We start from the raw sequence: 461,373 nt of genomic DNA, 5'->3' as shown, positions 1-461,373 counted from the left end.
AGCTATTGAGCGTAACTAGCAGACCATTGCTCAAGAACCGTTTGGTAGGGTTTGATGAAATGCTCTTCAGCAAATTTTCCCTGGTGATTAGCCATCTTGCTACGTTCTTCTCGATCATAAACAATGTGAGTTAATGAATGATCTAAATTCATTAAATTTGGTTGATAGCATTTACCTGCAACAGCATTCGCATTATAAATCTCAGGTCGGTAGATTTTTTGAAAAGTTTCCATCGTACTGATAGTGCTTAAAAGCTCAAGATTAGTATAATCATTAAGCAAATCACCAAAGAAGTGAAAAGCCAAAGGCGCAACACTATTTGGTGGCATAAAATAGCGAACCTGTAAGCCCATTTTTTTGAAATACTGCTCAGTCAAAGAAGATTCATTTGGCTGGTATTCAACACCTAATACGGGATGGTGGTTTTCAGTCTGATGATAGGTCTTGTTATTAGAAACACTGAGACATATTACCGGTGGCTTCTTAAAGTGTTGCTGGTAAGCACTCGAATTTACAAAGTATTTAAAGAGCTTCCCATGCAGGTCGCCAAAATTATCTGGAATGCTAAATTTTGATTGACCCTTATTATGATCTAACAACAATACGCTGAAATCATAATCTCGCACATAAGAGGAAAAATTATTTCCTACAATGCCTTCAATGCGTTTGTTATTTTTATGATCAACAATATTCGTTTTCAATATTTCAATTGATGGGAAGGTTTGGCCACTGCCTTCAATATCTATATCAACGGAAATGATTTCAAGTTCGACAGAATAACGTGCTGCTTGGTGATTATCCCAATGTGCCAACGCATTGAAACTATTGTCAATCATATTTAAAGCGTTGCGTAAGTTCGCTTGACGGCTGTTTCCTCTCGCTAAATTAGCAAAGTTGGTCGTGATACGCGTATTGTCTGAGGGCTGATAATTTTCATCAAGACAAGTGCTCTTAATAGTAAATGTAAAGTCTTTATTCATTGTGAACGTAATCCTATTTCCTGAGATAAAACCTAAATTTATTTCGTGATCTTTGAGGCTTTTAATTTTATTTTTTGGTTTTCCTAGTCAATTGTCTTCATCGTCTTTTGGGTATATACCTAAAGGCTTAATTGAGAACCAACTGTAATGTGGTTTAAAGTTAAAAGCAGAGTGTGTTTTATACTTGGTTCGTTACATGAATAAAATTGATTTTATTTCATTAATTTATGAGCTGTGTTCATGTGTTTATTTATTGATAAGCTTTGGATCATTCCTACTCGTAATTTCGAGGTTATACGAGAACACATTTTGTTTTAAACTGATTATTGTTCAAACACCGCTTTAGAAGAATCACGCTCATCTGGAGAGATTAAAATGTGAGTATTAATGAGCAGCTATCTTTTGCGATATAAGTTGAGTTGGTAGATAAATTTAGACCACTTAAAATAGCACTTTTAAGCCGTGCCGATAAATCGCGAGAATGACCGATTTGATAGCTAAGCGGGGCAGAGTCGAAATAAATTAAGACTTCAACTTAGTGATCTTTGTGGCAACCGCTAGCAAAGATAGCCTAAAAGTTACTTTGATGGGGAGTTGGAATATTTGGGCTTTATTTGTTTATTAAGGTCTGTAAATTTTACGGCCAATAATGCGAATGCATAATATTGACGAGGTCTTATGTCCTTCAGATAATCACTTTATCTGAGTGATTGTCATTAATTAGCCGAAAGTTATATAGGCTTTTAATACTGCGCTCTATACAAATCGAGTAAAATGATTTATCAAGAGACTTTCATTGAAAGTAATAAAAAAGGGAAGCCCAAATGGCTTCCCTTTTAATTAGGCAATTTAGCCTTATTTTGTAATCACTTTTTTAACGACAGTTTCTATTTTCGCTACAACTCTGCGGTTTACACTATTGTCTGCAGGCGAAGTTCCTTTAGCAATCAACTGTGTTTCACCAAAGCCTTTTGCAGATAAACGGCTAGCATCGATAGAAAACTTATTAATTAATAAGCCTTTAATGGTATCAGCACGTTTTTGCGAAAGCATTAGGTTATATTCTTCACTACCAGAAGCCGAACTGTGTCCTTCAATAACAACACTTGTGTTTTGGTATTCTTTCATGAAATCAGCTAAACGCTGAACATCATCAACCATTGCTGGCTTAACCAATGAACTGTTATTTTCAAAGATAACATTTAACTTAATTTCGACTGATTTTTCTGAATATAACGTACAGCCTTGAGAATCAACCTTTACATTTGCCGGTGTATTAGCACAACGGTCGTTGTTATCACTAACACCATCGTTGTCAGTATCAACCATCATCACTTTTTTAACGACTGGCGTTGACTTCATCGTTTCCATAACAGGTTTGTTAACAACAGCTTTGTTAACAACAGCTTTGTTAACAACAGCTTTGTTAACAACAGGTGATTTTTTAACATCGCCAAAAGTATATTTTACACCTAGTTTAATACCTTGATCTGTTTGACCGTAATCAAGATCGCGATAAACAGCGGCTTCGCTGTATAGAGAGAAACGATCATTAATTTGAAGGTTATAACCCGCACCTACATTAGCCGCGTTATAACTTCTAACATTGTTAAAGCGTTTTACACCAGTGAAAAGGTAAAAACTGCTATCTTCAACTTTATAAATCGCATCGATACCGGCACGTGTTCCGTAATCTTTATCATTGCCATTTTCAATGTCGTAACGTGTTTTAGCTAATTCTAAACGAATGTCCCAACGCTCATTAATGATTTTTTGTAAATCAATACCAAGGCTTTTGCCCGCTTCAATTTTTTGCCAGTCAATATTGTTTTCTTTGTTTGTATCTGACTTGATGTAGTCGCTAAACACACCAAGCTCCCATGTTTTATCAATAGTTTCTGCAGCTAGTGGAGAGCTTATTAATGCAGCTATCAGAGTCATGTTAAAAGTTTTCATGGATAAATCCTTATTAAGTTTCGGGTAATGTGATGTAATTTCTGGCTCTATAACGGATAAGAAACTCAAAAGTCACAAATTTTTCTTAATTTTACTAAATTAACGCTAATACTCAAAATTGTTTAGCGTAGAATGCACCCGATTTAAAAAAGTTAATGTGTATAGATAAAAATAAGAATAAAAAACATACAGATTTAATGTGACTTTTTAACGGCTCAGTCGTTAAAGAATAAAGCGATAAAACTATTGCTCGAGGATGAGATGAAAGACATAGAAAAGAGTTTAGCGAAAGAATTAAGCTGTGATGCAGATGTTGCTTTTAGTACATCAGATGATCAGCTTTTTAAGCGCGCAACCTTAACAGCAAATAATCAGCAAGGTACAAAAGATCTTGTTGCATTGGGCTTAGCTTCACTTTGGGTTGTTTTTATTAGCCTATTTATGAAAGTTTTAAAACCGATATTTAAACAGATGGCACCTTGCCCAAAGATAACAAGCAATAGCATAACTAATAATGAGAATAGATAATGGATACTGAAAACATCACCGACAAAGCTTACTCTGGCTTAATAACTGTTTGGCATAAAGTGGTTACTTTTTTACCTGATTTAATTGTCGCTATTTTATTTCTACTTGTCGGTTGGATTATTTCAACACTCATTAAAAACTTTCTTAATAAATCATTAATTAAAATTGGTTTTGATACGTTTTTAAATAAACTGGGTCTAGATTCACTGCTGAAAAAAATGGATGTTACTTTAACGGGTAGCCAAGTTGTTGCTAGTCTTATTTCGACATTCTTCTTACTTATCTTTTTATTAGCGGCTCTAGATATTTTAGGCTTAACCGTACTTTCCGGCTTAATCGACACTTTGGTGTTGTTTTTACCTAAATTACTTGCTTCACTCGCTGTTTTAATTTGTGGCTTCTTTGTTGCGCAAATTGTTTTTAATGGCGTAAAAATAGCCGCTAAGAATACTGGTGTTGACTATGGCCGTTCCGTTGCCGAAGTATGCCGCGGTATTATTATCGTTATTACTGTTTCTTTATCTATTACGCAATTAGACATAGATGTTTCTCTGCTAAATAACATCATGACAGTACTTATTGGCAGTGTCGGTTTAGCGGCGGCTATTTCTTTAGGTATCGGCACTAAAGCCATGGCCCAAGAAATTGTTGCTGGCGTTTATCTTCGAGAGATGTACCAAATAGGTGACGTTATTGAAGTAACAGACATTAAGGGCACCTTAGCTGTTATTGGCAGTGTTGCGAGTAAAGTGATGGCAGCCGATGAGTCGCTAACGACGATACCGAATACTTTCTTATTAGCTAATAAAGTTATTAAGCAATAGTTGAGGCTTATTTTACGGTTTGACTACGCTTAATGAACGCGAGCTTGTTACCTTAGTGCAAGCAAGCCTACCTTATGATACGCGTCTTTTTCAGCAACTAATTACACCTTATTTACCTGTTTTAAAAGGATACTGTGTAAAGTTACTTAAGCATCAGCCTGATGCCGAAGACGTCGTACAAGAAATAATTATAAAGGTACTCGCCCACTTAAAAAACTTTAAGTGGGCGGTATCTTTTAAAGCATGGCTATTTAAAATTGCCCATAACGAATGTATCAATAAAATAAGAGATCGCCGTTGGGATACTATCGAACACAATGATGAATATCTTGAAAGTATAACCAATGATGATAATAGCCACGAAGATTTTGGGACAGCACTTTCATTATTAATGGTTAACCTGTCCTTTGCTGATCGTAATATTATGCTACTACGTTACCGCACAGGTTTGGAATTTCAAGAAATAGCCGATATTTGTCACCTCAATATTTCAGCGGTAAAAATGCGTCATAAAAGGGTTGTAGATTTTTTACAACAGCGATTAAAGCAGTAAAGTTTGGTAACCTGTGTAACTATGGATAAGATAATTTTAGGGCCGTTTTTATTCAGGGTAAATATAAAAAAATCACTCGGCATTAATAAACTTTATGGTTAAGGATATATGATGATTAAACCACTATTCACTTTATTGACTGCTTTAATACTAGGCAGTCTGATCTTAACGATTCCTACAGCACAAGCTGCTGAGGTGAACATCACTTGGACGGAGCCTGATAAATACCGAGATATTGATTCAGGAACGGAAGGTCGAAAACGCTTTCGAGAAAATATGTTTAACGAATTTGAAAAACATTTATCCAAACTTGCTAAAGCATTACCCGCATCTCAAATACTTAATATAGACGTAACAGACATTGATTTAGCGGGTGACGTTCTCGCCAGCGGTCTACATCAAATTAGAGTGATTAAAGACCTTTATTTTCCAAGAATAAAACTATCATTTACATTAATAAATGCTGAGAAAGTCATAATACTTAGCGACAATGTTAATTTAAAAGATATGAGTTTTATGATGGGTGGACGCTTAAAATATAGAAATAATGCGTTAGGCTATGAAAAAAAATTGCTTGATGATTGGTTTAAAGATGCTTTCGCAGACTATGTTGATAAATAAGCGTCACATTTTTAACGTTATATAAAGCAAAAGGCCATCTTTATAGTGCAATAAAGATGGCCTTTTTATTTTTATTTTTACTTTTAAGCGGTACCGTTAATGGGTAACCGTTGCACTGTTTTCAAAGTTCGCTAAAACGGTAAAAAGCTTTTCTATTTTCTTTACCGTATCTATTAGCGTTTGTTGATCTGATGTTTTTTGCCAAAAAATTAAATCGTTCGCGACTTCTTCAACATAAGGCTGAAAAGTATTTGCCGAACATTTGAAACCAGCGTCTGCTTTAAATATTGCCTCAAAGCTTGCTTGCTTGTTTTTTCTTAAATCGGCTAAAGTCGCATCAGCGGCTAGCGATTTTTTTAAAATAATTGAAATATTATCAACGAGTTGCTTACTAACAGTTGCGCTCATAGTGTCTCTATATTGACGATTGTTTTGATATACCGCTATTATGCCAAATTGATGGGCGTTTTGTTAGCTTCTCCCGCAATTTCTCGTACTAATTTTGGCATTAAAAAGCCAGGTAATATCGCCATCATTTTTTGGACGATTATTTTTGCCTCTTCTTCACAAATATCAAAGTGAGCAACCCCTTGTACGGGATCAAACATATGTAAGTAATAAGGTTGAATACCACTATCAAATAAAGTTTCGCTGAGTTGACATAAGAGTTTGGCGTCATCGTTCACTCCTTTTAATAATACACTTTGATTGAACAAAGGAATTCTTGCCAAACGAAGTTTTTCGAGTGCTTGCTTTACTTCATCATCGATTTCATTAGGGTGATTAATATGTAAAACCATGGTTGCCTTTAATCGAGTTTCAGACAAAATGTTCACTAATGATGTTGTTATGCGCTGCGGGATAACAATGGGTAAACGCGTATGAATACGCAAGCGTGTCAAATGTTTAATCGGCTCAAGTTGTTCAATAAGCCACTGTAGGTGATCATCACTTGCCATTAAAGGATCGCCACCACTGAAAATCACTTCATTAATTTCAGGATGATCGGCAATATATTTTAGCGCCGGCTGCCAGCGAACTTTATTGGGACTGTTTTCATCATAAGGAAAGTGGCGACGAAAACAATAACGGCAATTAACTGCACAACCTGACTTTATAATCATCAAGACTCTGTGCTTATATTTATGCAATAAGCCTTCGGCAACAGTGTCGTGCTCTTCTAGTGGATCCATTGAATAGCCATCAGAGACAACAAACTCATCAGAGAGTGGCATAACCTGTTTAAGCAGCGGATCGTTAAAGTCGCCTTTTTTCATTCTTGTAATAAAAGGTCGGGGTACACGGACCGGAAATAACTTACGTGCTGAAAAGTGTTGCAGATAATCTTGGCTGTCAATTTCTAGCATATCTAAAAGCTTTTTCGGATCTGTAACGACATTACTTAACTCTTTTTGCCAAGAAATGTGCAATTGTTCGCTTATTTGGGGTATTATCTGCGGCATTTGTAATTTCAATTTAAATCTCTGCGTTATTTGTTTGAGTATAAGAGAACATTCATATGGCTAATTTTAGTACAAACCAATTTAAGGCTGGCCTTAAATTAATGATTGACGGCGAACCATGTAACATTTTAGAAAACGAATTAGTAAAACCAGGTAAAGGCCAAGCCTTTAGCCGCGTAAAAATTCGTAAACTTATTTCTAATAAAGTCTTAGAAAAAACCTTTAAATCAGGCGAGTCTTGCGAAGGCGCTGATGTAATGGAAACCGAGCTAGCTTACTTGTATGCTGACGGTGAATTCTGGCATTTTATGAATAATGATACCTTTGAGCAAATTGCCGCTGATGAAAAAGCAGTTGTAGATTGTATTAAATGGTTAAAAGAAGGCGATCTTTGTACCATTACTTTATGGAATGGTTCACCTATCACAGTAACAACCCCTAATTTTGTTGATCTAGATGTTACAGAAACAGATCCAGGATTAAAAGGTGATACTGCCGGTACGGGTGGAAAACCAGCAACTTTACATACCGGTGCGGTTATTCGTGTACCGCTATTTATTCAAATTGGTGAGACAGTTAAAGTGGATACGCGTACGGGTGAATACGTATCGCGTGCAAGTAAATAAGCACTTTTAACGATTATCTACTGTGCTATTTTCAATAAGCGTCTTAATAAGTAGCCAGTGCATTTGGGCTACTTAGCTTTATTGTCACTTAGCAATGAATAAAATTTAGTATTAAAAAAACCTGCTGATGCAGGTTTTTTTTATAGATAAACGACTAGTTTATCTGTCTAGTATGAAGTTTTAGATAATCAAATAGCTCTTTGTAATACTTGCCAAGCTTTTCTGATTTTTTCTCTTTTGCCGCTTGTCGTACTAATTGACGTAGCTTTTGTCTTTCCATCGACTCATGCTCGTTCAGTAAAGCTTCAACAAAGTCATTACCCTCATCAATAGCGTCATCACGCATCTTTTCAAGCTTAACAAACTTAGCTGTTTCTTGTTGATGCTTATTTGCCATAACATCAAGAGCATGTTTAATTGGCTCTAAATCAGATTCTGATAATATTCTTGCCAAGTGGCGAACATGGCGACGTAATGCTTCATGTTTGTTTTTAATTTTATCAGCTAAAATTAAGGCGTCCTTAATCTCCTCAGTAAAAGGAATTTTACTGCGCTGATGCTTAGATAAATCAATAAGCGACTGTCCAAAGATTTGTAACTGGATCATTTCGCGCTTTACTTCTGATTTACTTTTTAATTCTTCATCTAATTCATCGATATCGTTAGCAGAGTCGGGCATAATATTCGTTATTAAAGTGATAATTATCGCTATTATACTCGTAAGTGCTTATGGTATACAGCGCATATTCTCCAATTTCCTGCATTTATAGAAGAAAACAATAAATTATGACTGAAACGATGAACGCTAAACAATCGATGAACGAACAATTAAGAGACGTTGAGCAACGTGTAGCACAAGTACTCGACTTAGCAAAATCGCTAGGAGCAGATGCAGCTGAAGCTTCTATAAGCCGCCAACAAGGGTTAAGTGTTGGTACGCGGTTTGGTGAAGTTGAAACGGTTGAGTTTACTAATGACGGTGCATTGGGTATTACTGTTTACCAGCAAGGTCGTAAAGGGAGTGCTTCAACCGCAGATTTATCAGAAGCGGCGTTAAAACAAACAGTACAAGCGGCGGTTAATATTGCAAAGTATACCTCTGTTGACGACTGTTCAGGATTAGCAGACAAGGACATGCTTGAAATGTCGCCTGCTGATTTAGACTTATATCACCCAAAAGTTTTAACAACAGACCAAGCTATTCAACTCGCCAAAGAATGTGAAGATAGTGCGCTAGCGTATGATCCTCGTATTACTAACTCAGATGGTGCATCACTTGATAGCTTTGAAGGCTATAAAGTGTATGGCAATAGCAATGGGCAGATTGTTGGCTATCCAAGCTCTCGCCATAGTTTAAGCTGCGTAATGATCGCCTCTGAAGGTGATGATATGCAAAGAGATTATGCTTACACCGTTAATCGTGATTTTGATTTAATGGATAATGGCATCGCTATTGGTCTGCAAGCATCAAAAGAAGCGCTTTCGAGATTAAATGCTCAAAAATTACCGACAGGAAAAGTGCCGGTGATGTTTCGTGCCGACATTGCTAATTCCATTTTTGGACATTTTATAGCGGCGATCAGCGGTGGTAATTTATACCGTAAATCATCTTTTTTAATGGACGCTATTGGCAAACAAGTTTTTCCTGACTTTTTAAATATCAGTGAACGCCCTCATATTTTAAAAGGGTTAGCGAGTAGTGCTTTCGACAGTGAAGGCATAAAAACGGTTGACCGTGAAATTATTGTCGATGGTTGTTTAGAGACCTATCTATTAACCAGTTACTCAGCACGTAAGCTAGGACTTAAATCTACTGGCCATGCCGGTGGTATTCATAATTGGCAAATTAATGCCAAAGGTTCTGCCAATGGCGGTGACTTTAATGCCATGTTGAAAAAACTCGGTACTGGCTTTCTTGTCACTGAATTAATGGGACAAGGCGTTAATGTAGTCAATGGTGATTATTCACGTGGCGCTGCCGGTTTCTGGGTTGAAAACGGTGAAATTGCTTACCCAGTATCAGAAGTTACCATTGCGGGTAATTTATCTGATATCTTTAAAGGCTTAGTTGCTGTCGGTAGTGATGTTGACTTACGAGGCAGTATTTTAACGGGTTCATTGTTAATTGAAGAGATGCAGGTTGGCGGCAATTAATCAAATCGTGTTATTTTAATAAGGTACATTTGATTATTAAAACCAACAGACTAGTATTGAGATCTTGAAAAGGTATCAAGATCTCAATAAGCCAATATCTAGTTTAGGTTAGGAATAAAGTTGCAGTACCTAAGAAAGCGAATATTCCGACCACATCGGTAATCGTTGTTAATATCACACTACCAGCGAGAGCAGGGTCAATATTCATCCTTTTCAAAAACAGCGGGATAGCGACACCAGCGATACCAGCAGCGGTTAAATTCATTAACATTGCAAAGGCTATAACGCCACCAAGCATTAAATTTTGTTGCCAAATAGCCACAACACCAGCAATTAATACCGCCCAGATAACGCCATTAAGAAAACCAACAGCAAGTTCTTTCTGAATAAGTATTCTCGCATTTGAGTCGCCAACATGGCCTAGCGCAATGGCGCGAACAACCAGTGTTAAGGTTTGGTTACCGGCAACACCCCCCATACTAGGCACTAAAGAATTTAAAATAGCTAAAATAGCCAGTTGGCTTAAAACACCTTCGAACATACTCGATACAGCAACAGCAAGTAGTGCGGTAATGAGATTAACGCCAAGCCAAATAGAGCGTTGTTGCGTGCTTTTTAAAACCGGAGCAAAGGTATCTGCCTCTCCATCTAAGCCCGCCATACTCATCATTGAATGTTCGGCATCCTCACGAATAATATCAATAACATCGTCTATCGTGATACGACCAAGCAAACGGCCTTCATCATCAATAACTGGTGCAGAGAACCAATCAAATTTTTCAAAGAGTTGCGCTACGTCACTATCAGACAAATGCACTTGAATTGCTTCAATATCTTTATCAATGAGTGTTGAGACGATAATTTCAGGTTTAGCGGTAATGATCGCCGCTAGAGAAACGGCGCCAATAAAGTGATTCTTACCATCAACAACATAAAAAGAATCGGTCGCTTCAGGTAAATCACCCCGTAAGCGCAAATAGCGCAATACCACATCAACCGTTACATCGGGACGAATTGTTATGGTATCGGTATTCATGATACCGCCAGCGGTATCTTCTTCAAATGATAACGCGGCTTCGACTCGACCTCGGTCTTGCGAGTCCATAGCACTTAATACTTCTTGATAAACACTATCGGGTAGAGTACGTAAAACTTCAGCTAAATCATCAACATCCATGCCTTCAGCAACGGCGGCTAATTTTTCAGGGCGGATAGTTTTTAAAATACCTTTTCGAACTTCCTCATTGAGTTCTTCAAGTACTTCACCGTGATTATCAGCATCGATAAGTTGCCATAAAACGGCACGACTTTTCGGGTGAGATGACTCTAATATTAAAGCAATATCATAAGCTGGCATGTTCTGTAGTAATTTTCGAACGTGCACAAACATACCGCTACCAAGTGCTTTATTGACTTGTTGCAGGCGTTGATGATTTTGTTGTTGCTCTGATATTTCCGGCATAAAGTTTTCCTGTGCCGCAGTAATACGAAAATTATATTGTTTATATCTTAGTCAAGATGCGCTGGCTAAGGTGTTGTAATGAATGATAACGTAACTTTATTTTTTATTCAGTCTTTTTATCATTCGTCTTCATCAAATTTATCAGAAAATAACTGGCATACATCGTCAAGTGCTTGTTGAGCATCTTCTCCTTGGGTAATAACCTCTACGGTTTTTCCAAAGCCACCGGCCAGTAACATTAACCCCATAATACTACTGGCATCAGCTTCTTTGCCCTCTAAGCAAATAGTAACGTTAGCATTAAGCTTTTGGCTTAACTGGGCAAGTTTAGTGGCAGCACGTGCATGTAATCCCAGTTTATTGCTAATGGTTAATGATTTATTATATTTTGGCATACAGTGACCGTTATTAAGTGCTTTGTATTTTAATGTCGCGATGATGAGACTGGACATCTTCGCGTTCTTTTCTAAGATTGTTTGCTAATATTTCTGCAATATAAACCGATCGGTGTTTTCCACCCGTACAACCAATGGCGATAGTAATATAGCTGCGATTGTTTCTTTCTAAGTGGGGTAACCATGTCATCATAAAACTGTTAATTTGCCAGATAAATTTAGTGACAATCGGTTGGCTAGCAAGAAAGTCTCGCACGGGTTGATCTAAACCGGTAAAACCTTTTAAGTCTGTTTCCCAAAAAGGGTTAGGCAGAAAACGTGCATCAAAAACATAATCTGCGTCTTGTGGTACACCGTGTTTAAAGCCAAAAGATTCAAACACCACCACCATAGATGCCGAGGTTTTGCCCAAAATTCGCTCACGCACTAAATCAGATAATTGATGAGGTGATAACTGACTGGTATTAATATACAAACCCGCACGCGTGGAAATAGGCTCAAGCAGCTTTTTCTCTAAAGAGATGGCTTGGTCGAGTGGGATATTTTGTTTAATCAAAGGATGTAAACGACGCGTTTCACTAAAACGTCGAATAAGATCAGAGTCATCAGCATCTAAATACAGAATATCGAGTTTTACTGTTTTTGGTAGATAATCTAATATTTCTGAAACGTCATTAGGATCATTGGGTAAGTTACGTACATCTAAACTAACCGCTACCTTGTCGTAATCATTAATAACGGTATGTGCTAATGCAGGCAATAAATTCACCGGAATATTATCGACACAGTAGTAGCCTAAATCTTCGAGTACACGTAAGGCGACACTTTTACCTGACCCTGAGCGACCACTGACTATCAAGAGTTTCATTTGAGTTTTCCTGGATTATTATTAGATTTTATTAACGTTTAGCATGCTTTATTAAAGTAAAAAGCTCTTGCGAATTTTGGCATTTTCTTACTTGCTTTGCGAACTGTTTAGTACTAAATATTTGCGCAATACTTTGTAAGGTATCTAAATGTTGTTGGCAGTTTTCTTCGGGGACAAATAACGCAATAATAATATCGACAGCACGGTTGTCTATCGCATCAAATTCAACGGCTTGTTCACTGGTCAGCAATACAGCAATAACTTGTGACGTGTTAGTTAATCGACCATGAGGAATCGCAATGCCATTTCCTATGCCGGTAGAGCCAACCTTTTCACGCGCCATTAAGCTTTCGAATAATTGATGAGTATCAATATTGTCGAATTTTTTTGCCGCAGTTGTGCTAATTATTTCAAGGAGTTTTTTTTTGCTTGTACCCTTAATCGCACACAGGGTGCAATCAAGGGTAAGGATATCTTGCAACTTCATTATACTACTTAGATTCTTTGGTGAGTGAACAGGCGATAAACAGCATTAATGCTGATTCGTTTTACCTTTGTACTTCAATATTTGCCGGTCAAGCTTAACAACAAGACTATCAATAGAGGCATACATGTCAGCATTTTCAGCTTTTGCATGTAAATCAGAGCCACTAACGTGAACAGTCGCTTCAGCAATTTGATTTGATTTTTCAACGGTGAGAACAACATGAACATTATTGATATGATCAAAATGTCGGCTTAATTTTGCCATCTTAGTCGTGACGTTTTCTCGTAAAGCTTCGGTAATGTCAACATGGTGGCCAGAAAGATTAATTTGCATAAGCTTAATTCCTCATCTTTTCGTTAAAGTAAACTTTTTCGTTGGTTAGAAGGTGGAATAGAAAGTGACTCTCGATATTTTGCTATGGTACGTCGAGCTACATTTATCCCTTGATCGGCTAATAAATCAGCCATTTTACTATCACTAAGTGGTTTTGCTGGGATTTCGGCAGCAACAAATTTTTTGATTAATGCACGAATAGCTGTTGATGAACATTCGCCACCGCTTTCGGTGCCAACATGGCTTGAGAAGAAAAACTTCAGTTCGAAAATTCCACGTGGCGTATGCATATACTTTTGTGTCGTCACTCGTGAAATGGTTGATTCATGCATATCGACAGCTTCGGCAATATCATTTAAAACCATTGGACGCATGGCTTCATTACCATGTTCAAAAAAGCCAATTTGACGTTGCACAATACAGTTTGACACTTTTAATAAGGTATCATTACGGCTTTCTAAGCTTTTAATAAACCATTTAGCTTCTTGTAAATTTGAGCGAATAAATTGTGTGTCAGCTGTCGACTTCATCGAACGTGACATCGAAGCATATTGCTGATTCACCGAAAGTTTTGGCGCAGTATCAGGATTTAATTCGACCACCCAACGGCCATTTTTCTTTTCAACAGAAACATCAGGAATAACATACTGATCGTCACTCTTCATCACACTATCGCCTGGTCTAGGATCAAGTGATTGAATAAGGCGCACCACTTCGCGCAGTTGCTCTTCTTTCAGTCGAGTTTTACGCATTAATGTACGATAGTCTCGGCTACCCAGTAGATTAATATGGTCACGCAAAACTAACTTACTTTCTGCTAACCAAGGTGTAGCGGGGTCAAATTGATTAAGTTGAATGATTAAACATTCTGAAATAGAACGAGCAGCGACACCGACAGGATCAAAGAGGTTAATACGTTTTAGTACCACCTCAATTTCATCAAGCTCTACTCCTTCAATGGCAACACTTTCTAAAATGTCTTCACTAGATACCGTTAAGTAACCGGCGTCATCAACAGCATCAATAATTGCTGTCGCTATAGCGCGGTCTGTTTCGGTAAAAGGGCTTAATTCCATTTGCCAGCGCAAATGATCTTGAATGGAGTCTTGAGTCTCGCCTTGGTAAGTATAATCTTCTGAAGCTGGGCCTGAGCTTGAACTTGCTGCACCAGCCGTGTAGTTATCATCCCAAGTGGTATCCATGTTTAATTCTTCAGGGATATCGTTCTTGTCCATGGCTTCAGTGGTGGTGATTTCATCAATGGTAGGCGTAGCGTCTTCGCTACCATCAGAAGCAGGGGCTTCTTTAACGTCACCAGTACCGGCAGTGTGAGCTTCTTCAAGGTTGTCAGTACTTTTATCTTCGGGATTATTTGAAGACTCATCCATTTCTAATAATGGATTACTTTCTAAGGCTTCCTGAATTTCTTGTTGAAGCTCTAACGTAGACAGTTGCAGCAATTTGATTGCTTGCTGCAACTGTGGCGTCATGGTTAATTGTTGTCCTATGCGGAGTTGTAGAGTAGGGCGCATTTAGGTCATTAACTTCCTATTATTTTTAATGGGATATTTTCGTTTTTTTCATACGAAGATACTATTCATTTACTGACTACTATAGCGTGAATTGTTCACCAAGGTATACATCTCTTACGTGTTGATTTGCAAGAATTTGATCTGCAGTACCTTCTGCAATAAGTTCACCATGACTAACAATATACGCATGTTCACATACATCGAGAGTTTCACGTACATTGTGATCAGTGATCAACACACCAATGCCACGTTCTTTTAAGTGTAGAATAATTTTTTTAATATCACCTACTGAAATTGGGTCAACACCAGCAAAAGGTTCATCTAATAAAATAAATTTTGGTTCAGCAGCTAATGCGCGAGCAATTTCTACTCGGCGGCGTTCACCACCAGATAAGCTCATGCCTAAATTATCTTTGATATGACCTATGTTGAATTCTTCAACAAGATGTTCTAATTTCTCTTCGCGTTCAGCATCTGATAATTCTTTTCGTGTTTGTAAAATAGCCATAATATTGTCGTAAACACTGAGTTTTCGAAAAATAGAGGCTTCTTGTGGTAAATATCCGATGCCTTTTCTCGCACGCTCATGCATAGGCGCTAACGTCAGGTTTTCGTCATTTAAGATAATATCGCCACTATCACTTTCAACTAAACCCACAATCATATAAAAAGAAGTTGTTTTTCCGGCACCATTTGGGCCCAGTAAACCGACTATTTGTCCTGCTGAAACTTGCATACTGACATTTTTAACCACTTTTCTGCCTTTATAGGCTTTGGCAAGGCCTTTTGCCATTAGGGTGCTAGTGCTCATAAATTAATTTTTTCCTGAGTTTTCGCGTCTGTGGTTGTCGCTTTAATTTTTTCTTTCGGCTGAAAAATCGTTTTAGTGCGTTCGTTAGATTTACTTTCAGCATTAACATACTGAGTGGCAATATTGTAAGTAATTCTACTGCCACTAACCTCACTACCTTCTTGCTGTAATAACGCATTTCCTGAAATTATCACTAAATTATTTGCGGGCTCATATCTTATTTCGTCTGCTTGTAAGCTAAGAGGAGTACCATCGGCTAAGGTTTGTTTAAAGGTTGCTGGCTTCCCTTTAGCGATATAGGTTTTTTCTTCACTGCCAGATTGAGTCAGCACTTGTACTAAATCAGCACGTATAACTAATGAACCTTGAGTGATCACCACGTTATCAATATAGCTGAATATTTTATTTTTAAGATCAACGGCTTGTCTTGAAGCGTTAATTTCAATCTTTTGTTTTATATCAAATTTTTCAGCGAAAGCTGACGAAAATAGCGGAGTTGATAACAATAAGCACAGTAGGCTATTTTTTAACAATTTCATAAATTGATTTCACATGTTTAGTTAGTGTCATTTGGTTGGTGTTTAAGTCGACAATTAAACCTTTACCATCGATGGTAAATCCTTTACCGATAATTTTAATTTCTTGTTCTGAACTTATGATGTTAGTTTTTAGATCAAGTTCAAAGTATTTTCCTTGAACTTCTTGTAATAAGCTATCGGGATCTGTTGCTAACAGGCGGACATGCTTTGCTAATTTTACCCGGTTGTTATTGTATAATATGCCTTCATTGGCAGATATTTTCCATGCGGGCGCATCATTTTTGGGATGAAGTGTGTATTGAGGAAACTCAAAGTTGGTAATACTTAACTCAGGGTAATGTTCCATACGATGGGCATCAACAACATAAGCTAAACTTCCTTGATGTTTATAAACATTACTGTGTAAATTTTCGGCAATAAAATCAGGGGTCAGCGTCTTATCAATCGCTTGTAATTGTGGTGCTGAGGAATTTCTCCATTCAATTATACCGTAAACGCCTCCCGCAATTAGAAAAAACAACAAGGTTAAACTATAAAGTCGATTCATATACTCGCACCCGAAGCATTTGCTAAGGTGTTTTGGCTAAGCATGATTAAATCGCATATTTCTCGAACAGCACCAAAACCGCCATGGTTAAAAGTGGTGTAATTTGCGATAGATAAAATACTTGGGTGGGCATCTTGAACAGCAATACCCAAGCCTACGGCTTTGATACACTCATAATCAGGCATATCATCACCAATATAAGCAATTTCCTCGAGGGATAACTTTAATTGCTTAGCCATCGTTTTCAAGGCGGGTAATTTATTTTCTTCACCTTGCACTATATATTTAACATTTAAGGCTGACATACGTGTTGCGACAATATTTGATGTTCTCCCGGTGATCACCGCTACATCGACACCGCTGGCGCCTAATGCTTTTATGCCGTAGCCATCTTTAGTGTGAAAAGCTTTTAATTCTTCACCATCGTTACCCAAATAAATACGGCCATCAGAAAAAACGCCATCAATATCACATATCAGCAGCTTTATTGTTTTCATGGTATTGAATGCTGTGTCAGTAATTTCGCCATAGAGTGTTTGCATATTAGATAAGACCTGATTTTAGTAAGTCGTGCATATTCATTGCGCCAATAGGTATATTATTGTCATTAACAATAATTAAACCATTAATTTTTTTGTCTTCCATGATTTTTAAGCCTTCGGCGGCTAGCATATCTTGATGAGCCACAGTGGGATTTTTTGTCATCACAGATGCAATAGTATCGAGATGTATATCAATACGTTCATCAAGAATACGACGTAAATCTCCGTCAGTGAATAAGCCTTGTAATTGACCACTCTCGTCGACTACCGCCGTCATCCCCAAACCTTTTAATGATACTTCAACCAACGCATCCTTAATTTTAGCATTAGCATTTACAGTTGGTAAGCGCTCACCACTATGCATTATATCACTAAGACGCAGTAATAGGCGTTTTCCTAAACTACCACCGGGATGAGAGAGTGCGAAGTCGTCAGCGGTAAAGCCGCGAGCATTTAATAAGGCAACAGCGAGTGCATCACCCATTACTAGGGTTGCTGTGGTACTTGATGTTGGCGCTAATCCTAGTGGACAAGCCTCTTGTGAAACAGCAACACAGACATGGGTATCGCCTAGTTTTGCTAAGGTTGAGGCTGGATTCCCCGTCATCGCAATAAGTTTAGCGCCAATACGTTTTATGACTGGCACTATTGCTAACACTTCACTGGTTTCGCCCGAGTGCGAAATAGTTAACACGACGTCATCACCGGTTATCATACCTAAATCACCGTGACTTGCTTCACCAGGGTGAACAAAAAAAGAAGGTGTGCCGGTGCTCGCCAGCGTTGCAGCAATCTTGCCACCGATATGGCCTGACTTGCCCATGCCAGCAATAATAACCCTACCTTTACAGTTAAACATTAACTGACAGGCATATTCAAAGTTCTCATCAATGTACTGGGCTAACTCTGCAATAGCCTGTTGTTCTATGTGAATAACGTCTAACGCTAGTTGTTTGAAATCGTTCATTATTAGCCCGTTTTTATTTTGTAAATTGCTATTATAGTGTTTGTTATTGCTTTATTTGACTAAAAAGTAGCGCTTGATAAGCGATAAAAGCGCCTATTAATAACAAACCTTTTAAGCGGCCAATGCAAAACTTTCCGGCACGACGAGTAAAACACAGTATAAATAATAATACGGTAACTCCAAGCATGTAAGGAGCGTCACGTGCTGCGGCATCTGAATCTACTTCGCCCGGTGCAATTAAGCCAGCGAGCGAGAGTACGGCCAAAATATTAAAGATATTAGAGCCAATAATACTCCCTAGCGCTAAATCATCTTCTTTCTTGATAATACTCATAATACTTGCAGCAAGTTCTGGCAAGCTTGTGCCAACGGCAATAACGGTCAAACCAATCACTAAGTCACTGATGCCAAATGCTTTAGCAATAAAAACGGATGAATCGACCAGGTAGCTAGCACTCATAGGTAAGAAAATAATACCAACGACTAGCCAAAGTAAAGATTTAGGTTTGCTAACCGCGTCTGGCACTTCTTGTTCAGCTTCAATGATCAATGGATCATCAATTGGCCGAGTTTTAGAGGCTCTTATGGTGATAAAAAGTAACGCAAATATATAAACAAAAAAGCCGATCATCAGTGATAAGCCTTCGTTAAAGCCAAAGTAATCGTCAGAAAGCATCCAATAGGCTAGGGCGGTAACAATTAAAATTAATGGAATTTCTCGTCTTACCGTTGATGAGGATACGTTTAAAGGTTGAAATAATGCTGTTATACCGAGTACCAAAGCAATGTTAGTAATGTTTGAACCGATTGCGTTACCGATAGCTGTATTATTGTTACCGTCTAAAGATGCTGTCGCTGCAATCATCATTTCTGGAGCAGATGAACCCATGGCAACAATAGTTAAACCAATAATCATCGGTGAGATACCAAAATTTCTTGCTAATGATGAGGCACCAAAAACAAATTTATCAGCACTCCATACCAGAGTAACAAGTGAAACAAGTAAAATTAGAATCTGTAATAACATTAAGGGCTCCTATATTAAGAGCGTAAATTGTCGCTGGTTGCGAAGCAAAAACAAAGAGAAATAATCAGATCTTGGTAAAAAAGTGCCCAAAAGGCGGTTTTTTTACATGCCATTGTTAAAAAATAGCCAAAGTAAAAATTTCATTAAAGCAAAAATATATCTTCTGAGAGTAAAATCTTACACTTTATTACGTTTTTACACGCTTTCTTACGATTTTTATTTACATTTTTAACGCAATTTTAATGACGTTTTTTGATTGCTCAGGTAAAATTCACCTGACTTTAATAATAACAACCAGTGACGTTATATAAATCTTATGCCTGAAAACTTGGTCGATATCCAGAACCTTACGTTTAAACGTGATGAACGAGTGATCTATGATGATATTAGTTTGTCGATCCCTAAAGGAAAAGTTACCGCGATAATGGGGCCAAGTGGTATTGGTAAAACCACCTTATTACGTTTAATTGGCGGTCAACTCAGACCCAATTCAGGTAAAATACTTTTTGACGGACAAAATATTCCAACATTATCACGCAGTGCACTTTATGAAGCGCGTAAACGTATGAGCATGTTGTTTCAAAGTGGCGCGTTATTTACCGATATGAGTGTTTACGACAATATTGCTTTTCCGATGCGCGAACACAGTACCCTGTCAGAATCGTTAATTGAAAAAATGGTATTAATGAAACTTGAGGTCGTTGGTTTACGCGGTGCACGAAATTTAGCACCTGGCGAACTTTCTGGTGGCATGGCACGAAGAGTTGCCCTTGCCCGCGCTATCGCCTTAGACCCTGAACTTATTTTGTATGATGAGCCTTTTGCGGGACAAGACCCTATTTCAATGGGTGTTATTGTTCGCTTAATAAAAGATTTAAATGAAGCATTAGGTTTAACCTCAGTTGTGGTCTCACATGACGTTACAGAAGTAATGAGTATTGCTGATTACATTTATATTATTGCTGAAAAGAAAATTATTGGTCATGGCACACCGTCAGAGATAAGTAAGCAAACATCACCACTGGTGCAACAATTTATTCAAGGTGAAGCTGATGGTCCCGTACCATTTCATTTTCCTAGCGCCCCTTATCAAGATGAATTAATGGGTAAGGAGCCTAAATAATGAATAGTTTACAAAGTTTAGGTCATAACATTATTGCCACGATTACGGGATTAGGGCGAGCAATAGTTTTATTACTTTCTGCATTGCTTCATGTGCCGAATGTACGTAAAGGCTTTCCTCTATTGGTGCAGCAGTTATATTCTGTTGGCGTACTTTCACTGATGATAGTGGTGGTATCCGGTTTATTTATTGGCATGGTTATCTCTTTACAAGGCTATACTATTTTAGTGGGTTATGGTGCTGAAGGCAGTTTAGGACCTATGGTCGCACTATCTTTACTCCGTGAATTAGGCCCTGTGGTTGCGGCATTATTATTTGCAGGACGTGCAGGCTCGGCATTAACCGCCGAAATTGGTTTAATGAAAGCAACAGAACAATTATCAAGTTTAGAAATGATGGCAATTGATCCGTTACGTCGTGTGATTGCACCAAGATTCTGGGCAGGGTTTATTAGTTTACCTTTGCTAGCCGCTATTTTTTCTGCCGTAGGGATATTAGGTGGTCATCTCGTCGGTGTTGAATGGTTGGGCGTAGACAGTGGTACATTCTGGTCAGTGATGCAGGCTCAAGTTGATTTTCAAAAAGATATTCTTAATGGGGTGATAAAATCGGTTGTTTTTGCTTTTGTTGTCACTTGGATAGCTGTTTATAAAGGTTACGATTGTGTACCAACATCAGAAGGTATTAGTCGAGCGACAACTTCAACAGTTGTACAATCATCATTATTGGTTTTAGGGTTAGATTTTGTATTAACAGCATTAATGTTTGCGAGTTAATGTTTGCTGTTAGTTAATTTTTATAATAATTTTTATTTTAGGTTTGGTGGAAGACATGGTGTCGAAAAAAATTGAGTTAATGGTAGGTTTATTTGCAGCAATAGGTATTGCTGCGTTGCTTATGCTTGCGCTGAAAGTTGCTGATAGCGGTATTTCCGGTAATAGTGAGACATATCAACTTTATGCTAAGTTTGATAACATTGGCGGTCTAAAAGTTCGTTCAGCGATAAAAGTGGGTGGTGTTGTTGTCGGTCGTGTTAGTCATATTACCATCGATGCAAAAGATTATACGCCGGTAGTCACTTTAGATATTTATACACAGTATATTAATTTTTCAGAAGCAACGTCGGTCTCTATTTTAACCGCAGGTTTGTTGGGTGAGCAATATGTTGGCTTACGACCTGGCTTTGTTGATGAATCGGTAGGCACGCTAGTTCCAGGTGACTTTATTGAAGATACTAAACCAGCATTAGTATTAGAAGAATTAATAGGACAATTTTTATTTAGTCAAGGAAGTGACTAGCAGGTTTACCAATGGAGAGTAGTAATATAATGAAAAAATTATTTACAGTAATAATCGCTTTAGCATTAATGGTGAGTATTAGTGCAACAGCAAAAGCGGTTGACAGTAAAAACCCGTACGCGATGATCGAAACGGTAGCGAAAGTAACGTTTAAACGTTTTTCTGACGAACAACCAGAGATTCGTAAGAACCCTGAAATATTGAAAGATATCGTTCGTGAAGAGTTGATGCCTTACATTAATTACCGATATGCAGCATTGAAAGTTATCGGTTTTAAAAACTTTGAACAAACAACTTCGCAAAGCAGAGCTGATTTCGTTGATGTTTTTAGAGAGTATTTAGTTACCTCATATGCACAAGTCTTTACCTTGTATAAGCAACAAGAAGTTGAATTTGAACCAGAAAGAGACTTTGATGACGCTAAGGTTGTTGCTGTTAGAACCTCGGTTTTAGACCCAGGTAGACCACCTATTGATATTTCATTTCGTGTTAGAAGAAATACCACAACCAATGAATGGAAAGCTTACGATATGGTCGCCGAAGGTGTTAGTTTGCTTGATAGTAAAGAGGCAGAGCTTAGCGGCTTAATACGTCAAAAAGGTTTGCCATACGTTACTGAAATGTTAAAAGAAAAAAGCGATCAAAAAATCGTTTTTAAGTAGCGTTAATAGGCTATTTCTGTGAAGATTAGGAATTGAAGTGAAGAAAATTAGTTTTATTGAAAAAGATTCCCGAGTTGTTTTTAGTGGTGAATTAACCTTATTAACTATTGATAATTCATTTGAAAAAAAATCAAAAGCTTTGATTAAATCAGGGGTGTTAATCTTTGATTTGTCAAATGTTTCAAAAGTCGATACGGCTTGTTTAGCTTGGCTACTTGCCATGCTAGAATTAAGTAATAAGACTGACTGCCAATTAACTTTTGATAATTTACCAAAAGATTTAATTAAATTAGCTCAGTTAAGTTGTGTTGATATGTTCTTACCAAAAACTGATAGTACGCTTAATCAGTAACCGGAGATAAATGTGGAAGTTTCAGATATAGAAAAATTACTTAATGATGCCCTTGAACTTGATGAGTTACATGTTGCATTTGATGGATCACAATGCAAAGTGATTGCGGTTGCAGACTTTCTTGGTGAATTAAGCCGTGTAAAGAAGCAACAAGCAATATATGCACCTTTAGCAGAGACTATTAAAGCGGGTGCAATTCATGCGGTATCGATTAAAACTTTCACAACGTCAGTTTGGCAGCGTGAAAAAATGTTTAATCTTCCGCTTTAATTTTTCATAACCAAATAAGAATATTCTATTGGATGCATTTAAAATAACAGGTGGTACGGCCCTAAAGGGTGAAGTAACCATCTCGGGCGCAAAAAACGCCGCTTTACCGATATTAATGTCAGCACTTCTCTCTAAGACACCTATTACATTTAGTAACGTTCCTAAGTTAAATGATATTGAAACGACGATTAAATTGCTAAGTCAATTAGGTGCTAAAGCTCATTGGTCTGGTGACAATGAATTAGTTATTGATGCAAGTACCATAGATCATTGCCGTGCATCGTACGAGTTAGTTAAAACTATGCGCGCGTCTATATTAGTTTTAGGTCCGTTATTGGCGCGTTTTGGTCATGCTGAAGTTTCTTTGCCCGGCGGTTGTGCTATTGGCGCAAGACCAGTGAATTTACATATTCACGGTTTAAAGTTAATGGGCGCAGACATAGACGTTGAAAATGGTTATATCATCGCTCGCAATAATGGGCGTTTAAAAGGTGCGACCATTTTTATGGACACGGTAAGTGTTACCGGCACTGAAAACTTGATGATGGCTGCAGCATTAGCTGACGGTATTACCACGATCGAAAATGCTGCCCGCGAACCAGAAATTGTTGATTTAGCTAAGTGCTTAAACGCTATGGGCGCTAAAGTTTCTGGCGCAGGTACAGATACACTGAGCATAGAGGGTGTTGCCGAGTTATCAGGCACACAGTATCGTGTTATGCCAGATCGTATTGAAACAGGCACTTTTTTAGTGGCTGCTGCGGTTACTCAAGGCAAGGTTAAGTGTTTAAATACAGATCCTAAAGCTTTAGAAGCGGTTATAAGTAAGTTACAAGAAGCTGGCGCAGAAATTACCTCCGGTGATGATTGGATCGAGCTAACGATGAATCAGCGACCAAAAGCGGTTAATATTCGCACTGCTCCTCATCCTGCCTTTCCTACGGATATGCAAGCACAGTTCGTGACAATGAACGTAATTGCAAAAGGTATGGCAACGACAACAGAAACTATTTTTGAAAATCGTTTTATGCATGTTCCTGAACTACAACGCATGGGCGCTGATATTAGCCTTGAAGGCAATACCGCTATTTCTTGTGGTGTTGAATCACTAAACGGTGCGCAAGTAATGGCAACAGACTTACGTGCATCAGCAAGTTTAGTGATTGCTGGCTTAGTGGCGACCTCAGAAACACAAGTTGACCGTATTTATCATATTGACCGCGGTTACCAAAATATTGAAGATAAACTACAAGCACTTGGTGCGAATATTACACGCATTAAAGCGAGTTAGTCTGAAATTAAGATAAAAGATACGATTGATTAAAGCACCTTTTTAGGTGCTTTTTTTATCGCTCAATATAATGAATGGCTTAGCTGCATATTATCAGTGTTGTTATTTTGCTGAAATAACCAGATAAGTAAACTCGTTACGCTATTAATTAGCAATACCCTATTCTCTTAAACTGCTAGAATGCGACGTTATAGGTAAGCTTGAACAAAGCACGATAAATTGGCAAGTTATAAAGTGTTCAATACAAATAACACAGTAACAGAATGAGAGTATCCAGATGAATAGCATTGATCTTTTTGTAAAAAATTGGGGCAGTAAAAGCGCCATGGTACCGATAGCCAGTGAGGATATAACCGAGCTAGAATTAAAATTATCTGCTTACATGCCTGATGCATATAAATATTTGATTTCGACTTACGGTTTGGTACACACGCCAAATGTATTAACTAAAATCTGTGATTTAGGTGTCGATATTACCGAAGTACAAGATTTTTTAAGCCTTGATGATGTTTTTTCGCTCTCAAAGTTATATGAAATGACCGGTATGCCAAAAGGCCATATCTTGTTTGCATCTGATTGTAAGGGCAGTATGTTTTGCTTCAAACTTAGTGATTGTGCACACAGACAAGCAGACAGTGCAGTATGGTTCTATGATCACACGGCGGTAACGGTTAATCAGGTCGCTAATTCTTTTACAGAATGGCTGGAGGCATTTAATGAACTTTGATATTACAGAACTTGGCGTTCAGGAAAAATATCGCCTACTCAATGGTGGTGTTACACCAAGACCAATCGCTTGGATCAGTACACGTTCTAAAGACGGTGTTGACAATCTTGCTCCTTACTCTTTTTTTACAGTGGCCAGTTGTAATCCTCCGGTACTTCTCTATACGCAGGTAACGCAACGCAGTGGTCTTGATAAAGACACCTTACAAAACTTAAGAGAAACGGGTGAATGTGTTATCAATATTGTAAATAGCTCATTATTGGCCCAAATGAACAAAACAAGTGCCAGTATTAGTCTCGATGAAAGTGAGTTTGACTTTGCCGGGGTTGATAAAATAGGTAGCTGTAGCGTGGCACCATTTTCGGTTAAAGCGTCGCCAATTCGTTATGAATGCACATTAAGAGAACTTATTACTCTCGGTGATTTACCTGCTGGAGGAACGCTTGTGCTTTTAGATGTAAAGTCTATTTATGTTCGTGATGACCTATACAACGAAGCAGGCATAAACCAAGTGTTAATTGATTCTGTTGGTAAAATGGGCGGAGATGGTTATAGTCTCACTTCAGAATATCTAGCCCTTGATCGCCCATAAATTTATAATAAAAGTTTGTTTAAATGGTTAACCGAGACGAACTAAAAATATCAAATATCAAATATCGACCTCATCGATTAGTCAGAATACTAATAGAATGACAGTCGTTTAGTATCTAATAAGAGCCGTTATTATGCATTCAAAAATACAATTAAGTAAAGAAGACCTTAGACAAGATAAACCGACCCGCGATGAATATGTAAAGCAGGCAAAAATCCCTTTAGTATTGGTTTTAGATCATGTCACTAATAGCTACAACATTGGTGCATTTATTCGTTTAGCGGATGCTTTTGCTATTCAAAAAATTATTATTTGTGGCGAACTCACAATTTCAGATAAAAAATTGAAAAAGGCCTCTAGAAATGAAGCGAAATGGGTCGATATTGAATACAGTGATAGCACAACGGCAAGCTTACAATCATTAATAGACGACGGTTATACTGTTTTTGGCGTAGAACTCTGCCAGCAGTCGGTTGACTATAAAGAGATGGCATATCCCACTGCTTGTGCATTAGTGTTAGGTAATGAACGCAAGGGTGTAAGTGAAGCGGCATTAAAACTAAGCCATCATCAAATACATATTTCTATGTTTGGTATGGGTAATTCTCTAAATGTATCAACGGCTGGTGCTATCGTCTTAGCTGAGTGCGCTGATCAAATCCGCAAGATATCAGCAAATATAGTTACGAATTAACCCGTTATAAAACGTTAGCCATTAACGCAGAACGTTTATTGGCTTAACTTGTTTCACCGGGCTTTGGTACATCACCTTTACTAACATTTTGTTGTTCAGATATTTCTTGTGCCCACTTATGCTCGGCCGTGTCTGCTTTTATACCTGCTTGATTATTACAACGCAGTGCAGTAAACGATAGTTGGGTTAACAGCGGAAAATGGTCTGAACCAATTGACGGTAAACGCTTAATTTTTTGCAGTGTAAAATGTTTGCTGTGAAACAAATGATCTAAAGGCCATCGAACCAATGGGTAGTCGACATGAAAAGTGCTAAATACTCCTCGTCCAACGCGAGGATCAAGTAAACCACTAATTTTACGAAACAGTCGTGTGGTAGCAGACCAAGCAACATCATTAAGATCGCCTGTCACAATAACGGGTTGCTCACTGTCAGCAACACTTCGAGCAACAATCATCAGCTCAGCATCACGCTCTGCAGATTCATCATTCTCTGTTGGGCTTGGTGGCGCAGGATGAAGAAAATGCACTCGCACTTTATCGCCGCTACGCAACTCTATTGTTGTGTGTATTGACGGAACATCTTTTTCAACCAAATAACAGATTTCTTGTTCGGCGATAGGTAATCGTGAGAATACATGCATGCCATAGAGATTATCAAGTGGGCATTTAACGCTATAAGGCATGTCAGTTTCTAGGACGTTAAGCTGTTCTTCCCACCATAGGTCTGATTCTAGTGTGACTAGCACATCGGGCTGATGTTTTTTAATCAGTGCTATCAGTGCATCGGCATTACGATTGGGTGTCAGAACATTTGAAGTAATAATGCTAAGTTGTTTATCAGCATCACATTCAGTAGAGGTTTTAACCTCTTTGGGATAAATAAAAGTATAGGGTATTATCCAAGATAACTGCCATATCAAACATAGCGTTGTGCTAATAATCAGTGCCTGCGTACTTACTCTTTGCGGATCAAGAAAAATAAAATGGGCGAGTAACAAAATCGTTGCAAGTATAGTGAACTGTAAGCGAGGAAAATCCATACCTCTAACAATCCAATGGGGATGTCGAGACAAGGGCAAAAGGGTTGTTAGCACAGTAAACAGGGTGAAAAATATGAGTATGGTTAACATTGAAAGCCTAATCTTGTTCGCTTAATCTTAATGTCTTGCGACTGTCGATATTTTCGTGATTGATTTTACTGATGCTTATAATAGTTGAAAATATAATGGGCTATTTATTGAAATAAATAGCGCTAAGCCTAGTTTACAAGTAAACACTTATAGGTGTTTACTTGTAAAAATCAACGCTTACTTTACTCTTGTGATACCGATAACAACAGCAATAACACCACCGATCATTCCTGCCCAAGCTTCAACAGGCGTATCACCGCTTAACGTACGAGTAAGTTGAGCGCTAGCTGAGTCATAAATGTTATAACCCCAAATCGCGACAGCAACACCAATAATGATAAGGGTAATACCAATAATTTTATTATTCATTTCTACTCCAAATATTTATAAGACGATAGTCTAATCGCGTTAATACTAACGAAAGCATATAACGCTATGTTAACAGTTTATCTACCACTTTCACCAATCAAAATATAATTCGACAATTTAATCACGCTGTAAAACGCTAATAAACTTAACATTAGCTTAAGTTATAGGCCTACAGATGAAAATTTATCATCGAAATTCCCACTTTAAATATGACTTATAATTCATTTTTACTACTTATATTGTAGTTTAGCCGAGCTGACTTACCTTATAAATGTAAGACATAACTTACATAATTAAGTGTGTATAGACTACATTTAGCCTTTTTTATACCTGTATAATATTACTCTTAAAATTTTTAACTATTTGTAGTTAATACAATTTTATCAAGAATTTAACGATACATAGAAGTATCGATATTATAAAAAAAGGAACGTACCACCATGAAAAAATTGTTAATTGTATCATCTTTGCTACTTGCATCAGGTTGTGCAACGGTAAAAGATTCAACCGTCACGGAGACGAAACAAAAAAAGGCGGCTGTTAGCCAAACATTGCAAGCGGATGTTGTCAGTAAAAAATACCTTAAGCGCAAAGTTGCGATAGGACGTTTTACTAATGAAACTAAATACGGACAAAGCTTCTTTATTGATAAAAATAATGATCGTATTGGTAAGCAAGCTATGGATATATTATCGGCTAAGTTGTTTGAAACCGATCGATTTATAATGCTTGAACGTGCAGATCTAGCGCAAGTTGAAAAGGAGCTTTCTATTGGCGGTGAGACGAGTCTCAAAAATGCGGCTGACTTTTTAATTGTTGGTTCTATTTCAGAGTTTGGCCGAAAAAACACCAGTGAAGTAGGAATTTTTTCAAGAGTTAAAAAACAAGAAGCCAATGCAACGGTAAACATTCGATTAATAGATGTATCAACAGGCCAGATAATCTATTCTGAGTCTGGTAAAGGGATCGCATTCTCTGAAGCGGGCAGTGTCATGGGCGTTGGTGATAAAGCAGGCTATGACAGTTCGCTTAATGATAAAGTGCTTAATGCGGCTATTACCGACTTAGCCTCAAATGTTATTGAAAACATGCTTGATAAACCTTGGAAATCTTACATTCTCTCTTCAGATGAAGGTAACCTAATTATCTCTGGCGGTAAATCTCAAAATATTTCTGAAAATTCTAAATTTACTGTTTATAAATCAGGTAACAAAGTTAAAAACCCACAAACTGGAATGTTTATTACCTTACCTGGAAAACCTATAGGTAACATTGTTGTGCTGACTTCTATGGGTGACACCCCAGAAAGTGAGATATCAATTGCTTCAATTTCAACAGGTGATTTTAGTCAATACATTGCATCGGGTGACTTCTCTTCGTTATACATTCAAGAAAGTAAATAAAGGATTATAAAATGAAATTATTAAAAATATCATTGTGTGTGTTTATTGCCATGTACTTAAGTGCTTGTGGTTATAGCGAGGGAGTTCGAACTGCTGAGCCCGTATCATATGTTTACTTCACTGGAAATGCCGAAGGGGCAGAAGTGACAGTAGGTAAAGGAGAGGCTTTCGTTGTTGATAAATTAGGTGCACGTAACATTTATAAGGTTGCTTCGGGTAAACAGCAAGTAACCATCACCAAGAATGGTGTAATAGTAGTTAACAGGATTGTACTGTTAGGTGACGGCCAGTCAAAAGAATTTAATGTACCTAAATAACAGCTAAGGACTCACAATGAAAACTAAAATTTTAATGATGGCTTGTGCGGTACTGCTAGCAACTGGTTGTGCAAGTGGCCCTAAGCCTATGTATGACTATGGTGAATATTCAGAGTCATTTTATGCAATGAAAAGGGATGCGGGTGAAATTTCTGAAGGCGAATGGAAGTTTGCGTTAGAAGATGTTATTCAACGTTCTGGTAACCAAGGCTTACGTGTTCCGCCTGGCGTATACGCCAATTTAGGTTATTTGCACTTAAAGTTAAATGATACCACAAAGGCAATTTCCTATTTTGAGTTGGAAAAAAGTGTTTATCCAGAATCAGTTATCTTTATGAATAATTTGATCAGTAAAGTTAAGGTACAGGGATAGTGATTATGTTTAATAAGACTAGAACGTTGTTGGTTACTCTCGTTGTTGTTTTTGTTTCAGGCTGTGTCAGTAACAACCTCGTCACTAAACTAGACGAATTCCCAGAGATGTATAATGAAAAACCACGTTCATTATTAATAATGCCACCGATCAATTTAAGTACGGCAGCAGATGCGAAAGATTATTATGCGACTACGGTAGAAATGCCTATCGCGTTTCAGGGATATTATACTTTTCCATACGAGCTAACGTCAGAAATATTGAAACAAGAAGGTATTTATGATGCTGAACTTGTTTACGACATGCCACTTAATAAATTTCATGAGTACTTCGGTGCGGATGCGGTGTTATTTACCAAAATACTTAAGTGGGACACTAGCTATTTGGTTATTGCTTCAAGCTTAACCGTATCAATTGAAGCAGAAATAAAATCAACAAAAACATCTTCGACGTTATGGAAATATACCGGCACGGTTGTTGTTGATCTTAGTGGTGGAAATAATGGTGGTGGTTTAGCTGGGTTGATTGTTGGCGCAATAGCGACAGCGGTAAACACAGCAGCAGCTGATTACACCCGTTATGCAAGACAGGCTAATAGCCGGTTTGTTGGTACAGTACCGGTAGGGCCTTACCATCCGCTCTACCTTAAAGACCAGAAAGTTCAAATTCTGCAGCAAGCCTCAGAAAATAATAGTGCTAATTAACTCACTATAAATAATGCAGGATATTATGTGATAATAAAATATAAAAGTGGCTTAGTTTCGCGTCACTTTTATATTATTTTCTTCACTCAAATATCTCAGCTTGTGCAATGAAACCATCAGGTAAGCTAGTCGAGTGTTTTCTTAAAACGCAGTGCTGAAACAAGTAAGCCAAAACAGGTAAAAGCAATTAACCATAGCATATCAAAACTCATCTCAATAACGGCAACATCACGTAATACTACACCTCTTATTAAGCGAATAAAGTGTGTCGCTGGCAGTGCCTCAGCAATATATTGTGCGGGCAGTGGCATACCTTCATAAGGGAACATAAAACCAGATAATAATATAGATGGCAGTAAAATAAATATTGTCATTTGCATTGATTGTAATTGGTTTTTAGCAATTGTTGATATAACTAAACCCAGTACTAAGCTGGCGCAAATAAACAGTAAAGTCGCAAGTGCTAGTTGGGCAAAACCGCCATTAAAGGGGACGTCAAATAGCCAATAGCCTAAACCAAGAATAATACAGACTTGAATCGCACCAATAAAAATATAGGGAAATATTTTACCAATCATCAGCTCAAGTGAGCTAAGTGGTGTCGTAATTAACATTTCCATATTACCGCGCTCTTGCTCGCGAACAATGGCGGCCGAGGTAAACATTATCATTGTCATTGTTAATATCACGGCAACAAGTCCAGGCACTATATTAACCACACTTCGTTGCTCTGGATTATAAAGTAAGGTCACTTCAAACGTTGCGGTATTTCGGTTGGCGGGCTTATCTAATAACTCTGTAAGTGGCATATTACGTAAACTTTTAATACTACCTGCTATAACAGTATCAGAGCCATCAACTAACCACTGTGCTATTGGCCTGCTCGTTTCTTGTTTACTCGAGGGCGGCAAACCAAAACCTACACTTGGGTGTCGAACTAAACGCTGGCTAACGTCTTGTGGGATAATTAATACTGCACGCACTTCACTGCTATCGATGGCGGCTTGTGCTTCCTTTACCGAGTAATAACTGTGAGTAAATTTAACAATGCCGGTTGCTGCAACGGTTTGCTGTAATACTCTACTCAAAGATGTCTGACTATGATCTACAACACCAACTGGGATATCTCGCACATTAGTGTTGATGGCAAAGGCAAATAGCAGTAATTGTACTAGGGGGATCATTATGACCATGCCAAAGGTCATTCTATCGCGTCTAAGTTGCAGTAGTTCTTTTATAACAATGGCTTGAATTCTTAATAGTGATATTTTCATGACTGTGTCACCCCTTGGCTGGTGCAACTAACAAAGACATCTTCAAGACTGGGTCTAACAATAACAAGTTTAGCTGTATCATTTAAGCAGGGCTGGCGCTGTAATAATGCGATAGGGTTACTTTCTTCTTTATTCACTAATACACGTAAGTGGGTACCGAGCTGGGCGGCAGAAATCACTTGTGGCAATTTGATTAAGTGCTCTTTTATTTGACGTATATTGCTTGCGCCTACCTCAACCACTTGGGCAGCCATATTATTCATTAAGTTTTGTGGGCTATCATCCGCTCTTTTTATACCATTTTCTAAGATGGCCAGCTTATGACAACGCTCCGCTTCATCCATGTAATGCGTTGAGACTAATATTGTGGTGCCTTGATCGCAAAGATCAAATAATTGTTCCCAAAACTCTCGTCGGTTTTGCGGATCAACCGCCGAAGTGGGCTCATCTAAAAAGAGTAACTTAGGTTTATGTATCACTGCGGCGGCAAGCGCTAGCCTTTGTTTTTGACCACCACTCATACTGCCAGCAAGTTGCTGACTTTGCTGTGTTAATTGATGAGTACTTAATAATTCACTCAGTCGTGATTTTTGTTGATTAGCCGTTAGACCATAAATTCGACTGATAAATTGCAAGTTCTCTTTAACGGTAAGATCCTCATAGAGAGAGAACTTTTGTGTCATATAGCCAATTTTCATTCGCAGTTTATTGGCCTCTTGCGGTAAATGACAACCCAAAACGTTAACCTGACCACTCGTTGGAATTAATAAACCTGTCAGCAATCGAATTGCCGTGGTTTTACCTGAGCCATTGGGGCCTAAAAATCCGTAAATAGTTTGCTTCTCTACAGATAAATCTAGCGCAGATACTGCCGTTAATTCGCCAAATTTTCGAGTGAGATTTTGTGCGCTTATCGCAAAAGAGCTATTAAGATTTTTTTCTTGGCTATCGTTTAAGTGCTTCATGGCATTATAACTTGCGCTGGCACACCCATTGGCAGCTCTGCAGCACTATCAGGTAATTGTATTTCAGCCAAATACATAAGGTTTGCACGCTCTTCTTGGTTTAATGCAAAGTAAGGGGTAAAAGCAGGTTCAGAAGATATCCAGCGCACAGTACCAATAATCGTATCTGTTAAACCATCAACTTGTACGGTTAATTTATCAGCGACTTTAATTTTTACTCGGTAGGGCTCTGGCACATAGACACGTGCAAAAGGAGCACGTCCCGCTAATACAATTGCTACGGGGCTACCGAGTGTGACACGTTCACCGAGGTTCCATGGAAGATTGTCTAATAGACCATCACGTTTTGCGGTAATGGTTAAATCATTGAGTTTTTTATTTTCACTGTCGAGTACCGCAACCGCGGTTGCTAAAATAGCTTCAGCTATTTGTAAGTCCTCGATACGAGCACCATTAATTAGTTGTAATAGTTTTTCTTGAGCGCTGTGTAATTTAGCTCTATTTTCATCGCGTAATGCAAGGGAGTTTTCGAGCGTTACCTGACTAGATAATGCTTGCTTTATCAGTATTTGAGTGCGTTTATAGTCTGCCTCACTTTTGATCAGTGCGGCTTTCGCGCCCTCGACTTCTGCAGATGCCGCGGCAACTTCTTCTTTACGCGCACCATTATGTACTTTTTCTAAGTTAGCTTTTGCTTGTTGCATCTGAGCTTGAGCTTTAGCAACGAACGCTTTTTGAAGGGTGTCGTCTAGCCTAACCAATATTGTACCTTCAGTAACTTGACTACCTGCACTAACAGGTAATGCCGTGATAACTTCACTCACTGTTGCTGTGTGCGCTATGCGTTCTCTTTCTAACGTACCTAAGGCAATACCTGGTTTTTTGTTATCACAACCGCTAAGTGTTGCTAAGGTTATAAATAATGTGAATAGACAAGAACAAGTAGCGAAAGCTTTAGTAGACATAATAATTTATCTCATTGAAATATAACCTAGTTTTTAGTCTATTCTCAATCAGTTAAAAGTCAATTTATTCTCTAGTATAAGCTAGCTGTTAACTAGGCTGAGGCTGAACATCAAGGTTAACTAGTAGGTCAATAAGAGGGGAGGTAATAGCAGTATTCGTTAAAATAACCTTTATCAATCAAATTAATGGCTAATAGCGTGCTTATTTAAGATCAAAAAATCAAAGATAGCATCGAAAATATCTAAACTCATTTATCAGCTGAGGTCATTTTTTATGTTTGTTGTTATACATCGCTTTATCTGCTGTTGCGATTAAGCTATCGGTGGTAATACCATCATCAGGATAAATTGAAACACCAATACTACAACTCACGGTTAACTTTTCATCGTTAATCTTAAAGGGTCTGCTAATCGTATCCATAATAGTCTTAATCACAGAATCTACATTAGACTTATCAATCATATTCTCAAGTAAAATAACAAATTCGTCACCTCCAATTCTTGCAACGGTATCTGAATTACGAATTGACTGCTTAAGACGTAAAGATACTTCTACTAGCACTTGATCACCAAACGCATGACCCTTGGTATCATTAATTATTTTAAATTTATCTAAATCAATAAAAAGCAACGCAAAAGTTCTCATATCACGTTCAGACTGATCAATTAGGTGATCAATTCGGTCAAACACTAGGTATCGATTTGGAATTTCTGTCAGTTGATCATAATGAGCTAGGTGCTCAAGACGTTTAGTCTCTTTTACCCGGTCTGATATATCTCGATTTACACCTAATGCGCCGACGAGCTGATGATTAGCATCAAAAAGTGGCACACACATAGATTCAATCCAGCCAATATGACCATCTTTATGGAGCATTCTAACTTCACCAGTCCATTTTCCGTACTTCTCTACAGCGCTGATAACTTCTGAAGTAATATGTTCGGTGTCTTCGGGGAGATGTAAAATATCAACAGGCTGACCAATGATCTCTTTTTTGGAATAGCCGTATAATTTTTCAGAGCCTTTATTCCAGTCAGTAATAATGCCTTGTAGGTCAGTGATCACCAATGAATCAAAGAGGTAATCGAATGCTTTATTAATTTGTTTAAATTTATCTAAATCCATAATTCTTATAACTGCCGTTTTTATATACGATTCCCTAAAAATAATAATATATTACGAATGAGCTTTAGTCATGTTAGTTTGATAAAATTTATTCATTTTTCTTAGCTTAAATATCCAACAGCTACATTGAATGAGAAGGTGATCACTTCCTAATATACATTATGACTAAAACGCGTAACTGACAATAATCCTGAAACGTTATAAGCGATAAGATGATTTTTATCCGGTTTTTAGAATGGATGAAATATCTCATTAAATGTCGAAAAATTAATATGTAGATAACACTTTAAGGCCAGTTATTGACGATTCATGTTTGGTTTAAAGGAACTAAACTTACTATAAAATATACTCATGTATATGAGCTTTTAATATCTAGGGTATTAGCGTTGTTATTAGAAGAAGATAGTGAGTCATTAAAGTAATTTCACTTAATATGACTATTGTAAGTAACCCAAGAATGCAATCTTCATTGCTCTAATAATAACTAATGCCACGTTGGCGGCATTAGTTATTTATTTGAAAGAGCACATTTAGATTTTTTAACAAAAAAATCACTTTAAATTTTAATAAGTGAAACATCACATTTAGCATAATTGGCAACACCATTTGCTGTTGACCCAATCAAAGCATGAATGCCTTTTTTAGAGTGGGTACCAAGTATAATTAAGTCTGCCTTTTTTCTTTCTGCAAGTATGCAAATTTGCTCGTAGGGTTTCCCAAATGTGACCGAGACATCTTTCTTTAATATACCTAATGATGCGGCTTTTGATTCAATTGAAGGTAATGCACTTTCTTTTAATTCTTTTTGATAGTCTTTAGGAAGCAATGTATATGGGATGATATGAGTAACAAACAATTTAGCTTGGTATAGTTGAGATAACTCATGGGCTTTTGAAAGTACTTCCAGTCCTTCATCACTAGCTTCTATTGCGCAAATAATAGTTTTATACATATTACAGCTCCATTAATAATTTGTTTTATATCATATTGATTAAAATGCAATATGTTGGCGAATAGTACAGCTTATTCTCTTGATCATATCGATTATGTTTTGTTAAAAAAATATAATAAAATATGACTAAGTTTAGTTAACATATGACTGTTTCTTAACCTGATAACTAAACCCTCTAGTTAAATCAACATTTAGTCGTTCTGAAACAGATATATACGCTTAGCCTGATGTTGAAATAATCTCATTACCTGGTCCATTCAAAGCTATAACAAAGGTCACTGGTATGACTAGCGACCTTTTTAGGCTTAGTGCTGTAGAGGATAGGCGATAACCCAGTCAGTTGGTTCATTACCTTGTTTATCAAATTTATATTTAACAGAGTCAAATCCACAGCCTTTTACGAGCCCGTTAAAGTCAAAAGGTTGCTTTACGCCTGCTTTGGATTCCATGAATGCCGCATCGCTTGGTATCATAACTTTTGCATGTTCGGCTGAGATCACAAATGCAGCTTCGGCTAATATCAGATCGTTATTATGGCGCTTGATAATCTGAGCATTTCCTAAGCTATTTCCATCTAAATCTTTGAACTCGAACTCTTCTGGATGATTAATCTCGATAACATCACCGCCATCAAGTTGATATGCAATTAACATGTTTACCATTGTTTATTTATCCCTATTCTATTTGTTTTTATTTCTTAGAGGGCTTTGAAAGATCATAGCCTAGTAAGCAAGTCCGATCTTATACTACATTAAAAATAACAAGTTATTATTGATATGAACGTACTTAAAACAAAGTTTTGCTAATAATTTACTATTAACCATGATAATCAATAAGCCGGCGTGAGAATAAAAACCTCTCTAGCTTAACTGAAGCAGCAGAAGGCTTTTTTAGAGTAACAAAATAGGGAGTGTTAAAGAGTAAATAATCTACTTAGTTGTGTAGATACAAAATTTGTAAAGCTAAACGCATTTTTATACACAACTAAACCGCTTAGTCATTCGCTTCATTAACACTTTGTGAGTAACGTTAATAGATTTATTAGAAACCTAAAGCTAGAGGTTGTAAACGGTCATGGGTCTATAAAAATCTAAAAGATGAGTTTAAAGAGCCTAATTGATGAAAATAGCACAAATGGTGCAGCATGCTTCACAAGTAGGTCAAAGTGTCTTTCAGTTCTTACCTTTAGGTAACCTGTTGTTAACATGTGTAAAAAAAGTCATAAACATGGTAAATATTACTAACAGATTTAGATATTTAATGTTATAAACATTTTTCAATATATATATGGATATATAAAAATGTATAAACCAGATCAAATCGATAACCATAAATCGATAATAAATTTATTTGATAAAGCAGCATCAAAGTCTAAAACATCAGGACTCCAGTCAAGCCTTTCTCAAAGACAAACAAATGCCCTACTTGATAACGCTCCCATTTGCATCAAAATATTAGACACTGATTTTAATTTAAAATATATGAGTCCTGCGGGAATTAAATCACTCGGTATTAATGATATTAATAACTTTTACGGGCAAGCTTACCCTTTTGATTTTTATCCTCAATTATTCTGTGACGATATGACTGAGAGTTTAAATAGGGCTGTAACAACTAATAAAATAGTTAAACAAGAAGCTAGTATAGTTGATCTCAAAGGTAATGAATTACGCTTTCACTCAACCATTATTCCTGTCGAAAGTGAAAGTGGCCAAAATCAAACCCTGTTAGTAATATCCATTGAAGTACCTGTAACTAATGAGGAGGGTATAGAGTTATCAACACTTAAAAACCTCCAAGAGAATGTAGGGGAGCATTTCACAATAGAGCACTCAAATAAAAATATCAATTCAAGCTTTATGGCAAAGGTTGAAAATATTGTACTTGTTAATATGAATGACAATAACTTTGACGTAAACGCTTTGGCCGAACATTTATTTATGAGTCGTTCAACATTACAGCGGAAATTAAAAGCCGAAATAGGGGAGAGTGCAGCAGTATTTATCCGCCAAAAAAGGTTGTCTAAAGCGCATGAATTAATTCAGTCTAAGGTTCATAAAACACTAACAGAAACTGCATATTCTGTCGGTTTTAAGCACATAGGAAATTTTTCAACATTATACAAAAAGTATCAAATTACGATAAAAAACCAGTGAAAAATCTCTTGTCAAAATCAATTGTTTGAAGTTATTTATTAAAATTACAATCTATTTATTAAATGAATTAATGTTTTTCAGGTACTTTCAATGAATGAGTATTAACAATAAATAACTTCCATAAAATCCCAAAACTAATTTAACATCTACTTCGAGTCTAAACACTACTGATAACTTGGACGTTATCATTAGCTAAAACGGGTCGATTATATGCGAAAGTTGGTCAATATACCCGTTTGGCTATCAAAGGCTCTCAGCTTATTGTTATTATATTTTATTGGAAATAAGGATGCTTCAAGAAACATAAAAGATTTTATGTGATTTGTAGTTGTAAATGGAATTTGAATGAATAAAAAATACTTTAATAGTAAGTTGTTATTATTGATTATGCTTGGAATTATTGTTTTAAGCTTTTTTTTGATTACAAGTGAACAAGATAAAAATGTAGACTCTCAAGTTAGTCAGTCTGTATTACCCACAAGTAAAAAATTAGCCCAACCAACCCAACATCCTGCAGAACGTATTGTTAAAAATACAGGAAAGATATTATCTATTCACAAGGGAGGCGGTTATTCTTTTATAGAAGTCGAATTACCTTCAAGAAAAATATTAACCTTAGCTACCGCTAATCTACCGAACAAGCTTTTGGTTGGTAATGCTGTTCTCTGGGAAAATCCTCGTTTAGCCAAAAACTATTTTAGTCATGCGCTCAATAAAAGTTTTGAGCGACTATACATGGTAACGATTAAAGATGACTCAATTAAAACTGGCGTGATTACCGCTATTAAAACAGTTAATGAAAATACCTTTTTAAGCATTCAGCAAGATCAGTCTATTCTCGAACTTATTGTTAAGAGTGGGCGAGTTTCAGATGAGTTACTTGTAGGCAATAAGATCGAGTGGCAACAAGAAAAAATCTCACCAAATAGAAATAATCAACCTCCAAAGATGCATACCCCTCCTAGATCACCAGTGATGGTCGATTGGATAAAAAAGTCAGAAAAATAAATTAATAAGCAAACTTCAATAAATGGAATAACAATATGAAGAACGCATACTATAAAAAATCTTTAGCACTAACTTTTTCTCTAATATCACTGGCTGTGACAGCAAGTACAACAGGGCAACTGACGTTAACAGACTCATCGGGTGTTGTTGTACCCACTTACCAAAACGGTGAAAGTGCTTTCATTCAAGTTGCCGATAGTGACGGTAATGCAGACCCTGCGGTAGCAGAAACGTTAACAGTTAAAATCACTTCAGAAACCGAAGATACAGGTACGCCGTTTAGCGCGACGACACCTGTTGCGCCAAGTAGTAATGTTGGCGACGGCACGTTGACTGTTTTAAAAACTTCTTACGATACAAAAACCGAAGATTGGACAATCTTATCGTTGGGCCAAGATATGGCGATGGGCACCTCATACTTTAGAGTTACAGGCAGTGTCTCAGGGCTACAAAGCCAAAACTACTTCATGACAGACATGATGACAGGGGAGTCTGTTAGTTATACCAGTGATAATAATGAAGTAAGTTTTAAAATAGAAAATGGCAGTGTTGCTTTTTCTGTAGGCGATACCATTACCTTTTCAACCAGCGCGGGCACCATTGTTGGCGAAACTGTTACCTTGACTGAAACGGATGTTAATACCGGAATCTTCACCAGTAGTATTGCGTTAAATGAAGCAGGAACACCGAATGCCGCCGATGGCATTTTAGATGTTCAATCGGGCGATTTAATTACCGTATTTTATGAAGATGTCAGTGGTGATTGGGGCGATGCAGAGCAAGTACGTAGCACCGCACTTTATGCTGCGACTGTGATTAAAGGCTCTACCTTATTAGCAGATACCGTTTGGACAGAAGATAACAGTCCTTACTTGGTCACGGGTGATGTGACGGTTTCAGCCAATACCACACTAACGATTATGCCAGGTGTTACTGTTCTATTCCTCGCTAATACCGATGATACTGTGGGTGGGCAAGCCCCTTATGACAGTGAATTGATTATTAAGGGCAGCTTAAATGTTGCTGGTACTGAATCTAAAGGTGTGACGCTAACCAGTAGTAACCGAGAGCCTACAACGGGTGATTGGGGTGGTATTCGCGTAGAAAGAGGTACAGCAAGTATTTCCTATACCACACTTGAGTACAGCGCTTATGGTATTAATTTATATAATATACAGAATGGAAAAACCTTTACGCTAAACAATAGTGAATTATCTAATAATGGCACGGGGATTAAATCGTCAGATTCATATTATGGTGTTTTTAACGTTAGCAACAATACAATTCGAGATAATAGTAGCTATGCAGTTCATTCTGATAACAACCATGCCAATTGGACGATTGATAATAATGTGATTAGCGGTAACGGGCAGTTAATGAGTTTTAATTGGGAAATTAGTGTTTCATTGACCGATAATGAAATAAGAAATAACCAAGGAAGTGTATTAACTTATTTGATTCAAGATGACTTTGTTTTTACGGGTAATACAGTAACTGAAAATACAGGTTATGGTTTAGAGCTTAATCTTACTTATACTCACGGAGAGTGGGATACGGATAGTATTATAATTGAAGATAACGTAATTGATAACAATGGCTATTACGGGGTTTATATTAATAGCTATAGTAGTGCCGACCCAATGATAAATAGGAATAAGGTGCGTAACAATTCAGGGTATGGAGTTTACTTAAATACATCTGAAAACAATACTCAACCTTCTATTCATGATAATGAGATAACCGGAAATGACAACATAGGCTTGTATGTATCAGGTAAAGCAGTCCCTTCTATTGTTGGTAATACTATTAATAATAATGGCTCAGGTATTTATGTAAATTATGATGATGTAAATGGTAATGGTGACTTTGCCTTAACCGATAATTTAATCACCAATAATCAAGGTTATGGCATCAGCGTTAATGGTTATGCCAAACCTGTGGTTAGCAACAATGATATTGTTGGTAATACGGGTTATGCATTAGAAAACCATACGAGCTTTGCGATTGATGCCAAGAATAACTGGTGGGGTGTGGATGACAGTGCTGAGATAAATGCAGGCACTAATCCTCAAGCACTGAGCTTTATCTACGATGGCAATAATGACGGTAATGCAGGTAAGGTTAATTATGCAGGCTGGTTGAGCTTCTCAATTCAAGATCAAACACCGCCGTTAACGACCCTTTCTAATACAAGTATAATTTCTTCATTATCTTTTGAAATCACCTTGTCGTGTAATGATGATATTGGTGGTGTTAGCTCAGGATGTACCGCAACTTACTACACTATTGATAATAGCGAACCTACAACTGGTTCCGTGTTATATGAAGGTGCAATAACGCTTAATGAAAGTGCTGTTGTTAAATTTTTCTCTATTGATGTAGCAGGTCATAAAGAAGCTGTTACTACTAAGCGTTTTTATATTGATGATATTGATGCGCAAAATGCTAGTCGAAGTGGTGAATTGTTGATTAGTGGTCAAGAAACAAGTCAATCATTCTTAGCTGAAATTTCTGAGCCAATTATTTTATTAAGTGCTCCTAGCTATAAAGATAGTGGTTCAGGCGTTGCAAAAGTGTCAAGTGTCACATCAACCGAAGTCACCGCTTCATTTAAAGAGTGGGAATACCTTGATGGTAATCATGATGCAGAATCAGTTCCTTATGTTGCATTGACCAAAGGTAGGTACTTATTAAGCAATGGTGACGAGTTAGAGGTCGGTGAACTTCAACTGTCTTCAACTCAGCAATGGCAAGAAACTACATTTGAAAGTTCATTTGCAGCATCACCAACCGTCATTTTAACAAGCCAAAGTAATGAGACGAGTAAAGTCTTTAATTTACTTGCTGATAATATAACTAGTTCAGGCTTTTCGGCTAAGTTAGCTGAACAAGAGAGCAATACGGTAGGTGAATACGCAGAGAAAGTCGGTTACTTGGCTTACTATAAAAATGAATTAGAGCCTGTAGAACAAAGTGAGCCGTTCGTAGTCTCTTCAAATATAGAAGTGAGCTCTGATTGGTCAGCAGTTGATAGTTTCGCTATTAGTTTGCAGGAAGAAGCTTCATTTGATGAAGAGTTAGTTCATACCAGCGAATTCATTTCAATGGTTAACATCAACGGGACTATATTATTTCAGCAAATTGGTGAATTAGAATCAGATACTAGCTCGCTTCGTCGTTCAATTGTAGATACAGATTTAGATACCCTATTAGATGTATTTGATACCGATGACGATAACGATGGTGTAATAGATTTAAATGATGCGTTTTCTACAAATGCCGCAGCAAGTGTTGATACTGATTTAGATGGTTTACCTGATAGCTTTCATGAAAGTTGTGATGATGCTTGTATTGTTAGTTCTGGATTAACGCTTGATTTAGACGACGATAACGATGGTTATTCTGATATTGATGAATTAGCCAATGAAACGGATAGTTTATCAGGAGATTCTATACCTAGTGACAATGATGGCGATTTCATTTCGGATATTTTAGATACTGATGATGACAATGATCTTGTTTTAGATGTTGACGATGCTTTCCCATTAGACGCTACGGAATCATTAGATACAGATGGTGATAGCATAGGTAACAATGCAGATACCGATGATGATAACGATGGAATTATTGACGAAGACGATAGTGCTCCTTTAGATGATTCTATTGGTGATAATGTATCACCTGTTTTCTCTGAACTTGTTGATGTTACCTTTGAAGCAACAGGGACTACTACTGATTTAGAATTAGTTGTGCCAGAAGTCACAGATAATAACCTCAATGCTCCCACTGTTGTGTCTGACTATAGCGATGCACTGCCATTGGGCACACACGAGGTAACATGGACGGCAACGGATTTTGCTGGAAATGTTAAAGCAGCAGTGCAGCTAGTACATATTGTTGATACAACCGCTGCGATGTTTGATGATCTTCAAATACAAACGCTGAGTGCAATGGGTATTCTTAGTGATGTTTCAGACGAGATAAACAATGTTCAGGCTTATGACTTAGTTGATGGAAACATTAATGCAGTTGTTATTGGTGATACGCTTTATCGTTCTGGTGCTCATTTTGTGCCAGTATCGGCAACTGATAGCTCAGGTAATATTGCTGAAACAGAGGTAGAAGTACATATTAATCCGCTTGTAGAATTAAGCCAAAGCAGAAAGGTTGAGCCAGGCGCTACGGTTGTATTACCTGTAACGCTTTCAGGTAATGCTGCGGTTTATCCTGTTGGAGTAACTTATACACTGATGCAGTCTGGTTCAATCATTGCAACAAATGAACTTACAATTTCCGAAAATATTTCAGGTGTTATTACCATTGAAATACCCAGTGACGCACTTAATGGTGATGTTTATTCTGTTGCTATAACATCGGCTAAAAATGCAGTATTAGGTTTTGTAACGTCTATTCAATTAACGGTAGATCAAACTAACTTTACACCCACACTAATATTAGTGACTCAACAAAATGATGAAAAAATCAGTGTTGTTGATGGTCAAGGTGGCATTGTCACGGTGACTGCTTTTGTTCATGATATTAATGTAAATGATATACACGATATTACTTGGAGTTCATTGAACAATACTCTGGTTGATTTAAATACTGATAGCTTAATGTCTACTTTTGAGTTCTCACCTGAGGGCTTAACGTCAAACACTTATGAATTAACCGTGAATGTAAGTGAAAATAATACTAGCGAGCTATATAGTATTTCTGTTGATAAAAATATCGTTGTTGATGCCTCACTTCCACCATTAGATATAAATACCGATAGTGATAATGATGGAATTTCAGATGCCGATGAAGGCTATAGTGATAGTGATAATGATGGCATATCTGACTACTTAGATACTGACGATAATCCAAGTCGTTTACCGATTGATGACTCAACAGCAGCAATGCAAACCTTGAATGGTTTAAGTTTAAGCCTTGGCGATATAGTTACAATGTCAGGTGGCGCAACAGCAGCTAATGCAACAGTTAATGTTAACGATATTACTTCCGATGAGCACTTTACTACGTTATCGACTATCACTAACTTTAATGTTTCAGGCTTGACTGAGGCTGGTCAATCTGTGCCTATTGTCATTCCTTTAGCAAATGGAAAAACAATACTTGAAGGTAGTATCTATAGAAAGCATAGCAACAGTAAAGGTTGGTTTGATTTTGTGGTTGATAGTAACAATGGTGTTTATTCGGCTTCAACTGATGAAGACGGTAACTGTCCTTACCCATTATCAACCCAGTATCAACAAGGTCTAACTGCTGGCAACAACTGTATTCAACTACTCATCAAAGATGGTGGAGAGAATGATGCTGATGGTCTTGCTAATGGTATGGTTAAAGACCCTGGAGCGCTAACGTCACAATTCACCAACCAAGCACCAGTTATTGTTGTTAATACTGATGAAACAGCAAATGAAGGCAGTGTTGTTACCTTTGATGCATCAGCGACTAACGATGCAGAAAATGACGCATTAACCTATTTATGGGTACAGTTAACAGGCCCAACAGTTGAGCTCTCAGGGCAAGATACGGCAACCTTAAGCTTCACAGCACCACAGGTTGGTAACGATGAGTTTTTAACTTTCGAGCTCACTGTTAATGATGGTCAAGACACCTCTGCAACCGAAGTTAACGTATTAGTACTTCAAGTGAATGTTGCACCAATGGTTTCAATTGATAGTCATGCTTCATCTTATGATGAAGGTACTACTATCTTGTTAACGGCAACAGGTGCTGACGAAGATAATGACGTGCTAAATTATCAATGGGAGCAAACCGTAGGCCCTGCAGTAACGCTTTCTGGTGCTTCAAGCGCATCGGTGACTTTCACTGCACCAGCAGTTTCAAGTGATCAGAGCTTTGAGTTCAAAGTAACGGTGTCAGATGGTATTGATGCTATATCTAAAACGACGACTGTGACTGTTAAGAATGTAGCTACTGTTACTCCTTCAGTGACGCCACCAAAAGAAAGTGGTGGAGGTGGTGGCTCTATGAGCTGGGTGCTAGTTCTTCTTGTCTTTAGTTTATTTAGAGGTCGACATCTAAAACAAGCAGCTTAATTTATAGGCAGTGATATATATCTTTATATGTCACTACTATTTTTTTATTGATTTTGACGCTTGCAGTGTACTTTACCTATAACTTAGTCCATTCATTTTTATAAGCTTTCGTATTGTTACATAAATTTATTAGAAGGACTCTAATTTTGCCCGAACATAATTCACATACATTATTTAAAAAAACCTTAACTCAATCGTTATTAATTTTTGCGCTGGCAGCATGTGGCGGCGGTGGAGGAGAAAGTAGCAGCTCCAAGCTCCCAACAAATATTTTACCTATTGCTGACGCAGGGATTGATATAACAGTTGAAGAGCAAGAAGTAGTAACTTTACAAGGTAATGGCACTGATTCAGATGGCAGTATTTCTAGCTATAGTTGGACTCAATCCGCGGGAACTTCTGTTATCTTGTCAGATCCGAATGCATCAAGTGTCAGCTTTACAGCCCCAGATATTGTTAATGATGAAACTTTGATTTTTAGCTTAACTGTTACAGATGATGATGGGAGTAAAGGGACTGACTCTATAGCCGTTAATTTGACTCATTTAAATGCAGCACCAATAGTTTTTGCGGGGGAAAATATTGAGGCTATGGAAGGGGATAATGTTGCTTTAATCGCAACGGCGAATGATATAGATAGTAGTAATTTGACTTACAATTGGGTACAAACGTCAGGAATTAGCGTCACCATTGAGAATTCAGATTCATTGAATGCTTCTTTTCAAAGTTTTGATATAAATCAAGAAGAAATAATGTCTTTTGAAATTACGGTTAATGACAACTATGGCGGAGATAATTCATTTACGACTGATTCAATTGATATCACGATTAAACCCTACGATGTAATTTTTAATTTACCTGCAGCCATTGGCAATGGTTGCGAATTTAATACAGAAATAATTGATACATATGCTGTAGGTATCGATTCTATAAGTTGGCAGGTTTTAAGTGATACTAGTGAATTAATAGTGGAAGGTGATGCTATTGAAAGTAGCATTACAATAACTATCCCAGATTCAGGTGGCTATTCACTTTCAGCTACAACTATTTTTACTAATGGTCTAACTGCTTTGACTAATGAAGTGTTAGTTGTTAATAAGGCGCTGCCTAAAGACATTAAATCGATTGAGTATGTAATATCGAGTGACGAATCTCAGGTTGTATGCCAAGACGTAAATATATGGAATGATGCCACATTGAAGTTAGAGGAAGGTGCTAGTTTGTCATCAATTGATGGTTCTTCTAAGAGAATATTGATGTGGGGTGATGTCAATATATTAGGATCAGAAACGAATCGGATATCAGTTAGTAATGTTGTTTTCGAAAATGACTTTTTTACAACGAATTCTACAATCAGTGTAAACGCCTCTTATGTAGATTTTCTTAATGAAGCAACAATTCTTAACGACGACGGAATCACAAACATCAGCTATTCGACTTTCGATAGCCATTTTAAGCAATCAGATAAAGGAACTGTAATATACAATGTATTTAATAAGGGGGTGAGCACAAAACCTGATGGAACAATAATTAAACATAATGATATTTACTGTGAAGGGTTAAGTTCATGTATGTACGTGAGCAACTACATGTTTGGATCTGGATTTCTAAATGCCAAACCAACTATTGAATATAACAATATATTTGATGCAGCTAATGACTCCATCACTTACAACAATGACTCATTTACTGAGACCGATATAGATCTGCGTAATAATTATTGGGGAGGAAAAGCGTTATCTGAACTAAATGATGTATTTGTTGATGCTAACGATACCCCAGATAAGTCACATTTATTTTTATTTGATCCAATGTTAGAAGATGAGGTTGATCACTCTAATACAGCGCCAATCGCCAATGCAGGAATAGATAAAACGACAGTTCTCAACTATGGTATTGCAATAAATGGGGCGTTGAGTAGTGACATTAATGGTGATGAACTGAGCTATCAATGGACTTTATTAAACAAACCTAATGGAAGTGTAACAACTTTGAATAATGATACTGACTTAGTATCTTTATTAACACCAGATACTTTGGGCACTTATACGATAGAATTAAAGGTTTCAGATGGTATTTTAGAAAGTATAGATACTATGATTATTAGTGTATTAGAAGACTATACCATTACCTATGCACCAGTTACACCTGGCGTAACTGTATCTATGTGTGGGATATCAGGCTCTGGAACTTTTGGAGGGTATTATTGGACATTCAGTAATTGTGTCCCTTATGGAAATGCAGGTAACCCTGTAGGAGTTAAAATAACTAATAATCATCCCGACGAATCTATAATAATTACTCAGGTTGGTATTGAGTTAGCCAACGGGGGTATTATACAGCCACACAACATTAATCCAACGTCTCAGGTTGTTGCCCCTAATTCCCTTATGTATTTTAAAATCGACATGAGTTTAGGGGGGAGTTTGACGGGAGGATTTTTCCAATTAAATGGTGTTGCGGGATATTCTTACGGTGTTCAGGCAACGAATACTTTTTCACAATAATTAAAATGTTGATGGTCTTTTAATAAAATATCAATGTAATTTCAGCCTAGTGACTTAATATTCTCTGTCCTATTACCAACCCAATATCAAGAAGGTTTAGTGGTTGTAGATAACTGTATTGTAAGCGTATAGGGAACTTCACCTAGGAGCTTATTTTCAAATCTTCAGTTTTTTCAAGTGGATCATATCTACGATAAATTTAGAATAATATATAAAATAATAATTAAAAGAGAGTTTATAAATGAAATATTTAGTGGCAATAATGTTAGTTGGTTTTTCGGTATTTTCAAATGCGGGTATTATTACTCATAATAGCTGGAAAACAGACGGAACCATTGTCAATTATACGGGGGCAAATAAAACCCTTTCGAATAAAGAATGGTTAAGCTGGTCTTTAACAGATGAAATGTCTATCGAGCAGGTACTTAATTCTGATTTAGTATTAAAAGATGGTTGGTATATAGCAAAATCTGACTTATTGTCTGTAGCATTTAATGATTTTTTTGGTTCAACTCAGTTTAATGAGGATACAGGTGAGGGGGATAAATTGGCCATTACTGATGAATTGGCCGTTACTTTTACTACAATATTCGGATCGACATTTCAAAGTGATAGTTTTGTTAATAATTTGAGCACAAGCGCTGCATGGTCTTATAATGCAGCTGGTACTAAGCTGTTTGCAGCCACGGTCAGAAGTGAATACCAAGTAGAGAATTACACTCCTTATAATTCGGCATGGGGATATGTCAGGGATTATTCTCTGAGAACGTCACAGTTTGACTCTATGTCACCAGAGTTCGGTGTTGCACTAGTAAGAGGTATTTCACCCCCGATGTCAGTGAGTGAACCAACAGGTATGGGGATTGCGCTACTAGCCGCATTCCCATTTCTTTTAAGAATGAGACGTAGTAAAAAATAAGAGTCTGTAGTGACTCTTAGGTCCTTAACAATATCTATGTAACTGCCTATCGTGAATGCCCATATAGCGTTTAGGAAAGGCAGGCTATCAACAAGACAGAAAAATATTTAAGTGACACTGGCTCTAAATAAAATAGCCTCGATGTTTCAACATCTCGTCAGTCGTCATCATTAAAGAGGGCTTTTGATAAGATACGATGGCGATAAAAAAAATTTTCAGCTAATTAATTCCTAAAGTACTTATTTATCAACAAGCGTCATCCTCCAGAATTAACGAATTAAATTTATGGCTGTTTTAATGAGTGAAGTGAATTCAAGCAAAGAGTTTATTGTAATGGCTTAAGATTTTTCTTCGCTTTAACTGTTGCTGTTCGCAGTAATCACTTAAAGCATCTTGTGGCCAACCGGACCATGAAACTGTGTTTTATTAACTTAACCCTTGATAATACTTATTAGGCTTATTAAAAGATTTTATAGTGTTAAAAATTGTTAAGATTTTTAGGAGTGTTTTACTTAAAAAAGGATTATTAATAATCTTTATGGAAATATATCTAAGAAAAAACAAGTAAATGCTAACTAGAGCTTATTTAGATAATTTATTTTGTTTGTTATTAACCTGGTGTGTACTAGTAGAAGTGGTGGCCCCTCCCTGACTTGAACAGGGGACCTGTCGATTATGAGTCGAATGCTCTAACCAACTGAGCTAAGGGGCCATCTTTTTATCCGCTTTAAATTGAGACTTCAACTTAAAGCGGCGTGAAGTATAAGCATTTTTTATTTTGTTGTCACTAGCGTATTTTTAAAAAATGCTAAATTTTACATTGTTCGCTTAATTGTTAGGCAATACGGGTGATTTTATATCACTATTGCCTAGATACTATTTATTGATAATGACTTTTCTCTTGGTTAATAAAGATAATGAAAGGATTGTTAACCATAATATTGTACCGCCGCTACTTTTTGTCTTGGGGGTTGGTGTTACTACAACGGGCGCGACTACTGAAACAATAACACTTCCTGTACTTGATGCACCTCTGAAATCAGTAGCGGTAAGTTTAAATGTTAACGAGGTAGCGTTATTTGGTGCTGTAAAGCTAGCTGATAACATATCAGCGTTAGTTATTGATACCGCTGAACCTGCTGTTTGCTCCCATAAGTAGGTCATACTGTCGCTTTCTGCATCGATGGCTTGAGCCGTTAACGTTACACCTTGATTAGTATTTACTTCAAAATTTTCTCTTAGGGTAACCACAGGTGCTGTATTTTGATCATCATCAGCAATAGTGAATATAATCTCTGCATTATTACCTAACCGACTATTATCGATGCTTGATAACGTTAAGGTGAACGTTTCATTTTCTTCTTCTTCAATATCATCAATAATAGTTAATATAATTTTTTTAGTATCACTTTCACCTTCGCCCCAAGATACTTGCCCCGATGCATCAATGATATCGCTACCAATAATCGCTTGCCCTGAAGTCAGTTGATACTGGAATGAGATACTGCCCGATGTGCTTCCCATTCGGTTAACATTTACGGTGTATTCATCAACATTCTCTGCGATTGTTTGCTCGTCGAATTCAAAGCTTCCCGTTCCTTTGTCTATTAACCCAGTAATATTGATAGTGTTGTAACTGTTTGAGCCAAGTGTTGCACCATTTGTTGGATTATATAAACGTATAAAAAAAGACTCTGACAATTCGGTATTTGTTAGGTCATCTGCAATATCAATACTTATTGTCTTATTGGTATTATCGTTTGCAGCCCAAGTGAGTGTGTTGTTTTCTACATCAAAGTCAGTGCCTTTTTTGGCGCTACCTTGAATTACTTGGTAACTTACCGCAGTACTTTCTGTAATGTCTGAACCATTACGTTGCACAATGAGGTTGAGAGTTGTTCCTTGAGCGGTTTCTGTGCTTTTACTGGTAAAGCTGAACATTCCTTTCGTTGAAGCTTTTGCGTTATCTTTTAGTACATACAGACCACTGTTAATATCGCTAACGAGAATATTTCCTGACGGTAAAAATGGATAAACGCCCCATGCACCATTAAAGCTTGCTGAGTTACTCGGTGTGAAAGTATCAAAGAACCCAACTTCAGTAGGCGTTGTTGGATCAGTAATGTCTAAAATGGTTAAGCCACGTTCGTAGTTAGACATATAGTATCTATTACCTCGAACAAAACCATTATGATCAATCGCTTGTGTAGGACCTGTCCATTGGCCAACCTGTGTTGGGTTCGTTAGGTCCCCAATTGAAAATATTCTAACAGTGGTGTTTAATCCACCACGAAATTCATCAAATTCATCATGTAATAAAATGAACTGCTTATCTTCAGTGCCCCAACCAGAATGTACATATTTATTGTTCGGAGCTACGTCGTTATATTCAGCCGCACCTAACTGAGTTGAGTTATTTGGATCGGTGATATTCCATAACTTCATGACGTCTTCATTAAAATCAATGAAAACAGTACAGCTACCTGACGTTAAACCACAATCATTAACTGAACGTTGATCATCTATAACAAGAGAAGCCCCATCATGGGTGTAGCCATTACCAAAATTGTTAGCAGTAACGTTGACTAATGTTTTTGGGTTTTCTAATGAATAGCTTTGGAAAGCTCCACCCCTACTGTTTGTGCCAATAAGTTGCAGTGAAGCTGTTTGATCTGGAAGCGTTATATTAAGGGTATGATCAACATTAGTGATATAAACATTATGGGCTCTACTGACGACTTTATTCTTTTCAACTAATGTTATTGAATGAGGAAGATTGTTAAGGTCAATAATAGTCACATAATCTGTTGGACCATTTCGAACACCTTCGGTTGTAACATAAGCATAGGCTTGCCATAAATTGATATTTTCATCAAAGTATTGGTAAACTTTTACATCTCGCCATGTTGACGTTACTCCAGCTATTGTACCCACTTCAACAGGAGTGGTTGGGTTTGTAACATTAACCACAACAACGCCATTTTTTACGCCCATAATAGCAAATTCATTACCCGTATTTAAATCTACATGGCCCCAAATATCGTTGCCTTCAACAGGATCACTCGACATTGCAGTTAATGGGAAATGAGCGAGTAAATCAATGTTATTGCAGTCAAAAATATCAGCTTTGCCATTAACACAAGGTTCATTTGCTTGGCTTTCACTGAGTTGATAATAACTTGCAAGTTTTTGTTTTAAATCTTTATCTTTAGCAAAGGCTTTACCATCTGCAATAACGCTAAAACCGTTGCTGCGAAGCTCATCAACCATTTCAATTGGAATATTATGTAAAGTGGTAACATTTGACTGAGGGCTTTGTGATTGGTAATGATCAAATTGATTATAGCCTCCGACGACTGAGACAAGAGCGCTTTTTAAATAAAATAATTCTTCGCTTGAAGTGATTGTAAAGTCGCCTGAAGCAACAAGTACGTTATCACCTTTGTTTGCTTGGCTAACCGCATAGGCAATTGTTTTACAGGGTCTAAGAACATTATCACAGCGGTCTTTATCTACGCCATTAACAGCAACAAACCTCGACTTATCATGCTCTGAATGAGCAAATGTATTTGAAGAGAGTAAAAAATAAGATATTGAAATAATTGCAATGCCAAGAGGTAATGATATTTTAGCCATAATGTGCTCGTTTTTTATTTAGCTGCTCAATATTTGATGGCTTTACCATAGCAAGTTAACGTACAATTTAAAACCAACTCGTTAACATTACCTTAACTTCATGTAAATATTACTTTGCATTCAACGATTAAGCCTTATTCAAATGAACCGTTATATATTAAAAAAGATTTTATCTGTCACAACTATTTTTGGGTTAAGTATTACCTTACTTTCAGGATGTTTTCAAAAGTCACAGCCCACAAAAATTTCTTTTCAAGCTGTTTATAAAAATACTGACATTAACTGTGCAAGCAGTTTCTCTGATGTTCATGAATTAAAAAGTAGCGAATCACAAAAGTGGCAATATCAGCAGTTACAGTTTTTTATACATGGCGTTGAAGTGAATACCAGTAGTAAGGGTTGGCAGCCTTGGCTGATGACAACAAATGCAAATCAAGCAGACAATGTCGCTTTACTGGGAGAGATATGTGATAGAAAAAATGGCAAAGGTTATTGGCAACTCGAATTAATGCCATTAGATGAAGCGGCTGTTGTTACTGATATTCGTTTTACTTTAGGTGTACCATTTGCACTTAATCACCTGAATCCATTAACCCAGCCTAGCCCATTAAATGACGCTTCAATGTTTTGGGGATGGCAAGGGGGGCATAAATTTATGCGGGCCGAGTTAGTCTCTCAAAATGATGACTGGCTATTTCACCTAGGCTCTACAGGTTGTAAAGCATTAAGCCCAGTACGAGCACCAAAAAATGAATGTTTGTATCCTAATCGCGTGTCTGTTGCTTTACCTTTTACCTTGGAAAATTCTACCATTGAATTTGATTTAGCGTTGTTAGTACGAGATGTTGGATTAGCACGCAAAAATAGTTGTCAATCGGCAATCGATGAAGAGAGTTGTAAAATGTTATTTAAAAACTTAGGTTTGGGAGCGAATACTAGTAATGAATCGTTGTTATTTAAGACAAAAAATAATGGGTAATTGGCTTCTACATCGACTTAAATTAATACTTCAGTGCTTATTCACTTTTGGCATTTGCTTGGCTTTGCAGTCATGTAGTGATGATAATAAATTAGAAAGTGATTATCAGTGGCCAATTATCGAAGGTTTTCCTAAACCACAAGTACCACAAGATAACCCAATGACCCAAGCAAAAGTTAATTTAGGTAAACAACTCTTTTTTGATAAAAATTTGTCAGCTAATCAACAACAAGCGTGTGCAAGTTGTCATCATCAAGAGTTTGCTTTTGGTGAAAATATTCCCCATTCATTTGGCAGCACCGCACAACCACATCGACGTAATGCCTCTGCTTTAGTTAATATAGCGTATAACAAAACGTTAACGTGGGCACACGACGGTTTAACCTCTATTGAACAGCAAATACTATTACCTATGTTTGGTGAATCGCCGGTTGAGCTAGGCATAACCGGTCATGAAGAAGAAGTTTTGGCACGCTTTAGCTCAGAAACTTATCAAATGTTATTCACAGAAGCATTTCCAAATCAAACCGTTAGTTTCGATTTAATTGTGAAAGCATTAGCGAGCTATGTTCGCAGTTTAGTTTCTTTAAATTCGCCTTTTGATAGCTATGCATATTTGGCTGATGACAATGCTATTTCTGCCTCGGCTTTGCGCGGTATGAATTTATTTTTCTCAGAGCAGCTTGAATGCCATCATTGTCACGGCGGATTTAATTTCACTCAGTCTACCAGTCATGAAAAACAGCTTATTGATCGCAGACCCTTCCATAATACGGGTTTGTATAATGTTAGCCATCAAAGTGGTCGTGATAAATCAGGTTACCCTAAACATGATACTGGTTTGTCTGAAATTTCAACGTTAGTGAGAGATAATGGCCGATTTAGAGCGCCAACATTACGTAATATTGAAGTTAGTGCGCCCTACATGCATGACGGCAGTATTGGAAGCTTAGCGGAAGTTATTGATTTTTATGCCGCGGGTGGACGAAATGTTACTACGGGTGAATATCAAGGTGATGGTCGAAGTAATCCACTGAAAAGCCAGTTCATTAAAGGGTTTGTCTTAACAGAAGAAGAAAAAGAAGACTTAATTGCTTTTTTGAAAACCTTAACGGACCAAACATTTCTATCTGATCCTAAGCATATTATTGTTGATAAGTAAGTCTTAAAACGTGAAGGTTAAACCTGCTGTTAATTCACTTTGCACCCACATATCGCTCGATATTGCGATTTTACAGGTATTGTTATCACAGAAAAGTGCGTCTTGAGAGTCAATAAGTGTCGCATATACTCTTGCACCTAAACGAATCGCTATACGGTCATTGAGTTGTAATTTACTGTAAAACCCTAGGTTTACTGAGAGTTTAGTTTCATCATCAAGTTCTTTTGCCTCGGGTGAAAAATGCGTAACACCAAAGCCACCAGAAAACCAAAAGGGAACTAAGCTATTTGAAAGTGGCACATTACCACCGATATGTAGGTAAGTTACCGATAAGTCACTAGTATAAGGGCTTAATAAACTGGCAGGAATTAATTCACTTTCATAGTGACTTATCAGTAATTCACCTTGGCGTTTATTGTCATAAGGCCAAGCAACAATCACCCCAAAACTTGAGCCTTCATCTATATCAATTTCTAACGATTGGGACTCACTCATATCATAAAAGTCACCTGCAATAGTAAAATCTCCTCCCAAACGGTAACCTGCAAAGGGAGTTACTTCGATAGGTCCAGATTTAGCCGCTAAAGTAGGTAGTGTTAAAAATAAAGAAAATAGTAGAATGAGAGAGCGCATTGAAAGTCCTTTTATGAAAAATTTGATTGGCTGATTATTGAGTCGAGTTAATTAAAGACAAAAAAAATCCAGTAATTAATTACTGGATTTTAAGTCATCTATTTAAAAATGAAAGCTTTATTCGCCGTCTAAGAAACTTTTAAGTTGCTCAGAGCGAGAAGGGTGACGTAATTTACGTAACGCTTTTGCTTCGATTTGACGAATACGTTCACGGGTAACATCAAACTGCTTACCTACTTCTTCTAACGTATGATCGGTATTCATATCGATACCAAAACGCATTCTTAACACTTTAGCTTCACGAGCGGTTAAGCCAGCTAATACTTCGTGTGTCGCATCTTTCAAGTTTTCAGCGGTAGCCGAGTCAACAGGTAGTTCGCCATTACCATCTTCAATAAAATCGCCCAAGTGTGAATCTTCGTCATCACCGATAGGGGTTTCCATTGAAATAGGTTCTTTAGCAATTTTCAATACTTTACGAATCTTATCTTCCGGCATGATCATGCGTTCAGCTAATTCTTCAGGTGTTGGCTCACGTCCCATTTCTTGTAACATCTGACGAGAAATACGATTTAATTTATTAATCGTTTCTATCATATGTACTGGGATACGAATCGTTCTGGCTTGGTCAGCAATTGAACGGGTGATCGCTTGACGGATCCACCACGTTGCATACGTTGAAAATTTGTAACCACGACGGTATTCAAATTTATCAACCGCTTTCATCAAACCAATGTTACCTTCTTGAATTAAATCTAAGAATTGTAAACCACGGTTGGTATATTTTTTAGCAATCGAGATAACTAAACGTAGGTTAGCTTCAACCATTTCTTTTTTCGCACGACGAGCCTTAGCTTCACCGATAGACATACGACGGTTAATATCTTTAATACCGTGTACATTTAAGAACGTTTCTTTTTCTAATTGGTTTAATTTATAAATACAACGTTCAACGTCTAACTCAATATCAGACATTTTTGCTGAATAAGCATGACCTGCAGCTTTTTGCTCGTTAAACCAATCTTTAGAGGTTTCATTACCTGGAAAGATTTTGATAAACGTTGTTTTAGGCATGCCAGCACCAACAACACAGTGCTTCATGATTAAACGTTCTTGAATACGTAATCTATCCATTACGCTACGCATGTTTTTAACAAGCTTATCAAAAAGTTTAGGGATTAAACGGAATTCTTTAAATACTTCAGCTAAATCATCAATCGCTGCTTGTGCGTCTTTATGACCGCGACCTTTAGCATTAATAACTTTATTTGCTTTTTCGTAGGCATTGCGAAGTAGAGTGAACTTTTCTTTAGCAAGTTCAGGACAAGGACCGGTATCTTCTTCTTCCTCATCTTCTTCGTCGCCATCAGACTTATCTTCGTCGTTGAGCTCTTCTTTTGAAAGCTCTGAACCAATATGCGTCGCTGCTGCTGGAATTTCTTCTTCTTCAGCATCAGGGTCTAAAAAGCCAACGATAATATCGGTTAAACGTACTTCTTCAGCTTCAAAGTTGTCCCACATATCGAGTAAAAAATTGATTGCCGGCGGATATTCAGCAACACTACGCTGAACTTCCTTAATGCCTTCTTCAATACGCTTAGCGATAACAATTTCGCCTTTACGCGTTAATAGCTCAACGGTACCCATTTCACGCATGTACATGCGGACAGGATCAGTTGTTCTACCAATTTCGCTTTCAACCGTAGCAAGTGCTTGGGCAGCTGCTTCAGCAGCATCTTCATCAGTATTACCTTCTGTCATCATCAAGGTATCTTGATCTGGAGCAGTTTCGAATACCTGAATACCCATGTCGTTGATCATTCTAACGATGTCTTCAACTTGGTCTGAATCGATTATATCTTGTGGCAGGTGATCGTTAACTTGAGCAAAAGTTAAGTAACCTTGCTCTTTACCTTTGGTAATGAGCTCTTTAAGTCTAGATTGTGGGGCTTGATTCATTGACGAGTGTCCACCTAAATTATGGCTATCAAAATGAAAACAGTAAGCCGGAAATTATAGCTAATTGCTTAGTATATTGCCAGCGTTAAAGTTTGTTCAACTTATTTTTGTTTGCTACGCACTTAACAAACTATGTAATTCTTGTTTCTCACTTTTACTTAAGCCAGTTGCATGTTCTTTGGCAAGCAATTGCTCCGTACGTTGTTCAATAAATTTGTTTAAAAAACTTTCTATTACATCAATAAACATCGATTCAGCATTTTCAGGTTCAACATGATGTTGTAAGCACATTAACTTTGTTAATTGGCTACCTTCAGTGGTCCCTCGAAAATGTTCAATAAGCTGAGCACTGTTAATTTTTGAATTTTGTTTACATAAAACTAACAGTCGATTTAGCAAAGGAATACCTGGCATATCGAGTTGTTGTAAAATAGTAATATCCGGTAATGCACTAATGATATGGGGGTGCTCAAGTAATAATGCAATAGCAAGGCGTAATGGTGTGATCTTACTTTGCTTCTTTACCGTACTCGCCTTGTTGTTTTGATTGTTCTTTTTACGTAATTCGTCTAAACGTTTTTCGTTGCCACGGGCGAATTTATTGGCTAATTCAGTCAAAATTGAATCTTTCAAGGTACTATCAGGCAGCTTATTTAAGTAAGGCTGGAAGAGCTCAATCATTTTTGATTTTCCTTCCAAAGTACTCATATTGACTTGCAGAGAAAGGTGATCAAAAAGAAAAACTGACAAGGGTGTGGCGTTATCTAGAATTTCTTCGAAAGCTTGTTGACCTTTTTCTCTGATCAACGAATCAGGGTCTTCACCGTCAGGCAAAAATACAAATTTTAAACTCGTACCATCGTTGATTAAAGGCAGGGCATTCTCCATGGCTCGCCATGCAGCATCTCGGCCTGCTCGGTCACCGTCATAACAACAGATAACTTCTTTAACGGTTCTAAATAAAGTTTGGCATTGTTCTGGGGTGGTTGATGTACCGAGCGACGCTACAGCATAGTCGACACCATGTTGTGCTAATGCCACAACATCCATGTAGCCTTCAACCACGACCAATCGAGACAATTGTTTATTGGCTTGTTTTGCTTCAAATAATCCGTAAAGTTCATGGCCTTTATGATAAATACGTGTTTCTGGAGAGTTTAAATACTTTGGCGTACCATCACCCAATACACGACCACCAAAACCAATAACGCGACCTCGCTTGTCACGAATGGGGAATTGAATACGACCTCTAAAACGATCATAAGGACGATTCTTATCGCCAGGGATTGCCATACCTAAATCTACAAGTTGCTGAGTGGTTTCAGGATTTTTGGCAAAATGGTTCATCATCCCATCCCAAGCGTCACTGATATAACCAATACCAAAGCGCTTCACCACTTCACCGCTTAAGCCGCGACCTTTTAAATAATCAATGGCGGAATCTTTATCGGTAGCAACTTTTAATTGTTGTTGATAAAAACGACTGATTTTTTCCATCAGTTCGTAATCATCTTGTTTTTGTTTATGAACTTGTTGTTGCTGCTTTAGTTGCGCAGGGCTCTGGTTATTCTGTTCACGTGGCACCTCCATATTATAATGTGAGGCAAGTTCTTCAATCGCATCAGGGAACTCTAAACGGTCAAATTCCATCAAAAAGGAAATAGCATTGCCGTGTTCTCCACAACCAAAGCAATGATAGAATTGCTTATCTTGGCTAACACTGAACGAGGGAGACTTTTCGGTATGGAATGGGCAACAAGCTTGATAATTTTTGCCGGCTTTTTTTAGCGGCACTCGAGAGTCAATTAATTCAACAATATCAGCGCGCGCTAATAAATCATCAATAAATTGTCGAGGGATCATACCAGTCATGTCTACATTTTCTTTGGTTGTTTGTGCGAAGGTTATTTTAAACCTAATTGACCTGTACTGGATAGGTGTTTTTTAACTTCTCACCCAAGTGAAACGATAAATAGGTATTATATAAAACAATAAAGCCGTGAAAATAAATTTCACGGCTTTAAAATGTACATTTTAATAAAACGAAAACAGTAAGCTTTAGTAAAATCCGTTATGCATTTAAGGTATTACGAACTTGGCCACTTACTGCACCTAAGTCTGCTTTGCCTTGCATTAATGGTTTTAATACCGCCATTACTTTACCCATGTCAGCCATTGAAGCAGCACCGGTATCAGCAATAGTTTTGGTAATTAACTGACTAATTTCTTCACTTGAAAGTGGCTGCGGAAGAAAAAATCCTAAGGCGGTTACTTCTTCAGCTTCTTTAGCAGCTAACTCATCACGACCACCGTCAGTAAACATTTTGATCGACTCTCTGCGTTGTTTAACCATTTTGGTTAAAATCACAATGATGTTCTCATCAGTTGGTTCAAGGTTATGATCGATTTCGGCTTGCTTAATTGATGAAATGGCCATACGAATAACACCAAGACGACATTTGTCTTTAGCACGCATCGCAACTTTCATTTCATCTCTGAGTTGGTCTATTAAACTCATTTATTTTACTCGATAGTCTTAAATACTACTAAGGTATCTTAGTACATGCGAACGCGGCGAGCGTTTTCACGAGAAACTTTTTTAGCAGCACGCTTAACAGCGGCAGCTTTCTTACGTTTACGTTCCCAAGTAGGCTTTTCGTAAGATTCGCGACGGCGAACTTCTGAAAGGATCCCTGCTTTTTCACATGAACGTTTAAAACGACGTAATGCAACGTCAAATGGTTCGTTTTCTCTAACTTTAATTACTGGCATGTATAACCTTAGTATGTATCTATATGATTGGTGTATCGCTTAAGCATTATTGCTTCGCAAACACCCACTCTATCAAAATTGGGTGACGTATTCTAAAGCTAAGCACTAGTTAAAGTAAAGTGTAATATTTTCTAAAATTAAAATTAACTGATTTAATACTAATTTTATTATATATCCGCTGATGTTCACGGGGGGAAACGAATAATAATTTATTAAACGTTGTCGCTGGCCATTATCTATTTTTCTGATAAAAAAGTAGATCACAACCTTGATCAAATGGGTATAATAGCTAACGTATTTGGCGTTAAAATCGCTCAATAAAATGAAATAAACATTATTTAGGCTTTTAGGTTAAGGGTATTATGCGAATTTTAGGTATAGAAACATCTTGTGATGAAACGGGTATTGCTATTTATGATGACGGAGAAGGTGATTTACCTAAAGGTATTGTAGCCCATCGTTTATATAGTCAAATAGCTGTTCATGCTGACTACGGCGGAGTCGTTCCTGAATTAGCGTCACGAGATCATGTCCGTAAAACAATACCTTTAATTAAAGAAGTGTTAAAAGAAGCTAACTTAACCCCTGCTGATCTAGACGGCGTTGCTTATACTGCAGGGCCTGGTTTAGTGGGGGCATTATTAGTAGGCTGTTCAATTGGCAGAAGTTTAGCTTATGGCTGGGGACTTCCGGCAGTGCCTGTTCATCATATGGAAGGGCATTTACTCGCGCCTATGTTAGAAGAAAACGTGCCAGAGTTTCCTTTTGTTGCCCTGCTCGTTTCGGGTGGACATACTATGCTAGTGCGTGTTGACGGCATTGGTCGATATGAATTACTCGGTGAATCAGTTGACGATGCTGCGGGTGAAGCGTTTGATAAAACAGCTAAGTTACTTGGGCTTGATTACCCCGGCGGGCCTGCTTTATCGAAGATGGCTGAAAAAGGCACAAAAGGGCGTTATAAATTGCCGCGTCCAATGACAGATCGTCCAGGTTTAGATTTTAGCTTTAGTGGTTTAAAAACCGCTGCAGGTACTGTTATTCGCAAAGAAATAGCGTTACAAAAAGCACAAGGCAATGAAGGTATGGATGAACAAACTCATGCCGATGTCGCTTATGCATTTCAAGAAGCGGTTGTTGATACCTTAGCAATAAAATGTCGCCGTGCTTTGCAGCAGTGTGAGTTAAAACGTTTAGTGATTGCTGGTGGCGTTAGCGCCAACACATCGCTTCGAGAGAAATTAGCGGAAATTACTAAAAAGCTCGGTGGAGAAGTTTTTTATCCACGTCCTGAGTTTTGTACTGATAATGGCGCGATGATAGCTTATGCGGGCTTGCAACGTTTAAAAGCAGGAACAGATGCAGATTTATCGTTTAAAGCGACACCACGTTGGCCGTTAGATACTTTACCAGCGGTATAACTAGCGGTAAAGTTGGCACATTAATGACTTCATTTGGCCTTAGTAAAGGATATTTTACCTTCATCTCCTTTTATCAATCGCCAAATGTTGTCCTTGTGGCGAAAAATAATTAATACCGAGAGCATCATCACTGGGTACATATATAGAGGTTTTAATAGCCAAATATAAAAAGGCGCAAGCGATACCGTAATAATAGCGGCTAAGCTTGAATATCGGCTAAAATAAATCACACTTACCCAGGTCAGTATCAATAAACCCCCAAGATCTAAACCTATCGGTAATAATACACCCAGTGCGGTTGCAACGCCTTTTCCGCCTCTAAAGTTAAAAAATATAGGGTACATATGGCCTAAACAAGCAGCCAATGCTATTAACCCTAAATTAAGGGGGTCTAAATCAAGGAAATAAGCGCCCCACACCGGAATAGTGCCTTTGAGGATATCAAAGAGCAGCACCAGTGCAGCGATGAATTTGTTACTGATACGCAAAACATTGGTTGCGCCAGGATTGTTTGAGCCGGTAGTGCGAGGATCTGGAAGTTTTAATAGCTTACACAATAAAATAGCACTAGAAATCGAACCGACCAAATAGGCAGCAAGCATTATTATCAGTGTTACTAATAGAGCGCTAATACAAAAACCTCACAATTCATTGTTAAAATGATGGTTAATTATAACAAGTTTTCAACAATTTTAGATATTCTAGCCTTTCATAATGTCAATGGAAATAAGTTTTTCTATCGTCTATTAATAAAAAAAATGAATTGATCCGTCAACCACTAGTTTTTATAACTTTGCACAGGTAAAATCGACCTATATTTTTAGTTGTTTTATTAAAGATGAGTGTACGTTAATGGATAAAGTTTATATTGAAGGCTTGAGTATTCAAACCACCATAGGTTTTTTCGATTGGGAAAAAGAAATAAAACAAACCTTAGTGATTGATTTAGTTATGGGGTGGGATACCGCCAAACCGGCCGAAAATGATGAGCTAGCTAAAACACTCGATTATGCCGACATATCAGTAAAAATAGCTGAATTTGCTAATAAAAATCCCGTAGATTTAATTGAAACATTAGCAGAGCGTTTGGCTAAATTCTTAATCGAAACTTATCAGATCCCTTGGCTTAAATTAAAAGTAGCCAAGCCTAATGCGGTGCATAATGCCATCACAGTTGGCGTTGAAATTGAACGTGGTAGCCAATCAAATAACAGTAATCATGGGTAATGGCGCGTTTATATATTTCGCTTGGCAGTAATGTTGACCGTCAGCACTATTTACAGACAGGATTGACTGCCCTTGAAGCGCTGCTTGGTGAGTTAACGCTATCATCTTTATTTGCTAGTAAAGCCGTAGGATTCGACGGTGCTGAATTTTATAATATGGTGATCGGTGCGACGACCGAACTTAATATAGTACAAGTGGCTAAAGCACTCCGCGAAATTGAGCTTAACAACGGTCGAGAAATTGATGCTAAAAAATATAGCCCACGCACCTTAGATTTAGATTTATTACTGTTTGACGATTTAGTGTTGGACACACCAGCACAAATTCCACGTGCCGAGATCACAGAAAATGCCTTTGTTTTATGGCCATTGGCTGAAGTAGCGCCAGATCTTAAACACCCCATTTTAAAAAAATCGTACCAACAACTTTGGCAAGCTTACGATAAAACACAACAACAAATAACCACAGTAGACTTTTCTTGGTCAAGCCAATTATAAAAGTTAGACATTAAAAAATTGAATTATACATAAGGAATATAATAAGCAATGACCATTACAGAGATATTTATTTTAGCTATTCTCCAAGGATTAACGGAGTTTTTACCCGTATCAAGTTCAGCACATTTAATCTTACCCTCAGCTGTTTTAGGCTGGAAAGATCAAGGTTTAGCACTCGATGTTGCTTTGCATGTTGGAACATTACTCGCAGTTGTTTTATATTTTCGTAAAGATGTCGCGAATATGGCTGTTGCTTGGGTGGGTAGTATAAAAGGTGATAATACTAGCTTTGATGGCAAGCTTGCCTGGTGGATATTATTTGCGACTATCCCATTAGGAATATTTGGTTTGCTCGGCAAAGACTTTATCGAAGCACATTTACGTACTGCGTTGGTTATTGCTGCTACTACCTTAATTTTTGGATTTTTACTGGGTTTTGCTGACATTAAAGCGGGTAAAAGAAAAGCGACTGAGCATATTGATTTTGAAAAGCTAGGATTTAAAGGCGCTATGCTGATTGGTTTAGCACAGGCGGTAGCATTAATTCCGGGGACATCGCGTTCAGGTATAACAATGACTATCGGTTTGATGCTTGGCTTAAGTCGAGAAAATGCGGCTCGATTTTCTTTCTTATTGTCAATTCCTGCCATTGCGATGGCGGGGAGTTATTTAACATTAAAATTAATTACTGAAACGGGTCCTGTTGATTGGAATGCTATTGGTATTGGCAGTGTGTTAGCTTTTTTTAGTGCTTATGCCTGCATTCACTACTTTCTTATTCTATTGGAAAAAGTCGGTATGATGCCATTTGTTATCTATCGCTTAGTTCTGGGTGTCGCATTACTTTGGTTTGTGCTGGGTTGATTGATCTAAACCTGTGCTGCTATCGTTTAGTTAATTAGAAAAAAATAATAATAATAATAAATTTAAATATGCGATTTAATTTTTAAATACGCATCTAAATACAAATTAATACAAATTTAATATATAAAAGTGAGTAACGAATGAATTTATCATTAACCGAAGAACAGATGATGATTCAAGATATGGCAAAAAAATTCGCTGAAAGCGAATTAGCTCCTGTAGCGGCCGAACTTGATGAAACCCAAGATCAAACACTTTTCCTCAACAACCTTGCGCAGTTAACTGAACTGGGTTTTATGGGCTTAAATATTAAAGCAGAATATGGTGGCGTTGAAGCAGGCACGGTTGCTTTTAGCTTAGCGATAACAGAAATAGCACGCGCATGTGCAGCAACCGCAGTAACAACATCAGTGACAAATATGGTTGCTGAAGTTATTCAAGCGGTTGGTAATGAAGAGCAAAAGCAAAAATATTTACCTAAAATATGTAGTGGTGAATATAAAGCCGGTGCTTTTTGTTTAACAGAGAATGACGCCGGTTCAGATCCTGCTGGCATGAAGACCTCTGCGGTACTCGACGGTGATGCCTACGTACTCAATGGCAGCAAACTCTATATTACCAGTGCCAGCTTTGCTGACATCTTTGTTGTTTGGGCGGTAACGGACGCGACCGCTCGAAAAGGTAAGGGTATTTCATGTTTCTTAGTGGAAGCAAATACGCCAGGTATTACGGTCAGTAAGCCAGAAGAAAAAATGGGGCAAAAAGCATCACCCACTAATGAAGTGAGCTTTAGTAATTGCCGGATACCTGCTAGTGCCATGATGGGCAAAGAAAATAAAGGCTTTGGCGTTGCGGTTGGCGAACTTGCGGGCGGTCGAATTGGTATTGGTTCATTAGCGCTAGGCATTGGTTTAGCCGCCATGGATTACGCTCGTGCTTTTATCACTGAACGTAAGCAGTTTGGCCAAGCATTATCAAACTTCCAAGGTTTACAATGGAAACTTGCCGAACGTTACACAGATTTAGAGGCAGCCCGTTTATTGTTAATGCAAGCTGCTTATACTAAAGAACAAGGGTTACCCTTTGGTAAAGCCGCTTCTATGGCGAAGTTATTTGCCGCAGAAAAAGCGAATACTGCTTGTTATGACGCTTTGCAACTAATGGGCGGTGCCGGCTATATTAAAGAATATCCGCTTGAACGCATGGCTCGCGACGTACGTATTACCACTATTTATGAAGGCACCAGCGAGATCCAAAAAATCATTATTGCTCGTGAGTTATTAAACGAAGTCTAATTATTATTAGACTTATATGATACGAAAGCTGAACGTCCCTTTATTGATAGGCGTTCAGCTTTTTGTATTAAGGCACTTGCGCTTTTTATAATTGCCCCAAAATATAGATTATAGACGCTCATCAATAAACTAAATGGAAGTGAATGTGACTACAAATGCCATTGAAATTACCCTAGAAAATTTTCAACAAATTATTTTAGAAGAATCAAAATCGAAGTTAGTCTTAGTTGACTTTTGGGCGGCACAGGTCCCTGAAAGTTTGGAGCTAAAAGATAAGCTAGCCATCGGCTTGCAGGGTTTTGAGCAGTATATATTATACGCCACGGTTGATTGTCAAACTCAGCAACAAATTGCCCAACAATTTGGTATTCAAGGTTTACCTACGGCGATTTTAGTGAAAGATGGTCAACCACTTGATGGTTTAACTGGGCCACAAGATGACGACAATATAAAAGAATTTTTAGCGAATCATTTACCTAAAGAAGAAGACTTATTACTCATTCAGGCGCAAAAGTTATTAGCTGATAATAATATTAATGATGCCTTCACGGTCATTAATAGTGCTTATCAACTTAATAGTGAACGTGCCGACATTAAATTAATGATGGCAGATGTTTATTTACAAACGGGTAAAATAAGCGAAGCCGAATCTTTATTAACCACTATTTTAATGGTTGACCAAGACAGTCACTATCAAGCGCTTATCGCTAAACTTGAGCTTGCCAGTCAAGCCGCCGACTCACCAGAAATTAAAGCACTAGAAGCACAGTTAGTGGACGACGTTGACAACATTGCTTTACAACATCAACTTGTTGCGCAATACAGCCAAGTCAATCGACATGAAGAAGCGTTGACGTTACTGTTTCGTTTAATGCAAAAAGACAGTAGTGATGCTGCCAGCAAAGATCTTTATCTTGATGTGTTAAAGGCTTTACCTGATGGGGATCCATTAGCCAATAAATTTCGCAGAAAACTGTATACCTTAATGTATTAAATCAGTACTGGCAGTAGATGCGTGACACTGATTATTTCAGTGTTACGCACTTTGTGAAAGGTGAGGTTTTACTCTCAAGCTGACAATATGGCTTTAAGTCTATGATGGTTTTAATTTACCCACGAACGTTTTTCTAAACTTTGCGAGCTTAGGCGAAACAATCGCCTGACAGTAAGGATTACCAGGATTATTATTGAAATAGTCTTGATGAACATCTTCACCAGAAAAGAACTCTGACGCTTGAGTTACTTCGGTCACAACCGCTGAGCTATACATATTGCTGGCGTCGACTTCTTTAATAATATCTTCAGCAATTTGTTGTTGTTCTTTGTTGTGATAAAAAATCCCTGAGCGATACTGGGTTCCTATATCGTTACCTTGACGATTTAATTGGCTGGCATCGTGTAGCGTGAAAAACACTTCTAATATTTCACGAGAAGTGATCGCTGCGCTATCAAAAGTTAACTGCACGACTTCTGCATGGCCGGTTTGACCCGAGCAAACGTCTTCATAAGTTGCTAGCGCTGCGCTACCGCCCATATAACCTGATACGGCAGATTTAATGCCGATTAATTGGTTGTATGCACCTTCGATACACCAAAAGCAACCGCCTGCCAGGGTGATTTTTTCTTCATGTGATGACATTAAAATAAACCTTAATAAATTTGATTAAAATAACTGTATAACAATAGACGTTTAGATGTCTATATGTTTTTATCTGAAATTTAAAATAAACTGTTTTTGATCAGTTAAAATTATAAAAATTAGCGTAACATCAACAAATACGATTAACCAATATAAAAATATTATGTCTTTATTTTTTAGAAAGTTTAACCAAGTTCGCACCGTTCTTTTATTGCGCAGTGCGGCAATTATTATTCAGCTGATATTAATACTTTTTGTTAATGGCGTTTTAAACTATCAGCTGCCTTGGTTACCGCTCATTATTGTTATTTCAATTGAAGCTTTATTTACGTTAGTCAGCTATTTATATTATAAATCTGGGAAAGAAGCCGATAAGCTCGCCTTACTTGGGCAGATTTGCGCTGATATCTTATTTCTCTCACTTATTTTGTATTTTAGCGGCGGAGCAACTAATGCTTTTGTCTCGTTATTACTTATTCCTATTGCTATTGCTGCTGTGACGTTAACACCGTTATTACTTGGAAGTGTCGCACTATTAGCGATTGCTTCATACAGTGTTTTATTGTGGTTATTACCCATGTCAGTAATGCATGGCAATATGCAAAGCCACTTTATTGGTATGTGGATCAATTTTCTCTTTTCTAGCATTGTTGTTGCAACCGTTGTTGGCCAAATGGCACGAAGAATTTCTCAAAAAGAACAGGCAATAGCTGCTTTTCGGGAAGAGCAATTAAAGCAAGAAAAAATTATGTCATTAGGGGTCGCTTCTGCGCAAATAACTCATCAGCTCGCTACTCCTATAGCAACTGTACAGCTGCTTGTCGATGAACTCAGTGAAGAGCTACCTGAGCACCCAGCGATTGTTGACCTACAAGGACAGTTATTACGTTGTAGCAGAAGTTTAGCTGAGTTTCGTAAAATGGTTTTTGAGATTAAAGAGCAAAAGTCAAAAGAGGTACTTTGTGCTGATATTGTGCAAGAAATGCGTGATCATATTAACTTAAATTATCCTGATGTTAGGGTGAACTTTTTGTCTGAGGCGCACCAATCAATACTCAGTGAAAACGCTAAAGTATTGGCTGATGCTTCATTATTGCCAGCGATTTTAAATTTAGTTAATAATGCGATTCGAGCCACTAAAGCCAGCGGTAGTGATAAAATTGAGTTATCTAGCTTGTTTGATGAAAAAAATTGGCAACTCAGTATTCGTGATTTTGGTTGTGGTTTTACCCAATTAACACTAAGTGAGTTAGGCGTTAAACCCGTAAACAGCAAGCAAGGATTAGGTATGGCGGTATTTTTGAGTCATGCAAGTTTAGAGCGATTAGGTGTGACACTTACCTTAACCAATCACGTTGCGGGTGGCGCATTAGTAACGTTGAAGTTACCGTTAGTGGTTAATGATATGCAGGAAAAAAGTGAATGAAATTATTAATTGTTGAAGATGATAGTACCTTTGCTAATACGCTTAAAAGGCGTATGGAAAAACATGGCTACAGCTGTTGGTTGGCCGATAATATTAACGATGCATTATTAACCTGTCATCGTCAATTGCCTGAATTCATATTGCTCGATATGAAACTCCATCATGAAAGTGGCTTAAATTTGATTAATCCGATGAGGAAGCTATTGCCAAAGAGTCGTATTATTTTGTTAACCGGTTTTGCCAGTATCGCTACTGCAGTTGACGCAATAAAGCTTGGCGCAGATGATTACTTAACCAAGCCGGTCGATACACAGACTTTATTATCGGCCTTAGCTAAAAACGCTAACAGTTCGTCGCTAAAAAAATCAACATTGGCTGCAAATTCAGCAACAAACATTATAAATGAGCCAACGTTGTCAACCGAGCAGGTTGAATGGGAGTATATTCAACAAGTCTTAAAATTTAATAATGGTAATGTTTCAGCAACGGCTCGTCAGCTTTCAATGCACCGCAGAACCCTACAACGCAAGCTACAGAAAAAACCAACGGTTAATGGCGAAGTTGATTAACCTTAGTTTTCAATATTATAAGCAATATGCTGGTGAAACCTTAACGTTAATTCATCTTTATTAATGGGGATTTCGAGTTCGGTCGCTAATAAACGCATTGCCTGTTCTATTTGGTTAATAAACTTGCCATAGCCGCTGTGCAGGGAATCTTCTGCGGTAGCCACAAAGATAAGTTGTACGTTATCAACTAACTCATCGGCTTTCCATTTACTCACCAAGCCACAGGGACTCTGTTTAGGGTTATAACCTAACATTTGTAACTCACCCATCTTAGAAATTATTTCATGCAAACTATGTCGGACAATGGGGACTAAACCATTAGCGATTAACGCCCCATTATTTAAATTAAAGCGCTTAGCCACCAGTGAAAAAGTATCAGTTAAATAAGTATAAAGCGGATTGTATGGATCTTTAGAATTGGCATCAATGTCGACTAAACCCAATAAACGATTATCAATCGTTAGATTAATTACCGCATAACTTATTGCCGATGCGTTCGGTGTTATAACAACGTTTTGTGATTTATAGCGTTCATCAATCGGCCGTAATTTATGTGCTTGTGTGCCTAAGCAGCCTTTATTTTTAGCAAATAAATCATACGTAAGATGTTGATGATCACGTAAACGTATCGCTTGGTTAGGTAATTTTGTTTGCTCGATAAAACTATGCAGTAACCGAGTCACTTTTTGATGAAATGCCGCCGCATTAAAACGAATGTCGTCGCCAGAGGCTAAAAACAGCAGGGTGATCTTTTTTGCGCGAATACTGGCATCAAAAAAAGAATTTTGTAATTGATGATTTTGAGGATCGTAATAAAATAAAATTTGCTGGCTGGTTTGCCATTGGTGCATTTCTTGACTGTAGCGAACGCGAACTAATTTATCGTTAGCAATAAATAAGCTACTTTGTATCGCATAGTCATTACTTAGCGTAAATAATAATTGTGATAAACTTTGATAAAAATCATAGTAAGGTTGAGTGCTATGCGTTGAAATATTTGGAGAAATTAACTCTATTAATTCATCGGTAATGGCAAACTCAGCTAAAATATATTGGTTATCTCGCGCATTTGAAGGAATATAAGCTTTGTGCGCCGCACTGCGTTTTCTTATTATAGACATGTTCGTTCCCTGTTTGAAGTTAGTCGATAAACTTAGGATGATTATAAATAGACCTTGTGACACTTTTATGATGTTAAAAGGTTTTGAGTTATTATCCCGACAAGAAAATTTAATAAATAGAGAAACTATGTTTTCAGATCAACAAGCTTTGCTCGATGCTGTAAATCAAATAATGCCTTTTGGAAAATATGCAGGTAGACCCTTACTAAAATTGCCAGAGCCTTACTTAGTGTGGTTTAAATCAAAAGGTTTTCCTGAAGGTAAGCTAGGACAGCAACTTGAATTAATTTACGAAATAAAACTCAATGGTCTTGAAGGCATGTTAGAACCACTGTTACGCTCAAGTCGCTTAGGTATTCCACAACATTAAAATAATTTTTTATATAAAAATAACTTTTAATAATCATAGGTAATAACGCTTGTTGCTAACAAATTGTTTTATTTATTTAATCTTATAATTAGGATTTCTGAGCTCTCAATCATTAACTGTCGAACACTTTTTAATCGTAATTTTACTTGATTTAGCCTCTTGCTTATTCTTAACTGAATTGTCGACTGCTGTTTTATTCGACAAGTATTAATAAGTATCACCAAGACAATGATGGAGAGTTATCGATGCAAACAAAGAAAAGAGATCGTCTAGGCAGAGCACATTCCAATGGTTATAAAGCAGGCCTCACCGGAAAAACAAAAGAAAAATGTCCTTATCAAAATACAGATGCAAAATCAGAATGGCTAGGGGGTTGGCGTGATGCGTTAACGGATAAAAATCTAGGACTATTCAAGTTATAAGTTAACATCTTATTTTTAATAAAAAGGAGCCCTTTGCTGATGTTTACTAAGGGCTGTATCTTTTTTTAGTTAACCTTATGCTTGTTCAGGCAACTGCCAGTTTATCGGAGTCATATTTTTTGATTGTAACCATTGGTTGGTTTTTGAGAAATGCTGACAGCCATAAAAACCGCGATATGCCGATAAAGGTGAAGGATGTGGCCCGTTTAATACAAAATGCTTTTCGGTATTAATGTTTTTTCCTTTCTTTTGCGCATGAGCTCCCCAAAGTAAGAATACACAACCGCTACTTTCTTGATTAATGTGCTTTATTACTGCATCAGTAAAGGTTTCCCAACCTAACTTAGCATGAGAATGAGCCTGTGCTTGTTTGACGGTTAAAACCGTATTCAGTAATAACACCCCTTGCTCTGCCCACTGCGTTAAGCAACCGTGGCTTGGCTTATTAAAGTCAGCAAACTCATTAACAAGCTCTTTATAAATATTGACTAATGAAGGTGGGACTTTAATGCCGGGTTGCACAGAAAAAGCGAGTCCGTGAGCTTGATCTTCACCGTGGTAGGGATCTTGCCCTAATATAACCACTTTAGTGTCTTTAATATCTTGATAACAAAAAGCATTAAAAATATCGTTTTGCGCAGGAAATATAACTTCGCCCTTTGCTCGTTGTTGAGAAATTACTTGGTTTAGTTCAATGAAATATGGCTTGGCTTGTTCTTGATTAATAAGTTGTTGCCATTGCGGCTTAATATTTTGATTTATCATGAGGTATAAAAATGGCCGTTAATCTAAATTAACGACCATTATAAACGTGTTTTTAACTGAACGAAATTAGTGATCGTTTAATAATAAATAATCACGTAAGTCGCTAAAGTTAGCGGCCATATCTTTTGATAAAATGGTTTCGCTGGCGCAGTCAGCAAGCTCTTTTGGTAAACCGATTGGTTGTCCTAAAATACTTTCAACCACCTCTTTGAATTTTGCTGGGTGTGCGGTGCCTAAAAATACACCAAATTCACCTTCATCTGCATTGTACTGTAACGCTTTATAGGCAACGGCTGCATGTGGTTCACTGATGTAACCCAGCTTGGCTAACTGTAAAACAGTTGACTGTGTTTGTTCTTCATCAATTGAAACTGAACTAATACAATCGCTAGGAACTATGCCAGACTTTAGCATATGTTCAACGCGAGGCCAGTTGTTTGGATCGCTAACATCCATAGCATTTGAAATTGTCGCTACAGTAGCATTAGGCGTCCACTCACCTGTTTTTAGGTAACGAGGCACAGTATCGTTGGCATTTGTTGCCGCAATAAATCTTTTTATCGGTAAACCGAGTGCTTTAGCAAATAAACCAGCGGTTAAGTTACCAAAGTTACCACTGGGAATCGATACCACAACATCGTTTAATTCGCTTTTACACTTTTGACGAGATAACTGTGCAAACCCTTCAAAGTAGTAACATACCTGAGCTAATAAGCGGCTGATATTTATTGAGTTAGCTGAATTTAAACCTATAGTAGTAGCTAGCTCTCTATCATCGAATGACTTTTTAACTAACGCCTGACAATCATCAAAACTCCCGTCAATAGCGAGTGTTTCAATATTGCCGCCTAAGGTCGTAAACATTTTTTCTTGTAGCAGGCTGATTTTTCCTTTCGGATATAAGATCACCACACGAATATTTTCAATGTTATGAAAAGCATGAGCAACCGCCGCGCCCGTGTCACCTGAGGTCGCCGTTAATATAGTGATCTTTTTATCTTTGCTAAAAACTTGCAAACATTTAGCCATAAAACGCGCGCCAAAATCTTTAAAGGCGAGTGTTGGACCATGAAAAAGCTCTAATATAGCTCTGTCTTTATTGATGGGTTGAATTTGTGCTGGAAAGTTAAAAGCACTGGTCACAATCTCAGTTAATTGCGCTTTAGTTAAATCACCTTCTACAAACGGGTAGAGGACATGTACACTTCTTTCAACTAAAGGCATAGCGAGTAATTCATCGATATTATCTAACACTGGGATTGTTTCAGGAAAAAAGAGTCCCTGATTTTTTCCTAGTCCTTGCTTAACCGCACCAGCAAAACTGACTTGTTCATCGTTTTCTTTTAAATTATAAAATTTCACAACATATTCCTAATAAATTTGGTATTTTTAATAAAGTGATTAAGCGGGCAATCTCTCAGCACCCGTTAAGTCAACCTGACAGACATGAACAAAACCTGAGTCTGTTTGTAAATAATTTTTTTGTAACCAAAGCGCGCTATCTTGGGCTTTTTCAAGCGAATCACAGACACAAAATAAGGTAGGCCCTGATCCTGAAATGCCTACAGCTAAATGACCTTGAGCGCTTAAATAGTCTTTAGCTTCGATAAATTTTGGTAACAAGTGCTGACGATAAGGCTCTGCAAGTACATCTTTGAGTACTGAAAATGCTTGTTGTTTATCATTACGGTGGCAAGCATCAACAAAAGTTGCTAAATTTTGTCCGAAAGTAATGGCGTCAGCACGACTGTATTGCTTGGGTAAAACATCGCGCGCAGCTTTCGTTGAGACATTAATACCTGGGTAAGCCATTACGTAGTAGCAATTATCAAATAGGGGCAAACTCTGGCTAATAAGCTGTTTGTCTGGCACCATTAATTGCAAACCACCTAAATAACATGGTGCGACATTGTCGTAATGCAAACTGCCACTTATTTTTGCCTCCATTTGACCCATCATAAATAACAGTGTTTTTTCATCAAAATATTGCTGATAGAATTCATTGAGTGCGACCAGAGCTGCGACTACAGAACAAGCACTTGAGCCCAAACCACTGCCAACCGGCATCTTTTTATCTAGTGTTAGTTGTACTTTTTTAACCGCTTGTTGCGCTTTTTCAAGTGCTAGGTTGTATAGCTCTAGACAATGCCAAACAATATTGTCTGTGGCCTTACCCGGTAGTTTATTGGCAAATTCACCAATCACAATCAGCTTATTCTCTGTGGCTAACTCTATAGTAACTACATCACCTAACAAAGTACCATCAATGGGCTTAACCGCTAGACCTAAAACATCAAAGCCAACGTTTAGGTTGCCTATTGATGCGGGAGCAAAAACAGATATAGTCATTAGTGCTGTTGCTCCCATGCTAATGTTCTTAATAGATCACCAAACACACCGGCGGCGGTAACCGCAGCACCTGCGCCATAACCGCGTAATACAAACGGTAGTGGTTGGTAATAACGGCTATGTATTGCCAACGCATTTTCACCATCTTTAACACTATAAAGTGGATGATCATTGGCAACAGCTTCAATGGCAACTTTACATTTTCCATGAACTATATTGCCGATATAACGTAAAACTTTACCTTCAGCTTTTGCGACTTTTACTCGTTGAGAAAATTCATCATCTATTTTCGCTAAGTTCTTCATAAATTCACTGACATCACCACTCGCATCAAAGTTTGCAGGTAACACTGATTCTATAGAGATATCTGATAACTCAAGCGGTATTCCTGCTTCACGCGCCATGATTAACAATTTACGCGCTACGTCCATACCGCTTAAATCGTCACGAGGGTCAGGCTCGGTAAAGCCATTTTCTTTGGCGATAGCGGTGGCTTGAGAAACGGTCATACCTTCTTCTAGTTTTCCAAACATATAGGAAAGTGAACCAGACAATATCCCTTCAAAACGTACTAATTCATCACCCGCTTTTAGCAAGCTTTGTAAGGTATCAATTACGGGTAAGCCAGCACCAACTGTTGTTTCATATAAGAAGCGACGGTTAGACTTCTGTGCTGCACTGCGCAACGCTTGATAGTATTGCCAAGAGTCAGTATTGGCTTTTTTATTTGGCGTTACAATATTAAAACCCTCTTCAAGGTACTCTACATAGCTCATCGCTAAAGACTCACTAGATGTTGAGTCGACTAATACCGGATTAATCAGATGATTCTCGCGGACAAAAGCCTTGATGTTTTCAACATTTACTGGAACAGCGTCACTTTTCATTTCTGCTTGCCAGTTATCTAAATCAATACCTTCAGTATTAAAAACCATACCTTTACTGTTAGCAATACCATACACCTTTAAAGAAATATTTTGCTTTTTAAGCTTAGGTTGTTGACGAGCAATTTGCGCAAGAAGCTCGCTACCAACGACACCACAGCCAACAAGGAATACATCAATAGTGGGTTTGTGGGTGAAGAAATTTTGATGACTGACTTTCATTGCATCAGTACATTTACGTTTTTCTACCACAACAGAAATACTACGCTCTGACGAATCTTGGGCAATAGCGATGACATTGACACGCGCTTGGGCTAATGAACTGAAAAACTTAGCAGCAACTCCTTGTTGATGATGCATACCGTCACCAACTAAAGAAATAATCGATAATTCATGTTGTAACTTCAACGGTTCAAGTAAACCATTGAGTAACTCTAGTTCGAACTCTTGTTGTAAGCTTAGTTCGGCTAATTCAGCATCGCTGGTGTGAATACAAAAACTGATACAGTATTCGCTGGAAGACTGGCTAATTAAGACTAAAGAAATTTTTTCTTGACTCATAGTGGCAAATACACGACTGGCCATGCCAACCATGCCTTTCATGCCCGGTCCTGATACATTGACCATGGTTAAATCATCAAGATTAGATATCGCTTTAACTTTTTTAGTTTGATCATCCTCGTTAGATATTAAGGTTCCTGGCGCAGCAGGATTACCGGTATTTTTAATCAAACAAGGAATATGAAATTGAGCGATGGGGCCAATCGTTTTTGGGTGTAGCACGCTAGCACCAAAATATGAAAGCTCCATCGCTTCTTGATACGACAAATAATCAAGTAATTTTGCTTCCTTTATTAGACGAGGATCTGCGTTAAACACACCATCAACATCCGTCCATATTTCACAACACTCAGCTTGAGCACAAACCGCGAGAACAGCGGCAGAGTAATCAGAACCATTGCGGCCAAGCGTCGTTACTTGCCCTTGTTTGTTAACACCGATGAAACCCGGCATTAAGGCAACTTTATTGAGATTGTTGTAATGGTTTTCGAAGTTTTCTTTTGATAAGACTAAATCAGCGACTGCATTAAGAGACGCATCATTGGTGATTAAAAATTTTTCTGGTTCAATAACAGACGTTTTAATACTTTGTGCGTTCAACACTGATTCGAGCAAGGCAACACTTAAACGCTCACCTATGCTGATAATTATAGCGCGGATATGATCCGGGCAATAAGACAACATAGTCGCACCCTGTAGATAACGTGAAAGCTTATGCTCCCAGTTTATAAGGACTTGCTCTGCATGTAATGGGCTGAATTTTGGTAAGCTGGCACCAAGATCATCAATAATGGTTATAATAGCTTTTCTGAAGTGTTCTAAATCATTCTGTAATTTTATTTCATCACTAATATTCTCTGCCATAGCCACTAAATGGTTGGTTACGCCTTGTGGGGCGGAAACAACGACGGCAACGGCAGAATCGTTACTTTTGTCAGCTATAATTTTGGCAACTTGCACAAAACGTTCTGCTGACCCTAGAGATGAACCGCCAAACTTTAATACACGCATTTTACTTCCTTTTTATTGTAAATTCTTTGCGAGCCAAAGAACTTGCAATGATTAAAACCTTAAAACAAAAAAAAGCCCGGAACCTAAGGGGTCACGGGCTTTTATTTATGTGTTTTTTACACGTCAGCCGATGACAACCATCCCATTGAGGGTGGTAGTGATAATAATAATGGTAATACGACGGACAAATGTTTTCATGGTTATAAAATGCCTGAGCAGTGTTTTACTGTCAATAGTTATTTATGAATAAAAAGTTATATTTTATTCATAAATAAGCAGTAAGAGGGTTTTATTTGGATAATAAAGCGAATATATTCAGTTTTTTAGGCTGGAATAGTCTCTTTTGCAGCGCAAACTATGTTTCTTCCAGAAGCCTTAGCGTCATATAAGGCAAGGTCTGTGCGGGATATTAAGTCTTCATAACGGGTGTCTGCTTCGGTGATGACTGCAACACCAACACTGGCGGTAACATTTATTTCGACTTCTTGAAAGTTAATGATATTTTTGCTGATCGCAACACGGATCCGCTCAGCAACATCTAAAGCGCCAACAAGATCGGTATTAGGCAGAATAATTGCAAACTCTTCACCGCCATAGCGACCGAATAAGTCACCTAAGCGCAGTAGTTCACTGATCACTTTAGCGGTTTCTATTAATACTATGTCGCCACCTAAATGTCCGTAAGTATCATTAAGTAATTTGAAATGATCTAAATCGAACATAATAAGCGCTAAACCATGCTGATAACGACGTGCGCGCGAAAATTCTTTTTCGAGACACTCTTCCCAATGCTTGCGGTTAAAGACTTGTGTTAAGCCATCGATACGATTGGCCTGTGCAAGCTCTTCAAGTGTTTTGTTTAGCTTACTTTGGTAATGGCATACATCGGTAACATCTTCGATAAGAATACAAACGTGCTCGTTAGCCTCTTTATTTTCAAGCGGCAAAAAGGTACAGTTTTGAGCCATAAAGTGACTGTCTGTCGTCATAGGGCGGGTATGAGGCAATTCAAAAAGGTGATGTCTTTGTTCCCATGAGCAAAAAGACTGGGTTTTTAGTTGAAAGACACTTTCAATTTTTCTTTTGAACCACTTTTCTGGCAGCTCAGGAAAGACAATAAAAATATCTTGTCCGATAACATTTTCAGGCTTTTTGTTAGCATGAATTTGTAAATACCGATTCCAAAATACGATATTGTATTGACTATCTATGATGAGAATACCGGTATTTAATTTGTTGGCAATATCAGGACAAATATCATCAGCAAGCATTTAGAACTCTTCCAAAATTCTGTCAATAACTGTTTTTATATTAATAATTGCTGACTCAGGAATAAACAAAACCATATCGCAATTAAATGAATAATCAGTAACTTGATAAGTTATTTTAACTTTTAAAGCTAAGTCCCAATTAAATGATTGTTGGGCAAGATGATCGGATATTGCACTTTGTGAACCCGCTAATAAACGCGGCGCACTGTAAGACATTTGATTATCTATTTGTTTAGCAAAAACATTTAAGAAGGTGGTGGTTAAAATAGAGCTTAAGTCGATAATTTGTTCTTCAACAGATAATTCATCAGGCTCATAGCCCAGTAAATCTGCAAGTCGATCAGAATCTTTTGGCTTGTACATAAGCAGTGCTTCACCGCGAATGCCTTCGTAACCAAAGAAGCCTTGACTTACTACCGCAGCAGAATTTTCATCACTGTTTAACGAGTTAAGCAGGCTTAGCGTACTGACTTGTTCAATACTAGGTACTTTTAAATAAACAAAGGTATTTAAGTATCGGGCAAGTTGGTCACTTGCTTGACCCATAGCAACATTAATTATTTCTTGTAAACAATCTTGCTGATCTTCATTTAAGTTGAGGTTGCTCATAAAAAACCATGATTTCTTAGGTTAGTGTTAAGGACTTCTAATTCAACTGGTTTACGTAAAAAAGCTTTGGCACCGAGTTCAAGTACTTTACTTTGCATTTCTGGTTGTATATCGGCTGATATAACAAAAATTGCCGGTGTAATGTTTTCATCTTTTAGGGTTTGGAGTACACCTAAGCCATCTAGAACAGGCATGGTGAGGTCTAGAAATAGAATGTCAAATACTTGACTGCGTAAAAGTTCAACAGCTTCTTGACCATTTTTTGCTAATTGTGCATTAGCTGATAGTTGCTCTGGTAAGCTACGTAAAACTTGTTTACGGGCCATATTAGAGTCATCACAAACAAGAACTGAAAAGCTCATGTAATGGGTAATCCTTTATTTTTTTTATTTTATGGCGTTAATCTACCTTAAATAAGCGGTACTGTTAATTAATAAAGTACAAAATGCTGATTTTTTATGCTTTTAATGACGATCTCTCTAATAATTGCACAATATAACAACAAGCTAATAATAATACGGTCAAAAATTAGTGATAATTTTGCCGTGATACTTTTATTTTTTTACCTAATTAGAAGGTGATTATTAGGTTAATTAACACGATAGACATTATTGTCGAAAGGGTATAAATCGCAATAGCTTTCCAGCTGTATGTTTTGAATTTCATCATTTATCTCTTCATCTATTGATTATAACAATGGCTAATAAATTGTCATATCCTGTGAATTTAAATTAGTATTCAAATACTAAGCGATATTCGTGCCACAATATAATGTAAGTTGAAGAAATTGTTGATAATTTTATTAGTCTAATACTGAATTGATTTTATCTTCTTTATAAAAAGATTTATTTGTTCGCTCATTTATCCCCTACGAGGATATTATGACCATTAAAGAGTCGGCCATTGTAATTGGTTTTGGTGGGATTTTAACCACGTTTTAGCTGAAGCGTAGTTAGGGTAGTTAAGCGCAACTAATTGCCAAAACTTAGTTGAATGATTCATGTGCCTAAGATGACAAAGCTCGTGAACTATTACATAATCGATAATCCATTTAGGCGTCATGGCTAATAAAGAACTGAAACTCAGTTCACTTCTACTATTACAGCTGCCCCATCTAGACTTATATAATCTGACTTTAAACGATTTGGGTAAAACACCAATTTTTTCCGCATAATGAGATAAGTTTTCATCAATATAAGCATAAGTTTGCTGCTTTAACCAAGCTTCAAGTTGTTGCTTTACATATTTATCTTGGTTCTTTATATCATCAGCTACTTTGATTTTTAATTTACTAGCGAGAGTCGCTATGATGATATCTTGATGAAGCGTTATTTCTGGAAATAGACCATAATGAATATCAAGTGTTTTAAGTTCGCCATTAATAAGCAATTGGCTATCTTTTTGATAATGATTATTTTGAGTGGCAGGTTGTGCGTTTTGCTCGGCAATTTTTCTGTGCAGCCAAAGGCTTTTTGATTTAACAATGTTCGCTATATCATCTTCAGAAACATATTTTGGCGCACGGATTATAATTTTTCCGTGCTTAACTTGTAAGCCAACCGTTTTTCTTTTAACGCTACGAATGAGCTGATATGACAACATAATTCAATATTATCTAGTGTTAAGTAAAGATAAATTCAAACCAGTACAGCGCACTTTATTTACTTGTGCTCGCTTTAGCCTTACGTGGCGCTTTTACTTTTGCTGTTGCTTCAATTTCTGGCGACGAGTCAGTGCTATTTACTGTTTCAACTGGTGCTGTAACGTTCTTTTTAGCAGCAGTCTCTGGCTTAGCTTTCTTAGCTTGCAAAGCAACAAGCACATCTTCACGATTCTTAGCTAGATAAATACAGAGTTCTTCACGCACTTTTTCATCAATATTAAAGCTGCTGGCTTCAAACATCTCGGCTAAGCTGTCAGCCATATCAAGCATTTTGTCATACTCGTCTGCTGCTTTTTTATCCATGAATGTTTCTACCTCCACACCTTGTCTAATGACGACAAATCGACTTTCAACTGCCATTTTTTTTCCCTTATAGGATCAATATTACGCTTGATGGTTTTATCATATACGATTTAAAACCGCTTATACAATCAAAATTAACTGTACAAAACAACAGTATCATACGAGGTTTTCATTAAAATACAATCATTTTATAAAACCTCGTTATTGATAAATACTGTTTTAACCGATAGTAACTATAGTAATCTTACTCTAAATTTACGACCTTTTAACTTGCCATCACTAAGTTTTTTAAAGGCTTGTTTGGCAAACTTTCGACTTACAGCTACATAAGCCCAGTTATCTGATAATTGAATTTTTCCCACTTCGCTAGCTGAAATAGTTTTATCGCCAGTTAGAGCGCCAAGGATATCGCCCGCACGTACTTTTTGCTTTTTACCGCCATCTATTTGTATTGTTGCCATTTTCGGAGAATACACCGAGGCGTTTAATACACTAGCGTCTGGCAGTAATTCGCCTTCGATAGTTCGGTCAAGGTAATCTTCTAATAAACCTATTTTGTAACTTTCTTTTTCACTGAAAAAAGAACAAGCAATACCTGTGCTACCCGCTCGGCCTGTGCGGCCAATACGGTGTACATGAATTTCGCTATCACGAGCGATATGATAATTAAATACTGCATCTAGCGCATCAATGTCTAAACCACGCGCGGCAACATCGGTGGCGACTAAAATTGAAATACTCTTATTGGCAAAGCGAACTAATACTTCGGTACGATCTCTTTGCTCTAAATCGCCATGTAAATCTTGAACATTAAAACCGTAATTACGTAGTTCATTGACAACAATTTGTACGTCTTTTTTGGTGTTACAAAAAACGATGCTTGATTCGGGTTGATGCTTTAATAACAATAAACGGATACCGTCGATACGCTCGCTGTCATTCTCTACCTTATAAAAATGCTGTGATATGGTGCTTTCTTCGTGATTCCCCTCAACGGTTACCTTGGTCGGTGATTGCATTATTTTTTTAGCAATATCGGCAATTTCTGCCGGGTAAGTTGCACTAAATAATAAGGTTTGTCGTTGTTGAGGAATTTGGCTAATAATAAAGTCAACGGAGGCTTGGAAGCCCATTTCTAGCATACGGTCGGCTTCATCGAGCACTAGCATATTCACATCGTCTAATTTCAATGTGCCTTTACCTAAATGATCTTCAATTCTTCCTGGCGTGCCAACAATGATATGAGCACCATGCTCTAAAGAACCGACTTGCGGGCCAAAAGGCATACCGCCACAAAGGGTCAATATTTTTATGTTATGGATGGCACGGGCCAATTTACGAATTTCTTTCGCTACTTGGTCGGCTAATTCACGTGTTGGACAAAGGATCAGTGTTTGAATACGAAAACGTTTTACGTCTAGTTTTTCTAAAACACCTAGGCCAAAGGCAGCGGTTTTACCAGAGCCTGTTTTACCTTGGGCAATAACGTCACCACCGGCAATAATAGTTGGCAAGCTTTGGGCTTGAATGTCGGTCATCTGTTGATAACCCATAGACTCTAAATTTTGAATTAACTCAGGTTTGAGTTGTAAGGTGGAAAAACTAAGCTGGCTCAACGGGAATTCCTTGGCATAAAAATAATACGTCATTTTACCTTGTTTAAATGCTTATTACTCGATAAAAAAACGAATCATATTGCCAGCACACTTTTCTGGTTGTTCAAGCGGTAACATATGGCCGGTGTCGGCAAGTGTTATTAAAGAAATCAGCGGCGATTGCGTTAAAATAGCGGTAATGCGCGTTAACTTAACCAGCGAGTCATTATCACCAATTAAGAACTGAATCGGGATGGCAAGCGTAGGAAGTTTTACTAATAAATTCTCGCGTTGGGTGGTCACTGTTAATTGATGGATAAGTGTATCCTTACCCAACTCAATATCCATTGCTCGAATACAGTTAATGATGCCTTGATTGTTGTGTTTGCTTGCATGCAGCAGGGCAGTTATACGTTTGCTGGTGATGCCTGAGTAACCATGCAATTTAACATAAGCAATCGTGCGGCTGCGCTCTTTTAATTGAGCAGGTGGCAACAAATAAGACATATTAGAAATAAGCAGTAGTTTGTTAATTTTATTAGGATATTTCAGCGCAAAAGCCGACGCGATATATCCCCCTAAAGAAAAACCCGCTAAATTTATTTTTCCTACTGGGAATTTTTGTTCAAGCGCAGTGACTATTTTATCAATACTATTTTCCACGGGGATGGCAATGTGGATAAGCTCCACATTTTCAGGTAAGTAAGTGATGCAAGCCTGCCACAGACGTTGATCGCACATGGTACCCGGTAGGCAATATATTTTAATCGTCATATTGTGTGTTCATAACAAGCTAAAAATAGATAACGCTACTGAATAACATCATCAAATAGTTGCACGTTAACCATTTCATTAGCGGGAACGTTGCCTTGGTTTGCCGGTAAAACAATATAACAGTTGGCCGTCGACATGCTGGTTAAAATTCCTGAGCCTTGACTACCTGTACTGGTAACTATCATCTCGCCTTGGTGATTGGTTGACAATATCGCCCGTTGAAAGTCCATGCGTCCGGCGCGCTTATTTAATTGGGTGGCTGTTTTTACTTTTAATAGCGGTAACTTTTTAGCTTGAGCATGCTGTAATTTTAATAATGCAGGTACTGCCAATTGATGTGCGGTGACCAAGGCTGAAACAGGGTTGCCGGGTAAGCCAAAAAAGTAACTATTAGGTAATTTTCCAAAAGCAAAAGGCTTACCGGGTTTCATGGCTATTTTCCAAAAACCAATTTCGCCTAATTGTTCAAGTATCAACTTAGTATAATCGGCGTCACCTACAGAAACACCTCCTGAGGAAATTACAACATCGGCTTGCTGATCGGCTTGTTCAAATGCAGTGCGTATTGCTTGTTCATCGTCAGCGATAATACCAAAATTAATCACCGTAACATTCAGCTTAGTCAACATCGCAATTAATGCATGGCTATTACTTTCATAAATATCACCGTCATTAAGGACTTCGCCCGGAGATTTTAATTCATCGCCGGTTGCTAATACTGCAACAGTAATTTTACGATAGACTTCTACTGTTGGTACACCTAAAGATGCCAGTACACCAATATCTATCGCCGAAAGTTTTTTACCTCGGCTAAAAACGGGTTGGTCTATTGCGATATCTTCACCGGTAAAGCGAATGTTATCGTTAAATTCTCGGTTTTCTAGGAATGTAATGCCGGTATCTTTTGCTTGGCAGTTCTCTTGCATTTCAACGGTATCACAACAACTTGGTAATTTTGCACCTGTCATTATACGAATACATTCACCGATTTTACATTCACCTTGAAAAGGCGCGCCAGCCATTGACCGGCCAATCATAGTTAATGTATCGGTCGTTTGTAAACTTGCCCATTTAAAGGCATAACCGTCCATGGCTGAATTATGATGAGGAGGAACATTTAATGGGCTCGAAATGTTGCGAGCTAGCACACGATTTAAACCCAATGCCAAAGAAACCGACTCAGTTTTATCGATCGGCGTAATCGCCGACAACATTTTTTCCATCGCTTGTTCGAAAGGTAATAATCCAGGAGCAGAACAACAATCAACCATAAGTAACTCTTCTTTTATATTTATTTTTACACGGCAAATTAGCACCGCCTGCTTGTTATTCCCATTCGCGTCTATTGCAATTTACTTAACGGCATAGGAATACGTTATTATGACGTAAATTTACTCATCAATAATACGTGTAAAGTGATGACTTTTTGATGCAAATCAAAATTACTTATCGTCTAGCCGTATTTTAATAGTGAAATAGTTTACTATACTTGTATTCATTAAATGAATTATTCGCCGAGCTTTTCTAGCTAAATCTTTTTTTAGAATGCTATTTAAGCCGTGGTTAATAGTAATTTTGCTATAACCACCAGGGTTAACAGGGAAACTTGTTAGCCTCCCTACATTTGGAAAGGTGAGATGTTAACAGACAACTTCGGTCGCAAGTTTTATTACTTGCGCCTCTCTATTACTGACGTTTGCAACTTCCGTTGCACCTATTGCTTGCCTGATGGTTATTCATGTGACCATGATCGTGATTTTCTATCCTTTGACGAAATTAAGCGTGTTGCCAACGCTTTTGCTCAAATGGGTACAGAGAAAATCCGTATTACCGGTGGCGAACCTTCATTGCGTAAAGATTTACCTGAGATTATTGCTGCTTGTAAGCAAACGCCCGGTATTAAAAAAGTCGCGATAACCACTAATGGTTATAAATTACCTGAACATCTGCAAGGCTGGCTAGATGCTGGAATTGACGCGATTAATATCAGTATTGATAGTCTTGACCCGCGCATGTTCCATTCAATCACCGGTCATAATAAGTTACCCCATATTTTAAAAGGCATAGATATGGCGTTGGCAGATGGTCGTGCAACAATTAAAATTAATACCGTATTAATGCGCGAATACAATGGTCACGACATTAAAACCTTTCTTGATTGGCTGAAAGTGACTCCGGTGACTTTGCGCTTTATTGAATTAATGCAAACGGGTGATAACCAAGAATTTTTTGATGCACAACATGTACAAGGTGCACGTATTAAGCAAAATTTAATATTAGATGGTTGGTTACCTGTAGTTAATGATAAAGCAGCAGGCCCAGCACAAGAGTTTTATCATCCTGATTATCAGGGTAAAATCGGTTTAATTATGCCGTACAGTAAAGACTTTTGTAATACTTGTAATCGTTTGCGGGTAAGTTCATTAGGTAAATTACATTTATGCTTATTTACCGAAGAAGGTTTACCGTTAAAAGAGTATTTACAGCAAGATGATATTGAGCCATTGAAAGCACAGATTCGCGCGATGATGACCGATAAAAAAGCCACACATTTTCTGCAAGATAAACTCACCGGTGCCACCAAAAACCTTGCGATGTTGGGTGGCTAAGATGAATGCAGCTTTGTTGAATCAAGGATGTTTAGGCGTAGTGCTAGCGGGTGGGAAATCTTCTCGTATGGGTAGCAATAAAGCTTTGTTAATGCGTAATAAGACGGCAGTAAATGGCAAAGAAAATATGCTCAATTTTAGTAAGAACTTGCTGAAAAATATTGGTATAAATAACATTGTCGTCAGTGGAAACATTGATGGGGCTGATGTTAACAGCGAAAATTTTGTTACTGACCAATTTGCAGAACTTGGCCCAATGGGGGGTATTTACAGTGTTATTAAAAAATACCAACCTAAATCATTATTGATATTACCGGTTGATTTACCTTTAATGACCAAGGAAACACTTGCGCAGTTAAAAATAAAAGGTGAGTTAGCTCAAAAAGCCTGCTTTTTTTCTGATCATTTTTTACCACTTTATTTACCTAACAATGCTTTTGTTGAGCAATTCTTTACCACGCATTTTCTCCAGTATTTGCAAGGTAATAAAGGTGGGTTAAGCGAAAAAAATAACCCTAAGAAAAATGGTCCGTCTATTCGTTCGATGTTTGCACAAGTGCCACATCAAGTTTTAGCTGTAAAGTCACCACAGTGTTTATTTAATACCAATACACCGCAAGAATGGCAACAAGCGCAGCAACGCTTTTCTGTGTGAATTTTTGCGTTTTTTATTTAACAATCAACAGAAAACTAATAAAATTTAGGAAAAATCATGAGCTCTTTACATAGCGGTAACGCTTTTATTCCCTTATCAATTGCGGTATTAACTGTTTCTGATACCCGTGATGAATCAAATGACACCTCAGGGCAAGTACTTGTTGAACGCTTAACTGAAGCGGGTCATAAACTTGCCGATAAAGTGATTGTTAAAGATGATGTTTATCAACTACGCGCCATTGTTTCAAAATGGATTGCTGACGATAATGTCCAAGCGATAATTTCGACCGGCGGCACCGGATTTACTGCTCGTGATAATACTCCTGAAGCCTTGGTACCTTTATTTGATAAAAATGTCGAAGGTTTTGGTGAAGTTTTCCGGGCTATTTCGCTTGATGAAATTGGCACGTCGACAATTCAGTCGCGAGCGTTTGGCGGCATTGCTAATAGCACAGTTATTTTATGTGTGCCGGGCTCAACTAATGCCTGTCGTACTGCTTGGGATAAACTCATTAGAGAGCAACTTGATGCGAGCCATCGCCCTTGTAATTTTGTACCTCATTTAAAAATGGCAGAAGTTTGTGAGACGCGCGACTAATGACTACTTTAGCAAATAATAACCATGTTAGCGCCTTAAGCCATGTCAACAAACGTGGTGAAGCAAATATGGTTGATGTCACCGATAAAGCGCTGACGTCACGGTCTGCGACGGCCGAAGGTTATATCCAAATGTCGGCACATACCTTGTCGTTAATTACCCAAGGTGATAATAAAAAGGGTGATGTATTTTCTGTCGCTCGCATTGCAGGTATTCAAGCAGCAAAAAAGTGCAGTGATTTAATTCCTCTTTGTCATCCGTTGATGTTAACTAAAGTAAATGTTGATTTCACCATCGATGAAGAACGTAGCCAAGTGCATGTGACAAGTTTATGTAAACTAACCGGACAAACGGGTGTCGAAATGGAAGCCCTAACAGCGGTTGCTGTTGCGTGTTTAACATTATTTGATATGTGTAAAGCCGCTGACCCTTTAATGGAAATTCACGGTATTCGTGTAATGACTAAGGAAGGGGGTAAATCAGGCTCTTGGCAAGCAAAAGCAGAGCAAGCTTTAGAAGATTCAAAGAATAAAGGATAAGCTATGATCAAAGTAATATTTTTTGCCGCGTTGCGAGAACAGCTCGGCTCTGCGGGTACTGAAATAAGTGCTGACCTTGCCACTACCGTCGCTGAAGTTAAAGTGGCGTTAGGTGAAAAAAATAATGATTGGCAACATTACCTCACCAATAATTCATTACTTTGTGCGGTTAATCATCAAATGGTTAATAATGATTTTTTGGTGAAAGCAGGAGACGAAGTGGCTTTCTTTCCACCCGTCACCGGAGGATAAAATAGTTAATATGGCGAGTCTCAATAATAAGTACCCAGAGATCAGTATTCAAACCGAAGACTTTGATCACGGTGTTGAAGTTAATCTGTTAGAGAATGATAATGTTGAAGATGGTGCCGTTGTTACCTTCAGTGGTCGAGTGCGCAATAATAACTTGGGTTTGAAAGTTAAAGGATTATTCCTTGAGCACTACCCTGATATGACTGAAAAGCTATTAGCTGAAATCATTGATACGGCAAAAAAACGCTGGGATATTGGCCGTGTAAAAGTCATTCACCGAATCGGCCAGTTAGCCATAGGTGAACAAATTGTTTTTGTTGGTGTAACTAGTAAACATCGTCAAGATGCATTTGCTGCTAATGAATTTATTATGGATTTTTTAAAAGTGGCCGCGCCATTTTGGAAAAAAGAACTCACTGAACTTGGTGAAACCTGGTTAGCAGCGAAAGCCAGTGATAAAGAAAAAGCACAGGCGTGGAGTAAATAGCTTTGGCATTAATGCTGGCGAGTATATCTACTCGTTTTTTATTGATAGCGCTACTTATGTTACCGATAACTTTAGTTGCGGCTAAAGACACGGCAAGTGAGAATGAAGCACCCTTGCGCATTGCCGTTGCTTCGAATTTTGCACCGACATTAAAACAGTTACTAGCTCGCTTTAATTCAAATCAAAAACAATTTTTATCACCAATTCTTATCGCGGCATCCAGTGGTACTTTATTTCTACAAATTGAACATGGCGCTACTTTTGATGTGTTTTTATCTGCTGACAGTGAACGACCACAATTATTATCAACAAGCGGCTTAGCGGTGAGTGGAAGTCTGCAAACCTATGCTTTTGGGCAGCTAGCTCTCTGGTCTGCAAAGGGTAATATTGACAGCGATCTCTTGGTAGCCCTTAATAATAATAAACATCGTCTTGCCATTGCTAACCCCAGGATTGCGCCCTACGGTAAGGCTGCTAAGCAAGTATTAGAAAATTTACAACGTTGGGATGATTATAAAGACCGATTAATTCAAGGAATTAATATTGGCCAAACGTTTCAGCAAACACGTTCGCAAGCGGTAAACTTAGGCATTGTCAGTAATAGTCAATTAGTGCTCAATAATTTTAAGGGAGTATTGATCCCCTCACATTTACATCAACCAATAAAACAGCAATTAGTTATTTTAAAGCACAGTAAAAAAATAGCCCAAGCCGAACGTTTTGTTACCTTGTTGATGAGTAAGCAAGCTCAACAGTTTATTACTGAATCAGGTTATGCATCGTCGAATGAGATCAATGCCAATGAGTAATACCCACCCAGATATGCTGGCGCTGATCACTACATTAAAAATGGCGGGCTTAACCACGGTTATTTTAATGTTAATTGGCACGCCACTCGCTTGGTATCTCGCTAAAATGAAAAGCCGTTCGAAAGTTTTTATTGAAGCATTAGTGGCTTTACCTTTAGTGCTACCACCGACAGTACTGGGATTTTATTTATTATTGTTGTTTTCTCCACAATACCTTCCAGGACAAATTTGGCAACAGGCAACCGGTCAACAACTAGCGTTTAGCTTCTCTGCTATTGTTATTGGCTCTGTTTTATACTCTTTACCCTTTGTTGTGCAACCATTACAAAAGGCATTTGAGCAATTGGGCGATGACTTATTAGAAGCAGCAGCTATGCTTGGTGCTAGCGCTTTCGATCGATTTTTTACTGTTGTTATGCCAATGACTAAAGCCAGTTTTATTACCGCAGCCAGTTTAGGCTTTGCTCATACGGTTGGTGAATTTGGTGTGGTCTTAATGATTGGCGGTAATATTCCAGGTGAAACCCGTGTGCTGTCAATTGCCTTGTTCGATCATGTTGAAGCGTTCGATTATGCACAAGCACACCTTATTTCAATAAGTTTAGTTATCTCATCGCTTGTTCTATTATCTTTAATTTATTTACTGAATCGGCCTGCTAAAAATAAACGAGTTAAATCAAAGAGGTTTAATTAATGGCTGAGCTAGCACTAAATTTCACCGTTGAGCATGACGAGTTTTCATTAACAATTGATGACAAAATATCTTTAACCGGTATCACAGGGATTTTTGGTCATTCTGGCTCTGGAAAATCAACCTTATTGAAAGTGATCGCCGGATTAGAACAACAAGCACATGGCAAGGTATTACTTGATGATGAATACTTATTTAATAGCGAGGAAAAAACGTTTGTTGCGCCACATCAACGTCGCATAGGTTTAGTTTTTCAAAATAGTCGCTTGTTTCCTCATTTAAATGTCGAAGAAAACCTACGTTTTGGGCAAAAGCGACATAAGAATTGTCGCTTAAGTTTTGCAGAAATAGTTGAACTCACCCAGCTTGAAAGCTTGCTCGATAAAGCGGTTACTCAACTCTCTGGGGGTGAGCAACAGCGTGTTGCATTAGCGCGTGCGATATTAGCTGAGCCAAGATTGTTATTACTTGATGAGCCCTTGAGTGCACTTGACGATAAAAATAAAATTATCTTGTTAGCTTTACTCGACAGGGTCAAGAGGCAGCTTGATTTACCAATGTTATATGTCAGCCATTCTTTAGATGAGCTTCAACAACTGGCCGATAAGCTATTAGTTATTTCTTCAGGAAAAGTGAGTCATCATGGTGATATTCACCACGTTATTCATCAACTAACCACCAATAACGAAATATTGCATCAAACCAGCTTATCATTGATGGTGAAAGAGCATTTACCCGAATACGGCTTAACAAGTTTACGTTTAGGCGAGCAACAAATATTTATTGCTTGTGACAACCCATCAGACAAAAAGAAAAAAGTGCGCTGCATTATTGCCGCTAGTGATATTAGCATTACTTTACATGAACCTATCGAAAGCTCTATTGTTAATCACTTACATGGCGAAATAACAGCAATTAGTCATATCATATCGTCTGATGGCGCTAATGCTCAAATGCTAATAACGGTTAATTGCTCAGCACAACCCTTTTTTGTCACCATTACGACTTGGTCGGCTAAGCGCTTATCGTTAATGCTGGGTCAAAGTATATTTATTCAATTTAAAGCGAATGCAGTACGTTCACTGCGTTAACTTTCTTTAGGAACTATTTAGCTGATGTTATCTCAACACGAACAACTACGTTACAGCCGTCAAATTATGCTCAATAAAATAGGTGAGCAAGGGCAGTTAGCCCTTCGTGAAGCCAAAGTACTAATCGTTGGTGTTGGTGGGCTAGGTAATCCGGCCAGTTTATATTTAGCGGCCGCCGGAGTAGGAACTTTATTTATTGCCGACGGTGATAAGGTTGAGATGACCAATTTACAGCGACAGATATTATTCACTGAAAATGATATCGGTAATAATAAAGCTGATGTTGGTGCTGAGAAATTGCAACAGCATAACAGTGACATTACTATTGAAGTCGTTGATGAGATGCTTGATGAAGAATTAGCAAACTATTACATTGAACAGGTCGATGTGGTCCTTGATTGCACCGACAATATCACCACACGTTATTTATTAAATAAAATCTGTGTTGAGCAAAAAACACCATTAATCGTTGGGGCGGCTACGGGGTTTGACGGTCAGCAATTAGTCATTGATCCTCGAAATCCAGCAAGTGCTTGCTATCAGTGCTTATTTCCTGAAAGTGAAAAAGCGCCGACCCAAAATTGTCAAACCCTTGGTATTGTCGGTCCGGTATTAGCGATTATAGCCGGTATGCAATCGTTACAGGCCATTAAATTATTAACAGGCAACACCATACATATTAATCAGTTAAATCTCTTTGATGGTTTATCAAATCAATGGCAACAATTTACCCTAAATAAACAGGACGATTGTCCGGTTTGTCGAACGAGTTAGATAATTCATGCTCATTAACGACACTGAGTTAAATGAACTAACTCAGTGTCGCTTCATATGGCTATGAGTGTCTACTCACTTTTGATGCTTTTTTTCTTATCTTCTGCTGCGATTGTTAGTAACGTTGTGGCAATATAGGCGTTAATTTGGTCTTCAAGTACGTTTAGAGGGACGGAACCATTTTTCAAAATTTGATGATGAAATTCGCGAACATCAAAATTTTGTCCCAATTCAGCTGCTGTTTTTTTACGGAGATTTCTGATGGTTATCTCACCAATTTTGTAAGATAACGCTTGTCCAGGCCATGATATATAACGATCAATTTCTGTTTTCACATTGTGTGATGAAAGTGCGGTGTTATCGGTCATAAAGTTTATGGCACGCGCTCTTGACCAGTCCATAACATGCATGCCGGTATCAACAACAAGACGGGCTGCCCGCCACATTTCATAGGTCAGGCGACCAAAATTACTATAGTGGTCTTGGTATATGCCGGCTTCAATACCTAACCATTCAGCATACAAGCCCCAACCTTCACCAAAAGCTGAAATATAGGCATTTCTTCGGTATGAAGGTAGGTTATCTAATTCGCCATTTAATGATATTTGCAGATGATGCCCAGGGACACCCTCATGTAAGGTTAAAGCGGGTAATACATAAAGGGGGCGTTTATCTAACGCGTAGGTATTAACCCAATAATAACCGGGCTGAGTATCATTTTGCGCCCTAATGTAGCGCCCAGTAGTATACTTAGGTGCGATGCTGTCTGGTACTGGTGCAACGCCATAAGGTGTGCGGGGTAAATGCTTAAAGAGTGCGGGTAATTTAGCATCCATTTGTTTGGCAATATACGCAGCTTCTTTAAGTAACGCTAACGGCGTTTTTGCATAAAACTGTTCATCAGTTCGTAAGAAATTGGTGAACTCAGAAAAAGTCCCTTTAAAACCAGTTTTTACAATGATTTCAGCCATTTCTTGACGAATACGTTTTACTTCACTCAAACCTAAGGTATGAATTTGCTCAGGTGTCATATCTGTTGTGGTGTAGTGTTTAACTCTATTGCGATAAAATTCATTACCGTTAGCTGTCGCCGAAACGCCAATAGTTTTACGGGCATTTGGAAAATACTCTTTGGTAAAAAATTGATAGTAGTGCTGATAAGCAGGAATAACTTTAGTTTTTAATAGCGCAATAAGCTGGCTTTTTTTATCAGAAAGCACGTCAGGTGCAATTAAATTTGACGCTGTGCTAAAAGGCTTAAGAAATTCAGAATTTTCAGCATGCTCAGGAATAAAGGCAAGTATTGACTGTTCATAGCCGATTAATACCGCTTGAGGTTGAGTGATCCCTGTCGATAATCCCTGCTGCATCCAATAAATGTTTTGATCAAAATATAGCGGAAGCGCCGATAATTTATTCAAATAGAAGTCGATATCTTTTTCTTTATTAAATGCTGTATTGTTGATGAAAAAACTTAAATTAGAGTGAAAGCCTGATTCAGCATTGAATGGCATGTAATGAGCTTTAAAATAATACTCAGCAATACTATTATCAAGTTGGGCTTTAATAATTGCATAATTAATTTTATTATCGTCTGACAGTGACGTTTGATTTATCTTTTCAAATGCTGCCGCGATAGTGAGACGTTGTTGGTATTTTTTTTCCAACATTTCTGGTGATAAATCAGGCCAATAGCTTTCTTCGTTTAGTGCTGCACTTTTTTGATAAATACCTTTACTGGCACGATGATCTAACAGTGCTTTAACCGTACTATCAAATTTTTCGTTAGCGGTGGTCTGTGGCGAGTTTTTGCTATTCATGGTGAGTTGACAAGCGCTAAGTGAAACAAGAATAGCGGGCACGACCAGAAACTTACACAAAGAAAAATTCATATTTTATTAAATTCCTACGGTTATAAACAGCTAATAAAGTAACGTAAATTTATCCAAGTAAATAGTATTGTACGACGAATTGTTCTTCTTATCCGATCAAGCACCTGACAAGTACAGCATTTGCGCGAAACTGAGTTTTCGTTATCTTAACGAAAAGCAGTTGAGTTTAGAGTATTTTTCTATAAATTGCCTTTATATGAATTAATTTTGCGTATTGGTTGTTTTAATTGGTTTTTGATTGCTCATTATTGCGGTTTTGTTAGAATTATTTATCGAAACAACGTACGAGCCGTCAATCATGTCACTTGAAAATCACTTTCTTCCTTTTAGAAATAATATCATTGGTCAATCATTAAGCCATGAAATCAATGGTAAGCAATTAGATATTGTTTATGCTGATTGGACTGCAAGTGGTCGACTTTATGCGCCAATTGAACATTATATCAGCCATACCTTAGGGCCTTTTGTCGCTAATACCCATACCGAAACTAATTTAACCGGGTGTGCGATGACGAATGCATATCATGATGCGCAAAAAATAATAAAACGCCATGTAAATGCCTGCGATAATGACGTATTAATCACGGCAGAAGCAGGAATGACCGGTGTTATTAATAAGTTTCAACGTATTCTAGGTCTACGTATTCCTGAGCGTATGCAAGAGCAAGTGAAGTTTGATGATTGTGATAAACCCGTTGTTTTCATTACACATATGGAACACCATTCAAACCAAACTACTTGGTATGAGTGTGATATCACGTTAGAGATTATTGACCCTGACAGCCATGGTTTACCATCGCTTGAACATCTACAATTATTGTTAGAAAAGTACCAAGCTAGAAAAGTAAAAATAGGCTCGTTTTCTGCTTGTTCCAATGTCACTGGCATTAAAACCCCTTATCACTTGTTAGCAGAAAAAATGCACGAACACGGCGGCTTATGTTTTGTTGATTTTGCTTGTTCAGCACCTTATGTTGATATTGATATGCATCCAACAAATTCCAAGCAAAGTTTAGACGCCATTTATTTCTCTCCTCATAAATTTCTTGGTGGGCCTGGCAGCTCGGGAGTGCTTATCTTCAATAAAGCGCTCTATAAAAACAGAGTACCCGATCACCCCGGAGGTGGAACAGTCACTTGGACCAACCCATGGGGAGAGCACAGCTTTTTCAATAATATTGAAATGCGTGAAGATGGCGGAACTCCTGGATTTTTACAGTGTATTCGTACTGCCTTGGCGATAAAAGTAAAGAACGCTATGGGCGTTAACAACATCACCGCCCGTGAAAAAGAAATTACTGATTATGTAATGACTGAATTAGCCAAAAATGACAACGTAGTGATGCTAGAAAAGAATGTTAAAGACCGTTTAGCTATTGTTTCTTTTTACATACCTAATGTTCATTATAATTTAGTGGTACGATTGCTCAACGATAAGTTTGGTGTTCAAACGCGTGGTGGTTGTTCATGTGCGGGCACTTATGGTCATATATTATTGAATGTTGATCATGATACGTCTAACAAAATCACTGAAAAAATTAATAGGGGTGATTATGCTGAAAAACCTGGTTGGATACGTGCGTCATTTCATCCTACGACCTCTGATAAAGAAGTCAGGTATATTGTTGAAGCGATTAATCAAGTCACTGAAAATATTGTTGAATGGGCGAAAGAATACCGTTTTAACCCTGCTACAGGAGACTTTGAACATAAAAATTCTGCGGTTGAATATCCAAGTCTCAATGACTTTAATGCCTTAGTGCTACCCGATGTTGCAAGGATAGACACTCAATGTCAGGGGGATCTAGTACAAAATCACGTGGCTGAAATTAAAACACCAGCTTCATTATTTAAGAAAATATTTGGCTAGTTACTGAATGTCATCCGAATGAGTGGTGTAATGATTATTTTTCAAAGTGAATGATCATTTCCGCAGCCACACAATGACATTCGTCTGGGCATTCTGGGCATTCATAGCCTTGCTTACTGAGTTCATTCCAGCGTTCTGGATGTTCTTTAATTAACACGCCACCACATTTAGTGAAATATTTTACTGCGCTATTACCGGGGCTTTGTTTCCATAAATGACTAACACCCGCATTTGCACCTTGTTTAATTGCTGCTTGTGTTGATAATTTGAGTAGCTGACTGCCAACACCGTAACCACGATAATTCTCATCAACGGTATTACATTTGAAATAACAAACTTTTTCGCTGGGTTGTTGCCATAATTCAGGGCTGCACCAAGCGTCAATTTCCCATTGATTAATGGCGTAAGTTAAGCGAAAACCTATCAGTACGTTATCTAGATAAGCGACAAAGTTTGCATTGATTTCGCTACTATCAGCTGCTTTTAATATACCTTTTCTATACCAGACGCCCATGTTTGAGTCGTCAATATAACCAGCACCATGAACAGCCGTGCCTAAGGCAATTATTGCTGAAAAATCGCTGGGTAACATTTCACGATATAAGACTTGAGACTTTACTGAATTAAACTGTTTTTTCATTTTTTATATTTGTTTAAATAAAGTGATTTTTAGAAAATTGATCTTAGCAAATTTCCTATAAATACGGTAAAGTTTCTGTGGTTTTCTTTCTTAAAGTAGTTTTGAAAAATGTACGATCCTTTACACGATAAATCTCCTGGTTGTGGTGCCCCATACCCTAAAAGTTACTGGGCTGAAAATGCAGATGTTGAAACAAATGCCCCAGCAAGTGACGGACAAATCAATCAAGACGTAGATGTTGATGTTGCTATTATAGGCGCTGGTTATACCGGGCTTTCTTGTGCGCTACATTTAGCGCGTGAACATGGTATTAAGGCGCATGTGTTAGAGGCAAATCAAACGGCTTGGGGTTGTAGTGGGAGAAATGCTGGCTTTATTCTCAAGTCTTCAGGACGTAAGTCTTATAGCGATATGGCGCAAAAATGGGGTGAAGAAGTGATGCGCGGCATTTATGATGAAATGTGCGCTGGCGTTGAAACGGTAAAATCACTGATCGCTGAAGGTATTGACTGTGACGTACAAACGCGTGGTTTTTTAAAAGTAGCGCATAAGCCGAGCAAATTAGCTGAGCTTATTAGCCAAGCAAAACTGCAACAAAAAACCTTTGCAGGTATTAAAAATAGTGATGTGGAGATTTTAACGAGAAACGAAGTTCGTCAACAATACATGGACGATAAAAATGCTTATGGCGCGATTCGCTATCAAGACGGTTTTGGTTTAAATCCGTTGAAACTGGCCTGGGGCTATCAGCGATTAGCACGTGAAGCCGGCGCTAAAGTTCATACCAGCTCTCCAGTGTTAGATATTTTAGATGAAGGGCACCAACAAAAATTGATAACACCTCAAGGTGTTGTTACGGCTAAAAAGATTGTTATTGCTACCAACGGATATACACCTAAAGGGTTTCATTCATTAACAACCGATCGAACGTTGCCGGTACTTTCACAAATTATTGTCACCGAACCTTTGTCAGAGCAGCAGTTAGCCGATTGTAACTTTTTAACGTCGAATGTAGTGATGGATACACGAGCGCTAAAATACTATTACAGAAAGCTGCCCGACAACCGCATTCTATTTGGTGGGCGTGGCGCAATAACGGGCAAGTCTGCTGATGATCCTTATTACGCACAGCGTTTGTTGGCAGTGTTAAAAACAAGTTTTCCACCGTTAGCTAAGTTAAACTACCAGTATGCTTGGTCAGGTTGGATCTGTATGTCGCTAGACGACTTACCTCATATTTATCAAAACCCTAAGAAAAATGTTTTTTATAGCATGGGTTACTGTGGCTCTGGCGTGTCATTTTCGGTGCAAGCAGGTAAGCGGTTGGCTGAAAAAGTCGCTGAAAAAGCTATTGATTCTAAAATAGAAAACTTGCCTCTTTATAATTGTCAGTTACCAAAATTTCCGTTTGCACCATTGCGACGAGTTGGCCAATGGGGATATTTTCATTATGGAAAGATTAAAGATGAGTGGCTCTAGCCATTTTTCTTTGCAAGGTACTCAACTATAATAACGGGTAGTTAGCCAATATTTATAATCCAGTCGCTGGAAACACAAAAAGAAACCGTTATACTTTTACTTATGATGATACTTAAAAAACTACTATTTTTCTTTTACCTTTTTCCGTTCTTTATTTTAGCCGACAACCGTCTAAAGACAGACGGTAATCATCTAGGTAAAGCTAGAGTTACGCTGAAAGTCGCTATAGAGGAAATAGGTTATTCTCCCTATAATTATAAAGAAAATGGAGAAATAAAAGGTTTTACTATTGATGTTCTCGATTATATTAAAGCAAACTCAAAATATGATTTTGAGTTTGTCACTTTACCTTGGCCAAGAGCACTTTATCTCGTTGCAGAAGGTAAAGTTGATCTGATACTTACATTATTTAAAAATAAAAAGCGTGCAAAAACATATCACTTTATTGAACCCTCTTACGGTTATGAGATTAATCAATTATTTACGCTTGCCGATAATAATTTTCAATATAATGGGCGATTAAAGCAATTATTACCTTATTCAATTGGAACCAAAAGAGAGTTTTCCTATGGAAAAGCTTTTGATAGCGCTAACTATCTCACCAAATTACCAGCATTAACTGAAGAAGTATTATTAAAGCTGTTACTGACCAGGCGCATCGATATGGCTATATCTAATCCATATGTTTTTAATCAATTGATTAAAAAAAATAATGTTATCTCTAAAGTTCAGGCGATGGAGCCTTATGTTGCGAAAACGCCAGTCTACCTAGGATTAACCAAAGCTAGGGCGGATTCGAAAGAAATAAAAAAAACACTAGGATAACTCATCAAAAAATTTAAAGCAGCACCTTATTATCAAGTCCTTTTAAACAAATACCAACTCAATTTTAAATAACATACGTTAATTCGGTGAAGTGGCTTACTGGCACAGTAATGTCATGCCGCTAATATACTTCTAACTGATTTATAATGTTTTTTACTCAATATTGGTGTGCAAGGGCTAGTTTTTTATAAACACTTACTAGCGCCTAACCTTATCCATACTTTTATTTTTTCTGCGTCTGACAATACTGATCGCCATAGTAATTATTTGAGTAGTTACAATTAACCACAGCTTTTTTATCTGTTGGTGTATTAAAAATTGTCTTGATGTTATTAATAATATTTTTCATCTTAGTTACCTGATTTATTTTCGATAAAACGATTGTCACCTAACATTATCATTCAGTAAATTTCATAAAATTAAATATATAATTCTATAAAATGAAACGATTATTTAAGATAATGATCACTGCACTTTTCAGTAAGTTGTGCGATAAAAATATTTTTGAGGATAGTCAGCTCATCGGTCCTTACATAATTAGGTCTAATGATTAACGCGATTGTTCTGTGTGGCCCCGGTTCATTTAAATGAATAGCCCGGAGTTCAGATTCGTTATAAGTCAATTGATCTAAGGCCATTTGTGGTACGAGCGTTGTTCCTAGTTTACCGGCAACCATTTGGATCAGTGTATGCAAACTAGCAGAGCCAAAATCAGCACTTTGTTTTGGGTTTTGTAATTGACAAGCCGCTAGTGCATGTTCCTTTAGGCAATGGCCATCTTTTAACAACATTAGTTTTTCTGTCGCTAACTCTTCACTGGTAATTTCTTGGGTTTTCTGTGGACATTCATCCTTATGGCAGACTAAATAGAAGTCTTCTTGCCAAAAACTGAAACTCATTAAACCCTCTATAGGATAGGGTAACGCCAATATCGCTGCATCAATCGCTCCGGTTCGCACCATATCAACTAAGGTATGTGATTGTTCTTCTAGTATCTTCAATTTGAAATTTGGATATTGATGCCTAACTTCGGGCAACACCTTAGGCAAAAGGTATGGACCTATAGTTGGGATGACACCTATCGACATCGAACTAGAAAAAGGTTGATTGTCGCTTTTCGCAATTTGCAATAATTCATCTAGTTCTAGTTTTACTTGGCGAGCCTTATTAAGGATCAGCTGCCCCTTTTGAGTGACTAAGACTTGTTTGTTATTGCGCTCAAATATCATCATTCCCAACTGCTTTTCAAGCTCATTAATGGCCGTACTTAGCGCTGATTGAGAAACATTACATGCCTCTGCAGCTTTTTTAAAGTGTAAAGTCTTTTCGATAGCGAGTGCGTAATGAAGCTGTTTTATTGAAATCATATTTATAACGATAATTTATATTGAACATAGATATCATCCTAATCGAATTTATTGAATTAGTCATCTTGTTCGCAGGTAACTTATTTTGATATTGATATTCTCGATGGATAACGTGAAATCGACGGTCGCATAATCTCTTGTTTAGTTATCATAATAAATATTTAGTAATTCTGTTTTTTAGAATATTAAAATCTATTTAATCAAATTTATTTATCGTTCAACAGAATCTACTATACCCACATCGAAAGCAAACATGCTTTTAAAACAAAACCATTTAACTAAACATTTTTAAATAACAGAGGTAATACCCATGGCTCAAATAGGCAAAACTATCCCAGAATTTAAAGCTCAAGCATTTCATAACGATGAGTTTGTTGAAGTAACATCTGAGAGTACTAAAGGCAAATGGTCAATCTTTTTGTTCTACCCTGCAGATTTTACATTCGTTTGTCCAACTGAATTAGAAGACATGGCAAACCAGTATGAAGAGTTGCAAGGTCTTGGTGTTGAAGTTTACTCGGTATCAACAGATACACATTTTTCACATAAAGCATGGCACGATTCTTCAGAAGCGATTGGTAAAATTAAATTTCCGATGATTGGTGACCAAACTGGCACAATTACTCGTGGTTTTGATGTGATGATTGAAGAAGATCATATGGCACACCGCGGAACATTTTTAGTCGACCCAGATGGTGTTATTCAAGTTGCCCATATTCATGCGGGTGGTATCGGTCGAAGTGCAAAAGATATGGTGCGTAATGTAAAAGCTGCACAATATGTGCGTGAAAATGACGGTGAAGTATGTCCAGCAGCTTGGGAACAAGGTGAAGCAACCTTAACACCAAGTTTAGACTTAGTTGGTAAAATCTAAGACCGCAGTCTCGTTATGGGTGGAAGTCGTTATTCTGGTTAACCAGAATAACGACTTCCACCTTATTTCAAACAACAAAATGACAGCTCTTATGTCAAATTCAACAAGATAAATAATGAGGTAGCCCCATGTTAAGTGAAGATATTTTAAATGCAGTAAAAGCTTATACCCAAAATATGACCAACAAAGTATCACTAGTTTTACAGACGGGTGAACATCAAAAACGCAACGAATTAAAAGAATTTTTAACACAGTTAACATCAGTATCAGACAATCTACTACTTGTTGAACGCGATGATGGTTTACGCAGCCCTATTACGTTCTACTTAGAAATTGACGGTAACAATAATGGCATCCACTTTTCTGGTATTCCCAGTGGACATGAATTTAATTCGTTGATATTAGCTATTTTACAGTCATCTGGTACCGAACTGAAATTAGACAGCACCTTGACTAAAATGGTGCAAAAAATCAAAGAAGATTTGCACTTTGAAGTATTTATTTCCTTAAGTTGCCATAACTGTCCTGATGTTGTGCAATCGTTGAATCAGTTTGCCTTATTAAACGAAGGTATCAGCAGTGAAATGATTGATGGTGGCTTATTTAAGAACTTAATAGACGAACGTAATATTCAAGGTGTACCGAGTGTTTACCTTAATGGCGAATTATTTGCGAATGGAAAAATAGACACAGGTCAATTAGTCGATAAACTTATCGAACGTTTCCCTTATATTGTCGGTGGCGATGACAACGAGCAGTTACCGTTACAAGATATTACCGTTATAGGCGCAGGTCCTGCCGGTGTTGCTGCTGCTATTTATGCCGCTCGTAAAGGTTTGAAAGTGACTATTATTGCTGACCGTTTTGGTGGTCAGGTCAAAGATACCGTAGGTATTGAGAACTTAATTTCAGTCTCTAAAACGACCGGCACACAACTAACGGGTAATATGCAAGCGCACTTAAATGATTACGAGATCACGACAAGAGAGTTTGTACGTGTTGAAAAAATAGATAAAGGTGAGCCTGAGAGCAAAGTACCGAAAAAGCTACATCTTTCTAGCGGCGAAGTTATCGAATCTAAAACGGTGATCATTGCTACTGGGGCTAAATGGCGTGAACTTGGTATACCAGGAGAAAAAGAAAATATTGGTTCTGGTGTCGCTTATTGTCCACATTGTGATGGCCCATTTTTCAAAGGTAAAGATGTTGCTGTGGTTGGTGGTGGTAACTCAGGAATAGAAGCGGCATTAGATTTAGCAAGTATGGTTAATCATGTTACCGTCTTCGAATTCTTACCTGGCTTGAAAGCAGATAAAATATTGGTAGAAAAAGCGGAAGCGCATAAAAAGATCACCATCATTAAAAATGTTGCTACTAAAGAAGTGATTGCTGAAGGTGGTAAAGTTGTTGCTCTGGCTTATGAAGATAGAGCAACAGGGGAGATGAAGCAACAAAGCTTGTCGGGAATATTTATCCAAATAGGCTTATTACCCAACAGTGATTTTTTACAGGGTGTTGTTGAATGTACTAAATATGGCGAAGTCATCATTGACGAAAAATGTCAGACCTCTGAGCCGGGTATATTTGCTGCTGGAGATGTTTCTACCGTGCCTTATAAGCAAATTGTTATTGCGATGGGTGAGGGTTCAAAAGCATCCTTGTCAGCATTCGATTATCTTATTAGAGAAAGTTAATCAGCATCAACCACACATCTGAACTTATAGTATAGCTATTCGTTTAGATGTGTCTTATCAAAAGCCGTATAAATAAACCTTATACGGCTTTATAGTTTTTAATATTTAAAGCGACTAAATCAATTAATCGCTGCTGCGACTCGATACTGGCCCAAGCAATATGGGCAGTTATCGACAAGTTATCGATTTCTTTTTTCATTAAGGCATTAATTAACGGGTGACTCACTGTTGGCGGCTCATGTTCTAATACATCGAGCACGGCGTGAGATATGATTCTATTCTTTAATGCCTGCAGTAAATCCGCACTATTAACCAGTGCACCTCGAGCCGTGTTAATCAGTAACGCCGAGGGTTTCATAAGCGCTAAAGTTTCACTATTTATTAAGTTTATCGTCTCCTCGGTTTGTGGGCAGTGTAAGCTGATGATATCGGCTTTATTTAATACTTCAGTAAAGCTATGACGGTTTTCTCTTATTTTTATCGCATTAGGACGTTCAGCAATCATGACGTGCATATCAAAAGCTTGAGCAATTTTCGCTACCGCTTTACCTAAGTTGCCAAAACCAATAATGCCGATGGTTTTTCCTGCTAATTCTTGACTTCCTTTGCCATGAAAACAAAAAGTAGCACTGTTTTGCCAATGTCCTTGTTGAGTATTGGTGTTGTGGTGTGCGGTATTACTGAAATATTCAAGCATTTGCGCAAAGACATATTGACTGACTGAGGCTTGTGAGTAACCACTGACGTTTTTAACCGCAATTTTAAGTGCTTTAGCAGCAACTAGGTCAACATTATTCATACCTGTTGCGGCAATGCACACTAATTTTAGTTGGGGTAATTGCTCGAGTATATTTTTAGATAACAACACTTTGTTGGTGATAATAATCTCAGCCGTTTTACAACGTTCAATAATTTGACTGTCAGTGGTGGTGGCATAACAGCTTAATGTACTGACCTCAGACTTTATACGGGTCAAAGAAATGCTGGCACTAAAGGTTTGTTGATCTAAAAAAACGGTTTGCATAGCGAGTAGTCAAAAAGAAATTATGTTGTTAGCTTAATAGAAATCAAGATAAAAAAAAACGGCAATCAGCGTATATTTCTGTTTACCGTTTTATCATGTGATATTTATTTTATGGCATGAGTGTTACTTAGTTTAACCAGGACGACCATCTTCTCGTGCTTTTAGCAACATTGGCCCGTAGTAAAAAGTAAAGAGTCCAAAAGCAACCAACCAGAAAAAACCACTTATATCGACAAAGAGTAAAGTTTTTTCTGGTACTAACCAAGGCCCAAATACCCGAACCATAGCCGAGAGGGTAATAGATGCAAAAGCGACCGACATCATTTTAGGTGGGGTTAATGGTCGACCAGAATGCCCTAAAGAAACACGAGAAATCATTGCTAAAATAATCCCCCCCATGCCACCAATAGTTAATAGATGCCAAACATGATTACTGGGGATTTCATCAATAATGTAGCTAAACCCTAATAAGATAAGGCCAAACCAAATAAATTTAATGGCGAAATGTAATGACCATAAAAGTGGTACGCCCAGTGTTATCCAAGGTCGCCATCTCAACCAACGAATTAACTGAAATAAACCAGAAAAAATTAAGATAATGCCAAAAAACATCGGCACAAAACCCACTAATGGATGTAGCAACAACATCAGCATAGCAAGCAGTAAACTGCCATTAGCAAGTTTATCAAGTAAAGGAGCAGGGGTTGTTTTTGTGGTTTGTGTTCCATTAGCGGTGAACATTGGCACAACACGTCCAGACATAACGGACATTAAAAATACCACTAATAAAACACCGGCATAACCTGAGTAGCTCAACGAAAAACTTTGTGGGTAAAGGGTTGCTAAGTGCATTTCTCCATTGGCGATGGTAAACATCACCAATAGTGGTACAAAAAATAAATTTCGATACTGCTTTATCGCTAATATAGGTTTGGCGAGTGTATAAGCGATAGCTAATAAGAAACTTAAATCTATCAAAGCGCTTAATGTTGCCCCTAATAAGTCGGGCATTAACATGACCACTCGGCCTAATAACCATAGAAAGAATAAAGCGGCTAGGGGTTTGCCTTTAACACTGGCAATACCTGTCCAATTTTGCACTGCGGTGAGTAAAAAACCAACAATGATGGCACTGCCGAAACCAAAAATCATTTCATGAATATGCCACCAATAGCCACCACCGTAAGGTGAAAAGCTAATGGTCCCTTTATAGATTAACAACCATAAAGTAATGGCAATTAAACTAAAAACAGCGCCACCTAAAAAAAAGGGTCGGAAGCCTAAGCGAAATATTGGCAGAATTTTCTGCTCTTCATTTAAATCAGTAATTTGCATTATAGTTTGTATTTCAAATAATCAGTAAAGCCATATTAGCGTATTTATCAGAATAATCGTTGTGATAAATCAACTCTTATTATAATTGCCGCTTGATAATACAATTTAAAATTAATCTTGCAGATAAAGGGTAGAGAATATTGCTAAGGCTCAAGTTAATTTATCTATTTTTGCTCAGTGGTCATTAGTTGGCTGGTTTTTCTAATTGATACATTTCATCAGAAATATAATCAAGTTTTTCTGTTAATAATTGCTGGGCATCATAAATACCTTGATTATAATAATGATTGCCCATTTCCTTAGTAAAAAAATCAAGCAAAAAGTCAGCGTCAAACTGAGCGAGCTCTTGATCAAGTTCGCTTGCAAAATAATGCTGTAGTTTTTGAACCAGTAACTCCTTTTGTGCGGATGAAAACTTAATTTCACTCATATTATTCTCTGCTCTTTTAATAAAAATTCTTGACGAGATTATAACCATAATATTTCAATCAATTCTATCTTAAGGGATTATATTTCCTGCTGAAGTAGCGCCTTGATGTATCATAGGTATATACTTATGACCAAGCGTTAAGGTGGGTGGTTTAAGTGAAAGAGACATTGAAAAAATGGTGGCAAACTGATTGTCAATTTTGCCTTAAATACCGAAGAATGTTTATTTGGTTAATTATCATGATTGCAATAGATGCATTGTGGTTTAATCTTTTATTTTAAAAGTTGGAGTTATATATGGGATATCGTTGGACAGACTCATTAGAGTTAGCATTAGACTTAATGGAAGAGCATCCGGATGCTGATCCACTTAAATTACATTTTCCAGAATTGATGCAATGGGTGATAGCCCTCGATAATTTTGATGATGATCCTAAGCATTGTGGTGAAAGAGTGCTTGAGGCCATTCAATTAGCGTGGATTTCTGAAGTCGATTAGCGGCAGATAAATTTAAGGGTGATTTTTAGTCTTGTTTAGGTAATTGATTGTTTTATAAACCTCATCTGGCTTATACTACCACATATATCACTACCATGAATTTTGACTATTCATCAACCATATGGTCTACATCAAAAATTATTATGACAATAAATATTAAACGTCCGTTATATATCCACTATGCTGGTCCAAGTCTTTTAGAAACCCCCCTATTAAATAAAGGTAGCGCTTTTGACGAAGAGGAGCGCACTAATTTTAACTTAATGGGCTTATTGCCGCCCCGTTATGAAACAATAGACGAGCAAGTTGAACGTGCTTTTATGCAATATAATAAGTTTCGAACCAACTTAAATAAGCATATTTATTTACGTACAATTCATGATAACAACGAAACTTTATTTTTCAGGCTCGTTCAGGCGCACTTAGCTGAGATGATGCCGATTATTTATACGCCGACAGTAGGTGATGCGTGTGAGCAATTTTCAGATATTTATCGTAGCTCGCGTGGATTATTTATTTCTTATGAAGATAGACATCACATGGATGATATTCTTCGTAATGCGACAAAAAATAAAATAAAAGTCATTGTTGTTACCGATGGCGAGCGTATTCTTGGTCTGGGTGACCAAGGCATAGGTGGAATGGGTATTCCGATCGGCAAGCTTTCACTTTATACCGCTTGTGGCGGCATTAGCCCCGCGTATACTTTACCGGTAATGCTCGATGTTGGTACCAATAACGAAAAGTTATTGAATGACCCTATGTATATGGGGCGTCGTCATAAACGTATTAATCAAGAAGAATACAACGAGTTCGTTGACATGTTTATTCAAGCAGTGAAACGTCGTTGGCCACATGTATTATTGCAATTTGAAGATTTTGCTCAACCCAATGCCACACCATTACTTAATAAGTATCGTGATGAAATTTGTTGTTTCAATGATGATATTCAAGGAACCGCCTCAGTGACTGTCGGTACTTTACTAGCAGCATGCCGCATTAAAGGGCGTAAGCTTGCTAAAGAAACCACATTATCACAGCAAAAAGTTGTCTTTGTTGGCAGTGGCTCTGCCGGTTGCGGTATTGCCGAACAAATTATTGCGCAAATGGTCAGTGAAGGTATTTCTGCAAAACAAGCACGCAGTCAAATTTTTATGGTCGACCGTTTTGGTTTATTAACCGATGGTATGGCTGATTTACGAGACTTTCAGCAAAAACTGGTGCAATCACCTCGTACAATTTCTACGTGGGCTGTTTCAGGGCGATATGCGACATTATTAGAAGTGATGAATAATGCTCAGCCAGATATTTTAATCGGCGTGTCAGGTGTGCCGGGTTTATTTACCGAACCTGTGATTAGAGCAATGAAATCACACTGTCCAATGCCGATTATTTTCCCGCTTAGTAATCCTATTAAACAAGTAGAAGCTACGCCAACACAAGTCATTAATTGGACGCAAGGCGAGGTCATTGTTGCAACCGGCAGTCCATTTAAACCCGTTGAATATCAAGGTAAAACTTTTCCTATCGTGCAATGTAATAATAGTTATATTTTTCCTGGTTTAGGTTTGGGTATTGTTTCAGCCAATATTAACCGTGTTACCGATGAAATGTTAATGGTTGCCAGCGAAACTCTTGCTAAAGCTTCACCATTAGCCAACACCGGGCTGGGTGAACTCTTACCTCCACTCACTGAGATTGCCAGTTTAAGTCGAAAAATAGCCTTTGCTGTCGCGAAAGTCGCTTTTGATCAAAACTTAGCTTTACGCATCGATGATGAAAGTTTACTCGCAAAAATAGAACAGAACTTTTGGCAACCAGAATATCGACAGTATCGTCGAAGCAGTGTGTAGTTAGTATTTTGTTACTCATATAAAAAAAGCTGACTCAATGTCAGTTTTTTTATATCTGCTTATTTTACGCCTTAAAGTATGATTAAAATCGATGATGTTTTACTCAAGGAGATGAAAAACGCTAAGGTCGGTATGTCGCTTTTGCTTTAGAGAGTAAAAAGCAACTTACGTTACCCATATCTCTAGAAGGATTCGAGGCCGGATTCAAGACATTAAAATCAAAAAGAGTACTAAGTGAATAATATTAGTTTTTTTGTTCAAATTCGTCTATAATCGCGCCAAAATTTATACACCTATTTTATCTAAAATATATATAAGGGCTTATCATGGCTATCGAACGTACTTTTTCTATCGTAAAACCAGACGCAGTTGCTAAAAACTTCATTGGTCAAATTTATAACCGTTTTGAAACTGCTGGTTTAAAAATTGTTGCTTCTAAAATGATTCACTTAAGCCAAGAAAAAGCTGAAGGCTTTTACGCTGAACATAGCGAACGTCCTTTCTTTGGCGCTTTAGTTTCATTCATGACTTCTGGTCCGGTTATGGTTCAAGTTTTAGAAGGCGAAAACGCTGTTCTTAAAAACCGTGAAATCATGGGTGCTACTAACCCAGCTGAAGCACTTGCTGGTACTATCCGTGCTGATCTTGCTGATAGCATCGACGAAAATGCTGCTCACGGTTCTGACGCTTTAGAATCTGCTGCACGTGAAATTGCTTACTTCTTCTCAGATGACGAAATTTGCCCACGCACTCGTTAATCTGATATTAAACGTTGTTAATGGCGAAACTTCTGTAAGAAAAGTGCTCACTTACTAACGTAAGCTCCGCGCTATCCTTTTTGAATTTTCATCATTAACTTAGTTTAATCTAGAAATAGAATATTAAAGGGTTTTACTGTTTCCAGTAAAATCCTTTTGTTATTTTTAGAGTTATAATAAACCTTAAGTTTTTTAATTTACTAACCCTTTGTTTTACATAAAGAGAAATTTAATTAAAAACATTAAGGTTTGATATAATTTGATCTGTAAATTGTCATGTTTTGTATGAAAGCTGTACAATTGTTTTTTGTAATTTTGTTGTTTGAGAAGTAGTGAATCATGAGTGAAGTGACTGAAGTTGTAAGCCCGACCGTATCTGCGGTAAAGAAGAAAGTAAATCTATTAAACTTGGACCATCAAGGGATGCGTGAATACTTTGCTTCAATTGGCGAAAAGCCATTTCGTGCCGATCAAATGATGAAATGGATATATCATTTTGGTTACTCTGATTTTGAATTAATGACTAATTTGAACAAAAAATTACGTGAAAAATTACAACGTGAAACAGAAATTAGTGCACCAGAAATATCTGAAAAGCAAGTATCAACTGACGGCACGATAAAATACTCTTTACGCCTCGAAGGCGGTCAAGAAGTTGAAACAGTGTGGATCCCTGAAAACGATCGCGCAACATTATGTGTATCCTCGCAAGTCGGTTGTGCACTTGAATGTACGTTTTGTGCCACGGCGCAACAAGGCTTTAATCGCAATTTGTCTATGAGCGAAATTATTGGTCAAGTATGGCGTGTTGCTAATGATATTGGCGCGACACGTATCGCTGGAAAACGTCCCATTACTAATATTGTTATGATGGGAATGGGCGAGCCGCTTTTAAATATGAAAAATTTAATTCCAGCGCTTGATACTATGTTAAATGATTTAGGCTACGGCCTCTCAAAACGTCGAGTAACAGTGAGTACTTCTGGTGTAGTACCGGCGCTTGATATGTTAAAAGAAAAAATAGATTGTGCATTAGCCATTTCAATTCACGCGGGTAACAACGAGCTTCGTGATGTATTGGTCCCAATAAACAAAAAGTATCCTTTAGAAGAGTTTATTGCGGCAGCTGGACGTTATATTGATGGTTCAAAAGCTAATAAGCAGGCAACGATTGAATATGTGATGTTAGATCATGTTAATGACAGTACTGACCAAGCACATGAACTTGCTATCGCTTTGAAAGATTTACCGAGTAAAATCAATCTGATCCCGTTTAATCCTTACCCTGGATCGCCTTATAAACGTTCAAGTAATTCACGTATTGACCGTTTTGATAAAGTATTGCAGTCATATGGTTTAACCGTTATTACTCGCCGTACCCGTGGTGATGATATTGATGCGGCTTGTGGCCAATTAGCCGGTGATGTTTTTGATAGAACAAAGCGAACAGCAATGAACTCTTCAAAAAATGACGAGTCTAAAGCCCAAGAGATTTCAGTTAAACTGGTCTAACACTTTATTCTCGAGGTATTTATACCCGTTCGACAGCATACTAGTTCAACAAGCATCTTGAAGTAGATCGGGTATAGGTATAATCTGTAATTATTACATTACGATAAGTGACATTCTGCCATATGATTAAATTTCTGCCGCGGTTATTTATAACGAGCGTTATCGCTTTGTTAATTGTCCTTTCTGGGTGTGTAACACAAAATTATGAGAACGACAGTACAATACCTGTAGTAGAAAGTGACTCAAGTAATAATGAAATGGCGATGACTCGAATTTCATTAGGTCTTGGCTATTTAAAAATGGGAAATACTAGCCAAGCGAAGTTAAATTTGGAAAAAGCAAAGCGCTTTTCACCGAACTTATCCCAAGTTTATACGGCGTTTGCTCATTATTATGATGTGGTTGGCGAATCACAGCTTGCTACCAATGCTTATGAACAGGCGTTATCAATCGATGAAAAAAATCCAGATACCTTAAATAATTATGGGGTTTTTCTTTGTCGACATGAAAAGTATGCCGACGCTGAAAAATACACTTTAAAAGCGATAGCAATCCCAACCTACTTAATGGTCTCGCAAAGTTACGAAAACCTCGCGCTTTGTCAACTAAAAGCCGGTGAATTTGTTAAGGCTGAAAAATACTTTACAAAATCTATTCAGCATAGTCCTAATCGTGCATCAGCTTTATTACAAATGGTTCGCTTACAGTACGCTATTGGTGATTATAAATCCGCGCAACGTTATGTGAAACGTTATGAAAAAGCAACTCGTCGCTTTAGTCCTGAAGCACTTTCATTGGCTTATAAGGTTTTTGAAAAGCAGCGCAATTATCGTACAGCTAAAAATTATGCCAGTATGTTGGTAAAAATGTTCCCAACTTCTTACCAAGCTAAGCAATATATTTTAAATGCGCTTGAGCATACTGAAGCGGATGACTTAGCAAAGATTTATCAAGCATCGATATTAACAACTAGTGACGCTTTACCACCGAAACGTGTCGTTGTTTTATCACCGAACAAGCCCCAAAAAAAACGGCTAAAACAACAGGCTAAAAAAGCAACAGTTGCTAAAAGTACTAACGTAGAGACGATGAGTATCAAGGATACCCAAGAACAGTTAAAGGATGACCTTGAAGCAAAAATACATATTATTGTCAAAGGCGACAGTTTATTTAGCCTCTCAAAAAAATACAATATTCATATGAAGACACTAGAGCGCTGGAATAATATTACTCGTAGCGATATTTTAAAGCTAGGCCAAACGTTCTATGTTTATTTACCAGAGCATACTGATACTATGCCAACCAACAATGCTACTAATAAAGTTGAACAAGAGAAAACCCAATGACCCATGTTGAAACGCCTAATAATATCAAAAAGGCACAAGCTACTGCATCATCAGAACCCTTGCATAACAGTTCCGAAGACGACCTTTCTGACAATAGTAAAATCATTGGGCCGGGACAAATTCTTAGTGATGCTAGAAAAAAAGCAGGCTTAACTCAGCAAGAGGTTGCGAGTAAACTCAATTTTCGTCTTACTTTAGTTAATGAGATAGAAAGTGAGCTGTTTAATAGTAATTTGCCGGAAACTTATAATCGCGGCTATTTACGTAGCTATGCAAAATTAGTTAATGTTTCTCAAGATGATGTATTGGTAAGCTATGAACAATTAAATATAGCTAAAGCACAAGTTTCTAAACTACAAAGTTTTTCTAAAGGCACGGAAAAGTTAGCAGAAAGTAATCGTATTATGTGGATAAGCTATATCATTTTAGCCATTCTCATTGGTTCTACTATGATGTGGTGGTTGCAAAATAATAAAGAACAAGCTCAAACGCTGGCTGAAGATATTGAGATAATTACTCAAAGTGCTGACGATGTTAACGAAAATCAAACGAGTGATCTTTCGACAGTTAACATTGATAACGTGACTAAAACTATTACTGAGGCACCTTTAGCTACTGCCGTGTTAGAGCCGCAAAGTAATGATATTACACCCGCAGCGGTTAATGTAGAAAATAGTCAAGTGAGCGAAGCTGACATCATTGCAGTTGAAAATACCCCAACAGCAGAGGAAGCATTGACTGAAGTGCCTTTAACTGAAGTCATTTTTACTTTTTCTGGTGACTGTTGGGTAAATATTTCAGATTCAACAGGTGAGCGCATTGCTTGGGGTGTGAAAAAATTGGGTTACGTTATGACAATATCTGGGCAAGCACCTTTTGATGTTACCCTAGGAAGACCTGAATTAGTGGCAATAAACTTTGCCGATGAAGTCATTGATATGAGTCAGTTTAACAGTGGTAATATCGCTAAATTTACTTTGCCTGTTACCAATTAGTCATTAGCATTTTGTATAAATAACGTTTGTTGCGCTTAAGTGACAAACCACCAAAGTTGTGAATTATTATGTTTAAAGAATCTCCAATCATCCGCCGTAAATCTCGTCAAATAATGGTGGGTAATGTTCCTGTTGGTGGCGATGCACCGATAACTGTGCAGTCAATGACCAATACGTTGACGACTGATGTGGCAGCAACCGTTGCACAAATTAAAGCATTAGAAGGTGTGGGTGCTGATATTGTTCGGGTGAGCGTACCGACGATGGATGCAGCCGAAGCCTTTCGCGAAATTAAAAAACTAGTGAAAGTTCCACTGGTTGCTGATATCCATTTTGATTATCGAATCGCCTTAAAAGTTGCTGAGTATGGCGCAGATTGTTTACGTATTAATCCTGGTAATATCGGCCGCGAAGACCGAGTGCGTAGTGTTGTTGAATGTGCACGTGACTTAAATATTCCTATTCGTATTGGTGTAAATGGTGGTTCATTAGAAAAGGATATCCAAGAAAAATATACTGAACCAACGCCAGAAGCACTTTTTGAATCGGCAATGCGTCATGTTGATATTCTAGATAGGCTTAATTTCGATCAGTTTAAGGTTAGTGTTAAAGCCTCAGATGTATTTCTTGCGGTCGAATCTTACCGTTTATTAGCAAAACAGATTGATAACCCACTTCACCTTGGTATTACCGAAGCAGGTGGCTTGCGCTCTGGCTCAGTAAAGTCTTCTGTAGGTTTAGGCTTGTTATTAGCTGAAGGAATTGGCGACACGTTACGCATTTCTTTGGCAGCAGATCCCATAGAAGAAATTAAAGTCGGTTTTGATATTTTAAAGTCACTAAAATTACGTAGTCGAGGTATCAATCTTATTGCTTGTCCAAGCTGTTCTCGCCAAGAGTTTGATGTTATCGCCACCGTTAATGCGTTAGAACAACGTATTGAAGATATATTAACGCCAATGGATGTTTCTATTATTGGTTGTATTGTTAATGGTCCGGGTGAAGCGATTATTTCTGATTTGGGCTTAACGGGTAGTAGCCGAAAAAGTGGTTATTATTTAGATGGCATCCGCCAAAAAGATCGCTTTGATAATAATAACTTAGTAGACCAGCTCGAAGAGCGAATTCGTGCTAAAGCGAAACTTCTTGATGCGGCTTACAAAATAAAATTTAAAGAAATAGAGTAATAAAATAACTTTAAAAAGAGCGAAACGTTATAGCGGTGACAGTTCAGTTGAAACCTGCATTTTGAGGTATCACAGCTGCACTATTTACGTTTCGTCTCAAACTGCCTATAATGCGCGCTGCACTTAATTTTTCCCGTTTTATATAAATATCTATTTTATACAATAGATGAAAGAGAGCCTTACTTTGAGCAAAACATTACAAGCCGTCAGAGGGATGAACGACTGTTTACCCACTGAAACTCCTATTTGGCAAATGGTTGAATCAGTTTTACGCCGAGTTGCTAGTAGCTATGGTTTTGCTGAAATACGTATGCCGATTGTCGAGTCTACTGGACTTTTTAAACGATCTATTGGTGAAGTTACTGATATCGTTGAAAAAGAGATGTACACTTTTGATGACCGTAACGGTGATAGCTTAACACTGCGACCAGAAGGTACAGCATCATGTGTGCGTGCAGGCAATCAGCATGGTTTATTATATAACCAAGAACAACGTTTATGGTACATGGGGCCGATGTTTAGGCATGAACGCCCACAAAAAGGTCGTTATCGTCAGTTCCACCAATTCGGCTTAGAAGCCTTTGGAATTGGAACACCTGACATAGACGCAGAAATTATTATGCTAACTTCTCGTCTTTGGCGGGAACTTGGCATCAATGAGTTTGTCACACTAGAGCTAAACTCGTTAGGTTCAAATGAAGAGCGTGCAAATTATCGCGATGCTTTAGTTGTTTTCTTAACAGAAAAAGAAGATCAGCTTGATGAAGACTCTAAACGCAGAATGCATACCAATCCATTACGCGTTTTAGACAGTAAAAATAAAGATGTACAAGCCGCTTTAGTGGGCGCACCAAAATTAAGTGATTATTTTGATGATGAATCTAAAGCTCACTTTGCGGGTGTTTGTCAGCGTTTAGATGCTGCGGGTATTAACTATGTGATTAATGACCGCTTAGTTCGCGGTTTAGATTATTACAATCGTACGGTATTTGAATGGGTGACTGACAGCTTAGGCGCACAAGGTACTATTTGTGCGGGTGGTCGTTATGATGGCTTAGTCGAACAACTTGGTGGCAAAGCAACACCAGCATTTGGTTTTGCCTTAGGCATTGAACGCTTGGTACTCATGTTAACGAGCTTAGAAAAAGCTAACAATATTCGTGCACAAGTTGATGTTTATGTTATTGGTTTAGGTGAGGGGGTTGATATTCAAGCAGCGCTACTCAGTGAACAATGGCGTGACCAAGTTAAAGATATTCGCATACAAAACCACTGCGGTGGTGGTAATATGAAAAAACAAATGAAACGGGCAGATAAATCGAGTGCGCAAGTAGCAATTATCATCGGTGAAGATGAACTTGCTGAGCAAAGCGTGACGATAAAATATTTGCGTGGACAACAAGAACAACAGAAGGTGTCGCTTGAACAAGTGCCAGCTTTATTAAACAGTTTAATTTAAGGTGAAGTAGTGGACGTTTATCAAACAGAAGAACAACAAGTCGAAGCCATCAAAGGTTTTTGGAAAGAAAATGGTACTGCAGTTATTGCCGGTTTAGTTTTAGGTTTTGCTGGTTTTATTGGCTTTAACGTATATAAAGATACCCAACTTGAGAATGAAGTTTTAACGTCTGATGCTTATCAAACAGTGATGGAAAGTGCTGGTGTAGACGGAAAGGCTTTTTCAGCAAGTGCAAGTAAATTTATTGCTGAAAATAAAGACTCTAGCTACGCTTCATTAACGGCGCTTGCGCTAGCAAAAGAAGCGGCTACTCATAAAGATTGGCCACAAGTTGCTATTCACTTGGCAAGTGCTATTGAAAGCTCTACCAATCAAGGTATTAAAGCTATCGCAAGTGTTCGATTAGCGCGTGTGCAAATTCAACTTGAGCAATACACTGAAGCATTGGCAACCCTATCGGTTACACTGCCAGAGTCATTTAAAAGTGCGATTGAAGAAACTAAAGGCGATGCATATTTCAAGCAAGGTAAAGTAGAACTTGCTCGTAATGCTTATCAAGCAGCACTTGACGTTGAAGGTCAAACAAATAATGGTGCCTTACAAATGAAATTAAATGATTTAGCCCAATTATCATCGATTGCTAAATAAAGAGGCTAATCATTCATATGTTAAAAAAATTACGCTTTAATAGAAAGTTATTAGTGATAGCGCTAGTGTCCTTAGGGCTTGTCGCTTGTTCTTCAACTGACGAAGAAGATGAAGCGACTAAAGTTGCTGAATTAACAGAAATCAAACAAGCTTTTGATGCTGATGTGCTCTGGGAAACCAGTGTCGGTAATGGTGTTAGCGATTATTTTTCACGTATTAAACCTAATGTTGCTTACGGCAAACTTTACAGTGCTAGTCGTTACGGTGATGTTGTTGCTTTGGAACTAGAAAATGGTGAAGAAATTTGGTCAACAGATTTAAGTGATGTAAAAGGCGAACGCGGCTTTTTTGAACGTCGACAATCTGCTTTATTAAATGGCGGCCCGATTTTAGGTATTCAAAAAGTCTTTATTGGCAGTGAAAATGGCGAAGTATTCGCATTAGATGCTGATACAGGTAAGCTTGATTGGCAAGGAAAAGTAAAAGGCGAAGTTATTGCAGCTCCCGCTATTGATGCTGGTATTTTAGTTGTCAATACTGCTTCAGGTGTCATCAAGGCTTTTAACGCTTCGAACGGTCAAGATGAATGGCAAATCGAACAAGAAGTACCAGCATTAACGTTACGTGGTGTTAGTTCGCCAGCGATTTCTTCTGGTGGTGTGATGGTTGGTTCAGCTAATGGAACCATGAGCGTCTATATTCTTGAAACTGGTCAACAAGGTTGGACAGTAGAAGTTGGTGAAGCCGGTGGCTCGACACAATTAGAGCGAGTCATAGATGTTGACTCTGCGCCACTTATTTATGGCGATAAAGTTTATAGTATTTCTGTAAAGGGTAATTTGACCGCTATAGATTTACGTACCGGTCGGATGATTTGGGAACGTCAGTATTCGTCATATCATGATATGGCTATTAGTGGTAACAGCCTATTTTTAACTGATATTAAAGGTCATATTTATGCGGTTGACCGTTTAAACGGTTTTGAAAAGTGGAGCCAACTTGCACTGACTAATCGTGGTGTTACCGGTCCTGCTATTATTAGTGATTATATTGTTGTTGGCGACTTTGAAGGCTATCTTCATTTTATCGACCAAACAACAGGTGATATCGTTGCACGTCATGAAGTTGACAGTAGCGGTTTAAATATAGCACCCACTGTACACGAAAATATTATTTACGCGCAATCACGTAATGGTGATTTGCAAGCGATAAAAATTCCATAAGTCTTTTTATCAGCTAGAATTAAACGGCTCCATTGCAGAATGCATTGGAGCCGTTGTTTGTTATTAAATAGAGTAAAAGTTTTGCATTTTGCATGACGTTGTTTACTCTACAAATGAATTTATAGAGGTAAACATGCTTCCAGTTGTTGCACTTGTCGGACGTCCTAATGTTGGCAAATCGACGTTATTTAACCGATTAACCCGAAGCCGAGATGCTCTCGTAGCAGATTATCCTGGCTTAACGCGTGACCGTCAATATGGTCAAGCGAAAGTAGAAGATCATCCATTTATTGTTATTGATACCGGCGGTATTAATGGTAATGAACAAGGTATTGACGCATTAATGGCCGAACAGTCATTAATGGCGATAGCAGAAGCCGATGCTGTTTTATTTATGGTTGATGCTCGTGATGGTTTAACATCAGCGGATATCGGTATCGCTGACTACCTTCGTAAACAAAATAAGAAAATATTTTTGGTTGCGAATAAAGTTGATGGTATTGATGCTGATTCTGCTGTTGCTGAATTTTATGAATTATCACTGGGTGATACCGTTCATAAAATTGCCGCCGCGCATGGTCGTGGTGTTACACAATTATTAACACTTGCATTAACACCTCATATAGAAGCACTTGGTGAAGCACGTGAAAATGATGAGTTTGATGGTGCACAAGAATTCTCAGCTAAAACTGATGAAGAAAAAATTGCCGAAGCACCGTTTGAAAATGATAAAATCAAACTTGCTATCATTGGTAAACCTAATGTGGGTAAGTCAACACTGACTAACCGTATCTTAGGTGAAGACCGCGTTGTTGTTTTTGATGCGCCAGGTACCACTCGCGATAGTGTATATATCCCGATGGAACATGATGGCCGTGAATATACATTAATTGATACTGCAGGTATTCGTCGTCGTAAAAACGTGACTGATGTTGTAGAAAAGTATTCTGTTATTAAAACACTACGTGCCATAGAAGATGCCAATGTTTGTTTGTTAATTATTGATGCTCGTGAAGGTATTACCGATCAAGATTTAAGTTTACTGGGCTTTATTTTAGAAGCAGGTCGTTCTTTGGTACTTGCGGTTAATAAATGGGATGGTCTAGAAGAGCATGTTAAAGATCGTATTAAAACCGAATTAGATCGTCGTTTAGGTTTTATTGATTTTGCACGTATCCACTTTATCTCTGCTTTACACGGTACCGGTGTTGGCCATTTATATGAGTCAGTTGAAGAAGCTTTCATTTCAGCAACTAAACGTATATCTACCTCAATGGTTACCAAAATATTAGATATGGCCACGTTTGATCATCAACCACCGATGAGTCAAGGACGTCGCATTAAGCTTAAATATGCGCATGCCGGTGGTTATAATCCACCTATCATTGTTATTCATGGTAATTTAGCCAAAAAGCTTCCTGTTTCATATAAACGCTATTTAATGAATTATTACCGTAAATCATTAAAAATAATGGGTACGCCGATTAGAATTGAGTTTAGAGAAACAAGTAACCCGTTTGCTGGCAAGAAAAAGTTAACTTATACCGAGCAAAAGAAAATGGCCAGAGCTACTGAAGGTTATAAGAAAGACTAAAAACTTACGTTTTTTTTGATAATAATTTAACATTACTGAAGCCAATCATTTGATTGGCTTTTTGCTAAGTGCTACATTTAAAATACTTATTCTTAAATGTTAACATTATGGCAGCCACTCCTAAAAAAATTGCATTGGTTAACCGCTTAGACAGAAACCTTGGCTTATTGCAGTCAGGCTCAACGATTACTATCGATATAGCCACACCAGCCGGACAAAAAGCAAAGTTTCGTAGCACCTTCATTGGCTACCTCCCCAAGCATTATGTTTTAGTGCAATTTCCTGATGCAAATAAATTAGGGAATTTTTCCCAATATATTACCCAAGGTGCTGGTATTACGGTGCGAGGTTTAATTGAAGGGCATGAGGGCGCGGTGGTTGCTTTTATCAGTAATGTTAAACAAACCTTACAAATACCTTCGAGATTAATTGTCCTTGATTTTCCACGTTCTGTTAGCTTACAAAGCTTACGTTCAGCGATGCGCATTGATACCGATATTGTTGCTAAGATAAATATTGCTAAAGAATATTGGCAAGCGACCATTATAGATATTTCTGTTAATGGCTGCCAAGTATTGATCACTAACGGCGAGTCGTTAGTGATGGAAAAAAATAAATCTGTCGAATTAATTGTCGAAGACTTTCAAGGATTAGGAAATTTAAAGTTTTCTGCAGAAACCTGTAGCTACAAATCACAAGCTAATGGCCTTTGTATCGGTTTAAAGTTTGAAGAAAAAAGTAAAGCATCAGTGATAAAGTTACTTCAGCATGCCGTTATTGCTGAAAATTAAATCTTATCAATAACTTGGCTTAAAATACGACCATCACTGACTTGAATAGATATTTCATCGCCAATACTCACTTGATCTTTTGTGCGAACAATTTGCTGATGACTATTTCGACTGACACTATAACCACGGGCAATAGTCGCGAGCGGACTGACAATATGGAGCTGCTCAATAATGCTAACAAAGTGCTCAGATTTATTTTTTACGCTAACGTCTAATGCCCGTTGTAATCTGTCATCTAAGTGGCGCAAGGTACTTTTATGTTGAATGATCACTTTTGTTGGATCTACGTGTTGTAAATCGCGTACTAACTTTTCGGGTTTTTGTTTGAAACGTGCCAATTCACGCTTTATTGCTTTATCTAAACGAATATTCAATTCATCTGATTTTTGTTGATGCTGCTGAAGTTTTCTTTCTGGATGAACTTGCGTTAAGCGATGATTAAGGTTTTGTAGGTCTGAGTTTTCTTGTTTTACTTTTTGAGTAAATAACTGCTGAGCCCGCTTTGATAATTCTTGTAAGCGACTTTGTAACTCACTATTGTCTTGTGAAACCAGTTCTGCCGCTGCTGAAGGTGTTGGCGCTCTTAAATCAGCAACGAGATCACTTAATGTTGTGTCTATCTCATGACCGACAGCGCTGATAATTGGAATGCGGCTATGAAAAATAGCATTCACTACGTCTTCTTCATTAAAGCTCCATAAGTCTTCTAGAGAGCCTCCTCCACGACCAACAATTAATACTTGGCATTCTTCACGTTGATTAGCGATATCGATGGCATGAACAATGTCATTCTTAGCATGCTCGCCTTGCACAAGTGCAGGGTATATAACGATAGTAATTGCTGGATTACGTCTTTGCAAAACAGATATAATATCTTTAACTGCAGCACCCGTTGGCGAGGTAACTATGCCAACCGTGTTAATATTTTTAGGAATGGCTTGCTTGAACTGCTGAGCAAACAAACCTTGTGCATTGAGCTTACTCTTTAATTGCTCAAATTGTTGTCGCAATAAACCTTCACCCGCATCCTCCATCATTTCAATAATTAATTGAAAATCACCTCGTGGCTCATACAAAGAAACCTTGGCGCGTACTAACACCTGTTGGCCGTTGCGAGGCGTTGAACCATCCGCTAACCTTACTCGTCGATTGTTGCCCTTAAACATTGCGCAACGCACTTGCGATTTACTGTCTTTGAGTGACAAATACCAATGACCCGAGCTAGCAGCAATGAAATTTGAGATTTCACCACACAACCATACGGTATTAAGTTCACTTTCTAGCATGAACTTTACTTTTCTCGTCAGTTCACTTATCTGTAAAATGTGCTGCGTAGCCATAAAATACTTACTTTATCTAATGTTAAGGCGATTTGAGTCGATATATCCGCTCTGCTTAAATATACGAGTTTCAGCAAACCTAAGCGAATCATAATCTAAGCACATATTTTTGTTAAAGGTTATTCCCTTAAATAAAATGTAACGACGCGTATTACTTGTTCCGATTCCCCGAAAGGGGCTTATGAACACTTTATTTTACGTTATTGATTTCAATAATAGAATAACTATTATTTTCAATCAATATCTTGCTTAAAGGCGTTTATAATTCCCTTTGGATCTTACCTATTAAAGTGGAACCAGTAAATTATATATTCCTTTAAACTCCCCAGAGATAATTATTTCAGTTTATCGTTAAATTTAAGTTGTTCTTAAACCACAAAACGGTTAAAATTCTGCCGCAATATTCACTCCCTAACCAACCTTTTTAGAGAGATGTTGCGATGCTAAGAATTGCCCAAGAAGCACTAACTTTTGATGATGTATTACTTGTACCTGCTCATTCAGAAGTACTCCCACATACGGCCGATTTAAAAACTAAATTAACCCGTAAAATTAATTTAAATATACCTATGGTATCTGCATCTATGGATACAGTTACTGAAGCACCTTTAGCTATTACATTAGCGCAAGAAGGTGGTTTAGGTTTTATTCATAAAAACATGACCATCGCTGAGCAAGCGGCTAACGTATTAAAAGTTAAAAAATACGAAAGTGGTATTGTTTCCGATCCCGTGACCGTCAATGCTAACTTTACTATTGAAGAAGTCATGCATAAAGCTGATGATCTTGGCTTTTCAGGTTTCCCTGTTGTTGATGAAAATGGCAATCTTACCGGTATAATTACTGGCCGTGATTTACGCTTTGAAACAGACCTCACTAAACCTGTCTCAGCGTTAATGACGACTAAAGAAAAATTAGTCACGGTTAAAGAAGGTGCCGCGCGTGAAGAAATACTTGGCTTAATGCACAGTAACCGTATTGAGAAAATTTTAGTGGTTGATGATGCCTTTAAATTAGTGGGTTTGATCACCGCTAAAGATTATCAAAAAGCTGAAAGTAAACCTAATGCTTGTAAAGATAAATTAGGTCGTTTACGAGTGGGCGCCGCTGTCGGTGTTGGCGCGGGTACTGATGAACGTATTGACGCGTTAGTTGCCGCAGGTGTTGACGTCTTATTAATTGATACTTCACATGGTCATTCCCAAGGTGTTCTTGATCGAGTAAAAGAAACCCGTCAAAAATATCCTGACTTACAAATTGTTGCTGGCAATGTGGCGACAGGGGCTGGTGCAAAAGCATTAGCCGATGTTGGCGTAGATGCGGTTAAAGTTGGTATAGGCCCAGGTTCAATATGTACTACGCGTATTGTAACTGGCGTTGGAGTACCACAATTAACGGCTATCTCAAATGCAGTAGAAGCGCTTAAAGGTACTGGCATTCCTGTTATTGCCGATGGTGGTATTCGATTCTCTGGTGATATTGCTAAAGCACTGGTTGCTGGCGCGCATTGTGTGATGGTTGGTAGTATGTTTGCTGGAACCGAAGAAGCACCTGGCGAAGTAGAACTTTATCAAGGTCGCTATTACAAATCATATCGCGGTATGGGCTCTTTAGGCGCAATGAGCCAGAAAGAAGGTTCAAGTGATCGTTATTTCCAGAAATCTGATGGCGAAGCTGACAAGTTGGTACCGGAAGGTATTGAAGGTCGTGTTGCTTATAAAGGGCCTGTTTCTGCAATTATCCACCAGCAGATGGGCGGATTACGCTCATCAATGGGTTTAACCGGCAGTAAAGATATTGAGACCATGCGAACTAAACCCGAGTTTATGAAAATTACCTCGGCAGGTATGGGTGAGTCGCATGTTCATGACGTAACCATCACCAAAGAAGCACCAAACTATCGTATGGGGTAGTAATATTGGTTGAGTTATTTTAGCTCGATTTCTGCGTTGCAAGTGCTCATTGACTATCGTCAACTCCGCGCTAGCGCCTTGAAATAGAGCTAAATATTCTCAACTTGATGCACTGAAAATATTCTTAGTTACTTTTAGTTAACTGGAAAACAAAAGATTCTACAGGCTGAGTTATCAATAAATAACTCAGCCTGTTCATTTTATAAATCCGCTCTAAATGAATGAGCTTTAGGCAAGGCTGTTGAGTAATTAAACAAATGACTTATCTTATTATAAATAAGGTTTTATAAATGATTTTGTTTCATTACGAATACAACGCAGTATAAAGTTTAGACATAACGAGCGTTAAAGTAGGAAAACAACATGAGTAAAGACATTCATGATCACCGAATACTAATTTTAGATTTTGGTTCACAATATACTCAGCTAATTGCTCGTCGCGTACGTGAAATAGGTGTTTATTGTGAACTTTGGTCTTGGGATGTAACCGAAGAGCAAATTAAAGGTTTTAACCCGACAGGTATCATTCTAGCTGGCGGCCCTGAGTCGGTCACTGCAGAAAATTCACCTCGTGCACCTGAATATGTTTATAACGCTGGCGTTCCTGTTCTAGGTATTTGCTATGGCATGCAAACAATGGCTGAACAACTTGGCGGTGGTGTTGAAAGTTCAACGCACAAAGAGTTTGGTTATGCCGCGGTTGAACTTATTGCTAAATCTGCGTTATTCAACAATGTTGAAGACAGTATTGGTACTAACGGTAATGCTTTACTAGATGTCTGGATGAGCCACGGCGACAAAGTGTCAGCTATACCAACAGGCTTTGTTACTGTTGCACAAACAGCAAGTTGTGCTTATGCAGCAATGGCAAACGAAGAAAAGCAATTCTATGGTGTGCAGTTTCACCCTGAAGTGACCCACACTAAACAAGGTTTACGCATTTTAGAAAACTTTGTTGTTGAAATTTGCCAGTGTGAAAAATTATGGACTTCATCATCAATCATTGATGATGCTATTGCAAAAATGAAAGCTCAAGTCGGCGACGACGAAGTTATCTTAGGTCTTTCAGGCGGTGTTGATTCATCAGTAGTTGCTATGTTATTACATCGAGCGATTGGCGATAAATTGACCTGTGTATTTGTTGATAATGGTTTACTTCGTTTAGATGAAGGCCAGCAAGTCATGGATATGTTTGGCGATCACTTTGGTTTAAATATTATAAAAATTGAAGCCGAAGATAGATTTTTAGACCGCTTAGCGGGTGAAAGTGAGCCAGAAGCAAAACGTAAAATTATTGGTAATGTTTTTATTGATGTTTTCGAAGAAGAGTCGAATAAGTTAGATAATGCCAAATGGTTAGCACAGGGCACTATTTACCCTGACGTCATTGAATCGGCCGCCTCAGCGACCGGTAAAGCGCATGTTATTAAATCACATCATAATGTTGGCGGCTTACCTGATTACATGAAACTAGGCTTAGTTGAACCATTACGTGAGTTATTTAAAGATGAAGTACGTAAAATAGGCTTAGAGCTTGGCTTACCGTACGATATGCTTTACCGTCATCCGTTTCCTGGCCCTGGGTTGGGTGTACGTATTCTAGGTGAAGTTAAAAAAGAATATGCTGATTTATTACGTCGTGCCGATGCTATTTTCATTGAAGAATTACACAAGCATGATTTATACACTAAAGTAAGCCAAGCGTTTACCGTATTTTTACCGGTAAAATCAGTAGGAGTTATGGGCGATGCCCGTAAATATGATTGGGTTGTATCATTACGTTGTGTTGAAACCATCGACTTTATGACAGCACGTTGGTCACATTTGCCTTATGATTTCTTAGGTTTAGTGTCTAATCGGATCATTAACGAAATTGATGGTATTTCACGTGTCGTTTATGATATTTCAGGTAAACCACCCGCGACGATTGAGTGGGAATAAACAGCACTTTTATTACTTATAAATAATAATGGCCTTAGCATTTAAATGTTAGGGCTTTTTTTTTACTTATTGTTTTAGCGTGTAAAAATAAAGTAGGTGATAAAACCTGTGCTGAGAGAGATTAGGGATGAAAAGGAAATATATTTAGCCTTCAAAAGAGTTGAAGGCTAAATAAAGCATCTTAGTTTAGGTCAACTAGAAGCTATAAACGAGCGTTAACGCCGTTTGAGTATTGGTGTTTTCTTTGCCTTCTTCAACATCAGTATTATAGTCAATCTTAAAACTAACTTTTAATTGTAACGTTGAAATAAGCTTAGTAGTTATTGAGCTTTCTGCTTGATAATTACTGTTTTCACCACTTTTAGTCGCATACTTAGCAACAAATCGCTGCTTAAATTTAACATGTTCGTTTAAATTACGTGTATACAAAGCTTGTGCTTGTATAATGAAAGCAGACTTGTTTTCAGTATACTCATTACCATTTTCATCTTCTAAACGTACAACGTCTTTTTTATAACCGGGTCCGATATCAGCATCAAATGTGCCTGTTTTACTTTCAAACCAACGACGACCCCAACCAGCAGAGATAGAGCTTTGAGTCTCAAATCCGCCAAAACGATTATCGTCGTGAGATACATTACCATAGACATAGTTAGTTTTTTTAGCGCCAATGGTATAGTTAGTTTGACCCACTATCTTCCATTGCTGATCTGTTGTTTGAGTCTGTTGAACACCCTCTTCATCTTCAATCTCTGCTTTACTTGCAAGCAAGTCAAAGCGAACAGTACTTCGCCATAAACCTAATTCATGATCTAAATCGAAGCCAGCTTTTATATCGGTGCTTTTATTATCGCCAGTTTTAAATAGTGCGCCTAATTCAGCAGACATACTTAATGGATCTTTTGGAGCGACTGCTTCTTCGGCAAAAGCATTAAGTGATAAGCTGCTACATAAAGCAACAATTGCTAATTTATTGTTCATTTTTGGTCTCTTGATTAACATGTACAGAAAGTTGTGGAAAAGGTATTTCGATACCAGCTTTGTCTAGTTCTATTTTAATCGCTTCTAGCAAATCAAAATGCACAGGCCAATAGTCTGCTGTTTTTACCCATGGACGAACGACAAAGTTCACTGAACTATCAGCTAAGGCACTAACACCAACAGTAATAGCTTGGTCTTTTAATACTAAATCATGATTACTCACAACATCTTTTAGTATTTGCTTTGTTTGTTTTAAATCTGCGCTATAACCAACACCAATGACTAAATCTATTCTTCTGGTTGCTTTAGCTGAATAATTTGTAATGGTGCCACTTGTAATACCACCATTAGGAATAATAACTGTTTTGTTATCACCGGTTCTTAACTGTGTTGAAAATACATGCACTTCTTCAACAATACCTGCGGTACCTGAAATTTCAACAAAATCACCGGCTTTAAAAGGCTTTAATGAAATTAACAAAATACCTGAGGCAAAGTTTGATAATGAACCTTGTAATGCTAAGCCTATTGCAAGACCTGCAGCACCAACAATGGCCACTAATGAGGTGGTATTAAAACCTAAGTGAGAAATCGCAGCAATAAAGGCAACCATCACAACTAAGCCATAAATTAAGCTAGCGATAAAAGAAGTTACGGTATTATCGAATTTTTTGTGGGTAAGGATTTTTTTTGTTGCAGAACTGATCAGTTTTGCGACAAATTTACCAATCACAAAGATAGCAATCGCGATGATAAATTTTATTAGATTTTCTTGTAACATAGCCTGGTTTTCAACTAACCAATTAGTAACATTGTCCATTTTTTGTACTCCGTTTAAAAATTGTGGAATATTATAGTGAATTTGACAACATATTTCTAATAATATTACATTTTTCTAATAATATAACGAAAAATTTACAAAAAAAGGAGCCGAAGCTCCTTAATCTTAATGGCTAGCTGATGTTATTTTATAATAGCGTTCAGTTTGCCAGCATCATATAAATCAAACATAGTATCTAATGAAATGGGTTTGATTTTATCTGCATTACCCGATGCGCCAAATGAATCATAGCGAGCTATACAAATTTCAGTCATGGCTTTAGTGGTTTCAGCTAAAAATTTACGTGGATCAAATTCGCTTGGGTTGTGTGCTAAGAAGCGACGAGTTGCCCCCGTTGATGCTAAACGTAAATCAGTATCAATATTAATTTTACGAACACCATTTTTAATGCCTTCTTGAATTTGCTCTACTGGCACGCCGTAAGTTTCAGGAATATTACCACCATATTCATTGATGATAGCAAGCCACTCTTGTGGCACTGATGATGAACCGTGCATAACTAAATGGGTATTTGGGATACGGTTATGTATCGCTTTAATACGGTCAATCGCTAAGATGTCACCTGTTGGTGGACGCGTAAATTTGTAAGCGCCATGAGAAGTTCCACAAGCAATCGCTAAAGCATCAACTTGAGTTTTCTTAACAAAGTCAGCGGCTTCTTCTGGGTCAGTTAACATTTGTTCTTTTGTTAATATCCCTACTGCACCAATACCGTCTTCTTCACCCGCTTCACCTGTCTCTAATGAACCAAGACAACCTAATTCACCTTCAACAGAAACACCACAAGCATGTGCCATTTCAACGGTTCTGCGTGTTACATCAACGTTGTATTCATAGCTTGAAGGCGTTTTACCATCAGACATTAAAGAACCATCCATCATAACTGATGAAAAACCCATTTGAATTGAACGCTGACAAACACTCGGCGAGGTGCCGTGATCTTGATGCATTACCACGGGAATATGAGGGAATTCTTCAATTGCGGCAAGAATTAAATGACGAAGAAAAGGAGCGCCAGCATACTTACGAGCACCTGCAGAACCTTGTAAAATAACCGGGCTATTGGTTTTGTCTGCAGCGATCATTATTGCTCTAACTTGCTCTAAGTTGTTAACGTTAAAAGCGGGAATACCGTATCCGTATTCTGCAGCGTGATCTAACATTTGGCGCATAGAAATTAAAGCCATTGAATTACTCCTAAGTGTTTAAGATGTCATATATTATTTGCCCAATCTCAAAAAAAACAAGTTTCATTGTGAAATTTAAGCTTTCGTAACGTAAGTATATCAGATAAGAAATTGACATGGCAAAAGAAAAAATAATGCCATTAATGGTTTTTATCTGTTTATTTATAACGGTTTTAAATAATGTTCTATAATTACTATCAAGAAGGTCGATAAACTCGATTTATAGCGAATATTTGTGCTTTTGTTTTGTAAGTTTACAACGAAAGAGTGAAATGTAATGAAAGCGCCGTTGATGGTTTTTATGAAGTTTTTTAGAAATAATAAAGAAAGCTAAAAAAAACCGCCTTTTATAAAATAAAGAGCGGTTTGATGTTGATGATTTAATTAACGTGTTTTACGTTTTAGCGCGTTCTTCTAAGATAGCGACAGCGGGTAACACTTTCCCTTCTAAAAATTCTAAGAAAGCACCACCACCGGTTGAAATATAGGAGATTTTATCGGCTATATCATATTTATCAACAGCAGCTAAGGTATCGCCACCACCAGCAATTGAAAAGGCTGAGCTTTCGGCAATTGCTTTTGCAATAGTTTCTGTACCACTACCAAATTGATCAAATTCAAAAACGCCAACAGGTCCATTCCAAACAATAGTGCCAGCATTTTTAATTATTTCTACGAGTGCCTGCGCTGAATCTGGTCCGATATCAAAAATCATATCTTCATCGCTAACATCGTTAACTGACTTTAACGTTGCGACAGCCGTTTCTGAAAACTCTGTACCAGTAATAACATCTGTTGGCACCGGAATATCGCCATCATTTGCTCTTGCCTGCTGCGTTAAACGGTTAGCTTCATCAAGTAAATCGGCTTCGTATAATGATTTACCCACATTATGTCCGCTTGCTGCTATAAAAGTATTTGCAATGCCGCCGCCAACCACTAATTGGTCAACAATTTTCGCTAATGACTCTAACACGGTTAATTTTGTAGAAACTTTAGAACCACCAACGATCGCCACTAATGGGCGTGCAGGATTGTCTAGTGCTTTACCAAGTGCTGCTAATTCACCGGACAATAGTGGACCCGCACAAGCAATAGGTGCAAACTTTGCTACGCCATGTGTACTAGCTTGCGCGCGGTGCGCGGTACCAAAGGCATCCATGACAAATACATCACATAATGCAGCTAATTTTTTTGATAAAATATCATCATTATTTTTTTCGCCGACATTAAAGCGAATGTTTTCAAAAACAACTAATTCACCTACTTTTGCATCAACGCCATCTAAGTAATCTTTTGCTAGATGCACGGGGACATTTAATGCGGCAGCTAAATAGTCAACGACAGGTTTTAATGAAAATTCTTCGTTGTACTCACCTTCAGTTGGACGACCAAGGTGGGACATTATCATCACTTTTGCGCCCGCTTCTAAAGCAAGTTTAAGGGTAGGTAAAGCCGCTCTTAATCGAGCATCAGAGGTTATTTTTCCGTCTTTAAGAGGTACATTGAGATCTTCTCGGATCAAAACTCTTTGATTGGCTAGCGCCAAGTCGGTCATTTTAATTACTGACATTTGCTGTTTCCTATTCGATAAATTTTAAAGTTATGGGTGTTTTTTACTGTTATTATTTTTTAAGCTGAATATCTTTTGCCATGGTTTTTGCCGTATCTATCATACGATTTGCAAAGCCCCACTCGTTATCACACCAGACCAGCATTTTTACTAAACGCTTGTGGCTAACACGCGTTTGGTTGCCGTCAACAATACAAGAATGTGGGTCATGATTAAAATCTACAGAAACCAGTGGTTCTTCTGTGTAGCCTAAAATTCCTTGTAGTCCATTATTTTGTGCACGAATAATGGCTTGGTTAATCGCGTTAATATCAACATCTGTCGACAAGGTTAGGCTTAAATCCATCGCGGTAACATTAATCGTTGGTACTCGCACGGCAATCGCTTCGAAGCGTCCAGCAAATTTAGGCAGTATTCTTTCAATACCTGCTGCTAACTTGGTGTCAACCGGGATGATAGATTGGCTTGCTGCTCTACTAAGACGAAGATCTGGATGGTAAGCGTCGATAACTTGTTGATCATGCATAGAGGAATGAATAGTGGTAATACTGCCACTTTCAACGCCAAAAGCTTCATCAATGACTTTTATTACAGGCACAACGCAATTCGTGGTGCATGAGCCGTTCGAGACTATTTTATCTTTTTCACTGAGTTGTTGATGATTAATACCATAAATAATGGTGGCATCAACGTCTTGTTCACCAGGGTAAGAGTAAAGTACTTTACTGGCTCCTTGGCTCAAGTGAATATTTCCATCGTGTTGATTGGCAAATTTACCGGTGCAATCAAGAACGATATCTATGTTATGTTTTTTCCATGGCATGTCTTCGAGGGACTTTTCATGGCTAAGTTGTATGACATCGCCAGCGATAACTAACTGATTGTCAGCTAACTCAACTGAAAAAGGGAAACGACCATGGGTGGTGTCATATTTTAATAAATGCGCAATACCTTTAGGCTCGGCAAGCTCATTAATTGCGACAAGCTTTAAATATTGGTTATCAGCATTCTCATAGAGGGCACGAGCAACACTTCGACCAATTCGGCCAAAGCCATTAATAGCAATGTTTACAGACATAAGTTTATCGGCATAGGTTGATGGTATTAATTTAGGGTGTTGATAAAAGTCAAAGTCCTTCAAACGAGTATACATTTCGTTTGAAGGCTTTAACTTATAGGCTTTAGCTAATGACTAAAGCTGGTTTACAGTCTTAACAACATTTGCCACGGTGAAACCAAAATGTTCAAGTAACACGTTACCTGGTGCAGATTCACCAAAAGTTGTCATACCGACAACAGCGCCAGAAAAACCAACATACTTGTACCAAAAATCAGTGTGAGCAGCTTCGATAGCGACACGTTTTATCACAGATGAAGGTAATACTGATTCTTTGTATTCGCTTGATTGTACATCAAAAGTATTGGTTGACGGCATAGAAACTACGCGTACTTTTTTACCATCAGCGGTTAATTGTTTTGCAGAATCAAGGGCTAATGATACTTCAGAACCCGTTGCAATGAGTATAACGTCAGCAGTACCCTCACAGTCTTGCAATACATAAGCGCCTTTGGCGATGTTTGTTACTTGTGAACTGTTACGCGCTACTGCCGGTAAACCTTGGCGAGAAAATATTAATGACGTAGGGCCATTTTTACGTTCAATCGCTGATTTCCAAGCAACAACAGATTCTGTTGCATCACATGGGCGCCAAGTATCCATATTCGGGGTAGTACGTAAATTCGTTAACTGTTCGATTGGCTGATGTGTTGGACCATCTTCACCTTGGCCAATAGAATCGTGAGTGTAAACAAATATATTTTGAATACCCATTAAAGCCGACATACGAACTGCGTTACGCGCATACTCCATAAACATCATGAACGTTGCACCGTAATTAATAAAACCACCGTGCAATGAAACACCATTCATAATGCCGCTCATACCAAATTCACGTACGCCGTAATAAATGTAGTTACCGGCAGCGTCTTTTTCAATACCTTTAGAGCCTGACCATAACGTTAAGTTAGAACCCGCTAAATCAGCAGAACCACCCAATAACTCAGGTAATATAGCGCCAAAAGCTTCAATAGTATTTTGTGAGGCTTTACGCGAAGCAATATTTTCGCCTTTATCTTGGCAAGCTTGCACTAAGGCATTGGCTTTTTCTTCGAAATCGCTAGGTAAATCACCTTTAATAACTCGACGCTCGTATTCGGCAGCAAGTGCTGGGTGAGCTTGTTGGTATGCTGAAAATTGGTCATTCCAAGAAACTTGGCTCGATTGGCCTTTTTCTTTTTGATCCCATTCAGCATAAACATCGCTTGGAATTTCAAAAGGGGCATGTGGCCAGTTTAACGCTTTACGTGTCGCTGCAATCTCATCATCACCTAATGGTGCGCCATGACAATCATGTGTGCCTTCTTTATTCGGTGAACCAAAACCAATAATTGTTTTACAACAAATCATTGATGGTTTATCCGTTACTGCTTTAGCTGCAGTAATTGCCGCCGCTATAGCTGCTGAGTCGTGACCGTCAACGCTTATTACGTGCCAGCCATAAGCTTCAAAACGAGCAGGTGTATCATCTGTAAACCAACCTTCAACTTTACCATCAATTGAAATACCGTTGTCATCCCAAAAAGCGACTAATTTACCTAATCCTAAAGTGCCGGCTAATGAACATACTTCGTGAGAAATACCTTCCATCAAACAACCATCACCTAAGAAACAATAAGTAAAGTGATCAACGATGTCGTGACCTGGACGGTTAAATTGTGCAGCAAGTGTTCTTTCAGCAATGGCCATACCAACTGCATTAGAAATACCAGCACCTAATGGTCCTGTCGTTGTTTCTACACCTGGGGTGTAACCGTATTCTGGGTGGCCTGGTGTTTTAGAATGTAATTGACGGAAATTCTTTAATTCTTCAATCGGTAATTCATAACCGGTTAAATGTAATAAAGAATATATAAGCATTGAGCCATGACCGTTCGACAAAACAAAACGATCGCGGTCGGTCCAATTTGGATCTGTTGGATTATGTTTTAGAAAATCGCGCCATAGTACTTCGGCAATATCTGCCATGCCCATTGGGGCTCCAGGGTGTCCGGATTTCGCTTTCTGTACGGCATCCATACTTAAAGCTCTAATTGCATTGGCCAGTTCTTGACGAGACGGCATATTGACTCCAAATCTTTATTATATTTATACTTAAAATGAACTAAGTATATGAGGGGTGAAAGTGCCACCATTTTCACCTAGACCACCACTAAACTGCAAACGATATTATGCAAATAAGTGTTTTTTTTTGGTATTACTTAGACAAAATGGCTAAAAAGACCAATAATATAACATTCTCTCACTGGTCGATTGTTTATAATTTATCTGTTTTATTAATTTTAAATGGTTGAATTACCAATGTTAATCGTATAGATTGGTTGAGTTTTGTACAGATGTCAAAATAACAACTATAAAACCTGACACAGGAACATTTATGAACAGGTCATCTTCACGAGGATTTAAGCTGACAACAGTGATTTTTGCGGTAATCGTATTGGCTGTTTCAGCGGCATTGAGTAATATCTCAATCGTAGGTGACAAGGAAGTTACAATAGAAAAATCTACCAGTGAGTAATCGTTGGTAATAAATTATATGAATTTTAAAGGCCTCGTTTACGAGGTTTTTTTATCTCTACGCTGCATTAGTGCATTCTGCACGTTATTTTTGTTTACGACAAATTATAGACCCTCATCCATGGAGGCAATAGTACGGTGCTGTGATCGTATGGATGCAGGAAGTAGAGTAACGCAGTAGCAGTTACCGAGGTGGCAAGGAGTGTCTATGTTCTGTATCAACCAGCGATCAAGCTAGTTCTTTTTGTAGCCATTTAAGTGCTTGCTGGCGACCTAGCTCTAAACCATTAAACTGCTTAATGTTTAACTTATCATTACTACGTTTATTGATAATATCTTCAGTGTTAGCAACACCTTCTTTAGAATAGTTGATTGAGGCTATTGATTTCATATGAATTAGAGAACCCATCGTTAACTGCGCCTCAAGTGAATAGGTGTAAGGATAAATTTTATTGACGATAACACCAAAGTCAGTTTTAAAAAAAGTACAAAAAAAAGTTTCAATTTCTTCCATCATTTCAATTGAGATATAAACGCCTTTATCAAAAATCACTTCGGCAATTTTTTCATTTAAAAGGTTTATTTGAACAAAACTTAATCTATGTTTTTCCATTTGGGGACTCATAGTGAAATGTATTTGATGAAGCAACAATTGTAGTCTGTTTTTTTAATTACTAGTAGGCTGATCTACGGATAAATTTATCGAGGGGCTAGCTAATAATAAAATAGCGCTTTTAGGTTAATAGCTGATATTTAACAATAAAACTACTTATTAGACATGGACTATTAAGAGTGGGGCGCAATACTATGATGTTATCTATTAATTAGATTATGTGATGGTAGATCAATACAGAGTATTCCCTACTTTCTATGCTTTTCTTTCATTGTGTCTTTATTATAGTAATGATAAGTGTGAGGGCTGCTATAAGCGGGTTACCTAGCGGTAAAAAGTATGATTTTTAGGCTAGTTGTCTGTTTTTAAATTCTTACTTAGTTTAGTGATTTTGGTGTCCCTGAGAGACGTCGTTTAGGTTGGTTAACTAACTGTTAGTTATGGCTTTTGGTTTTCATCTTGCTGTCAGTGTTACTTTGAGTGTTACTATAATCAAAAGTCATTAATAAAGCCATTTCCAAACATAGCCTTCATTTGAACATCTACCATAGGCCAATATTTCTTTTCTAACTCGGTTATCTGATTTCTTTTTTGTTCAAATGTTTTCCAACGCATCCATTTAGGCTTAGGCCAATAATAAATATTTTCAAACATATTGTTTACGTCAGGCCAGTCAAAACCCCATAGCTCTTTTCTTAGCTTTCTAATGCGCCTCATTAGCCGCTCGTTTGGGCGTTCACTTTGGCTGGCGTAATGTAAGCCGATACATTGCCGACAACCATAGGCGTATTTGATCGCGTAAAGGCTTTGTCGCTGTTTTTGGCAGTATGGGCAAGTTATGTATAGTTTATTGCTGGCGCTTCGATTATCGCGCTTTAAGGCTATTTTGTGAGGTTTATCGTTTATGGTGAATTCTACATATCTAACATCATTTTTATTTTCTTTTAATACTAACTTACTATGATTATCACTTAGATGTTCTGAGTTGATTGTATAAATACCTAATGGTGAAGTGAGTAAATGCTTAAATACATTGGCATGTATCCGATGATACTCACCAGTGTAAGCCCTTATTTGTGTTCTCCCGTAATGATGACCTTTTGGCATTGTTATTTACTCCAAATATTTAAGTAAAAGTTTATTAATCTTCGCCTGATTCTCTTCTAGCTGTCATAACACCTACTTGCTTAATGGGCGCACAAACAAAAGGCATTAACTTAGTTAAAAAGTTTAATCTTTGAATAGGGTCTTTAATTTCTGAAAGTGTTGCTGGTAAGTTGGTTAATTCGTTTTGAATGGCTTGATTGATTAGATGTCTTATATCGCCAGCCATATATTTACTGGTAGATGCTTTGTTCTCTGCTGGCATATTGAAACCTTTTTAATGCGTATAGATAAGTTTACAGTGTATCATTTTTATCTTGTACGAAAAACAGGCTTTTTTACTACTTCTATTAGGTGTTTGTAAGGCGAGTTGTCCGATATTCATACCTTGTCCCAGCTTATTTTATATAGTGTTACTGGTATTTTCCTAATGAAGACCGGTGTCATAATTGATGGTTTACCTGTCTTACTTGCTCGTTCAATATTATTACTAAGTATAAGTGCTAAGGAGGTTGTTTAATACGCGGGATCACGCAAGAATGTATTTTTTGGGTAGTAGTCATTGTGCTTATTCAATTAACACCAATAAGCTGTACGAAAAACAAGCAACTAAGGTTGCGCATGTGTCCAAATATTTTACACTATGAATGTAATTGCTTCCATTTTTGGTATGAGAAATCAACCATGGCTTTGAAAATAATAGCTTAATTATTATTGGCACAATTACTGCTGTAGGTACGTTAAAAATAATTAAAAATATCATTCTATTCCATGGAATGTATTACAAAGGAAGTTTTATGAATATAAAAATGTTAAAAGTGGCTGTTGCTGGTTTGGTTTTCTCTATAAGTGGGTTAGCTAATGCTGGACTTATTGGCGTTTGGGGAAACAGTACCCCCTTTGCGAGTCAAATTGGAAATGCAGGTCATACATTTGTTGGTGTTAATAGTTCAAGTACTCTAGCAGAGTTAGATTTATTGGATCAAGTATGGCTAATTCGTCAAAATGGTGACAACGACTTACGCGATTATGTTCTAAATGGAGGAACATTAGTAACAGAATGGAGTGGAGCTTCTTGGGCTATTAATACTATGTCTATGTTAAATGCTACAGACCAATTTGGTTATGCTAGTAATAATTCAGTCACATTTACTCAAGCAGGTTTGGATTTAGGGTTTGGCACTAGCCTTCCTACTACATACTCTAATGGTGGAGCGACTCAGTATTTTAGATCTTTCACAAATATTGGTACTGATGTCGATATCATAGCCACCTCAAACGGTTATAATGTTGGTATCACGGGAAGCTATGGATTAGGTAATGTTGTAGCTTTAGGTTGGGATTGGCAGGACACTTCAGCAAATGCTACAAACCAATTACTTGTAAATGATATAACGGGTCTATCATTTACAGCAGTTCCAGAACCAACTACTCTTGCGATCTTCGCATTAGGCATTATGGGTTTAGCATCACGTAGATTCAAAAAACAGTAATTTAGTCTGTTTAATACTCTTACATTCAAGTAATGAGTAAAATATAAAGCACCATTCATTGGTGCTTTTTTATTGCCTGTTGTTTAGCTTAATCCGGCTAGTACCATAGTTCTTTACTTGATCTATCTGTATCTATTTAGAGAAATACCTTTAATGCCTTAGTTACCATTTATCGTATTTAACTTAGCTTCAATTTTTAGTTTTATTTGATCAGGATTCTTTAAAAAAGGTAGACGAACCCACGAACCATGAGCATACAAATAAATGGTGCTGTATTTGAATAATCTTCCTCCCAATGTTGTTACTACCTCAATATTTTCGACTGTTTTGAGATTAAGTTTATCTAAACGTTGAGTCAGAATTCCCGTTCTGGATTCTACTTCAGTTTCTGACATCCTAACTTTTACAAAGTATGGTGAAACAATAACGTGAGCCGTTTTTAATACGTATAACGCTGGTAACATCAATAAACTAAATAATGTATCGGAATTAAATTCACCTTCGAATAAAAATTCACCGCAAAAATTAAATGCTAAATAGGTAATGTAAACGCCCGTTAATTTAAATCCAATTTCCAGAAAAGCTTCAGTACTTCGCCTTACTTTACTTGTAGGGAATTTTTCCATTCATTTTTTCCTTTTATATAGTCCGAAAAACAGGTAGTAACTAAGCAATATTTTATCATAATTGATGCGTCTATTGTGACCACAGAAATCTTCCTTTTATGAAGCAGGAAAAATAATTGCTTGCCTTATAAATGCCTTAAATTAAGCAATAAAATTTGATGTTCCCGTCTTTTTCCCGTTATTTTCTACTTGTTCAGCAAAAACTTAATAATTCAGAGCCCTTAATTAACCCGTAGTTATGCCGTATTTACGGATAATCAACTGCCTTTTTTAGTTTTATGCGACTAGTACCATAGTTCTTAACTTGATCTGGTTTATAGCCTTTCCCTCTAGCTTTAGCCAAGTAAGATATACGCCAGATAGCGTCCTGTATCGACTCGTAATCATCTCTTTTAACATTGTAATAGCAGTTATCAGGAAAGTATTCAGAGCCGTCTAATTGCCGCCATAGCTCTTTTACTTTGTTGGTTACTTCATAAGGAAAGTTAACCTTGTGACCGTCAATTATTAGCGCGTAGTGATAATGTTGTTTTTTGGCTGTTTCTATTTCTCTACACCACATAAAGCCGATACGTTTAAAACTGTATTTTCGTTTCAGCCATTTATGTAATCTGCGATTAAATGCCGTAATAATGCCGTTATTTTCAGTGTATTCATAAACTCTTAGATCAAACCGTATGATGTGAATTTTGCTATGGTGACTTAACATCGCATCAATCTGGTTAATCATTGCTTTAATAGAGTGCGCAATTAACCCACTTCCTTTCGAGTTTACCCACCAAGTTTGACCGTTTACTGTTATTGCTTTGTCTTTGGTTATGTATGCCATTAGATAGTTTACTAACTAAGATAACGCTAAAGGATATTATTAATTACCTAGCACAAAGTAAGTTGTTACTTACCTGTCTAAACCCAGTGGATATAGTTGGTTTATTTCAATCACCATAAATATAGAGGTAAGAAACCTATAAATAGTGGTTAATAACAATCAACATAAACAGGGTAGTGCTTAACAGGTTTGTAACTACTAACTATTGAAAAGCTGTTAACTTGGTTATACTCTAGTAGTTGGCTAGTGGTAGGTCGCTAAACTTATTCCACTAGCCAGTTTTAGATAAGCCGCTTTGAAATTAATCTTTCTTAGCGGTTTTGTTTTTTATACTAGAGTCATTTGCCGCTTCTCCGAAAGATAAAATAGTTTCACGCCAAGCATCAGTTCTTTTAGCTAAAGCAATAGGCTCTCGAACACGCCCTAATTTAGCTTCTTTATACGACTGGTCAGTTAACTGTTTTCTTCGTTCAGTTCTTGCTTCATTATCAAGGTCAATATTCGTAGAATAATGTCGCTCATCAAGCTCTATATACACAATTCGATTCGCTTCCTTCCCCCTATGAATTAACCAATGATAATTACTACCGTCTAAAGCCTGTATTTCAGTTCGAAAATCATCACCTAGTAACTCGACAAGTTCTTCTCGGTAAATACGCTTCTTCTCAGCAAAGAGCGCAAGCAATTTAAACCCTTTGGTATTCATTAAAGGAAAGCATTTAGTTGACGCGACGAATACTTCATAGATATTTTTATATTTCATGTTGCCCCCTATGCCGCTTTGCGTTGTTTGATTAGCTCAGAAACAAGCTGTTTGATTTGCTCTGGTGTTTGTTCTTCAATACGAGCTTGGATGATGGCTTCTACCTCATGCTTGATATAAGCAACGGCACGATCACCGATCGAGATAGGAGGGCAAAACAATCCAGCTTTTTCGTCTAGTTGTAATGCGGATTTTGATCTAGCTGTTTGTGATAAAACAGATGGTCTGCGGATTAGTTGAAAGTTTTTATTAATAGTCATACTTAGTTCCTCATTGGTTGATGATGACCATTATGAGTTATGAGTTTATTTCCTACTAAAACAAATAAATGACTTAATTGTTATTCCATCAAACTCATGAGAGCCTTTTTGATTGTTTCTTCTGCTGTAAGTTTGTTATTCAATACTTTTAAAATTACCTGTTCGGCTACTGTTATAGAGTAGCCAAGGGAAACAAGGGCATTAATAGAGTCGCCCTTTATTTCGGCTTTATCAATTAAAGATGTTTGCTTATTCAAGTTGTTTTTTTTCCATCTGTAGTAAGCAACAATAAAACTTTCTATATTGTCTTCGGTAACATTTACTATTGGGCAACTAACTTCGTTTGCTTGACACGTTTTTAGGTGAGCTAATGTAAATTCTTCAAGGTTGAATTTTTTATTCAAAAAATTGGAAAGTACCTTCCCTTGTATTACCTGATAATGAAATTCTTGGAAATTAGTATTACGTTTTCTTCGCATTGAGTAATTACCAGACTTTTTAATCACTTTTCCAAAAAACACATCCTCTAGCGATAGCGTACCCTCAGCTAGAAAATAGAGGCTAAAACACTTTGCTAACATCATTAATATTTCAGGAGGTGGATAACTACCGTAACTAATTTCAAATAAAAAAAGCTCAATAGGATTATCAAATCTAAAGAACCGCTCATAGGGTAAGTTCTCTTTCACTCGACTCCCTATTTTTTTGTACTGCTCTTCAAGGTTGGCTATCTGCTCTAGCCCAACACTTCTTAACTGAGTGTCAAATTCATTGCCTATAAATTCGGGGTAGGTGTCTAATAAATTTGATAATGTTTCCGAAAGTAGTTCGGTTTTTGGATCTTGGGTTCTTTCATGAAAATTATTTATCCAATCTATTGTGTTGAAGAAGTTAGGCTCTATATCTAATTTACGTATCAAGTGAAGAATCGTAGCATCTTCCATTGAATTTTCATCTTCTGCCCGATCTAAATCTTCGTTATTTTTATCAGTCATCCTTGAGCCTTTAAATTTATAATATTATGTTTTTGAATCAACTTGCCTGATTGAGCCTGTTCAATATTATCAGACCACCAAGCCATCATTACCCGTCTACGTTCTAAATATTCAGCGTGATTATAAGCGCGTCTTACTTCGTTTTTATCAACGTGTGCTAATGCCGATTCAATAACATCAGGATCAAAACCTTGTTCGTTTAATGTGGTGCTGGCAAGTGAACGTAAACCATGCGCCACTAATTTGTTCTTATAACCAATACGCTTTAATGCCATGTTTGCTGACTCGCGGTTAGCATGGCCTTTAAGGTTTCTATCGGCAGGGAATATGTAGTCATTGTCAGCGCTAACGGGTTTTATACGTTCTAATATTGCTAGGGTTTGTGGTGTAAGTGGAACAACGTGTGGCTTGTTCATTTTCATTACATCGCCAGGAATTCGCCAGCATAAATTTTCAACATCAATATCAGCCCACTTTGCTGTAGCGGCTTCGTTTGAACGAACCATAGTATGAAGCTGCCATTCAATTAATAAGCGCGTTACTAGCCTTAAAGTTGAATAGCTCAGGTCAGCCATTAGCTTTGGTAATTCTTCAGGCTTTATTGTGGGGTAGTGTTGTTTCCTTGGGGCTTCAAAGGCTTTTAAAATGCCTGTTAGTGGGTTGGCGTCAATCAAGCCAACATTGGCAGAGTAGGTCATTATTTCATTAAGGCGTTGGCAAAGACGTTTAATAACAAAAAGGCTGCCCTTATTAGCGATTGGCTTCATGGCATCAATAACAATAACAGGCGTTAAAGCGGTAACAGGGTGATTGCCAAGCTTTGGGAAGATATGATTATTAAGTGAGTTCCATGTGTCTTTAGCGGTATTTGTCGCAATGGTCTTTTTCTTTATTTCAAACCAATCAGTAGCCACTTTTAAAAGCGTGTTACTTAGCTCTATTTTCTTATTTTCAGTAATTTTTTCTTTGTGTGTTTTGGGATCAATATCTTGAGCAAGCAAATTTCTTGCGCTGGTACGCTTTTTTCTAGCTTCAGCTAATGAAATGTCAGGATATTTTCCAAAGCTAATATTTGCGCGTTTCTTTGTAAAAGGACGGTAATAGTTAAATAGCCACAATTTAGAGCTATTTGGCTTAACGCGTAACATCAAGCCATCACCATCTACAAGGTTATACTCCTTGTCTTTAGGCTTAGCCTGTTTAACTTCTGTATTTGTTAAAGGAGTGGTTATTCTAGCCATAGTAACACTGAGTTTGATTGTATAGGGTTGGTGTTACTATCAGTGTTACAATAAAGCGTGATTTTTACAAGTTCTTATTAATCGTTAATAACCGTTAAATGCTCTAGGGACTTTATTTTTAATGGGTTTTACGAGTGTTATTGACCGTTCGTAATAGTGATTTTGGCGTCCCTGAGACGATTCGAACGTCCGACCTAGCGCTTAGGAGGCGCTTGCTCTATCCAACTGAGCTACAAGGACATTATAAAGCAAAAAGCGTTGTTAATTTATCTTAAAAGTTGTTGTTGTTCTAGTTTTATTTTCTCTGTATGTGGATGAAAAATAATTAATTAGAAATAACGGTTTATCATTCGCTTTAAATCGTTTTATACTGCAACTGAAGTTGATTAAACTATGGCTAAAACTATAAATAAGAGGTTGAATTTGTTAAAAAAACGTTACAAACAAGTTACCTTGGTTTTTTGGTCTCTGTTAAGCGCTTTGTTGATAACTACGCAAACATTTGCAGATAATGGCACAACCAATCGTGACTTTATCTTTTTTGTTGAACGCGTTGAAAAATTACAAAATACCAATGTTACCGATGCACTTGCACTGTTAGATTCTTATCAAACCAACATCAATGCGTTAACCGTTGGGAACCAGGTAAAGTATTACCAAGTACTGTCAGAAGTTTATATTGAAGCCTCTCAATATAAATCGGCGTTTAGCGCCGCATCGCAAGGGTTAAAAATAGCACAACATTTAACTAGTCCTACAATATTGATTTCACAACTTTCATACTTACGTGGCTTTTCTTTAGAAAGTTTAGGTGATGCTAGTGGCGCGGTTGAGAATTATTTGAATGGCTTAGAAGTTGCCGAATCCTTAGATGCTAAAAAATTTATTGCCGATGGCTTTATCAACTTAGGTGCTATTTATTACCTAACTGAACAATATGAAAAGTCGTTGACTATGCTCAATAACGCGCTGGTTATTGCCAATACTCTAGATAATGAAGAACTTAAAGGTTCCGTTAACAGCGAGTTGGGTATTTTATACTCTTATATGTATAACCCTAAAAAATCGATAAAATTTTACCAAGCGTCTTACGAACATTATAAAAAAGCGGGTATGGCACTCTATGCGTTAAATAGTTTACAAAATATTGCAGTGAACTACATGGATCAAAGCCGATATGAACAAGCTATCGAGCTATTTGAAGAAGTCATAGCCAGTGCTAATAAATTTAGTAACAATGAAGTTATAAGTGGAGCTTATACTCGTTTGTCTATGTCGCACGCTAAGAAGAAAGATCCTGATTTAGATGTTGCTTATCAATATATTACCCTTGCTGAACAATACCTAAAAGGTGTACAGCAACATAATGCCTTATTATTTTTTAACGTTAATAAGGCATACGTACTTGAAGCCATGGAACGATATGATGAGGCGCTTGAAAACTTAGCTGTCGCTGAAAAAATATTAGCAAAAAATAGTCAAACAAAAAATACTTTTTCAAATTATCACTTGATGTATTTGCAGTCTGAAATTTATTATAAAACACAAAGATATCAGCAAGCTTATGAAAAACAATCTCAATTTTTAACGCGTTTATTTAAAGATCAAGAAAACATAAACATGGAACAAATTGAAGAGTTACGATTAAGTTTTGAAAGCAAACAAGCAGACTTAAAAAACAAAATACTTGAACAGGAGAAGTCTGTACAAATAATAGAACTTAACGATGTGACCTACTACGAAGAAAATTTACATTTGTTGATTATTTTTGTCGGTACGGTGCTTGTCATACTCGCTTGGTTTTTGCTTAAAATGTTACAAAGTCAAAAACATCTTGTTCGAATTAGCCAAGTTGATGATTTAACAGGTGTTGCTAACCGCCGACGTTTAATCGAGTTGGGTGAGCAAATGTTTACGCGAGCAGAAGAAGAACAAGCACCTTTTAGTATATTAATGCTCGATGTTGATAATTTCAAAGCGATAAATGATAGCTTTGGTCATAATACCGGTGACAAAATACTCAAAGATATTGCTGACTTGGCTAACCATATTATGCGTCAAAGTGATTGTTTTGGCCGTTTCGGTGGCGAGGAATTTATTGCTTTATTAGCGAACACTTCACCCGAAAATGCTTATGATTTGGCTGAGAGATTACGTTTGAGTATTCAAAATAAAGTTTGGTCATATAAAAAACTCACTGGGGTTACGGTCAGTATTGGTATATCTTCTTACCAAAAAGGAAGTACTACAAGTTTTGCTCAACTGATAAAAGACGCGGATATTAATATGTATCAAGCAAAAAATTTAGGTAGAAATAAGGTGTGTTTTTAATGAAACATTACTCTTTTTCTAATATATCACTGTGTGTCTTATTGAGCTTCTACTTGGTAAATGCAGCATTTTCTTCAGTAGCGCAAGCTTATTCAGTTGGCGAAGCGTCAGCCGCAGAAGAAAATAAGAGTGACAATGCGCCTGCTGAGCCTGAAAATATTTTGAACAATAAAGAGCCGTTACCAATTAATGCTCGTATTTTGTCTTTGTTATCACTGGTTCAACAAAACGATCAAAAAGATGCTGTGCAAGTTACCGGTGTTTTATTACAACTAGAAGAAATCAACTCAACTTTTAACGCCGCAGAACAGTATTTAATATTTTTGATACACGCTTTAATCGAGCACCATGCACAACAGGATAAACAGGCTATTGCTTGGCTTGAGAAGACATTAAACTTACGAGATGAAATCCCTGGAAAGCAGCTTTATTTGCCTGAATTCTCTGAAGTGAATCTGATTTTTGCTCGCTCATTTTCTGCTTTGGGTGACTTTAAGCAAGCGTTCGATTATAAGAAAAAATATATAAGAAATGGTTACCAATACTTTGATGGAACCCGAGCTGATAAAATTAAAGATCTTAATAAAACCTATGCAACTGATGAAAAAATTAAGCAAAATGAATTATTAGCCAATCAAAATAAAATTAAACGTTTAAAAATTATTGCTGCAGAGAATAAAAAGTTTGCTCAACAACGTAATATTTTAATACTAGTTGTCACTGTTATTGTTTTCTTTGTACTTCTATTGAGACAAATAAAAGTCAGAAAAAGATTAAAATATTTAGCAAAAGTAGATAGTCTAACTAACTTATATAATCGACGTACTTTGTTTGAAAAAGGCGCTGAAGCAGTGGCTTCAGCGGTCAATGAAAAACAGAGTTTAAGTGTCATTCTATTAGATATAGATCACTTCAAAAATATAAATGATACTTACGGTCATGATATTGGTGATGAAGTTATTAAAATAATTGCCGAACTAGGCAGTGAAACTATGCGCTCTCGCGATCTTTTTGCCCGATTAGGTGGTGAAGAGTTTGCCGGTATATTACCAGAGGTAGGCTGTGCTGAAGCTAAGGCAATAGCCGAGCGTTTACGTGAGAAAGTGGCAAGTAAAGACTGGTCTGAATTTAATATTAACGAACAACTATCGGTATGTATTGGCGTTGCTTGTTTGGAGCAAGTCGAGTCAAATTTTGATGACTTACTTAATGCAGCTGATATAGCGATGTATTATGCTAAAGCTAACGGACGCAACCGCGTCTGTCAGTTTAATGATGAAGGCCAAAATAATAACGACTAATTTACAAATTTTGATAAAGAAGTGTTTTCCTGCCTTGTCTCCCTATTGTCATTCAAAATGTACTCTCAAAGGCGCATCTTGATTGGCAACAGCTATATAATCATATAAGCTAGAGTCTAGCTAAATGTAATCTAAAAATAATAACCAAAGTCACGGGTAGGGCTACTCCCTAACAGGTTGACAATTCAGGAATTAATTCATGTCAGACGCGCTTAATTTTAGCCTCGAAGGTATTGAACAGCGACCACTTCGACAATTTACCGAAGAGTCTTATTTAAACTATTCGATGTACGTGATCATGGATCGAGCTTTACCACATATTGGTGATGGCTTGAAGCCAGTTCAAAGACGTATTGTCTATGCGATGTCTGAATTAGGTTTGTCTGCCAACGCAAAATATAAAAAATCAGCGCGTACTGTTGGTGATGTGTTGGGTAAATTTCACCCACATGGCGACTCTGCTTGCTATGAAGCTATGGTATTAATGGCTCAACCATTTTCATATCGATATCCGCTGGTTGACGGGCAAGGAAACTGGGGCGCGCCAGACGATCCTAAATCTTTCGCTGCTATGCGTTATACCGAATCACGTTTATCACGTTTTAGCGAAATATTACTTGCCGAATTAGGTCAAGGCACCGTTGATTGGACACCAAACTTTGACGGTACCATGAATGAACCTAAAACCTTGCCTGCTCGTTTACCTCATATACTCTTAAATGGTATTACCGGCATCGCTGTTGGTATGGCTACCGATATTCCACCCCATAACGTTCGTGAAGTGGCTAATGCATGTGTGCATTTAATTGAACAACCTAAAGCAGAAATTAGTGATTTACTTGAGTATGTCAAAGGTCCTGATTACCCTACCGATGCTGAAATAATTACACCTAAAGCCGATATTGAAAAAATATATAGAACCGGTAAAGGTAGTATTAAGATGCGCGCCATCTTTGAGGTTGTGCAGGGTGATATTGTTATTACAGCTTTACCTCATCAAGCTTCTGGCGGCAAAATACTTGAACAAATTGCTGGGCAAATGAATGCGAAAAAACTACCTATGGTGGTTGATTTGCGTGACGAGTCTGATCATGAGAATCCAACCCGTTTAGTGGTGATCCCTCGTTCTAATCGAGTTGATATAGAACAATTAATGAATCACTTGTTTGCCAGTACCGATTTAGAAAAAAGTTATCGTGTTAATCTAAACATGATTGGCTTGAATAATAAACCTGCAGTAAAAGACTTGCGGGTTATTTTATCAGAATGGCTGGTATATCGTCGCGAAACTGTGCGTCGTCGCTTGCAGTATCGTCTCGACAAAGTGTTAGCTCGTTTACATTTATTAGACGGTTTATTGATCGCCTATTTAAATATTGATGAAGTTATCGAAATTATTCGAAATTTTGATAAACCCAAAGAAGAACTGATTTCTCGTTTTGATTTATCAGAACGTCAAGCAGAATCAATTTTAGAAATTAAGCTTCGCCAACTTGCTAAACTTGAAGAAATTAAAATAAGAGCAGAGCAAGCAGAGCTTAATATAGAACGTGAATATCTTGAAAAAATATTAAACTCAACAGCGCGAATGAATACGCTAATGAAAAAAGAAATTCAAGAAGCGGCTGAAAAATATGGTGATGACCGTCGTTCTGTTCTTATTGAGCGCAGCGAAGCAAAAGCACTATCTGAAAAAGATTTAGTCCCCAGTGAAGCCGTTACCGTTGTCGTTTCTCACAAGGGTTGGGCGCGTTGTGCCAAAGGTCATGATATTGAACCCGAAGCGCTGAGTTATAAATCAGGCGACAGCTACTTATGTTCTTCAAAAGGGCGCAGCAATAATCCTGTGGTCTTTATTGACTCAACGGGGCGTGCTTACACCACCGACGCTCATACATTGCCAACGGCAAGAAGCCAAGGTGAGCCGTTAAGTGGCCGTTTTAGCCTATCGACAGGAGAAACGTTTGTCACGAGTTTAATGGCAAGTGATGAAAGTAAATATTTACTCAGCAGTGATGCTGGCTATGGTTTTGTTGGTAAATTTTCTGACATGATCAGCCGCAATAAGAATGGTAAAGCATTATTAAGCGTGCCAGCAAATGCCAAAGTGAATACACCATTACCAATTGCTAATATTGATAATATGTTAGTGCTTGCCATTACGTCTGAAGGTCGAATGCTGGTATTTCCAGTTAAAGACTTACCGATACTTAGTAAAGGTAAAGGTAACAAAATTATTAATATTTCTGCAGCAAGAGCGAAAAGCCGTGAAGAATTTGTTTCGATACTAAACGTTATTTCAGCAGAAAGTTCGGTAACATTGCACGCGGGTAAACGTAAGTTAACCTTAAAAGCCAGCGATGTTGAACACTATCGTGGTGAGCGTGGTCGCCGTGGCAATAAGTTACCAAGAGGTCTACAACGCGTTGACCGTGTCGAAGTGGGTATGATCGCCGAAGAAATTAACATTGAAGACGTGGTAATTCCAACAGCCAATGATGAGATATAAGTAACCGTAACTTTTAATCACTATTTACTTCATCATTTATTAAAAACTCAGGTAAAATAACATTATTATTTTACCTGAGTTTTTTATCTTTATGTCACAGCCTTTTACCTACTCAACAACCTACGAACTAGACAAAGCCCATTTTCAAGAATGTTTTAGCGAATCTGTTGTCATCGTTACTTCAATAAGCGCCTATAAAAAATCAATTGCCTTAACCGTTGCTGGAATGTTGTTAGTACTGTTTACCGCAATGAATCCCTATGCAGCTTGGTTTGTTTTTGCTTTAGGTATTCTTGAAGCCGTCAGTACCTATTATCAAAAACCGTGGTGGGTGATGCGACAAATGCTCAGTAAAGCCGCCAAAGGTAATGTTGATTTAACGATTGATGAACAGGGTATTGTGAGTAAATCATTTTACGCTAGCTTGACATTATTGTGGTCAGACGTGCAATTAATACAAAACACCCAGCTAGGTTGGTTAATAAGACACGCTCAGGGGCGTAGTTACATTTCTAATAAAAATTTATCGGCAGCAGCGATAACATTCCTTACCGATAAACAGGCTCAGCAAAGTAAGCGTTAATATTCAGTGAATTTTTTTCGTTTAAATAGCCCTAAATTTATTTTAATATTCATTTCGATTTGGTTTGGCATGCTAGTAATGTCTCCTATAGCTATCGAAGATATTCGTGAGTATGGGGTCTTTAGTTTTATTGGCTTACTTGGCGGTATTTTTGCCAATTCAACGGGAGCAGGTGGCGGGGTTGTCTTTATCCCATTGTTTAATCAACTCAACTTTACTGAACAACAATCTATAGCGACCAGCTTTGCTATTCAATGTTTTGGTATGACTGCCGGCGCTTTTACTTGGTGGTTTCATTACCATAGTGAAAAAACACAATTACGTTTATGGCAAGGGTTTAAACGTATTATCAGTGTGACCACAATAAGCTCAATTATGGGTATTTGGTTTGTTTATGGTAATCAACTTAGCTCACCCACTTCTTTGCATCACAGCTTTAGCTGGTTCTCTTTAGTGCTTGGCCTATTTATAATTGGCACTATCTTCTTTATTAAGCCACATCGCGAGCGTAGCCAACTCTACCTTTTTGATTGGCTCGCTTTAACCACCATAGGACTATTTGGTGGTGCGCTTACCGCTTGGCTATCGGTAGGTGTTGGTGAGTTATTGGCTATTTATTTAATTCTTCGACGTTTTGACATTAGTATGGCGGTGGCCGCAGCCGTTATTGTTTCAGCTTTTACTGTTTGGTCCGCCATCTGGCAGCATACCTTGATTCAATTTGAAGTTTATTGGCAAGTGGTGCTATTTGCAGGCCCAGGTGCCTTGCTTGGCGGTATTTTTGCTAAGACCTTAGTGACGCACCTCTCAGCAACTAAGTTGAAATTATTTTTTGCTTTTTGGTTGTTAATAATAGGACTCATTGGTATCAAGTAAGTAGTCGCTAACCGCTCATCTTTTCTTCGAAATCAGCTAAAAAATTAATTGTATTACATATTTTGGGGCAAGGATCCACAAAACCCCACAAATTCATCAACTTTGCTCAAAGCCTTAATTTTATTGGCGTTCGGCCAGATCATTTATACCAATCTTTGCTTGACATGACTTCACTTTTCTCACTAAACTGTATCAATGTGGGAATAAGTGGGAATTAGTGGATCTTAAAGGATTACTAAAATAATAAAGCAGGATTATGTTTAGAGGCACAAGCGCAATTACGCTCGACAGTAAAAATAGAATCACGGTACCGACCAAGTACCGCGAAGAGCTATTTGCCGATTGCCAAGGAAAAATGGTTTGTACCGTTGATATTCAACATCCCTGCCTACTACTTTACCCGCTTCCTGAATGGGAAGAAATAGAATTAAAATTGTGTAGTTTATCGAGTATGAACCCACAAGAAAGATTGTTACAGCAAGTACTTTTAGGCAATGCTTCTGATTGTGAAATTGATAAGAGTGGTCGCTTATTGATTAATGGTCCGTTGCGTTTACATGCCAATTTAGAAAAAGGTGTGATGCTGGTAGGACAATTAAAGAAATTTGAAATTTGGAGTGAAAATGCCTGGCAAGCGCAAATGCAAAAAGGCATTAGCCAAATTCAGTCGGGTGAAATTGAACTGACTGACCGCTTGTTAGACTTATCACTGTAAATAGCAAAAATAAGACTAAAAATAGTTAATAACCCGATACCGAATTGATCACTTGGTATTCAGTAACATGGTGTTACCCAAAATGAAATTAGATAATTCACATATCTCGGTATTGCTTGACGAAGCAGTGACCGGACTCGCAATCAACCCCGATGGTACCTATATCGACTGTACGTTTGGTCGAGGCGGGCACTCAGCCCTTATACTTTCTCAACTCTCTGAAAATGGTCGGCTTATTGCCATTGACCGAGATCTTACGGCAATTAAAGCAGCAGAAAAATTTGCTGACGATGCTCGATTCACTATTGAGCACGAAGGCTTTGCCGACTTACAAAACATTGCTGAAAAGCATCAATTACTTGGTAAAGTTGACGGTATTCTCCTTGACCTTGGCGTGTCTTCGCCACAGCTTGATGAAGCCGAACGTGGCTTTAGCTTTATGAATGATGGCCCATTAGACATGCGTATGGATACTTCGCGTGGACAAACCGCAGCAGAATGGATTGCTGTGGCTGATGTTGAAGATATTACTTGGGTACTACGTACTTTTGGTGAAGAAAAACACGCTTGGCGAATTGCTAACGCCATTGTTGATACACGTGAAGAAACCCCTTATACCCGTACTAGTCAGTTAGCCAAAATCATTCAAACGACAGCACCACAACGCGAAATTAAAAAGCACCCAGCGACACGAAGCTTTCAAGCGATCCGTATTTACATTAATAGTGAGTTAGAGCAAATTGAAAAAGTACTTGCGGCATCATTATCAGTACTTGCTGAAAATGGTCGTTTAGTGGTTATTAGCTTCCATTCATTAGAAGACCGTCTTGTTAAGCAGTTTATGAAAAAACACTCGCAAGGCAAAAAAGTGCCTCGTGGTTTACCGATCAGTGAAGCAGAATTGAATAAAGGTAAAAAATTAGAACTTGTTGGTCGAAGACTAAAACCCAGTGAAAGTGAAGTTGAAGAAAATAAGCGTTCACGAAGTTCAGTCATGCGGGTTGCAATGAGATTACCGCTTTAATGCGGCTGATATAGTTATGGCAAACTCAAAAATGGCATTGCCATTAGAAGTTTGGTACGACATTCAGCGACATATATTTATATATCTGTTGTTAGTTATGGTGGTTATTTCGGCATTTTCGGTGATTTACTTCACCCATTTAAATCGTCAAACCACCAGTGGTTTAGAAATATTATTAACAGAAAGAGATGAGTTAGATATTGAGTGGCGTAATTTATTGTTAGAGCAAAATAGCCTAGCTGAGCACAGTACGATAGAAAGCAAAGCTAGAAAATTATTACAGATGAAAAGACCGAATATAAATTCGGAAATTATCATTCAACAACAATGAGCAAGTTAGTGAAGAAACAAGTAGATAAACAGCAAATTTCGGTGGCATGGCGTTTTTACGTTGTGGTCGGCCTAATAGTGTTTGTTTATGCAGGTTTGTTGGCTCGCAGTGCATATATTCAAATCATTGAACCCGACATGTTGAAAAAACAGGGAGATATGCGCTCATTACGTACCGCTGCTCATACCGTACAACGTGGTTCAATTGTCGATCGTAACGGCCGTGAACTGGCGATCAGTGTCCCGGTTGAAACCGTGTGGGCAGATCCTAAAATTATCATGGACAACAATGCGCTAGCAATGAAAGAGCATTGGCAAGCACTTGCCGATGTTTTAGGGCGTAATGTTAACAAACTAACTTCACGTATTGTTAAAAACCCAACTAAACGTTTTGTTTATGTTGAACGTAAAGTATCGCCAGCAATGGCTAAATACATTAAAGAATTAAAAATACCGGGTATTCATTTACGAAAAGAATCAAAACGCTTTTATCCGTCAGGAGAAATAAGCGCTCATGTTGTTGGCTTTACCAATGTAGATGACAAAGGTATCGAGGGTGTTGAACGCGTTTACGATCAATTACTGACGGGAACTGACGGCGAAAAACAATACCGTAAAGATGCTAAGGGCCGTAAAATAGAAATACTGTCTGAGCAAGAATCTACTCAGCCCAAAGATATCGTTTTGAGTATTGATCAGCGTATTCAAGCCATCGCTTATAAAGAATTAAAAGGTGCGGTAAAAGCATTTAAAGCGACATCAGGCTCAGTCGTTGTTACTAATGTTCATACCGGCGAAATTTTAGCGCTGGTAAATAGCCCATCTTATAATCCTAATAATCGTCGAAACACAGCGATCCATCGTTTTCGAAATCGAGCGATCACCGATTTTTATGAACCGGGTTCAACCTTAAAACCTTTAACTGCATTAACCGCCTTAGAGTTTGGTTCGGTAAAAGCCGACAGCATTATTGATACCAGTCCAGGTTGGATGCGTTTAGGTGGCCGCAGAGTTGGCGACCCAATTAACCGTGGCAAATTAAGTATTACTGATATTTTGGTGCATTCATCAAATATGGGCACGACAAAACTAGCACTTTCAGTACCGAAAGAATTTTTACTGAATAAATTTTTTGATGCTGGCTTTGGCGAAGAAACGGGTGTTGGCTTAGTTGGCGAAAGTTCAGGTATTATGCATGATCGCCAACGTTGGTCGAAATTTGAATTAGCGACCTTATCTTGGGGACATGGTGTTGCGGCAACCCCGCTTCAACTAGCACGTTTTTATTCAACCTTAGCTAATGGCGGCATTAAAAAGCCGCTCACTATTATCAAAAAAGATACCTTGGATACTATTCCACTTCGAGATGTACGGATTTTTTCAGAGCAATCGAGTGAACAAGTTGTTGGCATGTTAGAAAATGTGGTTAATGAACATACCCCAAATGCTAAGGTAGAAGGTTACCGTGTTGGTGGCAAAACGGGCACTGCAATTAAAGCTTTCGCTGGTGGCTATGGCAATGAATACGTTGGCTTGTTTGCTGGTATGGCACCAATTTCTGATCCTGAGATTGTGGTTGTTGTTGTTATTAATGAACCTGGCGGCGATTTATACCATGGTGGCGAAGTTGCTGCCCCTGTCTTTTCAAGAGTAATGAAAGGCGCATTGCGGGTATTAAATATTGCTCCAGATGCAAAGCGTGTTGCTGATATAAGACCTGTGGTCAGTGAAGACAAGCCAACAATGAAAGTAAAACAGGAGCATGCCGATGCCTAAGTTTACTTTTTCATTGAGCCAAGCACAATTATTTGACGTTTTTAAACGGTTTAATTTACCGTTACCCGCATTGGCTGAACGGGCTTATTTCCCAATGAATTGTGGAGATTTGATTAATGATACCCGTAAATTAAAAACGGGCGATGTCTTTTGTGCGATTATCGGCCATCAGCAAAATGGTAATGATTTTATTAACCAAGCCGTATCATTAGAGTGTGGGTTAATCATTGCTGAATGCAGCCATGCCAGCCAACATGGTGAAATTGTTTATTTAACGACAGAAAATTCAGATAAAAAAATAGCACAAGTCTATTTCTATCAACTCAATGAAAAGTTATTTTCATTTGCTAAGGGGTATTATCAAAGTCCACAAGATAATATGACGATTATAGGTATTACTGGCACCAATGGTAAAACCAGCACCAGTCAAATAATCTCAAAATTATTAGCGAGTTGCCAACAAAGAACAGCGGTTATAGGCACCAATGGCGCTGGACAAATTGAATCGCTACAATCCGTTGAAAATACGACACCGGCAGCAACACAGTTGCATCAGTTAATGGCTGAGTTCTCTGCAGATCATTGTAAAAATGTTGCTATGGAAATATCTTCTCATGCACTTGAGCAGCGGCGTGTTATAGCAAATTTACTTGATATTGCCGTGTTCACCAATTTGACACGCGATCATCTTGATTATCATAAAACCATGACAAACTATGCGGACGCCAAATATCAAATTTTTAGTCATGATGCCAAACAAATAGCCATTATTAATGGTGATGACCAGCAAGGTAAACAATGGTTAGCGCATTGGCCAAATAAGCAAAGTCTTATTGTTTATGGTAAATCGGCCGCAGTTACTCAATTTTCAGCTTATGCCCAAGCCAGTGAGATTAAAACCCATGCTAATGGTGTTCAATTCATCTTGAATACCCATCTTGGTCAACAAGAAATTGACAGCGTGCTAATGGGCGATTTCAATATTGAAAATTTATTAGCGGGTATTGCTGTATTGATGAGCAAAAATATTTCATTAAATGATATCGCGTTAGCGGTTAAAGCATTAACACCGATTGTTGGCCGTATGGAAACATTTAAAGCCAATAATAAAGCGACCACTATTGTTGACTATGCACATACTCCCGATGCATTAGTCAGTGCACTGCATGCTTGTCGCCACCATTGTAAAGGTGAGTTATGGGTGGTGTTTGGTTGTGGAGGAGACAGAGACAAAGGTAAGCGACCACTAATGGCGCTAGCAGCCGAGAATGGTGCTGATCATCTGGTGTTTACCACAGATAATCCAAGAACAGAAAAAGCTGAAGATATCGTTGCCGATATGCTCGCGGGGTGTCTTTTTCCTGAAAAAATCACCGTTTTACTTGACCGCGAAGCCGCGATCAAAGCTACCTTGGCAAAAGCAAAGGCTGATGACATGGTTTTACTTGCGGGTAAAGGCCATGAAGACTACATCATAGTAGCTAATGAAAAAATTAATTATAACGAACGTGAATTGGTTAAAGCCATTTATGACGTTTATCAACAACAAAGTAACACTGCAGGAGCAATATCATGATCCCATTATGCTTAGCTGAAATTGCTTTAGCCGTTGATGGTAAGCTCGTTGGAGAAAACATCACTATTGATAGCATTAATACCGATAGTCGAGCATTAGCAAAGGGTGAATTATTTCTTGCGCTCAAGGGGCCAAATTTTGATGCACACCGTTTTTTGAATCAGGTGATTGAATTAGGTTGTGCAGCCGTGATTGTTCAAGATGATTGCCAACTGAGTATTCCTCAAATTATTGTTGAAGATACGCATAAAGCCTTAGGCAAGATAGCTGCTTATGTGAAAGAAAAAGTTGCCCCTAAAACGGTTGCTATTACCGGAAGTAGTGGTAAAACCACAGTAAAAGAAATGGTAGCGGCAATTTTATCACGCTTGGGTAAGGTATTAGCAACAAAAGGGAATTTTAATAACGATATTGGTGTGCCACTCACCTTATTGCGCCTTGAGTCACAGCACGAATTTGCTGTGGTTGAGTTGGGTGCAAATCATATGGGTGAAATAGCTTACACCTCAGCATTAGTGAAGCCTGATGTTGCTATTATTAATAATATTGCCGCGGCTCATTTAGAGGGATTTGGCGATTTATGCGGTGTGGCACGTGCAAAAGGTGAAATTTTTGAAGGCCTAAGCAGTGGCGGCATTGCTCTATATAACCAAGATTGTAAATTTGCCAATAAATGGCAATGGCGTTTGGTTGACAAAAAAGTAAGAACGTTCTCATGTGAACAAGCTGCTGACTGTTTCTCAAGTGATGTAATACTTGATGATACAGGTTGTGCTGGCTTTAAGCTTAATACTCACTCTGGCAATACGTTCATTGAATTAACGGTGCCGGGGAAACACAATGTTTGTAATGCGGTTGCTGCAGCTGCGATTGCTTTAGAGTTTGGTGCTAGCCTTGACGATATTCGTTTAGGCTTGGCTGAAATGTCACCGGTGAAAGGCCGATTAAATTTACATCAGTTAACACCCACGTTTAAATTAATTGATGATACTTACAACGCAAATGTTGAATCAATAAAAGCGGCTAGCGATTTATTGGCTAGCTACTCAGGCCGACGCATCCTTATCCTTGGTGATATGGGCGAATTGGGCGCACAAGCTCGAGGTTATCATCATGAAGTTGGCGATTATGCTAAACAATGCAAAATTGATGATTTACTGACGCTGGGCGTGCTGAGTCAAAGTTCAGCTGATGCTTTTAATGGCCAACATTTTAGTGACAGAGTGTCGTTAATGCGTTGTTTAACTTCTTTATTGGAAAATGAGCAGCAAGCGATCTCTATCTTAGTCAAAGGATCACGTAGTGCCCGTATGGAAAATGTAGTGCAAGATATTATTAACTGGCGTAAAAATTTAGAACTCTCTTCGTCAACTTCAGAACATAAATCATCGGAGATAAGTTCATGCTAGTTTGGCTAAGTGAATATTTAACACAGTATTACAGTTTTTTTAATGTTTTTTCTTATCTAACATTTCGCGCCATTGTAAGTACATTAACCGCGTTAACTATATCTTTGTACTTTGGTCCTAAGCTGATCCGTTTCTTGCAAAATATGCAAGTGGGTCAGGTTGTTCGCGATGATGGCCCCGAAAGCCATTTGGTGAAAACCGGCACGCCGACTATGGGTGGGCTGTTAATTTTAGCCGCTATTGTGGTCAGTGTTTTACTCTGGGCCGATTTAAGTAATACCTATGTTTGGGTCGTGCTTTTTGTTATCACCAGTTTTGGCCTAATAGGCTTTGTTGATGATTATCGAAAAGTTATTCGCAAAGACCCTAATGGTTTAATTGCGCGTTGGAAATACTTTTGGCAAACCGTTGCGGGTTTAGCGACAGCCTTGTTTTTATATTCTCTTGCTCAAAGTCCCGAAGAAACAAGTTTACTTATTCCGTTCGTTAAAGACGTATTACCTCAACTGGGTATTTTTTACGTTGGTATGACCTACTTTGTGATTGTTGGAACCAGTAACGCAGTTAATTTAACTGATGGTTTAGATGGCTTAGCAATAGTACCAACGATAATGGTCGCCGGCGCTTTTGCTATTTTTGCCTACATGACAGGACACGCAAACTTCTCTGAATATTTAAATATTCCCCACATTGCGATGGCGAGTGAGTTAGTGGTTGTTTGTACGGCTATTGTTGGCGCAGGTTTAGGATTTCTCTGGTTTAACACTTACCCTGCACAAGTATTTATGGGCGATGTTGGTTCTTTAGCACTTGGTGCAGCCTTGGGTGTTATCGCGGTTTTAGTTCGACAAGAATTAGTGTTGTTCATTATGGGCGGTGTTTTTGTTATGGAAACGGTGTCAGTTATTTTACAAGTTGGCTCTTATAAATTACGTGGCCAACGTATTTTCCGTATGGCGCCTATTCACCATCATTACGAATTAAAAGGCTGGCCTGAGCCAAGAGTTATTGTCCGTTTTTGGATTATCTCATTAGTACTGGTATTGATTGGTTTAGCGACATTAAAACTACGCTAACAATGATTGATTAATAAATCGTTTAATAAAAAATAGTATTTAAAGTAGGTCTAAAGCATAAAATGACGCAAAAGACATCACAAGCTCCGCTAGCGATAGCGCAGTTAACAACCCAAAAAATTGTTGTCCTCGGTGCAGGGTTAACAGGGTTGTCTTGTGTGCGTTATTTAGCAAAAAATGGCTTAACTTGCTCGGTAAATGACAGTCGTGATAATGCCATTAATATTGACGTTTTTAAGCAAGAGTTTCCACATACATCGTTAACGTTAGGTGGCTGGGATAAAACACTGATCGCTTCAGCCGATGTTTTACTGGTCAGCCCAGGTGTAGATACCAGTGTTGCTGACATTGCTAAGCAGATAAGCAAAAATTGTATTGTTGCTGGAGACGTTGAGCTTTATTGTCAAAATAATAACACCGCTATTCTTGCTGTTACCGGTTCAAATGGTAAATCAACGGTGGTGTCTTTATTGGCTTTTCTCGGACAAAGGCTGGGTAAAAAAGTTGAACTAGGCGGTAATATTGGAGTACCGGTACTAGAACAATCGCAAAAATCACTCGACTGCTTAGTCTTAGAACTTTCTAGTTTTCAATTAGAAACATTACGCAGTATGAAGGCGATTGCTGCAACTGTTTTAAATGTGAGTGATGATCATTTAGATCGTCATAAAACCTTAGAAAACTATGCCGCGATTAAACGAGGTATTTATCAACAGTGTCAAACGGCTATTACTAATCGTGATGATGTTAATACTCAACTTGTTGGTAAGGCGCAAAAGTCACTTTCGTTTGGTAGCGATGTTGCACTTGACGGTCATTTTGGCATGTCGGTGATTGATGGACAAAGACAATTAATGTTTGGCTCAAAGCCGCTTATTGGTGTTAATCAACTACCTATTGCCGGTTTACACAATGCCTTGAACTGTTTAGCGGTATTGGCACTAGGTCATAGTGCTGGTTGGCCACTTGATGAGATGTTAGTACATTTAGTCGAATTTAAAGGCTTGGAACATCGTTGTCAGCTGATATCAACGTATAAAAATGTGCAATGGATTAACGACTCTAAAGCAACCAATGTTGGCGCAACCCTAGCAGCGATTGAAGGCTTAGCCGCTATGATGTCAGTAGATAACAACTTATATGTTATTGCGGGTGGCGATGGCAAAGGAGCAGACTTTTCCCCATTAACTAACGTTTTTTCTAAAGATGTTAGCCATGTTTTTACCTTAGGTAAAGACGGCGATGAAGTGGCTGCTGTCGCTAATAAAGCACAGATAAAAAATAGTAAAGTTACCCGTATTGAACAAGCGATTAATATCCTTGGTAATATCGTTAAATCAGGTGATGTAGTGTTACTTTCACCGGCTTGTGCCAGCATTGATATGTTCAAGAACTTTGCTGAACGTGGCGAAGTCTTTGTCAATGCGGTTAACAAGTTGAGCGGAGAAAATAAAACACCAAGCTTGCCAGAGGAGAACTCATGACAACATCAGTTCTCTCTAAACTCGATAATATAAAACTACCCATGTGGTTATCGGCAGAGCAAGGTTCTAGCAGCGCTACATTTGATCGTACGTACTTATTACTCGCTATTAGTATGTATATGATTGGTCTCATTATGGTCGCCAGTTCGTCTATGCCTGTAGCAGAAAGATTGTTCAATGACCCGTTTCATTTTGTCGAGCGTCACTTTATTTATATTTGTATAAGTTTGTTGGTGGCCGTTGTCACGATGAGCGTACCGATGAGTCTTTGGCAAAAACATAGTGGGCATTTACTGCTATTGGGGATTTTGCTGTTAGTTGTGGTGTTAGTGATTGGCCGAACGGTTAATGGTTCGACACGGTGGATTGTTGTGGGGCCAATAACGTTACAAGCGGCAGAGCCTGCGAAATTGTTTTTCTTTTGTTATTTATCGTCTTATCTTGTTCGACGTCGTGATGAAGTGATGGAAAACGTTAAAGGGTTTGCTAAACCACTCGTTGTCTTTACTGTACTTGGTGGTTTGTTATTAATGCAACCAGATTTAGGTACCATTGTTGTGATGTTTGTGACCACTTTTGGTCTGTTATTTTTAGCTGGCGCTAAACTTTGGCAATTTGCTTGTGTATCTGGCGTTGGCATTAGTTTATTATCCGCGCTCGCTTATTTTTCTCCTTATCGTTGGGCGCGAGTTACCGGCTTTTTAGACCCTTGGGAAGATCCATTTGGCAGTGGTTATCAATTAACACAATCATTGATGGCATATGGCCGTGGTGAGATTTTTGGACAAGGGTTAGGAAATAGTATTCAAAAGCTAGAATATTTACCCGAAGCGCATACCGATTTTGTTATGGCGGTTGTTGCAGAAGAATTTGGCTTTATTGGCATAAGCGTGATCTTAATGCTGAGTATGTTTTTAGTGCTCAAGGCACTGTTACTTGGCAGAGCCGCTTTACAAAAAGAAAAATATTTCGAAGGCTTTTTTGCTTACGCTATTGGTATTTGGATAAGCTTTCAAGCTGCGGTCAATGTTGGTGCTAGTGCAGGTGTAGTACCCACTAAAGGGTTAACGATGCCGTTATTAAGTTATGGCGGTAGCTCGATGATCATTATGACCATGGCGGTGTTTATCTTGATGAGAATAGATCATGAGATACGTTTGCAAAGTATTCAGGCGACCACTAAGAAAAAATCAAAGAAAAACAAAATAAAAAAAAGTAATGCAATGAATAAAATAGTAGTAAAACCCAAAACTAAAGATGATAAGGAGGGTGAACAATATGACTGGATTTGAAAATACAACTAGCAAAAAAGCACCCACTTTATTAGTGATGGCTGGTGGCACAGGTGGTCATATTTTCCCAGGTATAGCTGTGGCAGAAATGCTCAAAGCTCAAGGCTGGAAGATACATTGGCTTGGCACTGAAAAACGTATGGAAGCAAAAATTGTTCCTGAGCATGGGTTTGATATTTCATTTATCAATATTGCCGGTGTACGTAATAAAAGCTTGTTAGAGCGTGTTAAAATACCGTTTCAATTATTACAGTCGGTTTTACAATCAATTGCGATATTACGCAAAGTAAAACCCGATGTTGTCTTAGGCATGGGCGGTTATGCAAGTGCTCCTGGTGGCTTTGCTGCTTGGTTAATGCGGATCCCTTTAGTTTTACATGAACAAAATGCGGTTGCTGGCATGACAAACCGTTATTTAGCGAAAATTGCCACTAAAGTGTTGAGTGCATTCCCAAACGCTTTTACCGCTAATATTGACTTTCAGGTGGTTGGAAACCCGTTGCGTAAAGAAATAACCGCGTTAACGCCAGTGATCCCCGAGAATCCAAGTAGTAGTAAAAAAGTACTAGTGGTTGGTGGAAGTCTTGGCGCTAAAATTTTGAATGAAACCGTGCCACAAGCGCTAAAACAAATACAACTGCAAAATATTGACGTTTGGCATCAAACGGGTCGTGATAATCAAACAGCAGTACTGGCCAGCTATAAAAAGTTTGGCTTGTCAGAAGATAAAGTTAAAGTGACTGAATTTATTGAAGATATGGCGGCCGCTTATCAATGGGCAGACATTGTTGTTTGCCGAGCAGGTGCCTTAACCGTTTCAGAACTCGCTATGGCAGCTAAACCTGCTATTTTTGTGCCTTTACCTCATGCCGTTGATGACCATCAAACCAAAAATGCGATGTATTTAGTTTCACGTGGTGCTGCAAAATTATTACCACAAAAAGAATTTAACGGTACGACCTTAGCGCAAATGCTTAACAGCCTTTTTATTTCCGACAGCGTAGTAAGGTCGATGGTGAAAGCGGCGCACGATGCTGCTCACGTTGATGCAACTCTCCGTGTTGCTAATACTTGCGCGGAGTTAGTTAACTAATGAGTAAGATAATGAGAAATAAAATAGCCAATAACACCGCACCTATTAAATTACCAGAAATGCGCCGGGTAAAAAGCATTCACTTTGTCGGTATTGGCGGTGCAGGTATGGGGGGTATTGCTGAAGTATTGTTAAATGAAGGCTACCAAATTACTGGCTCTGATATTGGCGAAAATCAAGTTGTTACTCGCTTAATGGCGTTAGGTGCAAATATTACTATAGGTCATGCGGCAGATAACATTGTTGGTGCGAGTGTTATTGTTGTTTCAACGGCAATTAAAGCAGATAACCCTGAATTGGTGAATGCGCAAACGTTACGTATTCCTGTGGTACGTCGTGCAGAAATGTTAGCTGAATTAATGCGTTTTCGCCATGGTGTTGCGATTGCGGGGACTCATGGCAAAACAACAACGACCAGTTTGATTGCAAGTATTTTTGCTGAAGGTGACCTAGACCCAACATTTGTGATTGGTGGTTTATTAAATAGCGCTGGCACCAATGCACGTTTGGGTAAAAGTCGTTACCTTATTGCAGAAGCCGATGAGAGTGACGCGTCATTCTTGCATCTGCAGCCTATGGTTTCAGTGATCACTAATATCGACGAAGATCACATGGAGACTTACCAAGGTGATTTTGAAAAACTTAAAGATACCTATATCGAATTTTTACATAACTTACCGTTTTATGGTTTAGCAGTTGTTTGTATTGATAACGATGTTGTGCGTGAACTCATTCCAAGAATGGGTCGTCAAGTGATCACCTATGGTTTTAGTGAAGATGCTGATGTACGAGCGACAAACTTTCAACAAAATGGTGGCGTTAGTCATTTTACCGTACAGCGTGAAGGTTTTGCTGATATCAATATGTCAGTAAACTTACCCGGTGAACATAATGTGCTGAACGCCTTGGCGAGTATCGCTGTTGCAACTGATGAAGGCGTAGACGACGCGGCCATTGTCAGTGCTCTAGAAAAATTTGCGGGTATCGGTAGACGTTTTGAACAATTGGCTAATTTAGCGACAGAAAAAGGTGAGATGATCTTAGTCGATGATTATGGACATCACCCTCGTGAAGTTAAAGCAACAATTAAAGCAATGAGAAATGGCTGGCCTGAAAAACGCTTAGTGATGATTTTTGAGCCACACCGTTATTCTCGTACACGCGATTTATACGAAGACTTTGTTGAAGTGTTATCTGAAGTCGATTGCTTATTTTTACTCGATGTTTATGCGGCGGGCGAAGCGCCTATCAACAGTGCTGACAGTAAAAGCCTAGCGCGAAGTATTCGCCAGCGTGGTCAAATTGAACCTATCTATGTTAGTAGCGCTGAAATATTAGCAGAATTGTTGCAAGCGCAATTACAAGACGGCGATATGGTTATTACACAAGGCGCAGGTACTATTGGCGTTATAGCTCGTGAAATTATGATAAACCCGTTACTAAATGTTGACCTTAAAGGGGCTAAAAAGTGAAAGCACTGAAAGACCAAAGGTTAGCTGTTTTATATGGCGGCGACTCAGCAGAACGCGAAGTATCACTTAATTCTGGAAAAGCGATTACCAAGGGTCTACAACAAGCTGGTTTTGACGTTGAACTCATCGACACTCGAGGATTTTGTTTAGCTGACTTAACTAAACGAAATATCGATCGTGTTTTTATCGCTTTGCATGGTCGAGGCGGTGAAGATGGTTGTGTGCAGGGGGCTTTACAATATATGGGCATCCCCTATACCGGTTCTGATGTCTTAGGGTCTGCGTTGTCCATGGACAAAATTCGTAGTAAGCAAGTGTTTCAAGCACAAGGATTACCGACTGCGCCTTTTGCTATTGTCGAAAAAGAGGCTTACCAAGAAACTCAAGCAGAAAAAATACTGGCGACACTCGGTGGTATGGTCATGGTTAAGCCAGCCAATGAAGGCTCAAGTATTGGTATGGCCAAAGCCAAAACAGCCAATGAATTACACCAAGCATTAACGACTGCCTTTGAATATGATGACCAAATTTTAGTAGAAGCATGGATTAATGGTCCTGAATATACGGTGGCTATTTTAGGCGAAGAAGCGTTACCCGCCATTCATATGGAAACGCCTCGTGAGTTCTATGACTACGAAGCTAAATATCAATCAACGACAACACAATATCATTGTCCTGCTGGTTTGAGTGATGAAGATGAACAAGCGCTTAAAGCATTAGCGCTTAAAGCTTTTAAAGCAACCGGTGCAAAAGGATGGGGGCGCGTAGATGTTATGCGTAACAATGAAAATAAATGGCAGCTACTGGAAGTCAATACTGTTCCAGGTATGACTGAAACGTCATTGGTACCTAAAGCAGCAAAGGTACACGGCTTAAGTTTTAGTGAGCTGGTAACAAAAATAGTCGCCATTAGCACCGGACAATTAGCAGATAAATAATGACAATAACTAGTAGCAATCAACCGTCATTGTCACCATTAATGACGGAGCAACAAGAAAAATTACACTGGTCTTTTTGGCTCGGTGTGACTTTTTTTGTGCTGGTGATTGTTACTATTATTTCATTCAGTTGGTTTTTAAATAATAAAATGTCATCTGAAGAGTCAATGCCTGTTACGTCGATTGTTATTGGCGGTGAAATGCCGTTTACAAATAGACAAGATATAGAAAATGCGATTGAAGATGTTAACTTAGGAAACTTTTTTAATGTTGATGTCAATCACGTACAACAGAAAGTGGCTGAATTACCTTGGGTGTACTCGGTATCGGTACGAAAAAAGTGGCCGAATGAACTGAAAATTTATGTTGTTGACCAAACGCCGATTGCTTTATGGAATGGTGACTTTTTAATTAATCAATACGGTAAAGCATTTCAGGCAGACACCACACGTTTACAGTCTGCATTACCGGCATTTTTTGGTCCTGAAGGCAGTGAAGATCTTGCCTTAAGTAACTTTGTTAATTTAAGTAAGTTGCTGAAGTTTAGTGAGCTGTCAATTGATGAGTTGTTACTTACCGAACGTCATTCTTGGCAGTTAACGCTGAAAAACGGCATAACGCTTAATTTAGGTAGAGAAAACAAAATTGAGCGTGTACAAAGATTTATGAATGTCTACCCGCAAATAATGAAAACAAAAGAAGAAAATCAGCAAGTGGATTATGTTGATTTACGTTATGACACTGGACTCGCTGTTGGTTGGAAAACCGCAGAGAATAAACAAAGAGCTTAACTTTAATGTCAAAAGTAAACGAAAGAAACTTGGTAGTAGGTTTAGACATAGGAACGTCGAAAATATCTGTTGCTGTTGGTGAAATAACACCGGACAATCAATTAAGTATTGTTGGTGTTGGAAATCAACCTGCACGAGGTATGGATAAAGGTGGCGTTAATGATTTGAATTTGGTTATTCAATCAATTCAGCGTGCTATCAACGAAGCTGAATTAATGGCCGATTGCCAAATTAGCTCGGTTTACTTAGGTATTTCAGGTAAGCATATTAGTTGTCAAAATGAAAATGGCATGGTGCCAATCAATGACAAAGAAGTCATTCAAGAAGATGTTGATAACGTAATACATACCGCGCGTTCAGTACCGATTTCCGCGGAACGACGCATGTTACATGTACTACCACAAGAATTTAGTATTGACTGCCAAGATGGCATAAAAAGCCCGATTGGTATGTCAGGTGTCCGAATGGAGGCCAAAGTTCATATTGTTACTTGTGCTAACGACATGGCTAAAAATATTGTTAAATGTGTTGAGCGCTGTGAAGTAAAAGCCGATCAACTTATTTTTTCAGCATTAGCATCTAGTTATGCTGTGCTAACAGATGATGAGAAAGAACTCGGTATTTGTGTGGTAGACATGGGCGCAGGTACGATGGATATTGCGGTATTTGCTGGCGGTGCTTTAAGACACACTGCGGTTATACCTGTGGCCGGTAATCAGGTCACCAGTGATATTGCGAAAATTTTTAGAACGCCGTTAAGCCACGCAGAAGACATTAAAGTGCAATATGCTTGTGCGCTTCGACAAATGGTGAGTATGGAAGAGAACATTGAAGTACCGAGTGTTGGTGGTCGTCCTGCACGCTCAATGTCTCGTCACACTTTAGCGGAAGTTGTTGAGCCACGTTACCAAGAGCTTTTTGAACTTATTCAAGAAGCAGTTCGCGAAGCGGGCTTAGAAGATCAAATTGCCGCAGGTTATGTGTTAACCGGTGGTACAGCGAAAATGGAAGGTGTTGTTGAGTTTGCTGAAGAAGTTTTTCAAATGCCAGTACGTGTCGCTAAGCCAAAAGGTATGAGTGGTTTAAAAGAGTATGTTGATGATTCAACTTACTCAACGGTTGTTGGTTTATTACATTACGGTATGCAAGCCAATGAACAACAAAGTATAGAGAGTAAGAAAAGTGAAGGTATTGCTAGTATTACTTCGCGTATCTTAGCTTGGTTTAAAGGTGAGTTTTAACCCTCATTAAGAGCCTTGTTATAAGAAGAGTAAATAAATTTTTATAATCTGCCTCAATCATGGTGGATAAGTAAAAAGTAAGAGTTAAATCGCGTTTTGGTGGAACAAAACATAAAAATCGGAGAGAGTAAAAATGTTTGAATTAATGGAAGATCATAACGAAGAAGCAGTAATCAAAGTCATTGGTGTTGGTGGCGGTGGCGGTAATGCAGTTGAGCACATGGTTTGTCAAACCATTGAAGGTGTTGAATTTATTACGGCAAATACCGATTCACAAGCATTACGTAATTCAGCAGCCAATGTTACTTTACAACTTGGTGCAGATGTTACTAAAGGCTTAGGTGCCGGCGCTAACCCTGAAATAGGTCGTCGCAGCGCTGAAGAAGACAGAGAAACGATTAGAGAAACTCTACAAGGGGCTGATATGATCTTTATCGCCGCAGGTATGGGTGGTGGTACAGGTACGGGTGCTGCTCCAGTTGTTGCTGAAATTGCAAAAGAAATGGGCATATTAACGGTTGCTGTTGTTACCAAACCCTTCCCATTTGAAGGCAAGAAACGCATGAACTATGCAGATCAAGGTATTGAGTTATTATCAAAAAGTGTCGACTCATTAATTACTATACCTAATGAAAAATTATTAAAAGTTTTAGGCCCAGGTACGTCGTTACTTGACGCTTTTAAAGCCGCAAATAATGTATTGTTAGGTGCTGTGCAGGGTATTGCAGAGCTAATTACTCGTCCAGGTTTGATTAACGTCGATTTCGCCGATGTGCGTACCGTTATGTCAGAAATGGGCACAGCAATGATGGGTTCTGGTATTGCATCGGGTCCTGATCGTGCAGAAGAAGCTGCAGAAGCTGCAATTTCGAGTCCATTACTTGAAGATGTTGACCTAGCTGGTGCTCGCGGTATTTTGGTAAACATTACTGCTGGCATGGATATTAGTATCGATGAATTTGAAACAGTGGGTAATGCAGTAAAGGCCTTTGCTTCTGAAAATGCAACGGTTGTTGTTGGTGCGGTTATCGACCCTGAAATGACTAATGAATTACGTGTAACTGTAGTTGCAACCGGTATTGGTGCTGATCGCAAGCCAGATATAACATTAGTAAATCCAGCTCCTACTGTTGCACCTATTGCCGTTGGCCAAGAATTTATTGCTAGCCCACAGGCAGAAGTAAATACAGCGCCGATAACAATGCAAGACAGCAATGCTCAAGTACAAACTGCAGCAGATATCGAGAACTATTTAGATATCCCGGCATTTTTACGTAAACAAGCTGACTAATTTGAACGGTTAATTTTGTCATCAGAGAATAAAAATAGTGTATATAATCGCTAATATTATTCGAATTAATATGTGACTAGGATACAGCTGGTTGAACAGTTGTGTGTAAAATAATGTGAAGCTAAAAGCTGATATTTTGATTTTGTTATGTTTTTCTGCTATATTGTGCGCCCGTCGAAAGAGGACGGTGCATTTCAAGGTTAGTAAAAGCTTAATAAGGCATTTATGATTAAACAACGTACATTAAAAGACAGTGTAACCGCCGTTGGTGTTGGTTTACACAAAGGTGAAAAGGTGCAGTTGACTCTCCGTCCTGCGCCAGCCAATACTGGTATTGTTTTTCGCCGCATAGATTTAGATCCGATTGTTGAAATTTCAGCAACGCCTGAAGCTGTGGGCGAGACAACTTTGTGTACGTGCTTAGTCAATGAACAAGGTGTGAAGATTTCCACCGTCGAGCACTTGTTATCAGCTGCCGCAGGTTTAGGTATTGACAACTTAATTGTTGAAATAGATTCTCCTGAAATCCCGATTATGGACGGTAGCGCATTGCCGTTCGTTTATTTAATACAGTCGGTTGGCATCAAAACATTAGCAGCAGCAAAACGTTTTATTCGCATAAAGAAAACTGTTCGTGTTGAAGAAGGTGACAAATGGGCAGAATTAAAGCCTTACCATGGTTTTAAAATTAATTTTGCTATTGAATTTGAACATCCTGTTATTTCTAAAACATGTCAGACGATGAGCATGGACTTATCTAGCTGTTCTTTTATTAAAGAAATTAGTCGAGCACGTACTTTTGGCTTTATGAGTGATATCGAATTTCTTCGCTCTCACGATTTAGCTTTAGGTGGCAGTTTAGAAAATGCCATTGTACTTGACGAATACCGCATGCTTAATAAAGATGAATTACGCTATGACGATGAATTTGTTAAACACAAAATACTCGATGCGATTGGCGACTTGTACATGTGTGGTCACAGCATTTTAGGTGAGTTAAATGCCTTTAAATCCGGACATGGCTTAAATAATATCTTGTTAAGAGAAGTCTTTAAGCAAAAAGAAAGTTGGGAATGGGTGACTTACGAAGATGAAACACCGTCTCCTATCCAATATCAAGAAGTAACGGCTGCCGCATTTTAATTAAGATACTACTAATGTTACTCAATAAAAAAACCAGTCAAATGACTGGTTTTTTATTTTAAGATAAAGGGTATAAATCATATCTAGGCAAAATTATCATATGGCGTTTTTGTCAGCGTGTTTTGCCAATTTTTCTAATTTTTTACGTAAACTCTCTGGTGCGTTTTTAGCAATAGCCAATAATTGGTTAGCGGTGTTTTGTGAGATATGTAATGGCTCCGCGGGTTTTTCTTCAGATTGATAAACGACTTTATTGCGATAAGGCGATACCTTAATTTCAATTTGATCAAAAGCCTTGTCGGTAGCAATGGCCAGTTCACGGCAAATATTCATCCGTTCAAACTGTAGTCTTTGGCTCCAAACAGCAGATGTGACTTCAATTACTAAAGAATTTTGCTTAAAATTGGCAATATGCCAGACATCTGCTGGCAGGTCAGGGCAAGTTTGGCGTACAATGTCAGACAAGATAGTTAAAGAGTTGGTTTTTGCTGCTATTTGTGCCAAAGTGCCTTTCGATGATTGAAAGAGCTCTGACATATCTGAAGGTTTTCTTGTTTTGCGTGCCATTAACCACTCTACTTTGGAATAGTATTTAAGTAATTATGAGTTTAACACTACTATATCGTGGAAAGAACGTTAGATTTTCAATGACGCTGAATAAGTTGCATTGGTTGTCTGCGATCACTGTATTTGCGCTAATATCAGGCTTTGTTGTTCATTTGATTTTTTCTGCTGATGACGTGCCACAAGCTGTACCCTATGCTTTGAATTCACCCGCTAAGATAGATCCTCAGCAATTAACTGAACCACAATTAACCGCACTAACGATGAAACTCGCTGAGTTGCAAAGCCAAGTGTTACGACTGAATGCTTTAGGTGACCGTTTAGCAAGTGAAGCATCAATTCCAGAAAATGAATTTAATTTTCAACAATTACCGCCATCAGGTGGTCCTATGCTGCAGAGTGAAAACCATTATAAAAAGCCACTGGCAGAGTTGTTAACTGAAATATCAACACTAGAAGAAAGTTTGCACCACGAAGAAAATCAACTGACTACGCTTGAATCTTTGACTTTGGGTCACCATATAGAAAGTAGCAGCTATTTGTCTGGTCGACCAATGATTGGTGGTTGGCTCTCTTCATATTACGGTGTACGAAAAGACCCATTTAGTGGTAAAGCAGCGATACATAAAGGTGTAGACTTCGCAGGTAAAGAAGGTGCTGCGATAATTGCAACGGCTTCAGGTGTTGTTTCTTGGGCAAGTGACCGGTACGGCTACGGGCAACTTATCGAGATTAATCACGGTAGGGGATTAAAAACTCGTTATGGTCATAATAAAAATTTACTCGTTAAAGTAGGAGATGTGGTTAGCAAAGGACAAATTATTGCACGTATGGGTAGCACGGGGCGCTCGACTGGACCTCATGTTCATTACGAAATTTTACGCAATAATGCACAAATAGATCCAATTAAGTTCGTATATAGAAAAGCAAAATAAAAACAATTTATGTGACCCTTGTTGGTCACGTTATTTTCAGCGGAAGTATTTCTTCTAATATCAATATGGTTTAACAAGATGTTTGTAAAGTTAATGACGAAAATGTTTGGTAGTCGTAATGATCGATTAATTAAACAAATGAATAAAGAAGTTTTAAAAATAAACGCCTTAGAGCCCGTTATGGAAGCTCTTTCTGACGAAGAACTAAAAGCAAAAACCGCAGAATTTAAAGAGCGTTTAGCCAAAGAAGAATCTCTATCAAGTATCCTACCAGAAGCGTTTGCTGTTGTACGTGAAGCCAGTAAACGTGTCTTTGGCATGCGCCACTTTGATGTACAAATGATCGGCGGCATGGTCTTAAACGATGGTAAAATTGCGGAGATGCGCACTGGTGAAGGTAAAACGTTAACCGCGACACTTCCTTCTTACCTCAACGCATTAACAGGTAAGGGTGTTCACGTTATAACGGTGAATGATTACCTAGCAACACGTGATGCTGACTGGTGTCGACCATTATTTGATTTTCTAGATATGACGGTAGGTTGTAATATTGCCGGATTAGCATCAGCTGAAAAGCAAGCGGCTTATAATTCAGATATTACCTATGGTACTAACAACGAATTTGGTTTTGATTACTTACGTGACAATATGGCCTTTTCGCCAGAAGAACGTACGCAAAAGCCATTAAATTTTGCTGTTATTGATGAAGTCGATTCAATTTTAATCGATGAAGCTAGAACTCCCTTGATTATTTCGGGTCAAGCCGAAGATAGCTCTGAACTTTATCGTCAAATTAACCTTGTTGTGCCGACGTTGGTACTACAAAACGAAGAAGACAAAGATAAAGATACTGGTCAATCTAAAGATTTTGTTGAAGGTGATTTCACCATTGATGAAAAGTCTAAGCAAATCTATCTAACAGAGCATGGCCAAATAAGAATTGAAGAAATCATGAATGAGAAAGGTCTCATTCAAGACGGCGATTCTTTGTTTTCAGCCACCAATATTACCTTATTGCATCATGTTATGGCGGCATTACGTGCCCATAAGCTTTTCCAAAAAGATGTCGATTATATTGTTAAAGATGATGAAATCGTTATTGTTGATGAACATACCGGCCGTACAATGGAAGGCCGTCGTTGGTCAGAAGGGTTACATCAAGCCGTTGAAGCAAAAGAAGGGGTGAATATTCAAAACGAAAATCAAACCTTAGCTTCGATAACGTTCCAGAATTTTTTCCGTATCTACGAAAAATTATCAGGAATGACAGGTACTGCTGACACAGAAGCATTTGAGTTTAATCATATTTATGGTTTAGAAACCGTAGTTATTCCAACCAATCAACCTATGATCCGTAAAGATCTTGCTGATCTAATCTATTTAACCGCTGATGAAAAGTTTGAAGCGATTTTAGAAGATATTAAAGATTGTGTTGAACGCGGACAACCTGTGCTTGTTGGTACGATCAGTATAGAAACCTCTGAGTTTTTATCTGACTTCTTAAAGAAAGCAAAAATTAAGCACAAAGTATTGAATGCTAAGTTTCACCAGCAAGAAGCAGAAATTGTTGCTGATGCGGGTAAAGTTGGCGCAGTAACTATCGCAACCAACATGGCAGGTCGTGGTACCGATATCGTATTAGGCGGAAACTTTGATGCGATTGTTGCTAAATTAAAAGACCAAAGCAAAGAAAGCATCGCTAAAGCGAAAGAAGAATGGATAATACAGCACAATAAAGTCTTAGAATTAGGTGGCTTACACATAGTTGCCACTGAACGCCATGAGTCTCGTCGTATTGATAATCAATTACGCGGCCGTTCAGGACGTCAAGGTGATGCAGGTTCAACTCGCTTCTACTTATCGATGGAAGATGCACTGATGCGAATTTTTGCTTCAGAACGTATTTCAAACATGATGCGCAAGTTAGGCATGGAGCACGGCGAAGCCATTGAACATCCATGGGTCACTCGCAGCATCGAAAATGCTCAGCGTAAAGTTGAAGGTCGTAACTTCGATATTCGTAAACAACTTCTTGAGTTCGATGATGTTTCTAATGATCAACGCCAAGTTATTTATGAACAACGTAACGAGTTAATGGACGAAGCTGATATTGCTGATGTTATTAAAAATATTCGTACAGATGTAGTAACTGGTATTATAAATCAGCATATTCCTCAGCAATCTATGGAAGAAATGTGGGATATCTCTGGTTTAGAAGAGCGCTTTAAGGGCGAACTATCTTTAGAGTTCCCTATTGCAAAGTGGCTTGAAGAAGATACTAAATTGCATGAAGAAACTTTACGCGAAAAACTATTAGCAGAAGTTGAAGCTAACTATACCGAGAAAGAAGAGCAAGCTGGTGCCGATGTTATTCGTCAATTTGAAAAAGCGGTTATGTTACAAAGCTTAGATTCTCATTGGAAAGAACATTTAGCGGCGATGGATCATCTACGTCAAGGTATACATTTACGTGGCTATGCTCAGAAAAACCCTAAGCAAGAGTTTAAACGTGAATCTTTTGAGTTATTTGGTGAATTACTTGAGACCCTGAAATATGACGTTATCAGTATTCTTAGCAAAGTAAAAATTCGCGCTGAGTCTGATGTTGAAGCTGTTGAAGAGCAACATCGTAAAGCTGAAGATATTCCAAAAGAATATACCCACGAATCTGCTAGCAGTACAGAGACAAAGCCAGAAATACAACGAGTAGGTCGTAACGAAGCTTGTCCATGTGGTTCAGGTAAGAAATATAAGCAATGTCATGGTAAATTAACCTAATCGTTATTTATTAATATGCATGAAAAAAACGCCAGTTATTGACTGGCGTTTTTTATATGCGCAATGCTAATGACGATTATTATTGCAGTGTTCAGTTATAATTTTTGTTACAGACGAATCATCATTAACTAAATTCATTCGGACAATGTCGTTTTCACAGACATGGCAATGCATGGTTATGTAAAATTATGCGTAGGGTATGATTAGACGCTTTGTTGTTTAATCTAGGTTTGTCTTCTGCGTTAACAACGAAATCATTGATTAATTTAAAGCTTTAGGAAAGAGTTATGCAAAAAGTAGTACATGTAGCTGTCGGTGTTATCATGCGAGAAGAGCAGTACTTTCTTACCAAGCGCCTCGCTAATGCTCATCAAGGCGGGAAATGGGAGTTTCCTGGTGGTAAGGTGGAAAAAGATGAAACAGTTGCTCAGGCTTTGCACAGAGAGCTTCAAGAAGAAGTAGCAATAGATGTTCTCTCTTGCTACCCGCTCATTGAAGTTAGCCATGATTATGGCGATAAAAAGGTGCTATTAGACGTTTATGTGGTTGATAACTTCCAACATGAACCTATTGCCCAAGAAGGGCAGCAATCAGCTTGGTTCACATTAGCGCAATTAAGCCAATGTGACTTTCCCGCCGCTAATGTTGCAATTGTTGAAAAACTGCTAATGAACAAATAATACTATTCTGGTTCAACAAAAAACTTATTACTTTGTAAAAACTCACCTTCAAGTGCGTCAAGCATCTCTTCGGTTAACTGAATATCACCTTGTAATGGCTGGCTGATTTTATGTCCTTCATCAGCCCATTCACCAATATCAATTAACTGGCAACGTTTGCAGCAAAAAGGGCGAAACTGACTCTCTGGTTGCCAAATAACTTCTTTTTGACACGTTGGACAAGATACTTTTAAGGTCATAGTTGGTGCTTGTAATTAAATACTTAGTAGTAGGATTATACCCTTCCTACTCCAAGATGAAACCTGCATATTGAATGGATAAAGGGTATTTGTGAAATTAATTAAGCGAATGCTAGCAGCGAGCTAATTGAAATGAAGTGGCCTTATTTGAATACTTACGTCCGGTTTCATCACAAAGAGACATAAAGCGAATAGAATAACGCAGACGATTACCACTTACCGTTGGGTAATAAGGTGATTTTTGGTCAACTTTAATACGAAGTAATAAAATACCTTCACCATTATCTTGGTAAAAACCACTCTCGGTATCTATCTGTTTGAATTCAGCCCGTTGGCGAATAAACTTTAATATCATATCTAAAGCGCTTTTAACTTGTTCAAGTAGGGCAAGCCAGCCTTGGACATCTTTAGCAAGAATCTCACTGTCTTGATGTAACCAAAACTGTAATTGTGGTAAATCGAAACTTGAGCTGCCACCCTGCATGGCAAAGCGTTGTTTTAAGGTCGCCAGAAACTTGTCGTGTTTGAGTTGTGCCCACACAGGAGTATTTGGTTTTAATTGACAAATAAGCTCGACAGTTTGTTGTAGATTTTCAGCTAAGATACTGTCATCTATTTCAGGCGCTTGTGACCATATCACTAAATTTTGTTCTAGTTTTTCAAGATCTTTAATTAAGTCACCGCGAACATCATTTCGTTCTAAGGTATCAATAATGGCAAATAAGGCGTTAAAGAAAACTTGATGGCTGACTGAAATTTTACGCTGCAGACAATCTTGTGCCTGAGCAAATAAATGTTCAAGTTTAAGGTAGTTACGGATCCGTTCGTTAAGCGGATGTTCATATAAAATTTTAGTCATTAACCTAATGTCATCAATAAAGCTGAGTGTTTAGCTTTCCATACTAACGACACCCAACAGAAATGGCGAATTTTTTTGCTAAAAATAGTAAAATTTGTACAATTTTACTAACTCGTTGCTAAATTTCGATATTTTTGGTCTAGCTTAATGACACTCGCTTTTATTAGGCTCAAGTCAGAACCGGAGTTATCAATAATATCATCGGCATGTTTTAAGCGATCTTCCCTTGATATTTGACTGGCAATAATACGCTTTATTTCATCTGATGAGCTAGGATCACGCAATACCGCACGCTTAACTTGTGCTGATTCACTGATATCAATTACTAAAATACGTGCAACTAGACTCTGTAAGTTGTTCTCGATAAGTAAAGGTGCGACAAGCAAGCAATATGGTGACTGACTTTGCTGGATCTCTTCGAGCATGGTTTGTCTTATTAACGGGTGAAGTAAGTTATTAAGCCATTGTTTATCTGCTTCATTACTGAATATTTGACTGCGTAATAAGGCCCGATTAAGGGTGCCGTCTGGCATAATAAACGTCTTGCCAAAATGCTGAGATATTTGCAGTAATGCGCCGCTGTTAGGTGCGACAACTTTTCTTGCCGCGATATCGGCATCAATAATATCGATGCCTAAGTCGGCAAAAAAATTAGCAACGGTTGTTTTGCCACAACCAATACCGCCGGTTAAACCAATAACGATCTTTTTTGCTATAGTCATTTTCATTCGGCTAAAGCACTTGGACTAAATACCAAGACCATATATTTTCACCCCATAAAAATGTGATCCAACCTGCGATCGCAAGGTAAGGGCCAAAAGGAATCGCCTGATCTTTTTGATGATTTTTAAAAAGCATTAAACTAATGCCGATAATGGCACCGACTACTGATGCCATTAAAATAAGTAAGGGTAATAATTGCCAACCTAGCCAAGCACCAAAGAGTGCAAACAGCTTAAAATCACCAAAGCCCATACCTTCTTTGCCCGTCGCTAATTTGAACAGCCAAAAAACCGTAAAAAGGCTGGTGTAGCCGGCAATAGCGCCGATAACAGCATCTTCTAAAGGCACAATTCCATTTGATAGATTTACGATTAAGCCTAACCACATTAATGGCAGAACAATTTGGTCGGGGAGCAGCATATGATCAAAGTCGATCATCGTTAAGGCAATTAGGCCCCACGTCAATATTAAGGCGTAACAAGTGATAACAGTGACACCAAAATGTTGAGCAATAACTAAACTCAATAAAGCGGTACTTAATTCAACTAATGGATATCGCGCAGAAATTTTATTTTTACATTGGCTACATTTTCCTTTCAACACTAACCAGCTAACCACAGGAATGTTTTCATAAAAACGTATGCTATGTTGGCAATGTGGACAGGTAGAATCGGGCGTTGATAAAGTAAGGGGTTCTACTTGCTTTGTCGATGATGGCTTGAGCTCATCGGCAAGAAATTCTCGACACTCTTGATACCAACCTTGTTCTAACATTTTTGGAAAACGATAAATAACTACGTTTAAAAAGCTACCTATCATTAACGAGAAAACAAAAACAAAGCCATAAAAAAACAGCGAGTTACTTTCTAACAGATGAATAAATTCAGACAAGATAAAACCTTTTATTATTTATTAATTATTATTTAACTATGTTGAAAACTAATATAAAAATATTAGCGTGCGCACTAAACAACTTTACCTATTTCGAAAATAGGTAAGTACATAGCGATAATTAACCCGCCAATCACTACACCGAGCACTGCCATTATCATCGGCTCTAATAAACTGGTCAGTGAGTCTACTGCGTCATCAACTTGTTGCTCATATATTGTGGCAACTTTGGCAAGCATATCATCTACAGCGCCTGATTCTTCACCAATTGCGACCATTTGTATAACCATGTCAGGAAAGATATTACAGTTACGCATTGCTAAATTCATTTGCATACCCGATGACACTTCGGCGCGAATTTCAAGGATCGCTATACGAAAAACCGCATTACCAGACGCACCCGCAGCCGACTCTAATGCGTCAGGTAAGGGAACACCGGCGGCAAAGGTGGTAGATAAAGTTCTCGCGTAGCGGGCAACGGCTGCCTTTTCGAGTAAGGCACCAATAACCGGAATTTTTAATATTATTCTATCAACTCGGTCTCTAAAACTTTGGCTGTTAAGATGAGCTTTTTTAAAAAAGAAACTGGCAATAAATAGCCCCGCTAAGCCTAAATACCAATAAGCTTGCATAAATTCTGATATGGCAATAACAAATAAAGTAAACGCAGGTAACTCAGCGCCAAAGCTGGCAAAAATATCTTGAAATACCGGCACGACAAAAATTAATAATATTGAGGTAACAATAAATGCTATCACTAATACAGAAATAGGATAAGTCATCGCTTTTTTAATTTTAGACTTTAATGCTTCGGCTTTTTCTTTGTAAGTCGCAATACGATCATAAATGGTCTCAAGTGCGCCCGATTGTTCGCCAGAACTGACTAAATCACAATATAAGTCATCAAAGTATTTAGGATGGTCGCGTAAACATTCTGATAAAGGAATACCCGATTGCAGTTTATTATTGATATCACCTAACAATCTTTGCATATTGCCATTGCTATGACCTTTACCAATCATTTCAACGGTTTGTACTAAGGGGACACCAGCGCCAAGCATGGTGGCAATTTGCCGTGTAACAATGGCAATATCTGCAGGTATTATTTTTTTGTCATTGGCATTCCCAAAAATTGATTTGGCTTTCTTTTTTACTTTCCCTGGGGTAATGCCTTGTTTGCGTAGCTGAGATTTTAGCTCTAGCATGCTGGTCGCGGGTAGCTCACCATTAACTTTTTTACCCTTACGGTTTACCCCTTGCCAAACAAACGTATCAAGAGCTTTAGCTTGCGGTAATTTTCTTTTTTGAGCCCCTGAAGTTGCCATATAGTGTTTACCTGTAAAGTTAAAATATTAATCATTGTTAATACTAGTCAAGATCACTAAAAATAAAAAGTGAGTGGTTTATTGTTATGCAGACGTTATTCGGTTTATTTCTGCCAAACTTGTTACCCCTTGATGGGCTTTTTCTAAACCCGATTGGCGTAAGTTATTGTAACCTTCTTTTTGACACTGCTGAGCGATATCCATAGAATTTCCGCCTTCCATAATAATAGAAGACATTTTTTCACTGATTTTTATCACTTCATAAACACCAACACGACCTTTATAGCCGCCCGTACATTGATCGCAACCTACGGGTTTAAATAATTTTATTTCACTAAGTTGTTCAGGGGTAAAACCTTGCTTTTCTAGTTCAGGTCTAGGTATAACATCCTCAACTTTACAGCGATTACATAAGCGTCTGGCTAAACGCTGAGCAATAATAATACTGACCGAACTGGCAACGTTATATGAAGGAACGCCCATGTTTAATAATCGAGTCAGGGTTTCTGATGCCGAGTTTGTGTGCAATGTGGACAACACTAAGTGACCCGTTTGCGCGGCTTTAATCGCTATTTCAGCAGTTTCAAGATCACGAATTTCCCCTACCATAACAATATCAGGATCTTGACGAAGAAAAGAGCGCAGCGCATTAGGAAAGGTTAAGCCGGCACGCACATTAATTTGTACTTGATTAACGCCGTCTAAATTTATTTCTACCGGATCTTCTGCTGTTGATATATTACGTTCTTCGGTGTTAAGAATATTTAACCCGGTGTAAAGAGACACTGTTTTACCTGAGCCGGTCGGCCCTGTGACTAATATCATACCTTGTGGCTGCGCTAAAGCGTCCATGTAAATTTGCTTTTGCGCCGGCTCATAGCCGAGCATTTCAATACCTAACATCGCACTTGAAGAGTCAAGAATACGCATTACCACTTTTTCGCCCCACATCGTCGGTAGCGTTGAAACACGAAAATCAATTGATTTTTTCTTAGACAAGGCTAATTTTATCCGTCCATCTTGGGGAACTCGCCGTTCAGCGATATCGAGCTTTGACATGACTTTTAAACGTGCCGCCATTCGAGAGGCAAGTGATACTGGCGGCTTTGCCATCTCAGTTAAAATGCCATCAACACGAAAGCGTATACGGTAAGATTTTTCGTAAGGTTCAAAGTGTAAATCTGAGGCGCCTTTGCGAATAGCATCGAGTAATATCTTATTGATATAAACAACTATCGGTGCATCTTCTTTATCACCGGTAGCGCTATCATCTTCTTGGCGCTCCTCTTGAACGTCAATACCGGCAAGTTCAGCAGCATCAATATCAGTAATATCTAAAGCATCACTTTCTTCTTCCAGAATTTTATCAATAAATATTTGTAAATCTTTATCGTTAGTCAACACTAATTCGGTAGGAAAACCGGTGTTGAACTGAATATCTTCTAATGCATCTAAATCAGTGGGATCAGACATCGCTACGAATAATACTTTACCTCTAAGAAATAGCGGCAATGCATTATGTTTGCGGATCAATTTTTCGTTACGGATACCTTCGGGGATCATAGCCGTGTCAAAAGCGTTTAAATCTATGAGAGGATAGCCAAAACTGCGAGAGAGTATTTTGGCAATATTTTCAGCGTCTAAACTCTTATCTTCAATAAGAAAACGAATGAAAGGTTTTGATTGTTTAAGGAAGTCAGCACTTATAATGTCAACCTTATTTTCGGCGACAATATTATGTTTTAAAAGTGTAGATAATACACTTAATTGTCTGTGATGTCCTTTCATAGCAACCTTTTATTGTGAACTTTTAGATATATGCAAGTCATTATGTATTTACTCATAATGTTTACAATAAGTATAGCTTAACCCGTGATTGATTTAAGTAATAACAACGAGTTAATAAAGTTTAGACAATAAAAAAGCTCCCAAAGGAGCTTTTTTATAAATATTTACTAACTTATATTATTTTGCTTTACACCAGCCGCTAGTTAAACAACTAGCGGTTGTTGAAGTTATCGTCCAAGTTAAAGGGCTTCCTGTAGGAGTAGCAATCATATTGGAAGAATCAGTCGCTGCTGTTGACGCTGCTGTTATAACACCGTTCACAATAGTCATAGTGTCAAGGTTTGCATAAGTACCAGTAGCTACTGTAGCTGGAATACCTCCGACGCCTGCATCACATGAAGCTAATGAACCTTCAGTTTGGAAGCAAAGTTCCACTGCTGTTCTCGCTGCACCAACCATTGAAACTACTTCAGCAAACTTCGCTTTTTTTGTATAATCTTGATACGCAGGTAGCGCAACTGCGGCTAAAATACCGATGATCGCAACAACGATCATTAATTCAATAAGGGTAAAACCCTTTGCTTTGTTTAAAGATTTATTTTTTAAAGATTTAACATTGTTCATAATAGGTATTTCCATACATAATTACGGGGGCTGAATTCATCTTGCGACAAAAATCAGGAAATGTAAAATTTTGTGACACTTTTTTTATCATTTTTTTGATATTAGTTAAAAAAACATCAACAAGTAACATCCTTTTAACTAATTGTGACACGCTAAAATGTTAAACAAAGCGCATAGAAAGGTCAATAGCATTGATGTTTTTAGTTAATGCGCCCACTGAAATAAAATCGACACCTGCTTTTGCATAGCTTTTTAGTGATTCTATGGTCATATTGCCAGAAACTTCTAATTTGGTTTTACCTTGTGAAATTTCAGCGGTTGCTATAACCGCTTGCTCAATCATTTCATGACTAAAGTTATCAAGCATAATAATATCGCTGCCAGCCTTTAATGCTTGAGTGAGTTCTTCGATATTTTCAACTTCAACTTCAACCGTTTTATTTGGATGGTTTTTTCGAGCCGTTTGAATCGACTTCTCGATACCACCACAGGCGGCAATATGATTTTCTTTAATTAAAAAAGCATCAAATAAACCAATACGATGATTAACACCGCCGCCACATGTTACCGCATATTTTTGCGCGCTACGTAAGCCAGGCACTGTTTTTCGGGTATCAAGTAACTTAGTGTTACTCGCCGATAATTCTTTAACATAGCGACTGGTTAATGTTGCGGTTCCGGAAAGGGATTGTAAAAAATTTAAAGCACACCGTTCGCCAGTAAGAAGAACACGTGCGTTTCCAGATAATTCAAATAAAGTGCTATTGGCTTTGACACTTTCGCCGTCGTTAACAAACCAAGTAATATCCGTTTTTGTCTTATGTATCACATCGAGCTGGGCAAAAACTTCGTTAACCCAAGCCACACCACAAATAATACAATCTTCACGGGTAATGATATTAGCAACCGCTATATTTTCCAGTGGAATTAACTCAGCTGTAATATCTTGGCTATTTTTTAATGCGTCGGCGTTATCAACACCTAAATCTTCACATAATGCCCAAGTTACTGTTTTTTTAATATCGTGTTGTAGTTGCACAGAAAGCATTGAATTTTATTCTCTTGTTGGTAAATAATTAAGTGAGTTTTTAGTGGGGCGTTTATCGCCAGTAAATCACAGCAGGTAGATCATTGCTCGCGTAAAATAAGTTTCTTACCTATCTGGCTGAATTCTACCCTTTTTAATGCACTCATGCCCAATAGAATTTCATTAGACTGCATGCTGGGATTGATGTGGGCGCTAACATCATACAAATAAATATTACCAATACTGAGCTGTTGTAATTCAGTTTGATAAACAGTGGTAGTGCCATTGGCCGTATTAACGAGTGACGGTCTGTTTCCCTTGAGCTGCAATTGCTCTGCTATATGAGCGGGAATCGACACTTGTGTTGCTCCAGTGTCGAGTAAAAAAACCACGGGCATCTCATTTATTTCACCATGTACTACATAATGACCTTGGCGGTTTTGTTGTAATGTTACTTCCGCTTTACCCTGTGTATTTAAACTCATCTGTGGATCTTTGTTAGGATCCCATTGCTTATCAAGTACATCTTGAAAAAAAAACACCATTAACGCCAACGCAATTAACCACGCTAACCAAATAAATATTTTTCCCATTTTGTTTGTCGAATCAAATTCAGTCATACTCTGTTCACAAATCTTGAAATTAAATATTAACGCTATTGTATGACGAAAGACTTAAAAAATAAATTGTCCACCAAGCAAAATAATAATATGCCTATTATCAGTGGCTGGCTTGTTAATGAAGAACAACAAAAATCACCACATTTTAGTGTGCGAGATAAAAATGATACGGTTCATTTATTGGTTGTACATAATATCTCATTACCGCCAAATCAGTTTGGTGGTAGCTATATTACTGATTTTTTCTTAGGAAAGTTAGATAGCAAAGCACATCGCTATTTTGAAGAGATTGCCCAGCTAAAAGTTTCTGCTCATTGTCTGATAACCAGAGTAGGGCATATTATTCAATACGTTTCATTTGATGATAAAGCTTGGCATGCTGGTGTATCCTCCTATCAGGGGCTTGATAAATGTAATGATTTTTCTATTGGTATTGAGCTTGAAGGCGCTGATGATATTCCTTATGAAGCGGCGCAATATCATACTTTGGCGCAATTAACCCAAGCATTGCAGCAATGTTATCCCGACATTAAAAGTAATATAGCCGGGCATAGTGATATTGCGCCAGGGAGAAAGACAGATCCGGGTGATGCTTTTAATTGGCAACATTTTCATGATTGTTTAAAGTCTAGTTAATTCAATAGCAAAGGGTATATACTCGTTACCAATGAAAATGCAGATATCAGAGTGTTTGAATGGCCACGGCGATATACTCATTTTACAAGTGGATAATAAATTAGGAAAACTATATGAGTCTTATTAGCTTACTTATTGCCTTGGCGGCAGAGCGTTACTTGTCGACGACAGCGTGGCAATTTCAAACCTATTTTCATGCTTATGTTGATCTATTTAAACGTACTAAATTAATGCATTTAGCCAAACCGTCAATTGTCTCACAGCTTATCTTTATTGCCATCCCCGTTGTTGTTTGTGACTTATTGCTCGAGCTTGTTGATGATGGCTTACTCTATTTAATCTTTTCAACCTTGATTTTGATTGTTTGTTTTGGTTGTACGAAAACGCGGCAGAGCTACAAAGCTTATTTATTGTCGGCTTTTCGAGGCGAGCCGACAACATGTGAATTGCATCATAGCCAACTGCAACAAGATACCTGCAGCGCACCAATGAGTTTTGGTCAATTATTGGTATGGTTAAATTACCGATATTTTATTGCCATTATGATTTTATTCGTTGTCTTTGGACCTGCTGGTGCATTATTTTATCGTCTACTAGTGACCATGAATGAATGTCCTGAAGTGCTTGCAGAAGAATGTTCAGACAAGCAAGAAAAAGCTAACGCTGAGGTTGATGAAGCCGATGTTAAAGTAAATAATGAGGCTAAAACAACAGATTCTATGAAAAAAAATGAATCTCAGTTATTGAAAGATATGCTCTTTTGGGTCGACTGGTTGCCAGTACGCATGGTTGCTTTTGGTTATATGCTGGTAGGACACTTCTCAAAAGCCATGCCGGTATGGTTAGAAAATTTATTTGATATCAACAAGCAGCCCAACCAAATATTGATTAGCGTTGCGCAAAAGTCTGAAGACTTTATGGTTGACCCTGATGACTGTACTGCGGAACCTTGTTTATTAGTGAGGTTGGCAAAGCGGACTCTGTTGTTGTGTCTAGCTGTTATAGCGGTATTAATATTAACAGGTATCCTTAACTAATCTCTTCTTTATACTTTTTGGATGGCACCTCGTGACATCCTTTTTCAAGTACTGAGTCGAGCCAACCACATAGTGATATTTTTGCATAAGCGTTAGTATCACTATTAATTTGAACGTGTTCAATCACCAGTAAAATATTACCCTGCCTTTTTAAAGCGCGTCTTTCTTTTTTATTTTCGCTTAAAAGGCACTTTGGGTAATTGCTCAAAAGACTGTTGCCCCAAGCCTACCTTTAATCGTGCAGTTGGCATTTTTGGCCTTTTTGGCATACTTGTCCTTTGACTCTGCTAAAACTCGTAATTCACCGATAAACGTACTGTTCTTGGTGTTTGCCAACTAGTTGGTAAACCGTAACTCGCGCTCTTTAATGGCGAAGTTACCGCTATGGTATTATCTTCATCGTCCCACATTTCATCCACTTGGGTAACACTGGCTGAATTTAACAGGTTGAATACTTCGACACGTAAATTAACAGTAGAGTCGTCTAAGTCAAACTGATAGCTAGCAGACACATCAAGGGTCATCACACTGTCGGTCCGACCTTTTGAGCCGCGGGGTACTAATTGTCCTTGGGCGTAAAACGATTCAGCGTCATAGGCTTGTGCACTTTCATCGGTTGGGTGATAACCAAATGCGTTGACTGGACGGCCCGTTTGATAACTGAAATTAGCCGCTAAGCTTATTTGTTCAGTGATTTGATACGCCCCGTATATTTTAACTTGATGCCGGCGGTCGTTGGGTAAATCACCGTAGGAGCCATCCATTAGACCCGGCAGGTCATATTGTGTCGTTATCCCAGTATTGATGCCAGTGTTGTCTTGGCGGTTGTCTGAGCGAACTAAGCCTTCATAATTACCTTTTGACTTCGACCAAGTATACGTGGCATTTAACATCCACAGACCGTCCCATGCATGTTCAACTGAAAAACTCATCGCCGTATATGTGCGCTCGGGCTTTGCGTGGCCTAAGTCGGCGGCTGGAATCGTATATTCTTGATATTGGAGTGGCCCGTCATAGTCTGGGTTCGCCTTGATGGTCACATCTTGTCCTGGGTTGGCCAATACATAGTAACGAGAACCTGAGCACCGTGTACAACTGGCATTAAATTCTCGCTCAAGATAACGATTAAAGCTCGCGTCTACGTTTATATCTTCAACCGCCATAGCTAAATTACGGTAAGTACCTTCAATAGTCAGCAGCCAGTTGTCCGTGACGGGCATTTGAAAACCAATATTAACGTTGTCAGACGTCATTGGTTTTAAATCTTTATCGGCAATGTCGTAGTTTTCAGGAGGAGACCCATTATTATAATGGTCAAAGTAATAGATTGGAGTGCCGCTAATATTGGGGATTTGTAAAATCGGATCGGCGAAGCCATCAAAGGCATAATAATCTTGCCTGTAGGTTTCACTCCCTCCGAGTCGCAAGTTTGCATTCATTGGAATAGGTGAGTAAAAGCGACCGGCATTTAGCCAAAGTCGCGTTCGGCCATCTGCTGATAAGTCATAAGTTAGGCCCAAACGTGGCGCCCAATGGTTATCCATGGTTGAGAAGTTTTCTCCGACTCCATCAGCATTTTTGAAGGAGTCGCTGCGCAAGCCAAAGTTTACTGTTAACAGGTCGGTGGCTTGCCATTTGTCTTCAAGGTAGTAGGCGATATTTTCCGACTCATAGCTACCGCCCGATTCATATTGGCGGTGACGGACCTGCCTGAATTGGGGGTTGTCGGGATCGGTATAATCGTCGACGTAAAGTAAGTAATAAGCGCCACCCGAGTTGATGGTACGCTGGTTTGCCGTTAATTTCTCGGCGTCGAGTCCAAAACTTAACTCGTGACTACCGAGCGTCCAATTAATATCAACACGAATAGTCTGGCGTTCATCGTCTCCTTCATCAATTAGAAAATTAAGAAATTGGCCCTGTTTAACAAACTCTCCAGCACTTTCATAAAGGTAATACACCACAGGGTTGTCATCCAGTTCATTTTTACTGGTACGTTCAGCTTCATGGACACCATACTGCACGCTTAACGCTAAATCATCGGTGATAATCGAGGTATATTTTAGCGTCCAATTTGTGCCTCCCGTGTAGTCAACCCCATTGCGCGACTCTATCGTGTCGCCATGGGGGCTGACGATTTGGGTGGCGTTATTACTGCTATCGGAAAATAGCGTGAATTCGAGTAGATTGTTATCGGTAATATAGCCGTCGAGCTTCATTCCCCAATACGGATCTTCTTCCGTGACTTGATATCGGGCTTTATTATTCGGCCCCGGATTAATCGGATCGCTCACAAAATTACTATACTCCACTTTTCTAGGGTTGAATAAAACATAGAAAAATAGCTGATCTTCAATCAATGCGCCCGACGCCCAAAGATTAGTGTCGATATTTGAGTATTCACTGGCCCGATTGTCAATAAAATATGAACCATCCGCTAGCGTAACTGATGGGGACGACTCTCGAAGAAAATCAGGTTCATAACTCAGGTTTATGCCCGCCTTAAATTCGTTACTCCCCGATTTTGTTTCAGCGTTGATCATGCCACCGTGATAACGGCCGTATTGAGCGGAATAACCATCGGTTATAACCTCGACAGACTCGAACATATCAAAAGGTACAGTCGAAAAACCGGTATTATTTCTAACATTGGTGATATTAAGGCCATTGACATAAAACACATTTTCAGCGACAGAGGCGCCATTAATAGCGGGTAAATTTCCAAACGCGGTGTCGCCTTTTACGGTACCTGGTGTGAGCATTATCACGTCGGTGAGTGAACGACCTATTGGAATTTTATTGTTGACCAAGTTATTTGTTGATTGGTCTGATGCATCGACTACCTTATCACTAGAACCGTCTTTTGTGACCGAAGAGAGAGTCTGTTTTGCATGTTTGTTGATCATTTTGCTGGCGATGATATTATTTGCGAATGCAGAACTATGACAGACTATTGTAAAGGCCATTGTAACGGCCACCGTAACTAGGTTTTTATTAAACTCTTTCATTTACGATCCCTATAATTTGAGCTTGTTTGTCTTTGAATTGTACTTACTTACGGAGCTTGAGAAAGTACTAAGACTATTATTATTAACTCTAGTTTGCATTATGGGTGTTTATTGTACAAGTCTCTATTTTTTATATAAAAATTGGACTAACCCTTTTACTGTTTTGTAGTATTAAAATTTCCCCAGTATGGTCTTCCATTATAACGGTGAGGCCTAACTTTGCTGTAATATCCAATAATATAGTTAACTACTGAGTTTTCAGCTTCAAAAAATGAGCGATAATCCGTTGTTGATATTCATTGTTTTTTAAACGTCTAAAAACCCTTTCATTGAGCTATTATCGCAATAGTTTCCACGACGACTCATTGCTCATTTTATCAGCTCTCCATGAGTGTCAAATTACTATTCGCACTTCATTTCATTGCTTTAGTCAGTAATGAAATTATCGATATAGTCATAGCAAGATAGGGTTAAAATTAAATACAGATACTTAATAAACTAACGAGTCTACTCTACACCACTAACTTTAAGAGATGATTTTTATGTTGCTCGTTTTCTATTTCTTTTTTTAGTAAATCTTCTTGGGGTATTGGATTGGGGCAAATCAGTAAATGCAATATCTTTAACTTCAAGGATGAGTTGTTGTAAGTTTTTTTCAACTCCTTTAATAAAGAATTGGTAGTTGAGTGTTTTATTACTTATTGATTCTAGCTGTGACTCCCATAGTGCTGTCATGTCAGGCTGGGAGATTTGAACGGGTAAAGAGGTAATGAGTTTTTTCCCAATCTCTGTTGCTCTTATATCCTTTCCTTTTCTCACTAAAAATTGACGCTTAAACAGGAGTTCTATAATACCAGCACGTGTTGCCTCCGTACCTAGTCCATCAGTATCTCTTAGTAACTTTTTTATTTCAGCATTCGTCACATAACGAGCTATGCCGGTAAGGGCACCTAATATCGTTGCATCAGTAAAGTATTTAGGTGGGCTAGTATTTTTTTCTACAAGCTCGCCATGTAAACAATGCACGCAATCACCCGCTATAACATTGGGTAACTTAATCGCAGAAAATTCGGAATTATCTTTACTTTTATTAGAGCTAGGAAATAAATCTTTCCAGCCATTTTTAATGATATCTTTTTGCTTACTGATAAATAAACCACCATCAATAATAGTGTCTATTTGCTTGTCCATATATTCAAAATTTGGATAAAATTGTGCAATATACTGCCGAGATATTATTTCATAAATTTTTGCTTCATCATTTGATAGTGCGCCAGTTGGGGTGTTTTTAGCTGTGGGTATAATAGCATGATGAGCACTGACTTTTTTATTGTTCCAAGCTCTACTTCTTATCTTTAAATCTGCATTTTTTAACATATCGGCTAATTTCTCAGATACGTTACTCATAGCGTTGGTTACGGCAGGTACATCATTGAGGTGTTCGGTCGGTAAGTATTGGCAATCAGATCTAGGGTAAGTTATTAATTTGTGCTTTTCATAAAGTTGCTGACAGATATCTAATACTTGCTTTGCACTCATACCAAAAGCTTTCGCGGCTGATATTTGTAAGCCAGATAAACTGAAAGGTAATGGTGCTACTTGCTGTTTTTTATCCTGTGTAACCTTTTCAATTTTTGCCGGTTTGTCATTAATACGATTGACTACATTTTCAGCTAGCTTTTTTGATAATATGCGTTTCTCTTCATCCATGAAAGGCTCACAAGCCTTACTTGGCTTCCACTTACCCTGATACTTTTCACCGTTTTTTGTCGTGATATGAGCAAGTACTTCATAAAAAGGCTTTGAGATGAAATTTTCTATTTCAATATCTCGGTTTACCACTAAACCTAATATCGGAGTCTGTACCCGACCAATTGATAATACGCCTTGATAGCCTGATTTCTGCCCTTGTAAAGTACAAAGACGAGTCATATTTAAGCCATAAAGCCAATCAGCTCTAGCTCTTGATAATGCTGAAACAGCAAGAGGGATATAATTTTTATTAGGTTTTAAGTTATCTACCGCTTTTTTAACCGCATTAAAATTCATATCGGTTATTAGACACCTCAAAGCATTATCTATTTTGGATTTAGATGCTCCGCTAAAGCTAATCGCTTCATCAACTAATATTTGACCTTCACGATCCACATCACCAGAATTTACGATGGTATCAGCTTGTTTTATTAGCCTTTTTATAACGGTCAGTTGTTTTCGAGTTTTTGGTTTTGGTTTTAACTTCCATTGCTCAGGAATTATGGGTAAATGTTCAACTACCCATTTTTTATATTTAATATCGTAATCTTCAGGTGGAGCTTGTTCTAATAAATGTCCTATGCACCAGGTAACGACATCGCCATTACCTGCTTCTATATAACCATCATTTTTTTTATGAGGTTTAGGTAGTACGTCTACAATTGCTCTTGCTAAGCTAGGTTTTTCTGCAATAAATAATTTCATAAATATTAAGCCTGGTCTAACAGTGGGTTGTGATTGTCAAACAGAGTCAAGAACAAGCTCTTTTTTTGTATGTATTTGTCAATAATAGTGAGGCTTTTTTTCAACGTTTTTAGCTTGGTAACTGCGTCAAGCTTATATCGTGATAATATGACCTTGTTTATTGAATTATATAATAAAAATATAGTGTCAAACTTATGGTTATTGATTGTTACATCATTGCCGTGCGCTATATAGCCTTGTTGACTTTTATGGGGATTGGGTAAAACTGCCGCAATGGCACGTCCTAAACTTGGCTTTTCGACAATATATAGTTTCAATAGAATTTCCAAGGGTTCAATACAGACCATTAGAATAAGCTTAGCACAATAACTGTTTTTATATACAGTGTTTATTCTCGGTTATAGTCAAATTGTTTCATCCGTAACCATATTTAGTTAGGAAGCGACCCACTCATTCACTATGTGGTGAGTAGGTCATTATCACAGCGGTAGGATAAAAGTGGTTTTACTTGTCTTTAGGTAAATATTTAAAGCCGTGGATCATTGAAGAAACAATAGAATGTTTTTCACGTCGTTCAGCAAAAAATACGGCTAAAATATGTAGTGGGATCAACAGCAACAAAAAGTAAAAGCTATAAACGTGAGCAGTTATAAAAGGCTTTCTTATATTACGCATTTCTTTATAAGCATCTGCATCAACATTTTCTTTACTGTAGGGCTTAATCAAGGCTACTTGGCTTTTATCTTGAGCTATGCTGCTAGCAAAGTATTGCCCAAAAGGAGGATAATAAATGTCAGTACCCGCAATCACTAAACCTGAAATCATTTGAATAGAAAGACTTAACATTAAAGCGCCAACCATAAGTTTCCCCAGTGGACTATGACCTTTAAATGTCTTATTTTTATCTTTTTTGAAATCGGCTAGTTCTTGTTTAAAGACTTTATTAAAAGGCAGTGTTTGTCCCCAACGTTCATATCCTTTACCAATAAAACCAAGAATAATTCTAAAAATTAAATTTGCAGCAAAAACATAGCCCACACATACATGTATTGTTTTAAGCAGTATTTTACCTTCTGTTGAGATACCTAGGTCTTTACCAAAATAAATAACGCTACCAATAACAATAAGCAAAAGTACTGACAAGACATTCAACCAATGAAATAAACGAATGTTTCTACTCCAAACAAAAGTTTTTACTATAGTGGAAGTGATATTTACTGGGTTATCTTGCATGATGATGACTCTTTTTATTTGTTAACGTTTTGCCTGTTATTTTAATAATAACCGAAATATTTATCCGCTTCTAACACTAAGTGATAGTTATTTGGATTAATGGTTACAAGATATCTTAAAGTAGCTGTGTGTCTTTACAATTAAGCGGCGTTATTTTAGTTTACTGACGATTACCTAGCAGATAATTTAATTTAATTTTCCGCAAGTGTCAGCGTTTTTCAAGATAAGTTCCTGTAAACTAGCCAAACAGCCGTAAAATAATTCTGTGTATTATAGTGTGTATTATGGGCACCCATTTAACATTTATTTGTTGAAGATAATGCAGCGAATAAATAACCAAGGAAATTTAGCATGAAGAAAATTGTCTTATATAGTATGAGTAACTGCCCTCATTGTGACACGGCGAAAGCGTACTTAGATAAAAACAACATTGCTTATCGTTTATGTAATGTAAAAACAGCCGCGGGACAAAAAGAGTTTCGCAGAGCAAACTTTAGATCCGTACCGGTAATAAAGATTGGTGAAGAGTATCTGCAAGGATTTAAAGTGGCGGCTTTTAAAGCGCTTTACGAGGATTAATATTGGTTAATATATCGCTGATGATACAATTTTATGGCTTTAACTCGTTTTAAAAAAAGGTCTATGTTAAGGTTGAAATACTTACATGAATTAACAAGATCATTAATTACGGATGTGTAATGAAATTTGATTTTTATCGGTTTTTTTCGGTTGTTGTTATTATCTTTTTTTTTTCCTGTAGTCAATCACAGGCAAATAGTAGTGGCCAATTAGCGGTAGAACAAACCGATGAGCTAAATCGCTTATTGAACATGGATGAACAAATACGCCAACAACCTCTACAGTCTTATCAACAATTATTAAACGCAGAAAAATCTTTTTCAACTATGCCAAAACTACAACAATCTTGGTGGTTGTTACGTAAAGCTCAAGCAGAAAATTTACTCTATTTTTATGAAGACTTTAATAAGACCATCGCACAAGCCGTAGCGCTTATCGACGACAAAACCCCATTAAAAATTCAAAGTCACCTTTATATTTATCAGGGGTTAATTTATCGTCGCCATGCTCAGTATGCAGATTCTGTACTTATTCTTCGAAAGGCTATGTCTATAGCAAAAAAAAATAATTTAACTTACCTTTTTATCCTTGCTAAACAAGAGCTTGCTTTTACAAAAAGTATCACTGAACTCTTCGAACTGTCATTGAATGAAATGCAAGAAGCTTACTTAGATGCTTATTCACTAAAAGAACACTTTCTAATTGCTGTTATCAATGAAACCTACGGTGCTATTTATGGCTATATGGACGATTATGAAAAATCGATAGAATATTACCAAAAAGCATTAAATACTTATGAACGTTTAAATTATCCAGCTCATGTTTCAGAGGCTATTTACGGCATTGCTATAACCTATCGATATTGGCAAAAATATGATTTGGCGATTCGCTACTTTGAGCTTTATCAAGAAAAAATTGCCTATACCCCTAACACTGAAATTTCTTTTTTTTCAGCGTACGGTTTAGGTATGACACTGGCCGAAAAAGGCGATTGTGTTAAAGCTATCGATGTTATTAATCATGCTCTAACGTTAAATGGCTTGATTGATTATAATGCCGAATTATATAAGCAACAGGTTCACTGTTTTATTATCTTGGGTGAGTTAGAACAAGCGCAGGCATCGTTGACTAAAGCTGAAAATATATTCATGTCTTTACCTGAATTAGTCGGCACTAAGTGGCAATTAGAAGTTATAAAGCTTGGCTCAGAGCTTGCTCACGCAAGAAATAATGACAGTGAAGCTTTTCAATTATCTCGACAGTATTATCAAAAATACAATGAGTTATTGGTCAAAAATTCCAGCACACGATTAACTACAGCGCGCGCTGCGATGGAAAATGAGCGAAAATATGTTGAACAAGCACTTACCCTGCAACGAAAAAAGGTCGCCGCTTTAGAAAATGATTCCTATCATCAACAAAAATTACAGAACCTTTATCTACTGATTTTTATGTTATGTGCCGGCGTGGTTGTCATTATCGTGATAACTATTCAGTATAAAAATAATAAGAAAATGTATGCACTGTCAATTAAAGACCCATTATCAAATTTATATAACCGCCGCTATATTTTTGAGTACTTATCGAACTACCTGAACGATGTCTTAGTCGAAAAAACTGAACTTTCGGTGATTTTATTTGATATTGATGACTTTAAAATGGTCAATGATAAGTTTGGTCATCCTGTTGGTGATAAAGTTATTAAAAAAATAGCTGATCTTTGTCATGATGTCTTTCGTAATGGAGATATCATTGGCCGTGTTGGCGGAGAAGAATTCTTATGTATTTTACCTCGTACCGACGAAAAGCAATGTAAAGTAATTGCTGAACGTTTTTTAAAAAAAATAAGTCAGCAAGTTTTCCAAGTCGAGCCAAGTTTACAGTTAACCGTAAGTATCGGTATAGCAACCTTGTCTCAACTTAGCCCAACGAGTGAAATGTTATACCTACATGCCGATGCTGCCCTTTACCAGGCAAAGCATAACGGTAAAAATAATGTGGTTATATATCAATAGAAAGCCATTATCTCATATGAATAATACAACACCGTTCGCCGTTCAAGCTATTATATTATTACAGAATTATATAAAACAGCTTGGCTTTACTCCTGTAATTCACTTTGAATTAGAAGGTTGTTATCAGCTCGATAGTAAAATAAAAAGATTTTCACTAGATTATCAAAGAATTAATCGTCAGTTAGCGCATGCAGGAATTGACGGAGAATTAGTGCCAGAGTATTGGTATAGTCAGTGGGAGTATGTTTCTTTATTTAATGGCCAGTCGCCGTTAAAAGAGGCTAATAATTTAAGCCAAGCGTTACACCTTTTACCTCGTTTTTTTGCCGAACAAGGCATAAGTAAAACATTAATCAAACCGGTTGTTTGGTCTGGTGATAAAGGCAAGTTAGCCAGTGGTAGTGGTGATATTTTCACCACAGAAACACGGGCAGTGCATATCCCTAATGCTGTTCAAATGAATATTAGTGCGCTTGATAGTGAAGGTAAAAACATTATTATTGAACGCGGCTTTGGTGAATATTTACAGCAATGCTTTCTTGATACTAGTTTAAATTGTTGTTTGATTTATTTACCTGAAGAAGAAGCTTTTGAGCGACTAGCATTAAAAACTAAATACGGTTTAGCGGCTGAGTTATGTTCACCCGTGGATATTTCAGGCGGACACCAAGGCAGTATTGCCTTGTATAAAGAAGTGGGTAAACATAATCAAGCGATGGGCGAAGAGCCGGTACTTTATAATCACAAAAATGAAGTACTAGTTAAGCGACAAAATTGGCAAAAAACTGCTCGTATCGAGCACAGAATTGGTGCTTCAAGTATGCAATACAATGCTTATTTTAATATTATTTACTCTTTATTGAACTTAATTGACGCGCTTGAAGTATATAAGGTGGATAACTGTCGCAAATTGCTCCGTAAAGAAGTTCATCATCAAAATTTACCTTTTTCATTGTATGATAATACAGAGCAAGAAAAATTGGGCGCAATATCACTATTTGCAAATGATCACTGGTTAAGCGAAAGTTTAAATAAGCTATCGGGTCAATTTATAAATGGTGAGCAAATATCAGGGCAGTTGCAGTTAGGTGACAAATTAAAGCAAATGATTTTAGCGCCGTATCAACAAAAACTTATTCTCACTCATACATCATAATTAATTTAAAAATAAAATATGACTCTTATTAATAATCAAAATATTACCCCGCAGCTTAATGGTTTATCTATAGATGATAAACGCGCCGAGCTAAAAAGCTACTTCCATAATACTTGGACGACTTACGAGTCGTTGTTTGCTTTAATCAACAAAGATGAAGCCTATTATTTACGGCCTGAGACTTTACGCCATCCACTTATTTTTTATTTTGGCCATACGGCTACCTTCTTTATTAATAAATTACTTTTGGGTAAGTACATTAATAAGCGTGTTAATACCAAGTTAGAAGCTGTTTGCGCTGTTGGTGTTGATGAAATGAGCTGGGATGATCTCAACAGTGAACATTACGACTGGCCTAATGTTGATGAAGTAAGAGAATACCGTCAACAAGTTTTCACTGTGGTTAATAACCTTATTGATACCATGGAAATTAGCTTACCTATCAAACAAGACTCGTTAGCTTGGGTGATATTGATGGGCTGTGAGCATGAACGCATCCATCTTGAGACTTCATCAGTTATTATGCGCATGTTACCGCTAGATTGTTTAACACAGCCATCTGAAGTAGCGGGACAATGGACAAGTTGTGCTAATTTTTCAACGGCTCCAACGAACGAGTTACTACCTGTTACAGAACAATCTATTGTATTAGGGAAAAAGTTAACCGATGAAACTTACGGCTGGGACAACGAATATGGTGAGTTATCTGTTGAGGTTAGTGCCTTTTCAGCGTCAAAATATTTAGTCTCTAATCAAGAGTTTTTAGCTTTTATCGATGCAGGTGGTTACAAAAAACCACATTATTGGAGCGAAGAAGGGCAAAAGTGGCTAAGTTTCACTAAAGCTGAAATGCCGCGTTTTTGGCGAAAAAATAACGATGAATACGTGCAGCGTAACTTACTTAATGAAATGCCTTTACCTTTGAATTGGCCTGCAGAAGTGAACTACTTAGAAGCGAAAGCTTTCTGTCATTGGAAAAGTGAACAAACTCAAAAAAATATTGCTATGCCTACTGAAGCACAGTGGCATTGTCTAATCAATAATGCCAGCGATAATGAACAACAAGTATTAGGTAATATAAACTTAGCCCGTTACGCTTCTTCATGCCCGATTGATGAATTTTCAACAGGGGATTTTTATGATGTTATTGGCAATGTATGGCAATGGAATGAGTCAGCAATAGATGGTTATGAGGGATTTAAAGTTCATCCACTTTATGATGATTTTTCTACGCCAACCTTTGATGGTAAACATAACTTAATTAAAGGCGGTTCATGGATTTCTACCGGCAACGAAACCATTCCGTCATCTCGTTATGCTTTTCGTCGTCACTTTACTCAGCATGCTGGTTTTCGTTATGTTGAAAATATCGATGGCAAAATACCATTAACGCCGGTTAATCGATATGAAACTGATCGTGAAGTTTGTCAGCAACTCGAAAGTCATTATGGTGATCAACATTTAAGTGTTGAAAACTATTCACAACAAGTTAGCCAATTATTGCTTAATAAAGTACAAGCTCTGGGCATTAATACCGACAAGTTATTGAACTTAGGTTGTAGTGTTGGACGAACCGCTTTTGAGTTGTCAGAGCATTTTCAGCATATTGATGCGGTAGATTTTTCTGCGCGTTATATTCAATTTGGTGTGCAACTTCAACAACAGAAAACACTCCGTTACACCAACGTTATTTCTGGTGACATACAGAGTTTTCATGAGGTGTCTCTTAAGGCATTAGCGCTAAACAACAACGCTGACCATATTGTTTTTAGTCAGGGTGATGCGAGCAATTTAAAACCCATTTTTAACGGTTATGATGCGATTTTAGTTGAGCATGCGCTAGAAAAGAGTTATCAACCTAAACAGTTGTTAGCCACACTGTCTAAGCGACTTAATAAACAAGGTTTACTTTTTGTATTAACCGACCATCAATACTCAGCGAAACACACTGAAAAAGAAAACTGGTTGGGTGGGCTTAAAGTCAATGGTGAAAATGTTATTGGCTTTGATGGTTTACAGGAAAAACTAGCAGAAGAGTTTACTTTTTTAGACGCACAGCCATTAACGCGTGTGATTAAGCAAAATCAATGCACTTTCACCGTAACCACCACCGAAATGTCGATTTGGCAGCGGAAAATATAGCAAGGATGAAAAATATTTTACCGGCACATATTGCCTTTGGTCAACAGCTTGCAGAAAATCAAAAGGTCACTATTAAGCACAATTTGAGTAACTCTTGCGGACAGTCGTTGTCCGCAGCACAATTGTGCGCTTTAGGTGAAACAAGTCTTGATAATCTTCTGGGTGAACAAGCGTTATCCTATGCGTCGATAAGTGGCAGCCATTATTTGCGATCACTTATTGCCGGTTTTCATCAAGACTATAATCATCATCAAGTTGAGTTAACTGCTGACAATGTTCTAACTTTTTGCGGCGCTCAAGAGGCGTTGTCAGCTATTTACCAAACAGTACTTAGCGAAAATGAACGAACGCAAGGTAATACAGTTGAGCAACAAGCAGCGATTGAAATTGTTGTTATTACACCTTGCTATCCCTCTCTAGTGACGATGGCAGAGCAGATGGGGATTAAAGTAAGGTGCCTTACGGTTGATTTCCAACAAAACTGGCAAATTAACCAAGCGGCACTTTTAGCCCTAGTAAACGAAAATACCCGACTAATTGTCTTGAATTCTCCCCATAATCCCAGTGGTAGCATAATAGACACTCAATTTTCGGAGCAAATATTAGCCATTGCAAAACAGTTCAATTGTTACCTTTTAGCCGATGATGTCTCTCAAGCGAGTAACTATAATGATCTTAAATTAGCTCATCGCTATTTAGATTATGATCGCACGATTGTTGTCTCGGTATTATCGAAAAGTTTTGGTTTGGCGGGGCTACGTATTGGTTGGGCAGTGTCTAAGGATAAGTCACTGCTAAAAAAATTATTAGCGGTAAAAGCTCAAGGCTCAATTTGTACTTCAATCGTTGATGAAAAGCTGGCAGAGCTTGCTTTAGAAAACCATGTTGAAATCATCAGTAAAAATAATCTTATTATCAAAAATAATATCGCTTTATTTCAGCAGTTTATCGACAAAAACCAGTTGCATTTTAGTTGGTGCCCTCCTCAGGCAGGCTTACTAACATTAGTGAAGTGCCATAGTGATTTACCCATGCTTGAATGGGCAGAGCAACTCGCCGAACAAGCGGGAATATTCGCTTACCCATCATGCCTATTTGGGCTTACTGGGCCATATTTTCGTTTAGGGCTGGGTGCAAAAAACTTTTCAATGATACTGGAATCATTACAAGGGTTTGTTGATAGTCGCTTATCGTTGACTGTGAATTGAAAGTTGGATTGAAAGCTTAATTAATTTATTTTTGCTATGAACCTATTAATTAGTAGCCGCATTCTCCATTGCTAAGAAAGTTGACGATAACTCGAGAATCAAGCCTAAAAGCTGCAAAGGCGATAGCGTTTTAACGGCTGATCTAGGTATAAATTAATTTACCATCCTCACCAGCAACTATATCTCTGGTTATTTCTTTTGTCAGTCCTATCAGCGCTTATAAGTAGAAGTAGATCATAAAAAAGTGACATGCCGCGCCACCTAAAACAAATAAATGCCAAATAGCATGGTTGAAATGTATACGCTTTTGCACATAAAAAATAACCCCTAAACAATAAATAATACCGCCAAGAGCAAGTAGTGTTAAAGCTTGATTTGATAATTTGTCATTTAGCTGTTCAATAATGGTTATAGATATTAGTCCCATACCTAAGTAAGTGATCAGCGAGGTTTTTTTATAGCGGTGACCAAATTTCATTTTAAAAAACACCCCTAATATAGCCATACTCCAGATAATTGTCAGCATAATAGTACCGAGTTGGTCGTTTAAGGCAATCATCATTAAAGGGGTGTAAGTTCCTGCGATTAACAAGTAAATAGCACAATGGTCGAGTAATTTAAAAAGCCTTTTTTTGTCAGGATCTTGAAAGGCATGGTAAAAAGTTGAAGCGGTGAATAATAAAACCAAACTAGCACCGTACACGGCATAACTCAATATTTTTACTAATGAGTTATCAGTAAAAGCTGCAGTGAGTAGCATGTAACAAGCCATAACAGACAATATTGCGCCAAGAGCATGAGTCAAGGTGTTGGCTATTTCTTCATTTTTGCTGTAACTAGCTTGGCTTGTCATTTGTTATCCTGTTATTTTTCATTGTTTCTTTAAATTTGATTTCAGTGTACACGTGTAAGCTGAGATTGAATGATAACAGAAAAAACAATTGAAACAAGAGGTCAGACCAATGAATTTAAGGTATAAAAAAAGAGCTTAGTTAAGCTCTTGATTAGATGAAAAATAGTAAAGTTACTTTCTCAACGAATAATTGGAGAAGGGTAAATTTTAATGAAAAACGCTACAAAGCTAACTCAATCACCATAGCTTTGAGTTCTTCTTTGGAAATTGAATTATTATGATTAACATCAAATTTATTAAAAATACTCTCACACATACGGATGCCTTTATCTTGCAAAAGACAGTCAATTAATTCAACAAATTCACTTCGACTAATCGCACCGTCTTTATCTTCATCAAAAAATTCAAATAGTTCATCAACCCACTGATTAATGTCCATCAGTTATCCTTATTAGTAGTATTGCATCTACTAAATACTTTATCTTTTATTGTGCTATTTGTGAATGATTAATTGCAACATTACGTTAATAAGCGTGATTTATTATCTACTAGCGTAAAGTTTCTCCACAGCACAAGTATCAAAGCTACAATTTCTAGTAAGTAGAGTATATACTTTAACATATTTAATCATGACTAAATAAAATGACTATTATTAGGCAAGAAACAAAAACACGAATGAGCCGCATCGTTAAGCACAATGGTGTTATTTATTTATGTGGGCAAGTTTGTAAAGATGCGAGCCAAGGCATTGAAGAACAAACACGTTCAATGTTAGATAAAGTTGATGAATTACTTGAACAAGCAGGTAGCGACAATAAGCATATTCTATCGGCAACTATTTATATTAAAGATATGAATGATTTTTCAAAAATGAATGAAATTTGGGATAATTGGATCCCTCAGGGATTCGCTCCTGCAAGAGCTTGTGTCAAAGCTTCAATGGCAAGAAACGAATTACTTATTGAAATATCGGTAATAGCGGCCGAAATATAGTTGTTTTTTAAACTTGTTCTCTAACATTTTTAATATATTAATCTACACTTCATTAGGTTAGCTTACCTGTAAACTAATCGATTTTAATAAAATATAAGCATGTAAAAATATAAACATGTAAAAACATAAGCACGTAAAAATACAAACTCTAAGGTGGATAATATGAAAAGTAAAATAGCGGTACTAGCGCTTGCTAGTAGCTTTATTTCCTATGCGGCTCAAGCAGATATCAATTTAAGTGGCTTTGCTTCGATAACAGGTGGTATCACTACATCGAGTGATGAAGAGTTGTATGGTTTTAACGATACATTTGACTTTAAAAATGGTTCTCTACTGGCTATTCAAGCATCAAGTAATATAGGTGAAGGCCTTGATATTACTGCACAAATTGTTTCTCGCGGTGAGAATGATTGGGATACTGAATTTGAGTGGGCCTACGTTAGCTATAACGTAAACGATAAATTTAGGGTTTTGGCTGGGCGTCAACGAGCACCTTTCTTTATGTATTCAGACTTTTTAGATGTTTCGTATGCCTACCCGTGGATAACACCACCAAAAGGTGTTTACGATTTAATTTTTAATACTTTTGACGGTCTTAGCGGCATATACAGCAGTACTCTTGGAGAATTTGATACGACTTACCACTTTATTGCGGGTAATAACTCCGATGAAATCGAAGTCTTTGATGAAAAATCATCACCTAACATGGATAATATCTTAGGTGGCGCAGCTACCTTTAATAGAGATTGGCTAACCTTGAGAGCTGCTTATTTTAATGCTGATGTAACAATACCTTCAACAGGGTTAGATGGACTTGCTAATAATTGGAACGCCTTTGGTTACCCTACATTTGCAGACAACACTAGTATTTTTGAAGATAAAGCAACGTTTACTGAACTTGGCTTTCAAATTGACTATGAAGGCATCTTAGTTGTTGGCGAATATACTACGCTTAAAATAGATAATACGTTATTAGGTGAAGAAGAGTCTTATTATGTGATGCTAGGTAAGCGCTTTGATAATTACTTAGTACACGTTACTTACGGTGTTGATGAAGACACTGCGGCGAACGATTTTACTAGCGTTATACCGTCTGGAACTCCTCTTGATGCTTTAAAAGTACCAACACAAGATGTTATAGCGAGTCAAAAAAATGATTCAAGCTATGTTACTGTTGGTTTACGTTGGGATTTTCATAGCTCTGCATCATTAAAGTTTGAATATACCGGTTTTAATGATGACCTTAATGGTGCTAATGATGCTGGTTTATTCCGCACTTCACTTGTTACTGTTTTTTAGGGGATTGATGATGAAATATATAAAAGTCACTGCGATCTTACTTTCAATAGGCTTTAGTTTAACGGCTTCTGCCGATATTGCTGTTATTGTGAATCCGGCTAATTCTAGTGAGCTTACCGACAGAGACATATCTCGGATTTTTTTAGGTAAAAATAAGAAATTTACTAACGGTGCTTCTGTCATGGCAGCCAATTTAAAAGATGAAAGTCCCGCTCGAGAAGAGTTTGAAAGCAAAGTGTTGCAAAAGACTAGCTACCAAGTTAAATCTTATTGGGCTAAGCTAATTTTCTCTGGTAAGGCGAAACCTTTAGCAGAATTTGATAATGATGCCGATGTGTTAAGTTTTGTTGCTGATAACCCTGATGCTATTGGCTATATCGATGCTGCTAATGTCAGTGATAAAGTTAAAGTGATTAAAACCTTTTAAGTAACTCTGTTATTATAAAACGAGTATCAACAGTGATTTTCAATTGACTGTTGGTACTCGTTTTTTTTTAATTCATTTATTTAATAGGTATTTCTTGTGTCATCTCTTGTTAACTCACTCAAGCAAATCTTTGGTTTTGATGCCTTTCGTGATGGACAGCAGCAAACGATTGAACAGCTCCTCAATAGCCAATCTTCTCTCGCTATATTTCCGACTGGCTCAGGTAAATCATTATGCTATCAATTAGCGGCTATAGAACTACCTCACTTAACTATTGTTGTTTCTCCCTTGCTGGCGCTAATGAAAGATCAATTAGCCTTTTTAGCGACGAAAAATATAGCAGCGGCAAGTATCGATTCAACATTAACCCCACAGCAAAATCAGCAAGTCATGGCGGATACGCGTTCAGGTAAAATAAAAATTCTTATGGTGTCGGTTGAGCGTTTTAAAAACGAGCGTTTTCGCCAATTTATTGAGTCAGTAAATGTATCTATGTTGGTTGTTGATGAGGCACATTGTATTTCTGAATGGGGGCATAACTTTCGACCCGATTATTTAAAACTCCCTAACTATCGCCAAGAACTCAACATTCCGCTGGTGCTTTTGTTGACCGCCACAGCGACCAAAAAAGTCAAGCAAGATATGGCCACTAAATTCGCTATCTTACCAGAGCACATCGTACAAACAGGCTTTTATCGTCAAAATTTAGATTTGTCGGTGTTAGCGGTTTCAACAAAAGATAAAAATCAACAATTGCTAACAAGTATCGCTGATCAAACCGGTTGTGGCATTGTATATGTGACTTTACAGCAAAGTGCTGAGTATGTGGCAAACTTTTTGACGCAACAAGGTTTGAATGCGCAACCTTATCACGCCGGATTTATAAGTGAAAAACGACAGAAAATTCAAGAAGATTTCATGTCGGGAAAAGTACAAATCATCGTGGCTACTATTGCTTTTGGCATGGGCATAGATAAAGCAGATATCCGCTTTGTTATTCATTATGACTTACCCAAGTCAATTGAAAATTACAGCCAGGAAATTGGCCGAGCAGGGCGTGATGGTTTAGCATCAAATTGCATTACCTTGGCAAATTTAGATGGGCTAAATACCGTTGAAAATTTTGTTTTTGGTGATACACCCGAACTGAGTGGTATTGAATGTGTTATAAAAAACATTCAACAAGAATGCCAAAATGATCGCTGGGAATTACAAGGTTTATCGCTGTCAAATGCCAGTAATATCCGCCAATTACCCATGAGAACCTTACTTGTTCAGTTAGAGCTGCAAGGCGTTATTAAACCGCTATTTTCATATTTTGCCGATTTTAAATATAAATTTACCACCAATAAAGACGAAGTGTTAAATTTATTTGAAGGTGAGCGCAAAGATTTTCTTGCGACTATTTTTAAATACAGCGGCTTTAAAAAAGTATGGGGAGAGCCAGACTTTGATGCACTATTTCAGCATTATGGCTGTGACCGTGGCCGAGTGATTGTGGCTTTGGAATACCTACAAGAGAAGCAATTAATCACCTTGGAAACAAAAAAAATCACTGAAGTATTTAGTGTTAACAAGGCCTTATTGTCAGCTAATATACTTGCTAAGTCACTACATGATTATTTTGTCGAAAAAGAAGAAAAAGAAATAAAACGTATTGCGACACTGGTGCGCTTCTTTGAATTATCCTCTTGCCTAAGTCGAAATTTATCCTTGTACTTTAATGATAAAAACACCCCTGAAAATTGTGAACATTGTTCAGTATGCCGTGGAAACGTTGCTGAGCTAAGTTACTCACAAGAAAGTATTCTGCCAGATGACACTGCGATAGTTGGCATGCTAACGGCACTTATTGAACATATGTCGACCAAGCACAAAGGTGTTTTATCTTTAGAAACGATGTGTCGATTTTTAACTGGATTAACCGTGCCGCTTTTTAGCCGTAATAAAATAAAACAGTTATCTGGTTTTGGCTGTTGTGAAAATATTCGCTATCAAGAAGTGCGTGAAAAAGTGATCAGTGTGATGAATATTTAGCGGCAAATAATTAATAAAAAAGCGAAATATAAGTACTTATATTTCGCTTTTTATTTTTCAAACTCAGTATATATGAGGATTAGTCGTGGTTGTGACCACAACCTCCTTCACCATGGACATGTCCATGTTTCAATTCATCTTCTGTGGCATCACGGACTTCTAAAATTTCTACATCAAACTTTAGATCAATGCCTGCCAAAGGGTGATTTCCGTCAACAGTTATTTCATCATCGGTGACATCTATAACAATAACTGTTTGCTCACCATCATCAGTCGTTGCACGTAATTGTGAACCAACAGCAAGATCTTCAACACTTTCGAACATACTTTTTGGTACGGTTTGTACAAACTCATCGTGGCGATCGCCATAAGCATTTTCAGCGCTAACTGCGACTTCGAATTTATCATCAACAACATGATCTGTTAAAGCATCTTCTAAGCCCGGAATGAGATAACCTGTACCGTGAATGATAGATAAAGGGCTGTGATCATAAGAGCTGTCGATGAGTGTGTCTTCGCTGTCGGATACGGCATAGTGTAAAACGACAACTTTGTTTTCTGAAATTTTCATGATATGTCCTAAATTTTAAATAAATGTAACTCGCGACTATTCCGCTAAGTTATAAGGCAATTCTACTAAGCTTAATGCTGAGTTTTCGTGGTTTTTAATCCGTAAGTTTGTGGTGCTATCGATATCGCTGGCTAAAACAGCCTGCAGATAATAAATGCCATCATCACTAATATAGCTCGCTAAGATGTCACCAGCTTTACGCCAGTTTGCACCTAACTGTTGCTCAATAATATCACCTGCTTGCAAGGTTATTAACTCATTATTTGCTGATTTACTCTTTAACGAAAATAAAGCGCGTTTGTTTTTTCCTAAATACTGCATTCGAGCAACAGTCTCTTGTCCTAAGTAACAGCCTTTAGTAAAGCTTATGCCGTGAATTGCTTGTAAATTCAACATTTGTGGCACATAAGAAGCAACTGTTTCTGGTGCTAGTAAAGGAAAACCTTCATTAATTTCGATTAAATTCCACAGCGCTTGAGAATAAGTGACTAAGGCAAAGTCATTAATAATTTTTTCAGCAGCCTTCGCCTCATCAATTATAAGATAACGTTTTAATTTTCCCGCGAGGTAGACAATAGTGGTACTACCGACTTGTAAAACCGGTGTTAAACTATTAGGTAATTCAACAAACTGTTGATGGAGTATTTCTGTTGCCTTTTTTCCTGCAACCGCATAAAAAGCTAAATCTGTTGCTTGTTCAATGGTTACTTTGGCAAATACGCCAAATTTCTTCAGTTCGGCTAATGATTGGCTAATACTGGTTTTAGGTTGTAAAAGTAAATGAATATTTTGACGATTTATCAATCTAAACACTGAAAAAACTTTACCTTTAGCGTCGCAATGACCACCCAATAATAAGTTATTATCTGTCAGTGTATTTACATCGCAAGTCACTTGTCCTTGTAGGTATTTACTTTGTTCTGCTCCATGTACAGCAATTGCACCATATTCAGCTAAACTAATGATACAAGCATCAGGAAGGTTATCGTAACTAGGTAAGGTATTTTCAACAGAGATTGTCATAATTAAATTAGCATTTTTGTTTTATTGATAGGTTAAATAATGAGGACTTTCTTGTGAAATTCAAGGTGTATATGATATTCGTTAGTTTATTTTTCTAGATCTGATAAACAATATTGTAATGGCAAATGACTTTGTTAGAATAAGCCTAAATTTTATTTTACTGGGTGTTACATGTCTTTAACTGATAATAAACCGCGTTTAAGATGGGCTTGCCGTCGTGGAATGCTCGAATTAGATATACTTTTTATGCCTTTCGTTGAAGAGGCTTATGATTTGCTCTCAGAAAAAGAGAAGCTAGTTTTTGAACGTTTACTGGAAGAGCAAGATCCGGAATTATTTGCTTGGTTTATGGGGCATCAAGTTTGTGAAGACAAAGAACTCAACGCAATGGTGCAACTTATCCTTAAACGAGTTAAAGTTTAATATAGTTGTTGAGCATACGCATAATAAATTTAATTTTATGCGAATGTTCTATACTGAACCTAACAGTTTTACTCTTGATATAATGGGTGAATGCCAGTTTTCGGCTAAAGGTAAAAGACGGTTAAGCGCGTCTAGTCGTATTGGTTTTTGGGGGTGTTGGTTGGTCTTTGAAGATAATTTACCAGCACAAGTTACCTGGCTGAAAAATCATTTTTTAAAAAACTGTCTCGCGCAACTGAATTTACCCAGTTACTTTATTTTCAAAACGAGTTTGTCTGCTAAACATTATTCAAGGTTATGCCGTGTTATCGTCAAGTTAAATAACCCAACTTAGGGTGATTAAACCTTTGATAACTCAGCATAACACTTAATATTAAGGACGTAGAATAGTTGGGGTTGCTACCTGACTTAATTCAGGATAATCAAGCGTGTAGTGCAAACCACGGCTTTCTTTACGTTCCATCGCACATCTAATAATTAATTCAGCTACTTGTACTAAGTTTCTTAATTCTAGTAAATTATTACTGACTCGAAAATTTTGATAGTAATCTTCTATTTCTCTTTGCAACAATTCAACACGATGCAGCGCTCTTTCTAAACGTTTTGTTGTTCTGACAATACCGACATAGTCCCACATAAATAATCGCAGCTCATGCCAGTTATGTTGTATAACAACTTCTTCATCAGAATTTGTAACGCGACTTTCATCCCAAGCGGGTAACGCAACAATACTCTGTTGACGGTCAATTTTTTGTTCTATGTCTAATGCCGCCGCGCGAGCAAACACTAGGCATTCTAATAACGAATTACTCGCCATACGATTAGCGCCATGTAAACCGGTATAAGCGACTTCGCCAATAGCATACAAGCTCTCGATATCTGTTTTACCTTGCTTATTAATCATGACACCACCACAAGTGTAATGGGCAGCAGGTACAACGGGCATAGGTTGTTTGGTAATATCGATGCCTAAAGATTGAGTTTTTTCATAGATATTAGGGAAGTGTTGCTTAATAAAATCAGCAGGTTTGTGGCTAATATCTAAATACATACAATCAGCGCCGAGGCGTTTCATTTCAAAATCAATAGCGCGGGCAACAATATCTCGAGGTGCAAGTTCGGCGCGTTCATCGAAGCTTGGCATAAATCGACTGCCGTCAGGGCGACGTAAAATAGCCCCTTCGCCGCGTAATGCTTCCGTTAACAAAAAATTTCCTGCATCAGGATGGAATAAACATGTCGGGTGAAATTGGTTAAACTCCATATTAGCGACACGGCATCCTGCTCGCCACGCCATTGCTATACCATCACCGCTGGCAACATCAGGATTTGAAGTATATTGGTAGACCTTACTTGCACCACCCGTCGCTAAAATGGTTTTACGGGCAAATATACGTTCAACGCATTCACTATTTCGGTTCCAAATGTAGGCACCAATACAGCGCTTTTGCTGGTTATTGGTATCGTTTGGTTGTTCACAGACTAAATCAACAGCATTGTAGCGTTCAAAGATTCGAATACGGGGATGATTTTTAACTTGGTCGACTAACGTGGTTTGAATGGCTTGACCTGTGGCGTCAGCAGAATGAAGAATTCTGCGATGGCTATGACCACCTTCACGGGTTAGATGGTAACGTAACTCACCTTTTTCATCTTCTTCTTGATCAAAGTCAACACCTTGGCCAATTAGCCATTCCAAACATGCTCGCGCATTTTCAGCGGTAAATTGCACTATTTCTTGGTCACACAAGCCTGCACCAGCAATTAAAGTGTCATTTACATGAGCAGCAACACTGTCATTCTCATCAAAAACAGCAGCGACACCCCCTTGGGCGTAAAAGGTTGAACCTTCATTAACCAAGGATTTGCTGAGTACAACGATATCGGCATTATTTGCTAAATGTAAAGCAAGCGTTAAACCCGCGGCACCGCTACCAATAATTAATACGTCACAGTTGTGTTGTTTGTTCATAAAGTTATGATTTTAATGTATTCTACATATAGCAGGAATCTTAACGGTTATTCACCTGTGGTAACAGATAAAATGGGCTGTATTTAGAAATAAACACGAAATTTGGATAGTTTTATGATTTATTTTAATTTTTTTCGAACTTTTTCAAACTAGTGTAGTCCTACTTGATGTGTTTACCATGAGCCAAATGTTGAACCGGATTTTAGAAGTAAGTAATAATTAGGAGTATTGGCTCAGATGAGCGAAATAAACGTTGACCAAAAATTGGTTGAACGAGTACAACGCGGAGATAAAAATGCTTTTAACCTTCTGGTGACAAAGTATCAGCATAAAGTAGCAAATTTAGTGTCGCGTTATGTAAAAAATCACAGTGATGTACCCGATATAGTTCAAGAAGCATTTATTAAGGCATACAGAGCTTTACCTAATTTTAGAGGGGATAGTGCTTTTTATACTTGGCTTTATCGTATAGCCGTTAATTGCGCAAAGAACCATATGGTGGCGAGTAATCGAAAACCACCGGGCTCTGATATAGAAGTAGAAGATGCTGAAATTTATGATTCAGGTGAAGCTTTGCGAGAAAATGCTTCTCCTGAAAAGTTATTATTAACCAATGAAATCAAAAAAGTTATTTTTGATACCATTGAACAACTACCCAATGATTTGCGAACGGCAATTAACCTTCGAGAGTTAGAAGGGTTAAGTTACGAAGAAATAGCACATATTATGGATTGTCCTGTTGGGACTGTCCGTTCGAGAATATTTAGAGCTCGAGACGCGGTAGATAAAAAAATTAGGCCATTATTACAAAACTAGCTATTAAGAGTAGATTTTTGGTATAGAAGATAAAATTAATTTAATTCACACGAATGTAAGTGTTAATTTTTAAGGTGTATATATGAGTGAAGGTAAGTTTGAAACAGTGTCATCTTGTGTTGATAATTTTCAACATAATGATAAAACGTTTGATGATATTATCAACGATGAACATTTGTCGACTACTTGGGATCGTTATCATTTAATTGGAGATGTTTTACGTAATGACACTCCTGATGTTTTACAACTTGATTTATCTGCTGAAATAGCAAAAGCGATTGCCGCTGAGCCGACCGTTTTGGCACCGAAAACGACTAATGTTTTCATGCTTAAGTTAAAAAATAAAGTGGTCGAGTTTGCTAAACCCTTTGGCCAATTAGCGATTGCTGCTTCAGCCGCAGGTTTAATGGTTTTAGGTGTACAAAGTAATGTTGCACAAAATAATGAAACTATTTTACCTAGCCAAATAGTAAAAACTATTCCTATGGCAGGTTTCGCTGAACCGGTAAGCTTGAACTTTCAAGAACCAGACAGAGCTTCACAAAAGCAAGCTTTTATTGATCAACAACGTCGTTTTCATGCTTTGCTGTCTGATCACCAACAACAAATTAAATTAGGTTCACTGACGGTTGATACCACAAATACAGACAATGAAAGTGAAACAACTAGCATTGACAACAAAAAGGCAAATAAAAGTAATTAATGAAATTCTTAAGTTATGTTTTACTGCTGTTAAGCATCAGCTTTTCCGCGGTTGGTGAAGAAAGTGAGTCAGCAAAAGTTTGGCTCGAACGTTTATCTAGCGCATTAAATAAACTTAATTTTAGTACGTCTTTTGTTGTTGTAAAAAATAATCAAGCTCAGCCATATCACTGGTTTCATGGTGTCGATGAAAGTGGTAAAGAACTTGAGATACTTTCTTTACTCAATGGACCGCGTCGCGATATTTTGCGCAAAGGCAACGTAGTTAGCTATATAGAACCTGAACTGCCTCCTTATTCAGTAACTTCTCAACAAATTAGTGGTCCTATTCCTGCTATTTTAGCGGGAGATATTTCTCGATTAGAAAATATTTATGATTTTATTTCTGTTGGCCGAAGTCGTGTATTAGGCCGACCTGCACAATTGATCAGAATAGAAGCAAAAAATACCCACCGTTATGCCTATTGGCTTTGGTTAGACCAACAATCAAGTATGCTATTAAAGTTGTCTATTGTGACGAAACAAGGCCAACAATTAGAGCAAATTCAGTTTACGCATCTTGAAATCACAGAAAAACCTTCAGAAAGTGTCTTACAGTTAAATGAGACTGAACTTCCTGTGCTAGTTGATATTCCTGAAGAATACCAACAGCAAGAACTGCAATGGGATGTTAACTGGTTGCCAGAGGGCTTTACGCAAATTAACGCTAATCGACATAAAATATCACTAACAAAACAACCGGTTGAATTTATGCTGTTGAGTGATGGCTTAGTCGATATTTCAATTTATGTTAATGGTAGTCAAGAAAAACAACGCAATGCGGACTTTGTTATGGATGGAGCTACTTTGGTGTTAAACCAAGTGAGTGATGGTATTGAAGTGAGCATTGTCGGAAAAATACCGTTTAAAACAGCGAAAGCTATTGCCGACGCTATCACGATAAAGCCACCTCAAAAACCATGATTGAAGAAAACGCTACGGTTGTTGCCATAGAATTAACGGCGGATAAAAATGCCGGTCTAACCGCTATGCATAAAGTGACCGTGGAAAGCCAAATCAAATCAAGCTGCAGTGGCTGTAAACAGGTTGATAACTGTGGCAGTGGTCAAGTGGCTAAAGCTTTTCCACAAGCCAAACTTAGCTTAGAATTAGAAACTGAATTAGCAGTAAAAGTTGGTGACACTGTGGTCTTGGGTTTATCAGACAAGCATTTACTATTAACAGCTTGGCAAGTTTATCTATGGCCATTGTTAGGGCTAGTCATCGCGTCAGTATTTGGCCAATGGTTGGTTGAAAATAGCATATTTAGCCACGAGTTATTTGCGATAGCGTTAGGTGTATTGGGCGGATACATAGGTTTTTCGCTCGCGAGGCACCAACAAAAACGTGGTAAATATTGTAATTTGTTAATCCCAAAAATTCTCCGTATACATAACTCGATGATCAATATTGTCGAAATTACTGATTAAAATTTTTGCGACTGATTCTGTGTCCAGTACAAGTCTTTAAAGTAGACGCTTCTGCGTATTAATATTAGCCGTTAAAGAACTATTATCTGCGACTAATGCCTAGTAATTTACCTATTTTAGACTTGCTTAAACCTCTATCTCGAAGTAGAACGGCTATATACACAAGTTAACACAACATAAAGATAGCCCCAGCGCGCTAAATTCGCTAAAATCTCACCCTATTGAATTAACCACAGCATTATTTGAACTTCCATTTATGAAAAATATACGTAACTTTTCAATTATCGCCCATATCGATCATGGTAAATCTACACTTTCTGATCGCTTGATCCAACATTGTGGTGGCTTACAAGAACGTGAAATGGAAGCACAAGTCCTAGATTCTATGGACATTGAGCGCGAGCGCGGCATCACGATCAAAGCGCAAAGTGTTACGCTTGATTACCTAGCCAAAGATGGTGAGACGTATCAGCTTAACTTTATCGATACGCCGGGTCATGTTGATTTTTCTTATGAAGTTTCGCGTTCACTTGCTTCTTGTGAGGGTGCCTTGCTTGTTGTGGATGCCGGACAAGGGGTTGAAGCACAAACCGTTGCTAACTGTTATACCGCCCTTGAAATGGATCTAGAAGTTATCCCAATTTTAAATAAAATTGATTTACCTCAAGCGGATCCGGATCGCGTCAGCGAAGAAATTGAAGATATCATTGGTATTGATGCGACAGGCGCAGTGCAGTGTTCTGCAAAAACTGGCTTAGGTATCGAAGATGTTTTAGAAACTATCGTTGCCAATATCCCGGCACCAACTGGCGATCCTACGGGTAACTTACAAGCCTTGATCATTGATTCTTGGTTTGATAATTACCAAGGCGTTGTTTCATTAGTGCGTGTGATGAATGGCGAAGTGAAAAAAGGCGATAAAATGGTGGTCATGTCGACAGGACAAGTTCACCAAATTGATAAAGTCGGAATATTCACACCAAAACAAAAAGAAACGGGTATTTTAAGAACCGGTGAAGTTGGTTTTATTATTGCTGGTATTAAAGAAATACATGGCGCGCCAGTGGGCGACACTATTACCATTCATAAAAAAGAAGCTGCGAAAGCGCTTGCCGGTTTCAAAAAAGTTCAACCGCAAGTTTATGCTGGGATTTTCCCAATAAGTTCTGATGACTACGAAAATTTCCGTGATGCGTTGAACAAATTAAGCTTAAACGATGCTTCTTTGTTTTTTGAGCCAGAAAACTCATCTGCGCTTGGCTTTGGCTTTCGTATTGGTTTCCTTGGTATGTTGCATATGGAGATTGTTCAAGAGCGTTTAGCACGTGAATATGACCTTGACCTTATTACAACAGCCCCTACGGTTAACTATGAAATTTCTTGTACCAACGGTGACGTTATATCTATTGATAACCCTGGCGATTTACCAGCTATTAACAGTATTGACGAAATTCGTGAACCTATCGTTGAAGCCAATATCTTAGTACCCCAAGAACACTTAGGTAATGTTATTACTTTATGTATTGAAAAACGTGGTGTGCAAAAAGATATTATTTATCACGGAAAACAAGTAGCAGTAAGATATGAGCTACCTATGGCTGAAGTGGTCATGGACTTTTTTGATAAGTTAAAGTCAACGAGTCGTGGTTATGCTTCACTAGATTATAACTTTATCCGCTTCGAAGCTGCCGACATGGTGCGCGTTGATGTGATGATAAATGGCGATCGCGTTGATGCTTTAGCAATGATCACCCACAGAGGTAACTCGGTTGCACGTGGCCGTATGCTCGTCGATAAATTAAAAGAACTTATTCATCGTCAAATGTTTGATATTGCTATTCAAGCGGCGATTGGTAATAACGTTATTGCTCGTACTACCGTTAAGCAATTACGAAAAAATGTTACGGCAAAATGTTATGGTGGTGATATTTCTCGTAAGAAAAAACTACTTCAAAAACAAAAAGATGGTAAAAAACGTATGAAGCAAGTTGGTAACGTTGAAGTACCGCAAGAAGCGTTTTTAGCTGTACTTAAATTAGAAAGTTAGTAGGGAAGTTATGGCTGTTTATTTTTCAATATTTCTCGTTATTATTACTAGTATCACTGGCATTGTTTGGTTAGCTGATAAGTTTTATTTAGCGCCGCAACGTAAATTAAAATTAGCTGACGCTCAAGCCCAATGTCAAGAAGTTTTGCCAGCTGAGGTTATCGCTCAATTAGTAGAGCCTTCAGCAATTGTTGATACGTCGGTACAAATATTTCCGGTTATCGCTTTTGTTTTGATTTTACGTTCTTTTTTATGGGAACCGTTTCAAATACCTTCGGGCTCTATGATGCCGACATTACTTGATGGCGATTTTATTTTAGTCAATAAATTCGTTTATGGATTACGCGATCCAGTTGCACGTAATAAATTTATTGAGATCGGGCTACCAGAACGTGGCGATGTGGTGGTATTTAAATATCCACAAGACCCAAAGATTGATTATATTAAGCGTGTTATTGGTTTGCCTGGCGATAGAATTATTTATCGTAACAAATCCATATATATCAAGCCTGCTTGTCAAGAAAGTGACGTTAAATGCCCAGACTTTGAGCAAGTAACCAACACCTTTAAAAAAGAAGATGAGTCACCTGACGGTTCATATGGCTTGAGTCGTTACACAGCTGATATGCCAAACAAGACACATGATATTTTAATGGATAATCAAATACTGCCACGCACGCAGCATTTTTATCAACAGAAAAATACCCAACGCGATGAGTTCTTTGTACCTGAAGGTCATTATTATGTGATGGGTGATAACCGTGACAATAGTCTTGATGGGCGCTTTTGGGGATTCGTACCCGAAGAAAATCTTGTTGGCGAAGCCGTAGCAATTTGGATGAGTTTTGATTTTGATCGTGACGAAGATAGTTTTTTACCAAAGTGGATACCGACTAATGTCAGGTTTTCACGTTTGGGTGGAATAAACTAATCGTGAAAAGCTCAGCAGTCGCACTAACTAGACTCAGTAAAAAGTTAGGATACACCTTTAATGATAATGACTTATTGCTTCAAGCATTAACACACCGAAGTGCTAAAGGAACTCATAACGAACGTTTAGAGTTTCTTGGCGACTCCATTCTTGGTTTTGTCATTGCTGAAGTACTTTATCAGCAATTTCCTTCTCATGACGAAGGAGATTTAACACGCATGCGTTCGAGCCTTGTGCGAGGTGTTACCTTAGCTGAAATTGGCCGAGGCTTTAATTTAGGCGATTACTTAATTTTAGGCCCAGGTGAATTAAAAAGTGGGGGACATCGTCGAGATTCAATTTTAGAAGATGCCGTTGAAGCGATTATCGGTGCTGTTTATTTAGATTCAGATAACGACACGACTAAAGCATTAGTGCTTAGCTGGTTTGCTGAACGACTAGACATTATTAAACCCGGTAACGAACAAAAAGATCCTAAAACACGTTTACAAGAATATTTACAAGCACGTAAAATTGCTTTACCACTTTATGAAGTCATTCACACCAGTGGTCAGTCTCATAATCAACAGTTTACTGTGCGATGTACAACCAAGGTGATAAACACCGAAGTGGTCACTAAAGGCACTAGCCGTCGTAAAGCCGAACAAGCCGCAGCGCAACAAGTACTCGCGCTCATTTTTGATAAAAAATAACTCAGCGAAATATTATCATGACAAGTGAAAATAAACATTGTGGCTTAATTGCTATTGTCGGTCGTCCTAATGTTGGTAAATCAACATTGCTTAACAGCTTGTTAGGTCAAAAAATTAGTATCACCTCACGCAAGCCACAAACGACACGCCATCGTATTTTAGGAATTTTAACAGAAGAAAATAAACAAGCGGTATTAGTTGATACTCCTGGTTTGCATTCTGATGAGAAACGCGCGATTAATCGCTTAATGAATCGTGCTGCAAGTAGTTCAATAGCAGAAGTTGAATTAGTGGTTTTCTTGGTTGAAGGAACACATTGGACAACTGATGATGAACTTGTGCTTAGCAAGATAAAAAAATCTGGCGCACGTTGTATCTTAGTGATTAATAAAATCGATAATGTCCAAGATAAGGAATCATTATTACCTCACTTGCAGAAATTAGGCGAGAAGCACAACTTTAGTGATATCGTACCTATCTCTGCAGCGAAAGGCGATAACGTTGATACCATTCGTCAACTTTGTCTTAGTTCACTGCCTGAAGGTGATTTCTGGTTCCCAGATGATTATGTTACTGACCGTTCAAGTCGTTTTATGGCTTCTGAAATTATTCGTGAAAAACTTATTCGTTTCACCGGTGATGAATTGCCTTATTCAACAACGGTTGAAGTTGAACAATTTAAAATGGACGAAAAGGGTATCATCCATATTAATGCGCTAATTTTAGTTGAACGAAAAAGTCAAAAGCGTATGGTTATAGGTAATGGTGGAGAGCGACTTAAAACAATTGGTCAAGAAGCTCGTCGTGATATGGAAGCGCTTTTTGAACAGAAAGTGTTTCTTGAAACTTGGGTGAAAGTGAAATCTGGCTGGGCTGATGATGAACGTGCACTGCGTAGTTTAGGCTATGGGGATGAATATTCAGGTTAGACTTCGAACCGTCTACTGGACTAAAAATAATGGAAGAATTTGAGCAAAGTGCTTTTTTATTGCATTCACGACCCTATCGTGAAAATCAAATATTGCTTGAATTCTTAACCGCTCAACAAGGAAAAGTGTCTGCTATTTCTTATTTAGGTAAGTCCTTAAAATCTAATAAAAAAGCTTTATTACAACCTTTCTCTCCACTAAAAATTGTTTTGAAAGGTCAAGGCAGCCTCAAGTATTTACAACGTGTCGAACCCGAAAGAAAATCCTACCAGCTCAGTGGTAATTACCTCTACAGTGGCTTTTACCTTAATGAGTTACAAGTGCGTCTACTGGGTGAACATATCCCTTATGACGAACTTTTTTGTCAATATCAACAAAGCATTGAACAATTATCGGAACAACGTTCAATTGAATTTATATTGAGAAATTTTGAAAATAGATTACTAGAAGAATTAGGGTTAACTATTGATTATTCGCCGATATTTTCAGAAAATAATAATCGTTATCATTATTTCCCTGAACAAGGTTTTGTCCCGATAATAAGCAAGCAGGTACAGACTGGTTATAATGCTGAGCATTTAAAAGCGATAGCCGAAGAAGATTTATCATCTAAAGACGTAATGCAAACGTATAAAGTGCTGATGCGGCAAATTATTAATCATTTACTTGATGGTAAACCACTAAATAGCCGGAAATTATTTACAAAAAATTCATAAATTTAAGAGATATAAAAATGAGCGAACTATTATTAGGCGTTAATGTTGACCATATTGCTACCTTACGAGAAGCAAGGGGCACAAATTATCCTGATCCAGTCTATGCTGCATCAGTAGCAGAGCACGCTGGAGCCGATGGCATTACCGTCCATTTACGTGAAGACCGCCGTCATATTCAAGACCGTGATATCTATGTACTAAAGCAAACATTGCATACCCGAATGAATTTTGAAATGGCGGTTACTGATGAAATGTTGGCCATAGCCTGTGAGGTTAAACCGGTATTTTGTTGTCTAGTCCCTGAAAAACGTGAAGAATTGACGACTGAAGGCGGCTTAGACGTTGTTGGTAATTTTGATAAAATTAGCCGTGCAGTTTCACAACTAACTGCAGCAGGTATAGAAACAAGTTTATTTATTGATGCTGATAAAAGCCAAATTGATGCTGCTATTGCAAGTAAAGCTCCTTATATTGAAATTCATACCGGCCATTACGCTGATGCAAAAAATGAACAAGATCAAAAAATTGAATTGATCCGTTTAATTGAAGGCATTAAATATGCGCATGCCAATGGTTTGAAAGTTAATGCTGGGCACGGCTTAAATTACTTTAATGTTAAACCTATTGCGGCAATTGAAGAGATAATCGAACTCAACATTGGTCATGCTATTATTGCTCGAGCGGTGATTGACGGATTAGACAAGGCTATTCGCGATATGAAACAGCTAATGAGAGAAGCGCGTAGTTAACTTTTAGAGCACAGCGCTTAGACCCTACCCGGCAGAGCTAATAAAGTTCTGCCTTATTTAACGAAGTGAAGCTAAATTAAATGTTAAGACAACATTTATCTAGCGCTTAAAAAAGTGATTCATTATGTCTGTAGTTGGCATCGGTACTGATATTATTGAAATAAGCCGTATAGAAAAAATGGCGATTAAGGTGCGAGACCGATTAGCGCTTCGTGTGTTAACGCCAATAGAATATGAAAAATACCAATCGTTAAAAACCCCTGCATTATATTTAGCCAAGCGCTGGGCAGGAAAAGAAGCCGCATCTAAAGCGCTTGGTACCGGCATAGCCAACGGGGTTTCATTTCAAAATTTTGAAATAAAATCATTAGCTTCTGGTCAGCCACAACTACTACTAAGTGGTCGTGCAGCAGAGCTAGCAACTGAATTAGGGGCTGAAAACTGGCACATTTCGCTCTCTGACGAAGCATTATATGCTACCGCGTTCGTAGTACTTTCTCGCTAGTTAACGCAATAATAAAATCTTTGTTGGTAAAATCTGTTCTATACTTACGTTAGGCACCGCTGTTTATCTGGGCTATATTGATACAATGACGTTAGTATTTATTTAACGGGTGGGTAAGTTATGCAACAACAAAAGCAACCTTTCAATGAGAGAAGGCACGAATCTCCTGAGCATTCAGTTTGGTGGGAGAAGCTGACACTCGCTCAAAAATTTTCAGCAGGTAGTCTTGGTAAGTTTGGCTATGAATTGCTTTTTATACGTAATAATAATGGACGTAGCATTGCTGTATTATCAAATAATAGTGGTACTGTTATCATTACCGAAGATGGTGAAATTGACGGTTCACCCGATATCACTATTCGTTAACGTATCTATTTAAAGGCTCCTTAGTCCGCCAATAGCAATTTATTTTGCTTTTTTTTAACTTGAAAATGACAGCGTTGTCATTGTTGGGTTTCAATGTTAATCTTATTAGTAGACAATTATCTTTTTTCATTTTAATGGAAATTTAATAAGGCGTATTCGACTTTAGTTGAGTAGTCGCACTAATTAACTTCCTATATGATGTTGTCACTGTTTTAAAAATAACCTCAAAATCTATTAGTGCTTAGATGAATATCAATAGCATTTAAGCAATAATCAACTTGATATAATATCAAGTCAGCAATGAAGGACTCAACATGAAAGAATTGAAAAGCTGTTATCCAGTTTTAGAACAAGCTAAAGCACACACTCATATTGATAGTGCAACATACGATGCGATGTACAAGCAATCGATTGAACAACCTGATGTATTTTGGGGTGAGCAAGCTGAAAAATTTCTTGATTGGTATAAACCTTGGGACAGTGTCAGTGATGTTGACTTGAAAACGGCTGATATTAAATGGTTTTCTGGTGGTAAATTAAATGTAAGTTATAACTGTATTGATCGTCACTTAGCTACTAAAGCCAATGATACAGCTATCATTTGGGAAGGCGATGATCCCAGCGACGACAAAAAAATTACTTATCAAGAATTACATGATCATGTTTGTCGTTTAGCGAACTTATTAAAAGCACGTGGTGTTAAAAAAGGTGATCGGGTTTGTATCTATATGCCGATGATCCCTGAAGTGGGTTATGCCATGTTAGCCTGTGCTCGGATTGGCGCGGTACATTCTGTTGTCTTTGGTGGTTTCTCAACTGAAGCTATACGCTCACGAGTTGCTGATGCTGATTGCCAAGTTGTTATCACTTCTGATGAAAGCTTACGTGGCGGTCGTGTTATTCCACTGAAAGTGAATGTTGATGAAGCTGTTGCCGAATGCCCCAATGTACATACGGTTATTGTTGTTGCTCGTACCGGTGGTGATGTCGCATGGAATGACAAAATAGACATCAGTTATGAAGAAGAAGTTGCCAAGCAATCAGCCGTTTGTGAACCAGAGGTCATGGATGCAGAAGATCCATTGTTCATTCTTTATACATCAGGTTCAACAGGCACACCAAAAGGTGTTTTACATACCTGTGGTGGTTATTCGCTCTATGCCGCGATGACTCATAAATATGTTTTTGACTATAAAGATGGCGAAATTTATTGGTGTACAGCAGATGCAGGTTGGATCACTGGTCACTCTTATATTTTCTATGGCCCGTTAGCTAACGGTGCAACTACACTAGTATTTGAAGGGGTACCTACTTACCCCGATGCTGGACGTTTCTGGCAAATATGTGAAAAACATAAAGTTAATATTTTTTATACTGCACCTACTGCGATAAGAGCCTTGATGAGTATTGGCGACGATTTAGTCCATCAATCAGATCTTTCATCGTTGCGTTTACTCGGTACGGTTGGCGAGCCTATTAATCCTGAAGCTTGGCATTGGTATTATGAAGTGGTTGGCAAGTCTAACTGTCCTATTGTTGATACTTGGTGGCAAACAGAAACTGGGGGTATTTTAATTACTTCATTACCCGGTGCTGTTGATATGAAACCAGGTGCAGCAGGTAAACCCTTTTTTGGTGTTCAGCCAGCATTGTTTGATAAAGAAGGTAATACACTTGCAGGTGCTGACCAAGGTTTGTTAATGATAACGGGTAGTTGGCCTGGGCAGTTACGCACAGTTTATGGCGATCATGATCGTTTTTATCAAACCTATTTAAGCCAATATCCTGGTAATTATTTTACTGGAGATGGTGCACGTCGTGATGAAGACGGATTTTATTGGATCACCGGGCGTGTTGATGATGTCCTTAATGTTTCGGGCCATCGTTTAGGTACTGCTGAAATCGAAAGTGCTTTAGTGCTTCATCCTGCTGTAGCTGAAGCTGCTGTTGTTGGTTATCCGCATGAAATTAAAGGCCAAGGTGTTTATGCTTATGTGACTTTAATGGCTAGTGCCAGTGAATCACCAGAGTTACTGAAAGAATTAACTGAGTTTGTTGCTAAAGAGTTAGGCCGTTTTGCAAAACCTGATTATATTCAGTATGCACCTGGCTTGCCAAAAACACGTTCTGGTAAAATAATGCGTCGCATCTTACGTAAAATTGCTGAAAACGATATTGATACCTTAGGGGATACATCGACCTTGGCAGATCCTAGCGTTGTAGAAAACTTAATAAGTAATCGAATTGTTCACGCTAGTTAGTCACTAACAAGCACTTAATTAAAAGCGCCTTAGGGCGCTTTTAATGTTTTTATTGGCGGGAAAGTGGCTTGAATACGTGCACTGATCTTGTCATTAGAACATGCTGCGAAAGGCCATGCTTGATTCACCCTTGGACGCTTCGCTCTGTATTCTAAATAGCCAAAGTTGTGAACAGTTACCTTCTTTACCGTCTCGGTAAATGCTCCTACGTTACTCTACTTCCTATGTCCATTTAGTCACGGCACCACGTTATACCGTTCACCCTCAACATAACCTAGAATAAAAACACTAAAACTACTGTACCTTCAAAAAAAACCCCTGTAAGATATTGTGTACAAACAGAGTAAATAATTCTTTACGATATGGCGATTAGCGGAACTATTATGAAAAACCAACAACATCGATATTATTACTAGCCCTTCTTTTGCTAAGTCACACTTAGTTCTTTTGTTCTATATTTACTTTAATAAACAATATTGCGATAAATGGAAAATACAATGTCTAACTCATTACCGAACGTTCAACCTAGTAAAGGTCCTCACATAAAAACCCTTAACGATATTCATGTCAATTCAGAAGATGTATTAATAACGCCTGATCAATTAAGAGATGAACTCCCCTTGTCAGAAAGTGGACGTAATTTCGTTAAAGCTGCCCGCAAGGTGATCGCTGACATTATTCATAAAAAAGATCATCGCTTACTCGTTATTTCAGGTCCTTGTTCTGTACATGATCTCGAGGCCGCTAAAGAATATGCCCAAAAGTTAAAAGCCTTACATGATAAGCATCAAGACAGCCTTTATATTGTTATGCGTGTTTACTTTGAAAAGCCTCGCACCACCGTTGGATGGAAAGGTTTAATAAACGATCCTCATATGGATGGTACCTTTGATGTTGAAACCGGTTTGCGTAAAGCTCGAGAATTATTGATTTACTTAACTGATTTAGGTTTGCCATTAGCCACCGAAGCGCTTGACCCCATTAGCCCGCAATACTTGGCTGAACTTTTTAGCTGGTCGGCGATTGGCGCCAGAACAACTGAGTCGCAAACACATAGAGAAATGGCGTCAGGTCTTTCTATGCCTATTGGTTTTAAAAATGGCACCAATGGTAGCCTAGATGTAGCTATTAATGCTTTGCAGTCAGCAGCGTCTTCACATCGCTTTATGGGAATAAACCGTCAAGGACAAGTATCATTGATTAAAACTTCTGGAAACCCTGATGGTCATGTTATTTTACGTGGTGGTAAGAAACCTAATTATGATGCTGCTAATGTTGCGTTATGTGAGAAAGAATTGAGTGTACAAGGTTTAGAGCCTGGTATTGTTATCGATTGTTCGCACGGTAATTCAAATAAAGATTACCGTCGCCAGCCATTGGTGGCAGAAAATGTATTTGACCAAATAATTGAAGGTAATAAATCAATTATTGGTATAATGTTAGAAAGTCATATAAATGCAGGTAACCAAAGCACTAATGGCCCGAAAGAGTCATTAAAGTATGGTGTTTCAGTCACTGATGCGTGTATTGATTTTAATGATACGGCACTTTTATTAGCAAATGCGACCGATAAACTTAATGGTGTTTTAAAGAAGCGTTTATCTTAAATCAGTATGAAGGCGAGTACGCGAAACGTAAATGAGTAAATTAATGGATAAGAAAAGTATTGCTCCTCAGTTAACCGCATTGAGAAATGAGATTGATGAGATAGATACTCAATTAGTCGAGCTATTAGCCAAGCGCCGCAGAGTTACCACTAAAGTGGGAGAGCTAAAAAGCCGAGTTGGTATGCCAATTTATGCGCCTGACCGAGAAGCTCAATTACTGACTATGCGACGTCAACAGGCGATGGAGGCAGGCGTGTCTCCAGAATTAATTGAAGATATTTTAAGACGGCTAATGAGTGACTCTTACATCAGTCAAGATGCGAGTGGCTATCAATGTGTCAATACAGAGAGTGGTAAAATAGTTGTTATCGGTGGTAACGGACAGTTAGGTAAAGTGTTTGTTGATTTATTTGAGCGCTCTGGTTATCAGGTAGCCGTTCTTGAACAAGATGACTGGCCAAATAGTGACAATATCCTTGCCCAAGCCGGTGTCGTTATTGTTGCTGTACCTATTCGCTTAACATCAATGATCATTCAAAAGCTTTCTTGTTTACCCAAAACATGCATTTTAGCTGATGTGACTAGCGTAAAAGAAATGCCACTTTATGAAATGATGAAAGTTCATCAAGGACCGGTTGTTGGTTTACACCCAATGTTTGGACCTGATGTGTCAGGGTTAATCAAACAAACAATTATTACTTGCGAAGGGCGTTTACCCGAGCAATATAATTGGTTGCTGAAACAATTTCAGGTTTGGGGAGCAAAGATTTATCCCGTCGATGCGTCGGCGCACGATCAAGCAATGTCTATGGTTCAAGTTATGAGACATTTTTCAACAATTGCTTACGGTTATCACTTAATGACTGAAGGGGCTGACATTTCTCAACTTGTTGAAATGAGTTCGCCTATTTATCGTTTAGAGTTAATTATGGTTGGTCGTTTATTTGCTCAAGATCCTGTGCTTTATACTGATATCATTTTTTCAAATCAAGATAATGTCGCGATGATGAAACGTTTCGCTTATCGGTTTCTAGAGTTGTTAGAAGATGTTGAAATGGGTGATAAAGATGCTTTTGTTACCATGTTTAGCCAAGTCTCCGATTGGTTTGGTGATTATGCTGATATCTTTTTACAAGAAAGCAAAGTCATGTTATTAAAAGCTAACGAATTAAAAAAACATTAAACATTACCGTGCTACTAAAAAATTGCTAAACAGCTAGGTTGCAGTCGCACGGATATAACATAAGCAGAGTCGCAATGATAAAAGTCCTACTCACAGTATTCACTATAGCTTTTTGCCATCTATTGTCATTATCAGTTCACGCGGAGGATAATAATGGCTTTGCCTTAGGTGTGATCAGTGAAGCTAGATTGTTGAGTGACTTTAGTGCTTTTAATAAAAACTTCAATGAGTCTTTAATTACTGAGCAAGAAAAAGAAATTGTTGCGCAGTGGCCTGAATCGTTAAAAATAGACATTTATTTTGCGACTTGGTGTCATGACAGTGAACGTGAAGTGCCTAAACTACTTAAATTACTGCAAGGCAATAAGCAAATTAGTGCCACACTTATTGCACTCGATTACCAAAAAGAAGACCCACAGCAATTAGCCAAAGAAAATAATGTCAAATACACGCCAACTATCGTTGTTTATCGAGATGAAAGTAAAACCGAAGAGCTGGGGCGAATTATTGAAAGGCCCAATACTAGTTTAGTTGCCGATATTAATCAGCTGTTACTTGATTAGCCTTTGAATATTCATAGCCTTTCAGGTCCTGCTATCAGCTTTAACCTGGTCACCTTTACCGAAGCGCTAACGCCTATATTTAACCTTAAGTAAGTCATTGAGCCAATAACCCTAGCGGTGTCACTTTTTTTTAAAGCTAAATAATCATCAAATAATTATTAGTGCTCAATGTTAGGCTTTTTATTAAAAACTTCTGGTGCTTGATTAATGACATTATCAATGTGTTCAAAGAATTCAAAAAATTCAGGTTCTAAGTCATCGATAGTGACACCACTTTTCAGTTCTGTTTCTATCTGATGAACAACACGTCCTAGGCTGGGTACACCCGAGTAACAGCAAGCACCGTTAAGCTTATGAATAAGTACTTTTAATTGCTCAACATCTTGCGAGGTCAATGCTTCAGAAATATTCAGTTTTGTTTCAGGCAGGCTTTGCACTAAACCTTTAAACATCTCTTTGGCAAGTTCTTCTTTATTGCCTGCTCGTTTTAATGCTAAAGGCCAGTCAATTACTTGATGGTTTCGTCGGTGCATAATCGTTGCGTTGTTAGTATCAAAAGCTTGTTGATTTAAATCTGTGTTATCGATATTTTTATTTTTCATTGTTTTAATATTTTGTGGCTGTGTTAAATCACAATATTCATAAATACAGTGACGTAACATAGCTTCGTCAATAGGCTTAGTCATATAAGAGTCAAAGCCCAGTTTCAACAGTTTATCTTTTTCTTCTTTAAGGGCATGGGCGGTTACTGCGATCACGGGAGTATTGTCATTAAAAGTGATTGCTTTAATGCTTTTTAGCGCGGAGATGCCATCCATTATCGGCATTTGAATATCCATGAATATCATTGCAAATTTTTCATGTTTACAAATATCTACCGCTTCTTGGCCATTGACGACAGTAGTAACCTCATTGACTTGTTCGAGTAAAAGTTCATTAATAAGCTTTAAATTGGCTTCATTATCGTCAACCGCCAAAATTTTAACTGGAATTTTATTGTCTTCTGACGTTGATCTCACGATATCTAGCAGGTGATTTCTCGGTAACAGTACCTTATTTAATCGCTCTGGCGTAATGGGTTTACTTAAACAGCTTTTCGCTCCACAAGCGATCAATGCTTCCTGTAAATTTGGCGAGTTACTGTTAATCGCTAAATGAATTTGAGTCACGTTTTTTGAGAGTGTGACGATAAGCTCTTTTAGCTCAACTAATGCTGTCGGCGTTATATCATGACTTATTAGAGCAAAATCAAAATGTACCTTTTCATTCAATAAATCGTTAACTTGTACTAAGTTTTGGACCGGATGAACAGCCAAGTTCCAATCGGTAAGAATTTCGCTGGTCGCAATACGGCTATGCGTATGAGGTTCAAAATAAAGAACACTTTTACCTGCTAACTCATGATTATCAAAAATATTATCAATAGAGATAGGATTTACTTCACAACGAAAAGTAAACCAAAATGTTGAACCTTGACCTTGCTCGGTAGAAAAACCCATATTGCCGTTCATTTCAGTGACTAAGCGTTGAGAAATAACTAAGCCTAATCCTGTGCCACCATAAAGTCGCGTAACACTTTTATCAGCTTGACCAAAAGCCTCAAAAATAGTTTTCTGTTGCTCATGGTTCATACCAATACCAGTATCTTTAATTGTTACTTTTAAAACCGCAATATTATTTTCAATGCGTTCGCTGTCGACATCAATATCAACAGAACCTTTGTCAGTGAATTTCATGGCGTTGCTGGTCAGGTTGATCAATACCTGCTTAATTCGCATAGCATCACCAATGAGAGCATCAGGTAATTGCGGATTAACACGTAAAGATAACTCAATATTTTTCTTATGAGATGTTGGCGCAAGCAATGTTAATGTTTCCTCGACCGCTGCTCGCATCGAGAAAGGAATGTTTTCGATAACCATTTTTCCAGCGTCTAATTTCGAAAAATCTAAAATATCATTAATAATGGCTAACAAGTTAGCTGAGGATCGCTCTATGGTTTGTAAATAATCGCGCTGGGTAATAGTCAGCGGTGTCTTTAATACCTGGCGAGTAAAACCAATAACACCATTAAGTGGTGTGCGCAGTTCGTGACTCATATTGGCTAAAAATTCTGATTTAACTTTATTCGCTTCTTGTGCTTTTCGTTTAGCGATATCAAGTTCAACGTTTTGTATTTCAAATTGCTCTAAACTTTCTCGTAAATCGGTCGTGGCTTGATCTATGCTGCCTTGCATTTCTTCTTGGTAATCACCTAATGATTGTGCCATCGCATTGACACCGTTTTTCAAAAAGTTTAATTCACCAATTAATTGTCCTGTGACTCGACTCTCTAGTTTTCCTTCTCTAATACGATCAACGGCAAGTACCATAGCGTCTATTGGACGCGTAAAGTTTTTAATCAATCGATAAGAGAAAAATGCACTAAAAACACTGCCAAGCAAGACAATAAGAAAAGAAAATAGCATCTGGTCTTGTTGTTTTAAACGTATATTACTGCTGTCAATCTGCATAGCAATATAGCCAATATTATCTTGAGACATTGAGCGAGTTGCCTCATTTATCAAAGTTTCATTAATAATAGGACTATGAAAAATAAAATCATCACCATTTTTAGAGAAAATAGTGCTGTTGGGAATAACTTGCCCTGCTTTTAGACGTAATAAATTGGCGTCACCGTGGTAAGAGCTGGTGACAAAAACTTGGTTATCTTTAGTAAAAACAGCAATACTTTTGATAATTGATGATTGACTGCGATGGGTGAAATTCATCAGATTACGCAGTTGAACACGATCTTTGTTTAACATACCTAAAGAGCTAGCAATTGCTAGGGGTTCAATAATACTTTGAGAGCGCTGCGTTAAAAACGTATTTAATTCGTCATAACGGCTATATGAAAAATAGCTAGCTATCGAGAAAGCGATCAAAGTGGTTGGCACTATGGTAAGTAAAATTACCCAATCTTTCAGACTTATTTTATGCATTATCTGCTGAACTTTAGTGTAAAATCATGACATTGAATAACCTTATCATGGCATATCGTCATATAAATTTATAGCACTTAACAGGTATATTTCGTTATGGCGAATTTTTTTAAAGCAACAGCTAAAAAACAAGAACTAGGTCAAGAAGTTAGTATCAAGGTTACTCGTCTTGATATTAACGGCTGTGGCGTAGGTTTACACAATAAAAAGCCTATATTTATTGATGGTGCTTTACCTGATGAAGTTGTAAAAGTGAAGGTTATTGAACAAAAAAACAAATATAGTCGTGGCAAGTTAATTGACGTATCCGTTGCTAATAAACGGCGTGTTGCCGCTAAGTGCCAGCACTTTCTCAGTTGTGGCGGCTGTGATTTACAGCATTTAGCCATTAGTACTCAGCTTGATTTTAAGCAGCAGAAGGTCAGTGATTTATTTTCGCGAAGCAACCACGAGCAGTCACTTCCTTGGCAAGCGCCTATCGTCAGCCAGCCTTGGCATTATCGCCGCAAGGCGCGTATTGGTGTGCAGTATAATAAAGCAGGCCAAGCCATTATTGGTTTTAGACAACGGGGCAGCAATCAGCTGATTAATATTAAAAGTTGCCCTGTACTTATCGAGCCGGTAAATAATATCTTTTTACCCTTAAGAACATTACTAAAAAAATTATCAGGTAAAAATGCTATCGGTCATATTGAAGTTATTGCCACAGAAAAAGTGACGGTAGTCGTGCGCCAGTTAGAGCCGCTGACCAAGCAAGATAAAAGTCACTGGCAAGCATTCAGTGATGATTTTTCTTGTGATGTTCTCTTTGACTTAGGTAAAGAGGTAGTAACGCTCGATAAAGCGACTTTAACTAGTTTGCACTATAGTTTAGCTGACAATATTGTTATTTCTTTTAGTAGCGACAACTTTATTCAGGTTAACCACCAAGTTAATAAAAGCATGATAAATCTAGCCATTCAATGGTTAAACTTGACCGAGCAAGATATTGTTTTAGATTTATTTTGTGGTTTAGGTAATTTTAGCTTACCAATAGCTAAAAAAGTTGCGCAAGTTGTAGGTATTGAAGGTGTTGAACTTATGGTCAGCAACGCGCATAAAAACGCTTTGCAAAATGGTTTAAGTAATTGTGAGTTTTATCAAGCTGACTTAAATAGTCATTGGAAAGAGGAAGCTTGGGCAAATAAAAAATATACTAAGCTGCTATTAGATCCCGCGCGTGCTGGCGCTTATCAAGCGTTACAACAATTAGTACATTTAAATATTAATAGCGTGCTATATGTCAGTTGTGATCCGGCAACCTTAGCCAAAGATAGTGAATTATTGCTAGCACAGGGTTATCGCATTGAAAAAATATCCTTAATGGATATGTTTTCTCAAACAAAGCATATTGAGACTATGGTATTGTTTGTGAAGTAGACATTCATTTTTTTTCTAAAATTTAGTAGGTTATTTTTATGGTTTCGGTACGTAAATCTCATCAAATATCGGAAATAAATTTTGAGCAATGGTTAAGTTCATTGGAGCTTAGTGAACAAAAAAATCAAGCACTTGAAAAGCTTTGGCAGCAAGTCAGTGATTTTTATGTTGACCAGCAAGAATGCCAGACTAAGTCTTTAGAGATGGTTGAGATCCTCGCCAGTTTGAATTTAGATCGCGATTCTTTATGTGCTGCATTTTTACTGCCGTTATATGAATACCAATGCATATCATTAGAATATATAGAAGAAAACTTTTCTAAGAAAATTCTAAATTTATGTAATGGCGTTAGCCAAATGCAAGCGATAAAGACATTACAGCAAGGCCAGTCTAATCAAGTGTCGGCCAATCAAGTTGATAATATTCGTAAGATGTTAGTTGCCATGGTTGACGATGTTCGTGCTGTTGTTATTAAACTTGCCGAGCGAGTCTGTTACTTAAGGCTGGTAAAAAATGCCGATGAAGAAACGCGAGTTTTAGCTGCCAAAGAAACCGCCAATATTTATGCACCACTCGCGAATAGACTAGGCATTGGTCAATTAAAGTGGGAGCTTGAAGATATTTCCTTTCGCTACCTTCATCCCAAGGTGTACAAAAATATAGCCCAACAATTAGATGAAAAACGCTTAGACCGTGAACAATATATGGCTAATTTTGTGAGTAATCTTAGTGGGCAATTACAAGATTTAAATATTGCCGGTGAAGTGTATGGTCGGCCCAAGCATATTTTTAGCATTTGGAAAAAAATGCAGCAAAAATCGCTTGGTTTTGAACAACTTTTTGATGTTAGAGCCGTGAGGGTTGTTGTTGATAAACTTCAAGATTGTTATGGCGCATTAGGTATAGTTCATACCAGTTGGCAGCATTTACCTAACGAATTTGATGATTATGTCGCCACACCAAAACCTAATGGTTATCAATCGATTCATACGGTTGTATTAGGTCCAGAAGGAAAATCAGTAGAAGTACAAATAAGAACTCAGCAAATGCACGATGATGCAGAAATGGGGGTTGCGGCTCATTGGCGTTATAAAGAAGGCAGCACTGGCATTAAGAACACGGATAAAAAAACTGGTTTTGATGAAAAAGTTAGCTGGCTAAGAAAAATTTTACAATGGCAAGATGACGTCAGCGAAAGTGGCGATTTACTCGATGAATTACGTAGTCAGGTCTTTGAAGACCGTATTTATGTATTTACACCTAACGGCGATGTTATTGATTTACCTGCTGGCTCTACACCTTTAGATTTTGCTTACTATATTCATTCAAATGTAGGTCATTGTTGCATCGGCGCGAAAGTCTCTGGACGCATTGTACCTTTTACTTACCGCTTAAAAACAGGCGATCAAGTCGAAGTGTTAACCAGTAAAACACCTAACCCAAGTCGTGATTGGTTAAACCCTAATCTGCATTATACCCATGCACCTAGAACAAGGTCAAAAATTCAACATTTTTTTAGATTACTCGACCGTGACAAACATATTGCCATAGGTAAAGAACAGTTAGAGACAGAATTATCTAAAATCGATTTAACCGAGACTGATTTAATGTCAGCGAGTAGGCGCTTTAATATAAAATCGATTGATGATTTATATGCAGCTATTGGCTCAGGTAATGCCCGCTTAATGCAAGTGATTAATCATTTGCAATATCATGACGAGAAAAACAAACCACCGGTAGATCTTGACCCACAAAGTTTGGTCAAACCTCAACAGGCACAACAAAAATCTCAAACCGATGCTAATGGTATTACGGTATCGGGTGTCGGTAATTTATTAACGCATATGGCAAAATGTTGTCATCCGGTGCCAGGCGATGATATTGCCGGCTTTATTACTCAGGGACGGGGTATCTCGGTGCATCGCAATGATTGTGACCAATTAGCGAATTCGTTAGTTCAGCAACCTGAACGAGAAGTAGAAGTACAGTGGGGTGAGCAGAATCAACAGAGCTATCTAGCAACAGTGAAAGTTATAGCGAGTGACCGTCAAGGTTTAGTGCGTGATATTTCTACGATTGTTTCCAATGAACGGGTCAGCATTGTTGGCATGGAAACCCGTTCTGATCCAAGCAAGCAAACAGTCGCTATGTTGTTAAATATTGAAATTCCAAATAATGAAATATTAGGACGTTTAATTGGCAAATTACTTCAACTTGATGATGTATTAGAAGTTAAGCGACTCTAGTTGTATTTTATCTACCTTATGGAAAATGTATAAATATGTTAACTGAACAAGCCTCAATGAATAAGCTACGTTGGATCATGACCGAGTTACGCGACCCTAAAACAGGGTGCCCGTGGGATATCAAGCAAGACTTTGCTTCGATAGTACCGCATACCATTGAAGAAGCCTACGAAGTTGCTGATGCGGTCATTGACGCTGTTGAACAGCAAGACTTCTCAGAATTAGAAAAAGAATTAGGTGACTTGTTATTTCAGATTGTTTTCTATAGTCAGCTCGGGCAAGAACAAAAACAATTTGATTTTGACAGTGTCGTCGCGGCCATTTGTGAGAAACTCATTCGTCGACACCCTCATGTCTTTGGCGATAAAAATCTAACATCTGATGCAGAGATTAATGCCAATTGGGAAAATGAAAAAGCGCAAGAAAGACAACAAAAAAACCTCAACGAACACATCAGTATTTTAGCCGATATTCCGCGAAATTTACCCGCACTTTCTCAAGCCGCTAAAATTCAAAAACGCTGCGCACATGCTGGTTTTGACTGGCATAACATTGAAGATGTCTTTGCTAAGGTTGTCGAAGAAGTCGAAGAAGTTCATCTTGAAATTGAGCAAAATAATCCGCAAGCGCTCGCTGAAGAATTAGGTGACTTAATGTTTGCCGTTGTCAATCTTTGTCGCCATGCCAAACAAGACCCTGAGCAGTTATTACGCCAAGCAAATCAGAAATTTACAAAACGGTTTCATGGTGTTGAAAAACAAGTGGCAAGCTCTGGCGTAGAATTTGAACAACATTCGCTAGAAAAACTTGAAGAATATTGGCAACAAGTCAAACTTGATGAGAAACAACGATGAAAGAAAATCTTCCCCAATTAGCCGACTGTCTACTCGCACTAGATAATAATATTGCTACGCTAACCTTTAATCGCCATGACGTACGTAATGCGCTAACAAGTACCGCAATTGCTGATGATATTGTTACCACCGTCGAGTGGGTTAATAAAACGGCTGATGTGGCTGTGCTGATTATTACCGGTGCCGGCTCTGCGTTTTCATCGGGGGGAAATATTAAAGATATGGCTGAACGTGGTGGTGATTTTGCTGGTGATGTACAAGAACTTGAAGCTCGTTATCGTCAAGGAATTCAGCGCATTCCACTAGCATTACATAAATGTGAAGTCCCTATTATTGCTGCTGTTAATGGTGCAGCAATCGGTGCCGGTTTCGATGTTGCTAATATGTGTGATATCCGAATAGCCTCAACAAAAGCTAAGTTTGGCGAAACATTTGCTAATTTAGGTCTTATTCCAGGGGATGGTGGTGCATGGTTTATGCAGCGAGTTATTGGTTATCAAAAAGCCGCGGAGTTAACTTTTACAGGCAGAATAATTAATGCCGATGAAGCGAAAGAAATGGGGGTGGTGTTAAATGTTGTTGATGCTGAGTGTTTAATGGATAACGTTATGGCTTTAGCAAATGATATTGCCAGTAAACCAACGGCGGCAATGCGTTTAACTAAGCGGTTAATGAAAATGGCACAACGTACCGACTTACCAGACTTTCTTGATATTTGTGCGGTATTTCAAGGAATGTGTCATAACAACCCTGAGCATTTAGACGCGGTAAACGTGATGATGGAAAAGCTGGCTAAATAAAGGAGCGTTCCCCTTTAACACCGATGTGAACAGCATATAAGGTTGATACATATTGATATAGTAGAAAACAGGATGTCTGATAACAGACATCCTGGACTTAATACTGTTGCAAATTACGACTCTGCAATATCGGCATTATGATAAACGTTTTGTACATCATCACAATCATCTAACATAGCGATAAATTTCTCGAAATTTGCTGTGTCATCTTCACCGGTAATTTCAGTGTAGGTTTGCGGTACCCAAGTGATTTCTTCAACTTCTAAATCAAACTCTGGCATTGAATTAGCAAATTCAGTTTTTATTTTGAAAAACTCAGTATGTGGTGCATAAACAGTAATGATACCGTCTTCAAGTTCAACATCTGTTACATCAATGTCAGCCATCATTAAGGTTTCTAATACAGTTTCATCATCTTCGCCTTGAAAAGCAAAGACAGCTTGATGATTAAACATATGAGAAACGGTGCCCGATGAACCAATTTTAGAATAGGTCTTGGTAAAACATTGGCGAACATCTTTAATCGTTCTATTACCGTTATCCGTTAAACAATCAATAATAACCATACAGTTACCTGGACCAAAACCTTCATACCTTGCGGCAACAAAATCTTCGCCTCCAGCGCCTGATGCTTTCTTTATTGCATTTTCAATGACGTGAGTAGGTACTTGATCTTTTTTAGCTCTATCGATTAAGCCACGTAGTGTTAGGTTACCATCTGGGTCAACACCGCCTTCTTTGGCACTTACATAAATTGCTTTACCGTATTTTGAATAAACTTTAGTTTTTGCGCCTGCTGTTTTCGCCATTGATAATTTGCGATTTTGGTATGCTCTGCCCATCTGAATGCATCTCGTCGTTCTTAATAAATTGATGGGCTAGATTCTACCCGCTGAAGTCAATTTTGACTAGCCTGTAGTGAATTAATCATCGATATTTTTATTTTGAACGCCATTAAATCATAGCTAAGGGACTTGAACTCTTGGTTAATTAGTGGAGCAAAATATTGCTAAAGATAAACTGACATGATTTTAGTAAAACCTTAAATAACTTCTGTCAGTAATAACAGTGAATATTGTCAGCCATTTAAATGAAATAGACACTAAGGTAATCTTTTTTTATTATCTTCATTGGAAAGTGTTATTTTTTTAGTAGTGTTTCTGCTTTTGCGCCAAGGTAAACATATAGGCCTAAACCAACAAGTAGGCCAACTGAAGTAGCCATCATAGCAACAGCATTAACTAAATATTCAGGGGAGCCAAGTACTGACTTAAACATTAGCAATAAAGCTTCTATTGAAACGGCAATTAAGATAGTGGCAATAAATCGAGTTATTGTTCGTCTTGTTGAACTATGGCGTAATATATCTTTTTGCATTAACACTTCTTCTTCTATCGTTGTTTTGCCTAAGTCGAAAATGGCCAGTGCTAAGGTCAGAAAAATAATAATACCAAAAGGTTTTATTTGTAGATCTTCAGGGGTTGGTGAGAGTAATAAATTAACTATTTCGCTACCGGCAGAATATAAAAGAATACCGACAATAAAGAATAGTCCAACGACAATACATGAATAGACACTGACGAAAAAAGGATGGAATTTTTTTCTTTTTACATCCCCCATTAAAAATTCAATGGCTTGAGCTAAGTTAATATCAATCACCAATACACCAATAACATCACCATTTTTATTAGCATATTTCATTGATGTAGAAATACATAGATTATGGCTAGAGGTTGATAAATAAGGCTCAGTAACAATGATGGTATTATTTTTATCTGCCTTTATATAATAGGGGCGATAAGAGCGGTCTATCCCAAGGCCTTCGGCAATACTTTTATTTATATTATTCTTCTTAGAAATATTTTTACTACTTTGAACGCCATCGCTATCTAAAGTGAACATCAACTCAATAAAAGGGTAATGTTTAGTTAGCCAGAGCATTGAAGTTTGTAGCAGGGTTTCGTCTTTAAAAAAGTTTTCATCAAAGGCTCCTGCGACGATTGACGCCATAAGTTCATGAATAGCATTGTGATATTCATGATATCTATCTATTACACTTATATAATTCATTAAACTCTACTTTGATGATAAATATTATTTAGGGGGCAGTAGTAAGTCGAATAGGGTTAACCTACAGGTGTTTATATTATGAATAAGCTGGGTGGGAAAGTAGCAACGCCATTGATATCCTGAAATATTTAGCGATTTCTGCTTGCGCTGCTACCGTTTATTAAATAAGCCATTCATTTACCTTGGTTGTCGAATTTCGTTAAAATTTTGGCTATTCTCTGTTTCTTCAATATCCCACTGACTCACAGATAAGTGCTTGATGTTAATGAGTAAACTGGTAAAAGATGAAATACTATTTAGCATGCGTTTGATCATGATATATCTCCTGAAATCTAGTGTTAAGTTATTGATTAATCTGCAATCAGTGGTGAGGTTTCTGAAAGTGATGCCAATCGATATGCTTTTTGCTTGATAATTTTTAAGTTACCTAACGTAATTGTGTTTTCATCAATTAATATCGCTTGGTTTAAATCAGCTAGGGCACCGCTAATATCATTGTTTTTGTACCTTGAAATACCACGATTACTGTAACTTAATGACTTAAGGTAAAGTCCAATGGTGTTATTTAAGTTCATGGCTTCAATACTGTCGATTGCTGCGGTACATGCTAACTCTGACTGTTCTGCATTATCAGCTTGCAAATAGGCAACACATAAACTCATATGGCTGTTATACGAACTTTCATCTTGATGGCGTTTGGTGAGTTTCTTAATGCTTTTATTAAAATTGCCTTTAACAATATCTTGAGTACCTCTGGCATCTTTAACTACCGCAACTTTTAATGCGGTGTCACTTTCAAAAGCTGATACAGGGTTACTTACTAGTAAAGTTATCAATAATGGGGTTAATAAAGCTAATGTAGTTTTCATTTTTTTTCTCTCTATTTAAAAGCGCATCCGGTTGATGCAGGTCTACTATAGAAATTTTCATTTCTCGAGACAAACGATTAAAATCGACGTATTGAGTGAATAAATTTCATCTATCATTGGCATCGTTATTCGTTGTTATTGGCGAAGGTTTCTTTAACCCAGTCAGCAAATAAAGTTAGCTCAGTTTTATTTTCCATATTTTCATGTTGGATCAAATAGTATTTGTCATTGGTATTGAGTTCTTCATCGAAGAGTTTTACTAATAACTGTTCAGTAAACCATGTTTTACTGATTGGAAGAGGCACTAATGCTATGCCCATTCCTTGTTGAGCCGCTCGTGCAACGCCAAACATACTGTCAAACTGTATAATTTGTTTTGGATCAAAATCATTAATATTGACGTTGTCGGCCCATTGATGCCATGACCAAGGACGAGAGCGGTGTAAAATCAGTGGGGTATTTCTTAATGCCGAAGTCCCCATGCTTTTAAGTTTTTTATAAAGTTTTTTATTACAAGCTGGGGTATAACGCACAGGGAATAATTCATGAACAATACTCGCATTTGGCTTGCCATTCGCCAATACTATCGATAAATCAGCAATTTGTGAGGGTTCACTGCCTGATTTTATCGTTTCTAATTGTAAGTTTATTTCTGGATTTTTTTCAGACCATGTACTTAACTGGGGAATAAATAACTCACTGGCAAAAAACTCAGGCAAACTAATGACAATAGTTTTATTTTGTTGATTATGAGTGAACTCCGAAATTGTTGATTCAAGCTGATGAATTATCGGTTGAATAGATTGATAAAACTGTTTCCCTGAACTGGTTAGCTCTATTGAACGTGTTCCTCTTTTAAAGAGGTCAAAACCTAATTGTTCCTCTAGCTGTTTTATTTGATGGCTAACCGCTGAAGGTGTTAAAAACAATTGTGCGGCAGCATGTTTGAAGCTTAAACATTTTGAAGCCACGCAGAATGACCGTAAACCACGGATGGGTGTTTGAATAGGCATGTAAGTAAAATAAATTGATGAAGACAAATAGTAATAGCAATAGTTATACCGAAATGTAACTCATTGATATTATTGTTAATACGATTTTTATAAAACGGCCGTTTTTTTCGGTTTGCACCATGTTGGTTCATTTGCACTATAAGAACAATCTGTTTATAGAATTATAAGCAGAAAAAAAGGACATCAATGATGTCCTTAAATGTAGCAGTTTAGCAATACAAACAGGTGTTTTTAAAGAATCTATAAATTATTATTAGAGCGACTCAACAAACAACTGCATCGTAAATTGATTTATTAGGCACAGCAAACGAGATAAATTCATTCGATGGATCAATATTTTTCACCTATAAAATTAAATGGGAATAAATCATGCTATTAAAAAGGTATTTTTTACCCATCAACATAGTGTAATCAAGGGCGTTGTAAAATTATTAGCAAGTGTCAGTATTCAGTATAATTGAGATCAATAATGCTCATTCGTTAGAAATTTATTCGCTAGGGACAGTAAGTAAGATCCATTTTATAAAAGTTAGCTTATTTAATCGCCTAGCTAAAAAAAAGCTAAAAAAAAAGGACATCAAATGATGTCCTTAAAATGAAACAATTTAACAATATAAGCAGTACTATTAAAGAATCGGGGAAGATTCAAAATACAAATGCATCGTAAATTGATTCGTCAGTCACAGCAAACGAGATAAATTCATCTGATAGGTTAACTTTTTTCATCTATCAATTTTTATACAATTAATAAGTGTTTTCGGGCTTATAGCCCTTATGGTATTTATAACTTACGCGCTTTATTTACATTATAGATTGTTGCAGGTTATGTTCAGTTAATGACGCTATGACTACTGATAAATTAAACGTTAATATAAAATTTTTATATATTGATGATCAATATTTTGATTGGTGCGTATTTTACTATGATGTTAAAAAAAATTAAAAAAACGATTAAAAGGTTGAGGTAATAATGAAAAGTTTTGAAGTGAATTTTGATGGTTTAGTGGGCCCAACCCATAATTATGCGGGTCTTTCTGAGGGGAATGTTGCCTCATTATCAAATACTAATAACAGCTCAAACCCTAAAGAAGCAGCCTTGCAAGGTTTGAAAAAAATGAAAGCATTGCATGATATGGGGTTAAAACAAGGCGTATTTGCTCCTCAAGAACGTCCTGACCTCTATACGCTTAAAAGATTGGGCTTTCACGGCAGCGATGCGCAAATATTGTCAGCAGCTTATAAAGCTTCGCCAACACTACTCGCCGCTTGTTGTTCTGCATCAACGATGTGGACAGCCAATGCAGCAACCGTTTCACCATCAGCGGATACGGTTGATAAAAAGGTCCATTTTACCTCAGCTAATTTAGCGAATAAGTTTCATCGTTCACTCGAACCTGAAACGACCAGTAAAATCCTTAAAGCTATGTTCAACGATGATAAGTATTTTCAGCATCATCAGCACCTTAACGATAATGAACACTTTGGTGATGAAGGGGCTGCTAACCATACGCGATTATGTGAAGGTTATGGAGATGCTGGTATAGAGATCTTTACTTATGGTCGTTATGCTTTTAATCGAAATAAACCAGCACCCGTTAAGTTTCCTGCTCGTCAAACGTTGGAGGCGAGTCAGGCGATCGCAAGATTACATGGCCTTTCTGAAGATAAAGCTGTTTTTGTTCAACAAAACCCCGATATTATCGATCAAGGTGTTTTTCATAATGACGTGATTGCCGTCGGTAACCAGAATGTTTTTCTTTACCATGAGCAAGCATATTTAAATACGGCAGAATTCAAAGCCGAAGTCACTCGAAAGTATAACGGCGATAAACTGCACTTTCTTGAAGTTTCAACCGAGCAAGTGTCGATTGAAGCAGCGGTTAATACGTATTTATTTAATACTCAAATTGTCACATTAGCTGATAATTCTATGGCTATTATTGCCCCGATGCATTGTCGGGAAAATAGTCAGGTTAATCATTACCTACAAACATTAATTGCTGGTGATAACCCAATAAATCATGTTGAGTTTTTTGATGTCAATGAAAGTATGAAAAATGGTGGTGGTCCGGCATGTTTACGGCTAAGAGTTGCGCTCACCGAGCAAGAGTTACTTGGGGTTAATCCTGACTGCTTGCTAACACCAGCATTATATAACCGATTAGTGACTTGGGTTAATTGTCATTATCGCGACAAATTAGTCATAGATGATTTACGAGACCCACAATTAATTATTGAGTCACGCACGGCATTAGATGAACTTTCACAAATCTTATCTTTAGGTGCAGTTTATCGTTTTCAACAATAATTATATACTTGCACAATAAGTGACTTTGAGCAGCCGTTTTTAACTAGAAACGTGCTGCTTTTAGTTAACCTAGGTATTTAAGACACAAATAGCTGATGCCAGCGATTAATGGTAAATAGACAAGCCTAATTCTTCTGCAATACCTTCTACTAACTTCATACCAACAACAGAATTACCAAAACTGTTTAACGGTGGGCTCCATGTACAGATCACGCCATAATTTGGCACGATAGCAATTAAACCACCACCCACACCACTTTTAGCTGGTAAGCCGACAGAAAAAGCGAACTCACCAGATTGATCATACATACCACTGGTTGATAATATTGCATTAACGCGATGTGCATCTTTTGGGCTACAAATAACCCGTTTCGTTAATGGGTCGACACCTTTGTTGGCTAAAAATAGTAAACTTTGCGCGAGCTGCTCGCAACTCATGCTAATTGAACACTGAGTAAAATAATGGCTGAGTACATCTGGAATTTCGGCTTCAATATTACCAAAGCTTTTCATTAAGTAGGCTAGGGCGGCATTACGATTACCATGGGTGAATTCAGATTGATAAACTTCAAGGTCAACGCGAATGTCTTCATTGTTTGCTAGCTTCCTAACAAAGCCTAAAAAAGCCAACTTACTTGCTGAGTAATGACTGGTTAATACGTCAGCCACTAATAAAGCACCCGCATTTATTACCGGGTTTCTGGGAATACCTTTTTCCCACTCCAACTGAATAATAGAATTGAAAGGTTGACCTGAAGGCTCCATTCTCACGCGTTGCCACAAAGAATCACCTAGGCGATTCATCGCCATTATTAAACCAAATATTTTTGAAATACTTTGAATAGAAAAAGCGTGCTGATAATCACCGGCGCCAACTGTTTTTCCGTCAATGGTCGCGACTGCGATGCCGGCAAAATCGGCTTTTACACTAGCAAGAGCAGGAATATAATCGGCTACAGCACCCTCGACAAAGCTATCACGGTAAGAAAGCAGTAATGCGTTTAGCTTACCTTGTAAGTCAACTATGTTGTTTTTCATATAATGGCTCGATGTTAAAAGTGCAGAGGCGCTATTATGCACAAAATAAATCTGAGATGTTGCCTTAAAGAGACTTATTTAACGCTTTGACCTTAAATAAGCATTCAACAATTAATGAGCTAATCATGCACTTTAGCTTTTTCTAGAGTTTATAGAATATCAATAATCATCGATTATGGGTACGAGATTATTCTCCTTTGCAATTTGCAAAAAAATTCATAATGCAATGGAAATTTAAAGATAAATAAGTGGTGTGAAAATAATAGAAAAATTATTTTTTACAATTTATTGGTTTTAATGGCCTTAGTGATATTACCCGCATTGAAATATCCTTTGCCGGTACTAAGCCAATACCCACTGCGTACCTGAACCGTCAACATGGGGTATTTTACTTTAGGCCTTGTCGTCTTAGTCACACGCCGATTTAACTTTTAGTATTGATGATTTTTATCACATCATTAATACTAAAAACCCTATTTTTATGATGTTTTATTATTTTTATTCATCCAAAACGTAAGTTTTTGGTGGAGTTTATTGATATCAATGGGTTTAGCCAGGTAGTCGTTCATACCGGCACTTAAACACCTTTCTTTATCTCCTTTCATCGCATTGGCAGTCATAGCGATAATCGCAATATCTTGATGCTCTTTCCCTGCCTCACCGGCTCGAATAGCTTTAGTTGTTTGATAGCCGTCCATTTCAGGCATCTGACAGTCCATCAAAATTAAATCGTAACTAGACGAGTTTAGTTTTTCTAGCGCGTTAATACCATTTACGGCTATGTCGGCACTTAACGTTAATTTGGTTAGAATTTTAGTGGCAACAATTTGATTTATTCTATTGTCTTCCACCAAAAGTATTTTTTTAAAGGATAAGTTAACCGGGTTAATTGTGATGTCTGGCTCAACACTGTCAGTAATATCATTTTCTGGTTTTTGATAAACTAAATAAAAGGAAAAGCAGCTACCTTTATTTAAGGTGCTTTTTATATCTATACCTCCGGACATAAGTTCACATAACTGTTTTACAATCGTTAAACCTAAACCTGTACCGCCATATTTTCGAGTGGTTGAATTATCAGCTTGAGAAAATGGAGTGAAAATATTCTGCTGCTGTTCTTCTGAAAGGCCTATACCTGTGTCACTGACTTTACACGAGAAGTTAAGTTGTTCTTTATTTATTTCTGTCAGTTCAACTTCAAGGTCAATAGTGCCTTGCTCGGTAAACTTAATGGCATTACTTAGCAGATTAATCAGTATTTGTTTAAGTCTTGTAGGATCGCCAATAACGGTCTTTTGTGAAAGTGACATCGACCTAATGTTAAGTACTAATGATTTTTTTTCAGCAAGTGCATTCATTATTATGACCACTTCGTTAATAATATCAGTGACATTAAAATGAATACTTTCTATTGCTAGTTTTCCTGATTCAATTTTAGAGTAGTCTAAAATACTATTAATTAAGGTCAACAATGATTCAGAGCTCGAATTTACCAAATTAATATATTCTTTTTGTTCATCATTTAGTGGCGTGTTAGATAATAAACTCAGCATACCAACCACACCATTCATTGGTGTTCTAATTTCATGACTCATATTTGCTAAAAACATGCTTTTTGCTTTAGTTGCCTGTTCAGCCCTTTTTTGTGATAGAACCAGCTGTTGATTTAATTGTTGTGACTGTTGTAATAAATCATTGGTTTGTTTGTTTTTTAATTGAAATATAGTCGCCGATTTCATTAGATGACCTATCTCATCTTTGCGATTAACGTTAAGTTCAAGCTTTTCATTAATTATTTTATTTTCAGCAAGTGCATTAAATACTTGAGTTACTTTTTCTATTGGAAATATAAGTCTTTTCAAAATATAGACAGTAATAAGACTGGTCAGGAAAATACCAAGAATAAACATAATATTGCCACGAATAACAGACTCTTCAACTAGGGTGTTCAGCTGAGCGTTACTTGAATCAAGATGGGTTAAAGCAACTTCACTTAAATTTTTTGCTAAATATAAAAATTCGTTAGCAGAGCCAGACATAACCACATTGACTAAGTAATTATAATTTCGGGTTACTTGCGTCAACAAATTAAAGTCACTAGATAAAGCGGTTAATGTTGAAGTAAAGCCATCGATATTAAGTGGCGCTGCGGTACTTTCTACTTGGCTAAAAATAGACTGAAAGTTGGTAATATTCTCAGTATTAGGTCGGATAAAGTATTGATAAGCCGAAAGTTGTAGGGCCGAAGTCAGATCTGCAAGTCTCTTGGTTGTTACATGAGTCGTTTGAATAGATTGGTTAAGATGAATACCATTAGATGCCTCAGCGGTGATGGTATTTAGATGGCTTAAGTGAGTTACTATAGTTTTATTAAATAATTCACTTTTTTTATCGATGAGTAAGACAACCGAATCAAAGTTTTCTCGATAAGCTTTTAAGTGATCGCGCATACTCTCTATCGCGACTTGCTGATCGGTGCCAATGTTATTTTTTTCGATAAAGAGCGAGGTTATAGCTAATTTCCCCGTTACCGAACTCATAATGTCATTTAATCGTTTTAATACTGAAGAAGCTTGATTTTCTTTATAAATAAGCACATTGCGCTGTAAATCTAAAACATCTTTCTCTAATGCTTTAACCTGAACGACTCCATCAACTATTTCTTGATTAGAGGCTAAGCCCGTTACTAATCGTTTTTGGTTCTGATACGAAACAGTCTCCTGGCCGATAAAAAGTAAAATAATGAGGGCGAGCGAAAGCATCAATTGTGTTTTTAAACTTCGAAACATTACTGGCACCCTTGAGTTTGAATGCTTATTATATTGGCATAAAAATTTGATTGTTTAAGCATTAATAAATTCATACCACTTTTGCAGGCTATAGTCATAGGTTGGCATAACGGTATTCCAAACAGCAACATTGCTAAATCGTTTTTCATAACTGCCCCCGCGACGAATATTTCCTTTATAAACAGATACTTTATTATCAGTACCTTTTAAGTCGATCGCGGCGGGTTTTCCGTCATACCAGTAATCCCACTCTTGAGGAGAAAGGTAGCGAGCAGTACGCTCAGGGTTTGAAATATAATAGCCTTGTCTGGCAATGTAAGCACCTGGCCAACCAGATAGCCACCAATTCATATAATCATAGGCTGCGTCTTTTACCTTGCCAGTTGTCGCCTTAGATAAACACATGACTCCGTGCCAACCGCGATAACCCTCTTTAGGTGCTGCGTAAGTTACCGGCACATTCATCCCGTTTAGTGAGGCTACAGCAGGAGAAAACATGCTTTCTATTACCACACGACCCGATTTCATAAATTGAATCGACTCAGGCACCGAAGTCCATAAACCACTGAAGTGACCTGCTTGTTTCAATCCTATTAATATACCAAAAAGTTTGTCTAATTCTGGCTTGGTCATGGCGCCAATATTATTAAATGACATTAGATTCTTAGCTTGTGCGGCGAGAGCTAAGTCAAAAAGACCTATGGTCGGCGCATTGATAATACCGACACGGCCACTGTATTTTTCATCTAATAGCCAGCCCCAACTTTCAGTCTCGTAAGGTATGCCTTTTTTAATAAAGTCAGTGTTGTAGCCAAAAGAGTCAACATTATGCACATAGGGTAAGAAACTTAAATCGTTGGTATGGTTTTCGCCTAATTGATTGTTTTTTTGTACGTGTAATATTTTATAAGGTGCATCGCCGTCACCGAGTTTCGCCGACTGCGTTATTTTTCCTGTTTTACTTAGGTTATTAATTTCATCCCAATGGGTTATTCTTCTTTTGTCTATCGATTGAATAGCACCAGAGCGCCAAAGCACATTAATACTGTTTGACCATTGCTCATAGAGATCAAATGACTGAGGAAACATTGACGCTTTTTGTAAAACTGCAGCGCTACCTTTAGGCTCAAATATCAAATTTATCCCTAGGTCTTCCATCGCTTTTTGTCGTAATTCTTCTTGTAATGTTACATGCGTACCCAAAATGCGTAAGGTCACCTTATTGCGCGCAAATACATAGGGCGCTTTGGCAATGGCTATGGTTGCCGCGCCGCCTAAGGCTATTTTCTTAATCACGCTTCTACGAGACTTATCCATTTGATTTTTCGCATATAATTTATTTGATATATCGAGTATAGATAATTAATCAAAATAATCTATTACGAATAGCACAATATTTACTTTTTAGTTAAAAATTTAAGCTACGCTCGTTAAGTGATTTTTTACCGCTGTAATAAAGCTATTAATATCTGCTTTACTAATATCTAAGTGAGTTACCAAACGCATGTTTTCACTGGGGGATATTATAATGTTTTTTGTTTTTAGCGCGTTAGCCATGGCATTAATATCGATAGAACTGTCGACTTTTACAAAGACCATATTAGTGGTGACTTGCTCTACATTAACAGTAAACCCGCTTATTTTATTAAGTTGCTCTGCCAAGTAATAAGCATTTTCGTGGTCAACTTTAAGTTTTTCAACATTTTCGGTTAACGCTATTTTAGCTGCTGCACAGAGAATACCGGCTTGACGCATTCCGCCACCCAGCACTTTTCGCCATCTTCTTGCCTGCTTGATGATTTGCGTTGAACCTAGCAATAATGAGCCAATTGGTGCGCCTAAGCCTTTAGATAAACAAATCGACATGCTATCAAAATATTGGGCTATTTCAGTGATATCTACGTCTAATGCGGTCGCAGCGTTGTATACGCGCGCGCCATCTAAATGCAAGCTTAATTGATGCTTATTAACAAACTCGCGCAGTTCTGCTAAATAGTGTAACGGCAGTACTTTACCATTTATGGTATTTTCAATGCTAACCAGTTTTGTGTGAGCAAAATGCGAATCATCGGGTTTAATCGCTTGGGCAAGCTTAATTAAGCAAAGGGTGCCATCTTTCTCATTTTCTATCGGTTGCGGTTGAATTGAACCTAGTACTGCCGCGCCACCACCTTCAAATTTGTAATTGTGGGCTTGTTGGCCACACAAATACTCGTCGCCTCGCTGACAGTGTGCCATTAAGGCGAGTAGATTTGCTTGTGTCCCCGAGCTACAAAAGAGTGCAGCATCAAAACCATGACGTTTGGCAGACCATTGCTCTAATTCGTTTACGGTTGGGTCGTCACCATAAACATCATCACCAACCTCTGCCTGTGACATTGCATTACGCATTTTCAAGGAGGGTCTTGTTACGGTGTCAGAGCGAAAATCAATCATGTTAAATCCAAATCAAATATTAATAGCAAGAAAGTATAAACGGTTATGCCGCCCTAAATATAGGTAATTAACACCATTTTAAAAAAGACATACATTGATAATGTTTTTTATTAAATACCAGATAAAAATCAATCATATTAATCTTTAATTGATCGCTATAAAATCCTATTTTATATGAATATTTTCCTTGGAATAGTCATTGAACTAATATGACTTTATTGTCGTATATCTTAATATTATTCTTATTATCCATTAAATAGAGGTTTTTATGTTGTTAAAACGTACCACCATCTCAGTTGTTTTAGGCGCTATGCTTGCTAGCACAACGGTATTGGCAGAAACAATAACTTTTGCAGATTCTGTTTCAACGGTTGCAGATACCTTAGTTATCTTTCACACAAAAGAGGGGTAAAATAGTGATTTCTCTGCATTCGATAAGGAAAGTCAAGGTCACTTAAGTAGAGCTGTGAAAGCAGAAGATTTCAGCAGTGAGTACGGTAGCTTTTTACAAGTTGTTGCACCTTATGGTTTACATTATGAGCGTGTGTTAATTGTTGGAACAGGCCCACAAGCACAACTGAGTAAAGATAAGTTGACCGCTTTGGGCGGTAACTTATTGGCTAAGTTAGACACTAAATTAACTCAGGTTATTAAAGTATCAACTGATGATTTAGTGTCTAGCAATACTGCCGCATCTTTATTGGCACATGGTGTAAGTTTACGTGCTCATCGTTTTGAGCAGTATCACAATGAAAAGCGTAGTGAAAAAACGTTTATGTTTGATGTTGAAAATGGCAAGCAAGCTCAAGCAGCGTATGCCCCATTAGCTAATATCGAGCAAGGTGTCTTTTTAGCGCGAGATTTAACCAGTGAAGTTCCCACTGAGATGACACCTGTTGCTTTTGCTAATGCGGCAAAAGAGTTAAAAAAACTAGGTGTTGAAATAAAAGTGTTAACGCCTAAACAGATTAAAAAATTAGGTATGGGAGCACTTGAGGCTGTTGGCCGTGGTAGTAAAGAAGGGTCACGTTTAGTTGTTGCCCATTATCAAGGCAACGATGAAGCACCGATCGCTTTAGTGGGAAAAGGTATTACCTTTGACTCTGGTGGCTATAGTATTAAAACCGGCGCATCTATTGCCCGAATGAAGTCGGATATGGCCGGTGCAGCTGCAGCGTTAGGGACTATTAAGGGACTTGCTTTAAATAAAGCTAAAGTGAATGTTGTTGCTGTCATGGGGATGGCAGCTAATATGGTCTCTCAATTTTCTATAGCACCTGGTGATGTCGTTAAAACAGCAGAAGGGCTAACGGTTGAGGTGGTTAATACAGATGCAGAAGGGCGCTTGGTTTTATCTGATGCACTCTGGTATGCGCGTCAATACTACAAGCCAGAAATCATGATAGATTTAGCCACTTTAACGGGCTCAAAAGTTCGAGCATTAGGTGATCGTTACGCGGGTTTATTCTCAGATGACGAAGCGTTAGTTACCGAATTAACCTTTGCAGGTAAACAAGTGAATGAAAATTTATGGCGATTACCGCTAGGGTATAAAGATATGCTTGAAACGGACATTGCTGATTTAAAGAATACCGGTTCAGGTGGGCCAGGTGCAACCACAGCAGCTAGTTTTCTCCAGCACTTTGTTGGCGATGTACGATGGGCTCATCTTGATATTGCCGGTAATGCGCTTAGCAGTAAAGCAAAAGATGAAGTACCCACCGGCGGTACAGGTTTTGGGGTGAGGTTATTGTCTGAATGGTTAATGACTAAAGAAAAATAGTACAGGATTATTAACTGAGCAATACAAAAATTGACTTTATTGAAAATAGACGGAGTAGGTCGAGGGTTAGCCACTTACATCCGTCTATAATTAATCGGTAATTAATCGGTAATTAATCGGTAGTTAGGAGGTTATTTCTCACCGTTTAATATTTTTTCTAACGTTAAATCTGTTAATTTCATGGTACTTTTTACCACATAGAACATAATTGCAATTAGCATCACCATTGAAGGTACGGCAATCACGGGATAGCTTAACAGTGTCATTTCACCAAGTTGCTCATTAAACTCTACTGTGCCAGCGGGGCTAATAACAATCCATTTAGCTAATAGGTAATTCATCGTGGCAGAAAAAACAAAGGTTGAAGCTAAAAGATGATTTGCCCACTGAATTCTTGCTTTAAACTGATCAGTTTTGTTTTTGCTTGCTAGCGTTTGATAGATTAAATCTAAATTAAATAACAGTGGATTTAACAATATTTTAGCAATTAAGGGTTTTCCCCAAAAACCAGATATCAGCACAACTATGCCGATAACAGATGGAATGGCAGCTTCTTTGATAGCGAGCCATTCAACGTCCAGTTCAAATAAACCTATGCCACCCGTTAACAAGGTACTGAAAAATCCTAATAAGGAAATAAAATTCATCGACTTGTTTTTAATGAAATCATACAAGCCATAACCGAGTGGAAACAATAAGGCAAAAATTAAGGCCGGTACAGTGCCTAAATACTCATCTGTCGAAAGTTTCATTAAAATAATCGATGGAATAGCAATATTATATAGGAGTTCTAAAAAGGTATTCGGGCGTTTAACAGGTGTTTGAATTGGCATTATATTTCATATTTAGGCACAACTGACCATCGCCAGTTTATTTAAGTCTGCCGACATTTTATCTAATAATAGCTAAAATGTCATATTATAATCTGCTAGTGCTCGCAAGCTTTACATTTACTGGCAAGCACTATCCATTATTCTCCCCAGGAGCTGTTAATTAATGTGGCTTTATCGATGTGATGTTCACTAAGTAATGCAGCTAATTCTGATTTACATGAACCACAGTTTGTGCCACATTTTAACCCCTCTCCTAATTGTTCAACAGAACTACAGCCGCCTTTAATGGCGCCTACAATGTCTTTTTCACCAATATTAAAGCAGCTGCAAATTTGTTTACCTTTGGAAAACTCTTCACTTGAAGTCCCTGCGAGTAAAGATTTAATATTGGCTTCGCTTAGAGATGACTGACCAAAAGCATAATTAAGCCATGCGCTTTCAATACGGGGCTGTGTTGTTGACACATAACATAAGAAAACTAATTTATTGGCTTGTAAGCAAATAATGTAAGAGGTGCCTGCTTGGCTAAATTGGTGCCACTCACCAGATATATGGCTGCTTGTTTGACACCAATTTAAAAGGTCACTTTCAAGTTCAATATTAGCAAATTGATAACTAAGGCCATAATGGGTGCGTGCTTTATTCCAAAAGTCATTACTCATTTGGCATTGCACGATAAATTCTTCGCTAAGATGAAGTTGACCAAACTGGACAAAATCTGTTTTGCTTAATGCGATCGCGCCATGCTTCATTTCAGGTTGACCAGAAAACGGGTCGGTAATGCTCTCATATAAGCTGTTAACATTTGCGCTAGACGCAAATTGCTTATTCCAATGAATAGGCATAAAACATTCATTAGAACGCTGGTTTTTATCTAACTTTGCATGCACTTTTACTTGCCCAGTGTTTGATGCAATATTGACTATCTCATCATCTACTATGCTTAATCGCGCCGCGTCATCAGGATTAATATAAAGGTAACATTTATCGGTATGAGCGGTGAGCTGAGGGGATTTGCCGGTTCGAGACATCGTATGCCATTGATCTCTTAATCGACCACTGTTTAACCTAAAGGGAAATTTAGCGGATAATTTTTGAGTTGGCTGGCGTGGCGTAATAGGAAAAAAGACAGCTTTACCTGAAAGGGTAGAAAACTTACCCTCTTCATAAACACGTTTTTTACCTTCAGGATAGGTATCATTAACTGGCCATTGTAGAGGCTTTAAACGGTTATACTGTTTTGGAGTAATGGCTGAAAATGCAGAGATATCAAAGACTCGTTTGCCATTGTTTTCAAAACCTGACAGTTGAGCGAACTCTCTAAATACCTCACTAACGTGTGAATAGTTAAAGCCTGAAAAACCCATGGCCGTGGCAACGTCCGCAATAATTTGCCAGTCGTGCTTTGCTTGTCCGCTCGGAGCTATAGCATTAGTTTGGCGCGAAATTCGGCGCTCTGAGTTGGTCACGGTACCGTTTTTTTCTAGCCATGGCGTTGCCGGTAGTTTTACATCAGCAAAGTCTAACGTATCATTGTTTTCAGCACAGTCTGAGACCACAACATATTCACATTTATTTAATGCTTGGGCTATTTTTTTAACGTTGGGCAAGCTTACCATCGGGTTAGTTGCCATTATCCAGACCGCTTTTATTTTACCTTCATCGATAGCGTCAAACAGATCAACCGCCTTATAACCTGCTTTAACAGCGATCGTGGGGGATTGCCAAAAACGTTGCACTGTTGAGCGGTGTTCAGGGTTTTCAATATCCATATGAGCGGCTAATTGATTAGACAAACCTCCCACTTCTCTACCGCCCATAGCGTTGGGTTGACCTGTGATAGAAAAAGGCCCACAACCGTCTTTGGCTATTTTTCCGGTGGCTAAATGACAATTAATAATGCTTTGACACTTATCAGTGCCTGAGTTTGACTGGTTAATGCCCATTGAATAAAAGCTGAGTACTTTTTCAGTGTCGGCAAATAATTTATAGACACTGGCAAGGGTTTGTTGGTCAAGATCGCAATAGGCTGATACTTCAGCGAGTGACCATTTTTTTGCTGCTAATAAAGCTTGTTCGAAACCTTGGGTATGCTGTGCAATATAGTCATTATTTAAGCCATTGTTAGCGCTTAAGTAGTTTAAAAGACCGTTAAAAAATGCGGCGTCAGTGCCTGGCTTTATCGGTAAAAAATAATCAGCTATTTGACAGGTTGCGGTTTTACGCGGGTCAATAACCACAATTTTCATCGCTGGATTACGTTTTTTAGCACGTTCAATACGTTGAAATAATACCGGATGGGTCCAAGCGGCATTAGAGCCGGTAATTAATAACAGCTCTGTACTGTCTAAATCGTCATAGCTACATGGTACAACGTCCTCACCGAAACTGCGCTTATAAGCGGCAACCGCTGAAGACATGCAAAGGCGCGAATTGGTATCTATATTGGCTGAACCTATATAGCCTTTCATTAATTTATTCGCCAGATAATAATCTTCAGTCAGTAGCTGTCCTGATACATAAAAAGCCACGGCATCAGCGCCATGCTCTTTAATAATTTGTGTAAATTTATCGGCAACATGATTTGTCGCTGTTGACCAATCAACCGTTTTATTATTTATTTGTGGCTCAAGCAAGCGGTTGGTTAAATCTGTGGTGGCTAATAAATTGGTACCTTTAACGCACAGTTGTCCAAAGTTGGCTGGGTGCTCTATGGTGCCGACTAATGCACTGGCCTTGCCATTGTTAACCGTAATATCAATACCACAACCTACACCACAGTATGCACAAGTTGATTGAACAATATGTGACGATTGAGAACAACTCATAAAATTTACCTTTAAAACAGAGAATGATATACAGCCCGCTTTATATGGGATGTTTTGTTTATTTATTTATGTTCGAATTTTATTCGATGACATTTAGACAAATATCTTGTTTAACTTTCACAGCACGGCTTGCAAATTCTGCCTCAGCCAGATTTTTCAATAAAGCGCTACAACCGCCACATCCGCTACTGGCTTTAGTACAAATTTTAATATCATCTAGGGTATAAGCTCCTTGATCGATTGAGCTGATAATATTGCTTTTTGTGACCTGATGACATGAACAAATAATCGCGCTATCAGGTAGTGCACCAACGTCTAATGTTGGCTTTTCACCTGACCAAGGTAATATCAGCGTTTCGGGTGATTCAGGTAAATCTATGTCATTAAGCATATATTGCAATAACGTGTCGTATTCACGGGTATCACCAATTAATACTGCGCCAAGCATTTTGCTTTTGTCACTAGAGATAACAATTTTCTTGTAAACGCCAGCCGGTTGATTTTGATAGGTATAGGTTATTGCCCCAGGTGTTTTTGCGTGAGCGTCACCTATTGAGCCTACTTCAACACCCATGAGTTTTAATTTGGTACTCATATCAGCACCGGTAAACAAGGCTTGTTCACCCATAATATGTTTTGCCGCCACTTTAGCCATCTGGTAACCCGGCGCCACTAAACCAAAAATGAAGTTGTTCCAAAGCGCACATTCGCCAATCGCATAGATATTTTTATCTGAGGTTTGGCAGTGGTCATTAATCACAATACCGCCTCGTTCACCCATTTCAAGCGCGAATGATTTAGCTAGATTGTCATAAGGGCGAATACCTGCGGAAAATAAAATAAGGTCAGTTTCTAGCTCGGTATTATCACTAAAACACAGTTTATAACGACAGATTTCGCCGTCTTCAATTACACTGGTGGCTTTTGATGTATGCACCTCAACACCCAAAGCTTCAATTTTTTCTTTTAATAAGCGACCGCCACCAGCATCAATTTGTACCCCCATTAATTGTGATGCAAATTCAACCACATGGGTTTTTAAGCCTAAGTGGCTTAGCGCATTTGCAGCTTCAAGGCCGAGTAAACCACCGCCGATAACCAGCCCCACTTTACTGACCTTTGCGCTGGCCTGAATCTTATCTAAGTCATCTATGGTGCGATAAACCAAACAATGCTCGCGGTCTTTTCCTGGAATAGGCGGTACAAAAGGATAAGAGCCAGTGGCTAAGATGAGTTTGTCATAAGCGATAACTTGGCCGTTTTGTGTGACAACATGCTTATTGCTGCGATCGATATCAACAACTTTGGCATTAGTTTGAAAATTTACCGTCCAATCTTGGTAAGTTGTTTCGTCAGCCATGGCCAGATCTGCCCCTGTTTTACCGCTAAAGTATGTTGAAAGGTGAACACGGTCATAAGCAAGGCGAGGCTCTGCTGACAAAACGGTTATCTCAATGGCTTGAGCAGCTGTGTTCATTTGAGCCAATTGCTCAACAAAATGGTGACCCACCATGCCGTTACCGACCACGACAACTTTTTGTTTCTCTATGATTTGTTGGTTACTTGAGCTAATTTTATTTACCTGCTGCAATAGTGATATGGGTTTACAATTTGTGATAACGCTTAACAAACCTGTAGAGCGTTATCATTATATGTGTGTTTGGAGAGCTAAAAATTTGCACTTACCCAAAGCCAAATTTTATCGGTATCAACTTTACCCGCAGTAGAATCGCCTGCTGAGTAAGCCGCATACTTTAAGCCTGCCTTATAATTCTTAGCGAATTTTTTCGCGTAAACGGCATTAATTTCGCTACCTAAATCATCAACCGTATCGGTTGATTCATCAGCAGAATAATCATGAATTGTCACTGTCCAACCGCCGCCGAATGCTTTACCTGACACAGAGGCATAAAGATCAACCAAGCCTTCTTTTGGTGTGCCTAAAAATTGATCTGCCCAACCGTTGAATTTATGCAGTGTCGCCAGGGGTGTTGAAAACCCAACCATTGAATCATCACTGCCTAGAACTTCTGCACCTAATTTAAGAGTTACCGCATCAAAGCTATAGCCGCCTTCTATGGCCATATAGCTTGCAGAGTAGTCAGTTGCGCCGCTTTCTGAATCTTGAGTAGCAAATTCGGCTGAATATGAAAACTTGTCTTTTTTACCGTTAAAACTCACCCCGAAAGTATCTAAGCTATTAGCGGTTCCTTCATCAACTTCTAAGAGATAACTGTAAACGGTTAGTTTGCCATAACTCGTTTTGTAGGCGAGGTTAAGTAAATGGTCTTTTGCATCAAAATCTTTTTCATTGGAAAAAATACGATTACGTTTATTAATGTAGCTATAGCTCATTTTTACATTGTCTAATGCGTCATAAGTTATGGTCGCGGCATCAAATGTTTGTCTATCTTGACGCCATCCTACATGCCCAACATAACGATGATTATCTAAGGTCAGTACTTGGCGACCGACTTTAGCGGTGATCCCATCTTTTTTGTATTGCACATAAGCTTGGTCTAATTCAGTCGTTTCTGGATCGGCAATAACAGAATATTCAGTATTATTGCCCACGGCATCGTTATACCTGTTAATACCCGCTACTTGGCGTGAGTCTTCAAATTCAACAACTGCGGTAAAATTATTGTAGCTAGCACTGGTGTAATTTAGACGAGTTCTTAGCGTTAACGCTGAGGCATCTTTTTTGGTATTGTCTTGATCAACTTTTTCATATCGCAAGTTTAAATCTATACTGGCTTTAGCTTTAGTCTCGCTATTTGCGGTTGCTGAAGCACTGGCACTTGCTAACAAAACCACTGCCGTAATTTTTGAGAATGTATGAACGTTTTTCATGGTTTATCCCTTAAAGTTTTTTTAAATTATTTTTATAATTTTTCAATTTAGCGAAATGTATTAAGCAACACTGGACGTCTTTTGTTTTACTTCAGCTTTTTCAGTTGATTTAGCCGATTTAGCTGTAGGAATAACTTCAACTTTTCTTTGTTTTTCATACAAAAAAGTTAAAACAGCTGAGCGCAATCGGTTATATTCAACATCTTCTGCTAGCGCTAAACGGTTTCTTGGATGAGGTAAGTTGACGTCTAATATTTCGCCTATTGTCGCGGCTGGCCCGTTGGTCATCATGACAATGCGATCTGATAATAAAACAGCTTCATCTACGTCATGGGTGATCATGATGACGGTGTTGTTAAGCTTTTGCTGAATTTCCATTAATGAGTCTTGCATATGAGCTCGCGTTAAAGCGTCGAGCGCACCAAAAGGTTCATCCATCAAAAGTACTTCTGGTTTCATTGCTAAAGCTCTGGCAATACCAATACGTTGTTTCATACCGCCTGAAATTTCATCAGGACGTTTGTCTTTTGCATGATCCATATGAACTAAACGTAAGTTATGTTCGATCCATTCTTTCATTTCGCTTGAAGACATTTTATTTTTGAAGACTTGTTTTACCGCTAACTCAATATTTTGATAGGCGGTTAACCAAGGCAATAATGAATGGTTTTGAAAAACAACAGCACGTTCAGGGCCGGGTTCTGTTACTTCTTTGTTATTTAATAATACGCCACCTAATGTTGCTCTGTGCAAACAGGCAACAATATTCAATACGGTTGATTTACCACAACCTGAATGACCTATAAGTGAAATGAATTCACCTTTTTTTATTTGTAAATCAACACCCTTTAACGCGGTAAAATCGCCTTTAGGGGTTGGAAATACCATATCTACTTTGCTGATGTCTAAAATAATGCTCATGTGATTTCCTTAATCCTATATTGGCTAAAGTTGTGCGCTTGATTTGTCCCAAGACAATATTCTTTGCAGTTGCAGCATGGTTCTATCAAGCATGTAGCCAATAAGGCCTATGGTTAATACTGCGGTCATAATGCGACTAAGAGATTGTGAGCTGCCGTTTTGGAATTCATCCCAAACGAACTTTCCTAACCCTGGATTTTGTGCCAGCATTTCAGCCGCAATAAGTACCATCCAAGCAATACCTAATGACATTCTCATGCCAGTAAAAATGGCAGGAATGGAAGCAGGTAAAACAATTTTTTGAATATGCACGTGTTTAGGCAGGCTTAATACTTTACTGACATTCACCCAGTCTTGATTTATTGAAGCCACACCAAAAGAAGTGTTGATGACCATAGGCCAAAGACTACATAAAGTTACTGTGATTAAAGAGGTGATAAAAGATTTAGCAAACATAGGATCAGGAGATACATAAAGTGCACTGACTACCATGGTTACTATCGGTAGCCAAGCCAAAGGAGATACGGGTTTAAAAATTTGTATAATAGGGTTTATTGCCGTATTTAAATTTTTACTTAAACCAATGGCAATACCTAAGGGAATAGCAACAACAGCAGCCACTAAAAAGCCACTAACTACCGTCACTAAACTGGTGAATATTTGGTCTAAAAATGTTTCTTTACCGGTATAAACTCGTATTTTAGCTTGATAGCTTGGATCTTTTGCCATTCGCACTTTATTTCGTTCGTCCTGGCGAATATAAAAAGCATCTTCTTTGGCGCGTTCAGCATTATGTTCATCAATTAAATTAACTACTTGAGTAGCCACTGCACTGGGGCCAGGGAATTTTCCGAGCGAAGTATCAATGCTACTTGCCGTAAACGACCATAGCAGCATAAAACAGAAGATACCGGCCATAGGTAATATCAACGCTTGTGCCTTTTCTGAAATAAAGGACCCGATTATTTTGTTATTACTCATTGGCACAATACCTAATGTTTTTTTATTAATTACAGCAGTCATTTTTGCTCTCCTTTATGCGCTGCCAGTTAATGGACAGCGCATAACTACTCAGTAAAGTACTGGCTAAAATACGACAAGGTTCTAAAGTTTGTCACCGGCTTTTAGGCCAATTTTAAACTTGTTTATATAGGCGTTTGGTTGAGTACCGTCATAAACAATGTTGTCAATAAAGTGTTTTTGAGGAGCACGGAAACCGTCTTCACCGACTAAGTCTGAAAAGTCGCTTTTAGACAATAACTTGTCATCAACTAATGATTGCGCTGCAGCCATGTAAATATCAGGACGATAAACTTGTGCGGCAATATCTTTGTACCAACTATCAGGTTTGTCATCGCTAATTTGTCCCCAACGACGCATTTGTGTTAAATACCAAATAGCATCAGAGTAGTAAGGATAAGTGGCGTTGTAGCGAAAGAATACGTTGAAGTCAGGTACTGAACGCACATCGCCTTTTTCGTACTCGAAAGTCCCTGTCATGCTGTTTGCGATAACGTCGTAATCAGCACCAACATAGTTCGATTGAGATAAAATTTTCACTGCTTCTGGACGGTTAGCATTATTGTTTTCGTCTAACCATTTAGCGGCACGAATCAATGCGCGTGTTAAACGAATGGTGGTATTTGGGTATTTTTCAGCAAAGGCTTTAGTAATACCAAATACTTTTTCCGGGTTGTTCTTCCAAATTTCATAATCGGTAACGACCGGCACACCAATGCCTTTAAATACGGCTTGTTGGTTCCAAGGTTCACCTACACAATAACCATAAATAGTGCCGGCTTCCATTGTGGCTGGCATTTGTGGAGGAGGCGTTACTGACAACAGCACTTGTGCGTCAATCTTTCCTGATGTATCACCTTTATGAGGAGCGTAAAATCCAGGATGAATATCACCAGCCGCTAACCAATAGCGTAACTCGTAGTTATGTGTCGACACTGGAAACACCATACCCATGTTGAAAGGTTTGCCTTCATCAAGATACTTTTCTACAACAGGCTTTAAGGCATCAGCTTTAATAGGATGAACAGGTCTTCCATCGGCTTGCTTAGGAATATTGACCTTCATTTGCTTCCAAATTTCATTAGAAACAGTAATCGCATTGCCATTTAAGTCCATTGAAAAAGGCGTGATGATTTCAGCTTTAGTCCCGTAACCAATCGTTGCTGCAATGGGTTGGCCAGCAAGCATGTGAGCACCGTCTAATCGACCATCTATAACGCCATCAAGTAATACTTTCCAGTTAGCTTGAGATTCAATCGTGACGTATAAGCCTTCATCTTCAAAAAATCCTTTCTCATAAGCAATAGCGATAGGGGCCATATCGGTTAATTTAATAAAACCAAATTTAAGTTCTTCTTTTTCTGGGTAGCCTAGCTCTGCTGCTTGCAAAGACGAAGTCAGTAGGGAGCCAGAAATACATAGTCCTGCAATAACAGTACGGCATAATTTTTTACATTCATTTTTTAAAGTCGTTTTCAAAATACCTTTCTCCAAATAAAAAAAGCCCACAGTACTTCGGATACAATCCGAGTACTGTGGGCTTCAATGCCAAACTAATAATGACTACGTCGTTGCAGTGCGATTAGTTTTAACGAAATAAGTTTTGAGTCAATTTTCACTTTATCGTTAAAACAACCGCTGTTGATTGAATTAACATGAAAACGCTATTAACTATAAAGCACAATTAGTGCCACCTATTAATTGTATTTAAAATCAGTAACTTACTTTGCTTTATGTTTTTTGATTAAATACTTTGCTCCAACAGTGAGAAGTATTTGCACTATTTTGGTGTCTATAGGCCTGTAGGCAGATACTTCATTTTAATAAAGGCTCTACTTATTCTTATATATTACAGCTTGATAAATATCTTCCCTGTAGATCGAAGTAATGTCTAGATCCGTTATTTGTTGTCTGTTTATGTGTCCACACGCTTGCATTAATTTGGCAATGTTTTCACCGTAATGATGTGCTGGCCTATTGAATGTGGGATCACCTAATGTCGAAAATTGTTGATAGCTTTCTACTTTACGAGGTGATGTATTGTTAAGGGTTAGGCAACTCCCCATTAATGAAGGCGCAATTACGTCGATATGTGTGTCTAAATACTTTGCACGACTCAAGAACCTCGCTGCTTCAAAGCGATTGGGAATATTTTCAAGCCATTGGCATGCTTCATATAAAGCAGATACTAAAGCAAATGTTGTTTCTGGGTGCTTAACTTGCCAATCAGACATTAATCCAAGCACCTTCTCAGGTGAATCTTCCCATAAGTCAGAAGAAGTAACACCTGTGATGCCAACACCTTCTCTAACCGCTTTAGCATTCCAAGGACTACCGACACAAAAGCCATCAAGATCCCCTGAATGCATAGATGGCACCATGTTTGAAGGAGGTACAATTAATAAATTAATGTCTGATGGATCGATATCACTATTCTTTAGCCATTCAACAAGTTGATAATGATGACAGCTATAAGGAAAAACGACAGCGAAGGTTAATTTATTACCTTCTTTTTTTCGTTGCTCTATTTCATGTCTCAATATATTGGCCGAAAATGGCATACTGATCTCATTGGTATTGTGTTGTAATAATATTTTTTGGTAGAGTTTAGTCGATAACGTGATGCCATTACCGTTACGACTCAATATCATTGGGGCAATCACGGTTGACTTTTGTCCGTGTAAACCTAAGTTACAGGCAATGGGCATAGGGGCTAACATTTGGGCGGCGTCAATAACTCCGCTATGCAATTTATCTCTTAATGTGGCCCAAGAATTTTGTTTTGTTAGGTTTACGTTAAGCCCCCATTTTTCGAAAAATCCCATTTCATGAGCAATGACTAAGGGGGCACTATCTGTTAATGGCATAAAGCCAAGGGTTATATTTTTTTTTTCAATATTAAACATAATTGATATTCTCTACAATTCTTTAAAACGTCTTTAAATATCTAAAAAATGCTAGCAACAGAAAGGATGTTTTTGGCAACATCATCCATTTTCTGGCTGTTATCCATCGCTATTTTTCGAATGAAGTGATACGCATCTATTTCAGACAGTTGTTTTGTTTCCATTAACCAACGTTTAGCTTTATCGATACTTTTCTGGCTAGACAATTTTTGTTTAGTGTCAGCAAGTTCTTGTTTTAGTCCTTGAAAAAGCTCAAATCTCGCAATAGCCACATCAATAATTGACTTCACTCTTGTTTGGTTAACTTCCCCTACCACATAAGCACTAACCCCTGATTTGACCATCTGATTAATGGTAGTATTGGCACATTGTTGTTCTGAAAAAACTACGATAGGTTTTGGGGCGAATTGAGAAATTTTATTGAGGTTTTCAAGCATATCTCTGTTTGGAGATTCTATATCAATAATGATAACGTCTGGGTTTAGCTGTTTAACATCTCTTAATAAAGGTACGCCAGAATGAGCAACATGATAGATATCATATTGCTCATTTATCAGTACGCTCATTAATACCTTTGCTTTTGCATGGTTTATTTCAGCAAGCAATACTTTTAATCCTGATGGAACATCCTGATATATCGTATTTTTATTAGGTAAAGACAAGGTTTTATTTTTCAATTTATTCAAATTAAAATTAAGAATTAAGTATATTTAAAATATTAAAGCACAATTCACACCAGAAGTTTAATTACATTTATATCAATTGGTTAGGATTGTCCTTTGATTTTTTATACTCGTTTTTATTAGTTTGTGATGCAAAGGTGCACCAAAATAACCTCTTCTAGGATTGAACTGTTTAAACACCTTAGCATGTAGAATTGGGATAATTAATCTTCGCGTATGCAGACTTTTTTTTAGCAGATGCTAAGTGAGTCATATTAGGCTTAAATTTAATGATGAATGGTAAAAAATAAAAATCCCAGCACCGTTAACTTCGCTAGGATTTTTATGAAAATAAAGGATGAAATCCTTAACCAAATATTTCTAATTTTCCATCAGTAACACGTGTTTCATAGGTCTTAATCGCTAAAGTATCATCATCTAAACAGGCTCCTGAATTTAAAACAAAGCGTTGTTTTAATAAGGGTGAAGCAACGTAAATATTACCTTTAGTTTCACCAATTAAACCGCGGTATAAAACGTTTGCTTTACCAAAGGGATCAAAGTTAGAAATAGCATAAACGGTGTCCTTGCCTACTTGGAATAAAGCCACTTGTTCTTTGTTTGCTAATAATGCACAAACACCTGAGTTTTTAATTAAATCACTGGTTGAGCAAATGGTTTGCCAGCTATTTTCTGTTGTCATTTTATTTTCCTTATTCGTAAACGTATTTATGCAGGTGTTAAATCAACGGCTTGAATTTGAACGCCATATTTTTTCTCATCACCTTGAGCGGGTCTAATTTGATCACGCTCAGTAACGAATTCGATGTTGCCATCGACAGTGTCAGAGTTAACAAACTGACGAAAACGCTTTAATTGCTCTTCACTTTCGATGGTTGTTTTCCACTCACATTGATAGGTATCAACGACATTTTGCATTTGCTTTTCTAATTCATCATTAATCCCTAAGTGATCGTCCTTAACTATTTTCTCCATGTAGGCTAAGCCGCCTTCTAGGTTTTCTAACCAGACAGAAGTACGGGTTAAACGATCTGCGGTACGCACATAAAACATTAAGTAACGATCGATATATTTCACTAAGGTTTCATCATCTAAATCAGTCGCGAATAAGTCGCCATGGCGAGGCTTCATGCCGCCATTGCCACTGACGTACAAGTTCCAGCCGTTTTCAGTAGCAATAATACCAATGTCTTTACTTTGTGCTTCAGCACACTCGCGTGTACAGCCCGAAACCGCAAACTTAATTTTATGAGGAGAACGCAAGCCCTTGTAGCGATCTTCTAAGAAAATGGCCATTGCCATGCTGTCTTGTTGGCCGTAACGACACCAAGTGCTGCCAACACAAGATTTAACCGTACGTAACGATTTGCCATAGGCATGACCAGTTTCCATACCTGCATCAATTAAGCGTTTCCATATCGCCGGTAATTGGTCAACACGTGCGCCGAATAAGTCGATACGTTGGCCGCCTGTTACTTTGGTATATAGGTTATATTCTTTAGCGACTTCACCAATAACAATTAACTTATCTGGGGTTACTTCACCGCCTGGCATACGTGGAACGACAGAATAAGTACCATCTTTTTGCATATTACCTAGAAAGACATCATTGGTGTCTTGTAGTGATACATGGTCGGGTTTTAATATGTAATCGTTCCAAACCGAAGCGAGAATAGACGCAGCTGCTGGCTTACAAATTTCACAGCCTAAACCTGAACCGTGTTTTTCTACTAACAGGTCAAAGGTTTTAATTTGTTCTGCTTGCACAATGTGAAATAACTCAACCCGGCTGTAAGCAAAATGTTCGCAAAGGTCAGTGCTAATTTCTACCCCACGTTTTTCTAATTCGTGATCTGTTACTTTTTTCAATAAGGCGGCACAACCGCCACAGCCTGTTCCTGCTTTCGTTGAAGACTTTACTTCACCGACATCAACGGCGCCACAATCAATAGCAGCAATAATATCGCCTTTGGTGACATTCAAACATGAGCAGATAGTCGCGGTATTAGGTAAAGCATCCACGCCTAAGGTGGGTTTTTCGCCTGAGCTAGGTAAAATTAAACCGTCGGGATTTTCTGGTAATTCAATACCATTTAATGCGTATTGCAATAAGGTATCGTATTCACTGGTATCACCCACTAAAACCGCACCTATTAATTCTTTACCATTGGCACTGACCACTATTTTTTTATAAATTTGGTCAGGTTGATTTGAATAGACGTAGCTTTTACAACCTTGAGTACGGCCATGAGCATCGCCGATCGATCCGACATCCATACCCATTAATTTTAATTTAGTGCTCATATCTGCACCAGTGAACTGCTGTTCACCGCCAATAATGTTATCGGCAGCCACTTTAGCCATAGTGTAGCCTGGCGCCACTAAACCAAAAATAAAGTTATTCCACAAAGCACACTCACCAATAGCGTAAATATTTTCGTTAGAGGTTTTACAGTTGTTATCAACCACAATGCCGCCTCGCTCGCCAACCGCTAAATCAAATTCACGTGCTAAATTATCATAGGGGCGAATACCGGCTGAGAATAAGATGACGTCAGTTTCTAAATGTGTTCCATCGGCAAAATTCATTCGGTGAACACATTCTTCACCGTCGACAATTTCATTGGTGGCTTTTTGTGTATGTACCTGAACACCAATACCTTCGATCATTGAACGCAATAAAGCGCCGCCGTCTTTGTCTAATTGCACGCCCATCAATTGTGGGGCAAACTCTACAACGTGTGTCTGCAGGCCAAGTTCTTTAAGGGCGTTAGCGGCTTCTAAACCTAATAACCCCCCACCAACAACCACACCAACTTTACCCGCTTTAGCTGACGCTTGAATGTCTTCTAAATCTTGAATAGTACGATAAACCAAACAATGGTCACGTTCTTTACCTGGAATAGGGGGAACAAAGGGGTATGATCCTGTCGCCATAACTAATTTATCGTAAGCGAAAATGTCACCCGATTCAGTCGTCACGGTTTGTGCAGCTTTATTAATATTAGTGACTTTCGCGTTGGTAAAAAAATTAACGCCTATTTCGTTGTAATATGCTGGCGTAGTCATGGCTAAATCATCAGCAGTTTTTCCAGAAAAGTACTCTGATAAGTGAACGCGGTCATAAGCTAAACGGTCTTCAGCTGATAGAACGGTAATTTCATAGCCGGCATGTTTCGCCATTTCATCAACAAAGTGATGGCCAACCATGCCATTACCAACGACGACGATCTTCTGAGGTTGTGTACTCATTTTTGGAACCCTACTTCTTTAAATTACTGCTGTAATAGCAGAATTAGATAATGATTTGTTATTAGCAATAAACGAACCAAGTAGTTTTTTTAATAAATTCAATTAGATAGTGATTTATGTGTGAGTTGTAACAGCGATTTTGCACTGCAGTGAAGGCATCAACGCACCAGAGGTGTGCACCATAATCATCAGCGGTAAGTGCAAAGGGGGAAAGGGTTAATTAACTAAAGATACCATCAAGGCAATAAACAATAAGGTTGATACTAATTGCCAAAAAAAGATAGGATCACGCTTTAACAAGGGTTGGTTTTTGTATTCTTCAACGGCAGATGAACTCGGTTTATTTAAATCACTAAAAAATTCTGAAAAGGCTCTATAGCGTTGTTTTGGGTCTGCAGCCGTTGCTTTTTGAAGGCTTAAATCTAACCACAAGGGTAACTCAGGTCGAAACTGTTTAATGCTGCGATATTGCATATCGTTATAATTTTTAATAGTGACTTCAGCACGTTGCATTGGTTTGTAAGGAAGTTCACCAGATAACATTTCATAACAAATAACCCCCAATGAGAATAGGTCACTTTGATAATCAGCTTGCATATGCAATAAGGTTTCAGGTGCAATATAATTTAATGAACCGTGTGGTACTTGTTCTTTTATTGTTTCTTGGTTTTCATCAAGTGAAGCGACAAATACGGTGCCGTAATCAATCAATTTAATTTGACCATATTCATCGATCATAATATTGTCGGGCTTTAAGTCGCGGTGAACTAAATCTAAACGTTGAAATGATCGTAATGCGCCGATCACTTGTTTCATTATATCGCGGACCTGCGCAATGCTAGGTTTAGGGTTGTCATGTAACCATTCACCCAGGGTTTGCCCTTTAATGTATTCACATACATGGTATAAAAACTGGCTGTCTTTTTTAGCGGATAATACACGCATGACATTAACGTGTTTAATGCGTTCTCCCACCCAAGCTTCCCGCATAAAACCTTGTAAATAAAAGGCGTCATCTGAAAAGTTAGCAGAGGGTGCTTTTAACACATAAGGCTTATCTGTTTTAACATCGACGACTAAATACAAGTGTGAACGAATACTGGCGTGTATTATTTTTTTAACAAGATAATCATCAAGTTTCTGCCCAACTTTTAATGCTGGAGGGATCGCTTTTGAACTTAGGTCGCGTTCAATTTCTGCCAGTTTCCGATTCGGTATCGCGTCAATATAAACCAGTAAGCAGGTCACATTGTCATGACTACCGCGCTCAAGTGCGGTGGCAACAATTTTTTCAGAAAGAGCTTCTAAGTCAGACTTATTTGGTGATAACGGCAATGAATCAAAGAGTGTTTTAAAAGCAGCTTTACTAACAAAGTCATGAATACCATCACAACTTAGCATAAATAAATCTCCTGCCTGTAAATCGACTTGATAAACATCAACTTCTAAATGGCTATCAGCACCTAATGCGCGTGTTAATAAATCCTGTTGCCCTATTTGTTTACGATTATGATCACGGGTTATAATTTCTAATTGTTGCTGGCGATATTTTGTTATACGGGTATCGCCAACATGAAAAATATAACCGGTGTTTGATTTAGCAATAAGCGCTGAAAAAGTCGTTAGCCATTGAGGTGAGTCTTGATTAACTAGAGCATCAACAAATCCGCTTTGTGAATACAACCAGTTATTTAAACTGCTTAATACTTTAGCGGCAGATTTCTGTGTAGACCATGTTTCGGGCGTAGCAAGATACTCTTGAATAAATTGAGTGACCGCAAGTTGTGAAGCTTCAGCGGCTTTACTTGCGCTCGATACTCCATCTGCGATAGCCACAACCGCGCCTTTAGCGCGTAATTCAAGTTTTTTTGGCACAATAGCAGCAAAAGCGTCTTGGTTTTCTGCCTTTAAACCTTTATGAGAAAAACCACCAAAGCATAGTTGTAAATCTACAACCGTGCTTTGGAGCGTTTGCTTCTCTGTATTGATAACACTCATGTTAGCTTAGTGACCGACATTAATTAATTCAACTGTGCCATCTTCACGTACCTCAGTCATTGTGCCTTTTGGCTCTACCATAAAGAGTAATGTAATAAAGCCTACCACAGCGGTAGCGGCAATCACCATAAAGAAAGTCGAGTAATCAACCATAGTTAATACGGTTAAGTAAACCACCGCACCCACGTTACCGTAAGCGCCTGTCATACCGGCAATTTGTCCCGTTAAACGACGTTTAATTAAGGGGACTGCTGCAAATACAGCTCCTTCACCCGCTTGCACGAAAAAAGAACAAGCCATAGCTGTTACTACTGCTAGGGCTAATGGCCATTCTCCGGTGATTTCCGACATGGCAAAATAACCCGCAGCTAAACCTGCTGTTAAAATTAATAAGGTTTTCTTTCGGCCAAACTTGTCTGATAACCAACCACCACCAGGACGAGACATTAAATTCATAAATGCATAAGTAGAGGCTAACATCGCTGCGTACACCATGCTTAATTCGAATGTTTCAGCGAAGAATAATGGTAACATCGAAACAACGGCCAACTCAGAACCGAAAGTTGCAAAATAAAGCACATTTAACACAGCCACTTGCTTGAATTCGTAACGATGAATTTCTTCGACCGGTTTTGAAAATAAGTGACCGTTTACTTTAATGGTTTGTTTTAATTCAATGGCAAACAAAACCACTAAGCTAATGTAGGCAATGACGGCACTTTGTTCTGTTAATAAACTGACACCGGCAGGTGATAATTTCCAGGTGAGTAAAGCTAAAGCGCCATACATAGGAATTTTCATAATGAGTAATAAGAAGAAGTCGCCCGTTGAGGTCACTTCCATTGCACCTGTTTGTTTAGGCTTGAAATACGTTGAACCCTTAGGTGTATCCGTTACGTTTTGATACCAGACAACACTGAAAACCAAGCTTAATACACCGGTAAAAGCAACGGCGTATCTCCAGCCATCTTCACCACCAAAGGCTAACGCTAGTGTAGGTAGTGACATGGCAGCAGCGGCTGAACCAAAGTTACCCCAACCCCCATAAATGCCTTCAGCCGTCCCTAATTCGTTAGCGGGGAACCATTCAGAAACCATACGGATTCCAATAACAAAACCCGCACCAATAAAACCTATTAAGAAGCGCGAAAGTGCCGCTTGTTCAAACGTATCTGCAAGCGCAAACATAAAACAAGGGATACTACACACACCAAGCAAAACCGCGAATGTTAAGCGCGGACCGTATTTATCGGTAAGCATACCAATGACAACACGCGCTGGAATGGTTAACGCTACGTTTAATAACATTAATGTTTTTATTTCAGCTTTTGTTAGCCCTAATGAATCAGCAATAACTGACACCAAGGGAGCAAAGTTAAACCAAACAGCAAACGTAATGAAAAACGCTATCCAACTCATATGTAATGCTTTCATCTTACCTTTGAATGAAAATATATTGAGACCTTCTTGACCGCTCATGTACCACTCCTAAAATTGAGTCAATTAAATAAGCAGGTTTATTTAATACTCATCATTGATTGAGTTACGTAGAGCAAAGGTAGTGCCATCATTATTACTTTATCTATCATATTGTTTTAAAAGACTTTATTGTTATTTTTATTGTGTTGATAATTTTTGGTGCACAAGACAATGACGAATACGCACAAATAGAGTGCAAAAAAAGAGTCAGTAAACAATGCATCATTAATGAGCACTTATATTTAGCAGACACCTTTAAAAAGGAGTCAATAAAACCATTGTTGTTGAGAGAGATTAGTTAGATGAGCGCTTTATGGTTGAGTCAACAATGGTGTTGATTTGAGCTTAGGTCACCAGAAAAATGGTGACGGAACTGTCCGCTTGATTAAGTCTCAGGTGATGTTATTTAAGATATAGTGGCTTGCTGTCTAAAAGTACAAAAGCCAGTTATTAGCGTATGAATTAAGAGGGTGAAAAATTGGCTGTGCTAAAACAGAACGCCGCTTAAATCTCCTTAATGACTTATCTGGAAAATTCACAACTAGGGGTTTTCCCCCGTATAAAGTAGGGGCTGTTCCTGATGGTCTTATTTGCCAAAATCTTGTCAAATAATAGCGTAAATAAAATACACTTTTAAAGACGGGTAGATATAAAGTATGAAGACAATAATAAAGAACATGGCATTAACCATGTCAATCGCAGGTATCAGTCTTAGTGCAACCGCAGCTGCAGTCATTGGCTCTCAATTAGAGCAACAATTACAAAGTATGACAGTAACAGACAGCGCTATGGTTGTCGTTTCCTATGATCAACTTGATGCATTAACAACTACCCAGTTGCAAAGCTTATTAAACCTTGGTTTAACTCAAGGTGTACAGTTTAAATCATTACCTATCGTAGGTGTGATGGCAAACGCTAATCAGATTAATCACTTAGCGGCAATGCCAGGTGTTCGTTCGATATTCGCTAACCGTTCATTAGAATATTATAATGCTGAAGCACGTCAGATAACAGGTGTAGAAAAACTACAATCTAGCGCATTCGACAGCAACAATGGCATGAAATACACGGGTAAGGGCGTTACCGTTATTGTTAATGATTCAGGCATTGATGCAACATTAGATGATTTAGAATATGGCGTTAAAGTGATTGAAAATGTGCAAGGCGTTACCCATGCTCAAGCGCTTTCTTTAACCGGTTTTGACGGTATGTGGCTAGAAGGTCAACGTAACACTGACTTAAATGTTGGTCATGGTACACATTGTGCCGGTACTGTCGGCGGTTGGGGGACTCACTCTGGCGGCAAATACCAAGGTGCAGCACCTGGCGCTGATATTATTGGTTATGGCTCTGGCGCGGGTCTTTCTATTTTAGATGCGCTGGGCGGCTATGATTATGCTATTACCCACGTTTGGGATTTTAACTCTCCCATTCGAGTGATGAGTAACTCTTGGGGCTCTAGTGGTAAATATGACTCTGCAGGTCCAATATCTTTAGCGTCTTATAAAGCGCATAGAATGGGCATTATGTCGGTATTTGCTGCCGGTAATAGTGGTTCAGGCGAAGACACGCATAATCCATATGCTCAAATTCCATGGGGTATCTCTGTTGGTGCAAGTACCAAGCAAGGCGATTTAATCGATTTTTCATCGCGTGGTAAACGTGGTGAGAACGGTGATTTTAGGATGCCAGACGGTTCAGCTTGGACCTATATCAATGAAGTGACTATTGTTGCCCCAGGTGTTGATATTATTTCGACACGTGCTAAAACCAATATCGCTTCTAATGGCGGTGCCGATGATATTGGTGTGATTGAAAACGAATACTTACCATTTTACACAAGAATTTCAGGCACTTCGATGGCCGCGCCTCATGTTGCCGGTATTATTGCCTTGATGTGGGAAGCTAATCCCAATTTAACCAATCTACAAATAAAAACTATTCTTCAAGAAACAGCTACTAATATGCCAGGTTACCAATCTTGGGAAGTTGGCGCGGGTCATGTCAATGCATATGCAGCAGTTGCTGGAGCCCTAGGTTATAACGAACAAAACAGTGTAACGGTGAACAATCTCAATACCTTTAATGCCAATGCGATTATTATTGATGATGAAGCACCTGAGCCATTTAGCGTTTTATTTACCCCAGTAGGTGAACCTGAAGTCCATCTGTTTAACGTTCAAGATGATGCCGCATGGATAAGTGCTTCCTCTGAAACATTGGCCAATCTGGTTAAACTTAAATTGGAAGCTCCAGACGGTACCGTCTATTTTGGTAACTTAACAACGCCTGTGCTAAGTAGCACCATGCGAGTTTCTGCACCAGCACAAACCGGAGAATGGAAATTATCTGCCTTTGGCATCACTTCTTTATCAGGTGTACAAGCTGATCCAACAGGTACCACTAATGGTCCTGGTATTCCTGAATATATCGAAGGTGATATTTCAATTTTAACCTCAGGTGGCTACGAAGGCCTAAGCGACATTGCCGGACATCGTGCAGAAAAAGCAATTGAATTTGCGGTCAGTGAGCGTTTAGTTGATAGTAAAAACGATCAATCTTATCGTCCTGATGCTAAGTTAAGACGTAAAGAGCTGGCGCAATATTTAGTCATGGGTATGTCAATTAGGCAGCACCGTGGCTTCTTAAATGATAATAAAACCGTCTTTACAGATGTTAACGCAAAACACGCCCCCTTTGTTGATGCCGTCACAGAAACTGGCTCAGCGCTTAAAGATCGAGTACAAAACCAAGCACCTGTGATGATCTCTAATGGTGATAGTTTTCAACCACACGCTAAGGTGAATAAACAAGAGTTAGCTTATTCACTGGTACAGGCACTCGGATTAGAAAGACAAGTTAAAGACTTTAGTGGTGATATAACCGTCGAATATAACGGTGAACGTATTGCTGTTAAGGACTCAAGCGATATTAATGAAGCGCTAAAAGGTTATGTGCAGGCTGCAATAGATATGTCATTAATCGGGGTTCGTTTCGCTATTGAACAAGGACCTTATGACCTATCGCCAACCGTTGTTGCTTACTTTGAACCAGCCAGCGTTGTTAAGCGTGGAGACTATGCCATTATCATTAGTCGATTATATGATGGATACTTACGTAAATAACTGTTAACACTTAACATTTATATAATTAACATTGATAACAAAATCAACCTGACTAGGCTTGGTTTTGTTATTAGTAAAAGCACCATAGAACTTGCTAATTGACGTAGATCAACGTAGGTTCTAGCTAGAACAGTGTAAAAATAATTTGATGACATTGTCAGGTTACTACCCAGAGGACAAAATATGTTGCATATAAAAAAGCTACTTACTTTAGTACTAACATCAACAGCTATGTTGGTCAGTACAATCTCATTCGCTTCTGAATCGGTGTCAGTCAACGTACAAGGTAATAAGGTCGAGGCTGTTATTCATTTACCGGGCAACATTTCTGCCGATATGACTCTACAATTTGAAAATGCGGTTGGTTTAACGAAAGAGAGTTTAGGACTAACGGCAGAAATTATTGACGTTACCTCATTAGATTTTATTGACCGTTTACCCGATGGTTTAAATATCACTCCCTCTGCAGCATTTCCAATGATGATCACCATTGAGCCTTTGGCGAACAGTGGCTTTTCATTTTCAGGCTTAGCTTCGGTTGATTTACACACGCATAATTTAGAATATACCGCAGGTACACCGCTGCGATTCTTTAAAGCGCCACTTAATGGTGAGTTTAAAGATATCACCATGACTATGGGGGCAGGTAGCTATAGAACACGTGGTTCAACAGGGCGTTTCTCACAATTTATTATTGTTGCCGACTTACGGGCTCCGTTAGTTGTTGTCAACCAAAAGTTTAACGATTTACAAACTGCACTCAATGATTTTTCACCCAAAATAAATGCAGCGGTTTATTCTATGTTACTGCAAGATGTAAATGAAATTAATCAACTTATTTTGTCGAACAATTACCATATGGCGAGTAGTAAGCTCAATGACTTTAATCGCCGTATTAATGATAATAAAGGCATAAATATTCCTGATGTTTGGCGTTCAAGTCGAGATATTCATAATGTTGCTGGCGAGCTTATGGCTTATGCCAACACCTTACGATTCAGCTTGCGATTAATCAAATAGTATCGACAAAATAGTGTTCAATTAAGGGTGATCTTATGCCAGCTAAAATTACGATTTGTTATCCGGACCAACCAGCGATAGAAAGTTTTCTTTATGAAGATAATGGTTACCGTTTAGGACGTTCTCACGAATGTGAGTTGTTGCTTGATCACCCAACCGTTTCTCGTCAGCATGCTAAAGTTGCCCATTTAAACGAAATTTGGCAACTTGATGATGAGCGCAGCCGTAATGGCACTAAAGTTAATGGTATAGCAATTACCCATTCCACTTTAAAAGATGACGCGATTATTTCTATTGGCGAACTCGATTGCCTTTTTGAAACTAAGTCGTCAAAACAAGTTGATGCAATAATTACCCACAATGCATGGCGCTTATCGAGTAGCCAAACACCTACTTCAATACCGTTGACCGAGCATTTAAAACAAAATCTCTCTGAACAATTGCAAAATATTATTATGTTAACGGGCACTCAACGCGGTATCGTCTTACTTGGCGATACGTTAGCTTCACTTAATGTCAGTATTGCCCATGGTATGCAGCGAAATGATTTTAAACTATCAGATTTTGAAGGCAGTGTTGGCGCGATAACACGTTGTTTTGAAAGCGGACAAAACGTAGTTGCCATGGATGTTTCATGCCATGAACTGTTAAGTGCTCGTAAAAGCATCGAACTGAAACAAATTGCTGCTTTAGCCTGCATTCCACTGTTTTATGAGCATAAAGTGGTGGGAATTGTTTATACCGACAGCAAAATGTCTGATAAAGTGCTAACCGAGTTGGATATAGAAATTTTAAGCAGTATGAGCCAACAACTCGAAGCAACCGTTCAGGCGATGTTGCTGCAACAATCTATTGATTCATTGCAACTAATTCTTAATGAGAACTCGATATGGACATCTAGCGATAAAGACTGTAGTTTGCTTAATTTGTGCCACTAATACTATATCATTAGTAAAAAGGCTGTATGAGCGATTTAAAATCACCCAAGTTAACACATAGCGATGATGATCAGCTAAATGCGACTCAAATAATACCCTTGTCTAAGCCGCTTGCTGCTGGAGAGTGTCTTGTTGGTCGTTTTGAAATTGAAAGTCTGCAAGGACAAGGCCGTTATGGTTTTGTTTACCGCGCCTATGATAAGCAGCTCGATACCCTTATCGCCATCAAAGTCCTCAATAAATCGCTGAGTCAAGATAAGCAAACCATTGCTGATTTTAAAAAAGAATTATTATTGGTTCGTCAATTAAGTCACCCCAATATTATCCGCGTTCATGAATACTACCAAGATGAAGATGTTCACTTCTTAACCATGGATTGGATTTCGGGTAGCAGCCTAGAAGAAGCTATCGCATCGAAATCACTCACAACGGAACAAACTTTTCAAATTATTGAGCAATTATTAGATGGCTTAGCCTTTGCTGAAAAAGCGGGCGTTACTCATAAAGATATTAAGCCTGAAAATATCATGTTAGATGAGTCAGGTCGGCTCTTTATTGCCGATTTTGGCTTGTCTGCTTTTAATAAAGAAAGTAACGCTGACCGTGTTTCAGGGACACCTTATTATGCGCCACCTGAGTATTTACAAACCGGTAAAATAAACTTAACCACTGATTTGTATGCCGCAGGTGTAGTGATCTTTCAATTATGTTGTCACGGTTTACCATTTAGTGGCCATTCGATTGATGAAATTTTACAGACTAAGTTGTTAGATAAACCTAAATTTAAGGCTGTTAAAGAAGAGTTTAACTTTCTAAAGTCATGGTCATTGGCACTCATTTCTCCGCATCCCGCATCCCGACCCACTAATATTAGCCAAGCGCAGAATCAATATATTAGTTTATTAGCAGAAAAAGATAATAAACCTATCAGCAAAAAACGGTTAATAGTGACGGTTATGTCGATGATGGTATTTTTTACCATCGCAGTGGTTTTGTTTCTGAGTCGTCAAACACCCATTAAAGCCAATGCAGTCGATCATTACGCGGTGGCGATATTGCCTTTGCAGACACAAGAGGGCGAATTTGATCAAACTTTTGCTAACTATTTGAATTACCAATTAACCGATATTAAGAATTTACGGGTGATTGAACAATCGAGATTAAGCCAGCTATTAGCGCAACTGGGTATTACGCCTCCCATTGATGACGCTAATATGGAGTTGATCTCAGACTTACTGCAGATTGACGTGCTCATTAGCCCACAAACATTTATTGCCGGTTCTGAGGCTAAAGATATTCAGTTTCAGTTGGTTTCTGTCGATGGTTTTAACATTCAACGCGAAACCTTAATAAAAGCCCCTTATAACGAGAAAGATTGGCAAGAAGTGACTCGACATTTTGTCGATAAATTTAGGCAGCGTTTAGACATAGAAGTGAATGCCGAAAAAACCATTGAGATTGAAGAAAACCCTTTGGTTGATTTATTTCCTATTAAAACACTTATTTTAAAGGGTGACTTTGAGCAGGCGCAGCAAGCGTTAAGCCAAATATTAGCGAGAGAACCTGCTTCTGCGCAAGCTTGGCTGCAACAAGGTGAATTAAACCTGACGATAGGTTTATTCATGGAAGCCGAACAGGCTTATAGCCAAGCGATAGCATTTAGCGCCACTAATTCTTATACTGCGAAACTAGCGAGTGCACGCTTAAATGATTTAGCGGGTAAAATCGAACAAGCTCAAGCCGATTATTTAAGCTTAGTGAATGCCTTTCCTTACAACACTGAACTTAAGATGATGCTATCAGAGTTCTATTTTTTAATTGAACAACATAAAAAAATGGAAGTCTTATTACAAGAAGTGGTAAAAATTGATCCAAACCATCCTAGTGCATGGTTTATGTTAGGAAGAGTGGCATTTTTACAAGGTGATTTTGAAAAAGCGTTAAATGAATATTTTGTTAAGGCACTAGTCACCGCTAAAAAACTAAAAAACCGTGTTCAAGAAGGTGAGGCGCTAAATGCCTTTGGTGTTGTTTATGAACAGTTAGGAGAAACAGAGCTTGCCTTTGATTATTATCAACAATCGTTAAAAATTAGAAGACAACTAACTAACTTAGCCGATGCAGCGACCACTATGACTAACTTAGCCGCTATGCATTTAGCGGTTGGCGAATACCAGCAGACTGAACAATACCTAACAGAAAGTTTAGCTATCTATCAGAAGTTAGACGATCAAGAGGGTCTTTCGAATACTTATAATGAGTTAGGAAAATTGGCTGAAGAGCAAGCTTCGTATCAAACGGCCTTGGAAAATTATCGCCATGCGTTAAATATTCGAGTTGAACTCAATAACTTAATGCTCCAAGCAGAGAGTATGAATAATATTGGCTTCACTTATTTTATGCTGCTTGACCCAGAACATGCCTTGGTTTATTGGCGTCAATCAGAGCAGTTATATCAGCAAGTACAGTTTCCTATTGGCATTATCCATGTACGACAAAACTTAGGGCAGATGGAACTCGCTAAGGGAAACTGGCGCAATGCCTATCACCTTTTTAACAACACTTTAACCGATGCTGAAAAACTCAATATTACCGAAGAGTCGATCGTTTCGCGTAGTTACCTAACAAAACTCGCTTTTTTACAAGGTAATTTTTATGCGAGCATTGAAGAGTTAACGTTAACTTATCAAGCGGCGGTTAAAGCTAATGACGTACGAGCTATGGCTGAATTTGGTCTATGGTTAGCCGATTGGTCATTGCAGCTTGGCGACCAAGAGCAAGCTGCTAAGCACTTAGCCAATATAAACGATATAGTTTCGCGTCATGGCAATAAAGAACATATGAGTAAATTTCAGTTCTTAAAAAGTCAGACGGTAGGGAATTTATCTACAGCTGTTATGGAAAATAAAAATAATAGGGTTTTAGATCATGCCCATCAATCTATTTATATTCGCCAATTAATTTATCAGGCAAAACAGTCTTTACATCAAGGTAACAAAGATATCAGTGCTTATTTGACACCACTGGCTAACGTTGATTTTAGCTTGCAACAATATCAGTATATTGAATATTTAGAGCTTTTAGCCGTACAGCAATATTTTTCAGGAGCTTGGCTTGATTTAAAAGCCACACTAAGGTCAGCCGATATTTTATTAAGAAAAATGGGCGATTATTGGCGCAGCTTTCAATTTGATCGTCTGCGTGCCCAATTGGCGATTGTCAATCAACAAGACCCAACAAAATATTATAAAAAAGTGACTAAAAAGCTGATGCATCTTAAGGCTAATTTACCTCCAGAATTTTCTGGTAAATTCATAGAAACTCAAGATTATTTTGAATTAAATGATTCATTAATGGAGTTATCACGCCATGACCAATAATGCCAATATTGCTAAAATGGTTGACCAACTTAATGAAAAGCAAAAACAAATATCACAACAGCTTTATTCGGGTAATGAGCAAATGCGTGGTTTGGCAAAACGCGTTTGGCGAGTACAAGAAGATGAACGCAAGCATATCGCTCGAGAATTACATGACGGAGTAGGACAACTGCTTACGGCTTTGATAAATCAGCTGCAGCAAGTTAAAAAAGGAGACGCGAGTATAGCGCTTGATGAGAGTATAGATCTTGCACGTCAAGCCTTATCAGACACTCGCGTGATTTCTCGCTTAATGCGCCCAAGAATTTTAGATGATCTTGGGCTTATTCCAGCCCTTGATTGGTTAGTGCGTATTATGGCGGAACCCGAAAAAGCGACAATTGAATTTCATCATCAAGTTGACAGTATTTTAGATAGTGATACTCAAACCCTAGCGTTTCGAGTAATACAAGAAGCGCTGACCAACGCGATTAAGCATGCACAAGCACAAAATATTATTCTCAATTTAATTGCAACTGATAATCTTTTAATGATTAAAATAAAAGATGACGGTATTGGAATGAAAGCTGATCAAGAATCTAGTCCTGAGGGCTTTGGCTTAGGCGCAATGCGCGATAGAATAAGTGCCTTCGGTGGTCAATTAACAATAAATTCGCAGCCAGGACAAGGCTGTGAAATAAAAATATTGGTAACGGGGAGGAATGGCCGATGATCCGTGTTCTTATTGCAGATGATCATACTATCTTACGTCATGGACTGGTCAGTTTATTAAGTAAAGATAATGATATTCAAGTGGTTGCTGAAGCAGCAGATGGACTTGAAGCTGTGAGTAAAGCGCTGGAATTAAAACCCACCGTTATCGTTATCGATATTAGCATGCCAGGATTGAACGGTATGGAAGCGGTTAAACGCTTAAATGGCCAACTGCCAGACACAAAAGTGTTAGTGCTAACTATGCATGAAGAACAAGAGTATGTCATTCATATGGTTAGAGCGGGTGCTTCTGGTTACTTATTAAAAGACAGTGCGAGTGACGAACTCATCGATGCGGTAAAAGCATTAGCTGCGGGGAAAACCTATTACAGCCAATACGCGGCAAGTGTGTTGGCATCACAATACAATAAGCCGGCAGAAAATTGGCAAGATCCCTACAAAAACCTGACTAATCGTGAGCGTGAAGTCTTTCATTTAATCATTGAAGGTAAAACTACCAAAGAAATTGCTCGTTCATTAGATATAAGTGTTAAAACAGCAGAAAACCATCGCGGTAAAGTGCTAGATAAATTGAGCGTTGCCAACGCTGCTGAATTGGTCCGTTATGCGGCCAAAAACAACCTACTGCTATAAACAAGGTATATTAACCTCTTCCTTGTAGGGGTTTTACCTGATTATTTTAAACCTTAATGTTTGGCATGCTCGATGTATCAAAACATATAAGGTTTATTCCAATGCTAAAAACACAATTAAAAAATAAAATATTAATCGCTGGCCTTATCGGTGCAGGCTTAACTTTTATGTCGCTAAATATTGCTGCTAAATCTATCGGACCTGAACTGAAAGGTTTGATGGCGACTGCTGAAGTACATGAGGTTTTTAACGTCATCGTTACTTTCGAAGGTAAAGGAGCTATTAATGCACAACAGCTAAACGTTATTGAATCAACGGGTGTTATTGGTGGCGTAAGCTTTAAGCAGTTTCCTATTGTCGGTATAACGGCAACAAAGGCGCAAATAGAAGCTATTTATAAATCAAATAAAGTACGCTCTGTTTACTACAACGCGCCATTATCATTAGAAAATGATAGAGCAACACAAATTACCGGTGTTGACCGCTTACGTGATGACAGCTCTTTACGTAGTAACGGTATGCCATATTCTGGACGTGGTATCGGGGTTGTGGTTAATGACTCGGGTGTCGATGGCACGCACAGCGACATTAAGTTTCCTAACCACGTTGTTCAAAACGTATTGGCACAAACTAACCTACATTCGTTATCAGATATTTTACCCATAACTTACCAAGAAGATACCGCGAACAGTGATATTGCTGGTGGTCATGGTTCTCATGTTGCGGGTATTATTGGCGGCAACGGTGCGATGTCGAGTGGTAAATATCAAGGTGTTGCTCCTGGCGCAAAAATTGTTGGTTATGGCTCAGGTGCTGGTTTATTTATTTTAGACACTATCGGTGGTTTTGATTACGCTAAGACGCATCAATATGCTTATAATATTCGCGTTATTTCAAACTCCTTTGGTAGTACAAGTGATACAGGTACTGACTTTAACCCTGATCATCCAACCAATGTTGTCACTAAAACATTATCAGATGCGGGTATTATTGTCGTTTTCTCTGCGGGTAACTCAGGAAGCGGCGAAGCGACAATCACCGGTAACTTCAAAAAAGCACCTTGGGTCATTACCGTAGCAGCGGGTGATAAAGACGGTAAATTAGCTGACTTTAGTTCACGTGGTGTTAAAGGTAAGAGTGGCGAAGTTACGGTTGATGGCGAGCTTTTTCAGTGGGAAGACCGTCCTACTGTAACTGCGCCGGGTGTTGATATTATTTCAACCCGCGCTTCATTATCTAGCTTAAGTGCCTTGAGCATTGCCGATGATAGCGACGTGATGGACGCAAATCACGTACCTTATTATACTTCTATGAGTGGTACATCAATGTCAGCGCCACATGTTGCTGGTATCGTTGCCTTAATGTTAGAAGCTAACCCTGACTTAACGTGGCGTGAAGTGAAGTCAATACTACAAAAAACAGCAACCAATATGCCTGGCCGAGAAACATGGGAAGCTGGCGCCGGTTATGTCAATGCCTACGCGGCAGTACAATCAATTGTCGATGAAGATTTATCTTTTGGCAAAACAACTAAAATCAACCGTGATTTTAATGCTAAAGCGTTAACCTCAGTACAGTCAGAAGATGATATGTCTGTGCCGTTTAGTCCTGTTGGTGATAATGAAGGTGTTGTTTTGACCGTCAATGCCGAAGCTTCTATGGTGATGGTTCGAGCAAATGTTGATGATAATACGGTAGCACTTACCTTGACTAGTCCTTCGGGCAAACGTTACGGGTCAAGTATTGCTTTACCTGTTTTAGGTCAAAACATTGCAGTGACAGCACCAGCGGAAGCGGGTAAATGGATACTTAAAGCAGGCGGTATTGGTAGTCTTTCTGGTGTTGCGCTTGACCCTGCTGGATTAACCAATGGTTATGCGGTACCTGGTGATATTGACGTAACGGTTAAGATTATAAAAACTGATGGTTATCTTGGTCTTGATGATTTGACTAACCACCCTGCTAAAGCGTTTATTGAATTCGCAGTTAGTGAAGAATTAGTCGATGCAAATGCGTTAGGTTTCGAACCAGATAATTACCTTACCCGTGAAGACCTAGCTGATTTTTTAAGCTTAGGTGCCGGTATTCGTCAATCAAATTTGGCAGCAACAAGCACATTTGCTGATGTCACAGAAAATACTACTTACACTGCTGCTATTAACGCGGCTGGTGAAAAGGGTGCCGCTTTACGAAATGGTGCACAAGATCAACATGCAGTAATGTTGACTAATGGTGATAATTTTAATCCACAAGGCTTAGTTAATCGCAATGAGTTAGCTTATTCTTTTGTACAGTCATTGGCTTTACAATCGACTGCAGAAAGCTTTACTGGTGATATTACTGCTATTTATGGCGAGCAACGTATAGCGATAGCAGACCAAACTGATATTCCACAAGCAATGAAAGGTTACGTACAATTAGCCTTAGACTTAGGAATATTAGGCGCAAGCTTTGACGTTCAACAGGGTGCTTATGATTTAGTCCCTACTATAACGGCGACCTTTAACGGTAAAACACCAGTTAGCCGCGCTGATTACGCAGTAGCCGCGACACGTTTTTTTAATAACTACCTATAGACTGAGTATCAAGGCAAATAAAGCCTATCGGGTAGCATCAGATAGGCTTTAATTACCCACTATTATTACAATATATACCAGTATCAGATTAGCTTTTTATTAGCGCAAAACATTGATGAATTATCTTTTTTAGCATTACTCATTAATATTATTTTTTGAGAATAAATAGGAATATCAAATGAAAACTAAATTTATAACAGCCAGTGTCACAAGTTTTATCTTCGCGTGTAGTTGTTTAGTTAATGTCGCATCGGCATCACTAATTACTATCGATTTTGAAAGCTTCCCTGAAAGTGATTTTAGTCAAGGTAGCGAAAACGGTTTTAATATTAGTGCTAATGGGCCAGATACTAAGATTGTAGACCCAGGGTTTAATAGCGGTAATACCGCTTTTTCTGATGGTGGCTCAACATTACTACCATCAAATTGGTTTTTCTCAACTAACGGCTTATTTACTTTTGAAAAGCTTGATATTGGTTCATTCTATAATCAGGGGGACTATGTCATTGTGACGGGGTGGCTAGGTAACGTACTTCAAGCAGAGGACAACTATAAAACGACTACCTCACAATGGAATGGTCAGTTATCAACTAAAGAAGCGATTAATTTGAAGGGTATTATGGTCGATAAAATTAGCATCTCGATGTTAAGTACCAGTAATCTTTATGGTGTTATGGATAATGTCGTAATGAATAAAGTACCAGAGCCGACCAGTTTAGCTATTTTTGCCTTAGGTATAATGGGATTAGCAGTACGACGCCTTAAGCAATAAGCGTAATGATTGTTTAGGTTGTTAACGTTTTATAAAAAACACTGATGGTAATCATCAGTGTTTTTTTATGATGTGAATTTGGGTATTAAGCCTTTAAGCTTGTTAATAGCCGAACAAGGTTATAAGTAAAGCTAATAAAATAGCTCGAATTATTCTCTGTTTTATTAAAATAATTATATTTTAATAAAACAATTCTTACTTTTCTAAGGGATCGCCCGCTGGCCAGTCAATAAACTGGCGAGTATCTGCGCACTTGACATCCCTTTAGCCTAACCTTATATTTAAAACACTTTGCCTTGAAACAATCAAGGTTGCCTAAAGAGTCTCAAGTGCAATATTTGGGCAGGCGAAGTCTCCAATATCGATTTAAAATAAACGTATAGTAAAGTGTATTACTTGCAACTTCCGGTAGTGTTATTGAATACCTTTTGCTTGAATTGCTCAACAAGGAACTATGTTAAATGGTGTCTGAACAGGATCAAAATACTACTGCGTTAGATCAATTCGAAGTAAATTCACATGATATAGAGATGTATCTCGATGTGGTTTTTAATAATCACGACGATCCTATATTCGTAAAGGATAATGAATGTCGATTGTTACTCGTTAATGATGCTTTTTGCCAGGTTTTTAACTTAACTAGAAACGAAATCATCGGAAAAACACTCGCTGAAACAGTACCTCCAAGCGAGCGTGATCATTTTTTAGCAATTGATAGGTTAGTACTGGATAAAGGGGAAGCGATTTTAAGTGAAGAAACCCTGACGATTAATGGCTCAGAAACTAGAGTTATATTAACTAGAAAGAATCGCTTCATAGATGGTAAAGGTGACTATTTTATCGTCGGTGTCATTAATGATATTACCAAACGAAAACTAGCCGAAGAAGAATTAAAACTCGCTGCCAGTGTTTTTACTCATGCCGGTGAAGGCATCATGATAACCGACGCCAAAGGGATCATTATTAATGTCAATAATACCTTTGTCACTTCAACTGGTTATAGCGCTGTTGAGGCGATTGGACAGAAGCCGAATTTTTTACAATCAGGAATACACCCTGCCGAGTTTTATAGCGAGATTTTGCAAGTGCTGCAGAGTAAAGGGGCGTGGTCTGGTGAAATATGGAACAGTCGTAAAAACGGTGAAATTCATGCTGAAATGCTTAATATTAGTTCAGTTAAAGATGTTGATGGTCAAATAAGTAACTATGTTGGCTTATTTACTGACATCACTCCAATGAAAGAACATCAAAGTCAGTTAGAGCATATTGCCCATTATGACGTACTGACTAACTTACCGAATCGGGTGCTACTGGCTGACCGATTATCTCAATCTATGTTGCAGTGTAGCCGCAATATGCAAACACTCGCCGTGGTCTTTTTAGATTTAGATGGCTTTAAACTTGTTAATGATGAGCATGGTCATGATGTGGGTGATGAACTGCTGGTTGAAATTTCCATACGAATGAAAACGGCACTTCGCGAAGGTGATACTTTAGCCCGTATCGGTGGTGATGAATTTGTTGCGGTATTAACTAATTTAACAAAGGTTGAAGACTGTGAGCCGATATTAGATCGCTTGTTATTAGCCGCATCTGAGCCAGTGACCGTTAGTAACATCGTGTTAAATGTATCAACCAGTATCGGTGTAACACTTTATCCACAAGACAGCGTTGATGCTGACCAACTTATGCGCCATGCTGACCAAGCCATGTATGTGGCGAAAGAATCAGGTAAAAATCGTTATCATTTATTTGATACTGCGCAAGATGATGCAGTTAAAATACAACAGGAAAGCCTTGAGGCCATTCGCAGTGCACTCGATAACCAGCAATTTGTGCTTTATTATCAGCCTAAGGTTAATATGAAAACAGGCAAAGTGATTGGCGTTGAAGCCCTTATCCGCTGGCAACACCCTTGCAGAGGGTTATTAAATCCCTTCGACTTTTTACCTATTATTGAAAATAATCCGATGAGTATCGAATTGGGCGAATGGGTTATTGATACCGCACTAACACAAATAAGCCAATGGCAAAAAATGGGCCTCGACCTTCCGGTTAGCATTAGCGTAAATATTGCCGCGGTTCAATTACAGCAGCCTGACTTTACTCAGCGATTAACAACTTTACTAGCAGCGCACCCTAATGTTAAACCTTGCTATTTAGAACTAGAAGTATTGGAAACCAGTGCCTTAGATGATGTCAATCATGTTTCAACAACTATGTTGGAGTGTATTGCATTAGGCGTAAGCTTTGCCTTAGATGATTTTGGCACGGGGTATTCCTCCTTAACTTACTTGAGACGGTTACCCGCAAACTTAATTAAGATAGATCAAAGTTTTGTTCGAGATATGCTGATCGATACCGATGATTTTGCCATTGTTGAAGGTGTTATCGCCTTGGCTAAATCATTCAAACGTGAAGTTATTGCTGAAGGTGTTGAAACGATTGAACATGGTAAGGCGCTGTTGCAACTAGGCTGTAATTTGGCACAAGGTTATGGCATAGCCAAACCTATGCCAGCGCATGATGTGCCAGTATGGGTCAATAATTGGCGACCAGATGCGAGTTGGCAACTGTAAGTACTAAATATGTACGATCAAAGACAAACGTAAACAAAATAAGTGAAAAAAATGAAGATTAACGAAATAGCAGAGAAGAACTATCTTTGGGTAGAAAAAATGGGTTGGCATAATAAAACAACGCTAGAAGCATTAGCCCTTGTTGCATCAGAAGTCGGTGAGGCTATTAATGAATGTCGGCACGAAAAACCTAGTGATGCCTTTGGCGAAGAGCTTGCCGATATTATCCTAAGAGTGCTAGATATTTCCCATTGGCAAGGAATTGATATTGAAAACGAAATTTTAAAAAAAATGAGCAAAAATGAAATCAGAGGAACTAGAGGAAGGCTTAAATAAATTAAAGACTAATACTTTTTCTAGTTACTTTCGCTGCAAGTAAACGCTGACATTTAATTTATTATAACGTGCAGTAGCAACCAAGTTGTTGCTGTTAATTTAACCTACAAAGAACATCCTCTTTTTACAAATTAAAAAATCACTACATCTTTTAACCATTCTTGCAAAACTCCCAGCAGATATTCATTTCGCTTGTGTCTTCCGCTTAGTTTAAGTCCTATTTTATTTTTTAAGCTAAAAATATTAACTAAAATATAGCAAATATTGTCGCCATTATATGCGCCGTTAAACAACTAAACGATATCAATTTTTTTATCAGACTGATTAAAAAATTGATATTGAGTATTTCTATTAATGGCGCAGAATCTAGCAAATTTAGTTAGTGTTCATCAATAAAACTTTTTTGTTGATCACTAGTGACTAAATTTTTTAATGTATTTTAAATCGAATAAAAATCAGACAACCACTTATAAGAGCAATCATGAGTAACTTAATGGCAGGTAATGAAGTCATTTTTAGCGACGATAAATTATCAGTTTATAATTTTGGCGATAATTTTTTATCAGAAAAATCGAATATAGATAAACGCTTTTTTGAAGGCGGTACTCGTTATAGAGACGCTGTACAAATAATCGTGGCAACGGGAGAGTATTGGATATTTGACTATGGTGTAGTGGTTTTTTGGGCGGTAGCCGCAGGTGAACGTCAAGTATTAATCAACCGACTTAAGAGTGATAACACCCCTTACATTGAAAATATTGAAGAACATTTACGCTTTACTTTTTCTAATGAACTGATCATTAAAAAAGATACCATAGTACTACCTGATAACGATCCGTTGACACGTCTGGCGATAAGCCATGCGTTAGCGCAATCTAACAAGTTGATGGAATTTGAACTTCAAGCGCAAAATAAAATAATGGATTATTCTCATATTCCTGAAGAATTGGCTAAATTAGGTAAAATATCAATTAGCCAAAAAGAAATCGCTAAAATTAGAGGTACGCTACTGAGTACTAAAAGCGATATTATTTTACATTATGGATTACTTGATACCCCAGATTTTATTTGGGAATACCCTGAATATGAAGCGACTTACGAACGTATGGCGCGTTATATGGATATTCATCAACGCGTGGAATTATTATCTAAAAAGCTCTCGACCATTCATGAACTATTTGAAATGTTAGCGGCTGAACAAAAGCATCAACATTCATCATTTTTAGAATGGATTATTATCGTGTTAATTGGTATTGAGATTGTTTTGTTTCTTGTTCAAGAGTTGAAAAGTTTGGCGAGTTAACTCGCCAATTTTTATTGTTAATATTTACTTTTTTAATGTGGGTTTTAAGTTAGTCAGCAGGTAAGTTATTGAGTGAAAATAACTGACCTGCTTTGTTATACAAGCTTATGCTTAGCGGTCCAAATATGTGCCAACTCTAACGCTATTGTTGCAGCGGCTAATGCAGTAACTTCACTGTGATCATAAGAAGGAGCGACTTCCACTACGTCCATGCCAATCAGATTAATACCCACTAAACCTCTCAATATCTTCAACACTTTATCTGTGGTTAAACCACCACATACTGGCGTACCTGTACCAGGAGCAAAGGCGGGATCTAAACAATCAATATCAAAGGTTAAGTAAGTTGGTGTATCGCCAACTCTAGCTTTAATTAATGCGGTGATCTCACTGACACTCATATCATTAGCTTGCATGGCATTAATGACAGAAAAACCATGGTCTTGCTCTTTGTAATTGGTGCGAATACCGACCTGAATAGATTTATCTTTATCTATGAGATTTTCTTTAGGCGCATGATAAAACATAGTGCCATGGTCATAACAGCTACCATTGCAATAAGTATCAGTATGCGCATCGAAATGTATCAGTGCCATAGTGCCAAATTTTTTCGCATAAGCACGCAGTATCGGCAACGTAACAAAATGATCGCCGCCTAGCGATAAAATGGTTTTGTCTGCATCAAGTAACTGACCTACAGCCGTTTCAACTTGCGTACAAAAATGTGCAGAGTCTCCAGGAGAAAAAACCAAGTCGCCAGCATCAATAATTTTACAGTGTTTTAATAAGCTAAAAGGCCAAGGAAATCGCTTACCTTCCCAAGCCAAATTAATTGAAGCTTGCCTAATCGCAGTGGGGCCCATTCGAGCGCCTGAGCGCCCGGTGGTAGCCATGTCATAGGGTAAGCCTAAAACAACAATATCAGCAGCCGACTCAATGGGATTTTGCACTAAAGGCTGACGTAAGAACGTCATTGCATTTGAGTAAATTGACTCATCAACTTGATTGAAAATATTTTTCATTGTGCTTAATCTCTACAAATCTTCAAGGTAGGTGTAGCCTTGTAAGCCATCAACTAACTCTTTAAAAATTTCTTCACCTTCGCTTTTTGATAATCTAGCATCGATAAGCTCGGCATAGGTTTTTTTAAATAATTCGGCATCTAAATGTACATAATTCAGCATATCTTCTACCGTATCGCCTTCATTAATTTCAGTGATTTCTGCTTCACCGTCGTCATTGATGAATACTACCGCACTGTGAGTATCACCGAATAAATTATGCATATCACCCAAAATTTCTTGATAAGCACCCACTAAGAAAAAGCCAAGTAAATAAGGCTCATCTTCTGTCCATGCTGGCACCGGTAATGTGCTTTCAATACCCTGTCCGTCAACATAATGGTCAATAGTGCCATCGGAATCACAAGTGATATCTAATAATACCGCTCGTTTTTCATGTGATTTTTCTAAGTTACTTAAAGGTAAAACAGGAAAAACCTGATCAATTCCCCATGCATCGGGTAATGATTGAAATAAAGAAAAATTAACAAAAAATTTATCAGCAAGTTTCTCTGTTAAATCATCCATTATTGGGCGATGAAAACGATTTTTACCATCCATTAATTGATTTAATTCATAACAAACACGTAAATTAATTTGTTCAGCCCAAGCGCGTTGGGTTAAATTTAATAATCCCATCGAAAACTGGTTGTGTACTTCAGCTAAATCACTTTGGGTGTCATGATAAATTTCAATTAAGGCGCGATCATCATTACGATCATTTAGTTGCGCTAACGAACGCCACATATTACTTAATAAAATAGATTCATCAGGCGTAGGCGCTATGATATTTTCAGGTTCGTAAGACTCAGTGCCAATAACATTAGAAATAAGTACCGCATGATGTGCGGTTAATGCTCTGCCTGATTCCGAAATAATCATTGGCATAGGTTGATGATAACTTTTACAAATATCACCAATAGTATGGACGATGTTATTAGCGTACTCAGCAACACTGTAGTTCATTGAGTTATGGGATTGGCTTCGTGTACCATCATAGTCAATGGCCAAACCGCCACCAACATCCATGCATAAAATACCTGCGCCTAGGTTGCGCAGCTCGCAATAAAAACGCGCCGCCTCACTAACACCTAATCTTACATCTCTTATATTGGCTATTTGTGAGCCTAAGTGAAAATGGACAAGTTTTAAGGCGTCAAGCATGTTTTCTGCTTTAAGGACTTTTACAACGTTAAGTACTTGCGAAGCTGACAAACCAAACTTTGACTTTTCACCACCACTGGCTTGCCATTTCCCTTTGCCTTGAGAGGCTAAACGAACACGGATCCCTAAGCGAGGTTCAACATTGAGTTTCTTTGCTTCGGTTAAAATCATTTCTAATTCAGACATTTTTTCTAAAACGATATGAACTTTATGACCTAACTTTTCGCCAATTAACGCTAAACGCACATATTCTCGGTCTTTATAGCCGTTACAAACAATAACCGATGAAACTTTTTGAGCCATAGCTAAAACAGCTAATAATTCTGCTTTACTGCCTGCTTCGAGGCCAAGTTGAGTGGACTCTTTATTATTTTGGCTCGCCAAAATTTCATCAACAACTTCACGCTGTTGATTGACTTTAATAGGATAAACTAATAAATATTTTTCCTGGTAATCATAGTCTTCTATCGCCTTATTAAAAGCTTCACATAGACTGTGAATGCGATGATGAATTATTTGCGGGAAACGCACTAATGCAGGCAGTGTTAAGCCTTTATCTTCAATCATTTTAGCGATATTGATTAAATCTACTGTGTGATCCTGACGCTCAAATTTTGGCGCGACATATACATTTCCAGCATCATTAATACCGAAATAGCCCTGACTCCAGTGACGTACGTTATAGTGTGCGCGAGCGTGAGCAAGATTATCTTTGTTCATTGATTTTCCTTTACTTATTCTACTTAATAATAGAATGGCAATTCTTCATGGGTAATTAGGGCGAATTAGAATTTAACAGCCGCTTAATGTCCAACAAAAAAAATAATGATAGGTAACAATTATTATTGATGAGTGCTGGTGATAATTCAACTTGAGACCTGAATTAGTGCACTAATTGATAGGGGGAATTTAATTTGCGGGGCTAGTGCACTGATTTTGATATTCAATATTAGTGCGTTGACCCCGCAGATTATTAGCAGGTAAATATATTTAATTACTTATAAAAATGACCAACTAATCTTTTTTATGTTGGGTAATACTGTATAAATCATGGCGTCTATCACGCATGGTATGTACAGCGCCATGACTATGTAACTGTTTCAATAAATCTAGATTTACGTCTACAATAACAGTCATTTCTGAGTTAGGTGTTGCCTCTGCTTTGATGCCCGTTGTTGGAAAAGCAAAATCAGACGGCGTAAATACCGCAGATTGGGCATATTGAATATCCATATTATTTACTTTTGGCAAATTACCTACCGCACCAGCTATAGCAACATAACATTCATTTTCAATCGCTCTTGCCATTGCACAGTGACGCACACGTGTGTAGCCATTCTGGGTGTCTGTTAAGAACGGCACAAACAAGATATTCATCCCTTGGTCGGCAAGTATTCTAGAGTACTCTGGAAATTCAACATCATAACAAATCATGATACCAATTTTGCCACAGTCAGTATCAAACACCTTGAGGTTTTTACCACCCACCATAGACCAACTACGCACTTCTGCTGGCGTTAAATGAATTTTATCATAACGTTCCCATGAACCATCACGACGACACAAAAAGCCTGAGTTATAAAGATTGCCATCAACAAAAAACGGCATGCTACCGGTAATAATATTAATATTGTAACTTATCGCAAACTCGATAAATTTATCACGAATTTGTTCGGTATATTCCGATAGTCTGCGAATACTCTCTGTTAAACGTAAATGGTTAAATTCTGCCATCAAAGGTGCATTGAACAATTCAGGAAACAGCACAAAATCACTTTTATAATCGGATACGGCATCGACATAAAATTCCATTTGTTCAAATAAATCATCAATACTTTTCATTGAACGCATTTGCCATTGCACTAAACCTAAACGAACCTCTGAGCGCGGCGCATTGATAAGTTTTACCGATTTAGTATAAAAGATATTTGGCCATTCAAGTAACGTGGCATACTCCATTGATTCCCTATCGCCCGATAAGTAACCGGTTAGTAACTTGCGGACATAAAAATCATTGGCGAGTTGAAAGCTTAATACCGGATCATATAATTCTTTGATTTTTACTTTTTCAATATACTGTTTAGCGCTCATTTTATCTGAATGTTGCGCATAGTTTGGCATACGACCACCGGCTACAATAGCGCGTAAATTCAAGTTTTCACAAAGTTCTTTACGAGCATCATACAAGCGTCTAGCCAATCGTAAACCGCGATAATCAGGGTGAATAAAGACCTCTATTCCATATAAAGAGTCGCCTTTAGGATCATGATTATCAAAGGTCATATTGCTAGTGATTTCAGAATAAGTATGTTCATCACCAAAATCAGCATATTCAATTATTAATGAGAAGGCACAACCGACAACAATGCCATCAACAACTACACAGATTTGCCCATCTGGAAATTTAGTTAATAAGGCTTTAACCGTGGGTTCATTCCACGTTGCTAATTCTTTATTAAGGTAAACTGATTCACTCGCCTTGCGAAGCTCTGTCATATCTTGCAACGTTAAATGACGGACGGTAACGCTATTTGCTTCCATTTAAATTCCTAATTAATTTTGGTATTAATCATACTTTTCTCTCATCGTAGAGTGCAAAAAGACGATTATTGTGATTTGTATACCAAAAAATCAACTTATACAAGCATATTAAAAAAAATCAGAACAAAGATACAAACCAAAAGACCTAAGCAGACACTCACTTAAAATATACCTAAGCAAAGCATACCTAAGCAGACACTCACTTAAAATTGAGACCTAAGTTAATAGATCTAAGCGGGCACTCACTTAAAAATACCTAAGCAGACACTCACTTAAGATTGAAATCCACTTAAAATTGAACAATAACAGTCTTTGCACTAAGCTGAAATAAGGTAGCTATGTTATTTAGGATGAATGATGGCAACGCCAAGGAAGCAACAAATTAGTTTAGAAGACACCCCTTATTATCATTGTGTAGCTCGTTGTGTTCGACGGGCTTTCTTATGTGGTGAAGATAAATATTCAGGCCAAAGCTATGAACACCGTCGAGGCTGGATAGAAGACAAACTTCATTTTCTTACGCAAGTATTCGCTATCGATGTCTGTGCTTATGCTGTAATGAGTAACCATTATCATGTAGTAGTATTTATTGATGAAGCAAAAGCTAAGCAATGGAGCATGATAGAAGTTCTTGAACGTTGGCATACTTTATACAAAGGCACTTTACTGACCAAGCAATATTGTCAGGGTGAAGTCTTAGCAAAGCCATTACTTGATATAGTTAAGTCAACCGCTGAGGTTTATCGAAAACGTCTGATGAAAATTAGTTGGTTTATGGGTTATATTAATGAGGGTATTGCTAGGGCCGCTAATTAAGAAGATAACTGCACAGGTAGATTTTGGGAAGGTAGATTTAAATCACAAGCGCTATTAGACGAAGCTGCCCTTGCATCTTGTATGGCATATGTTGACTTAAATCCTATTCGAGCTAATGCCGCAGAAACACCAGAAAATTCAGAACATACCAGTGTCAAACTTCGATGTGAACAGGCAGCAAAAAGCAAACAGCCCAGCACGCTATTACCCTTTATTGGCAATCCAACAAAGGGTATGCCAAAAGGTAAACCTTTTGGCAATCCAACAAAGGGTATGCCAAAAGGTTTACCTTTTGAACTCAAAGATTATCTTAAATTAATTGAGTTAACAGGTCGATGCATTAGAGAAGGTACATGTGGTTTCATAGAAAAAAGCCAACCTGCAATACTCAATCGATTAAATATATCCGCTGAAAATTGGTTGGTAATCACCACTGAATTTAATACCCAGTTCCATGGTGCCATTGGTCATGAAGTTGCACTGAGTGACTACTGTGAGCATCAACAGTTAAAGCGACGACAAAACTTGAGTCATTGCAACCAACTATTTTCTTAAATAGTTAATCCATAAAAATACTTTCAGATTACTGATCAGGTTTTTCCTGTGGACGAAAATTGTCGAAATATCGATGATTTAAGGAAAATAAAGTTGAAAACTGTTTTAGTACACTTTCATATGACTAAAAATCGATATGACTGACGACAGAATATCAGTTATTAAAATATCTATGTTTTTTGAATTAAAGTGAGTGTCTATGTTGTTTAATTTTCTTAAATAGTTAATCCATAAAAATATTTTCAGATTGCTAATCAGGTTTTCCTTGTGGACGAAAATTGCTGAAATATCGATGATTTAAGGAAAATAAAGTTGAAAAACTGTTTTAGTACACTTTCATATGACTAAAAATCGATATGACTGACGACAGAATATCAGTTATTAAAATATCTATGTTTTTTGAATTAGGGTGGGTGTCTATGTTGTTTTTTTTCATATGAATAATAATCGATATGACTGATGACTGATGACTGAATATCAGTTATTAAAATATTTATGTTTTTTGAATTAAAGTGAGTGTCCATGTTGTTTATTTTTGAATTAAAGTGAGTGTCTATGTTGTTTTTTTTACTTTTTATATCGGAACGAGACCTTAACATTGTTGTTAAGGTCTCGTTGCTTTCTAGAGAAGGCTATTCTTAAATGCTATCAGTAGCAGCACTTTTTTGATAGCTACCGCCCCAAAAATCTATAAAATCAAAACTTAGAGCTGTTCGCTATCTGCTCTCGTGCTACTTGCTTTAGGTGCAGTTATCACTCTTTATTTTTTAACCCATTGCCCCGCGCTATTTTGGATAAAGTGGCCTGGTTGTGTTTTATCATAAGCTTTTTTACCTGCTAAAACGGTGACTTGTTGCATGGTGATTTTATTGGTGCGCGCTAAATTCATATAAATACTTTTGCGCTTTTCGTTAACACTGGTGACTAGGCTCTTCGCGTCTGCGCTATCAATAATAAGACCTAAGTAACCATTAGACATTTCACCAACTAAACCTTGTTGTTTTGCATCGTCGAGTGAAATAGCCCAAGCGGAAAAGGCTATAGTAGAGACCAATAGAGCACAGCTTATTTTTTTTATGAATTTCTTTGTTAAATTTTTCATGGCGTTCCCCTAAAATATGTCGCTTTCAGCACTAAATATGTCGTCTAGTTGTTTATCTACCTTCACCTTTATTTCATGATCAATTTTCAAATTTAAATTAATGGTGATCGGTTCTTTTGCACTAACTTCTATCTTATGTGTACAAGCACTGATAATGAGAACAGTGAATAGCACGATTAGTATTTTACTCATACTTACTCCTTCTTTTTTTGTAAACCTTTGATAAGGCTTTCTTCAAAACGTTGTGTTATTGATAATGATTCAAGTAAGCCAAGCAAGTCGTAACTCAAATTCAAATTTAAATTAACATCGTTATCAATATCTGGATTTCGACCTTTTATTACCGTATTTAACTGCATGTAACCGTCGTCTGCCATAGTAACTGCGGAGGAAAGCTGATGATAATGCAAGTTTTGCAGTGCATCAAACGCCAGTTTTAGTTGGCTGTTGTTTGCTTTAAGCTCTTCTACGGCTGGGTTATCAATGACCTGTATCAGTCCGTTGCTAATATTGTGCAGTTCACCTTTTTCAATAATATATTTATCACCATCAAAAGTAACGGGAAGTTGACCTGATATATTACCCGTTACAACAATACCTTGTTTTTCATCTAATGCTAATACTTGCTCTAAGTCTATACTATTAAGCTGAACATTAACTGAATGCCCATGTTCGACCGGCCATTGTATATTTGGAATAAAGAAGCTGCCCCCTAAAACATTCGCCTTAAGTTTGTTGGCTGAAAGCTGAAAGCTTTTATCGAATGTCCAGTTGGTGTTAATTGATAGCTTTGAAATAGGAGTCACAGTTTCAATTAATTCAACGGTTAAGTTTTCTTTAGCATTGGGCTGAGTTGTTATTTTTCCTGCGAGTAATGAAAAATGTTGTTGCCAATTGAGCTCTTGCAACCAAATGCCATTGATTTCACCACTGAGTGAGGTAATTGCCACCGAAACGTTAAAGGGGGAGTTTTCAATATTGTTTAAAGCGTTTATTTGACCAAAAATATTGTAATCTAATAGGCCATCAATCAATTCAACTTCAGTCGGCAATTGGATATTTAACGATAATAAGTCAGTGAGTTGTAATTTTTTGGCGGAGATAACTAGATTAGGTGACTTGACTGGGCCAGTCAAAACAATGTTGCCTAGCTTCACTCCGTCAGCACTGGCTTGAGCATTAAGCTGAATATCGTCAAAGTTGCCGTTGAGTTCACTAAAAATATTAAACGAAGTTATCTTTAGTTTTTTAGGAATATTCAGCTGTGAAACGTGATTATCGACTTTTAGTTTAATGTTTAGATTGTTGTCCTCTAACAGCGCTACGCTACCCGTTAATTTTGTTGTTAATTTTTTTAGGCTTAACAGTGCTTGAGGTTTTTGTGCAGTTGACGTTTTTGTGGTGATTTTATTGTGCGTTTGATTATTATTTTTGTCCTCAGTCATCTGTTTAAGCACCACGATATTATTTAAGGTGATTGAAGAGTCTGCTGTTAAATTAATCGTTGTTGTTTGCTCGGTTTTATTTAGTGAGCCAATTAAGTGTAAAGCAACAGGCGCAGGAGTGTATTTTGCTATGTTAACCAGCTTCAGCTGACTATCAATAACAAAACGCTCTACTGCTAATGCATAAGGTATTTGTGGGGTAGGTAAGTCAAAAGTAATATTATCAAATTTTACTTGGTGAGGTCGTGCACCGCTAAAGGCGCTTATTTCAAGATGACTAAGGTAGCCCTTACTATCGTTCAGTGTTAATCGTGCATCGCCTTGCGGTTTTATGGTTACGTGCGTTAATGGATTCTCTTCAAGTATTGACATCATTGTTGGCGATAGCCCGGCTTGGGTTAACTTCGCTAACAACTGTGGCTGACTATATTCCACTGATATTTCATTTTTTCCAACAAAGGTTAATGCGACTGTTATCTTGTCTTTAGCGGAAATTTCATTAGTCGTTTCTTTGGCGATTAAATCAAATTGACTATCGAAGTTCAGCGCACCTAATAGTTTAAACGGGCCGCTATTGCCTATGCCGTTTTCAGAAATTATCGAGATATTGCTTATTTGATTTTTCAAGCTAATAGAGCTCGCTTGATATTTCATCTGTGTGTTGAAATCACCTGAGATTTCGCTAGCCGTTAAGTTGTCTGTTAATGCTGCGGTAATAGGTAATCGATGGGCGCTTAAAAAGCTTTTTAGTAAACTTAATTTACTTGAGATCGCAATGGAAAAACCTTCTTTCTCTTGGGTTAGCTTAGCCTCAATAAACACTAGGCTTTCGGATGTTGTTAGTGTAAAAGACAAGTTATTAGCTAGTGTCGATAAATTAGCAATATATTTTGTCTCAGTTTTATTGCTAAGCGTAAACGGTGAATAGGAAAGTTTAGTGACATTTATTTTTGCCGGTAAATTAAACTGCTTAATTTGTTGTGCATAAGTTTGTAAGCTTGTTGAAAGCAATTGGCTTAAGTTTTGATTTTCTTGCTCTTTGTTTAAGAGAGCATCATCTTTTTTGGAGAATAAATGATCTGTACCTTTAATCTCTGCCAACCTTATATCAATATCAGTTATATTAAGGCTAGGGGATAGTTGCCATTGTATTATCATACCGACAATTTGAATGTTAGCCTTTGGGGTCTGTAAGCATGCCTTGTTGACCCTAATGGCCATATTACTGGTAAGGCTTACATTTAGGCAAGTCAACGCTATTTTGTCTGAATTGAATTGTGTTTTTACAAGGTAATTGATAACTGAAACTCTAGCACTGTAAGTGATAGTGAAAATAATCAGTAAGGTGATAACAGCAATTAAGATAAATTTAAGAAATCGCACTTAGGCTCCCTTGCCATAGCTACTTTTTAACTCAAGTAGAAAATATGTTAATTGCTATTAATCGCTGATGACCGTGAGTCGACCGTCTATTTATGGTCACAACTGTTAACAGGGTAGCCTAATTTTACACAATCGAACATAGCTAGTGATTGATGAATTACAGGAAAAAATAAGATTACAGGTACTTTTTACCATATCAGTAGGTGGTTTTGCTTTTCTTGAGAAGGAATGGAAGAAAGGTTGCTGACTGCCGGAGTTGAACTGCTGCATGTTAAGAGTGACTGAGTTTATCAGTAGGTGGTTTTACTTTTCTTAAGACGAAAAAAAACCTTAACATTGCTGTTAAGGTTTCGTTCCTTCCTTTCGGAATGGAATAAAGGTTGCTGACTGCCGGAGTCGAATTGCTGCACGTTAAGAGTGACTGAGTTTATCAGTAGCTGTTAGTTCTAACTTTCGAGTATTTAACTTCAAAGTATAGACCGACAAATTTTAGACGAAAAAAAACCTTAACATTGCTGTTAAGGTTTCGTTCCTTCCTTTCGGAATGGAAGAAAGGTTGCTGACTGCCGAAGTTGAATTGCTGCACGTTAAGAGTGACTGAATATATCAGTAGCTGTTAGTTCTAACTTTCGAGTATTTAACTTCAAAGTATAGACCGACAAATATCAGACGAAAAAAAACCTTAACATTGCTGTTAAGGTTTTTTTCCTTCCTTTCGGAATGGAAGAAAGGTTGCTGACTGCCGAAGTTGAATTGCTGCACGTTAAGAGTGACTGCATTTATCAGTAGCGGTTAGTTCTAACTTTCGAGTATTTAACTTAAAAGTATCGCCCGACAAATTTCAGACGAAAAAAAACCTTAACATTGCTGTTAAGGTTTCGTTCCTTCCTTTCGGAATGGAAGAAAGGTTGCTGACTGCCGAAGTTGAATTGCTGCACGTTAAGAGTGACTGAGTTTATCAGTAGGAGGTTTTACTTTTCTTAAGACGAAAAAAAACCTTAACATTGCTGTTAAGGTTTCGTTCCTTCCTTTCGGAATGGATGGTGCCGACTGCCGGAGTCGAACTGGCGACCTACTGATTACAAGTCAGTTGCTCTACCAACTGAGCTAAGTCGGCACACAAAGATGTGTGCGATAAATTTATTCTATTGAACTATTTATCTTGGCACCGAACAAATGTTTCTACACTATTTCTATATTAAAAAAGTAAGCAACAAATATTCAAATAGGTTGAATAGATGGTGCCTCGACCCGGAATCGAACCAGGGACACGAGGATTTTCAATCCTCTGCTCTACCGACTGAGCTATCGAGGCAGTGTCTAATCTGCTGTCTTTTCGGCTTTGCCTTGAAGACGGGGCGTATTAAACTGTTTTTCGATTTGTTCGTCAACCCTTTTTTTTAAATAAATGTTTGTTTGCTTGTTTTTTCTGCTTATTGGCGGAATAGTCAGCGTAAAATCACCATTTAATCAAAATTATCAATAAAAAAAGTTGTTGAACCCTTACTTTTTCGGTGGAACGTAACCTTCAATTTCAGGTTCTTTTCCTTCAAAAAGATAAGCAACCATAGCCGTTTCTAAAAAAGCACGGTCATTTGGCTCCATCATGTTCATTTTTTTCTCATTAATAAGCATGGTTTGTTTTTGTTGCCAGTTTTTAAATGCTTCTTGACTGATATTATCAAAAATACGTTTACCGACTTCTCCAGGATAAAGTTGAAATCCTAGTCCTTCAGCGTCTTTTTTTAAATTTTGGCAAAATATAATACGGCTCATAAGTTAATTCTCTTGTTCTAGGTTGTAAGTTGGTCTGTGCATTTATACTTTTACCACTTTAATATTCATCTGTATCTTAAAGTGGTATCGATATATAAATATCATGGCTTTAATAAGCTGATCAATTTTTGAGTTGATGCTGCTAAGCCAACCGATGCAGTTGTGGCTAAATTGTACCACTGTTGTTGGTTGTTTTCGTTGATTTCTTTTGCTGGTAATTGTTCACAATCAATCACTACTGGCGATATATCTAAATGAAAGTGACTAAAGGTATGGCGAAATTTTACTAAGGGTACAACGGACGTTTGTTTCAAGTGGAGCTTCGCTAATAATGCGGCAATCTCTTCTTCGTGCTGGACCTCTAAAAAACACCATAAACCTCCCCATATGCCACTTGGAGGACGTTTCTCTAATAATACTTGCTGGTTAATACGAGGTATCACCATAATAGTTTGTTTTTCTGGAATGGTTTTCTTTGGTTTTTTTTGTGGGTAACTACTTTGTTCATTCAGTGAAAAAGCTAAACAAGTGTCACTTAACGGGCACAGCTCACATTTAGGTTTACTGCGAGTACAAATAAGTGCGCCTAGATCCATCATCGCTTGATTAAACTGCGCAACACCTTCTTTGGGCGTTAATACCTCAGCAATCGGCCATAACGATTTTTCATACTTACTCTGACCATTATGGCCTTCAACCATATAACAACGAGCTAATACCCGTTTTACATTACCATCTAAAATAGCGTGATGCTTATTCAATGCCAAACTTAAAATTGCACCAGCCGTTGAACGACCAATACCCGGTAGAGCAATAACTTGTTCAATGTCCTCAGGAAAAGTACCTTGGTATTGCTGAGTAATTATTTTTGCTGTTTTATGTAAATTACGAGCTCGAGCGTAATAACCTAATCCTGTCCAGTGATGTAAAACGTTATCTTCATCGGCATTAGCTAAATCGGTAATTGTTGGGAAACTGTCCATAAAACGATGATAGTACGGGATAACCGTTGCTACCTGTGTTTGTTGCAGCATTATTTCAGAGATCCATACACGGTATGGGGTTTTATTGTGCTGCCAAGGTAAGTGCTTTCTGCCTTGGGCTTGATACCAGTCGAGTGTTTGCGTGGCAAAAAACTGTGCTGATTTCGGTGATATTTGAGTTTTATTTGTCATAGCGACTTAGTTTACCTAATAAACGGGCACGAATAAATGTGCATTTTTTATTGCAAAAATTTATAATGCCATTATGCTCTCGTCCATATTAATCTCGAGATTATCACTCGAAATATACTTGCTAAGATTTAAGGAATTAAAATGAAATTAAATGCTAAAAACCGTAACCGCCGTTTACGTAAAAAATTACGTGTTGATGAATACCAAGAATTAGGTTTTGACGTCGCTTTTAAATTAGCTGACGGTACGGACAATGATACGGTTGATACTTTTTTGAATAACTTTTTTAATGAAGTTATTCAACCTAATGGTTTAGGTTTTGGCGGTGAAGGCGATGTTTTATGGCATGGTATCGTTTGTACTCAAAATATCGGTAAGTGTACCGATGAACATCGTACCGCTGTAGAATCTTGGTTGAATGAAAATGGCGCTACAGCAGTAGCTGTTAGTGATCTTTACGATGTTTGGTGGGCTGAATAACTTTATTCATCATAAATGAACTTTACCCGGCATTGTCAGCATTTTTCAGTGCCATTACTTATGTACAATAAGTGCAGACTCTGAAAATTTTGGCTGCTTTGTTTAAAGCGCATTTATTTAGAATAAAACTTGGATTATATTGAAGAAATATATGGTAGATAAAACTGAAAACACCCACAAAAGCATTGAAGAAGCTGAAAAAGAAGGCAAATATATTCGCAAAGTACGTAGTTTTGTTAAGCGCGAAGGGCGATTAACAAAAGGACAAGCGAATGCATTGGAGCAATTTTGGCCAACAATGGGCTTAAACCATCTTGATGGAATGATTGATTTTGCTCACTTATTTAATAACAGCAATCCTATTATCTTAGAAATTGGTTTTGGCATGGGTAAATCTTTAGTCGAAATGGCAAAAAATGCCCCAGAACTAAATTTTGTTGGTGTTGAAGTGCATCGTCCGGGTGTTGGCGCTTGTATTTCATTAGCAGATGAAGAAGGCGTTCATAATTTAAAGGTTTTTGAACACGATGCGATAGAAGTGCTTGCTGACTGTATTCCTAATAGTTCATTAACGACCGTGCAATTGTTTTTTCCTGATCCTTGGCATAAAAAGAAGCATCATAAACGTCGAATTGTTTCGTTAGAATTTGTCGAAACTATTCGTCAAAAGCTAAAGGTGGGTGGTGTTTTTCATATGGCTACTGACTGGGAAAATTACGCAGAATGCATGATTGAAGATATGAACTCAGCGCCGGGCTATAAAAACTTAGCCACCGATGGTGACTTTGTGCCACGTCCTGATTCTCGGCCATTAACGAAATTTGAAAACCGTGGTCATAACTTAGGTCATGGCGTTTGGGATATTCAATTTAAACGCCAAGATTAATCTAGAATGAACAATTAATTTAAGTACTCTTGTTCAACGTGAAAAAGATGCTGGCTATTACGTAAGTTGCCGGTGTCTTTTAACCACTGCGTACTAATGATTTCTCGTTGCAAGGCGGCTTGCAAAATACGCACTTTATACTGCGACCAATAATAAATCGTTGCTTGTTGATGAATTTCGTTATTTGGAAAAATATCACTTCTGCTTTCTTCTAATTCGGCTAAAATATCAGCAATAACTTTTGGCTTTAACTCTTTTTCTATCTGTAGCTTAAATTTAGTGAAACGTTTTGCTTTAACTAATAACCATGCCATCCACAATATTACGGCAACAGCAAAAACAAATAAAATATCTATACTCATAACTGATTTATTCTATAAAAACATTGTGGGCATCTTATCAGTCAAACTGAATTTGGCTAAAGCTTATTTTTATTTTATAACTCGGGTATTTACAAAAATTAAACCGCTAGCCCTCTTAACTCTATGTTAGGTTAATTAAACGCTATATTGTTGCTTTTTATCGATGAGTTACTTTGCTTTTTTGTTAAGTAAAATAGCAATTAAACGCTGAACTGTGCTTGTTCATGCATCAGTAACTTTGCTTTTAAAGCTAAACCACCAGCATAACCTGTTAATTTTCCATTGGCACCTATAACACGATGGCAAGGGATAATTAAAGCGATCGGGTTTTTTCCGTTTGCTGCGCCAACCGCTCGTACGGCCTTTTCATTATTAATTTTTTTTGCTATCCATAAATAACTTTTGGTCTCACCTTGTTTGACAGTCAGCAATGCTTGCCATACTTTTTGCTGAAACGGTGTACCTTGTGGTGCAAGTGCCAAGTCGAAGACAGTACGATGACCAGAAAAATATTCTGCAAGCTGTTGAACCACTCGGGTAAAATGAGTAGGGCTCTCTGTGTCATTTTCATCAATAATCAGCGGTAAAGCGCCATCTTGAAAAGCAAGCGCCGTTAGCCCTTGGTCATTAGCGGTTAATGCGATATTGCCGTAAGGAGAAGGGGTGATAGTAAAGTACATATTTATTCCTTTGTTAAAGCATAACCCATGAAATATTGTGAGGATAAATAACTATTTTAAAGATAATTAACGATAATGCACAGCACTAAAATTGCTTCTTCAGTTAAAGCGCTAAACTAAAATAAAGCATAAGTCGTTTTATGTCAGCCATTATTTATTAGTGGCTAACTTGTTACGGTATTGTCGTGCAATAACTTTTAAAATATCACGCCAACTGATAATACCAATAGGTTGCATTTCATCATTTACAATCGGCAGACATGAAAGGTGATTGTCATGAAACATTAATACTGCGTCATTTAAACTGACTTCTGCTTTGGCTGTTGTCAGGTCTCTGTTCATGATGAGGTGTAGCTTCTTTTGTAACATTGAATGGTCACGGGGCGTTTCGTTTTTAGTGCCAATTGTTGGACTTAAATGCTTGTATATATCTCTATCGGTGACCACCCCGACAAGTTGTTTATCACAAAGTATCAAAATATGGTGAATGCTGTGTTGGTCAAATATTGCTTTTGCTTTACTTAAATCATCGTCAAGTTCTAAGGTAATTAAGTTTGTCGACATAATTTTACTTAAGCTCATCATTCTCTCCTAATATTTGATTTTTGTTTGCTCGTCACGATAAACAAAACTTTGTTAATTAACAATAATCTTTTAGTCAAAACTACCTCTTTAGTGATTTATATAAAACTAATTGTTGGCTGTCACAAAAGTGTCATACAACTGTCTTATAATTCATATCGTACTAAAGTCTCCATAATTGAAGGTGTTTAAGTGGCAATTGCATTAAAATCGACTGGCCCACGTCAGTTGAAAAATACATTAGCACAATGGTTAATAACAGTAGGCGGTATAAGTGTTTTGTTTACACTGGTGCTGATCTTTTTATATTTACTCTATGTGATAAAACCTATTTTTGAGTCGGCAACAATAGAGCCTGTTGGTCAATTTGAAATCAGTACCACGGCACCCACGTTATCTGCGGGTGTTGATGAACTAAAAGAAATCGCTTTTCAAATTACTCAGCAAGGTGATATTAACTTTTATCAGCTCGTCAAAAGTGCTGCTAATGAAAAAGGTACGTTAGTACTCAGTGAAAACTTATTGAGTGATGATAAAACCTTAATTAATGTTGTTAATTCTGGTGTAGAAAAGAAACTACTCATTGATAGTGACGGCAACATGCAGCTTATTGCCGCTAAATTCTTTTCTAATTTTGATTCGGGTACACGAGAAATTATTCCTAGTGTTGCCTATCCGTTAGGAGAAGAGTCGATAGCCGTTGACGAGAGTGGCGAAGTTCTTACTGAACTTTCATTTGGTATGAATGATGAAAAAGCGGTTTTTGTTGCGTTTACACAAGACCAGCGTTTAATTAAGACTAGCTTAATTGCTGAAGATGACTTTACTTACGACAGCGCTTACGAAACTATTTATCAAGAAATTGATTTTCCTGCTGATCATGTTAACGAAATCTTAGTGACTCCTGATATGGGCTTAGCTTTTGTTCGTAGTGATGATCAAGTCTTTGTTTTTGATCTTACCGATGAAGATGACGTTGAACTTAAAGCCACAATTATTCCCTCTTTAGAACAAACCAGAAGCAAACCCCATCATGTTACAGCAATGGCATTACTTTCTGGTAGTAGCTCAATCTTATTAGGTAGCAGTGCGGGTAAAGTTACACAATGGTTTGAAGTGGCTACTGACGATGGTCGTCAATTTAAAAATGTTCGTAGCTTTAACGTTAGTGATACAGAAGCTGTTACTCAAATTCATACCGAACAATTTCGTAAAAGTTTCTATACTTTAACGACCTCAGGAAATATGGGGGTTTTCTACACCACCAGTGAAGCTGATTTATGGCGTGGTCAACTAACAACTACCGAACCTAGCGTATTTGCAATTTCTCCTCGTGCTGATGGTTTAGTCGTGATTGACGAAAATCAGCTAAAAATATTCAGCGTTGAAAATGAACATCCCGAAGTGACTTGGAGCGCTTTGTGGGAAGAAGTTTGGTATGAAGGTTACCCAGAGCCCGAGTATATTTGGCAGTCAACTTCCGGTTCAGATGATTTCGAAGGTAAATTTTCTTTAGTACCCATTTCATTTGGTACCATGAAAGCGGCCATGTACGCGATGTTATTTGCTGTGCCTATTGCGTTAAGTGCTGCTATTTACACCGCTTACTTTATGACCCCTGGTATGCGCCGAAAAGTTAAGCCAACAATTGAGTTAATGGAAGCATTGCCAACAGTTATCTTAGGGTTCTTGGCGGGTTTATGGTTAGCGCCAATAATCGAAAATTATTTGCCAGCAATCGCAATGCTATTAATTATGTTACCGCTTTCAGTCTTTGTAACTGCATTTGCTTGGCATAAACTGCCTAAAGATATGAAAAATACTATTCCTGAAACATGGGCGCCGATCATACTTGTTCCTGTCTTGTTAATTGCCGGTGGTAGTGCATTTTTGTTATCTCCTTTCTTTGAAACCTTGTTTTTTGGTGGCGATGTTCGTCAGTATATTACTAACGACCTCGGTATTGACTTTGACCAACGTAATTCATTAGTGGTTGGTTTAGCGATGGGATTTGCCGTTATACCGACCATTTTTTCTATGGCAGAAGATGCAATATTTAGTGTACCTAAACATTTAACCAGTGGTTCACTCGCTTTGGGGGCTACACAATGGCAAACGCTTGCGAAAGTTGTTTTGTTAACCGCTAGTCCAGGTATTTTTTCTGCAGTGATGATGGGCTTAGGCCGTGCAGTAGGCGAAACCATGATAGTGCTGATGGCGACGGGTAATACCCCAATTTTAGATTGGAGTATCTTCCAAGGTATGCGTACCTTAGCAGCAAATATTGCTGTAGAAATGCCAGAATCCGAGGTAGGGAGTTCGCATTATCGAATTCTATTTTTAGCTGCTTTTGTTTTATTTGTTTTCACCTTTATTTTTAACACGTTTGCTGAGCTGATACGTCAGCGCTTACGTGAAAAATACAGCTCGTTATAGTTAAGGAACTGAGTTTATGAATAGTTGGTTTAAATCTGGTTCTCCGTGGGTGTGGTTGTCTGCTGGCGGAGTAAGTATCAGTTTAATTTCAGTTCTAGGTTTATTGTGGTTAATTGCTTCACGTGGTTTATCTTACTTTTGGCCTGCAGACATTTATCAATTTGAGACGGTTAATGAAAAAGGCCAAGCAGTTACCGTTATTGGTGAGATATACGATCGTGAAAGCCTGCCAAGCAAGCAGTTATCGCATTTAAATTTAGGTTTAGATCCTACTAAAGAAACCATTGAGCGAATTTTAGTGAAAACGGGTAACCGTGAATTAGTTAATCTAGATTTTCGCTGGTTGTTAATGCCGCTTATTAACAAAACCACCATGCCTGAAGATGTTGTGGTGATTGAACGTCGTACCAATGGTAATTTTTATGGCTTCATTGAAGGGATTATCTTAGATGGTCAGCCTGAAGGCCTAGACAAAATGGCTGAGTTGCTGGAACGTGTTGATAATTTTCAAGACGAAATGGACGAATTACAAAAAGTTGATATCGGTGCCATCAATTATCAAATAGAACGCTTACGGCTTAAAAAGCGTAAACATAAACTTGATGAGACCTTAACCGTTGAGCGCGAACAAGAAATTGATGCAGAAGTTGCTCGTTATAACGCTGATTACCAAGTACTAGAAAAACAGTTAATGGCTATCCGTGACAAAGTATCTCGTGATCAACTTGTGGTACGCGCTATGGGCGGTGAGGTTATTGAGATAAATTTTGAAGAAATACTCAAAGTTACTTATAACAATAAACTGTCTGTTTTTGGCCGAGCTGCGGTATTTATTCAGCAAATAGGCAGTTTCTTAATTGATGACCCACGAGAAGCAAATACCGAAGGGGGCGTTTTTCCTGCAATATTTGGTACTGTTTTAATGGTTTTACTGATGACAGTCATTGTTTCTCCTATGGGCGTTATAGCGGCTATTTACTTACATGAATATGCGGGTAAAAATGCCCTGACTAAACTACTTCGTATCGCTGTTATTAACTTAGCAGGTGTACCGTCAATCGTTTATGGGGTGTTCGGCTTAGGTTTCTTTGTTTACATGGTGGGTGGTAGTTTAGATCAACTGTTTTATGCCGAGACACTGCCTAGTCCAACTTTTGGTACGCCAGGTGTTATGTGGTCTGCGATTACTCTCGCGATACTAACATTACCGGTTGTTATTGTTTCAACCGAAGAAGGCCTATCACGCATTCCTTCAGCTATGCGTCACGGCTCTTTAGCGCTAGGTGCAACCAAAGCAGAAACGTTATGGCGTATTATTCTACCGATTGCTAGTCCAGCAATTATGACGGGTATCATTTTAGCGATTGCTCGTGCGGCCGGTGAAGTTGCACCACTGATGCTAGTTGGTGTTGTAAAAATGGCGCCAAATTTACCGCTCGATGGTAACTTCCCATATTTACATTTAGACCGTAAGTTTATGCATTTAGGTTTTCATATTTATGATGTAGGCTTCCAAAGCCCTAATGTTGAAGCGGCAAGACCATTAGTTTTTGCAACCGCATTTTTATTGGTGACAATTATTGTCTCACTGAATATGACAGCAGTTACCATACGTAACCGTTTAAGAGAAAAATATCGCATGTTAGAGCATTAATTTTATTGAAGAATACCATTCTTATTTTAGTTAAATATACTGACATAAGAATGGCTCAAAATATAAAGTAAAAAAGTTTTAACAGTCACGAACAAAATTTAAGCATTGAAAGAGAAAACTATGATTTCAGTCAGCCCAAGAACATTAGATCCAAAAGTTAAACTTGATCTTAACAACTTATCGCCAGAACAAGTGGCGTTAGAAATTAAAAATTTAAACCTATACTATGGTGACAAACAAGCACTACAAAATATCAGCATGTCTATTCCTAAAGGACAAGTTACCGCGTTTATTGGTCCTAGTGGTTGTGGTAAATCTACGTTGTTACGTTGTATTAACCGTATGAACGACTTGGTTGATATATGTAAGATTGAAGGTGAAATTAATCTTCATGGCGAAAATATTTATGGAAAACATGTTGATGTTGCAGCGCTGCGTCGTCAAGTAGGTATGGTTTTTCAACGACCTAATCCATTCCCTAAAAGCATTTATGAAAATGTTGTCTATGGTTTACGTATTATGGGCGAAAATAATCGCCGTGTATTGGATGAAGCCGCAGAAGTTGCGCTGCGAAGTGCGGCATTATGGAATGAAGTAAAAGACCGTTTGCACGATAGTGCACTGGGACTTTCTGGTGGTCAACAGCAACGTTTAGTGATTGCTCGCGCCATTGCGATTAAGCCAGAAGTTTTATTGCTTGATGAACCTACTTCGGCACTTGACCCTATTTCAACATTGACGATTGAAGAATTGATTAATGACTTAAAAAAGCAGTTTACTGTGGTCATTGTTACCCATAATATGCAACAAGCTGCACGTGTTTCAGATCAAACAGCATTTATGTACATGGGTGACTTAATTGAATACAGCGATACTAATACGCTGTTTACCACGCCGGCAAAAAAGAAAACTGAAGATTATATTACTGGCCGTTACGGTTAATAGAGACGATTAATATTCTACTTTTAATATAGAATAACAAGGAAAAACAATGGATAACATCAATCTTGGTCGTCATATATCAGGCCAATTTAACGAAGATTTAGAAAATGTCATCAACCATGTCATGCATATGGGTGGTCTGGTTGAAAAACAATTAAGCGATTCACTCACGGCTGTTTATGATGCGGATGAAGTCTTGGCAAAAAATGTCTTAGCGAACGATTATAAAATTAATGCCTTAGAAGTCAGTATTGACGATGAATGTACACGCATCATAGCTAAGCGTCAGCCAGCTGCTGGCGATTTACGTTTAATTATGGCTATTGTAAAAACAATTGCTGATTTAGAGCGTATCGGCGACGAAGCACAGAAAATTGCTCGGGTAGCACTCGAAAACTTCTCTGGAGAGCAAAAAGCGCTATTACTTAATTTAGATAATTTAGGTCGTAAGGTTTTAGAATTTTTACAAGCAACTCTTGATGCTTTTACACGTATGGATGTCGACTCAGCTGTTTTAACTCATGGCAATGACGAGAAGATTGATCGTGAATACGAGGCGCTAATGCGTCAATTAATGACTTACATGATGGAAGATCCGCGTTCTATCCCACAAATAATGAGTGTTATCTGGTCAGCTCGTGCTTTAGAACGTATTGGTGACCGTTGTCAAAATATTTGCGAATACATTATCTATTTTGTCAAAGGAAAAGATGTTCGCCACACAACAGCTGAAGATATTAAATCTTTGTAAATTTGGAAAAAGCCGCTACGTTTAAATAACTTTCTATATACCTGTTATGTTTCGACAAATCATAGCTATATCTAGTTAAAAGCACAGGAATTGTCAGGTGATCGTGATAAAACGCTTGAAGATCGTGTTAAATGGGTTAATATCCGCGACGAATAATAACAAAGAGCAATTTGGCTCTGGGAATAAATTATGGCTAGAAATTCAATACTAGGTGTCTTTGCAAAATCACCTATTAAACCATTAGAAAAACACATTCGATTGGTCACTAAGTGTTGTAATCAACTAACTCCTTTCTTTGCTGCTTGTGCTGAACAAGATTGGTCAAAAGCAGGGAAACTTCGCAGTAAAATCTCAAAATATGAACGTGACGCAGACAAATTAAAACGCGAAATACGCCTTGAACTTCCGGGTGGCTTATTTATGCCTGTTGATCGTGCTGATTTGTTAGAGTTACTTTCACAACAAGACAAAATTGCTAATAAAGCAAAAGATATTGCCGGACGTATTTTAGGACGCAAACTGGTTATACCAGAAACACTACAAGATTCTTTTGTGGCGTATGTTGCTCGAAATATTGAAGCCGCAGAAAAAGCAGCTGACGCGATTAATGAATTAGACGACTTATTAGAAACAGGTTTTCGTGGTCGAGAAGTAGCATTGGTTGAGAAGATGATTAACCAATTAGATGAAATAGAAGATGATACAGACGGCATGCAAATTAAATTGCGTAGCGACTTATTGGCGATTGAGAATGACTTAAATCCTATTGATGTAATGTTTTTATATCAAATTATTGAATGGATAGGTGATTTAGCCGATTTAGCCGAACGTGTTGGTGCTCGTTTAGAAATTTTACTGGCTAGAAAATAAGGCTTATTCATGGATATATTATTAACACATGGCCCTATGTTGGTCATTATTGCCGGCGTTGTTGGTTTCTTTATGGCGTGGGGCATTGGTGCAAACGATGTGGCTAACGCAATGGGTACATCAGTTGGCTCTAAAGCGCTAACGATTAAACAAGCGATTCTCATCGCGATGGTTTTTGAATTTGCTGGTGCTTATTTAGCGGGTGGTGAAGTTACTTCAACTATTCGTAAGGGTATTATTGACGCTTCTTACTTTGTAGATAGTCCGGAATTACTTGTTTTTGGTATGATTTCAGCATTATTTGCTGCTGCTACTTGGTTACTTATTGCTTCTATTTTAGGTTGGCCAGTATCTACAACACACTCAATTGTTGGCGCCATTGTTGGTTTTGCTGCCGTTGGTGTTAGTGTTGATGCTGTTGAATGGGGTAAGGTTATCGGTATCGTAGGTAGCTGGATAATTACGCCACTTATCTCAGGTATTATTGCGTTTATTATTTTTAACAGTGCACAAAAATTAATTTTTGATACGGATAACCCATTAACTCAAGCTAAACGTTGGGTACCTTTTTACATGTTTTTAGCGGGCTTCGTACTTGCTTTAGTCACTATTAAGAAAGGTTTGAAGCATTTAGGCTTAAACATCGGCTCTGTTGAAGGTTATGTATATGCGATTATTGCCGCAGTTATTGTCGCTGTTATAGGTAAAATATTCATAAACCGTTTAGAATTTGATGAAAGTGCTGCGAAGAAAACACATTATGCCAACGTAGAAAAAGTATTTGCGGTATTAATGATCGTTACTGCCTGTGCAATGGCATTTGCTCATGGTTCAAACGATGTTGCTAATGCGATTGGTCCACTAGCTGCGGTAGTAAGTATTGTTGGTAATGACGGTCAAATTGCAGCTAAATCAGCTATCGCATGGTGGATTTTACCACTAGGTGGTTTTGGTATTGTTGCTGGTCTTGCATTATTTGGTCACAGAGTTATTGCAACCATAGGTAATGGCATTACACATTTAACGCCAAGCCGTGGTTTTGCAGCTGAATTAGCAGCAGCATGTACAGTTGTTATCGCTTCAGGAACAGGTTTACCTATCTCAACCACACAAACGTTAGTAGGCGCTGTGTTAGGTGTAGGTATGGCTCGTGGTATTGCTGCAATTAACTTAACGGTTGTGCGTAATATTGTTGTTTCTTGGGTTGTTACCTTACCGGTTGGTGCAGGTTTATCTATCATTTTCTTCTGGGGAATGGCGGCAATTTTCACCTAGGCACACTTAGAAAATTTACTTTTAAAAAACCAACATTGATGTTGGTTTTTTTTATTTAAACTCCTGAATTTGTAAACTTTCAGTGGTAACCACTATATAATTAAAAAGTGATTAGGTAATGCTTGCCTGAACCACTATTACCCTATATTATAACGCCTCTTTGATGTTCTTTAGAATTTCAAACTGCCTTGATAGCTCAGTCGGTAGAGCAGAGGATTGAAAATCCTCGTGTCCCTGGTTCGATTCCGGGTCAAGGCACCATATTTCTCTTTATTGAGACGAAAAAGCCCACAAGCAATTGTGGGCTTTTTTTGTTTACACAGAAAAATTTATTTTCAATTAAATGAGTATCACTTCACTAAATTCCCGTTTTATATCAAACTTTCTTAATAGACATTATGTTATAAATATTGCCCTTGATATCTCTAGAACTTAATGATGATGAGTACAAAACAAGCGGATGAATCATTAGGCATTTTTTTTGCTTCATGGAGTGAAAAAAGAGCAGGGCGAATACCTGGTAATATCCCTATTTGGGTAGGAATATTATCTGAGTTAACAGAGTTTGGTATTTTTTTTGTCGCCTATTTTATCGCTAAATTATATTATCCTGAGATATTTTCTCGTGGCCCACAAAGCTTAAATACAACTATAGGTGTATTGAACACTATTGTTTTGTTGTCTAGCAGTTACTTTATGGCTAAGGCCATGGCTAGTGTCCGAGTTAATAATTTAGTGAAATGCGAACGGTTTTTATGGCTTGCTCTACTTTGTGGCTGTAGTTATTTATGCTTAAAAACCTGGGAATTTCACTGGAATGACTTACAAGGATATAGCACTAACACCAATGAATTTTTCACTGTCTATTACTACATGACGTTTAATCATTTTTTACATGTTGGCTGGGCCTCATGTGCCATATTATGGGTGATCTTCAGGCTAAGAAAAGGGGCATATTCAGCAAAAAGTCACACAGGTTTAGAGGCACTAGCTGTGTATTGGCATATGATTGACTTAATGTGGATCCTGATTTTTCCATTATTATATGTATTAAGGTAGCGTTGAAATATGAAAGGTATTGGAAAATTAGAATACTACTTAGTGGTATTAATTTTAATTACTTTGTTGAACACTTTTTTAGGTGAAAACTTTCAGTCAACGACAGTTGTTAGTGTTTTAGTTGCAATAACAATAATGTGCAAAGGTATTGTCGTTATTGATCACTTCATGGAACTTAAGGGGGCACATAGGTATTTGAGACTAATGATGAAAACTTACTTTGTAATATTCCCTTCGTTAATCATATTAACTGTTTTTTACTGAGCTAAGCGTCTTATTGACGTTTACTTAGTTATGGGTTTAATCATCCAAATTGAAAACTAATACCACTCACCGTTTTATTCAGGTTATTCATCGCAATAAATTTTTTGAAAGTAAACTTTTGTAAAGTCATTACAGCTTTTGATTAATACTGATTACAATTAAAGCATTAAAAGTACTATAAGTGGTTTCATCTTTTATGGAAAACCGTTTTCGAATACAGATCAAACACAGTGTTATGACTGTCCTAGCAACAACCCTGTTGTTGGCTTGCTCGAGTACATCTGAGCTTGATAAAAATATTAGAAATATTAACTTACCTGCGACTTGGCAACAAAGTGAACAGAATTTGCAAGTTGAAAATAACTGGCTAGAACAGCTTGATAGTCCTCAAGTTCAACAATTAGTGAGAACAGCACTAGCATCAAATCACCAATTAAAAATTCAAGCGTATAATGTTGAAATTCAAAAGCAACAACTGATCATTTCTGGCAGTACACTTTGGCCATCGCTTGATTTGTCTTTGCGTTCGGGTCGAAATAAATACAATGACTCTGATACTTACACTAATTCAAGTTCAGTTAATTTGAATTTAACTTATGAACTTGATTTATGGGGGAAACTATCTTCAGCTGACCAACAAGCTAACTTAACGTTTATGGCTGAACAGTCGAATTTTGAGCAAAGTAAACAGCAATTAGTGGTTGATGTTGTCACTACGTGGTTCGCGGTTGTTGAGGCAGAAAAGCTACTGTCACTTTATCAAGGTCGTGTAAAAAACTCCCAACAAAATTTAGACATTATTGAATCAGGCTATAACAGTGGCTTAAGTGAAGCACTTGATGTTTACCTAACACGTAATGAGCTAAACAATGAGTTAACTCGTGTTTGGGAACAAAAAACAGTAAAAACTCAATTAATTAGACAGTTGGAACGTTTAGTTGGTGAGTATCCCACAGGAACATTGTTAGTTGATGCTGATTTACCGCTACTAACCTCTGATATTCCCTTAGGATTGCCATCGGAGCTTATTAGCAGAAAACCTGAGTTAAAGTCTAGTTGGTATTTACTACTTGCTAAAGATGCTGGCCTCGCTTATGCACACAAACAACGTTTTCCAAGCCTAAGTTTAACAGCGTCGGTAGGAGACAGCGGTATTGATATAGATGACTTGCTATCAGGATCATCATTAGCATGGTCATTGTTTGGAAATATTTCTGCACCACTATTCAATGCTGGTCGTTTGGCTGCTAATGAAGAACAAGCGCGGTTAGCATTGAAACAAAACGAACAGCAATATCTTGAGCACTTATATAATGCATTTACTGAGGTTGAGAATGCGGTGACCCAAGAAAAAAGTTTAAAAAATAGCTATAAAAGTATGTTAGCTGCACAAGAAAATGCCAAAGTTGCCGCGACACTTTCTTTTGAACAATATCAAAGTGGTTTGGTTAATTATACTACGGTGCTTGATGCTCAATCACGATCGTTTGATGCACAAAGTACCTTGATAAAGCTTAAAAATCGCTTGATTGCCAATCGCATACAACTACATTTAGCACTCGGTGGCGACTTTACTGTGCCTGAGAAAACTGCCACAACTATTAATCCAAAGGCTGAATAATAATGTCTTCACAACCAAGTTTACATACAGAAATAACACAAAAACCAAGCACGCTAAAAAAATTGATCATCCTAGCTGTTATTATTGGCGTTACATTATCATTAGTCGCTTTGATTTATAGTAACCCGCCACAATCGAAAAGGGCTAAACCCTCAAAAGCGCCCCAGATGACAGTAGCAACAAAGATTTTAGCGCCGCAACGTTATCAAGTTATGGTGGAAAGTTTTGGTACGGTAAAACCTCGTACACAAAGCATACTTTTTGCGCAGGTTGCTGGCCAAATCACTCAAGTTAGTGGTCAATTTCGTGACGGAGGTTTTTTTGAAAAAGGTGATGTTTTAGTACAACTTGATGATCGAGATTACCGGTCAGAAGTAAAAGTATCACAAGCAAACCTTTTATCTGCCAACCAAGTATTACTTGAAGAACAAGCAAGAGTTCAACAAGCAGAAGCTGACTGGCAGCGGTTGGGAAATGGTAAAGTAGCCGGTGTTTTAGTGTTACGTCAGCCGCAACTTGAGTCAGCAAAAGCAAAAGTACTTTCTGCACAAGCACAATTAGATAAAGCTAAGCTATCGTTAGAACGCACCCAAATAGTGGCACCTTATGCGGGACGCATTTTGAAAAAACAAGTTGATATTGGTCAAGTTGTTACCAGTAACAGTCAACTTGCCACCATTTTTGCTGTTGATTATGTAGAAATTCGCTTACCGATTAATAATAAAGATCTTTCCTTGATTAACTTACCTGAAGTATATCGAGATATTGGTGAACAGGGTAATAAGGACGATGTAAAAATAAGCTCTGATTTAATTGGCCATCAATCATGGAATGGAAAAATAATTCGCACCGAAAGTGCTATCGATGAACAGTCTCAGCAGCTCTATGTTGTAGCACAAATTAATCGCCCCTATGATGCAACAACCTCTTTGGGATCACCGATAAAAATAGGTCAATATGTTACTGCCCAGATAACAGGGAAAGAACTAAGCAATGTTTTGGTTATTCCCAGCAATGTTATTTATCAGGGAAGCTATGTTTACACAGTCGAAAATGGCTTGTTAATTCGTAAAGAGGTTTTACTAGGGTGGCAAAACGGTAAAGAGTCAATTGTTGAGTCTGGGCTCGTTGCCGGTGATGAACTTGTGCTAACTTCTTTAGGACAAGTGAGCTCTGGAACTCCCGTAGCCATTGAAGGAAATATCCCGAGTAAAGCAAGACAAAATAACCCAAAAGCTCGTCAAAATAAGGCAAAACTTGAAGGCACTAAAAGATCAAAGGGTGAAGCACAATGATCGCCTGGTTTGCTCGAAATCACGTAGCTGCGAATCTGTTATTAATTACTATTTTAATTTTAGGTCTATTTAGTCTATCTGTGCGGATACCGGTTGAGGTTTTCCCCTCATTTGCCTCTGATCGTATCAATGTGAATGTCTCGTTACGTGGTGCTACGCCAGAAGATGTTGAAAAAAGTATTTCTATTCGCATAGAAGAGGCGATACAAGACCTAGAAGGTATTAAGCAAATTGCTAGTCGTTCATCTGAAGGCTCTTCAGCGGTTAATATCGAAGTTGAAAGTGGCTACGATGCACGAGAAGTTTTGGCTGATATTAAAAGTCGTGTCGACTCTATCAATACTTTTCCATCAGATGCTGAAAAACCTGTAGTGTCGTTAGCGACTCGAAAAAGAGAAGTTATCTCGGTTAGTGTCGCCAGTATTTATGGTGAAAAAGAAACGCGCGAGTATGCAGAGAAAGTACGCGATGAGTTGTTAAAAATATCTGAAATTACTCAGGCAGAGCTTAGTGGTGTTCGTAACTACGAAGTTTCTATTGAAATACCTCAAGATAAATTACAACAATATAACTTAACTATCTCCCAAGTGTCAGCCGCGATAAATAATTCTAGTACCGATGTTTCTGCGGGCAATCTAAGAACCGAAGGAGGGGATGTTTTATTATTGTCAAAGGGGCAAGCTTATCGTAAAAATGAGTTTTCTGACATCGCGATAAAGACTCACACTGATGGTTCTATTTTACGTTTGTCTGATATTGCGTTGATCACCGATGCTTTTGAAGAAACACCGGTAAGAACACGCTTTAACGGTAAGCAAGCCGCCTTTATCGACATCTATCGTATTGGTCCACAAAGTGCCATTGACGTTGCCGATGCAGTAAAAAACTATATTGATGAACAACAAGGAAATGTGCCGGTAGGTGTTGAGTTAAGTTATTGGGATGACGACTCTCAAATTGTAAAAAATCGTATTGCAACGTTAACAACAAGTGCGTTGCAAGGTGGTATTTTAGTCTTAGCACTACTGAGCTTATTTTTACGCCCGTCGATCGCCTTCTGGGTTTTTATTGGCATTCCTATTTCATTTATGGGGGCTTTTATAGCAATGCCTTTTTTTGGCATAACCCTTAACGTTATGAGCCTATTTGGCTTTATTCTAGTACTCGGTATTGTCGTGGATGACGCCATTGTCACCGGAGAAAATATTTATACCCATTTAAAAACAGCTAAGTCAGGGGAAGAGGCAGCCATAAGAGGTACTGAAGAAGTGGCTACACCAGTTACTTTTGGTGTATTAACCACTATTGCCGCTTTTTTACCTCTGGCATTTATTGAAGGTGCGCGAGGGGCATTGTTCGCACAAATTCCGGTCATTGTTATTCCTGTTTTATTGTTTTCTCTAATCGAGTCAAAGTTTGTTTTACCGTCACATTTAAAGCATTTAAAACTTCGTAGTCAAAAAACAAAAACATCTAAATTTAGCCAATTACAACAACGCTTTGCGGATGGCTTTGAAAACACAATTTTACGTTATTATCAGCCTTTATTAAAAAAAGCCATTAATTTTAAAACAGCGACATTTTTTGGTTTTGTTGGTGTTTTCTTAATTATCATTACCTTGGTCATGAGTGGCTGGACTAAATTTATATTCTTTCCAAGAATACCCAGTGAGACGGTAAGAGCTTCATTAACCTTACCAGCAGGCTCACCATTTGAGGTAACGAATAAACATATCTTAAAAATGACAGAGAAAGCGGAAGAGTTACGTGAGAAATATATTGATGAGGCGACGAATGAAAGTATCATTATTAATATTTTGGCGACAACGGGTGGCAGAGGTGGCACAACCAATCAAGGCAGTGTTCGTTTTGAAATAACGCCGCCAGAGTCTAGAAGCTTATCAATTGGTTCAACACAGTTAGTTCGCGAATGGCGGGAGCTTATTGGGCCAATTCCTGGCGCTGAAAGTATGACCTTTAGAGCCGAAATAGGTAGGTCATCAGACCCTATCCAAGTACAGCTTAAAGCAAGCTCTTTGGACTCGCTTAAAGAAATTACCGATAAGGTAAAGATACGCTTAGCTACTTACCCAACCGTTTTTGACATAGAAGATAGTTTGTCTGACGGAAAAGAAGAGCTACAAATCGAATTAACTGAGCAAGGCAAAGCGCTCGGGTTAACCAGAGTAAGTATATCTAATGAAGTACGCCGCTCGTTCTTTGGCTCACAAGTTCAACGTATTCAACGTGGTAGAGACGATGTTCGGGTAATGGTACGCTTACCTTTGAGTGAGCGCCGCACGACTGCTGATTTAGAAAATATTCTTATTGGAACTCCCAATGGTGGTTCAGTGCCTTTGGCACATGTTGCTCGCTTAATTCCAGGGAAAAGTCCATCAACCATCTCTAGAATCGATCGTTATAGAACGGCAAATGTTAGCGCTGATGTCGATAAAGAAAACACCAATATGACAATATTACAGGCCGATTTAAAAACTTACTTGGATGAGCTTCTTTTACAATATCCTGGTGTCAGTCATTCGCTTGAAGGTGAAGCTAAAGAGCAACGTGAATCATTTGGATCGTTAGCTTGGGCATTAGTTTTTGTTTTCTTTATTATTTATGCTTTGCTGGCCATTCCATTTAAGTCTTATCTACAACCTATTATTGTCATGAGCGTTATTCCTTTTGGTATGATAGGTGCCGTTATAGGTCACTGGATCATGGGCATGGAATTAACGATTATGAGCTTATTGGGCATGCTGGCATTAATTGGTGTGGTGGTGAATGACTCCTTGGTATTAGTTGATTTTATCAATAAAAAACGAGCCGAAGGTATTAAGCTTATGGAAGCAGTACTTACCGCGGGCGCTTCACGTTTTCGTCCTGTGATGTTAACTAGCTTAACCACCTTTATTGGTTTAATGCCGTTACTTTTTGAGCAATCAACTCAAGCACAATTCCTTATTCCAATGGCTGTTTCTCTTGGTTTTGGTATATTGTTCGCGACATTTATTACCTTGATTTTAGTGCCGGTTAACTACTTGCTTGTTGAACAGATAAAGGCGTTTTTTGGTGTTAAGCCTACGGGGTATGTTCTAGAGCAAGTTTAGCTTTTACATTTATGGTATTTCAAGCAATAAAAAACCCAGTTAAAAACTGGGTTTTTTCATTTGAAATAAAACTAGAAATCTTCCAGCATAAATTCTAACGAGTCTTCATATGCTTTTAGCTCTTTTTCTAATTGGAATCTTTCTTTTATAAGTTCTATTTCACGCCATTTTCTTTTCTTATTAGTGCTTTCTGAGGACTTAGGTCTTTTACCAAACGAGCCCATTACTTGTTCAAGTTTATCCATAGAACACTCCTTTTTATTTAACAGCACCTTTTTAATAACACATTCAAGATGATAAGCAAATAATTAAAGCAATAAACTCCGATAATACTTGGTGATAAAGTAACTCTTTTTAGGCTTTATTTTGAACTAACCGTATGAAAAATAGCTATTAAAGTAACTCAGCAAGCTGTTTTTCTAATTTTATCTGGTCAAGGGTAAAATTTCTGATCCCTTCAGCCAGTTTTTCTGTGGCCATAGCATCTTCATTCATTGCCCAACGATAGCTACTTTCTGATAATTTTTCTTGAGCGGCTAATTTGGGTTGCTCACTAAATAATTTTTGCTCAAGCGGGTCATTACACTTTGATAGTTCGTCTAATAGGTTTGGACTTATCGTTAAACGATCACATCCGGCAAGTTGACGTATCTCATCTATGTTTCTAAAACTTGCTCCCATCACCACCGTTTTATAACCTTTACCTTTGTAATAGTTATAAATGCTAGTTACCGAGATCACACCAGGGTCTTCATCCGCTGCGTATTCACTTTTGCCGCTATCCTTTTTGTACCAATCTAAGATCCGGCCAACAAAAGGCGAGATTAAGTAAACCCCTGACTCGGCACAAGCTTGTGCTTGAGCAAAACTAAACAATAAAGTTAGGTTACAGTTAATACCAACCTTTTCTAGTTGCTCTGCCGCTTTAATACCTTCCCAAGTTGATGCCAGTTTAATAAGGATACGATCGTTATTAATACCTGCTTCTTTATACATCGCCATAAGCTTATGTGCTTTGGCAATTGAAGCTTGAGTATCAAAAGATAAACGTGAATCTACTTCTGTTGAAATACGACCTGGTACAGTTTTTAAAATTTCTAAGCCAATTAATACTGATAGTTTATCAGCGGCATCAATAACTTGTTGTTCTGTATTTGATGACTGTGCTTTTGCCCATGTTACCGCTTCGGTAAGTAAATGTTGATAACCTTCAAGTGATGCTGCTTTTAATAATAGCGATGGGTTTGTGGTTGCATCTTGTGGTTGAAAATTTGCGATTGCTTCAATATCGCCGGTGTCAGCAACTACAGTAGTCATTTTTTTTAATTGAGAAAGCTGGTTAGTCATGTCCTTTACCTTTTTACGAAAAACTTAAAATTGGAGAATTATTACAACATAAATGGCTGAAAAAGTGATAAACCTTTGATGTAATGCCTAATATGACTATATTTGTAACAAATTTTCAATATATAGCAAGTATGTTCGACATTTTTTTAACTATGACGGTAATTGGCTTATCATTTATCTTCATGTTTAGCGGATTTATTGTATTATATGGGTTATATATTTTGATATTGTATTAAACGGGACCGTTATGCTACTTGTTGTTTCTCCAGCTAAAAACTTAGACTTTGAGTCACCATTACCCACTAATAAATTTTCTCAACCTGAGCTTTTAGCGCACAGTAAAGATTTAATTGACCATTGCCAAAAATTAACACCTGCAGAGATATCAACCTTAATGGGCATTAGTGATAAACTTGCTGGGTTAAACGCTGCTCGATTTGGTGAATGGTCAATGCCTTTTACTGTTGATAATGCTCGCCCAGCGGTATTAGCGTTTAATGGTGATGTTTATACCGGATTAGACGCCAAAACATTTAATGAAGATGATTTTGATTTCGCACAAAAACACATGAGAATTTTGTCAGGATTATACGGTTTACTCAAACCTCTTGATTTAATGCAAGCCTACCGCTTAGAAATGGGTTCAAGGTTAGCGAATGATCGTGGCAGCAACTTGTATCAGTTTTGGGGAGACATTATTACTGACCATGTCAATGAAGCATTGGCCCAGCAGGGTGATAAAGTGTTAATTAACCTAGCCTCTAATGAATATTTTAAATCAGTAAATAAAAAAAAGCTTCAAGGTGAAATAATTACTCCAGCATTTAAAGATTGGAAAAATGGTCAATTTAAAATGATCAGTTTCTTTGCCAAAAAAGCACGAGGTTTAATGGCACGTTATATCATTGAACATCGCTTAACAGAGGTTGAACAACTTAAATCCTTTGATGTTGCTGGCTATCAATATAGTGAAGAAATGAGTCAAGGTAATGATTTTGTTTATACCCGTAAAGAAACGCAATAGTAGCGCTAATGCATAAGCCTGCTTTAGTTATACTTAACCCACTAAGCTTTAAGTGGTAAATACATAGCAAGAGAACACAAAAAAGGAAAAGGAATGCTTACATTACTCGCTAAACTGTTCAATGCACTGAACTCAGAAAGCTCTACTCGGCAAATATCATTGGCCATAGCGTTAGGTTTTATCGTTGGACTATCGCCACTGCTTACCTTGCATAATATTGCTTTTATATTCGTGGTTTTATTTTTAAGAGTCAATATCGGCGGTTTTATAGTCGCTTGGGGATTCTTTAAAGGGTTAAGTTATTTGTTGTCATCATTGATCGTTACTGTTGGTGAGTCATTACTAACAGCAAAGTCATTACACCCTTTATTTGATGCTTTATATCAGTCTTCGTTATTTAAACTAGGCCATCTTCACCATACTTATACGTTGGGTGCTTTGGTGCTTGGCTGTTTATTAGCGGTGCCGTTATATTATCTAAGTAATTTTTTAATTGAAAAGTATCGACTACATATTAAAGCCTTCTTTGAGAAGTTCCGTATTGTTAAGGCATTAAAAGCATCAAAGTTCTACCGTATTTATAGCCACGTTTCTGGCCAAGGAGAGTTGTAATGAGTCGTTTTATTCGTTGGAAAGGGCTAGTTGGTTTTTTTGTGGTCATGGGATTAATGATCGCTTTTATTTATTTATTTGCAGACGCTTTAGTTAAGAAAGGTATAGAAAAATCAGGCGAATGGTATCTAGGTGCAGAGGTTAATGTTAGTGAAGTTGAAATTAACTATTTACCCTTAACACTGAGTATTGAAGGTTTCCAAGCAACCGATCCTGAAAAACCTAGCCATAATTTGGTGAGTTTTTCACAAGCCTCAGCCGGTGTCGATGTTTGGCAATATTTATTTGGTAAGTTATATATTAGCGAGTTAAACGTTGCTGAGTTAAGAATCGATCAGCCTAGGCAGTCTGTAGGTGAAGTCTATAGGCTTGGTGATGATACTGAAAATGGCAGTGACGGTGTAGGTGATTCAATGTTACCTAAACTTGATGTTAGCCTACCTAAAGCTGAAGATTTACTCAATAATAGTGATTTGCTAACGGTCAAACGTGGCAAAGCTTTAGAGCAAAGTTATCAAATCGAAAAGAAAAAGCTGCAAGCTGCTTATGAAACACTTCCGACTAAAGACGCGTTAGCAGACTATAAAAAGCAAGTAGAGCAACTCGCTAATATTAAGATAGAAAGTTTAGCCGATCTTGAAAAGCTTAATAAAGATTTTACTGCGCTAAAAACGAAGTTCGAAGCTGATCAAGTGGTCATGAACAAAGCAAAGCAGCAAGTTAGCGCTTCAAAAACATTATTAAGCGAACAGACTAAAGCTTTAAAAGATGCGCCAAGCGCGGATTGGAAAAACATTGAGAGCAAGTACCAACTTGACAGTGTCGATGGTGCTGATTTTGCTCACTTGTTGTTTGGTGAGCAAGCAAGAGAATACTTTGGTTATGCTGATACTGTTTATCGAAATATAGCACCGCTAATTAAATCTTCAAAAGTCGACAAAGAAGCACCAGTAGCAAGTGATCAAGGTCGTTATGTGCAGTTTAATGATGAAACACCTTTGCCCGACGTACTTATCGAACAAGCAAATTTTTCTTTAATATTGCCACAAGGTGAATTTGCAATTAGCGGCAAAGAATTGACACATCAGCACTGGGTACGAGGTAATAACAGTGTTATTAACGTTAAAAGTGACAATGTACAGGGCTCGGGGAAATTAACCTTAGGGTTAGCTTTCTCACTAGATAAGCAAGATGTTTTAACAGGTAAGGGGCAGTGGCAACTTGCCGATGTCACCTTAAAAGATGTTTCACTACAAAAATCAAGTGCTTTTACTTTAGATCTTAACAGTGGTTTATTATCAGGTAAGGGGTCTTTTTCATTCATTGATGACCAAATTGACAGTGAAAATAAACTTAACCTAGCTAATACTCAATATAGTGGTGCTGGCACTTCGAAGTTAAGTACACTCTTTATTGACACAGTTCAGTCTCTTAAGTCGTTGGCGTTAACCATAGCTGCAAAAGGTAAAATAACGGCTCCGACGTTATCTATCTCATCACCACTTGATAACCAATTAAAAGATTCAATGGTGCAGCAAGTATCAACTAAATTAACAAGCTTCAAATCTGACATTAAAGCAGGGTTAAACACTAAGCTTACTCAAGCTTTAGGGGGAAGTAATAAGGAAGCCGAGTCTCTAATGGATGTTGAAGCACTGATTGGAGATAGCGATAAAGCATTAGATGAGCTGATTAACTCAGATATCGTCGCAGCGAAAAAGAAAGAGTTTGAAGATAAACAAAAAGATAAGCTCAAAGATAAAGCAAAAGAAAAACTAGGGAAACTATTTGGTTAGGCTTGCTTAGCTTACTCATCATTAATGACAAGTTTACGCTCAGCTATCGTAGCTGCCAAGGGGGGAGCTGAGCGGCCAAGCTAAACTCGTTTAATAAAGTCGTTTTAGTTTTTTCTGTAAAAAAAGCCTCAGCTTATTGTTAAGTTGAGGCTTTTTGTTGTTAATTAGCGTGTTGTTTTTACTAAGCTTTAATGCCTAAACTGCTAAGGCCACCACTTTTCTTGCCCTTACTATTGTAGGTCATTGATGAGCGGTTATGATTCTCAAGCAAGGAGTTTTTCATGCGTTCAGCGGCAAGTGAAGATTGCTGTATGATTTGACCGTTAACCTGATTTTTGTCTTTACAACGCAGTAAAATAGCTTCAATTTCAGCAATCTCTTGCTGATGAATACCTGATTTAACTTCGTTTTTCAAAATAATATTTTGAGCGTTTTGTTCATCAAGTTGCTGTATGGCTTTTAGCAAAGCCTCTTTTTGCTCGGTAACGGCAGTTAATGCTTGTGGGCTTTGTTTTTGTAAGACTTCTTTTTCAACGCTGAGCAGCTCTTCAAGCTGCTGTAGGTTATGTAACTGTTGAGCAATTAATTGCTCTGCTGCTAACGCTGTCATCAGGTGTAACTCCTGTGATTAGGTTAACAGTAAACTGTTAGCCTAGTTTAAATTCGAAATTTGCTATACTGGCAGCAAGCTTTTCAGGATCAACTTTATACTCACCATTTGCAATGGCTTTTTTGAGTTGATCGATTTTTTTCTGATCAACGGCTGGTGCGTCATTCGCTTTCTTTTGTAACTCATTTAACTGTTGAGCTTGTGGTGTTAAAGAGACTGAATCTTTACCTACAGATCTTCCTTGTTCACTACTTGCTGCATTTTGTGTGGCTTGCTGTTTGACTTGTACTTGTTGATCAAGCTTTTGCTTTACCTGACTGTTGTTTGACAAGTTATTGATATTTATAGCCATAATACTATCCTATAGATAACGGGTTGATATTCACTATCTTGTTATCGGCAAGCAGCCTAATAACTTAACCATTATTATAAATTAATTATCACTTCGTTGATAGCCGATACTCGCCCTGTTACCGTTCTACCACTGCCTTCATTTTCAACCGCTATTTGCTCGCCAAGCCCCCCGTCTTCAAGGGCTATGCCGGAGGTTTTTATTGTCAAGGTATTCGATTGCGCAATAAGCGTGACATGGCTGCCTTTGCAAACAAAACAAATATTTTTTTTAGTTAGAATCACACCCGCCCTCAACTTTCTTTTAGCTCGGGTACCAATAACGATTCTGGTATCATCTAAGCTCTCACCACGAATTCTATATTTATCGCGATATTCAATGGTGACATTTGAACTATCAACTCTACTGCCCTTACTAATGATACTTTTTGCAACAACTACCGGTATGACCACTTGAATTTTTGCAGGAATATAAAGATACCAAGACGATGGGTCGTCGCAATTTATTTTAACATTTACGTTTCTACCATTATGATTTTCAGGTATATTTGCGATTAAAGGTGTTAAACAAGGTTGAATAATAATTCTGGGATCTAAAGTAGAGACTGAAACGTTTATCTTTCCTTGCTTTGGCAATGGCGTGTTATTTTTTATAAATTGGGTAACAAAATCTTGAAGTTGCTGTCTGTCCATCGTTTGGGCAAAGGCTAGATTTGAAAAAAGCGCTGAGATTAGCGAAAGAATGATAAATATCTTGAATATGCTCATAAATTTGTCAACTATTTGCTAGGGAAATTAAAATACTCGTCTATGCTTAATTTATGTATAGTTTAACAATAATTAAAAACAGACGAATACGCACTAAACGTCAAAAAATTGAACGTTCAATATGTATCTGTAAGCACAATCAAGAAGTGTGCCTTTTTGTGAATTAAGTAAAATGAGGTTTGTATGGCAGGAATTTTAGACTCAGTAAATCAACGCACTCAGTTGGTTGGACAGAATAGGCTTGAATTATTACTTTTTCGTTTAATCGGACCACAACGTTTTGGTATTAATGTTTTTAAAGTACGTGAAGTTATGCCTTGTCCGCGCTTAACCTTACTGCCAGGACAAGACCCTTTTATTAAAGGTGTTGCCCATATTCGTGGCCAAACCATTTCAGTGATCGATTTGAGCAAATCGACAGGTGGCCCAGAAATAGTGCCAGATGAAAATTCCTTTGTCATTATTGCAGAATATAATCGCAGTGTGCAGGGCTTTTTAGTTGGCGGTGTTGAGAGAATCGTCACGTTAAGCTGGAAAGATATCATGCCCCCTCCAGAAGGTGCTGGCAAATCAAGCTATTTAACGGCGGTTACAGAAATAGACAAAAAAATGGTCTCTATTTTAGATGTAGAGAAAATTTTAAATGAAATTAGTCCTATTTCAACAGAACTCAGTGAAGGTGTTGTTGATGCGAGTGTCGGAGTTAGTCTTGGCGAACGGGTAATTATGATCGCGGATGATTCAACCGTAGCTCGAAATCAGGTGAGAAGAGCTCTAGAGCCATTAGGCTTAACAATGTTGTTAGCTAAAAATGGCCAAGACGCTTTAGATCAATTACTTGCTATAGAAGCCGAGTGTCATACATCAATTACCGAAAAAGTGGCTTTACTTATCTCTGATATAGAAATGCCTGAAATGGACGGTTACACCTTAACCGCTGAGATTAAAAATAATGATCGATTGAAAGCCATGCCGGTTATTTTACATACTTCGCTAAGTGGTGTTTTTAATAATGCCATGGTTGCTAAAGTTGGTGCAGAAGATTTTATTCCAAAGTTTCATCCTGATGAGTTAGCCACAGCAGTAAAAAAATGGTTAAAGAAAGATGAACTAGCAAATAATGCTAATTAACCCATTATTTTTAGCGTATTCTATCGTTAATAAATGATAATAATAATTTAAGGCGGAATATCGAAGTGTCAATCCGACAGCTTGATGATAGCAGTTATCATCAGTTTAGAGTCTTCCTAGAGAAACAATGTGGCATCGTCTTAGGTGAAAATAAACAATACCTAGTAAAAAGCCGTTTAGCCCCTTTAATGGCTAAATTTGATGTTACCACATTAGGTGATTTAGTCACTCGTACTCTCAGTCCAATTGAAAGGCAGTTACGCGCCGCAGTTATCGATGCCATGACGACCAACGAAACCTTGTGGTTTCGCGATGAGTACCCCTTTGAACTATTGAAAAAACGCTTACTTCCTGAGTTTAAAAATCAAAGAACGCCTTTAAAAATTTGGTCAGCGGCAAGTTCTTCAGGTCAAGAACCTTATTCTATTGCGATGGCAGTTCAAGAATTTAAGCAAAGTAATCCTGCTGCGTTTTCGGGGGGTGTTCAAATTATTGGCACTGATATCTCCAATACTATGCTTGAGCATTGTAAGTATGGCCATTATGACAATTTAGCTTTGTCACGAGGTTTATCAGCCGAACGCAAAAGAATGTTTTTTGAAAATGGCGATAAAGGTATGTCAAAAGTCAAAGACTCGGTTAAGAAAATGGTTAGCTTTAGGCAACTAAATCTCCTAAATAGTTATAGTTTAATGGGTAAGTTTGATATTGTATTTTGTCGTAACGTATTGATTTACTTCGCACCAGAAATTAAAAAGCAAATAATATCTCAAATTGAAGGCGTGCTAAATCCTAACGGCTATCTCTTTCTTGGCGCCTCGGAATCCTTAACGGGTTTAAACCAAAACTTTGATATGGTTCGCTGTAATCCTGGTATCATTTATCAAAAAAAGACTTAATATCCCCCCACTAAACTCCCCGTTGGCATAGAAATTGTATAGTTATCTTCATTGATTTGGAGGTAACACTATGGCTATCACTTTTGAAAAAGCACTTGGCATTCACCCACAAACACTTGCTGTTCGTTCTAAACGTGCAGAAGTTATTGCTAGTAATATTGCTAATGCAGATACACCTGGCTATAAAGCCAAGGGCATGGACTTTAAGTCTGCCTTAGCGCAAGCCTCTCAAAAGCAACAATCAGGTATGTCACGAACCCACGAAAAGCATTTTGATGTTCGCATTGCAACCAATAATGGGGTGCAATTTAGAACACCAGATCAACCAGATACTGGCGATGGTAATACCGTAGATGCACAAGTGGAACGAAACTTGTATCTAGAAAACTCAATGCAGTATCAAGCCAGCATTCAATTTCTTACTGGCAGGATTAAAGGCTTGAAAAAAGCCATCACCGGAGCAGGGCAATAATTATGAGCCTATTTAACGTATTTACTATATCTGGCACGGGTATGAGCGCTCAATCTGTTCGCTTAAATACCACCGCAAGTAACATTGCTAATGCTGATAGTGTTAGCAGTAGTGTTGATGCAACCTATCGAGCACGGCATCCGGTTTTTGCCGCAGAGATGCAAAAAGCTGCCGCAGGACAAGATGACTCAGGCGTAGGTGTCAAAGTTTTAGGCATTGTGGAAAGCGATCAGCCTTTAAACATTCAGCACTCTCCGGGACACCCAATGGCAGATAAAGATGGTTTCATTTATAAACCCAATGTAAACGTGATTGAAGAAATGACCAATATGATTTCAGCATCACGCTCATATCAAACAAATGTTCAATTGGCTGAATCAGCAAAAAATATGCTGAATAAAACCTTACAGCTTGGCAAGTAACAATTAAAGGTGGGATAAAATATGGAAACAGTAAGCGGAAGTAAACCTTTAGATGGCATGCGCTGGCAAAAGGAAGATGTTACTAAGACGGATAATGGCAATGGTATGTTAACGCAAGAAGATTTCTTTGCGTTACTGACCAAAGAGCTTTCTCATCAAGATCCGACTAAGCCCGTTGAAAATAATGAAATGATTTCGCAAATGACCGCGTTTTCAACGACTGACGGTGTGGCAACGCTAAATGAACAATTTACATCATTTGCTGCATCCATGTCATCGAGTCAAGCATTACAAGCCTCCTCGTTAGTGGGTCGTAGCGTTCTAGTTGATGATAATGTTTTTGGTATGGCTGAAGGTGAAGCCGTTAAAGGCAAAATGATCACTGATAAAGCGGCAAGTAATGTGAATATTTATGTTGAAAACACCGCTGGAGAACTTATTCAAACAGTTCCTGTTGGCAGTGTGGCTGCAGGTGAGTTTACCTTTAATTGGGACGGCAAGATGACAAATGGCGAGCCCGCTCCACAAGGTGCTTATCGTTTTAGAATTGCAGGATTAGTGGAAGGTGAAGCATCAGAATTACAAGCGATGACCTATCGTAAAGTTGATAGTGTGACGTTAGCCGGTGCAGGTGGAAATATTTTATTAAATCTTAATGGTGGCAGTTCCATGGCACTAGCAGATGTGGTGGAAGTATCAGAAGGTTAAATTAATAGTTCTTCGAACTAAATAAATTTAAGCCACTGTTATTTCAATGAAGAGTGAATACTCGAAAATTAGAAATAATTAAGATAAACAGTTTTTTATATGAGGTGCAATTATGTCATTTAATATAGCGTTGAGCGGATTAAACGCTGCTCAAAAAGATTTGGATGTTACATCAAATAACATCGCTAACGTTAATACCACCGGCTTTAAAGAGTCGCGTGCGGAATTTGTTGATGTGTATGCAGCATCATTACTTGCTTCTGGTAAAACAAAAGTGGGTGACGGTGTTTTGACGGCAGATGTCGCTCAGCAGTTTCAGCAAGGTAGTATTCAGTTTACTAATAACGCGTTAGATTTAGCCGTTACGGGTAATGGTTTTTATGCAACAGTACCTGAACTTGACTCCTTAGAAACGTCATATACCCGAGCAGGTCAGTTTAAATTAAACGATAGTAACTTTGTTGTTAACTCTGCGGGTGAGCATTTATTAGGTTTCCCCGTTAACCCTGACGGCACCTCTGCGTCGGTAAGTTTAAGTACGGCAGAGCCTATTCGTATTCCTACGGCCTCTGGTGCTCCTCAAAAAACCAGTGAGGTAGATGTACGAATGAACTTACCTGCGGGTGATTCTTTCATTAGTAGTGCGCCAGGTAACTTTGATCCCGATGATCCTTTGACTTTTAACCATTCAACTTCAGTGACTATTTTTGATTCATTAGGTGATAGTCATATAATGACTTATTACTTTATTAAAGATAATCCTTCGTCTGATGCTAACGAGTGGATGATGTTTGCTGGCGTTGATGGCATACCGGTAGATTTAGCTGATCCAGGTGGACAGACAGATCCAGATCCAACGGCAGCTCCAGGAACGCCAATAACAAATCCACAAGGTGGCGGTAGTTCAGGTCCGTTATCAGCAAGTGGCGGTGTTACTGGCATGCGTATGTACTTTGATTCTTCAGGTGATTTTGTTGCACAATTACCTATGCCAGGTGACGGTGGTGCTATTACCGTGGCACTTGGAGCGACAATATTAGCCAATGGTGCTGATCCAACTCAAACCGTGAAAATTAATTTTAATCTAGACCCTCTTGGCCCTAATCCAAATGAACCTACGCAGTTTGCTTCAAACTTTGAAGTGACTTCGCTTGAGCAAGATGGCTTAGCGGTTGGTCGATTAACCGGTATAGATATTGGTAGTGATGGTTTAATTCGAGCGACTTACAGTAATGGTACCTCAGAACCATTATCACGCATTGCTTTAGTAAACTTTGCCAATGAACAGGGCTTAACGCAAATTGGTAATACTTCATGGAAAGAAAGTATTAGTTCCGGTGAAGCATTGGCTGGTGAGGCGGGTTCAGGTACTTTTGGTACTATTAATTCATCGGCATTAGAGCAATCAAACGTTAACTTAACCACAGAATTAATCGACTTAATTTCAGCACAACGAAATTTTCAGGCTAACTCTCGTGCACTAGAAGTTGATAACCAGCTAAACCAAACTATTCTACAGATTCGATAAATAAATCTTTAAAATAATCTAGTCTATGATAAATAAAAGAGATAAAACGTAAAATGTTTTATCTCTTTTTATGTTCAGGATGAACGGTATAGATGTAGAGCGAAACATAGCTATTCTTAGGCATCCATGTCTTCATCGCATTAATACTTCTTTATGTGTCAATGCCCGAGCAGCGGATGGTCTTTATCAAACCACCTTTCTTTCAAAACCTCAGTCGGTTCCTTTTCGTTGACGATAAAACGATTGTTTTTCCATCTTCCTTTTCCTGTTCTATTTCTTCTGGCACTGTTATTGCATTTCTCATTGTAAGATACAATTTTAGAGATCTGTTATGGACAAAATGCTTTATATCGCAATGAGCGGTGCGAAACAAAATATGCATTCGCTTGCCGTTAATGCTAACAACCTTGCTAACGCTAAGACTACGGGTTTTAAAGCCGATTTAGCACAGGCGCGTTCAATGCAAGCTTTTGGCGAAGGCCTGCCTTCTCGTGTGTTTGCCATGACAGAAAATGCCAGCCAAAACTTTGACAGTGGTTCTTTGATGCAAACTTCTCGAGATTTAGATCTTGCCATTCAAGGGCCGGGTTGGTTTGCTGTTCAAGCTGAAAATGGTACTGAAGGTTATACACGTGATGGCCAATTTAGACTCAACGAAGAAGGTGCTTTAGAAACCTCTAAAGGCGAGCTTGTCTTAGGAGATACTGGCCCGATATTTATACCTCTACCAGTCAATAATATTCATATCAGTAAAGATGGCACCATCATGGTTCAGCCTGAAGGAGCACCTAGTTCTCTTCAAGAAGAAGTGGGTCGTCTAAAAATGGTTAACCCGAGGGTGCAAGAGTTAGCAAAAGGTGCTGATGGCTTGTTTCGTCGAAAAGATGGACTAAATGAGAATGCTGACGTCAATGTCAAAGTCGAAAATGGCATGCTTGAAGCAAGTAACGTAAACCCTATTGGGGAGATGACTGCGATGATTTCTTTGCAACGTCAGTTTGAAATGCAATTAAAACTCATGAAAACAGCCGAAGAAGTTGATGCAAGTTCAGCATCTTTATTACGTGCTTTCTAATTTAAATAAATAATTTTTGAGGTGATTTATGAACCCAGCATTATGGATAAGTAAAACAGGGTTAGATGCGCAAACAAAAGATATTGCGGTAATTTCTAATAATTTAGCTAACGCCAGTACCATAGGTTTTAAGAAAAGTCGTGCCGTATTTGAAGATTTACTCTATCAAACGATTAATCAGCCAGGTGGTCGCTCTGCACAAGATACAGAGATGCCTTCAGGCTTAATGCTTGGCGCGGGTACAAAAGTGGTGGCTACGCAAAAAATTCATACCCAAGGTGATATGCAAACTACCGATAACGCTTTAGATCTAATGATCCAAGGTGAAGGTTTTTTTGAAGTGCAACTCCCTGACGGTACATCGTCATATTCAAGAAATGGTCAATTTACCATGGATGAAGAGGGCAATATGGTTACACCGGGCGCGGGTTATTTAATTCAACCACAAATAACTATTCCGCCTGATGCGTTAAGTATTATTGTTTCTCAAGATGGTGAAGTCTCTGTAACTCTTCAGGGGCAACCTGATCCTGCTGTTATCGGTCAAATTAATACAGTTAACTTTGTTAATCCGACCGGTTTGCAGCCAATAGGACAAAATTTATACATTCAAACAGCGGTTAGTGGTGCTCCACAAGAAGGGGTTCCAGGTTTAGAAGGTTTTGGCATGATAGTGCAAGGCGCGCTAGAAACCTCGAATGTAAATACCACCGAAGAACTTGTTAACTTGATTGAAAGTCAACGGGTATATGAAATGAACTCAAAAGTAATTTCAGCAGTTGATGAAATGCTTAGTTATATTAATCAGCAGTTATAGCGTTAAGGAATCTCTTATGAAAATTCACTTAGTCTTAGTTATCTTTTTTTTATCAATAACGGGTTGTGCCAGTGTTGAACAGGCAAAAACGTTACCTGACGATCCTGACTTTGCGCCGATTTTACCCGAAATGGAAGAAGCCTCTATTATCCCGACGGGTTCACTGTTTAGAGCTAACTACGTTAATAATATTTATTCTGACTCAAAAGCTCATCGTGTTGGTGACATTATTTCAGTGACGTTAAGTGAAAGTACACAAGCACAGAAAAATGCTAAAACAGAGTTGAGTAAAGAAAATAGTGCCAGTCTAGATCCTATTATTGGTTTAGGCGGCGCTGCAGTAAACTTTAAAAATAATGCCATTCAATTTGGCTATAACCAAGGCTCTGACTTTAGTGGTGATTCAAAGTCTAACCAAGGTAATAGCTTAAACGGTCATATTTCTGTACATGTTTTGCGTGTTTTGCCCAATGGCAATTTGATGATCCGTGGTGAAAAATGGATGACTTTAAATAACGGTGACGAATTTATTCGCTTAACCGGTGTTATTCGCGCACAAGATATTAGCTCTAGTAACACCATTGTTTCTGGTAAAATCGCCAATGCGCGCATTGAATATGCAGGTACTGGGACTTTTGCTGATGTACAAGAACAAGGTTGGTTATCGAGTTTCTTTACTAGCTCTTGGTGGCCCCTGTAGGGTTAATTGAACATAAACTTTCAATAGGTATTATTATGAACACTTTTTTCACAAGTATGAAAGTTACTGTCTTGGTGCTAACATTTTTGTTTAGTTCGATGAGCTCTGCACAGCGAATTAAAGATTTAGCCGATGTTGCTGGTGTCCGAAGTAATCAATTGATAGGTTATGGTTTAGTGGTGGGTTTACCTGGCACAGGCGAACAAAGTCCATTTACCGAACAAAGTTTTAAAACCATGCTAAGTAATTTTGGTATTACTATGCCGGCTAATTTAAAACCAAAAATTAAAAATGTTGCTGCGGTTGCTGTTCATGCTGAGTTACCCGCATTTACTAAACCCGGCCAAAGAATTGATATTACAGTTTCTTCAATGGGCAGTGCGCAAAGCTTACGTGGTGGAACATTAATACAAACTATTCTCATGGGTATTGATGGCAATGCTTATGCCGTTGCTCAAGGCAGTTTAGTCGTTAGCGGTTTAGGTGCTGAAGGTTTAGATGGCTCAAAAGTTATTGTTAATACCCCAACCGTAGGCCGTATTGCTAATGGTGCTATGGTTGAACGTGAAGTTATTTCACCATTTACTTCTGGCGATTATATTACCTTTAATCTTAGAGATTCTGATTTCAGTAGTGCGAGAAGTTTAGAGCGAGTCATTAATAGCGAGTTTGCTAACATTAACGATCCCGCCACTTTTATTGCTCGCGCTATTGATGCAACTTCTATTCAAGTCAATGCACCAAGAGATGCGAGCCAACGAGTCAGTTTTTTGGCTGCCTTAGAAAACTTAGAATTCGAACCTTCACGTCCGGCGGCGAAAGTTATTGTTAACTCCCGTACTGGTACCATCGTGATCGGCTCTGATGTGCGCTTATTGCCTGCCGCCATTACTCATGGTGGTATTACGGTAACGATTAATGAAACACGAGATGTCTCTCAGCCTAATGCTTTTGCTGATGGTAATACGGCGGTGACGAATCAATCTATTGTTAACGTTAATAAAGATGATAACCGGATGTTTGTTTTTGATCCGGGGGTAAGCTTAGACACACTCGTTCGAGCGATTAATGAAATTGGTGCCGGCCCTGGTGATGTTATGGCTATTCTTGAAGCGCTATCACAAGCGGGTGCATTACGAGGAGAATTGATCATTATTTAATGATCAATAAAGCTTATGATTACACCGAATCAATCATCATTAACTTCATTGGCACCGCAGGCATCTGTGACCGCTAATTCTCAGAATTTTTTAGACATCAATGGCTTGAATTCTATTCGCCAACAGTCTAAAGAAACTGATAAAGGCTCAAAAGATGCGGCTTTACAAACAGCGGCCAAGCAGTTTGAAGCGATTTTTATGCAAATGCTGATGAAAAGTATGCGTAAAGCACAAGACGTTTTAGAGTCAGATAGTCCCTTTAATTCAGAAAGTACAAAATTTTATCGTGATATGCATGACCAACAAATGTCATTAGAATTATCAAATAACGGCTCTTTAGGTTTATCGGACTTAATCGTTCGCCAGCTAGGTGGTGACACTGAAAGTTTTACCCCGCAGTCATTTTTACAAAGTGATAATCGCTTCAGTAAAAGTAACGGCTTACTCAGTGAAGATAATAATAAAGGCAAGTCAATTGTCGACACAGGGATCCTTATTTCGGCAGAGGATCGTCAAACTAATGACTCGGGTGATCGTTCAACTAATAATAGACAAGCATTATTTGATATGCCACAACGAGCGCCTTCTTCGTCTAATACGGTAAATTCGTTAGATAACAAACCGTCTGTTTATGAAATGCTTGCCATGCAAGAGCCTCAGTATCAGCAACCTAAAGACTTTGTTATGGCATTAACTGAAGATGCTAAACGTGTTGAAGAAAAGTTAAATATTCCCTTTGAAGTTGTTATAGCTCAAGCCGCATTAGAAACTGGCTGGGGACAAAAAATCATCAAAACAGAAAGTGGTCAAAGCTCTAATAACTTGTTTAACATTAAAGCCGATAAACGCTGGGATGGCGACAAAATTAATAAGGAAACCCTTGAATTTGAGCAAGGTGCTATGGTTAAAAAACGTGAACCCTTTCGCGTTTATGAAACCATTAGTGACAGCGTTAATGATTACATGCAGTTTCTCTCAAACAGCGAACGCTATAAAAATGCATTAGACAAAGCTGGCGATGTGGAACACTTCCTGCATAACCTACAGAGTGCTGGTTATGCGACGGATCCCAAATACGCAGAAAAAATTAAGGGAACACTACGAACCGTAACCAGTTTACTAAATAAGTAAATAAGCGCTCAGCATATAAATGCATTGAGTTTTGGTTAGGTTAGGAGTGAAGTCATGTCGGTTAACTTATATAACACAGGTGTTAGTGGTTTACTTGCCGCACAGCAGCAGCTGGCGACAACGGGTCATAATATTGCCAATGTTAATACAGAAGGTTATAGCCGACAACGCGCAGAACAAAATTCATCGGTGGGTTTATTCAGTGGTGGCAACTATGTTGGCTCTGGTACCTATGTTAACGATATCACTCGCCTATACGAACAATTCTCCCATAAAGAACAATTACTCAATCAAAGTAAACTCGGTAATGCTGACTTATTACAAGGGCGTTTAACACAACTAGACCAAGTAATGAGTACCTCAGGTAACGCCGTAGTAGGTTCACTTGACAGTTTTTACCAATCACTCAATGGCGTTGCTGACAATCCTAATGATTTAGGTTTACGCAGTATTGTGCTTAATCAAGCGAATATTTTAAGCAAAGACTTTAATGAGCTGACTAATAATTTTGACAATATGACCAAAGCGGTCAACGGTGAAATTGAACAAATTGCTACTAAGATTTCTGAAATATCAAATGAATTAGCAAAAATTAATGAAACCATTATGCAAACTCAAGGATTAAATCAAACTGGGCAACCTAATGATTTACTTGATAAACGAGACCAACTAATTGGTGAGCTAAGTAAGTTTACCAAAGTGACTACCGTAGAAGATGCTAACGGTGTACTCACTGTAATGATAGGACAAGGTACGACATTGGTTGCCGGTATTACGCCAATGACAGTACAAGTTAAGGCTGGCGATCCCGATCCAAATAAAACCCAGCTAAGTTTAGTCAGTGGCAATAGTCGTGTGGCATTAAATGGCTCTACGTTAGGTGGCTCTTTAGCGGCAAATTTTGAATTTAGAGACCAGCATTTAAATCAAACGCGTAAAGAAATTGATCGCTTAGCTATGTCTATATCGTCAATATTAAACGACAGTCAAGCCAGTGGTTTAGATCTAAATGGTGTTCAAGGGGCAAGTTTTTTCACCGATATTAATGCGACACAATTACAACAAGGTCGTGTGCTAGCTCCTTCATCAAACACAGGTACCACACAACCTCAAGTGGTTATCAACGACGTTTCTTTATTATCTACTGATGACTTTGAAGTACGTTACGATGGTACTGATTTTACGTTATATAATTTGACTACCGGTGGAAGCGAAAACCTAGGGATGCCTGGTACAGGTACTCCTGCAGGAACGCATACTGCCACTACACCCAATTACGGTTTCTCATTTATTGAAACAGCGGGTGGAACGCTTCAGGCAGGTGACAAGTTTACTATTGTACCGACCAAAAACAGCGCAGCATTAATGCAAGCGACATTAACTGACGCTAATGCCATCGCAGCAAGTACAGCGATTGCGGTGACACCGTCGAGTAACAATATTAGCAATGGTAAAATAGAAATTACTAATGTGACTAACCCTGTTGCGGCGAGTGCATATGATATCACTGTTGATGTATATGAAACACCACCACCACCACTGCCAGCACCCCAAATACCTACCGGAATATTTGAGTATCGAGTCTATAACACATCAACGCCACCACCTGGAACGCCGGCCATAGCATCAGGCAGTTATGCAACAGGGGCGAGTGCTATTATTGATATTCCTGCCGGCTCACCTGATTTTCAAATTGAAATTAAAGGTGATCTTGCTGGTTCAGGCGCTAATGCACGTGAAACGTTTACCTTAGGTAATGCTTTTGGCGTTGGTAATGGTAACCATGCAGTTGCTATGGCAAAGACCCAAGAAATAGGTGTGGTCAATGCGGGAAAACAAACCTTTAGCGAAAGCTTAGCCGTTTCAACCTCAATAGTAGGTTCAAAAGCGAGTAATGCTGATTTATCAGCAGATACCGCACAGGCCTTATTTACTCAAGCTTATAACCGCAATCAAGCGACATCAGGTGTAAATCTTGATGAAGAAGCTGCCAACCTTTTGAGATATCAACAAGCTTATCAAGCGGCATCACAAATAATCTCTACAGCAAATACTATTTTTGACACCATTTTATCGGCAGTCAGGTAAGGAATTTTTATGCGCGTTTCTACAGCTCAGTTTTACTTACAAAGTTCACAGCAAATGAGCCAAAAAAGCTCTGATGTTAATGATCAAATGGCTTACTTATCAAGTGGTAAACGAGTGTTAACCGCAAAAGATGATGCTATTTCTTATAGTACCTTAGCTGGCTATAACAATGACTTAGCCAACATAGAAAAATATAAACGCAATATTACTATGGCTGAAAGTCATAATAATATGCAAGAAATTGTTTTTGCTGGTGTAGAGGATATATTAAATAACATCAAAGATCAGATGTTACAAGCAAACAATGGCGCAATGACTGATGTGGATATACAAGCCATAGCCAAACAAACTAGAAATAGTTTTGAGCAAATACTTGAACTTGCCAATAGTCAAAATGCAAACGGCGATTATATATTTTCTGGTTTTAAAACTGATCAACAACCCTTTAGTCAACATGTTGACGGTAGTGTTTCTTATAGTGGTGACTCTGGTGTAAGGGAGTTACAAATAGCTAAAAATATAAAAATACCCACCAATCAAACTGGCGATGCTACTTTTTTAAAGGTAGATAACCCCATTGGTGATTTTACCGCTAACTATACTTCTAATACGTCAGGCGTAGCCTTAGCTAGTGCTAATGTTACCGACAGAGGTACTTATAACACGAGTGCCATGCCGCATGATTATACGTTTACCGTTGACGCTTTAACGAATAATTTAACCGTAACGGATGTTAATGGTAATATTGCTTTTCCAGTTGCACCCGCGACACCTGCGCCCCACTTAGCAGGGCAAACAATCTCTTTTGATGGTATAGAAGTTACTCTAAGCGGCAATCCTTTGCCGGGCGATAGCTTTACCATGAGTGAGCAGGAGAACGTTAGTATATTTGAAACCATCAATGATGCTATTTCCTGGATGGAAAACAGCGCAGTTTCTACAAACCTTGAACAACACCAAGTGGATTACAATACTCTACTCGACCAGTTTAATTCAGCCATGACTCACATTACATCAAAACGAGTAGATTCGGGTGTTCGCTTACAGGTGCTTGAAAGCCAACAGAGTAGGCATTTAGATATGGAATTAAACCTTTCTAGCGGCAAGTCAAAGATCGAAGACTTAGATTTTGCCAAAGCGATTTCTGAGTTTGAACAATCAAAAATAGCGTTACAAGCATCTCAACAAGCATTTACCAAAGTACAAGGCTTAACCTTGTTTAATTACATATGATTTTATTACTGCAATTTTTTAAGTGGCACGGTTCATGCTTTATTCTTTGTAGTAATAAAAAACAAAAAAATCTGTCAGTGTAAATTAATTTAATGGGACAGTATTTTATTAATAAAAGAGCAGAGGCTTGCTTTACAAGCTTCTAATAACACTATTAAATGTAAACATTAGGAGCTATATCATGGCCATAACAGTCAATACCAATGTAACATCGTTGAATGCTCAACGTAATTTAACAAAATCTGGAGAAAACTTAGCCACTTCAATGCAACGTCTATCTTCTGGTATGCGTATCAATGGTGCTAAAGATGATGCCGCAGGTATGCAAATATCAACGCGCTTAACGTCACAAATTAGTGGTTTAGCAGTTGCGCAACGTAATGCCAATGATGGTATTTCTATGGCGCAAACTGCAGAGGGGGCTATGCAGTCCTCTACCGATATTTTACAACGTATGCGTGACTTGTCATTGCAGTCAGCTAACGGCTCAAACTCAACATCAGATCGTGAAGCACTACAAAAAGAAGTATCAGCATTGCAATCAGAGTTAACACGTATTGCTGATACGACTACCTTTGGTGGTCAAAAACTATTAAATGGTACTTATGGTACCCAACAGTTTCAGGTTGGCTCAGACAGTAACCAAACTATCGGTGTTACATTAGAATCCGTGGGAGCTTCTGATATTGGTTTGATTGGTAAAGGCATTGATATCGCTGCAATCACTGGTTTCTCAGGCGCAAGCACAACGGCCAAAACATTTGCTTCGACAGATACCTTAACCATGACTGTCGGTGGTGAATCAAAAAATATTGATTTAACCACAGGCATGAGTGCTGCAGATTTAGCGGGTCAAGTTAATGGTGCTGAAGGTGTATTCGGCGTTAGCGCTAAGACACAAGTGGCTGTTGGTGGGTTTGGTACTACCAACACAACCGCAACCGATGTAGTGACGTTAAACGTGGCAGGTGTAGAAATTTCAGCAACTGCTGGAACTACCGGTGATGCGACTGTTACAGCATTAAATACTGCCATTGATGCGGCCACAGCTGAAGCATTAGCAGCCAAAGGAATTACCGCATCTATTGTTGCTGCAACAGGCGATGCGGGTGATGATTTATTAGTATTTACTAATGCTAATGGTGAGAATATTGATGTGACACTGGAAATCGCGGGTGGTGCAACGGATGGTTTAGCAGGTACTGTATCTGCTTTTGATGGCGCTGCAATTATTGCTGGCGGCACTACAACTACAGCAGGCATAAGCACAACTTCAAGTGCTACCTCTACGGTAACAGGGCGTTTAGATTATACTAATGCGACTATAGACCTTAATAAAGGTACTGCAGCGTTAACTGCTGGTGGAACGCTAGGTGGTGCAGGCGCAGCAACGGTTGATACGACAACAACTTTAACGTCTGTTGCTAGTCTTGATATTTCTACAGCAGGTGGCTCCCAGTCAGCGATAGATGTTATTGATGCGGCATTAGCGTCAATTGGTGATTCACGTGCTGATTTAGGTGCTACGCAAAACCGTTTTAGTCAAACCATTGGTAACTTAGCGAATATCCAAGAAAATGCTTCAGCATCACGTAGTCGAATTATGGATACTGACTATGCGACCGAAACAGCAGTAATGACCAAGAACCAAATATTGCAACAAGCAGGTACCTCAATTTTGGCGCAAGCAAACCAAATACCACAAGCAGCTATTAGCTTAATTGGTGGTTAATTGGTCGTTAAAAATTGATATAATATTTAAAAAAGGCTGAGTATAACTCAGCCTTTTTTTTTATTTACAATCGTTATTACGATATAACTTTTATTGATTGGTTTGATGTGAGAAGGCAGCATGATGAATATAGAAATCAAAATAAATAAAGCGAAGAAGTTATATAAAAAAAATGAATTTGAAAAATCACACTTGATATGTAAAAGATTACTCCGTAGTAATCCGGAGCTTATTAGTGTATTGAAAATACAAGCGCTTAACTATCAGGGGATGAATAACTTAGACTCTGCACTCTTGTTTTTTAAAAAAATAAGTAAAATTAACTATACAGACGCTAATGCTTGGCTTGATATTGCGAATGTTTACTTTTCTCAACAAAAATTCGAATTAGCCATTTATTATTATGAGAAAGCAATCAGTTTTGATCCCTTAAAGGCAATATTATGGAATAACGTTGCTGCATGCCAAGTAAAGCTTGGTGATAGCGTTAAAGCTGAAGTGAATTATAAAAAAGCAATCTCTTTGGATAAAAGTGTTTCAGGGTTTCGAATAAATCTAGCTTTGTTATTTATGGAACAAGCGAAGTTTTCTGATGCGATAGATTTGTTTATAAAAACTTTGGAGTTTGATGAAAAGCAAACACGTGCTTATTTACATGTGTTCCATATCTTTATGTATTTACACCGCTATCAAGATGCGTTAGAAATTGCAGATATGGCAATAGCCAGTAATGCGCTAACGGATCCTGAATTGTGTAATATTTTAGTTGGTAAAGCCATTTTATTTTGGTTGTTTTATAATCCAGAGGAAGGTGATCAGGCTATAGCGTTAAGTTCTCATATCTATCAGTACCAATATCACTCTAAAACCATGGCTAATATGGTTGTATTTCATCGATATTTAACTGAACTATTTAAATATCGACAGCAAGAAAACAATGTATATCAGTGTAATGAACCTGAAAGTACGCAAGAAATGTTTTTTGTTTCAGAAAGTCACGGTTTCTCTCCTAATAATACCATTGTTAATTATCAAAATGCCTCATACCAAATTCGTTCTCTTTTCATTATGGGTGCAAAAATATTTCATCTTATAAATGATGATGATAATAAGCATAAAGCCAGTTTAAAGGTTTTATTTGAAAACTTGCCTAAAAAGAGCAAGGTGGTGGTAGGTTTTGGAGAAATAGACTGTCGATCCAACGAGGGAATTTTTCATCACCATTTAAAAACAGGTAAAGATATTAGTAATATCATTGATGAAATGTTGAATAAATACGTGCAAATGTTAAAAACGTTAGCGAAAGATAGCATGTTAGAGGTTATTTTATATGGGGTTCCTGTACCTCACCCTGAAACAATGAATGTTTTAGGTGCAGAATCGAAAAATAAGTTTAAATTTTTGATTGAATATTTTAACGCTTCTATGGCAAAAATTTGCCTTAATAATGATATTGTTTTTTTAGATGTATATCAATTGACCACAGAACAAACCGAATGTAAATTGCACTATTACATTGATACAACTCACTTGAAGCCCGACACTGTATCTGAATTATTCCAAAAGCTTACATAGTTTTATAATCGTTACTTCCCTTCTTGTGATACTTTAAGAATGGAACTTTATATGTTTAATTCAAATATATTTAAAAAAACATTAAAGTTAATTTTAGTGCTGCCGTTACTGTTATTAGAACGGGTACTTAATGACACTTTCCATAACGAAAAGCATCAAATTAAGTTCCTGACTTATAAAAATTGTTTAACTAACGTATTACATATTGTAATCAGGAGTTTTAAAAATGGCTATTTCAGTAAACACTAACGTTACTTCATTAAATGCACAACGTAACTTATCTAAATCAGGCGCAGCGTTAAGCCAGTCTATGGAACGCTTATCATCAGGTATGCGTATTAACAGCGCTAAAGATGATGCAGCTGGCATGCAAATTTCAACTCGTTTAACTTCACAAATTAGTGGCTTAGGTGTAGCACAACGTAATGCTAACGATGGCATTTCTATGGCGCAAACAGCAGAGGGTGCATTACAATCTTCTACAGATATTTTACAACGTATGCGTGACTTGTCACTACAATCATCTAACGGTTCAAACTCTACCTCAGATCGTGAAGCACTACAAAAAGAAGTAACAGCGTTACAATCAGAGTTAACGCGTATTTCAGATACAACGACCTTCGGTGGTCAAAAATTATTAAGTGGCAGTTACGGTACACAGCAGTTTCAAGTAGGCTCTGACAGCAACCAAACGATTGGTGTAACGTTGAATTCAGCAGCAGCTTCTGATATTGGTTTGATTGGTAAAGGCATTGATATCGCTGCAATCACTGGTTTCTCAGGCGCAAGCACAACGGCCAAAACATTTGCTTCGACAGATACCTTAACCATGACTGTCGGTGGTGAATCAAAAAATATTGATTTAACCACAGGCATGAGTGCTGCAGATTTAGCGGGTCAAGTTAATGGTGCTGAAGGTGTATTCGGCGTTAGCGCTAAGACACAAGTGGCTGTTGGTGGGTTTGGTACTACCAACACAACCGCAACCGATGTAGTGACGTTAAACGTGGCAGGTGTAGAAATTTCAGCAACTGCTGGAACTACCGGTGATGCGACTGTTACAGCATTAAATACTGCCATTGATGCGGCCACAGCTGAAGCATTAGCAGCCAAAGGAATTACCGCATCTATTGTTGCTGCAACAGGCGATGCGGGTGATGATTTATTAGTATTTACTAATGCTAATGGTGAGAATATTGATGTGACACTGGAAATCGCGGGTGGTGCAACGGATGGTTTAGCAGGTACTGTATCTGCTTTTGATGGCGCTGCAATTATTGCTGGCGGCACTACAACTACAGCAGGCATAAGCACAACTTCAAGTGCTACCTCTACGGTAACAGGGCGTTTAGATTATACTAATGCGACTATAGATATTAGTAAGGGTACAGCGGCTTTAACAGCAGGTGGAACACTGGGCGGCGCAGGCGCAGCAACAGTTGATACCACTACAAGTTTAACCTCAATTGCAGACCTTGATATTTCAACTGCAGGTGGTTCGCAATCAGCAATCGATGTCATTGATGCGGCTTTACAGCAAATCGGTAATGAGCGTGCTGAATTGGGTGCTACACAAAACCGCTTTAGTCAAACTATTGGTAACTTAGCAAACATTCAAGAAAACGCTTCAGCTTCACGTAGCCGTATTCAAGATACAGATTACGCAACAGAAACTGCGGCAATGACTAAAAATCAAATATTGCAACAAGCAGGTACATCAATCTTAGCGCAAGCTAACCAATTGCCACAAGCAGCGTTAAGCTTAATCGGTTAATTGAATAGGAATTCGCAAGTAATTAGTAAGATTATTAATTAACCTTACTAATTAGGAAAACATGAGGAAGGCCTATTAGTTAATAGTTCCTTCCTTTTTCTGTATTTACTTGTGATATTTTAGTTTCATGTTTAGGAGTTAGTGATGAGTGCAATAAACACTTCAACGGTTAATAGTATTAATGTTAACTCAAGCAGAGCTGATAATGTTGAAAATGACTTTCAAGCCCACGATAGTTCCGTAGCAAAAAGTCCGATGTCTGATATTGTCACAGGTAACAAAACTATTGAATTAGTGGCTAAGGCGGATAGTTCAGAACAGCAAGGTAAAGTGCTAATATCTTCAGAGCAGCTAGAGAAGGTGGCGCAAAATTTGCAAGATTTTGTTGGTGAAATGAACAAAGGCTTAGAGTTTTCTGTAGATAAAGACTCAGGCCGAGACGTAATTAAAGTAACAGATAAAAAAAGTGGTGATTTAATAAAACAATACCCCACAGAAGAAGTATTAGATTTAGTAGCGAAGCTTTCTGAGGCAACAGGTAATTTTATTAATACTGATGTATAGTTATAAAAGTACCGCAATAGATAAATAGTGTTTATAACATTTAGTCAATAATATTTAATGAGAATTATTAATATTATTAATAGTAGGTTGCTGTAAGTAGATAATATAGCTTGTTAATATAGCTATGATAATAGATAAAACGTGGTGGTTTATGCCTAATATTACATTTAATGGTTTAGGATCTGGCTTACAAGTAGCCGACATTGTCAACGCTATCGTTGGCGCTGAAAAAGTGCCCTTTGAAACGAGACTTAATCGTAAAGAAGCGGCAATGACAACAGATATCTCTGCTGTTGGTGCACTTAAATCAGCACTACAAAAAGTGCAAGATTCTATGTCTAATTTAGCGGATGCTGATCGATATCAATTACGTGAAGCAAAAGGTAATGATGATTTTATCTCTATGGCGTCAAATAAAGATGCAGAAGTGGGTAACTATTCGGTAAAAGTAGATACTCTTGCTGAAAAACATAAATTGCTTTCTGAAGGTATCGATAGTGAAGAAGTGGTTGGTGAAGGCACGCTCACTATAAATTCAGGTGATAATAGCTTTGAGGTTGTGGCTTCAGATACGGCGACATTAGCGGATATTCGTGATGCCATAAACGATAGTGACGATAATGATTCAGTCATCGCTACGATTATAACTGATGACGACGGTCAGCATTTAGTGCTCTCGAGCAAAGAAACAGGGCTAGCAAATGCAATTACTATCGTTGTAGATGATGTTGGCGATGTTGGCGTAGATGGCTTTAATAACACCGATGCGGATGGCCTTTCACGTTTAGCCTATGAACCTAATTCTGAATCACCTAATTATTCCTTAAGCATGGATGAAGCAACACCTGCTGTTGACGCACAGATAACCATTGATGGTTCTTTGGTTGTTACTAATAGTACCAATACGTTTACCAACGTGATTGATGGTGTAGATATTACAGCGAAGAAAAAACACAGTGTGGATGATGACTTAAGCAGCGTAACATTAAGTGAGAATAACGCTAATATTGAAGCAGGGATTAATGACTTTGTTAAAAATTACAACAGTCTTTTAACGCTAAGTAAAACGTTAGGGCAAGCAGGAGAAGGCAGTACTGGCCCGCTAGTAGGCGACTCTCTATTAAGAGGCGTTATGAGTAAATTACGTCAACAAGTCAGCACTCCTTTTGAGACCAGTGGTGGTGAAAGCATATCGTTATCGCAGTTAGGTGTTCGAAGTGATCGTTATGGTGTATTGACGTTAGATAAAAGTGACCTAAATGAATTTGTTGCAAAAGATGTAGATGGTATTCAAAACTTTTTTGTTGGCTCTGAAGATGCCCCTGGCTTCGCCGCATCAGTTGATACATTGATGAAGTTTTATACAGATTCTGATGGGGTGATTCAAAGTCGAATTGATAGTAAGAAAAACCAATTAGATAATTTAGATGATGATCGTCTTTCTTTTAGTCGAAGAATGGATGATTTGGAAGCACGACTGTATAGCCAATATAATGCAATGGATTTGTTGGTAGCCAATCTAAATGCTACAGGTAGCTATATTACCGCGCAGTTAGATAATATGCCAGGTGTGGTTAAACAAAATAAGTAAACCCTGAATCTTTAAGTGGAAATGCTTATATTTCAAAATCTTATTTCGAAAGCTCTAGTGTGTTTTTTAATTAGTGTCTGTTTACCCCATTGCTTATTGACTCAATAATAAATGCTACTTTGATTGCAATCCTTTTTTTTGTTAAGTTGAATATATGACTTTCTATAATTAATATAAATTAACTTACAATAAACTAGCAATTTTACTATAGAGTAGTTGCTTGGCAGTTAGTTAAGTTCCAATTGTTCGCGCCCTACCTATGATTGTAATAACGCTGATGACGTCATTGGCAATATCTTCTATGTCTCTTGATGCATCTATTTGAGTTTCCTTTTATTATTGTTGTTCAAGACTAAGTTGTGAAATTTCAACGATGTCTTTTGTAAAAACTCCTAAACCAGGCTTTAACGGCTTTTCTTTGATCGCAGGACTTGCGTTAGACATAATGCTAAGTGAGATATTACTACTTGCAGTTAATGGGTTAGCAACAGACATATTGCACTCCAGTTTTATTGAACTAGGTAATGACGGTTGCCAATTATTACCTAGCGCATAGTAAAGTATAGTTGTGTTTATTTGAAAATTAAACGTTTTCGTAATGTAGGAGGATATACTTAGCAGTGAACACCAATAAATAAGGTGTTAACTTGCCCGTGTGACTTTGTAAGTGATTGATATTTATTTGATTTACTTATGGTTGATTAGTGTTTTTGATAAGGTTTTGATAAGATTTTGATACTTTTTTACTCTTTTTTAAGTTTAATACTTGCTCAGCTATTTCTTGTTTACAGCTTGCAGAATTGGTTGTTAACTCACTATCAAGGGTAAGCATCTCTTGTAGAAGAGACATGTGTGAACTTATATCTTCACTAGTGTTCTGTTCAAATAAGTTAGTGATTAATATTTGTCTAGCGGTCACTAGGTCAGTTAACTCTTCATTTGAGGGCTGTTCTTCAGTACTTTCTAAAGAGGATTCATTTTGAGTGGGCTGTAGACTTGTCTGTACTGATAGTATACGCGACAAGAGTTGTCGCGATATATCATTTATTTGTTCAATAAAACGTTTAGTGTTATTTGGCACTAAAAACTAACCTTACCCTGGCTTTCTACAGGAATGGAGTCCCAGCCAGACTTAATAGGCAATAATATTTGGATAACCTCCTCTAGCTTATCGGGGTCATTGTTAGTGCTAGCAACTAATAACTGTTCTGAACAATATTTATAAAGTGAAGCTAAGTTTTCTGAAACTTCACCACCTTGTTTAAAATCAAGAGAGCCCTCTAAAACACCAATAATAGCGATAGCGTTTGATAGTTCAGTGCCTTTTTTTTCAAAATTATTTTGTGAAATTGCGCCTTTAGCGGTAGCGATATTACCTAATAATTTTTGAAATAGCATAGCAACTAATTGATAAGGTGATGCCTGCTGAGCAGTACTTTTATTGGTTTGATGATACTTTTTAAGTGAAGCGTGTGTCATAGACACCTCCTCGTTAGCTATACCTTCAGTATAGAAAACTTGTAGAATTGAAACAATAGCTATAGTTGATAACTTTAAAAACTTAGCTAATTTAAACCAATGGCTGGTTATTTACGGTGACAGCAAAGCCTTCATTTTGTGCTTTTTGATAAGCCTTTAATAACACATCATGAGTTATATCTTCTTTATTATTTAAGACACCGTTGCTTATTACTTCAATATTATCCCAACCGCGAGTGACTAAATACTCTTCTATTTGCGTGATTTGTTGTTCAAAAGGCATTTCTTTTGAAAACATATTAAACTCGTGACGGGTTCCTTTAGTAAACTCTTTATTATCATGCATTAATTCAGCAGTGCCATTTATGATCAACATCTGATTTCCTATTTTTAAGATATGGTTATTGATAAATATGACCATGCTTTTATTATGCCAAACTTGTTGATTTATTAGTTTGTTACTGTTTTTAAAGTTAAGTCATTGAAGTTAAGTTAAAAATAAAAAATATTTTTTACTGCTCTTTCCGCATTAAAATTGAAAAGTGATTATTTATATTGATTACAACTTTTTGACACTAGTATTCGCTTAACAATTTTAAATATTAATTCTGTTGCATTATTTATTTTTTATCTGTAGTTGTTCTTACACAATAAGCTTGCCATATTTGTATTTATAGGAACCATAGCGCTCTGCTATTAACAAATTATCTTAGAGTATTTATCGGTAAATTTTTATTTATCTTTAGACATTTTATATTTATATGAAGATAGCGATATCTATCGTTAAGTTAGAATCTGCTATCTGACTTGATTTATCGAGTAAAAAAATATCTATACTATTCAAGTCAATTTTATGACGTTACAGTGTCAATTTATTGTTGCTTATTTACTATATCTCGCTAGAATAAAATTATAGATAACAAAAATATGGTTTTATTAGATATATGCAGGGTCAAAAACATGTACTTGTCGTTGATAACGACATTGCCAGACGCGATCAAATAGCGACCGTATTATCATTTGTCGGTGAACATTTTTATGTGTGTCCTGAAGATGATATTGAGCAGTATTTTAAAGAAACTGATAATATTCTTACGGTGGTTTTGTGTGGCAAGGTCAGTGACTTACTGGTCGATTTTGTTAAAAAACACCCTGAAACACCTTTTATCCTCCATGATGTACTCGACGCGACTTTATTAAGTGGTGCTGTTAATGTTTTAGGCAGTTTAGCTGTGCCTTTAAATTATGCTCAGCTTACCGAGCAAGTACACCACTGTCATCAATACCATAACCAATTACCCTCAAAGCGAAATCACAACGGTCCTAATTTGTTATTCCGCTCTTTGGTGGGCGCCAGTGAACCTATGTTACAAGTGCGCTTTTTAATTGAACAAGTGGCTAGTACGCAAGCGAGTGTCTTGGTTTTAGGTGAATCAGGTACGGGTAAAGAAGTTGTGGCACGTAATATTCATAATTTATCTGACCGCGCTAAGGGGCCTTTTGTTCCGGTTAACTGTGGCGCTATACCCGGTGAATTATTGGAAAGTGAATTATTTGGTCATGAAAAAGGTGCCTTTACGGGCGCTATTTCTACCCGTAAAGGTCGTTTTGAAATGGCTGAGGGTGGCACGTTATTTCTTGATGAAATAGGTGATATGCCTCAACCCATGCAAGTGAAGCTACTTCGTGTTCTGCAAGAACGTACTTTTGAGCGTGTCGGTGGCGCCAAGAGTATTAAAACCAATGTGCGTATTATTGCTGCAACCCATCAGCACTTAGAAGATATGATCACCGCGGGCACATTCCGCGAAGATTTATTCTATCGTCTTAATGTTTTTCCTATTGAAACACCGGCATTACGTGATAGAAAAGAAGATATTCCATTACTGATTAAAGAACTTATTTCTCGTTTTGAAGCAGAGCAAGGACAAAGTGTTCGTTTTACTGAGCAAGCGATTGAATCTTTAAAATTACATGCTTGGGCAGGTAATGTTCGAGAATTATCTAACTTAATTGAACGTATGATCATTATGTTTGCTGAGCAAGTGGTTAATGTCAGTGAATTACCAGCAAAGTATCGTCATATTGATGTTGAAGAGTATCAACCTGAATACCCTGATGAGTTGCAAGAACGTGATGCGATAAATGAGCTATTTTCTGGCTTTGATTATGATGACGAAGAAGATACCAGTAGTTTTGCTGACCAACCAGAAGAAGCATCTGTGGTTGATGTTTTGCCAAACGATGGCTTGAATTTAAAAGAATACTTAGCGGACCTTGAAGTGTCGATGATAAACCAAGCACTTGAGAAAAATGACTGGGTTGTTGCACGCTCGGCAGAATTATTAGGGATGCGTCGAACCACATTAGTTGAAAAAATGCGTAAGTATAACTTACAAAAAAACACTAACTAATATCCTACGTTAACCAAATGTATTGATTGTTATATCCGTTATTACACCAGCCGTTGTACTGGAAAGTATCGCGAGGGTTAGCGTCTTTATCTTTGGTTGAACTGAATATTCTTGGACAGTAAAGCCAAATATTTGACGGCAAGAATTGCTCTAAAAATCGCTTCTAACATCATGTAAATTAATATAAAACCTCTTTGGCATAATTAATGCTTTATTCAGTTGGTATTTTTAAATTGAGTAAAGTATATGGCCGTTGCAGTTTCACATTCATCAGCATCTTCTAAATTGTCTACACCCATTCATTGTGTGGAAGATAATCTGTTTCATAAAGCTAAATTTGCTTTTACTCCGCAGTCATTTGCCCATAGCGATACGTTAGAAAGTGAAGCATACCGTGGCGAGCTATCGTTACTTCGTCAAAAGTCTAATCAACTTGAGCAAATTATTGATGTTATGCCGACCGGGATGATAATGCTTGATGGTAACGGTATTGTTATTAAAACCAATAAAATTGCTAGTTTGTTACTCGATGAACCGATTCTTGGTCAAGCTTGGTTTGATGTTATTAAACGCTCGTTTAAACCTCGTGCCGACGATTGGCATGAAGTGTCATTGAAAGACGGCCGCCGGGTTAAATTAGAAATTACTGCTTTAGGTGATCAACCTGGCCAGTTAATTATGATCACTGATTTGACCGAAACGCGTTTATTACAAGATAAGCTTAGCCATATGCAGCGTTTATCGTCATTAGGTCATTTGGTTTCAAAGCTTGCTCATCAAATTCGCACACCACTTTCTGCCGCTATGTTATATGGCGCAAATTTAAAAAATAAAAAGCTTTCTTCAGACGATCGAAGTAGCTTTCAAGACAAATTAATGGCGCGCTTGCACGACTTAGAACAGCAAGTAAACGATATGTTGTTGTTTTCAAAAAGTGGCAAGCAAAAAGTTGTTGAACCACTTTCAATTAATAAATTGATTACCCATTCAGTTAACGCCGTAGAAGCATTAATTGTTCAGGCCAAAGCGAAAGTAAACATTAAGCTTTGTGATGATGATTGCCAAATCTTAGGTAATAAACGTGCGTTAAGCGGTGCTATTGAAAACTTAATTCACAACAGTTTACAAGTTATTAAGCAGGGTGCGGAGATATCCATTACCACCTACTGCCAAAATGAATACGCTTACATTAGTGTACAAGATAATGGTCAAGGTATTAGTGAAGAGCTTGCCAATAAAATTTTTGAACCTTTTTATACATCAAGGGCACAGGGAACCGGCTTAGGTTTAGCGGTGGTAAAGTCAGTTGCTAAGGCTCATCAAGGCGATGTTCGCTTAGTGAGTAAGCCAGGAGAGGGCGCGCACTTTTGTATTCACTTACCTATTTTAGACACAAACAATGTTAACGGGGAGAACACTAATGAATCAAAGTAAAATATTAGTTGTTGAAGATGATGCAGGATTACGTGAAGCCCTGATGGATACTTTAAAGTTATCAGGTTATCAATGTATTGAAGCTCAATCAGGTGAAGATGCTTTACTCACGCTTAAAGAACAAAGTGTTGATCTCGTCGTTAGTGACGTGCAAATGGATGGTATGTCGGGCTTAACACTACTCAATAGTATTAAAAGAAATTGGCCAAATTTACCTGTGCTGATAATGACGGCATACGGTACGATTCATGATGCTGTTCAAGCGATGCGTGATGGCGCCTGTAATTATATGGCAAAACCTTTCGCGCCAGAAGTGCTACTTAATATGGTTAACCAATATGTGCCATTGAATGTGACTAGTCGGCATGAACCTGTGGTTGCTGACGCACAAAGTATTGAACTATTAGCGTTAGCAAAGAAAGTCGCGACCACAGATGCTTCTGTTATGGTGCTCGGCCCCAGTGGCTCTGGCAAGGAAGTATTAGCACAATACGTTCATTACCATTCGAACCGAAGTGATAAGCCCTTTGTTGCCATAAACTGTGCTGCAATTCCAGAGAATATGCTGGAAGCGACTTTATTTGGTTATGAAAAAGGTGCCTTTACTGGAGCCATTCAAGCGTGCCCAGGTAAATTTGAACAAGCACAGGGTGGTACTATTTTATTAGACGAAATCACTGAAATGGATCTTGGCTTACAAGCAAAAATTTTACGGGTCTTACAAGAGCGAGAAGTTGAACGCTTAGGGGGTCGTAAAACAATTAAGCTTGATGTTCGTGTTATCGCAACCAGCAACCGTGATTTAAGAGTGGCTGTAAAAGATGGCATCTTCCGTGAAGATCTCTACTACCGTTTAAATGTCTTTCCATTAACTTGGTTAGCATTAAATAAACGCAGAGATGATATTGTGCCATTAGCCAAACATTTAATTACTCAAGCATCGTTAGCGAATAACATGGCTATTCCAGAACTAACCGCTTCGGCGAGAAATAAACTGACGAGTTACGATTGGCCAGGCAATGTTCGTGAATTAGATAATGTTATTCAACGAGCCATTATTTTGCATAGCGACCAGATTATTAATGCCGGTGACTTGTTAATTGAAAATTTCGACAGTGAAATTATTACTGACGTGGCGTTAGAAAATAATAGCGAAGACATGCTTGGTAATGAATTAAAAATACAAGAGCATCAAATTATTCTTGATACCCTCACCGCTTGCCAAGGTAGCCGTAAAGATGTTGCTGAACGATTAGGCATTAGCCCAAGAACGCTTCGCTATAAAATAGCAAGAATGCGTGATTCGGGCATTCAAATACCAGCCTAACAATCGCTCAAAAGGGTAATTTTCCTATAAAGCCAATATTTTCATTTAAAATATTGGCTTTACTGCTATTTGCAGTTTTCACTCATTAAACCTTCCATAACCTCGATAATTCTTTAATTCTCATACTGGCACCATGCTTGCAATATCATCGTTATATCGTTACTTAAACCGTTATTTATAGGCTTAGTAGCAAAAAATTGACACAAGTGAGTAGCTCATGAATATCGATACCAATTCTTTATACGCACAAATGCAAAGTATGTCGCTTGGAAACTCTTCGGTGCAGGGGGCTTCATTTGAAAAAATGGGCAATAACCTTGGCATGGGAGACAGTGCTATTCCAGCGCTGAATAAGTCGACCAGTAATTTTGGCGATATGCTTAAAGATGCGGTGAATAATGTCAATGATATTCAAAAAGAGTCTGGAGCAAAGAAAATAGCTTTTGAAATGGGCGACCGAAGCGTTACGCTCGCTGATACCATGGTTGCTTCCGCTAAAGCTGGTATTGCTTTTGATGCCACCGTACAAGTACGTAATAAGTTTGTTGAAGCATATAAAGAAATAATGAATATGCCAGTTTAACAATACCTTAGTATAAAATAGATAGTATTTCGTAATAAAATCAAGTGGTAGTGGAGAAATTAAGTGGCTGATACTGATAATAATTCAATGGTTGCTGCCGATGGCGGCACCGGGTTAATGGCAAGTGATGGTGCTGATAATATGGCTGATGAGCAAAAATCAGGCTTTGCTTCTGCTATGGGTAATGTCGATTTATTACGCCAAGTCACCTTAATTATGGCATTAGCAATTTGTTTAGCTATTGCTGTTTTTGTTATTATGTGGGCAAATCAAGCCGAATATAGATTTCTTGCCAAACAACCTACCGAACAATTAATCAAAACAATGGACTTTCTAGACGCTAACCAAGTGGATTACCGTCAAGCAAACAACACTATTTCAGTACAAAGTGATCAATATCAAGAAATTAAAATTTTACTTGCTCGTGAAGGTTTATCTGATGAACCAACAGAAGGTAGTGAAATTATTATGCAAGATATGGGTTTTGGTGTCAGCCAGCGCCTTGAAACAGAACGTCTTAAGTTTTCTCGTGAGCAGCAATTGGCTCGCACCATTGAAGAACTGCAAGCTATCTCTAGAGCAAAAGTTTTACTGGCGATACCCCGCGAAAATATTTTTGCTAAACGTACCCGCAGCGCATCTGGCACTGTGGTACTAACTATGCGTAAAGGGCGGATGTTATCTGAAGAAGAAGTTGACTCTGTTGTTGATATTATTGCTTCTGCCGTTCAGGGTATGGAACCTAACCGAGTTACAGTGACAGATCAAAATGGTCGTTTACTTAATTCCGGCTCACAAACCTCTGTTTCTTCTCGCTCACGCAAAGAGTTTGAAATGGAGAAAAAAAGAGAAAATGAATATTTAAACAAAATAGACAGCATACTCATCCCTGTCGTTGGTTTAGGGAACTACACCGCACAAGTTAATGTGACCATGGATTTCACCTCAAGTGAAGAAATGCAGCGTCGTTATAATTCAGATTTACCGGCACTGCGCAGTGAAATGAAAGTTGAAGACAACACGATTGGCGGTTTACTTGGTGGTATTCCTGGAGCGTTAAGCAATCAGCCACCACTTGATTCAAATATTCCAGAAAATGCGAATGGTGGTGCACAACAAAGATCAATGCCTGGTCGTAAACACCTTGAATCAACAAAAAATTATGAATTAGACGAAGCTATCAGCCATACCAAACAACAAGCAGGTGTCGTTCGTCGAGTAAGCGTTTCTGTTGCACTTGATTACTTGGCAACTGCTGATGCTGAAGGCGCGATTACCGATTCACCGAGATCTGTTGAAGAAATGTCAAATATTCGTCGCTTATTACAAGGGAGTATTGGTTTTAATTTACAACGTGGTGATGTATTAGAAGTCGTTACCTTGCCATTCTCTCGTCAAATTATTGAGGATGCTCCTAAAGTTCCTTTCTATGAGAATGCCGACATATTAAAGTTTTTCAAATTAGGCATGGGCGCATTAGTCATTATTGTATTGATACTTGCCGTTGTTAAACCTATGCTTAAACGTCTTATTAACCCTGATCAAACACCTGATGACTACGGTGATAAATCACTCGATAGCCACATTGATTTGGGTGATGAAACCATGGATATGCTAACATCAGACTTTGATGCGGCGGCAGTAGGTTTTGCACCTGATGGTAGTTTACAATTACCTGATTTACATCGCGATGAAGATATACTAAAAGCTGTTCGAGCGCTTGTTGCTAATGAGCCTGAACTTTCCTCTCAAGTGGTTAAAAGTTGGTTGAACGAAGATGAGTGATGAAATGCAAGAGTTAGCCCCTGCACCTAAGGGTTTTGACGTTGACAAACTTGATGGTGCAGAGAAAGCTGCGATATTATTGCTAAGCTTATCTGAAGAAGATGCCGCGCAAATATTAAAACACTTAGAGCCTAAGCAGGTTCAACAAGTGGGCATGGTTATGGCTGCCATGGAAGATTTCACCCAAGAAAAAATTACCGCTGTTCATAAGCTCTTTATCCATGAAATACAAAACTTCAGTACCATTGGCTTCCAAAGTGAAGAATTCGTTCGCAAGGCATTAACTGCAGCATTAGGTGAAGACAAAGCCGGCAATTTAATTGATCAAATTGTCATGGGAGGCGGTGCAAAAGGTTTAGATTCATTGAAATGGATGGACTCAAAACAAGTAGCCAATATTATTCGTAACGAGCATCCTCAAATTCAAACCATTGTACTTTCCTATTTAGACCCTGATCAATCGGCTGAAATTATGAGCCAGTTTGCCGAAAAAGTGCGTTTAGATTTAATGATGCGTATTGCTAACCTTGAAGAAGTTCAACCGGCAGCATTACAAGAACTTAATGAAATTATGGAAAAACAGTTTGCCGGTCAAGCAGGTGCACAAGCCGCTAAAATGGGTGGTTTAAAAGCAGCAGCTGACATTATGAACTATTTGGATACCAATGTTGAAGGCATGCTAATGGATTCAATTCGTGAACATGACGAAGAGATGAGTCAACAAATTCAAGACTTGATGTTTGTTTTCGAAAACCTTGCCGATGTAGACGACCGTGGTATTCAAGCGATATTACGTGAAGTACAACAAGATGCGTTGATGAAAGCAATTAAAGGCGCAGATGATGTACTGAAAGAAAAAATTATGGCTAATATGTCCAAACGTGCCGCTGAAATGCTGGCAGATGACCTTGAAGCTATGGGACCGGTGCGTATTAGTGAAGTTGAAGCCGCACAAAAAGAAATATTATCTGTTGCTCGACGATTATCTGACGCTGGAGAAATTATGCTTGGTGGCGCTGGTGGTGGTGATGAGTTCTTATAAACCTTATATTTTTAGGTCAGTCAAAACTTACTGTTATAAAATATTATGAAATTATTAAATAAATCGAATGCTGAAGTTATTAAACATAATCCCGAACAAGAAACCGATGTTTGGTCATTGCCGACGGTTAAATCTGAAAATAAAATTAAAGATGAAACAACCAATGCTATGGGAAAGAAAGCCGCTTGGCGTTTCGAGCCCCCTGAAGATTTTGTTGAAGAAGAAATCGCGCCATTAACGGCAGAAGATATTGAAAACATTCGTCAAGCTGCATTTGATGAAGGCCTTAATCAGGGCAAGGAAGAAGGTTTTGCTAAAGGTTATGAAGAAGGTAAAGTCTCTGGTCATGAAGAAGGTATGGTACTTGGTCACCAAGAAGGTCTTGAAACTGGCTTAGCCGAAGCAAAAGAAAGTATCGATGAACAATCAGCTGCATGGGCGTCACTTACTGAACAGCTTCATAAGCCATTACTCGATGTCGAAAAAAATGTTGAACAACAATTACTTCATCTTGTCGTAGAACTCACCGAAGCGATTACCTTAGAAGAAGCTAAAACTAACCCTGATATTATTATTGCTGCGATTTCTGCGGGTATAAAAGCTTTACCCAGCCAAGAAGCGCAAACACAAATTTTATTACACCCCAACGATATTAAACGTGTTGAAAAGCAATTTGGCGCTAAACATGTGCAAGAACAAGGTTGGCGTTTACTCGCTGCCCCGCAATTAGTTCCGGGTAGCTGTCAAATTGAAAATAGCACCTCTAATATCGATCTGAGTGTTAAATCTCGAATAAAAGAAGTATTGGACTCGTTTTTGCAAGATGCACTACATCAGTAATTTCTTGTACAAAAGAGTCAAAATACCGCTATGGTTGATATTTCTCGCCTTAATGAAAGACTAAAAAACTGCCAAGAGTTTGTGCACCCGCATAAAGTCTCTGTTGCTGGGCGTTTAGTCCGAGTAGTCGGATTAACGCTTGAAGCTGTTGGCGTAAAAGCGGCAGTTGGTAGCCAATGTTTAGTCGAAACGGCACAAGGCGATTTAATCGCTGAAATTGTTGGTTTTTCTAAAGACATAACTTTTCTAATGCCAGAGCAAAGCTTACAAGGTGTTTTACCGGGTGCGCGCGTTGTGCCACTGACAACTAAAGCTCGCTTACCCTTTTCAATGGATTTACTTGGCCGAGTCGTTGACGGTGTTGGTAAACCACTCGACGGCAAAGGGCCAATCAAGAACTCAGGCAACTATCAAATAAACAATAAGCCGATTAATCCGTTATCAAGGCGTGGTATCACTGAACCACTTGATGTTGGTGTGCGCGCTATTAATAGTTTTTTAACGGTTGGTATTGGTCAGCGTATGGGCTTATTTGCCGGTTCAGGTGTCGGTAAAAGTGTCTTGTTAGGCATGATGACACGCGGCACAACTGCTGATGTTATCGTTGTGGGGCTAATTGGCGAACGTGGTCGAGAAGTTAAAGAGTTTATCGAAGAAATTTTAGGCGAAGAAGGGCGAGCACGTTCAGTTGTTGTTGCGGCGCCTGCCGATAATTCGCCATTAATGCGTTTAAAAGGCTGTGAAACTGCCGTACAAATTGCTGAGTACTTTCGTGATCAAGGTCTGAATGTCTTGCTACTGGTTGACTCGCTAACGCGTTATGCCCAAGCGCAACGAGAAATAGCACTGGCTGTCGGCGAACCACCGGCAACCAAAGGTTATCCGCCTTCGGTCTTTTCAAAGTTACCCCAACTTGTTGAACGAGCCGGTAACGGTGGCGATGGTCAGGGATCAATTACCGCATTTTTCACCGTGTTAACCGAAGGTGATGATTTACAAGATCCGATTGCTGATGCGGCGCGTGCTATTTTAGATGGACATATTGTTTTATCTCGTGCCTTAGCCGATTCAGGGCATTACCCCGCTGTTGATATTGAAGGCTCGATTAGCCGTGTTATGCCGATGGTGACCAGTGATGAGCATCAACAACTTGCTCGGCAACTAAAGCAAGTCTACTCACTCTATCAGCAAAATAAAGATTTGATTGCTATTGGCGCTTATAGCCGTGGTAATGATCCTCGCATTGATCAATCCATTGATTTAATGCCGGTGATCAAGTTCTTCCTACAACAAAAAATGTTGGAAATTATTCCTTATGATCAAAGCTTAACGCAACTTCAAGAAATACTTTCTGCAGCGCAAGCACACGCGCAAGCAAAACAAGGCCAGCAAAATGCCTAAACATAATAACGTTAACGCTATTTTCGAAAAATTGATTAGCTGTTTAGTATTATCTAGGAGGACGTTATGCCATTAAAGCAACTAAATACCTTACATCGCTATGAACAGGATAAAGAAAAAAAAGCAGCGCAAGCACTGCAAACTGCTGAATTTGAATACCAACAAAATCTTGAACGTTTACAAAGTGTCAGTGACTATCGTCTTGAATATATGAAACGTTTGAATGCTCGCTCTATGGTGGGTATTGATAGCGCGACGTTTAGTCATTTTCATGCCTTTATTGCCAAGCTCGATTATGCTGCTGGGCAAGTTGATATTGCGATTATGCAGAGTAAGGCGATGGTGGAAAAGAGCAAACAGCTCTGGCTAGCGCAGCGACAAAAAATTCAAGCGGTAGAATTACTGCTTGATAAAAAAACACAAGCGCTCACTCTTATCGCTAACAAGCAAGAACAAAAAATGTTTGATGAAATTGCTACTCAACAATTTGTCCGTCGTAAAATGCGGGGGTAAAGTGAATTAAATAGTAATTTCTAAGTGGAACAATACTTGCTTATTTAACTAATATAAAAAGTATTCGCAATAAACGACGTTGTCATCATTGTAAATATAGCTCAAATTTACCATTGAAATAAAAAGGTTTACTATGCCGCAAGTTACTCCATTAGCCATAGATATCTCGCCAAGTAAGGACTTTAGCCCTGTTCAGTCAGGAGCGATTAGCACATCCAAAAATTCAACTAAAGATTTTGCACAAATGGTTGACCAGCATTATCAAAGTCAACAAAGCGGCAAAAAGCAACAGGCAAGTGGCAATAACATGAAACTTGCTAGCGAAATTAATGCTGAAAAGAAAGTACCCCAAGAAAAATCTTCCACAACGGATGTGCAACCAAAAGAAAAGGAAATGGGTGGAGTTTCTGATGAGAAGGTTAATACAGAAATTAACCAAAGCGAAGCTTCAGAAAGATTGCCTTACGATGATACAGCGACTAGTGAAAAAAATGTTCGAGTAGAAAATAGCCAAGAAGAAACACCGGAACACAAAGCTAGCGGATTAATTAATCTTGATACAAATTCCACCGCACCTGAAAATACAGATAAAAGTACCGAGCAATTAATGTCGTTGTTATCTGCGTCACAACAACTATTAAATGATACGGTGAAAAATGACGGTACGATACCATCACAACTTAATGAAAAACCATCAATAGTTGTGGCTGGTAGTCATCAACAAGAAAAAACACAGTTAGCAGCAATGTTAAGGCAAGTGCTTGGTGGCAATAGCCAAGAAAATGTAGCGACCAGTGATAATACCCTAGCAAAAGATAGCCTTGCGCCAGAGTTAGCTAAATCATTAACCGTTCCAGTAACGGTTAACAGTGAAATGCCAGCAAAGAAAGTTGACCTAGCTAGCGAACCCAAAGTCGTTGCTGATAAAGTTGTGCAAGGGGAGGCTGAATTAGCTTTATCTGCATTATTGGAGAAAAAAACAAACAGTGAAGGACAAGCTCCCTCGCTAAAAACAACGAATGTTAATGGCCAACTTTCCACGCAATCCGTTCCTCCTGCTCAAAGCGAAACGTCGTTAAAAGCAGAGCCGATTGTAGATAAAACCAATAATGTACCGAAACAGGCGATGCCTTTAAGTGATCTTGAAGCGCTATTAGCGGATATGGAAAAAGCGCCCACGGATACTGAACTTGAACAAATTAAAGCTGCACTTATCGCCAATCAAGACAAAGCTATAATTCCTGATAAAAGTAATCAAAGTATCAGCAATAGTAAAACGTCGGTCGATAAAGAGTTGGCTGGAGCGGTATTGCCTGTAACCCTTAAAAATGAAAGCTTGGTTAACGAAATAGCAATTGATGCTGATAAGGTCAATACGGATAATGTTGTTTTTTCAAGTGTAGCTGTTCCAGGTGAAAAACAAGCTCAGGAAAATAACGCAAATAATAGTCGAGGGGTTAATCAGATAAACCAGAAAACCCTTGAAACACAAAATTTAAATGCCGGTGAACAATTTAAAGAGCCAGCTAAAGATCAGTCGGCAGAGCAACAAAACCAAAAGCAGGCACAAAGCTTAACTCAGCTTGATAAAGTGGCTAACAATGATGCTCAAGTCAAAGAAAAAACTATTAATGAAATATTTGATAAGAAACAAGTCAGTACAAGTATTGAGAATACTCTTAATAGAGATATGCATCGAGCCAATAATGAAGTAACCAAATCTACGGCTTCTGCGGAGGAAATGATCACTAAATTAACCAGTGACCATGTGCAATCAACGGCCCAATCAGCAACAAATGCCAAGCAAGTGACAGCGTTACAAAATGAAGCCCTATCGGTATACCGTAAAGACTTTACTGGCGCATTGAATGATAAAGTCATGGTAATGATGAACCAAAAGCTTCAGCAGGTTGAAATTCGTCTTGACCCACAAGAATTAGGTAATGTGAACGTAAAAATAAATCTGCAAAATGAGCAGGCGGTTGTTAATTTTACTGTTCAAAATCAGCAGGCTAAAGAAGCGTTCGATCAAAATTTAGGGCGATTAAAAGAGATGCTTGCTGAAAGTGGCGTCAATGTCGGTGATGCGAATGTCGAACAGCAAAGTAAACAAAATAATAATGAAGAAGAACTCGGTGAAGGTCGCCAAGGTGGTGGTGACGGTAACGAGAATGAATTTTCAGATTTAAGTGATACTCAAACACTACATTTGGTTAAAGGTTCGTCAACTGGTATAGATTACTACGCATAAATGACAAAACTCATTGGCTCGCTGACCATTCAACGATATAGTTGACTGAAAGTAATTTTAACATTTAAATAGATAATAAAGGCTTGATGATGGCTGATGATAAAGGCGAAGGTAAAGAATTAGAATTAGACGGTAAAGGCAAAAGCAAAAAGATGATCATTATCATTGCTGCTGTTGTGATATTGGCTGTTGGCGGTGGAGCGGCTTATTTTTTTCTGGCTGGAGATGATGCTGTTTCTCAAGAGCAACTTGATGCTGAGCTAGACGGTGATAGTGCCAGTGAAGGCGAAGCCGTTGAAAGTGTTAGTGCCAGTACAGGCTCTGCGCTTTATGTACCTATGCCAAGACCTTTTCGCTTTAATGTTCCTGGCGCTGCCCGCGACAGATTTGTAGAAATCAGAGTGCAATTATTAGTACGTGGCTCTGATAATGAAGAAGCGGCAAAGAAGCATGTACCATTAATTGAAAGTACTTTACTAGCGACTTTTTCTCAATCAAATGCCGATGATTTAGCAACCAGTGCCGGAAAAACCTCATTGAAACAGAAATCTTTAATAGAAGTTCATAAAATTATGAAAGAAGTTGAAGGTAGCAATGTGGTTGAAAAAGTATTATTTACCGGTTTTGTAATGCAATAAGGCTATGCGATAAAACAATGCATTTAATTAAAGAGACTATTCAGTGAGTGATTTATTATCTCAAGACGAAATTGATGCGCTATTACACGGTGTTGATGACGTTGAAGAAGAGGAGCTAGTTGAAGACTTTGCCCGTGAAGCTGGCAGCACGTCTGACTATGACTTTTCATCACAAGATCGCATTGTTCGTGGCCGGATGCCAACACTGGAAATGGTTAACGAACGTTTTGCACGCCATATGCGTATCAGTTTATTTAATATGATGCGCCGCACTGCTGAAGTATCAATTAATGGTATTCAGATGATCAAGTTTGGCGAATATGTTCATACCTTATTCGTGCCAACAAGCTTAAATATGGTACGTTTTCGCCCATTAAAAGGCACCGCATTAATTACCATGGAAGCACGGCTGGTCTTTATTTTAGTCGATAATTTTTTTGGTGGCGATGGTCGCTATCATGCAAAAATTGAAGGTCGTGAATTTACGCCAACAGAGCGTCGTATTATTCAAATGCTGTTAAAGTTAATTTTTGAAGATTACAAAGAAGCTTGGTCACCCGTGATGGATGTCTCTTTTGAGTATTTAGATTCTGAAGTTAACCCGTCGATGGCCAATATTGTTAGTCCTACCGAAGTGGTAGTGATCAGCTCTTTTCATATTGAACTTGATGGTGGTGGTGGTGATTTTCACATTGCTTTGCCTTACTCAATGCTCGAACCTATCCGTGAGCTACTTGATGCCGGTGTACAGAGTGATAAAGAAGATACCGACATGCGATGGTCGAAAGCCCTACGCGATGAAATAATGGATGTTCCCGTTGAATTAACCACTAAATTTATCTCTGTAGACCTACCTTTACAAAAGATTATGGACTTAGAGAAGGGCGATATTATTCCTATTGAGATGCCAGAACATATTACGGTATTAATTGAAGGTTTACCGTCGTTTAGAGCAAAACTAGGCCGTAGTCGCGATAATGTTGCGATTAAAATATCTGAAAAAATTAAACGTCCTGAATCAGTGAAAAACGAATTAACGATATTAACTAAAGGAGGTAAGCGCCTAGATAGCGACGCTGAATTACATCTTTTAGAAGACGATTTCGATTATTAATAATTTTATTAAAGCAGCAGTAAACAAAAAAATAAATTTGAGGCCAATGGCATGAGTGATAAAGACGATGATTTAGGCATGTGGGATGAAGCGATGGATGAACAAGCCGAAGCTGCAGCCAAAGCCGAAACTGTTGAGTTAGAAGAGCTTGAAGAAGATGCACCAATAACGGGTGATGAAAAACGTAAACTGGATGCGATTTTAGATATTCCGGTGACTATTTCAATGGAAGTTGGACGTAGTCATATTAGCATTCGTAATTTATTACAGTTAAACCAAGGCTCTGTTGTTGAGCTTGACCGAGTTGCGGGTGAATCCCTCGATGTATTGGTCAATGGTACGTTAATCGCGCATGGTGAAGTTGTTGTGGTAAACGATAAGTTTGGTATTCGATTAACCGATGTTATTAGCCAAATTGAACGTATTAAAAAGTTGAAGTAATACTGATGCGTTTTTTACTTTTTAGCTTGTTAAGCTTACTTACTTTTTTGGGCCATGCTCAAGAAAGTATCGTCGCAACAACCGTCGTTGAAACAGACGACGCTCCCGTGATAGCGCAAACAGCACCGGCGACCGTTGAAGTAGGACGACATGTTATGGGTAATATTGATGCCGGTAGCATGATCGTTTCATTATTGGCGGTACTCGTTGCTATCGTTATTGTTGCTTGGCTATTAAAAAAGCTTCAAGTAGGGGGCACCTCAGTAAATGGTTTGAAAGTGGTGACTAGTTTAAATTTAGGCTCCAAAGAACGATTAGTGGTGGTGCAAGTGGGTAAAAAACAATTGTTACTCGGTGTTACCGGTCAACAAATTAATATACTTGATACGCTAGCCGAACCTATTGAAGTTAAAAGTGGTGTGCCGATAGAACTTAGCCAAACATTAGCACGCTTTAGCCGTAATTCTGCGAATAAAGCCAATAGTGAAAAATACTCATGAAAGACTCGATATTAAACGATGGTGCTAAAACGGCGCAATGTTCTGCTAACGCAATGGCAAAAAGAAATCCACTCGAAAATTTACTGATCCGTTTATTTTCTGTAAAAGGTTTTATTTTTTTATTTTTCCTCCTTGTTGCTTTTTTTGCCAGTCAAACGGTATTAGCCGCTGATGATTTGGGTATGTCGGCATTGAAGCTGACCACTAACCCTGACGGTTCACAAGAATATACGGTAACCCTGCAAATATTAATGTTTATGACCGCATTAGGCTTTATTCCTGCTGCGATTATTATGATGACCTCTTTTACCCGTATTGTCGTGATCATGGCCATTTTAAGACAAGCGATAGGATTACAACAAACACCGTCTAATCAGGTGGTTATAGGTTTAACGCTTTTTATGACCATGTTCATTATGACGCCTGTCTATAATGAAATAAATCAACGAGCGATTGAACCTTATTTAGCCGACCAAATGACATCAGTACAAGCCATAGATAGTGCAAAAATTCCTTTAAGAGCGTTTATGCTTGAACAAACCAGAATTAAAGATCTACAAACCTTAGCCAATATGGCGGGTATTGTTGAAGTTGATCAACCCACTGATTTACCCATGACCGTGATTATTCCTGCCTTTATTATTAGCGAGTTAAAAACAGCTTTTCAAATAGGTTTTATGCTCTTTATTCCTTTTTTGATTATTGATTTAGTCGTTGCTAGTATTTTAATGGCAATGGGTATGATGATGCTATCGCCGATGATCGTTTCTTTGCCCTTTAAGCTAATGTTATTTGTGCTGGTAGATGGTTGGAACTTGGTGATAGGCACTATCGCAACGAGTTATGGCATGGGGAGTATTTAATGAATCCAGAAGTTTTTGTCGACATACTCAGTGATGCACTATTTTTAGTGATTGTTTTGGTGTCTGCGATTATTATTCCGGGTTTGTGTGTCGGCTTAATCGTTGCTGTATTTCAAGCGGCAACATCGATTAATGAACAAACATTAAGCTTTTTACCTCGACTAATCGTGACACTTTTAGCCCTTATCTTTGGAGGGCATTGGTTAGTACAAAAACTCATGGATTTTACTATCCGACTGATTGCAAGTATACCCAGTGTGGTGAGCTAGTGGAATTCACCGAGTCAGTTGTGATGCAATATATTGCTGACTTTATTTTACCTTTCGCGCGCATTTCTGCGCTTATTATGGCAATGATTGGCTTTGGTTCTAAAATCATCCCAGGTAAAGTTAAAATTTTTCTGTGCGTAACATTAACGGTCGCCGTTATGCCGGCAATCCCGCCAACACAAGTTGGCAGCCTGATTTCTTTTGAAACAGCGCTGCTTATGTTTGAACAAATGGTTATTGGTGTTGCGCTTGGCCTAGTTACCGTTATGGTACTTAATACTTTTACCTTAGCGGGTCAAATTATTGCCATGCAAACGGGCTTAGGTTTTGCTTCACTCGTTGACCCGGTTAGTGGCATGAATGTTCCTGCTGTTGGCCAGTTTTTCTTGATTTTATCTACCCTGATGTTTTGGGCGATGGACGGACATTTAGCCTATATACAATTTATTGTTGCCAGTTTTGAAACCTTGCCCATCGGGGAGTACAAGTTTACGGCCGATAAATTTAAAGAAGTGGTTGAGTGGGGCGAATGGATGTTTGCTACTGCGTTATCGTTAGCATTAGCGCCACTAACGGCTATGTTACTGATTAACTTTTCTTTTGGAGTTATGACGCGAGCAGCCCCGCAATTAAATATTTTTGCGATAGGTTTTCCGGTAACTATGTGTGCTGGTTTGTTAATTATGTGGTTAACGATGGGTAACTTTTTTACTCATTATGAATTGCAATGGCAACGTGCACTAGATTTTAGCTGTTACCTCATTAATTGTAAGGCAAACTAATGGCTGATGCAGGTAGCGGTGAAAAAACAGAAGAACCTACGGCTAAGAAAATTGCTGATGCGAGAAAAAAAGGTCAAATAGCACGTTCAAAAGATTTAGGCACTATGTTTGTGTTGGTGGGTAGTGCTGTTGCAATAATGCTGGTCGGCGGTATGTTGACTGAAAGCTTAGCCGGAATTATGAAACGGTCATTTAGCTTGAGCCGTGAAGAAGTCATGGACATTCATGCGTTATACAATGTGCTTAGGGGCTCGGTAGGCACGTTAGTGGCACCAATGTTGTGGATATTCTCTATTATTATCGTCGCCGCTTTTATTGGCAATACTATGTTGGGAGGGATGAGTTTTTCTTCTGAGGCTATGGCGCCAAAGGCTAGTAAATTGTCACCTTTAGCCGGTTTAAAGCGTATGTTTGGCATAAAAGCTTTAGTTGAGTTATTCAAGTCGTTAATGAAGTTTTTTGTGGTTTTTATTGTCGCGTATCTGTTGTTGAGTAGTTTGTTTCCAGAAATATTAGGTCTTAGTTTGGAGCTGATCCCACTGAGTTTAGAGCACTCGGTAACTTTATTACAATGGATGTTTTTAGCATTAGCCTTATCGGTAGGTATTATTGCTGCGATTGATGCGCCCTATCAAACTTGGGATCACAACCGTCAGTTAAAAATGACTAAGCAAGAAATTAAAGACGAAATGAAAAATTCAGAGGGTAGTCCTGAAATCAAAGGTCGTATTCGTCGTACTCAATATGAAATGTCGCAGCGTAAAATGATGCAAGAAGTGCCTGACTCTGATGTGGTTATCACCAATCCAACCCATTATGCGGTCGCGTTGAAATATGATGTCACCGCCGGTGGTGCGCCAATGTTAGTGGCAAAAGGTATTGATGAAATGGCGATGCATATTCGTACTATCGCTAAAGAAAATAATGTTGAAATTATTGCTTCTCCGGCATTAGCCCGGTCTTTATATTATAGCGCAGACGCCAATCAAGAAATCCCAGAAGAGCTCTTCGCTGCGGTTGCTCAAGTGTTAGCTTTTATTTTTCAACTTAACGAACATAAAAAAGGTAAAGCCAAAAGGCCGACACCGATTGCAAAAAATCTCCCTATCCCCGATGAATTCAAATATTAATAATCTTTACAATCATTAAGTTAAGTGTTTTTTTGTCGATTTATCCATCACTCTAATTATATTTAATCGACGTTGGTCTACTTATTGCTATTTCATGGTATGCGTCAAAAAAATATCATAAGAGTAATATGCAGTTAATTACTTCATTTAAAGAGTTCAAAAAAAGTAAAATAAACCTATTTTCTGGTTTAGGTACGCCAATATTAATTATGGCGGCGCTTGGTATGGTTATTTTACCTATGCCGGCATTTTTACTCGATATACTTTTTTCTTTTAATATTGCCTTATCTTTGGTGGTATTACTGATCACCGTTTATACCTTAAAACCTCTTGAATTTGGTTCTTTTCCTGCCGTACTGTTAATTGCCACTATTTTACGCTTAGCACTAAATGTCGCAAGTACACGAGTGGTGCTACTTGAAGGCCATGAAGGGCCTGATGCTGCGGGTAAAGTTATTGAAGCCTTTGGCTCTGTGGTTATTGGTGGTAACTATGCGGTTGGTTTAGTGGTTTTTGTTATCTTAATCATTATTAACTTTGTGGTTGTTACTAAAGGTGCTGGGCGTATTGCTGAAGTAACCGCGCGTTTTACCCTCGATGCTATGCCTGGTAAGCAAATGGCAATCGATGCTGATTTGAATGCTGGCTTTATTACCGCTGACCAAGCAAGAGAAAGACGTATCGAAGTCACCAGTGAAGCTGATTTTTATGGCTCAATGGATGGTGCCAGTAAGTTTGTTAAAGGTGATGCGGTTGCCGGCATATTAATTTTATTGATTAATATTATCGGTGGACTCGTTATCGGTATGGTACAACACGATTTAAGCTTTGACAGAGCGGTTGAAATATACACCTTATTAACGATTGGAGACGGCCTAGTAGCGCAAATTCCAGGTCTACTTTTATCGGTAGGTACGGCGATTGTTGTTACGCGACAAAATACCTCTCAGGACATGGGCGAGCAAGTCAGCAGCCAATTAGGTCAAGAACGTTCTTTGTATATTGCTGCCGCCGTTATGTTTGTCATGGGTGTTATTCCGGGCATGCCACACTTTGCATTTTTATTCTTTGCTTTTATGATCGCTGGAACCGCCTTTTTAAGTGGAAAGTACAAAATTGCCAAAGAAAAACAATTAGCGGATAAGTCAGATGCTGAACAGGTTGAAACCCAGCAACAAGAAGCAGAAGTAAAAGACTTAGGTTGGGACGATGTTAACCATGTTGACATTATCGGCTTAGAAATTGGTTATCGCCTAATACCTCTAGTAGATAAATCTCAAGGTGGGGAACTCCTTAACCGTATTAAAGGTGTTCGTAAAAAACTATCCCAAGAGTTTGGCTTTCTAGTGCCAGCGGTACATATTCGCGATAATCTTGATTTAGACCCTAATGTTTATCAAATATCATTAATGGGCGTCACTATCGGTGAAGCTGAAATTAGACACGATCATGAATTAGCGATAAATCCAGGGCAAGTGTTTGGCAAACTTGACGGCGTGGCAACAATCGATCCTGCTTTTGGACTAGAAGCAGTATGGATAAAACCAGCACAACGCGAACATGCTCAGTCTTTAGGCTATACCGTGGTTGACGCATCGACTGTCCTTGCCACTCATTTAAGTCAAATACTAACAAATAACGCGGCACAGTTACTTGGTCATGAAGAAGTACAAAACCTTCTTGATATGCTAGGCAAAAATTATCCTAAATTAATTGAAGGGTTCATCCCTGATGTTTTATCACTGGGTACTTTGGTTAAAGTACTACAAAACCTAATGAATGAAGGTGTTGCTGTTCGTGATATGCGCAGTATTATTCAAACGTTAGTTGAATATGGTCCTAAGTCCCAAGACCCTGAAATTTTAACCGCCGCTGTTCGTATTACCTTGCGTAAATTCATTGTTCAAGAGTTAGTGGGACCCGTGACTGAGGTACCTGTCATAACTTTGGCGCCAGAGTTGGAACAGATGTTGCACCAGTCTATGCAAATGGCTGGCGACGATGGTGCTGGCATTGAACCAGGTTTAGCAGAACGGTTACAGAAATCATTAGCTGATGGTGCTCAACAACAAGAAATGGCGGGTGATACGCCAATATTGTTAACCTCAGGGATTTTAAGAGCTGTACTGGCTAAATTTGTTAAATATACTATTCCAGGCTTGCGGGTGATTTCATACCAAGAAATTCCTGATGATAAGCAGATAAAAATAGTAAGCGCCATAGGTCAATAATTACGATATCAGTAATGAGCAGCAGAAAATATTTGCGGTTAAATGAATAAGTCATTAACAGCGATTGCAGTTGATAAGGGGTTAGTTTTGAAAATTAAACGTTTTGTAGCAAAAGATATGAGAAGTGCGCTGACACAAATCAAAGACGAGCTAGGTGCTGACGCTGTGATTATGTCAAATAAACGCGTACCTGAAGGCGTTGAATTAATGGCTGCGGTTGACAACAACGTCGAAATTAAGGCAACACAACCCGCAATGCAAAATTCTCCTGAAATCAACTCAACAGCGCAAGCAACAAACAGTTTTGACCGTTCGATTGACAATGATGTGGTCAATATTAGACAAAATAATCCTTTGACCAGTCCTAGTGTTTCGCACAACTCGGCAGCAGAAGATAGCCGCTTACCCTCAGACAGTTTAGCGGCTTTATTAAGCCGTCAAGTTCAGCAAGCACCTGCAAATATTGGTCAAGGTATTAATCAAGCTCAGCATGATAAAATCGTCCAGGCAGCCGCTAAGCTAAATAATCCAAATAACTCAGCGCAAGTTTCAACGCCAACACCGTCAAGCAATATTGAGCAGCAATTTAAAAGCTTCACCGACCGTTTAGAGCAAAATAGCCAAGAACAAGGTGATGAACAATCAAGCGACTCATATCAACAGCCGGTGATGAACCAAGCACAGTCTTTAGTAAGCGATGGGTTACCGCCACAAAATGTAAATAACGCCGACTTAGAGAAAATGAAACACGAAATGTCTTCTATTCGTGAATTACTAGAACATCAAATTTCGGGGTTAATGTGGCAGGATATGGCGCAAAAAGATCCCGCTCGTGCGATGTTGGTTAATCGACTAATGTCTTTGGGTATGAGCGAACAAGTTTCAGATCAAATTGCAGGTTATATTCCAGCACAAAAAAATGACCAAGATACTTGGTTATTAGCGAAAAAATTTATCAGCCAACAAATTAACACCACTAATAATGACATTATTCATCGTGGTGGCGTGGTTTCATTAGTGGGACCTACCGGCGTAGGTAAAACAACTACCGTAGCTAAACTCGCGGCGCGGTTTGCTCAGATTCATGGCGCAGACCAAGTGGTGATGATCTCAACAGATAACTACCGTATTGCTGGATTTGAACAATTAGCCACTTACGGCCGAATTATTGGTTGTGATGTAAAGCTTGCAGGTGATGCAAAAACCTTAGATACATTGTTGCAACAGTTCTCCAAAAAGAAACTAATACTTATTGATACTGCAGGTATGGGGCAACGTGATATGCGTTTAGCTAAACACCTAACTACTTTAGTTTCTAATGCAAGGGTAAGAATTCGCAACTATTTAGTGTTAGCTGCTAATACTCAACAACGAGTTATGCAAGAAAATGTTGACCGCTTTAAAAAAGTACCTTTAGCTGGCTGTATTTATACTAAACTTGATGAAAGCCTTAGCATAGGAGAAATAATTTCCACTTCGATTCAAAACGGTTTAGCGATAGGCTACTTAACGGATGGACAAAGAGTTCCTGAAGATATTAAAGTTGCAAATGCTGAAAAACTCGTTACGCTAGCAGATAAAATGAGCGCGAAAAATCAAATTAATAATCCAATAAATTGGCGAACAGCACCGATGAGTGCCAATACAGCTGTATTTCCATAACGTGTTCTAAATATGTGAATTTTAACCCTATAAAAATATGCAGATTAAATGATTATAGGGTTATACTAAATTAATTGATGGCTATTCGTAAGAAAGTAGAGAAAGACGATAAATGAATGATCAAGCAAGTGGCTTAAGAAAAATGCAAAATTCAGCTCCGGTAAAAGTCATTGCTGTCTCTGGCGGTAAAGGCGGAGTAGGTAAAACTAACGTTTCGCTTAATACCGCTATTGCACTTGGACAATTAGGACAACGAGTTTTAGTTTTAGATGCCGATTTAGGCTTGGCTAATGTCGATGTTATGCTAGGTTTGCGGGTAAAACGTAACTTATCACATGTGCTTTCTGGCGAGTGTGAATTAGACGATATAATTATTGAAGGTCCCGCTGGTATTAATATCATTCCTGCTACGTCAGGTTCACAATCTATGGTCGATTTAACGCCTGCTGAACATGCGGGTTTAATTCGCGCTTTTAGTGATATGAACACAAAATTTGATGTGCTTATTGTTGACACTGCAGCCGGTATTTCCGACATGGTACTAAGCTTTTGCCGTGCCTCACAAGATGTGATGTTAGTGGTCTGTGATGAACCTACATCTATTACTGATTGCTACGCCTTAATGAAATTATTAAGTCGAGATCATGGCGTATTTAAATTTAAAGTTGTTGCCAACATGGTGAGAACGCCAAGAGAAGGACAACAACTCTTTGGTAAGCTTTCTAAAGTTACCGATCGATTTTTAGATGTTGCGCTTGAACTCGTTGCTGTCATTCCATTTGACGAAAATATAAGAAATTCCGTTAGAAAACAAAAAGCAATTGTTGAAGCTTATCCACAATCGCCTGCAGCGGTTGCTTTTAAATCTTTAGCAGGTAATTTAATTAAATGGCCGGTGCCTAAACAAGCGTCAGGTCATTTAGAGTTTTTTATTGAACAATTGTTAGAACATTAATAACAATAGTAATCAGATATGAGTACTTTGTTGAAAGTTCTATATCTTTCCTATAATTTAGCGAGTGAGCGATAGTGGTAAAACCAAATGCTTACAGTATTCAAACTGATAAATCTGCTATAATTTCGCAGCATACAGTTTTAGTGAAAAGAATCGCTTATCACCTATTAGCAAGGTTACCTGCGAGCGTGCAGGTTGATGACCTTATTCAGTCAGGCATGATAGGCCTGCTTGAAGCGTCTAATAATTTTGATCACGGCAAAGGTGCAAGTTTTGAAACCTTTGCTGGTATTCGTATCCGTGGTGCTATGCTTGATGAAATACGCCGTGGTGACTGGACTCCCCGCTCTGTTCATAAAAATAGCCGCATGGTCAGTGAAGCGATAAAATTGCTTGAAGCAAGTTTAGGTCGTGATGTAACTGATATTGAAGTTGCTGAAAAACTTGATATTTCGTTAAATGACTACCATCATATTCTAAGTGAGGTAAGTACCGGTAAAATAATTGGTATTGAAGACTTAAGTACGGGGGCAGATGCTATATCGAATATGGAAGATGTGAATAATAACGATCCCTATGATAATTTTGAAAAAATAGTTTTTAAAAAATCGTTAACAGCATGCATTTCCACTTTACCCGAACGCGAAGCTCTAGTACTGTCACTATATTACGACGAAGAATTAAATCTTCGAGAGATTGGTCAAGTGCTTGATGTAAGTGAGTCGCGTGTTAGCCAAATTCACAGTCAAGCGATGCATAGGTTAAAAGGACGTATGCAATCTTGGCAAAGTTGAGTAGAATATACATATAATCACAATTTTAAAATGTTCTCACCGGAGGGTGCCTTGGATAAAAATATGAAAGTTCTTGTTGTTGATGATTTTTCAACGATGAGACGTATCGTCAAAAACTTGTTACGAGATTTAGGTTTCACTAACATTTCAGAAGCAGATGACGGTAGCACTGCTTTACCGATGTTAAAAGAAGGCTCTTTTGACTTTGTTGTAACTGATTGGAATATGCCAGGTATGCAAGGTATTGATTTGCTCAAAGCCATCCGTGCCGATGCAAAGTTATCACATATCCCAGTATTGCTGATTACTGCTGAAGCAAAGAAAGAACAAATTGTGATGGCGGCTCAAGCGGGTGTTAATGGCTATATTGTAAAACCATTTACCGCAGCGACGTTAAACGCCAAGTTAGATAAAATATTTCAACGCTTAGGTTAATTCCTTAATTAGATAGATAATTAATTAATCTAAACGTGAGGTTTTTGCATGAGTGCGAATACAAATGTGCATGTTTCTTTGGAAGAAGCAAAGCTACTGGTCGAATATTTAGAAAGTGGTCAACAAGACAAGGCAGATGAATTAATTGCTGAAATTCAAAATCCAATTAATTCTGAATTGTTTGCTGAAATAGGCAAGCTGACTCGCCAACTACATGACTCATTAAATAATTTTCAATTAGATTCCAGGTTAAATGATTTAGCGACAGCAGATATCCCCGATGCTCAAGAACGTCTAAACTACGTTATAACGCGAACGGAAGAAGCCGCTAATAAAACCATGGATGCTGTTGAATCTATTTTTCCCGTTGTGGATACGATACAAAAGCAAATAAAGGCTGTTAATCCGTTATGGCAAAAATTAATGCATAACAAATTGGAATTAACTGAATTTAAAAGTTTATGTGTTGATATAGATTTATTATTAAAAACGACAGATAGAGAATCAGTGCGTATGCATGATTTAATGACTGATGTTTTGATGGCGCAAGATTTTCAAGATTTAACCGGACAAGTTATTCGTAAAGTTATTGATCTAGTTCGTGAAGTAGAGGATAGCTTGATTGGTATGCTAACCGCTTTTGGTATTACGACAGATAGTAATGCAGAGCGAAGTAAACCTAAAGTAGGTGATAACTTAGTTGAAGGCCCGATCGTTAATGCAGCACAACGTGATGATGTTGTCGCTGACCAAGATGATGTTGATGACCTTTTATCAAGTTTAGGATTTTAATAGGAGTTGCTGGATGTCATTTGAGCAAGATGAAGAGATTCTTCAGGATTTTTTAATAGAAGCTGGAGAAATACTTGAAACGCTTTCGGAACAACTCGTAGAACTTGAAAACGACCCCGATAATGCCGAATTATTAAATGCTATTTTTAGAGGTTTTCACACCGTTAAAGGTGGGGCCGGATTTTTAGCATTACATAATTTAGTTGACGTATGTCATGGCGCGGAAAATATTTTCGATCTGTTACGTACCAACCAACGTAGTGTTAGTGCAAGCCTAATGGATGTTATTTTACAAGCGCTTGATGTTGTAAATGAAATGTTTGTACAAGTTCAAAACGGCGAGAAACTTGATAAAGCTGATGCTCAATTACTTGCAGAATTGCATCGTTTAAGCCAACCAGAAGGCAAAGAGCAAGCGCCTGCGCCAGTCGTTGTTGAAGCAGTAGCTACTCATGAAAGCGAAAGTTCTTCTAGCGATGAAATGTCAGAAGATGAATTTGAACGACTTCTCGACGAACTCCATGGTGGTGGCTCAGCTTCTACGCCAGCCCCAGCACCTGAAGCAACAGCAACGTCTTCAGACAGCAATGATATTTCAGATGACGAATTTGAATCCTTACTCGATGAACTTCACGGTCAAGGTGCTTTTTCGCCTGAAGTCGCTGCTAATAATTCAAGTAAACCATCTTCATCGAATAACAGTTCATCAGACGAAATAAGTGACGATGACTTTGAAGCTTTATTAGACGAATTACATGGTCAAGGTCAAGCGCCGAAATTATCTGTTACTCCAGCACCTAGCGCACCAACACCAGCACCAGCACCAACACCTGTTGCTCAAACACCAGCCGCGAAGCCAGCACCTGTAGCTCCTGCAGCTAAACCTGTCGCTAAAGCGCCAGTGCCAGAAAAAGCACCCGCTAAAGCAATGCAGGGTGAAACAACTGTTAGGGTTGACACTAAACGTCTTGATCAAATTATGAATATGGTTGGTGAGCTTGTCTTAGTGAGAAATCGCTTAACAAGTTTGGGCTTAACCAAAGAGGATGAAGATTTAACGAAAGCTGTTTCTAACCTTGATGCGGTAACGACTGATTTGCAAGGTGCGGTAATGAAAACCCGTATGCAGCCAATCAAGAAAGTCTTTGGACGATTTCCTCGAGTTGTTCGAGATTTAGCGCGCAGTTTAGACAAAGAAATTAAATTAGTGCTAAAAGGTGAAGAAACCGATCTAGATAAAAACCTTGTTGAGGCACTCGCAGATCCATTAGTGCATTTAGTGAGAAACTCTGTAGATCACGGTATCGAAATGCCTGATAAGCGAGAAGCATTGGGGAAACCAAGAGAAGGTGTCGTGGTGCTTTCTGCTTCTCAAGAGGGTGACCATATATTATTAACCATCAAAGATGATGGTGCAGGCATGAATGCAGAAAAGCTCAAAGAAATTGCGATTACTCGTGGTGTTCTTGACGCTGACTCTGCTGCTAGAATGACAGATAAAGAAGCCTTTAGTTTAATTTTTGCTCCAGGGTTCTCTACCAAGACTGAAATTTCAGAAGTTTCAGGCCGTGGTGTTGGCATGGATGTAGTCAAGACTAAGATTACCCAGTTAAACGGTACGGTAAGTATAGATTCTGAAATGGGCGTAGGTACAATCTTAGAGATTAAAGTACCGTTAACGTTAGCTATTTTACCGACATTAATGGTTATTGTCGGTAAGCAAACATTTGCTTTACCACTTGCTGGCGTGAATGAAATATTTCATCTTGATTTAACCACGACCAACGTTGTTGATGGACAATTAACCATTATTGTTCGTAAAAAGGCGATTCCACTCTTCTACTTAGATAAGTGGTTAGTACGTGATTTTGTTGAGAAGCCAAGAGAAAAAGGTCATGTGGTTATTGTTCAATTGGGCAATCAGCAAATTGGCTTTGTGGTCGACAGTCTAATTGGTCAAGAAGAGGTGGTGATAAAGCCACTCGACCGTCTATTACACGGCACACCAGGTATGGCCGGCGCAACAATTACCAGCGATGGTGGTATAGCGTTAATTATCGATGTGCCTAATATGCTGAAGTTTTACGCAAAAAAATCTGTTGTTAATAAAAAATTACGCTCTTAACGTATAATAAAGCCCTATTAAATTTTATTAGGGCTTTTTCATTCATAATAACAAATGAGATAATAAATGCCCTATAAGGTGTTGGTTGTTGATGACTCGAGTTTCTTTAGACGTCGAGTTACCGATATTTTAAATAAAGATCCGAACCTTACTGTTATTGATGTTGCTGTAAATGGTAAAGATGCTGTTGAAAAGGCTGTATCATTAAAGCCTGATGTGATCACCATGGATATAGAAATGCCATTGCTTAATGGTATTGAAGCTGTGAAACAAATCATGGCGAAAGCGCCAACATCTATCTTAATGTTTTCATCGCTCACTCATCAAGGTGCTAATGCGACCCTCGAGGCCTTAGAAGCCGGAGCACTCGATTTTCTCCCGAAAAAATTTAGTGAAATAGCCAAAACAACTGATGATGCAGGTAGTTTGCTGCGCCAACGAGTGGTTCAATTAGCGAAGACTAACGGTTTATTGAAAAGAAAATTGGCAGTAAAAGCTCACGCGTCACGAATTAGCCTATCTTCAACGGCCACTAATCCGGTGAGTAAACTCGTAAATAAATTCGACATTCAATCGAGAACTCCGCTGCGAACAACTAAAACTGAACCGAGTCAAAGCGAAAGTATTCGCAGTCAGGTTGTTAAAAGAAGCTCTGGTAAAAGTTACCAACTACTCGCTATAGGTACATCAACGGGGGGACCAATTGCCTTACAAAAAATATTAACGCAATTGCCGCAAAATTTTCCGTTACCCATTATTTTAATACAGCATATGCCCGCTGCTTTTACTTTTGCTTTTGCCAATCGTTTAAATACCTTGTGCAATATTAATGTTAAGGAAGCAGCAGATGGGGATATTTTAAAACCTGGTTGTGCTTACCTAGCGCCTGGTGGCAGGCAAATGATTATTGACGGTACGCCAAAATTAGCCAAGTTAAAAATTATAGAAGATAAGTCTGAAAAAATTGCTTTTAAACCAAGTGTTGATGTGAGTTTTGGCTCAGCAGCTAAGGTATTTGGTGGCTCAGTATTGGGTGTTGTATTGACCGGTATGGGCTCTGATGGCCGAGAAGGTGCTCGCATGTTAAAAGGTAAAGGGGCGACAATATGGGCACAAGACGAAGCTTCTTGTGTGGTTTATGGTATGCCGCAAGCCGTTACCGTTGCAGGTATTTCTGTTTTATCTTTAGCATTAGAAGATATCAGCCAAAGTATTATCAAGGAAGTGGACCATGGATAAGTTAACCATTGCCGGGCTTTTTGTCGCAATTACGGCCATATATTTAGGTTTTATTCTCGATGGTGGCTCCCTTGCTGCGTTATTCGAGTTACCTGCCTTTATCATTGTCTTTGGCGGTACTTTAGGGGCTGTAATGTTACAGTCATCTTCAGCGCAATTTTTTCATGCGTTGTCTTTATTAAAGTGGATATTTTATCCCCCCAAGTATGATATTGACCAAGGCATTGATTCGATAGTTTCTTGGTCTGAAAAAGCACGAGAATCTGGATATTTATCACTGGAAAATATTGCCGAAGAAGAACAAGATTTTTATACCAATAAAGCGCTTAACTTATTAGTTGATGGTATAGAAGTAGACAACTTGCGTATCTCATTAGAATTAGATTTAGATCTTTACCGCGAGCATAATTTACGCTCTGCTCATGTTTTTGAATCTATGGGCGGTTACAGTCCTACCATAGGTATTTTAGGAGCGGTACTTGGCCTCATTCATGCGATGAGTAATCTTACCGATCCAACCTTACTTGGACAAGGCATTGCAACGGCTTTTATTGCGACTATTTACGGCGTTGGTTTTGCCAATTTAATTTATCTGCCCGTTGCTAATAAAATAAAGGCTATTATTCACCAGCAAACCATGTACCGAGAAATGATTGCTGAAGGCCTTATTTCTATTGCATTAGCAGAAAATCCACATGCCATTGAAAATAAGTTGTCGGCCTTTCGGTTAGAGCAATGAACCACTTAAGGAAACGTCGACATTCAGTCGAAAATGATAATGTCGACAGATGGTTAGTTTCATACGCCGATTATATGACCTTGCTCTTTGCGTTATTTGTTGTTTTATATGCAATGGCAATGGTTGATGAAGAGCCCTATGAAACCGCGACAGAATCGATAGGTAAAGTTTTTCAAGCCAATAATAAATTACCTAAGAATCGGGGGCATGGTGACGATATCCTCGATGTTAACAGCTCAAAAACTAATAAGCGCTTGTATGGTAATGGTATTTTAGATGTCGCTGGTCCTGAACTTTTTGACGGTGAGAAAACACTTTCTAATGTTTCTGACAGTCAGGTAGGCACTAATCTAACGTCACTAGAAAAAGAATTACATACCGCCTTGTATGAATTAATCGAATCAGGTTATGCGCAACTACAGATTGATGGCGATTGGTTAGAAATAGAATTAAACAGTGGTATGCTTTTCCCCAGCGGCTCATCATCAGCAACCAACAATGCGACAACAATACTTACGGTTATTTATGATGTAATTGGTTCATCCAGCAATTTTATTCGTATAAGAGGCTATACTGATAACCAACCGATTAATACTGAGATATTTTCTTCAAATTGGGAATTATCAGTTTTTAGAGCAACCGCTATTTTACGAGTGCTTGAAGACTTATCCCTTGATCCTGCTCGTATGGCTATTGAGGGTTATGGGCAATATTATCCACGAGAAGACAATAAAACAGCACAAGGCCGCGCGCAAAACCGTCGTGTTGTTATCGCTATATCAAAATATGGTTTAGAAAAGACAAATTTACTTGCGACCCCTACCATCAGCATTAAAGACGTCGAAGCCATAAAGCAGATAGATAATGGTGATGATGAGGATAATGAAATACGTATCATAAGGCTTGATAATGGTGGCATTAGAATTACAACACGAGAAGATGATAACCCCTCTTCTGAGCAGAACAATAATTAGCACAACGAAATAAGTAGGTTAGCAACTTGGTAGTATGGACCGTAGCAAATCAAAAAGGTGGCGTTGGTAAAACCACAACAACAATCTCCTTAGGTGGCTTATTAGCTGAGCAGGGCTATAAAGTGTTGTTGGTAGATACTGATCCCCATGCTTCTTTGAGTTATTATTTTGGTATCGAATCTGAAGATCTTGAGTTAAGTGTTTACGATTTATTTGTTCAAGTTTCAACGAAAGAACAAATAATGCAAAGTTTATGTCCAACGAAATACGACAATATAGATATACTCCCGGCAACTATGGGCTTAGCTACTTTAGACCGTTCACTCGGTAATAAAGGTGGTATGGGCTTAGTGTTGAAAAAAGCGATGATAAAAATAGCCGATGAATATGATTATGTCTTAATTGATTGTCCACCGATTTTAGGTGTGCTGATGGTGAATGCTTTGGCGGCATCGCAACGTATTATTGTGCCAGTGCAGACTGAGTTCTTGGCCTTGAAAGGCTTAGACCGCATGATGAAAACAATGGATATTATGCAAGTTGAGCAAGATAAGCCGTTTAAATATACCATAGTGCCGACTATGTTTGATAAACGTACTAAAGCATCATTACTGACCTATAGAAAGTTACAAGAGCTATACGATGATAGTGTTTGGGCCGGTGTTATACCGGTAGATACTAATTTTAGAAATGCCAGTTATGCAATGCAGGTACCTTCAGATTACGCACCGTTAACACGTGGTGTTAGTGCATATAAAAAACTACTAAGCAGTTTATTAGAACTGCAAAAATTAGGTTAATTGTCCAATGGCAAAGTCACTCGCTGCAAGTAAGAAACTAATGCAGAATTATTTATCAGAATTGTTGACTGAAGATCAGCAAGAATCGGACCTGCCAATTATTTCTGTAAAAGCAAAATATCAGCAACCGTTAGAAAAACTTTTACAAAAAGTTGATATTACTGAACGTATTGCCGACCCAATAGATGAACCTGTTTATACTGTAAAAAGCTCAGTAAAAAATGAACGACCTAAAATAGTTGAAGAAAAAGTTCAGGAAAAAGTCAAAGAAAAAACACAATTGACTCTTGATGAACCGCTTAAGACAAGAAAAAGTGATCAGCCATTAATTGTTCATCAGAGTAAAAATTATCGAAAGGGTAGTTTTCAAGCGATGTTCTTTAATGTTGCGGGTTTAACGATTGCAGTGCCGTTGATTGAATTGGGTGGCATACATAACGAAGACAAGACAACGAGTTTAATGGGTAAGCCTAAATGGTTTACTGGTGTTATGTTACATCGAGATGAAAAAATTAATGTAGTGAATACCGCTTTATGGGTAATGCCAGAAAAATGTGACGAAGCGTTAATAAATTCGCTAAACTATCAATATATTGTCATGCTAGGTAATAGTCATTGGGGATTATCGGCGGAAACATTAGTCGATACAGTGACGTTAGAGCAAGAAGATGTAAAATGGTTAGACCTACCGAACAAACGACCTTGGTTAGCCGGTTTAGTCAAAGAACGTATGTGTGCACTGCTTGATGTCGAGTCTTTGATTAAGTTACTTGACGCAGGCGCAAATATTAACCAAGATTAATGGCTAGATCTCCAGATAGTATTATACTATGTACACTAGACGAATAATCAAACAGATTGATTTTCAATAAGATATTTAAGAGGCAGGCTGTATGGCTGATGATAGACGTAATGCAAATGAAAACGTAGACAACGATGAAGTGTTGCAATGGGTAACCTTTAAGCTTGATAGTGAAACCTACGGTATTAACGTAATGCAAGTGCAAGAAGTTTTGCGTTATAGTGAAATTGCACCGGTGCCAGGAGCACCTACATATGTATTAGGTATCATTAATCTGCGAGGGAACGTTGTTACTGTCATTGATACCAGACAACGCTTTGGGCTTAAACCTGCGGATATTTCTGATAATACTCGTATTGTTATTATTGAAGCCGAAAAACAAGTTATTGGTATCTTGGTAGATAGTGTCGCTGAAGTTGTTTACTTAAAAAATTCTGAGATAGATGATGCTCCGAATGTTGGTAATGACGATAGTGCACGATTCATTCAAGGTGTTTCAAACAGAGAAGGTGAGTTATTGATTTTAGTCGACCTAAATCAGTTACTTTCTGACGACGAATGGGATGAACTTAAACAGTTCTAGGCTGTTTACTGAGTCTCTTTAAATAAAGCCTGGCTTATCAGGCTTTATCTAGTTGTAATGGTTTAAGAAGCGTTTATGTTTATTATCTCGCCACTTTTGATTTTAGTTAGCAGTTTTGTGCTTTTTATAGTGCTAATTGGTTATATTTATCGCCAAAAAACTTATTTTCATCGAACTAATAAAGTGCTGAAAACACAACTTGAAACGCAAGAGTTGTTTATAAATGAGCTACAGTCGACGCAAAATAGCGTAAATAAACAATTGCTTGAGTTTAATAATAAGCTTGAAAGTCTGCAGTTAGAAAACGAGCAAGTCAGTAAACAACTTGAACATCGTATTAAAATACTGCAACAAGAGAGTGTGCTTCAAAAGCAATTAATAGATCAATTTCAAAATCAGCAACCGCAAGATAAACTCTATTCACGTGCTTTTAAACTCGTTGAGTTAGGCGCAGAGATCGATGAGGTCGTTCGAGAATGTGACATCCCACTTGCTGAAGCTGAGATGTTAATATCTGTCCACAGAAATAAAACATCGCCTTCTTAAAACCAATCATTTTATGGTTTTACCGCAGATAAATAGTTAAAGCTTTTATGTTGCATTGCATTTTTGCGTGGTAAACTGCGTCATTATTTTTTTACTCAATATCAAGGACGCTAAGTGAAAGTAGCCGCTATATTTTCTTATTTGTTCAATAACCCAACAAAAAAAATTGTTATCATTCTACTGGCATTAGTTATTTCTGCCTGTTCATCAACACCTGCTGAAAATAGTGCTAGTGTTTCAGATCCTAAAGATACATTAGAATCAATTAACCGACCGTTTTGGACTTTTACCTGGGATTATGCAGACAAATATGTGCTTAAACCGACAGCCCAAGCGTATGTTGAATATATGCCAACAGACTTTAGGTCCGGGATACATAATGTTGCCTTAAACCTAAACGAGCCATCAACGGTTATAAATAACCTGCTGCAAGGAAAGTTTAGTGAAGCGGGTAAAAGTACGGGGCGTTTTATCCTTAACTCTACTATCGGCATATTTGGATTTTTTGACCCAGCAAGTGACTTCGAATGGATCAGAGCACAAGAAGAGTTTGGTGAAGTCTTAGGCTCATATGGTGTTGGAGATGGACCTTATCTAGTTATACCGGCTCTTGGGCCAAGCTCAGTTCGTGAAGAAGTGGGTGACTATGTTGATAAATACTACTGGCCATTAGCTATTATTGATTTTTGGCCTAACTTACTTCGCCAAGCCGTACTCGGGCTTGAACAAAGAGCTGCGCTTGTTGATCAAGAGCAAATTATTAATGAATCTATTGATTCGTACGAATTTGTTAAAAATGCTTACTTTCAAAATATGGAATTTAAAGTTTATGATGGTAACCCGCCCATCGTGATTGATGAAGAAAGTGAAGACGAAATTAATGTCTTTTTAGAAGAACTCGATAACATGGCAGACGTTGATCAATAAACTTGCTTTGCAGAGTGAAGCTTAGAATTCGTTCAAGCTTCACTCACTTTGCAAAAATAATAAGAAAAAATAAAGGCAGTGAGTGTTAATGTAAACCGCAAGTTTTTCGATGTGATAATTAAAGATTAAGCTAATTTATTAAACTGCTTGATCGCAACACTGAGATATTTACGGGTAAAAATTAACGATACTGGCCGAAGTAAAATAAAATACACGGCTAAAAAACTAAACAAAGATACCACAAAGAGCAGCCCATCTAATTGTGCCATAAATATAAAAGGTGGCACCAACATGATTAACTTCAAAATATTTAATACGAACTTCTCTGGTGCGGTCAATTTAGCGGCAGCGAGTGTTAAAATCTGCTGTCTTTGCCCAAGCGTATAGCTTTCGAGTTCGGGAAGTTTATTTGTTGAAAATATAAAAGCCATAGGTAACGTATTTTTAGTGAGTAATAGCAGTATTCTACAGTATTTTTACACTTAATTAAGCAAACAAGTACCGAATTGTCTCTGGGTTTGGTAGAATTGCGGCAAATTTTTTGTGAGTGAAATATAAATGAATATCATTGAAGCTAATTTTGACGCAGCAGGTAAAAAGTTTGCCATCGTTGTTTCACGTTTTAACAGTTTTGTAGTTGAAAATTTATTAGAAGGTGCAGTTGATGCACTTAAACGCCATGGCAATGTTGCAGATAACGACATTACTATTGTTCGTGTTCCTGGCGCATATGAATTACCCCTTGCTGCTAAGCGTATTGCAAGTAAAGGCGAGTTCGATGGCATTATAGCTATTGGCGCCGTTATTCGTGGCGGAACTCCACATTTTGATTTTGTTGCGGGCGAATGTAATAAAGGCTTAGCGCAAGTTTCAATGGAATACACTATTCCTGTTGCTTTTGGTGTCATTACAACCGATACCGTTGAGCAAGCAATAGATCGTGCCGGACTTAAAGCAGGTAATAAAGGCGCAGAAGCGGCTTTAAGTGCTTTAGAAATGGTTAATGTTTTAGATAAAATATAAGCGGGAATTTTTGTGAAACCAACTCCTAGAAGGAAAGCTCGTGAGTTAGCTGTTCAAGCTATTTACTCATGGCAGCTTAGCCAAAACTCAGTAACTGATATCGAAGTTAACTTTTTAACTGATAACAGTGCTCGCCGTTTTGATATTCCATATTTTCAACAATTACTCCACGGTGTAACCAAATCAGTTGGTTCTATCGATGAAGCTATTTCTCCACATGTTGACCGTCCTTTAAACGACGTTGACCCAGTAGAAAAAGCTATTTTACGTGTCGCCATTTATGAATTGAAAGATTGTAAAGATGTGCCATACCGAGTTGTTATTAATGAAGCTATCGAATTAGCAAAATCTTTTGCTGCTGACGATAGTCATAAATTTGTTAATGGTGTTCTTGATAAAGCCGTTAAACTGATTCGTCCAGAAGAATAATTTGCGTTCATTTTCTCAAAGCAAAGCAAAGGATTGGTTGTTGTATGAAAGAATTTGAAGTCATTCGACGTTATTTTACTGAACAGGTAGTGAAGCGCAAAGACGTTTATTTAGGTATTGGTGACGATTGTGCACTGGTTACTCCGGGTGAACGCCAACACATTGCAGTAACGACAGATACCTTAGTGGCAGGTGTTCATTTTCCTTTAAATACATCGCCACGTGCTATTGGTCATAAATCGATAGCTGTTAATTTGTCTGATCTTGCCGCTATGGGGGCAGAGCCTAGTTGGGTTTCTTTAGCACTCACGCTTCCTGATATTGATGAAAATTGGATCAATGAATTTTGCCTTGGTGTTTTTGACCTTTGTGAATTTTATAATGTCCAGCTTATTGGTGGTGATACGACGCAAGGACCATTGAGTATAACCATTACAGCGCAAGGACAAATTCCTTTTGGACAACATATTTCCCGTTCAGGTGCTAAAGCCGGAGAATGGTTATATGTTACCGGTGAGATAGGTGCAGCGAACCTCGCTTTACAACATATCCAAGGTAAAGTGAAAGTAGCAGCTAAATATCAGCAAGAAATACAAAAACGCTTAGACTTTCCAAAAGCAAGGGTTTTGGCTGGACAAGCTTTACGTAAATATGCGACTTCTGCGATAGATTTATCTGATGGTTTAGTCGCAGACCTAGCTCATATCTGTAATGCTTCGGGTGTTGGTGCTAATATTGTTCTTGATGCTTTACCGCTTTCTGCCGCATTAAGTGATACTGTTGGTATAGACGCAGCGTACGATATAGCTTTAGAAGGTGGCGATGATTACGAGCTATTATTTAGTGTTACTGAAGATAACCGCGTAGGCATGGAAACAGCCTTAGCTAACTCAGGCAATAAGATCACCTGTATTGGCCAATTGAATGGTTCAGGAAAAATTACCACGACATTAAATAAAAAAGCGGTAAATATTAAGGTTCAGAGCTATGAACATTTCTCTGATACTCCTTCTACTAAATAATGTAAGTTAAATGTAATGAGTAAATCTACCGAGAACTTTCGTATAACTAACCCCATCCATTTTCTTGCTTTAGGGTTTGGTAGTGGTTTATTACCTAAAGCACCAGGTACTTATGGCACGCTTGCGGCAATTCCTTTGTACCTGCTGTTAGCGCCTACTTCAGTCAGTACTTATTTAGCTATTGTTATTATCATGAGCATTGCCGGTATTTATATTTGTGGAAAAGCGGCAGAAGATGCAGGTGTACCTGATCATGGCGCAATTGTCTGGGATGAAATTGTTGGTTTTTTAATCACTATGTTTCTTGTTCCTTTGACATGGCAAAGTATTGTTGTTGGTTTTATCTTATTTAGAATTTTTGATATTTTTAAACCTTGGCCTATTTCCTATGTAGATAAAAATTTACATGGCGGTCTAGGTATTATGGTTGATGATATTCTTGCGGGCTTAGCAGCACTGGCTTGCATGCACCTTATCTTTTAATCCATAGCACAGAACGTCGAGTTTTAGTGTCTGGTCACTTCTTTTTAAAACCTTAATTAAATGACGGGTTACTTGATACATATCAGCCTATTTATTTTTCAACTTGCTACTATAAATTAAAGACATACTTTAATGTGGTAGTGATAATGGAAGAATGGGTTGGTGGGATTTGGCATAAGTATATTACCCGTAAAGCCAGTACCGAATATGAGCAAGCAAGCGTGTGCTTTAGTGAGGTCAGTAAATCTGTTGGTATGGTTTTTCGTGCCTTAGGTGGCGACGTTGTTAAGCGTATAGAGGCGGCGAGTTCAAGAGATTATCTCGTTCGTCGCACCTTTCTGCAAAAAGTATCGGGTGAAAATCAACAAATCAGTCTTGCGTGGCAAGACCCTGAGAGTTTACGTTTACCTGAACGTTTAGCGGTATTTCCAACGACTGAACTCAATCGTGACCTTTATATTTGGCTAGCTATTTTAGCTGCGCATCATAGTGGACGCTTTCAGCATTGGGCGATAGATAATCAGCAACTCGTTGTTGAAGTCTTAACAAAATTTCCAGCATTAACTCCCCGTTATCAACGATTAGCCCAAGCTTTTTTAGTAAGCAGACCCTCGTTAAAAAAACTACCCGAGCAAGAAAAAATAATGGAGCAGGCGATTGTCCAAGCGATTCTAGAACCGGGCACTGTTAAAATATTTCCTACGGTTAATTACGCGCCGAAAGCGGTATTCCTTTGGTTATATCCTTCAGCTCATGTTGATCCATTACTCTTGCCTGATTATCAAGACATTACTGAAGACGAAAACCAAGCTCAAGAAAGTAAGCAATCAACAAAAAATAAAATTAGCCGTAAAAAAGCAGATCGCGAACAAGCAGATGAAAGTAACGATGGCATGATGATTTTTCGTTTAGAAAGCCTTTTTTCATGGAGCGAATTTTCAAAACTAGATAGAGGCTCTGATGATACCGATGAAGATGAAGAAGATTTATTACGTACAGCAGAAGATCTCGACAATATTACTTTATCGCAACAACAAGACCAAAAAAGTGCCAATATAAAAATTGATTTAGATTTACCTTCCGCGTCCGAAGATGATATTCCGCTTGGGAAAGGCATTTCTTTACCCGAATGGAATTACAGAACGCAGCAGTTAGAAGCCGACCGTTGTTTACTACAACCAATGCTGCCAAAAAATTATACAGCTCAATCTTTGCCTATTAAGCTTCAAAAAACGGCAAAGGCTATTCAAGCTCAATTTGAACAATTAACCAGTGTACGTTACTGGCTAAAAGCCCAACCGCAAGGCGAAGAACTTGATTTGTCTGCTTGGTTAGACTTTTATGTAGAAAGTAAAATAGCGCCGACTCAAGAAAAAGGACTTTACCAAAGTTTTAGAGGTAACAATCGCGACATTTCTAGTTTATTACTGGCTGATTTATCTATGTCTACTGATGCTTATTTAGATGATGATAACCGTGTTATTGACGTGGTTCGCGATAGTATGCTGTTATTTGGTGAGGCGTTAAATAGTGTTGGTGATAACTTTGCTATGTATGGTTTCTCTTCAGTAAGACGTTCAAATGTTCGGCTTACTATGCTAAAAAACTTTAATGAACCATACAATGATGAAATTCGTGGCCGCGTTCAATCTATTCGCCCCGGTTTTTATACACGAATGGGAGCGGCTATTCGCCAAGCAACCAAGGTTTTACAAGAGCAGCGTAGTACGCAAAAATTGCTACTGATTTTAACCGATGGAAAACCTAATGATATAGATCATTATGAAGGGCGTTTTGGTATCGAGGATACTCACCAAGCGATTGCTGAAGCAAATAGGTTAGGCATTAAACCGTTTTGTATTACCATTGACCAAGAAGCAGAAGAGTATTTACCTTATTTATTTGGTCGTGATGGCTTCACCGTTATTTTACGACCAGCACAATTACCGATACGTTTGCCGCAACTTTATCATCAATTAACGAGTCATTAATTATGTCTGCGAAACAGTTACCTTGTCTTTATTGCCAAACAAAAAATGAGATTAATAGGGAAAATTGTCAAAATTGTGGAATGCCGTTAGCAAAAGATCATCCTGACGGTGAAAATGCGCGGCAACGATTTTTTGTCAAAGCCTTCTGGGGTATTGTTATATTTTGTATCGTGATGATGATTTACTTACCGAGATATCTTTTTTAATCAGATTATGGGCTGTAAACTCTTTAGTGCAACTATTTGTTGACAGCTTAACCCTCAGAAAAATAACTCAATGCTATCATTAATACCAATTATTGTTCTCGCTGGTATAATGCCGCTATCTTATATCGTTATCTTCTATACTTACCTTGTATTTTAAAACGTATTTTGACGTTTTATCAAAGTAAGCCATAAATTTCAGGAGTTCTTCAAGCAATGTCTACTATGAATTTATTAAACGAAACCCACAATTCAGCCCGAGTTAGTTGGCTTGTCACTGCGAATAAAGCAGATACCGACTTTCCTATTCAGAACTTACCTTTTGCGGTTTTTAAACGTGCAAATAGCGAAGAAGCATTCCGTGGTGGTGTAGCAATTGGTGATCAAGTTATTGACTTAGCTGCCTTGGCTAACGCAAATGTTTTTGACGGTCTAGCCCAAGCAGGCGTAAAAGCCTGTAATGCACCACAGTTAAATGATTATATGGCGATGGGTAAAGCGACATGGAGCGCTTTACGTTTAGCACTCTCTGATGCTTTGAAAGAAGGCTCAGCTTTACAAGATAAAGTGGCCGCTTGTTTAATTGCTCAAGCTGACGTTGAATATGCACTACCTTGTAATATTGGTGATTACACTGATTTTTATACCTCAATTCACCATGCTACGTCAGTGGGTTTGAAGTTCCGTCCAGACAACCCATTATTACCTAACTATAAATGGGTACCTATTGGTTACCACGGTCGTTCATCTTCTATTGATGTTTCTGGTCGAGATTTTAAGCGTCCTTCTGGACAAACTAAAGCGCCGACAGCAACTGAACCATCATTTGGCCCTTGTAAGCGTCTCGATTATGAATTAGAAGTAGGCATATTCATTGGTAAAGGTAATGACTTAGGCGATGCTATCTCTATCGATAACGCCGAAGATCATGTCTTTGGTTTATGTTTATTCAACGATTGGTCTGCGCGTGATATTCAAGGTTGGGAATACCAACCCTTAGGGCCATTTTTGTCGAAGAACTTTGCGTCAACAGTCTCACCTTGGATTGTGACGACAGAAGCATTAGCACCTTATCGCTCGGCTTGGACACGTGTTGAGACAGATCCTCAACCAATGCCATACCTAGAGTCAGAAAATAATCGTGCGATCGGTTCATTTGATATCCAGCTACAAGCCTTGCTTGAAACCCAAAATATGCGTGAAAAAAGTGAAGAAGCGGTTGAAATGTCACAATCTAACTTTAAAGACTCATACTGGACAGTGGCACAAATGGTCGCTCATCATACCGTTAATGGTTGTAACCTTCGCGCGGGTGATATGTTTGGCAGTGGTACGCAATCTGGACCTAAGCCTGAAGAAGCCGGTTCAATGTTAGAGCTTTCAAATGCGGGTGCCGATCCTATTACTTTACCTAATGGTGAAAAACGTACTTTCTTAGAAGATGGTGACAACGTCATAATGAAAGGTTGGTGTCAAAAAGAAGGTGCGGTACGCATTGGTTTTGGTGCCGTATCAGCGACAATTTTACCAGCGAGTTAACGGCTAAATTAGCTAATTGCTCATTGAGTTAATCGCAAAGCGTTGGTTGTTTATGATCAGCGCTTTTTTTATCACTAAATTTCAATAGTAATAATCTATTTTATTCCCCCACTACTTCTCATTAAATTTTGTTTTGATCTAGATTATCTTTTTTATAAATCAGCCCTGCGAATACAAAATTATTCAATAAGTGTGCATAAATAAGCGACGAAATGCTAAAAAAGGACGATGAATTACTTTGTATATTGTATGCACTGTGAAGTTGGTGTTAATTTTTAGTGCTTTGACTGTGACTTCACTAAATAGTGCAATATTTTTATAATTTATTTTTATGTCAATTTGGAATAAGAAAATTTTTTTAGGTCTATTTGGATCTATTTGATTACGAAAATATTCGGATATTAATTACTGGTTAATAAGTCCACAGTCACTAGCCTGTATAGTCCTTATAGAGAAAACCTCTTTATCAATAACTAGACTTCTTTTCGTAATTAAACGTTATTTAATGAAGAACATCTATTTTCGCGCTATTTTCAATTAATTTCGCCCTTGTAAACACTTTTAGGCTGTTTTATAAAGTACCTGCAAGTCTAGGTAGTTTCACCTATTGACTACCTAGTCTAAAAAAACATAAAAATATAAAAATATAAACATAAATCTATGAAGGAAGTAACATGTCTACTCAATTATTTCGTACAGCAACGTTAACGTTAGCGGTAAGTATTGCACTAGGTACTGCGCCAGCATATGCAGAAGAAAACAGCTCAAAAGTAAAAGTAAAAGATGTAGAAAGAATAGCGGTTGTTGGCTCACGTTCAGCGCCTCGTTCTGTTGCTGACTCTCCTGTTCCAATTGATATTATTGGTGGCGAAGATTTAGAGAAAATGGGTTCAAGTGACATGCTTGATCAACTTGTCGGCAGTGTTCCTTCATTTAACGTACACGCTAACCCAATTAGTGATGCGGCGACATTAGTTCGTCCGGTAAACTTACGTGGTTTGTCTTCAGATAGCACATTGGTGTTATTAAATGGTAAACGTCGTCATCGCGCTTCAGTTATTGCATTCCAAGGTGGCGGCATTAACGATGGTGCACAAGGTCCAGATATTTCTGTTATTCCAAGCATAGCGTTAAAGCAAGTTGAAGTACTTCGTGACGGTGCAGCAGCACAATACGGTTCAGATGCAATAGCTGGTGTAATGAACTTTGTCTTAAAAGATGCTGCAGAAGGCGGTAGTTTCTCTGTTAAGCACGGTGAATATTACGAAGGCGATGGCGCTACAACAACCTACGCAGGTAACGTTGGTATGCCATTAACTAAAGATGGTTTCGTTAACTTAAGTTTTCAATATAAAAATGCTGATGCGACAAGCCGCAGTGTTCAAGTAGCCAATGCTGCGACCATTGCAGCGGCAGGTAACTCATTCATCGCTGAAGAAGCTCAAGTTTGGGGTTCTCCAGAAGTTAATGATGACACCACACTTTTTGGTAATATTGGCCTTGATTTAGGCAATGATAAAAAATTCTACATGTTCGGTAACTATTCAGAACGTGATGTAAAAGGTGGCTTCTACTGGAGAAATCCACATAACCGTTCAAGCATTTATTCAAATGATGGTGGTAACACACTACTTGTTGGCGATTTAGATGGCGTAGATAACGGTATTACTTGTCCTACCATAGCTATTGGCGCTAATGTTTTAGACCAAGCTGATTATCAGTCTATTGCCGACAATAGTACGGCTTTAGGTAAAAACTGTTTTGCGGTTAACGAAACATACCCAGGCGGCTATACGCCAAACTTTGGTGGTAATGTAGTCGATACATCATTAACTATGGGTGTTGAAGGTGAAATTAACGGCGGAATGCTAGACGAAGTTTTCTTTGATATCAGTGGTTCTGTTGGTCGTAATAAATCAAGCTTTAGTATTGTAAATACCATTAACTCTTCAATGGGTCCTGAATCTCCACGTGATTTTGATTTAGGTGATTACACACAATTAGAAAAAACGTTTAACTTAGATTTATCTAAGGGCGTTGAAGTTGGTCTAGATTCACCAATGAATGTTGCGGGTGGTTTAGAATGGCGCGAAGAGACATTTGAAATTGGCGCGGGTGATCAATACTCATTCCTTGCTGGTCCATTAATCGACCAAGGGTTTAACTTAGGCTCACACGGTTTTCCTGGTTTTCAACCATCACAAGCTGGTGTATTCTCTAGACGCAGTGTTGCTGCATACGTAGATGTTGAAGCATACATTACTGACGACCTTTTACTTGGCGCAGCTTTACGTTATGAAGACTTCTCATCATTTGGTGATACGTTAAATTATAAATTAACGGCTCAATATTCTATTAATGATGAGTTATCAATACGTGGTTCTGTAAGTACTGGTTTTAGAGCTCCTACCGTTGGTCAAGCTAATGTAAGTAACGTTTCTACCGCATTAGAAGATGGTGAATTAACCGATTCAGCGTTATTACCACCAACAAGTGAATTTTCAAAATTATTTGGTGGTAAAGAATTAGAGCCAGAGCAGTCAAGCAGCTATGCATTTGGTGCTGTTTATCAAAATGGAGATTTTTTCTTTACGGCTGATTACTATCATATTGAAGTTGATGACCGTATTACACAATCTGACCGTACAAAATTAGAAGAAGCTGACTATGCTAAATTAGAAGCATTAAATGTAGCTAACCCTCGTTCAGTAGGTACAGTAAGTTTCTTTGCTAACGATTTTGATACTACAACACAAGGTGTCGATATTGTTGCAAACTACGGTATGCAGTTGTTTGAAGGTGATACTAAACTTAGCTTAGCTTACAACTGGAATGAAACCGATGTTACGGGTAGTTCTGATATTACAGGTGCTTTTAAAGTTAAACGCTTAGAAGAAGGTTTACCAAAGCATAGAGGTTCATTCACTGTTTCTCAAAGCTGGGATAATATCAGTATGTACGTTCGTGGTAACTACTTCGGTGAATACCATGCGGTACACGTAGATTATGACCTAGCCGCTCAAGATGCTGATGCAGCAATTACTTTTGATGCTGAAGTGAGTTACTTTATTAATGACTCATTTACAATAGCAGCTGGTGCACAGAACATCTTTGATCAACAAGCTGAAGAGTTAGAGTTTGAAGAAGCTTCACGTAATCATCCTGATGGCTTCACACCTAATAACCAATGGGGCGGTAAGTACTACGAAACATCTCCATTTGGCTTTAACGGTGGCTTCTACTACGTGAAAGCAACCTATAGCTTTTAATTGAGTTGTAAATAGCGATTAGAACACTAATCGTCTTACTTAAAAAAGTCAGCTAATTTAGCTGACTTTTTTATATAAAAATATTGAGGAGTTGAATAGGTTAGTTAACTATGTCGAGAATAATAACCTGCTCACAGTGAAGCTAAATTAGCGTGCGGGCTGAGTAGATTTACTTGGTACTTGAATGTTTTTTTTTGATTTTCCAGCCAAAGGTTAAAGATTGTTAGCTTGTACATGATCTACTTTAAAGCTCTGAACAAGTTCAATGCGTTTTTTATTTATGGCTTCTTTAATATCTGCACCTTTTATTCCTTGTTCGATAAACTCTTTAGCGGTTACCGTTAAGGCCGCTTCAAAAGCACTACGTAAGTAATCTACTTGCGGATAGGGTTTGTTCTCATTGTACAATCGACCGCGAAAATCAGCCGTACAGGCAGTCAAGAAATCAGTAAACTCTTCAGGCTTGCGCCATACATCTAAACTATTAAATAACTTAACTAGCGTGTTGGCTTTTAATTCAAATGCTTTATGGCAATGTAAATGAAATTCACAGACTTTACGCGCTAATATTTTGTGATCTTTAGGCACTTTTAATTGCTCACATATTTTGTCAACTAATGCTAAACCTGAGTTTTCATGACCCCGGTGGCTGGGCCAATTTTCTTCTAAGGTTAAAGACTTACCCAAGTCATGACAAAGTGCCGCGAACCGTACAGATGTTTTAGGGGAAAGCTTAACCGCTTGTTGCAGTACCATCATGGTATGAATACCCGAGCAAATTTCTGGGTGCCATTTTTCTGGATTAGGGATCCCCCATAGCGAATTAAGTTCAGGCCATATTTTCGCTAATGCACCACATTCACGTAACACTTGAAAAAATACTTCGGGATTATTTTCAGTCAAACTGCGCTGCATTTCTTGCCAAATACGTTCACCTGACAGTGTCGCTAATTCTCCGCTTTCACTGATTTTAGTCATCAACTCTACTGTTTCGCTAGCAATGGTAAAACCATAATCATGATAACGGGCAGTAAATCGAGCTACCCGTAAAACACGAAGTGGGTCTTCAACAAAAGCTAATGAAACATGTCGCAGTATGCGGTTTTTTAAATCAACTTGGCCATTATAAGGATCAATAATAGTGGTGTTATCAACGCTATCGTTAAAGGGCATCGCCATTGCATTAATAGTGAGATCGCGGCGAAGTAGATCTTCTTCAAGGGTAACAGCGCTACTGGCATCGCAAATAAAACCGGTATAGCCTTGGCCTTGCTTACGTTCAGTTCTTGCTAAGGCATACTCTTCTTTAGTCTTGGGATGCAGAAATACCGGAAAGTCTTTACCGACTTGCGTAAAGCCTAATGTCAGCATCTGTTCAATCGTTGCGCCAACAACAACATAATCATGATCATAGACCTTGTGTCCTAAAAGTTTGTCGCGAACGGCACCGCCGACTAAATAGCGGTTAAGTACTGAAAGGTCATTGTTGATCATTATTACTCTTTATTTATGAAAGCTGACATATTTTCAGAAAGCTTAGCATATTTATATAAATTATTTACCTGCTAGTTTTGACTTATGATGGACTACAGGGTAGTTTCTATGACAGTTTATTGACTTTAAAAATTACTTAAATCTATTATGTATAAAGGTTATTTTGGTTTAAAAGAAAGCCCTTTTTCAATCGCACCTAATCCTCGCTTTTTATTTATGAGTGAACGCCATAAAGAGGCTTTGGCTCATTTAAGTTATGGCTTGGGTGAAACAGGAGGCTTTGCACTGTTAACGGGTGAAGTTGGCACCGGAAAAACCACGATCAGTCGGCGCTTAATGGAGCAGTTACCCGAAAATACGCAAGCGGCTTTTATTCTTAATCCAACATTATCAAGCCAAGAGCTACTGGCTACTATTTGTGACGAGCTAAAGATTCGTTACCGAAAGACGGGGGCAACGTTAAAAACACTCACCGATAAAATATATGAAAAACTCAATAAAAACCATCAAGCTAATCTTAATACGTTATTAATCATTGATGAGGCGCAGCATTTGGCGCCAGAAGTTTTAGAGCAGTTACGTTTATTAACAAACTTAGAAACAGATACTAAAAAATTACTACAGGTCATTTTAATTGGTCAGCCTGAATTAAAACAATTGTTGCAACGCCGAGACTTGCGACAATTGGCACAACGCATTACTGCTCGCTATCATTTGCTGCCGTTAACTAAGGGCGAAGTAGGACATTATATCCAACACCGCTTGTCAGTAGCACAATGTGAACGTATGTTATTTGAACGTGCCGCAGTGGCGGAAATTCATCGTATTTCACAAGGTATACCGCGGATAATTAATTTGTTATGTGAGCGTTCACTGACCAACGCCTATTGCAGTAATAATGCTTTGGTGACTAAAAAAATTGTTTTATTATCTGCACAAGAAGCATTAGGCGATGAATACCAAGCGACCTATTGGTGGCAACACAAAGCGGTTAAGGCGCTAGCCGCATGTACAATGTTAGCGGTTATTGTCAGTAGCTCGTATTTCCTAGGGCAATTCTTTGGTGAAGATATTAACGAAACGTCGGCGCTCAATATTACTGAGCCTGCGGTTAATAACCTTATAAGTGACACTAGTGCTACAGCGCTTATTGCTGCGGATAATGAAAGTTTAGCGACTAACAATAAAAAAACACCAGATGAAAATTTAGTTGCATTAACAACAGACAATGCTTCTAAAGTGTTTGAAATAGAAAGCGATGGTGACAAAAAACGTGCTGTTGAGCAGCGTATCGTAACAGCCGATAACACCGCAAACGTGCTTATGCCGGACAAGAACTCTTCAGAGCAACTGTCTACATTAGCAGACAGTAAATTAGCGGAAGATAAAGCGATAAGCAAGGTTAAAGAAAAGCTTTCTGTGAAGGCGGTTGACGGTGTTTCTGATGATTTACTGGCGCTTTTTCAAAGCGCAATAGATGATACCGAGCAAGACCCTCAATTCAAAAATAGCGCAAACCAAGCTGTCGAACCTGAGGTTAATGCACCGACATTATCAGATATGCCTGCTTGGGTGCAAAGTGAGTTACCTTCATTAAATTTTCAACAACATATTTATACCAGTGAAGGTGAAAGTTGGGTAAAAGTTAATGGCAGAGATCGCTATGAAGGCGACACTATTTCTGAGAAATTAGTATTAAATCATATTTATGGTCAGAAAGTTATTTTAACGTTTAAAGGTCAGCAGTTTAGTTTACCGGCGCTTTCTTCTTGGTAATCTCTTGTTTTAAGTGGTCTGACTAATGTTTATCTGCAAGCGCTAAACGTTAGTCGATAAAGGCGGTTTTGAAAAAACCTAATAAATTAAGGTTAAATTCTTCAGGTCGAATACAGCAGTCAATTTGATCTTTGTATTTTGATTCACTCAAGTTAACTTCTTTAATCGGTATCGCTTGATTGAGGCGTATATTATAAAAAACGCGTACGTATGGGTGTAAGGGTTTTTGTTTATTTAAGCGGCTAATTAGCCCTAATTTACCACTGTTAAGTTTGACTAAGGTACCGACGGGATAAACGCCCATACACTGAATGAAGCTTTCAACTAATTCTTCGTCATAACATTCGGGGGATTCAGCAATAAGTTTCTTAAAAGCATTAATAGGGTGAACACTCTTTCTATATGGGCGATCACAAGTCATGGCGTCGTAGCTGTCAATGATAGCAAGCATCTTGCCATATTTTGATATGTCATCTCGCTTAAGGTTATTAGGATAACCCGAACCATCTAAACGTTCATGATGCTCTTGTATCATAGTCATCGCGACATGAGAAATGCTAGGACTGTCTTCTAATATCTTTAAGCCAAGCGCAACGTGACTGCGAATAATACTTTGCTCTTTAGCGGTTAACGTACCTTGTTTATTTAAAATATCGCTAGGTAATAATACTTTACCAATATCATGCAAAAAGGCACCCAGCGCTATTTCTTGGATCAAACGTTTGTCAAAGCCTAAATGTTTAGCAAAAACAGCCATCAAAATTGAAACATTGAGTGAGTGTTCAATAAGATAAGAGTCTTTAATTTGAAAACGGGACATACAGGTTAGGGCATCTTGATTTCGAAAAATAGAGTCAACCATAGCGTTAGCTGATTCTTCAACCTCGGCAATATTAATTGATTTTTTTTGTCTAATTTGCGAAAGGATTTTTTCTTGCAGTAATTTTGCGTTTTTATACAAGTCGTTGGCTTTTTTCATTTCGCTGTCAAATGATATAGCTAACTTTTCCAGCGAATTATTTTTTAGTTCAATAAGTTGCCTGGTTTTAATGTCAGCAAAAACCTTTTCAACATTAACGGTTTGCTTCTCTCTATCAGGGACAATAACGAGCTGAACAATATCAGCGTTACGTAATTGAGTAATGCTTTCAAGAGACGAAATATAACCTTCAGATTTGATCGAAAGATGATTGTTACTGGAAAATGACTTTACATACATACCAGGTTTGAGCTGATCGATAGAAATAATTTCGGTGATTTCGCTCGTTGTTATTTTGGACATATTGTTGGTCGGCTAGTTACAAAGCTATAATTGATAATAGCTTATTACTAAACAATACTTTAGATTAATTTTAGTCATTAGTGCAATTGATGGGTGAAAGGGGAAAAGGGTGAAAAAATAAAGCTTCATCTACAATTTATTGGTAAAGAGCAGATGAGGCTTTGGGACGTAAAACTTTACTTATTGCCAGCTTGGCATTTTTGCTTCAAAAGCTTTTATCGTGTCTAGCTTGTTTAATGTCCAGCCAACACTGTCGATGCCTTGTTCTAAACAATATTGATGAAACTTATCTAAACTAAAGGTGAAACTTAATTCGCCACAAGTGATTGTGTTATTGATTAAGTCGACGGTTAACTCGAGGTTTTCTTGGCTGCTCATTTTAAATAACGTGTCAATTTCTTCATCACTAAGTTTTATTGGCAGTAAACCAATATTAATACAGTTACCATAAAAGATATCGGCAAAACTTGGTGAAATTATAGCTTTGAAACCGTATTCCTCTAATGCCCATGGTGCATGTTCTCGACTTGAACCACAGCCAAAATTTTCACGGGTTAGTAGAATGCTTGCACCTTGGTATTGAGGTTTATTCAAAATGAATTCAGGGTTGTTTACTTTCCCTGATACGTCTAAATAGCGCCAGTCATGAAATAAATGCTGTCCAAAGCCTATTCGCTCTGTTTTTTGTAAAAACTGTTTTGGGATTATCTGATCGGTATCTACGTTTGCTGCATCTAAAGGAACAACTAACCCCGTATGTGTTGTAAATTTTTCCATGATTATATTCCTTGTGAATTCAAGTCAACAAAATGACCGGTAATTGCAGAAGCAGCAGCTAGCTCTGGGCTCACTAAGTGCGTTCGGCTGCCACGGCCTTGTCGGCCTTCAAAGTTACGATTACTGGTTGAAGCACAGCGGTCACCTTCTGTTAGCACATCATCGTTCATGCCTAAACACATTGAACAACCGGGTAAACGCCATTCAAAGCCGGCATTACTAAAGATTTTGTCTAAACCTTCAGCTTCTGCCTGTGCTTTTACGCGATATGAACCGGGAACAACGATGGCATCAACATTTGCTGATACTGATTTTCCCTGTGCTTGATAACTTGCAACAATACCTGCGGCCGCGCGTAAATCTTCGATACGAGAATTTGTACACGAACCAATAAAGACTTTGTTAATAGTAATATCTGTAATTTTTGTACCCGCCGTTAAGCCCATGTAGGTTAAGGCCGCCGCACAAGAATCTTTTTCTACTTGCTCGGTAAAGTCATCGGGCGATGGCACTACGCTATCGACTGAAGTAACCTGTCCTGGTGTGGTTCCCCAGGTAATTTGCGCTTTAATCTCTTCGGCTTTAAGGGTTAATATCGTGTCAAACTTAGCGCCTTCATCAGTTTTGAAGGTTTTCCAATCATTCAACGCTTCAAGCCATACGTCGCCCTTTGGCGCATATTCTTTACCTATTAGATAATCGAAGGTGGTTTTATCAGGAGCGATTAAGCCCGCTTTCGCGCCAAATTCAATGCTCATGTTACAAACGGTCATGCGTTCTTCCATGCTCAGTGCTTCGATAGCACTACCGCAATATTCAACGACATAACCGGTCGCACCCGCACTACCTGTTTTGCCAATAATCGCTAAAATAATATCTTTTGCGCTAATTCCAGCGCCTACTTGACCATTAACTTCAATTTTCATGGTTTTTGCTTTTGTTTGGCGTAAGGTTTGCGTGGCAAAAACGTGTTCAACTTCTGAAGTACCAATACCAAAGGCTAATGCGCCAAATGCGCCATGGGTTGCGGTATGAGAATCACCACAGACAATTGTTGTACCCGGTAACGTTAAGCCAAGTTCTGGCCCAATGACATGAACAATACCTTGATTTTTATGGCCCATACCAAATAGTTCAATACCAAACTCTTTACAGTTTTTTTCTAATGTTCTTAATTGATTGGCTGCGCCTTCACCCGCAGCATCAATTTCTATTGAACGGGTTGAAATGTTGTGATCCATCGTGGCAATCGTACGCTCTGGATGACGAACAGGGCGGTTATGAAACTTTAAGTTAGCAAACGCTTGTGGTGAGGTAACTTCGTGGATCAAATGACGGTCAACATAAAGCAAAGGTGTTTCACCCGCTTTTTCTTCAACAACATGCTGTTGCCATAATTTTTCATATAAGGTGGTAGCAGAATTTTTAGGACTCATCGGTTATGCCTCTGTTATTTTTTGATTAGCACTATTTTGTGCACTACTTTGTCGCGCAATAATCTGTTGGCAAATATAATCACCAACTTCAGTGGTGTTTTTAGCCTGATGTCTTTGGTTTGCGGGCAGTAAATCAGCGGTTAGCACGCCATTGTCTAATGCGCTTGCTACGGCATCTTCAATCGCTTGTGCAGCTGCACTTTCATTTAAGCTGTAACGTAGCATTAATGCTGCTGATAAAATTTGCGCGATAGGGTTAGCTATACCTTTTCCGGCAATGTCAGGCGCACTGCCACCGGCAGGTTCATACATACCAAAACCTTCGCTATTTAAACTTGCAGAAGGTAATAACCCCATAGAGCCGGTTATCATTGCGCAGATATCCGAAAGAATATCGCCAAATAAATTAGGGCATAATAAAACGTCAAATTGGTTGGGATCGCGAACAAGTTGCATGGCGGCGTTATCTACATATAAATGCTCTAAGGCAACGTCGGGGTATTCACTCGCGACTTCTTCAACCACTTGGCGCCATAATTGACTGGTCGCTAAAACATTGGCCTTATCAACAGACGTTACCTTATTGTTACGTTTTTGCGCTGCTTGAAAGGCCAAGTGAGCAATACGTTTAACTTCTCGACGAGAATAAAACATCGAGTCAAAGCCGGTTTCTTCTTCACCTTCACCACGACGTCCTTTTGGCTCACCAAAGTAGATATCGCCGGTTAACTCGCGAATAACCAGTACGTCAAAGCCTTGCTGTGAAATATCACTGCGCAATGTCGATAATGATGATAAAGCCGGTTGTAAGGTCGCTGGGCGCATATTACAAAACAAATCAAAACGGCTACGCAAGCCTAATAATGCACAACGTTCAGGTTGCTGTGTAGGAGGTAAGTTAGCCCATTTTGGACCGCCAACCGAACCAAATAAAATAGCATCGGCTTGTTCACAACCTTTCATGGTCTCATCGGGAAGGGCGTGACCGTGGCTATCAATAGCAGCACCACCAATAGCGTAATCTTGTGTCGATATTTTTATATCAAATATTGTTGCGATGGTACTTAATACTTTTTTAGCTTCAACCATTACTTCTGGTCCGATGCCATCACCGGCTAATATTGCTATGTTCGACATGTCTTTTATACCTTTAGTCAATCTTATATGTTTGAATTTATTATAATGAAGCTTGAACGTCGTTTTTTAGTTCGCTTTTTATTTCATTAATGGTGATGGCGCGATGAATACTATTCAGTGCGTGTATCAAGGCTTTTGCTGAAGCGTCGATAACATCGGTCGCTAAGCCGTAGCCATGAAATTTTCTGTCTTGCCAGGTAACCACTAAATCAGCTTTACCTAAACCGTCTTCACCTTCACCTTTATTTGATATTTTGTAATCAGCGACTTCAAAGTCAATATCAACCGCTTTTTTAATCGCTCTATATAATGAGTCAACCGGGCCATTACCCGTTTCAGAAACAATATGGCTCTCTTTACCGGCTAATAATTTAATACTTGACGTAGAAAACTCGCCGCCGCCACACTGCACGTTTAATGTTTCTAAATGATAAAATTCTTGCTCTTCACCTTGTTGTTGAATATTAAAGTGCAACGCTTCTAAATCATCATCAAAGACTTGACCTTTTTTATCGGCTAACGCCAAAAAGTCACTGTATAACTCTTCTAAGTCAAACTCAGCTTCGGTATAACCTAAACTTGCCATGCGGTGCTTAATAACGTGTCGACCACTACGTGAGGTTAAGTTTAATTTTGTTTTACTGATGCCGACACTTTCTGGGGTCATAATTTCGTAAGTATTACTGGCTTTTAACATGCCGTCTTGGTGTATACCTGACGAATGACTAAAAGCGTTACCGCCAACAATCGCTTTGTTTAATTGCACGGGCATATTACATAATTGGCTGACTAACTTTGAAGTGCGGGCAATTTCTTGATGATTAATATTGGTGTGTACATTTAAGAAGTCATGCCGGGTTTTCATGATCATCGCGACTTCTTCTAATGAACAATTACCAGCGCGCTCACCAATACCATTAATGGTACATTCAATTTGTCTAGCGCCTGCTTGTACGGCAGTCATTGAGTTGGCAACGGCTAAACCTAAATCGTTATGGCAATGCACCGAAATTACCGCTTGGTCAATATTAGGCACACGATTAAATAATTGCGTAATAATGCCGCCAAATTCATTGGGTAGGGTATAACCAACCGTATCAGGAATATTAATGGTGGTGGCACCGGCTTTTATGGCGTTTTCAACCATGCGACATAAATTGTCGATAGGGGTGCGGCCAGCATCTTCACAAGAAAACTCGACATCATCAGTAAATTTTCGGGCAAATTTAATTGCATGGATTGCCATTGCTTCAACATCGGCAAAATCTTTCTTCAATTTTTGTTGAACATGAACATCTGACGTTGAAATAAACGTATGAATACGGAATTGGTCAGCGACTTTTAACGCATCGGCACAGGCTTGAATATCGCCTTCGACAGCTCGAGCTAAAGCACAAACTCGGGAATTTTTAATGGTGCGGGCAATTTGTTGCACTGACTTAAAATCGCCTGGCGAAGAAACAGGGAAGCCAACTTCCATTACATCTACCCCTAAGCGTTCAATGGCTAGCGCGATTTGTAACTTTTCATGCACTGAAAGGCTTGCATTTAGTGCCTGCTCTCCGTCACGTAAGGTGGTGTCGAAAATAATTACCTTGCTGTCCATGTTTATTCCTTAATATTTATTGTGCTTAGGGTATTGGCTACTTACATAAAATACGGGTATAAAAAAACCCGCGGTAATATGCGCGGGTTTTAATGTTTATCTTTAATTTACAACAATAAAAAACCTATCCGCGCATTGATAATGTGAGGAGGAGGTTAATGCGAATAATGTTTTTTATGGTAATTGTTGTTGTCATTAAAGTCGTCTTATTAAGTTAGTTTAGCTCGCTAGAGCAAACAGTCATCTATTAATAGCGTATTTACTCAAATAATGTCAATTAATTATTAATATTTAAAAAGTATAATGGTGGAGCTAATGAATATAAGGCGTTCAAAACTTCCAATAATTAAGAATTTTGCGTTGCTTTAAGTTTCTGATGATATTGCGCGGTAGTGTTTTTATTGCCTGTTTGCCATTGAATCTAATATCTTCTACAGCCTCTAATATCCGAAATGACGACTTACCATCACTATAAGGATGTAACTCTTGGGCATAACGATTTATCGCCAATATAAGTGTTTCTGAAGGCGATAATGCAACAGTTAATGCTTGGGGTAATTCCTTGGCATCGGTAATGTTAATTAAGTAATCACCCGGTTGGCTATTATTGAACGCGATAACCGGCTTACCCAGTAAAGCAAACTCACCAATAACTGATGAAGTATCCGATACCATAATATCAGCCGACTGCAATAAGCTATTTATATTCGACGATGTTATTATTTTCAGGTTTTCTGAAGTGAGTTGATCATAAAGATCTAACCACTTTTTATCCATTTTTGGGTGAAACTTAATCAGCCAATTATATTTTTTATCATCCACTAAAGCGGCAATTTCTTCATATAAAAAAGGTGCGCAAGTCAACGCGGGTGAAAAAGTGGGCGCAAAGAGGATTGTTGGCAGGTTATTACTAAAATATTGCTCTTCGGGGGTATTAAATAAATTATCTAATTTTGGCCAGCCTGTTTCTTTAACATCGAAAAACTTATGCTGGTTAGCTAATTCATTAAAGCGATTGGTGGTCGCTGCCCCATGAGTACAATAGAGATCAAAGCAGTCTCTAATAACAAAGTGACCTTTTTTCTTCCACTCTAAACCATGGAAAACTTGTACTTTAATACCGGGAATAAATCGTGGGATGATATTACCCGGCACAAAGCTAGCAACAGGGTTAAAACTAATCACATCAGCAACACTGTTAAGCACCACTTCATCGCCAGCAAAATTACTCAGATTAACATCACTACCGGCCACAAACCACGCAACTTTGCTGCCTTGGCTTAGTATTTCTCGCTGTAAAGGTCGCAAAATTTCAAAAGAATAATTTTGTGAAATATAGAAAAGGTATTGTTGATTCTTGTTCATTAACTGCGCTTAGTTTTAACTATTTCGATAATTTCTGTGGTAGAAACCGAAGGTGTCCTTGGTAAATATATCACCTGACAAAGGTCTTTTAAATGATCAAATTTACCTTGCCAGTCATCACCCATAATTAATATATCGGCATTGTAGTATTTAATATATTCAGCTTTTAGTTCTAAAGATTCTTCAAGAAAAACTTCATCGACGCATCTCAAAGACCGGATAATATGCTTTCTATCTTCATCACAATATATCGGTGCTCGACCTTTTTTTGAAATATTTAATTCATCTGATGAAACACCGACAATTAAATGAGAGCCATGAAGACGAGCACGCTCTAAAATATTGACATGGCCAACATGAAAAACATCAAATGTACCAAAAGTAATTACGCGCATAGTTAAATCTCTGAAGTTATAAAATTCGCAATTCGTTCACTGCATTTACCATCAACCGTTCCCGTAAGCAGCTCGGTCATGGCTATACGGTCAGCTTCCTTCAAATCGGGATGCATAAGTTGATTACTAATTTCATGAATTAATTGTTTTATGTTTGTTGTTTGACAGGCCACTTTGGCAAAATATTTTAAATCATCATCTAATCGCTTGTTTAAACGCCATTTGAAAATCCCACGATAAGACCAACGGACCTTATAAAAGTCACACCAGATAGCGGGTTTATTTAGTGCAGTAAACTCAAAGAGTGTTGATGAGGCATCACTAAATAACAAGTCGGCAACGCCCATAAAAGGAATAATAGATGTTTCTTCAATGGAGGAAACATAGACATTATTATAAGTGTCCCAGTGTTTAAATAGTGCTTGATGCTTTTTATATTTGTTTTTTATCAGCGAAAAAAAGTGAGGTTTCAAAATTAAATTATACTGGCCTACCAAAGAGGGGAAATCATCAGGTAAGCATTCTATACTGCTGGGATAGAAAGTGGGAGCATAAAGAATCGTTTTCTTTTTAGGGTCTAATCCTAAGTCAGATAAATTGATGCAATCTGAAGTTTTCTTAATAATAGGATCCAACTTAGCATAACCCGTATCAACAAATACTTTATTGGGAAATAGGTTCTGTAAACGCTTTAATCTATGCTGACCTTCGACAAAACGGTAAGTTATATCTGATTTAGATACATCGTAATAGCATGATTTAGGACCAATACCATGTTGCATCAGTGCTGTTTTTGTAAAAGCGTTAATTTTTTTTAAGCCATTGAAGGCATTTCCAAAAATAATCCAATGAGGCTTTTTTTGCAGATAAAGTTCTCTCGCCTCATCAGAATCTTCAACAAGGGTATAACTTAGTTTTTCTTGTTCAACACTCTTTATTAATACAGTCTGTAGTTCTTTTTGATTGTATAAAAGAAAATGACAATTTACGCCATTTTTTTCAAGTGCATTTTTTACCGGCAAATACTGAGGTAAATAATAAAGATGTTGAATATCAAAAAAAACATTCATAAATTACCAGTTATAACCCAAAGTCGCACGGTAGAAAGACTCTCCATAAATATCACTACCAGCTGTTAACGAATAATTAATAAATCCATTTTTATATACTTGTTTTAAACTTAATTCTATCTCTTGGGCTCTAGAGTACTTATCTTGCGTCGAAGAATCTATAGTAGCGGTTCGAAATAGTGTTTGTAAATGATACTTGGGTGAAAAGTCCCAGTTTAGTCGGATTAACGAAGCATTTCCGGGTAAGCCATCTCTCAACTCTTTGGTATTCCCCCACCAATGACCCATTACAACTTTATCATTACGGTAACCTTCACCGTAAATTTTGTGAACATACCATGACTTGTGAAATTTAGAATGCTCAGCATACAATGAAAAGTCCTTGTTAATATATGGAAAGAATAACCCGTAGGTTTGACTTATGTTACCTAATTGAGTGTTATTGTGCCTTTTGGTATCCTCACCGGCATATTCCATATAAAAGCTAAAAGGGACCCCCTGGTAAGACAAGTCAAATTTATTGGTTAACGAAGCAATTTGATTACCCACTTCTTCATCGGTATTGGCACAGCCAGTTTCACCTGAACCACAGTTATCTGAGTTAACGGGGTCAATAATTGCATTCAAAATATCACTTAGGCCAGTGCTTCTTTCGCCACCACCAAATTGAAAGGTTCTATTAGCACCTATCGTCCACCAGCTAAAGGGTTGAAAACTCATATGCATAGTCATTAATAATGGCTTTCCTGATGATGTAGAGCCCTTATACTTTATACCCGCCATTTCCTCTAACTGTCCTAATGAAAATTCGTATTTAATATGCCAAGAGGTAATAGGTTTTACATTACTCATGGTAATAGAAAAGGTTGGAGCAGCGTTAGTAGACAGTAATGATGCACTCTCTTGTGAGGGTGATAGCCAATGTTCGCGGTAGCCAATATCAAATTGAGCATATTCATAACCCAATGAAAAGTAGCTGTTATGGGGAATAATATTCTTACCATCGACGATGGTCCCCCCTAAATTTGCGATAGCATATTGATTGAACTGATAAAATCCAGCGGCACTTGCTTGGGCGTTGCTGTCCATGGCAATACCACGATTATTGGCTATGGTGAAGTTTTTATTGTTAGATGTTGAAAGCGTAGTTGATAAATGAGTGATCGCACTCTGCTTTTTATAACGTTTTATATAAGCAGAAATTCTATAAAAAAGCTCAGGATGAGAATCTTTAATTTTGTTTAGATAATCAACAACCGTGACAATATGGTAGGGTTTACTCAACATTGGCATTCGAGAAATTGTCGCTAGACGTGCGATTTCAAGTTCAATAAGAGCATCAGTTTTTAACGGTAAGTAAGGGCTAACACCATCGGCATTAGCCTGTTTTGTATAAAATAATATAAATAAAGCGATAAAAAATAAGTATTTAGTTTTGTGCACAAAAAAAGCCATCATATAATCTAAAAATCGCGGTGATTATACGCGAGTTTTTCTAACATAATAGGGGTTACTTCCAATTATCCATTGAGCCTTTGCGACGAGAAGTTAATCTTGGCAGAATCAAACCTAAAAGTAAGCCAATAACTAACACTATAGCGCCATTATAAAACCATTCTTTTTTGATATTGGTATCTTGGTCTTTTAACTTGGCTCGTATCGTTATAAGCGTTTTATTAAGCTGGCTTATTTCATTGTTAAGTTGGGCTTTTTCACTGCTAAGGTTTTGAATAGTATTTCTACTTTGGGAAAGTTCCTCTGACATACTGTCAGTATTGCTGCTGGTATTGGCTAATTTTTCATTAAGCTCGGCAATAACAAAACGTAAGCCAGGTTTTAATGATAGATACTTACTTTCAACCCAGACATTTCTATTTTTATCATCAATGATTTCAGAGTAATCATTTTCATTCTTACCGGTTACTTTCACTTCAGTGCCTGAATTTATACTGCCTAGAATTCGATAATTATTACCCGCTCCTGAATGCATATAAATAAATAAATCGTCTGAAATATAGCCAGAAGGAAGGTTGGTTGGGCTGTCTTCTGCAAAAAGAGGGGAAGATGAACTGAGAACTAAACCAACCAATAAAGCTTTTATTATTTTCATGAAACTACCATTAACCTTTATAAAATTATGCATAGCAAAATACTAGGGGTTTGGCGGATTGATAGCAAGTTAAGTTTACGAACATTAAGGTTTTATTGATAAAATAAATAAGTGTTCTCAATATTTTGTAAACAAGATATTACATAGCTAATTCATTATGATAGTTTTTACTAAAAGTTTGTTAGGGCATCAGCAGTCAGTTAAATTTTTTGTATATCGCTATATTATATGAAAGAAACTTATGGGAATTGGCATTCGCTATTTGTTTTCATATGTCGCTGTTGTAAACTCACTATGTTGACATAATAAAACAAATTATTGGAAGAATATGGTTACCGAAATTGAGCTTAAGTATTTTGTTATAAGTGATAATACTCAAGAAAAAATCACCCAGTTATTCACCACAAAACAGCTGTCATTTAGCTGCGAAACAAAGCAATTATCGAACTGCTATTACGATACAACTAATTTAGATTTTCGCCGTCATGATATGGGGCTAAGAATTAGAGGTTGTGACGGAAAGTTAGAGCAAACCATAAAAACAGCTGGGGTGGTAATTGCAGGTTTACATCAGCGACCAGAGTATAACGTTAATATTGTTAATAACTTCCCTGAACTTTCCTCGTTCCCAAATGAAATTTGGCAGTCAACCCAAAAGGTAGAGCAGTTACAAGAATCGTTAATCCCCCTTTTTTCAACGGACTTTACCCGTATTATTTGGTTAGTTACTTTATCGTCGGGTACCGTGGTAGAAGTTGCCTTCGATCAAGGCGATATTAGTAGCGATGGTCGCAGTGTTAAAATTTGTGAACTCGAACTAGAACTTGTCAGTGGCATAACCTCAGATTTATTGTTGCTTGCCAAGTTATTATTTTCTGTACTGCTTGTTAGGCCAAGTAGCCAAAGTAAAGCGGCTCGTGGCTATGGTTTATGGAAAAACATCCCCGTTAATTATAAAAAAAATATTACCGATATTCTTCCCATCGACCGTAGTCACTCTATTTCTAATGCCTTTTCTACCGGTATCAATTATTGCCTAGTTAACCTACATGATCATATTGAATACTATATAACGTCGCCAAGCTTAGTCGAGTTAGAAAAAATAACAGAAACTTTATCGTTAATTCGCCACGGTTTCTGGCTATTTGCAGACTATCTACCCGAAGAAGCCGTAAAAATTCGTGATGAACTAAGCTATTTTGTGCACTTACTCTCTTGGGTTGATAATGCCGTTAACCTACAAGAACTTACTAATAAAACGGGTAATTATAGACGCAAGTTAAATTACAGCGAACAATTAGTAGAACAACTAAGAATGGAGAAACGTCGTCTTCCAACGAGCGAAAATGTTATCGAATTATTGCATGGCCAGCGTTTTAATACCCTGCAGGCTAATTTGCTGGAAATGCTATTAACTGAAGATACACAGTTTAGTGACTCGTTGTTGCCTTTTGCGCAGCAAAGTTTAACGAAAAGTATGGCGGTGTTATTTGCTGATAGCACACCATCGCAGTCGCTGAGCAGTGAACAATACTTATCGCAAGCAAAACTGTTAAACCGAAGTTTACTGACAGGCACTTGGTTTGGTTTATTGTTTGATGAAGAAGAACGTAAACAATATCGAGCACCTTGGTTGGACATTCAGCAAGGGATCAGTGAATTACAAACATTGTGGATTATTCACCAGCAACTACAAACGTTAGATGAAAAACCTAAAAAACTCGTTTTATGGCAAGGAAGCAAAGTTGAAGGGTTACTCATTGCGTTAGACAGCTCCAGAAATATGGCGTTATTAACAAAGCCGTACTGGTTAGATGAGTCATAGCTGTTTATCAGTTCGAATAGAGAAAGGTTTTAGATAATGTTGAAGATAATTAGTAGGGTCATAAATTAATGAAGTGGGTTGTTAAATTAAGTTTATTGTTAAGTAGTTTTATTACCTGTGTAAGTTTGGCGAGTGTTTATAACCTCCCTGCCGCCAATTCAAGGTTAGTGGGTGAGGATATTACCCATAAAGCAGTAAAAGGCGATTACTTTCAAGCTTTAGCTGAAAATTATAACGTAGGTTTTTTTGCCTTACTTGCCGCTAACCCCGGTGTTGATCCTTTTTTATTGGCTCTTGATGATAATATTGTTATTCCTAAGCAGATGCTTCTACCCTTTGGCAAGCGTGAAGGTATTGTCATTAATCTCGCTGAGTTACGCTTGTACTACTACCCGAAAGGAGAGAAATTAGTTTACGTTTTCCCTGTGGGTATTGGTAGAGAAGGACTAGAAACACCACATTTAACCAGTACTATTGGCGACAAACGTAAAAACCCGAGTTGGCGTCCAACAGCAGAGATGCGCGCACGTTATTTTGCCGAACATGGCAAAGAGATGGTCAGAGAAGTACCCGCAGGACCCAATAATCCCTTTGGTAAATATGCATTACGTATTGGCACAAGTGAGTACCTACTTCATGGCTCCAATAAGCGCTTTGGTATCGGTATGCGAGCAAGCTCTGGCTGTATTCGTATGTACGATGATGACATAGAATGGTTATATAATAATATTCCCGTAGGCACACCTATTCGCATATTCGAACAGCCCATTAAAATGTCTTATGAACAGGAAGGCAAAAAGATAGAAGTACATCGTCCGTTGACGCCTGATGATGGCGCCGAAGTTGAATTAGCGATGACAAAGGCAGTAAAACATTTTATCGGTAATGATGCTCAAATGTTAAAAAAAGTGAGTTCACTACTAGCTAATCCAGAAGGTGTAGTCGTATCATTAAATTGAGCTTAAGTGATATTGTTAATTAGAGTGAAATAGAACTCCGTTAGGATGAATTCAAGCTCCGTTAGGATGAACTCAAACTTCGTTAGGATGAAGCCAAACGAAGTCATCCTGAACTTGTTTCAGGATCTGTACCTAACAACTAGAAGCCCAGATACTGAAATAAATTCAGCATGACGGGAATGGATACTGAAACAAGTTCAGTGTGAATCCAAACTCCATCAGCATGAACTCAAACTCCATCAGAATGAACCCAACCGCCGTCATCCTGAACTTGTTTCAGGATCTCGTACCTAACAACCCAAAGCCCAGATACTGAAATGAATTCAGCATGACGAGAGTGGAAATTGAAATAAATTCAGGATGACGAGAGTGGATACTGAAATAAATGCAGTATGTACTCAAACCCCATTAGAATGAACCCAATCGCCGTCATCCTGAACTTGTTTCAGGATCTCGTTCTTAACAACCCAAAGCCTAGATACTGAAATAAATTCAGCATGACGGGAATGGATACTGAAATAAATTCAGCATGACGAGAGTGGATACTGAAACAAGTTTAGTGTGAACCCAAACTCCATCAGCATGAACCTAACCGCCGTCATCCTGAACTTGTTTCAGGATCTGTACCTAACAACTAGAAGCCCAGATACTGAAATGAATTCAGCATGACGGGAGTGGAAGCTGAAACAAGTTCAGTATGACGGGAATGGATACTGAAATAAATTCAGCATGAATCCAAACTCCATCAGCATGAACTCAAACTCCATCAGAATGAACCCAACCTCCGTCATCCTGAACTTGTTTCAGGATCTCGTCCCTAACAACCCAAAGCCCAGATACTGAAATAAATTCAGCATGACGGGAATGGATACTGAAACAAGTTCAGTGTGAACCCAATCGCCATCAGCATGAACGCAAACACCATTAGCATGACTCAAAACGCTGTCATCCTGAACTCGTTTCAGGATCTCGTCCTTAACAACTTGAAGACCAGGTACTGAATTTATTTCAGCATGACGAGAATGGATACTGAAATAAATTCAGCATCAACGCAACACCCATCAGCGTGAACGCAAACACCATTAGCATGACTCAAAACGCCGTCATCCTGAACTCGTTTCAGGATCTCGTCCTTAACAACTCTAAGCCCAGATACTGAAACAAGTTCAGCATGACGGGAATGGAAACAGAAACAAGTTCGGCATGACGAGAGTGGAAACTGAAATAAATTCAGAATGAAACCAAACTCCGTCATCCTGGACTCATTTCAGTATTCTCGGGGCTGTAATAGGTTTTTTACACGTTCAAATGATAGCTCGTTAATGTGGTAATAAAAAAAACGAGACTTATTAAGTCTCGTTTTTTATTGTTTACGCTAAATACTCAAAAAACTAATGAAGAATACGTGCGCGTATTGTGCCGTCAATTTGTTTTAATTCACGTAATGCTAGTACACTATCTTGTGCTTCAATATCAATAACTACATAACCAATTTGATCATCTGTTTGTAAGTACTGTGCAGCAATATTAATATTGTGCTTAGCAAATGCTTGGTTAATTTGGGTTAACACACCCGGTTGGTTACGGTGTATATGTAATAAACGGCTTGTTCCCGTATGACCAGGCAAAGAAACTTCAGGGAAGTTTACTGCCGAAAGTGTTGAACCGTTGTCAGAGTATTTTGCCATTTTGCTGGCAACTTCTAAGCCGATATTCGACTGGGCTTCTTTCGTACTACCACCAATATGTGGCGTCAAAATAACGTTGTCGAATGCACGTAATGGTGAAATAAACTCTTCATCATTACCTTTGGGTTCAACAGGAAAAACATCGATTGCTGCGCCAGCGACTTTTTTACTTTTAAGCGCTTCAGCTAATGCATCAATATCAACGACAGTACCACGAGAAGCATTGATAAAAATAACACCGTCTTTCATGAGTGCAAATTCTTTTGCTGCCATCATGTTTTGCGTTTGAACCGTTTCAGGTACGTGTAAGCTAACTACATCAGCTTCTTTTAATAAAACTTTTAAACTTGATGCTTGGCTCGCATTACCTAACGGAAGTTTGGTTTCGATATCATAAAAGCGTACTCGCATACCTAAGGTTTCAGCTAAAATACCTAATTGCATGCCAATATGGCCGTAACCAATAATACCTAAGGTTTTGCCACGAGCTTCTACCGAGCCAGCCGCAGATTTATTCCATTCACCGCGATGAGCTTTAGCGCTTTTTTCAGGAATACCACGTAATAATAATAAGGTTTCACCTAAGACTAGTTCGGCAACCGATCGTGTATTTGAAAACGGGGCATTAAATACTGGAATGCCACGTTTTTGTGCCGCTTTAATTTCAACTTGGTTAGTACCTATACAGAAACAACCAATAGCCGCGAGTTTTTTTGCATGGCTTAGTACATGGTCAGTTAACTGAGTACGAGAACGAATACCAATAAAGTGAACATTAGCAATTTTTTTGATCAAATCTTCTTCAGCAAGCGATGTACTAATACATTCAATATTGCTGTAGCCTTTCATTTTTAACTCTTCAACAGCGCTCGGGTGGACACCTTCAAGTAATAAAATCTTAATTTTTTCTTTTGCTAATGAATTATTGCTCATTTTCTAATATCTCATGTAGGACTATAGTGGTCATTGCCTTAACCAAATATAAAGTGTTTAGATGGCTAGATTTCTAAACTAGCATATAGTGTATAAACTCTAAAGATTTATTTTATGAGTTTTGCGCCATCTTGAGTGCCTAAAATTAAAACATCAGCGCCACGTAGTGCAAATAAACCATTAGTAACAACACCTACAATGGCATTAATATCGCTTTCAAGTTTTTTAGGATCAAGTATCTCTAAGTTATGCACATCGAGAATCACACAACCGTTATCGGTAATTACGCCTTGGCGATAAACCGGGTCACCACCTAGTTTAACTAATTCGCGCGCTACATAGCTTCGTGCCATTGGAATAACTTCTACCGGTAAAGGAAATTTTCCTAGCATTTTTACTTGTTTACTTTCATCGGCAATACAGACAAATGTTTTTGCTACAGCCGCGACAATTTTCTCTCGGGTTAGTGCTGCACCACCACCTTTTATCATCGACAGATATTCAGTAATTTCATCGGCGCCATCAACATAAACATCAACGCTACCAACATTATTCAATTCAAACACTTCGATACCATGGGCTTTCAATCTTTGAGTCGACGCTTCAGAGCTAGAAACAGCACCTTCAATGTCGTCTTTGATTGTTGCTAGGGCGTCAATAAAGTGATTAACAGTAGACCCGGTGCCTACGCCAACAATGGTATCGTTTTTAATAAATTCGAGTGCTTTAAGGGCTGCTGCCTTCTTCATTTCATCTTGTGTCATGTGAATCCTAATTAGCGAGGGGAAATTAGGTAGAAGTATATCAGCAGATGATTAAATATCGAAGTTATAGCTGGTTGTAGGGGTGATAATTTTAGGCAGTGGAATATCCCAACTTTCAAAGGGAATAGTGTTAACTTTTTGGCAATCGTGAGCTAAGCCAACTGGTAAGGGTTTAGCTTGTTTGTTTTGTTGATATTGAGCATGCCAAGCCGAAAGTGTTCGGTCATAAAAACCACCGCCCATGCCTAAGCGATTACCATATCGGTCAAAGGCGACTAAGGGGGTAAAAATAACATCAAGCTGAGCGACCGTTATTATATCTTGAACGTTAAGCTTAGGCTCTAAAATACCATATTTATTTTTGACGAGAATAGACGTCTCAGCATATTTTAAAAAGAGTAAGTTATTCTTACTAAAAGGATGTATTACCGGTAAATATACGGTGATGTTATTTTGCCAGCACCAATCAATAAAAGGCTGAGTATTTAACTCGCCATCATTGGCTAAATAAATCGCGATGTGTTTAACGCCTTTGACTACTTGTTCTTTAATGAGTCTTTTAGATAATAAAAGTGATTGTTCCGCTTGCTGGTCAGCGCCTAATAAACTGCGTTGATAGCGAATCTGTTGGCGAAGCACATCTCTTGTTTTCATGATATTTAATCCCCTTATAAAACAAGTCTAACGACAACAAGTAAGTTACAGTAAAAATCAGCTATAAAAAAGCCAACAATAAATGTTGGCTTTTCAGAGTCACTTTAACGATGAACGATAGTTAACTAAGCGTTAGTCGTTGCCGTTGAACCATTTGCGTTAGTCGTAGATGCTTCTGAATCATCAGGCAAATTTTCCCAAAATCTAGATTTGAAACCAATCAACAAAATGATTAAACCAATACCAATGCTAAATAAGCTAATTTGAATATAAAGCGAAGGTATTTGCGCGACGTTATTTGGATCGTAATTACCGGCTAATAAACCAGAAATTATATTACCTATTGAATAAGTTAAAACAAATACGCCCATCATTTGTCCTGCAAAGCGTTTAGGTGATAATTTACTTACCGCACTAAGTGCTACAGGGCTTAAACAAAGTTCACCAACTGTATGTAGGAAGTAAGTTGCTACTAACCAGTAAGGGGCAACTTTCATTCCTGAAGCAGCATATTGTGCAGCAAAAAACATCACGATAAAACCACTCGCCATGATGATTAGTCCAACAGCACACTTTATTCCATAAGAAGGACTTACCAGTCTTTTACCTAAGTTAATCCATAAAGCAGCAAAAAAGGGTGATAGTAAAACGATAAAAAAGGAGTTTGCAGATTGAAACCAACCCGTAGGTATTTCAAATGATCCTATGACGCGGTCAGTATAATCGCGCGCGAATAAATTCATCGACGAACCCGCTTGCTCAAAGCCCGACCAAAAACAAGCTGATGCAATACAGATCAATAATAATGCCCAGAGTTTTTTCTTTTCATTTTGCGTTAGGTTACTACCAAAATATATTACCGCATAATAAATAACGAAAATTGCAGAGAATGCTACGGCAACGTATTGAGCGACAGTTACAGGAACAATAGTAATAATGCCTTGAAAAGTAGCATAGGTAACAAACGCAATAACCGCTAAAACAATACCAATAATTGTCCAGCTGGTTTTTTGTGCTTTCTCTGACATAGGATATACTGGCTTTTCTCCAATACCTTGAAGCTTAGGGGTAGTCAATTTGTATTGAATTAAACCTAATGCCATACCAATAGCTGCGGCGCCAAACGCCCAATGCCAACCAACATTTTCCATTAAGTAGCCACAAACTGCATAGCCAATAACTGAACCTAAATTGATGCCCATATAATAAATGGCATAACCACTATCACGACGAACATCTTCATCTGAGTATAGTTGACCTACCATAGCGCCAATATTTGGTTTTAATAAACCCGTACCTAAAATGACGACGATTAAACCAATAAAAAAGGTGGTGTCATTCGGAATAGCTAAGATGATATGGCCAATCATAATAATGATTGCGCCGTACCAAACTGCTTTTTGACCACCAATTAATCGGTCAGCTATCCAACCGCCAGGTAAGCCCATAAAATAAACACTACCAGTATATAAACCATATATAGCAGCTGCAGAAGCGACGGTTAAACTTAAGCCTCCTTCTTGTAAAGTAGCGGTCATAAATAATACAAGTAGCATACGCATACCGTAATAACTCATGCGCTCCCACATTTCTGTAACAAACAGCGTTTGTAACCCTGCCGGATGGCCAAAAAAAGAACCTGAATCAGGTTTGCTCATAAAAAATTCCTCTAAGATAAGTGTAAATTACAGATAAATATTATTATTTTAATTCGCTAAAAACATTTTAAAATATTGAAATAAGTTCTTTGCGCTGTAATTATTGTCAAATTTATTTGCGAAAGTCAGCGTGTGTTATACCTGTGCTTGCCATGAAAGGCAATAGTTTGGCACCGAGATTTGATTAAGCAGATGTAATGTTTTAGTTACTTTTGATATTTTTAGAAAGAAAAATAATAAACCGACTCTCCAAAATTAATTATTTGACGTTATAAAAGGTAAGCAAGTTACTTTATTCAATAGCTTGTTACTGATAAACTCCAAACGTTAATTTTAGAACTTATTTAGTCGATATATTTGGCCATTATTAATTTTATGGTTTATGAGTATTTAGCTAATGTTATACCTCGCATTTATAGGAAATTTATTGCCCCAATGATGAACATTACTCGCTATCTTATAGCAACCTTTTTACTTTTTGTGCTTTCTTTAAATTTACATGCCCAGCAAGTATCTGCTCAGCAAATTGAACAATTTAAAAAGTTACCTAAATCTCAACAACAAGCATTAGCCAAAAGTATGGGCGTAGATTTAAATGCTATTGAGGCTCAGTTATCAGGAAGTAATACACAAAGCTCTCCTATTAATACACAGGTAATGCCACGCGATATAAATAGCCAGAACAATGAAAACCTTAAAGCCAAAGATGCCGAAGAAACAGAGAAAGCGGAAGCGATTTTTAAGACCTTGCCACGGTTTGGTTTAGATGTATTTGCAAATTCGCCAACAACATTCTCTCCGGTTATGGATATTGCTATTCCAGAGGGCTATATCTTAGGTACGGGAGACTCAGTTTCAATACAGGTTTTTGGTAAAGAAAATCGTGAAATGCAATTAACGGTGACACGTGAAGGTGAGTTGGTTTTTCCTAATCTGGGCCCCATTAGTGTTGCAGGATTAACATTTTCAGAATTAAAGACTTTTGTTGTTAATAAAATTCAACAAAAAATTATCGGTGTTAATGTGGTGGTCAGCTTAGCCGAATTACGCTCTATGCGTATATTTGTTTTAGGTGAAGCTTATAAACCCGGACCCTATACGTTAAGTTCATTATCTTCAGTTACCCATGCCATTTTTGCTGCAGGTGGTGTCAGTGATATTGGCTCATTAAGAAATATTCAAGTAAAACGTTCAGGGAAGCTGATTCAACAAGTCGATTTATATGACTTATTAATTGAAGGTGATTCATCAAGTGATATTTTGTTGCAATCAGGCGATGTCGTTTTTATTCCCCCTCAAGGCAAGTCTGTGTCAATTGCCGGCGAAGTTAGACGTCCTGCTATTTATGAATTGAGCCAATCAGACGACTTTTCTAATGTCATTAAAATGGCTGGCGGACTTTTACCCGCGGCTTACCCAAAATCTACCATCGTAGAGCGTTATAACAAAAGTGATTTACGCAGTATCCTAAATATTGATTTATCTGATAAAGCCCAAAAAGCTGAAAAAGTTCAAGCGGGCGATTTTATTAGAGTGTTAAAAAGCTCAGACTTATATGTCGATTCAATTACTTTAATAGGCGCTGTAGCGCGTCCAGGTAAATACCAGTTGCAACAAAATATGTTGTTATCCGATGTTATTACCAATGCTGACGCTCACCTATTACCTTACGCCGATTTAAATTACGGCATTGTCGTTAGAGAAATTGATAGTGCCCGTAATATTGAAATATTACAGTTTAATTTAGCTAATGTTTTTGCTGATAAAAATTCTAAGAGCAATATTCAACTCAGCAGTAATGATAAAATTATCATCTTTTCTAAAGCCTTTAAGTTTTCTGAAGAGCAATTCTTATTAGATGAGCTCGCCTACACTCAAGAAGAGTTATTAGCGAAAGAAAGAAATTTAGCGATTGAAACGAGTAAGAAAAAAGAGTTTTGGGAAACCCATGAGCAAAGTGATGTTATGGCTGAGACTAAAGATGAAAAAATTTATACCTCTATCAATAATATTAACAGTGGTGCAGAGCATGAAAACGTAACAATTCGTGAAATGGCATTGTTTTCTCGCCAACGTTTACTGGTGCATATTGTTAATAAGCTTCGTTACCAAGCAGGATCAGGTGAAGCGGTAAAGTTAATTGAAATTGATGGTGAAGTTAAATTTCCAGGGGTTTATCCATTAGGGAAAGGGGCTCGGGTAATCGATTTAATTTTAGCTGCCGGCGGCGTAAAAGAGTCAGCTTATTTATCAAGAGCTGAGTTAACACGTAATGAAATGAGTGGTATTAACTCTGTAAAAATCTCTAAAAATATTCATTTAGTGAATGCCCTCAATAATATCGATGAAGATAATATTCTGCTAAAAAGTAAAGATCGCCTTAACATTCACCGTATCCCTTCATGGAGTGAAAATTATGTTATTGAGTTGCGCGGCGAAGTACTTTTTCCGGGTAAATACACAGTCCGTCGTGGAGACAGCTTATCAAGTATTATTCTTAAAGCGGGAGGATTAACAGCTTTTGCAGATCCCAATGGCTCTGTTTTTTCAAGAACAAAGTTAAAACAACTTGAAAGACAAAACTTAATGAAAGTAAGTGCCGACTTACGTATTGAAATGGCAACTAAGTCTTTATCAAGTAACAGTGGTATAACTTCATACAGTGAAATTCAATCGTTATTAGCAGATCTATCTAAGGTAGAACCGCTAGGGCGTTTAGTTATTAATTTACCGCAAGTTATAGCCAAAAATGATTATGATATTGCGATAGAGGGCGGCGATGTACTGTACATCCCAACTCAGAATCGCTCAATTAATGTTATGGGGCAAGTGCAAGTGAATAGCTCACACATGTTTGACTCATCAAGCAGTGTTGAAGATTATATAACGCAAAGTGGCGGCTTAAAAAAACGTGCCGATGATGAGAGAATTTATATTATTTCGTCAAACGGTAGTATCCAAATGTTTGAAGAAAGCAATTGGTTTAGCGGCGGTGCTGACTCAGCTTTAAAACCGGGTGACTCAATTGTTGTACCACTTGATTCAGAGTACATGAACAACTTAACCTTGTGGACAACAGCGACAACAATTATGTATAACACAGCGGTTGCCATAGCAGCAATTAGTGGACTTTAATGTTTGTTTTTATAAAAACTAAAAATAGATAATTTTTTAACAAAACAAATAAGTAAAGTCCGATCTTTATCGGACTTTACATTGTTGAATAAAACCCAAACATAAACCAGCTCAGCCAATAAGAACAACCCACCATCATAGTGGCAGTGTAAACCGTAATCCAGACACCACCACCGTCATCCTGATTGTGTAACCCGTCATCCTGAACTCGTTTCAGGACCTGTATTTACTCTACAAAACCCAGATACTGAAATAAATTCAGCATGACGACAGAAGGGCAACGTAACTCTACGTATGTACCCCGTCAAACAGACAGAACCACCGTCACCTGACACCACCACTATCAGCCAGCCACCGCCAGCCAGACCCCAATACCGTCATCCTGAACTCGTTTCAGGATCTGCACTTACTCAACAAACCCCAGATACTGAAATAAATCCAGCATGACGACAAGCGGCAACACACCTACACGAGATACTGAAATGAATTCAGCATGACGACAAAAGAACTACGTAATTCTACCTGTGAGCCCCCTCAGCCAGATCCTCACCATCATCCTGAACAACCCCCCCGTCATCCTGAACTCGTTTCAGGATCTGTACTTGGAACGCAAAAAACAAAAATACCAAAACAGTATTTTTAATTTTATATGAGAAACCTGACAAAACAATAAAGCTCAACTACAATATTAATAACATGTAAAAATAATGTTAACAAAAGGAGTTGGTATGAATACATTAGTTTATATTTATATATTACAGTCGGTGGATGGTAGCTACCACACTGGCTGCTGTGATGAACTTGGCATTGTGTTAGCGAAATACGATAAATATAACCAACTTCTTTTAGGTACTGAAATAACGCCCCCAGTCAAACTTGTCCACCAGCAGAAATTTAAAACTGAACAAGAAGCAAGATTGATAGAAAATGAAATTAGAAGGTGGTCTAAAAAACAAAAACAATTTCTTATTAACAATGATTGGCCTGAAATATCTAAATTAGCGAAAAAATTTATTTACTAACAGGGTCGTCAATATGAAACAGCCTCATATTTATATAATGACAAATATAAAAAACACGACACTATACATAGGTGTAACGAGTCAGTTAGTACAAAGGGTCTATCAACATAAATCTAAACTGACATTGGGCTTCACCAATAAATATAACCTGAATAAATTAGTATATTTTGAGTCATTTGAAACAATGTACGATGCGATAACAAGAGAAAAGCAACTTAAAAACTGGCGAAGAGCCTGGAAGAAAAATTTAATAGAACAAATGAACCCTAATTGGCTAGATCTGAGCAAAGATTTCTAAGCCACACCACCCCCATCATCCAGACCAATCCACCGTCAACCAGACACCACCACTGTAGGCCAGCCACCAATACCGTCATCCTGACACCACCACCGTCATCCTGAACTCGTTTCAGGATCTGTACTTACTCAACCAATCCAGATACTGAAATGAATTCAGCATGACGACAAAAGGGCAACGTAACTCTAAGTATCTAAACAGTAAAACAGACAGAACCACCGACAACAGACACCACCACTGTAGGCCAGCCAACACCTCCGTCATCCAGACCCCACAACCGTCATCCTGAACTCGTTTCAGGATCTGTACTTACTCAACAAAACCCAGATACTGAAATAAATTCAGCATGACGACAAAAGGGCAACGTAACTCTACGTATGTACACAGTCAAACAGACAGAACCACCGTCAACAGACATCAGCCAGCCACCAACTACGTCAGCCAGACCCACACCACCGTCATCCTGAACTCGTTTCAGGATCTGCACTTACCTAAAAACCCCAGATACTGAAATGAATTCAGCATGACGACAGAAGGGCAACGTAACTCTAAGTATGTACCCCGACAACCAGACACAATCACCGTCACCAGACACAACCACTATCAGCCAGCCACCAATACCGTCATCCTGAACTCGTTTCAGGATCTGCACTTACTCAACCAACCCAGATACTGAAATAAATTCAGCATGACGCCAAAAGGGCAACGTAACTCTACGTCTCTACACAGTCAAACAGACAGAACCACCATCAACAGACACCACCACTATCAGCCAGCCACCAATACCGTCTGCCAGCCCCCAATACCGTCATCCTGAACTCGTTTCAGGATCTGTACTTACCCAACAAACCCCAGATACTGAAATAAATTCAGCATGACGAAAAAAAGGCAACGTAACTCTACGTATGAAGCCCGTCAACCAGACCCCGCCACCATCAGCCTGACACCGTCATCCAGACCCCAATACCGTCATCCTGAACTCGTTTCAGGATCTGTACTTGTTCAACCAACCCAGATACTGAAATAAATTCAGCATGACGACAAAAGGGCAGAGTAACTCTGCATATGTAGACAGTCAGCCAGACAGAACCACCATCAACAGACACCACCACTATCAACCAGCCACCATTAGCCAAACACCACCACCGTCATCCTGAACTCGTTTCAGGATCTGCACTTACTCAACAGTCCCAGATACTGAAATAAATTCAGCATGACGACAGAAGGGCAGCGTAACTCTACGTATGTACCCCGACAAACAGACAGAACCACCGTCAACAGACATCAGCCAGCCACAAATATTGTCAGCCAGCCACCAATACCGTCATCCTGAACTCGTTTCAGGATCTGTACTTACTCAACCAACCCAAATACTGAAATAAATTCAGCATGACGACAAGCGTCAACACACCTACACAAGATACTTAAATAAACTCAACATAACGCCATCAACAAGACGACAACAGGCAACATACCCAAACCAGATATTGACATAAATCCAGCACCACAAGGAAACAACTCTGTTACTCCCACACTTTCCTTTTTTCTGACTAGACAATAGTTAATAACTTGCGTATTATTCTGCGCAATACAGCTTTAACTATCTAAGCCCATACGTTCATATTTTGAAATGTATATATCGTTTAGATGAAAGCATGCAATTATATTTGTCTGCTGACTATTCCGGCATTAAGATGGCCATAATAATAAAGCGAAAACTGTACGCATTGTTAAGATGTTTTTACAATAAACATCAAAAATTTCAAAACAACACGGCAGTTGACTCACTTAGCGAAGGATTGAATAAACTTACACGATGTTAAAATACTCTAAAAAACTAGTTGTCTCATTGTCATTATTGATGCTGAGTAGTTGTAGTATGATCCCTGGCAGTCATATGGAAGGGGTTGATGTTGAACCTGAAACTTCTACGCTAGCGCAAGACTTATCGAATGTTAGTATTTCGGTTATCGATTCAGCGCTTATCTCTGAATTAAAAGACAACCAACAAGCCTTCACTAAAGCCAAAAAATACAATCCAATGTCAATCGAAGGTTATGATTATGTCCTTGGTATTGGTGATGTGTTATCTATTGGTGTATGGGACCATCCAGAACTTACTATTCCGGCAGCCGTTCAAAGAACTGCTGCATTTGACGGTTTTAGAATTCAAGCTGATGGCACAATTACCTATGCTTATGCCGCGAATGTACCTGCTGCCGGTAAAACCATTAGACAATTACACGCGATATTAGTAGAAAAACTAAGCCGAGTTATTGAAAAGCCACAACTAGATATAAAAATAGTCGGTTTTAATAGCCAAAGAGCTTATGTTACCGGCGAAGTAAACAAGCCAGGCGTATACCCAGTTACCGAAATTCCACTGACGTTAATCGACGCAATTAATCAAGCTGGCGGTTTAAGTGAAAGAGCCGATTGGCGTACAGTCACTTTTACACGAAACAATAAAACCGAAATCATTAAGCTAGATGACTTTTATACTAAAGGTGATATCAATCAAAACCGTTTACTAAAACACGGTGATATCCTTCATGTAAATCGCACTGACAATCAAAAAGTATTTGTTCTTGGTGATGTAAACAAAGCCGGTAGCATTGAAATTAATCGTTATGGCTTAAGCCTTGCTGAAGCGTTAAGTGACGTAGGCGGTTTAAACGAGCAAACAGCCAATGCTAATGGTGTTTTTGTTTTACGCAAACGCCCAGACAACCAAGAGGGCATCATTGCTGATGTTTATCAATTACATGCACAAAATGTAATTGCACTGGTATTAGCCGATCAATTTAAATTACAGCCTCGAGATATCGTTTACGTTACCACAGCACCTATTGCGCGTTGGAATCGTTTAATCAGCCAACTTGTACCAACTATTACTGCACTTGAAAATATATCAACGATTAAAAATGAAGGTACTATTTTCTAATGGCGATGTTTAATAATATTTTAGTCGTTTGTGCGGGTAATATTTGTCGAAGCCCTACGGGTGAATACTTACTTAAAGATAAGCTAAAGCACAAGCCAGGCGATAGCCCCATAAAAGTTTCTTCAGCAGGACTAACCGCATTAGTGGGTAATAGTGCAGAAGCAACGGCAACGAGTATTGCCTTAAGCAATAATATTGATATGAGCCCACACCAAGGCAGACAACTCAACTCAACATTAATTACAGAAAATGATTTGATTTTAGTGATGGAAGAACGTCACTTAACCGATTTGTTAGGTAAATATCCACAGGCCAGAGGAAAAACCTTCTTGTTAGGTAAATGGATCGATAATACTGAGATACCTGATCCTTATCGCCAAAGTCATGAAGCGTTTGAGCATGTTTATCAATTGGTTGATAAAGCCTGTTCCGCTTGGACCAAATACCTTTAAACTAGCGTTTTAACTCACCCTTAAACAAAAAGTTTAAATTCAGAATTATTTATTAAAAAGTACACTTAATATGTCAATTAATGAAAGTATAGCTCAGCCTACAGTTAAAAATCAGCAAAGCAATAATGCACCAGTGAACGAAATTGACTTAATGTCACTCTTTGGCGCGTTAGTCGATCGTAAGTTTTTTATCTGTATTATTACGGCTATCTTTATGCTGGTGGGTGTTGCTGTCGCCATGTTTTCAACGCCTATCTATCAAGCAACAGCAATGATTCAAGTAGAAGAAAGTGGGGCTTCAGTACCAGGGTTAGATGACATGGCTGGCATGTTTGAAAGTAGCTCTAAATCAATAACAGAAATTGAATTATTAAAGTCTCGCTCTGTAATCGGCGAAGCTGTTGATGCGTTGAAACTAGATATTGTTGCCAAGCCAAAATTATTCCCAGTAATTGGTGGTCGTAGTTTTAGAATATTCAACCCGACAAAAACAGGCGATGTGGCACCAGCCAGTTTTGGTGCTGTAAGTTACGCTTGGGGCGGTGAAAAAATTGATGTATTCCGCTTTGATGTACCTAAGTACGCTATTAATCTTGAGTATATAGTGCTAGCGGGTGAAAATAATACCTATAAACTTTTATCAGCTAATGAAGAAGTGATTTTACAAGGTAAAGTAGGCGAAGAACTCACTAATGGCATTTTCAGTATTACCCTTAAAGCGTTAACTGCAAGAGCAGGCACTGAATTTACTGTTATCCGTAAAGATCGTTTAAATACCATTGTTGATTTACAAGCAGCCATTGGTGCCAGCGAAAAAGGTAAAGACTCAGGTATTGTTAATTTAAGTTTGCAGCATCAAATACCTGCTTACGCAGAAAATGTATTAAATAAAGCAGCTGAAATATATGTACGTAGAAATGTTGATAGAAACTCAGCAGAAGCTAAAAAGTCACTCGACTTTTTAGAAGTACAATTACCTGAAATTAAAAAGCAATTAGAAGTGTCAGAAGCCTTATTTAACGACTATCAAATAAACCAAAAATCAGTCAATATCACCCTCGAAACTCAAGGGGTATTAGAGCAAATAGTTGAGCTAGATACTAAGTTACAAGAACTTGACCTCAACCGTCTTGCTATGTCTCGAAAGTTCAAACGTACCCATCCTAACTACCAAGGCATTGTTGAACAAATTGATGCCGTACAAAAACAGCGTGATGGCTTAGCACAAAAAATATCTAACTTACCTGAAATGCAACAAAAACTATTAGGTCTAACCCGTGATGTTGAAGTAGGTAACGAAATCTACATGATGCTGTTAGGAAAAGTACAAGAGTTAGATATTGTGCGTGCCGGTACTGTAGGTAATGTACGTATAATTGATGTCGCTGAAGTTAATACTACCAAGCCAGTAAAACCTAAAAAAGCATTAATTGTGGTTATGGCTACTATGCTAGGGGGCATGTTAGCGATAGCGATAGTACTTATACAAAAAGCATTGCATAAAGGCGTTGAAGACCCAAGTGAAATAGAAGCGATTGGCATGCCAGTATATGCCAGTGTGCCTTTCTCAGCCTATCAAGATAAATTGTCAGATTTAATTAGTGGTAAGAAACGAAAAAGCCAGATAGGTAAAAAAGTATTAGCCGTAGACAACCCAGCAGATTTATCTATAGAGGCATTACGTAGCCTACGTACTAGCCTGCATTTTGCCATGATGGAAGCTAAAAATAATGTTATTGCTATCTCTGGACCTTCTCCAGGTGTCGGTAAATCTTTCATATCAACAAACTTAGGGGTAGTGCTCGCGCAGAGTGGACAAAAAGTGTTGTTAATAGATGCAGATATGCGTAAAGGCTATATCCATAAGCATTTTGGCTTTGCATGGAAAAACGGTTTGTCTGAATATTTATCAGGCCAAAAAACGCTAGAGCAGGTCACTAAATCAACTGATGTAGCAGGTTTTGACATTATTACACGGGGTCAAGTACCACCTAACCCGTCTGAGCTATTAATGCATGCTAATTTTAGTAAATTAATCGCAGAGATAAAAACTAAGTACGACATTATCATTATTGACACACCCCCTATTTTAGCGGTTACGGATCCAGCCATTGTGGGTGGCCATACGGGAAGCATGCTACTTGTTACGCGCTTTGGTCAAAATGGTATTAAAGAAATAGATTACGCTCGCCAACGTTTTGAACAAAACGGTATCGATGTGAAAGGTGTAGTATTTAATGGCGTGCTTAAAAAAGCCAGTAACGCCTACGGCTATTACGGATATGCTAACTACGAATATAAATCAGATAAATAACCCGTAGGCGCGAGTTTGGCTATACCGTCTTCCCGAGTTTGGCTAAACCGTCATTCCCGAGTTGTCTTGTCGGGAATCCATGGGCTTTGTAGGCGGAAATTTGTACGCGCAGTTACTAATAAGTAAAAATTAGTGATAAATGCAAACCATAATTTATCCGACATTAATATACGGACATATTAGTATAGAAAGAGAGTTTTCGGCTTAAGCTCTTATAAGTGAAAGATTTTAAACGAATAAATGTTAATTACGAACGTTAACTCATGTCTCAGAAATGACTGTTTTCGCCTGATGTGTAAAATAGAACAGAGTTTAGATGTTGAATTAATTCAACGTTTTATTGATTAATAGGAAAAAAATAATACGGATGTTAGCCGAAAATACCTTTAAAACCATTGTTGCCTCAACACCATTAGTCTCGATCGATTTACTGGTGCGAGATCCCCAAGGTAACATACTATTAGGAAAACGTGTAAATCGACCTGCACAAGGTGCATGGTTTGTGCCTGGTGGCAGAGTCTTAAAAGATGAAGCCATTGAACAAGCCTATACGCGTTTACTCAAAATAGAGTTAGGCATGGATAAAACATCGAGCTGTTTTAAGGGCGTCTATCAGCATTTTTATGAGGATAACTTTTCTGAAGAAGTATTCACAACGCATTATGTCGTGTTAGCTTATGAAGTTATTTTTAATGGTGATATCGCTTCATTACCCGTTGCTCAACATAACGATTATCGTTGGTTTTCAGAAATGGCGTTGTTAGCTCATAACGATGTCCATATTCATACCAAGTGGTATTTTCAGAAAGATAAACAAGCTGATAACTTGATTACAAAATTAAATTTAGGAATATAGATGATCACACCCGTAATTATGGCAGGGGGCTCAGGCTCTCGTTTATGGCCATTGAGTCGCTCTTTATATCCAAAGCAGTTTCTTGCCTTAACTGGCGAACAAACGATGCTACAAACAACCATTCAACGTTTATCTGACCTTGAAGTGAATGCACCTTTGGTTATTTGTAACGAAGAACATCGCTTTATCGTTGCTGAGCAGTTACGAACATTGGATATAACGGGCTCAATAATCCTAGAGCCCGTTGGTCGCAATACAGCCCCTGCAATCGCGTTGGCAGCTGAAGTAACCGTAACTGACAACGATCCGTTATTGCTGGTTTTAGCCGCAGATCACGTTATTCAAAATACCGACGCCTTTACTGATGCGGTTAAAAATGCGCTACCACTTGCCCAAGCAGGTAAACTGGTAACGTTCGGTATTGTCCCGACACAAGCCCATACGGGTTACGGTTATATAAAACGTGGCAATAGTGTATCGGATTCAAGTGGTTATGACGTAAACGCTTTTGTAGAAAAACCTGATCTAAAGACAGCCGCTGACTATTTAGAAAGTGGTGAATATTACTGGAATAGTGGCATGTTTTTAATCAAAGCAAGCCGTTACTTAGAAGAGCTACAAAAATATCGCCCTGAAATATTGAATGCATGTAAAAAAGCATTAGAGCATACCACGCACGATAACGATTTTGTTCGATTAGACGCAGAAGCATTTGCCCTATGTCCTGATGAGTCTGTTGATTATGCCGTAATGGAAAATACCACCGATGCGGTAGTCGTTCCATTAGATGCCGGCTGGAATGATATTGGCGCTTGGTCTGCTTTATGGGAAGTTAATGAGAAAGACGAAGAGGGTAATACAACCTCTGGTGATACCATTTTACAAAACACAACCAACAGTTTAATTCATGGAGGCGATCGTCTTATTGCCACCGTCGGATTAGACAACGTGGTTATCGTCGATACTAAAGATGCTTTGTTGGTGGCGTGCAAAGATAAAGTACAAGATGTTAAGAAAATCGTAGAAAAACTAAAAGCGGATAAACGCAGTGAATTCAAAGTTCACCGAGAAGTATACCGTCCATGGGGTAAATATGACTCTATTGATAACGGCGAACGCTATCAAGTCAAACGTATTACTGTAAATCCAGGTGAAAAGTTATCTATTCAGATGCATCATCATAGAGCAGAGCATTGGATTGTTGTATCAGGCACGGCAAGCGTAACCAATGGTGACAAAACCTTTTTAGTGACTGAAAATGAATCAACCTATATTCCCATTGGTGTTGTTCACGCATTAGAAAATCCAGGTAAATTACCGCTGGAAATGATAGAAGTACAGTCAGGCTCATATTTAGGTGAAGATGATATTGTGCGTTTTGAAGATCGTTACGGTCGAGCATAGGATTAAAAATGTCAAACAATTCAATATTAGTTAGCTCAAGCGTTATCGCACAAAGCGGCGTTGCATTCGGCACTAGCGGTGCCCGCGGTTTAGTGACCCAATTTACCTCTGATGTATGTGCAGCCTTTGCTGTTGCATTCATCGCGGGTATGAAACGCAATTTCAGCTTTAAAACGGTTGCTATTGCTATAGACAATCGCCCAAGCAGTTATGCGATGGCGCAAGCCTGTGCGAGTGCGCTAAAACAACTGAACCTTAACGTTATTTATTATGGCGTAGTACCAACACCCGCGTTAGCTTATGTTGCACAAGAAGATAAAATTCCAGCCATTATGGTCACCGGTAGTCATATACCTTTTGATCGTAATGGACTTAAGTTTTATCGACCTGATGGTGAAATTAGCAAAGCAGATGAACAAGTTATTATTACTGAGCAAGTTGAATTTACAGTACTTGATGAATTAGCTGAGCTAACAGTGAGTAACCGCGCAGCAGAAGAATACATCACCCGTTATACCTCTTTATTTATCACACCTTTTTTAACAGGTAAACGCATTGGTATTTATGAACATTCAAGTGCAGGGCGCGATTTATACTACCGTATTTTTGAAACCCTTGGTGCAGAAGTGATTTCTTTAGAGCGCACAGACCACTTTGTACCTATCGATACTGAAGCTGTTTCTAAAGAAGATACACTAAAAGGTATTAATTGGTCTAAAAAGCATAATTTGGACGCTGTTTTTTCAACCGATGGCGATGGCGACCGCCCATTAATGTCAGACGAGAATGGTAATTGGTTACGTGGAGATATTCTTGGGCTATTAACGGCTGATGCATTAAATATTGAAGCATTAGCAATTCCCGTGAGTTGTAATACGGCAGTTGAACTAAGTAACAAATTTAGCCATGTCGAGCGAACTAAAATAGGCTCGCCTTATGTTATTGCGGAATTTTCAAATTTAAATAAAAAATTTAAATCCGTAGCAGGTTTTGAAGCTAATGGCGGCTTTCTCTTGGGTAGTGATCTGCAGCTGAATGGCAAAGCATTAAAGGCATTACCAACACGAGATGCAATATTACCAGCCATCATGCTATTATCAGCCGCAAATAAAGGTCTGATTTCAACATTAGTTGATGCATTGCCAAAACGTTATACCCATAGTGATCGCATTCAAAACTTTGCCACTGAAAAAAGCCAATCAGTAATCGCACAAGGCAAACAAGATCCTAAAAAATTGTTATCCCAAATAGGATTTTCAAAGGCAGAAATTAAAAATATAGATGAAACTGACGGCTTAAGAATTACGTTAGCAGATAATCGCATTGTTCACTTACGTCCATCAGGTAATGCACCAGAATTACGCTGCTATGCAGAGGCTGATAATTATATAAAGGCCAGTGAATGTGTTATTACAAGCTTGAAGAATATTCAAACATTGGATGTTATTGGCTAACATTAAACATTAAACATTAAACATTAAATTTTGATTTTGTCGCTAAGCGATAATATTTGAAATTAAGTAAAGGAATTAAAAAATGACAAAAAATAAAGTTGCATTAATTACTGGTATTACAGGCCAAGATGGCTCTTACCTTGCTGAATTATTATTAGAAAAAGGTTATGAAGTTCATGGCATCAAACGTCGTGCATCATCGTTAAATACCGAGCGTGTTGATCATATCTATCAAGACAACCATGAAAACAATCAAAAATTTTTTCTACATTACGGTGATTTAACTGATTCATCTAACCTGACGCGTATCATAAAAGATGTGCAGCCAGATGAAGTATATAACTTAGGGGCACAGTCACATGTCGCTGTTTCATTTGAATGTCCTGAATATACTGCTGATGTAGATGCCATGGGCACTCTTCGTTTATTAGAAGCTATTCGATTTTTAGGTATGGAAAAAACAACTAAATTTTACCAAGCATCTACTTCAGAGCTTTATGGTGAAGTTCAAGAAATACCACAAAAAGAAACGACCCCTTTTCACCCGCGTTCTCCTTATGCAGTAGCAAAAATGTATGCCTATTGGATTGTAGTTAACTACCGTGAGTCTTATGGTATGTATGCGTGTAACGGTATTTTATTTAATCATGAATCACCTCGCCGTGGTGAAACCTTTGTAACGCGTAAAATTACGCGTGCTATTACCAATATTTCTCAAGGCTTAGAAAAATGTTTATTCCTAGGTAATATGGACGCACTTCGTGATTGGGGACATGCTAAAGATTATGTACGTATGCAATGGATGATGTTACAACAAGAAACTGCCGATGACTTTGTTATTGCAACGGGCAAGCAAATATCTGTACGTGAATTTGTATCATTATCAGCTAAAGAAGTGGGTATTGAATTAGAATTTACCGGTGAAGGTCTTGATGAAATAGCGACAATTAAAGCTATCACTGGCGATAACGCGCAAGCACTAACTGTTGGCGATGTTATTGTACGTGTTGACCCACGCTATTTCCGCCCGGCAGAAGTTGAAACTTTGCTTGGTGACCCTTCAAAAGCAAAAGAAAAATTAGGTTGGGTACCACAAATTACTGTAGAAGAAATGTGTGCTGAGATGGTGCAGAACGATTTAAGTAAAGCAAAGCAACATGCACTACTTAAAGCGCACGGTCATAAAGTCGCTATGTCAATTGAAAATCAGGGTTAAGAGTATGTTTGCCTTAAATACAAAGATATTTGTTGCTGGACACCGAGGCATGGTTGGGTCGGCGATTGTACGTCAGCTTGAAGCAAGTGGTCATACTAATATCATTACCCGCACACGAAGTGAATTAGACTTGACTAATCAGCAAGCTGTTGTTGATTTTTTTCAAGCTGAAAAAATAGAACAAGTCTATTTAGCTGCGGCTAAAGTGGGTGGGATTGTTGCTAATAATACTTACCCTGCTGATTTCATTTATGAAAACTTAATGATTCAGTGCAATATTATACACAGCGCACACTTGGCAAATATTCAGCAATTATTATTTTTAGGCTCTTCATGTATTTATCCTAAATTGGCAGAGCAGCCAATGAAGGAAACCGCTCTATTAACAGGTAAACTTGAAGAAACGAATGAACCTTATGCTGTTGCAAAAATAGCGGGTATCAAACTCTGTGAAAGTTATAACCGCCAATATGGTCGTGACTATCGTAGTGTAATGCCAACTAATCTTTATGGCGCTCATGATAATTTTCATCCAGAAAATAGTCATGTTATCCCTGCATTAATCCGTCGATTTCATGAAGCAAAATTAAATGGTGATAAAGAAGTTATTGCATGGGGCAGTGGGAAGCCTATGCGTGAGTTTTTGTATGTTGATGATATGGCTGACGCCTCAATTCATGTCATGAATTTGGCTAAAGTAACTTACGATGAAAATACAGAACCGATGTTAAGCCATATTAATGTCGGGACAGGGGTTGATTGTACAATCAAAGAATTGGTTGAAACAGTTGCTAAGGTTGTAGGTTTTACAGGTGATATTAAGTTTGATGCGACAAAGCCTGACGGTGCACCACGCAAGTTAATGAATGTTGGCAGACTTAAATTATTAGGCTGGGAATATTCAGTGCCATTAGATAATGGGCTCACTAAAGCTTACGATTGGTTTTTGAACAATCAAGATAAGTTTAGAGGTTAGAATGAAAATATTAGTCACGGGCGGCGCAGGGTTTATTGGCTCTGCTGTTATTAGACACATTATTAATAATACCAATGATTCTGTGATTAACCTTGATAAGTTAACCTATGCTGGCAATTTAGAATCTTTGTTAGATGTTAGTGATTCAGACCGTTATAACTTTGAGCAAGTTGATATCTGTGACCGCATTGAATTAGATCGTGTTTTTGCCAAGCACAAGCCTGATGTTGTTATGCATCTAGCTGCAGAATCTCATGTAGATCGTTCAATAGATAGACCTGCTGCATTTATTGAAACTAATATAGTAGGTACTTACACTTTATTAGAGGCGACTCGTCAATATTGGTTAGAATTAGAAGTTGAACAAAAATCAGCTTTTCGTTTCCATCATATATCAACTGATGAAGTATATGGGGATTTAGAAGGTACAACGGACTTGTTCACTGAAAAAACTTCATATGAACCAAGTAGCCCATATTCCGCTTCAAAGGCGTCAAGTGATCACTTAGTGAGAGCTTGGTTCCGTACTTACGGTTTACCCACCATTATTACTAATTGCTCAAATAACTACGGTCCTTATCATTTCCCTGAAAAATTAATTCCATTAGTTATTTTAAATGCATTAGAAGGTAAACCTTTACCAATATATGGTAAAGGCGATCAAATTCGTGATTGGCTATATGTTGAAGACCATGCTCGTGCTTTATATAAAGTTGTTACTGAAGGCAATGTTGGCGAAACCTACAACATCGGTGGTCACAATGAAAAACAAAATATCGAAGTGGTTGAAAGCATCTGTCATTTATTAAATAAATTAGTCCCACAACAAAACGATTACAAAGATCAAATAGTTTTTGTTACTGATAGACCTGGTCATGATCTTCGTTATGCGATAGATGCTAGTAAGATTGAACGAGAGCTTGGCTGGAAACCAGAAGAAACATTCGATACAGGTCTAAGAAAAACTGTTGAATGGTATTTGAAAAATAAGACGTGGTGTCAACATGTACAAGATGGTTCGTATCAACGAGAACGTTTAGGAGCGTAATATATGAAAGGAATAGTTTTAGCTGGTGGTTCAGGAACACGCCTTTATCCAATTACTCAAGGTGTATCGAAACAATTACTCCCCATTTATGATAAACCAATGATTTTTTATCCTATCTCAGTATTGATGCTTGCAGGTATCCGAGATGTTTTAATAATATCGGCTCCGGAAGACATCGGAAGCTACCAACGTTTGTTATCTGATGGCTCTCAATTTGGTATTAATATTTCATACGAAATCCAACCTAGCCCTGATGGATTAGCTCAAGCTTTTATTATTGGAGAAGAGTTTATAGGCAGTGACTCAGTATGTTTAGTTCTAGGAGATAATGTCTTCTATGGTCAAGGTTTTTCTCTTCAACTTCAAAAGGCTACCAAAATTATTTCTGGGGCCACTGTTTTTGGATATCAAGTTAAAGATCCTGAACGTTTTGGGGTGGTTGAATTTGACGATAAAATGCGCGCACTTTCAATAGAAGAAAAACCGAAATGCCCCAAATCCAATTATGCAGTAACAGGTTTATATTTTTATGACAACGATGTTGTGGAGATAGCTAAGGGAATTAAACCATCGGATAGAGGTGAGTTGGAGATTACTTGTATCAATAATGAATATTTACGTCGAGGTAGCTTGAATGTTGAACTATTAGGCCGTGGCTTTGCATGGTTAGATACAGGTACCCATGATAGTTTATTAGAAGCGAGCCATTTTGTTCAAACTATTGAGCATCGACAAGGATTAAAAGTTGCTTGTTTAGAAGAAATCGCATATTCACAACAATGGTTAACCAAAGATCAAATCCTTAAACTAGCACAGCCAATGCTTAAGAATAATTATGGCCAGTATTTGTTGGAGTTAGTCAGTAATGATTAATAATGGTTGGAATATTACAGTAATTGATCATATTCAAGATGATAGAGGGAACCTATCAGTTGCTGAATTTGGCAAGCATTTTGACTTTAAAATAGAACGAATATTTTATCTTTCTAATATTGGCAAAGATGAACAAAGAGGTGACCATGCCCATGAACAGCTTAATCAATTCATACTGTGTGTTGCAGGGAGCTTTGATATCATTCTCGATAACGGTAAAGTAAAAGAAACTTATAGTATGTCAAACAACGGGAAAGGCCTTTTTGTCGATGGCTTAGTTTGGAGAACAATGAGTAACTTTACAAGTGATGCTGTAATGTTCGTTCTATGTGATCGTATTTATCAAGATGATAGAGTTATTAGAGATTACGATGAATTTTTAGTTAAAGTTAAAGAGAATAATAATGAAAAATAATAACTATCAAACTTGTTTAAGAACCTTTGCAGAATGTTATAAAACGCTCGGCGGTGAGGAAAGTCATACTTCATTAGAGTTTAAGTTTGAGCGTATGCTTTCTCATGATGAAAACAATGAATTTGAATCTATTCTATCTTGGTACAAAGAACAATGTTCAAAATGTAACATGAAAATAGACCTTATCCCATTGAAGGACTGCAGAGAATGGGACTTTGATGAAGCCACCGGCTCTTATGTTCACTCTTCAGGGGAATTTTTCAGAGTAGACGGCTTAAGAGTATCCAATACTGCTACACGGGAAGTTACTGGCGGTTGGGATCAACCCATCTTAACTCAAGTTGGTTATGATGGGGGAATATTAGGGCTGTTACGTCAAAGGATTAATGGGGTACCGCATTATCTTGTAGAAGCTAAGGCTGAACCAGGTAATTATAATTTAGTACAAATTAGTACAACAGTTCAAGCCACTTTTAGTAACTTAAAGCAGGCTCATAAGGGGAACTCTACGCCATATTCTGAGTATTTTCTTGATACAGAGAAAATGGGGGCTAAGGTATTATTTGACAAATGGATGTCGGAGGATGGCGGACGTTTATACAATAAACGTAATCGTTCAATGATAGTCGAACTCCCAGAAGACCTTCAACTATCTATTCAAACAGATCGATATCGTTGGGTAACCTTATATCAATTAATAAAACTTGTAGCTACACAAGACGCAATCGTTGCACCACATATCCGTGGCATACTGGCAGGAATATAAAATGTTAGCAATTATTGGTTATGGTGATCATGTACAACGTAATATTTTACCAGCATTAGAAAAACTTAAAGACGTTATCGTGAAATATGTTGTTGTAAGAGATTTAGATAAATATAAGCATCAAAGTAATTTCTTTTTCATAACAGACTTTTCTAAAGTCCTAGCAGATAAAGATATTACTTCCATATATATTGCGACTCCTATTAGCAGCCATTATAAGTATGTTAAAGAAGCATTAACAGCGGGTAAGAATGTTCTTTGCGAAAAGTCACTAACAACTAGTTTTGAAAATAGTGAAGAATTGGTTAATCTTGCAGCAAAAATAAATGTAAAACTTCAAGAAGTAGTCATGTATCAATATCATAATCAATTTATATGGCTTAAAAACTACTTAAAGAATGAATGCAATGGAAGACTAGTCAAAATACATACTAGTTTTCAAATACCTCATTTATCACCGGATAATATCAGATATTCAAAAAATCTAGGAGGAGGTGCATTACTTGATGTTGGTTTTTACCCATTATCGATGATTATTTCATTACTTGGTATGCCTAACATGGTGAAATCAATACTTACAGCACAGCCAAGTTATTCAGTTGATCTATCTGGTATCGCTATTTTTAATTATAAGGAACTATATGCTGTTGCTGAATGGGGCATTGGTCGATTATATAAAAATGAAATAACCCTTGAATTTGAGGATCATCAAGTGACTGTAGGTAGAGCATTTTCTAAACCACCAACATTACAAACAATAGCTACAATTACAAAAAACAATGGGAATAGAGAAGAAATTTCAATTAACTCATGTGATCATTTTTACAGGTTGTTTTCTGATTTTTTTAATGATGGCCATAACGATCTAGAACACCTTGCAGCTATTCTTGAAAGAGCTAAGGTAACTGATATTATTAAAAATGACTTATTATAACCTCTTCTTTTTGGACAATATTACGTGAATATAGAAAGAAAAACGGTATTTTATAAAGCTTTGTCGTCTTCATTATTGTCCAAATTAGTCAGTTTTATTTATCAGATATTATCAATACCTTTATTGATTTCGATGATTGGTACCCATAATTTTGGCCTTTTGGCTATATTGATGTCAATTATAGGTTGGGTTAATATTTTATCAGGTGGAGTTAGTCCGTTCGTCACAAAAGTTATTTCTGAAAATAAGGGGCTATTAGAACAACAAAATGTTATTGCAGGAAGTCGGACTATACTCGTTTTTGGTAGTTTTTTGCTAACAGCTATTTTTTTAATTATTGGTCTATTTATATATCAAGATTACCAAGAACTGGTCATTCCAGCACTTGTTTTATTTGTAATATCTATCCTAACGATTAACTTTACTATTGCAGATTCTATCAGGCAAGGTACTAAGCAACAGCATATAAATAATTTATTTATGATGTGTGCCAATATAACGATTATTGTCTCTATATTTTTTACATATCAACTCCCTTTAGCTGAACAAACTTTATTGCCGCTTGCTGTCATTATATTGTATTTGCCTCTTTTACTATCAAAAATAATAAATTTTTTTACAATAAATAAAAAGTTTTTCATAAAAGGATTCTACTTACCCTTTAAAAGTAACAAATTGCTGTTCAGAAATATTTATCACTTTATGTTAGCAAATTTTATGATCCAACTTTCTGTTGTCATTATAAAGTCATTTGCGATAATTTACTTAGGGGCCAATGACACATTTGCCGCAGCTAAAATGGAAATTATTTTTCGTTACTTGCTTATATCAGGTACTTTTTTTGCCGCTATTCAATTACCTTTATGGCCATTAATTACCGAAGCTAAAGCGAAGAATGATCTACTTTGGCTAAAAAAAGTGAAAGTATGGCTCGGCCTTGGCTTCTTATTATATGGTTTAGGCAACTTCGTTATTATGATTAATTTTGGCTTGTCAGTCTTTGAGCTATGGTTAGGAAAATCAGTGCTCTTTACTCAACAGGAAATCGTACTTGCAGGATTCTACTTCTTAGTTATATCAATTGTACAAGCACCGGTTATTATATTAATGGGACTTGGTACTTTTAGTTATATGGGAAGAATATTAATGGCTGAGGCATTGTTGTTTTTAACTTTTATTTTAAGCGGTTTTATATTTTCCATTAAGATCGATCTAAGTGTTGTACTTGCTGTTATGGCAAGCCTTAGAGTGGTTGTATTTATATTATTATACCAAAGGGCTTATAAGTAATTACTATGGCTAAAGTAATATTCGTTTCATATGCGTCGGGAACCTATAAATCTAATATTTATTGGAATAAGTTTTTTGTTCGATTCTTTATTAGGCCCGATAAAATGCTCTTTTTAACCGATGAAGACCTTCGACAAGATCCTATATACCATAAGTTTTTGTCAATTTTTTCAGCTAAAACTGGGGCTGGATACTGGGCGTGGAAACCTTGGGCTATATCAAAAGCTATGGACTTAGCAGATAATGGCGACATTGTTATATATCAAGACTGTGGTCAAGGTCTGCGATATAAAAATTTTATAAAGCCAAGTAATATTATATCATATGCAAAAAAATATAATGTTATGCCTGGAGTTTTCATACCAGAACACGGAACTAATATAGAATGGACACATAAACAGTGCTTTAACTTAATGGACTGTAATGCTGAAGAGTTTTATAATACAGCCCAGGTTGAAGCTGTTATTTCTGCATGGAAGGTCTGTGACAAAACAAAATTGATAGTATCTGAATGGTTAAATTATTGTACTAATGAAAAAATTATAAGTGATAAATATATCGAGAAAAATTCTGGTTTTGCGACGAACGGACACCGTTATGACCAATCGGTTCTAACCAATTTAGTTATTAAACATAACTTATCCCCTATCAGTCATGATTTAGTTGGTTTGCATTTATTTAAAAGTATGTCGTTTTTAAATTTATATCTAGCTAAAGATGTGTGGTACTCAAAAATTATATTCACAACAATACATCAATGTGTAAAAATATTAAGAAAGATTAGAAAAAAATCCGTTTAAAGAATTAATAGAGAAAATAATGTCATTCAGTATTATTACAGTGAACTATAACAATGTTAAAGGTTTGAATAAAACTATTAACAATATTGAAAAAGTAAAGGCAAAAACAAATTCAGCTATAGAACTTATCGTTATTGATGGTGGTTCAACAGATGATAGTGTGAATGTTATACAAAATAATTCTACAATCATTGATAAGTGGGTTTCTGAAAAAGATGAAGGTATTTTTGATGCTATGAATAAGGGAATAGATCTAGCTTCTAATGACTGGTTAGTTTTTATGAACTCGGGAGACACTTTTTATTATGAAAATATATTATCTATTTTTAAATCAGAACAAATTGATAATTCAATAAATTTTGTTTACGGGAATAAAATTGAGAATGGTGAAGTTGGCATTGTACAAAATATTGAAGTATTGAAGGCTGGTGTTATACATGCCTGCCACCAATCTATGTTTTTTAAAAGAAAGTTGAATATAAAATATGACAAAAATACGAAATTATACGGTGATTATGGTTATGTAGTTGATCACGTAAAACCAAATCCAGAAGGTGTATATTATTTCAATCATATAGTCTCTGAAACTGAACCTTATGGTGTTGGCTCAAAAGTATCATTTAGAAAACGTTATGAAAAATATCATCAAGTTATTTCACGATTTGGTTTTGTGGGTTTTGTGTTATCAATTTTTCACCGTATCAAAAAAATTTTTAAGCTTTTATAAAAAATGACGAGCTTAGCTTATTTGTGGCAGAGAGATGAGTTTTTATGACTAATTTAGCAGGCGCTAATAATAGCAAATTTTTTCTTTTTTATGTTTCCTTTTCTTTATTTGGTTATAGCTTGGCTGCACCTTTGTCAGAACTTGTTTTCCCTAACGTAGAATTTTCACCACTAACAATTTTATATCGTATGTTTGTTATAGGTGGAGCATTTTTATTTATATTTCAATTAATATTTATTACAAATAAAACTTTTGTTAATAAGCAAGGTAAATATATTTTTCTACTGTTTATATGTTTTTGGGCTATTTATAGCATCCGTTTAGCTTATGATGCTATGTTCCAGTCAAACTTATTGGGTGAAAACACGATAAGTTCATATCTTACTATTGGATATTTAATTGTTTTTATCCCTGCATTATCTCTTAGCCGCTCATATAATAAAACTGATTTAAAATATTTATTTCAAATCAGTTTTTATATTTTATTTATTGGTGTTTTATTAACGCTTTGTATTTCTGCATTTCAGATATTTGGTGGTAGTTGGCAAGGAGGGCAAAGACTTTCCTTAGAACGGTTAAATCCTATATCTTTGGGAAGGTATTCTGCAGTTTTATTTTTTTTGGCATTTAGTTTGATGCAATTACAGCGTAATAACAAAATATTAATGCTATGTGGTATTTTTATTGGTATTTCAGGTGTTTTATTATCAGGTTCTCGAGGAGCATTGGTTGGCACTTTATTTGTTTTGTTAGTAAATTTTTTATTAAAAGTTAACTTTAAAAATTTGCTGCTTATTAGTGTTCTTCTGCCTGTTGCTGCAATGTTTGGTATTTTTCTTCTATCAATATTGATGCCTGATATTGATGTTGTCGAAAATTATCTAAGGATGGGGGGGAAAAGTGATGAAAGTGCGCAAATTCGTTATCAACTTTATAAAGGGGCTTTTGAGCAGTTTTCTAATTATCCAGTTTTTGGTGATCTCATCGTTGAAAGAGTATTTAAGTATTACCCTCATAACCACGTTTTAGAGATATTAATGGCAACGGGCATATTCGGTTTTTCTTTTTTTGCAACCTTAAATATCTTACTTTTTTATAAAGTGAATTGTTTATTAAAGGAAGATAAAACTAAAGAAGGGATAATTAGATTACTAATGTACTTATATGTTTTTTATCTTGTTGGCGGTGTTTTTTCCGGAACTATCATTGGTTCACCCGAATATTGGTATTTAGTTGTTATTATTTCATTTACGTGTCTCAATAAAAATAATTTTCATACTAAAGGAAAATATTTTTATTCTCAGTAGAGATGTTCGTCTCTTTATAGTTGCTTTGAAATATCAAGTGACTTTGTTACATACTTTTTTGATATCAATTTTTATAGGAAGTTTTTCAATGTTATTAAATAGTCGCACAGTTATTATGTTGAAAGGTCTTCTTAATGACATCAGGAATATATTGAATTTTAAAGTTAAGCATAAATTTGTTCAATATGGTAAGAATGTTCATATTCAATGGAATGTAGAAATTTTTTCTCCAAATAAAAATGTAATTATTGGTAATGAAGTTGGTATTAACAGTGGCACTGTTATCATTAGCGATTTAGTGGTGGGGAATGATGTGTTAATCGCACCTAGGTGTGGTTTCATAAATAGAGGAGAACACACTTATGATGTTTGTGGTCAAACAATATTCTGTGGACCTCGAGCAAGGTCAGAAATCATTGTTATTAAAGATGATGTGTGGATAGGTTACGGTTCAACTATTCTTGGTGGTATTACTATTGGTGAAGGTTCTGTTGTTGCTGCTGGATCTATCGTCATTAACGATGTTCCAGAGTATTCGATTGTTGCTGGGAATCCAGCGAAACTAATAAAAATGCGATTTACTAAAGAAGAAATTATCACTCACAAGGAAATGTTAAGAAAAAGATATGAAACAAAATAAATTAGTAATAATACAACCTGCACTTGGAAGGTACCGAAAAGGATTTATAGATAGCTTAGTTAGCGAAAATTGCAATGAATTTGATATCTCCATTATTTGCTCTCCAGTCGATAACGCAGGGGTTAAATCTATGGACAGTATTCACCCCTCTATTGAATACAACTTAGTTAAGATGACAAGCATATTTAAAGTTTTTTTTTGGCAGCATTTATTTTTCATTGTTTTAAAAATGAACCTTTCAAAGGGAGATTCGTTAATTATAAACGGCAATCCTCGCTTTTTAAGTAGTTTAGCTATTAGCCTATTTCTTAAATTAAAAGGTATTGAAATTTACTGGTGGGGTCACGCATGGTCATCGAGTAGTTCGAAAGTAGGTAGTTATATACGATTTAAACTAATGAATCTTTACAAGATAATACTTTATACAGACGAAGAGGTTGAACTGTCAAAAGGCTTAATTAAATCGGATGTTGTGGGGTTAAACAACGGACTAGATATACTAAGTATTAGAAAAGGTATCCTATTTGATAAAAATAAATTTGAGTTTAAAATATTTAAAATAGCCTTCATTGGAAGGTATACAAAGAAATCAAATTTTGGGCTTTTGATTAAAGCATTAAGTCAAATACCTGCTAACGAGTTAGAATATATCCAACTAAATGTTATCGGAAACATACCCGAACAAGAAATGTTAAAATTGTACCCTCAATCAAAAAACATAAATATCAATTACCATGGTGAAATATGGGATGAGCATGAGATTTCAAACCTATTAAATGATAATCATGTATTTGTCTATCCCGGCTCTGTAGGGTTGAGTATTATCCATGCATTTGCTCTTGGTTTACCTGCAGTAGTGCATAATGAAAGAATAATGCATATGCCAGAAATAGGTGTATTTGAAGATAGAGTTAATGGCATATGTTTTACAAATGGTTGTTCAAAATCTCTAGCTGAAAAGGTTTTGTATTTAAAGCATAATGTTAACGTATTGAAAGAATATTCTGATAATGCTTACTCAAAAGTTACTACGACTTATAATACTCATGATATGGCAATTAGATTTATAAATTTCATACGAAAAAACAAATGATCTCTATGTATTTACTTTATTAAATTAACAATTAAAAGGGATCACACAGAATCGAAAATAATAGAGGGCAGACCATTTATATTCTTAATAAAAGAGATTGTGTTGGATTTAATGATAACGGCTACTTAGTCTTTGTTCGCCGAGTCTAACCCATCAAGATCATTTTAGTTTAGAAGAACTTGATAAAACAATTAAACATTAAACTTGTTGAATATACTCTGAAGTGAAAATAATAAAATGAAAGTTTCAATCATAACAGTTTGTTTTAACTCTGATAAAACAATCGAAGATACGTTAAAGTCTATTAAATCACAAACATACTCGGATATTGAATATATTGTCATTGATGGTAATTCCAAGGATTCCACAAATGAAATAGTGTCAAAATATAATGATATAGTGACGGTCCATATCAGTGAAACTGACAAAGGACTTTATGATGCAATGAATAAAGGGATTAAGTTGGCAACCGGTGATGTCATTGGTATATTAAATTCGGATGATGTATTTGCATCAAAGGATAGCCTTTCGCAGTTAATGTCTGGCTTTAATTCTAGTAAAGTTGATGCCGTGTACTCTGATCTTGTTCATGTTTCAGAATTTAATTTAAACAAAGTGACTAGGCTTTATAGTTCCAAAGTTTTTAGTAAGTTTTTAATCCGGTTCGGTTTCATGCTTCCACACCCTACATTTTATGTGAAACGATCTATTTATGAAAAACTTGGTTTATATGAAATTAACTATCGAGCTGCTGCTGATTTCGAATTAATAACACGATTCGTGTCAAACGATATAACTCTCAAAAGGGTTCCTGCTATTACAATAAAGATGCGAGAAGGAGGTGTTAGTTCTAGTGGTTTTAAAGGGCGAGTTCAACAAACTTTTGAAATAGTTAGGGCATGTAAAGAAAATGATATTTATACAAACATATTATTTGTAATGCTAAAAGTGCCATATAAAGTATTCACTTTATTTACTCGTTGGTTTGTTAGGGTAGAAAAGTGACCGTTCTTATTACCGGAGCGAATGGTTTTGTTGGTTCACACTTAATTGACAACCTTAGGTGCAATTATAAAGTTGTAGGGCAAGTTAGAAATATAGTTAACTCTGTACGGAATGATTCTTCTTTGTTTACATTAGATGTTAATGGTACGTCTGACTGGAATGATTCACTTAAATCAGTAAATGTTGTTATTCACTTAGCTGGGATTGCACATAACAAATCAAGTGATTTCCATTATATGCGTGAGGTTAATGTAAATGGTACAATCAATCTTGCGCAACAGTCTGTTAAAAATGGTGTAAAGCGTTTCATTTTTATCAGCTCAATTGTAGTGCTAGGTAATAGGAACACAAATAACCTACCATTTAATGAGCATTCACCTCATTCCGCATATTCCGAATATGCACATACAAAACTGGATGCTGAAAACGCATTACTAAAAATAGCTGAGGAAACCGGACTTGAAGTTATCATCATCCGTCCAGTATTAGTTTATGGTATAGGGGCTCCTGGTAATTTTGGTAAATTAGTTAAATTAGTTAATAAAGTTTCAATGTTACCTTTTGCATTGTGTACAAATAAACGCAGCTTTATCTCTGTTGATAATTTAGTCGATTTTATTTCTACTTGTATTGACCACCCTAAAGCGAAAAATGAAATTTTTTGTATTTCTGATGGCAATGATGTTTCCATTAGAGAGGTTACGGATGGTATTGCACTAGGACTAAATAAAAAATTAATACAACTGCCTATACCAGTATTTATTTTCAAATTATTAGGTAAAATCACGGGTAGAAGTGAACCAATTGAGCAATTGATTGGTGTTTTTCAAGTTGACTCAAGTAAAGCGAGACAACTACTTAATTGGACTCCACCGTTTACTATGGCTGAAACTTTTATCAAATTGTCAAATAACAAATAAGAATTATTATGAAATATACATCAATTCGGATTTTAGATTTTTTTATGGCCTTTCCCAATTTTTATTTTTAGACTTTTATTAAAAGCTTTAACCTGGGAGTCAATATCAATTCAGTTGTTTGATAGCTTAGAAGTTGATAACTCTAGAGCTAAAAAACTGTTGGGTTGGTCTCCTAATCAAACTATGTCTGATGTTTTTAAACAGCCATAACACATTTTAATCTACTTAATCATTAAGAAACGAACATGACACTTCTACTAATCCGCATTTTAGACTTCTTATTTGCCTTCTTTGGGCTTTTTTTTGGTTTTCCAATTTTAATTATCTTAACCATCATCGGTTACTTTGATACAGGTTCTCCTATATTTATTCAAGAGAGAGTAGGGCGAAATAAGAAACCATTTAAATTAATAAAATTTCGTACAATGACAGTAGGTACTGCTTCAGTAGCAAGCCATCTAGCATCAAGTTCCTCTATTACTAAGTTCGGTAACTTTTTACGTAAGACTAAACTTGATGAATTGCCACAGCTTTGGAATGTATTTAAAGGTGAAATGAGCTTGGTTGGCCCTCGTCCTAATTTGTATAACCAAGGAGAGTTGATTCTTGAACGTGAAACACGTTGTGTTTATAATGTACGCCCTGGTATTACTGGCTTAGCTCAAGTCAATGAAATAGATATGTCTACGCCGGCATTACTGGCTAAGACTGATGAGGAAATGATATCTACTTTAACTATTAGTTATTATTTTAAATATATACTCCAAACTGTTACTGGCTCAGGTAGCGGTGATAGAGTTACTAAAGACTAAAGACTAAAGACTAAAGACTTTTACAAACATAATTACAACATATAAATAACAAAGGAAGTGACGTGGTCGTATCAATTAGACCACATCATACTGTTGAGTATGGTTTACGTTATGCAGAATTAGGCGAAGATTTTAAAGTTTATTTACAGGATATTGTTAACAGTTAGTGATTTATTATTTCTAGTTCTGATCCTGTGGATTCAGGCCTAAGATACAGCTTGAATGACAATAAACTGGGTTCCTGCTTAAGTGATAGTCGGAATAAATAAAGCAAAGGAAGTGGATCTTCGACCAGGTACTTCGAAGATGACGGTTTATAAGTTTGCAGATAGAAGTCGCTATCGAACCATATTATACGAAATAGTAAGTGACATTTCAGAGTAACAGGCTAACTGATTAGACCCTCGTATTCCCTCAAATCAGAAAGCTAATTGTTGTGTAAATGTACAGGAATGCATTTTTTTTCAGTTAAATTTCGGTTTTTTTAGTTTATACTAGGTCATTATGTAACAGGAAAATGTATTTTAATTTATAAAAGGAATTAGTTAATGACTTTGATTCAATCAGTTTTGAAATTACCACGCCCCTATAAGCGTGCCATTTCACTATTAATAGATTCAGTATTTTTATTTTTAGCCTTTTGGTTCGCATTGTTCATGCGTCTTGAAAGCTTCTCTCCTCTATTTAAACAAGATTACTGGCTAGTTTTTTCCTGTGTGTTGCCGTTTAGTTTACTCGTTTTTGTAAAACTAGGTCTGTATCGTGCTGTTCTACGTTATATGAATATGCAAGCTATTTGGGCTATTGGGCTAGGCAGTGTTTTTTCTGCGGTATTAATCATTGGTTTTTCTTACTTCTTTACAGCGGGTATACCTCGTACTGTTCCTTTTATTTTCATGAGTTTATCTTTGATATTGATTGGTGGTTCAAGAGTTGGCGTAAGGGCGGTCATTAGCCACCCACGCTGGCATAAAAAAAACTCGATCTTAATTTATGGTGCGGGCTCTGCAGGACGTCAGTTATCAACCGCTTTATCACAGGGGCCTGAATATCATGCTGTTGCCTTTGTTGATGATGATGTTGCATTGCAAAGAACCGTTATTCAAGGTATTCATGTTTATGCCCCCGAGGCAATACCCAGCTTAGTTAAAAGTAAAAAGATAGAAAAAATATTATTAGCTATGCCCAGTGCCTCAAGGTCACGTCGCAAAGAAGTATTGAGTAAAATTGATTCACTAGGAATTCAGGTATTAACTATTCCTGGCATGGCTGATGTTGTTGACGGTAAAGCTAACCTTGAAGAATTTAAAGACGTTGGTGTTGAAGATTTATTAGGCCGCGACCCAGTAGAGCCTAAACCTGAGTTAATGAATGCTAATGTCGCGGGTAAAATTGTTATGGTTACTGGCGCTGGTGGCTCTATTGGCTCTGAATTATGTCGTCAAATTATTCGGCTAAACCCCGCTAAATTGGTTTTATTTGAGTCGTCTGAGTTTGGTTTGTATACCATTGATAAAGAGCTTAATGAATATAAATTAACACACGGCTTAATCGTAGAAGTATTGCCTATTATGGGCTCAGTACAAAGAGTTAATCGCATTGAAACGGTTATGAAAAGTTTTGCCGTACAAACTGTTTACCATGCTGCAGCATACAAGCATGTACCACTGGTTGAGCATAATGTTGTTGAAGGTGTTAGAAACAATGTTTTTGGTACTTATTATGCAGCGCGTGCTGCCATAAATGCCAATGTTGAGACTTTTGTATTAATTTCTACTGATAAAGCCGTTAGACCTACTAATATAATGGGTACCACTAAACGTGTGGCTGAGTTGGTATTGCAGGCGTTGTCTAAAACACAAGATACCACGCGTTTTTGTATGGTTCGCTTCGGTAATGTTTTAGGTTCGTCTGGATCTGTGGTTCCTTTGTTTAGAAAACAAATTAAGGGCGGTGGTCCGGTAACATTAACGCATCCAGACATTACTCGTTATTTTATGACGATACCTGAAGCCTCTCAACTTGTTATTCAAGCCGGTGCTATGGGCACAGGTGGAGATGTATTTGTACTTGATATGGGCGAGCCAGTAAAAATTTATGACCTAGCCTGTAAAATTATTCACTTGAGTGGTTTTTCAGTTAAATCTGATAACAAGCCTAACGGTGACATTGTTATTAAATGTACTGGGTTAAGGCCTGGTGAGAAGCTTTATGAAGAACTTCTTATAGGTGATAACGTTTCAGGGACTATTCATGAGCGTATTATGAGTGCACAGGAAGCCATGCTTGATTGGCATGAGCTAGACCCCATGCTAAAAAAACTCGATAATGCTTGTCATGCGTTTGACCATGAGTTAATTCGTGAGATATTGCTTAAGGCCCCAACAGGATTTAACCCCACCGATGGAATATGTGATTTAGTGTGGCTACAAAAAGAAAAAGCGTCGTTGAAAACAGCTGTAATTATCGAGTTGAAAAAAGTCACTTAATACGCCAATACTCTAAAACTAATGGCTCGCTGTTTAACTGGTCATTAAAATGTGGATGTTCTTCGTTATTATGATTTAAAAGCCATTCGAGATTGAATGCTTAGAATGGTTTTTCTAGTTATAGCTCAACAAACCCTGTGATTCTGGTCGAGCTAACTTACACAGCACCTGGTGCTATTTTGCTCTACGACCTCTTATTATCAATAGTTAGAATTAACCTTGTTAGGATTTATTAAAATGAAGCAACGTATTTTATTTGTATTGGCTTTACTGCCATGTTTTATTAATGCCGTGGAACCTGAGGCAAGTATGTCTTTTCAAGGGTATAGCGGACTAATAAATACCCCTACAGCCACATTGTTTGATGAAGGTACGCTTTACCTGAAATACACTAATCAAGTTGAAACAAGGGATGGTTATCGAAACGGTGATAATTATAACTTTGGTGTCGGTTTATGGAAGTATGTTGAAGTTTCAGCCCGGTTAGCTGATTACCAAGCCCCCAATGGTGGTAGTAGCCCTACAGATCTATCAGCTAACATTAAAATAGGTATTCCTTTTATCCCAAAGGACTGGTTTAGTTTAGCGGTAGGTATTCAAGATCTGGGTGGTGCAGCGAACTTTTTTGATGCTAAGTATGCTGTGGCGACAAAAAATATCCTAGAAGACGTTAATATATCACTGGGTATCGGACAAAGCGACTCATACCAAGGGCGCCTTGATGGTGTTTTTGCGGGTGTCGAATGGCAGCCTTATCAATGGATAAAGCTCTCAGCAGAATATGATGCGGCCGATACTCAATTAGGTATGCATTTATCTTCACCTAAACAGTGGTTGAGCAGCGGTATTCAATTGACTACTGAACTACTTATCTCTAGTAGTAACGAAGCATTAAAAGATGATGTTTATTATGGCATAGGGTTAACTATACCGCTTGATTATGACGCAGGTAGTCATTCATCTTACCCAAAAAGTGACCCAGTAAACCATGTTAAAGCTGATAGTCAATTAGCACGAACGGGTGAATACGTAGCATTAGCTATAAATGATGTCGAGTTAGATGATGCTTATCGCTCAGGTGCACTTGAGCGATTACAGTTAAGAAAATTCCTGGTTAAAGAAGGTTTTGAATCAATCAGGGTCGCTGAAGCTGATGTAAATACGGTCTATATAGAACTTGAAGATCACATTTATAACCGTAACAAAATAGATGGGCTTGGCGTTATTCTAGGGATTGTCAGTAAAAATATACATCATAATTATTCGCACTTTACTTTAGTGCTGAAAGAGCGAGAAATATCAACTTTAGTCGTAAAAGGTAGTATCGCTGAATATGATGCTTTCTTAAGAGATGATAAGCCTTTAAAAATTGATATATCAACCGATACTTTTGCCACTGAGCGGTTGACCTCGGATGATGCTGATAATAGCAATAATTTTTGGCTAAAACCACGCTTTACCTTTTGGCCTGGAATAGCCTCTAGAGTGGGTACAGAACTTGGCGTCTTTGATGCGTCTGTAGCCTTAATTAGCCACGTTGAATTACCATTATGGCCTGGTGCTGTTTTAACCGCTGCACATGTTGCACAGTTTGCTGAAACCAAGAACTTTGAAGATGGTCAATATTTCGCTGATGATAAGCAAACAACGGGACTAAAAGAATATAGCTTTCATCAGACCTTTTCATTACCGTATTCGGTAAAAAACATGACTTTTTTTGGTCGCTATCGTGATACTTATAACTATGTAGCGAACGAAGCTCGTTGGCAAAGTGTTGGTGGTGCTCATAAATTAAACCTGTTCACTGCAAGATATGCAAACCAATTAGTACCAACAGGCAGGGCTTACGCGGGGTGTAATATTTTAGCTTTGCGTTGTAGGTCGCCAAAAGAACCTGAACCAAGAGAGGTTCTTATTGGTACGTATAAATATTATAACGCTCATCTTAACGCGACTGCTGAACTACAGGTAGGAAAGTACTGGCAACGCGATAAAGGTTTAATCCTTAAAGTAGAGAGAATGTTTGGTGATGTGTCGTTAAATTTAACCTATAAAAATACAAAAATTGATGGTGAAGAAGCTAATCAATTTATTGGTCTTGGCTTTTCAATACCGTTAACACCACGTAAAGATTACAATAATAAATACTTTCAAGTAAGAGGTAAGCCTAAGTGGAATTATTCAGTGAGTACGCTCGTTGGGAAAAACCATAATAGACTAACACCAGGTACTGGCGATAACACTAAGCAATTTTATAACCTTGATAGTGCCTTTTATAATCATGACCGTTTAGGCAGTGAATATATTTATGAAAATTCGAATCGCTTAAAAGAGGCGTATTATCAAGCGCGTTAATATGTTTACCATTATTAATAAAACCCAGTGAACATTTGAGTTGCTGGGTGTGAGATAAACTTGTAAGAATAGATAAAAAAAAACGGCTGTGTAGCCGTTTTTTTGTTATCGATAATTTAAGTTATTATTACATTTTTTTAAGCTCGTTTTGAATACCTTATATGATTTCATTAAACTAAAACGTATGGCTAACGACACCTGTCTCTAATTCTAGAGCTCCGATATCTTTAGTGGCAAACTTAATTATCGGAGATAACTATGAGAATTATACGTAGCCAATAACAATGGCAAACCATCATTGAAGATCAGCAAAAAATTGGCTTAACAACATTTAATACCGTATAATCCGCAGCCTTTAATAGGGAAGTGTCCTATTGTTATTCAAATAGTTAAGAATGGAAAATTTGCAAGTGCCAAATCAGAATCAATCGGATCATAATAGTACTCAGCAATCCACTACACCATTTTCTCCAGAAGCGCTTTTGCTTTCTCAGCAAATGTCTCAACAACTTGTCGAAAAAAATAACTCAGACGATGATATTGACTTAGCAGAATTATGGCGTGCTATATGGTCAGGGAAATATATTATTATCGTTATTTCATTTATATTTGCTGTTTCATCTATCGCTTTTGCCTTATCAAAACCTGATGTTTATAAAGCATCAATTTTATTAGCGCCAGCCTCATCAGATTCTGCTGGTGGAATGGGGGCCCTTGCCGGACAATTTGGTGGTTTAGCTAGTCTTGCAGGTATTAGCTTAGGTGGTGGTGGAACTGATAAAACGGCTTTAGCTCTTGAAATTATAAAGTCACGTGCATTCCTTGAAACCTTTATTATTAAACATGAATTGTTAGTGCCATTAATGGCAAGTGAAAATTGGGATAGAGCAACAGATTCTCTCGTCATTAATAAAGAACTTTATGATAGTAAAAATAAAAAATGGTTAAGAGAAGTTTCATACCCCAAAAAATCTGTACCGTCTTCTTGGGAAGCCTATCAACAATTTTTAAGCTTATTGGCAATCTCGCAAGATAAAATAACATCACTAGTGACAATTGATATTGAGTTTTATTCACCTGATATTGCAAAAAAATGGCTTGTTTGGTTAATTACAGACGTTAATAACTTTATGCGTGAGCAAGATGAAAAAGAAGCTCAATCTTCTATTGATTATTTAACTAAACAACTTGAGAAAACAGAAGTAAGTGCGATGGAAACTGTTTTTTATCAATTGATTGAAGAGCAAACAAAAAATATGATGCTAACTAAGGTTTCAGCCGAATATGTTTTAAAAACGATTGACCCTGCTCAAGTACCTGATACCAAAGCTAAGCCAAAGCGTGCATTAATTGCAGTACTAGGTACAATGCTGGGTGGTATATTATCGGTACTTATCGTATTAATAAGGCACTTTACTAAGAATAATAAATTGACTAAACCTAAGGAAGAAAATTTAGCGAAAGCTAATATGAAATTATGATGGACGTATTTATCTCTGCACTTACCGCTTTTTGCTTTGCCTTTATCGCAATTAAGTTCTTTAAACCGGTAGCAATAGAAGTTGGCTTGGTTGACAAACCCAGCGAACGAAAATTGCATGCTGGACATATTCCGCTTATTGGTGGAATTTCAATTTTTATAGCGGTACTTATGGCTAGTCTTTTATGGCTCCCTAATACTTTAGAACTTCGTATGTACCTAATTGCCTCAGCAATGATGGTTTTCATTGGTGCGGTAGACGACAAATTTGACCTGAAAGTACGTATTAGAATTATTGGGCAGCTTATTGTCGCTAGTCTAATGATTTATGGTGTAGGTGGTTATATTTCAAACTTAGGTAACTTATTTGGTTTAGGTGATGTAACATTAGGCCCTGTAGGTATTATATTTACCTATGTCGGTATTATTGTTGTTATCAATGCTTTTAATATGGTTGACGGTATTGATGGGTTGATCGGTAGCTTAAGCATTAATACTTTTACTGCTATCGCTATTCTGTTCATCATGAGTGGACAAAACGATTACGTGAGTTACCCGTTAATACTTGCTACGGCGACAATCCCCTATTTAATTTTTAATTTAGGCTTAGCGTCCAAAGCAAGAAAAATATTCATGGGGGATGCAGGCAGCATGTTCATTGGCTTGAGTGTTATTTGGTTATTAACGATGGGCACTCAAAATGAAAGCGCCTCATTTAGACCTGTAACCGCGCTGTGGATTTGCGCCGTACCATTAATGGATATGTTAGCAATAGTGGTACGACGTTATAAAAATGGTAAATCACCTTTCAAGCCAGACAGAGATCACCTTCATCATATACTTCAACGTGTTGGTTATAGCTCACGACAAACTTTGCTTATTATCTCTATATCTGCAGTAGCAATGTCAATCATTGGTTTGGCGGGTGAATATTTTAATGTTCCGGATATCATTATGCTGACAGGTTTTATTTTTATCTTTGCTTGTTATGTATTCGTTATTCGTAAAATAACAAAGTCAGAAAAAGTGAAATAGGGAAACCTATTGGCAAAAAGAAGATTGTAACGATTAAGTCCTTATTAATAAAGGCTTTTTTAATAGGTGGGCGTCGATTTAGTGTATCAACATATATTTCAATGACGAAAAATGTTGACTCAGGGTATGGAAATACCTGGTTTTACGTGTTGAAATAAACCAACATTTTTGTAGATACGGAAAAGGAAACACGTGCGTATTGTACGTTATTTATGAAACTATCAACTACTAATTTTAAAACGATTGTCAAATATACCCCATTAGTGTCTATCGATTTAATAGTTCGAGACACTGAAGCGAATGTGCTGTTGGGTAAAAGAACGAATCGTCCAGCTCAAGGCTTTTGTTTGTCCCTGGTGGACGCGTTCTAAAAGATGAGCATTTTGCCTCTGCATTTAAACGTCTCATAAAAGAAGAGTTAGGGCTTTATAACGTACAGTCAACTTTTAAAGGTATCTACCAGCACTTTTATGATGATAACTTTTCTGAAGATGATTTCTCAACGCATTATCTAGTACTCGCTTATGAAATAACCTTTAAGGGTGATTTAGCTTCTTTACCACTTGAACAACATTCAAAATACAAATGGTTCGCTGAAAAAGAGCTCGTTGAAAGTGAACAAGTACATAAGCACAGTAAATGGTATTTTCAAGAAAATAAACAAGCTGATGCTTCTTTAAAGAATAAACATAATTCAAATTAAATGATTTTAAACGGAAATTTTATATGATCACTCCTGTTATTATGGCCGGTGGCTCAGGCTCAAGATTATGGCCATTAAGCCGTTCGTTATATCCTAAGCAGTTTTTAGCCTTAAACGGCAATGAAACAATGCTACAGCAAACCTTACAAAGACTTTCTGGGTTAACGCTTGAACGTCCGGTAGTTATTTGTAATGAAGAGCACCGTTTTATCGTGGCTGAGCAATTACGTGAAATCAATCAATCAGGCTCTATTATTCTAGAGCCTGTTGGCCGTAATACAGCGCCTGCAATTGCACTAGCCTCAAAGACAGTTGTTGAGTCTAAAGATTCACTCATCCTCATTTTAGCGGCTGATCACGTTATTCTTAATGAAAGCGCTTTTGTTGATGCTGTCGAAAAAGCTATTCCTTTAGCAGAAGCGGGTAAACTTGTGACTTTTGGTATTGTACCTACCGAAGCGCATACCGGCTATGGCTACATAAAGCGTGGCGAATCCGTTAATGAAAATGGCTTTGAAGTCGATGCCTTTGTTGAAAAACCTAATGCAGAAATAGCCAGTGAATACTTTGAAGGCAAAGAGCATTATTGGAATAGCGGCATGTTTTTAATGAAAGCAAGTCGCTATTTAGAAGAATTAAACCAATTTAGACCTGATATTTATACAGCATGTGAAAGTGCTTTGGCAAACATCTCAAAGGATGAAGACTTTATTCGAATAGATAAAGATGCCTTTGAAAAATGTCCTGATGAATCTATTGATTATGCGGTAATGGAAAAAACATCGGATGCGGTTGTGGTGCCATTAGATGCAGGTTGGAGCGATATTGGTTCTTGGTCTGCATTATGGGATGTAAATTACAAAGACTCTAATGGCAATACCGTGGTTGGTGACAGCATTATGCACGAAACGACTAACTGCTTAATCCAAGGTAGTGAAAGATTAATTGCAACGGTTGGTATCGACAATTTAGTTATCGTTGACACAAAAGATGCTTTACTCGTTGCTAGTAAAGATAAAGTACAAGATGTAAAGAAAATTGTAGAGCAATTGAGAGCTGAAGGTAGAAGCGAATTTAAGAATCATCGTGAAGTTTATCGTCCTTGGGGTAAGTATGATTCTATTGATACAGGAACGCGCTATCAAGTAAAACGTATAACGGTTAAACCCGGTGAAAAACTGTCTATTCAAATGCATCATCACAGAGCTGAGCATTGGATAGTGGTGTCAGGTACGGCAAAGGTCACAAATGGCGATAAAACATTTTTAGTGACAGAAAATGAATCTACATACATACCCATTGGTGTGATCCATGCGCTGGAAAATCCAGGGAAATTACCCTTGGAAATGATAGAGGTTCAGTCAGGAACCTATCTAGGTGAAGATGATATTGTACGTTTTGAAGACCGATATGGTCGCGTGTAAAACCAACAATTAAGAGAAAATATATGACTGAACTTACTTGTTTTAAAGCATACGATATTCGTGGGAAATTAGGTGATGAACTCAATGACGAAATCGCTTACCGAATAGGACGAGCTTTTGCTTTGTACTTAAAACCAAAAAAAGTAGTCGTGGGCGGAGATATTCGTTTAACCTCGGAGTCATTAAAACTTTCCTTTTCAGAAGGCCTTCGCGATGAAGGTGTTGATGTTTTTGATATAGGTATGACAGGCACTGAAGAAATTTACTTTGCTACAAAAAATTTAGGTATGTGCGGTGGCATTGAAGTAACAGCGAGCCATAACCCGATGAATTATAATGGTATGAAATTCGTCAGAGAAGATTCTAAGCCAATAAGTGGTGATACAGGCTTAAATGCGATTAAAGCGCTAGCCGAAAGTCAGCCTTGGAAAAATACCGATCCTATTACGCAAGCATCACCAAAAGGGGAGTATACACAAATTTCGAATTTGGCTGCTTATGTTGACCACTTAATGACATACATAGCCCCTGAAAATATTACACCACTTAAATTAGTGGTAAATTCGGGTAATGGCGCTGCTGGTCATGTTGTTGATGCAATAGAGGTAGCGTTTAAACAGCTCAATATCCCAATTGAATTGATTAAAGTGCATCACGAAGCTGATGGTGATTTTCCTAATGGTATACCTAATCCACTATTGATTGAAAATAGGGAAGATACCGCTAAAGCGGTTCGTGAGCATAATGCAGATATGGGGATAGCATGGGATGGCGATTTTGATAGATGTTTTTTGTTTGATGAAACAGGTGAATTCATCGAAGGGTATTATATTGTAGGATTACTAGCTGAAGCTTTTTTGAAAAAAAATACGGGTGGAAGTGAAAAACCAACAAAAATCATTTATGATCCGCGCCTAACTTGGAATACCGAGCAAATAATTAAAGAAAATAATGGCGAAGCCATTATGTCTAAAACAGGGCATGCTTTTATTAAAGAGCGAATGCGTAAAGAAGATGCTGTTTATGGCGGAGAAATGAGTGCTCATCATTACTTTCGCGATTTTGCTTATTGCGACAGTGGAATGATCCCATGGTTATTAGTTGCAGAGTTATTATCAGTTAAAAAACAGACGTTATCTTCGATGGTTAAAAATTGTATTGTTGCATTTCCTAGCTCAGGAGAGATTAATTCAAAACTCGATAATCCAACGTTAGCGATAGAACGAGTATTAGAGCAATACAAAGAACAAGCGATAGACATCAATTATACAGACGGTATTGGTTTATCTTTTAAAGAGATAAATGCTAAAAACACTTTTGAATGGCGCTTTAATCTTAGAACATCAAATACTGAGCCGGTAGTTAGACTCAATGTTGAAGCGAAAGGTAATGTCGCTTTAATGCAAGAAAAAACAAATGAACTATTAGAGTTGTTAAGAAAATAACATCTTGTACATCAGGTTTAGGAAATAGAAATGACAAAGAATAAAGTAGCTTTAATTACAGGTGTAACAGGTCAAGATGGTTCATACCTTGCTGAATTATTATTAGAAAAAGGTTATGAAGTTCATGGCATCAAACGTCGTGCATCATCGTTAAATACCGAGCGTGTTGATCATATCTATCAAGACAACCATGAAAACAATCAAAAATTTTTTCTACATTACGGTGATTTAACTGATTCATCTAACCTGACGCGTATCATAAAAGATGTGCAGCCAGATGAAGTATATAACTTAGGGGCACAGTCACATGTCGCTGTTTCATTTGAATGTCCTGAATATACTGCTGATGTAGATGCCATGGGCACTCTTCGTTTATTAGAAGCTATTCGATTTTTAGGTATGGAAAAAACAACTAAATTTTACCAAGCATCTACTTCAGAGCTTTATGGTGAAGTTCAAGAAATACCACAAAAAGAAACGACCCCTTTTCACCCGCGTTCTCCTTATGCAGTAGCAAAAATGTATGCCTATTGGATTGTAGTTAACTACCGTGAGTCTTATGGTATGTATGCGTGTAACGGTATTTTATTTAATCATGAATCACCTCGCCGTGGTGAAACCTTTGTAACGCGTAAAATTACGCGTGCTATTACCAATATTTCTCAAGGCTTAGAAAAATGTTTATTCCTAGGTAATATGGACGCACTTCGTGATTGGGGACATGCTAAAGATTATGTACGTATGCAATGGATGATGTTACAACAAGAAACTGCCGATGACTTTGTTATTGCAACGGGCAAGCAAATATCTGTACGTGAATTTGTATCATTATCAGCTAAAGAAGTGGGTATTGAATTAGAATTTACCGGTGAAGGTCTTGATGAAATAGCGACAATTAAAGCTATCACTGGCGATAACGCGCAAGCACTAACTGTTGGCGATGTTATTGTACGTGTTGACCCACGCTATTTCCGCCCGGCAGAAGTTGAAACTTTGCTTGGTGACCCTTCAAAAGCAAAAGAAAAATTAGGTTGGGTACCACAAATTACTGTAGAAGAAATGTGTGCTGAGATGGTGCAGAACGATTTAAGTAAAGCAAAGCAACATGCACTACTTAAAGCGCACGGTCATAAAGTCGCTATGTCAATTGAAAATCAGGGTTAAGAGTATGTTTGCCTTAAATACAAAGATATTTGTTGCTGGACACCGAGGCATGGTTGGGTCGGCGATTGTACGTCAGCTTGAAGCAAGTGGTCATACTAATATCATTACCCGCACACGAAGTGAATTAGACTTGACTAATCAGCAAGCTGTTGTTGATTTTTTTCAAGCTGAAAAAATAGAACAAGTCTATTTAGCTGCGGCTAAAGTGGGTGGGATTGTTGCTAATAATACTTACCCTGCTGATTTCATTTATGAAAACTTAATGATTCAGTGCAATATTATACACAGCGCACACTTGGCAAATATTCAGCAATTATTATTTTTAGGCTCTTCATGTATTTATCCTAAATTGGCAGAGCAGCCAATGAAGGAAACCGCTCTATTAACAGGTAAACTTGAAGAAACGAATGAACCTTATGCTGTTGCAAAAATAGCGGGTATCAAACTCTGTGAAAGTTATAACCGCCAATATGGTCGTGACTATCGTAGTGTAATGCCAACTAATCTTTATGGCGCTCATGATAATTTTCATCCAGAAAATAGTCATGTTATCCCTGCATTAATCCGTCGATTTCATGAAGCAAAATTAAATGGTGATAAAGAAGTTATTGCATGGGGCAGTGGGAAGCCTATGCGTGAGTTTTTGTATGTTGATGATATGGCTGACGCCTCAATTCATGTCATGAATTTGGCTAAAGTAACTTACGATGAAAATACAGAACCGATGTTAAGCCATATTAATGTCGGGACAGGGGTTGATTGTACAATCTGTGAATTGGTTGAAACGGTTGCCAAGACTGTAGGCTTTGAAGGTAAAATTGTATTTGATTCAACTAAACCTGATGGAGCTCCTCGTAAGCTAATGAATGTAGAACGGCTTAAGTCATTAGGCTGGGAGTATACTTTTACCTTAGAAAATGGCTTGAAAGAGGCATATAACTGGTTTTTAGATAACTACGAAAAATTCAGAAAGTAAACGTTATAATAAGTAGGCTATATTAGTGGTAAATAAGATGAAAAGCTCCCCAATAAAAAGTATTGTTCAATCATCAATGTGCATAGGATGTGGTGGTTGTGCAGGGGCCAAAGACCAGATGGGGTTCAATTCCGAAGGATTGTACCAACCGCATTTTTCAGCCTTGGAAGAATTGGATGGAAAAGAAAAACTTTGTCCTTTCAACCCTACGCCGGATGAAAGCAGTAAAAGAGCAAGTTTAAATACAAACATTGAAAGCAATAAATATCATAAATATATAGGGAATTATTCCTCAATGTATGCAGGCTATTCTGATTCTCATCGTAAAACATCGTCTTCAGGCGGTGTTTCTACTTGGATTTTAGAGCAGTTATTAGAGCAAGGATTGGTAGATAAAATTATATGTGTAGGCTCAGATGATGATGGATGTTATGAGTATAAAATTGTAAATAATGTAAATGATTTGGTTGCATCGTCACATACAAAATATTTCCCTGTTACATTGAATAATGTATTGAACGAGGTAGCTGAAAGTAACGATTCATATGCAATTGTTGGACTCCCTTGTTTTATTCACGCAATTAAATTACGTGAAAAATATGACTCTAAATTGAAAGGAAAGATCAAGTTTAAAATAGGTTTGTTTTGTGGAGGTTATAAAACAAAATTCTTTACTGAGTATTTATCTGGATTATGTGGTGTAGATAAAACAAACATTCAGCTCCCCCAGTATAGAGTTAAGAAAAAAGAAGGTGTGGCAGTAGATTACTTATTTAGTGTTCTGGAAAAGTCGAGTGCTAAAAATAAATCGGTCTCCATGAACAATGTTGGCGATATGTGGGGTACAGGTCTTTTTAAGCCAGAAGTATGTGATTATTGTGAGGATATCTCAGCTGAACTAGCTGATGTATCAATAGGTGATGCATGGATACCACCCTATTTAAACTCTCCATTAGGAAATAATGTTGTTATATGCCGTAATCGCTCTATTGAGAAGATTATTAAACAAGGTATTTCAAATAACACATTGTCTTTGGATATTATAAATGAAGAGCAGATACTTCAATCCCAAAGAGGGAATATAGCGCATAGAATAAAAAGCCTAGCATATAGACTTTCAAAAAAAGAAGGGGTGCATGATAAGCGTTTAATGACAAAACCTAAACGTTCATTTAATTTTATAAATAATATAGTCCAATATCAAAGAGGTAAAGTGAGAAGATTAAGTATTTATCTTTGGCCTCAATGTCATTCTTCAGAGGAATTTGATCATAAAATGAAACCTCATTTGAAGAGATTGAAAATTTTGACCAAACTTAATCAGATAGTAAGAAAAATTACAGCAAGGCTAAGAACATGAAGGCGATTTTAAATATAGAGTTTATTACAATTAGTAACGTTATTTATCTTTCAAGTGACTACTGAAAACAATAAAAGAATAGTGAAAAATACTTTTTCGCTCTTCTTCAGATTGATTTTTACGCTCGCAATATCATTGTACGTTTCAAGAATCGTTTTAAAAGCTCTTGGTGTTGATGATTTTGGTATATATAGCGTAGTTGGCAGTATTGTTACAATGCTTAGTTTTATGACCAGTGCATTATCAACGACAACACAACGCTTTATTTCGTATGAGTTAGGGAATAAAACAACTAAAGGATTAGTTAAGCTTTTTTCTATGGCTGTAAATGTTCATATCATTTTAGCAGTGCTAATATTATTCGTATCAGAAATAATTGGTGTATGGGTAATCAATACTAAGCTTAATATACCGGTAGATAGGTTAGATGCTGCTTTAATCGTTTTTCATTTAAGTCTTTTTACAGTATTTGTTAATATAGTCATTACTCCATATAATGCGGCAATTATATCCTACGAAAGAATGGGTGTAGTAGCATGGTTATCTATTATCGAATCATTATTTAAATTAAGTGGAGCCTTCTATTTAGCTTATAATAGTGACATTGATAATTTAATATTATATGCCTCCACGCTTGCACTTATATCAGTGTTCATAAAGTTATTAAATATTGTGTATTGCCATTGTTTTTTGAAAGATATTTACTTTAAACTCATCTGGGAACATTCTCTTTTTAGATCTCTTTTGATTTTTTCAGGTTGGAGTCTATGGGGAGGTCTCGCGTATGTCTTAATGGTTCATGGCGTTAACATTCTGATAAATATATTTTTTGGGCCTGTAGTTAATGCTGCTCGGGCAATTGCGAATCAGGTGCAAGGAGCAGTGTTACAGTTTTCATCAAGTTTCCAAATGGCAATGAATCCACAAATAGTTAAAAATTTCGCTATTTCTGATTTTACTCAAATGAAACAAATAGTTATTTATGGTGCGAAGTATACATATTTCTTATTATTAATGTTAATAGTTCCAGTAATTATTGAAACAGAGTTAATATTAAAACTTTGGCTAGGTGAATTTCCTGAATATACAATTATTTTTGTCCGATTAATGTTGTTAGTAGTACTAATAGAAAGTTTATCAAATACATTAATGGTAGCAATGCAAGCCACTGGAAGGATTGCATTGTATCAAACGGTTGTAGGGGGGATTTTAATTTTAAACCTCCCATTATCATACTTTTTTTTAAGTTCAGGATATCCACCTTACATCACAATAATTATTGGCTTTGCTCTATCATGTTTTACATTAGTTATTCGTTTGCTTTTTTTGAGGAATATCATATCACTTGATATAAAAGATTTTTTTTATAAAGTTATAGTTAAGATATTTTTAGTGACTGCAATCTCTATTTTAGGACCTACTTTTATTCATCATAATGTCGATGATGATTTTATTCGTTTATTTTCTGTGTTCTCTTCATCCACAGTTATGATTTTAATTATGATTTATTTTGTGGGTTTAGAAAAATTAGAACAAAAGTTCTTATATGACAAAATAAAAATGATTCAACACAAATTTAAAAGGGACAATTAATGAAAATAGCGACTTTAACTCTACCATTACATACTAATTATGGTGGTGTCATGCAAGCGTATGCTCTTCAAAAAGTGATTGGGGAACTTGGGTATTCATCTGAATTAATACAATTAACCCCCTCTGCCTTTAGACCAGCTTATAAAGTTGTATTGTCTAAAATTAAAGCAGCTCTTTTCAATTTAGTTACTAATGACATATCCAAAAATAGAAATTTACAATTTGAAACATTTATACAAACTGAAATAGTAAGAACAGAGGTAATAGAGTTTCCATACCAACTGAGCAGTCACTCAGTTCAAAAGTTTGATGCTTATGTCGTTGGTAGTGATCAAGTATGGAGGCAAGACTATGCCGTGAATATAGAGTCATATTTCTTTGATTTTGTAAAAGGAAATAAAGTACTTCTGTCCTACGCCTCGTCCTTTGGGGGGGATGTTTGGGGATACAGTGACAAACAGACGAAGAGTTGTTCTACGTTAGCTAAACGGTTTTCAGCAATATCAGTTCGGGAAAGTGCAGGCGTTGATTTATGTAAAAAACATTTAGATGTAAATGTCGAAAGGTTACTAGATCCTACATTACTATTGAATGTAAAATATTATGAATCAATTATTTTAAAATATAGTTCAAAAGATACTAATGTTTCTTCGGGGGTTTTTACTTATATATTAGATATGAACAAAGAAAAAGAGAATGTAGCGATTGAGATTGGTGATGCTTTAAATGAAGACGTAACTATTTTTAATAAAGACCTTACAACTTCAGAAAAACTTAATTTTGGTGAATGGCTCCAAGGATTTAAAAATTCATCATTTGTATTAACAGATTCATTTCATGGTGTTGCGTTTTCAATAATCTTTAATAAACCTTTCCTAGCAATAGGAAATATAGAGCGTGGATTAAGTCGTTTTGAAACTATCCTCAATGTCTTCAACCTCAGAGATAGGCTATTGAACGATGATAATAAACTTCTTGATATTATAAACAATGATGTTGATTACGATTTAGTCAATGAAACCTTAGAGCTTGAAAAGGCTAGATCATTAAAGTTCATCGCAGATAACTTACCTTCTAAGAAATGAATAAAATGAATGAAAACATTAAAATATCAGTCGTTGTACCTTTATTTAATAAAGAAACATCCATATACGAAACGCTATTATCAGTTTTAGACCAATCGTTTACCTATTTTGAACTAATAGTCGTTGATGATGGTTCTACAGATAGCAGTCTCAGTGTTATTTCTAAGATTAATGACGAGAGATTAGTTGTCTACTCTAAAAAAAATGGTGGAGTCTCCGATAGTCGTAATTTTGGGATTGATAAAGCAAATGCAAGTTTGATATTTTTATTGGATGCTGATGACTTAATTGAAAAAGATTGTTTAGAGACACTATATCAATTAACCAATCTATACCCCAAAGAATCTATTTTTTGCGGAAACTTTGAAATTGTAGATTCAAATTCTATGGTATGCTCTTCAAAGTGTAAGTTAAATACTAGAATGCTAATCACAGAGCCTCTTAAAGAACTATGGAAAGATGGTGTGTTTTTAAGAACAGGTAATATGTTAGTCAGAAAAGAATGTTTTAGTGTGGTTGGTGGTTTTGATATTAGGCTTTCATACTATGAAGATATGGAGCATGTTTTGAACCTTATCAGAAAGTATGCTGTGGTATTTGATCCCAAAGTAATTTTTACTTATCAGTTAGAACATAACTATTTAAGCAGTAAGAAAGTTTCTCTCAGCAAAGATTGGACTTGGTATGCTTCGTTTAACAACAAATCTTATTATGAAAAATTAATAATTGGTTCTGTAGTTTATAGTAGTCTGATAAAGCGCTTTAGAAGCAAAGATTATTCTGGTTGTGTCTGTCTATTAAAGAAACACTTCCTCTCTCTGCATTATATATTTGGATGCAAAATTTTAAAGAAACTAAAACTCAACTCATGATTTCATGTATATTGAATTTTCTTTTAAGTAATGGATTTATAAATGTTCCGGTTTTTTAAACGAGTAATAATGTTTATTCACTCGAAAGTAAAGCATCGAAAGCTCGTCATATTTTCATATTCCGTTTCAATTGGAACTCAGTCAACCTTTGAAGGGATGAATAAGCTTTATCCAAATGCACATTTTAGTGGAAATTTAGGCTTTGGTTCTTATATCGGTAATAGATCTGATATTACAGGTAAGGTTGGACGTTATACATCGATTGGTACAGATGTCAAAGTTATATGGGGGACACATCCATATACTTATCCATATGCAACTACAAGCCCAGCTTTTTTTTCGATAAAAAAACAAAATGGAGCCTCGTTTACTAATATACAGCGCTTTGAAGAGTCTCTTTTAGTTGATAAACAAAACAACTACCCAGTTAAAATTGGAAACGATTGTTGGATAGGCGAACGAGTTATGATTGTAGGTGGCGTTGAAATAGGTGATGGAGTAATGATTCTAGCAGGTGCTGTTGTTACTAAAGATGTGCCTGCTTATTCCATTGTTGGCGGTGTGCCAGCGAAATTCTTGAAGTATCGGTATACTAAAGAAACCATTAAATTCTTATTAGAATTCGAATGGTGGAACAGAGATTCAGCATGGTTAAAAGTTAACGTTGGATTGATGAATGATATTCATAGTCTGGAAAGCAAGTACACAAATAAAAGTTAATAGTTTGCTTGAATAGTCCAGTTAAGTTGCTCGAAATTCAAGGGTTTGGAATCACGTTATGTTTAAAATAGTTAGTACAATATTGGCCAGGTTACTCTTTGCTTATAGGGGGGTCGTATATGGTGAAGGCTTTACAGTTTTAGGATTACCTTATGTAAGAGCTTATGGAAAATTAATTATAGGTAATTCAGTTACTATTAATAGTGGGTTAAAAGCAAATGCTGTCTTTGGGGTTGGTTGTAATGTTCTTATCAGTAAAAAAGATGCAGAGTTGATAATTGGTGACAATGTAGGTATGTCAAATGTTACCATTTATAGTGAAACATCTATAACGGTAGGGGATAATACCTTGTTAGGTGCCGGAGTTAAAATTTGGGATACAGATTTCCATTCTTTAGATGCAAAAATAAGGATGACTCCTGGCGATCGTGGTGTGAGTGCAGCTATATCTATTGGCAAAAATTGCTTCATCGGTGCGGGCTCTATGATACTTAAAGGAGTTAGTATTGGTGATAATGCCGTTATAGGTGCCGGTAGTGTCGTCGCTAAAGATGTGCCAGATAATGAAGTTTGGGCCGGTAACCCATGTCGTTTTATAAAGAAAATATGCCCATAATAGTTTTTTAATCCTTAAAGTAAGATTTATTAATGCCAAGAATCACAGTAATAACCGTATGTTATAATGATAAGTCAGCTCTTAAACGTACAATAAGCTCGGTCCGAGATCAAGAATTTGAACTAGAACATGTAGTCATTGATGGTGGCTCAACTGATGGTACAGTTGAATTGCTCAAAGAAGCACAAGTAATGTGCAAAAATTTAAGGTATTTAAGTGAACCCGATAAAGGTGTTTATGATGCTATCAATAAGGGAGTTAAGCTCTCTACATCGGAATATTTATTAGTATTAAATGCAGGTGACACTTTTGGGAGTAATGATGTAATTAAAGCTATTTTTTCATCTCATTATTATACTAACCAAGATTACTTGGTCGGGCGAGTTAGTTACGTGTACAAGTCTGGAAAAACCAAAAGTGATAATCCTAATTTTTATTCTATCAATAATTTAGAGTGTTCCCACCAGGCTTTCATATACAAGAAAAACTTGCACGAAATACTAGGTTTATACACATTGAATTATAAATCAGCCTCTGATTATGATTTCTTTTCAAGAATCCATAAAAGCTACGGGGTTTCACAGTCGGAAAAATACCCTTTTATTATTGCTATTAGAGAAAAGTTTGGCGCAGATATGAGTGATTCAGTGAAACATACATTAGAAATGATTAAGATTGATTATCGACATAAGTTATTGAAGATAACAATATTAAAAAGAACTAAAGAGTTACTCTTTAAGTTGCTAAAAGCAGTAAAGGTAAGATAATGAAATATATTTTCTCTTCTCCGTATTATTTGAATAAGCGTGCTACTGGCGCCAATAAGCGATTTGAACGAGTTCTGTATGAGCTTCAGGACAAGTATGATATAGGTATTGTTGTGGCCAAGGGAGAGGTGCCGCTCGATGTCAGCCCTTCAGTTACTCTTTATGAAATCCCTTTGTTTATAGCTAATAGGCGATTGTTAACTTTTATTTATCTGAATATTTTATACCTGTATTTTTCTCTATTTAAAAATATACTTATTAGTGACTTTAATCCGATTCCTGTATCAATGTTTTTTTCTAAAAGACAATTTCAACTTATACATGATACTAGAATATTTGATAATTTTGGGAGGTGGGACAAATTATCCTCAATGTTTATGAAGTTTCAATGGAAACACGTAAAGAACAAAGTGGTCGTGTCTCAGTTTACTAAAGATCGACTATGTAAAGAATTATCAATTAAGGAGTCTTCTGTTATTGTAAGCTATAATGGTGTATTACCTTCTGATTTTGATGTTAGTTTAAATAAAGATAAGGCGATAGATCTTCTTTATGTTGCAACATTTGAAGAAAGAAAAAATCATATAAATTTGATTAGGGCGCTAGCCAATATTGAAGAACGACTTATTGTTACTTTTCTTGGCAAAGATTTAGGGATGAAAGCGGTAATAGAGGAAGAAGCGTCTAAAGCAGACAGGCATCAGATAACTTTCCTAGATTCGGTTTCTGAAAACGAATTAGCTGATTTATATCAAAATAGTAAAATATTTATAAGTCCATCTTTATACGAAGGTTTTGGTATGCCAATACTTGAGGCGTATGCGTATGGATGTAAGGTCATTTGTTCTGATATATTTGTTTTTCATGAAGTACTTGGTTCAAAAGCTACTTATTTCAATGCTGAGGAAGTAAGCAGTATCAGCAGAACGATAGAAGAGTCGTTGTCATCCTTTAGTAATTTTAAAGACCAAAAAGTTATAGTACCTAATCATTTTCATTGGGAAGTAATATCAGAACAGTTGATAAGTGATATTGATTCCCTATTATTCAAGAAAGTTTAGAAGCATGAGGGGATCTTCTGTATTCAACTATATAGTTGTTTTGTTTCTATTATCGCTACCTTTTGTTAGTGCTTTTTCTATAACCTCAGCTTTAACTTTACCATTGTTAGTTGGAGGGAGTGCGCTTCTTATTGGTGGTTTTTTCAAAAAATTAAGGTTTAATAAATCCCTTAACTTGTTGTTCTTATTTTTTGTTTTCATAGTCATAATCGCAGCTAATTTAAATATGGAGCACTTTCTATCAAATAAACCTTTAAATCATATATTATCTTTTTTGTTTTGTTTTTTTATTTATTTTACAATACCATACAGTTACTTGTCAGTGGATTATGATGTTAGTTATAAGATACTCTGTAAAATAATTTTATTAGGGGTGATCGTTTCTGCATTTATTGCAATTTTTGAGTTTACTGTAACCAACGTATTAAAAATGCCGTTTGACTTATTCCCTAGACCTGCAGTTACCGAGTATGAGCCTTTAAGTATTGGAGGGATGGTCCGAGCTAGGGGGTTTGCTGAAGAGTCAGGTCATTTTGCCCTATACTTAATTTCAATGTATTTATGTGTTTTTTCATACGTAAAGGCGCAGTTTTCAAAGCTTACGGTACTTTTATTAACATTTTTAGTTGTGGTTGCTTTGTTTTGTAGCTTTAGTGTTTCCGGCATTTTGTTTAGTGTTGTAGCTATTTTCTCTACATATCTATTGTATAACCTAAGCTCACCAATAAAATTTATTTATATGATAGTGGCTTTATTATCGGTGATATTAATTTTAGAGTTCACCATACAGTATTATACTGGGTTTTCTATATTTTACGATGTTATTTATGCAAAGCTGAACGGTTCTGCTTCAATGACAGATAGAAGCAATAAGTTGGACTCAGCTCTTTATTTTTTATCTCAAAAAGATGGCGTTTTAAATTATCTATTTGGTTTCGGACCCGCCTTTTATGAAACGTATAACCTGCCTACCCTAGTAACCTTATACCCATTACTTTATGTTCAGTTTGGTATTATAGGTCTTCTTTTATTTTTAACTATTGTTGCTTACCCTGTAATTATTTCTAATCTGAATGGTACAATGATAGATAAATATTTATTTTGTTCTTATTTTTATAGCTTACTTTTTTTTGCTGCTATCTCTAATTACTGGTTTCCATGGTTTTGGGTTATATTGTCGATAATACTAGTCCAAAGTAAGAGAAATAAAGTGATAGAAATATAATCGAGAGTGCACTCTTGTGTTATTTACAAGTAAGTTATGAAGTACTTTATAAATAGTACAAGTTTTATTATAAGTTACACACCTAACACCAACATTTCATAAAAAGTCGAAAACTTTGTGAAATAGTATGAAAATTTTTATAAGGTTTAATTTTTATGGCGACAATCGCTATCAGTGCCAATACTAGTTGGTACTTATATAATTTTAGAAAAAATACAATTCTTGCTTTAATCAAACAGGGATTTATCGTGATAGCTATAGCCCCTGAAGATGAGTATTCAGATAAACTCTTAAAATTAGGCTGTCAGTTTATTCACATTAACATAGATCAGGGCGGTACAAACCCAGTTAAAGATGTTAAAACATTTTTCGATTTTTATCATATTTATAAAACCACAAATATTGATGTTGTTTTGAACTTTACACCTAAAAATAATATTTACAGTACCTTAGCGGCTCATTTTAATAACACTAAAGCTATTAATAATATTGCTGGATTAGGTATTTTGTTTATTAATGAAAGTATTACTTCTAAAATAGCAAAGTTTTTGTATAAGATTAGCCAGTCTAAAGCCTCTAAATTATTTTTTCAGAATGAAGAGGACCGCCAACTTTTCTTAGAAAACAAAATAACCACAACGGTGCCAACTGATAGGTTACCTGGTTCAGGTGTTGATTTGTCACGTTTCACACTCTCTCCTGCACCGGATGATAACAAAGTTAGATTCTTGCTTATTGCACGTATGTTATATGACAAAGGCATTCAACAATATGTTGATGCGGCGCGTAACTTAAAACAAAAATATGGCACGAATGTAGAATTATGTTTATTAGGCTTTTTAGATGTCAATAATCCTTCGGCCGTATCTACTGTTGATATGAATTCCTGGGTCGAGGAGGGGATCATTAACTACCTTGGTGTATCTGATAATGTAGAACAAGAAATAGCAAAAGTTGATTGTATGGTGTTGCCTTCTTATTATCGTGAGGGCGTGCCAAAATCATTACTCGAAGCGGGATCCATGGGCAAGCCTATTGTAACAACTGACAGTGTTGGGTGCCGTGAAACTGTAGATGACGGAATTAATGGCTATCTTTGTGAACCCCGCTCAAGTGAAAGTTTGACTGAAAAATTATCGTTGATCATTGAGATGTCTCATGAACAACGACTTGAAATGGGCCTAAAGAGCCGAGAAAAGATTCAAAAAGAATTTGATGAAAAAATAGTGATCAATAAGTATTTAGCTGCTGTTGATGTATGTATTCAAAATAAAATGGAAATGTTATGAAAATAGCTATTGCAGGAACAGGTTACGTAGGATTATCAAATGCTATGTTATTAGCACAACACAATGAAGTGGTTGCGGTTGATATTATTGAAGAAAAAATAAAGTTGTTAAATGATAAAAAATCGCCAATTTCTGATGTTGAGATTGAAGATTTTTTATTAAATAAAGACTTAAACTTTACCGCGACTTTAGATAAAGAATTCGGATATAAAAATGCTGATTTTGTAATCATAGCAACACCAACAGATTATGACGTTGAAACTAATTATTTCAATACGTCATCAGTTGAAGCTGTTATTAAAGATGTTTTAGCCATTAACCCAAATGCGGTTATGGTTATAAAATCGACTGTGCCGGTTGGTTATACACAAAGCGTAAGAGAAAAGTTTAATTGTCAAAATATAATATTCTCTCCTGAGTTTCTTCGCGAAGGTAAGGCGCTGTATGACAATTTGCACCCGTCAAGAATCATTGTTGGTGAAACTAGTGAACGCGCAAAAGTTTTTGCTAATTTACTCGCTCAAGGTGCTATAAAAGAAGATATTGATATTCTGTTCACGGATTCAACAGAAGCTGAAGCTGTTAAACTGTTTTCAAATACTTACCTTGCTATGCGTGTTGCGTATTTTAATGAGTTAGACAGCTACGCAGAAGCACATGGCTTAGATTCTAAACAAGTGATTGAAGGTGTTAGTTTAGACCCACGCATTGGTAACCATTATAATAACCCTTCTTTTGGTTACGGTGGTTATTGTTTACCCAAAGATACCAAACAACTTCGTGCTAATTATAAAGATGTACCTAACTGCATTATCAGCGCAATTGTTGATTCTAACAGCACCCGAAAAGATTTTATTGCTGACTCTATTATCAAGCGTAACCCGAAGGTAGTGGGTGTATATCGCCTTATTATGAAGAGTGGTTCTGATAATTTTAGGTCGTCTTCTATTCAAGGTATTATGAAACGCATAAAAGCGAAAGGTATTGAAGTTGTTATTTTTGAACCTGAATTAACCGAAGCTGAATTCTTTCACTCAAAAGTTATTACTGATTTAAATGAGTTTGCTGCAATTTCTGATGTTATTGTTTCTAATCGAATGTGTACAGAATTAGACTTTGTTGCTGACAAAGTTTACACACGTGACCTTTTTGGTAATGATTAGTTTGCTTCGGATTAAGGGATAATTATGAAGTATTTAGTAACCGGTGCAGCCGGATTTATAGGTTTTCACCTAACGAAACGATTATGTGAACAAGGGCATGACGTTGTTGGTATTGATAATTTAAATGATTATTATGATGTAAACCTTAAACTCGCTCGTTTAGCGGAATTAGATAAGTTTACTGTTAAAAATACCACAAATGATAATGGTGTTTTTCGATTTATAAAGTTAGACCTCACCGAACGTGAAGGGATAGCGACATTATTTACCGATGAAAAGTTTGATCGTGTTGTTCACTTAGCGGCACAGGCGGGTGTTAGGTATTCAATCGAGAATCCTATGGCTTATGCTGACTCAAATTTAATTGGTCACTTAACCATTCTTGAGGGGTGTAGAAACAATAATATTAAACATTTGATCTATGCTTCTTCTAGCTCTGTTTATGGTTTGAATAATAAAACGCCATTTTCAACGAGCGACTCAGTTGACCACCCAGTATCGCTTTATGCAGCAACCAAAAAGTCTAATGAGTTGATGGCGCATAGTTATTCGCATCTGTATGACGTGCCAACTACAGGGTTAAGATTTTTCACCGTTTACGGATCATGGGGACGACCTGATATGGCGCCCTATATTTTCACTAAGAAAATTTTAGATGGCGATACGATTGATATTAACAATAATGGTGATATGTGGCGTGACTTTACACATGTAGACGATATTGTTGAAGGTATTGTTCGCATTGCTGATGTTGTTCCAGTGCGTGATCCTACTTGGAAAGTGGAAAGTGGTTCTGCCGCTTCTAGTTCTGCACCGTATGCTATTTATAACATAGGCCATGGTTCACCTATTAATTTGATGGGTTTTGTTAAGGCCATTGAAGATGAACTGGGCATTGAAGCTACGAAAAACTTTCGTGAAATGCAAGCGGGTGATGTTTATCAAACCTATGCAGAAGTTGATGACTTATTTGACGCTGCAGGTTACAAATCACAGGTGTCTGTCGCCAAAGGTGTTGCTGAATTTATTAGCTGGTATAGAGAGTTCTATAAAAAATAAATAATATCAGGCTAAAATATTTTTACGATAAAAATGACATCAATTGATGTCATTTTTTATTTGTTGGGGGGAAATGTTTATTTCACCGTGACAATTGCTAAAAGTCCCTTTAATATTAGTTAACGTAAAAATTTAGGGACGAAAATGACAAATAAAATAACAAAAGCGGTAATTCCAGTAGCGGGTCTTGGTACTCGTATGTTGCCAGCAACTAAAGCAATTCCCAAAGAAATGCTGCCAATTGTAGACAAGCCGATGATCCAATACATAGTTAATGAATGTGTTGCGGCGGGTATTAAAGAAATTGTGCTAGTTACCCATTCTTCAAAAAACGCCATTGAAAATCATTTTGATAAATCTTTTGAACTTGAAACGACTTTAGAAAATCGCGTAAAGCGTCAGTTGCTTGAAGAGATTCAAGCGATTTGCCCGAAAGACGTTACCATACTGCATGTTCGTCAAGGCGAAGCGAAAGGCTTAGGTCATGCTGTATTGAAGGCTCGTCCTATTATTGGTAACGAACCTTTTGTTGTGGTACTTCCTGATGTTATTTTAGATGATGCTACAGCAGATTTGAAAACCGAAAATTTAGCGGCGATGTTAACGCGTTATGATGAAGTTGGTGGCTACAGCCAAATTATGGTTGAACCTGTACCAATGGAGCAAGTAAGTAGTTATGGTGTGGTTGATTGTGGTGGTGTTGAGCTTGCCCCCGGTGAGTCAAAAACTATGACGGCTATTGTTGAAAAACCAGCGATGGAAGACGCGCCATCAAACTTAGCCGTTGTTGGTCGCTATGTCCTTTCTGAGAAAATTTGGGATTTATTAAAGTTAACCCCTCCAGGTGCTGGCGATGAAATTCAATTAACTGACGCTATTGCGATGTTAATGGAAAAAGAAACGGTTGAAGCTTTCCATATGACAGGTAAGTCACATGACTGTGGTTCTAAACTAGGCTACATGAAAGCGAATGTTGAATACGGTTTACGCCACCCAGAATTAGCTGATGATTTCAGAGCATATTTAACCGACTTGATGAAGTAACAACTATTTTTT

The 461,373-nt window shown here is 37.8% G+C and carries 406 protein-coding genes, 5 tRNA genes, 3 pseudogenes and 1 riboswitch; of the genes and pseudogenes, 265 read left to right on the top strand and 149 right to left on the bottom strand.

The window, feature by feature from the left end:
• Positions 1 to 2: 2 nt before the first annotated feature.
• Complete coding sequence (locus H4J75_RS02075) at positions 3 to 980, bottom strand: DUF1852 domain-containing protein (protein WP_182221195.1); 978 nt, start codon at positions 978 to 980, stop codon at positions 3 to 5.
• Positions 981 to 1,835: 855 nt separating this feature from the next.
• On the bottom strand, positions 1,836 to 2,936 hold the full coding sequence (locus H4J75_RS02070; RefSeq protein WP_182221194.1) for an OmpA family protein: 1,101 nt from the start codon (positions 2,934 to 2,936) through the stop codon (positions 1,836 to 1,838).
• A 261-nt stretch (positions 2,937 to 3,197) separates the two neighbouring features.
• On the opposite strand from H4J75_RS02070, the gene H4J75_RS02065 reads away from it, so the two are divergent.
• The 4 genes from H4J75_RS02065 (at position 3,198) to H4J75_RS02050 (ending at position 5,462) form a co-directional block, all read left to right on the top strand.
• Positions 3,198 to 3,464: a hypothetical protein gene (locus tag H4J75_RS02065; protein ID WP_182214642.1), complete on the top strand. Its 267-nt coding sequence runs from the start codon at positions 3,198 to 3,200 to the stop codon at positions 3,462 to 3,464.
• Positions 3,464 to 4,288: a mechanosensitive ion channel family protein gene (locus tag H4J75_RS02060; protein ID WP_182214641.1), complete on the top strand. Its 825-nt coding sequence runs from the start codon at positions 3,464 to 3,466 to the stop codon at positions 4,286 to 4,288. Before H4J75_RS02065 ends, H4J75_RS02060 begins: the two co-directional genes overlap by 1 nt.
• 19 nt (positions 4,289 to 4,307) lie before the next feature.
• On the top strand, positions 4,308 to 4,841 hold the full coding sequence (sigX, locus tag H4J75_RS02055) for an RNA polymerase sigma factor SigX (RefSeq protein WP_182214639.1): 534 nt from the start codon (positions 4,308 to 4,310) through the stop codon (positions 4,839 to 4,841).
• Between the two features lie 108 nt (positions 4,842 to 4,949).
• Entirely contained in the window at positions 4,950 to 5,462 is a 513-nt protein-coding gene (locus H4J75_RS02050; RefSeq protein WP_259366912.1) for a DUF3016 domain-containing protein, read from the top strand.
• A gap of 96 nt (positions 5,463 to 5,558) precedes the next feature.
• Here H4J75_RS02050 and H4J75_RS02045 read toward each other — a convergent pair whose 3' ends face one another.
• Positions 5,559 to 5,870: a hypothetical protein gene (locus H4J75_RS02045; RefSeq protein ID WP_070374891.1), complete on the bottom strand. Its 312-nt coding sequence runs from the start codon at positions 5,868 to 5,870 to the stop codon at positions 5,559 to 5,561.
• A 38-nt stretch (positions 5,871 to 5,908) separates the two neighbouring features.
• The gene (gene epmB / locus H4J75_RS02040) at positions 5,909 to 6,925 is read right to left on the bottom strand and encodes an EF-P beta-lysylation protein EpmB (RefSeq protein WP_182214808.1); all 1,017 of its coding nucleotides are present in this window, start codon (positions 6,923 to 6,925) and stop codon (positions 5,909 to 5,911) included.
• A gap of 56 nt (positions 6,926 to 6,981) precedes the next feature.
• Here epmB and efp point away from each other — a divergent pair, with 56 nt between their 5' ends.
• Entirely contained in the window at positions 6,982 to 7,551 is a 570-nt protein-coding gene (gene efp, locus H4J75_RS02035; protein WP_070374890.1) for an elongation factor P, read from the top strand.
• Positions 7,552 to 7,705: 154 nt separating this feature from the next.
• Here efp and yjgA read toward each other — a convergent pair whose 3' ends face one another.
• The gene (gene yjgA / locus H4J75_RS02030; protein WP_182214636.1) at positions 7,706 to 8,230 is read right to left on the bottom strand and encodes a ribosome biogenesis factor YjgA; all 525 of its coding nucleotides are present in this window, start codon (positions 8,228 to 8,230) and stop codon (positions 7,706 to 7,708) included.
• Positions 8,231 to 8,337: 107 nt separating this feature from the next.
• Here yjgA and pmbA point away from each other — a divergent pair, with 107 nt between their 5' ends.
• Positions 8,338 to 9,705, top strand: coding sequence for a metalloprotease PmbA (pmbA, locus tag H4J75_RS02025; protein WP_404842703.1), 1,368 nt, complete (start codon positions 8,338 to 8,340; stop codon positions 9,703 to 9,705).
• Between the two features lie 103 nt (positions 9,706 to 9,808).
• Here the strand turns inward: pmbA and mgtE are convergent, their stop codons facing one another.
• The 12 genes from mgtE to H4J75_RS01965 form a co-directional block, all read right to left on the bottom strand.
• The gene (mgtE, locus tag H4J75_RS02020; protein WP_182214634.1) at positions 9,809 to 11,167 is read right to left on the bottom strand and encodes a magnesium transporter; all 1,359 of its coding nucleotides are present in this window, start codon (positions 11,165 to 11,167) and stop codon (positions 9,809 to 9,811) included.
• Between the two features lie 119 nt (positions 11,168 to 11,286).
• Positions 11,287 to 11,562 carry an HPr family phosphocarrier protein gene (locus H4J75_RS02015; protein WP_182214633.1) on the bottom strand — a complete coding sequence of 92 codons (276 nt, stop codon included), beginning with the start codon at positions 11,560 to 11,562 and terminating at the stop codon, positions 11,287 to 11,289.
• Positions 11,563 to 11,575: 13 nt separating this feature from the next.
• Complete coding sequence (gene rapZ / locus H4J75_RS02010) at positions 11,576 to 12,430, bottom strand: RNase adapter RapZ (protein WP_182176378.1); 855 nt, start codon at positions 12,428 to 12,430, stop codon at positions 11,576 to 11,578.
• A gap of 31 nt (positions 12,431 to 12,461) precedes the next feature.
• Positions 12,462 to 12,917 (bottom strand): PTS IIA-like nitrogen regulatory protein PtsN, encoded by a 456-nt coding sequence (gene ptsN, locus H4J75_RS02005; RefSeq protein WP_182214631.1) that lies wholly within the window; start codon positions 12,915 to 12,917, stop codon positions 12,462 to 12,464.
• A gap of 45 nt (positions 12,918 to 12,962) precedes the next feature.
• Positions 12,963 to 13,250, bottom strand: a complete 288-nt coding sequence (gene hpf, locus H4J75_RS02000) for a ribosome hibernation promoting factor (RefSeq protein ID WP_146798691.1) — start codon at positions 13,248 to 13,250, stop codon at positions 12,963 to 12,965.
• A gap of 23 nt (positions 13,251 to 13,273) precedes the next feature.
• Positions 13,274 to 14,782 carry an RNA polymerase factor sigma-54 gene (locus H4J75_RS01995; protein ID WP_182221193.1) on the bottom strand — a complete coding sequence of 503 codons (1,509 nt, stop codon included), beginning with the start codon at positions 14,780 to 14,782 and terminating at the stop codon, positions 13,274 to 13,276.
• 79 nt (positions 14,783 to 14,861) lie between these two features.
• On the bottom strand, positions 14,862 to 15,593 hold the full coding sequence (gene lptB, locus H4J75_RS01990) for an LPS export ABC transporter ATP-binding protein (RefSeq protein ID WP_070374882.1): 732 nt from the start codon (positions 15,591 to 15,593) through the stop codon (positions 14,862 to 14,864).
• A complete protein-coding gene (gene lptA, locus H4J75_RS01985; RefSeq protein WP_070374881.1) occupies positions 15,590 to 16,132 on the bottom strand; it encodes a lipopolysaccharide transport periplasmic protein LptA in 543 nt (180 codons plus the stop codon). The genes lptB and lptA overlap by 4 nt, the downstream gene beginning before the upstream one ends.
• On the bottom strand, positions 16,113 to 16,679 hold the full coding sequence (lptC, locus tag H4J75_RS01980) for an LPS export ABC transporter periplasmic protein LptC (RefSeq protein WP_182214628.1): 567 nt from the start codon (positions 16,677 to 16,679) through the stop codon (positions 16,113 to 16,115). Before lptC ends, lptA begins: the two co-directional genes overlap by 20 nt.
• Positions 16,676 to 17,221, bottom strand: a complete 546-nt coding sequence (gene kdsC, locus H4J75_RS01975) for a 3-deoxy-manno-octulosonate-8-phosphatase KdsC (RefSeq protein ID WP_182176372.1) — start codon at positions 17,219 to 17,221, stop codon at positions 16,676 to 16,678. The genes lptC and kdsC overlap by 4 nt, the downstream gene beginning before the upstream one ends.
• A gap of 1 nt (position 17,222) precedes the next feature.
• The gene (locus H4J75_RS01970) at positions 17,223 to 18,188 is read right to left on the bottom strand and encodes a KpsF/GutQ family sugar-phosphate isomerase (RefSeq protein WP_182176371.1); all 966 of its coding nucleotides are present in this window, start codon (positions 18,186 to 18,188) and stop codon (positions 17,223 to 17,225) included.
• Positions 18,189 to 18,231: 43 nt separating this feature from the next.
• Entirely contained in the window at positions 18,232 to 19,215 is a 984-nt protein-coding gene (locus tag H4J75_RS01965) for a calcium/sodium antiporter (protein WP_182176370.1), read from the bottom strand.
• Positions 19,216 to 19,531: 316 nt separating this feature from the next.
• Between H4J75_RS01965 and mlaF the strand changes: the two genes are divergently transcribed.
• From mlaF to H4J75_RS01915, 10 genes are all read left to right on the top strand, one after another.
• Positions 19,532 to 20,338, top strand: a complete 807-nt coding sequence (gene mlaF / locus H4J75_RS01960) for a phospholipid ABC transporter ATP-binding protein MlaF (protein ID WP_182202505.1) — start codon at positions 19,532 to 19,534, stop codon at positions 20,336 to 20,338.
• Positions 20,338 to 21,114 (top strand): lipid asymmetry maintenance ABC transporter permease subunit MlaE, encoded by a 777-nt coding sequence (gene mlaE / locus H4J75_RS01955; protein ID WP_070374875.1) that lies wholly within the window; start codon positions 20,338 to 20,340, stop codon positions 21,112 to 21,114. The genes mlaF and mlaE overlap by 1 nt, the downstream gene beginning before the upstream one ends.
• A gap of 55 nt (positions 21,115 to 21,169) precedes the next feature.
• A complete protein-coding gene (gene mlaD / locus H4J75_RS01950) occupies positions 21,170 to 21,637 on the top strand; it encodes an outer membrane lipid asymmetry maintenance protein MlaD (protein ID WP_070374874.1) in 468 nt (155 codons plus the stop codon).
• Between the two features lie 29 nt (positions 21,638 to 21,666).
• Positions 21,667 to 22,299, top strand: coding sequence for an ABC transporter substrate-binding protein (locus H4J75_RS01945; RefSeq protein WP_182214626.1), 633 nt, complete (start codon positions 21,667 to 21,669; stop codon positions 22,297 to 22,299).
• Between the two features lie 37 nt (positions 22,300 to 22,336).
• A complete protein-coding gene (locus tag H4J75_RS01940; protein ID WP_182176367.1) occupies positions 22,337 to 22,651 on the top strand; it encodes a lipid asymmetry maintenance protein MlaB in 315 nt (104 codons plus the stop codon).
• 12 nt (positions 22,652 to 22,663) lie between these two features.
• Complete coding sequence (locus tag H4J75_RS01935) at positions 22,664 to 22,921, top strand: BolA family protein (protein ID WP_070374871.1); 258 nt, start codon at positions 22,664 to 22,666, stop codon at positions 22,919 to 22,921.
• Positions 22,922 to 22,949: 28 nt separating this feature from the next.
• Positions 22,950 to 24,212: a UDP-N-acetylglucosamine 1-carboxyvinyltransferase gene (gene murA, locus H4J75_RS01930; RefSeq protein WP_182221192.1), complete on the top strand. Its 1,263-nt coding sequence runs from the start codon at positions 22,950 to 22,952 to the stop codon at positions 24,210 to 24,212.
• 277 nt (positions 24,213 to 24,489) lie between these two features.
• A complete protein-coding gene (locus H4J75_RS01925) occupies positions 24,490 to 24,939 on the top strand; it encodes an SMI1/KNR4 family protein (RefSeq protein ID WP_182221191.1) in 450 nt (149 codons plus the stop codon).
• Positions 24,929 to 25,531: a flavin reductase family protein gene (locus H4J75_RS01920; RefSeq protein ID WP_182214623.1), complete on the top strand. Its 603-nt coding sequence runs from the start codon at positions 24,929 to 24,931 to the stop codon at positions 25,529 to 25,531. The genes H4J75_RS01925 and H4J75_RS01920 overlap by 11 nt, the downstream gene beginning before the upstream one ends.
• 133 nt (positions 25,532 to 25,664) lie before the next feature.
• Positions 25,665 to 26,225: a TrmH family RNA methyltransferase gene (locus H4J75_RS01915; protein ID WP_182218063.1), complete on the top strand. Its 561-nt coding sequence runs from the start codon at positions 25,665 to 25,667 to the stop codon at positions 26,223 to 26,225.
• A gap of 43 nt (positions 26,226 to 26,268) precedes the next feature.
• Here the strand turns inward: H4J75_RS01915 and H4J75_RS01910 are convergent, their stop codons facing one another.
• Both H4J75_RS01910 and H4J75_RS01905 read right to left on the bottom strand, forming a co-directional pair.
• A complete protein-coding gene (locus H4J75_RS01910; RefSeq protein WP_182221190.1) occupies positions 26,269 to 27,357 on the bottom strand; it encodes an endonuclease/exonuclease/phosphatase family protein in 1,089 nt (362 codons plus the stop codon).
• 177 nt (positions 27,358 to 27,534) lie between these two features.
• Positions 27,535 to 27,726 carry a DUF3185 family protein gene (locus H4J75_RS01905; protein ID WP_070374865.1) on the bottom strand — a complete coding sequence of 64 codons (192 nt, stop codon included), beginning with the start codon at positions 27,724 to 27,726 and terminating at the stop codon, positions 27,535 to 27,537.
• 440 nt (positions 27,727 to 28,166) lie between these two features.
• Between H4J75_RS01905 and H4J75_RS01900 the strand changes: the two genes are divergently transcribed.
• The 4 genes from H4J75_RS01900 to H4J75_RS01885 are packed head-to-tail and all read left to right on the top strand — an operon-like array spanning position 28,167 to position 30,523.
• On the top strand, positions 28,167 to 29,129 hold the full coding sequence (locus H4J75_RS01900; RefSeq protein ID WP_182176361.1) for a CsgG/HfaB family protein: 963 nt from the start codon (positions 28,167 to 28,169) through the stop codon (positions 29,127 to 29,129).
• Positions 29,130 to 29,140: 11 nt separating this feature from the next.
• Positions 29,141 to 29,446 carry a hypothetical protein gene (locus H4J75_RS01895; RefSeq protein ID WP_182221189.1) on the top strand — a complete coding sequence of 102 codons (306 nt, stop codon included), beginning with the start codon at positions 29,141 to 29,143 and terminating at the stop codon, positions 29,444 to 29,446.
• Positions 29,447 to 29,462: 16 nt separating this feature from the next.
• Positions 29,463 to 29,819 (top strand): DUF4810 domain-containing protein, encoded by a 357-nt coding sequence (locus tag H4J75_RS01890; protein ID WP_182176359.1) that lies wholly within the window; start codon positions 29,463 to 29,465, stop codon positions 29,817 to 29,819.
• A gap of 5 nt (positions 29,820 to 29,824) precedes the next feature.
• Positions 29,825 to 30,523: a GNA1162 family protein gene (locus H4J75_RS01885; protein WP_182218055.1), complete on the top strand. Its 699-nt coding sequence runs from the start codon at positions 29,825 to 29,827 to the stop codon at positions 30,521 to 30,523.
• 125 nt (positions 30,524 to 30,648) lie between these two features.
• On the opposite strand, the gene H4J75_RS01880 is transcribed toward H4J75_RS01885, so the two are convergent.
• The 6 genes from H4J75_RS01880 to H4J75_RS01855 all read right to left on the bottom strand — a co-directional run bounded on the left by H4J75_RS01880 (position 30,649) and on the right by H4J75_RS01855 (position 36,467).
• Positions 30,649 to 31,797 carry an ABC transporter permease gene (locus H4J75_RS01880; RefSeq protein WP_182218053.1) on the bottom strand — a complete coding sequence of 383 codons (1,149 nt, stop codon included), beginning with the start codon at positions 31,795 to 31,797 and terminating at the stop codon, positions 30,649 to 30,651.
• The gene (locus tag H4J75_RS01875; protein WP_182221188.1) at positions 31,794 to 32,762 is read right to left on the bottom strand and encodes an ABC transporter ATP-binding protein; all 969 of its coding nucleotides are present in this window, start codon (positions 32,760 to 32,762) and stop codon (positions 31,794 to 31,796) included. Before H4J75_RS01875 ends, H4J75_RS01880 begins: the two co-directional genes overlap by 4 nt.
• On the bottom strand, positions 32,759 to 33,727 hold the full coding sequence (locus H4J75_RS01870) for an HlyD family secretion protein (protein ID WP_182221187.1): 969 nt from the start codon (positions 33,725 to 33,727) through the stop codon (positions 32,759 to 32,761). Before H4J75_RS01870 ends, H4J75_RS01875 begins: the two co-directional genes overlap by 4 nt.
• 265 nt (positions 33,728 to 33,992) lie before the next feature.
• Positions 33,993 to 34,853: a sensor domain-containing diguanylate cyclase gene (locus tag H4J75_RS01865; protein WP_182221186.1), complete on the bottom strand. Its 861-nt coding sequence runs from the start codon at positions 34,851 to 34,853 to the stop codon at positions 33,993 to 33,995.
• A gap of 556 nt (positions 34,854 to 35,409) precedes the next feature.
• Positions 35,410 to 35,805, bottom strand: coding sequence for a universal stress protein (locus H4J75_RS01860; protein WP_182218047.1), 396 nt, complete (start codon positions 35,803 to 35,805; stop codon positions 35,410 to 35,412).
• 305 nt (positions 35,806 to 36,110) lie between these two features.
• Positions 36,111 to 36,467 (bottom strand): hypothetical protein, encoded by a 357-nt coding sequence (locus H4J75_RS01855; RefSeq protein ID WP_182218045.1) that lies wholly within the window; start codon positions 36,465 to 36,467, stop codon positions 36,111 to 36,113.
• A 639-nt stretch (positions 36,468 to 37,106) separates the two neighbouring features.
• Between H4J75_RS01855 and H4J75_RS01850 the strand changes: the two genes are divergently transcribed.
• The 5 genes from H4J75_RS01850 (at position 37,107) to H4J75_RS01830 (ending at position 48,463) form a co-directional block, all read left to right on the top strand.
• Entirely contained in the window at positions 37,107 to 37,961 is an 855-nt protein-coding gene (locus tag H4J75_RS01850; RefSeq protein WP_182221185.1) for a helix-turn-helix domain-containing protein, read from the top strand.
• Positions 37,962 to 38,306: 345 nt separating this feature from the next.
• Positions 38,307 to 38,969 (top strand): hypothetical protein, encoded by a 663-nt coding sequence (locus tag H4J75_RS01845; RefSeq protein WP_182221184.1) that lies wholly within the window; start codon positions 38,307 to 38,309, stop codon positions 38,967 to 38,969.
• Positions 38,970 to 39,004: 35 nt separating this feature from the next.
• Positions 39,005 to 45,037, top strand: coding sequence for a right-handed parallel beta-helix repeat-containing protein (locus H4J75_RS01840; RefSeq protein ID WP_182221183.1), 6,033 nt, complete (start codon positions 39,005 to 39,007; stop codon positions 45,035 to 45,037).
• Positions 45,038 to 45,183: 146 nt separating this feature from the next.
• A complete protein-coding gene (locus tag H4J75_RS01835) occupies positions 45,184 to 47,544 on the top strand; it encodes a PKD domain-containing protein (RefSeq protein ID WP_182221182.1) in 2,361 nt (786 codons plus the stop codon).
• Between the two features lie 241 nt (positions 47,545 to 47,785).
• Positions 47,786 to 48,463 carry a hypothetical protein gene (locus tag H4J75_RS01830; protein ID WP_182221181.1) on the top strand — a complete coding sequence of 226 codons (678 nt, stop codon included), beginning with the start codon at positions 47,786 to 47,788 and terminating at the stop codon, positions 48,461 to 48,463.
• Between the two features lie 635 nt (positions 48,464 to 49,098).
• Here H4J75_RS01830 and H4J75_RS01825 read toward each other — a convergent pair.
• Positions 49,099 to 49,175, bottom strand: a tRNA-Ile gene (locus H4J75_RS01825).
• A gap of 164 nt (positions 49,176 to 49,339) precedes the next feature.
• Positions 49,340 to 52,099, bottom strand: a complete 2,760-nt coding sequence (locus H4J75_RS01820; RefSeq protein WP_182221180.1) for a choice-of-anchor B family protein — start codon at positions 52,097 to 52,099, stop codon at positions 49,340 to 49,342.
• Between the two features lie 142 nt (positions 52,100 to 52,241).
• Between H4J75_RS01820 and H4J75_RS01815 the strand changes: the two genes are divergently transcribed.
• Positions 52,242 to 53,078 carry an MbnP family copper-binding protein gene (locus tag H4J75_RS01815; RefSeq protein WP_182221179.1) on the top strand — a complete coding sequence of 279 codons (837 nt, stop codon included), beginning with the start codon at positions 52,242 to 52,244 and terminating at the stop codon, positions 53,076 to 53,078.
• A complete protein-coding gene (locus tag H4J75_RS01810; protein ID WP_182221178.1) occupies positions 53,071 to 54,240 on the top strand; it encodes an MbnH family di-heme enzyme in 1,170 nt (389 codons plus the stop codon). Before H4J75_RS01815 ends, H4J75_RS01810 begins: the two co-directional genes overlap by 8 nt.
• Positions 54,241 to 54,243: 3 nt before the next feature.
• Here the strand turns inward: H4J75_RS01810 and H4J75_RS01805 are convergent, their stop codons facing one another.
• The 5 genes from H4J75_RS01805 to rpsU form a co-directional block, all read right to left on the bottom strand.
• Positions 54,244 to 54,873: a hypothetical protein gene (locus H4J75_RS01805; RefSeq protein ID WP_182221177.1), complete on the bottom strand. Its 630-nt coding sequence runs from the start codon at positions 54,871 to 54,873 to the stop codon at positions 54,244 to 54,246.
• A gap of 117 nt (positions 54,874 to 54,990) precedes the next feature.
• Positions 54,991 to 56,832: an RNA polymerase sigma factor RpoD gene (gene rpoD, locus H4J75_RS01800; RefSeq protein ID WP_146798012.1), complete on the bottom strand. Its 1,842-nt coding sequence runs from the start codon at positions 56,830 to 56,832 to the stop codon at positions 54,991 to 54,993.
• 114 nt (positions 56,833 to 56,946) lie between these two features.
• A complete protein-coding gene (gene dnaG / locus H4J75_RS01795) occupies positions 56,947 to 58,704 on the bottom strand; it encodes a DNA primase (RefSeq protein ID WP_182221176.1) in 1,758 nt (585 codons plus the stop codon).
• 199 nt (positions 58,705 to 58,903) lie between these two features.
• Positions 58,904 to 59,350 (bottom strand): GatB/YqeY domain-containing protein, encoded by a 447-nt coding sequence (locus H4J75_RS01790; protein ID WP_182218037.1) that lies wholly within the window; start codon positions 59,348 to 59,350, stop codon positions 58,904 to 58,906.
• 38 nt (positions 59,351 to 59,388) lie between these two features.
• Positions 59,389 to 59,604, bottom strand: coding sequence for a 30S ribosomal protein S21 (rpsU, locus tag H4J75_RS01785; protein ID WP_011045067.1), 216 nt, complete (start codon positions 59,602 to 59,604; stop codon positions 59,389 to 59,391).
• A gap of 362 nt (positions 59,605 to 59,966) precedes the next feature.
• Between rpsU and tsaD the strand changes: the two genes are divergently transcribed.
• The gene (gene tsaD / locus H4J75_RS01780; RefSeq protein WP_070374848.1) at positions 59,967 to 61,025 is read left to right on the top strand and encodes a tRNA (adenosine(37)-N6)-threonylcarbamoyltransferase complex transferase subunit TsaD; all 1,059 of its coding nucleotides are present in this window, start codon (positions 59,967 to 59,969) and stop codon (positions 61,023 to 61,025) included.
• Between the two features lie 29 nt (positions 61,026 to 61,054).
• On the opposite strand, the gene plsY is transcribed toward tsaD, so the two are convergent.
• Complete coding sequence (gene plsY, locus H4J75_RS01775; protein ID WP_310733746.1) at positions 61,055 to 61,657, bottom strand: glycerol-3-phosphate 1-O-acyltransferase PlsY; 603 nt, start codon at positions 61,655 to 61,657, stop codon at positions 61,055 to 61,057.
• 220 nt (positions 61,658 to 61,877) lie between these two features.
• On the opposite strand from plsY, the gene folB reads away from it, so the two are divergent.
• The 5 genes from folB to H4J75_RS01750 all read left to right on the top strand — a co-directional run bounded on the left by folB (position 61,878) and on the right by H4J75_RS01750 (position 65,902).
• On the top strand, positions 61,878 to 62,252 hold the full coding sequence (folB, locus tag H4J75_RS01770) for a dihydroneopterin aldolase (RefSeq protein ID WP_070374846.1): 375 nt from the start codon (positions 61,878 to 61,880) through the stop codon (positions 62,250 to 62,252).
• On the top strand, positions 62,252 to 62,749 hold the full coding sequence (gene folK / locus H4J75_RS01765) for a 2-amino-4-hydroxy-6-hydroxymethyldihydropteridine diphosphokinase (protein ID WP_070374845.1): 498 nt from the start codon (positions 62,252 to 62,254) through the stop codon (positions 62,747 to 62,749). The genes folB and folK overlap by 1 nt, the downstream gene beginning before the upstream one ends.
• Positions 62,750 to 62,797: 48 nt before the next feature.
• The gene (locus H4J75_RS01760) at positions 62,798 to 63,613 is read left to right on the top strand and encodes an undecaprenyl-diphosphate phosphatase (protein WP_182221174.1); all 816 of its coding nucleotides are present in this window, start codon (positions 62,798 to 62,800) and stop codon (positions 63,611 to 63,613) included.
• A gap of 140 nt (positions 63,614 to 63,753) precedes the next feature.
• On the top strand, positions 63,754 to 64,908 hold the full coding sequence (locus tag H4J75_RS01755) for an acyl-CoA dehydrogenase family protein (protein ID WP_070374843.1): 1,155 nt from the start codon (positions 63,754 to 63,756) through the stop codon (positions 64,906 to 64,908).
• A 145-nt stretch (positions 64,909 to 65,053) separates the two neighbouring features.
• The gene (locus H4J75_RS01750; RefSeq protein WP_310733497.1) at positions 65,054 to 65,902 is read left to right on the top strand and encodes a tetratricopeptide repeat protein; all 849 of its coding nucleotides are present in this window, start codon (positions 65,054 to 65,056) and stop codon (positions 65,900 to 65,902) included.
• A 99-nt stretch (positions 65,903 to 66,001) separates the two neighbouring features.
• On the opposite strand, the gene msrA is transcribed toward H4J75_RS01750, so the two are convergent.
• On the bottom strand, positions 66,002 to 66,547 hold the full coding sequence (gene msrA / locus H4J75_RS01745) for a peptide-methionine (S)-S-oxide reductase MsrA (RefSeq protein WP_182221173.1): 546 nt from the start codon (positions 66,545 to 66,547) through the stop codon (positions 66,002 to 66,004).
• A 163-nt stretch (positions 66,548 to 66,710) separates the two neighbouring features.
• Here msrA and H4J75_RS01740 point away from each other — a divergent pair, with 163 nt between their 5' ends.
• Both H4J75_RS01740 and H4J75_RS01735 read left to right on the top strand, forming a co-directional pair.
• Positions 66,711 to 67,973 carry a HAMP domain-containing sensor histidine kinase gene (locus tag H4J75_RS01740; RefSeq protein ID WP_182221172.1) on the top strand — a complete coding sequence of 421 codons (1,263 nt, stop codon included), beginning with the start codon at positions 66,711 to 66,713 and terminating at the stop codon, positions 67,971 to 67,973.
• Positions 67,970 to 68,542 carry a response regulator transcription factor gene (locus H4J75_RS01735; protein WP_182221171.1) on the top strand — a complete coding sequence of 191 codons (573 nt, stop codon included), beginning with the start codon at positions 67,970 to 67,972 and terminating at the stop codon, positions 68,540 to 68,542. Before H4J75_RS01740 ends, H4J75_RS01735 begins: the two co-directional genes overlap by 4 nt.
• A gap of 2 nt (positions 68,543 to 68,544) precedes the next feature.
• Here H4J75_RS01735 and H4J75_RS01730 read toward each other — a convergent pair whose 3' ends face one another.
• Positions 68,545 to 69,663: a DUF3083 family protein gene (locus H4J75_RS01730; protein WP_182221170.1), complete on the bottom strand. Its 1,119-nt coding sequence runs from the start codon at positions 69,661 to 69,663 to the stop codon at positions 68,545 to 68,547.
• Between the two features lie 127 nt (positions 69,664 to 69,790).
• Between H4J75_RS01730 and H4J75_RS01725 the strand changes: the two genes are divergently transcribed.
• Entirely contained in the window at positions 69,791 to 70,033 is a 243-nt protein-coding gene (locus tag H4J75_RS01725; protein WP_070374839.1) for a DUF3820 family protein, read from the top strand.
• A 245-nt stretch (positions 70,034 to 70,278) separates the two neighbouring features.
• Positions 70,279 to 70,455 (top strand): ribosome modulation factor, encoded by a 177-nt coding sequence (rmf, locus tag H4J75_RS01720; RefSeq protein ID WP_070374838.1) that lies wholly within the window; start codon positions 70,279 to 70,281, stop codon positions 70,453 to 70,455.
• Between the two features lie 75 nt (positions 70,456 to 70,530).
• Here rmf and ung read toward each other — a convergent pair whose 3' ends face one another.
• The 12 genes from ung to moeA form a co-directional block, all read right to left on the bottom strand.
• The gene (gene ung / locus H4J75_RS01715; RefSeq protein ID WP_182221169.1) at positions 70,531 to 71,220 is read right to left on the bottom strand and encodes a uracil-DNA glycosylase; all 690 of its coding nucleotides are present in this window, start codon (positions 71,218 to 71,220) and stop codon (positions 70,531 to 70,533) included.
• A 66-nt stretch (positions 71,221 to 71,286) separates the two neighbouring features.
• Positions 71,287 to 72,582, bottom strand: coding sequence for a threonine synthase (thrC, locus tag H4J75_RS01710; RefSeq protein WP_070374836.1), 1,296 nt, complete (start codon positions 72,580 to 72,582; stop codon positions 71,287 to 71,289).
• A gap of 39 nt (positions 72,583 to 72,621) precedes the next feature.
• The gene (gene thrB / locus H4J75_RS01705; RefSeq protein WP_182221168.1) at positions 72,622 to 73,569 is read right to left on the bottom strand and encodes a homoserine kinase; all 948 of its coding nucleotides are present in this window, start codon (positions 73,567 to 73,569) and stop codon (positions 72,622 to 72,624) included.
• Positions 73,569 to 76,025 carry a bifunctional aspartate kinase/homoserine dehydrogenase I gene (thrA, locus tag H4J75_RS01700; protein ID WP_182221167.1) on the bottom strand — a complete coding sequence of 819 codons (2,457 nt, stop codon included), beginning with the start codon at positions 76,023 to 76,025 and terminating at the stop codon, positions 73,569 to 73,571. The genes thrB and thrA overlap by 1 nt, the downstream gene beginning before the upstream one ends.
• A gap of 323 nt (positions 76,026 to 76,348) precedes the next feature.
• Complete coding sequence (locus H4J75_RS01695) at positions 76,349 to 77,296, bottom strand: sensor domain-containing diguanylate cyclase (protein WP_182213223.1); 948 nt, start codon at positions 77,294 to 77,296, stop codon at positions 76,349 to 76,351.
• The gene (locus H4J75_RS01690) at positions 77,297 to 77,905 is read right to left on the bottom strand and encodes a chemotaxis protein (RefSeq protein WP_182213225.1); all 609 of its coding nucleotides are present in this window, start codon (positions 77,903 to 77,905) and stop codon (positions 77,297 to 77,299) included.
• The gene (locus H4J75_RS01685) at positions 77,902 to 78,267 is read right to left on the bottom strand and encodes a response regulator (RefSeq protein WP_070374832.1); all 366 of its coding nucleotides are present in this window, start codon (positions 78,265 to 78,267) and stop codon (positions 77,902 to 77,904) included. The genes H4J75_RS01690 and H4J75_RS01685 overlap by 4 nt, the downstream gene beginning before the upstream one ends.
• A 526-nt stretch (positions 78,268 to 78,793) precedes the next feature.
• Positions 78,794 to 79,507: a M48 family metallopeptidase gene (locus H4J75_RS01680; protein ID WP_182213227.1), complete on the bottom strand. Its 714-nt coding sequence runs from the start codon at positions 79,505 to 79,507 to the stop codon at positions 78,794 to 78,796.
• Positions 79,508 to 79,562: 55 nt separating this feature from the next.
• On the bottom strand, positions 79,563 to 79,928 hold the full coding sequence (locus H4J75_RS01675; RefSeq protein ID WP_070374830.1) for a YebG family protein: 366 nt from the start codon (positions 79,926 to 79,928) through the stop codon (positions 79,563 to 79,565).
• Between the two features lie 176 nt (positions 79,929 to 80,104).
• Positions 80,105 to 81,520 (bottom strand): ATP-dependent RNA helicase DbpA, encoded by a 1,416-nt coding sequence (gene dbpA / locus H4J75_RS01670; protein WP_182213229.1) that lies wholly within the window; start codon positions 81,518 to 81,520, stop codon positions 80,105 to 80,107.
• A gap of 21 nt (positions 81,521 to 81,541) precedes the next feature.
• Positions 81,542 to 82,240, bottom strand: coding sequence for an alpha/beta fold hydrolase (locus H4J75_RS01665; RefSeq protein WP_182221166.1), 699 nt, complete (start codon positions 82,238 to 82,240; stop codon positions 81,542 to 81,544).
• Positions 82,241 to 82,275: 35 nt separating this feature from the next.
• On the bottom strand, positions 82,276 to 83,511 hold the full coding sequence (gene moeA / locus H4J75_RS01660; protein ID WP_182221248.1) for a molybdopterin molybdotransferase MoeA: 1,236 nt from the start codon (positions 83,509 to 83,511) through the stop codon (positions 82,276 to 82,278).
• 229 nt (positions 83,512 to 83,740) lie between these two features.
• Positions 83,741 to 83,891: riboswitch (molybdenum cofactor riboswitch) on the top strand.
• On the opposite strand from moeA, the gene moaA reads away from it, so the two are divergent.
• The 10 genes from moaA (at position 83,878) to H4J75_RS01610 (ending at position 90,747) form a co-directional block, all read left to right on the top strand.
• Entirely contained in the window at positions 83,878 to 84,849 is a 972-nt protein-coding gene (gene moaA, locus H4J75_RS01655) for a GTP 3',8-cyclase MoaA (RefSeq protein WP_182213234.1), read from the top strand. (Overlaps the previous riboswitch by 14 nt.)
• A gap of 1 nt (position 84,850) precedes the next feature.
• Positions 84,851 to 85,504 carry a molybdenum cofactor guanylyltransferase gene (locus tag H4J75_RS01650; protein ID WP_182221165.1) on the top strand — a complete coding sequence of 218 codons (654 nt, stop codon included), beginning with the start codon at positions 84,851 to 84,853 and terminating at the stop codon, positions 85,502 to 85,504.
• Between the two features lie 57 nt (positions 85,505 to 85,561).
• Complete coding sequence (gene moaB / locus H4J75_RS01645; RefSeq protein ID WP_182213237.1) at positions 85,562 to 86,104, top strand: molybdenum cofactor biosynthesis protein B; 543 nt, start codon at positions 85,562 to 85,564, stop codon at positions 86,102 to 86,104.
• Entirely contained in the window at positions 86,104 to 86,643 is a 540-nt protein-coding gene (moaC, locus tag H4J75_RS01640; RefSeq protein WP_070374824.1) for a cyclic pyranopterin monophosphate synthase MoaC, read from the top strand. The genes moaB and moaC overlap by 1 nt, the downstream gene beginning before the upstream one ends.
• A gap of 3 nt (positions 86,644 to 86,646) precedes the next feature.
• Positions 86,647 to 86,895 (top strand): molybdopterin converting factor subunit 1, encoded by a 249-nt coding sequence (moaD, locus tag H4J75_RS01635; RefSeq protein ID WP_182213240.1) that lies wholly within the window; start codon positions 86,647 to 86,649, stop codon positions 86,893 to 86,895.
• 10 nt (positions 86,896 to 86,905) lie between these two features.
• Positions 86,906 to 87,382 (top strand): molybdopterin synthase catalytic subunit MoaE, encoded by a 477-nt coding sequence (moaE, locus tag H4J75_RS01630; protein ID WP_070374822.1) that lies wholly within the window; start codon positions 86,906 to 86,908, stop codon positions 87,380 to 87,382.
• Between the two features lie 11 nt (positions 87,383 to 87,393).
• On the top strand, positions 87,394 to 88,191 hold the full coding sequence (modA, locus tag H4J75_RS01625) for a molybdate ABC transporter substrate-binding protein (RefSeq protein ID WP_259364643.1): 798 nt from the start codon (positions 87,394 to 87,396) through the stop codon (positions 88,189 to 88,191).
• Complete coding sequence (modB, locus tag H4J75_RS01620; protein ID WP_182221164.1) at positions 88,184 to 88,885, top strand: molybdate ABC transporter permease subunit; 702 nt, start codon at positions 88,184 to 88,186, stop codon at positions 88,883 to 88,885. The genes modA and modB overlap by 8 nt, the downstream gene beginning before the upstream one ends.
• Positions 88,885 to 89,973, top strand: coding sequence for a molybdenum ABC transporter ATP-binding protein (modC, locus tag H4J75_RS01615; protein ID WP_182221163.1), 1,089 nt, complete (start codon positions 88,885 to 88,887; stop codon positions 89,971 to 89,973). Before modB ends, modC begins: the two co-directional genes overlap by 1 nt.
• A 24-nt stretch (positions 89,974 to 89,997) precedes the next feature.
• Positions 89,998 to 90,747, top strand: coding sequence for a HesA/MoeB/ThiF family protein (locus tag H4J75_RS01610; RefSeq protein ID WP_182221162.1), 750 nt, complete (start codon positions 89,998 to 90,000; stop codon positions 90,745 to 90,747).
• A 71-nt stretch (positions 90,748 to 90,818) separates the two neighbouring features.
• Here the strand turns inward: H4J75_RS01610 and H4J75_RS01605 are convergent, their stop codons facing one another.
• Positions 90,819 to 92,639, bottom strand: coding sequence for a DUF885 family protein (locus H4J75_RS01605; protein WP_182221161.1), 1,821 nt, complete (start codon positions 92,637 to 92,639; stop codon positions 90,819 to 90,821).
• A 298-nt stretch (positions 92,640 to 92,937) separates the two neighbouring features.
• Here H4J75_RS01605 and H4J75_RS01600 point away from each other — a divergent pair, with 298 nt between their 5' ends.
• Entirely contained in the window at positions 92,938 to 94,509 is a 1,572-nt protein-coding gene (locus H4J75_RS01600) for an aminotransferase class V-fold PLP-dependent enzyme (RefSeq protein ID WP_182221160.1), read from the top strand.
• Between the two features lie 34 nt (positions 94,510 to 94,543).
• Here H4J75_RS01600 and H4J75_RS01595 read toward each other — a convergent pair whose 3' ends face one another.
• Positions 94,544 to 95,149 carry a GNAT family N-acetyltransferase gene (locus H4J75_RS01595; protein ID WP_259364642.1) on the bottom strand — a complete coding sequence of 202 codons (606 nt, stop codon included), beginning with the start codon at positions 95,147 to 95,149 and terminating at the stop codon, positions 94,544 to 94,546.
• Positions 95,150 to 95,257: 108 nt separating this feature from the next.
• Between H4J75_RS01595 and H4J75_RS01590 the strand changes: the two genes are divergently transcribed.
• Positions 95,258 to 96,628 carry an FAD-binding oxidoreductase gene (locus tag H4J75_RS01590; protein ID WP_182221159.1) on the top strand — a complete coding sequence of 457 codons (1,371 nt, stop codon included), beginning with the start codon at positions 95,258 to 95,260 and terminating at the stop codon, positions 96,626 to 96,628.
• Positions 96,629 to 96,730: 102 nt separating this feature from the next.
• Positions 96,731 to 97,453 carry an ABC transporter substrate-binding protein gene (locus tag H4J75_RS01585; RefSeq protein ID WP_182221158.1) on the top strand — a complete coding sequence of 241 codons (723 nt, stop codon included), beginning with the start codon at positions 96,731 to 96,733 and terminating at the stop codon, positions 97,451 to 97,453.
• A 449-nt stretch (positions 97,454 to 97,902) separates the two neighbouring features.
• Here H4J75_RS01585 and H4J75_RS01580 read toward each other — a convergent pair whose 3' ends face one another.
• Positions 97,903 to 98,820, bottom strand: a complete 918-nt coding sequence (locus H4J75_RS01580; protein ID WP_182221157.1) for a hydrogen peroxide-inducible genes activator — start codon at positions 98,818 to 98,820, stop codon at positions 97,903 to 97,905.
• Positions 98,821 to 99,130: 310 nt separating this feature from the next.
• Between H4J75_RS01580 and ahpC the strand changes: the two genes are divergently transcribed.
• Both ahpC and ahpF read left to right on the top strand, forming a co-directional pair.
• Positions 99,131 to 99,694, top strand: coding sequence for an alkyl hydroperoxide reductase subunit C (gene ahpC, locus H4J75_RS01575; protein WP_070374813.1), 564 nt, complete (start codon positions 99,131 to 99,133; stop codon positions 99,692 to 99,694).
• Between the two features lie 128 nt (positions 99,695 to 99,822).
• The gene (ahpF, locus tag H4J75_RS01570; RefSeq protein WP_182213255.1) at positions 99,823 to 101,388 is read left to right on the top strand and encodes an alkyl hydroperoxide reductase subunit F; all 1,566 of its coding nucleotides are present in this window, start codon (positions 99,823 to 99,825) and stop codon (positions 101,386 to 101,388) included.
• Between the two features lie 79 nt (positions 101,389 to 101,467).
• Here the strand turns inward: ahpF and H4J75_RS01565 are convergent, their stop codons facing one another.
• From H4J75_RS01565 to H4J75_RS01555, 3 genes are all read right to left on the bottom strand, one after another.
• Entirely contained in the window at positions 101,468 to 102,412 is a 945-nt protein-coding gene (locus H4J75_RS01565; protein WP_182221156.1) for a D-2-hydroxyacid dehydrogenase, read from the bottom strand.
• Between the two features lie 132 nt (positions 102,413 to 102,544).
• Complete coding sequence (locus H4J75_RS01560) at positions 102,545 to 103,747, bottom strand: NnrS family protein (protein ID WP_182221155.1); 1,203 nt, start codon at positions 103,745 to 103,747, stop codon at positions 102,545 to 102,547.
• A gap of 184 nt (positions 103,748 to 103,931) precedes the next feature.
• Positions 103,932 to 104,177 carry a DUF2164 domain-containing protein gene (locus H4J75_RS01555; RefSeq protein WP_182213260.1) on the bottom strand — a complete coding sequence of 82 codons (246 nt, stop codon included), beginning with the start codon at positions 104,175 to 104,177 and terminating at the stop codon, positions 103,932 to 103,934.
• A gap of 296 nt (positions 104,178 to 104,473) precedes the next feature.
• Between H4J75_RS01555 and iscX the strand changes: the two genes are divergently transcribed.
• From iscX to H4J75_RS01495, 12 genes are all read left to right on the top strand, one after another.
• The gene (gene iscX / locus H4J75_RS01550; protein WP_070374809.1) at positions 104,474 to 104,674 is read left to right on the top strand and encodes a Fe-S cluster assembly protein IscX; all 201 of its coding nucleotides are present in this window, start codon (positions 104,474 to 104,476) and stop codon (positions 104,672 to 104,674) included.
• A gap of 143 nt (positions 104,675 to 104,817) precedes the next feature.
• On the top strand, positions 104,818 to 106,527 hold the full coding sequence (locus H4J75_RS01545; RefSeq protein WP_182213262.1) for an NAD-dependent malic enzyme: 1,710 nt from the start codon (positions 104,818 to 104,820) through the stop codon (positions 106,525 to 106,527).
• 326 nt (positions 106,528 to 106,853) lie between these two features.
• Entirely contained in the window at positions 106,854 to 107,285 is a 432-nt protein-coding gene (gene ndk / locus H4J75_RS01540; protein WP_070374808.1) for a nucleoside-diphosphate kinase, read from the top strand.
• A gap of 339 nt (positions 107,286 to 107,624) precedes the next feature.
• Positions 107,625 to 108,797, top strand: a complete 1,173-nt coding sequence (locus tag H4J75_RS01535; RefSeq protein ID WP_070374807.1) for a bifunctional tRNA (adenosine(37)-C2)-methyltransferase TrmG/ribosomal RNA large subunit methyltransferase RlmN — start codon at positions 107,625 to 107,627, stop codon at positions 108,795 to 108,797.
• A gap of 122 nt (positions 108,798 to 108,919) precedes the next feature.
• Positions 108,920 to 110,143: a type IV pilus biogenesis/stability protein PilW gene (pilW, locus tag H4J75_RS01530; protein ID WP_182213265.1), complete on the top strand. Its 1,224-nt coding sequence runs from the start codon at positions 108,920 to 108,922 to the stop codon at positions 110,141 to 110,143.
• Entirely contained in the window at positions 110,140 to 111,138 is a 999-nt protein-coding gene (locus tag H4J75_RS01525) for a RodZ domain-containing protein (RefSeq protein ID WP_182221154.1), read from the top strand. Before pilW ends, H4J75_RS01525 begins: the two co-directional genes overlap by 4 nt.
• A 68-nt stretch (positions 111,139 to 111,206) precedes the next feature.
• Positions 111,207 to 112,325, top strand: coding sequence for a flavodoxin-dependent (E)-4-hydroxy-3-methylbut-2-enyl-diphosphate synthase (gene ispG / locus H4J75_RS01520; protein WP_070374804.1), 1,119 nt, complete (start codon positions 111,207 to 111,209; stop codon positions 112,323 to 112,325).
• A 184-nt stretch (positions 112,326 to 112,509) separates the two neighbouring features.
• On the top strand, positions 112,510 to 113,784 hold the full coding sequence (hisS, locus tag H4J75_RS01515) for a histidine--tRNA ligase (RefSeq protein ID WP_182213268.1): 1,275 nt from the start codon (positions 112,510 to 112,512) through the stop codon (positions 113,782 to 113,784).
• Positions 113,785 to 113,793: 9 nt separating this feature from the next.
• Positions 113,794 to 114,432 carry a tetratricopeptide repeat protein gene (locus tag H4J75_RS01510; protein WP_182221153.1) on the top strand — a complete coding sequence of 213 codons (639 nt, stop codon included), beginning with the start codon at positions 113,794 to 113,796 and terminating at the stop codon, positions 114,430 to 114,432.
• Between the two features lie 17 nt (positions 114,433 to 114,449).
• On the top strand, positions 114,450 to 115,655 hold the full coding sequence (bamB, locus tag H4J75_RS01505; RefSeq protein ID WP_182221152.1) for an outer membrane protein assembly factor BamB: 1,206 nt from the start codon (positions 114,450 to 114,452) through the stop codon (positions 115,653 to 115,655).
• Between the two features lie 133 nt (positions 115,656 to 115,788).
• On the top strand, positions 115,789 to 117,249 hold the full coding sequence (gene der / locus H4J75_RS01500) for a ribosome biogenesis GTPase Der (protein ID WP_182176297.1): 1,461 nt from the start codon (positions 115,789 to 115,791) through the stop codon (positions 117,247 to 117,249).
• Between the two features lie 107 nt (positions 117,250 to 117,356).
• Entirely contained in the window at positions 117,357 to 118,040 is a 684-nt protein-coding gene (locus tag H4J75_RS01495) for a PilZ domain-containing protein (protein WP_182213275.1), read from the top strand.
• On the opposite strand, the gene xseA is transcribed toward H4J75_RS01495, so the two are convergent.
• A complete protein-coding gene (xseA, locus tag H4J75_RS01490; RefSeq protein ID WP_182221151.1) occupies positions 118,037 to 119,380 on the bottom strand; it encodes an exodeoxyribonuclease VII large subunit in 1,344 nt (447 codons plus the stop codon). The genes H4J75_RS01495 and xseA overlap by 4 nt on opposite strands.
• A gap of 440 nt (positions 119,381 to 119,820) precedes the next feature.
• Here xseA and guaB point away from each other — a divergent pair, with 440 nt between their 5' ends.
• Together guaB and guaA are read left to right on the top strand one after the other, a co-directional pair.
• Entirely contained in the window at positions 119,821 to 121,293 is a 1,473-nt protein-coding gene (gene guaB / locus H4J75_RS01485) for an IMP dehydrogenase (protein WP_182213278.1), read from the top strand.
• Positions 121,294 to 121,656: 363 nt separating this feature from the next.
• Complete coding sequence (guaA, locus tag H4J75_RS01480; protein WP_182221150.1) at positions 121,657 to 123,234, top strand: glutamine-hydrolyzing GMP synthase; 1,578 nt, start codon at positions 121,657 to 121,659, stop codon at positions 123,232 to 123,234.
• 195 nt (positions 123,235 to 123,429) lie between these two features.
• On the opposite strand, the gene H4J75_RS01475 is transcribed toward guaA, so the two are convergent.
• The 6 genes from H4J75_RS01475 to tkt form a co-directional block, all read right to left on the bottom strand.
• The gene (locus tag H4J75_RS01475) at positions 123,430 to 124,215 is read right to left on the bottom strand and encodes a YdiY family protein (protein ID WP_182221149.1); all 786 of its coding nucleotides are present in this window, start codon (positions 124,213 to 124,215) and stop codon (positions 123,430 to 123,432) included.
• Entirely contained in the window at positions 124,205 to 125,035 is an 831-nt protein-coding gene (locus H4J75_RS01470; RefSeq protein ID WP_182213283.1) for a mechanosensitive ion channel family protein, read from the bottom strand. Before H4J75_RS01470 ends, H4J75_RS01475 begins: the two co-directional genes overlap by 11 nt.
• Positions 125,036 to 125,178: 143 nt before the next feature.
• Positions 125,179 to 126,243: a class II fructose-bisphosphate aldolase gene (gene fba, locus H4J75_RS01465; RefSeq protein ID WP_070374794.1), complete on the bottom strand. Its 1,065-nt coding sequence runs from the start codon at positions 126,241 to 126,243 to the stop codon at positions 125,179 to 125,181.
• Positions 126,244 to 126,637: 394 nt separating this feature from the next.
• Positions 126,638 to 127,816: a phosphoglycerate kinase gene (locus H4J75_RS01460; protein ID WP_182213285.1), complete on the bottom strand. Its 1,179-nt coding sequence runs from the start codon at positions 127,814 to 127,816 to the stop codon at positions 126,638 to 126,640.
• Between the two features lie 52 nt (positions 127,817 to 127,868).
• On the bottom strand, positions 127,869 to 128,894 hold the full coding sequence (gene epd / locus H4J75_RS01455) for an erythrose-4-phosphate dehydrogenase (RefSeq protein WP_182213568.1): 1,026 nt from the start codon (positions 128,892 to 128,894) through the stop codon (positions 127,869 to 127,871).
• Between the two features lie 114 nt (positions 128,895 to 129,008).
• Positions 129,009 to 130,997 (bottom strand): transketolase, encoded by a 1,989-nt coding sequence (gene tkt / locus H4J75_RS01450; protein WP_182221148.1) that lies wholly within the window; start codon positions 130,995 to 130,997, stop codon positions 129,009 to 129,011.
• Positions 130,998 to 131,310: 313 nt separating this feature from the next.
• On the opposite strand from tkt, the gene H4J75_RS01445 reads away from it, so the two are divergent.
• On the top strand, positions 131,311 to 131,451 hold the full coding sequence (locus tag H4J75_RS01445; RefSeq protein ID WP_182213288.1) for a hypothetical protein: 141 nt from the start codon (positions 131,311 to 131,313) through the stop codon (positions 131,449 to 131,451).
• 228 nt (positions 131,452 to 131,679) lie between these two features.
• On the opposite strand, the gene H4J75_RS01440 is transcribed toward H4J75_RS01445, so the two are convergent.
• The 3 genes from H4J75_RS01440 to H4J75_RS01430 form a co-directional block, all read right to left on the bottom strand.
• A complete protein-coding gene (locus H4J75_RS01440; protein ID WP_182221147.1) occupies positions 131,680 to 132,063 on the bottom strand; it encodes a hypothetical protein in 384 nt (127 codons plus the stop codon).
• Between the two features lie 492 nt (positions 132,064 to 132,555).
• Complete coding sequence (locus H4J75_RS01435) at positions 132,556 to 133,170, bottom strand: hypothetical protein (protein WP_182221146.1); 615 nt, start codon at positions 133,168 to 133,170, stop codon at positions 132,556 to 132,558.
• A 34-nt stretch (positions 133,171 to 133,204) separates the two neighbouring features.
• A complete protein-coding gene (locus H4J75_RS01430; RefSeq protein ID WP_182221145.1) occupies positions 133,205 to 133,432 on the bottom strand; it encodes a hypothetical protein in 228 nt (75 codons plus the stop codon).
• A gap of 532 nt (positions 133,433 to 133,964) precedes the next feature.
• On the opposite strand from H4J75_RS01430, the gene H4J75_RS20045 reads away from it, so the two are divergent.
• Positions 133,965 to 134,660, top strand: coding sequence for a PEP-CTERM sorting domain-containing protein (locus H4J75_RS20045; protein WP_259366319.1), 696 nt, complete (start codon positions 133,965 to 133,967; stop codon positions 134,658 to 134,660).
• Between the two features lie 158 nt (positions 134,661 to 134,818).
• Here H4J75_RS20045 and H4J75_RS01420 read toward each other — a convergent pair whose 3' ends face one another.
• The 7 genes from H4J75_RS01420 to H4J75_RS01390 all read right to left on the bottom strand — a co-directional run bounded on the left by H4J75_RS01420 (position 134,819) and on the right by H4J75_RS01390 (position 139,614).
• On the bottom strand, positions 134,819 to 135,286 hold the full coding sequence (locus H4J75_RS01420) for a PH domain-containing protein (RefSeq protein WP_182221144.1): 468 nt from the start codon (positions 135,284 to 135,286) through the stop codon (positions 134,819 to 134,821).
• Positions 135,287 to 135,533: 247 nt separating this feature from the next.
• Positions 135,534 to 136,115, bottom strand: coding sequence for an inovirus-type Gp2 protein (locus tag H4J75_RS01415; RefSeq protein ID WP_182221143.1), 582 nt, complete (start codon positions 136,113 to 136,115; stop codon positions 135,534 to 135,536).
• 301 nt (positions 136,116 to 136,416) lie between these two features.
• The gene (locus tag H4J75_RS01410; RefSeq protein WP_182221142.1) at positions 136,417 to 136,878 is read right to left on the bottom strand and encodes a hypothetical protein; all 462 of its coding nucleotides are present in this window, start codon (positions 136,876 to 136,878) and stop codon (positions 136,417 to 136,419) included.
• Positions 136,879 to 136,886: 8 nt separating this feature from the next.
• Positions 136,887 to 137,138: an AlpA family transcriptional regulator gene (locus H4J75_RS01405; RefSeq protein WP_182221141.1), complete on the bottom strand. Its 252-nt coding sequence runs from the start codon at positions 137,136 to 137,138 to the stop codon at positions 136,887 to 136,889.
• An 80-nt stretch (positions 137,139 to 137,218) separates the two neighbouring features.
• Positions 137,219 to 138,133, bottom strand: a complete 915-nt coding sequence (locus H4J75_RS01400; RefSeq protein ID WP_182221140.1) for a RuvA C-terminal domain-containing protein — start codon at positions 138,131 to 138,133, stop codon at positions 137,219 to 137,221.
• Positions 138,130 to 139,374, bottom strand: coding sequence for an integrase domain-containing protein (locus H4J75_RS01395; RefSeq protein WP_182221139.1), 1,245 nt, complete (start codon positions 139,372 to 139,374; stop codon positions 138,130 to 138,132). The genes H4J75_RS01400 and H4J75_RS01395 overlap by 4 nt, the downstream gene beginning before the upstream one ends.
• A 163-nt stretch (positions 139,375 to 139,537) precedes the next feature.
• A tRNA-Arg gene (locus tag H4J75_RS01390) sits at positions 139,538 to 139,614 on the bottom strand.
• Between the two features lie 183 nt (positions 139,615 to 139,797).
• Here H4J75_RS01390 and H4J75_RS01385 point away from each other — a divergent pair.
• From H4J75_RS01385 to lpxC, 21 genes are all read left to right on the top strand, one after another.
• A complete protein-coding gene (locus tag H4J75_RS01385) occupies positions 139,798 to 141,705 on the top strand; it encodes a diguanylate cyclase (RefSeq protein WP_182221138.1) in 1,908 nt (635 codons plus the stop codon).
• Positions 141,705 to 143,006: a GGDEF domain-containing protein gene (locus H4J75_RS01380; protein WP_182221137.1), complete on the top strand. Its 1,302-nt coding sequence runs from the start codon at positions 141,705 to 141,707 to the stop codon at positions 143,004 to 143,006. Before H4J75_RS01385 ends, H4J75_RS01380 begins: the two co-directional genes overlap by 1 nt.
• Positions 143,007 to 143,205: 199 nt before the next feature.
• Complete coding sequence (parC, locus tag H4J75_RS01375; RefSeq protein WP_182221136.1) at positions 143,206 to 145,515, top strand: DNA topoisomerase IV subunit A; 2,310 nt, start codon at positions 143,206 to 143,208, stop codon at positions 145,513 to 145,515.
• A 91-nt stretch (positions 145,516 to 145,606) separates the two neighbouring features.
• Positions 145,607 to 146,098: a YcxB family protein gene (locus H4J75_RS01370; protein WP_182221135.1), complete on the top strand. Its 492-nt coding sequence runs from the start codon at positions 145,607 to 145,609 to the stop codon at positions 146,096 to 146,098.
• Positions 146,099 to 146,176: 78 nt separating this feature from the next.
• The gene (locus H4J75_RS01365; protein WP_259366318.1) at positions 146,177 to 146,974 is read left to right on the top strand and encodes a sulfite exporter TauE/SafE family protein; all 798 of its coding nucleotides are present in this window, start codon (positions 146,177 to 146,179) and stop codon (positions 146,972 to 146,974) included.
• Positions 146,975 to 147,230: 256 nt separating this feature from the next.
• Positions 147,231 to 147,689, top strand: coding sequence for a division/cell wall cluster transcriptional repressor MraZ (mraZ, locus tag H4J75_RS01360; RefSeq protein WP_070374782.1), 459 nt, complete (start codon positions 147,231 to 147,233; stop codon positions 147,687 to 147,689).
• Between the two features lie 82 nt (positions 147,690 to 147,771).
• The gene (gene rsmH, locus H4J75_RS01355) at positions 147,772 to 148,713 is read left to right on the top strand and encodes a 16S rRNA (cytosine(1402)-N(4))-methyltransferase RsmH (protein WP_070377051.1); all 942 of its coding nucleotides are present in this window, start codon (positions 147,772 to 147,774) and stop codon (positions 148,711 to 148,713) included.
• 16 nt (positions 148,714 to 148,729) lie between these two features.
• Positions 148,730 to 149,044, top strand: a complete 315-nt coding sequence (gene ftsL / locus H4J75_RS01350) for a cell division protein FtsL (protein ID WP_182213312.1) — start codon at positions 148,730 to 148,732, stop codon at positions 149,042 to 149,044.
• Positions 149,041 to 150,819: a penicillin-binding protein 2 gene (locus H4J75_RS01345; RefSeq protein WP_182213314.1), complete on the top strand. Its 1,779-nt coding sequence runs from the start codon at positions 149,041 to 149,043 to the stop codon at positions 150,817 to 150,819. Before ftsL ends, H4J75_RS01345 begins: the two co-directional genes overlap by 4 nt.
• Positions 150,812 to 152,395 carry a UDP-N-acetylmuramoyl-L-alanyl-D-glutamate--2,6-diaminopimelate ligase gene (locus H4J75_RS01340; protein ID WP_182221133.1) on the top strand — a complete coding sequence of 528 codons (1,584 nt, stop codon included), beginning with the start codon at positions 150,812 to 150,814 and terminating at the stop codon, positions 152,393 to 152,395. Before H4J75_RS01345 ends, H4J75_RS01340 begins: the two co-directional genes overlap by 8 nt.
• Positions 152,392 to 153,804: a UDP-N-acetylmuramoyl-tripeptide--D-alanyl-D-alanine ligase gene (gene murF, locus H4J75_RS01335; protein ID WP_182213318.1), complete on the top strand. Its 1,413-nt coding sequence runs from the start codon at positions 152,392 to 152,394 to the stop codon at positions 153,802 to 153,804. Before H4J75_RS01340 ends, murF begins: the two co-directional genes overlap by 4 nt.
• On the top strand, positions 153,798 to 154,880 hold the full coding sequence (gene mraY / locus H4J75_RS01330; protein WP_182213320.1) for a phospho-N-acetylmuramoyl-pentapeptide-transferase: 1,083 nt from the start codon (positions 153,798 to 153,800) through the stop codon (positions 154,878 to 154,880). The genes murF and mraY overlap by 7 nt, the downstream gene beginning before the upstream one ends.
• 62 nt (positions 154,881 to 154,942) lie before the next feature.
• Positions 154,943 to 156,364, top strand: coding sequence for a UDP-N-acetylmuramoyl-L-alanine--D-glutamate ligase (gene murD / locus H4J75_RS01325; RefSeq protein ID WP_182221132.1), 1,422 nt, complete (start codon positions 154,943 to 154,945; stop codon positions 156,362 to 156,364).
• Between the two features lie 41 nt (positions 156,365 to 156,405).
• Entirely contained in the window at positions 156,406 to 157,656 is a 1,251-nt protein-coding gene (ftsW, locus tag H4J75_RS01320; protein WP_259366325.1) for a cell division protein FtsW, read from the top strand.
• Positions 157,643 to 158,749 carry an undecaprenyldiphospho-muramoylpentapeptide beta-N-acetylglucosaminyltransferase gene (gene murG / locus H4J75_RS01315; protein ID WP_070374775.1) on the top strand — a complete coding sequence of 369 codons (1,107 nt, stop codon included), beginning with the start codon at positions 157,643 to 157,645 and terminating at the stop codon, positions 158,747 to 158,749. Before ftsW ends, murG begins: the two co-directional genes overlap by 14 nt.
• A gap of 11 nt (positions 158,750 to 158,760) precedes the next feature.
• Positions 158,761 to 160,221 carry a UDP-N-acetylmuramate--L-alanine ligase gene (murC, locus tag H4J75_RS01310; RefSeq protein ID WP_182221130.1) on the top strand — a complete coding sequence of 487 codons (1,461 nt, stop codon included), beginning with the start codon at positions 158,761 to 158,763 and terminating at the stop codon, positions 160,219 to 160,221.
• Entirely contained in the window at positions 160,218 to 161,159 is a 942-nt protein-coding gene (locus H4J75_RS01305; protein WP_070374774.1) for a D-alanine--D-alanine ligase, read from the top strand. Before murC ends, H4J75_RS01305 begins: the two co-directional genes overlap by 4 nt.
• On the top strand, positions 161,159 to 161,950 hold the full coding sequence (locus H4J75_RS01300) for a cell division protein FtsQ/DivIB (RefSeq protein WP_259366317.1): 792 nt from the start codon (positions 161,159 to 161,161) through the stop codon (positions 161,948 to 161,950). Before H4J75_RS01305 ends, H4J75_RS01300 begins: the two co-directional genes overlap by 1 nt.
• Positions 161,951 to 161,955: 5 nt before the next feature.
• The gene (ftsA, locus tag H4J75_RS01295) at positions 161,956 to 163,191 is read left to right on the top strand and encodes a cell division protein FtsA (RefSeq protein ID WP_070374773.1); all 1,236 of its coding nucleotides are present in this window, start codon (positions 161,956 to 161,958) and stop codon (positions 163,189 to 163,191) included.
• 133 nt (positions 163,192 to 163,324) lie between these two features.
• Positions 163,325 to 164,482 (top strand): cell division protein FtsZ, encoded by a 1,158-nt coding sequence (ftsZ, locus tag H4J75_RS01290; RefSeq protein ID WP_070374772.1) that lies wholly within the window; start codon positions 163,325 to 163,327, stop codon positions 164,480 to 164,482.
• Positions 164,483 to 164,707: 225 nt separating this feature from the next.
• Complete coding sequence (lpxC, locus tag H4J75_RS01285) at positions 164,708 to 165,625, top strand: UDP-3-O-acyl-N-acetylglucosamine deacetylase (RefSeq protein ID WP_070374771.1); 918 nt, start codon at positions 164,708 to 164,710, stop codon at positions 165,623 to 165,625.
• Positions 165,626 to 165,721: 96 nt separating this feature from the next.
• Here lpxC and H4J75_RS01280 read toward each other — a convergent pair whose 3' ends face one another.
• Complete coding sequence (locus H4J75_RS01280) at positions 165,722 to 166,192, bottom strand: DUF721 domain-containing protein (RefSeq protein WP_070374770.1); 471 nt, start codon at positions 166,190 to 166,192, stop codon at positions 165,722 to 165,724.
• Positions 166,193 to 166,272: 80 nt separating this feature from the next.
• On the opposite strand from H4J75_RS01280, the gene H4J75_RS01275 reads away from it, so the two are divergent.
• From H4J75_RS01275 to mutT, 3 genes are all read left to right on the top strand, one after another.
• On the top strand, positions 166,273 to 167,124 hold the full coding sequence (locus H4J75_RS01275; RefSeq protein ID WP_231907448.1) for a M23 family metallopeptidase: 852 nt from the start codon (positions 166,273 to 166,275) through the stop codon (positions 167,122 to 167,124).
• 78 nt (positions 167,125 to 167,202) lie between these two features.
• Positions 167,203 to 169,902, top strand: coding sequence for a preprotein translocase subunit SecA (secA, locus tag H4J75_RS01270; RefSeq protein ID WP_182202586.1), 2,700 nt, complete (start codon positions 167,203 to 167,205; stop codon positions 169,900 to 169,902).
• A 287-nt stretch (positions 169,903 to 170,189) separates the two neighbouring features.
• Positions 170,190 to 170,582, top strand: coding sequence for an 8-oxo-dGTP diphosphatase MutT (gene mutT / locus H4J75_RS01265; protein WP_182221129.1), 393 nt, complete (start codon positions 170,190 to 170,192; stop codon positions 170,580 to 170,582).
• A gap of 2 nt (positions 170,583 to 170,584) precedes the next feature.
• On the opposite strand, the gene yacG is transcribed toward mutT, so the two are convergent.
• The 9 genes from yacG to H4J75_RS01220 form a co-directional block, all read right to left on the bottom strand.
• Entirely contained in the window at positions 170,585 to 170,821 is a 237-nt protein-coding gene (gene yacG, locus H4J75_RS01260; RefSeq protein WP_070374766.1) for a DNA gyrase inhibitor YacG, read from the bottom strand.
• Between the two features lie 112 nt (positions 170,822 to 170,933).
• Complete coding sequence (gene zapD, locus H4J75_RS01255; RefSeq protein ID WP_182213328.1) at positions 170,934 to 171,680, bottom strand: cell division protein ZapD; 747 nt, start codon at positions 171,678 to 171,680, stop codon at positions 170,934 to 170,936.
• A 107-nt stretch (positions 171,681 to 171,787) separates the two neighbouring features.
• A complete protein-coding gene (gene coaE / locus H4J75_RS01250; protein ID WP_182221128.1) occupies positions 171,788 to 172,402 on the bottom strand; it encodes a dephospho-CoA kinase in 615 nt (204 codons plus the stop codon).
• 10 nt (positions 172,403 to 172,412) lie between these two features.
• Positions 172,413 to 173,294 carry an A24 family peptidase gene (locus H4J75_RS01245; protein ID WP_259366316.1) on the bottom strand — a complete coding sequence of 294 codons (882 nt, stop codon included), beginning with the start codon at positions 173,292 to 173,294 and terminating at the stop codon, positions 172,413 to 172,415.
• 74 nt (positions 173,295 to 173,368) lie between these two features.
• Positions 173,369 to 174,619, bottom strand: coding sequence for a type II secretion system F family protein (locus H4J75_RS01240; protein WP_182221127.1), 1,251 nt, complete (start codon positions 174,617 to 174,619; stop codon positions 173,369 to 173,371).
• An 84-nt stretch (positions 174,620 to 174,703) separates the two neighbouring features.
• Positions 174,704 to 176,407 (bottom strand): type IV-A pilus assembly ATPase PilB, encoded by a 1,704-nt coding sequence (gene pilB / locus H4J75_RS01235; protein WP_182221126.1) that lies wholly within the window; start codon positions 176,405 to 176,407, stop codon positions 174,704 to 174,706.
• Between the two features lie 177 nt (positions 176,408 to 176,584).
• Positions 176,585 to 177,031, bottom strand: a complete 447-nt coding sequence (locus tag H4J75_RS20355; RefSeq protein WP_182221125.1) for a prepilin-type N-terminal cleavage/methylation domain-containing protein — start codon at positions 177,029 to 177,031, stop codon at positions 176,585 to 176,587.
• A gap of 160 nt (positions 177,032 to 177,191) precedes the next feature.
• Complete coding sequence (gene nadC / locus H4J75_RS01225) at positions 177,192 to 178,070, bottom strand: carboxylating nicotinate-nucleotide diphosphorylase (protein WP_404842390.1); 879 nt, start codon at positions 178,068 to 178,070, stop codon at positions 177,192 to 177,194.
• Positions 178,071 to 178,159: 89 nt separating this feature from the next.
• Complete coding sequence (locus H4J75_RS01220; RefSeq protein WP_182221124.1) at positions 178,160 to 178,678, bottom strand: TIGR02281 family clan AA aspartic protease; 519 nt, start codon at positions 178,676 to 178,678, stop codon at positions 178,160 to 178,162.
• A gap of 42 nt (positions 178,679 to 178,720) precedes the next feature.
• Here H4J75_RS01220 and ampD point away from each other — a divergent pair, with 42 nt between their 5' ends.
• Together ampD and ampE are read left to right on the top strand one after the other, a co-directional pair.
• Positions 178,721 to 179,314 (top strand): 1,6-anhydro-N-acetylmuramyl-L-alanine amidase AmpD, encoded by a 594-nt coding sequence (gene ampD / locus H4J75_RS01215; RefSeq protein WP_259366315.1) that lies wholly within the window; start codon positions 178,721 to 178,723, stop codon positions 179,312 to 179,314.
• 113 nt (positions 179,315 to 179,427) lie between these two features.
• Positions 179,428 to 180,351, top strand: a complete 924-nt coding sequence (ampE, locus tag H4J75_RS01210) for a beta-lactamase regulator AmpE (protein ID WP_182221123.1) — start codon at positions 179,428 to 179,430, stop codon at positions 180,349 to 180,351.
• Positions 180,352 to 180,638: 287 nt separating this feature from the next.
• Here ampE and H4J75_RS01205 read toward each other — a convergent pair whose 3' ends face one another.
• The 3 genes from H4J75_RS01205 to H4J75_RS01195 form a co-directional block, all read right to left on the bottom strand.
• Positions 180,639 to 183,359, bottom strand: a complete 2,721-nt coding sequence (locus H4J75_RS01205; protein ID WP_182221122.1) for a TonB-dependent siderophore receptor — start codon at positions 183,357 to 183,359, stop codon at positions 180,639 to 180,641.
• A 540-nt stretch (positions 183,360 to 183,899) separates the two neighbouring features.
• On the bottom strand, positions 183,900 to 185,816 hold the full coding sequence (locus tag H4J75_RS01200; protein ID WP_182213343.1) for a DNA topoisomerase III: 1,917 nt from the start codon (positions 185,814 to 185,816) through the stop codon (positions 183,900 to 183,902).
• 504 nt (positions 185,817 to 186,320) lie between these two features.
• Positions 186,321 to 187,049: a cytochrome b/b6 domain-containing protein gene (locus tag H4J75_RS01195; RefSeq protein ID WP_182221121.1), complete on the bottom strand. Its 729-nt coding sequence runs from the start codon at positions 187,047 to 187,049 to the stop codon at positions 186,321 to 186,323.
• A gap of 351 nt (positions 187,050 to 187,400) precedes the next feature.
• Between H4J75_RS01195 and H4J75_RS01190 the strand changes: the two genes are divergently transcribed.
• From H4J75_RS01190 to H4J75_RS01170, 5 genes are all read left to right on the top strand, one after another.
• On the top strand, positions 187,401 to 187,628 hold the full coding sequence (locus H4J75_RS01190; RefSeq protein ID WP_070374757.1) for a glutaredoxin family protein: 228 nt from the start codon (positions 187,401 to 187,403) through the stop codon (positions 187,626 to 187,628).
• Positions 187,629 to 187,747: 119 nt separating this feature from the next.
• Positions 187,748 to 189,643 (top strand): tetratricopeptide repeat-containing diguanylate cyclase, encoded by a 1,896-nt coding sequence (locus H4J75_RS01185; protein WP_182221120.1) that lies wholly within the window; start codon positions 187,748 to 187,750, stop codon positions 189,641 to 189,643.
• On the top strand, positions 189,624 to 190,799 hold the full coding sequence (locus H4J75_RS01180; protein WP_259366314.1) for a hypothetical protein: 1,176 nt from the start codon (positions 189,624 to 189,626) through the stop codon (positions 190,797 to 190,799). Before H4J75_RS01185 ends, H4J75_RS01180 begins: the two co-directional genes overlap by 20 nt.
• Before the next feature lie 18 nt (positions 190,800 to 190,817).
• A complete protein-coding gene (gene ovoA / locus H4J75_RS01175) occupies positions 190,818 to 192,941 on the top strand; it encodes a 5-histidylcysteine sulfoxide synthase (protein ID WP_182221118.1) in 2,124 nt (707 codons plus the stop codon).
• A 5-nt stretch (positions 192,942 to 192,946) separates the two neighbouring features.
• Positions 192,947 to 194,149 (top strand): pyridoxal phosphate-dependent aminotransferase, encoded by a 1,203-nt coding sequence (locus H4J75_RS01170; RefSeq protein ID WP_182221117.1) that lies wholly within the window; start codon positions 192,947 to 192,949, stop codon positions 194,147 to 194,149.
• A gap of 217 nt (positions 194,150 to 194,366) precedes the next feature.
• Here the strand turns inward: H4J75_RS01170 and trhA are convergent, their stop codons facing one another.
• Together trhA and H4J75_RS01160 are read right to left on the bottom strand one after the other, a co-directional pair.
• Positions 194,367 to 195,002, bottom strand: coding sequence for a PAQR family membrane homeostasis protein TrhA (gene trhA / locus H4J75_RS01165; RefSeq protein WP_182221116.1), 636 nt, complete (start codon positions 195,000 to 195,002; stop codon positions 194,367 to 194,369).
• A gap of 220 nt (positions 195,003 to 195,222) precedes the next feature.
• On the bottom strand, positions 195,223 to 195,441 hold the full coding sequence (locus H4J75_RS01160) for an EF-hand domain-containing protein (protein ID WP_070374752.1): 219 nt from the start codon (positions 195,439 to 195,441) through the stop codon (positions 195,223 to 195,225).
• A 203-nt stretch (positions 195,442 to 195,644) separates the two neighbouring features.
• On the opposite strand from H4J75_RS01160, the gene H4J75_RS01155 reads away from it, so the two are divergent.
• From H4J75_RS01155 to H4J75_RS01140, 4 genes are all read left to right on the top strand, one after another.
• The gene (locus H4J75_RS01155) at positions 195,645 to 195,995 is read left to right on the top strand and encodes a RidA family protein (RefSeq protein ID WP_182213355.1); all 351 of its coding nucleotides are present in this window, start codon (positions 195,645 to 195,647) and stop codon (positions 195,993 to 195,995) included.
• Between the two features lie 162 nt (positions 195,996 to 196,157).
• A complete protein-coding gene (locus H4J75_RS01150; protein ID WP_182213357.1) occupies positions 196,158 to 197,294 on the top strand; it encodes a hypothetical protein in 1,137 nt (378 codons plus the stop codon).
• Between the two features lie 7 nt (positions 197,295 to 197,301).
• Positions 197,302 to 197,721 (top strand): phosphate ABC transporter substrate-binding protein, encoded by a 420-nt coding sequence (locus H4J75_RS01145; RefSeq protein ID WP_182213358.1) that lies wholly within the window; start codon positions 197,302 to 197,304, stop codon positions 197,719 to 197,721.
• Between the two features lie 96 nt (positions 197,722 to 197,817).
• Entirely contained in the window at positions 197,818 to 199,758 is a 1,941-nt protein-coding gene (locus H4J75_RS01140) for an ATP-dependent DNA helicase RecQ (RefSeq protein WP_182221115.1), read from the top strand.
• A gap of 79 nt (positions 199,759 to 199,837) precedes the next feature.
• Here H4J75_RS01140 and H4J75_RS01135 read toward each other — a convergent pair whose 3' ends face one another.
• Both H4J75_RS01135 and ygfZ read right to left on the bottom strand, forming a co-directional pair.
• Positions 199,838 to 200,329 (bottom strand): peptidylprolyl isomerase, encoded by a 492-nt coding sequence (locus H4J75_RS01135; RefSeq protein ID WP_070374747.1) that lies wholly within the window; start codon positions 200,327 to 200,329, stop codon positions 199,838 to 199,840.
• 36 nt (positions 200,330 to 200,365) lie between these two features.
• On the bottom strand, positions 200,366 to 201,352 hold the full coding sequence (gene ygfZ, locus H4J75_RS01130; RefSeq protein WP_182221114.1) for a tRNA-modifying protein YgfZ: 987 nt from the start codon (positions 201,350 to 201,352) through the stop codon (positions 200,366 to 200,368).
• Between the two features lie 171 nt (positions 201,353 to 201,523).
• Between ygfZ and H4J75_RS01125 the strand changes: the two genes are divergently transcribed.
• Positions 201,524 to 201,775 (top strand): succinate dehydrogenase assembly factor 2, encoded by a 252-nt coding sequence (locus H4J75_RS01125; protein WP_070374745.1) that lies wholly within the window; start codon positions 201,524 to 201,526, stop codon positions 201,773 to 201,775.
• Between the two features lie 373 nt (positions 201,776 to 202,148).
• Here H4J75_RS01125 and nadB read toward each other — a convergent pair whose 3' ends face one another.
• Positions 202,149 to 203,747 (bottom strand): L-aspartate oxidase, encoded by a 1,599-nt coding sequence (nadB, locus tag H4J75_RS01120; protein WP_182213364.1) that lies wholly within the window; start codon positions 203,745 to 203,747, stop codon positions 202,149 to 202,151.
• A gap of 237 nt (positions 203,748 to 203,984) precedes the next feature.
• On the opposite strand from nadB, the gene rpoE reads away from it, so the two are divergent.
• The 16 genes from rpoE to H4J75_RS01040 all read left to right on the top strand — a co-directional run bounded on the left by rpoE (position 203,985) and on the right by H4J75_RS01040 (position 219,283).
• Entirely contained in the window at positions 203,985 to 204,563 is a 579-nt protein-coding gene (gene rpoE / locus H4J75_RS01115; protein ID WP_182213366.1) for an RNA polymerase sigma factor RpoE, read from the top strand.
• Positions 204,564 to 204,645: 82 nt separating this feature from the next.
• Entirely contained in the window at positions 204,646 to 205,266 is a 621-nt protein-coding gene (locus tag H4J75_RS01110) for a sigma-E factor negative regulatory protein (RefSeq protein WP_182213368.1), read from the top strand.
• Positions 205,266 to 206,228, top strand: coding sequence for a MucB/RseB C-terminal domain-containing protein (locus tag H4J75_RS01105; protein ID WP_182213370.1), 963 nt, complete (start codon positions 205,266 to 205,268; stop codon positions 206,226 to 206,228). Before H4J75_RS01110 ends, H4J75_RS01105 begins: the two co-directional genes overlap by 1 nt.
• A complete protein-coding gene (locus tag H4J75_RS01100) occupies positions 206,225 to 206,734 on the top strand; it encodes a SoxR reducing system RseC family protein (protein ID WP_182213372.1) in 510 nt (169 codons plus the stop codon). Before H4J75_RS01105 ends, H4J75_RS01100 begins: the two co-directional genes overlap by 4 nt.
• A 256-nt stretch (positions 206,735 to 206,990) precedes the next feature.
• A complete protein-coding gene (gene lepA, locus H4J75_RS01095; RefSeq protein ID WP_182221113.1) occupies positions 206,991 to 208,781 on the top strand; it encodes a translation elongation factor 4 in 1,791 nt (596 codons plus the stop codon).
• A gap of 10 nt (positions 208,782 to 208,791) precedes the next feature.
• Positions 208,792 to 209,712: a signal peptidase I gene (gene lepB, locus H4J75_RS01090; RefSeq protein ID WP_182221112.1), complete on the top strand. Its 921-nt coding sequence runs from the start codon at positions 208,792 to 208,794 to the stop codon at positions 209,710 to 209,712.
• 2 nt (positions 209,713 to 209,714) lie between these two features.
• Positions 209,715 to 210,404 (top strand): ribonuclease III, encoded by a 690-nt coding sequence (rnc, locus tag H4J75_RS01085; RefSeq protein WP_182213377.1) that lies wholly within the window; start codon positions 209,715 to 209,717, stop codon positions 210,402 to 210,404.
• Positions 210,405 to 210,421: 17 nt separating this feature from the next.
• Positions 210,422 to 211,333, top strand: coding sequence for a GTPase Era (gene era, locus H4J75_RS01080; RefSeq protein WP_070374735.1), 912 nt, complete (start codon positions 210,422 to 210,424; stop codon positions 211,331 to 211,333).
• A gap of 29 nt (positions 211,334 to 211,362) precedes the next feature.
• Entirely contained in the window at positions 211,363 to 212,049 is a 687-nt protein-coding gene (recO, locus tag H4J75_RS01075; protein WP_182213379.1) for a DNA repair protein RecO, read from the top strand.
• A gap of 17 nt (positions 212,050 to 212,066) precedes the next feature.
• Positions 212,067 to 212,798, top strand: a complete 732-nt coding sequence (pdxJ, locus tag H4J75_RS01070) for a pyridoxine 5'-phosphate synthase (protein WP_182213381.1) — start codon at positions 212,067 to 212,069, stop codon at positions 212,796 to 212,798.
• Between the two features lie 124 nt (positions 212,799 to 212,922).
• Entirely contained in the window at positions 212,923 to 213,303 is a 381-nt protein-coding gene (gene acpS, locus H4J75_RS01065) for a holo-ACP synthase (RefSeq protein WP_070374732.1), read from the top strand.
• Positions 213,304 to 213,423: 120 nt separating this feature from the next.
• Positions 213,424 to 213,669 (top strand): hypothetical protein, encoded by a 246-nt coding sequence (locus H4J75_RS01060; protein ID WP_182213382.1) that lies wholly within the window; start codon positions 213,424 to 213,426, stop codon positions 213,667 to 213,669.
• 314 nt (positions 213,670 to 213,983) lie between these two features.
• Positions 213,984 to 215,930, top strand: a complete 1,947-nt coding sequence (gene acs, locus H4J75_RS01055) for an acetate--CoA ligase (protein WP_182213384.1) — start codon at positions 213,984 to 213,986, stop codon at positions 215,928 to 215,930.
• Between the two features lie 497 nt (positions 215,931 to 216,427).
• Positions 216,428 to 217,537 carry a 3-deoxy-7-phosphoheptulonate synthase gene (locus H4J75_RS01050; protein ID WP_182213385.1) on the top strand — a complete coding sequence of 370 codons (1,110 nt, stop codon included), beginning with the start codon at positions 216,428 to 216,430 and terminating at the stop codon, positions 217,535 to 217,537.
• A 31-nt stretch (positions 217,538 to 217,568) separates the two neighbouring features.
• Positions 217,569 to 218,720 carry a bifunctional chorismate mutase/prephenate dehydrogenase gene (gene tyrA / locus H4J75_RS01045; RefSeq protein ID WP_259364806.1) on the top strand — a complete coding sequence of 384 codons (1,152 nt, stop codon included), beginning with the start codon at positions 217,569 to 217,571 and terminating at the stop codon, positions 218,718 to 218,720.
• 74 nt (positions 218,721 to 218,794) lie between these two features.
• Complete coding sequence (locus H4J75_RS01040; protein WP_182213387.1) at positions 218,795 to 219,283, top strand: thioredoxin family protein; 489 nt, start codon at positions 218,795 to 218,797, stop codon at positions 219,281 to 219,283.
• Between the two features lie 158 nt (positions 219,284 to 219,441).
• On the opposite strand, the gene barA is transcribed toward H4J75_RS01040, so the two are convergent.
• Positions 219,442 to 222,267, bottom strand: coding sequence for a two-component sensor histidine kinase BarA (gene barA / locus H4J75_RS01035; protein ID WP_182213389.1), 2,826 nt, complete (start codon positions 222,265 to 222,267; stop codon positions 219,442 to 219,444).
• A gap of 96 nt (positions 222,268 to 222,363) precedes the next feature.
• On the opposite strand from barA, the gene rlmD reads away from it, so the two are divergent.
• From rlmD to H4J75_RS01015, 4 genes are read left to right on the top strand one after another with little or no spacing between them, the layout of a single operon-like run.
• On the top strand, positions 222,364 to 223,686 hold the full coding sequence (gene rlmD / locus H4J75_RS01030) for a 23S rRNA (uracil(1939)-C(5))-methyltransferase RlmD (protein WP_182221111.1): 1,323 nt from the start codon (positions 222,364 to 222,366) through the stop codon (positions 223,684 to 223,686).
• 38 nt (positions 223,687 to 223,724) lie between these two features.
• Complete coding sequence (gene relA / locus H4J75_RS01025; RefSeq protein ID WP_182221110.1) at positions 223,725 to 225,932, top strand: GTP diphosphokinase; 2,208 nt, start codon at positions 223,725 to 223,727, stop codon at positions 225,930 to 225,932.
• A 35-nt stretch (positions 225,933 to 225,967) separates the two neighbouring features.
• Entirely contained in the window at positions 225,968 to 226,786 is an 819-nt protein-coding gene (gene mazG / locus H4J75_RS01020; protein ID WP_182213394.1) for a nucleoside triphosphate pyrophosphohydrolase, read from the top strand.
• Positions 226,783 to 227,586, top strand: coding sequence for an enoyl-CoA hydratase-related protein (locus H4J75_RS01015; protein ID WP_182221109.1), 804 nt, complete (start codon positions 226,783 to 226,785; stop codon positions 227,584 to 227,586). The genes mazG and H4J75_RS01015 overlap by 4 nt, the downstream gene beginning before the upstream one ends.
• Positions 227,587 to 227,699: 113 nt before the next feature.
• Here the strand turns inward: H4J75_RS01015 and H4J75_RS01010 are convergent, their stop codons facing one another.
• From H4J75_RS01010 to H4J75_RS00990, 5 genes are all read right to left on the bottom strand, one after another.
• On the bottom strand, positions 227,700 to 228,428 hold the full coding sequence (locus tag H4J75_RS01010; protein ID WP_070374723.1) for a YebC/PmpR family DNA-binding transcriptional regulator: 729 nt from the start codon (positions 228,426 to 228,428) through the stop codon (positions 227,700 to 227,702).
• Between the two features lie 298 nt (positions 228,429 to 228,726).
• Positions 228,727 to 229,656, bottom strand: coding sequence for a PDC sensor domain-containing protein (locus H4J75_RS01005; RefSeq protein ID WP_182213396.1), 930 nt, complete (start codon positions 229,654 to 229,656; stop codon positions 228,727 to 228,729).
• 177 nt (positions 229,657 to 229,833) lie between these two features.
• Entirely contained in the window at positions 229,834 to 229,971 is a 138-nt protein-coding gene (locus tag H4J75_RS01000) for a hypothetical protein (protein ID WP_157470871.1), read from the bottom strand.
• Between the two features lie 35 nt (positions 229,972 to 230,006).
• On the bottom strand, positions 230,007 to 230,525 hold the full coding sequence (locus tag H4J75_RS00995; RefSeq protein ID WP_070374721.1) for a hypothetical protein: 519 nt from the start codon (positions 230,523 to 230,525) through the stop codon (positions 230,007 to 230,009).
• 125 nt (positions 230,526 to 230,650) lie between these two features.
• Positions 230,651 to 231,532, bottom strand: coding sequence for a LysR family transcriptional regulator (locus tag H4J75_RS00990; protein ID WP_231907471.1), 882 nt, complete (start codon positions 231,530 to 231,532; stop codon positions 230,651 to 230,653).
• Between the two features lie 976 nt (positions 231,533 to 232,508).
• Here H4J75_RS00990 and astB point away from each other — a divergent pair.
• Positions 232,509 to 233,846, top strand: coding sequence for an N-succinylarginine dihydrolase (gene astB, locus H4J75_RS00985; RefSeq protein ID WP_182221108.1), 1,338 nt, complete (start codon positions 232,509 to 232,511; stop codon positions 233,844 to 233,846).
• A 105-nt stretch (positions 233,847 to 233,951) separates the two neighbouring features.
• Here astB and glsB read toward each other — a convergent pair whose 3' ends face one another.
• The 4 genes from glsB to ltaE form a co-directional block, all read right to left on the bottom strand.
• Complete coding sequence (glsB, locus tag H4J75_RS00980; protein ID WP_182221107.1) at positions 233,952 to 234,884, bottom strand: glutaminase B; 933 nt, start codon at positions 234,882 to 234,884, stop codon at positions 233,952 to 233,954.
• 479 nt (positions 234,885 to 235,363) lie between these two features.
• Complete coding sequence (locus H4J75_RS00975; RefSeq protein WP_182221106.1) at positions 235,364 to 237,673, bottom strand: ATP-binding protein; 2,310 nt, start codon at positions 237,671 to 237,673, stop codon at positions 235,364 to 235,366.
• A gap of 54 nt (positions 237,674 to 237,727) precedes the next feature.
• Positions 237,728 to 238,990 (bottom strand): PotD/PotF family extracellular solute-binding protein, encoded by a 1,263-nt coding sequence (locus H4J75_RS00970; protein WP_182213400.1) that lies wholly within the window; start codon positions 238,988 to 238,990, stop codon positions 237,728 to 237,730.
• A 99-nt stretch (positions 238,991 to 239,089) separates the two neighbouring features.
• Positions 239,090 to 240,109 carry a low-specificity L-threonine aldolase gene (ltaE, locus tag H4J75_RS00965; RefSeq protein WP_182221105.1) on the bottom strand — a complete coding sequence of 340 codons (1,020 nt, stop codon included), beginning with the start codon at positions 240,107 to 240,109 and terminating at the stop codon, positions 239,090 to 239,092.
• Between the two features lie 268 nt (positions 240,110 to 240,377).
• Here ltaE and H4J75_RS00960 point away from each other — a divergent pair.
• Positions 240,378 to 241,892 (top strand): annotated as a pseudogene (locus H4J75_RS00960) (leucyl aminopeptidase).
• A 131-nt stretch (positions 241,893 to 242,023) separates the two neighbouring features.
• Here the strand turns inward: H4J75_RS00960 and H4J75_RS00955 are convergent.
• From H4J75_RS00955 to H4J75_RS00895, 13 genes and pseudogenes are all read right to left on the bottom strand, one after another.
• The gene (locus H4J75_RS00955; RefSeq protein WP_182213403.1) at positions 242,024 to 242,725 is read right to left on the bottom strand and encodes a VC0807 family protein; all 702 of its coding nucleotides are present in this window, start codon (positions 242,723 to 242,725) and stop codon (positions 242,024 to 242,026) included.
• Between the two features lie 137 nt (positions 242,726 to 242,862).
• Positions 242,863 to 245,553, bottom strand: a complete 2,691-nt coding sequence (locus tag H4J75_RS00950; protein WP_182221104.1) for a nitrate reductase — start codon at positions 245,551 to 245,553, stop codon at positions 242,863 to 242,865.
• A 97-nt stretch (positions 245,554 to 245,650) separates the two neighbouring features.
• Positions 245,651 to 247,105: pseudogene (gene nirB / locus H4J75_RS00945) on the bottom strand (nitrite reductase large subunit NirB); the annotation flags it as partial.
• 116 nt (positions 247,106 to 247,221) lie between these two features.
• The gene (locus H4J75_RS00940; protein WP_182221103.1) at positions 247,222 to 248,406 is read right to left on the bottom strand and encodes an alginate export family protein; all 1,185 of its coding nucleotides are present in this window, start codon (positions 248,404 to 248,406) and stop codon (positions 247,222 to 247,224) included.
• Between the two features lie 60 nt (positions 248,407 to 248,466).
• Positions 248,467 to 249,327, bottom strand: a complete 861-nt coding sequence (locus tag H4J75_RS00935) for an ABC transporter ATP-binding protein (protein ID WP_182221102.1) — start codon at positions 249,325 to 249,327, stop codon at positions 248,467 to 248,469.
• 24 nt (positions 249,328 to 249,351) lie between these two features.
• Complete coding sequence (locus tag H4J75_RS00930) at positions 249,352 to 250,308, bottom strand: ABC transporter permease (RefSeq protein ID WP_259366324.1); 957 nt, start codon at positions 250,306 to 250,308, stop codon at positions 249,352 to 249,354.
• Between the two features lie 123 nt (positions 250,309 to 250,431).
• Complete coding sequence (locus H4J75_RS00925) at positions 250,432 to 251,778, bottom strand: CmpA/NrtA family ABC transporter substrate-binding protein (RefSeq protein WP_182213585.1); 1,347 nt, start codon at positions 251,776 to 251,778, stop codon at positions 250,432 to 250,434.
• A 401-nt stretch (positions 251,779 to 252,179) separates the two neighbouring features.
• Positions 252,180 to 253,253: a CmpA/NrtA family ABC transporter substrate-binding protein gene (locus H4J75_RS00920; protein ID WP_182213412.1), complete on the bottom strand. Its 1,074-nt coding sequence runs from the start codon at positions 253,251 to 253,253 to the stop codon at positions 252,180 to 252,182.
• Positions 253,254 to 253,294: 41 nt separating this feature from the next.
• The gene (locus tag H4J75_RS00915; RefSeq protein ID WP_259366313.1) at positions 253,295 to 253,930 is read right to left on the bottom strand and encodes an ANTAR domain-containing response regulator; all 636 of its coding nucleotides are present in this window, start codon (positions 253,928 to 253,930) and stop codon (positions 253,295 to 253,297) included.
• A 352-nt stretch (positions 253,931 to 254,282) separates the two neighbouring features.
• Positions 254,283 to 254,618, bottom strand: coding sequence for a nitrite reductase small subunit NirD (nirD, locus tag H4J75_RS00910; protein WP_182202631.1), 336 nt, complete (start codon positions 254,616 to 254,618; stop codon positions 254,283 to 254,285).
• Between the two features lie 26 nt (positions 254,619 to 254,644).
• Complete coding sequence (gene nirB / locus H4J75_RS00905; protein ID WP_182213414.1) at positions 254,645 to 257,188, bottom strand: nitrite reductase large subunit NirB; 2,544 nt, start codon at positions 257,186 to 257,188, stop codon at positions 254,645 to 254,647.
• A 216-nt stretch (positions 257,189 to 257,404) separates the two neighbouring features.
• Positions 257,405 to 259,186, bottom strand: a complete 1,782-nt coding sequence (locus H4J75_RS00900) for a bifunctional protein-serine/threonine kinase/phosphatase (protein WP_182213416.1) — start codon at positions 259,184 to 259,186, stop codon at positions 257,405 to 257,407.
• Between the two features lie 6 nt (positions 259,187 to 259,192).
• Positions 259,193 to 260,665 carry a NarK family nitrate/nitrite MFS transporter gene (locus H4J75_RS00895; RefSeq protein WP_182213418.1) on the bottom strand — a complete coding sequence of 491 codons (1,473 nt, stop codon included), beginning with the start codon at positions 260,663 to 260,665 and terminating at the stop codon, positions 259,193 to 259,195.
• Between the two features lie 656 nt (positions 260,666 to 261,321).
• On the opposite strand from H4J75_RS00895, the gene H4J75_RS00890 reads away from it, so the two are divergent.
• The 11 genes from H4J75_RS00890 to H4J75_RS00840 all read left to right on the top strand — a co-directional run bounded on the left by H4J75_RS00890 (position 261,322) and on the right by H4J75_RS00840 (position 278,041).
• The gene (locus H4J75_RS00890) at positions 261,322 to 263,790 is read left to right on the top strand and encodes a S8 family serine peptidase (protein WP_182221100.1); all 2,469 of its coding nucleotides are present in this window, start codon (positions 261,322 to 261,324) and stop codon (positions 263,788 to 263,790) included.
• A 183-nt stretch (positions 263,791 to 263,973) separates the two neighbouring features.
• Positions 263,974 to 264,810 carry a DUF6689 family protein gene (locus H4J75_RS00885; RefSeq protein ID WP_182213421.1) on the top strand — a complete coding sequence of 279 codons (837 nt, stop codon included), beginning with the start codon at positions 263,974 to 263,976 and terminating at the stop codon, positions 264,808 to 264,810.
• Between the two features lie 35 nt (positions 264,811 to 264,845).
• Complete coding sequence (locus H4J75_RS00880; protein ID WP_182221099.1) at positions 264,846 to 265,748, top strand: FHA domain-containing protein; 903 nt, start codon at positions 264,846 to 264,848, stop codon at positions 265,746 to 265,748.
• 26 nt (positions 265,749 to 265,774) lie between these two features.
• Complete coding sequence (locus H4J75_RS00875) at positions 265,775 to 269,128, top strand: serine/threonine-protein kinase (RefSeq protein WP_182221098.1); 3,354 nt, start codon at positions 265,775 to 265,777, stop codon at positions 269,126 to 269,128.
• Positions 269,118 to 269,840 (top strand): sensor histidine kinase, encoded by a 723-nt coding sequence (locus H4J75_RS00870; protein ID WP_182221097.1) that lies wholly within the window; start codon positions 269,118 to 269,120, stop codon positions 269,838 to 269,840. The genes H4J75_RS00875 and H4J75_RS00870 overlap by 11 nt, the downstream gene beginning before the upstream one ends.
• The gene (locus H4J75_RS00865; RefSeq protein ID WP_182213428.1) at positions 269,837 to 270,475 is read left to right on the top strand and encodes a response regulator transcription factor; all 639 of its coding nucleotides are present in this window, start codon (positions 269,837 to 269,839) and stop codon (positions 270,473 to 270,475) included. The genes H4J75_RS00870 and H4J75_RS00865 overlap by 4 nt, the downstream gene beginning before the upstream one ends.
• Positions 270,476 to 270,576: 101 nt before the next feature.
• Positions 270,577 to 273,051, top strand: a complete 2,475-nt coding sequence (locus H4J75_RS00860; RefSeq protein WP_182221096.1) for a S8 family serine peptidase — start codon at positions 270,577 to 270,579, stop codon at positions 273,049 to 273,051.
• A gap of 178 nt (positions 273,052 to 273,229) precedes the next feature.
• Entirely contained in the window at positions 273,230 to 273,823 is a 594-nt protein-coding gene (locus tag H4J75_RS00855) for a PEP-CTERM sorting domain-containing protein (protein WP_182221095.1), read from the top strand.
• Between the two features lie 461 nt (positions 273,824 to 274,284).
• The gene (locus H4J75_RS00850; protein ID WP_182221094.1) at positions 274,285 to 276,402 is read left to right on the top strand and encodes a bifunctional diguanylate cyclase/phosphodiesterase; all 2,118 of its coding nucleotides are present in this window, start codon (positions 274,285 to 274,287) and stop codon (positions 276,400 to 276,402) included.
• Between the two features lie 51 nt (positions 276,403 to 276,453).
• Positions 276,454 to 276,738: a MazG nucleotide pyrophosphohydrolase domain-containing protein gene (locus H4J75_RS00845; RefSeq protein WP_070374689.1), complete on the top strand. Its 285-nt coding sequence runs from the start codon at positions 276,454 to 276,456 to the stop codon at positions 276,736 to 276,738.
• Between the two features lie 481 nt (positions 276,739 to 277,219).
• The gene (locus tag H4J75_RS00840; RefSeq protein WP_259366312.1) at positions 277,220 to 278,041 is read left to right on the top strand and encodes an RMD1 family protein; all 822 of its coding nucleotides are present in this window, start codon (positions 277,220 to 277,222) and stop codon (positions 278,039 to 278,041) included.
• Positions 278,042 to 278,136: 95 nt separating this feature from the next.
• Here H4J75_RS00840 and speB read toward each other — a convergent pair whose 3' ends face one another.
• The 3 genes from speB to H4J75_RS00825 all read right to left on the bottom strand — a co-directional run bounded on the left by speB (position 278,137) and on the right by H4J75_RS00825 (position 282,807).
• Positions 278,137 to 279,063, bottom strand: coding sequence for an agmatinase (speB, locus tag H4J75_RS00835; protein WP_182221093.1), 927 nt, complete (start codon positions 279,061 to 279,063; stop codon positions 278,137 to 278,139).
• Between the two features lie 12 nt (positions 279,064 to 279,075).
• On the bottom strand, positions 279,076 to 280,986 hold the full coding sequence (gene speA, locus H4J75_RS00830; protein WP_182213454.1) for a biosynthetic arginine decarboxylase: 1,911 nt from the start codon (positions 280,984 to 280,986) through the stop codon (positions 279,076 to 279,078).
• A gap of 294 nt (positions 280,987 to 281,280) precedes the next feature.
• Positions 281,281 to 282,807: a carbon-nitrogen hydrolase family protein gene (locus H4J75_RS00825; RefSeq protein ID WP_182213456.1), complete on the bottom strand. Its 1,527-nt coding sequence runs from the start codon at positions 282,805 to 282,807 to the stop codon at positions 281,281 to 281,283.
• 357 nt (positions 282,808 to 283,164) lie between these two features.
• Here H4J75_RS00825 and H4J75_RS00820 point away from each other — a divergent pair.
• Positions 283,165 to 284,178: pseudogene (locus H4J75_RS00820) on the top strand (transposase).
• Between the two features lie 760 nt (positions 284,179 to 284,938).
• On the opposite strand, the gene H4J75_RS00815 reads toward H4J75_RS00820, so the two are convergent.
• From H4J75_RS00815 to mutY, 7 genes are all read right to left on the bottom strand, one after another.
• Positions 284,939 to 285,280 carry a YdbL family protein gene (locus H4J75_RS00815; protein ID WP_182221092.1) on the bottom strand — a complete coding sequence of 114 codons (342 nt, stop codon included), beginning with the start codon at positions 285,278 to 285,280 and terminating at the stop codon, positions 284,939 to 284,941.
• A gap of 9 nt (positions 285,281 to 285,289) precedes the next feature.
• Positions 285,290 to 285,472 carry a YnbE family lipoprotein gene (locus tag H4J75_RS00810; protein ID WP_182221091.1) on the bottom strand — a complete coding sequence of 61 codons (183 nt, stop codon included), beginning with the start codon at positions 285,470 to 285,472 and terminating at the stop codon, positions 285,290 to 285,292.
• Positions 285,473 to 285,474: 2 nt separating this feature from the next.
• On the bottom strand, positions 285,475 to 288,108 hold the full coding sequence (locus H4J75_RS20350) for a YdbH domain-containing protein (RefSeq protein WP_182221090.1): 2,634 nt from the start codon (positions 288,106 to 288,108) through the stop codon (positions 285,475 to 285,477).
• Positions 288,109 to 289,149: 1,041 nt separating this feature from the next.
• Positions 289,150 to 289,225: transfer RNA gene (locus H4J75_RS00800), tRNA-Thr, on the bottom strand.
• A gap of 122 nt (positions 289,226 to 289,347) precedes the next feature.
• A tRNA-Phe gene (locus tag H4J75_RS00795) sits at positions 289,348 to 289,423 on the bottom strand.
• Between the two features lie 188 nt (positions 289,424 to 289,611).
• The gene (locus tag H4J75_RS00790; RefSeq protein ID WP_070374680.1) at positions 289,612 to 289,884 is read right to left on the bottom strand and encodes an oxidative damage protection protein; all 273 of its coding nucleotides are present in this window, start codon (positions 289,882 to 289,884) and stop codon (positions 289,612 to 289,614) included.
• A gap of 101 nt (positions 289,885 to 289,985) precedes the next feature.
• Entirely contained in the window at positions 289,986 to 291,059 is a 1,074-nt protein-coding gene (mutY, locus tag H4J75_RS00785) for an A/G-specific adenine glycosylase (RefSeq protein ID WP_182221089.1), read from the bottom strand.
• Between the two features lie 141 nt (positions 291,060 to 291,200).
• Between mutY and H4J75_RS00780 the strand changes: the two genes are divergently transcribed.
• Entirely contained in the window at positions 291,201 to 291,539 is a 339-nt protein-coding gene (locus H4J75_RS00780) for a 50S ribosome-binding protein YggL (RefSeq protein WP_182176192.1), read from the top strand.
• A 151-nt stretch (positions 291,540 to 291,690) separates the two neighbouring features.
• Positions 291,691 to 292,425, top strand: a complete 735-nt coding sequence (gene trmB, locus H4J75_RS00775) for a tRNA (guanosine(46)-N7)-methyltransferase TrmB (RefSeq protein ID WP_182213466.1) — start codon at positions 291,691 to 291,693, stop codon at positions 292,423 to 292,425.
• 14 nt (positions 292,426 to 292,439) lie between these two features.
• Here the strand turns inward: trmB and H4J75_RS00770 are convergent, their stop codons facing one another.
• From H4J75_RS00770 to H4J75_RS00760, 3 genes are all read right to left on the bottom strand, one after another.
• Positions 292,440 to 292,787, bottom strand: a complete 348-nt coding sequence (locus H4J75_RS00770) for a hypothetical protein (protein WP_220465200.1) — start codon at positions 292,785 to 292,787, stop codon at positions 292,440 to 292,442.
• Between the two features lie 200 nt (positions 292,788 to 292,987).
• Positions 292,988 to 293,467 carry a methylated-DNA--[protein]-cysteine S-methyltransferase gene (locus tag H4J75_RS00765; RefSeq protein ID WP_182221088.1) on the bottom strand — a complete coding sequence of 160 codons (480 nt, stop codon included), beginning with the start codon at positions 293,465 to 293,467 and terminating at the stop codon, positions 292,988 to 292,990.
• Between the two features lie 150 nt (positions 293,468 to 293,617).
• Positions 293,618 to 294,052 (bottom strand): CBS domain-containing protein, encoded by a 435-nt coding sequence (locus tag H4J75_RS00760; RefSeq protein ID WP_182221087.1) that lies wholly within the window; start codon positions 294,050 to 294,052, stop codon positions 293,618 to 293,620.
• Between the two features lie 189 nt (positions 294,053 to 294,241).
• Here H4J75_RS00760 and H4J75_RS00755 point away from each other — a divergent pair, with 189 nt between their 5' ends.
• The 12 genes from H4J75_RS00755 to H4J75_RS00700 all read left to right on the top strand — a co-directional run bounded on the left by H4J75_RS00755 (position 294,242) and on the right by H4J75_RS00700 (position 309,329).
• Positions 294,242 to 296,485: an ABC transporter permease subunit gene (locus H4J75_RS00755; RefSeq protein WP_310733584.1), complete on the top strand. Its 2,244-nt coding sequence runs from the start codon at positions 294,242 to 294,244 to the stop codon at positions 296,483 to 296,485.
• A 16-nt stretch (positions 296,486 to 296,501) separates the two neighbouring features.
• Complete coding sequence (gene pstA / locus H4J75_RS00750) at positions 296,502 to 298,139, top strand: phosphate ABC transporter permease PstA (RefSeq protein ID WP_182213470.1); 1,638 nt, start codon at positions 296,502 to 296,504, stop codon at positions 298,137 to 298,139.
• Between the two features lie 120 nt (positions 298,140 to 298,259).
• A complete protein-coding gene (pstB, locus tag H4J75_RS00745; RefSeq protein ID WP_070374673.1) occupies positions 298,260 to 299,081 on the top strand; it encodes a phosphate ABC transporter ATP-binding protein PstB in 822 nt (273 codons plus the stop codon).
• Between the two features lie 49 nt (positions 299,082 to 299,130).
• On the top strand, positions 299,131 to 299,832 hold the full coding sequence (gene phoU / locus H4J75_RS00740; protein WP_182176185.1) for a phosphate signaling complex protein PhoU: 702 nt from the start codon (positions 299,131 to 299,133) through the stop codon (positions 299,830 to 299,832).
• Positions 299,833 to 300,021: 189 nt separating this feature from the next.
• A complete protein-coding gene (locus H4J75_RS00735; RefSeq protein ID WP_182221086.1) occupies positions 300,022 to 300,702 on the top strand; it encodes a TIGR00153 family protein in 681 nt (226 codons plus the stop codon).
• A 9-nt stretch (positions 300,703 to 300,711) separates the two neighbouring features.
• Positions 300,712 to 301,977 (top strand): inorganic phosphate transporter, encoded by a 1,266-nt coding sequence (locus H4J75_RS00730; RefSeq protein ID WP_182221085.1) that lies wholly within the window; start codon positions 300,712 to 300,714, stop codon positions 301,975 to 301,977.
• Between the two features lie 185 nt (positions 301,978 to 302,162).
• A tRNA-Phe gene (locus tag H4J75_RS00725) sits at positions 302,163 to 302,238 on the top strand.
• Positions 302,239 to 302,412: 174 nt separating this feature from the next.
• Entirely contained in the window at positions 302,413 to 303,036 is a 624-nt protein-coding gene (locus tag H4J75_RS00720; RefSeq protein ID WP_259366311.1) for a cytochrome c oxidase subunit 3 family protein, read from the top strand.
• A 9-nt stretch (positions 303,037 to 303,045) separates the two neighbouring features.
• Positions 303,046 to 303,300, top strand: coding sequence for a cytochrome C oxidase subunit IV family protein (locus tag H4J75_RS00715; protein WP_182213473.1), 255 nt, complete (start codon positions 303,046 to 303,048; stop codon positions 303,298 to 303,300).
• A 196-nt stretch (positions 303,301 to 303,496) separates the two neighbouring features.
• Positions 303,497 to 304,921, top strand: coding sequence for a TolC family protein (locus H4J75_RS00710; RefSeq protein WP_182221084.1), 1,425 nt, complete (start codon positions 303,497 to 303,499; stop codon positions 304,919 to 304,921).
• A gap of 2 nt (positions 304,922 to 304,923) precedes the next feature.
• Complete coding sequence (locus tag H4J75_RS00705; RefSeq protein ID WP_182213477.1) at positions 304,924 to 306,216, top strand: efflux RND transporter periplasmic adaptor subunit; 1,293 nt, start codon at positions 304,924 to 304,926, stop codon at positions 306,214 to 306,216.
• Positions 306,213 to 309,329: an efflux RND transporter permease subunit gene (locus H4J75_RS00700; protein ID WP_182213478.1), complete on the top strand. Its 3,117-nt coding sequence runs from the start codon at positions 306,213 to 306,215 to the stop codon at positions 309,327 to 309,329. Before H4J75_RS00705 ends, H4J75_RS00700 begins: the two co-directional genes overlap by 4 nt.
• Positions 309,330 to 309,400: 71 nt before the next feature.
• Here the strand turns inward: H4J75_RS00700 and H4J75_RS00695 are convergent, their stop codons facing one another.
• Positions 309,401 to 309,574 (bottom strand): DUF3545 family protein, encoded by a 174-nt coding sequence (locus H4J75_RS00695; RefSeq protein WP_083277925.1) that lies wholly within the window; start codon positions 309,572 to 309,574, stop codon positions 309,401 to 309,403.
• A 148-nt stretch (positions 309,575 to 309,722) separates the two neighbouring features.
• The gene (gene tal / locus H4J75_RS00690; RefSeq protein ID WP_182221083.1) at positions 309,723 to 310,676 is read right to left on the bottom strand and encodes a transaldolase; all 954 of its coding nucleotides are present in this window, start codon (positions 310,674 to 310,676) and stop codon (positions 309,723 to 309,725) included.
• Between the two features lie 247 nt (positions 310,677 to 310,923).
• On the opposite strand from tal, the gene yaaA reads away from it, so the two are divergent.
• From yaaA to H4J75_RS00675, 3 genes are all read left to right on the top strand, one after another.
• On the top strand, positions 310,924 to 311,700 hold the full coding sequence (gene yaaA, locus H4J75_RS00685; protein WP_182176181.1) for a peroxide stress protein YaaA: 777 nt from the start codon (positions 310,924 to 310,926) through the stop codon (positions 311,698 to 311,700).
• A 93-nt stretch (positions 311,701 to 311,793) separates the two neighbouring features.
• Positions 311,794 to 312,312: a TIGR03546 family protein gene (locus H4J75_RS00680; RefSeq protein ID WP_070374661.1), complete on the top strand. Its 519-nt coding sequence runs from the start codon at positions 311,794 to 311,796 to the stop codon at positions 312,310 to 312,312.
• Positions 312,312 to 314,108 (top strand): TIGR03545 family protein, encoded by a 1,797-nt coding sequence (locus tag H4J75_RS00675; RefSeq protein WP_182213483.1) that lies wholly within the window; start codon positions 312,312 to 312,314, stop codon positions 314,106 to 314,108. Before H4J75_RS00680 ends, H4J75_RS00675 begins: the two co-directional genes overlap by 1 nt.
• 181 nt (positions 314,109 to 314,289) lie before the next feature.
• Here H4J75_RS00675 and flgN read toward each other — a convergent pair whose 3' ends face one another.
• The 3 genes from flgN to flgA form a co-directional block, all read right to left on the bottom strand.
• On the bottom strand, positions 314,290 to 314,718 hold the full coding sequence (flgN, locus tag H4J75_RS00670; RefSeq protein ID WP_182213485.1) for a flagellar export chaperone FlgN: 429 nt from the start codon (positions 314,716 to 314,718) through the stop codon (positions 314,290 to 314,292).
• A gap of 37 nt (positions 314,719 to 314,755) precedes the next feature.
• A complete protein-coding gene (gene flgM, locus H4J75_RS00665; RefSeq protein ID WP_070374658.1) occupies positions 314,756 to 315,070 on the bottom strand; it encodes a flagellar biosynthesis anti-sigma factor FlgM in 315 nt (104 codons plus the stop codon).
• A 74-nt stretch (positions 315,071 to 315,144) separates the two neighbouring features.
• Positions 315,145 to 315,837 carry a flagellar basal body P-ring formation chaperone FlgA gene (gene flgA, locus H4J75_RS00660; protein WP_182213486.1) on the bottom strand — a complete coding sequence of 231 codons (693 nt, stop codon included), beginning with the start codon at positions 315,835 to 315,837 and terminating at the stop codon, positions 315,145 to 315,147.
• Between the two features lie 183 nt (positions 315,838 to 316,020).
• Between flgA and H4J75_RS00655 the strand changes: the two genes are divergently transcribed.
• The 18 genes from H4J75_RS00655 to fliD all read left to right on the top strand — a co-directional run bounded on the left by H4J75_RS00655 (position 316,021) and on the right by fliD (position 336,437).
• The gene (locus H4J75_RS00655) at positions 316,021 to 316,968 is read left to right on the top strand and encodes a chemotaxis protein (RefSeq protein ID WP_182213488.1); all 948 of its coding nucleotides are present in this window, start codon (positions 316,021 to 316,023) and stop codon (positions 316,966 to 316,968) included.
• 65 nt (positions 316,969 to 317,033) lie between these two features.
• Complete coding sequence (locus H4J75_RS00650) at positions 317,034 to 317,867, top strand: protein-glutamate O-methyltransferase CheR (protein ID WP_182213490.1); 834 nt, start codon at positions 317,034 to 317,036, stop codon at positions 317,865 to 317,867.
• Positions 317,868 to 317,937: 70 nt separating this feature from the next.
• The gene (gene flgB / locus H4J75_RS00645; protein ID WP_070374654.1) at positions 317,938 to 318,339 is read left to right on the top strand and encodes a flagellar basal body rod protein FlgB; all 402 of its coding nucleotides are present in this window, start codon (positions 317,938 to 317,940) and stop codon (positions 318,337 to 318,339) included.
• 2 nt (positions 318,340 to 318,341) lie between these two features.
• A complete protein-coding gene (flgC, locus tag H4J75_RS00640; RefSeq protein WP_070374653.1) occupies positions 318,342 to 318,761 on the top strand; it encodes a flagellar basal body rod protein FlgC in 420 nt (139 codons plus the stop codon).
• A gap of 21 nt (positions 318,762 to 318,782) precedes the next feature.
• Positions 318,783 to 319,469: a flagellar hook assembly protein FlgD gene (locus H4J75_RS00635; protein WP_182221082.1), complete on the top strand. Its 687-nt coding sequence runs from the start codon at positions 318,783 to 318,785 to the stop codon at positions 319,467 to 319,469.
• 112 nt (positions 319,470 to 319,581) lie between these two features.
• Positions 319,582 to 320,997, top strand: coding sequence for a flagellar hook protein FlgE (gene flgE / locus H4J75_RS00630; protein WP_182221081.1), 1,416 nt, complete (start codon positions 319,582 to 319,584; stop codon positions 320,995 to 320,997).
• 331 nt (positions 320,998 to 321,328) lie between these two features.
• Positions 321,329 to 322,072, top strand: a complete 744-nt coding sequence (gene flgF / locus H4J75_RS00625; protein WP_146799142.1) for a flagellar basal-body rod protein FlgF — start codon at positions 321,329 to 321,331, stop codon at positions 322,070 to 322,072.
• A 28-nt stretch (positions 322,073 to 322,100) separates the two neighbouring features.
• Entirely contained in the window at positions 322,101 to 322,889 is a 789-nt protein-coding gene (gene flgG / locus H4J75_RS00620; protein WP_070374649.1) for a flagellar basal-body rod protein FlgG, read from the top strand.
• A 16-nt stretch (positions 322,890 to 322,905) separates the two neighbouring features.
• Complete coding sequence (gene flgH / locus H4J75_RS00615) at positions 322,906 to 323,589, top strand: flagellar basal body L-ring protein FlgH (RefSeq protein WP_070374648.1); 684 nt, start codon at positions 322,906 to 322,908, stop codon at positions 323,587 to 323,589.
• A 35-nt stretch (positions 323,590 to 323,624) separates the two neighbouring features.
• Positions 323,625 to 324,749 carry a flagellar basal body P-ring protein FlgI gene (locus H4J75_RS00610; protein ID WP_404842388.1) on the top strand — a complete coding sequence of 375 codons (1,125 nt, stop codon included), beginning with the start codon at positions 323,625 to 323,627 and terminating at the stop codon, positions 324,747 to 324,749.
• Positions 324,750 to 324,764: 15 nt separating this feature from the next.
• Complete coding sequence (gene flgJ / locus H4J75_RS00605) at positions 324,765 to 325,880, top strand: flagellar assembly peptidoglycan hydrolase FlgJ (RefSeq protein ID WP_070374647.1); 1,116 nt, start codon at positions 324,765 to 324,767, stop codon at positions 325,878 to 325,880.
• 54 nt (positions 325,881 to 325,934) lie between these two features.
• Complete coding sequence (gene flgK, locus H4J75_RS00600; protein WP_182221080.1) at positions 325,935 to 327,968, top strand: flagellar hook-associated protein FlgK; 2,034 nt, start codon at positions 325,935 to 325,937, stop codon at positions 327,966 to 327,968.
• A 9-nt stretch (positions 327,969 to 327,977) separates the two neighbouring features.
• The gene (gene flgL, locus H4J75_RS00595; RefSeq protein ID WP_182221079.1) at positions 327,978 to 329,201 is read left to right on the top strand and encodes a flagellar hook-associated protein FlgL; all 1,224 of its coding nucleotides are present in this window, start codon (positions 327,978 to 327,980) and stop codon (positions 329,199 to 329,201) included.
• A gap of 181 nt (positions 329,202 to 329,382) precedes the next feature.
• Positions 329,383 to 330,933 (top strand): flagellin, encoded by a 1,551-nt coding sequence (locus H4J75_RS00590; RefSeq protein ID WP_182221078.1) that lies wholly within the window; start codon positions 329,383 to 329,385, stop codon positions 330,931 to 330,933.
• Positions 330,934 to 331,053: 120 nt separating this feature from the next.
• Positions 331,054 to 332,508 carry a tetratricopeptide repeat protein gene (locus H4J75_RS00585; protein WP_182221077.1) on the top strand — a complete coding sequence of 485 codons (1,455 nt, stop codon included), beginning with the start codon at positions 331,054 to 331,056 and terminating at the stop codon, positions 332,506 to 332,508.
• Between the two features lie 226 nt (positions 332,509 to 332,734).
• Positions 332,735 to 334,282, top strand: coding sequence for a flagellin (locus H4J75_RS00580; RefSeq protein ID WP_182221076.1), 1,548 nt, complete (start codon positions 332,735 to 332,737; stop codon positions 334,280 to 334,282).
• 144 nt (positions 334,283 to 334,426) lie between these two features.
• Positions 334,427 to 334,846, top strand: a complete 420-nt coding sequence (locus H4J75_RS00575; RefSeq protein ID WP_182221075.1) for a flagellar protein FlaG — start codon at positions 334,427 to 334,429, stop codon at positions 334,844 to 334,846.
• 151 nt (positions 334,847 to 334,997) lie between these two features.
• Entirely contained in the window at positions 334,998 to 336,437 is a 1,440-nt protein-coding gene (gene fliD / locus H4J75_RS00570; RefSeq protein ID WP_182221074.1) for a flagellar filament capping protein FliD, read from the top strand.
• Between the two features lie 336 nt (positions 336,438 to 336,773).
• Here fliD and H4J75_RS00565 read toward each other — a convergent pair whose 3' ends face one another.
• From H4J75_RS00565 to H4J75_RS00550, 4 genes are all read right to left on the bottom strand, one after another.
• The gene (locus H4J75_RS00565) at positions 336,774 to 336,932 is read right to left on the bottom strand and encodes a hypothetical protein (RefSeq protein ID WP_182213504.1); all 159 of its coding nucleotides are present in this window, start codon (positions 336,930 to 336,932) and stop codon (positions 336,774 to 336,776) included.
• Between the two features lie 196 nt (positions 336,933 to 337,128).
• Positions 337,129 to 337,518 (bottom strand): flagellar protein FliT, encoded by a 390-nt coding sequence (locus H4J75_RS00560; protein WP_182221073.1) that lies wholly within the window; start codon positions 337,516 to 337,518, stop codon positions 337,129 to 337,131.
• Entirely contained in the window at positions 337,518 to 337,916 is a 399-nt protein-coding gene (gene fliS, locus H4J75_RS00555; RefSeq protein WP_182221072.1) for a flagellar export chaperone FliS, read from the bottom strand. Before fliS ends, H4J75_RS00560 begins: the two co-directional genes overlap by 1 nt.
• Before the next feature lie 91 nt (positions 337,917 to 338,007).
• On the bottom strand, positions 338,008 to 338,292 hold the full coding sequence (locus H4J75_RS00550) for a hypothetical protein (protein WP_182221071.1): 285 nt from the start codon (positions 338,290 to 338,292) through the stop codon (positions 338,008 to 338,010).
• Between the two features lie 568 nt (positions 338,293 to 338,860).
• Here H4J75_RS00550 and H4J75_RS00545 point away from each other — a divergent pair.
• The 33 genes from H4J75_RS00545 to H4J75_RS00385 all read left to right on the top strand — a co-directional run bounded on the left by H4J75_RS00545 (position 338,861) and on the right by H4J75_RS00385 (position 372,847).
• Entirely contained in the window at positions 338,861 to 340,330 is a 1,470-nt protein-coding gene (locus tag H4J75_RS00545; RefSeq protein ID WP_182213512.1) for a sigma-54 dependent transcriptional regulator, read from the top strand.
• 246 nt (positions 340,331 to 340,576) lie between these two features.
• The gene (locus H4J75_RS00540) at positions 340,577 to 341,764 is read left to right on the top strand and encodes a PAS domain-containing sensor histidine kinase (protein WP_182221070.1); all 1,188 of its coding nucleotides are present in this window, start codon (positions 340,577 to 340,579) and stop codon (positions 341,762 to 341,764) included.
• The gene (locus H4J75_RS00535; protein WP_182221069.1) at positions 341,751 to 343,091 is read left to right on the top strand and encodes a sigma-54 dependent transcriptional regulator; all 1,341 of its coding nucleotides are present in this window, start codon (positions 341,751 to 341,753) and stop codon (positions 343,089 to 343,091) included. The genes H4J75_RS00540 and H4J75_RS00535 overlap by 14 nt, the downstream gene beginning before the upstream one ends.
• Positions 343,092 to 343,308: 217 nt before the next feature.
• On the top strand, positions 343,309 to 343,674 hold the full coding sequence (gene fliE / locus H4J75_RS00530) for a flagellar hook-basal body complex protein FliE (RefSeq protein WP_182221068.1): 366 nt from the start codon (positions 343,309 to 343,311) through the stop codon (positions 343,672 to 343,674).
• 63 nt (positions 343,675 to 343,737) lie between these two features.
• The gene (gene fliF / locus H4J75_RS00525; RefSeq protein WP_070374633.1) at positions 343,738 to 345,459 is read left to right on the top strand and encodes a flagellar basal-body MS-ring/collar protein FliF; all 1,722 of its coding nucleotides are present in this window, start codon (positions 343,738 to 343,740) and stop codon (positions 345,457 to 345,459) included.
• Positions 345,452 to 346,501, top strand: a complete 1,050-nt coding sequence (gene fliG / locus H4J75_RS00520) for a flagellar motor switch protein FliG (protein ID WP_070374632.1) — start codon at positions 345,452 to 345,454, stop codon at positions 346,499 to 346,501. Before fliF ends, fliG begins: the two co-directional genes overlap by 8 nt.
• Positions 346,502 to 346,546: 45 nt before the next feature.
• The gene (fliH, locus tag H4J75_RS00515; protein WP_182221067.1) at positions 346,547 to 347,341 is read left to right on the top strand and encodes a flagellar assembly protein FliH; all 795 of its coding nucleotides are present in this window, start codon (positions 346,547 to 346,549) and stop codon (positions 347,339 to 347,341) included.
• Between the two features lie 30 nt (positions 347,342 to 347,371).
• Positions 347,372 to 348,742: a flagellar protein export ATPase FliI gene (fliI, locus tag H4J75_RS00510; RefSeq protein ID WP_070374630.1), complete on the top strand. Its 1,371-nt coding sequence runs from the start codon at positions 347,372 to 347,374 to the stop codon at positions 348,740 to 348,742.
• A 66-nt stretch (positions 348,743 to 348,808) separates the two neighbouring features.
• A complete protein-coding gene (gene fliJ, locus H4J75_RS00505; RefSeq protein WP_070374629.1) occupies positions 348,809 to 349,255 on the top strand; it encodes a flagellar export protein FliJ in 447 nt (148 codons plus the stop codon).
• Positions 349,256 to 349,388: 133 nt separating this feature from the next.
• Positions 349,389 to 351,506: a flagellar hook-length control protein FliK gene (locus H4J75_RS00500; RefSeq protein WP_182221066.1), complete on the top strand. Its 2,118-nt coding sequence runs from the start codon at positions 349,389 to 349,391 to the stop codon at positions 351,504 to 351,506.
• An 89-nt stretch (positions 351,507 to 351,595) separates the two neighbouring features.
• The gene (fliL, locus tag H4J75_RS00495) at positions 351,596 to 352,144 is read left to right on the top strand and encodes a flagellar basal body-associated protein FliL (protein WP_182213519.1); all 549 of its coding nucleotides are present in this window, start codon (positions 351,596 to 351,598) and stop codon (positions 352,142 to 352,144) included.
• A gap of 43 nt (positions 352,145 to 352,187) precedes the next feature.
• On the top strand, positions 352,188 to 353,258 hold the full coding sequence (gene fliM, locus H4J75_RS00490; RefSeq protein WP_146799119.1) for a flagellar motor switch protein FliM: 1,071 nt from the start codon (positions 352,188 to 352,190) through the stop codon (positions 353,256 to 353,258).
• A gap of 51 nt (positions 353,259 to 353,309) precedes the next feature.
• Positions 353,310 to 353,699: a flagellar motor switch protein FliN gene (fliN, locus tag H4J75_RS00485; RefSeq protein WP_070374625.1), complete on the top strand. Its 390-nt coding sequence runs from the start codon at positions 353,310 to 353,312 to the stop codon at positions 353,697 to 353,699.
• Between the two features lie 5 nt (positions 353,700 to 353,704).
• The gene (fliO, locus tag H4J75_RS00480; protein WP_070374624.1) at positions 353,705 to 354,199 is read left to right on the top strand and encodes a flagellar biosynthetic protein FliO; all 495 of its coding nucleotides are present in this window, start codon (positions 353,705 to 353,707) and stop codon (positions 354,197 to 354,199) included.
• 53 nt (positions 354,200 to 354,252) lie between these two features.
• Positions 354,253 to 355,062, top strand: coding sequence for a flagellar type III secretion system pore protein FliP (fliP, locus tag H4J75_RS00475; protein ID WP_182221239.1), 810 nt, complete (start codon positions 354,253 to 354,255; stop codon positions 355,060 to 355,062).
• Positions 355,062 to 355,331 carry a flagellar biosynthesis protein FliQ gene (gene fliQ, locus H4J75_RS00470; protein ID WP_070374623.1) on the top strand — a complete coding sequence of 90 codons (270 nt, stop codon included), beginning with the start codon at positions 355,062 to 355,064 and terminating at the stop codon, positions 355,329 to 355,331. Before fliP ends, fliQ begins: the two co-directional genes overlap by 1 nt.
• Positions 355,331 to 356,113 (top strand): flagellar biosynthetic protein FliR, encoded by a 783-nt coding sequence (fliR, locus tag H4J75_RS00465; protein WP_182221065.1) that lies wholly within the window; start codon positions 355,331 to 355,333, stop codon positions 356,111 to 356,113. Before fliQ ends, fliR begins: the two co-directional genes overlap by 1 nt.
• Positions 356,113 to 357,243, top strand: coding sequence for a flagellar biosynthesis protein FlhB (flhB, locus tag H4J75_RS00460; RefSeq protein WP_182213522.1), 1,131 nt, complete (start codon positions 356,113 to 356,115; stop codon positions 357,241 to 357,243). Before fliR ends, flhB begins: the two co-directional genes overlap by 1 nt.
• 128 nt (positions 357,244 to 357,371) lie before the next feature.
• Entirely contained in the window at positions 357,372 to 359,474 is a 2,103-nt protein-coding gene (flhA, locus tag H4J75_RS00455) for a flagellar biosynthesis protein FlhA (protein WP_182213523.1), read from the top strand.
• 87 nt (positions 359,475 to 359,561) lie between these two features.
• On the top strand, positions 359,562 to 361,136 hold the full coding sequence (gene flhF / locus H4J75_RS00450) for a flagellar biosynthesis protein FlhF (RefSeq protein ID WP_182221238.1): 1,575 nt from the start codon (positions 359,562 to 359,564) through the stop codon (positions 361,134 to 361,136).
• A 112-nt stretch (positions 361,137 to 361,248) separates the two neighbouring features.
• The gene (locus H4J75_RS00445) at positions 361,249 to 362,091 is read left to right on the top strand and encodes a MinD/ParA family protein (RefSeq protein ID WP_182213525.1); all 843 of its coding nucleotides are present in this window, start codon (positions 361,249 to 361,251) and stop codon (positions 362,089 to 362,091) included.
• Between the two features lie 74 nt (positions 362,092 to 362,165).
• The gene (locus H4J75_RS00440) at positions 362,166 to 362,885 is read left to right on the top strand and encodes an RNA polymerase sigma factor FliA (RefSeq protein WP_070374618.1); all 720 of its coding nucleotides are present in this window, start codon (positions 362,166 to 362,168) and stop codon (positions 362,883 to 362,885) included.
• Between the two features lie 51 nt (positions 362,886 to 362,936).
• On the top strand, positions 362,937 to 363,320 hold the full coding sequence (cheY, locus tag H4J75_RS00435; protein WP_182176128.1) for a chemotaxis response regulator CheY: 384 nt from the start codon (positions 362,937 to 362,939) through the stop codon (positions 363,318 to 363,320).
• A gap of 48 nt (positions 363,321 to 363,368) precedes the next feature.
• Entirely contained in the window at positions 363,369 to 364,112 is a 744-nt protein-coding gene (locus H4J75_RS00430) for a protein phosphatase CheZ (protein ID WP_182213526.1), read from the top strand.
• Positions 364,113 to 364,125: 13 nt separating this feature from the next.
• Positions 364,126 to 366,237 carry a chemotaxis protein CheA gene (locus H4J75_RS00425; RefSeq protein ID WP_182221064.1) on the top strand — a complete coding sequence of 704 codons (2,112 nt, stop codon included), beginning with the start codon at positions 364,126 to 364,128 and terminating at the stop codon, positions 366,235 to 366,237.
• Positions 366,238 to 366,303: 66 nt separating this feature from the next.
• Positions 366,304 to 367,476, top strand: a complete 1,173-nt coding sequence (locus H4J75_RS00420; protein WP_182221063.1) for a chemotaxis response regulator protein-glutamate methylesterase — start codon at positions 366,304 to 366,306, stop codon at positions 367,474 to 367,476.
• Positions 367,469 to 368,215, top strand: coding sequence for a flagellar motor protein (locus H4J75_RS00415; protein WP_182213531.1), 747 nt, complete (start codon positions 367,469 to 367,471; stop codon positions 368,213 to 368,215). The genes H4J75_RS00420 and H4J75_RS00415 overlap by 8 nt, the downstream gene beginning before the upstream one ends.
• The gene (locus tag H4J75_RS00410) at positions 368,212 to 369,189 is read left to right on the top strand and encodes a flagellar motor protein MotB (protein ID WP_182221062.1); all 978 of its coding nucleotides are present in this window, start codon (positions 368,212 to 368,214) and stop codon (positions 369,187 to 369,189) included. Before H4J75_RS00415 ends, H4J75_RS00410 begins: the two co-directional genes overlap by 4 nt.
• A 26-nt stretch (positions 369,190 to 369,215) precedes the next feature.
• On the top strand, positions 369,216 to 369,989 hold the full coding sequence (locus H4J75_RS00405) for a ParA family protein (RefSeq protein WP_182176122.1): 774 nt from the start codon (positions 369,216 to 369,218) through the stop codon (positions 369,987 to 369,989).
• Between the two features lie 7 nt (positions 369,990 to 369,996).
• A complete protein-coding gene (locus H4J75_RS00400; RefSeq protein WP_220465199.1) occupies positions 369,997 to 370,791 on the top strand; it encodes a chemotaxis protein CheW in 795 nt (264 codons plus the stop codon).
• Between the two features lie 91 nt (positions 370,792 to 370,882).
• Positions 370,883 to 371,374, top strand: a complete 492-nt coding sequence (locus H4J75_RS00395) for a chemotaxis protein CheW (protein ID WP_146799106.1) — start codon at positions 370,883 to 370,885, stop codon at positions 371,372 to 371,374.
• A gap of 75 nt (positions 371,375 to 371,449) precedes the next feature.
• The gene (locus H4J75_RS00390; RefSeq protein WP_182221061.1) at positions 371,450 to 371,920 is read left to right on the top strand and encodes a DUF2802 domain-containing protein; all 471 of its coding nucleotides are present in this window, start codon (positions 371,450 to 371,452) and stop codon (positions 371,918 to 371,920) included.
• Between the two features lie 114 nt (positions 371,921 to 372,034).
• Positions 372,035 to 372,847, top strand: coding sequence for a VacJ family lipoprotein (locus H4J75_RS00385; protein ID WP_310733763.1), 813 nt, complete (start codon positions 372,035 to 372,037; stop codon positions 372,845 to 372,847).
• 125 nt (positions 372,848 to 372,972) lie between these two features.
• On the opposite strand, the gene H4J75_RS00380 is transcribed toward H4J75_RS00385, so the two are convergent.
• A complete protein-coding gene (locus H4J75_RS00380) occupies positions 372,973 to 373,278 on the bottom strand; it encodes a DUF6170 family protein (RefSeq protein WP_182221060.1) in 306 nt (101 codons plus the stop codon).
• Between the two features lie 127 nt (positions 373,279 to 373,405).
• Between H4J75_RS00380 and ribE the strand changes: the two genes are divergently transcribed.
• The 7 genes from ribE (at position 373,406) to H4J75_RS00345 (ending at position 382,806) form a co-directional block, all read left to right on the top strand.
• Positions 373,406 to 373,870 (top strand): 6,7-dimethyl-8-ribityllumazine synthase, encoded by a 465-nt coding sequence (gene ribE / locus H4J75_RS00375; RefSeq protein ID WP_070374607.1) that lies wholly within the window; start codon positions 373,406 to 373,408, stop codon positions 373,868 to 373,870.
• Positions 373,871 to 373,882: 12 nt separating this feature from the next.
• Positions 373,883 to 374,299, top strand: a complete 417-nt coding sequence (gene nusB, locus H4J75_RS00370) for a transcription antitermination factor NusB (RefSeq protein WP_070374606.1) — start codon at positions 373,883 to 373,885, stop codon at positions 374,297 to 374,299.
• Positions 374,300 to 374,343: 44 nt separating this feature from the next.
• Positions 374,344 to 375,321, top strand: coding sequence for a thiamine-phosphate kinase (thiL, locus tag H4J75_RS00365; protein WP_182221059.1), 978 nt, complete (start codon positions 374,344 to 374,346; stop codon positions 375,319 to 375,321).
• A 15-nt stretch (positions 375,322 to 375,336) separates the two neighbouring features.
• Entirely contained in the window at positions 375,337 to 375,804 is a 468-nt protein-coding gene (locus H4J75_RS00360; protein ID WP_182213539.1) for a phosphatidylglycerophosphatase A, read from the top strand.
• Between the two features lie 146 nt (positions 375,805 to 375,950).
• Positions 375,951 to 377,795: a nitric oxide reductase activation protein NorD gene (locus H4J75_RS00355; protein ID WP_182221058.1), complete on the top strand. Its 1,845-nt coding sequence runs from the start codon at positions 375,951 to 375,953 to the stop codon at positions 377,793 to 377,795.
• 428 nt (positions 377,796 to 378,223) lie between these two features.
• Positions 378,224 to 379,537 (top strand): fumarylacetoacetase, encoded by a 1,314-nt coding sequence (gene fahA / locus H4J75_RS00350; protein WP_182221235.1) that lies wholly within the window; start codon positions 378,224 to 378,226, stop codon positions 379,535 to 379,537.
• A gap of 674 nt (positions 379,538 to 380,211) precedes the next feature.
• Positions 380,212 to 382,806 carry a TonB-dependent siderophore receptor gene (locus H4J75_RS00345; RefSeq protein WP_182221057.1) on the top strand — a complete coding sequence of 865 codons (2,595 nt, stop codon included), beginning with the start codon at positions 380,212 to 380,214 and terminating at the stop codon, positions 382,804 to 382,806.
• Positions 382,807 to 383,019: 213 nt separating this feature from the next.
• Here H4J75_RS00345 and H4J75_RS00340 read toward each other — a convergent pair whose 3' ends face one another.
• Positions 383,020 to 384,300 (bottom strand): multifunctional CCA addition/repair protein, encoded by a 1,281-nt coding sequence (locus H4J75_RS00340; protein WP_182221056.1) that lies wholly within the window; start codon positions 384,298 to 384,300, stop codon positions 383,020 to 383,022.
• 147 nt (positions 384,301 to 384,447) lie between these two features.
• On the opposite strand from H4J75_RS00340, the gene H4J75_RS00335 reads away from it, so the two are divergent.
• Entirely contained in the window at positions 384,448 to 386,076 is a 1,629-nt protein-coding gene (locus H4J75_RS00335; protein WP_182221055.1) for an AAA family ATPase, read from the top strand.
• A 49-nt stretch (positions 386,077 to 386,125) separates the two neighbouring features.
• Here H4J75_RS00335 and H4J75_RS00330 read toward each other — a convergent pair whose 3' ends face one another.
• The 10 genes from H4J75_RS00330 to H4J75_RS00285 form a co-directional block, all read right to left on the bottom strand.
• Positions 386,126 to 387,358, bottom strand: a complete 1,233-nt coding sequence (locus H4J75_RS00330; RefSeq protein WP_182221054.1) for an HD-GYP domain-containing protein — start codon at positions 387,356 to 387,358, stop codon at positions 386,126 to 386,128.
• 180 nt (positions 387,359 to 387,538) lie between these two features.
• Positions 387,539 to 388,135: a 3-isopropylmalate dehydratase small subunit gene (gene leuD, locus H4J75_RS00325; RefSeq protein WP_182221053.1), complete on the bottom strand. Its 597-nt coding sequence runs from the start codon at positions 388,133 to 388,135 to the stop codon at positions 387,539 to 387,541.
• A gap of 2 nt (positions 388,136 to 388,137) precedes the next feature.
• On the bottom strand, positions 388,138 to 389,571 hold the full coding sequence (leuC, locus tag H4J75_RS00320; RefSeq protein WP_182221052.1) for a 3-isopropylmalate dehydratase large subunit: 1,434 nt from the start codon (positions 389,569 to 389,571) through the stop codon (positions 388,138 to 388,140).
• Between the two features lie 3 nt (positions 389,572 to 389,574).
• Positions 389,575 to 390,708 carry a 3-isopropylmalate dehydrogenase gene (gene leuB, locus H4J75_RS00315; RefSeq protein WP_182221051.1) on the bottom strand — a complete coding sequence of 378 codons (1,134 nt, stop codon included), beginning with the start codon at positions 390,706 to 390,708 and terminating at the stop codon, positions 389,575 to 389,577.
• Positions 390,709 to 390,748: 40 nt separating this feature from the next.
• Positions 390,749 to 392,314: a 2-isopropylmalate synthase gene (gene leuA, locus H4J75_RS00310; RefSeq protein ID WP_182213553.1), complete on the bottom strand. Its 1,566-nt coding sequence runs from the start codon at positions 392,312 to 392,314 to the stop codon at positions 390,749 to 390,751.
• Between the two features lie 330 nt (positions 392,315 to 392,644).
• Positions 392,645 to 393,679, bottom strand: a complete 1,035-nt coding sequence (locus tag H4J75_RS00305) for a CDP-glycerol glycerophosphotransferase family protein (protein ID WP_182221050.1) — start codon at positions 393,677 to 393,679, stop codon at positions 392,645 to 392,647.
• The gene (locus H4J75_RS00300) at positions 393,679 to 394,074 is read right to left on the bottom strand and encodes an adenylyltransferase/cytidyltransferase family protein (protein ID WP_070374594.1); all 396 of its coding nucleotides are present in this window, start codon (positions 394,072 to 394,074) and stop codon (positions 393,679 to 393,681) included. The genes H4J75_RS00305 and H4J75_RS00300 overlap by 1 nt, the downstream gene beginning before the upstream one ends.
• Positions 394,075 to 394,076: 2 nt before the next feature.
• Positions 394,077 to 395,144, bottom strand: coding sequence for a CDP-glycerol glycerophosphotransferase family protein (locus H4J75_RS00295; protein ID WP_182221049.1), 1,068 nt, complete (start codon positions 395,142 to 395,144; stop codon positions 394,077 to 394,079).
• 3 nt (positions 395,145 to 395,147) lie between these two features.
• Positions 395,148 to 396,587: a capsule assembly Wzi family protein gene (locus tag H4J75_RS00290; RefSeq protein ID WP_182221048.1), complete on the bottom strand. Its 1,440-nt coding sequence runs from the start codon at positions 396,585 to 396,587 to the stop codon at positions 395,148 to 395,150.
• 67 nt (positions 396,588 to 396,654) lie between these two features.
• Positions 396,655 to 397,254 (bottom strand): TIGR04211 family SH3 domain-containing protein, encoded by a 600-nt coding sequence (locus H4J75_RS00285; RefSeq protein ID WP_070374591.1) that lies wholly within the window; start codon positions 397,252 to 397,254, stop codon positions 396,655 to 396,657.
• Between the two features lie 328 nt (positions 397,255 to 397,582).
• Between H4J75_RS00285 and H4J75_RS00280 the strand changes: the two genes are divergently transcribed.
• Positions 397,583 to 399,079 (top strand): CYTH domain-containing protein, encoded by a 1,497-nt coding sequence (locus tag H4J75_RS00280; protein ID WP_182221047.1) that lies wholly within the window; start codon positions 397,583 to 397,585, stop codon positions 399,077 to 399,079.
• 68 nt (positions 399,080 to 399,147) lie between these two features.
• Positions 399,148 to 400,038 (top strand): L,D-transpeptidase family protein, encoded by an 891-nt coding sequence (locus H4J75_RS00275; protein WP_182221046.1) that lies wholly within the window; start codon positions 399,148 to 399,150, stop codon positions 400,036 to 400,038.
• A gap of 1,391 nt (positions 400,039 to 401,429) precedes the next feature.
• Here the strand turns inward: H4J75_RS00275 and serA are convergent.
• The 4 genes from serA to H4J75_RS00255 all read right to left on the bottom strand — a co-directional run bounded on the left by serA (position 401,430) and on the right by H4J75_RS00255 (position 405,735).
• A complete protein-coding gene (serA, locus tag H4J75_RS00270) occupies positions 401,430 to 402,659 on the bottom strand; it encodes a phosphoglycerate dehydrogenase (RefSeq protein WP_182218522.1) in 1,230 nt (409 codons plus the stop codon).
• Between the two features lie 107 nt (positions 402,660 to 402,766).
• The gene (rpiA, locus tag H4J75_RS00265) at positions 402,767 to 403,423 is read right to left on the bottom strand and encodes a ribose-5-phosphate isomerase RpiA (protein WP_182221045.1); all 657 of its coding nucleotides are present in this window, start codon (positions 403,421 to 403,423) and stop codon (positions 402,767 to 402,769) included.
• Positions 403,424 to 403,474: 51 nt separating this feature from the next.
• Positions 403,475 to 404,077, bottom strand: a complete 603-nt coding sequence (locus H4J75_RS00260; protein ID WP_182221044.1) for a 5-formyltetrahydrofolate cyclo-ligase — start codon at positions 404,075 to 404,077, stop codon at positions 403,475 to 403,477.
• A gap of 125 nt (positions 404,078 to 404,202) precedes the next feature.
• On the bottom strand, positions 404,203 to 405,735 hold the full coding sequence (locus H4J75_RS00255; RefSeq protein WP_182221043.1) for a peptide MFS transporter: 1,533 nt from the start codon (positions 405,733 to 405,735) through the stop codon (positions 404,203 to 404,205).
• Positions 405,736 to 406,170: 435 nt separating this feature from the next.
• On the opposite strand from H4J75_RS00255, the gene H4J75_RS00250 reads away from it, so the two are divergent.
• From H4J75_RS00250 to galU, 49 genes are all read left to right on the top strand, one after another.
• On the top strand, positions 406,171 to 408,870 hold the full coding sequence (locus H4J75_RS00250) for an SLBB domain-containing protein (protein WP_182221042.1): 2,700 nt from the start codon (positions 406,171 to 406,173) through the stop codon (positions 408,868 to 408,870).
• 294 nt (positions 408,871 to 409,164) lie between these two features.
• On the top strand, positions 409,165 to 409,317 hold the full coding sequence (locus H4J75_RS00245) for a hypothetical protein (RefSeq protein WP_182221041.1): 153 nt from the start codon (positions 409,165 to 409,167) through the stop codon (positions 409,315 to 409,317).
• 46 nt (positions 409,318 to 409,363) lie between these two features.
• Complete coding sequence (locus H4J75_RS00240; protein WP_182221040.1) at positions 409,364 to 409,513, top strand: hypothetical protein; 150 nt, start codon at positions 409,364 to 409,366, stop codon at positions 409,511 to 409,513.
• Between the two features lie 85 nt (positions 409,514 to 409,598).
• Positions 409,599 to 409,892, top strand: a complete 294-nt coding sequence (locus tag H4J75_RS00235) for a hypothetical protein (protein WP_070374583.1) — start codon at positions 409,599 to 409,601, stop codon at positions 409,890 to 409,892.
• 13 nt (positions 409,893 to 409,905) lie between these two features.
• Entirely contained in the window at positions 409,906 to 410,190 is a 285-nt protein-coding gene (locus tag H4J75_RS00230) for a GIY-YIG nuclease family protein (RefSeq protein WP_182221039.1), read from the top strand.
• A 1,816-nt stretch (positions 410,191 to 412,006) separates the two neighbouring features.
• Positions 412,007 to 413,134, top strand: a complete 1,128-nt coding sequence (locus tag H4J75_RS00220; protein WP_182221037.1) for a polysaccharide export protein — start codon at positions 412,007 to 412,009, stop codon at positions 413,132 to 413,134.
• Positions 413,135 to 413,139: 5 nt separating this feature from the next.
• Entirely contained in the window at positions 413,140 to 413,586 is a 447-nt protein-coding gene (locus H4J75_RS00215; protein ID WP_182221234.1) for a low molecular weight protein-tyrosine-phosphatase, read from the top strand.
• 70 nt (positions 413,587 to 413,656) lie between these two features.
• Positions 413,657 to 415,900 carry a polysaccharide biosynthesis tyrosine autokinase gene (locus H4J75_RS00210; protein WP_182221036.1) on the top strand — a complete coding sequence of 748 codons (2,244 nt, stop codon included), beginning with the start codon at positions 413,657 to 413,659 and terminating at the stop codon, positions 415,898 to 415,900.
• A 367-nt stretch (positions 415,901 to 416,267) separates the two neighbouring features.
• On the top strand, positions 416,268 to 416,756 hold the full coding sequence (locus tag H4J75_RS00205) for a GDP-mannose mannosyl hydrolase (protein WP_182221035.1): 489 nt from the start codon (positions 416,268 to 416,270) through the stop codon (positions 416,754 to 416,756).
• Positions 416,757 to 418,160: a mannose-1-phosphate guanylyltransferase/mannose-6-phosphate isomerase gene (locus H4J75_RS00200; protein WP_182221034.1), complete on the top strand. Its 1,404-nt coding sequence runs from the start codon at positions 416,757 to 416,759 to the stop codon at positions 418,158 to 418,160.
• An 8-nt stretch (positions 418,161 to 418,168) separates the two neighbouring features.
• Positions 418,169 to 419,614 carry a phosphomannomutase gene (locus H4J75_RS00195; RefSeq protein ID WP_182221033.1) on the top strand — a complete coding sequence of 482 codons (1,446 nt, stop codon included), beginning with the start codon at positions 418,169 to 418,171 and terminating at the stop codon, positions 419,612 to 419,614.
• An 82-nt stretch (positions 419,615 to 419,696) separates the two neighbouring features.
• A complete protein-coding gene (gmd, locus tag H4J75_RS00190) occupies positions 419,697 to 420,830 on the top strand; it encodes a GDP-mannose 4,6-dehydratase (protein ID WP_182221032.1) in 1,134 nt (377 codons plus the stop codon).
• 4 nt (positions 420,831 to 420,834) lie between these two features.
• Positions 420,835 to 421,806 (top strand): GDP-L-fucose synthase, encoded by a 972-nt coding sequence (locus H4J75_RS00185; protein WP_182221031.1) that lies wholly within the window; start codon positions 420,835 to 420,837, stop codon positions 421,804 to 421,806.
• Between the two features lies 1 nt (position 421,807).
• Positions 421,808 to 422,854, top strand: coding sequence for a dTDP-glucose 4,6-dehydratase (gene rfbB, locus H4J75_RS00180; RefSeq protein ID WP_182221030.1), 1,047 nt, complete (start codon positions 421,808 to 421,810; stop codon positions 422,852 to 422,854).
• 3 nt (positions 422,855 to 422,857) lie between these two features.
• Positions 422,858 to 423,727, top strand: coding sequence for a glucose-1-phosphate thymidylyltransferase RfbA (rfbA, locus tag H4J75_RS00175; RefSeq protein WP_182221029.1), 870 nt, complete (start codon positions 422,858 to 422,860; stop codon positions 423,725 to 423,727).
• Positions 423,720 to 424,142 (top strand): FdtA/QdtA family cupin domain-containing protein, encoded by a 423-nt coding sequence (locus H4J75_RS00170; protein WP_182221028.1) that lies wholly within the window; start codon positions 423,720 to 423,722, stop codon positions 424,140 to 424,142. The genes rfbA and H4J75_RS00170 overlap by 8 nt, the downstream gene beginning before the upstream one ends.
• Entirely contained in the window at positions 424,132 to 424,908 is a 777-nt protein-coding gene (locus H4J75_RS00165) for an NDP-hexose 2,3-dehydratase family protein (RefSeq protein WP_182221027.1), read from the top strand. The genes H4J75_RS00170 and H4J75_RS00165 overlap by 11 nt, the downstream gene beginning before the upstream one ends.
• A 1-nt stretch (position 424,909) precedes the next feature.
• The gene (locus H4J75_RS00160) at positions 424,910 to 425,842 is read left to right on the top strand and encodes a Gfo/Idh/MocA family protein (RefSeq protein WP_182221026.1); all 933 of its coding nucleotides are present in this window, start codon (positions 424,910 to 424,912) and stop codon (positions 425,840 to 425,842) included.
• 24 nt (positions 425,843 to 425,866) lie between these two features.
• Positions 425,867 to 427,132 (top strand): oligosaccharide flippase family protein, encoded by a 1,266-nt coding sequence (locus H4J75_RS00155; protein WP_182221025.1) that lies wholly within the window; start codon positions 425,867 to 425,869, stop codon positions 427,130 to 427,132.
• A gap of 5 nt (positions 427,133 to 427,137) precedes the next feature.
• Complete coding sequence (locus H4J75_RS00150) at positions 427,138 to 427,932, top strand: hypothetical protein (protein ID WP_182221024.1); 795 nt, start codon at positions 427,138 to 427,140, stop codon at positions 427,930 to 427,932.
• 19 nt (positions 427,933 to 427,951) lie between these two features.
• A complete protein-coding gene (locus H4J75_RS00145; protein WP_182221023.1) occupies positions 427,952 to 428,659 on the top strand; it encodes a glycosyltransferase in 708 nt (235 codons plus the stop codon).
• Positions 428,660 to 428,703: 44 nt separating this feature from the next.
• Complete coding sequence (locus H4J75_RS00140; RefSeq protein WP_182221022.1) at positions 428,704 to 429,966, top strand: O-antigen ligase; 1,263 nt, start codon at positions 428,704 to 428,706, stop codon at positions 429,964 to 429,966.
• 88 nt (positions 429,967 to 430,054) lie between these two features.
• A complete protein-coding gene (locus H4J75_RS00135) occupies positions 430,055 to 430,606 on the top strand; it encodes a hypothetical protein (RefSeq protein ID WP_259366310.1) in 552 nt (183 codons plus the stop codon).
• On the top strand, positions 430,593 to 431,699 hold the full coding sequence (locus H4J75_RS00130) for a glycosyltransferase (protein WP_182221021.1): 1,107 nt from the start codon (positions 430,593 to 430,595) through the stop codon (positions 431,697 to 431,699). The genes H4J75_RS00135 and H4J75_RS00130 overlap by 14 nt, the downstream gene beginning before the upstream one ends.
• Positions 431,700 to 431,936: 237 nt before the next feature.
• Positions 431,937 to 432,704: a glycosyltransferase family 2 protein gene (locus H4J75_RS00125; RefSeq protein WP_182221020.1), complete on the top strand. Its 768-nt coding sequence runs from the start codon at positions 431,937 to 431,939 to the stop codon at positions 432,702 to 432,704.
• Entirely contained in the window at positions 432,701 to 433,624 is a 924-nt protein-coding gene (locus H4J75_RS00120) for an NAD-dependent epimerase/dehydratase family protein (protein WP_182221019.1), read from the top strand. Before H4J75_RS00125 ends, H4J75_RS00120 begins: the two co-directional genes overlap by 4 nt.
• Positions 433,625 to 433,869: 245 nt before the next feature.
• Positions 433,870 to 434,436 (top strand): sugar transferase, encoded by a 567-nt coding sequence (locus tag H4J75_RS00115; RefSeq protein ID WP_182221018.1) that lies wholly within the window; start codon positions 433,870 to 433,872, stop codon positions 434,434 to 434,436.
• Positions 434,437 to 434,984: 548 nt separating this feature from the next.
• A complete protein-coding gene (locus H4J75_RS00110) occupies positions 434,985 to 436,925 on the top strand; it encodes a nucleoside-diphosphate sugar epimerase/dehydratase (RefSeq protein ID WP_182221017.1) in 1,941 nt (646 codons plus the stop codon).
• Between the two features lie 237 nt (positions 436,926 to 437,162).
• On the top strand, positions 437,163 to 439,280 hold the full coding sequence (locus H4J75_RS00105) for a YjbH domain-containing protein (RefSeq protein ID WP_182221016.1): 2,118 nt from the start codon (positions 437,163 to 437,165) through the stop codon (positions 439,278 to 439,280).
• A gap of 395 nt (positions 439,281 to 439,675) precedes the next feature.
• Positions 439,676 to 440,761 (top strand): Wzz/FepE/Etk N-terminal domain-containing protein, encoded by a 1,086-nt coding sequence (locus H4J75_RS00100; protein WP_310733776.1) that lies wholly within the window; start codon positions 439,676 to 439,678, stop codon positions 440,759 to 440,761.
• Positions 440,758 to 441,795: a UDP-N-acetylglucosamine--undecaprenyl-phosphate N-acetylglucosaminephosphotransferase gene (gene wecA, locus H4J75_RS00095; protein WP_259366309.1), complete on the top strand. Its 1,038-nt coding sequence runs from the start codon at positions 440,758 to 440,760 to the stop codon at positions 441,793 to 441,795. Before H4J75_RS00100 ends, wecA begins: the two co-directional genes overlap by 4 nt.
• Positions 441,796 to 442,138: 343 nt before the next feature.
• Positions 442,139 to 442,498, top strand: a complete 360-nt coding sequence (locus H4J75_RS00090; protein WP_404842718.1) for an NUDIX domain-containing protein — start codon at positions 442,139 to 442,141, stop codon at positions 442,496 to 442,498.
• Positions 442,499 to 442,521: 23 nt separating this feature from the next.
• Positions 442,522 to 443,922 (top strand): mannose-1-phosphate guanylyltransferase/mannose-6-phosphate isomerase, encoded by a 1,401-nt coding sequence (locus tag H4J75_RS00085; RefSeq protein ID WP_182221015.1) that lies wholly within the window; start codon positions 442,522 to 442,524, stop codon positions 443,920 to 443,922.
• Between the two features lie 23 nt (positions 443,923 to 443,945).
• Positions 443,946 to 445,367, top strand: a complete 1,422-nt coding sequence (locus H4J75_RS00080; protein ID WP_182221014.1) for a phosphomannomutase CpsG — start codon at positions 443,946 to 443,948, stop codon at positions 445,365 to 445,367.
• Positions 445,368 to 445,397: 30 nt separating this feature from the next.
• Positions 445,398 to 446,531, top strand: coding sequence for a GDP-mannose 4,6-dehydratase (gene gmd / locus H4J75_RS00075; protein WP_182221013.1), 1,134 nt, complete (start codon positions 445,398 to 445,400; stop codon positions 446,529 to 446,531).
• A 4-nt stretch (positions 446,532 to 446,535) separates the two neighbouring features.
• The gene (locus H4J75_RS00070; protein ID WP_182221012.1) at positions 446,536 to 447,507 is read left to right on the top strand and encodes a GDP-L-fucose synthase; all 972 of its coding nucleotides are present in this window, start codon (positions 446,536 to 446,538) and stop codon (positions 447,505 to 447,507) included.
• Between the two features lie 37 nt (positions 447,508 to 447,544).
• Positions 447,545 to 448,867: a Coenzyme F420 hydrogenase/dehydrogenase, beta subunit C-terminal domain gene (locus H4J75_RS00065; RefSeq protein ID WP_182221011.1), complete on the top strand. Its 1,323-nt coding sequence runs from the start codon at positions 447,545 to 447,547 to the stop codon at positions 448,865 to 448,867.
• A 135-nt stretch (positions 448,868 to 449,002) separates the two neighbouring features.
• Entirely contained in the window at positions 449,003 to 450,460 is a 1,458-nt protein-coding gene (locus tag H4J75_RS00060; RefSeq protein WP_182221010.1) for a lipopolysaccharide biosynthesis protein, read from the top strand.
• Positions 450,460 to 451,545 carry a polysaccharide pyruvyl transferase family protein gene (locus H4J75_RS00055; RefSeq protein ID WP_182221009.1) on the top strand — a complete coding sequence of 362 codons (1,086 nt, stop codon included), beginning with the start codon at positions 450,460 to 450,462 and terminating at the stop codon, positions 451,543 to 451,545. Before H4J75_RS00060 ends, H4J75_RS00055 begins: the two co-directional genes overlap by 1 nt.
• A 5-nt stretch (positions 451,546 to 451,550) precedes the next feature.
• On the top strand, positions 451,551 to 452,417 hold the full coding sequence (locus H4J75_RS00050; RefSeq protein ID WP_182221008.1) for a glycosyltransferase family 2 protein: 867 nt from the start codon (positions 451,551 to 451,553) through the stop codon (positions 452,415 to 452,417).
• Positions 452,418 to 452,486: 69 nt separating this feature from the next.
• Positions 452,487 to 453,137: a CatB-related O-acetyltransferase gene (locus tag H4J75_RS00045; protein WP_220465198.1), complete on the top strand. Its 651-nt coding sequence runs from the start codon at positions 452,487 to 452,489 to the stop codon at positions 453,135 to 453,137.
• Between the two features lie 58 nt (positions 453,138 to 453,195).
• Positions 453,196 to 453,753 (top strand): DapH/DapD/GlmU-related protein, encoded by a 558-nt coding sequence (locus H4J75_RS20345; RefSeq protein ID WP_310733777.1) that lies wholly within the window; start codon positions 453,196 to 453,198, stop codon positions 453,751 to 453,753.
• Positions 453,754 to 453,785: 32 nt separating this feature from the next.
• Positions 453,786 to 454,520 carry a glycosyltransferase gene (locus H4J75_RS00035; RefSeq protein WP_182221006.1) on the top strand — a complete coding sequence of 245 codons (735 nt, stop codon included), beginning with the start codon at positions 453,786 to 453,788 and terminating at the stop codon, positions 454,518 to 454,520.
• Positions 454,520 to 455,581, top strand: a complete 1,062-nt coding sequence (locus tag H4J75_RS00030; protein WP_182221005.1) for a glycosyltransferase family 1 protein — start codon at positions 454,520 to 454,522, stop codon at positions 455,579 to 455,581. Before H4J75_RS00035 ends, H4J75_RS00030 begins: the two co-directional genes overlap by 1 nt.
• Before the next feature lie 4 nt (positions 455,582 to 455,585).
• On the top strand, positions 455,586 to 456,806 hold the full coding sequence (locus H4J75_RS00025) for a hypothetical protein (RefSeq protein ID WP_182221004.1): 1,221 nt from the start codon (positions 455,586 to 455,588) through the stop codon (positions 456,804 to 456,806).
• Between the two features lie 155 nt (positions 456,807 to 456,961).
• Positions 456,962 to 458,095 (top strand): glycosyltransferase family 4 protein, encoded by a 1,134-nt coding sequence (locus H4J75_RS00020; RefSeq protein ID WP_182221003.1) that lies wholly within the window; start codon positions 456,962 to 456,964, stop codon positions 458,093 to 458,095.
• Positions 458,092 to 459,258: a nucleotide sugar dehydrogenase gene (locus tag H4J75_RS00015; RefSeq protein ID WP_182221002.1), complete on the top strand. Its 1,167-nt coding sequence runs from the start codon at positions 458,092 to 458,094 to the stop codon at positions 459,256 to 459,258. The genes H4J75_RS00020 and H4J75_RS00015 overlap by 4 nt, the downstream gene beginning before the upstream one ends.
• Positions 459,259 to 459,282: 24 nt before the next feature.
• Positions 459,283 to 460,317, top strand: coding sequence for an NAD-dependent epimerase (locus H4J75_RS00010; protein ID WP_182221001.1), 1,035 nt, complete (start codon positions 459,283 to 459,285; stop codon positions 460,315 to 460,317).
• Positions 460,318 to 460,461: 144 nt separating this feature from the next.
• Positions 460,462 to 461,361 carry a UTP--glucose-1-phosphate uridylyltransferase GalU gene (gene galU, locus H4J75_RS00005; protein ID WP_182221000.1) on the top strand — a complete coding sequence of 300 codons (900 nt, stop codon included), beginning with the start codon at positions 460,462 to 460,464 and terminating at the stop codon, positions 461,359 to 461,361.
• The last annotated feature ends 12 nt before the right edge of the window (positions 461,362 to 461,373 follow it).

Source organism: Colwellia sp. BRX10-1 (genome assembly GCF_014077545.1).
In the GTDB taxonomy this organism is placed as follows: domain Bacteria; phylum Pseudomonadota; class Gammaproteobacteria; order Enterobacterales; family Alteromonadaceae; genus Colwellia_A.
This window is presented reverse-complemented; position numbering and strand designations above follow the sequence as displayed.

Bases quoted from the DNA above. Each gene is read 5' to 3' on its own strand.
- H4J75_RS01965 (WP_182176370.1), bottom strand. From the start codon at position 19,215: ATGTTATTACAGATTCTAATTTTACTTGTTTCACTTGTTACTCTGGTA.
- rmf (WP_070374838.1), top strand. From the start codon at position 70,279: ATGCAAACAAAGAAAAGAGATCGTCTAGGCAGAGCACATTCCAATGGT.
- H4J75_RS00790 (WP_070374680.1), bottom strand. From the start codon at position 289,884: ATGAGCCGTATTATATTTTGCCAAAATTTAAAAAAAGACGCTGAAGGA.
- flgM (WP_070374658.1), bottom strand. From the start codon at position 315,070: ATGGCTATAAATATCAATAACTTGTCAAACAACAGTCAGGTAAAGCAA.
- flgB (WP_070374654.1), top strand. From the start codon at position 317,938: ATGGCTATCACTTTTGAAAAAGCACTTGGCATTCACCCACAAACACTT.
- H4J75_RS01730 (WP_182221170.1), bottom strand. From the start codon at position 69,663: ATGTCTATAATAAGAAAACGCAGTGCGGCGCACAAAGCTTATATTCCT.
- H4J75_RS00240 (WP_182221040.1), top strand. From the start codon at position 409,364: ATGACGACAAAAGAACTACGTAATTCTACCTGTGAGCCCCCTCAGCCA.
- H4J75_RS01915 (WP_182218063.1), top strand. From the start codon at position 25,665: ATGCATTCAAAAATACAATTAAGTAAAGAAGACCTTAGACAAGATAAA.
- trhA (WP_182221116.1), bottom strand. From the start codon at position 195,002: ATGACAAGCCAAGCTAGTTACAGCAAAAATGAAGAAATAGCCAACACC.
- xseA (WP_182221151.1), bottom strand. From the start codon at position 119,380: ATGGCTACGCAGCACATTTTACAGATAAGTGAACTGACGAGAAAAGTA.
- H4J75_RS00150 (WP_182221024.1), top strand. From the start codon at position 427,138: ATGGCTAAAGTAATATTCGTTTCATATGCGTCGGGAACCTATAAATCT.
- ispG (WP_070374804.1), top strand. From the start codon at position 111,207: ATGTTTAAAGAATCTCCAATCATCCGCCGTAAATCTCGTCAAATAATG.
- H4J75_RS01135 (WP_070374747.1), bottom strand. From the start codon at position 200,329: ATGAAAATTTCAGAAAACAAAGTTGTCGTTTTACACTATGCCGTATCC.
- lptA (WP_070374881.1), bottom strand. From the start codon at position 16,132: ATGAAATTGTTAAAAAATAGCCTACTGTGCTTATTGTTATCAACTCCG.
- H4J75_RS01475 (WP_182221149.1), bottom strand. From the start codon at position 124,215: ATGAACAATAAATTAGCAATTGTTGCTTTATGTAGCAGCTTATCACTT.
- H4J75_RS01110 (WP_182213368.1), top strand. From the start codon at position 204,646: ATGAGTGAAGGTAAGTTTGAAACAGTGTCATCTTGTGTTGATAATTTT.
- H4J75_RS00695 (WP_083277925.1), bottom strand. From the start codon at position 309,574: ATGGATAAACTTGAACAAGTAATGGGCTCGTTTGGTAAAAGACCTAAG.
- H4J75_RS00815 (WP_182221092.1), bottom strand. From the start codon at position 285,280: ATGAAAAATTTAACAAAGAAATTCATAAAAAAAATAAGCTGTGCTCTA.
- H4J75_RS00200 (WP_182221034.1), top strand. From the start codon at position 416,757: ATGATCACACCCGTAATTATGGCAGGGGGCTCAGGCTCTCGTTTATGG.
- H4J75_RS00610 (WP_404842388.1), top strand. From the start codon at position 323,625: ATGAACACTTTTTTCACAAGTATGAAAGTTACTGTCTTGGTGCTAACA.
- phoU (WP_182176185.1), top strand. From the start codon at position 299,131: ATGGATAACATCAATCTTGGTCGTCATATATCAGGCCAATTTAACGAA.
- H4J75_RS00585 (WP_182221077.1), top strand. From the start codon at position 331,054: ATGATGAATATAGAAATCAAAATAAATAAAGCGAAGAAGTTATATAAA.
- H4J75_RS00280 (WP_182221047.1), top strand. From the start codon at position 397,583: ATGGTTACCGAAATTGAGCTTAAGTATTTTGTTATAAGTGATAATACT.
- H4J75_RS01525 (WP_182221154.1), top strand. From the start codon at position 110,140: ATGACCCATGTTGAAACGCCTAATAATATCAAAAAGGCACAAGCTACT.
- ftsZ (WP_070374772.1), top strand. From the start codon at position 163,325: ATGTTTGAATTAATGGAAGATCATAACGAAGAAGCAGTAATCAAAGTC.
- H4J75_RS00130 (WP_182221021.1), top strand. From the start codon at position 430,593: ATGAAACAAAATAAATTAGTAATAATACAACCTGCACTTGGAAGGTAC.
- H4J75_RS01565 (WP_182221156.1), bottom strand. From the start codon at position 102,412: ATGCAAACCGTTTTTTTAGATCAACAAACCTTTAGTGCCAGCATTTCT.
- H4J75_RS00890 (WP_182221100.1), top strand. From the start codon at position 261,322: ATGAAGACAATAATAAAGAACATGGCATTAACCATGTCAATCGCAGGT.
- H4J75_RS00675 (WP_182213483.1), top strand. From the start codon at position 312,312: ATGAGTCGTTTTATTCGTTGGAAAGGGCTAGTTGGTTTTTTTGTGGTC.
- acs (WP_182213384.1), top strand. From the start codon at position 213,984: ATGAAAGAATTGAAAAGCTGTTATCCAGTTTTAGAACAAGCTAAAGCA.
- rfbA (WP_182221029.1), top strand. From the start codon at position 422,858: ATGAAAGGAATAGTTTTAGCTGGTGGTTCAGGAACACGCCTTTATCCA.
- H4J75_RS01885 (WP_182218055.1), top strand. From the start codon at position 29,825: ATGTTTAATAAGACTAGAACGTTGTTGGTTACTCTCGTTGTTGTTTTT.
- H4J75_RS01905 (WP_070374865.1), bottom strand. From the start codon at position 27,726: ATGAATAATAAAATTATTGGTATTACCCTTATCATTATTGGTGTTGCT.
- H4J75_RS01395 (WP_182221139.1), bottom strand. From the start codon at position 139,374: ATGGCTAGAATAACCACTCCTTTAACAAATACAGAAGTTAAACAGGCT.
- era (WP_070374735.1), top strand. From the start codon at position 210,422: ATGACAAGTGAAAATAAACATTGTGGCTTAATTGCTATTGTCGGTCGT.
- barA (WP_182213389.1), bottom strand. From the start codon at position 222,267: ATGCATAAAATAAGTCTGAAAGATTGGGTAATTTTACTTACCATAGTG.
- H4J75_RS01650 (WP_182221165.1), top strand. From the start codon at position 84,851: ATGAATGCAGCTTTGTTGAATCAAGGATGTTTAGGCGTAGTGCTAGCG.
- H4J75_RS01185 (WP_182221120.1), top strand. From the start codon at position 187,748: ATGAAATTTGATTTTTATCGGTTTTTTTCGGTTGTTGTTATTATCTTT.
- H4J75_RS01170 (WP_182221117.1), top strand. From the start codon at position 192,947: ATGAAAAATATTTTACCGGCACATATTGCCTTTGGTCAACAGCTTGCA.
- H4J75_RS00070 (WP_182221012.1), top strand. From the start codon at position 446,536: ATGTTTGCCTTAAATACAAAGATATTTGTTGCTGGACACCGAGGCATG.
- yjgA (WP_182214636.1), bottom strand. From the start codon at position 8,230: ATGCCCGACTCTGCTAACGATATCGATGAATTAGATGAAGAATTAAAA.
- gmd (WP_182221032.1), top strand. From the start codon at position 419,697: ATGACAAAAAATAAAGTTGCATTAATTACTGGTATTACAGGCCAAGAT.
- H4J75_RS00125 (WP_182221020.1), top strand. From the start codon at position 431,937: ATGAAAGTTTCAATCATAACAGTTTGTTTTAACTCTGATAAAACAATC.
- H4J75_RS01755 (WP_070374843.1), top strand. From the start codon at position 63,754: ATGAATTTATCATTAACCGAAGAACAGATGATGATTCAAGATATGGCA.
- mraY (WP_182213320.1), top strand. From the start codon at position 153,798: ATGCTAGTTTGGCTAAGTGAATATTTAACACAGTATTACAGTTTTTTT.
- H4J75_RS01370 (WP_182221135.1), top strand. From the start codon at position 145,607: ATGTCACAGCCTTTTACCTACTCAACAACCTACGAACTAGACAAAGCC.
- dnaG (WP_182221176.1), bottom strand. From the start codon at position 58,704: ATGACTGGTATGATCCCTCGACAATTTATTGATGATTTATTAGCGCGC.
- ribE (WP_070374607.1), top strand. From the start codon at position 373,406: ATGAATATCATTGAAGCTAATTTTGACGCAGCAGGTAAAAAGTTTGCC.
- H4J75_RS02045 (WP_070374891.1), bottom strand. From the start codon at position 5,870: ATGAGCGCAACTGTTAGTAAGCAACTCGTTGATAATATTTCAATTATT.
- H4J75_RS00195 (WP_182221033.1), top strand. From the start codon at position 418,169: ATGTCAAACAATTCAATATTAGTTAGCTCAAGCGTTATCGCACAAAGC.
- H4J75_RS00715 (WP_182213473.1), top strand. From the start codon at position 303,046: ATGAAAGGTATTGGAAAATTAGAATACTACTTAGTGGTATTAATTTTA.
- H4J75_RS00855 (WP_182221095.1), top strand. From the start codon at position 273,230: ATGAAAACTAAATTTATAACAGCCAGTGTCACAAGTTTTATCTTCGCG.
- H4J75_RS01840 (WP_182221183.1), top strand. From the start codon at position 39,005: ATGAAGAACGCATACTATAAAAAATCTTTAGCACTAACTTTTTCTCTA.
- H4J75_RS01610 (WP_182221162.1), top strand. From the start codon at position 89,998: ATGTTATCTCAACACGAACAACTACGTTACAGCCGTCAAATTATGCTC.
- moaC (WP_070374824.1), top strand. From the start codon at position 86,104: ATGACTACTTTAGCAAATAATAACCATGTTAGCGCCTTAAGCCATGTC.
- H4J75_RS02065 (WP_182214642.1), top strand. From the start codon at position 3,198: ATGAAAGACATAGAAAAGAGTTTAGCGAAAGAATTAAGCTGTGATGCA.
- H4J75_RS01895 (WP_182221189.1), top strand. From the start codon at position 29,141: ATGAAATTATTAAAAATATCATTGTGTGTGTTTATTGCCATGTACTTA.
- H4J75_RS00895 (WP_182213418.1), bottom strand. From the start codon at position 260,665: ATGAGCGGTCAAGAAGGTCTCAATATATTTTCATTCAAAGGTAAGATG.
- mlaF (WP_182202505.1), top strand. From the start codon at position 19,532: ATGCCTGAAAACTTGGTCGATATCCAGAACCTTACGTTTAAACGTGAT.
- H4J75_RS01760 (WP_182221174.1), top strand. From the start codon at position 62,798: ATGACCATTACAGAGATATTTATTTTAGCTATTCTCCAAGGATTAACG.
- H4J75_RS01280 (WP_070374770.1), bottom strand. From the start codon at position 166,192: ATGGCACGCAAAACAAGAAAACCTTCAGATATGTCAGAGCTCTTTCAA.
- H4J75_RS02015 (WP_182214633.1), bottom strand. From the start codon at position 11,562: ATGCCAAAATATAATAAATCATTAACCATTAGCAATAAACTGGGATTA.
- H4J75_RS00285 (WP_070374591.1), bottom strand. From the start codon at position 397,254: ATGAAAATAATAAAAGCTTTATTGGTTGGTTTAGTTCTCAGTTCATCT.
- ampE (WP_182221123.1), top strand. From the start codon at position 179,428: ATGAGTCTTATTAGCTTACTTATTGCCTTGGCGGCAGAGCGTTACTTG.
- H4J75_RS01585 (WP_182221158.1), top strand. From the start codon at position 96,731: ATGATGATACTTAAAAAACTACTATTTTTCTTTTACCTTTTTCCGTTC.
- H4J75_RS00210 (WP_182221036.1), top strand. From the start codon at position 413,657: ATGTCAATTAATGAAAGTATAGCTCAGCCTACAGTTAAAAATCAGCAA.
- H4J75_RS00275 (WP_182221046.1), top strand. From the start codon at position 399,148: ATGAAGTGGGTTGTTAAATTAAGTTTATTGTTAAGTAGTTTTATTACC.
- lptC (WP_182214628.1), bottom strand. From the start codon at position 16,679: ATGAATCGACTTTATAGTTTAACCTTGTTGTTTTTTCTAATTGCGGGA.
- H4J75_RS00230 (WP_182221039.1), top strand. From the start codon at position 409,906: ATGAAACAGCCTCATATTTATATAATGACAAATATAAAAAACACGACA.
- H4J75_RS01740 (WP_182221172.1), top strand. From the start codon at position 66,711: ATGTCTTTATTTTTTAGAAAGTTTAACCAAGTTCGCACCGTTCTTTTA.
- acpS (WP_070374732.1), top strand. From the start codon at position 212,923: ATGTCTGTAGTTGGCATCGGTACTGATATTATTGAAATAAGCCGTATA.
- H4J75_RS00500 (WP_182221066.1), top strand. From the start codon at position 349,389: ATGCCGCAAGTTACTCCATTAGCCATAGATATCTCGCCAAGTAAGGAC.
- bamB (WP_182221152.1), top strand. From the start codon at position 114,450: ATGTTAAAAAAATTACGCTTTAATAGAAAGTTATTAGTGATAGCGCTA.
- H4J75_RS01870 (WP_182221187.1), bottom strand. From the start codon at position 33,727: ATGTCTACTAAAGCTTTCGCTACTTGTTCTTGTCTATTCACATTATTT.
- H4J75_RS00420 (WP_182221063.1), top strand. From the start codon at position 366,304: ATGCCCTATAAGGTGTTGGTTGTTGATGACTCGAGTTTCTTTAGACGT.
- serA (WP_182218522.1), bottom strand. From the start codon at position 402,659: ATGAGCAATAATTCATTAGCAAAAGAAAAAATTAAGATTTTATTACTT.
- fliI (WP_070374630.1), top strand. From the start codon at position 347,372: ATGGTTGATATTTCTCGCCTTAATGAAAGACTAAAAAACTGCCAAGAG.
- H4J75_RS00445 (WP_182213525.1), top strand. From the start codon at position 361,249: ATGAATGATCAAGCAAGTGGCTTAAGAAAAATGCAAAATTCAGCTCCG.
- rsmH (WP_070377051.1), top strand. From the start codon at position 147,772: ATGAAATTAGATAATTCACATATCTCGGTATTGCTTGACGAAGCAGTG.
- H4J75_RS01910 (WP_182221190.1), bottom strand. From the start codon at position 27,357: ATGTTAACCATACTCATATTTTTCACCCTGTTTACTGTGCTAACAACC.
- H4J75_RS01725 (WP_070374839.1), top strand. From the start codon at position 69,791: ATGTTTTCAGATCAACAAGCTTTGCTCGATGCTGTAAATCAAATAATG.
- H4J75_RS00395 (WP_146799106.1), top strand. From the start codon at position 370,883: ATGGCTGATGATAGACGTAATGCAAATGAAAACGTAGACAACGATGAA.
- H4J75_RS01970 (WP_182176371.1), bottom strand. From the start codon at position 18,188: ATGAACGATTTCAAACAACTAGCGTTAGACGTTATTCACATAGAACAA.
- H4J75_RS00735 (WP_182221086.1), top strand. From the start codon at position 300,022: ATGGCTAGAAATTCAATACTAGGTGTCTTTGCAAAATCACCTATTAAA.
- pilB (WP_182221126.1), bottom strand. From the start codon at position 176,407: ATGAAAGGACATCACAGACAATTAAGTGTATTATCTACACTTTTAAAA.
- H4J75_RS01860 (WP_182218047.1), bottom strand. From the start codon at position 35,805: ATGTATAAAACTATTATTTGCGCAATAGAAGCTAGTGATGAAGGACTG.
- H4J75_RS01680 (WP_182213227.1), bottom strand. From the start codon at position 79,507: ATGTTGTCATATCAGCTCATTCGTAGCGTTAAAAGAAAAACGGTTGGC.
- mlaE (WP_070374875.1), top strand. From the start codon at position 20,338: ATGAATAGTTTACAAAGTTTAGGTCATAACATTATTGCCACGATTACG.
- moaE (WP_070374822.1), top strand. From the start codon at position 86,906: ATGGCGAGTCTCAATAATAAGTACCCAGAGATCAGTATTCAAACCGAA.
- H4J75_RS00160 (WP_182221026.1), top strand. From the start codon at position 424,910: ATGTTAGCAATTATTGGTTATGGTGATCATGTACAACGTAATATTTTA.
- H4J75_RS00860 (WP_182221096.1), top strand. From the start codon at position 270,577: ATGCTAAAAACACAATTAAAAAATAAAATATTAATCGCTGGCCTTATC.
- H4J75_RS01445 (WP_182213288.1), top strand. From the start codon at position 131,311: ATGAACAGGTCATCTTCACGAGGATTTAAGCTGACAACAGTGATTTTT.
- H4J75_RS01005 (WP_182213396.1), bottom strand. From the start codon at position 229,656: ATGAATTATATAAGTGTAATAGATAGATATCATGAATATCACAATGCT.
- H4J75_RS00995 (WP_070374721.1), bottom strand. From the start codon at position 230,525: ATGAAAACTACATTAGCTTTATTAACCCCATTATTGATAACTTTACTA.
- gmd (WP_182221013.1), top strand. From the start codon at position 445,398: ATGACAAAGAATAAAGTAGCTTTAATTACAGGTGTAACAGGTCAAGAT.
- H4J75_RS01810 (WP_182221178.1), top strand. From the start codon at position 53,071: ATGGGTAATTGGCTTCTACATCGACTTAAATTAATACTTCAGTGCTTA.
- pmbA (WP_404842703.1), top strand. From the start codon at position 8,338: ATGACTGAAACGATGAACGCTAAACAATCGATGAACGAACAATTAAGA.
- msrA (WP_182221173.1), bottom strand. From the start codon at position 66,547: ATGTCATCACATGAAGAAAAAATCACCCTGGCAGGCGGTTGCTTTTGG.
- ftsW (WP_259366325.1), top strand. From the start codon at position 156,406: ATGTGGTTATCGGCAGAGCAAGGTTCTAGCAGCGCTACATTTGATCGT.
- recO (WP_182213379.1), top strand. From the start codon at position 211,363: ATGGAAGAATTTGAGCAAAGTGCTTTTTTATTGCATTCACGACCCTAT.
- H4J75_RS00295 (WP_182221049.1), bottom strand. From the start codon at position 395,144: ATGAATGTTTTTTTTGATATTCAACATCTTTATTATTTACCTCAGTAT.
- H4J75_RS01820 (WP_182221180.1), bottom strand. From the start codon at position 52,099: ATGGCTAAAATATCATTACCTCTTGGCATTGCAATTATTTCAATATCT.
- H4J75_RS00050 (WP_182221008.1), top strand. From the start codon at position 451,551: ATGAATGAAAACATTAAAATATCAGTCGTTGTACCTTTATTTAATAAA.
- H4J75_RS01805 (WP_182221177.1), bottom strand. From the start codon at position 54,873: ATGCGCTCTCTCATTCTACTATTTTCTTTATTTTTAACACTACCTACT.
- zapD (WP_182213328.1), bottom strand. From the start codon at position 171,680: ATGACTAAAATTTTATATGAACATCCGCTTAACGAACGGATCCGTAAC.
- pilW (WP_182213265.1), top strand. From the start codon at position 108,920: ATGATTAAATTTCTGCCGCGGTTATTTATAACGAGCGTTATCGCTTTG.
- hpf (WP_146798691.1), bottom strand. From the start codon at position 13,250: ATGCAAATTAATCTTTCTGGCCACCATGTTGACATTACCGAAGCTTTA.
- H4J75_RS01555 (WP_182213260.1), bottom strand. From the start codon at position 104,177: ATGAGTGAAATTAAGTTTTCATCCGCACAAAAGGAGTTACTGGTTCAA.
- H4J75_RS01400 (WP_182221140.1), bottom strand. From the start codon at position 138,133: ATGACTGATAAAAATAACGAAGATTTAGATCGGGCAGAAGATGAAAAT.
- nirD (WP_182202631.1), bottom strand. From the start codon at position 254,618: ATGACAACAGAAAATAGCTGGCAAACCATTTGCTCAACCAGTGATTTA.
- moeA (WP_182221248.1), bottom strand. From the start codon at position 83,511: ATGGTTGATTGTTGTTCTGCTCCTGGATTATTACCTTTCGAACAAGCG.
- H4J75_RS01865 (WP_182221186.1), bottom strand. From the start codon at position 34,853: ATGGATTTAGATAAATTTAAACAAATTAATAAAGCATTCGATTACCTC.
- lptB (WP_070374882.1), bottom strand. From the start codon at position 15,593: ATGAGCACTAGCACCCTAATGGCAAAAGGCCTTGCCAAAGCCTATAAA.
- H4J75_RS00845 (WP_070374689.1), top strand. From the start codon at position 276,454: ATGAAGATTAACGAAATAGCAGAGAAGAACTATCTTTGGGTAGAAAAA.
- flgH (WP_070374648.1), top strand. From the start codon at position 322,906: ATGAAAATTCACTTAGTCTTAGTTATCTTTTTTTTATCAATAACGGGT.
- fliJ (WP_070374629.1), top strand. From the start codon at position 348,809: ATGCCATTAAAGCAACTAAATACCTTACATCGCTATGAACAGGATAAA.
- pdxJ (WP_182213381.1), top strand. From the start codon at position 212,067: ATGAGCGAACTATTATTAGGCGTTAATGTTGACCATATTGCTACCTTA.
- flgG (WP_070374649.1), top strand. From the start codon at position 322,101: ATGAACCCAGCATTATGGATAAGTAAAACAGGGTTAGATGCGCAAACA.
- H4J75_RS00940 (WP_182221103.1), bottom strand. From the start codon at position 248,406: ATGAAAAACGTTCATACATTCTCAAAAATTACGGCAGTGGTTTTGTTA.
- H4J75_RS00900 (WP_182213416.1), bottom strand. From the start codon at position 259,186: ATGAGTGTTATCAATACAGAGAAGCAAACGCTCCAAAGCACGGTTGTA.
- H4J75_RS01105 (WP_182213370.1), top strand. From the start codon at position 205,266: ATGAAATTCTTAAGTTATGTTTTACTGCTGTTAAGCATCAGCTTTTCC.
- H4J75_RS01875 (WP_182221188.1), bottom strand. From the start codon at position 32,762: ATGAAGCACTTAAACGATAGCCAAGAAAAAAATCTTAATAGCTCTTTT.
- H4J75_RS01850 (WP_182221185.1), top strand. From the start codon at position 37,107: ATGTATAAACCAGATCAAATCGATAACCATAAATCGATAATAAATTTA.
- H4J75_RS00535 (WP_182221069.1), top strand. From the start codon at position 341,751: ATGAATCAAAGTAAAATATTAGTTGTTGAAGATGATGCAGGATTACGT.
- H4J75_RS00415 (WP_182213531.1), top strand. From the start codon at position 367,469: ATGGATAAGTTAACCATTGCCGGGCTTTTTGTCGCAATTACGGCCATA.
- H4J75_RS01430 (WP_182221145.1), bottom strand. From the start codon at position 133,432: ATGCCAGCAGAGAACAAAGCATCTACCAGTAAATATATGGCTGGCGAT.
- H4J75_RS00105 (WP_182221016.1), top strand. From the start codon at position 437,163: ATGAAGCAACGTATTTTATTTGTATTGGCTTTACTGCCATGTTTTATT.
- H4J75_RS00255 (WP_182221043.1), bottom strand. From the start codon at position 405,735: ATGAGCAAACCTGATTCAGGTTCTTTTTTTGGCCATCCGGCAGGGTTA.
- H4J75_RS20345 (WP_310733777.1), top strand. From the start codon at position 453,196: ATGTTTAAAATAGTTAGTACAATATTGGCCAGGTTACTCTTTGCTTAT.
- H4J75_RS00930 (WP_259366324.1), bottom strand. From the start codon at position 250,308: ATGAGTAATAACAAAATAATCGGGTCCTTTATTTCAGAAAAGGCACAA.
- H4J75_RS20045 (WP_259366319.1), top strand. From the start codon at position 133,965: ATGAATATAAAAATGTTAAAAGTGGCTGTTGCTGGTTTGGTTTTCTCT.
- H4J75_RS00185 (WP_182221031.1), top strand. From the start codon at position 420,835: ATGTTTGCCTTAAATACAAAGATATTTGTTGCTGGACACCGAGGCATG.
- H4J75_RS00145 (WP_182221023.1), top strand. From the start codon at position 427,952: ATGTCATTCAGTATTATTACAGTGAACTATAACAATGTTAAAGGTTTG.
- H4J75_RS00425 (WP_182221064.1), top strand. From the start codon at position 364,126: ATGTCATTTGAGCAAGATGAAGAGATTCTTCAGGATTTTTTAATAGAA.
- H4J75_RS01180 (WP_259366314.1), top strand. From the start codon at position 189,624: ATGTGGTTATATATCAATAGAAAGCCATTATCTCATATGAATAATACA.
- thrA (WP_182221167.1), bottom strand. From the start codon at position 76,025: ATGCGTGTATTAAAGTTTGGCGGTTCATCTCTAGGGTCAGCAGAACGT.
- H4J75_RS00580 (WP_182221076.1), top strand. From the start codon at position 332,735: ATGGCTATTTCAGTAAACACTAACGTTACTTCATTAAATGCACAACGT.
- H4J75_RS00575 (WP_182221075.1), top strand. From the start codon at position 334,427: ATGAGTGCAATAAACACTTCAACGGTTAATAGTATTAATGTTAACTCA.
- ahpC (WP_070374813.1), top strand. From the start codon at position 99,131: ATGGCTCAAATAGGCAAAACTATCCCAGAATTTAAAGCTCAAGCATTT.
- H4J75_RS00015 (WP_182221002.1), top strand. From the start codon at position 458,092: ATGAAAATAGCTATTGCAGGAACAGGTTACGTAGGATTATCAAATGCT.
- H4J75_RS00300 (WP_070374594.1), bottom strand. From the start codon at position 394,074: ATGCGCGTAATTACTTTTGGTACATTTGATGTTTTTCATGTTGGCCAT.
- H4J75_RS00355 (WP_182221058.1), top strand. From the start codon at position 375,951: ATGGAAGAATGGGTTGGTGGGATTTGGCATAAGTATATTACCCGTAAA.
- H4J75_RS00950 (WP_182221104.1), bottom strand. From the start codon at position 245,553: ATGAGTTGTTCTCAATCGTCACATATTGTTCAATCAACTTGTGCATAC.
- modB (WP_182221164.1), top strand. From the start codon at position 88,184: ATGAGTAATACCCACCCAGATATGCTGGCGCTGATCACTACATTAAAA.
- H4J75_RS01945 (WP_182214626.1), top strand. From the start codon at position 21,667: ATGAAAAAATTATTTACAGTAATAATCGCTTTAGCATTAATGGTGAGT.
- lepB (WP_182221112.1), top strand. From the start codon at position 208,792: ATGGCTGTTTATTTTTCAATATTTCTCGTTATTATTACTAGTATCACT.
- H4J75_RS02050 (WP_259366912.1), top strand. From the start codon at position 4,950: ATGATGATTAAACCACTATTCACTTTATTGACTGCTTTAATACTAGGC.
- H4J75_RS01240 (WP_182221127.1), bottom strand. From the start codon at position 174,619: ATGGCAACTTCAGGGGCTCAAAAAAGAAAATTACCGCAAGCTAAAGCT.
- H4J75_RS00770 (WP_220465200.1), bottom strand. From the start codon at position 292,787: ATGAGTATAGATATTTTATTTGTTTTTGCTGTTGCCGTAATATTGTGG.
- flgE (WP_182221081.1), top strand. From the start codon at position 319,582: ATGTCATTTAATATAGCGTTGAGCGGATTAAACGCTGCTCAAAAAGAT.
- H4J75_RS01160 (WP_070374752.1), bottom strand. From the start codon at position 195,441: ATGGACATTAATCAGTGGGTTGATGAACTATTTGAATTTTTTGATGAA.
- flhB (WP_182213522.1), top strand. From the start codon at position 356,113: ATGGCTGATGCAGGTAGCGGTGAAAAAACAGAAGAACCTACGGCTAAG.
- relA (WP_182221110.1), top strand. From the start codon at position 223,725: ATGGTTTCGGTACGTAAATCTCATCAAATATCGGAAATAAATTTTGAG.
- epmB (WP_182214808.1), bottom strand. From the start codon at position 6,925: ATGCCGCAGATAATACCCCAAATAAGCGAACAATTGCACATTTCTTGG.
- fliP (WP_182221239.1), top strand. From the start codon at position 354,253: ATGGCAAAAAGAAATCCACTCGAAAATTTACTGATCCGTTTATTTTCT.
- dbpA (WP_182213229.1), bottom strand. From the start codon at position 81,520: ATGACGTATTATTTTTATGCCAAGGAATTCCCGTTGAGCCAGCTTAGT.
- rpiA (WP_182221045.1), bottom strand. From the start codon at position 403,423: ATGACACAAGATGAAATGAAGAAGGCAGCAGCCCTTAAAGCACTCGAA.
- H4J75_RS00235 (WP_070374583.1), top strand. From the start codon at position 409,599: ATGAATACATTAGTTTATATTTATATATTACAGTCGGTGGATGGTAGC.
- H4J75_RS00680 (WP_070374661.1), top strand. From the start codon at position 311,794: ATGCTTACATTACTCGCTAAACTGTTCAATGCACTGAACTCAGAAAGC.
- H4J75_RS00030 (WP_182221005.1), top strand. From the start codon at position 454,520: ATGAAATATATTTTCTCTTCTCCGTATTATTTGAATAAGCGTGCTACT.
- mutT (WP_182221129.1), top strand. From the start codon at position 170,190: ATGCAAAAAGTAGTACATGTAGCTGTCGGTGTTATCATGCGAGAAGAG.
- H4J75_RS00245 (WP_182221041.1), top strand. From the start codon at position 409,165: ATGTACCCCGTCAAACAGACAGAACCACCGTCACCTGACACCACCACT.
- H4J75_RS00810 (WP_182221091.1), bottom strand. From the start codon at position 285,472: ATGAGTAAAATACTAATCGTGCTATTCACTGTTCTCATTATCAGTGCT.
- H4J75_RS00220 (WP_182221037.1), top strand. From the start codon at position 412,007: ATGTTAAAATACTCTAAAAAACTAGTTGTCTCATTGTCATTATTGATG.
- H4J75_RS00870 (WP_182221097.1), top strand. From the start codon at position 269,118: ATGACCAATAATGCCAATATTGCTAAAATGGTTGACCAACTTAATGAA.
- H4J75_RS01300 (WP_259366317.1), top strand. From the start codon at position 161,159: ATGACAATAACTAGTAGCAATCAACCGTCATTGTCACCATTAATGACG.
- astB (WP_182221108.1), top strand. From the start codon at position 232,509: ATGAAAAGTTTTGAAGTGAATTTTGATGGTTTAGTGGGCCCAACCCAT.
- ftsA (WP_070374773.1), top strand. From the start codon at position 161,956: ATGTCAAAAGTAAACGAAAGAAACTTGGTAGTAGGTTTAGACATAGGA.
- H4J75_RS01125 (WP_070374745.1), top strand. From the start codon at position 201,524: ATGTCTTTAACTGATAATAAACCGCGTTTAAGATGGGCTTGCCGTCGT.
- ampD (WP_259366315.1), top strand. From the start codon at position 178,721: ATGACGAAAGACTTAAAAAATAAATTGTCCACCAAGCAAAATAATAAT.
- H4J75_RS01155 (WP_182213355.1), top strand. From the start codon at position 195,645: ATGACTATTATTAGGCAAGAAACAAAAACACGAATGAGCCGCATCGTT.
- H4J75_RS01695 (WP_182213223.1), bottom strand. From the start codon at position 77,296: ATGCTTGCTGATGATATTTGTCCTGATATTGCCAACAAATTAAATACC.
- H4J75_RS00065 (WP_182221011.1), top strand. From the start codon at position 447,545: ATGAAAAGCTCCCCAATAAAAAGTATTGTTCAATCATCAATGTGCATA.
- tal (WP_182221083.1), bottom strand. From the start codon at position 310,676: ATGACTAACCAGCTTTCTCAATTAAAAAAAATGACTACTGTAGTTGCT.
- murD (WP_182221132.1), top strand. From the start codon at position 154,943: ATGACGCAAAAGACATCACAAGCTCCGCTAGCGATAGCGCAGTTAACA.
- rpoD (WP_146798012.1), bottom strand. From the start codon at position 56,832: ATGAATCAAGCCCCACAATCTAGACTTAAAGAGCTCATTACCAAAGGT.
- H4J75_RS01900 (WP_182176361.1), top strand. From the start codon at position 28,167: ATGAAAAAATTGTTAATTGTATCATCTTTGCTACTTGCATCAGGTTGT.
- H4J75_RS01830 (WP_182221181.1), top strand. From the start codon at position 47,786: ATGAAATATTTAGTGGCAATAATGTTAGTTGGTTTTTCGGTATTTTCA.
- H4J75_RS00655 (WP_182213488.1), top strand. From the start codon at position 316,021: ATGGCAGGAATTTTAGACTCAGTAAATCAACGCACTCAGTTGGTTGGA.
- kdsC (WP_182176372.1), bottom strand. From the start codon at position 17,221: ATGCAAACACTCTATGGCGAAATTACTGACACAGCATTCAATACCATG.
- leuA (WP_182213553.1), bottom strand. From the start codon at position 392,314: ATGGACAGCAAGGTAATTATTTTCGACACCACCTTACGTGACGGAGAG.
- H4J75_RS00780 (WP_182176192.1), top strand. From the start codon at position 291,201: ATGAAATTAAATGCTAAAAACCGTAACCGCCGTTTACGTAAAAAATTA.
- pstB (WP_070374673.1), top strand. From the start codon at position 298,260: ATGATTTCAGTCAGCCCAAGAACATTAGATCCAAAAGTTAAACTTGAT.
- H4J75_RS01145 (WP_182213358.1), top strand. From the start codon at position 197,302: ATGATGAAATATATAAAAGTCACTGCGATCTTACTTTCAATAGGCTTT.
- H4J75_RS01040 (WP_182213387.1), top strand. From the start codon at position 218,795: ATGATAAAAGTCCTACTCACAGTATTCACTATAGCTTTTTGCCATCTA.
- H4J75_RS01100 (WP_182213372.1), top strand. From the start codon at position 206,225: ATGATTGAAGAAAACGCTACGGTTGTTGCCATAGAATTAACGGCGGAT.
- H4J75_RS00955 (WP_182213403.1), bottom strand. From the start codon at position 242,725: ATGCCAATTCAAACACCTGTTAAACGCCCGAATACCTTTTTAGAACTC.
- H4J75_RS02060 (WP_182214641.1), top strand. From the start codon at position 3,464: ATGGATACTGAAAACATCACCGACAAAGCTTACTCTGGCTTAATAACT.
- H4J75_RS01675 (WP_070374830.1), bottom strand. From the start codon at position 79,928: ATGGCAGTTGAAAGTCGATTTGTCGTCATTAGACAAGGTGTGGAGGTA.
- ftsL (WP_182213312.1), top strand. From the start codon at position 148,730: ATGGCAAACTCAAAAATGGCATTGCCATTAGAAGTTTGGTACGACATT.
- H4J75_RS00400 (WP_220465199.1), top strand. From the start codon at position 369,997: ATGGCAAAGTCACTCGCTGCAAGTAAGAAACTAATGCAGAATTATTTA.
- mutY (WP_182221089.1), bottom strand. From the start codon at position 291,059: ATGACAAATAAAACTCAAATATCACCGAAATCAGCACAGTTTTTTGCC.
- H4J75_RS01220 (WP_182221124.1), bottom strand. From the start codon at position 178,678: ATGACTGAATTTGATTCGACAAACAAAATGGGAAAAATATTTATTTGG.
- yacG (WP_070374766.1), bottom strand. From the start codon at position 170,821: ATGACCTTAAAAGTATCTTGTCCAACGTGTCAAAAAGAAGTTATTTGG.
- rpsU (WP_011045067.1), bottom strand. From the start codon at position 59,604: ATGCCAGTAATTAAAGTTAGAGAAAACGAACCATTTGACGTTGCATTA.
- fba (WP_070374794.1), bottom strand. From the start codon at position 126,243: ATGGCTTTAATTTCTATGCGCCAAATGTTAGATCACGCTGCAGAATAC.
- H4J75_RS01600 (WP_182221160.1), top strand. From the start codon at position 92,938: ATGTCACTTGAAAATCACTTTCTTCCTTTTAGAAATAATATCATTGGT.
- H4J75_RS00730 (WP_182221085.1), top strand. From the start codon at position 300,712: ATGGATATATTATTAACACATGGCCCTATGTTGGTCATTATTGCCGGC.
- murC (WP_182221130.1), top strand. From the start codon at position 158,761: ATGAGAAATAAAATAGCCAATAACACCGCACCTATTAAATTACCAGAA.
- H4J75_RS00880 (WP_182221099.1), top strand. From the start codon at position 264,846: ATGCCAGCTAAAATTACGATTTGTTATCCGGACCAACCAGCGATAGAA.
- flgJ (WP_070374647.1), top strand. From the start codon at position 324,765: ATGATTACACCGAATCAATCATCATTAACTTCATTGGCACCGCAGGCA.
- fliD (WP_182221074.1), top strand. From the start codon at position 334,998: ATGCCTAATATTACATTTAATGGTTTAGGATCTGGCTTACAAGTAGCC.
- ung (WP_182221169.1), bottom strand. From the start codon at position 71,220: ATGATAAATCAAAATATTAAGCCGCAATGGCAACAACTTATTAATCAA.
- moaD (WP_182213240.1), top strand. From the start codon at position 86,647: ATGATCAAAGTAATATTTTTTGCCGCGTTGCGAGAACAGCTCGGCTCT.
- rfbB (WP_182221030.1), top strand. From the start codon at position 421,808: ATGAAAATATTAGTCACGGGCGGCGCAGGGTTTATTGGCTCTGCTGTT.
- fliG (WP_070374632.1), top strand. From the start codon at position 345,452: ATGAGTGATGAAATGCAAGAGTTAGCCCCTGCACCTAAGGGTTTTGAC.
- parC (WP_182221136.1), top strand. From the start codon at position 143,206: ATGTCAGACGCGCTTAATTTTAGCCTCGAAGGTATTGAACAGCGACCA.
- H4J75_RS01595 (WP_259364642.1), bottom strand. From the start codon at position 95,149: ATGAAAAAACAGTTTAATTCAGTAAAGTCTCAAGTCTTATATCGTGAA.
- H4J75_RS00330 (WP_182221054.1), bottom strand. From the start codon at position 387,358: ATGTCCAAAATAACAACGAGCGAAATCACCGAAATTATTTCTATCGAT.
- H4J75_RS00140 (WP_182221022.1), top strand. From the start codon at position 428,704: ATGACTAATTTAGCAGGCGCTAATAATAGCAAATTTTTTCTTTTTTAT.
- tsaD (WP_070374848.1), top strand. From the start codon at position 59,967: ATGCGAATTTTAGGTATAGAAACATCTTGTGATGAAACGGGTATTGCT.
- H4J75_RS02070 (WP_182221194.1), bottom strand. From the start codon at position 2,936: ATGAAAACTTTTAACATGACTCTGATAGCTGCATTAATAAGCTCTCCA.
- H4J75_RS00215 (WP_182221234.1), top strand. From the start codon at position 413,140: ATGTTTAATAATATTTTAGTCGTTTGTGCGGGTAATATTTGTCGAAGC.
- coaE (WP_182221128.1), bottom strand. From the start codon at position 172,402: ATGACTATAGCAAAAAAGATCGTTATTGGTTTAACCGGCGGTATTGGT.
- H4J75_RS00250 (WP_182221042.1), top strand. From the start codon at position 406,171: ATGATGAACATTACTCGCTATCTTATAGCAACCTTTTTACTTTTTGTG.
- H4J75_RS01845 (WP_182221184.1), top strand. From the start codon at position 38,307: ATGAATAAAAAATACTTTAATAGTAAGTTGTTATTATTGATTATGCTT.
- lepA (WP_182221113.1), top strand. From the start codon at position 206,991: ATGAAAAATATACGTAACTTTTCAATTATCGCCCATATCGATCATGGT.
- fliO (WP_070374624.1), top strand. From the start codon at position 353,705: ATGCGTTTTTTACTTTTTAGCTTGTTAAGCTTACTTACTTTTTTGGGC.
- leuD (WP_182221053.1), bottom strand. From the start codon at position 388,135: ATGGAAAAATTTACAACACATACGGGGTTAGTTGTTCCTTTAGATGCA.
- H4J75_RS00410 (WP_182221062.1), top strand. From the start codon at position 368,212: ATGAACCACTTAAGGAAACGTCGACATTCAGTCGAAAATGATAATGTC.
- H4J75_RS00920 (WP_182213412.1), bottom strand. From the start codon at position 253,253: ATGTTTAATATTGAAAAAAAAAATATAACCCTTGGCTTTATGCCATTA.
- rpoE (WP_182213366.1), top strand. From the start codon at position 203,985: ATGAGCGAAATAAACGTTGACCAAAAATTGGTTGAACGAGTACAACGC.
- H4J75_RS01470 (WP_182213283.1), bottom strand. From the start codon at position 125,035: ATGGACAATGTTACTAATTGGTTAGTTGAAAACCAGGCTATGTTACAA.
- epd (WP_182213568.1), bottom strand. From the start codon at position 128,894: ATGTCTGTAAACATTGCTATTAATGGCTTTGGCCGAATTGGTCGAAGT.
- ndk (WP_070374808.1), top strand. From the start codon at position 106,854: ATGGCTATCGAACGTACTTTTTCTATCGTAAAACCAGACGCAGTTGCT.
- fliH (WP_182221067.1), top strand. From the start codon at position 346,547: ATGAAATTATTAAATAAATCGAATGCTGAAGTTATTAAACATAATCCC.
- H4J75_RS00760 (WP_182221087.1), bottom strand. From the start codon at position 294,052: ATGATGAGCTTAAGTAAAATTATGTCGACAAACTTAATTACCTTAGAA.
- H4J75_RS00165 (WP_182221027.1), top strand. From the start codon at position 424,132: ATGAAAAATAATAACTATCAAACTTGTTTAAGAACCTTTGCAGAATGT.
- H4J75_RS01855 (WP_182218045.1), bottom strand. From the start codon at position 36,467: ATGGTAAACATGTTAATTGCATATCAACTTGATGGCGGTGATGTTATC.
- efp (WP_070374890.1), top strand. From the start codon at position 6,982: ATGGCTAATTTTAGTACAAACCAATTTAAGGCTGGCCTTAAATTAATG.
- H4J75_RS01000 (WP_157470871.1), bottom strand. From the start codon at position 229,971: ATGATCAAACGCATGCTAAATAGTATTTCATCTTTTACCAGTTTACTC.
- fliS (WP_182221072.1), bottom strand. From the start codon at position 337,916: ATGACACACGCTTCACTTAAAAAGTATCATCAAACCAATAAAAGTACT.
- H4J75_RS00055 (WP_182221009.1), top strand. From the start codon at position 450,460: ATGAAAATAGCGACTTTAACTCTACCATTACATACTAATTATGGTGGT.
- ovoA (WP_182221118.1), top strand. From the start codon at position 190,818: ATGACTCTTATTAATAATCAAAATATTACCCCGCAGCTTAATGGTTTA.
- H4J75_RS00635 (WP_182221082.1), top strand. From the start codon at position 318,783: ATGGAAACAGTAAGCGGAAGTAAACCTTTAGATGGCATGCGCTGGCAA.
- mgtE (WP_182214634.1), bottom strand. From the start codon at position 11,167: ATGCCGGAAATATCAGAGCAACAACAAAATCATCAACGCCTGCAACAA.
- thiL (WP_182221059.1), top strand. From the start codon at position 374,344: ATGAAAGAATTTGAAGTCATTCGACGTTATTTTACTGAACAGGTAGTG.
- H4J75_RS01560 (WP_182221155.1), bottom strand. From the start codon at position 103,747: ATGCAAATTACTGATTTAAATGAAGAGCAGAAAATTCTGCCAATATTT.
- H4J75_RS00935 (WP_182221102.1), bottom strand. From the start codon at position 249,327: ATGAGCATTATTTTAGACATCAGCAAAGTAGATATGGTATTTCCAACC.
- H4J75_RS00380 (WP_182221060.1), bottom strand. From the start codon at position 373,278: ATGGCTTTTATATTTTCAACAAATAAACTTCCCGAACTCGAAAGCTAT.
- H4J75_RS00170 (WP_182221028.1), top strand. From the start codon at position 423,720: ATGATTAATAATGGTTGGAATATTACAGTAATTGATCATATTCAAGAT.
- leuC (WP_182221052.1), bottom strand. From the start codon at position 389,571: ATGAGTCCTAAAAATTCTGCTACCACCTTATATGAAAAATTATGGCAA.
- H4J75_RS00260 (WP_182221044.1), bottom strand. From the start codon at position 404,077: ATGAAAACAAGAGATGTGCTTCGCCAACAGATTCGCTATCAACGCAGT.
- H4J75_RS01405 (WP_182221141.1), bottom strand. From the start codon at position 137,138: ATGACTATTAATAAAAACTTTCAACTAATCCGCAGACCATCTGTTTTA.
- trmB (WP_182213466.1), top strand. From the start codon at position 291,691: ATGGTAGATAAAACTGAAAACACCCACAAAAGCATTGAAGAAGCTGAA.
- H4J75_RS01195 (WP_182221121.1), bottom strand. From the start codon at position 187,049: ATGCAAGATAACCCAGTAAATATCACTTCCACTATAGTAAAAACTTTT.
- flgF (WP_146799142.1), top strand. From the start codon at position 321,329: ATGGACAAAATGCTTTATATCGCAATGAGCGGTGCGAAACAAAATATG.
- H4J75_RS00540 (WP_182221070.1), top strand. From the start codon at position 340,577: ATGGCCGTTGCAGTTTCACATTCATCAGCATCTTCTAAATTGTCTACA.
- guaA (WP_182221150.1), top strand. From the start codon at position 121,657: ATGAGTAAAGACATTCATGATCACCGAATACTAATTTTAGATTTTGGT.
- H4J75_RS20355 (WP_182221125.1), bottom strand. From the start codon at position 177,031: ATGAACAATGTTAAATCTTTAAAAAATAAATCTTTAAACAAAGCAAAG.
- H4J75_RS01495 (WP_182213275.1), top strand. From the start codon at position 117,357: ATGGCAGCCACTCCTAAAAAAATTGCATTGGTTAACCGCTTAGACAGA.
- H4J75_RS01665 (WP_182221166.1), bottom strand. From the start codon at position 82,240: ATGACGATTAAAATATATTGCCTACCGGGTACCATGTGCGATCAACGT.
- H4J75_RS00850 (WP_182221094.1), top strand. From the start codon at position 274,285: ATGGTGTCTGAACAGGATCAAAATACTACTGCGTTAGATCAATTCGAA.
- H4J75_RS00710 (WP_182221084.1), top strand. From the start codon at position 303,497: ATGGAAAACCGTTTTCGAATACAGATCAAACACAGTGTTATGACTGTC.
- H4J75_RS01580 (WP_182221157.1), bottom strand. From the start codon at position 98,820: ATGATTTCAATAAAACAGCTTCATTACGCACTCGCTATCGAAAAGACT.
- H4J75_RS01690 (WP_182213225.1), bottom strand. From the start codon at position 77,905: ATGAGCAACCTCAACTTAAATGAAGATCAGCAAGATTGTTTACAAGAA.
- flgL (WP_182221079.1), top strand. From the start codon at position 327,978: ATGCGCGTTTCTACAGCTCAGTTTTACTTACAAAGTTCACAGCAAATG.
- H4J75_RS00110 (WP_182221017.1), top strand. From the start codon at position 434,985: ATGACTTTGATTCAATCAGTTTTGAAATTACCACGCCCCTATAAGCGT.
- flgK (WP_182221080.1), top strand. From the start codon at position 325,935: ATGTCGGTTAACTTATATAACACAGGTGTTAGTGGTTTACTTGCCGCA.
- folB (WP_070374846.1), top strand. From the start codon at position 61,878: ATGGATAAAGTTTATATTGAAGGCTTGAGTATTCAAACCACCATAGGT.
- H4J75_RS01200 (WP_182213343.1), bottom strand. From the start codon at position 185,816: ATGAAATTATTTATTGCAGAAAAACCTAGCTTAGCAAGAGCAATTGTA.
- thrB (WP_182221168.1), bottom strand. From the start codon at position 73,569: ATGACTATATCTGTTTTTGCTCCCGCATCAATAGGCAACCTAAACGTT.
- pstA (WP_182213470.1), top strand. From the start codon at position 296,502: ATGAATAGTTGGTTTAAATCTGGTTCTCCGTGGGTGTGGTTGTCTGCT.
- nirB (WP_182213414.1), bottom strand. From the start codon at position 257,188: ATGAGTACACAACCTCAGAAGATCGTCGTCGTTGGTAATGGCATGGTT.
- H4J75_RS00335 (WP_182221055.1), top strand. From the start codon at position 384,448: ATGTATAAAGGTTATTTTGGTTTAAAAGAAAGCCCTTTTTCAATCGCA.
- H4J75_RS00975 (WP_182221106.1), bottom strand. From the start codon at position 237,673: ATGTTTCGAAGTTTAAAAACACAATTGATGCTTTCGCTCGCCCTCATT.
- ltaE (WP_182221105.1), bottom strand. From the start codon at position 240,109: ATGATTGATTTTCGCTCTGACACCGTAACAAGACCCTCCTTGAAAATG.
- fahA (WP_182221235.1), top strand. From the start codon at position 378,224: ATGAATTTATTAAACGAAACCCACAATTCAGCCCGAGTTAGTTGGCTT.
- rapZ (WP_182176378.1), bottom strand. From the start codon at position 12,430: ATGAAACTCTTGATAGTCAGTGGTCGCTCAGGGTCAGGTAAAAGTGTC.
- speB (WP_182221093.1), bottom strand. From the start codon at position 279,063: ATGAAAAATATTTTCAATCAAGTTGATGAGTCAATTTACTCAAATGCA.
- fliE (WP_182221068.1), top strand. From the start codon at position 343,309: ATGAATATCGATACCAATTCTTTATACGCACAAATGCAAAGTATGTCG.
- nadB (WP_182213364.1), bottom strand. From the start codon at position 203,747: ATGAACAAACAACACAACTGTGACGTATTAATTATTGGTAGCGGTGCC.
- H4J75_RS00080 (WP_182221014.1), top strand. From the start codon at position 443,946: ATGACTGAACTTACTTGTTTTAAAGCATACGATATTCGTGGGAAATTA.
- tkt (WP_182221148.1), bottom strand. From the start codon at position 130,997: ATGCCGTCTCGTCAAGAACTGGCCAATGCAATTAGAGCTTTAAGTATG.
- H4J75_RS00970 (WP_182213400.1), bottom strand. From the start codon at position 238,990: ATGGATAAGTCTCGTAGAAGCGTGATTAAGAAAATAGCCTTAGGCGGC.
- H4J75_RS01380 (WP_182221137.1), top strand. From the start codon at position 141,705: ATGAAACATTACTCTTTTTCTAATATATCACTGTGTGTCTTATTGAGC.
- H4J75_RS00545 (WP_182213512.1), top strand. From the start codon at position 338,861: ATGCAGGGTCAAAAACATGTACTTGTCGTTGATAACGACATTGCCAGA.
- yaaA (WP_182176181.1), top strand. From the start codon at position 310,924: ATGCTACTTGTTGTTTCTCCAGCTAAAAACTTAGACTTTGAGTCACCA.
- H4J75_RS01060 (WP_182213382.1), top strand. From the start codon at position 213,424: ATGCAACAACAAAAGCAACCTTTCAATGAGAGAAGGCACGAATCTCCT.
- leuB (WP_182221051.1), bottom strand. From the start codon at position 390,708: ATGTCGAACATAGCAATATTAGCCGGTGATGGCATCGGACCAGAAGTA.
- glsB (WP_182221107.1), bottom strand. From the start codon at position 234,884: ATGAAAAACAACATAGTTGACTTACAAGGTAAGCTAAACGCATTACTG.
- H4J75_RS00305 (WP_182221050.1), bottom strand. From the start codon at position 393,679: ATGAACAAGAATCAACAATACCTTTTCTATATTTCACAAAATTATTCT.
- flgN (WP_182213485.1), bottom strand. From the start codon at position 314,718: ATGACAGCGTTAGCAGCAGAGCAATTAATTGCTCAACAGTTACATAAC.
- tyrA (WP_259364806.1), top strand. From the start codon at position 217,569: ATGAGTAAATTAATGGATAAGAAAAGTATTGCTCCTCAGTTAACCGCA.
- murF (WP_182213318.1), top strand. From the start codon at position 152,392: ATGATCCCATTATGCTTAGCTGAAATTGCTTTAGCCGTTGATGGTAAG.
- H4J75_RS01275 (WP_231907448.1), top strand. From the start codon at position 166,273: ATGACGCTGAATAAGTTGCATTGGTTGTCTGCGATCACTGTATTTGCG.
- modC (WP_182221163.1), top strand. From the start codon at position 88,885: ATGGCTGAGCTAGCACTAAATTTCACCGTTGAGCATGACGAGTTTTCA.
- H4J75_RS00115 (WP_182221018.1), top strand. From the start codon at position 433,870: ATGACACTTCTACTAATCCGCATTTTAGACTTCTTATTTGCCTTCTTT.
- H4J75_RS01440 (WP_182221147.1), bottom strand. From the start codon at position 132,063: ATGGAAAAACATAGATTAAGTTTTGTTCAAATAAACCTTTTAAATGAA.
- H4J75_RS00205 (WP_182221035.1), top strand. From the start codon at position 416,268: ATGTTAGCCGAAAATACCTTTAAAACCATTGTTGCCTCAACACCATTA.
- murG (WP_070374775.1), top strand. From the start codon at position 157,643: ATGACTGGATTTGAAAATACAACTAGCAAAAAAGCACCCACTTTATTA.
- ygfZ (WP_182221114.1), bottom strand. From the start codon at position 201,352: ATGACAATCTCTGTTGAAAATACCTTACCTAGTTACGATAACCTTCCT.
- H4J75_RS00100 (WP_310733776.1), top strand. From the start codon at position 439,676: ATGGAAAATTTGCAAGTGCCAAATCAGAATCAATCGGATCATAATAGT.
- H4J75_RS01815 (WP_182221179.1), top strand. From the start codon at position 52,242: ATGAACCGTTATATATTAAAAAAGATTTTATCTGTCACAACTATTTTT.
- H4J75_RS00340 (WP_182221056.1), bottom strand. From the start codon at position 384,300: ATGATCAACAATGACCTTTCAGTACTTAACCGCTATTTAGTCGGCGGT.
- moaB (WP_182213237.1), top strand. From the start codon at position 85,562: ATGAGCTCTTTACATAGCGGTAACGCTTTTATTCCCTTATCAATTGCG.
- H4J75_RS00020 (WP_182221003.1), top strand. From the start codon at position 456,962: ATGGCGACAATCGCTATCAGTGCCAATACTAGTTGGTACTTATATAAT.
- H4J75_RS00045 (WP_220465198.1), top strand. From the start codon at position 452,487: ATGTTTATTCACTCGAAAGTAAAGCATCGAAAGCTCGTCATATTTTCA.
- H4J75_RS01010 (WP_070374723.1), bottom strand. From the start codon at position 228,428: ATGGGCAGAGCATACCAAAATCGCAAATTATCAATGGCGAAAACAGCA.
- fliQ (WP_070374623.1), top strand. From the start codon at position 355,062: ATGAATCCAGAAGTTTTTGTCGACATACTCAGTGATGCACTATTTTTA.
- H4J75_RS00010 (WP_182221001.1), top strand. From the start codon at position 459,283: ATGAAGTATTTAGTAACCGGTGCAGCCGGATTTATAGGTTTTCACCTA.
- H4J75_RS01015 (WP_182221109.1), top strand. From the start codon at position 226,783: ATGAAAGAAAATCTTCCCCAATTAGCCGACTGTCTACTCGCACTAGAT.
- flhA (WP_182213523.1), top strand. From the start codon at position 357,372: ATGCAGTTAATTACTTCATTTAAAGAGTTCAAAAAAAGTAAAATAAAC.
- iscX (WP_070374809.1), top strand. From the start codon at position 104,474: ATGGGATATCGTTGGACAGACTCATTAGAGTTAGCATTAGACTTAATG.
- H4J75_RS01790 (WP_182218037.1), bottom strand. From the start codon at position 59,350: ATGAGTTTAATAGACCAACTCAGAGATGAAATGAAAGTTGCGATGCGT.
- H4J75_RS00550 (WP_182221071.1), bottom strand. From the start codon at position 338,292: ATGTTGATCATAAATGGCACTGCTGAATTAATGCATGATAATAAAGAG.
- ptsN (WP_182214631.1), bottom strand. From the start codon at position 12,917: ATGAAGTTGCAAGATATCCTTACCCTTGATTGCACCCTGTGTGCGATT.
- H4J75_RS01190 (WP_070374757.1), top strand. From the start codon at position 187,401: ATGAAGAAAATTGTCTTATATAGTATGAGTAACTGCCCTCATTGTGAC.
- secA (WP_182202586.1), top strand. From the start codon at position 167,203: ATGTTTGTAAAGTTAATGACGAAAATGTTTGGTAGTCGTAATGATCGA.
- ahpF (WP_182213255.1), top strand. From the start codon at position 99,823: ATGTTAAGTGAAGATATTTTAAATGCAGTAAAAGCTTATACCCAAAAT.
- H4J75_RS00765 (WP_182221088.1), bottom strand. From the start codon at position 293,467: ATGTACTTTACTATCACCCCTTCTCCTTACGGCAATATCGCATTAACC.
- mlaD (WP_070374874.1), top strand. From the start codon at position 21,170: ATGGTGTCGAAAAAAATTGAGTTAATGGTAGGTTTATTTGCAGCAATA.
- H4J75_RS01345 (WP_182213314.1), top strand. From the start codon at position 149,041: ATGAGCAAGTTAGTGAAGAAACAAGTAGATAAACAGCAAATTTCGGTG.
- H4J75_RS01605 (WP_182221161.1), bottom strand. From the start codon at position 92,639: ATGAATTTTTCTTTGTGTAAGTTTCTGGTCGTGCCCGCTATTCTTGTT.
- mazG (WP_182213394.1), top strand. From the start codon at position 225,968: ATGTTAACTGAACAAGCCTCAATGAATAAGCTACGTTGGATCATGACC.
- H4J75_RS00875 (WP_182221098.1), top strand. From the start codon at position 265,775: ATGAGCGATTTAAAATCACCCAAGTTAACACATAGCGATGATGATCAG.
- H4J75_RS01050 (WP_182213385.1), top strand. From the start codon at position 216,428: ATGTCTAACTCATTACCGAACGTTCAACCTAGTAAAGGTCCTCACATA.
- H4J75_RS00025 (WP_182221004.1), top strand. From the start codon at position 455,586: ATGAGGGGATCTTCTGTATTCAACTATATAGTTGTTTTGTTTCTATTA.
- galU (WP_182221000.1), top strand. From the start codon at position 460,462: ATGACAAATAAAATAACAAAAGCGGTAATTCCAGTAGCGGGTCTTGGT.
- der (WP_182176297.1), top strand. From the start codon at position 115,789: ATGCTTCCAGTTGTTGCACTTGTCGGACGTCCTAATGTTGGCAAATCG.
- flgA (WP_182213486.1), bottom strand. From the start codon at position 315,837: ATGAGCATATTCAAGATATTTATCATTCTTTCGCTAATCTCAGCGCTT.
- H4J75_RS01460 (WP_182213285.1), bottom strand. From the start codon at position 127,816: ATGTCAGTAATTAAAATGACCGACTTGGCGCTAGCCAATCAAAGAGTT.
- H4J75_RS01420 (WP_182221144.1), bottom strand. From the start codon at position 135,286: ATGGAAAAATTCCCTACAAGTAAAGTAAGGCGAAGTACTGAAGCTTTT.
- H4J75_RS01340 (WP_182221133.1), top strand. From the start codon at position 150,812: ATGCCTAAGTTTACTTTTTCATTGAGCCAAGCACAATTATTTGACGTT.
- moaA (WP_182213234.1), top strand. From the start codon at position 83,878: ATGTTAACAGACAACTTCGGTCGCAAGTTTTATTACTTGCGCCTCTCT.
- H4J75_RS00825 (WP_182213456.1), bottom strand. From the start codon at position 282,807: ATGGAAGCAAATAGCGTTACCGTCCGTCATTTAACGTTGCAAGATATG.
- H4J75_RS01590 (WP_182221159.1), top strand. From the start codon at position 95,258: ATGTACGATCCTTTACACGATAAATCTCCTGGTTGTGGTGCCCCATAC.
- H4J75_RS00565 (WP_182213504.1), bottom strand. From the start codon at position 336,932: ATGTCTGTTGCTAACCCATTAACTGCAAGTAGTAATATCTCACTTAGC.
- H4J75_RS00840 (WP_259366312.1), top strand. From the start codon at position 277,220: ATGAGTAACTTAATGGCAGGTAATGAAGTCATTTTTAGCGACGATAAA.
- H4J75_RS00705 (WP_182213477.1), top strand. From the start codon at position 304,924: ATGTCTTCACAACCAAGTTTACATACAGAAATAACACAAAAACCAAGC.
- H4J75_RS00885 (WP_182213421.1), top strand. From the start codon at position 263,974: ATGTTGCATATAAAAAAGCTACTTACTTTAGTACTAACATCAACAGCT.
- H4J75_RS01205 (WP_182221122.1), bottom strand. From the start codon at position 183,359: ATGAAAGAGTTTAATAAAAACCTAGTTACGGTGGCCGTTACAATGGCC.
- H4J75_RS01995 (WP_182221193.1), bottom strand. From the start codon at position 14,782: ATGCGCCCTACTCTACAACTCCGCATAGGACAACAATTAACCATGACG.
- H4J75_RS01365 (WP_259366318.1), top strand. From the start codon at position 146,177: ATGTCTCCTATAGCTATCGAAGATATTCGTGAGTATGGGGTCTTTAGT.
- fliL (WP_182213519.1), top strand. From the start codon at position 351,596: ATGGCTGATGATAAAGGCGAAGGTAAAGAATTAGAATTAGACGGTAAA.
- H4J75_RS02075 (WP_182221195.1), bottom strand. From the start codon at position 980: ATGAATAAAGACTTTACATTTACTATTAAGAGCACTTGTCTTGATGAA.
- H4J75_RS00085 (WP_182221015.1), top strand. From the start codon at position 442,522: ATGATCACTCCTGTTATTATGGCCGGTGGCTCAGGCTCAAGATTATGG.
- H4J75_RS00035 (WP_182221006.1), top strand. From the start codon at position 453,786: ATGCCAAGAATCACAGTAATAACCGTATGTTATAATGATAAGTCAGCT.
- fliN (WP_070374625.1), top strand. From the start codon at position 353,310: ATGAGTGATAAAGACGATGATTTAGGCATGTGGGATGAAGCGATGGAT.
- H4J75_RS01890 (WP_182176359.1), top strand. From the start codon at position 29,463: ATGAAAACTAAAATTTTAATGATGGCTTGTGCGGTACTGCTAGCAACT.
- mraZ (WP_070374782.1), top strand. From the start codon at position 147,231: ATGTTTAGAGGCACAAGCGCAATTACGCTCGACAGTAAAAATAGAATC.
- H4J75_RS01150 (WP_182213357.1), top strand. From the start codon at position 196,158: ATGAAAAGTAAAATAGCGGTACTAGCGCTTGCTAGTAGCTTTATTTCC.
- H4J75_RS01535 (WP_070374807.1), top strand. From the start codon at position 107,625: ATGAGTGAAGTGACTGAAGTTGTAAGCCCGACCGTATCTGCGGTAAAG.
- H4J75_RS00360 (WP_182213539.1), top strand. From the start codon at position 375,337: ATGAGTAAATCTACCGAGAACTTTCGTATAACTAACCCCATCCATTTT.
- H4J75_RS01735 (WP_182221171.1), top strand. From the start codon at position 67,970: ATGAAATTATTAATTGTTGAAGATGATAGTACCTTTGCTAATACGCTT.
- flgC (WP_070374653.1), top strand. From the start codon at position 318,342: ATGAGCCTATTTAACGTATTTACTATATCTGGCACGGGTATGAGCGCT.
- wecA (WP_259366309.1), top strand. From the start codon at position 440,758: ATGATGGACGTATTTATCTCTGCACTTACCGCTTTTTGCTTTGCCTTT.
- H4J75_RS01545 (WP_182213262.1), top strand. From the start codon at position 104,818: ATGACAATAAATATTAAACGTCCGTTATATATCCACTATGCTGGTCCA.
- folK (WP_070374845.1), top strand. From the start codon at position 62,252: ATGGCGCGTTTATATATTTCGCTTGGCAGTAATGTTGACCGTCAGCAC.
- H4J75_RS00865 (WP_182213428.1), top strand. From the start codon at position 269,837: ATGATCCGTGTTCTTATTGCAGATGATCATACTATCTTACGTCATGGA.
- modA (WP_259364643.1), top strand. From the start codon at position 87,394: ATGCTGGCGAGTATATCTACTCGTTTTTTATTGATAGCGCTACTTATG.
- H4J75_RS01685 (WP_070374832.1), bottom strand. From the start codon at position 78,267: ATGAGCTTTTCAGTTCTTGTTTGTGATGACTCTAATATGGCCCGTAAA.
- H4J75_RS00390 (WP_182221061.1), top strand. From the start codon at position 371,450: ATGTTTATTATCTCGCCACTTTTGATTTTAGTTAGCAGTTTTGTGCTT.
- rlmD (WP_182221111.1), top strand. From the start codon at position 222,364: ATGGCGAATTTTTTTAAAGCAACAGCTAAAAAACAAGAACTAGGTCAA.
- H4J75_RS00345 (WP_182221057.1), top strand. From the start codon at position 380,212: ATGTCTACTCAATTATTTCGTACAGCAACGTTAACGTTAGCGGTAAGT.
- H4J75_RS00135 (WP_259366310.1), top strand. From the start codon at position 430,055: ATGTTATTAAATAGTCGCACAGTTATTATGTTGAAAGGTCTTCTTAAT.
- H4J75_RS01880 (WP_182218053.1), bottom strand. From the start codon at position 31,797: ATGAAAATATCACTATTAAGAATTCAAGCCATTGTTATAAAAGAACTA.
- H4J75_RS01435 (WP_182221146.1), bottom strand. From the start codon at position 133,170: ATGCCAAAAGGTCATCATTACGGGAGAACACAAATAAGGGCTTACACT.
- H4J75_RS00720 (WP_259366311.1), top strand. From the start codon at position 302,413: ATGATGATGAGTACAAAACAAGCGGATGAATCATTAGGCATTTTTTTT.
- H4J75_RS01920 (WP_182214623.1), top strand. From the start codon at position 24,929: ATGAACTTTGATATTACAGAACTTGGCGTTCAGGAAAAATATCGCCTA.
- lpxC (WP_070374771.1), top strand. From the start codon at position 164,708: ATGATTAAACAACGTACATTAAAAGACAGTGTAACCGCCGTTGGTGTT.
- speA (WP_182213454.1), bottom strand. From the start codon at position 280,986: ATGAACAAAGATAATCTTGCTCACGCTCGCGCACACTATAACGTACGT.
- H4J75_RS01415 (WP_182221143.1), bottom strand. From the start codon at position 136,115: ATGGCATACATAACCAAAGACAAAGCAATAACAGTAAACGGTCAAACT.
- H4J75_RS00590 (WP_182221078.1), top strand. From the start codon at position 329,383: ATGGCCATAACAGTCAATACCAATGTAACATCGTTGAATGCTCAACGT.
- H4J75_RS00700 (WP_182213478.1), top strand. From the start codon at position 306,213: ATGATCGCCTGGTTTGCTCGAAATCACGTAGCTGCGAATCTGTTATTA.
- H4J75_RS01925 (WP_182221191.1), top strand. From the start codon at position 24,490: ATGAATAGCATTGATCTTTTTGTAAAAAATTGGGGCAGTAAAAGCGCC.
- H4J75_RS00430 (WP_182213526.1), top strand. From the start codon at position 363,369: ATGAGTGCGAATACAAATGTGCATGTTTCTTTGGAAGAAGCAAAGCTA.
- guaB (WP_182213278.1), top strand. From the start codon at position 119,821: ATGCTAAGAATTGCCCAAGAAGCACTAACTTTTGATGATGTATTACTT.
- H4J75_RS01410 (WP_182221142.1), bottom strand. From the start codon at position 136,878: ATGAAATATAAAAATATCTATGAAGTATTCGTCGCGTCAACTAAATGC.